This is a genomic window from Bradyrhizobium sp. 6(2017), assembly GCF_011058295.2.
In the GTDB taxonomy this organism is placed as follows: domain Bacteria; phylum Pseudomonadota; class Alphaproteobacteria; order Rhizobiales; family Xanthobacteraceae; genus Bradyrhizobium; species Bradyrhizobium septentrionale.
Map to the genome: position 1 here is coordinate 283,006 of NZ_CP049289.2, position 455,019 is coordinate 738,024.

418 protein-coding genes, 5 tRNA genes and 10 pseudogenes (2 of these 433 cut by a window edge) are annotated in these 455,019 nt (G+C 63.4%); 207 read left to right on the forward strand and 226 right to left on the reverse strand.

The window, feature by feature from the left end; translation table 11 throughout:
* Both G6P99_RS01330 and G6P99_RS01335 read left to right on the forward strand, forming a co-directional pair.
* On the forward strand, positions 1–226 hold the 3' portion of the coding sequence (locus tag G6P99_RS01330; RefSeq protein ID WP_414645612.1) for a PepSY domain-containing protein. The gene continues 5 nt to the left of window position 1, outside the view; the window shows 226 of its 231 coding nt (coding positions 6–231); the start codon falls outside the window, past its left edge; the stop codon is at positions 224–226.
* A 10-nt stretch (positions 227–236) separates the two neighbouring features.
* On the forward strand, positions 237–791 hold the full coding sequence (locus tag G6P99_RS01335; protein ID WP_029080929.1) for a cytochrome b/b6 domain-containing protein: 555 nt from the start codon (positions 237–239) through the stop codon (positions 789–791).
* 107 nt (positions 792–898) lie between these two features.
* Here the strand turns inward: G6P99_RS01335 and G6P99_RS01340 are convergent, their stop codons facing one another.
* Positions 899–1,573, reverse strand: a complete 675-nt coding sequence (locus tag G6P99_RS01340; RefSeq protein WP_029080928.1) for an LON peptidase substrate-binding domain-containing protein — start codon at positions 1,571–1,573, stop codon at positions 899–901.
* Between the two features lie 30 nt (positions 1,574–1,603).
* Positions 1,604–2,524 (reverse strand): thioredoxin, encoded by a 921-nt coding sequence (gene trxA / locus G6P99_RS01345; RefSeq protein ID WP_029080927.1) that lies wholly within the window; start codon positions 2,522–2,524, stop codon positions 1,604–1,606.
* 364 nt (positions 2,525–2,888) lie between these two features.
* On the opposite strand from trxA, the gene G6P99_RS01350 reads away from it, so the two are divergent.
* The 6 genes from G6P99_RS01350 to G6P99_RS01375 all read left to right on the forward strand — a co-directional run bounded on the left by G6P99_RS01350 (position 2,889) and on the right by G6P99_RS01375 (position 9,959).
* A complete protein-coding gene (locus tag G6P99_RS01350) occupies positions 2,889–3,131 on the forward strand; it encodes a hypothetical protein (protein WP_029080926.1) in 243 nt (80 codons plus the stop codon).
* A 109-nt stretch (positions 3,132–3,240) separates the two neighbouring features.
* Positions 3,241–3,315, forward strand: a tRNA-Gly gene (locus tag G6P99_RS01355).
* A 225-nt stretch (positions 3,316–3,540) separates the two neighbouring features.
* Entirely contained in the window at positions 3,541–4,200 is a 660-nt protein-coding gene (locus G6P99_RS01360; RefSeq protein ID WP_245284667.1) for a DUF2865 domain-containing protein, read from the forward strand.
* A 468-nt stretch (positions 4,201–4,668) separates the two neighbouring features.
* Positions 4,669–7,560, forward strand: a complete 2,892-nt coding sequence (locus G6P99_RS01365; RefSeq protein ID WP_029080924.1) for a beta strand repeat-containing protein — start codon at positions 4,669–4,671, stop codon at positions 7,558–7,560.
* Positions 7,561–7,912: 352 nt separating this feature from the next.
* On the forward strand, positions 7,913–9,190 hold the full coding sequence (locus G6P99_RS01370) for a PQQ-dependent sugar dehydrogenase (RefSeq protein WP_029080923.1): 1,278 nt from the start codon (positions 7,913–7,915) through the stop codon (positions 9,188–9,190).
* Between the two features lie 190 nt (positions 9,191–9,380).
* Entirely contained in the window at positions 9,381–9,959 is a 579-nt protein-coding gene (locus G6P99_RS01375) for a c-type cytochrome (protein ID WP_029080922.1), read from the forward strand.
* A 68-nt stretch (positions 9,960–10,027) separates the two neighbouring features.
* On the opposite strand, the gene panE is transcribed toward G6P99_RS01375, so the two are convergent.
* The 4 genes from panE to G6P99_RS01395 all read right to left on the reverse strand — a co-directional run bounded on the left by panE (position 10,028) and on the right by G6P99_RS01395 (position 13,787).
* Positions 10,028–10,948: a 2-dehydropantoate 2-reductase gene (panE, locus tag G6P99_RS01380; protein WP_165127033.1), complete on the reverse strand. Its 921-nt coding sequence runs from the start codon at positions 10,946–10,948 to the stop codon at positions 10,028–10,030.
* Between the two features lie 109 nt (positions 10,949–11,057).
* The gene (locus G6P99_RS01385) at positions 11,058–11,663 is read right to left on the reverse strand and encodes a 2-hydroxychromene-2-carboxylate isomerase (protein WP_029080920.1); all 606 of its coding nucleotides are present in this window, start codon (positions 11,661–11,663) and stop codon (positions 11,058–11,060) included.
* A gap of 110 nt (positions 11,664–11,773) precedes the next feature.
* On the reverse strand, positions 11,774–13,072 hold the full coding sequence (locus G6P99_RS01390) for an MATE family efflux transporter (RefSeq protein ID WP_414645613.1): 1,299 nt from the start codon (positions 13,070–13,072) through the stop codon (positions 11,774–11,776).
* A 127-nt stretch (positions 13,073–13,199) separates the two neighbouring features.
* Positions 13,200–13,787: a DUF2239 family protein gene (locus G6P99_RS01395; RefSeq protein ID WP_029080918.1), complete on the reverse strand. Its 588-nt coding sequence runs from the start codon at positions 13,785–13,787 to the stop codon at positions 13,200–13,202.
* Between the two features lie 41 nt (positions 13,788–13,828).
* Here G6P99_RS01395 and G6P99_RS01400 point away from each other — a divergent pair, with 41 nt between their 5' ends.
* Complete coding sequence (locus G6P99_RS01400; RefSeq protein WP_029080917.1) at positions 13,829–14,494, forward strand: glutathione S-transferase family protein; 666 nt, start codon at positions 13,829–13,831, stop codon at positions 14,492–14,494.
* Positions 14,495–14,585: 91 nt separating this feature from the next.
* On the forward strand, positions 14,586–14,921 hold the full coding sequence (locus G6P99_RS01405; protein WP_029080916.1) for a GIY-YIG nuclease family protein: 336 nt from the start codon (positions 14,586–14,588) through the stop codon (positions 14,919–14,921).
* A 6-nt stretch (positions 14,922–14,927) separates the two neighbouring features.
* On the opposite strand, the gene G6P99_RS01410 is transcribed toward G6P99_RS01405, so the two are convergent.
* The 3 genes from G6P99_RS01410 to ggt all read right to left on the reverse strand — a co-directional run bounded on the left by G6P99_RS01410 (position 14,928) and on the right by ggt (position 19,223).
* Entirely contained in the window at positions 14,928–15,824 is an 897-nt protein-coding gene (locus G6P99_RS01410) for an SDR family oxidoreductase (protein WP_029080915.1), read from the reverse strand.
* Between the two features lie 182 nt (positions 15,825–16,006).
* Entirely contained in the window at positions 16,007–17,305 is a 1,299-nt protein-coding gene (locus tag G6P99_RS01415) for an MFS transporter (protein WP_029080914.1), read from the reverse strand.
* 172 nt (positions 17,306–17,477) lie between these two features.
* Complete coding sequence (ggt, locus tag G6P99_RS01420) at positions 17,478–19,223, reverse strand: gamma-glutamyltransferase (RefSeq protein ID WP_029080913.1); 1,746 nt, start codon at positions 19,221–19,223, stop codon at positions 17,478–17,480.
* A gap of 125 nt (positions 19,224–19,348) precedes the next feature.
* On the opposite strand from ggt, the gene G6P99_RS01425 reads away from it, so the two are divergent.
* A complete protein-coding gene (locus G6P99_RS01425; RefSeq protein WP_029080912.1) occupies positions 19,349–20,728 on the forward strand; it encodes an MFS transporter in 1,380 nt (459 codons plus the stop codon).
* 105 nt (positions 20,729–20,833) lie between these two features.
* Here the strand turns inward: G6P99_RS01425 and purH are convergent, their stop codons facing one another.
* The 3 genes from purH to G6P99_RS01440 all read right to left on the reverse strand — a co-directional run bounded on the left by purH (position 20,834) and on the right by G6P99_RS01440 (position 25,892).
* Positions 20,834–22,426: a bifunctional phosphoribosylaminoimidazolecarboxamide formyltransferase/IMP cyclohydrolase gene (purH, locus tag G6P99_RS01430; protein ID WP_165127035.1), complete on the reverse strand. Its 1,593-nt coding sequence runs from the start codon at positions 22,424–22,426 to the stop codon at positions 20,834–20,836.
* A 250-nt stretch (positions 22,427–22,676) separates the two neighbouring features.
* On the reverse strand, positions 22,677–24,428 hold the full coding sequence (locus G6P99_RS01435; RefSeq protein WP_051346216.1) for a heparinase II/III family protein: 1,752 nt from the start codon (positions 24,426–24,428) through the stop codon (positions 22,677–22,679).
* Between the two features lie 117 nt (positions 24,429–24,545).
* Positions 24,546–25,892: an RsmB/NOP family class I SAM-dependent RNA methyltransferase gene (locus tag G6P99_RS01440; protein ID WP_029080909.1), complete on the reverse strand. Its 1,347-nt coding sequence runs from the start codon at positions 25,890–25,892 to the stop codon at positions 24,546–24,548.
* Between the two features lie 189 nt (positions 25,893–26,081).
* Between G6P99_RS01440 and G6P99_RS01445 the strand changes: the two genes are divergently transcribed.
* On the forward strand, positions 26,082–26,333 hold the full coding sequence (locus G6P99_RS01445; protein WP_084518456.1) for a DUF1674 domain-containing protein: 252 nt from the start codon (positions 26,082–26,084) through the stop codon (positions 26,331–26,333).
* 68 nt (positions 26,334–26,401) lie between these two features.
* Positions 26,402–27,002: pseudogene (locus tag G6P99_RS01450) on the forward strand (thermonuclease family protein).
* A gap of 90 nt (positions 27,003–27,092) precedes the next feature.
* On the opposite strand, the gene G6P99_RS01455 reads toward G6P99_RS01450, so the two are convergent.
* The gene (locus tag G6P99_RS01455; protein ID WP_029080908.1) at positions 27,093–27,608 is read right to left on the reverse strand and encodes a L,D-transpeptidase; all 516 of its coding nucleotides are present in this window, start codon (positions 27,606–27,608) and stop codon (positions 27,093–27,095) included.
* Between the two features lie 382 nt (positions 27,609–27,990).
* On the reverse strand, positions 27,991–29,931 hold the full coding sequence (gene acs / locus G6P99_RS01460; protein WP_029080907.1) for an acetate--CoA ligase: 1,941 nt from the start codon (positions 29,929–29,931) through the stop codon (positions 27,991–27,993).
* An 837-nt stretch (positions 29,932–30,768) separates the two neighbouring features.
* On the opposite strand from acs (G6P99_RS01460), the gene G6P99_RS01465 reads away from it, so the two are divergent.
* Positions 30,769–31,941: a DNA topoisomerase IB gene (locus tag G6P99_RS01465; RefSeq protein ID WP_165127037.1), complete on the forward strand. Its 1,173-nt coding sequence runs from the start codon at positions 30,769–30,771 to the stop codon at positions 31,939–31,941.
* 159 nt (positions 31,942–32,100) lie between these two features.
* Here G6P99_RS01465 and G6P99_RS01470 read toward each other — a convergent pair whose 3' ends face one another.
* Both G6P99_RS01470 and G6P99_RS01475 read right to left on the reverse strand, forming a co-directional pair.
* Positions 32,101–32,514 carry an EVE domain-containing protein gene (locus G6P99_RS01470; protein WP_029080905.1) on the reverse strand — a complete coding sequence of 138 codons (414 nt, stop codon included), beginning with the start codon at positions 32,512–32,514 and terminating at the stop codon, positions 32,101–32,103.
* 153 nt (positions 32,515–32,667) lie between these two features.
* Positions 32,668–33,795 (reverse strand): alpha/beta hydrolase, encoded by a 1,128-nt coding sequence (locus tag G6P99_RS01475; RefSeq protein WP_029080904.1) that lies wholly within the window; start codon positions 33,793–33,795, stop codon positions 32,668–32,670.
* Positions 33,796–34,045: 250 nt separating this feature from the next.
* Between G6P99_RS01475 and G6P99_RS01480 the strand changes: the two genes are divergently transcribed.
* Positions 34,046–34,810, forward strand: coding sequence for a haloacid dehalogenase type II (locus G6P99_RS01480; protein ID WP_165127039.1), 765 nt, complete (start codon positions 34,046–34,048; stop codon positions 34,808–34,810).
* On the opposite strand, the gene G6P99_RS01485 is transcribed toward G6P99_RS01480, so the two are convergent.
* Together G6P99_RS01485 and tsaD are read right to left on the reverse strand one after the other, a co-directional pair.
* Positions 34,811–35,791 (reverse strand): NAD(P)H-dependent glycerol-3-phosphate dehydrogenase, encoded by a 981-nt coding sequence (locus G6P99_RS01485; RefSeq protein ID WP_029080902.1) that lies wholly within the window; start codon positions 35,789–35,791, stop codon positions 34,811–34,813.
* A 13-nt stretch (positions 35,792–35,804) separates the two neighbouring features.
* Complete coding sequence (gene tsaD / locus G6P99_RS01490) at positions 35,805–36,878, reverse strand: tRNA (adenosine(37)-N6)-threonylcarbamoyltransferase complex transferase subunit TsaD (protein ID WP_029080901.1); 1,074 nt, start codon at positions 36,876–36,878, stop codon at positions 35,805–35,807.
* Between the two features lie 197 nt (positions 36,879–37,075).
* On the opposite strand from tsaD, the gene G6P99_RS01495 reads away from it, so the two are divergent.
* The 11 genes from G6P99_RS01495 to G6P99_RS01545 all read left to right on the forward strand — a co-directional run bounded on the left by G6P99_RS01495 (position 37,076) and on the right by G6P99_RS01545 (position 45,763).
* The gene (locus G6P99_RS01495) at positions 37,076–37,807 is read left to right on the forward strand and encodes a uroporphyrinogen-III synthase (protein WP_029080900.1); all 732 of its coding nucleotides are present in this window, start codon (positions 37,076–37,078) and stop codon (positions 37,805–37,807) included.
* A 121-nt stretch (positions 37,808–37,928) separates the two neighbouring features.
* Complete coding sequence (locus G6P99_RS01500) at positions 37,929–39,185, forward strand: COG4223 family protein (RefSeq protein WP_029080899.1); 1,257 nt, start codon at positions 37,929–37,931, stop codon at positions 39,183–39,185.
* A 20-nt stretch (positions 39,186–39,205) separates the two neighbouring features.
* Positions 39,206–40,969, forward strand: coding sequence for a heme biosynthesis protein HemY (locus G6P99_RS01505; RefSeq protein ID WP_029080898.1), 1,764 nt, complete (start codon positions 39,206–39,208; stop codon positions 40,967–40,969).
* A 108-nt stretch (positions 40,970–41,077) separates the two neighbouring features.
* Positions 41,078–41,153: transfer RNA gene (locus tag G6P99_RS01510), tRNA-Thr, on the forward strand.
* Between the two features lie 258 nt (positions 41,154–41,411).
* Positions 41,412–42,482 (forward strand): site-specific integrase, encoded by a 1,071-nt coding sequence (locus G6P99_RS01515; protein WP_334261906.1) that lies wholly within the window; start codon positions 41,412–41,414, stop codon positions 42,480–42,482.
* A 273-nt stretch (positions 42,483–42,755) separates the two neighbouring features.
* Complete coding sequence (locus tag G6P99_RS01520; RefSeq protein ID WP_165127041.1) at positions 42,756–42,977, forward strand: hypothetical protein; 222 nt, start codon at positions 42,756–42,758, stop codon at positions 42,975–42,977.
* 148 nt (positions 42,978–43,125) lie between these two features.
* The gene (locus G6P99_RS01525) at positions 43,126–43,383 is read left to right on the forward strand and encodes a DUF6074 family protein (protein ID WP_165127043.1); all 258 of its coding nucleotides are present in this window, start codon (positions 43,126–43,128) and stop codon (positions 43,381–43,383) included.
* Entirely contained in the window at positions 43,380–43,718 is a 339-nt protein-coding gene (locus tag G6P99_RS01530; RefSeq protein WP_165127045.1) for a DUF6074 family protein, read from the forward strand. Before G6P99_RS01525 ends, G6P99_RS01530 begins: the two co-directional genes overlap by 4 nt.
* A gap of 15 nt (positions 43,719–43,733) precedes the next feature.
* Positions 43,734–44,927, forward strand: a complete 1,194-nt coding sequence (locus G6P99_RS01535) for a hypothetical protein (RefSeq protein WP_165127047.1) — start codon at positions 43,734–43,736, stop codon at positions 44,925–44,927.
* Entirely contained in the window at positions 44,924–45,205 is a 282-nt protein-coding gene (locus tag G6P99_RS01540) for a hypothetical protein (RefSeq protein ID WP_165127049.1), read from the forward strand. The genes G6P99_RS01535 and G6P99_RS01540 overlap by 4 nt, the downstream gene beginning before the upstream one ends.
* A 255-nt stretch (positions 45,206–45,460) precedes the next feature.
* Positions 45,461–45,763: a hypothetical protein gene (locus G6P99_RS01545; protein WP_165127051.1), complete on the forward strand. Its 303-nt coding sequence runs from the start codon at positions 45,461–45,463 to the stop codon at positions 45,761–45,763.
* A gap of 181 nt (positions 45,764–45,944) precedes the next feature.
* On the opposite strand, the gene G6P99_RS01550 is transcribed toward G6P99_RS01545, so the two are convergent.
* Positions 45,945–46,214: a hypothetical protein gene (locus tag G6P99_RS01550; protein WP_165127053.1), complete on the reverse strand. Its 270-nt coding sequence runs from the start codon at positions 46,212–46,214 to the stop codon at positions 45,945–45,947.
* 218 nt (positions 46,215–46,432) lie between these two features.
* Here G6P99_RS01550 and G6P99_RS01555 point away from each other — a divergent pair, with 218 nt between their 5' ends.
* The gene (locus G6P99_RS01555; RefSeq protein WP_165127055.1) at positions 46,433–46,834 is read left to right on the forward strand and encodes a hypothetical protein; all 402 of its coding nucleotides are present in this window, start codon (positions 46,433–46,435) and stop codon (positions 46,832–46,834) included.
* Positions 46,835–46,847: 13 nt separating this feature from the next.
* On the opposite strand, the gene G6P99_RS01560 is transcribed toward G6P99_RS01555, so the two are convergent.
* The 7 genes and pseudogenes from G6P99_RS01560 to G6P99_RS01590 form a co-directional block, all read right to left on the reverse strand.
* Positions 46,848–47,066 carry a hypothetical protein gene (locus G6P99_RS01560; RefSeq protein ID WP_165127057.1) on the reverse strand — a complete coding sequence of 73 codons (219 nt, stop codon included), beginning with the start codon at positions 47,064–47,066 and terminating at the stop codon, positions 46,848–46,850.
* A gap of 220 nt (positions 47,067–47,286) precedes the next feature.
* Entirely contained in the window at positions 47,287–47,472 is a 186-nt protein-coding gene (locus G6P99_RS01565; protein WP_165127059.1) for a hypothetical protein, read from the reverse strand.
* A 445-nt stretch (positions 47,473–47,917) separates the two neighbouring features.
* Positions 47,918–48,100, reverse strand: a complete 183-nt coding sequence (locus G6P99_RS01570) for a hypothetical protein (RefSeq protein WP_165127061.1) — start codon at positions 48,098–48,100, stop codon at positions 47,918–47,920.
* Between the two features lie 39 nt (positions 48,101–48,139).
* Positions 48,140–48,358 (reverse strand): hypothetical protein, encoded by a 219-nt coding sequence (locus G6P99_RS01575; RefSeq protein WP_165127063.1) that lies wholly within the window; start codon positions 48,356–48,358, stop codon positions 48,140–48,142.
* 53 nt (positions 48,359–48,411) lie between these two features.
* Positions 48,412–48,772: pseudogene (locus G6P99_RS01580) on the reverse strand (PRC-barrel domain-containing protein).
* Between the two features lie 119 nt (positions 48,773–48,891).
* Complete coding sequence (locus G6P99_RS01585) at positions 48,892–49,068, reverse strand: hypothetical protein (RefSeq protein WP_165127065.1); 177 nt, start codon at positions 49,066–49,068, stop codon at positions 48,892–48,894.
* 19 nt (positions 49,069–49,087) lie between these two features.
* On the reverse strand, positions 49,088–49,363 hold the full coding sequence (locus tag G6P99_RS01590; RefSeq protein ID WP_165127067.1) for a hypothetical protein: 276 nt from the start codon (positions 49,361–49,363) through the stop codon (positions 49,088–49,090).
* Positions 49,364–50,036: 673 nt separating this feature from the next.
* Here G6P99_RS01590 and G6P99_RS01595 point away from each other — a divergent pair.
* Together G6P99_RS01595 and G6P99_RS01600 are read left to right on the forward strand one after the other, a co-directional pair.
* Positions 50,037–50,393, forward strand: coding sequence for a hypothetical protein (locus G6P99_RS01595; RefSeq protein ID WP_165127069.1), 357 nt, complete (start codon positions 50,037–50,039; stop codon positions 50,391–50,393).
* A gap of 59 nt (positions 50,394–50,452) precedes the next feature.
* Positions 50,453–51,022 (forward strand): peptidase S14, encoded by a 570-nt coding sequence (locus G6P99_RS01600; protein ID WP_165127071.1) that lies wholly within the window; start codon positions 50,453–50,455, stop codon positions 51,020–51,022.
* A 418-nt stretch (positions 51,023–51,440) separates the two neighbouring features.
* On the opposite strand, the gene G6P99_RS01610 is transcribed toward G6P99_RS01600, so the two are convergent.
* The 6 genes from G6P99_RS01610 to G6P99_RS01635 form a co-directional block, all read right to left on the reverse strand.
* Complete coding sequence (locus G6P99_RS01610) at positions 51,441–52,106, reverse strand: SOS response-associated peptidase (RefSeq protein ID WP_165127073.1); 666 nt, start codon at positions 52,104–52,106, stop codon at positions 51,441–51,443.
* 17 nt (positions 52,107–52,123) lie between these two features.
* Positions 52,124–53,359, reverse strand: coding sequence for a type IIL restriction-modification enzyme MmeI (locus G6P99_RS01615; protein WP_165127075.1), 1,236 nt, complete (start codon positions 53,357–53,359; stop codon positions 52,124–52,126).
* Positions 53,360–53,664: 305 nt separating this feature from the next.
* Complete coding sequence (locus G6P99_RS01620) at positions 53,665–54,327, reverse strand: hypothetical protein (protein WP_165127077.1); 663 nt, start codon at positions 54,325–54,327, stop codon at positions 53,665–53,667.
* Between the two features lie 74 nt (positions 54,328–54,401).
* Positions 54,402–54,821, reverse strand: a complete 420-nt coding sequence (locus G6P99_RS01625; protein WP_165127079.1) for a hypothetical protein — start codon at positions 54,819–54,821, stop codon at positions 54,402–54,404.
* Positions 54,821–55,648 carry a hypothetical protein gene (locus G6P99_RS01630; protein WP_165127081.1) on the reverse strand — a complete coding sequence of 276 codons (828 nt, stop codon included), beginning with the start codon at positions 55,646–55,648 and terminating at the stop codon, positions 54,821–54,823. Before G6P99_RS01630 ends, G6P99_RS01625 begins: the two co-directional genes overlap by 1 nt.
* Positions 55,649–56,368: 720 nt before the next feature.
* Positions 56,369–57,385, reverse strand: a complete 1,017-nt coding sequence (locus tag G6P99_RS01635) for a hypothetical protein (RefSeq protein WP_029081201.1) — start codon at positions 57,383–57,385, stop codon at positions 56,369–56,371.
* 172 nt (positions 57,386–57,557) lie between these two features.
* On the opposite strand from G6P99_RS01635, the gene G6P99_RS01640 reads away from it, so the two are divergent.
* Positions 57,558–57,758 (forward strand): hypothetical protein, encoded by a 201-nt coding sequence (locus G6P99_RS01640; RefSeq protein ID WP_156928611.1) that lies wholly within the window; start codon positions 57,558–57,560, stop codon positions 57,756–57,758.
* A 527-nt stretch (positions 57,759–58,285) separates the two neighbouring features.
* Here G6P99_RS01640 and G6P99_RS01645 read toward each other — a convergent pair.
* The 5 genes from G6P99_RS01645 to G6P99_RS01665 form a co-directional block, all read right to left on the reverse strand.
* A complete protein-coding gene (locus G6P99_RS01645; protein WP_334261907.1) occupies positions 58,286–58,552 on the reverse strand; it encodes a tyrosine-type recombinase/integrase in 267 nt (88 codons plus the stop codon).
* A complete protein-coding gene (locus G6P99_RS01650; protein ID WP_334261908.1) occupies positions 58,552–58,890 on the reverse strand; it encodes a tyrosine-type recombinase/integrase in 339 nt (112 codons plus the stop codon). The genes G6P99_RS01645 and G6P99_RS01650 overlap by 1 nt, the downstream gene beginning before the upstream one ends.
* Before the next feature lie 219 nt (positions 58,891–59,109).
* Positions 59,110–60,177, reverse strand: a complete 1,068-nt coding sequence (locus tag G6P99_RS01655; protein ID WP_165127083.1) for a hypothetical protein — start codon at positions 60,175–60,177, stop codon at positions 59,110–59,112.
* A gap of 442 nt (positions 60,178–60,619) precedes the next feature.
* Entirely contained in the window at positions 60,620–61,483 is an 864-nt protein-coding gene (locus tag G6P99_RS01660; protein ID WP_051346277.1) for a carbonic anhydrase, read from the reverse strand.
* Positions 61,484–61,944: 461 nt separating this feature from the next.
* Positions 61,945–63,006: a polysaccharide deacetylase family protein gene (locus G6P99_RS01665; RefSeq protein WP_165127085.1), complete on the reverse strand. Its 1,062-nt coding sequence runs from the start codon at positions 63,004–63,006 to the stop codon at positions 61,945–61,947.
* 467 nt (positions 63,007–63,473) lie between these two features.
* Between G6P99_RS01665 and G6P99_RS01670 the strand changes: the two genes are divergently transcribed.
* Positions 63,474–63,689: a cysteine rich repeat-containing protein gene (locus tag G6P99_RS01670; RefSeq protein WP_029081205.1), complete on the forward strand. Its 216-nt coding sequence runs from the start codon at positions 63,474–63,476 to the stop codon at positions 63,687–63,689.
* A gap of 119 nt (positions 63,690–63,808) precedes the next feature.
* Here the strand turns inward: G6P99_RS01670 and G6P99_RS01675 are convergent, their stop codons facing one another.
* Entirely contained in the window at positions 63,809–65,488 is a 1,680-nt protein-coding gene (locus G6P99_RS01675) for an MFS transporter (protein ID WP_029081206.1), read from the reverse strand.
* Between the two features lie 152 nt (positions 65,489–65,640).
* Between G6P99_RS01675 and G6P99_RS01680 the strand changes: the two genes are divergently transcribed.
* The 7 genes from G6P99_RS01680 to G6P99_RS01710 all read left to right on the forward strand — a co-directional run bounded on the left by G6P99_RS01680 (position 65,641) and on the right by G6P99_RS01710 (position 73,511).
* Positions 65,641–67,002: a hydrolase gene (locus tag G6P99_RS01680; RefSeq protein ID WP_165127087.1), complete on the forward strand. Its 1,362-nt coding sequence runs from the start codon at positions 65,641–65,643 to the stop codon at positions 67,000–67,002.
* A gap of 82 nt (positions 67,003–67,084) precedes the next feature.
* On the forward strand, positions 67,085–68,470 hold the full coding sequence (locus G6P99_RS01685; protein WP_029081208.1) for a cytochrome P450: 1,386 nt from the start codon (positions 67,085–67,087) through the stop codon (positions 68,468–68,470).
* A 41-nt stretch (positions 68,471–68,511) separates the two neighbouring features.
* A complete protein-coding gene (locus G6P99_RS01690; protein ID WP_029081209.1) occupies positions 68,512–69,921 on the forward strand; it encodes an adenylate/guanylate cyclase domain-containing protein in 1,410 nt (469 codons plus the stop codon).
* Positions 69,922–70,072: 151 nt separating this feature from the next.
* Positions 70,073–70,576, forward strand: a complete 504-nt coding sequence (locus tag G6P99_RS01695) for a TerB family tellurite resistance protein (RefSeq protein WP_029081210.1) — start codon at positions 70,073–70,075, stop codon at positions 70,574–70,576.
* Positions 70,577–70,802: 226 nt separating this feature from the next.
* On the forward strand, positions 70,803–71,582 hold the full coding sequence (locus tag G6P99_RS01700; RefSeq protein ID WP_029081211.1) for an SDR family NAD(P)-dependent oxidoreductase: 780 nt from the start codon (positions 70,803–70,805) through the stop codon (positions 71,580–71,582).
* 164 nt (positions 71,583–71,746) lie between these two features.
* Positions 71,747–72,574: a glutamine amidotransferase gene (locus G6P99_RS01705; RefSeq protein ID WP_029081212.1), complete on the forward strand. Its 828-nt coding sequence runs from the start codon at positions 71,747–71,749 to the stop codon at positions 72,572–72,574.
* A gap of 127 nt (positions 72,575–72,701) precedes the next feature.
* Positions 72,702–73,511, forward strand: coding sequence for an enoyl-CoA hydratase (locus G6P99_RS01710; RefSeq protein ID WP_029081213.1), 810 nt, complete (start codon positions 72,702–72,704; stop codon positions 73,509–73,511).
* Between the two features lie 120 nt (positions 73,512–73,631).
* Here the strand turns inward: G6P99_RS01710 and G6P99_RS01715 are convergent.
* A tRNA-Ala gene (locus tag G6P99_RS01715) sits at positions 73,632–73,707 on the reverse strand.
* 297 nt (positions 73,708–74,004) lie between these two features.
* Between G6P99_RS01715 and G6P99_RS01720 the strand changes: the two genes are divergently transcribed.
* Genes G6P99_RS01720 through folD form a run of 3 tightly spaced genes read left to right on the forward strand, consistent with a single transcriptional unit; the run spans position 74,005 to position 75,540 of the window.
* The gene (locus G6P99_RS01720) at positions 74,005–74,295 is read left to right on the forward strand and encodes a YggT family protein (RefSeq protein ID WP_016847252.1); all 291 of its coding nucleotides are present in this window, start codon (positions 74,005–74,007) and stop codon (positions 74,293–74,295) included.
* A gap of 23 nt (positions 74,296–74,318) precedes the next feature.
* Positions 74,319–74,654 (forward strand): DUF167 domain-containing protein, encoded by a 336-nt coding sequence (locus G6P99_RS01725; protein WP_165127089.1) that lies wholly within the window; start codon positions 74,319–74,321, stop codon positions 74,652–74,654.
* Position 74,655: 1 nt separating this feature from the next.
* Positions 74,656–75,540, forward strand: a complete 885-nt coding sequence (folD, locus tag G6P99_RS01730) for a bifunctional methylenetetrahydrofolate dehydrogenase/methenyltetrahydrofolate cyclohydrolase FolD (protein ID WP_029081214.1) — start codon at positions 74,656–74,658, stop codon at positions 75,538–75,540.
* Between the two features lie 120 nt (positions 75,541–75,660).
* On the opposite strand, the gene ppa is transcribed toward folD, so the two are convergent.
* Entirely contained in the window at positions 75,661–76,194 is a 534-nt protein-coding gene (gene ppa, locus G6P99_RS01735) for an inorganic diphosphatase (RefSeq protein ID WP_029081215.1), read from the reverse strand.
* A 162-nt stretch (positions 76,195–76,356) separates the two neighbouring features.
* A complete protein-coding gene (locus G6P99_RS01740) occupies positions 76,357–76,866 on the reverse strand; it encodes a GNAT family N-acetyltransferase (RefSeq protein ID WP_029081216.1) in 510 nt (169 codons plus the stop codon).
* A gap of 374 nt (positions 76,867–77,240) precedes the next feature.
* Here G6P99_RS01740 and G6P99_RS01745 point away from each other — a divergent pair, with 374 nt between their 5' ends.
* From G6P99_RS01745 to G6P99_RS01755, 3 genes are read left to right on the forward strand one after another with little or no spacing between them, the layout of a single operon-like run.
* Entirely contained in the window at positions 77,241–77,708 is a 468-nt protein-coding gene (locus tag G6P99_RS01745; protein ID WP_029081217.1) for a DUF2269 family protein, read from the forward strand.
* 7 nt (positions 77,709–77,715) lie between these two features.
* The gene (locus G6P99_RS01750; RefSeq protein WP_029081218.1) at positions 77,716–79,044 is read left to right on the forward strand and encodes an SDR family oxidoreductase; all 1,329 of its coding nucleotides are present in this window, start codon (positions 77,716–77,718) and stop codon (positions 79,042–79,044) included.
* Positions 79,045–79,103: 59 nt separating this feature from the next.
* On the forward strand, positions 79,104–79,511 hold the full coding sequence (locus G6P99_RS01755; protein ID WP_029081219.1) for a thiol-disulfide oxidoreductase DCC family protein: 408 nt from the start codon (positions 79,104–79,106) through the stop codon (positions 79,509–79,511).
* 7 nt (positions 79,512–79,518) lie between these two features.
* Here G6P99_RS01755 and G6P99_RS01760 read toward each other — a convergent pair whose 3' ends face one another.
* From G6P99_RS01760 to G6P99_RS01800, 9 genes are all read right to left on the reverse strand, one after another.
* On the reverse strand, positions 79,519–80,352 hold the full coding sequence (locus tag G6P99_RS01760; RefSeq protein ID WP_029081220.1) for a DUF3883 domain-containing protein: 834 nt from the start codon (positions 80,350–80,352) through the stop codon (positions 79,519–79,521).
* Between the two features lie 16 nt (positions 80,353–80,368).
* The gene (locus G6P99_RS01765; RefSeq protein ID WP_029081221.1) at positions 80,369–80,584 is read right to left on the reverse strand and encodes a hypothetical protein; all 216 of its coding nucleotides are present in this window, start codon (positions 80,582–80,584) and stop codon (positions 80,369–80,371) included.
* Between the two features lie 69 nt (positions 80,585–80,653).
* The gene (locus tag G6P99_RS01770; protein WP_165127091.1) at positions 80,654–81,907 is read right to left on the reverse strand and encodes a flavin monoamine oxidase family protein; all 1,254 of its coding nucleotides are present in this window, start codon (positions 81,905–81,907) and stop codon (positions 80,654–80,656) included.
* A 162-nt stretch (positions 81,908–82,069) separates the two neighbouring features.
* The gene (typA, locus tag G6P99_RS01775) at positions 82,070–83,896 is read right to left on the reverse strand and encodes a translational GTPase TypA (RefSeq protein ID WP_029081223.1); all 1,827 of its coding nucleotides are present in this window, start codon (positions 83,894–83,896) and stop codon (positions 82,070–82,072) included.
* Between the two features lie 292 nt (positions 83,897–84,188).
* Positions 84,189–84,425, reverse strand: a complete 237-nt coding sequence (locus tag G6P99_RS01780) for a hypothetical protein (RefSeq protein WP_029081224.1) — start codon at positions 84,423–84,425, stop codon at positions 84,189–84,191.
* Between the two features lie 9 nt (positions 84,426–84,434).
* Positions 84,435–84,704, reverse strand: coding sequence for a hypothetical protein (locus G6P99_RS01785; protein ID WP_051346278.1), 270 nt, complete (start codon positions 84,702–84,704; stop codon positions 84,435–84,437).
* Positions 84,701–86,146, reverse strand: a complete 1,446-nt coding sequence (locus tag G6P99_RS01790) for a radical SAM protein (protein WP_029081226.1) — start codon at positions 86,144–86,146, stop codon at positions 84,701–84,703. The genes G6P99_RS01785 and G6P99_RS01790 overlap by 4 nt, the downstream gene beginning before the upstream one ends.
* Positions 86,127–86,846 carry a prolipoprotein diacylglyceryl transferase gene (locus G6P99_RS01795; RefSeq protein WP_029081227.1) on the reverse strand — a complete coding sequence of 240 codons (720 nt, stop codon included), beginning with the start codon at positions 86,844–86,846 and terminating at the stop codon, positions 86,127–86,129. The genes G6P99_RS01790 and G6P99_RS01795 overlap by 20 nt, the downstream gene beginning before the upstream one ends.
* A 188-nt stretch (positions 86,847–87,034) precedes the next feature.
* Positions 87,035–87,799 carry a Crp/Fnr family transcriptional regulator gene (locus G6P99_RS01800; RefSeq protein WP_029081228.1) on the reverse strand — a complete coding sequence of 255 codons (765 nt, stop codon included), beginning with the start codon at positions 87,797–87,799 and terminating at the stop codon, positions 87,035–87,037.
* A 266-nt stretch (positions 87,800–88,065) separates the two neighbouring features.
* On the opposite strand from G6P99_RS01800, the gene G6P99_RS01805 reads away from it, so the two are divergent.
* Entirely contained in the window at positions 88,066–88,443 is a 378-nt protein-coding gene (locus G6P99_RS01805; protein ID WP_029081229.1) for a response regulator, read from the forward strand.
* Positions 88,444–88,448: 5 nt separating this feature from the next.
* Here G6P99_RS01805 and G6P99_RS01810 read toward each other — a convergent pair whose 3' ends face one another.
* A complete protein-coding gene (locus tag G6P99_RS01810; RefSeq protein WP_156928612.1) occupies positions 88,449–89,165 on the reverse strand; it encodes a hypothetical protein in 717 nt (238 codons plus the stop codon).
* 194 nt (positions 89,166–89,359) lie between these two features.
* On the opposite strand from G6P99_RS01810, the gene G6P99_RS01815 reads away from it, so the two are divergent.
* Positions 89,360–90,514, forward strand: a complete 1,155-nt coding sequence (locus G6P99_RS01815; RefSeq protein ID WP_165127093.1) for a hypothetical protein — start codon at positions 89,360–89,362, stop codon at positions 90,512–90,514.
* A 59-nt stretch (positions 90,515–90,573) separates the two neighbouring features.
* Here the strand turns inward: G6P99_RS01815 and G6P99_RS01820 are convergent, their stop codons facing one another.
* From G6P99_RS01820 to G6P99_RS01830, 3 genes are all read right to left on the reverse strand, one after another.
* The gene (locus tag G6P99_RS01820) at positions 90,574–91,548 is read right to left on the reverse strand and encodes an N-acetylmuramoyl-L-alanine amidase (RefSeq protein ID WP_245284682.1); all 975 of its coding nucleotides are present in this window, start codon (positions 91,546–91,548) and stop codon (positions 90,574–90,576) included.
* Between the two features lie 151 nt (positions 91,549–91,699).
* The gene (locus G6P99_RS01825; protein WP_029081233.1) at positions 91,700–93,262 is read right to left on the reverse strand and encodes an alkaline phosphatase D family protein; all 1,563 of its coding nucleotides are present in this window, start codon (positions 93,260–93,262) and stop codon (positions 91,700–91,702) included.
* A 298-nt stretch (positions 93,263–93,560) separates the two neighbouring features.
* Positions 93,561–94,967, reverse strand: coding sequence for a TAXI family TRAP transporter solute-binding subunit (locus G6P99_RS01830; RefSeq protein WP_245284683.1), 1,407 nt, complete (start codon positions 94,965–94,967; stop codon positions 93,561–93,563).
* Positions 94,968–95,173: 206 nt separating this feature from the next.
* On the opposite strand from G6P99_RS01830, the gene G6P99_RS01835 reads away from it, so the two are divergent.
* Positions 95,174–95,479, forward strand: coding sequence for a 4a-hydroxytetrahydrobiopterin dehydratase (locus tag G6P99_RS01835; RefSeq protein ID WP_029081235.1), 306 nt, complete (start codon positions 95,174–95,176; stop codon positions 95,477–95,479).
* Between the two features lie 91 nt (positions 95,480–95,570).
* Positions 95,571–95,960 carry a YkvA family protein gene (locus tag G6P99_RS01840; RefSeq protein WP_029081236.1) on the forward strand — a complete coding sequence of 130 codons (390 nt, stop codon included), beginning with the start codon at positions 95,571–95,573 and terminating at the stop codon, positions 95,958–95,960.
* Positions 95,961–96,211: 251 nt separating this feature from the next.
* On the opposite strand, the gene G6P99_RS01845 is transcribed toward G6P99_RS01840, so the two are convergent.
* The 3 genes from G6P99_RS01845 to G6P99_RS01855 form a co-directional block, all read right to left on the reverse strand.
* Positions 96,212–97,384, reverse strand: coding sequence for a TAXI family TRAP transporter solute-binding subunit (locus G6P99_RS01845; protein ID WP_029081237.1), 1,173 nt, complete (start codon positions 97,382–97,384; stop codon positions 96,212–96,214).
* 35 nt (positions 97,385–97,419) lie between these two features.
* A complete protein-coding gene (locus G6P99_RS01850) occupies positions 97,420–98,238 on the reverse strand; it encodes a hypothetical protein (RefSeq protein WP_051346280.1) in 819 nt (272 codons plus the stop codon).
* Between the two features lie 411 nt (positions 98,239–98,649).
* On the reverse strand, positions 98,650–99,630 hold the full coding sequence (locus G6P99_RS01855; RefSeq protein WP_029081238.1) for an NADPH:quinone oxidoreductase family protein: 981 nt from the start codon (positions 99,628–99,630) through the stop codon (positions 98,650–98,652).
* A gap of 89 nt (positions 99,631–99,719) precedes the next feature.
* Here G6P99_RS01855 and G6P99_RS01860 point away from each other — a divergent pair, with 89 nt between their 5' ends.
* From G6P99_RS01860 to argG, 6 genes are all read left to right on the forward strand, one after another.
* Positions 99,720–100,559, forward strand: coding sequence for an SDR family oxidoreductase (locus G6P99_RS01860; RefSeq protein ID WP_029081239.1), 840 nt, complete (start codon positions 99,720–99,722; stop codon positions 100,557–100,559).
* Positions 100,560–100,743: 184 nt separating this feature from the next.
* The gene (locus G6P99_RS01865; RefSeq protein ID WP_051346294.1) at positions 100,744–101,340 is read left to right on the forward strand and encodes an invasion associated locus B family protein; all 597 of its coding nucleotides are present in this window, start codon (positions 100,744–100,746) and stop codon (positions 101,338–101,340) included.
* A gap of 74 nt (positions 101,341–101,414) precedes the next feature.
* A complete protein-coding gene (rlmN, locus tag G6P99_RS01870; RefSeq protein ID WP_035976884.1) occupies positions 101,415–102,629 on the forward strand; it encodes a 23S rRNA (adenine(2503)-C(2))-methyltransferase RlmN in 1,215 nt (404 codons plus the stop codon).
* Positions 102,630–102,633: 4 nt separating this feature from the next.
* Positions 102,634–103,119, forward strand: coding sequence for a hypothetical protein (locus G6P99_RS01875; protein WP_029081242.1), 486 nt, complete (start codon positions 102,634–102,636; stop codon positions 103,117–103,119).
* A 39-nt stretch (positions 103,120–103,158) separates the two neighbouring features.
* The gene (locus G6P99_RS01880; protein WP_165127095.1) at positions 103,159–103,941 is read left to right on the forward strand and encodes a phosphatase PAP2 family protein; all 783 of its coding nucleotides are present in this window, start codon (positions 103,159–103,161) and stop codon (positions 103,939–103,941) included.
* Positions 103,942–104,020: 79 nt separating this feature from the next.
* Entirely contained in the window at positions 104,021–105,358 is a 1,338-nt protein-coding gene (gene argG / locus G6P99_RS01885) for an argininosuccinate synthase (RefSeq protein WP_029081244.1), read from the forward strand.
* A 160-nt stretch (positions 105,359–105,518) separates the two neighbouring features.
* Here the strand turns inward: argG and G6P99_RS01890 are convergent, their stop codons facing one another.
* Complete coding sequence (locus G6P99_RS01890) at positions 105,519–106,106, reverse strand: TetR/AcrR family transcriptional regulator (protein WP_165127097.1); 588 nt, start codon at positions 106,104–106,106, stop codon at positions 105,519–105,521.
* A gap of 98 nt (positions 106,107–106,204) precedes the next feature.
* Here G6P99_RS01890 and G6P99_RS01895 point away from each other — a divergent pair, with 98 nt between their 5' ends.
* Entirely contained in the window at positions 106,205–106,570 is a 366-nt protein-coding gene (locus tag G6P99_RS01895) for a hypothetical protein (protein WP_029081246.1), read from the forward strand.
* 201 nt (positions 106,571–106,771) lie between these two features.
* Here G6P99_RS01895 and G6P99_RS01900 read toward each other — a convergent pair whose 3' ends face one another.
* The 4 genes from G6P99_RS01900 to G6P99_RS01915 all read right to left on the reverse strand — a co-directional run bounded on the left by G6P99_RS01900 (position 106,772) and on the right by G6P99_RS01915 (position 112,826).
* Positions 106,772–109,045 (reverse strand): OmpA family protein, encoded by a 2,274-nt coding sequence (locus G6P99_RS01900; protein ID WP_165127099.1) that lies wholly within the window; start codon positions 109,043–109,045, stop codon positions 106,772–106,774.
* A 232-nt stretch (positions 109,046–109,277) separates the two neighbouring features.
* Positions 109,278–109,511: a hypothetical protein gene (locus G6P99_RS01905; protein WP_084518473.1), complete on the reverse strand. Its 234-nt coding sequence runs from the start codon at positions 109,509–109,511 to the stop codon at positions 109,278–109,280.
* A 111-nt stretch (positions 109,512–109,622) separates the two neighbouring features.
* Entirely contained in the window at positions 109,623–110,009 is a 387-nt protein-coding gene (locus tag G6P99_RS01910) for a VOC family protein (protein ID WP_029081250.1), read from the reverse strand.
* Positions 110,010–110,681: 672 nt separating this feature from the next.
* Positions 110,682–112,826 carry a hybrid sensor histidine kinase/response regulator gene (locus G6P99_RS01915; RefSeq protein ID WP_029081251.1) on the reverse strand — a complete coding sequence of 715 codons (2,145 nt, stop codon included), beginning with the start codon at positions 112,824–112,826 and terminating at the stop codon, positions 110,682–110,684.
* Positions 112,827–113,172: 346 nt separating this feature from the next.
* Between G6P99_RS01915 and G6P99_RS01920 the strand changes: the two genes are divergently transcribed.
* The 3 genes from G6P99_RS01920 (at position 113,173) to G6P99_RS01930 (ending at position 118,183) form a co-directional block, all read left to right on the forward strand.
* Positions 113,173–113,460, forward strand: a complete 288-nt coding sequence (locus G6P99_RS01920) for a FeoA family protein (protein ID WP_029081252.1) — start codon at positions 113,173–113,175, stop codon at positions 113,458–113,460.
* A complete protein-coding gene (feoB, locus tag G6P99_RS01925) occupies positions 113,457–115,331 on the forward strand; it encodes a ferrous iron transporter B (RefSeq protein ID WP_029081253.1) in 1,875 nt (624 codons plus the stop codon). Before G6P99_RS01920 ends, feoB begins: the two co-directional genes overlap by 4 nt.
* A 101-nt stretch (positions 115,332–115,432) precedes the next feature.
* Positions 115,433–118,183 (forward strand): bifunctional acetate--CoA ligase family protein/GNAT family N-acetyltransferase, encoded by a 2,751-nt coding sequence (locus G6P99_RS01930; protein WP_165127101.1) that lies wholly within the window; start codon positions 115,433–115,435, stop codon positions 118,181–118,183.
* A gap of 28 nt (positions 118,184–118,211) precedes the next feature.
* Here G6P99_RS01930 and G6P99_RS01935 read toward each other — a convergent pair whose 3' ends face one another.
* The 5 genes from G6P99_RS01935 to G6P99_RS01955 all read right to left on the reverse strand — a co-directional run bounded on the left by G6P99_RS01935 (position 118,212) and on the right by G6P99_RS01955 (position 122,774).
* Positions 118,212–118,997 carry a succinate dehydrogenase iron-sulfur subunit gene (locus tag G6P99_RS01935; RefSeq protein WP_029081255.1) on the reverse strand — a complete coding sequence of 262 codons (786 nt, stop codon included), beginning with the start codon at positions 118,995–118,997 and terminating at the stop codon, positions 118,212–118,214.
* Positions 118,998–119,015: 18 nt separating this feature from the next.
* Positions 119,016–120,854, reverse strand: coding sequence for a succinate dehydrogenase flavoprotein subunit (gene sdhA / locus G6P99_RS01940; RefSeq protein ID WP_029081256.1), 1,839 nt, complete (start codon positions 120,852–120,854; stop codon positions 119,016–119,018).
* A 3-nt stretch (positions 120,855–120,857) separates the two neighbouring features.
* Positions 120,858–121,232 carry a succinate dehydrogenase, hydrophobic membrane anchor protein gene (gene sdhD, locus G6P99_RS01945; RefSeq protein ID WP_156928619.1) on the reverse strand — a complete coding sequence of 125 codons (375 nt, stop codon included), beginning with the start codon at positions 121,230–121,232 and terminating at the stop codon, positions 120,858–120,860.
* A 14-nt stretch (positions 121,233–121,246) separates the two neighbouring features.
* A complete protein-coding gene (gene sdhC, locus G6P99_RS01950) occupies positions 121,247–121,642 on the reverse strand; it encodes a succinate dehydrogenase, cytochrome b556 subunit (protein WP_029081258.1) in 396 nt (131 codons plus the stop codon).
* Between the two features lie 229 nt (positions 121,643–121,871).
* The gene (locus G6P99_RS01955; protein ID WP_245284687.1) at positions 121,872–122,774 is read right to left on the reverse strand and encodes a LysR family transcriptional regulator; all 903 of its coding nucleotides are present in this window, start codon (positions 122,772–122,774) and stop codon (positions 121,872–121,874) included.
* Positions 122,775–122,896: 122 nt separating this feature from the next.
* On the opposite strand from G6P99_RS01955, the gene G6P99_RS01960 reads away from it, so the two are divergent.
* Complete coding sequence (locus tag G6P99_RS01960) at positions 122,897–123,145, forward strand: hypothetical protein (RefSeq protein WP_165127103.1); 249 nt, start codon at positions 122,897–122,899, stop codon at positions 123,143–123,145.
* Between the two features lie 11 nt (positions 123,146–123,156).
* Positions 123,157–124,017, forward strand: a complete 861-nt coding sequence (locus G6P99_RS01965; protein ID WP_165127105.1) for a sulfite exporter TauE/SafE family protein — start codon at positions 123,157–123,159, stop codon at positions 124,015–124,017.
* A gap of 6 nt (positions 124,018–124,023) precedes the next feature.
* Here G6P99_RS01965 and G6P99_RS01970 read toward each other — a convergent pair whose 3' ends face one another.
* Positions 124,024–124,521, reverse strand: a complete 498-nt coding sequence (locus tag G6P99_RS01970; RefSeq protein ID WP_029081262.1) for a hypothetical protein — start codon at positions 124,519–124,521, stop codon at positions 124,024–124,026.
* Between the two features lie 26 nt (positions 124,522–124,547).
* Positions 124,548–126,077, reverse strand: a complete 1,530-nt coding sequence (locus G6P99_RS01975; protein ID WP_029081263.1) for a malonate--CoA ligase — start codon at positions 126,075–126,077, stop codon at positions 124,548–124,550.
* 87 nt (positions 126,078–126,164) lie between these two features.
* Between G6P99_RS01975 and G6P99_RS01980 the strand changes: the two genes are divergently transcribed.
* Positions 126,165–126,926 carry an SDR family oxidoreductase gene (locus G6P99_RS01980; protein ID WP_029081264.1) on the forward strand — a complete coding sequence of 254 codons (762 nt, stop codon included), beginning with the start codon at positions 126,165–126,167 and terminating at the stop codon, positions 126,924–126,926.
* A 183-nt stretch (positions 126,927–127,109) separates the two neighbouring features.
* On the opposite strand, the gene G6P99_RS01985 is transcribed toward G6P99_RS01980, so the two are convergent.
* Positions 127,110–128,510, reverse strand: a complete 1,401-nt coding sequence (locus tag G6P99_RS01985; protein WP_029081265.1) for an MFS transporter — start codon at positions 128,508–128,510, stop codon at positions 127,110–127,112.
* A gap of 329 nt (positions 128,511–128,839) precedes the next feature.
* Between G6P99_RS01985 and G6P99_RS01990 the strand changes: the two genes are divergently transcribed.
* The 3 genes from G6P99_RS01990 (at position 128,840) to G6P99_RS02000 (ending at position 131,003) form a co-directional block, all read left to right on the forward strand.
* Entirely contained in the window at positions 128,840–129,394 is a 555-nt protein-coding gene (locus G6P99_RS01990; RefSeq protein WP_029081266.1) for a fasciclin domain-containing protein, read from the forward strand.
* Between the two features lie 180 nt (positions 129,395–129,574).
* Positions 129,575–130,207 (forward strand): cytochrome b/b6 domain-containing protein, encoded by a 633-nt coding sequence (locus G6P99_RS01995; protein WP_029081267.1) that lies wholly within the window; start codon positions 129,575–129,577, stop codon positions 130,205–130,207.
* A gap of 10 nt (positions 130,208–130,217) precedes the next feature.
* Positions 130,218–131,003 carry a molybdopterin-binding protein gene (locus tag G6P99_RS02000; RefSeq protein WP_029081268.1) on the forward strand — a complete coding sequence of 262 codons (786 nt, stop codon included), beginning with the start codon at positions 130,218–130,220 and terminating at the stop codon, positions 131,001–131,003.
* A gap of 126 nt (positions 131,004–131,129) precedes the next feature.
* Here the strand turns inward: G6P99_RS02000 and G6P99_RS02005 are convergent, their stop codons facing one another.
* A complete protein-coding gene (locus G6P99_RS02005; protein ID WP_165127107.1) occupies positions 131,130–132,308 on the reverse strand; it encodes a YbfB/YjiJ family MFS transporter in 1,179 nt (392 codons plus the stop codon).
* Positions 132,309–132,397: 89 nt separating this feature from the next.
* Entirely contained in the window at positions 132,398–133,261 is an 864-nt protein-coding gene (locus G6P99_RS02010) for an EamA family transporter (protein ID WP_051346287.1), read from the reverse strand.
* A gap of 259 nt (positions 133,262–133,520) precedes the next feature.
* On the opposite strand from G6P99_RS02010, the gene leuB reads away from it, so the two are divergent.
* Positions 133,521–134,633: a 3-isopropylmalate dehydrogenase gene (leuB, locus tag G6P99_RS02015; protein WP_029081270.1), complete on the forward strand. Its 1,113-nt coding sequence runs from the start codon at positions 133,521–133,523 to the stop codon at positions 134,631–134,633.
* 174 nt (positions 134,634–134,807) lie between these two features.
* On the opposite strand, the gene G6P99_RS02020 is transcribed toward leuB, so the two are convergent.
* Positions 134,808–135,212, reverse strand: a complete 405-nt coding sequence (locus G6P99_RS02020; protein WP_029081271.1) for a hypothetical protein — start codon at positions 135,210–135,212, stop codon at positions 134,808–134,810.
* 178 nt (positions 135,213–135,390) lie between these two features.
* Positions 135,391–136,185, reverse strand: a complete 795-nt coding sequence (locus G6P99_RS02025) for a hypothetical protein (protein ID WP_029081272.1) — start codon at positions 136,183–136,185, stop codon at positions 135,391–135,393.
* Positions 136,186–136,301: 116 nt separating this feature from the next.
* Here G6P99_RS02025 and G6P99_RS02030 point away from each other — a divergent pair, with 116 nt between their 5' ends.
* Positions 136,302–137,336 (forward strand): aspartate-semialdehyde dehydrogenase, encoded by a 1,035-nt coding sequence (locus G6P99_RS02030; RefSeq protein ID WP_029081273.1) that lies wholly within the window; start codon positions 136,302–136,304, stop codon positions 137,334–137,336.
* A 37-nt stretch (positions 137,337–137,373) separates the two neighbouring features.
* Positions 137,374–137,928 (forward strand): TIGR00645 family protein, encoded by a 555-nt coding sequence (locus G6P99_RS02035; protein ID WP_165127109.1) that lies wholly within the window; start codon positions 137,374–137,376, stop codon positions 137,926–137,928.
* A gap of 26 nt (positions 137,929–137,954) precedes the next feature.
* Here G6P99_RS02035 and G6P99_RS02040 read toward each other — a convergent pair whose 3' ends face one another.
* A complete protein-coding gene (locus G6P99_RS02040) occupies positions 137,955–138,590 on the reverse strand; it encodes a carbonic anhydrase (protein ID WP_165127111.1) in 636 nt (211 codons plus the stop codon).
* A gap of 204 nt (positions 138,591–138,794) precedes the next feature.
* Here G6P99_RS02040 and G6P99_RS02045 point away from each other — a divergent pair, with 204 nt between their 5' ends.
* Positions 138,795–139,673, forward strand: a complete 879-nt coding sequence (locus G6P99_RS02045; protein ID WP_029081276.1) for an HpcH/HpaI aldolase/citrate lyase family protein — start codon at positions 138,795–138,797, stop codon at positions 139,671–139,673.
* A gap of 150 nt (positions 139,674–139,823) precedes the next feature.
* Here G6P99_RS02045 and G6P99_RS02050 read toward each other — a convergent pair whose 3' ends face one another.
* From G6P99_RS02050 to G6P99_RS02060, 3 genes are all read right to left on the reverse strand, one after another.
* Positions 139,824–140,612 (reverse strand): hypothetical protein, encoded by a 789-nt coding sequence (locus G6P99_RS02050; protein WP_029081277.1) that lies wholly within the window; start codon positions 140,610–140,612, stop codon positions 139,824–139,826.
* Positions 140,613–140,705: 93 nt separating this feature from the next.
* Complete coding sequence (gene leuD / locus G6P99_RS02055; protein WP_029081278.1) at positions 140,706–141,308, reverse strand: 3-isopropylmalate dehydratase small subunit; 603 nt, start codon at positions 141,306–141,308, stop codon at positions 140,706–140,708.
* 84 nt (positions 141,309–141,392) lie between these two features.
* Positions 141,393–141,791 (reverse strand): metallopeptidase family protein, encoded by a 399-nt coding sequence (locus G6P99_RS02060; RefSeq protein ID WP_029081279.1) that lies wholly within the window; start codon positions 141,789–141,791, stop codon positions 141,393–141,395.
* A gap of 115 nt (positions 141,792–141,906) precedes the next feature.
* Between G6P99_RS02060 and G6P99_RS02065 the strand changes: the two genes are divergently transcribed.
* Positions 141,907–142,233 (forward strand): hypothetical protein, encoded by a 327-nt coding sequence (locus tag G6P99_RS02065; protein ID WP_029081280.1) that lies wholly within the window; start codon positions 141,907–141,909, stop codon positions 142,231–142,233.
* A gap of 210 nt (positions 142,234–142,443) precedes the next feature.
* Here the strand turns inward: G6P99_RS02065 and G6P99_RS02070 are convergent, their stop codons facing one another.
* Positions 142,444–142,671, reverse strand: a complete 228-nt coding sequence (locus G6P99_RS02070) for a hypothetical protein (protein ID WP_156928613.1) — start codon at positions 142,669–142,671, stop codon at positions 142,444–142,446.
* A gap of 258 nt (positions 142,672–142,929) precedes the next feature.
* On the opposite strand from G6P99_RS02070, the gene G6P99_RS02075 reads away from it, so the two are divergent.
* Together G6P99_RS02075 and G6P99_RS02080 are read left to right on the forward strand one after the other, a co-directional pair.
* Entirely contained in the window at positions 142,930–143,148 is a 219-nt protein-coding gene (locus tag G6P99_RS02075; RefSeq protein ID WP_165127113.1) for a hypothetical protein, read from the forward strand.
* Between the two features lie 126 nt (positions 143,149–143,274).
* Positions 143,275–143,601, forward strand: coding sequence for a hypothetical protein (locus G6P99_RS02080; RefSeq protein WP_084518478.1), 327 nt, complete (start codon positions 143,275–143,277; stop codon positions 143,599–143,601).
* 93 nt (positions 143,602–143,694) lie between these two features.
* Here G6P99_RS02080 and G6P99_RS02085 read toward each other — a convergent pair whose 3' ends face one another.
* Together G6P99_RS02085 and G6P99_RS02090 are read right to left on the reverse strand one after the other, a co-directional pair.
* Entirely contained in the window at positions 143,695–145,392 is a 1,698-nt protein-coding gene (locus tag G6P99_RS02085) for a methyl-accepting chemotaxis protein (protein ID WP_029081284.1), read from the reverse strand.
* Between the two features lie 196 nt (positions 145,393–145,588).
* Complete coding sequence (locus tag G6P99_RS02090) at positions 145,589–145,882, reverse strand: DUF1330 domain-containing protein (protein ID WP_165127115.1); 294 nt, start codon at positions 145,880–145,882, stop codon at positions 145,589–145,591.
* A 158-nt stretch (positions 145,883–146,040) separates the two neighbouring features.
* Between G6P99_RS02090 and G6P99_RS02095 the strand changes: the two genes are divergently transcribed.
* On the forward strand, positions 146,041–146,622 hold the full coding sequence (locus G6P99_RS02095; RefSeq protein WP_035976888.1) for a hypothetical protein: 582 nt from the start codon (positions 146,041–146,043) through the stop codon (positions 146,620–146,622).
* Between the two features lie 168 nt (positions 146,623–146,790).
* Here the strand turns inward: G6P99_RS02095 and G6P99_RS02100 are convergent, their stop codons facing one another.
* Entirely contained in the window at positions 146,791–146,973 is a 183-nt protein-coding gene (locus tag G6P99_RS02100) for a hypothetical protein (protein ID WP_035976910.1), read from the reverse strand.
* Between the two features lie 132 nt (positions 146,974–147,105).
* The gene (gene leuC / locus G6P99_RS02105; RefSeq protein WP_029081288.1) at positions 147,106–148,512 is read right to left on the reverse strand and encodes a 3-isopropylmalate dehydratase large subunit; all 1,407 of its coding nucleotides are present in this window, start codon (positions 148,510–148,512) and stop codon (positions 147,106–147,108) included.
* A gap of 28 nt (positions 148,513–148,540) precedes the next feature.
* Here leuC and G6P99_RS02110 point away from each other — a divergent pair, with 28 nt between their 5' ends.
* Positions 148,541–148,711, forward strand: a complete 171-nt coding sequence (locus tag G6P99_RS02110; RefSeq protein WP_165123017.1) for a hypothetical protein — start codon at positions 148,541–148,543, stop codon at positions 148,709–148,711.
* A 320-nt stretch (positions 148,712–149,031) separates the two neighbouring features.
* On the opposite strand, the gene rplS is transcribed toward G6P99_RS02110, so the two are convergent.
* The 5 genes and pseudogenes from rplS to G6P99_RS02135 all read right to left on the reverse strand — a co-directional run bounded on the left by rplS (position 149,032) and on the right by G6P99_RS02135 (position 152,671).
* Positions 149,032–149,412: a 50S ribosomal protein L19 gene (rplS, locus tag G6P99_RS02115; RefSeq protein ID WP_029081289.1), complete on the reverse strand. Its 381-nt coding sequence runs from the start codon at positions 149,410–149,412 to the stop codon at positions 149,032–149,034.
* A 108-nt stretch (positions 149,413–149,520) separates the two neighbouring features.
* On the reverse strand, positions 149,521–150,267 hold the full coding sequence (trmD, locus tag G6P99_RS02120; RefSeq protein ID WP_035976890.1) for a tRNA (guanosine(37)-N1)-methyltransferase TrmD: 747 nt from the start codon (positions 150,265–150,267) through the stop codon (positions 149,521–149,523).
* A gap of 9 nt (positions 150,268–150,276) precedes the next feature.
* Positions 150,277–150,519: a hypothetical protein gene (locus tag G6P99_RS02125; RefSeq protein ID WP_246709443.1), complete on the reverse strand. Its 243-nt coding sequence runs from the start codon at positions 150,517–150,519 to the stop codon at positions 150,277–150,279.
* A gap of 469 nt (positions 150,520–150,988) precedes the next feature.
* Positions 150,989–151,360 (reverse strand): annotated as a pseudogene (locus G6P99_RS02130) (alcohol dehydrogenase catalytic domain-containing protein); the annotation flags it as partial.
* Positions 151,361–151,459: 99 nt separating this feature from the next.
* Positions 151,460–152,671 (reverse strand): MFS transporter, encoded by a 1,212-nt coding sequence (locus G6P99_RS02135; protein ID WP_029081293.1) that lies wholly within the window; start codon positions 152,669–152,671, stop codon positions 151,460–151,462.
* A 171-nt stretch (positions 152,672–152,842) separates the two neighbouring features.
* Here G6P99_RS02135 and gcvA point away from each other — a divergent pair, with 171 nt between their 5' ends.
* Positions 152,843–153,754, forward strand: a complete 912-nt coding sequence (gcvA, locus tag G6P99_RS02140; protein WP_165127117.1) for a transcriptional regulator GcvA — start codon at positions 152,843–152,845, stop codon at positions 153,752–153,754.
* Positions 153,755–153,767: 13 nt separating this feature from the next.
* Here the strand turns inward: gcvA and rimM are convergent, their stop codons facing one another.
* The 3 genes from rimM to ffh all read right to left on the reverse strand — a co-directional run bounded on the left by rimM (position 153,768) and on the right by ffh (position 156,272).
* Entirely contained in the window at positions 153,768–154,289 is a 522-nt protein-coding gene (gene rimM, locus G6P99_RS02145; protein ID WP_029081295.1) for a ribosome maturation factor RimM, read from the reverse strand.
* A 17-nt stretch (positions 154,290–154,306) separates the two neighbouring features.
* A complete protein-coding gene (gene rpsP, locus G6P99_RS02150) occupies positions 154,307–154,639 on the reverse strand; it encodes a 30S ribosomal protein S16 (protein WP_029081296.1) in 333 nt (110 codons plus the stop codon).
* Positions 154,640–154,724: 85 nt separating this feature from the next.
* Positions 154,725–156,272, reverse strand: a complete 1,548-nt coding sequence (gene ffh, locus G6P99_RS02155) for a signal recognition particle protein (RefSeq protein ID WP_165127119.1) — start codon at positions 156,270–156,272, stop codon at positions 154,725–154,727.
* Positions 156,273–156,809: 537 nt separating this feature from the next.
* Between ffh and G6P99_RS02160 the strand changes: the two genes are divergently transcribed.
* Entirely contained in the window at positions 156,810–157,790 is a 981-nt protein-coding gene (locus G6P99_RS02160) for an MBL fold metallo-hydrolase (protein ID WP_029081298.1), read from the forward strand.
* Between the two features lie 132 nt (positions 157,791–157,922).
* Here the strand turns inward: G6P99_RS02160 and G6P99_RS02165 are convergent, their stop codons facing one another.
* Both G6P99_RS02165 and G6P99_RS02170 read right to left on the reverse strand, forming a co-directional pair.
* Positions 157,923–158,618: an SIMPL domain-containing protein gene (locus G6P99_RS02165; RefSeq protein ID WP_029081299.1), complete on the reverse strand. Its 696-nt coding sequence runs from the start codon at positions 158,616–158,618 to the stop codon at positions 157,923–157,925.
* 5 nt (positions 158,619–158,623) lie between these two features.
* Positions 158,624–159,334, reverse strand: coding sequence for a GyrI-like domain-containing protein (locus tag G6P99_RS02170; RefSeq protein WP_029081300.1), 711 nt, complete (start codon positions 159,332–159,334; stop codon positions 158,624–158,626).
* A gap of 185 nt (positions 159,335–159,519) precedes the next feature.
* On the opposite strand from G6P99_RS02170, the gene dapF reads away from it, so the two are divergent.
* The 4 genes and pseudogenes from dapF to G6P99_RS02190 form a co-directional block, all read left to right on the forward strand.
* Positions 159,520–160,392: a diaminopimelate epimerase gene (dapF, locus tag G6P99_RS02175; RefSeq protein WP_029081301.1), complete on the forward strand. Its 873-nt coding sequence runs from the start codon at positions 159,520–159,522 to the stop codon at positions 160,390–160,392.
* Positions 160,393–160,410: 18 nt separating this feature from the next.
* Positions 160,411–161,682, forward strand: coding sequence for a tRNA (N(6)-L-threonylcarbamoyladenosine(37)-C(2))-methylthiotransferase MtaB (mtaB, locus tag G6P99_RS02180; protein ID WP_029081302.1), 1,272 nt, complete (start codon positions 160,411–160,413; stop codon positions 161,680–161,682).
* Positions 161,683–161,747: 65 nt separating this feature from the next.
* A complete protein-coding gene (locus tag G6P99_RS02185; RefSeq protein WP_165127121.1) occupies positions 161,748–162,194 on the forward strand; it encodes a hypothetical protein in 447 nt (148 codons plus the stop codon).
* Between the two features lie 406 nt (positions 162,195–162,600).
* A pseudogene (locus G6P99_RS02190) lies at positions 162,601–162,843 on the forward strand (tRNA (N(6)-L-threonylcarbamoyladenosine(37)-C(2))-methylthiotransferase MtaB); the annotation flags it as partial.
* Between the two features lie 187 nt (positions 162,844–163,030).
* On the opposite strand, the gene G6P99_RS02195 reads toward G6P99_RS02190, so the two are convergent.
* The 3 genes from G6P99_RS02195 to G6P99_RS02205 form a co-directional block, all read right to left on the reverse strand.
* The gene (locus G6P99_RS02195) at positions 163,031–164,710 is read right to left on the reverse strand and encodes an arylsulfatase (RefSeq protein ID WP_084518476.1); all 1,680 of its coding nucleotides are present in this window, start codon (positions 164,708–164,710) and stop codon (positions 163,031–163,033) included.
* A 708-nt stretch (positions 164,711–165,418) separates the two neighbouring features.
* Complete coding sequence (locus G6P99_RS02200) at positions 165,419–166,558, reverse strand: DUF2336 domain-containing protein (protein WP_029081306.1); 1,140 nt, start codon at positions 166,556–166,558, stop codon at positions 165,419–165,421.
* A gap of 105 nt (positions 166,559–166,663) precedes the next feature.
* Positions 166,664–167,365 carry an RluA family pseudouridine synthase gene (locus tag G6P99_RS02205; RefSeq protein ID WP_165127123.1) on the reverse strand — a complete coding sequence of 234 codons (702 nt, stop codon included), beginning with the start codon at positions 167,363–167,365 and terminating at the stop codon, positions 166,664–166,666.
* Between the two features lie 213 nt (positions 167,366–167,578).
* Here G6P99_RS02205 and ftsY point away from each other — a divergent pair, with 213 nt between their 5' ends.
* Positions 167,579–168,526, forward strand: coding sequence for a signal recognition particle-docking protein FtsY (gene ftsY / locus G6P99_RS02210; protein WP_029081308.1), 948 nt, complete (start codon positions 167,579–167,581; stop codon positions 168,524–168,526).
* Complete coding sequence (locus G6P99_RS02215; protein ID WP_165127125.1) at positions 168,526–169,125, forward strand: septation protein A; 600 nt, start codon at positions 168,526–168,528, stop codon at positions 169,123–169,125. The genes ftsY and G6P99_RS02215 overlap by 1 nt, the downstream gene beginning before the upstream one ends.
* A 67-nt stretch (positions 169,126–169,192) precedes the next feature.
* Here the strand turns inward: G6P99_RS02215 and G6P99_RS02220 are convergent, their stop codons facing one another.
* The 6 genes from G6P99_RS02220 to ccmA all read right to left on the reverse strand — a co-directional run bounded on the left by G6P99_RS02220 (position 169,193) and on the right by ccmA (position 172,862).
* Positions 169,193–169,567: a ComEA family DNA-binding protein gene (locus tag G6P99_RS02220; RefSeq protein ID WP_165127127.1), complete on the reverse strand. Its 375-nt coding sequence runs from the start codon at positions 169,565–169,567 to the stop codon at positions 169,193–169,195.
* A 162-nt stretch (positions 169,568–169,729) separates the two neighbouring features.
* The gene (locus tag G6P99_RS02225) at positions 169,730–170,323 is read right to left on the reverse strand and encodes a DsbE family thiol:disulfide interchange protein (RefSeq protein WP_029081311.1); all 594 of its coding nucleotides are present in this window, start codon (positions 170,321–170,323) and stop codon (positions 169,730–169,732) included.
* Positions 170,320–170,499 (reverse strand): heme exporter protein CcmD, encoded by a 180-nt coding sequence (gene ccmD, locus G6P99_RS02230; RefSeq protein WP_029081312.1) that lies wholly within the window; start codon positions 170,497–170,499, stop codon positions 170,320–170,322. The genes G6P99_RS02225 and ccmD overlap by 4 nt, the downstream gene beginning before the upstream one ends.
* 4 nt (positions 170,500–170,503) lie before the next feature.
* The gene (locus tag G6P99_RS02235; protein WP_029081313.1) at positions 170,504–171,235 is read right to left on the reverse strand and encodes a heme ABC transporter permease; all 732 of its coding nucleotides are present in this window, start codon (positions 171,233–171,235) and stop codon (positions 170,504–170,506) included.
* Between the two features lie 90 nt (positions 171,236–171,325).
* Entirely contained in the window at positions 171,326–171,994 is a 669-nt protein-coding gene (gene ccmB / locus G6P99_RS02240; protein ID WP_021078801.1) for a heme exporter protein CcmB, read from the reverse strand.
* A 265-nt stretch (positions 171,995–172,259) separates the two neighbouring features.
* A complete protein-coding gene (gene ccmA, locus G6P99_RS02245) occupies positions 172,260–172,862 on the reverse strand; it encodes a heme ABC exporter ATP-binding protein CcmA (RefSeq protein ID WP_029081314.1) in 603 nt (200 codons plus the stop codon).
* A 239-nt stretch (positions 172,863–173,101) separates the two neighbouring features.
* Here ccmA and acnA point away from each other — a divergent pair, with 239 nt between their 5' ends.
* From acnA to G6P99_RS02260, 3 genes are all read left to right on the forward strand, one after another.
* Complete coding sequence (gene acnA / locus G6P99_RS02250) at positions 173,102–175,822, forward strand: aconitate hydratase AcnA (RefSeq protein ID WP_029081315.1); 2,721 nt, start codon at positions 173,102–173,104, stop codon at positions 175,820–175,822.
* 161 nt (positions 175,823–175,983) lie between these two features.
* Complete coding sequence (locus tag G6P99_RS02255; RefSeq protein ID WP_029081316.1) at positions 175,984–176,745, forward strand: DUF1223 domain-containing protein; 762 nt, start codon at positions 175,984–175,986, stop codon at positions 176,743–176,745.
* Between the two features lie 548 nt (positions 176,746–177,293).
* A complete protein-coding gene (locus G6P99_RS02260; protein ID WP_029081317.1) occupies positions 177,294–177,665 on the forward strand; it encodes a DUF2794 domain-containing protein in 372 nt (123 codons plus the stop codon).
* 44 nt (positions 177,666–177,709) lie between these two features.
* Here the strand turns inward: G6P99_RS02260 and G6P99_RS02265 are convergent, their stop codons facing one another.
* From G6P99_RS02265 to G6P99_RS02280, 4 genes are all read right to left on the reverse strand, one after another.
* Positions 177,710–178,240 (reverse strand): GNAT family N-acetyltransferase, encoded by a 531-nt coding sequence (locus G6P99_RS02265; RefSeq protein WP_029081318.1) that lies wholly within the window; start codon positions 178,238–178,240, stop codon positions 177,710–177,712.
* 115 nt (positions 178,241–178,355) lie between these two features.
* A complete protein-coding gene (locus G6P99_RS02270; protein ID WP_029081319.1) occupies positions 178,356–179,147 on the reverse strand; it encodes a Bax inhibitor-1/YccA family protein in 792 nt (263 codons plus the stop codon).
* 233 nt (positions 179,148–179,380) lie between these two features.
* The gene (locus G6P99_RS02275; RefSeq protein WP_165127129.1) at positions 179,381–181,951 is read right to left on the reverse strand and encodes an ABC transporter permease; all 2,571 of its coding nucleotides are present in this window, start codon (positions 181,949–181,951) and stop codon (positions 179,381–179,383) included.
* Positions 181,948–182,667, reverse strand: coding sequence for an ABC transporter ATP-binding protein (locus G6P99_RS02280; RefSeq protein WP_029081321.1), 720 nt, complete (start codon positions 182,665–182,667; stop codon positions 181,948–181,950). The genes G6P99_RS02275 and G6P99_RS02280 overlap by 4 nt, the downstream gene beginning before the upstream one ends.
* A 55-nt stretch (positions 182,668–182,722) precedes the next feature.
* Here G6P99_RS02280 and G6P99_RS02285 point away from each other — a divergent pair, with 55 nt between their 5' ends.
* From G6P99_RS02285 to G6P99_RS02340, 12 genes are all read left to right on the forward strand, one after another.
* Positions 182,723–183,382, forward strand: a complete 660-nt coding sequence (locus G6P99_RS02285; protein WP_165129230.1) for an arylesterase — start codon at positions 182,723–182,725, stop codon at positions 183,380–183,382.
* A 168-nt stretch (positions 183,383–183,550) separates the two neighbouring features.
* On the forward strand, positions 183,551–184,087 hold the full coding sequence (thpR, locus tag G6P99_RS02290) for an RNA 2',3'-cyclic phosphodiesterase (RefSeq protein WP_029081323.1): 537 nt from the start codon (positions 183,551–183,553) through the stop codon (positions 184,085–184,087).
* A gap of 155 nt (positions 184,088–184,242) precedes the next feature.
* Positions 184,243–185,430 (forward strand): cell division protein ZapE, encoded by a 1,188-nt coding sequence (zapE, locus tag G6P99_RS02295; RefSeq protein WP_029081324.1) that lies wholly within the window; start codon positions 184,243–184,245, stop codon positions 185,428–185,430.
* Between the two features lie 222 nt (positions 185,431–185,652).
* Positions 185,653–186,621, forward strand: coding sequence for a malate dehydrogenase (gene mdh, locus G6P99_RS02300; RefSeq protein ID WP_029081325.1), 969 nt, complete (start codon positions 185,653–185,655; stop codon positions 186,619–186,621).
* 158 nt (positions 186,622–186,779) lie between these two features.
* Complete coding sequence (sucC, locus tag G6P99_RS02305; protein ID WP_029081326.1) at positions 186,780–187,976, forward strand: ADP-forming succinate--CoA ligase subunit beta; 1,197 nt, start codon at positions 186,780–186,782, stop codon at positions 187,974–187,976.
* Between the two features lie 2 nt (positions 187,977–187,978).
* Complete coding sequence (locus G6P99_RS02310) at positions 187,979–188,455, forward strand: DUF1579 family protein (protein ID WP_029081327.1); 477 nt, start codon at positions 187,979–187,981, stop codon at positions 188,453–188,455.
* 33 nt (positions 188,456–188,488) lie between these two features.
* A complete protein-coding gene (sucD, locus tag G6P99_RS02315) occupies positions 188,489–189,370 on the forward strand; it encodes a succinate--CoA ligase subunit alpha (RefSeq protein WP_029081328.1) in 882 nt (293 codons plus the stop codon).
* 262 nt (positions 189,371–189,632) lie between these two features.
* On the forward strand, positions 189,633–192,593 hold the full coding sequence (locus tag G6P99_RS02320) for a 2-oxoglutarate dehydrogenase E1 component (protein WP_029081329.1): 2,961 nt from the start codon (positions 189,633–189,635) through the stop codon (positions 192,591–192,593).
* Positions 192,594–192,744: 151 nt separating this feature from the next.
* Positions 192,745–193,992, forward strand: coding sequence for a 2-oxoglutarate dehydrogenase complex dihydrolipoyllysine-residue succinyltransferase (gene odhB / locus G6P99_RS02325; RefSeq protein WP_165127131.1), 1,248 nt, complete (start codon positions 192,745–192,747; stop codon positions 193,990–193,992).
* Positions 193,993–194,063: 71 nt separating this feature from the next.
* Positions 194,064–194,813: an SDR family oxidoreductase gene (locus tag G6P99_RS02330; protein WP_029081331.1), complete on the forward strand. Its 750-nt coding sequence runs from the start codon at positions 194,064–194,066 to the stop codon at positions 194,811–194,813.
* A gap of 83 nt (positions 194,814–194,896) precedes the next feature.
* Positions 194,897–196,297 carry a dihydrolipoyl dehydrogenase gene (gene lpdA, locus G6P99_RS02335; protein ID WP_165127133.1) on the forward strand — a complete coding sequence of 467 codons (1,401 nt, stop codon included), beginning with the start codon at positions 194,897–194,899 and terminating at the stop codon, positions 196,295–196,297.
* Positions 196,298–196,336: 39 nt separating this feature from the next.
* On the forward strand, positions 196,337–196,876 hold the full coding sequence (locus tag G6P99_RS02340; RefSeq protein ID WP_029081333.1) for a hypothetical protein: 540 nt from the start codon (positions 196,337–196,339) through the stop codon (positions 196,874–196,876).
* Between the two features lie 143 nt (positions 196,877–197,019).
* Here the strand turns inward: G6P99_RS02340 and G6P99_RS02345 are convergent, their stop codons facing one another.
* Both G6P99_RS02345 and G6P99_RS02350 read right to left on the reverse strand, forming a co-directional pair.
* A complete protein-coding gene (locus G6P99_RS02345) occupies positions 197,020–197,610 on the reverse strand; it encodes a DUF4337 domain-containing protein (RefSeq protein WP_029081334.1) in 591 nt (196 codons plus the stop codon).
* A 162-nt stretch (positions 197,611–197,772) separates the two neighbouring features.
* Positions 197,773–198,744 (reverse strand): tyrosine recombinase XerC, encoded by a 972-nt coding sequence (locus G6P99_RS02350; RefSeq protein ID WP_029081335.1) that lies wholly within the window; start codon positions 198,742–198,744, stop codon positions 197,773–197,775.
* 248 nt (positions 198,745–198,992) lie between these two features.
* Here G6P99_RS02350 and G6P99_RS02355 point away from each other — a divergent pair, with 248 nt between their 5' ends.
* Entirely contained in the window at positions 198,993–201,203 is a 2,211-nt protein-coding gene (locus tag G6P99_RS02355) for a primosomal protein N' (protein ID WP_029081336.1), read from the forward strand.
* A gap of 100 nt (positions 201,204–201,303) precedes the next feature.
* Here G6P99_RS02355 and G6P99_RS02360 read toward each other — a convergent pair whose 3' ends face one another.
* Positions 201,304–201,795, reverse strand: coding sequence for a septal ring lytic transglycosylase RlpA family protein (locus tag G6P99_RS02360; protein ID WP_029081337.1), 492 nt, complete (start codon positions 201,793–201,795; stop codon positions 201,304–201,306).
* A 631-nt stretch (positions 201,796–202,426) separates the two neighbouring features.
* Between G6P99_RS02360 and G6P99_RS02365 the strand changes: the two genes are divergently transcribed.
* From G6P99_RS02365 to G6P99_RS02395, 7 genes are all read left to right on the forward strand, one after another.
* Positions 202,427–202,987 carry a F0F1 ATP synthase subunit delta gene (locus G6P99_RS02365; protein ID WP_029081338.1) on the forward strand — a complete coding sequence of 187 codons (561 nt, stop codon included), beginning with the start codon at positions 202,427–202,429 and terminating at the stop codon, positions 202,985–202,987.
* Positions 202,987–204,516: a F0F1 ATP synthase subunit alpha gene (atpA, locus tag G6P99_RS02370; protein ID WP_029081339.1), complete on the forward strand. Its 1,530-nt coding sequence runs from the start codon at positions 202,987–202,989 to the stop codon at positions 204,514–204,516. The genes G6P99_RS02365 and atpA overlap by 1 nt, the downstream gene beginning before the upstream one ends.
* Positions 204,517–204,607: 91 nt before the next feature.
* Positions 204,608–205,486, forward strand: coding sequence for a F0F1 ATP synthase subunit gamma (locus tag G6P99_RS02375; RefSeq protein WP_029081340.1), 879 nt, complete (start codon positions 204,608–204,610; stop codon positions 205,484–205,486).
* A gap of 25 nt (positions 205,487–205,511) precedes the next feature.
* Positions 205,512–206,954, forward strand: a complete 1,443-nt coding sequence (gene atpD / locus G6P99_RS02380; protein ID WP_029081341.1) for a F0F1 ATP synthase subunit beta — start codon at positions 205,512–205,514, stop codon at positions 206,952–206,954.
* 116 nt (positions 206,955–207,070) lie between these two features.
* Entirely contained in the window at positions 207,071–207,478 is a 408-nt protein-coding gene (locus G6P99_RS02385) for a F0F1 ATP synthase subunit epsilon (protein WP_029081342.1), read from the forward strand.
* 204 nt (positions 207,479–207,682) lie between these two features.
* A complete protein-coding gene (locus G6P99_RS02390; protein WP_029081343.1) occupies positions 207,683–209,371 on the forward strand; it encodes an adenylate/guanylate cyclase domain-containing protein in 1,689 nt (562 codons plus the stop codon).
* Positions 209,372–209,597: 226 nt separating this feature from the next.
* Positions 209,598–210,593 carry a helix-turn-helix transcriptional regulator gene (locus G6P99_RS02395; protein WP_029081344.1) on the forward strand — a complete coding sequence of 332 codons (996 nt, stop codon included), beginning with the start codon at positions 209,598–209,600 and terminating at the stop codon, positions 210,591–210,593.
* Here G6P99_RS02395 and G6P99_RS02400 read toward each other — a convergent pair.
* From G6P99_RS02400 to G6P99_RS02455, 12 genes are all read right to left on the reverse strand, one after another.
* Entirely contained in the window at positions 210,551–211,051 is a 501-nt protein-coding gene (locus tag G6P99_RS02400; protein ID WP_029081345.1) for an RNA pyrophosphohydrolase, read from the reverse strand. The genes G6P99_RS02395 and G6P99_RS02400 overlap by 43 nt on opposite strands.
* Positions 211,052–211,073: 22 nt before the next feature.
* Positions 211,074–211,580, reverse strand: a complete 507-nt coding sequence (locus tag G6P99_RS02405; RefSeq protein WP_029081346.1) for an RNA pyrophosphohydrolase — start codon at positions 211,578–211,580, stop codon at positions 211,074–211,076.
* A gap of 81 nt (positions 211,581–211,661) precedes the next feature.
* Positions 211,662–212,879: a divergent polysaccharide deacetylase family protein gene (locus G6P99_RS02410; protein ID WP_029081347.1), complete on the reverse strand. Its 1,218-nt coding sequence runs from the start codon at positions 212,877–212,879 to the stop codon at positions 211,662–211,664.
* A gap of 138 nt (positions 212,880–213,017) precedes the next feature.
* Positions 213,018–214,388, reverse strand: a complete 1,371-nt coding sequence (locus G6P99_RS02415; RefSeq protein WP_029081348.1) for a S41 family peptidase — start codon at positions 214,386–214,388, stop codon at positions 213,018–213,020.
* Entirely contained in the window at positions 214,385–215,791 is a 1,407-nt protein-coding gene (locus G6P99_RS02420; protein ID WP_051346292.1) for a murein hydrolase activator EnvC family protein, read from the reverse strand. Before G6P99_RS02420 ends, G6P99_RS02415 begins: the two co-directional genes overlap by 4 nt.
* A 40-nt stretch (positions 215,792–215,831) precedes the next feature.
* Positions 215,832–216,314, reverse strand: a complete 483-nt coding sequence (rlmH, locus tag G6P99_RS02425) for a 23S rRNA (pseudouridine(1915)-N(3))-methyltransferase RlmH (protein ID WP_029081350.1) — start codon at positions 216,312–216,314, stop codon at positions 215,832–215,834.
* Positions 216,315–216,364: 50 nt separating this feature from the next.
* Positions 216,365–216,733: a ribosome silencing factor gene (gene rsfS / locus G6P99_RS02430; RefSeq protein WP_029081351.1), complete on the reverse strand. Its 369-nt coding sequence runs from the start codon at positions 216,731–216,733 to the stop codon at positions 216,365–216,367.
* 186 nt (positions 216,734–216,919) lie between these two features.
* Positions 216,920–217,498, reverse strand: a complete 579-nt coding sequence (locus G6P99_RS02435) for a nicotinate-nucleotide adenylyltransferase (protein ID WP_234583960.1) — start codon at positions 217,496–217,498, stop codon at positions 216,920–216,922.
* Between the two features lie 90 nt (positions 217,499–217,588).
* On the reverse strand, positions 217,589–218,881 hold the full coding sequence (locus G6P99_RS02440) for a glutamate-5-semialdehyde dehydrogenase (protein ID WP_029081353.1): 1,293 nt from the start codon (positions 218,879–218,881) through the stop codon (positions 217,589–217,591).
* A 122-nt stretch (positions 218,882–219,003) separates the two neighbouring features.
* Positions 219,004–220,146: a glutamate 5-kinase gene (gene proB / locus G6P99_RS02445; RefSeq protein WP_029081354.1), complete on the reverse strand. Its 1,143-nt coding sequence runs from the start codon at positions 220,144–220,146 to the stop codon at positions 219,004–219,006.
* An 81-nt stretch (positions 220,147–220,227) separates the two neighbouring features.
* Positions 220,228–221,277, reverse strand: a complete 1,050-nt coding sequence (gene obgE / locus G6P99_RS02450) for a GTPase ObgE (RefSeq protein ID WP_029081355.1) — start codon at positions 221,275–221,277, stop codon at positions 220,228–220,230.
* Positions 221,278–221,378: 101 nt separating this feature from the next.
* Positions 221,379–221,858, reverse strand: coding sequence for a MaoC family dehydratase (locus G6P99_RS02455; RefSeq protein WP_165127137.1), 480 nt, complete (start codon positions 221,856–221,858; stop codon positions 221,379–221,381).
* A gap of 166 nt (positions 221,859–222,024) precedes the next feature.
* On the opposite strand from G6P99_RS02455, the gene G6P99_RS02460 reads away from it, so the two are divergent.
* Positions 222,025–222,939: a DMT family transporter gene (locus G6P99_RS02460; RefSeq protein ID WP_029081357.1), complete on the forward strand. Its 915-nt coding sequence runs from the start codon at positions 222,025–222,027 to the stop codon at positions 222,937–222,939.
* Positions 222,940–223,133: 194 nt separating this feature from the next.
* Here G6P99_RS02460 and G6P99_RS02465 read toward each other — a convergent pair whose 3' ends face one another.
* The 4 genes from G6P99_RS02465 to G6P99_RS02480 all read right to left on the reverse strand — a co-directional run bounded on the left by G6P99_RS02465 (position 223,134) and on the right by G6P99_RS02480 (position 225,878).
* Positions 223,134–223,730: a GNAT family N-acetyltransferase gene (locus G6P99_RS02465; protein ID WP_165127139.1), complete on the reverse strand. Its 597-nt coding sequence runs from the start codon at positions 223,728–223,730 to the stop codon at positions 223,134–223,136.
* A 169-nt stretch (positions 223,731–223,899) separates the two neighbouring features.
* A complete protein-coding gene (gene rpmA, locus G6P99_RS02470; RefSeq protein ID WP_029081359.1) occupies positions 223,900–224,169 on the reverse strand; it encodes a 50S ribosomal protein L27 in 270 nt (89 codons plus the stop codon).
* A 121-nt stretch (positions 224,170–224,290) separates the two neighbouring features.
* Positions 224,291–224,671: a 50S ribosomal protein L21 gene (rplU, locus tag G6P99_RS02475; protein WP_029081360.1), complete on the reverse strand. Its 381-nt coding sequence runs from the start codon at positions 224,669–224,671 to the stop codon at positions 224,291–224,293.
* 256 nt (positions 224,672–224,927) lie between these two features.
* Complete coding sequence (locus tag G6P99_RS02480) at positions 224,928–225,878, reverse strand: GlxA family transcriptional regulator (RefSeq protein WP_029081361.1); 951 nt, start codon at positions 225,876–225,878, stop codon at positions 224,928–224,930.
* 124 nt (positions 225,879–226,002) lie between these two features.
* Between G6P99_RS02480 and G6P99_RS02485 the strand changes: the two genes are divergently transcribed.
* Both G6P99_RS02485 and G6P99_RS02490 read left to right on the forward strand, forming a co-directional pair.
* Complete coding sequence (locus tag G6P99_RS02485; protein ID WP_029081362.1) at positions 226,003–226,806, forward strand: SDR family NAD(P)-dependent oxidoreductase; 804 nt, start codon at positions 226,003–226,005, stop codon at positions 226,804–226,806.
* Between the two features lie 168 nt (positions 226,807–226,974).
* A complete protein-coding gene (locus tag G6P99_RS02490; RefSeq protein ID WP_029081363.1) occupies positions 226,975–228,132 on the forward strand; it encodes an ROK family protein in 1,158 nt (385 codons plus the stop codon).
* A 215-nt stretch (positions 228,133–228,347) separates the two neighbouring features.
* Here the strand turns inward: G6P99_RS02490 and G6P99_RS02495 are convergent, their stop codons facing one another.
* Positions 228,348–229,211 carry an alpha/beta fold hydrolase gene (locus G6P99_RS02495; protein WP_165127141.1) on the reverse strand — a complete coding sequence of 288 codons (864 nt, stop codon included), beginning with the start codon at positions 229,209–229,211 and terminating at the stop codon, positions 228,348–228,350.
* Between the two features lie 214 nt (positions 229,212–229,425).
* Between G6P99_RS02495 and G6P99_RS02500 the strand changes: the two genes are divergently transcribed.
* A tRNA-Ser gene (locus G6P99_RS02500) sits at positions 229,426–229,515 on the forward strand.
* A gap of 75 nt (positions 229,516–229,590) precedes the next feature.
* Here the strand turns inward: G6P99_RS02500 and G6P99_RS02505 are convergent.
* From G6P99_RS02505 to G6P99_RS02515, 3 genes are all read right to left on the reverse strand, one after another.
* Positions 229,591–230,118, reverse strand: coding sequence for a DUF1269 domain-containing protein (locus tag G6P99_RS02505; protein ID WP_029084302.1), 528 nt, complete (start codon positions 230,116–230,118; stop codon positions 229,591–229,593).
* Positions 230,115–230,381: a hypothetical protein gene (locus tag G6P99_RS02510; protein ID WP_175612326.1), complete on the reverse strand. Its 267-nt coding sequence runs from the start codon at positions 230,379–230,381 to the stop codon at positions 230,115–230,117. The genes G6P99_RS02505 and G6P99_RS02510 overlap by 4 nt, the downstream gene beginning before the upstream one ends.
* Positions 230,382–230,568: 187 nt before the next feature.
* Positions 230,569–230,799 (reverse strand): hypothetical protein, encoded by a 231-nt coding sequence (locus G6P99_RS02515; protein WP_156928937.1) that lies wholly within the window; start codon positions 230,797–230,799, stop codon positions 230,569–230,571.
* A 176-nt stretch (positions 230,800–230,975) separates the two neighbouring features.
* Here G6P99_RS02515 and G6P99_RS02520 point away from each other — a divergent pair, with 176 nt between their 5' ends.
* On the forward strand, positions 230,976–231,362 hold the full coding sequence (locus tag G6P99_RS02520) for a hypothetical protein (protein WP_414645614.1): 387 nt from the start codon (positions 230,976–230,978) through the stop codon (positions 231,360–231,362).
* A 19-nt stretch (positions 231,363–231,381) separates the two neighbouring features.
* On the opposite strand, the gene G6P99_RS02525 is transcribed toward G6P99_RS02520, so the two are convergent.
* The 4 genes from G6P99_RS02525 to G6P99_RS02540 all read right to left on the reverse strand — a co-directional run bounded on the left by G6P99_RS02525 (position 231,382) and on the right by G6P99_RS02540 (position 236,497).
* Positions 231,382–231,543 carry a hypothetical protein gene (locus G6P99_RS02525; RefSeq protein WP_156928938.1) on the reverse strand — a complete coding sequence of 54 codons (162 nt, stop codon included), beginning with the start codon at positions 231,541–231,543 and terminating at the stop codon, positions 231,382–231,384.
* Between the two features lie 247 nt (positions 231,544–231,790).
* A complete protein-coding gene (locus tag G6P99_RS02530; RefSeq protein ID WP_084518685.1) occupies positions 231,791–232,303 on the reverse strand; it encodes a lipocalin-like domain-containing protein in 513 nt (170 codons plus the stop codon).
* Between the two features lie 1,145 nt (positions 232,304–233,448).
* Positions 233,449–235,041 (reverse strand): ABC-F family ATP-binding cassette domain-containing protein, encoded by a 1,593-nt coding sequence (locus G6P99_RS02535; RefSeq protein ID WP_165127143.1) that lies wholly within the window; start codon positions 235,039–235,041, stop codon positions 233,449–233,451.
* A gap of 136 nt (positions 235,042–235,177) precedes the next feature.
* The gene (locus G6P99_RS02540) at positions 235,178–236,497 is read right to left on the reverse strand and encodes an Hsp70 family protein (RefSeq protein WP_029084306.1); all 1,320 of its coding nucleotides are present in this window, start codon (positions 236,495–236,497) and stop codon (positions 235,178–235,180) included.
* Positions 236,498–236,722: 225 nt separating this feature from the next.
* Here G6P99_RS02540 and G6P99_RS02545 point away from each other — a divergent pair, with 225 nt between their 5' ends.
* Positions 236,723–237,472 (forward strand): class I SAM-dependent methyltransferase, encoded by a 750-nt coding sequence (locus tag G6P99_RS02545; RefSeq protein ID WP_165127145.1) that lies wholly within the window; start codon positions 236,723–236,725, stop codon positions 237,470–237,472.
* Between the two features lie 33 nt (positions 237,473–237,505).
* Here G6P99_RS02545 and G6P99_RS02550 read toward each other — a convergent pair whose 3' ends face one another.
* Positions 237,506–238,462, reverse strand: coding sequence for a LysR family transcriptional regulator (locus G6P99_RS02550; RefSeq protein WP_029084308.1), 957 nt, complete (start codon positions 238,460–238,462; stop codon positions 237,506–237,508).
* A 98-nt stretch (positions 238,463–238,560) separates the two neighbouring features.
* Here G6P99_RS02550 and G6P99_RS02555 point away from each other — a divergent pair, with 98 nt between their 5' ends.
* Together G6P99_RS02555 and G6P99_RS02560 are read left to right on the forward strand one after the other, a co-directional pair.
* Positions 238,561–239,742 (forward strand): MFS transporter, encoded by a 1,182-nt coding sequence (locus G6P99_RS02555; RefSeq protein ID WP_029084309.1) that lies wholly within the window; start codon positions 238,561–238,563, stop codon positions 239,740–239,742.
* The gene (locus G6P99_RS02560) at positions 239,739–239,831 is read left to right on the forward strand and encodes an aldo/keto reductase (protein WP_334262167.1); all 93 of its coding nucleotides are present in this window, start codon (positions 239,739–239,741) and stop codon (positions 239,829–239,831) included. The genes G6P99_RS02555 and G6P99_RS02560 overlap by 4 nt, the downstream gene beginning before the upstream one ends.
* 29 nt (positions 239,832–239,860) lie before the next feature.
* Here the strand turns inward: G6P99_RS02560 and G6P99_RS02565 are convergent, their stop codons facing one another.
* Complete coding sequence (locus G6P99_RS02565) at positions 239,861–240,763, reverse strand: helix-turn-helix transcriptional regulator (RefSeq protein ID WP_029084310.1); 903 nt, start codon at positions 240,761–240,763, stop codon at positions 239,861–239,863.
* Between the two features lie 311 nt (positions 240,764–241,074).
* On the opposite strand from G6P99_RS02565, the gene G6P99_RS02570 reads away from it, so the two are divergent.
* Together G6P99_RS02570 and G6P99_RS02575 are read left to right on the forward strand one after the other, a co-directional pair.
* Positions 241,075–242,715, forward strand: a complete 1,641-nt coding sequence (locus tag G6P99_RS02570) for a flavin-containing monooxygenase (RefSeq protein ID WP_165127147.1) — start codon at positions 241,075–241,077, stop codon at positions 242,713–242,715.
* An 89-nt stretch (positions 242,716–242,804) separates the two neighbouring features.
* On the forward strand, positions 242,805–243,998 hold the full coding sequence (locus tag G6P99_RS02575; protein WP_029084312.1) for a serine hydrolase domain-containing protein: 1,194 nt from the start codon (positions 242,805–242,807) through the stop codon (positions 243,996–243,998).
* Positions 243,999–244,030: 32 nt separating this feature from the next.
* Here G6P99_RS02575 and G6P99_RS02580 read toward each other — a convergent pair whose 3' ends face one another.
* Genes G6P99_RS02580 through G6P99_RS02590 form a run of 3 tightly spaced genes read right to left on the reverse strand, consistent with a single transcriptional unit; the run spans position 244,031 to position 247,010 of the window.
* Positions 244,031–245,164, reverse strand: coding sequence for a threonine synthase (locus tag G6P99_RS02580; protein WP_029084313.1), 1,134 nt, complete (start codon positions 245,162–245,164; stop codon positions 244,031–244,033).
* An 11-nt stretch (positions 245,165–245,175) separates the two neighbouring features.
* The gene (locus G6P99_RS02585) at positions 245,176–245,832 is read right to left on the reverse strand and encodes an HAD-IA family hydrolase (protein WP_029084314.1); all 657 of its coding nucleotides are present in this window, start codon (positions 245,830–245,832) and stop codon (positions 245,176–245,178) included.
* A 17-nt stretch (positions 245,833–245,849) separates the two neighbouring features.
* Positions 245,850–247,010 (reverse strand): DSD1 family PLP-dependent enzyme, encoded by a 1,161-nt coding sequence (locus G6P99_RS02590; RefSeq protein ID WP_029084315.1) that lies wholly within the window; start codon positions 247,008–247,010, stop codon positions 245,850–245,852.
* A 71-nt stretch (positions 247,011–247,081) separates the two neighbouring features.
* On the opposite strand from G6P99_RS02590, the gene G6P99_RS02595 reads away from it, so the two are divergent.
* Complete coding sequence (locus tag G6P99_RS02595) at positions 247,082–248,005, forward strand: LysR substrate-binding domain-containing protein (protein ID WP_029084316.1); 924 nt, start codon at positions 247,082–247,084, stop codon at positions 248,003–248,005.
* Positions 248,006–248,015: 10 nt separating this feature from the next.
* Here G6P99_RS02595 and G6P99_RS02600 read toward each other — a convergent pair whose 3' ends face one another.
* Complete coding sequence (locus G6P99_RS02600; RefSeq protein WP_165127149.1) at positions 248,016–250,061, reverse strand: acetoacetate--CoA ligase; 2,046 nt, start codon at positions 250,059–250,061, stop codon at positions 248,016–248,018.
* A 200-nt stretch (positions 250,062–250,261) separates the two neighbouring features.
* Here G6P99_RS02600 and G6P99_RS02605 point away from each other — a divergent pair, with 200 nt between their 5' ends.
* Both G6P99_RS02605 and G6P99_RS02610 read left to right on the forward strand, forming a co-directional pair.
* Entirely contained in the window at positions 250,262–251,263 is a 1,002-nt protein-coding gene (locus G6P99_RS02605; RefSeq protein WP_029084318.1) for a glycoside hydrolase family 3 N-terminal domain-containing protein, read from the forward strand.
* A gap of 96 nt (positions 251,264–251,359) precedes the next feature.
* A complete protein-coding gene (locus tag G6P99_RS02610) occupies positions 251,360–251,542 on the forward strand; it encodes a hypothetical protein (RefSeq protein WP_029084319.1) in 183 nt (60 codons plus the stop codon).
* Positions 251,543–251,635: 93 nt separating this feature from the next.
* Here G6P99_RS02610 and G6P99_RS02615 read toward each other — a convergent pair whose 3' ends face one another.
* The gene (locus tag G6P99_RS02615) at positions 251,636–252,058 is read right to left on the reverse strand and encodes a hypothetical protein (protein WP_029084320.1); all 423 of its coding nucleotides are present in this window, start codon (positions 252,056–252,058) and stop codon (positions 251,636–251,638) included.
* Positions 252,059–252,608: 550 nt separating this feature from the next.
* Between G6P99_RS02615 and G6P99_RS02620 the strand changes: the two genes are divergently transcribed.
* Entirely contained in the window at positions 252,609–253,217 is a 609-nt protein-coding gene (locus tag G6P99_RS02620; RefSeq protein WP_029084321.1) for a helix-turn-helix domain-containing protein, read from the forward strand.
* Positions 253,218–253,232: 15 nt separating this feature from the next.
* On the opposite strand, the gene G6P99_RS02625 is transcribed toward G6P99_RS02620, so the two are convergent.
* The 3 genes from G6P99_RS02625 to G6P99_RS02635 all read right to left on the reverse strand — a co-directional run bounded on the left by G6P99_RS02625 (position 253,233) and on the right by G6P99_RS02635 (position 255,280).
* Positions 253,233–253,481 (reverse strand): hypothetical protein, encoded by a 249-nt coding sequence (locus G6P99_RS02625; RefSeq protein ID WP_029084322.1) that lies wholly within the window; start codon positions 253,479–253,481, stop codon positions 253,233–253,235.
* Positions 253,482–253,670: 189 nt separating this feature from the next.
* Complete coding sequence (locus tag G6P99_RS02630) at positions 253,671–254,390, reverse strand: Crp/Fnr family transcriptional regulator (RefSeq protein WP_029084323.1); 720 nt, start codon at positions 254,388–254,390, stop codon at positions 253,671–253,673.
* 179 nt (positions 254,391–254,569) lie between these two features.
* Positions 254,570–255,280: a Crp/Fnr family transcriptional regulator gene (locus G6P99_RS02635; RefSeq protein ID WP_035977971.1), complete on the reverse strand. Its 711-nt coding sequence runs from the start codon at positions 255,278–255,280 to the stop codon at positions 254,570–254,572.
* 551 nt (positions 255,281–255,831) lie between these two features.
* On the opposite strand from G6P99_RS02635, the gene G6P99_RS02640 reads away from it, so the two are divergent.
* From G6P99_RS02640 to G6P99_RS02665, 6 genes are all read left to right on the forward strand, one after another.
* On the forward strand, positions 255,832–257,430 hold the full coding sequence (locus G6P99_RS02640) for a flagellin (protein ID WP_029084325.1): 1,599 nt from the start codon (positions 255,832–255,834) through the stop codon (positions 257,428–257,430).
* A gap of 390 nt (positions 257,431–257,820) precedes the next feature.
* Complete coding sequence (locus tag G6P99_RS02645; protein ID WP_165127151.1) at positions 257,821–260,553, forward strand: hybrid sensor histidine kinase/response regulator; 2,733 nt, start codon at positions 257,821–257,823, stop codon at positions 260,551–260,553.
* Between the two features lie 77 nt (positions 260,554–260,630).
* A complete protein-coding gene (locus G6P99_RS02650) occupies positions 260,631–261,104 on the forward strand; it encodes a chemotaxis protein CheW (RefSeq protein WP_029084259.1) in 474 nt (157 codons plus the stop codon).
* Positions 261,105–261,147: 43 nt separating this feature from the next.
* The gene (locus tag G6P99_RS02655) at positions 261,148–261,537 is read left to right on the forward strand and encodes a response regulator (RefSeq protein WP_029084260.1); all 390 of its coding nucleotides are present in this window, start codon (positions 261,148–261,150) and stop codon (positions 261,535–261,537) included.
* A 36-nt stretch (positions 261,538–261,573) separates the two neighbouring features.
* The gene (locus G6P99_RS02660) at positions 261,574–262,431 is read left to right on the forward strand and encodes a CheR family methyltransferase (protein ID WP_029084261.1); all 858 of its coding nucleotides are present in this window, start codon (positions 261,574–261,576) and stop codon (positions 262,429–262,431) included.
* Between the two features lie 3 nt (positions 262,432–262,434).
* On the forward strand, positions 262,435–262,752 hold the full coding sequence (locus tag G6P99_RS02665; RefSeq protein WP_029084262.1) for a hypothetical protein: 318 nt from the start codon (positions 262,435–262,437) through the stop codon (positions 262,750–262,752).
* A 178-nt stretch (positions 262,753–262,930) separates the two neighbouring features.
* Here the strand turns inward: G6P99_RS02665 and G6P99_RS02670 are convergent, their stop codons facing one another.
* Positions 262,931–263,230 (reverse strand): hypothetical protein, encoded by a 300-nt coding sequence (locus G6P99_RS02670; RefSeq protein WP_029084263.1) that lies wholly within the window; start codon positions 263,228–263,230, stop codon positions 262,931–262,933.
* Positions 263,231–263,384: 154 nt separating this feature from the next.
* Between G6P99_RS02670 and G6P99_RS02675 the strand changes: the two genes are divergently transcribed.
* The 3 genes from G6P99_RS02675 (at position 263,385) to G6P99_RS02685 (ending at position 266,826) form a co-directional block, all read left to right on the forward strand.
* On the forward strand, positions 263,385–264,020 hold the full coding sequence (locus G6P99_RS02675; protein ID WP_029084264.1) for a response regulator transcription factor: 636 nt from the start codon (positions 263,385–263,387) through the stop codon (positions 264,018–264,020).
* 220 nt (positions 264,021–264,240) lie between these two features.
* Positions 264,241–265,980, forward strand: coding sequence for an L-arabinonate dehydratase (gene araD, locus G6P99_RS02680; protein WP_165127153.1), 1,740 nt, complete (start codon positions 264,241–264,243; stop codon positions 265,978–265,980).
* A 126-nt stretch (positions 265,981–266,106) separates the two neighbouring features.
* Positions 266,107–266,826, forward strand: a complete 720-nt coding sequence (locus G6P99_RS02685) for a ribonuclease activity regulator RraA (RefSeq protein WP_165127155.1) — start codon at positions 266,107–266,109, stop codon at positions 266,824–266,826.
* A 207-nt stretch (positions 266,827–267,033) separates the two neighbouring features.
* Here the strand turns inward: G6P99_RS02685 and G6P99_RS02690 are convergent, their stop codons facing one another.
* From G6P99_RS02690 to G6P99_RS02730, 9 genes are all read right to left on the reverse strand, one after another.
* Positions 267,034–269,142 (reverse strand): S9 family peptidase, encoded by a 2,109-nt coding sequence (locus G6P99_RS02690; protein ID WP_029084267.1) that lies wholly within the window; start codon positions 269,140–269,142, stop codon positions 267,034–267,036.
* Positions 269,143–269,321: 179 nt separating this feature from the next.
* Entirely contained in the window at positions 269,322–271,043 is a 1,722-nt protein-coding gene (locus G6P99_RS02695; RefSeq protein ID WP_029084268.1) for an ABC transporter permease, read from the reverse strand.
* 168 nt (positions 271,044–271,211) lie between these two features.
* Positions 271,212–272,276: an ABC transporter substrate-binding protein gene (locus tag G6P99_RS02700; RefSeq protein ID WP_029084269.1), complete on the reverse strand. Its 1,065-nt coding sequence runs from the start codon at positions 272,274–272,276 to the stop codon at positions 271,212–271,214.
* 23 nt (positions 272,277–272,299) lie between these two features.
* Positions 272,300–273,352 (reverse strand): ABC transporter ATP-binding protein, encoded by a 1,053-nt coding sequence (locus tag G6P99_RS02705; RefSeq protein ID WP_245284871.1) that lies wholly within the window; start codon positions 273,350–273,352, stop codon positions 272,300–272,302.
* A 284-nt stretch (positions 273,353–273,636) separates the two neighbouring features.
* The gene (locus G6P99_RS02710; protein ID WP_029084271.1) at positions 273,637–273,945 is read right to left on the reverse strand and encodes a GIY-YIG nuclease family protein; all 309 of its coding nucleotides are present in this window, start codon (positions 273,943–273,945) and stop codon (positions 273,637–273,639) included.
* A gap of 243 nt (positions 273,946–274,188) precedes the next feature.
* Positions 274,189–275,373 (reverse strand): pyridoxal-phosphate-dependent aminotransferase family protein, encoded by a 1,185-nt coding sequence (locus G6P99_RS02715; RefSeq protein WP_029084272.1) that lies wholly within the window; start codon positions 275,371–275,373, stop codon positions 274,189–274,191.
* Positions 275,374–275,505: 132 nt separating this feature from the next.
* Positions 275,506–276,336 (reverse strand): LssY C-terminal domain-containing protein, encoded by an 831-nt coding sequence (locus G6P99_RS02720; RefSeq protein ID WP_051346673.1) that lies wholly within the window; start codon positions 276,334–276,336, stop codon positions 275,506–275,508.
* 34 nt (positions 276,337–276,370) lie between these two features.
* Complete coding sequence (locus tag G6P99_RS02725; protein WP_029084274.1) at positions 276,371–277,096, reverse strand: thermonuclease family protein; 726 nt, start codon at positions 277,094–277,096, stop codon at positions 276,371–276,373.
* Positions 277,097–277,218: 122 nt separating this feature from the next.
* Positions 277,219–278,943 (reverse strand): hypothetical protein, encoded by a 1,725-nt coding sequence (locus tag G6P99_RS02730; RefSeq protein ID WP_029084275.1) that lies wholly within the window; start codon positions 278,941–278,943, stop codon positions 277,219–277,221.
* A gap of 359 nt (positions 278,944–279,302) precedes the next feature.
* Between G6P99_RS02730 and G6P99_RS02735 the strand changes: the two genes are divergently transcribed.
* Positions 279,303–280,154: a caspase family protein gene (locus tag G6P99_RS02735; RefSeq protein ID WP_165127159.1), complete on the forward strand. Its 852-nt coding sequence runs from the start codon at positions 279,303–279,305 to the stop codon at positions 280,152–280,154.
* 187 nt (positions 280,155–280,341) lie between these two features.
* On the opposite strand, the gene G6P99_RS02740 is transcribed toward G6P99_RS02735, so the two are convergent.
* The 6 genes from G6P99_RS02740 to G6P99_RS02765 all read right to left on the reverse strand — a co-directional run bounded on the left by G6P99_RS02740 (position 280,342) and on the right by G6P99_RS02765 (position 288,622).
* The gene (locus G6P99_RS02740; protein ID WP_029084277.1) at positions 280,342–281,220 is read right to left on the reverse strand and encodes an efflux RND transporter periplasmic adaptor subunit; all 879 of its coding nucleotides are present in this window, start codon (positions 281,218–281,220) and stop codon (positions 280,342–280,344) included.
* Positions 281,221–281,227: 7 nt separating this feature from the next.
* Complete coding sequence (locus G6P99_RS02745) at positions 281,228–282,316, reverse strand: alpha/beta fold hydrolase (RefSeq protein ID WP_165127161.1); 1,089 nt, start codon at positions 282,314–282,316, stop codon at positions 281,228–281,230.
* A gap of 526 nt (positions 282,317–282,842) precedes the next feature.
* The gene (locus G6P99_RS02750; protein ID WP_334261911.1) at positions 282,843–283,028 is read right to left on the reverse strand and encodes a hypothetical protein; all 186 of its coding nucleotides are present in this window, start codon (positions 283,026–283,028) and stop codon (positions 282,843–282,845) included.
* 339 nt (positions 283,029–283,367) lie between these two features.
* On the reverse strand, positions 283,368–283,577 hold the full coding sequence (locus tag G6P99_RS02755; protein WP_029084280.1) for a cold-shock protein: 210 nt from the start codon (positions 283,575–283,577) through the stop codon (positions 283,368–283,370).
* 400 nt (positions 283,578–283,977) lie between these two features.
* On the reverse strand, positions 283,978–286,413 hold the full coding sequence (locus G6P99_RS02760) for an adenylate/guanylate cyclase domain-containing protein (protein WP_165127163.1): 2,436 nt from the start codon (positions 286,411–286,413) through the stop codon (positions 283,978–283,980).
* Between the two features lie 133 nt (positions 286,414–286,546).
* Positions 286,547–288,622: an AsmA family protein gene (locus tag G6P99_RS02765; RefSeq protein WP_029084282.1), complete on the reverse strand. Its 2,076-nt coding sequence runs from the start codon at positions 288,620–288,622 to the stop codon at positions 286,547–286,549.
* Positions 288,623–288,833: 211 nt separating this feature from the next.
* Here G6P99_RS02765 and G6P99_RS02770 point away from each other — a divergent pair, with 211 nt between their 5' ends.
* Positions 288,834–289,508: a Crp/Fnr family transcriptional regulator gene (locus G6P99_RS02770; protein ID WP_029084283.1), complete on the forward strand. Its 675-nt coding sequence runs from the start codon at positions 288,834–288,836 to the stop codon at positions 289,506–289,508.
* Positions 289,509–289,853: 345 nt separating this feature from the next.
* On the forward strand, positions 289,854–290,489 hold the full coding sequence (locus G6P99_RS02775; RefSeq protein ID WP_029080576.1) for a pyridoxamine 5'-phosphate oxidase family protein: 636 nt from the start codon (positions 289,854–289,856) through the stop codon (positions 290,487–290,489).
* 106 nt (positions 290,490–290,595) lie between these two features.
* On the opposite strand, the gene G6P99_RS02780 is transcribed toward G6P99_RS02775, so the two are convergent.
* From G6P99_RS02780 to G6P99_RS02800, 5 genes are all read right to left on the reverse strand, one after another.
* A complete protein-coding gene (locus G6P99_RS02780; protein ID WP_029080575.1) occupies positions 290,596–291,003 on the reverse strand; it encodes a nuclear transport factor 2 family protein in 408 nt (135 codons plus the stop codon).
* A 124-nt stretch (positions 291,004–291,127) separates the two neighbouring features.
* Positions 291,128–294,280 carry an efflux RND transporter permease subunit gene (locus G6P99_RS02785; RefSeq protein WP_029080574.1) on the reverse strand — a complete coding sequence of 1,051 codons (3,153 nt, stop codon included), beginning with the start codon at positions 294,278–294,280 and terminating at the stop codon, positions 291,128–291,130.
* A 12-nt stretch (positions 294,281–294,292) separates the two neighbouring features.
* Positions 294,293–295,210 carry an efflux RND transporter periplasmic adaptor subunit gene (locus tag G6P99_RS02790; RefSeq protein ID WP_029080573.1) on the reverse strand — a complete coding sequence of 306 codons (918 nt, stop codon included), beginning with the start codon at positions 295,208–295,210 and terminating at the stop codon, positions 294,293–294,295.
* 273 nt (positions 295,211–295,483) lie between these two features.
* On the reverse strand, positions 295,484–296,137 hold the full coding sequence (locus tag G6P99_RS02795) for an OmpA family protein (protein ID WP_029080572.1): 654 nt from the start codon (positions 296,135–296,137) through the stop codon (positions 295,484–295,486).
* A 141-nt stretch (positions 296,138–296,278) separates the two neighbouring features.
* Entirely contained in the window at positions 296,279–297,862 is a 1,584-nt protein-coding gene (locus tag G6P99_RS02800) for a caspase family protein (protein ID WP_029080571.1), read from the reverse strand.
* A gap of 497 nt (positions 297,863–298,359) precedes the next feature.
* Here G6P99_RS02800 and G6P99_RS02805 point away from each other — a divergent pair, with 497 nt between their 5' ends.
* Together G6P99_RS02805 and G6P99_RS02810 are read left to right on the forward strand one after the other, a co-directional pair.
* Positions 298,360–299,166: an N-acyl homoserine lactonase family protein gene (locus G6P99_RS02805; protein WP_029080570.1), complete on the forward strand. Its 807-nt coding sequence runs from the start codon at positions 298,360–298,362 to the stop codon at positions 299,164–299,166.
* A gap of 63 nt (positions 299,167–299,229) precedes the next feature.
* On the forward strand, positions 299,230–300,111 hold the full coding sequence (locus tag G6P99_RS02810; protein ID WP_051346181.1) for an NAD(P)-dependent oxidoreductase: 882 nt from the start codon (positions 299,230–299,232) through the stop codon (positions 300,109–300,111).
* Positions 300,112–300,332: 221 nt separating this feature from the next.
* Here the strand turns inward: G6P99_RS02810 and G6P99_RS02815 are convergent, their stop codons facing one another.
* Positions 300,333–300,893, reverse strand: a complete 561-nt coding sequence (locus tag G6P99_RS02815; protein ID WP_371261162.1) for a MarR family winged helix-turn-helix transcriptional regulator — start codon at positions 300,891–300,893, stop codon at positions 300,333–300,335.
* 168 nt (positions 300,894–301,061) lie between these two features.
* On the opposite strand from G6P99_RS02815, the gene G6P99_RS02820 reads away from it, so the two are divergent.
* The 5 genes from G6P99_RS02820 to fahA all read left to right on the forward strand — a co-directional run bounded on the left by G6P99_RS02820 (position 301,062) and on the right by fahA (position 306,638).
* The gene (locus G6P99_RS02820) at positions 301,062–302,690 is read left to right on the forward strand and encodes an FAD-dependent oxidoreductase (protein ID WP_029080567.1); all 1,629 of its coding nucleotides are present in this window, start codon (positions 301,062–301,064) and stop codon (positions 302,688–302,690) included.
* 9 nt (positions 302,691–302,699) lie between these two features.
* Positions 302,700–302,927 (forward strand): DUF2783 domain-containing protein, encoded by a 228-nt coding sequence (locus tag G6P99_RS02825; RefSeq protein ID WP_029080566.1) that lies wholly within the window; start codon positions 302,700–302,702, stop codon positions 302,925–302,927.
* Between the two features lie 27 nt (positions 302,928–302,954).
* Entirely contained in the window at positions 302,955–303,911 is a 957-nt protein-coding gene (locus G6P99_RS02830) for an MBL fold metallo-hydrolase (RefSeq protein ID WP_106324797.1), read from the forward strand.
* Positions 303,912–303,913: 2 nt separating this feature from the next.
* Positions 303,914–305,260: a homogentisate 1,2-dioxygenase gene (hmgA, locus tag G6P99_RS02835; RefSeq protein WP_165127165.1), complete on the forward strand. Its 1,347-nt coding sequence runs from the start codon at positions 303,914–303,916 to the stop codon at positions 305,258–305,260.
* Between the two features lie 106 nt (positions 305,261–305,366).
* Positions 305,367–306,638, forward strand: coding sequence for a fumarylacetoacetase (gene fahA, locus G6P99_RS02840; RefSeq protein ID WP_165127167.1), 1,272 nt, complete (start codon positions 305,367–305,369; stop codon positions 306,636–306,638).
* Positions 306,639–306,798: 160 nt separating this feature from the next.
* Here fahA and G6P99_RS02845 read toward each other — a convergent pair whose 3' ends face one another.
* Together G6P99_RS02845 and G6P99_RS02850 are read right to left on the reverse strand one after the other, a co-directional pair.
* Positions 306,799–307,110 (reverse strand): DUF1272 domain-containing protein, encoded by a 312-nt coding sequence (locus G6P99_RS02845; protein WP_029080562.1) that lies wholly within the window; start codon positions 307,108–307,110, stop codon positions 306,799–306,801.
* 83 nt (positions 307,111–307,193) lie between these two features.
* A complete protein-coding gene (locus G6P99_RS02850; protein WP_029080561.1) occupies positions 307,194–307,670 on the reverse strand; it encodes an Lrp/AsnC family transcriptional regulator in 477 nt (158 codons plus the stop codon).
* Positions 307,671–307,793: 123 nt separating this feature from the next.
* Between G6P99_RS02850 and hppD the strand changes: the two genes are divergently transcribed.
* Positions 307,794–308,912 carry a 4-hydroxyphenylpyruvate dioxygenase gene (gene hppD / locus G6P99_RS02855; protein ID WP_029080560.1) on the forward strand — a complete coding sequence of 373 codons (1,119 nt, stop codon included), beginning with the start codon at positions 307,794–307,796 and terminating at the stop codon, positions 308,910–308,912.
* Positions 308,913–309,095: 183 nt separating this feature from the next.
* On the opposite strand, the gene G6P99_RS02860 is transcribed toward hppD, so the two are convergent.
* The 5 genes from G6P99_RS02860 to G6P99_RS02880 form a co-directional block, all read right to left on the reverse strand.
* On the reverse strand, positions 309,096–310,208 hold the full coding sequence (locus tag G6P99_RS02860) for a CaiB/BaiF CoA transferase family protein (RefSeq protein WP_029080559.1): 1,113 nt from the start codon (positions 310,206–310,208) through the stop codon (positions 309,096–309,098).
* Between the two features lie 248 nt (positions 310,209–310,456).
* A complete protein-coding gene (locus G6P99_RS02865) occupies positions 310,457–311,257 on the reverse strand; it encodes an FAD binding domain-containing protein (protein ID WP_029080558.1) in 801 nt (266 codons plus the stop codon).
* A gap of 13 nt (positions 311,258–311,270) precedes the next feature.
* On the reverse strand, positions 311,271–313,610 hold the full coding sequence (locus tag G6P99_RS02870) for a xanthine dehydrogenase family protein molybdopterin-binding subunit (RefSeq protein ID WP_029080557.1): 2,340 nt from the start codon (positions 313,608–313,610) through the stop codon (positions 311,271–311,273).
* 91 nt (positions 313,611–313,701) lie between these two features.
* Positions 313,702–314,187 carry a (2Fe-2S)-binding protein gene (locus tag G6P99_RS02875; protein ID WP_029080556.1) on the reverse strand — a complete coding sequence of 162 codons (486 nt, stop codon included), beginning with the start codon at positions 314,185–314,187 and terminating at the stop codon, positions 313,702–313,704.
* 133 nt (positions 314,188–314,320) lie between these two features.
* Positions 314,321–314,656, reverse strand: a complete 336-nt coding sequence (locus tag G6P99_RS02880; protein WP_245284643.1) for a hypothetical protein — start codon at positions 314,654–314,656, stop codon at positions 314,321–314,323.
* On the opposite strand from G6P99_RS02880, the gene G6P99_RS02885 reads away from it, so the two are divergent.
* From G6P99_RS02885 to G6P99_RS02900, 4 genes are all read left to right on the forward strand, one after another.
* The gene (locus G6P99_RS02885; protein WP_205751470.1) at positions 314,640–316,307 is read left to right on the forward strand and encodes a PQQ-dependent dehydrogenase, methanol/ethanol family; all 1,668 of its coding nucleotides are present in this window, start codon (positions 314,640–314,642) and stop codon (positions 316,305–316,307) included. The genes G6P99_RS02880 and G6P99_RS02885 overlap by 17 nt on opposite strands.
* A gap of 29 nt (positions 316,308–316,336) precedes the next feature.
* Positions 316,337–317,539 (forward strand): c-type cytochrome, encoded by a 1,203-nt coding sequence (locus G6P99_RS02890; RefSeq protein ID WP_334262164.1) that lies wholly within the window; start codon positions 316,337–316,339, stop codon positions 317,537–317,539.
* A gap of 138 nt (positions 317,540–317,677) precedes the next feature.
* Positions 317,678–318,358 carry a response regulator gene (locus G6P99_RS02895; RefSeq protein ID WP_029080553.1) on the forward strand — a complete coding sequence of 227 codons (681 nt, stop codon included), beginning with the start codon at positions 317,678–317,680 and terminating at the stop codon, positions 318,356–318,358.
* 81 nt (positions 318,359–318,439) lie between these two features.
* Entirely contained in the window at positions 318,440–319,216 is a 777-nt protein-coding gene (locus G6P99_RS02900; protein ID WP_245284648.1) for a LuxR C-terminal-related transcriptional regulator, read from the forward strand.
* Between the two features lie 102 nt (positions 319,217–319,318).
* Here the strand turns inward: G6P99_RS02900 and G6P99_RS02905 are convergent, their stop codons facing one another.
* Entirely contained in the window at positions 319,319–320,692 is a 1,374-nt protein-coding gene (locus G6P99_RS02905; protein ID WP_029080551.1) for a hybrid sensor histidine kinase/response regulator, read from the reverse strand.
* Positions 320,689–321,861 (reverse strand): FIST N-terminal domain-containing protein, encoded by a 1,173-nt coding sequence (locus G6P99_RS02910; RefSeq protein WP_029080550.1) that lies wholly within the window; start codon positions 321,859–321,861, stop codon positions 320,689–320,691. The genes G6P99_RS02905 and G6P99_RS02910 overlap by 4 nt, the downstream gene beginning before the upstream one ends.
* A gap of 462 nt (positions 321,862–322,323) precedes the next feature.
* On the opposite strand from G6P99_RS02910, the gene G6P99_RS02915 reads away from it, so the two are divergent.
* The 5 genes from G6P99_RS02915 (at position 322,324) to G6P99_RS02935 (ending at position 330,072) form a co-directional block, all read left to right on the forward strand.
* Positions 322,324–324,357 carry a methyl-accepting chemotaxis protein gene (locus G6P99_RS02915; protein ID WP_029080549.1) on the forward strand — a complete coding sequence of 678 codons (2,034 nt, stop codon included), beginning with the start codon at positions 322,324–322,326 and terminating at the stop codon, positions 324,355–324,357.
* A gap of 336 nt (positions 324,358–324,693) precedes the next feature.
* Entirely contained in the window at positions 324,694–326,184 is a 1,491-nt protein-coding gene (locus G6P99_RS02920) for an MFS transporter (protein WP_029080548.1), read from the forward strand.
* Between the two features lie 6 nt (positions 326,185–326,190).
* The gene (gene otsB / locus G6P99_RS02925; protein WP_029080547.1) at positions 326,191–327,021 is read left to right on the forward strand and encodes a trehalose-phosphatase; all 831 of its coding nucleotides are present in this window, start codon (positions 326,191–326,193) and stop codon (positions 327,019–327,021) included.
* A 213-nt stretch (positions 327,022–327,234) separates the two neighbouring features.
* Positions 327,235–328,686 (forward strand): alpha,alpha-trehalose-phosphate synthase (UDP-forming), encoded by a 1,452-nt coding sequence (gene otsA, locus G6P99_RS02930; RefSeq protein WP_029080546.1) that lies wholly within the window; start codon positions 327,235–327,237, stop codon positions 328,684–328,686.
* A gap of 1,296 nt (positions 328,687–329,982) precedes the next feature.
* A tRNA-Ser gene (locus G6P99_RS02935) sits at positions 329,983–330,072 on the forward strand.
* Positions 330,073–331,786: 1,714 nt separating this feature from the next.
* Here the strand turns inward: G6P99_RS02935 and G6P99_RS02940 are convergent.
* Positions 331,787–331,954: a hypothetical protein gene (locus G6P99_RS02940; protein ID WP_156928458.1), complete on the reverse strand. Its 168-nt coding sequence runs from the start codon at positions 331,952–331,954 to the stop codon at positions 331,787–331,789.
* On the opposite strand from G6P99_RS02940, the gene G6P99_RS02945 reads away from it, so the two are divergent.
* Positions 331,953–332,624 carry a hypothetical protein gene (locus G6P99_RS02945; protein WP_156928459.1) on the forward strand — a complete coding sequence of 224 codons (672 nt, stop codon included), beginning with the start codon at positions 331,953–331,955 and terminating at the stop codon, positions 332,622–332,624. The genes G6P99_RS02940 and G6P99_RS02945 overlap by 2 nt on opposite strands.
* Positions 332,625–333,177: 553 nt before the next feature.
* On the opposite strand, the pseudogene G6P99_RS02950 reads toward G6P99_RS02945, so the two are convergent.
* Positions 333,178–333,936 (reverse strand): annotated as a pseudogene (locus tag G6P99_RS02950) (IS110 family transposase); the annotation flags it as partial.
* Positions 333,937–334,044: 108 nt separating this feature from the next.
* Between G6P99_RS02950 and G6P99_RS02955 the strand changes: the two are divergent.
* From G6P99_RS02955 to G6P99_RS02965, 3 genes are all read left to right on the forward strand, one after another.
* The gene (locus G6P99_RS02955; protein WP_029079660.1) at positions 334,045–334,236 is read left to right on the forward strand and encodes a hypothetical protein; all 192 of its coding nucleotides are present in this window, start codon (positions 334,045–334,047) and stop codon (positions 334,234–334,236) included.
* Positions 334,237–334,618: 382 nt separating this feature from the next.
* On the forward strand, positions 334,619–335,146 hold the full coding sequence (locus G6P99_RS02960) for a PRC-barrel domain-containing protein (RefSeq protein ID WP_165127171.1): 528 nt from the start codon (positions 334,619–334,621) through the stop codon (positions 335,144–335,146).
* Between the two features lie 1,377 nt (positions 335,147–336,523).
* The gene (locus G6P99_RS02965) at positions 336,524–337,204 is read left to right on the forward strand and encodes a Crp/Fnr family transcriptional regulator (RefSeq protein WP_165127173.1); all 681 of its coding nucleotides are present in this window, start codon (positions 336,524–336,526) and stop codon (positions 337,202–337,204) included.
* A 1,218-nt stretch (positions 337,205–338,422) separates the two neighbouring features.
* On the opposite strand, the gene G6P99_RS02970 is transcribed toward G6P99_RS02965, so the two are convergent.
* The 3 genes from G6P99_RS02970 to G6P99_RS02980 all read right to left on the reverse strand — a co-directional run bounded on the left by G6P99_RS02970 (position 338,423) and on the right by G6P99_RS02980 (position 339,386).
* Positions 338,423–338,728 carry a hypothetical protein gene (locus tag G6P99_RS02970; protein ID WP_165127175.1) on the reverse strand — a complete coding sequence of 102 codons (306 nt, stop codon included), beginning with the start codon at positions 338,726–338,728 and terminating at the stop codon, positions 338,423–338,425.
* A 71-nt stretch (positions 338,729–338,799) separates the two neighbouring features.
* A complete protein-coding gene (locus G6P99_RS02975; RefSeq protein ID WP_165127177.1) occupies positions 338,800–338,943 on the reverse strand; it encodes a hypothetical protein in 144 nt (47 codons plus the stop codon).
* Between the two features lie 110 nt (positions 338,944–339,053).
* A complete protein-coding gene (locus G6P99_RS02980; RefSeq protein ID WP_165127179.1) occupies positions 339,054–339,386 on the reverse strand; it encodes a hypothetical protein in 333 nt (110 codons plus the stop codon).
* 749 nt (positions 339,387–340,135) lie between these two features.
* Between G6P99_RS02980 and G6P99_RS02985 the strand changes: the two genes are divergently transcribed.
* Entirely contained in the window at positions 340,136–340,303 is a 168-nt protein-coding gene (locus G6P99_RS02985; protein ID WP_165127181.1) for a hypothetical protein, read from the forward strand.
* 138 nt (positions 340,304–340,441) lie between these two features.
* The gene (locus G6P99_RS02990; RefSeq protein WP_165127183.1) at positions 340,442–340,876 is read left to right on the forward strand and encodes a universal stress protein; all 435 of its coding nucleotides are present in this window, start codon (positions 340,442–340,444) and stop codon (positions 340,874–340,876) included.
* A 481-nt stretch (positions 340,877–341,357) separates the two neighbouring features.
* Here G6P99_RS02990 and G6P99_RS02995 read toward each other — a convergent pair whose 3' ends face one another.
* The 7 genes and pseudogenes from G6P99_RS02995 to G6P99_RS03025 all read right to left on the reverse strand — a co-directional run bounded on the left by G6P99_RS02995 (position 341,358) and on the right by G6P99_RS03025 (position 347,564).
* Positions 341,358–342,194, reverse strand: a complete 837-nt coding sequence (locus G6P99_RS02995) for a hypothetical protein (RefSeq protein WP_165127185.1) — start codon at positions 342,192–342,194, stop codon at positions 341,358–341,360.
* On the reverse strand, positions 342,172–342,441 hold the full coding sequence (locus G6P99_RS03000; protein ID WP_165127187.1) for a terminase large subunit domain-containing protein: 270 nt from the start codon (positions 342,439–342,441) through the stop codon (positions 342,172–342,174). The genes G6P99_RS02995 and G6P99_RS03000 overlap by 23 nt, the downstream gene beginning before the upstream one ends.
* Positions 342,442–343,129: 688 nt before the next feature.
* A complete protein-coding gene (locus G6P99_RS03005; RefSeq protein WP_029084783.1) occupies positions 343,130–343,312 on the reverse strand; it encodes a hypothetical protein in 183 nt (60 codons plus the stop codon).
* Between the two features lie 323 nt (positions 343,313–343,635).
* Positions 343,636–343,794: a hypothetical protein gene (locus tag G6P99_RS03010; protein ID WP_156929035.1), complete on the reverse strand. Its 159-nt coding sequence runs from the start codon at positions 343,792–343,794 to the stop codon at positions 343,636–343,638.
* A gap of 859 nt (positions 343,795–344,653) precedes the next feature.
* Positions 344,654–344,893 (reverse strand): hypothetical protein, encoded by a 240-nt coding sequence (locus G6P99_RS03015; protein WP_029084782.1) that lies wholly within the window; start codon positions 344,891–344,893, stop codon positions 344,654–344,656.
* A gap of 831 nt (positions 344,894–345,724) precedes the next feature.
* A pseudogene (locus tag G6P99_RS03020) lies at positions 345,725–346,057 on the reverse strand (transposase); the annotation flags it as partial.
* Positions 346,058–347,162: 1,105 nt separating this feature from the next.
* The gene (locus G6P99_RS03025) at positions 347,163–347,564 is read right to left on the reverse strand and encodes a c-type cytochrome (RefSeq protein ID WP_205751471.1); all 402 of its coding nucleotides are present in this window, start codon (positions 347,562–347,564) and stop codon (positions 347,163–347,165) included.
* A gap of 326 nt (positions 347,565–347,890) precedes the next feature.
* Between G6P99_RS03025 and G6P99_RS03030 the strand changes: the two genes are divergently transcribed.
* From G6P99_RS03030 to G6P99_RS03055, 6 genes are all read left to right on the forward strand, one after another.
* A complete protein-coding gene (locus tag G6P99_RS03030; RefSeq protein ID WP_165127191.1) occupies positions 347,891–348,397 on the forward strand; it encodes a LysE family translocator in 507 nt (168 codons plus the stop codon).
* Between the two features lie 480 nt (positions 348,398–348,877).
* Complete coding sequence (locus G6P99_RS03035) at positions 348,878–349,177, forward strand: DUF485 domain-containing protein (protein WP_029084242.1); 300 nt, start codon at positions 348,878–348,880, stop codon at positions 349,175–349,177.
* Positions 349,178–349,182: 5 nt separating this feature from the next.
* Entirely contained in the window at positions 349,183–350,877 is a 1,695-nt protein-coding gene (locus tag G6P99_RS03040) for a cation acetate symporter (RefSeq protein WP_029084241.1), read from the forward strand.
* Between the two features lie 86 nt (positions 350,878–350,963).
* The gene (gene acs / locus G6P99_RS03045; RefSeq protein WP_165127193.1) at positions 350,964–352,907 is read left to right on the forward strand and encodes an acetate--CoA ligase; all 1,944 of its coding nucleotides are present in this window, start codon (positions 350,964–350,966) and stop codon (positions 352,905–352,907) included.
* Between the two features lie 22 nt (positions 352,908–352,929).
* On the forward strand, positions 352,930–354,840 hold the full coding sequence (locus G6P99_RS03050) for a putative nucleotidyltransferase substrate binding domain-containing protein (RefSeq protein ID WP_246709448.1): 1,911 nt from the start codon (positions 352,930–352,932) through the stop codon (positions 354,838–354,840).
* A 1-nt stretch (position 354,841) separates the two neighbouring features.
* The gene (locus G6P99_RS03055) at positions 354,842–355,516 is read left to right on the forward strand and encodes a 3'-5' exonuclease (RefSeq protein WP_029084238.1); all 675 of its coding nucleotides are present in this window, start codon (positions 354,842–354,844) and stop codon (positions 355,514–355,516) included.
* Positions 355,517–355,714: 198 nt separating this feature from the next.
* Here G6P99_RS03055 and G6P99_RS03060 read toward each other — a convergent pair whose 3' ends face one another.
* Entirely contained in the window at positions 355,715–356,998 is a 1,284-nt protein-coding gene (locus G6P99_RS03060) for a SulP family inorganic anion transporter (RefSeq protein ID WP_165127195.1), read from the reverse strand.
* A 545-nt stretch (positions 356,999–357,543) separates the two neighbouring features.
* Here G6P99_RS03060 and G6P99_RS03065 point away from each other — a divergent pair.
* The 5 genes and pseudogenes from G6P99_RS03065 to G6P99_RS03085 form a co-directional block, all read left to right on the forward strand.
* The gene (locus G6P99_RS03065) at positions 357,544–358,680 is read left to right on the forward strand and encodes an MlaE family ABC transporter permease (RefSeq protein ID WP_165127197.1); all 1,137 of its coding nucleotides are present in this window, start codon (positions 357,544–357,546) and stop codon (positions 358,678–358,680) included.
* Positions 358,681–358,682: 2 nt separating this feature from the next.
* Entirely contained in the window at positions 358,683–359,459 is a 777-nt protein-coding gene (locus G6P99_RS03070) for an ABC transporter ATP-binding protein (RefSeq protein ID WP_165127199.1), read from the forward strand.
* Between the two features lie 3 nt (positions 359,460–359,462).
* Positions 359,463–360,581, forward strand: coding sequence for an ABC-type transport auxiliary lipoprotein family protein (locus G6P99_RS03075; RefSeq protein ID WP_165127201.1), 1,119 nt, complete (start codon positions 359,463–359,465; stop codon positions 360,579–360,581).
* A 367-nt stretch (positions 360,582–360,948) separates the two neighbouring features.
* Positions 360,949–361,305 carry an IS66 family insertion sequence element accessory protein TnpB gene (tnpB, locus tag G6P99_RS03080; RefSeq protein ID WP_165127203.1) on the forward strand — a complete coding sequence of 119 codons (357 nt, stop codon included), beginning with the start codon at positions 360,949–360,951 and terminating at the stop codon, positions 361,303–361,305.
* A 122-nt stretch (positions 361,306–361,427) separates the two neighbouring features.
* Positions 361,428–361,859: pseudogene (locus tag G6P99_RS03085) on the forward strand (IS66 family transposase zinc-finger binding domain-containing protein); the annotation flags it as partial.
* Here the strand turns inward: G6P99_RS03085 and G6P99_RS03090 are convergent.
* Positions 361,854–362,282: pseudogene (locus G6P99_RS03090) on the reverse strand (IS66 family transposase); the annotation flags it as partial. The pseudogenes G6P99_RS03085 and G6P99_RS03090 overlap by 6 nt on opposite strands.
* Between G6P99_RS03090 and tnpC the strand changes: the two are divergent.
* A pseudogene (gene tnpC, locus G6P99_RS03095) lies at positions 362,281–362,907 on the forward strand (IS66 family transposase); the annotation flags it as partial. The pseudogenes G6P99_RS03090 and tnpC overlap by 2 nt on opposite strands.
* A 1,494-nt stretch (positions 362,908–364,401) precedes the next feature.
* Here the strand turns inward: tnpC and G6P99_RS03100 are convergent.
* Positions 364,402–364,575, reverse strand: coding sequence for a hypothetical protein (locus G6P99_RS03100; RefSeq protein ID WP_334261913.1), 174 nt, complete (start codon positions 364,573–364,575; stop codon positions 364,402–364,404).
* A gap of 350 nt (positions 364,576–364,925) precedes the next feature.
* Here G6P99_RS03100 and G6P99_RS03105 point away from each other — a divergent pair, with 350 nt between their 5' ends.
* Positions 364,926–365,330 (forward strand): hypothetical protein, encoded by a 405-nt coding sequence (locus G6P99_RS03105; RefSeq protein WP_165127207.1) that lies wholly within the window; start codon positions 364,926–364,928, stop codon positions 365,328–365,330.
* Positions 365,331–365,408: 78 nt separating this feature from the next.
* Here G6P99_RS03105 and G6P99_RS03110 read toward each other — a convergent pair whose 3' ends face one another.
* The 4 genes from G6P99_RS03110 to G6P99_RS03125 form a co-directional block, all read right to left on the reverse strand.
* A complete protein-coding gene (locus tag G6P99_RS03110; RefSeq protein WP_165127209.1) occupies positions 365,409–365,657 on the reverse strand; it encodes a hypothetical protein in 249 nt (82 codons plus the stop codon).
* A gap of 323 nt (positions 365,658–365,980) precedes the next feature.
* On the reverse strand, positions 365,981–366,202 hold the full coding sequence (locus G6P99_RS03115; RefSeq protein ID WP_165127211.1) for a hypothetical protein: 222 nt from the start codon (positions 366,200–366,202) through the stop codon (positions 365,981–365,983).
* A 515-nt stretch (positions 366,203–366,717) separates the two neighbouring features.
* Positions 366,718–367,143: a hypothetical protein gene (locus tag G6P99_RS03120; protein ID WP_334261914.1), complete on the reverse strand. Its 426-nt coding sequence runs from the start codon at positions 367,141–367,143 to the stop codon at positions 366,718–366,720.
* A complete protein-coding gene (locus G6P99_RS03125; RefSeq protein ID WP_165127215.1) occupies positions 367,136–368,311 on the reverse strand; it encodes a helix-turn-helix domain-containing protein in 1,176 nt (391 codons plus the stop codon). Before G6P99_RS03125 ends, G6P99_RS03120 begins: the two co-directional genes overlap by 8 nt.
* A 79-nt stretch (positions 368,312–368,390) precedes the next feature.
* Here G6P99_RS03125 and G6P99_RS03130 point away from each other — a divergent pair, with 79 nt between their 5' ends.
* Both G6P99_RS03130 and G6P99_RS03135 read left to right on the forward strand, forming a co-directional pair.
* Complete coding sequence (locus tag G6P99_RS03130; protein ID WP_165127217.1) at positions 368,391–368,831, forward strand: hypothetical protein; 441 nt, start codon at positions 368,391–368,393, stop codon at positions 368,829–368,831.
* Positions 368,832–368,956: 125 nt separating this feature from the next.
* Positions 368,957–369,505, forward strand: coding sequence for a hypothetical protein (locus tag G6P99_RS03135; protein WP_165127219.1), 549 nt, complete (start codon positions 368,957–368,959; stop codon positions 369,503–369,505).
* A gap of 272 nt (positions 369,506–369,777) precedes the next feature.
* Here G6P99_RS03135 and G6P99_RS03140 read toward each other — a convergent pair whose 3' ends face one another.
* The 3 genes from G6P99_RS03140 to G6P99_RS03150 form a co-directional block, all read right to left on the reverse strand.
* Positions 369,778–370,665, reverse strand: a complete 888-nt coding sequence (locus G6P99_RS03140; RefSeq protein WP_165127221.1) for a GIY-YIG nuclease family protein — start codon at positions 370,663–370,665, stop codon at positions 369,778–369,780.
* Complete coding sequence (locus tag G6P99_RS03145; RefSeq protein WP_165127223.1) at positions 370,658–372,109, reverse strand: hypothetical protein; 1,452 nt, start codon at positions 372,107–372,109, stop codon at positions 370,658–370,660. Before G6P99_RS03145 ends, G6P99_RS03140 begins: the two co-directional genes overlap by 8 nt.
* 4,074 nt (positions 372,110–376,183) lie before the next feature.
* Positions 376,184–376,396: a hypothetical protein gene (locus tag G6P99_RS03150; RefSeq protein WP_165127225.1), complete on the reverse strand. Its 213-nt coding sequence runs from the start codon at positions 376,394–376,396 to the stop codon at positions 376,184–376,186.
* A gap of 291 nt (positions 376,397–376,687) precedes the next feature.
* Between G6P99_RS03150 and G6P99_RS47415 the strand changes: the two genes are divergently transcribed.
* From G6P99_RS47415 to G6P99_RS47420, 3 genes are all read left to right on the forward strand, one after another.
* Positions 376,688–377,431 carry a GYF domain-containing protein gene (locus G6P99_RS47415; RefSeq protein ID WP_165127227.1) on the forward strand — a complete coding sequence of 248 codons (744 nt, stop codon included), beginning with the start codon at positions 376,688–376,690 and terminating at the stop codon, positions 377,429–377,431.
* 144 nt (positions 377,432–377,575) lie between these two features.
* Positions 377,576–378,316 carry a hypothetical protein gene (locus G6P99_RS03155; protein ID WP_165127229.1) on the forward strand — a complete coding sequence of 247 codons (741 nt, stop codon included), beginning with the start codon at positions 377,576–377,578 and terminating at the stop codon, positions 378,314–378,316.
* Positions 378,317–378,570: 254 nt separating this feature from the next.
* A complete protein-coding gene (locus G6P99_RS47420; RefSeq protein WP_165127231.1) occupies positions 378,571–379,737 on the forward strand; it encodes a hypothetical protein in 1,167 nt (388 codons plus the stop codon).
* A 41-nt stretch (positions 379,738–379,778) separates the two neighbouring features.
* Here G6P99_RS47420 and G6P99_RS03165 read toward each other — a convergent pair whose 3' ends face one another.
* The 11 genes from G6P99_RS03165 to G6P99_RS03215 form a co-directional block, all read right to left on the reverse strand.
* A complete protein-coding gene (locus G6P99_RS03165; protein ID WP_165127233.1) occupies positions 379,779–381,125 on the reverse strand; it encodes an IS5 family transposase in 1,347 nt (448 codons plus the stop codon).
* 818 nt (positions 381,126–381,943) lie between these two features.
* Positions 381,944–382,618 (reverse strand): recombinase family protein, encoded by a 675-nt coding sequence (locus G6P99_RS03170; RefSeq protein WP_165127235.1) that lies wholly within the window; start codon positions 382,616–382,618, stop codon positions 381,944–381,946.
* A gap of 522 nt (positions 382,619–383,140) precedes the next feature.
* On the reverse strand, positions 383,141–384,814 hold the full coding sequence (locus tag G6P99_RS03175) for a hypothetical protein (protein ID WP_165127237.1): 1,674 nt from the start codon (positions 384,812–384,814) through the stop codon (positions 383,141–383,143).
* Complete coding sequence (locus G6P99_RS03180) at positions 384,795–385,127, reverse strand: hypothetical protein (RefSeq protein ID WP_165127239.1); 333 nt, start codon at positions 385,125–385,127, stop codon at positions 384,795–384,797. The genes G6P99_RS03175 and G6P99_RS03180 overlap by 20 nt, the downstream gene beginning before the upstream one ends.
* 536 nt (positions 385,128–385,663) lie before the next feature.
* A complete protein-coding gene (locus G6P99_RS03185) occupies positions 385,664–386,308 on the reverse strand; it encodes a hypothetical protein (RefSeq protein ID WP_165127241.1) in 645 nt (214 codons plus the stop codon).
* Entirely contained in the window at positions 386,305–387,273 is a 969-nt protein-coding gene (locus tag G6P99_RS03190; RefSeq protein ID WP_165127243.1) for a bifunctional DNA primase/polymerase, read from the reverse strand. The genes G6P99_RS03185 and G6P99_RS03190 overlap by 4 nt, the downstream gene beginning before the upstream one ends.
* On the reverse strand, positions 387,270–387,680 hold the full coding sequence (locus G6P99_RS03195) for a hypothetical protein (RefSeq protein WP_165127245.1): 411 nt from the start codon (positions 387,678–387,680) through the stop codon (positions 387,270–387,272). The genes G6P99_RS03190 and G6P99_RS03195 overlap by 4 nt, the downstream gene beginning before the upstream one ends.
* A gap of 6 nt (positions 387,681–387,686) precedes the next feature.
* Entirely contained in the window at positions 387,687–387,962 is a 276-nt protein-coding gene (locus G6P99_RS03200) for a hypothetical protein (RefSeq protein ID WP_165127247.1), read from the reverse strand.
* A gap of 65 nt (positions 387,963–388,027) precedes the next feature.
* Positions 388,028–388,693, reverse strand: a complete 666-nt coding sequence (locus G6P99_RS03205) for a hypothetical protein (RefSeq protein WP_165127249.1) — start codon at positions 388,691–388,693, stop codon at positions 388,028–388,030.
* Positions 388,690–389,919, reverse strand: coding sequence for a tyrosine-type recombinase/integrase (locus G6P99_RS03210; RefSeq protein WP_165127251.1), 1,230 nt, complete (start codon positions 389,917–389,919; stop codon positions 388,690–388,692). Before G6P99_RS03210 ends, G6P99_RS03205 begins: the two co-directional genes overlap by 4 nt.
* 536 nt (positions 389,920–390,455) lie before the next feature.
* Positions 390,456–391,955 carry a CoA-acylating methylmalonate-semialdehyde dehydrogenase gene (locus G6P99_RS03215; RefSeq protein WP_029080545.1) on the reverse strand — a complete coding sequence of 500 codons (1,500 nt, stop codon included), beginning with the start codon at positions 391,953–391,955 and terminating at the stop codon, positions 390,456–390,458.
* A gap of 137 nt (positions 391,956–392,092) precedes the next feature.
* On the opposite strand from G6P99_RS03215, the gene G6P99_RS03220 reads away from it, so the two are divergent.
* Positions 392,093–392,980 (forward strand): LysR family transcriptional regulator, encoded by an 888-nt coding sequence (locus G6P99_RS03220; RefSeq protein WP_029080544.1) that lies wholly within the window; start codon positions 392,093–392,095, stop codon positions 392,978–392,980.
* A gap of 2 nt (positions 392,981–392,982) precedes the next feature.
* Here the strand turns inward: G6P99_RS03220 and G6P99_RS03225 are convergent.
* Positions 392,983–393,184: pseudogene (locus G6P99_RS03225) on the reverse strand (acyl-CoA synthetase); the annotation flags it as partial.
* A 346-nt stretch (positions 393,185–393,530) separates the two neighbouring features.
* On the opposite strand from G6P99_RS03225, the gene G6P99_RS03230 reads away from it, so the two are divergent.
* Positions 393,531–395,489 carry a primary-amine oxidase gene (locus tag G6P99_RS03230; RefSeq protein WP_165127252.1) on the forward strand — a complete coding sequence of 653 codons (1,959 nt, stop codon included), beginning with the start codon at positions 393,531–393,533 and terminating at the stop codon, positions 395,487–395,489.
* The gene (locus G6P99_RS03235; RefSeq protein WP_084518431.1) at positions 395,470–396,768 is read left to right on the forward strand and encodes an MFS transporter; all 1,299 of its coding nucleotides are present in this window, start codon (positions 395,470–395,472) and stop codon (positions 396,766–396,768) included. The genes G6P99_RS03230 and G6P99_RS03235 overlap by 20 nt, the downstream gene beginning before the upstream one ends.
* 17 nt (positions 396,769–396,785) lie before the next feature.
* Here the strand turns inward: G6P99_RS03235 and G6P99_RS03240 are convergent, their stop codons facing one another.
* Positions 396,786–397,823, reverse strand: coding sequence for a response regulator transcription factor (locus G6P99_RS03240; protein ID WP_029080541.1), 1,038 nt, complete (start codon positions 397,821–397,823; stop codon positions 396,786–396,788).
* A gap of 614 nt (positions 397,824–398,437) precedes the next feature.
* Between G6P99_RS03240 and G6P99_RS03245 the strand changes: the two genes are divergently transcribed.
* The 8 genes from G6P99_RS03245 to G6P99_RS03280 all read left to right on the forward strand — a co-directional run bounded on the left by G6P99_RS03245 (position 398,438) and on the right by G6P99_RS03280 (position 409,054).
* Positions 398,438–399,721: an ABC transporter substrate-binding protein gene (locus G6P99_RS03245; protein ID WP_029080540.1), complete on the forward strand. Its 1,284-nt coding sequence runs from the start codon at positions 398,438–398,440 to the stop codon at positions 399,719–399,721.
* A complete protein-coding gene (locus tag G6P99_RS03250; RefSeq protein ID WP_198031153.1) occupies positions 399,709–400,497 on the forward strand; it encodes an ABC transporter ATP-binding protein in 789 nt (262 codons plus the stop codon). Before G6P99_RS03245 ends, G6P99_RS03250 begins: the two co-directional genes overlap by 13 nt.
* Positions 400,494–401,261, forward strand: coding sequence for an ABC transporter ATP-binding protein (locus G6P99_RS03255; protein ID WP_051346179.1), 768 nt, complete (start codon positions 400,494–400,496; stop codon positions 401,259–401,261). Before G6P99_RS03250 ends, G6P99_RS03255 begins: the two co-directional genes overlap by 4 nt.
* Positions 401,262–401,264: 3 nt before the next feature.
* On the forward strand, positions 401,265–402,149 hold the full coding sequence (locus tag G6P99_RS03260) for a branched-chain amino acid ABC transporter permease (RefSeq protein WP_029080537.1): 885 nt from the start codon (positions 401,265–401,267) through the stop codon (positions 402,147–402,149).
* A gap of 3 nt (positions 402,150–402,152) precedes the next feature.
* Positions 402,153–403,802: a branched-chain amino acid ABC transporter permease gene (locus G6P99_RS03265; RefSeq protein WP_029080536.1), complete on the forward strand. Its 1,650-nt coding sequence runs from the start codon at positions 402,153–402,155 to the stop codon at positions 403,800–403,802.
* Positions 403,803–403,875: 73 nt separating this feature from the next.
* The gene (locus G6P99_RS03270; RefSeq protein WP_029080535.1) at positions 403,876–406,200 is read left to right on the forward strand and encodes a N,N-dimethylformamidase beta subunit family domain-containing protein; all 2,325 of its coding nucleotides are present in this window, start codon (positions 403,876–403,878) and stop codon (positions 406,198–406,200) included.
* An 82-nt stretch (positions 406,201–406,282) separates the two neighbouring features.
* A complete protein-coding gene (locus tag G6P99_RS03275; RefSeq protein ID WP_051346178.1) occupies positions 406,283–406,648 on the forward strand; it encodes a hypothetical protein in 366 nt (121 codons plus the stop codon).
* A 66-nt stretch (positions 406,649–406,714) separates the two neighbouring features.
* The gene (locus tag G6P99_RS03280) at positions 406,715–409,054 is read left to right on the forward strand and encodes a LamG domain-containing protein (protein ID WP_165127254.1); all 2,340 of its coding nucleotides are present in this window, start codon (positions 406,715–406,717) and stop codon (positions 409,052–409,054) included.
* A gap of 354 nt (positions 409,055–409,408) precedes the next feature.
* Here G6P99_RS03280 and G6P99_RS03285 read toward each other — a convergent pair whose 3' ends face one another.
* Entirely contained in the window at positions 409,409–410,212 is an 804-nt protein-coding gene (locus G6P99_RS03285; RefSeq protein WP_205751472.1) for an IclR family transcriptional regulator domain-containing protein, read from the reverse strand.
* Between the two features lie 226 nt (positions 410,213–410,438).
* On the opposite strand from G6P99_RS03285, the gene G6P99_RS03290 reads away from it, so the two are divergent.
* The 6 genes from G6P99_RS03290 to G6P99_RS03315 all read left to right on the forward strand — a co-directional run bounded on the left by G6P99_RS03290 (position 410,439) and on the right by G6P99_RS03315 (position 418,156).
* Positions 410,439–411,533 (forward strand): PEP/pyruvate-binding domain-containing protein, encoded by a 1,095-nt coding sequence (locus G6P99_RS03290; protein WP_029080534.1) that lies wholly within the window; start codon positions 410,439–410,441, stop codon positions 411,531–411,533.
* A 23-nt stretch (positions 411,534–411,556) separates the two neighbouring features.
* Complete coding sequence (locus G6P99_RS03295) at positions 411,557–413,368, forward strand: PEP-utilizing enzyme (protein ID WP_029080533.1); 1,812 nt, start codon at positions 411,557–411,559, stop codon at positions 413,366–413,368.
* A 13-nt stretch (positions 413,369–413,381) separates the two neighbouring features.
* Positions 413,382–414,167, forward strand: coding sequence for an SDR family NAD(P)-dependent oxidoreductase (locus G6P99_RS03300; protein ID WP_035976706.1), 786 nt, complete (start codon positions 413,382–413,384; stop codon positions 414,165–414,167).
* Between the two features lie 16 nt (positions 414,168–414,183).
* Entirely contained in the window at positions 414,184–415,278 is a 1,095-nt protein-coding gene (locus tag G6P99_RS03305) for an aromatic ring-hydroxylating dioxygenase subunit alpha (RefSeq protein WP_029080531.1), read from the forward strand.
* A 24-nt stretch (positions 415,279–415,302) separates the two neighbouring features.
* The gene (locus G6P99_RS03310) at positions 415,303–415,983 is read left to right on the forward strand and encodes an HAD family hydrolase (protein WP_029080530.1); all 681 of its coding nucleotides are present in this window, start codon (positions 415,303–415,305) and stop codon (positions 415,981–415,983) included.
* Positions 415,984–416,515: 532 nt separating this feature from the next.
* The gene (locus G6P99_RS03315) at positions 416,516–418,156 is read left to right on the forward strand and encodes a c-type cytochrome (protein ID WP_165127256.1); all 1,641 of its coding nucleotides are present in this window, start codon (positions 416,516–416,518) and stop codon (positions 418,154–418,156) included.
* A 111-nt stretch (positions 418,157–418,267) separates the two neighbouring features.
* On the opposite strand, the gene G6P99_RS03320 is transcribed toward G6P99_RS03315, so the two are convergent.
* Positions 418,268–419,359 (reverse strand): GNAT family N-acetyltransferase, encoded by a 1,092-nt coding sequence (locus tag G6P99_RS03320; RefSeq protein ID WP_029080529.1) that lies wholly within the window; start codon positions 419,357–419,359, stop codon positions 418,268–418,270.
* A gap of 511 nt (positions 419,360–419,870) precedes the next feature.
* Here G6P99_RS03320 and G6P99_RS03325 point away from each other — a divergent pair.
* Positions 419,871–421,208 carry an MFS transporter gene (locus G6P99_RS03325; protein WP_029080528.1) on the forward strand — a complete coding sequence of 446 codons (1,338 nt, stop codon included), beginning with the start codon at positions 419,871–419,873 and terminating at the stop codon, positions 421,206–421,208.
* A 57-nt stretch (positions 421,209–421,265) separates the two neighbouring features.
* Here the strand turns inward: G6P99_RS03325 and G6P99_RS03330 are convergent, their stop codons facing one another.
* From G6P99_RS03330 to G6P99_RS03360, 7 genes are all read right to left on the reverse strand, one after another.
* A complete protein-coding gene (locus tag G6P99_RS03330; RefSeq protein ID WP_029080527.1) occupies positions 421,266–422,042 on the reverse strand; it encodes an SDR family oxidoreductase in 777 nt (258 codons plus the stop codon).
* Positions 422,043–422,085: 43 nt separating this feature from the next.
* On the reverse strand, positions 422,086–423,288 hold the full coding sequence (locus tag G6P99_RS03335) for a CaiB/BaiF CoA transferase family protein (protein ID WP_029080526.1): 1,203 nt from the start codon (positions 423,286–423,288) through the stop codon (positions 422,086–422,088).
* A 57-nt stretch (positions 423,289–423,345) separates the two neighbouring features.
* Positions 423,346–424,308 (reverse strand): 3-hydroxyacyl-CoA dehydrogenase NAD-binding domain-containing protein, encoded by a 963-nt coding sequence (locus G6P99_RS03340; RefSeq protein ID WP_035976705.1) that lies wholly within the window; start codon positions 424,306–424,308, stop codon positions 423,346–423,348.
* Positions 424,309–424,315: 7 nt separating this feature from the next.
* The gene (locus G6P99_RS03345; protein WP_029080524.1) at positions 424,316–425,077 is read right to left on the reverse strand and encodes an acetoacetate decarboxylase; all 762 of its coding nucleotides are present in this window, start codon (positions 425,075–425,077) and stop codon (positions 424,316–424,318) included.
* Between the two features lie 155 nt (positions 425,078–425,232).
* Positions 425,233–425,655, reverse strand: coding sequence for a phasin family protein (locus G6P99_RS03350; protein ID WP_029080523.1), 423 nt, complete (start codon positions 425,653–425,655; stop codon positions 425,233–425,235).
* Between the two features lie 56 nt (positions 425,656–425,711).
* Positions 425,712–427,358: a fatty acid--CoA ligase gene (locus tag G6P99_RS03355; protein WP_029080522.1), complete on the reverse strand. Its 1,647-nt coding sequence runs from the start codon at positions 427,356–427,358 to the stop codon at positions 425,712–425,714.
* Positions 427,359–427,403: 45 nt separating this feature from the next.
* Positions 427,404–427,598, reverse strand: coding sequence for a hypothetical protein (locus G6P99_RS03360; protein WP_029080521.1), 195 nt, complete (start codon positions 427,596–427,598; stop codon positions 427,404–427,406).
* 484 nt (positions 427,599–428,082) lie between these two features.
* Here G6P99_RS03360 and G6P99_RS03365 point away from each other — a divergent pair, with 484 nt between their 5' ends.
* The 8 genes from G6P99_RS03365 (at position 428,083) to G6P99_RS03400 (ending at position 436,514) form a co-directional block, all read left to right on the forward strand.
* Positions 428,083–428,712, forward strand: a complete 630-nt coding sequence (locus G6P99_RS03365) for a TetR/AcrR family transcriptional regulator (RefSeq protein WP_051346175.1) — start codon at positions 428,083–428,085, stop codon at positions 428,710–428,712.
* 197 nt (positions 428,713–428,909) lie between these two features.
* On the forward strand, positions 428,910–429,686 hold the full coding sequence (locus G6P99_RS03370) for an enoyl-CoA hydratase-related protein (RefSeq protein ID WP_246709449.1): 777 nt from the start codon (positions 428,910–428,912) through the stop codon (positions 429,684–429,686).
* 33 nt (positions 429,687–429,719) lie between these two features.
* The gene (locus tag G6P99_RS03375; RefSeq protein WP_029080519.1) at positions 429,720–430,580 is read left to right on the forward strand and encodes an FAD binding domain-containing protein; all 861 of its coding nucleotides are present in this window, start codon (positions 429,720–429,722) and stop codon (positions 430,578–430,580) included.
* A 4-nt stretch (positions 430,581–430,584) separates the two neighbouring features.
* Positions 430,585–431,067, forward strand: a complete 483-nt coding sequence (locus G6P99_RS03380; protein ID WP_029080518.1) for a (2Fe-2S)-binding protein — start codon at positions 430,585–430,587, stop codon at positions 431,065–431,067.
* Positions 431,064–431,825, forward strand: a complete 762-nt coding sequence (locus G6P99_RS03385; protein WP_029080517.1) for an N-acyl homoserine lactonase family protein — start codon at positions 431,064–431,066, stop codon at positions 431,823–431,825. Before G6P99_RS03380 ends, G6P99_RS03385 begins: the two co-directional genes overlap by 4 nt.
* Entirely contained in the window at positions 431,818–434,220 is a 2,403-nt protein-coding gene (locus G6P99_RS03390; RefSeq protein WP_051346174.1) for a xanthine dehydrogenase family protein molybdopterin-binding subunit, read from the forward strand. The genes G6P99_RS03385 and G6P99_RS03390 overlap by 8 nt, the downstream gene beginning before the upstream one ends.
* The gene (locus tag G6P99_RS03395; RefSeq protein WP_165127260.1) at positions 434,213–434,962 is read left to right on the forward strand and encodes an SDR family NAD(P)-dependent oxidoreductase; all 750 of its coding nucleotides are present in this window, start codon (positions 434,213–434,215) and stop codon (positions 434,960–434,962) included. Before G6P99_RS03390 ends, G6P99_RS03395 begins: the two co-directional genes overlap by 8 nt.
* Before the next feature lie 10 nt (positions 434,963–434,972).
* Positions 434,973–436,514: a class I adenylate-forming enzyme family protein gene (locus G6P99_RS03400; RefSeq protein WP_029080514.1), complete on the forward strand. Its 1,542-nt coding sequence runs from the start codon at positions 434,973–434,975 to the stop codon at positions 436,512–436,514.
* Between the two features lie 15 nt (positions 436,515–436,529).
* Here G6P99_RS03400 and G6P99_RS03405 read toward each other — a convergent pair whose 3' ends face one another.
* Positions 436,530–437,588, reverse strand: coding sequence for a winged helix-turn-helix transcriptional regulator (locus tag G6P99_RS03405; protein WP_245284641.1), 1,059 nt, complete (start codon positions 437,586–437,588; stop codon positions 436,530–436,532).
* A 164-nt stretch (positions 437,589–437,752) separates the two neighbouring features.
* Between G6P99_RS03405 and G6P99_RS03410 the strand changes: the two genes are divergently transcribed.
* The 3 genes from G6P99_RS03410 (at position 437,753) to G6P99_RS03420 (ending at position 441,068) form a co-directional block, all read left to right on the forward strand.
* Positions 437,753–438,982: an ABC transporter substrate-binding protein gene (locus tag G6P99_RS03410; RefSeq protein ID WP_029080512.1), complete on the forward strand. Its 1,230-nt coding sequence runs from the start codon at positions 437,753–437,755 to the stop codon at positions 438,980–438,982.
* Between the two features lie 162 nt (positions 438,983–439,144).
* The gene (locus G6P99_RS03415; protein WP_334261916.1) at positions 439,145–440,590 is read left to right on the forward strand and encodes a 4-hydroxyphenylacetate 3-hydroxylase family protein; all 1,446 of its coding nucleotides are present in this window, start codon (positions 439,145–439,147) and stop codon (positions 440,588–440,590) included.
* Between the two features lie 37 nt (positions 440,591–440,627).
* Positions 440,628–441,068 carry an SRPBCC family protein gene (locus G6P99_RS03420; protein WP_029080510.1) on the forward strand — a complete coding sequence of 147 codons (441 nt, stop codon included), beginning with the start codon at positions 440,628–440,630 and terminating at the stop codon, positions 441,066–441,068.
* 237 nt (positions 441,069–441,305) lie between these two features.
* Here the strand turns inward: G6P99_RS03420 and G6P99_RS03425 are convergent, their stop codons facing one another.
* The 7 genes from G6P99_RS03425 to G6P99_RS03455 all read right to left on the reverse strand — a co-directional run bounded on the left by G6P99_RS03425 (position 441,306) and on the right by G6P99_RS03455 (position 448,016).
* The gene (locus G6P99_RS03425) at positions 441,306–441,968 is read right to left on the reverse strand and encodes a hypothetical protein (RefSeq protein WP_156928541.1); all 663 of its coding nucleotides are present in this window, start codon (positions 441,966–441,968) and stop codon (positions 441,306–441,308) included.
* Entirely contained in the window at positions 441,949–442,563 is a 615-nt protein-coding gene (locus G6P99_RS03430) for a papain-like cysteine protease family protein (protein ID WP_165127262.1), read from the reverse strand. The genes G6P99_RS03425 and G6P99_RS03430 overlap by 20 nt, the downstream gene beginning before the upstream one ends.
* A complete protein-coding gene (locus G6P99_RS03435; RefSeq protein WP_029080508.1) occupies positions 442,560–443,471 on the reverse strand; it encodes a phosphatase PAP2 family protein in 912 nt (303 codons plus the stop codon). The genes G6P99_RS03430 and G6P99_RS03435 overlap by 4 nt, the downstream gene beginning before the upstream one ends.
* Positions 443,472–443,521: 50 nt before the next feature.
* Positions 443,522–445,330 carry an adenylate/guanylate cyclase domain-containing protein gene (locus G6P99_RS03440; RefSeq protein ID WP_063618934.1) on the reverse strand — a complete coding sequence of 603 codons (1,809 nt, stop codon included), beginning with the start codon at positions 445,328–445,330 and terminating at the stop codon, positions 443,522–443,524.
* Positions 445,331–445,610: 280 nt separating this feature from the next.
* Positions 445,611–446,462: an alpha/beta fold hydrolase gene (locus G6P99_RS03445; protein ID WP_165127264.1), complete on the reverse strand. Its 852-nt coding sequence runs from the start codon at positions 446,460–446,462 to the stop codon at positions 445,611–445,613.
* The gene (locus G6P99_RS03450; RefSeq protein ID WP_029080506.1) at positions 446,452–446,850 is read right to left on the reverse strand and encodes a carboxymuconolactone decarboxylase family protein; all 399 of its coding nucleotides are present in this window, start codon (positions 446,848–446,850) and stop codon (positions 446,452–446,454) included. The genes G6P99_RS03445 and G6P99_RS03450 overlap by 11 nt, the downstream gene beginning before the upstream one ends.
* A gap of 23 nt (positions 446,851–446,873) precedes the next feature.
* Entirely contained in the window at positions 446,874–448,016 is a 1,143-nt protein-coding gene (locus G6P99_RS03455; RefSeq protein WP_165127266.1) for an FAD-dependent monooxygenase, read from the reverse strand.
* A gap of 303 nt (positions 448,017–448,319) precedes the next feature.
* Between G6P99_RS03455 and G6P99_RS03460 the strand changes: the two genes are divergently transcribed.
* From G6P99_RS03460 to minD, 7 genes are all read left to right on the forward strand, one after another.
* Positions 448,320–449,636, forward strand: coding sequence for a dicarboxylate/amino acid:cation symporter (locus tag G6P99_RS03460; RefSeq protein ID WP_165127268.1), 1,317 nt, complete (start codon positions 448,320–448,322; stop codon positions 449,634–449,636).
* A gap of 24 nt (positions 449,637–449,660) precedes the next feature.
* On the forward strand, positions 449,661–450,590 hold the full coding sequence (locus G6P99_RS03465) for a LysR substrate-binding domain-containing protein (RefSeq protein WP_165127270.1): 930 nt from the start codon (positions 449,661–449,663) through the stop codon (positions 450,588–450,590).
* A 196-nt stretch (positions 450,591–450,786) separates the two neighbouring features.
* Positions 450,787–452,082, forward strand: a complete 1,296-nt coding sequence (locus tag G6P99_RS03470) for a potassium channel family protein (protein ID WP_165127272.1) — start codon at positions 450,787–450,789, stop codon at positions 452,080–452,082.
* A 127-nt stretch (positions 452,083–452,209) separates the two neighbouring features.
* The gene (locus G6P99_RS03475) at positions 452,210–452,767 is read left to right on the forward strand and encodes a hypothetical protein (protein WP_156928540.1); all 558 of its coding nucleotides are present in this window, start codon (positions 452,210–452,212) and stop codon (positions 452,765–452,767) included.
* A gap of 290 nt (positions 452,768–453,057) precedes the next feature.
* Complete coding sequence (locus tag G6P99_RS03480; RefSeq protein WP_245284646.1) at positions 453,058–453,990, forward strand: tripartite tricarboxylate transporter substrate-binding protein; 933 nt, start codon at positions 453,058–453,060, stop codon at positions 453,988–453,990.
* 251 nt (positions 453,991–454,241) lie between these two features.
* Positions 454,242–454,958: a septum site-determining protein MinC gene (gene minC / locus G6P99_RS03485; protein ID WP_029080501.1), complete on the forward strand. Its 717-nt coding sequence runs from the start codon at positions 454,242–454,244 to the stop codon at positions 454,956–454,958.
* Positions 454,959–454,980: 22 nt separating this feature from the next.
* Positions 454,981–455,019 carry the 5' end (the start) of a septum site-determining protein MinD gene (minD, locus tag G6P99_RS03490; RefSeq protein ID WP_029080500.1) on the forward strand. 777 nt of this gene lie beyond the right edge of the window, so the window shows 39 of its 816 coding nt (coding positions 1–39); the start codon lies at positions 454,981–454,983; its stop codon lies off the right edge, out of view.

Below are 455,019 nucleotides of genomic sequence, written 5' to 3' on the forward strand. Positions count from 1 at the left end.
ATCGGCGGCACTCGCCGACGGCTACAAGAATTGCACCAAGCTCGACAAGGCGTCGTGGAAGCCGGCAAGCGATGCCGAAGCCAAGGCCAAGGCTGCCGGCTACGAGGTGCGGCGCTCGAAGGTCGAGGGCTCCTGCTACGAGGTATACGGCGTCAAGGAAGGCAAGCTCTACGAGCTGTTCTACAGCCCGGAGGATCTCAGCCTGAAGCACACGATCGCGAAGTGAAGCAGGCGCGATGATCGAGGCGGCGTCCGGTGCGCGCAGCGCGACCAGCGTGCAGGTCTGGGACCTGCCGCTGCGGCTCTGGCACTGGGCGCTCGCCATCCTCGTCCTCGTCGCATGGGTGACGCCCAGCGCCTATGACCGGCTTCACCGGCTGGCGGGCTATGCCGTGATCGGACTACTGGCGTTCCGGCTGATCTGGGGCTTTGCCGGCACCCGCTACGCGCGCTTCGGCAGGCTTGGCGTCCGGCTGCGCGCCGCGCCGCGCTACATCTGGAATCTCCGCCGCGGCATCACCGGGCGCTATATCGGGCTCAATCCCGCGGGCACCGTGATGCTGGTGACGCTGCTGCTCCTGCTCGCGGTCTCGGCGATCACGGGCGCGATGGAGGTCACCGTCACCTTCTTCGGCGTCTGGTGGGTCGAGGACACCCACGCCTATGCCTCCGATGCCGTCCTCATCCTGGTCGCCCTGCACGTGCTCGGCGTCATCGTGGTGGGGCTGCTGCAGCGTCAGAACCTGGTGCGCGCGATGTTCACCGGACGCAAGCAGCTTCGCAATCGCTGACGTGGAAGGCTGCCGGGACCAAGGCTCGTTGTTTGAGCATGATCTCCGCGCAAGCGCGGCGCGCTTGCCGCGAGGGAAAACCGCTTCGCACTTTTCCGGATCGTGCTCTATTGCACCGGCGGATCGCCGCTGGTGCGCTTCTTGGCGAGATCCATCTCGGTGACGGCGATCAGGATTTCGGCGCGGGTCTTCAGGTCGGGCGCCTCCAGCATGGCCTGCTTCTCGGCCGGGCCATAGGGCGACATCATCGCCAGCGCGTTGACCAGCGCCTCGTTGGGCGCGGACTCGATGCCCTCCCAGTCGACCTTCAGATTGTTGGCTTCGAGGAAATCGGCGAGCACCTCGAGCAGCGCCTTGCGGTCGACGGCGTCCTCGCCCTTGCGCGCGGTGAAGTCGCCGGTGAAGGAGAAGAAGTCGACCTTGCACTGCCGGTACGGCGTCTGCACGGACAGCTCCTCGACCACCTTGAAGCGCGCGACGCCGGTCAGTTCGAGGATGTAGCGGCCGTCGCCGGATTCGGCGAGCTGGGTGATGCGGCCGACGCAGCCGATCCGGAACAGCACCGGCCTCGCCTCTTTGTGCGAATGCGCCACGTCGGGCTGGATCATGCCGATCAGGCGGTGGCCGTCGCGCAGCGCGTCGTCGATCATCGCGAGGTAGCGCGGCTCGAAGATGTTGAGCGGCATCTGGCCGCGCGGCAAAAGCAGCGCGCCAGGCAGCGGGAACACCGGGATGATCTCCGGGAGCTCGCCGGGCCCGCGATATTCGGCATTGATCGGCATCTGCGGTCCCGCTGCTGTGACGGGCGTGCGTTACGAGAACAGGATCGTCGACAACCGCTTGCGCCCCTCGACGGTTGCCTCATCGGTGCCGCCCCACGCCTCGAAGAACTGCACCAGCTGCTTGCGCGCGCCGTCGTCGTTCCACTTGCGGTCACGCTTGACGATCGCGAGCAGTTGCTCGGTCGCCTCGGAGCGCTTGCCCGCCGCATTGAGCGCGGTCGCGAGATCGAATCGAGCCTGATGATCGAGCGGGTTTGCGGCGACTTTCTGTTCCAGCTCCGCGATCGGTCCGACCGACTGCGCCTGCTCGGCGAGATCGATCGCCGCCTGCACCGCCTTCACCGCGGCATCGTTGCGCTTGGATTCCGGCACCATCGCCAGCGTCTGCTTGGCCTGCTCGACCGCGCCGGTCGTCATGTAGCATTTGGCGAGGCCGGCCAGCGCCGCGATGTTGGTGGCGTCATGCGCCAGCACCTCGGCATAGATCTGCGCCGCCGCTTCGGCGTCGCCCTCGGCGAGCACGGCGTCGGCCTCGGCCAGAATCTCCGCGAGATTCGGCTCGCCGGCGGCGGGCACGCCCTTGGTGATCTTGTCGATGAAGGCGTTGACCTGGCTCTCCGGCACCGCGCCCATGAAGCCATCGGCGGGCTGGCCGTTAACGAAAGCGATCACGGCCGGGATCGACTGGATGCCCATCTGGCCGGGGATCTGCGGATGCTCATCGATGTTCATCTTGACCAGCTTGACCCGGCCCTTGGCGTTGCGGACCGCCTTTTCCAGCATCGGCGTGAGCTGACGGCAGGGACCGCACCAGGGCGCCCAGAAGTCGATCATAACCGGCTGGCGGCGCGACTCCTCGATGACGTCCTTGACAAAGGTCTGGGTCGTCGTCTCCTTGATCAAATCGGGCGCTGCCTGGGGCGTGGGGCCGCCCTGCTCCATTATCGTCACGTTGTCCTCACCTGGTCTTCTGAGGTCGGAAATCCGGGGGCGTTCTAGCACGCTCCGCACGGCACGTTCAGCCGTTCTGTCAGGCTAGAGCATGATCCCGGAAAAGTGGGAACCGGTTTTCCGAAGATCATGCCCATAAATGGCGGTCGGCCAGCAAAATTCAATCGCTTGGCGTCCGTCCTGTTCCATCGGAGATCGGGTGGGTTCGCGCTCCGGCCAGGCCGATCATGGCAACCCTTCAGGGCAACGGGGGGCGCCCATGGCAAAGGCCTATTACAGCACCGTGTTCGAGTAGCCGGCCGGCGAGGTCTGGAAAATCATCCGCGATTTCAACAATTACCCGGTCTGGGCCCACGGCGAGGGGGTGAGCGAGATCGAGCAGGGCAAGTCCGGCGATACGGTCGACGGCGATCGCGCCTTTATCGAATGGTCGGCGGTGTTCGATTGCGACGCCGACCGCCGCGCTGGCCCGGACGCTGGCCGGCTGGTTCGAGAGCTGGCTCGAATTTCTCCGCGACAGGACGGCGGTCTGAGACCGGTTCCCGCCAATACGCGAAGAATTTATCGCGCCGGCCGGGTTTTCGGCCGATTCGAGCTCAATTTTTAAGGAAACCGTGCGATTTCGTGAGGTCCGGACTGCGCTCTTGTGTTGCATTCACAGACAGCATTTGGCATAGGTCTGCCGTTGTCGGCGAGCGATCGCCGCCAGTTCGGATGCGGGTGTAGCTCAGTGGTAGAGCACGACCTTGCCAAGGTCGGGGTCGAGGGTTCGAGCCCCTTCGCCCGCTCCAAACTTTCTCGCTGACCGAGCTGACAGCCTGATGAAGCCCGCCCGTCACAGCGGGCTTTTTGCTTGTCAGGCGGTGCCGGCGCGCGAGGTTTTGCGCCGACATCGCGCCGCTCCGGCGGGCCCGTCATTAACCGTCAAACGATGCATTCTCAAAACTGATAGAAATCTGTGGTTGTGTCGGCGTTGAAATGGCTGCCGCTCGCCTTCCGATGCGGCAAGCAAGTGCATGATGTCGATCAGCCGGACGCCAGATCCCGTCTTCAACCGCCGCCTGGCACGCGCAAGCGTGGCAGTGCTGGTCGCGCTCGTCGGCAATTGGGCATCGTCGCCGGTTTCGGCACAGCAATTGCCGAGCGACTCGGCGTATACCGCGGCGTCCAGCTTTGCTGCCGCGCCGGAATTTGAGCCCGCCGAAGAACGCCGGCGGCCGCGGGTGTACATCACGACGCGATCAGGCGGCGGCCGGCAGAACTTCTGCGTCAGGACCTGCGACGGCCGCTTCTTCCCGCTGCCGCGCGTGAGCGAGGCGGCCAATGTCGGGGCATGCGAGGCGGCCTGTCCCGCCGCCGAGGTGAAGCTGTATTCCGGCTCCGACATCGACAGCGCCATGACCGAGCAGGGCGAGACCTACAAGACGCTCGCAAACGCATTTCGATTTCAGCGCGAGATCGTGCCGCAATGCTCATGCCGCACCGGCGCAACGCTTGGCCTCTCGCCGATTGCGATCGAGAACGATTTGACGCTTCGCACCGGCGACATCATCGCCGCCGATGACGGCTTCAAGATCGCGGCGATCTCCAGCGGGCAGAAGCGCAGCGTGCTGTTCAGGCCGTTGTCGAAAGCGAACGCGCAGGCGCTCGGCCTGGCGCGGATCTCGTCGCGATAGAACGGTCGCGAGCGTTGGCGTCGTTTGAATATTGCGTGCAGTGCAGAACGGCTGCAGGACAGTCGGCTTTCGTTCGCACGTTCCCAAGGAATTGTTGCAATCAACAGCTTTGACATCTTTAGAAACGACAGCGGCTGTTGACTTGCCCAAAATCCCTCGCTTAGATTGCTTCCAGATTATTTTAGTATTTTTCTAATCATTGCATAAGGGGTGGGACATTTCGCATTTCCTTGCCGCTCCAATCCGCCTGAACGGCCCCGATTGGATTTCCGTCACCTGATCAGCTCGACGCACTGACTGAGCCCGGCAGCTTTTCCGCTGCTGTATGGCTTTCGCATTTTTTTGCTCTCGAGCGGTTCGTTTCGGCTGATCTCGCCGATTTCGCACGCCGATTTCGTCTGCTGATTTCTGAAGTCTGCCGACTACTCGCATTGCACAGCAACAATTGATCACGCGAAGGGGGTTACTATGGGAACATTCTCCGGCACATCTGGCAACGACACGGTTACCGGCACGCCTAACGGTTCGAACACCAACGACACGCTATCCGGGCTTGGCGGCAATGACACGCTGATCGGCGGCGATGGCGCCGATTCCCTGGACGGCGGCACCGGACAAGACTTCGCGTCCTACATCGACTCGGGCACCGCGGTTGTAGCAAGCTTGGCGAACCCGGCTGTCAATACGGGTTTCGCGGCCGGGGACACCTACACCTCGATCGAAGGCCTGATCGGCAGCAACTTCAACGACACGCTGACTGGCAACGGAAACACCTCTTACCTGCAGGGCGGATTGGGAGCCGACTCGATCATCGGCGGTTCTGCCAACGACTACGCCGACTACGCCAACGCAAGCGCCGGACTTGAGGTCGACCTCGCCGATCCCACCCAGAACACCGGGGAAGCCACAGGCGACACATATGTCAACATCGCCAAGATCAGAGGCTCGGCGTTCAACGACACGCTGATCGGTGACGCCAACGGTAATACGTTGCGTGGCGGCGCCGGCGCCGACGTGCTCAACGGCGGCGGCGGCTTCGACTTTGCGTCCTATTCCGACTCGGGCGTTGGGATCACGGCAGACCTGGCAGACTCGTCCCAAAATACGGGCGAAGCCGCCGGCGACACGTACATCTCCATCGAGGGCCTGCGTGGCAGCGACTTCAATGATCATCTGATCGGTGACGGCAACATCAACCTTCTGCAAGGCGGTCTCGGTGCCGATACGCTGGATGGCGGTGCAGGCTTCGACTACGCCGACTATTTCAACGCCACATCCGGCGTCGTTGCTGATCTGGCCAACTCCTCCCTGAATACGGGGGAAGCCGCCGGCGACGTCTACATCTCGATTGAAGCGATCAGAGGAACCGCATTCAACGATACGCTGATCGGCGATGCCAACACCAATTTCCTGCGCGGTGGCACCGGCGCGGACTCGCTCGACGGCGGCGCAGGCTACGACTATGCCGACTATGGCAATGCGACCACAGGCGTTCTCGTCAATCTGGCAAACCCCGCGGCCAACACCGGCGAAGCAGCCGGCGATACGTTCACCTCGATCGAAGGCATTCAGGGCGGTGCCTTCAACGATACCCTGATTGGCGACGGAGGTAACAATAACCTGCGCGGCCAGGCCGGCGCCGATTCGCTCGACGGCGGCGCAGGCTTTGACTTCGCGGATTACGGTAATGCTGCGACGGGAGTGGTTGCAAGTCTCGCAACTCCGGGCGTCAACACCGGCGACGCCGCGGGCGATACCTATACCTCGATCGAAGGTATCATTGGCTCGGCGTTCAACGACACCCTGACGGGCGATGGGGGAGACAACAATCTGCGCGGCGGTGCTGGTGCCGACGTGCTGGACGGCGGAGCCGGCAATGACGTTGCGGAATATGTCAACGCCACCGTCGGCGTGCTCGCCAGCCTCGCGAACCCGGCCTCAAACACGGGCGAGGCTGCCGGGGACACCTACACCTCGATCGAGGGACTGAGAGGGTCGAATTTCAACGATACCCTGATCGGCGACGGCGGCGACAATCTGCTCGACGGCATCGGCGGCGCCGATTCGCTCGTCGGCGGTTTGGGCAACGACATCTACATTCTCGACAATGCCCTCGACGTCATCACCGAGAATCCGGGAGAGGGCATCGACACCGCGGTCGTCACCGGCGCCTTCAACTACACGCTGGCTGCCAACGTCGATAACCTCGCGATTTCGACCTCTGCCAATGTTTCGGGCACCGGCAACGGGCTCGCAAATTTCATGACTGGCGGCTCGGGCAACAACACCCTGGACGGCGGAATTGGCGCCGACACCATGGCCGGCGGGCTCGGCAACGACACCTATTACGTCGACAATGCCGGCGATGTGGTGACCGAGAACAGCGGCGAAGGCACCGACACCGTTCACACCACCATCACCTATGGCCTGACCGCAAACGTCGAGAATCTGATCCTGGACGGATCCGGTAATCTCACTGGCAGCGGCAACGCATTGAACAATGTTTTGACGGGCAATGCCGGCAACAATTCCCTCTATGGCAACGACGGCAACGATACCGCCTACGGAGGTGCCGGAGCTGACGTCCTCGTTCTCGGCAACGGCGATGACTATGGCGATGCCGGCGATGGCAACGACTACATCTACGCCGGCGCGGGCAACGACGTTCTGATTGGCGGCACCGGACTCGACGTTTTGCTCGGCGAGGACGGCAATGACGTGATGTATGGCGGTGCCGGCTTCAACTATCTGTTTGGCGGTGCCGGCACCGACACCTTGATCGGCTCGGGAGGCACCGGTGGAAGCGACGTCAATGTGATGTTTGGCGGAGACGGCACCGACTTCCTCTATGGCGGGAACAGCACCAACTACTTCTACGGCGGCACCGGCGTCGACACGATGTACGGCGGCTCGGGCCTGAATATCTTCATCTCGTCGGGCGAGACCGACGGCAACCTCATCTACGGCGGTTCGGGCCAGAACTACGTCTATGGCTCCAACGGCGGCGATACGGTGACCGGCGGCAGCGGCGTCGACGTGTTCCTGATGGGCACCGGGGCCGACAACATCAGCGGCGGCGGCGGCGTTGACTATGCCTGGGGTGGCGGTGGCGCTGATACATTCAACATCAGCGACACCAGCCAGGAGGTCATGGTCGTCCAGGACTTCAATACGGGCGGAGTAAATGACTTCGTCAACTTCGCGGGTACATCGCTGCATTCGTTCGCCGATGTTCAGGCCGCAGAGACCTACGTTGCCGGGATCAACACCACGATCATTACCGACGCGGCCGGCAGTGCGGTTTGGCTGATCGGTGTCGCGCCGGGACAGCTCGACGCCAGCATGTTCAAGTTCAGCTGAGGGCTTTTGCCCTGATCCGTTGAGCTTGACGGCCACACGCAAGAAAGAAGGCCGCCCCTCGAGGCGGCCTTCTTGATTCCGGATGCGATCGCGATCGCCGCTCACGAGCGTTAGGTTCGTTCGAATATTACGCTGCAGTGCGGAATGCCTTGTTCTCAGGCAGCCGGCGCAGGAAAATTTCGTCTCAATTTGTTTTGACCGCAGTGCACCCTGATCCATGCGCTTTTCAGCGTCGTTGGATGTGCTACCATTTTGCGGTCTGACCTACCTCACAGACCGCCACCATCATCTCTCAGGGCGTTCAAAATCAATAACAGGCAAGCTGCAACGGCTTGCATAGGGGAGTGACGCGATGAAATCGGCTTTCAATCGATCAGTTCTTGCGTTCGCGGCGATTGCGCTGCTGGCGGGGACAACCTTCGCTGGTGCACAGCAACAAACCGACAAGAACCGTGCGTTGAAGAAGTACGAATCCGGCACCAAGGAATTCTGGACCCATCCGCCGGATGACTGGTTCCTCGGCGACGAGACCGAAGCGCAGAAGGGCCTGGCCCCGCCGTCCGGTCCGCCGACCGGCGCCTCCGATGCCGAACTCGCGGCGATGATGAAGAAGATCAAGCTGCCGCCGGGCTTCAAGATCGAGGTCTATGCCTCGAACGTGCTGGCCGCGCGCCAGATGGCCTGGGGCGACAAGGGCACGCTGTTCGTCGGCTCGTTCGGCCTCGGCAACGTCTATGCGATCAAGGACAACAACGGCAAGAAAGAGGTCAAGACCATCCTCAAGGGCCTCAACATGCCGACCGGCCTGGCCTTCCAGGATGGCTCGCTCTACGTCATCGCGGTCGACAAGCTGATCAAGTATGAGAACGCCGAGGCAAATCTCGACAAGCTTGGCAGCGGCAAGGTGGTGTATGACGACATGCCGTCCTACGCGGCGCATGGCTGGAAATACATCGCCGTCGACAAGGAAGGCTGGTTCTTCATTCCGTTCGGCCCGCCCTTCAACATCGGCGTCCCGCCGACCTCGGTGTCGCAGATCCGCCGCGTCGATCCGAAGACCGGCAACGCGGAAATCTATGCGCTCGGCGTGCGTAACTCGGTCGGCGGCGACGTCGATCCGCGCACCGGCAAGTACTGGTTCACCGAAAATGCCCGCGACTGGATCAGCGACGATCTGCCGAGCGACAAGCTCAACATGATCTCGAAGATCGGCGAGCATTTCGGCTATCCCTATTGCCACCAGGGCAACCTGCCCGACACCAAGTTCGCGATGGGCCACAAGTGCTCGGAGTTCACCCCGCCGGTCTACAATCTCGGCGCGCATGTGGCTCCGCTTGGCATGAAGTTCTATACCGGCAGCCAATTCCCGGCCGAGTACAAGAACAGCATCCTGATCGCCGAGCACGGCTCCTGGAACCGGCATAAGTACCAGGGCGGCCGCATCGTGCGGATCACCGCGAGCCCCGACGGCAAGAACGCCAAGCAGGAGATCTTCGCCGACGGCTGGATCCAGGGTGACCAGGGCTATCTCGGCCGTCCCGCCGATATTCTGCTCGACAAGGATGGCTCCATCCTCGTCGCCGACGACTGGGCCGGTGCGATCTATCGCATCAGCTACAGCAAGAAGTAGCGGTTGAACCAATGCGGGGCTGCGGTGGCCGATCAGGCGGCCGCAGCCCCGTTCACGTGATTCGGCAAGCCAATGACGGAACAGACCCGTCATGCCCGGACTTGATCCGGGCATCCATCCAACAAGAATCCTCAAGCAAGCACGATGGATCGCCGGGTCGAGCCCGGCGATGACAGCCGGAGAAACTGACATGCGAGTTGCGTCGTTTGGAGTTGTAGCAGCGGCGATTCTCCTGATCTCGTCCGCCCAGGCCGCCGACGTTGCCGCCGGCAAGGAGAAGGCCGAGATTTGCGCCGGCTGTCACGGCGACAACGGCATCTCGCAGACCGAGAACATTCCCTCGCTGGCCGGCCAGCTCGACCAGTACATTCAATGGCAGCTTGTGTTCTTCCGCGCCGGCGCGCGCAAGAACGAGCAGATGCAGCCGATCGTCGAGCAGCTCAACAACGAGGACATCCGCAATCTCGGCGCCTATTTCGCCTCGCTGACGCCGTTCAAGGGTAGCAAGGACGACAATCCGGAATTGTCCGAAAAGGGCAAGCAGGCCGCTGCCGGCCGTCGCTGCGCCTCATGCCACACCGACACCTATGTCGGCACCAAGGCGGTCGCCCGCATCGCCGGCCAGCGCGAGGAATATCTCGTCAAGGCGCTGCACGATTACAAGTCGGGCGTACGCTCCGGCGGGGCGCAGGCCGCGATGGCCGACGTGGCGTATCCGCTGAGCGACGAAGAGATCACCGCGCTTGCGCATTATCTGGCGCATTTGTAGTCCAAGTATCGGTGTCGTCCCTGCTCCCGTGCGCAATTGCGCACTGGGCAGGGACGACACCAGTTGTGTTACGCCTGCCGCTGCTTCTCATACGCCTTGAGATGCGTGTAGGCGGTGCGCAGCTTCGGCACCGGGATCTTGGCGGCATCGGCGCGGACGATCAGGTCGCCGATCACGTGATCGGCCTCGACCGGCAGCCCCGCCTTGATGTCGCGGAACATCGATGCGGTCATCGGCGATCCCTCGGTCGTCAGAAGCCCGCGGGTGCGCTGGAAGAACGGGCCGCCAGGCCCATGGCCGGCGTCGGCCGCGATCGCGCTGCATTCGTCGAGGATGCCGAGCAGGAAATCCTGGCCGCCGGGCGCCGCCAGGATGTTGCCGACCGAGGTCCGCATCAGGCTGGTGGAGGCGGCGAGCGACGCCAGGAACACCCACTTCTCCCACATGTCCTGCATCACGTGCTCGCTGGCGCTGGCGCCATTGATCGCGGAGAAGCTCTCCGCGATCGCGCGCACCCGGTCCGAGATGCCGCCCGCGCGTTCGCCGAAACCCAGCGACTGCATCGGCTGCAACTGCACCACCTCGCGCTTCTCGTTCAATGTCGCCGCGATCGCACAGAGCCCGCCGAGCACATGGGACGCGCCGAACTTCTTGTCGAGCGCATCGAGATGCAGCATGCCGTTGAGCAGCGGGATGATGGCGGTCTTGTCGCCCACGGCGGGCGCAAACGACTTGATCGCATCCTCGAGATCGAACGCCTTGCAGCTCAGCAGCACGACGTCGAATTTGTTCGAGAGCTTGTCGGCCTGCACGGTCGGCGGATTGTTCAGCGTGACATCGCCGTTCGGACTCTTGATCACGAGTCCGGCCGAGGCGAGCTCGGAGGCGCGGCGGGGGCGGACGAGAAAAGTGACGTCGCGGCCGGCCTGAAGCATCCGGCCGCCGAAGTAACCGCCGATCGCACCGGCGCCGACCACGAGAACACGCATGGGAATTTGTCCTTCTTTGTTGTTGCCCGGGGTAGGGGCGAATAGCTGACGGGGTGTGGCGAATAGATAGGGCCGCTATTCGCTACCCGCTATTGTTCGTCCGCTCATCTCACTTTCCCGACACCAATTCCTCGACTTCGCGCAGCTGTTCCTTGCCGAAGAAGATCTCGTTGCCGACGAAGAAGGTCGGCGAACCGAACGCGCCGCGCTCGACGGCGGCCTGGGTGTTGGCGATCAGCTTGGCCTTGACGTCCGCGTCCTGCGCGCGGGCAAGCAGCTTGGCGCCATCGAGGCCTGAGGACGTGAGGGCTTTGGCGGCGATCTCAAGGTCGTCCATCTTCTTCGGCTCGACCCACATATGATGGAAGGCGGCCTCGATGTACTTCTCGAACACGCCTTCGAGCTGGGCGGCGACCGCCGCGCGCATCAAATTCAGCGTGTTGACCGGGAAAAACGGGTTCCAGGTGTAGGGCTTGACCTTGAAGCGCTTGAGGAAGCGTTCGGTTTCGATCTGCTGGAACTCCGGCTTGTTCTTGACGCCCGCCAGCGTCTCGGCCGGCGACTTGTTGTTGGTGGCCTTGAAGATGCCGCCAAGCAGGATCGGGACATATTCGAATTTGACGCCGGTGCGCTGCTCGATCGCCGGGATCGCCTCATGGCTGAGGAAAGCGTTGGGGCTGCCGAAATCGAACAGGAATTGTGGATTTGGGCTCACGGCGGTCTCTCCCACGACGTGTCTAGTTTGGGCTTGTTTAGCATGAGCCCGCTGTCGCAGGCTCCGCCGGTAGAATATGATACTCATCATGTGAGCCGCAGCGCGCGATGTCAAATCAGACGCGTGATGGTTTGCTTGCGCCATACCAGGACGTAATAGGCCATCTGCAGCACGAACATGGTTGCGAAGGTGACGGGATAGGCGATCCAGATGCCGCTGATGCCGACGGCGCGGCTGAGCAGGATCGCAACCGGCACCTCGACCAGCGTTATGGCCAGGATCGAGATGAACAGCGGTATCCACACCGTGCCGCCGGCGCGCATCGCGCCCGAAAACACTGTCGCCATGCCGAACAGCACCATGCTCCACAGCACGATGTACAAAAGCTGCTGCGCGAGCGCGAGCACCGCGCCATCGACGATGAAGAAGCCCATCAGCGGCCGCGCAAATAGATAGCCGAGCACGACCAGTCCGCCCGTCAGTGCGAGGTTCATCTCGATCCCGGTCCTGACGATGGCGCCGACCCGGCCGGAATCGCCGCGGCCGATCGCCTGCGCGCCGAAGATCGACACTGATATTGCGATCGAGATCGCCGGAAACTGCACATAGCCGATCACCTGGTTGACCGCGCCATAGGCTGCGGTGGCGTCCGAGCCGAAACCGTTGACGAGGCCGAGCAGGACCAGCTCGGCGAGCGAGACCACCACCATGCCGATCGCGGTCGGAATGCCGAGCCGCAGCACGATGCGCAGCAGCGCGCCATTGGGCCGCATGGCACGCAGGAACGCCGCATCGAAGGCGAGAGGGTGTCGGTGCCGCAACATGTGGACATGCAGCCACAGCAGCGTGACGACGCCCGAGACGGCAGAAGCGACGGCGGCGCTCGCCACGCCGAGCATCGGCAGGCCGAGCCAGCCGCGGATCAGCGCCGGCGTCACCACGAGACCGACGATCGTCGACACCGCCAGGGCGAGCAGTGGCGTCACGGTGTCACCGACGCCGCGCATCATGGCCGCGAGCAGCAGGAATGCGAAAGTCACGGGCATCGTGATCATCATGATCCGTGCATAGGACACCGCGGCATCCAGAACGTCCGGCGGCGTGGCGAGCGCGATTAGCAGCGGCCGCGCGAACAGGCCGCCTGATATCGCGATCGCGAGCGCCAGCAACAGCGTCACGGTCATGGTCGTACCGGCGACCGCCTTCACCCGGCCGGGCTCGCGGGCGCCCCAGGCCTGGCCGATCATGACGGAGGCGCCGGCGCTCAGGCCGATCACGAAGGAGATGAAGAAGAACATCACCGGGAAGAACACCGACGCAGCGGCGAGCGCGTCGACCCCGATCATCTGGCCGAGATAGACGCCGTTGATGGTGCCGAACAGCGACTGCAGCACGTTGCTCAGCAGCATCGGCGCGAGGAACGACACGAAGGCTTTGCGTAAGGAGGGAGGCTTGGACACTTTCAACTTCCAAAGAATTGGAACAATCACGAATCGCCGATCCGCCGAGTGCCTGTTATTCTCGCGCGAAAACGCGCTAGTGCGCTTGATCGCTATAGGCGAGCCTGACCGCGTGATCGCGGATGTCGGCCGGCCAGTCCGCGATCAGCGTCGCAAAGCGGCGCCGGTCGTGGGCGAACAGGGCGCGGATCGCGTCCTCGTAATGCGGCCGGTTGCCGGCCATGACAGTCATGAAGCGATAGGCGGCATCCTGCGCGCTGCGGGTCCGGTCCTTGTCGCCGCTGGAGCGCCGCGCCTCGTCGATCAATTTGCGGATCGCAACCGACGCGCCGCCCTTCTGCTGGGCGAGCCAGTCCCAGTGCCGCGGCAACAGCGTGATCTCGCGCGCGACGACGCCAAGCTTCGGACGTCCCGGGCCGCGCGGCGCGACCGGTGCGGGCGGCTCCTCGTCGAGCGGAGGCGCCGGCTTCGGCAGCCGCGCCAGCACATCGTCGATCGAGCCGCGGAAATCGATGTCGATCAGCGCCGAGGTGCGGCCGTTGAACACCAGGACAGCGGCGTCCTTGCGCCGATCGAGCAATTGCTTGGCGGCGCGTGCAACCTCGGGGAGGTCACCGGCCCCGATGCGACGCTCGCCTTCGAAGGCGACATAGGCAGGATTCATGGTAGACCTCTCCGATTGCACTGTTATTTCAGAGGACGCTCATGCTGACGGTTCATCATCTCAACAATTCCCGCTCGCAGCGCGTGCTGTGGCTGCTCGAGGAGTTGGGGGTGCCTTACGAGATCGTGCGCTACCAGCGGCAGCCCGACATGCGGGCGCCGAAGGAGCTGCGCGCGATCCATCCGCTCGGCAAGTCGCCCGTCGTCACCGACAATGGCAACACGATCGCGGAATCCGGTGCGATCCTCGAATACATCATCGCGACCTACGGCAATGGCCGCCTGATCCCGCAAGCCGATACGCCGGAGCGGCTGCGCTACACCTATTGGCTGCACTATGCCGAGGGCTCGGCGATGACGCCGCTGCTCTTGAAGCTGCTGTTCACGCTGATGCCGAAGCGCGCGCCGGCGCTGTTGCGGCCGCTGGTGCGCAAGGTGTCCAATACGGCGCTGTCCACGCTGGTCAATCCGCAGATCAAGCAGCACATGGCCTATTGGGAAGGCGAACTCGGCAAGAGCGAGTGGTTCGCCGGCAGCGAATTCTCCGGCGCCGACATCCAGATGAGTTTTCCGCTGGAAGCCGCCGCGGCGCGCGGCGGGCTCGAGGACGGCCACCCCCGGTGCGTTGCATTCCTCGAGCGCATCCACGCGCGCCCGGCCTATGCGCGGGCGCTGGAAAAGGGCGGGCCGTACCAGGTCGGTCGATAAATCCGCGGTCATGGCGATGTTTTATCCGGGTGTAATTGCTTTGTCAATAACACCCGGGTATAACCAGTCTGTCGATACGACAGGAGCCGCCATGAAGACCGAGGACCGCAAGCTCGCCATCGCCGACTACAAGAAGCGCGCCGCTATCGCCGGCGTGTTCGCGATCCGCTGCCGCGCGACCGGCGAAGTCTGGGTCGGGCAGGCGCTCGATCTGGAGAAAATCCAGAACCGCATCTGGTTCACGCTGCGGATGGGGAGCCACCGCAATGCGGAGCTGCAGCGCGCCTGGGCGGCGCATGGCGCTGACAATCTCTCGCTCGAAACGCTGGAGCGGATCGAGGACGAGGAGCTCGCCTATGTGCGCGAGACGCTGCTCAAGGAGCGCGTGCAGCACTGGCGCGCGCAGCTCAAGGCGTCCGCGGTCTAGCCGCGTTTAGCGCGATGTCTGCGCGCCGCCGGCTGACGGCAGTGCCTGCACGGTGACGCCCGGCGGCGGCACGTCGTCGTCGGGCACGAAGAAGTCCGACATCAGCGGCACCGAGGGATCGACGCGGTAGCGTTCGAAATCGCGCACGCCGTTAGCGTAAAGCACCTTGTCGTCGATGCAGAAATGGCCGGTGAATTCGCGCGACGGCCGCGTGACGATCGCATAGGCCGCATCGCCCATGATCTCGGGCGTCCGGCTGGCGCGCATCATGGCGTCGCCGCCGAGCAGATTGCCGACCGCGGCGGTTGCGATCGTGGTGCGCGGCCACAATGCATTGACGGCGACGCCTGAAGATTTCAGCTCGCCGGCCAGCCCGAGCACGCACATGCTCATGCCGAATTTCGCCATCGTGTAGGCGGTCGAGTGCTCGAACCATTTGGTCTTCATGTCGAGCGGCGGCGACAGCATCAGGATGTGCGGGTTCTCCGCCTTCTTCAGATGCGGGATGCAGTATTTCGACACCATGAAGGTGCCGCGGGTATTGATTCCCATCATCAGGTCGAACCGCTTCATGTCGGTCGCCTGCGAGGTGGTCAGGCTGATGGCGCTGGCATTGTTGATGCAGATGTCGATGCCGCCGAATTCGCGGACCGTCTGCTCGATCGCGTCAATCACCTGCGCCTCGTCCCTGATGTCGCAGAGCACCGGCAGTGCCTTGCCGCCGGCGGCGCGGACGTCGTCGGCGGCGGTGTAGATCGTGCCTTTCAGCTTCGGATGCGGCTCGGCGGTCTTCGCCGCGATGGCGACATTGGCGCCGTCACGCGCGGCGCGAAGCGCGATCGCCAGCCCGATGCCGCGGCTCGCACCCGAGATGAACAGCGTCTTGCCTTTGAGCGATGTCATGAGAATGGCCTCCAGTTAGGGACGCACACTATCAGGGCTCCCTCCCCCCTTGCGGGGGAGGGTTGGGGAGAGGGGTAAGCCACACACACCGTCTTTGCGGCCACCCCTCTCCCTAGCCCTCCCCCGCAGGGGGGGAGGGAACGACGGAGCAAGCGGCAAGGCCATCGCGTCACCTCATTACGCTACCCACCCGCATGCAGCACACGCCCGCGCGTTTCCGGCAGCGCGTAGGCGGCGATGAAGAACACGCCGTAGGCGGCCACCGCGAAGATCGCGATCGCGTTGGCGAGCGTCGTCGTGGTCGAAAGCGCGCCGACCAGGAACGGGAACAGCGCGCCGATGCCGCGGCCGAAATTGTAGCAAAAGCCCTGGCCGGAGCCCCGCAGCCGGGTCGGATACAGCTCGGTCAGGAACGCGCCCATGCCGGAGAAATAGCCCGACGCAAAGAAACCGAGCGGGAAACCCAGCACCCACAGCACCTCGTTGGAGATCGGCAGCTGAGTATAGAGCAGCACGATCGCGATGGCGCCGATCGAGAAGATCAGGAACAGGTTGCGGCGGCCAATGCGGTCGGCGAGCCAGGCGCCCACCAGATAGCCGATAAACGAGCCGATGATCAGGGTTGCGAGATAGCCGGTCGAGCCGACCACCGAGAGCTTGCGCTCGGTGGTAAGGAAGCGCGGCACCCAGAAGGTGACGGCGTAGTAGCCGCCCTGCATCCCGGTGCCGACCAGCGAGGCCAGCAGCGTGGTCTTCAGGATCGGCCCGTGAAAGATCTCCCACAATGCAGCGGGTTTGCTGCCAGTCGCCTGCTGCTGCGCCATTGTCGCGGCCGAGATCTCGGGCTCGGTGACGTAGCGGCGCAGATAGAACACCAGCAGCGCCGGCAGCGCGCCGATCGCGAACATCCAGCGCCAGGCGTTTTCTGCAGGGAGGACCGAAAACAGGATCGCCTGCGCCAGCACCGCAAGGCCCCAGCCGATCGCCCAGCCCGACTGCACCGAGCCGACCGCGCGTCCCCGATATTGCGGCCGGATCGCTTCGCCGATCAGCACCGCGCCGGCCGCCCATTCGCCGCCGAAGCCGAGGCCGAGCAGCGCGCGGGCGATCAGCAGCTGGTCGAAATTCTGCACCACGGCGCAGACCAACGAGAAGAACGAGAACCAGATGATGGTGAGCTGCAGCGTCTTCACCCGGCCGATCCGGTCGGAGAGATAGCCGCCGAGCCAGCCGCCGACCGCGGACGCCAGCAGCGTCACGGTGCCGGCGAGGCCTGCGGTGCCGGGATCGACCTTCCACAGCGTGATGATGGTGCCGATCACGAGCGGATAGATCATGAAATCCATGCCGTCGAGCGTCCAGCCCGAGGCGCAGGCCCAGAACGTGCGCCGCTCCTGCAGGTTCATGTCGCGATAGAAGGCGAGGAGGCTGGTGTCCTCGATCTCTGCGACTTCCATCGATTTGGATTCGGCCGTGCTCATGCGCGTTCCCCGGAGAAATCTTTCACCGGCTCTTTGCATCCGCGGCCGGACTTGCGCGGATCGCCAATCTATCGCGATGTTGCCGGCCGGGCAAAGCCGCGTTTGCGTTAGCTTTTTGTTTTGACGCGTTTTCTTCGCGCGAACCGGTGTCCGCTTCGCTCGAAAACGCTCTCTAGTACCCCGCGGCCTCCGAGCCGCGCGTGCGCGGGTCCGGGGCGCCGAGCAGACCATTGGTCGTGACCACGATCGAGTTCGCGGAGGAGTAGCCGAGCGGCTCGACCGGTTTGTGGCCCTTGGCCTTCAACTCGGCCAGCACCTCGTCGGGGAAGCCTTTCTCGATCCGGACCTCGTCGGGCAGCCATTGGTGATGCATCCGCGGCGCGGCGACCGCGGCTGCGATATCCATCCTGTAGTCGATCACGTCGACGATGATCTGCGTCACAGCCGAAATGATCCGGCTGCCGCCGGGCGATCCCGTTACCAGCACCGGCTTACCGTCCTTCAGCACGATGGTCGGCGCCATCGACGACAGCGGGCGCTTGCCGGGTCCCGGCAGATTGGCCTCGAAGCCGACCAGGCCGAAGGCGTTGGAGGCGCCGGGCGCCGCGGTGAAATCGTCGAGCTCGTTGTTGAGCAGCACGCCGGTGCCGTCGGCGACAAGGCCGACCCCATAGGGGAAGTTCAGCGTGTAGGTGTTGCTGACGGCGTTGCCGCCGGCATCGACGACGGAATAATGCGTGGTGTTGTCGCCCTCGTGCGGCTGCTTCGCGTTGCGCACGTCGGTCCAGGGCGTGGCATGGGCGAGGTCGATGGTCGCGCGTTGCCTGGCGGCATAGGCCTTGTCGATCAGCAGCTGCGTCGGCGCGTCGACGAAGGCGGGATCGCCGAGATAGCGGGCGCGATCGGCATAGGCGCGCTTCATCGCCTCGATCATCACATGCAGCGAGGCGGCCGAGCCCTGCTTCATGTCGGACATCGGAAAGCCCTCGAGGATGTTGAGGATCTCCAGCAGCACGACGCCGCCGGAGGACGGCTGCGGCATCGAGACGATGTCGTAGCCGCGATAGCTGCCGCGGATCGGCGTGCGGATCACCGGCTGATAGGATTTCAGATCCTCGAGGCTGAAGATGCCGCCGGCATTCCTGATTCCTGCGACAAGCTTCTCGGCGACCGCGCCTTCGTAGAAGCCGCGCGGCCCCTGTCCGGCAATCGCCGTCAACGTTGCCGCGAGATCGCCCTGGATCAGGCGGTCGCCTTCACGCAGCGGCGTCCCGTCGGCATGCGAGAATGTCTTGGCCGAATTCGGCCAGCGCGACATGCGGCGATACATGTCACCCAGCGTGTCCGACGTGTCGTCGGTGACGATGAAGCCGTCGCGGGCGAGATCGATGGCGGGCTTGATGATCTGCGCCAGCGTGAACTTGCCGGAGCCGTATTTGTCCAGCGCCAGCGCGAGGCCTGCGACCGTGCCGGGCACGCCGATCGCGAGCGCGGAGTTGCGCGACTTGTCGGGATCGGGCTTGCCCTCAGCGTTCAGGAACATGTCGCGGGTTGCGGCCTGCGGCGCGGTCTCGCGATAGTCGATCGCGACTTCTTCATTGCGCCCGGCGAGATGGATCACCATGAAGCCGCCGCCGCCGATATTGCCAGCGCGCGGATAGGTCACCGCCATCGCAAAGCCGGTGGCGACCGCAGCGTCGACTGCATTGCCGCCCTGCCGCAGAATGTCGGCGCCAACCCGCGCCGCAAGCTTCTCCTGCGCCACCACCATGCCGTGTTCGGTGCGAATGCTTTGAATCGCATCGGTGGCCGAAGGCTCGTAGGCGCGACGCTGCACCTGGCCGAGGGCCGGCATCGCGATGCCAATTACCAGGAGAACGGCAAACAGCCGTCGCGACATCGTTGCCGTCAGCGCCATCGAAATGTCCTGCCCTGTTCATCGCGGTATCAGCAAACCGGCTCATGCTATATGGGAACGGATTGAAGCGGCAAAAGCCTGCCTGCGGTTCGACTTGAGGAATATGTTTCGCGATGACGGCAACAATGCAGACGGGCGCTGACGATGCGAAGGCCTACACCAAGGTCTATCCGGGCCGCGCAGCCGTCATCAGCTGGATCTTCTTCGACTGGGCTGCGCAGCCCTATTTCACGCTGATCACGACCTTCGTGTTCGCGCCATACTTCGCGAGCTTCGTCGCTCCTGATCCCGCAAGCGGGCAGGCGCTGTGGGGGTTTGCCACGGCAGCCGCAGGGCTGGCGATCGCGCTGCTGTCGCCGGTGTTAGGGGCGATCGCCGACGCCAGCGGACGCCGCAAGCCGTGGATCGCGGGCTTCGGCGCGCTGCTGGTGATCGGCGCCAGCGCGATGTGGATCGGCGAGCCCGGCAATCCCGACATCATCCCCGCGCTGCTGCTGGCCTATGCGATCGCGAGCGTCGGCGTCGAGTTCGCGACCGTCTTCAACAATGCGATGATGCCTACGCTGGTACCGCCCGACAGGATCGGGCGTCTGTCCGGCACCGGCTGGGCCACCGGTTATGTCGGCGGCATCCTGAGCCTCGTGCTGGTGCTCGGCTTCCTCGCCGCCAATGCCGAGACCGGCCGCACGCTGTTCGACTTCACGCCGCTGTTCGGTCTCGATCCCGTCATGCATGAGGGCGACCGCATCACCGGGCCGCTGACCGGGCTGTGGTTCATCATCTTCGTGACGCCGATGTTCCTGTTCACGCCGGACTATCCGGCGAAACGGCCGTTGCGCGAGGCGGTCGGCGCAGGCCTGCGCGGGCTCAGGGGGTCATTGACGAGCCTGCCCAAGCAGAAATCCTTGGCGCGGTTTCTGCTGGCGAACATGATCTACACCGACGGGCTGGTCTCGCTGTTCGCCTTCGGCGGCATCTATGCCGCCGGCACGTTCGGTTGGGACACGATCCGGATCGGCACCTTCGGCATCATCCTGGCGGTGGCCGGCACCTTCGGCGGCTGGCTCGGGGGCAAGCTCGACGATGCGTTCGGGCCGAAGCGCGTGATTACCTGCAGTCTTGTGATCCTGCTGTTTGCGATCGTCGTGATTCTGACCGTGAACAAGGATTCCATCCTGTTCATTCCAGTCGCGCCACCGGTGCCCGGTGGCCCGCTGTTCGCGGGCGCTGCCGAGCGCGCCTATATCGTGCTGGGCTGCCTGATCGGCGCCACCGGCGCGCCGCTGCAGGCGGCCTCGCGCTCGCTTCTGATCCGCCTCGCGCCGCAGGATCGCATCGCGCAGTATTTTGGCTTGTTCGCGCTCACCGGGAAGGTGACGTCGTTCATCGGCCCGCTGCTGATCGGCGCGATCACCGCGGCGACCGCGAGCCAGAAGGCCGGCATGGCCGTGCTGGTGGGGTTTTTCGTGGTGGGGTTGGTGTTGCTGGCGAAGGTGCGGGAATAGGTTGCTTCGTCATGCCCGGGCTTGACCCGGGCATCCATCGCCCTTCACGAATTTTTTCTTCAGGAGATGGATTGCCGGGTCAAGCCCGGCAATGACGATGCTGCGTCAGTGCCGGAAGTGCCGCACGCCGGTGAACACCATCGCGATGCCGTGTTCGTCCGCGGCCTTGATCACCTCGTCGTCGCGCATCGAGCCGCCGGGCTGGATCACCGCAGTCGCACCGGCCTCGATGCAGGCGAGCATGCCGTCGGCGAACGGAAAGAACGCGTCGGAGGCGACCACCGACCCCTTGGTCAGCGGCTCGGCGAGCTTCAGCTCGGCCGCCGCATCCAGCGCCTTGCGCGCGGCGATACGTGCGGAATCGACCCGGCTCATCTGGCCGGCGCCGATGCCGACGGTGGCGAGGTCCTTGGCATAGATGATGGTGTTCGACTTGACGTGCTTGGCGACGCGGAAGGCGAATTTGAGATCGCGCAGCTCGGCGTCGGTCGGCGCGCGCCTGGTCGCGACCTTCAGGTTCATGTCCTCGACCACCGCGTTGTCACGGCTCTGCACCAGGAGGCCGCCGGCGACGGTCTTGGCGGTGAGGCCGAGTGCGCGCGGATCGGGCAGCGCGCCCACAAGCAGCAGGCGCAGATTGCGCCGGCCGGCGATGATCGAGATCGCCTCCTCGGTCGCGTCGGGCGCGATGATCACCTCGGTGAAGATGCCGATGATGGCGCGCGCCGCGTCCGCGTCGAGCTTGCGGTTGACCGCGATGATGCCGCCATAGGCCGAGGTGGAATCGCAGGCGAGCGCGCGGGCATAGGCGGTGGCGAGATCGGGACCCTCGGCGACGCCGCAGGGATTGGCGTGCTTGACGATCACGCAGGCCGCGGTGCGCTGCGGATCGAACTCGCCGACGCATTCATAGGCCGCGTCGGTGTCGTTGATGTTGTTGTAGGACAGTTCCTTGCCCTGCAGCTGGCGTGCGGTCGCAACGCCCGGCCGCTTCTCCGGCGTGGCATAGAACGCCGCGGTCTGGTGCGGGTTCTCGCCATAGCGCAGCGACTGGATCAGCTTGCCGCCGAAGGCGCGGAAGTCCGGCGCCCTGGTGTCGAGCTGCACGGCAAACCAGTTCGAGATCGCGGCGTCATAGGCTCCGGTGCGGGCATAGGCCTTGGCGGCGAGCCGGCGGCGCAGGCCGAGCGAGGTCGCGCCCTTGTGCGCGGCGAGCTCGTCGAGCACCGCCTGGTAATCCTGCGCCTCGACCACCACGGCGACGTCGTCATGGTTCTTCGCCGCGGCGCGGATCATCGCGGGGCCGCCGATGTCGATGTTCTCGATGCACTCCTCGAAGCCGGCGCCTTTGTCGACGGTGGCCTCGAACGGATAAAGGTTGACGACCAGAAGGTCGATCGGGGCGATGCCGTGCGAGGCCATCGCCGCGGCATGTTCCTTGTTGTCGCGGATCGCGAGCAGGCCGCCATGCACCTTCGGATGCAGTGTCTTGACCCGGCCATCCATCATCTCCGGGAAACCGGTGAGCTCGGAGACGTCCTTGACCTTCAGCCCCGCCGCCGCGATCGCCTTGGCGGTGCCGCCGGTCGACACCAGCTCGACGCCATGGTCGGCCAACGCCCTGGCGAAATCGATCAGTCCGGTCTTGTCGGAAACGGACAACAGAGCGCGGGTCACGCGGCGAAGCTGTTCGGTCATTCTAGGAAATCCCTGGCTGTTAAGGCAGCCGGGTAGCATGGTTTGGTGCCCTACGAAACCGGTCTCCGGGGCCGATTCCCCCGAAATTGCGGATGATTGGGGCGAAATCGCTCGGCCCTGTCTAACCGTCACCCTGAGGAGCGCGGAGCGTGTCTCGAAGGGTCGACGGCCACCAGCCGGGCCGTGCATCCTTCGAGACGCGGCGTAAGCGCCGCTCCTCAGGACGACGGTCGGGAGTCGTTCGGTCGCCCTACAGCGGCAGTTCCGGCTCGCGGCGGGCGTTGCGGCGCGCGTTGGTGGCGGTGGCCGAGGTCGAGGAGCGCACGAAGCTCCAGCGGATGGTGGCGGCCTGCCTTGCGTCCTGCCGGATCACGATCTGGGAGGTGCGGCGCGGGCCATCATTGCCGGCCAGGAACACGCTGTCCTCGAGGTCGACCTTGTCGTCCAACGCCTCGAAGGTCCAGACGTCGCGGTTCGGCAGCACCAGCATCACGCCGCGGGCATCCGACAGCCGGCTCGCCTTCACCGAAGGGTGCAGATGGAAGCGCAGCGCGAAATCGGCCTCGCTGCCCTTGATGCGGCCGCCCGGCGCCGGCGACAGCGAGTCCTCGCCTTCGAGCCGGGTGCCATCCTGGGAGACCATCAGCACGCGGCGGTGGATCACACCGAAGCGCGAGAGATAGCCGTCATGCGAGGCGGTGAGCACGTCGCCGTCGGCGACCGCTTCGCGGTAGCTCTCGACATTGTTGGGGCCGCTGGTGATCGGCGCGCCGCGCAACAGCCGCTTCATCGCCGACAGCTCGACGAACTGGCACGACGAGGTGTCGCGATAGGTCAGCGTCGAATGCGCGGCGGTGGAACGTGCGAACGGCCGCCAATTGTCGCGCCCGGTCGACGGCATGCCGCAATTGACGACGATGCGGCTCGGCCCCGAGGAGAGCTCGAACGACAGGCAGCCGGCATGCGCATCCTGGCTGACGCTCGGCGGCGGCGGGGCGCCGGTGTCGATGATCAACGCCGTGCTGCCGGCATCGAGCCGTTGGAAGCCGCTATGCGGCATGCTCGCCATCGGCACGCCGCGGGTGTCGTCATAGGCGAGCAGCGTCGCGACCAGATCGGACGGCGCGGTCGACATGCCGTTGAACAGCGCGAAGCTGCCGTCGCCGTGACGGAAGAAGCGCAGCATCGGCATCATGCGGTCGATGGCGTTGAGCAGCGCCGGCGGCGGCGCGATATTCCGTGCAGCAAAGGTCTGGCGCAGCGGCAACAGATCGCTCAGCAGCTCGACCAGCGCGCCGGGATTGCGCGAGATGTGGCCGCCATCGGGCAGGATCTGGCGCTGCAATTCGTCCGACAGCTTGCGCGTGGTCGTCTTGATATTGCGCGCCTGGTTGGCGAGGCAGAGCGAGGCATAGCACAGCGCGATCAGGACCTGCAGGCGCGGCACGCCGTCATTGTCGAGGATGGAGTAGCGCAGATAGCGGATCTCGCGCGCCAGCCCGCGCAGATATTTGCGGTAGAATTTTCCGTCGGTATCGCCGAGCACCAGCGGTGCCTGCGACAACAGCGAGATCACGCGCCGCGCGCGGACATCGGCGCGGCGCTCCAGCGGCCGCCTGCGCGCCTGGTTGGAGATCCAGTCGTCGACCAGCGAGCGGGCATTGGCGCGGGTCAGCGCGGTGTCGGCGGCGCGCAGATGGCGCAGCCAGCCGAAGCCGAGCAGGGCGGCTTCCCAATCCTCCGACGGCGGCTCGAGGTCGAAGATCGAGCGGCCGTGGCAGGTGACGATCTTGCCGGCGAAGACGAATCGCCCGGCATAGATCTCGGCGGCGCGGGTGGCGTCGGCGGTCCTCAGATCATGCGGGGCGATGATCAGCCGGTCGGTGCGGCCGGGCCACAGCCGCGACAGCGCAACCGTGCTCCCGCTGGCGCGCGCGATCACGCTGCGCGCGAAGCGGCCAGCAATCAGCGTCGAGATGCGTCTGCTTTGAGCGACCGACACGCCTAACCTTGCGGGGAGGGAATTTTCAACGAATCCTTATTTAATCCGGAAATGCGGCCAAGACACCCTCTTGATACCGCACGAATCACTTCGAGCTTAGAAGACTGAAGTTTAAAATCAGGACTTAACCAGCCTGGCGGCGTAAAACCCGTCCAGCCCGCCCAGCCGTGGGTCGGCGTTGGGCAGATGGCAGGGCAGGGTGCGCAGATCGCCGTCGGCGGTAATGATGTCGTCGAGGCCGGCGACCTCGTCCTTCTCGACCGGCGCACGGCGCAGGCCTGATTCGCTCGCCAGCAGCGCGGCGATCGCCTGCTCGCCTTCTTCCGGCTCCAGCGAGCAGGTGCAGTAGACCAGCGTGCCGCCCGGCTTCAGCAGATTGGTGGCCTTTTGCAGCAGCCGCTTCTGCAGGGCCGATAGCGCCGCGATATCGCCTTCCTGGCGCAGCCAGGCGACGTCGGGATGGCGGCGGATGGTTCCGGTCGAGCTGCAGGGTGCGTCGACCAGAATACCGTCGAAGCTTCCGGCCGCCGCGGGCCATTCGGCGGCGTCGGCGACGATCGTCTCGGCCTCCAAGGCCAGCCGCGTGAGATTGTCGCGCAGCCGCGCGACCCGCGCCGGCGAGCGGTCGATCGCGGTGACGTGTGCGCCTGCAAGCGCGAGCTGGGCGGTCTTGCCGCCGGGCGCCGCGCAGAGGTCGGCGATCGTCTTGTCCTTGATGTCGCCAAACAGGCGCACCGGCAGCGCGGCGGCGGCGTCCTGCACCCACCAATGGCCTTCGGCAAAACCCGGCAGCATCGTGACGGAACCCTGCAGCAGCGTGCGCACGGTTCCCGTCGGCAGCGTCTCGCCATGCAGACGGCTCGCCCATTGCGGCGCGTCCGACTTCACCGTGAGGTCGAGCGACGGCTCATGGCCGAGCGCCAGCGCCATGTCGCGCGCGGTGGCTTCGCCGTAATGCGCGTTCCAGCGCGCCAGCATCCATTGCGGCAGGTCCAGCGTCTGCGCGCTGGTCTCATCGATCAGGCCCTGGCCCTCGCGCGCGCAGCGGCGCAGCACGGCGTTGACGAGCCCGGCATATTTCGCCGCACGCCGGTCCGACTGCACCAGCCGCACCGAGAGATCGACCGCGGCGTGATCCGGCACATCCATCCAGAGAATCTGCGCGGCGCCGATCAGCAGCGCGCTCTGCGCACGCGGCGCATCGGTCGGGATGCCGCGATCGAGCAGGCGCGACAGCAGATGGCCGAGCGTGCCGAGTTTACGCAGTATGGTCGAGACCAGCCGGCGCATCAGCGCGCGATCGCGATCGGCGAGCGATTTCAGGCCGGGATGCGCGCCGGCGCCGTCGAGCTGATCGTCGAGCGTGCGGTGCTTGTGCAGCACGCCGTCGAGGATGTCGGCCGCGATACGGCGTGCCGCGAGACCGGGGACTTCGGCAGGAACTGCAAATCTTGAAGGGGGCATGAAGCGGAGATATCTCGAAGGTGCTGGAGTTACATTCGGCTCATGCCCATCAACTCGAGAACACCTCTGGCATGCGAATATGCCAAATGTAAGAATCACCCTGCGGGATTTCGCGATCGTGATGTCGTCACTGAGCCAACACAGAGATACGAAAACCGCAGGCAGAAAGTTTTGCCAAGAAAGTCTGCCATGTCTGAGAAATCTGCGTCTGAGAAATCTGCGTCCGAGAAATCTGCATCGTCGCCGGAACCCGCGACGCACAAGCCGCTGACGCCGGCGGCGCAGCGCGCGCTCGCCGAGGCCGAAGCGCGGCGCAAGGCTGCCGAGAAGCTAGCCGCGCAGGAAGCGGCCGCACGGCCGAAGGAATACCAGGGTCCGAAGGGGCCGGAACCGACGCGTTACGGCGATTGGGAGACCAAGGGCATCGCCTCGGACTTCTGAGAGCCGGACTTCTTAAGGGTTTTGCGGAGAGTCTTGCCCGGCGTCTCGACTCAGGCCAGTCTGGGAATATGTCCCCATACGAGAGAATAAATCCTTATCGTGGGACGGGACGTCCGCCCTTCCGACGGTCGCCTTGGGGCCGGCGCGTCTCGGCGGCGCTGCCCTGGGTGTTCGTGCTCGGCATCGCCGTCGGCAGCATGCTTCCGATCCGCCAATGGGTGCCTCAATGGGTACCGTCGCATTGGCCGTTGAACCGGTCGCACGATACTGACGTGATCTGGCAACGTGCCGGTGCGCTGACGTCAGGCACAGCATTGATGTCATCAGGACGATCGATGGCGACACCTTCGAGGCGCGGGTGCATCTCGCGCCGGGGCCTTATCTTACACACGGGTCCGGTTGCGCGGCATCGACGCGCCGGAGCTGAAGGCATCCTGTCAGCGCGAACTGCAAATGGCGGAAGCGGCAACTGTCGCGCTGCGCGATCTGCTCGGCCAGGGCGATGTCGCGATCTACAATATCGGTCCCGACAAATATCAGGGACGCGTTGTCGCCGACGTTGCGACGAAGAAGACCGAAAACGTCTCGGCTGCGCTGCTCGCATCCGGCCATGCGCGCGCCTACAATGGTGGCCACCGCTTCGGCTGGTGCGGAAATTTGATCCGCTAAGCGACAGCGGTTACCGCTGCCACGGTACCGGATCGGCAAACAAAAAGCCGCGCGGATGCGCGGCTTTTTCCTCGCGAGCTTTTGCGGAAATCAGCGGGTGACGACGACCGTCGTGCCGACCGAGACGCGCGAATAGAGATCGGTAATGTCGTCGTTCAGCATGCGGATGCAGCCGTAGGACACGAAGCCGCCGACCGAGCCCGGCCTGTTGGTGCCGTGGATGGCATATTCGCCGCCGGTCAGCGTCATCGCGGCCACGCCCATCGGATTGGCCGGCGAACCGCCTGCGATCACGTTCGGGATGCTCGGCTTGTCGCGCTTGACCTCTGCGGGCGGCGACCAGGCCGGGTAGCGATACTTGCCGTCGATCCGTGTGGTGCCGGCCCACTGCTTGCCGGACCTGCCGACGCCGACCGGATAGCGCACCGCGTGGCCGGAATCGAGAATGAGATACAGCCGCCGCTCGTTGGTCCTCACCACGATGGTGCCCGGCTCATAGGCATCGCCGTGCATTCCCACCATTTCCGGCCGCGCTTCGGCCGTCTGCGACATCGAAACAACAGCACCAAGGGTGGCAGCCAGCGCCACCGCAATCTTCAACGACATCAACCTCTCCACTTCCCAACGGCCCCGACGAGGGGGCCAAAAACGAAGGTGCAGAGCCCTGAAAAAACCGGGCTCGCTGGTCTCGCGCACGCAATATTAACCGCGTGTCTTAACCGGATGGTTTTCATCGCGGCCGCGAGACACGTCCTGATGGCCGGAGAGAAGAAAAAGTTCGGATTAAAGTAAATGACCTGAAAACAACACTTGGCCGCAAACGCGCCTCGGTGCCGCCTTGCCTCTGACAATCCCGTGAAATGGCCGATGCCAGAGTGTGATGAGATTACGTTGGATGGCGGTCGCAGCGCTGCTCCAGCAAAGCGAAAGGCCGCGGCGGTCATCGCGCGCGGCCCTTCCTTGATGTCCCGATGGTGCTGTAACCGGATTACTTCTTGTTCTGCCGGTTCTCGACGAGGTCCTCGACCACGGCGGGATCGGCCAGCGTCGAGGTGTCGCCGAGGCTCGACGGCTCGTCCTCGGCGATCTTGCGGAGGATACGGCGCATGATCTTGCCGGAGCGCGTCTTCGGCAGGCCCGGCGCGAACTGGATCAGATCCGGCGAGGCGATCGGGCCGATGTCCTTGCGGACCCAGGCGACCAGCTCCTTGCGCAGCGCTTCGGTCGGCTCGGTGCCCTTCATCAGCGTGACATAGGCGTAGATGCCCTGGCCCTTGATGTCGTGCGGATAGCCGACCACCGCGGCCTCCGACACCGCCTCATGCGCGACCAGCGAGCTCTCGACTTCGGCGGTGCCCATGCGGTGGCCGGAGACGTTGATGACGTCGTCGACGCGGCCGGTGATCCAGTAATAGCCGTCGGCGTCGCGCCGGCAGCCGTCGCCGGTGAAATACTTGTTCTTGTAGGTCGAGAAATAGGTCTGCTCGAACCGCGCATGGTCGCCATAGACCGTGCGCATCTGGCCCGGCCATGATTTGATCAGGCAGAGATTGCCCGAGGTCTCGCCCTCCAGCGTCTTGCCGTCGGCGTCGACGATCTCCGGCACCACGCCGAAGAACGGCCGCGTCGCCGATCCCGGCTTCAGCTTGGTGGCGCCGGGCAGCGGCGTGATCAAAATGCCGCCGGTCTCGGTCTGCCACCAGGTGTCGACGATCGGGCAGCGGTCGTCGCCGACCACGCGGTAGTACCACTCCCAGGCCTCCGGATTGATCGGCTCGCCGACCGAGCCGAGCAGGCGCAGCGATTTGCGCGAGGTCTTCTTTACCGGTTCGTCGCCGCCCTGCATCAGCGCGCGGATCGCGGTCGGCGCGGTGTAGAAGATGTTGACCTTGTGCTTGTCGACCACGTTCCAGAAGCGCGAATTGTCCGGATAGTTCGGCACGCCCTCGAACATCAGCGTGGTCGCGCCGTTACAGAGCGGTCCGTAGAGGATGTAGCTGTGGCCGGTGACCCAGCCGACGTCGGCGGTGCACCAGTAGATGTCGCCGTCGTGATAGTCGAACACGTATTGATGCGTCATCGAGGCGAATACGAGATAGCCGCCGGAGGTGTGCAGCACGCCCTTCGGCGTGCCGGTCGAGCCCGAGGTGTAGAGGATGAACAGCGGGTCCTCGGCGTGCATGTGCTCGGCCGGGCATTCCGTCGTCACCATCTCGGCGGCCTCGTGATACCAGAGGTCGCGGGTCGGGTTCATGTCGATCGCACCGCCGGTGCGCTTCACCACCACGACCCAATCGACGCCGCCGGTCTTGGCGATCGCGGCATCGACATTGGCCTTCAGCGGCACCTTCTTGCCGCCGCGCAGGCCTTCGTCCGCGGTGATGACCACCTTGGAATCGCAGTCCTTGATGCGCTGGGCGAGGCTGTCGGGCGAGAAGCCGCCGAACACCACCGAGTGGATCGCGCCGATCCGCGCGCAGGCCAGCATGGCGTAGGCCGCTTCCGGAATCATCGGCAGATAGATCGTGACGCGATCGCCCTTCTTGACGTTCCGGGTGCGCAGGATGTTGGCCATCTTGCAGACTTCGTCGTGCAGCTGGCGGTAGGTGATGTGCTTGGATTCGGAGGGGTCGTCGCCCTCCCAGATGATCGCGGTCTGGTCGCCGCGCTTCTCGAGGTGGCGGTCGATGCAATTCCAGGCGACGTTCAGCACGCCGTCCTCGAACCATTTGATCGAGATGTTGCCGGGCGCGAAGGAGACGTTCTCGACCTTGCTGAAGGGCTTGATCCAGTCGACCCGCTTGCCGTGCTCGGCCCAGAAGCCGTTGGGGTCCTTGACCGAGTGCGCGTACATCTCGCGATATTTGGCGTCGTTGACGTAAGCGCGCTTGGCCCAATCGGCCGACACGTCATAGATCTTCTCGGACATCGCTTTCCTCCACTCATTGCCGATCGCACACGACGCGACGGCAAGCCGTCTTGATCATTGCCGCGATTATGCGTTGCCGCATTCCGGCCCGGCAAGGAAAAAGGACTGTCACTTTCGTCGCGGGGAAGCCGCCGGACATTCCGCCGGCCTCCGCATCTGATCGGGCGGTTTACCGCGCCTCGTTGACGAGCGAAACCTATGCGCGATCGCGTGCTCCGCGTCGCTGGTCTCTTGGTCGTAGTGATGTCGCGCTCTGTGCAGCTCGCGGTCACAGCAGCAGTGTAGCGCACGATGACGACCCGCCGGCGCCGACTTGGCTCGACGGCTTCAGGCAGAGTTGAACGAAGTGTCGGACGCCGCCGCGATGATCGACGCCGACAATTGCTCCGCCGGCGACCGGCATGGCCTGACGGCCCGTGAGCTACGAATTTGTCGAGGCGACGCCGGTTCGTGACCCCCGCAAACCCTGCCCGCGGGCCAGCGGTTCGGCCAGCCGTGGGCCGTCCGCATCAGGCGGCGTGCGAGCGCGGAATTGCGCACGAAGGGGCACGATCTCCGACCTGGTCTGCGCGGTCCGGCCCGGCCTGCTCGGCCCTCCCAAAGCCAGTTCCGGGCATTGATCCCGCCATTTTGACCGGTCCCGGACAGGCCAAAATCAAGGTTACGGGCGAATGGCACCCATGAAAGGTAATTAGAAACCGTCAATAACTGATTCGCGACTCGCAATGTCGGCCCGGACGCCCTAAATCGCCAATCCGAGGCCGGACGGCCCCACCGGAACGAAGCCCGAAGCAACGGCATTACCGGGAGAACAGCGGAACAAGGCGTCTTGGAAGTATGATGGATCAGCAGAACATCGCGGCTGTGCGGCCCATGTCCGCCGATCCCGCTGTCGCCCTGGCGAAGGCGCTGGGCCAATGGCCCAAGCGGCCGCAGGCAAAGTTGCAGCCACCGCGAGCCAAGCTCAACCTCGACGCGCCCATCAAGACCTCCGTTGAGGATCTGGCGCGCGATCTGGGCCTGCGACTCGGCGACCAGAACGAGCTGACCATCCGCCGCATCAAGCGCGGCAAGAACTATTCATTCGTCCGTGCCAATGGCTCGCGCGTCCGCGATGCGCGGACGATCCGCCGGCTGCACGCGATGGCGGTTCCACCGGCCTACCGCCAGGTACGCTATTCCAACGATCCGAGCTCGCATTTGCAGGCGGTCGGCCGCGATGCCGCAGGTCGTTTGCAATACCGTTATCACGCCGATTGGGAGAAGGTCCGCGAGCAGCGCAAGGCGCATCGGCTGGCCAAGCTCGTGGCGGCGCTGCCGAAGATCCGGCGCAAGGTCTCGGCGTTCCTGTCCGGCGACGAGCCGACGCGCGAATTCGCGCTGTCGGCGGTGATCGAGCTGATCGCGCGCACCGCGATCCGGCCCGGCAACGAATCCTATGCCCGCCTCAATGGCACCCGCGGCGCCACCACGCTTTTGAAGTCCAACGTCACGCTTGAAGACGATTCTCTGGTGCTGACCTTCAAGGCCAAGGGCGGCAAGGCCGTGCGTAAGGAATGCGACGCGGCCAAGCTGGTGCGGGCGATCGGCATTCTGCGCGGTGTCCCGGGCAAGCGCATGTTCCAGTATCACGACCGCTCCGGCGTCGTTCGCGCCGCCTCGACCACCGCGGTCAACGCGTTCCTGCGCGAGATCGCCGGCATCAAGATCTCGCTGAAGGATTTCCGCACGCTGATGGCGTCGGCCGTCGTCGTGGAGTCGCTGTCGCGGATCACGCCGGCGACCAGCCAGCGCGGCCGCAAGCGCCAGGTGCTGGATGCGATCCGCGCCGCCGCCGACCAGCTCTCCAACACGCCGGCGATCTGCCGCAAGAGCTATGTCCACGACACCATCGTCACCGCCTTCGAGGACGGCATCCTCGAACGCTTCGCCGCGACGATGGGAGGCTACCGCACCCAGTCCAAGCGCGAGCAGTTGCTGGCGCAGGTGGTGATGGCGGCGGGAGCGTAAGCTCGGCTTCCCTTAATCGTCGTCCCGGCGAAGGCCGGGACCCATTACCCCAAATGTTGATTGCGGAAACAAGCCGGAGCCACGGCGCGCTCTAATAATGCTCGCCTGTGGTTATGGGTCCCGGCCTGCGCCGGGACGACGGTGGAGTTCGTTGGAACGCTAAAGCCCACCCATCTTGCAGACGTACTTCCATTCCTCCGCCGTCACCGGCTGCACCGAGAGCCGCGAATACTTCACCAGCGCCATGTCGGCGAGCTTCTTGTCGGCCTTGATCGCGGCCATCGTCACCGGCGTCTTCAGCGGCTTGTCGGCCTTGATGTCGACGCAGACGAACTTGCCGGTCTTGTCGGTCGGATCCGGATAGGCTTCCTTGATGATCTCGGCGATGCCGACGATCTCCTTGCCCTCGTTGGAATGATAGAAGAACGCCTTGTCGCCCTTCTTCATGTTGACGAGATTTTGCCGCGCCGTGAAGTTGCGCACGCCGGTCCAGGCTTCGCCCTTCGCGCCCTTGGCGACCTGCTGGTCCCACGACCAGGTCGACGGCTCGGATTTCACCAGCCAGTAGTTCATCGCAACTCACCCCGTTCCAAAGCGCCGATTGCGCGGCAATCTACAGGCACACAGATGCCCGCGACAAGCGCAGGCATCCGATCAGCGCGCTTTCGCGCGACGTGGGTACCGGTTCGCGTGAAGAAAGCGCCTCAAATGAAGAAACCATCACGCTCACTGTTTCATATATCGATCGAAGAATTTGGCGATGTCGGTGAACGCCTCTCTCGTCTCGGGCGCGTCGACGTTCATCTGGTACTGGGCGTGCGACTGCCCCTCATAGACATTGAGATCGGCAATCACGCCGGCGCGCCGCAATTTGCGGTGCGTGCGAACCGTGTTGCTGAGGAACAGGTCGCGCGTGCCTGATGTCAGGATGGTCGGCGGAAAGCCCTTGAAGTCACCGTAGATCGGCGAAATGTAGGGGTTCTTCAGGCTGGTCCCGTTTGCATAAAGCTTCGCCGCGCGGCCGAGCCAGCCGTCCCAGGTCACCAGCTCATTGTCGACCCACTCATTGCTCGCATAGCTGTCGCCGATCCTGTCGATGTCGGACCATGGCGTGCCCGGCGCGATCGCGGCCGGCAGCGGCAGCTTCTCGTCCCTGGCGCGCAACACCATCGCGAGTGTCATCGCGCCACCGGTCGAGGTGCCGAAGATCGCGAGCCGGTGGCGCTCATGCGACCTCAAGACCTCCTTCCAGACCGCCATCGCATCGTCCAGCGCGGCTGGATAGGGGGAGTCCGGCGGCATCCGGTAGTCGACCGAGATCACCTTGAAGCCGCCAAAGCCGGCCATCATGATGGCTTCCGGCAACGCTGCCTCGCCGGGGCCGAACACGTAACCGCCGCCATGCACATGGATCAGCAGGCGGCGCCGGTTCTCGAGCGCGATCTTGTTCGGCGTGACGATGAAGCAGTGTACGCCGGCAATCTTGGTTTCCTCGACCTTGACGCCGAGCTTCGCCTTCATCGCCGGAAGACCCGCGACCAAGAGCTTGGCACGGCGATCGATCAGCTCCTTCCATTCCGCTGATGTCTTCGGGTCAGCGTTGAAATGCGTCGGATAGGGCGCGCCGATGATCGCCTGCATTTCAGGGGAGACGTCGCTGGTGGGATTGCCGATCGATTTGAGCGGCGCGACCCGCTTGCCGTTCTCGGCGTTGGCTGTGGCCTCGCTCCTGGCAAGGTCGTCGTATGAGGCTGCAGTCTGGGCGTGGACCGTGGCGGACGAGGCGGCGAGGGCGAGTGCAAGGCTGAGCGAAACAAGGCTGAGCGAAACGGTGGCGCGTTGCGGTTGACGCATGTGTTTTTCCCTTGGGATCCGCCTTTCGATTGTTAGACCGGGATCCGACGGTTCGCCGCCACGCTAGTACAGCGCCTTCAGGCCGTGAAGGGCGGCTTGCGAGACCCTTTGGAGCGCATTTTTCCGGCCTGCAGGGTCGCGCCAGCAGGCGTCGATTGTTCTGAAATCTGGAATGGTCTCTGTCGTAATCCGGCGATTGTACCAGTACGCTTTTTCTGTGAACGGTCGCCGCTCGTTCGACGGAGATCACATGCTTGTCAATCGCCGCACGTTCACGGCCATGACCGCAGTTTCGGTCGCGACGGCGGCAGTGCTGCCGTCCCAGGTGCGCGCCGCAGGGCGCTCGTCATTCAAGGCGATCGCCTTCGACGGTTTTCCGATCATCGATCCGCGTCCGGTATTCGCGCGCGTGGAGGAAATGTTTCCGGGCAAAGGTGCCGAGTTGAGCGCCTTGTGGCGCACGCGGCAGTTCGAGTATGGCTGGCTCAGGACGCTTGGTGGGCACTACGCCGATTTCTGGCGCGTCACCGAGGACGCGCTGGTCTTCGCGGCCAAGGCGATGAAGATCGATCTGTTGGCGGAGCAGCGCGACCGCCTGATGCAGACCTATCTGGAGCTGAAGGCGTGGCCTGACGTCGGGCCGGCGCTGCGACAGCTGCGTGACGCAGGCCTTCGCATGGCGTTCCTGTCGAATCTCACCGCGCCGATGCTCGATGCCGCCATCAAGAACTCCGGGCTTGAGGAGCTGTTGGAGCCTCACCTCTCAACCGACAGGGTTCAAGCCTTCAAGCCCGACGCCCGCGCCTACCAGATGGGCGTCGATGCGTTCGGGCTACCGAAAGAAGAGATTGTCTTTGCGGCGTTCGCCGGCTGGGATGTCGCCGGGGCGAAGTGGTTCGGCTATCCGACCTTCTGGGTCAACCGCGCCAACGCGGCGGTCGAGGAGCTTGGTGTCGCGCCTGACGGAATGGGATCGGGATTGAACGACCTCGTCGCCTTCGCGACGGTGCGCTGACTAACCCTCGGCCTTGAACGGACGTGTCAGCAGGCCTTCGATCGCCGCATCGATGGTCAGCCGGTTGCTCAGGATCGCGGCGACCGCGTTCGATACGGGCATGTCGACCTTTCGCGAAGCGGCGAGCTCACACAGCACTGGCGCAGTGAACGCGCCTTCGGCGAGCTTGCCGACCGGTGCTGCTTCACCGCGCCCGAGCGCGAGGCCGAGCGCGAAATTGCGCGATTGCGCGGTCGAGCAGCTGAGCAGCAGATCGCCCAATCCCGATAGGCCGGCGAGGGTTTCAGCGCGCGCGCCGCAGGCGCGGCCCAATCGTGCGAGCTCGCTGAAGCCGCGCGTGGTCAGCGCCGCAAGCGCGGAGGCGCCGAGATTCCTGCCGACCACGATGCCGGCGGCGATCGCCAGCACGTTCTTGGCCGCGCCGCCGATCTCGACGCCGCGCACATCGGTGGTGTGATAGGGCCGGAAGGTCGCCGAGCCGAGGGCCTGCACCAGTGCGCCCGCCAGCGCCTCGTCCCTGGCGGCCAGCGTCACCGCGGTCGGCAAGCCGCGCGCGACGTCGTCGGCGAAGCTCGGTCCCGACAGGATCGCGGGCACGGCGCCAGGCGCTGCTTCCGCGATCACCTCGGTCATGAATTTGTGCGTGCCGTGCTCGATGCCCTTGGCGCAGGCGATGACAGGCGTATCAGGTTTGAGATGCGGCGCGATATGCCCGACCGCGGCACGCAAATGCTGCGCCGGGGTCACGGCCAGGATGATGTCGGCGCTGGCGGCAGTAGCGATGTCAGACGTCACGACGATGCCGGGGTCGAGCTGGATGCCAGCCAGCTTCGGATTGATCCGCGTCGCCTGGATCCGCGCCGCGTGTTCGGCATTGCGCGCGTACAGCGTCACCTCGCGTCCGGCGCGCGCTGCGACTTCGGCCAATGCCGTGCCCCAGGCGCCGGCACCGATCACGCTGACTGACTTATGCGCGGGCATCAAAACCCTCGGTTCAATGTCCGGCGCGGCTATTGGCGTAGCCGGCCGGCGCCTTGGCGTTGGCATCAAGCAGCCAGCGGGCGCGCGGCGGCGCTTCCATCGTGTCGGTCAGGCCGAGCGCCAGCCGCTCGGCGCCGGCCCAGGCGATCATCGCGCCATTGTCGGTGCAGAGCGCCGGCGGCGGGATGATCAGCGTGGTCTGCGCCGCTGCCGCGACATCCTGCAGCGCGCTGCGGATCGCGTGGTTGGCAGCAACGCCGCCAGCCGCAACCAGCGCACGCGGCGTGCCGAACCGCTCCTCGAACAGTTTCAAGCCAACGCTCAGGCGGTCCGCGGTCGATTCCAGCACCGCCGCCTGGAAGCTCGCACAGAGATCGCTGATGTCCTGCGGTTCGAGCGGCTCCAGCCGGCTCGCTTCGTTGCGCACCGCGGTCTTCAGTCCCGACAGCGAGAAATTCGCATCGGGGCGGCCGAGCATCGGGCGCGGAAAGGCAAACCGCGTCGGGTCGCCGCCGGCAGCCGCGCGCTCGACCTCCGGCCCGCCCGGATAGGGCAGCGACAGCATTTTCGCCACCTTGTCGAACGCCTCGCCCATCGCGTCATCGACCGTGGTGCCGAGCCGCACATAGTCTCCGACGCCGACCACGGCGACGATCTGGGTGTGGCCGCCCGAGGCGAGGAACAGGCAATAGGGAAACGCCAGCGCGCAGGTCAGCCGTGGCGTCAGCGCGTGCGCCTCGAGATGGTTCACCGCGATCAGCGGCGTATCGTGCACCATCGCGATCGCCTTCGCGGTGGTGAGACCGACGATCACGCCGCCGATCAGGCCGGGTCCGGCGGCCGCCGCAACCGCCGACAATTGGGCATAACTGACGCCGGCCTCCTTCATCGCGGAGGCGACGATGCCGTCGAGCAGGTCGACATGGGCGCGCGCCGCGATCTCCGGCACCACGCCGCCGAAGCGGGCGTGCTCGTCGGTCTGTGAGCGCACGACGTTGGAGAGGATCTTCGCCTGCCCGTCGGCCTGCCGCTCGACCACGGCGGCCGCGGTTTCATCGCAGGTGGTCTCGATCCCCAACACCAGCATCGGTGGTTCGTGTCCCAATTTCGGCCCTTGTGCTACGAGCATGATCCGGACGGGCCGGAACCGGGTTCCGGCCCGATCTGCTCACTAGAAATGTTCCCTCCGGGGTAGCATTGCGAGGTCTTGAAGTGCAATCGGTCGGCAAGGTCCATTTTCCAAGGTCCAATCCAAGGTCCAATCCAAGGCTGGAGGCCTGAACCGTGACGATCCTAGTCACGCGGCCGCATCCGGACAGTGACGCGACGCTCGCGACGCTGCGGGGACGCGGCTTTGACGCCCTCGCGGCGCCGGTGTTGCGCTTCGAGCCGTTGCCGTTCCATGACGATGACGATTCAGATTATGACGCCATTATCCTGACCAGCGCCAATGCGCTGCGCGCGGTCGATCTCACGGCCAGCCGGCTGTTGCCTCTGCCGCTGTTTGCGGTCGGGGCGCACACCGCCGATGCCGCGCGCGCTGCGGGCTTCGACAGGGTGATCGTGGCCAAGGGCGATGCCAGCAGCTTGCGCGATCTCGTGCTGGCGCGGGTTAAGGCCGGTGAACTCGAGGCCTCGGCGACGCTGCTCCATCTCGCCGGCGCCGACCTCTCGCGCGATCTGGCGGGCGAACTGGGCGAAAAGGGGCTGACCGTCGTCACCCATACGACCTACCGGATGGCGCCGGTAGCCGCCTTTCCCAGGGAGGTCAGCGACGCCTTCATGGCGAACCGGATCACCGCGGTGCTGCATTATTCCCGCCGCAGCGCGCAGGCGTTCCTGGACACAATACGGGCCGATGGCGTGGAGATCTCGGCCCTCGCTTTGCCGCAATGCTGCATTTCGGCGGCGGTTGCCGCAGTGCTCCGTGACGCCGGCGCGACCAAGCTGGTGGTGGCGGCACAGCCCGACGAAAACGCCCTGCTCGAGGCACTCAGCCGCACCCTGCGGCCGTGAGCGGTATAATTCTTTCGTCTGGACATGATGTTAGGCGGTGCCCGGTTTTTCGGATCGTGCTCTAAGAACTTCGGCCGATTCTGCTAGAATGTGCGGCCAATAGTTTTGAGGACCCCCTGCGATGGCTGAAGAAAGGCCCGACGACCCAGGACCTTCGCCGGATTCCCGGCCCAAGCGCGCGCCGCCGACCATCGATCTTCAGGCGACCGAGGTCTCCAGCGAGCCGCCCAAGACGGAGGGAGCCGAGGAGGCTCCCAAGGAAGCTGTCAACGAGGCTGCCGAGGCGGACGCGACCGCGGCTGAAGCCGAGCGCCAGCCCGAAGCTGCGCCGGAGGCGGAGCCGCAGCCCGAGACCGCCTCCGTGGCGCGGGACACTGAGCCGGCGCGGCCGGTGTCGCCCTGGGTGGTGGCGCCGGTATCGGGCGCCGTCGCGGCGGCGCTGGTGATCGGGGTCGGCTGGCTGCTCGGCTGGCCCGCGGTGCAGACGGCCTCGGCGCCGCAGCCCGGCGCGGTAACGATCGACGACCTCGGCACGCGCCTGACCGCGCTCGAAGCAAAGGCCAGCCGGCCGGCCACGGCGGCTGCCGATCCTGCGGCGACGGCGCGGCTGGAGGCGCTCGACAAATCGATCGCCGCGCTGCGCACCGAGCTTGCCGCAACACGGGCGCAATCCGACAAGCTTGCGGCCGCGGTCAACGACGCGAAAGCCGCGCCGCGCGATGGCGTAGCTGCGCCTGACATCTCCGGCATCACGGCGCGCATCGACAAGGTCGAGGGCGCGGTGAAGGCGCAGGGCGCCGCGATCGCCAGACAGGACAGCAAGATCGCCGACACCAAGGCCGAGGCGAAGGCGGACGATGCGCCGCTGCGCCGCGTGGTCGCGGCATCGCTGCTCGACGTCGCGGTTCGTCATGGCGATCCCTTTGCCTCCGCGCTCGAGACCGCGAAAACGCTCGCCGACGATCCCGCGATGCTGAAGCCGCTCGAGACGTTCGCGACGTCAGGTGTGCCGAGCCCGAACGCGCTGTGCCGCGAGCTGATCGAGATCGTGCCGCAACTGGCGCCGCCGGCGCCGGAAGCGGCGACGGCGAATGCCGGGCTGGTCGATCGTTTGCAGGCCGGCGCCTCCAAGCTGATCCGCATCGAGCGGACCGATGGCACGGGGACCGATCGCGGCAGCATCGTCGCGCGCGTGACATCGGCCGCCGTGCATAATGACCTCGCATTGACCGAGCGTGAGTTGAAGTCGTTGCCGCCGGCCGATCGCACTGCGGCGCAAGCCTGGCTCAACAAGGTGGACGCGCGCCGCGCCGCGCTCGACGCGTCGCGTAAATTTGCCGACAACGCCATGGCGGCGCTCGCCACGGTCAACCAGTAAGTCTTTGCAATAGGTTCTCGATGATCCGCATCATTCTGTTCCTGCTGCTGATCGCGCTCGCTGCAGCGGGCGCGGCCTGGATGGCCGATCAGCCCGGCGATCTCGTGATGTCATGGGGCGGCTTCCGCCTGACCTCCAAGCAGCCGATGTACCTGCTCGGCCTCGTCGTCGTCGCCTCGATGGTGGCGGGCGTGATCTTGCGCGGGCTGTGGAAGGTCCCCGGCCACATCCGCCGTGGCCGGCGCGAACGGCGTCACGCCCGCGGCCGTCATGCCATCACGCAAGGCCTGCTCGCGATCGGGCACGGCGATTCCGCAGGCGCCCGCGCGCATGCCGAAGTGGCGCGGCGCCATGCCGCGGGCGATCCGCTGGCGCTGTTGCTGCACGCGCAATCGGCGCAGCTCGATGGCGACCGCGACGGCGCGCAGCGCGCCTTCCGCGCCATGGCCGAGCGTCCGGACACACGATTGCTCGGCCTGCGCGGTCTGTTCATCGAGGCGCAGCGCGCCGACGATCCGGTGGCGGCCGTGATGATCGCCGAGGAGGCGCTGAAAATGTCGCCGTCCTCGTCATGGGCCTCGCATGCGGTGCTCGGCTTCTGCTGTGCCAAGGGCGATTGGGCCGGCGCGCTCTCGATCATCGACAACAACCAGACCGCCGGACTGATCGACAAGGCGACCTATCGGCGGCAGCGCGGCGTGCTGCTGACGGCGCGCGCGCTGGAGTTCGAGACTGTCGATCGCGACCTGTCGCGCTCGAGCGCGCTGGAGGCGGTCAAGCTGGCGCCGACCTTGATTCCAGCTGCCGTGCTATCAGCCAAATTCGAGAGCGAGGCGCATCAGGTGCGCCGTGCGATGCGCATCGTCGAGACCGCATGGCTGGCGCAACCGCATCCGGATCTCGCCGATGCCTATTCCCATGTCCGGCTCGGCGATGCCGCGCGCCAGCGCCTGGTGCGCGTCGAGACGCTGGCGGCGAAGACTCCGGGCCATATCGAAGGCGCATTGGCGATCGCGCGTGCTGCGATCGATGCGTCCGAATTCGCCAAGGCGCGTGCGGCGCTGGAGCCGTTCATTGCGGCGCCGACGCAGCGTGTCGCGCTGCTGATGGCGGAGATCGAGCGCACCGAGCACGGCGACAGCGGCCGGGCGCGGGCCTGGACGTTGCGCGCGGTGCGCGCGCTGCACGATCCGGTGTGGACCGCCGACGGCTATGTCTCGGATCGCTGGCGCCCGGTGTCGCCGGTCACCGGGCGTCTCGATGCCTTCCAGTGGCAGACGCCGGTGGCGGCGCTGCCGTCCGACAAGGGCCATGCGATCGAGCCCTCGCCCTTCGAGGAGGCGATGCTGGCGCCGCGGCGGGTCGAGCCGCCCAAGGAGGTGGCCGATGAGCCGCCAGCGGCAAAGCCGGTTGAGCCGGTCGAGGCCAGGCCGGTCGAGATGAAGCCCGTGGAGGAGCCGGCCGCGCCGCCCGTGCAGGATAACGCCCCGCTGCCGGCCGCCATCGAGGCCGAGCCGGCCCCTGCCGAAGCCGCCGCACCGGAGCCGGCCCCGCCGCCGGCGGCCGAACCGGCGCCCACGGCCCCGGCTCCCCTGTTCCGCTCCCGGACCGACCTGCCCAAGGCCGCGCCGGCGCCAATCCCCGCCGTGATCCCGATCATCCGGGCTCCCGACGACCCCGGGGTCGACGAGGACGGCGCCGTGGACGAATTTGCGGAACAAATCGGCCCGCCCAAGGCCCAGATCGGCGGCTGGCGTGGATTTCTGGCGCGTTTGGGTAGCTAATTCGCGGTTAGGTAACGGCTGTGCGGTTAAATAACCGCATCTTCTTGCCAATCGGGGTCATGCCCGATATCAGGTGGCGCGAATTATCAGGCCGTTGCCGAACGGTTCGCCGCAATAGCTCAGTTGGTAGAGCACGTCATTCGTAATGACGGGGTCGGGGGTTCGAGTCCCTCTTGCGGCACCAGTTGACTATTCCCCTTCATTCGCTACCCTCCGCTAAAGCGACACAAGTCGCTGAAAAATGGCGGTTTTTCCTTCGCCGATCTTCGCATTCATCTGACGGCATTCGCGACTTCTGTTGGTAGGGCTGCTGGTAGATGTGAACGGGGCTGTTGGTAGGACCACAAGCTGGGGGTACCAATGCCTTTGACCGACGTGGCCGTCCGGAGTGCGAAGCCTAGGGACAGGACGTACAAACTCTCCGACGCCGGCGGCCTCTACCTTGCCGTCGAAACGAACGGCTCACGCCCGGGCCGGCCGGGATCAGGTCAAGGCGCTACTCGCGAAAGGCGTCGACCCGTCAGCACAGCGGAAGCTGGATCGCGGCGCGGCGCGCGACGCGCGCGCCTGCACCTTCCGCGTCGTTGGGGACGAACTGGTTTCCAAATTTCAGGCGGAAGGCCTCAACGAACTGACATTGGATAAGAAACGCTGGATGCTTCGCGTCCTCAATGGCGATATCGGCGATCGGCCCATCGCCGACGTCCGGGCCGGCGAATTACTGGAGGCGCTGCGCCGGTTCGAGCGCCGGGGTCATCACGAAAGCGCGCGTCGCGCGCGGGCCTTGGCCGCCGCTGTGTTTCGGTTCGCGATCGCAACCGGCCGCGCCGAACGCAATCCCGCCGCCGATCTGATGGGCGCCCTGATTACGCCGACGGTCACCCATCGGCCAGCGATTACAGAACCCAAGGCGGTCGGCGCCTTGCTGCGCGCGATCGACGGCATGGATGGGCAGATCGCGATACGCGCAGCACTTCAGCTGCTCGCCCTGACCTTCGTTCGCCCCGGTGAACTTCGGCATGCTGAATGGAAAGAGTTCGACGTCGATGGCGCCGTCTGGATTATTCCAGCGGAGAAAATGAAGATGGACCGGCAGCACAAGGTCCCGTTGTCGAAACAATCGATCGCACTGATCCGCGACCTGCGGGATATCACCGGATCATCGCCTCACCTATTCCCGCAAGTTCGATCGTGGCATCGCCCGATCTCGGACGGAACGCTGAACGCCAGCTTGCGCCGGCTGGGTTACGATAAAACACAGATGGTCTCTCACGGCTTCCGGGGACTTGCGTCGACACTGCTAAACGAGAGCCGTCTTTGGCATCCCGACGTCATCGAACGGCAGCTTGCGCATGAGGAAAAAGACGACGTGCGCGCGGCATACAATAGCGCCCAACACTGGAACGAGCGGGTTCGACTGATGCAATGGTACGCCGACCATCTGGACGACCTGCGCAGATCCGGTAGCGTGGTGTCAATCGCGAAAGCGCGACGATCACAATCAGCTTCCTGATCCGATCAACCATACGACGCAGCGACCGGCCCGCGCCGAAATGCGCGGGCTTTGTCGTTTTCATCGCTCAATCCCCGGTAGCTTTCCCGGAAACGCCTGCGTCAGGCAGTTTTCCTCGATCTCTGTTTGATTTTTTTGTCATTCAAATTCAAATCCGTAGCGTCGCTTCTTTAGTGTTTGAGCGTTGTTTGCGCGGCGGTCCGTTGACGAACGCCCGCGACGCAGCGGATCATCGCGCGTATCGACGAATGAAAATCACAGGAGAAACTTCCGATGCGCCCCGGCGATCTGACGCTTCACGACACGATCAAAATCTACGGCTTGCCACTGAACGTACCGGTGAAGCGCTTCTGCGAAGTCGCTGGCATCGGCAACACCCGATTTTACGAACTTGCGAAGGAAGGGGTCATCCGCATTCGGAAAAACGGGCGCTCGACGACTGCTCCCGTTGAAGACCTGTACCGACTACTGCGCGGCGAACAGGCGGCGGCCTAAAGGCTTCCCGTTGCAGCGCGGTTAGCACGCCCGCGTAGCACAAGCGCCAGCCGGCGGATGTACCCGGCCGGCGCGTCGGCGGCGCGCCGCGGTCCTTTCCCCGTCCGGCGCGCCGCCATTCAAATCCCGAAGCTGTGAGGCCCGACCAATGAAGCGCCCCGCGCAGGTCTTCGCTTTCCCGCCGGCCAGACACCGGAAGATCGTCGCGTACGTCGTCGGCCAAATGAGCAAGAGACGGACGGTCGACGCAGCCGAAGAATTCCTGACTGACCATCTGTGGATGGAAACCACCCGGTTGGAAGACCTCGGTATTTCCGACGGCGAGATCGAACGCTTCTGTCGCGACTTCGCGATCGCCGCTTGGACCGTCTTCTTTGAGAAGCGCAAAGCCAAGGGGGTCGCGTGACCGACAAATCCGCAGTTCGCAGCGTCGTCCATGACGTTCGCCGCGACGTGGCGCCCGTCGACCGCGACGTCGACAATCGGCGCGTCGCCGCGCCGACGGCGAAGATCATGCTTCTGCCCGGCCGCTTCCGCGGCGCCGACTATGTCAGGCGCCACGTGTCCTACGTCTTGACGCGACCCGCCGAACAAGGCGAGCGACATGTTCAAGATAACTTACGGGAAATCCGTCGCCTGCTTGACGAAATCGGCGTCGACAAGCGCGAGGCCGATCAGGAAATCCGAACCATCGAAGCGGCAGTTCGCCGCGAAATCTGGCGTCAGGTTTTGACGCCCTAAAAAGGAGAAATCGACATGCACCCCGGAGGGGGCGCGGCCTTCAGGCAAGAAGGTCCGCCCGGAAACGGAAGTGCCGCCCCGACGGCAAATCGGGACGGCACAGACCACCGAAAAATCAAGAAGCCGCTGGGCAGCGCTTCCACTCTCGACAGATACGAACCGCGATCTGCGTCGTCAACCGGGAAGAAGCCCGGCCAGCAGAAAGATGTTCATCGCCTCGTTCGTCTGTGGCCGAGACAACTTCGCCGCTTCTACAAACGGCGGCACGGCAGCGAAATACTCCCTGACGACGATACGGGCCGCCGCCATGCGGCGATCAAGCTCGACATCCTCATGCAGGGTCCTAACGGTCATAGCGAAGCCACCGCCTTCCTAGACCAATGCTGCCCATGGATGGCGCCAGCGGAACGCGCCGCCGCCATCGATCGCGCATTCAGGGAGCGTAAATTCTGGTCGCCGGCGACATTGGGCGACGCGCTCGGACTGACGTGGGAAGAACACGACGATTGCGAGATAACAGCCATCCGCCCGGCCGGCGCTACAGACGCCGAAATGGCGGCTGTCCGCAAGATGAAGAATACCGCGGCCAAGCGAGAAGCGCGGCAGCAAGAGACGCCGGCGCCGAAGAAGGAGCCACTGCCGGCGATCCGGGCGAGGGTCATTGCCGACGTCTTGCGGCCCGGCGAGCGACGCTCGGTTAAGGAATTGTGCGCGGCAGTGAAGCGTAAAATCCGCTTCGCTAATCTGAAGGGTCCGGCCCTCACGGACGCGGTTCACAGGGCAGTCGCCCATGGCATCTCAGAAGGCTTTTTTCGGAAGGATATCGAACGACAGGGCGGCCAAATTCCTGTCGCTTGGATCACGAAAGTGCAGCCTGAAACTCAGGCTGCGGACACGAAAAATCTATCGATAGAAAAACCGTGTCCGCAGGTAAGAGTATTAATAATAGAAGAAGGTCTTTCGGCAGGTGGTGCTGCCGCTGCACCCGTGTCTGCGGATGAAGACTGGTTCACCGGTGAATGGGAGGGCTCCGATCCCGACGGGGGCCGGGTAGCGCTTAGCGCGCCCCCGGCCGCAACGAAGACCGTCATTGACCTTCCGGCTTCAAAGAAGACCGTCCTTGATAGGAAAGAAGGGAACCGTCTTTGTTTTTACAGAGAGGCGACGGGTAATCGCCCGGGATCAGTTGGTCGCGGGGAGCGAACATGATCGACGGCGTCGAACTGTTGACCTTGCGTCAACGCCGGTCCCCGAACGGGGATACGTATTTCACTGGCAGGCTCGGCAATGCCGTCATCGTCATGGTCCGCGATGACTTCGAACGCGACGTCTGGAAGGTGATAGCTGGCGATCCTTCTCTTACCCGGCACAACCGTCCATCGCCGGCGCGCGCCATAGCGCCGCCGGCACATGACGACGGCGACTGTGATCAAGGCGACGCAAGCGAAGAAGGGGCATTCGATGAATTGCCAGCCGATCTTGCATAGCCACCGCAAGCCAATAGGAAGGCCGCCGATGCGCGGCACGATCGACGGCACGTCGCCGCGGTCGGCGCCTGCGAACGAACGGACGGCCGCGGCTGCAAGGCTGAGGTACCCCCCACCCCCCATCATCAAAGGAACGTACACCGGCCACCCATGCCACTGCGGCACGAAGCGCCCCGGATTTCGAGTGTATTCCCGATCGCCAGATTTCCGGTTTCCTTCCCGGTGGATGGACCGGCGCACCCGGGAGGGCATCCGGTGACCGGCGAAAATGTCGACGCGATGGTGGCCGCGCTGAGGACGACCGCCGATCAGCTTGAGGAGGCGCCTGCCGGCGCAATTCGCAGAATTCCAGTGAAGCTTGCAGCCCGTGTCGCGGGCGTGACCGAAGCGCAGATGCGTCGGCGCTGCGAGCAAAACGTCTATGGCGTCGATGTCGGCGGCTATGGCTTCAAGAACGGCGGTCGTTGGGAAGTCGTCATCGCTCCCTTTATCGCCAGCTTGCCGGTCAGCGCGCTATCCCGTGTCAACAGCATAAATCGCGCGTGGATGCGCGATTGAGCGCCCTTAACGCGCATCCCTGTGCGTTTCCGAAATTGCCTAGCCGAGACTACCGCCGCTGTAGATTTCAGCGAGGACACCATGGACCACGAGTTCTGCAAGGAGAGGGCGCGGACCGTTCGCGCGCTGGCCGAAGAGGCTGATCCCTTTATCAAGCTGCTCTTCTGCAACTAGCGGCCCACTACGAACGGCGCCTTGTGCAATCTGAAGCTCCGATCAGCGGCCGCTCGCCACGATCACAAATGCCTCCACCGCCCAACGACCACGAGTAATGCTTGGCTATCAACAGAAAGCTGAGCACGGCGCCCGTGATAACTGCAATCACCAAGCCATTCAAAAAGCTATGGCGAGCACTCGTCCAGATCGAAGCCGCCTGCGCCACGCTCGCGCCTCGCGCGATCGGAGCGTCGCGCTGAACGCTGTTTCGCCTCTTGGTCGATTTGTCGCTCATGGAAGGGGTCGCCGTCACCATACTCAACGCGCACGACGGCGACCGTCTGAGGCCTTCAGGGCCGCGATCAGGTTAGGGTGATTTTGGTGAACGATCGGTTATCGAACAGAAAAATTCGAAGTTGGCGAGGGAAGGAGCCGGCGCATCAGTCAGATTTTTGACCGGCGGTTAACCGATCTCGCCGAGACTTCGCACCCAGCCAGACCGGAGACGTGGAAGTGTCCTTCCAACTGACCGTCTTGAAAGTGCTGGCCGGCCAGTCCGCCGGGCGGGCTTCCGTTGCCGACCTACGGAACGCAGTCGCGATCTTGATGAACAGCGGAAGAGACTGGACCGATCGCATGAAGCGATTGATCGAGCATGCGCCCGATCTGAATATTTTCGCGGCTAAGTTCGTCCTTCGCGATAAGGCGGGCTGGGAAATCACCGAGGATGGGCGGCTATTTCTGGCCGCGCTCGAAACCGCGGTCGCCGTCCGAAGATCGCCGCTTCGATCAGTCGTCGATCCGCCAACGAGCGAACCCGGCGCGCCGGTGACGGATGCGGCAAGTCCCCGAAACCGTCGTCAGAGGACGCGGCGTCGCCGCGGGAAAGGCCGATCAAATCGGGGAACGGCCTGACGCGTTCAGATGCTCAATCGCGCGACACGATCGCAAATCCTCGCTTAATCGCAGTCTGAAAAACAGTCTTCAGTCTGGGGTCTTTCAGCACTTCGTCGCCGGCGCTGAAGCCGGCGACCGGCCGCCAATTGAAGCCGGCCTCGGGCTCTGGCAGTACCGTGGCGTTGAAAGCGTAGGCCGTACGCCCTGGCCGCTCTGCGCCATGCTCAACGAATTTCTGAAGCCGGTTCATCTATTCCCCCAGTCATCAATGGAGGGCAGCTTGGCATGCTTGGAGCAGGGCGGCAACGCGTGCCGCGGCATCCATGTTGCGGGCCTGCAAATACGACGGAAGCCTCTAAGCGCGAGGTCTCGGTTTGCGCTTCATGCAATTGCTTGGCGCGGGCTTCTTTGGCTGTTTCGGTCGTTTTCGTCCGGGAAGAAAGCGGCTGCCTAGGCCGCCGCTCTCTAGCTCAGAAATTTCTGGGGCGGATGATTTCAGCTGACGGCTCAATGATGGTGCATCGCGTGACCCATTTGCCGTCGGCGCGGCATGCTCTGCCGATGATGCGGAGCACGGTGTCGGGTGACGGTCTGACGCGCTTCGATGCGCGCCGCGGGTCAAAGACAATGATATTGTTGGAAATAGCTTGCTGCATGGATCATCCCCATTCGGTGAATTAGGACCGTAGGCAGTTGGCGCTGCTGGCGGTCCGCTCTCGCCTAGCAGAGAACGCGACGGGGACGGAAGAAGGGAAATTCTCCGGTCTCCAGCGGGAATTTCTCCGCTCAATCGGCTGGTAAAATGGGCTTTTTGAAACCGGACGGAGCTGGCTGATCGTCAATCTGCGAGACTTTCCGTACTTGTCTCGCCCTTCCGCGCTTTGCTTCTTCGGCCTCGTGAGCCTTCGACCGGCGACGATGGGCCTCGTCACTCAGACGCTCTTGAAGTGATTGGTTCTGTTTAAACGGTCGCCGCGTATAGGTCATTGACGCTCTATTTTCCTAGGTGTGCGATCAACTTGGTGGATTTGCAGCAGCCTCCGCGGAGCGATCAATTCATTCCCCGTTCAATGGACTACAAAACTGAAGCGGGGAAAATCGCTATCGTCGACGCCCCAAAAGGACGCCCATCAAAAAGGCAGCAGTAAGCATCTCAAGCGGCGCTTCACGGGCTGCCGCGCTAAGGCGATCGATCCACGTCGGGCGCGCAATATCGATAGCGATGCCCTCTGAAAACTCGCGCAGCGTCTCCCGGCCACCTGTTTCCGTTTCTTCGATAGGCATTTTATCGCCTCCAGACGCTGACAACGCCGAGCGGAGGGCTCAGTTCATTTGAGTGAGCGTGGCAATTAATCGAAGTAGCGCTTGCTGTTCCGGGCCGGCCTTCCCGTGAGACAGAAAGTCCGAAATCTCGATTTGCGCCGAGGCACCGCCCGATGGCAGATTTGCCTCGTGCAGGACGAAAACGCGCCCGTCATCCTCCCTGCATAACGTCCAGCGATCACCGTTAGGGCTTTGATAGATTTCGCGCTGACCGGACATGGGTAAATCGAGCTCGGCGCGCCCGGAGCGGGCGCGCCTTGGATTAGAGACAGTCAGAACGGGACGCCGTAGTACTCATTCACTGATCGGCCGACCGTAGGGTCGTTCCAATTCCAGCCGGTCTCCTCGCGATATTTTGGCGCGCCCTGAAGCTGCTTCTCGGTGATGCCGGTGACATAGCCGCCGAGGTTCGTATCGTACTTCAGTGACTGCCACGGCAACGGGTAATGGTCATCGCCGATGCCGAGAAAGCCGCCAAAACTGAGAACCGCATACGACACCTTGCCGCTTGTCTTGTCGATCATCAGCCGTTCGATGCTGCCAGATCTTCTGGCTATCCGCCCCATAGACGGCAGTGCCTTCGACCTTGTCGCTGCCAATCAGATTGCCCGTCTCCTGAGTTTCCAATGCCATGATGGCCTCCGATGCGTGGTAGATTACGCCGGCAATCACGACAGCGCGCCAACGTTCCTATTTAGGATGTCCGCCGCGTAGAAACGGACCTTGATCGGCTTCGACAGCCCGCTCTGACGTCACGCTGACCACCGATCCTGCTCTTCCCGGTCGGCTTGTTCGTTAAGCCGGTCAGCGATCTCTTCCGCTAATGGCGCGTCCTTCGCAGTTGCGATAGGTTTTCCCTTGTTGGTCTTCACAGTGTTCTTGTCTGCTTCGACTGGGAAATCGCCGGGCTTGATTTCAGGCTTTTTCATCACGGGCTCCTCGGATCAGCTATTTTACCTCACCCGTCGTCGGGGTTGTTTCCGGAGTTTGCACCCCTCCGGACTTCGGGATCACCGTGTCCTTCATATTCGTCTTCGGCATATTGGGCAGCACCTCGACCCGGTTCTCTGGTTTAAGCGCTACGCAATCCATACCGTAGATCAGTTCGCCCCTGGCTGATTGGCCGATGGGACGACATTCCTTGAGTGCTTCAGGATCGACGCCCTTGTCTTCGGCGAAAGCTGGCAGCGTTAGTAGCGAGAGCGCAGCTACAATTCTCCACATGGCTTTCCCTCCAAATTTTGCTTTGAACGGTAACCGGCACCGCAATCGAAGGTTCCTCCGAAAGATCGGCGAAGGGAAACGGGCTTTTCCTAATTGAAGAACGAAGCAGAACGCAAGCAGCGACGCGCGTCGTGCTCCAGCTGTGGATCGGAGTTGTCTCCGGTTGCCGCTCAGTTGCGGTCGCGGCCTGCGATCAATCCTTCAGCCGCGCCCGGCGGCCAAACATGACGCCGACTACCGCGACGGTAAGCGCTTGCAAAAGAGCCTCGCGCGCCTAACGCCCGCGTGGGTCGAGCGGTCCACCCGGCGCCCGACCGCCTTCAATCGCGTCGGCCCGGAACGATGGTGTCCTTGGGCGGTAAGGTGGCCGCGTCTTCTCCGAAGGTCTCATAATTAGACCCACAGGAACGCATAAAGTGCCTATCCGTTTAAGGGGCAGGAGACGTCCAATTTAAGGGGCAGGAGAGGCCCAATGCACTGACCCATTGACGAAGCAGTTGCGGCGCGTGCCTATCAGCTTCGGGAGAAGGCCGGCAAACCGGAAGAACGGGATGAGGAGTTCTGACATCTGGCCGAGCAGGAATTGCTCAACGAGGATAAAGGATCGCCGCTGCGGACCCCGGATACGTTGTGACCAACCTTTGATGCGAGCGCGAGAGGATTGGCGGAGCGGATGGCGAGAACGCGCGGTAACGATCGGCCCGGATTTGGCTATCACTTGAAGGTGCATTCCTTCCGCATAATCACGGCGATCTTGGCATGGGTGTTAATCGTAGCCGCCTTCTACGAGAAGCCGGAACTGCTAACCGGCGCACAGCGCATTCTCCAACGCGGCATTGAGGCGATCGGCGACGCCATTCCGCCCCCTTGGGGACCTCGCATCGAATTCGTCTTCCGGGAGATAGGTGGCCTGATCTGGCTCCAGATTACATTGGTTGTCCTCGTCCTACGGATCGGTCTTTCAACGATCGCCGGGCTTTGGCGGATGACCGCGCGCCGCGACCGGGTTCTGTATCGGTCCGAAGAGTAGCACGGCATCTGCATGTGGCGCGTAGACCATGACCATGACCACCACGATAGGATCGACCGATGGAACCAGCGACCCTGCCTGCTACCGCCTTCAAGTCGCCGGCGATCAGCCTTTCAGGCGTCGTCGACTACAATATGTACACCGCGTTTCGAACGCAGTTCGACAACGCGGCCGATAAAGACCTAGTCGTCATCGAATTGTCGACCTTAGGTGGCGATCCCGAGGTCGCCCGAATGATGGGCGAGGATGTGCGGTTCGCGAGCGAGACGGAGCCGCAACGGCGCTTCGTATTCCTCGGTAAGGCTGTGATTTATTCGGCCGGCGTTACGTTCATGAGCTTCTTCGCGCGGCCGAACCGATACCTCGCGCGCGGCACGCGACTGATGATCCATGAACGCAAGCTTTCGAAAAGCTTGGTGATCGATGGCCCATTGACGACGTGCATCGCGGTTGTAAGGGCGACCCTCAACGAAATCGAATGCTCGATCGCTATGCAGAACGAGGGCTTTCAAAATCTCATCCTGGGATCCAACGTGACGATCGACGAGGTAATGCAGAAGGCGCCGTCGAACTGGTATTTGGAGGCGCAGGAGGCGAAGACATTGGGCCTAATCGAGACGGTTCTGTAATCCTCGAAAGCGGCTGCGACGATAGTAGCCATCGCCCCGGCGTTGGCATGTCAGACGTCAAGAACGGCCTATACTGGATCCAGATCGCGATGGTTGACGGATCAAACGCGCATGCTACCGGCATCATCGTTCTTCTCGACGGCCGGATCTTGGGCAGCGATAGCCACTTCTATTACTCAGGTTCGTACACGTTCACGAACGGAAAGTGGCGCGGCGAGTTGACGACCGGCCAACACGCCGACGCGGTCGGTGTAAATTTCCTGTTCGGCGGTCGTGAAGTAACGTGCGGCTTCACAGGCACGTATAGCGACGGCGTGGCAATGTCGATGGAACGGCGCTTGTCGGCAAAAAGAGCGTGCCGTTTCGGGCCAAGCTCGATCTTAAAGCTGCGCTTGGCTGAACATCTTGCCTGTTGCCCTCATGACGATACCGAGACGTCTTCCTTCGCCTCGCCACGGGCGACGATCTTGAGTGCGTCGTCAGGCAATGGCCGCTGCAGCGCCTTTGCCTCATCCCACGGCGCGCGCATCCACACGTCACGTTCTTCGTCGGTCGTCAGAATGACCGGCATCGCCTTGGGATGGATCGGCGCAACGACGGCGTTCGGCGCCGTCGTCAGGAAGCCGTAGACGTTGTGAGGGCCGGTAATCGGCTTCGACTTGGTGCCGCGGTCGCCCTTGAAGACCCTCCAGATGCCGGCGAACGCCGTTAGCGGCCGGTCATCGTTCAACGCGAACCAAACGACGTCCTTTTTCTTGGTCTCAGGGTTCGGTTCAGGCGAATATTCGGCAAAGCTGTTGAAGGGCACAAGGCACCGGTTTTCAGGCTTCAGCCAGCCGCGCCAATGCGGCGATGACGTGTTACGGATGTTGGTCACCGGCGGCCCGCCGGTCCGCGGAGGCGGCGGCATGCCCCATCGCATCAGCGCGAGTTCGGTCCCGGCGTCGGTGTTGCGAACAACGGGGGCGGGGTAGTCCGGAAAAACACCGGGCATCGGTGCGAGGTTGCCCACGTAGCGATTGACGACGCGGAAGAGGGCGGCGATCGCGGCTTGGTTGGTCGTGATGCTGTAGAGATTGCACATGGCGACAGTACCAGACGCTAAGCAATTCGAATTAGGCTTACCACGAGGTGCCCCAACGAGCCCACTTCATCTAGATCAATCCCATTAAAAGCGGTCTTGGGCACGAAAGAGCCGTCTTCGATCGGCGTTAGGTGAGCGTAGAGCTGAAACTCTGTCGTATTGGAGAACGCGCGATAATCCGAAACGGCCTGATCATGGGCCTTGGTGCGGGCGCCCGCCGACTTCGCTGTGCGCGATTTATCAACCGACGATGCAATTGCTGTTTTGGCTGCCTCCCATTCCGCCAACCACGGTCGAACGATGACGGGATCGACGATCATCATGATCTTTTCACGGTCGGTGTAGTGTGCGCCCAGTTGCGATCGTTTGTCCGGGTCAAGACCGCGTTCGAATAGTGTGCCAAGAATTGAGGGGTCGACTTCGGCCCAATCCAGCCGGGCAGCCTTCAATGTGATCGCAATGTCGTCAGCGTTAAGGGGCAGGGCGCTATCGTCGTTGAAGAGGCCACCGTTGAACCACGCAACTTGTTCGAAACCAACGCGGCCACCGGACTGCATTGCTTTGAACAAATCGGTCGCCAGTGCCTGAAAATCGTCCGGACGGGTCGCCGCGTGTTCTAGCATCCGCTTGAACATCTTGTTCGGCAGCAGGTCGACGTCTTCGGCGAACATGCAGAAGACCAGCCGGTTGATGAAATGGGCGACCGTTTCAGCTTCGTGTCCGCGATCGCGCAGCCGCTGCGCCAGCTTGGCAAACTCAGCGGCCGCTTCTTCGGTCAGCGCCTGCCGGGTCTTCCCGGGCTTGAGTTGATCCGGGTCGGTGAACACCCATTTCAGCTTCTGGCGGACATTGGCGTCCCGCAGGTCTTCAAGGCTAAAGTCGTGAACCTCTGAAATGCTGTTGGTCCAGTTTGTGTGGATGCGAAACCGATCAAGATCGCAGACCACCAACAGCGGCGGATTTTCCAGCGCTAACGCGTACTGCTGAAGCTGGGCGAAGGCCGCGTTGAGGTCCTTCCGTTTACCCTTGTATTCCCAGCCAAAGTGATCCCGCTTCCAGACGTCTGCCCAGCCTTCACCGCCTGTGGTCTTAGTCGCCCCCCGTTCGAACGCATACCAGTCGCCGGTCGGGTCAACGTCCGTCGGCGCCGGTTCGTCCAGCATGCGGCACAGGTCGATGAAGTGGGACTGCGCGGCCGAACGTTCTTTCAGTTCGGCGGCCTTCCATTTTTTGATAAATTGGTCGGGGGTCACTTGCGGGGCGGCTCACGGTTTCACCGGGAGGATACCCGGTGCCCCAGCAATTACTAGCGGAACGCGCGACCTACAACCTTAGACATGTGCATACATAGTTGATCGCATGCTCGCTGGCGGAATGAAATCAATGCTTTATGCCACCCAAGGCGAGGACCCTCTGGCACCATTTAACGTCTGTTCCTTTGGTGAGCGTTAGTCACTGCGGATTGGCATCCGCCGGGACCGCTCAACCTGCCGCCGACCATGATGCGCCGATGCGATCAGATGCCGGCGCCAGCCTACCCTACTAGGTGCCGCCAGCGTTAGACGTCAGCGCCATCCTTCGGAAATGATAGTTTGCCGGCGAGCCGTTCGAAGAACGGCGACACGTCTCGAAGGTCATCGGCGTGCTCTGATCGGAAGTTCGGAAACCTGCCCGTGGTGGTCAAGCCCTGAATATCTGAGATGAACTCGCGAACCGTGTAGGCCGAACTACGGGAAACGGCGTGCTCGAAAGCTGGGCGCTCGTCTTCGCTAACGAAGCCGTCGGGAAAGACAAAGCGCGCGATGGCAAAGCCGACGCGCATGTGATCCGTCCATTCGCTGAACAGCCTTTGGTAGTTCAGTATGCAGACGCCCAGCTGCAAGACATTCGACGTCCCGATATCACCGACGTGCAGCGTTTGATCGTGATCGCGGTCAGCGTGTTTGAGGAAGTTGTAGGTCTCTCGAAACAGCTTAATCAGCGCATCTTTGTATTCGGGCCTTGCCCTCTGCGTCCAGTCCATCACCAGCTGCTTAGCGGGGTCTAGTTTTGCTAGATCGGACAGCAGCTTGTCGGCCGACTGGATCAGCAGATGCGTGGCGAACGGGTCTTCGCCCGCCATAACCATCCGAACCGCGGCGTGAATTAGGTGGCGAACTGCTTGTTGCTTCGTCAGTCTTCGCCTAGGGGGATCGCGGGGACCCAATTCGACCTTTTTCAAAGATACTTCCTCGCGCCAGTTTGGGGCGCCGCGCGCCTCTGTCCAATTGTGGAGGATCGGTCACGCGCAGCCGATCAAGGCGGCGCGCCGATCTGTTGACGAACGAATTCAGCAGCGCTCCTGATGGTTGATAGCACGTCTATCAATCGTTCGCCGTCCAGCGTAATGCCGCCGATCGGATCGCACCAGTCGGGTGGTCCGAAGATCGCTAGCGGGTCACGCTGGATCACCGCTTTGGCCGATAACGGCTGGAGTTTCGGATCGGCCGGATTTCCCGTCTGAACGTGTTTGAATGCGTGCGCGATACGGTCGACTAAGGCGAAGTCCGCATTGCCTTCCCGAAACTTCTTTCGATTGCTGTTGGCGCCCAGATAGTCAATCGCGTGGAAGACCACGACTGCGGCCAAGAATGCATGCCTGACCGACGTCGGGTTCGTTTCGAAGTCGGCGATCGTCGGGTCGACGATCTGGTCGAAGTAGCGTTCGATTTCCATCAGCTGAAGCCCCAGTGCGTCTGTTGGATCACGTTCAACGGCGGCGGGCTCTTGTCGGGCGCGTCAGGAGACTGATCGCCCTTCGCGGGGACCGAATACAGCTTTTGAACCCATCGGATAGACGTACTATCCGGCGTGGTCACGTACAGCTGTAAGCAGACGATGTAGCTGTCGTTCTGTTCTTCCTTGCTCCGTCGAAACCGAAGTCCGCTCCCGTCTTTCACCCAAGGATAACGCTGCACCACGTTCGCATGCACCGGCAAAATATCTCCCGGCTTTACGACGATCTGGGTCGGATTGAAGACGATCGATTTGGCGAAGCGGCCATCGCATCCGGTCTTTGGATCAGTGACCAGCACCAATTCTCCATAGATTTCGGTGATGACCGCAGCTCGGTTTCCCGAATTGATGAACGTGAACTGCTGATCCTGATCTAGCAGCAAATCGCCTTTGTCGGATCGTATTGCCAAGGCGCCGTCGACGACGACGCGGATGTCGTCGCGTTGGAATAGGACCGTGCGCGCGGTAAAGTACAGCGATATTACAGCGACGATCCACCCCGCCCAATCAAGCCAGTGTTTCTTGGGTCGCTTCGCTTCCGCGGCCTGCTTGCGATCGTGCCACGCCAGCCACTCCTGAGCGAAACCAACCGTCATATCCGCTGTGCCAATTATGACGGAACCGGCCGAACCTGCGTCCGTCTGTGCCAGTCTGGCCCGGACGTTCAGCGCGCCCATCATTTCAAGTTCGTCGTTCCAGCGCTTCGCTTGCTCAGGCTGCCCGGGCGACCATCGCGAGGCTTCATAGGGGAAGCGGTCAGTTTTCATGGTTTGGAATTCCGTCGACGAAAAGGGGCGCCGCTCGCTCCCGGTTGTGTCGGCCGACCCTACACGCGCGATAAGCGTCGGGCGCGCTCCCACTCCCGTTTTCCCCGTCAAACTCCGCCAGCGTGCGCGGCGTGTTGGTAATCCTGTTGGTAGGGTGACTTGTCGCCACCGAAATTTACTTGAAATATCAATTTCTTACGGTCAATATTGGCCGCCCTCTTGCGGCACCAAGCATCGCATTGAAAATATTGAATATTTTGTAATCGCTATTTTAGCGAGCCATTCTTATTACGACAAAGGAACCACCGCGTAACCACGCCTGCGCCGGAAGTCCCCCCAAGGGTGGTCGGCGGTCTCTGAGGCAAATCGCCGCCGAGCTCAAGGCCAAGGGCTTCTTCAACGAACGCGGCAAGATGGCTCTCGGCCCTATCAGTGGCTTCAATGCTCAAGCGGTGCTTGCCTTCAGCCCGGACACGCCAAGTCGCCACAGGTCAAGTTCCCCTCAACTCTACTCAATTCCATTGACCAAGACGCGCTGGACCGGCCGGGGCCAGCGCCTATGCTGCTGACATCCGAAACTAGCAGCAGAAAGGAAATGCCCATGCGTATCATCGGCCCGATCCTCGGCCGCGTTGCTCAGATCCAATTCGGGTTCGACGAGCCCATCGAATAGCAAGGCCAAGTGAGGATTTCTGCAGAGCGGCACGACAACGTGCCGCTCTATTTTTTTGCGGTCGCCGTCGTCGACGCGCTTTGCTGAAGCTTTTTCAACTCGGCTATTACATCAGCTGCCGCAGCTTCTGCAGGCGCCCTGGATACTGTCATCTCCATCCGGCTCGGCTCGAACGCGATAAACTTCTTAAATACCGACTGTACCTTCTTGTAGACGGCATCCTTCGGCCGATACCGTTTTTTCTCGTCAAACAATTCATCCAACCGCACAAAGAGCACGGGCTTAGTGATCACACTGCGTGAATTGTAATGGACATCCAATGCGACCGCTAAGATGTGGGTGACAGGGCCGGTTGGAAAATGACCAAGGAAGGTTCCTTGAGGGTAGCTGGAATCCTTGTAATCGATTCTTATCTCGACAGTGTCACCCCGCGACACAACAGCAACTGTCCCAGCGGGTGTTACATTTCCGAACTCGAAATCGATTTGCTCGATAACCAGATTTTCTGGACGCCGCTCGTCAGGCCGGATCTCAAAATTCTCCACTACGAGCGTGATGCTCGTCGACTTCGACGCGCCGGGCTCTCCCGGCAGCGGACGCGCAATTGGAAGGCGGACCCACTTCCCCACCAAAAGATTGTTGAACGTGAACGTGTCGACCTTTGCAGGAGTGGGCAGTCCCATTGCCCTGCAAGCATCAGCGAAAAGCGGGTGATCCCTAGGAACACGCTCGATGAGCTTTTCCTTAGGAAGAGAAAGGAAATCAGTTTCCGAGAATCTGACTGGAGGGACGAGCTTCTCACAGCGTTCGATTATTGCCTTAATGCACCTCTTCGGCAGATGGGTGGCTCGGTTTAGTTCAGTAGTGTCGTTCTTGATGTTTGCCCATTGGCCGGGGTCTTTAACCCCCACCAGTTCACGAAGCTGCTCTGTGTCCCCGAGCTCCAAAAGAGCCATGACGAGGGGGATGGTATATTTCTCGGGCTTCTCCCCCCTCACGCTGAGCTGTTTGGGATCGATTTTTTTCTGACCGGCGGATTGATCTGTTTCTGTTGGATCGGTCATTGATTCCTCAAGCTCCCTCAAACATCAATCAGCCTGCGTCAGCCGCGTTGACCCCAGCTTGAACACGGATGATTGGACGGTCGGCCGTATCTGGCCTGAGATTGCGCCACTCGAGTAACTCATCTGCAACCGCGCACGGCAAAACCTGCGCATCACGAGTGGAGACTGCACTATGACGACCCATTTTGAAACCACCAACACAACCAAGACAATCCAAGCGGTGGTAGCGGCTTCGTTGCTGCTGGCCGCGAGTTTCACCCCTGCTGCAGCAGAGAACAAGTGCACCAACACTTGGAGCTGCACCGTCACCACGACGCCTCCCCCTAACCCGCAGCCCGTCTTCTCCTGCAGCTACACCCGCACCTGCAAGTGAACCTTCCAGAGGGCACGCGACAAAATTGCGTGCCCTCTCATCTCATGAATGGAGGATATCCATGAAAGTTTTGGCCCTTGGGTTGATGATTTTGGTTTCGCTGGTGGCGGTGCGGTCTGCATCTGCGGAATGCATCTGCAACCATCTGCCCTGCCCGTGCGCATCGGCAAGGCATTTTTGCCCGCGGGTAGAGCTGCGGATATGCCCGATCCCTATCTTGCTGCCGGTGGATCCGCGGACTTCGTAGCAGGCGTACCCTTGCACGCCGGCGGTCGCAGCTCAGTTTGCCGCCACGCGCCGCTGTCCGGGTCCCAGCGGGGCCCGGGCAGCCTCGGGGCGGCTACCCCGCGCGTCTCATAGAGCTTTTTCTTCAAATGAGAGGACGACGCACCGGCTAATTCGGTCCGTCTGTGTACAAGGGCGCTGTTTTCTGCCTTCGGTTTTCTTGGCCAATTGCCCCTCCGCTTGGAGCTTCCGCGTGAGGGCGACGCGGCAGGCTGGTGCGGACTAGCTTTTCGGGAGCTGCCCTAGCTGCGCCGGTTCTTTGATAGTTTTGCCTTCGAAATATTGGTGACGTTCGCACGGGGGGCTTTCACTTCCCCCAGCGCTGCGGCCAACCGGCTTCCGATGTGCTCGGATGCTTTTTTCAACGGGTCATTGTCGAGATGTGCATAGCGTTGCGTCGTGGCGCTTTGCGTATGACCTAGCAGCTTGCCAATGATAGGCAGGCCAAGTCCCGCTCCGGCGCCTATTGAGGCATGTGTGTGGCGCAAATCGTGGATGCGAACACCCATCAGGCCCGCACGCGCCGCAACAGCCTTCCATGGCTTCTTGAGATCGGAGCGAGGGCTATCAGCAGACGTGCCGGCAATAACAAAGCCATGGGCAGTCCATTTAGAATAGCCAAGGCTGGTGCGTTCAGGACGATGGTTTTCTTGCCGGTCTTGCTTGTCGGCAACAAGAGCAACCCCCGGTCGAAATCGATTTGATCCCATTTGAGGTGCAAAATTTCCCGGAGCCGGGCGCCCGTAAAGATCAGAAGCCGAAGGGCCGCGGCAGCATGTGGGCCGATCTTGGTGCGGCGGTTATTTTCCTTGGGCGCATGTTTGGCCTTAGGCTTTGTGGCGTCCACCGTGTATGGCAACCCGTCGCGGCGGCGGCCGGTTACTTTGCATGGGGTTGTTTTCGATATTTTAGTGGGAGCCGCGGCCGCTCTCGCTACCGGGCATAGGCACTGACGTCGAACCTGTGGGTGATTGCGATCGCCTCAGGGAAGGTTTCGTCATGGCTGACGACCAGAAGCGCGCCGTGATCGGCGCGCAGTCCGGCCTCGATCCCGAGCCTCCGAAGCCTAGATCCGCACCCCACATAGTCCGCTCATGATCGCAATCGCGACCAGTCCGCCGGCTGCGAGCCCGGCCGCCCAGATCCGGTTGGCGACCGTGGTGGCGGCGCCATGTGCGATCAGGATGCCGCGCAATCCTGATGCGAGGTGCGCCAGGACGAAGAAGACGCCGAGCGCGTAGTGCGGCACCAGGCGGATGCTCCAGGCGTCGTGGATCAGGCCGGTCGGTGCGCCGGATGCCCAGGCCCAATTGGTGTCGATGTGGTGCACGGCCCGCGCCGAGACGAAGGCGGAGTTCAGATGGGTGATGATGAACGCCGCGAGGTAGACGCCGGAGGCGATCTGAAACACGCGGTAGGGATCCGCCGGCAGCGCGCTCCAGCGCCAGGCGAGCCGCACGCCGACGGCGACCTGGAACAGCATCAAGGCGACGAGGATGGGCTCGACCACGGACGATCGATAGACCACGCGTCCCATCTTCATCACGGCGGCATGGACCTCTGGTCCGAGCAGGCCAAGCAAATGATTAGTGAGGTGAAATGCGATGTAGAGCAGAATGACCGCTGCGGCGACGCCATGCGTGACGCGCCATCTGGCGATGGACGGCGCAATCGCGGCTGGCTTCGCCGGGCGTTCATGCTCGCTGCCGAGCAGGACATAGAGACAAGCCGCCAACCAGCCCGCGACCCATACCAACTCGTCGCTGACATGGATATGCAGCAGTCCAAGGCCGACGCCGGCCAGCAAGAACAAGGGCGGTGCGGCGATGCAGATATAGGCGAGCCGCCGGGCGCGCAGCTCGAAGGACGAAGGCGCTGCCGTCGTCATCCACCAGGCGCAGGCAAGACCGAGCAAGGGTGCTGCCGTCGCAGCCAGCAGGCAAAGCGCCGCCAGAACCAGTCGCCCAAACGACATCGGACCGTCAGCGGGGGAGACCGCGAGATGAAATCCATCGAGCAGGAACGGATAGGCGATCGCGGCGGCCGCCGGGATCATCGAACGGAGCTTTTCGGCGGCCGTATTCGCCAAGCCATCTTCGCCGGGCCGTACGCGACCTTGTTCAAATGCACTCACCGAGTTCTCCAGAGTTCAGGCATCGTGCGAAGGAGAGGGCCAAACCGACGAATCTATTCCCGGGTCATCATCGGATGCGCGGCGCACAGCTAGAGCGTTTTCGAGCGAAGTGGCTACCGGTTCGCGTAAAGAAAACGCGTCAAAACAAGAATCTAGAGCCCCGTTCCGATTCCATCGGAACGGAAAAGGCTCTAGTGCTCTAAACGCTGGCGTGCACGGGCAAACGGCGTTGCGCCGAGACCATGTCTCAAGGCGCATGACCGTACAGCGATACGGACCCACCGATAGGACCAAGTTCCAACAATCCGACTGGACCATGCCAACCCGTTGGCAGCGACTGTCCTGCCGGCGTGATGCATCTCACAAAATCCTGGGCCCGACGCGGCTAGTCTCCCGGCAAGGGCTTGATCTGGTTCGGACCGGGAACGGAAGACGCCTCCGATCATTCTTTCGCGTTGACAAGCGCTTCAATGCGCCGCGATTGCACAATGGCGTCGCCGAGATCCACGAACGCTGCAAGATCCCGAGGTGCCGCCGCCAGCCCCATCCCGTCGGCATCACCGGAACGGGGAGCCCATATCGCGCGACTCTCCAGAAGATAGACGCCGTAAACCGCTTCGATCCCGGTGTAGGCGTTGGTCCTCAGTTCTTCCTGGATCGAGTAAGCCGCCAGCGCGGCGTTGGTGACGACAGACGTCTCAATCAGGGCTTTTCGATATCCAGGGTGGTGCACGACAGTTGGCCCGAACGCGGCGACCAGCTTTCTCTCGGAAGCCTGGACCACGACCAGCGCACCGTCGAGAATGCTGCGGAGCGAACGCTTGGTCGCGAGCGGCAAGTATTCACGCGGATTCAGGAATACATCGACGGCTGTCGTGAGCGCGCCGCATCCGCTGTGGCCGAGGACGACGATGAGTTTGAGGCTGCCGCCAAGGTTCTCGACGGCGTATTTGAGGCTTCCAAGCACCTCTATTCCGAGGCCGTTGCCCGCGACGCGGACCACGAAGAGATCATTGGGCCCTTCATTGAAAATGAGTTCAACGGGGACACGGGCGTCGGAGCAGCCGAGCACGGCTGCGAACGGTCTTTGCTTCGGTACAGCGCTGTCAGCCAGCACCCCCAGGTCACGCAGATCGACCGGGATGATCTGCTGTACCCCGCCCGCTTCCTCATCGTGGTCAAGGAGTGTGGCGAAGCTTTTGTTGCCCTGCTCCAGACGGAGCAAAGCCGCTTTACTGTCGGGCGGGGTCGGCCTGATCGAGCCATCGTCGCTGCTATAGCGATAGGTGATATCGAAGGTCTTCATGATAGCCGCGCTGGGCTGGGAATATTCAGGCAAGCAAATGCGATTTGGACAACGAACGGAGCCTGCAATCCTATTGAGCGATCCATTGGAAAGCCGCCGTTGATCCAGATCAACACTGCTGCAAGGCGGGGACGGCAGATATTACCCTGTCCATGACGTCGCCGAGGTGGTGGCGTTGCTGCGGCGCGCGATTTCGGAATATTGGAAGAATGCCCCTGATTTGCCCGACGGGTCAAGTTGCCTTGTCGAGCGCCGGCACCCGCCAGCTACTTTGCATGGGGTTGTTTTCGATATTTTGGTGGGAGCCGCAGCCACCGGGCGTGATGGTGCCACTCTCGAAGGCGCATAAGCGCTCAACGTCGTCCGGCCGTGGCGGACCAGCAGAAGGTGGCTGCGATCAGAAAGCGAAAGCGCCTCTGGATCGGATCCAGGGGCGCTTTGCGTTGAGCGTGTTCGCTGCGTTATTCGTTCACCGTCTGCACGACGTTGCCCACCGGGCGGCTCGCCGCGGTCGGCACCTTCTCGTTCTTCACCATCATCGCGTCGTATTCGGGCAGCGTCTCGAGTTGGGTCTTGGCCTTCATCCAGACCACCTTGTAGCCGCCTGCCTTCAGCTTGCGCAGCAGCGTCGGCAGCGCCTGCGCGGTGTGCTTCTGCAGATCGTGCATCAGGATGATGCCCTTGTGCTCCTTGTCGAGCTTGGTCATCACGTTGTTGATGACCTCGTCGGAGCTCTTGGACTTGAAGTCGTTGGAGTCGACGTCGACGGAGAACATCGCGATGTTGCGGGTGCCGAGATAGGCTGTCGTCGCCGGCGTATGCGCCAGCGCCGGGAAACGGAAGAACGGGGCGGGGTTGGCGCCCAGCGCCAGCTTCACCGCGCTAAATCCCTTCTCGATCTCGTCCTTGGCCTGCTGCTCGGTGAGCTTCTTGCTCGCCAGATGCGCATGCGACCAGGTGTGGGCGCCTATGGTGTGGCCGGCGGCGGCGACCTGGCGGAGGATATCCGGGTGATAGGTGGTGTGCAGGCCGATCGGGAAGAACACCGCCTTGGTGCATTCATCCGCCAGCGCCTTGAGCACGGCGGGCGTGGTCGGCCACGGACCGTCGTCGAAGGTCAGCACGACCTCCTTGTCGGTCAGGAAGTCGTACTGCTTGTACTGCAGGAAGCCGAAGCCCGGGCCGCCATTGGTATCGACCACGACGGTGCGGCTGATGCCGAGCGCATCGGGATTGGCGCATTTGGGCGCGGCCGCGACGGGAGCCGGCATCGGCGCCGGTGCGGGGGCCGCGGCCGGGGCTGCCGCCTGGGTGGCATCGGCGCGCTTCGACAGTGCCGCGGTCGTCTCGACATCGTCCCTGGCGGCCTGTTTCGCCGCCGCCGGAAGCGGCTCGGCCTTGGCTGCGGCCGTGGTTTGCGGAGGAGCCGCGTCGGCACGCGGGGAGGAGGTCCAGAACCACACACCGGCGATCACGATCGCCGCTACAACACTGGCCAGCATCAGGCCCAACGCACTACGCATCGCTAACACTCTCTCGGAACTCGGGATACGCCACAGCCGTAACGAGCGATTAATGCCAACAAGGTCTTAACGCGATCCCAACACGGCACCGGAACGGCAAGAAAAAGCGCGCTTTACCCAGCCGCCGCTCAGCTGGGAGCGATTCTTGACCATGCAGGAGCGCAGGGCGGCCGCCGGGTGATTGGCGCCGCATCGCAGCGGGCAGGCCTGCGGCGACGAGACGCAGGCCGTCTCCGGGCTGCCGCCTCCAGCGGAACCGGCGCGCTACGCCGTTTCAAGCTTCTCCGCGGCACTGAAACGCTATAGACCAGCGTCGCATTCGCTGGAGCCTTTGTCCGTTCCGATCGAATCGGAACGGGGCTCCAGATTCTTGTATTGACGCGTTTTCTTTACGCGAACCGGTACCCATCCCGCATCAAGTGCGGGACAGGCTTCGCTCGAAAACGCTTTTGTAGAGGCTTTGAGAGATGACCCGATTTCTGTTCGCCGTCGTTCCGCTGGTTCTGTTGACGTCGGCAGCCTCGGCACAGCAGCAGGGGCGTGACGCCTGCTCACGCGATGCCTCGCGGTTCTGCCGCGCCCATCTCAGCGAGGGCGATCAGGTCGTGCTGGCCTGCCTGAAGGAGCATCGCAGCCGCCTGAGCAAGGCCTGCCAGCAGACGCTCGCCGATAACGGGCAGTAGCCTGCACTATCGTCATTCCGGGGCATGCGGAGCATGAACCCGGAATGACGAGGTTCCCCGGTGCGCAGTTGCGCACCTGAGGTCTGCGCTCCGCGCATCCCGGAACGACAGCATCAACGTTACGTGCTACTTCCCGCCGCGGTCGCGACCACCGGGATCACCTCCTTGGCGGCGCGGTCCGGGGTCTCGTCCTTCCAGCGCACCGATCCGAACGGACGCTCCAGCATCCGGCGCACGCGGACCGGCTCGGCGCCGATGTGGAAGTCGGCCGCCTTCTGGTGCAGTTCGCGCTCGATCTGGGTGGCGCGGTTGCGCTGGCGCAGGAAATCGAGCCAGGTCGGGCAATGATAGCGCTCGGTCCACAATTCGGGATCGGCGATGTCGCGCGCGATCGACCAGCCATAGGCGCCATTGCGCTGGCGGCTGAGTTGCACATCCTGCATCACATTGTGGAAGGCGCGGGCGTTCTCCTGCGCCACCCGGTATTCGATCTCGACCACCAGCGGCCCGCTGCGTCCGGAGAGTTGCAGCCGCACCTCGGGATCGGCCAGCGCTTCCGTCGCATCCTCGTTACGCGCGCCAATCGGTGGCATTCGCAGCCAGAGGCCGAGCAGCGGCGACAGCAGCATCAGGCCGGCGGAGATCAAGAGCGCCATCTCGACGCCGCCCAAATCCGTGATCCGTCCCCAGCCCCAGCTTCCGATCGCGATGCCGCCGGCGATCGCGGCCTGAAAGGCCGCCAGCGAACGGCCGGCGACCCAGCGCGGCGCCGAGAGCTGCACGCCGATATTGAACAGCGCGACCGCGAGCATCCACGCCGCACCGGCAACCACCAGCGCGGCGGCCGTGATCACGGGCTCCTTGCTGATCGCGACCGCGGCGATCGCAGCACCCATCGACAGCGCACAGGCGCGAATCGCGGCTTCGCCGCTGAGCCGGCTGCGGATCTCGCTGATGTTGAGCGCGCCGATCACGGCGCCCATCCCGAAGGCGCCGAGCATGATGCCGTAGGTCTGCGCGCCGCCATGCAGCAGGTCGCGCGCGACCAGCGGCATCAGCGCCGAGACCGAGCCGCCGATGATGCCGGTCACCATGGTGCGGGTCAGCACGATCCTGATCGACGGCGAATTGGTGATGTAACGCACGCCGGAGACGATCGCCCGGTTCAGCCGTTCGCGCGGCAGCCGCGACGGCTCGCTGACGCGATTCCACATGAACAGCACGACGAGTAGCGGCAGATACAGCACGGCATTGGCGGCGAAGGCCGCGACCGCACCTGCGGAGGCCACCACGATGCCGCCGATCGCGGGACCAAAGCTGCGCGCGATGTTGTAGCTGATGCCGTTCAGCGCAACAGCGGCGGGCAGCGTCTCCGACGGCACCTGCTCGCTGACCGAGGATTGCCAGGCCGGGCCGAACAGCGCCATGCCGCTGCCGACCACGAAGCACAGCGCGAGCAGGATGTTCGGCGTCACCAGATTGAGCCAGGCCAGCACCGTCAGCGTGGTTGCGCCGGTCAGCGCGATCGCCAGCGACACCAGCGCGACGATGCGGCGGTCATGCATGTCGGCGATGGCGCCGGCCGGCATCGAGATCAGCATCACCGGCAGCATCAGCGCGGTCTGCACCAGCGCGACCTTGTCGGCCTCCGAACTCATCTGCGTCATCGCCCAGGCGGCGCCGACGCCCTGGATCAGGATGCCGAGATTGGAGAGCAGGCTGGCCAGCCAGATTCGCCTGAAGATTGAATGCCGCAACGGTGCAGTGATACTGTCGGGACGCTTCCGCGCTTCGGTCATATCCGGTTCCGCTTGGCCTGCTATAGCTTGTTGAATGATTCCGGCAGCATCAACTGATGCCCGCGAAACGCGTGTCCTGTCCAGCAATTACGGTATCCTTGGCGGGCGTAGGGCACAGCTAAAGTACTGAAAGGCTTGGGGAAGGGGAATCAATGGCGCTGTCGCGGCGGAGAATTCTGCAAGGAGCCGGCGCGCTGTCCCTGCTGGCGGGCCGGCTTGCCGCCCCGGCTCTGGCGCAGCCGGCGCCCGCCGGCGACATCCCGCCGATCCTGTTCGTGCACGGCAATGGCGATCACGCGGCGCTCTGGATGACGACGCTCTGGCGGATGGAGACGAACGGCGTGCCGCGCGAGCGCCTGGTTGCGCTCAATTTCACCGACCCGCTGGCGCGCACCGACGACAAGGTCGAGCAGGCCAACCGCTCCTCGACCGAGGACCAGCGCCGCGAACTCGCCGAGGCGGTGAAGGAACTGAAACAGACAAGCGGCGCCGCGCGCATCGCGCTGGTCGGCAATTCCCGCGGCGGCAATGCGATCCGCAACTACATCAAGAACGGTGGTGGCGGCGACATCAGCCATGCGGTGCTGTGCGGCACGCCCAATCACGGTCTGTATGCGTGGGATGACGATCTCGGCAACGAGTTCAATGGACGCGGTCCGTTCCTGCGCGGGCTGAACGACGGCGAAAGCGAAGTGACTGTTGGCACCGCATTCCTGACCTTGCGCAGCGACGGCCTCGACAAATATGCCCAAGCCGACGGCCGCTTCGTCGGCAAGCCAGGCACGCCGACCAATGTCACGGCGGAAGGCCCGGCGCTGAAAGGCGCGACCAACCTGGTGCTCGGCGCGGTGGACCATCGCGAGACCGGGTTTCATCTGCGTGCGTTTCGCGAGATCTACCGGTTCATCGCAGGGCACGAGCCGTCGCAGATCGAGATCATGCCGGAGACGGCGGTGCGGCTAAGCGGCCTCGTCACGGGCACGCCCGGCGGCGTGCAGACCAACCGGCCGGTAAAGGGTGCCACGGTCGACATCTATCACGTGTCGGCGGAGACCGGCGAACGCAGGGGCGGCCCGCTCCACAGCTCGCAGACCGGCGCCGACGGCCGCTGGGGTCCGGAGCAGGTCGATCCGTCCTGGCCGCTCGAATTCGTGCTGACCTCGCCTGATGCGGTGACGACGCACATCTATCGCTCGCCGTTCCCGCGCTCCTCCGAGATCGTGCATCTGCGGGCGGCGCGGCCGCAGCTCGCCGCCGATGCCGGCGCAGGCGCCATCGTGCTGATGTCGCGGCCGCGCGGCTATTTCGGGCTACCGCGCGATATCGTGCTGTTCGACGGCAAGGAGCCGGCCGATGTCAAACCCGGCGTGCCGACGGATTCGGTGGCGACGCTGCGGCTTGCCGCGGCCGATATCGGCCGTCCGGTGGCTGCGATCTTCAACCAGGAGCGCATCGTGATGCGGACCTGGCCGGCATCGGAGAATCGCATTGCGGTCGCCGAGCTGACTTATTAGGTCTGGTGAAGGTCCGCGCGCCTTCATGGCGCCGGGATCGCGTGGCCGGATCGGCCGTTGCGTGAGGCAGGAAGCGAGGACCATGAGCATAGCCGAGGTCTACGACATCACGGTCACGCGGCGGCCCCTGGTCCCGCCGGCGCCACCGCGCGCGCCCGCCGATATGACCGCGCTCCAGCGCATGCGGGTGATGCGCAACTCGCCGATCGAGACCTGGGGTCAGCGCGCCTATGAGGACGATATCGTCCAGGGCCGCTTTCTCCGCCACTCGAGCTTCATTCTCAACACGCCGGATGCGATCCGCCACGTGCTGGTCGACAATTACGAGAACTATACCCGCACGCCGGCCGGGCTGCGCGTGCTACGTCCGATGCTGGGCGAGGGACTGCTGATCGCCGAGGGCCGGGCGTGGAAGCATCAGCGCCGCACGCTGGCGCCGGCATTCACGCCGCGCGCGGTGACGACGCTCATTCCCTACATGATCGCGGCAGTCGACGAGACCGTTGCCAAGCTGAATGCGGCGAGCGGCGGTCCCGTCGACCTGCGCGAAGCGATGCAGCGCATGACGCTGGAGATCGCCGGCCGCACCATGTTCTCGTTCGGCATGGATCGCCATGGTGCCGCTCTGCGCGACTTCGTGATGGAGTATGGCGACACGCTGGCGCGGCCGCATATGCTCGACCTGGTGTTGCCCCTGAGCTGGCCGACCCCGCAGGATTTCCGGCGCGCCCGTTTCCGCAAGCGCTGGACGGCATTTGTCGGCATGCTGATGGCCGAGCGCCGCGCCGCCGGCAAGGATAACAACGCGCCGGCCCGCGACCTGTTCGACCTGATGGGTGCCGCGCGCGATCCCGAAACCGGCCAGGCCTTCACCGACGCCCAGCTCGGCGACCAGGTCGCCACCATGATCCTGGCGGGCCACGAGACGACCGCGACCGCGCTGTTCTGGGCGCTCTATCTGCTGGCGCTCGATCCCGAGACCCAGGAGCAATTGGCAGCAGAAGTCAGGAGTGCGACGACGTCGGGCGCGCTCGACATCGAGCGGCTGAAATTCACCCGCGCCGTGGTCGACGAAACCATGCGGCTCTATCCGCCGGCGTTTTTGATCGCGCGCGCGGCAGGCGGTCCCGACACCATCGCGGGCCGTTCGGTCAGGAAGCATGACGTGATCCTGATTGCGCCGTGGCTGTTGCACCGGCATGAAAAATTGTGGCGCGAGCCGAATGCGTTCGTGCCGCAGCGTTTCATGACGGAGACGCCGCCCGATCGCTTCGCCTATCTGCCGTTCGGGGTCGGTGCGCGGGTTTGCATCGGCGCGCATTTCGCCCTGGTCGAGGCGACGCTCGCGCTTGCGAAGCTAATCGGTGCGTTCCGCGTCGCGCTGGCGGACAACGATCCGGTGCTTCCGATCGGCGTGGTGACGACGCAGCCGAACCGTTCCCCGGTGTTTACGATCAAGCCGCGCTGACCTTGCGCGGCCGTGCCCCAATGCTCACCTAGGTGCTCACCATGAGCGATACGCAGGCCCATTTCGCAGTCCTCAGGCAGACGACCGATCCGGCCGTCGTCGATGCCATGCAGCAGCTGATCGCGGACGGCCATGATCGCGAGCTTAATCGCATCAACGTTCTGGATTTCTCGCGCCGCACCGGGCTCGACCAGGAGCAGGTGATCTCCGGCTTCCTGCATGCCTCCCGGCTCGGCCTGTTCGACATGAGCTGGAACGTGCTGTGTCCGGGGTGCGGCGGCGTGCTCGATGCCCACACCACGCTGAAGTCGCTGCGCCATGACGACTATAATTGCGCGCTCTGCGCGGCCGGTTACGAGGCGTCCGTCGACGAGCTGGTCGAGGTTGCCTTCACCGTCAGCCCGCGGGTCCGTCACATTGCTGCGCACGAGCCGAACACGCTGCCGATCTGGGAATATTTCCGGCAGATATTCTGGAGTTCGGGGATCGAGTTCGACGAGAATGCGGTGGCGACCCTGATCAACGAGGTGACGCTGGAGGGGCTCGAATTGCCGCCCGGCGACAAGGCGATCCTGTCGCTCAATCTGCCCAATGAATTCGTCATCGTGTTCGAGCCGGTGACGCATTCGGCGCACTTCTTTGCCGTCGAGGGCGAACCCACCACGGAGCGCCAGCAGTACTCGATCGCATTCAACAAGTCGCATGCGCCGACCGGCACCTCGACGATGCGGCCGGGGCCGCTGCGGCTCTCGCTGGAGAATCACACTGACGTTCGCGTGCTGCCCTCGGTGTGGATCGCGGGCGATCCGCTGCACAAATTGCTCGGCAAGCGCAAGCCGATCCTGACCGCGAAGCGGATGCTGTCGAACCAGACCTTCCGCGACGTGTTCAAGGCCGACAATCTCACGGTCGACCAGCGGCTGAAGATCACCGCGCTGACCTTCCTGTTCACTGATCTGAAGGGCTCGACCGCGCTCTATGAGAGGGTCGGCGATCTTGCCGCATTCGATCTGGTGCGCGCGCATTTCCACGCGCTGCTCGAGATCATCGCCTCCGAGCGCGGCGCGGTCGTGAAGACCATCGGCGACGCCGTGATGGCGACCTTCATCCGGCCCGAGCACGCTCTGTCGGCAGGCCTGCGCATGCGCGCCGCGATGAAGAAGCTCAACACCGAGCGCGGCAAGGAAGATCTGATCGTCAAGATCGGCATCCATGAGGGGCCGTGCCTCGCGGTGACGCTGAACGAGCGGCAGGATTATTTCGGCCAGACCGTGAATATCGCGGCACGGGTGCAGAGCCTGTCGACGTCGCAGGAAATCCACCTGACCCAGCCGGTGATGGAATCGGCGGAGGTCGCGGGCATTCTCGATCGCGAGGCGATCAAGCCGATCCAGAAGGAAGCGGCGTTGCGCGGGATTGCCGACAAGCTCGTGGTGTACGAGATACCGTAGTCATATTGCTGAAACGTAATGCTTGCCGAAACGTAATGCCGCTGCGGGAGCCCGCGCCGATTGCGCCGGTTCTGTTTCCACGCCATATAGATTTCAACAGGGCATGACCCGGATAGATCATGCTCAAAGGCTTCATTCCACAGAGAGAGCGATGCTCGACGGACTACGCCAATTCATTGCCGATATCGTCTCCCCCGATGCACAGGCTGACCGCAGCTTCGGCGATGGCGATTATCGCCTGGCGGCGACCGCGCTGCTGGTGCACGTCGTCTCGCTCGACGGCGAACCGACGGTGGCCGAAAAGCGCAAGCTGCACAGCCTGATCGAGAGCCGGTTTCAGCTCGATCCCGGCACCGCCGACAAGCTGATCGCCTCCGCCATGCGGGTCGAGGGCGAAGCCGTGGATCTCTATCACTTTACCAGCGTGATCATGCGCTCGGTGAACGAGGAGGGACGGCTGCGCATCGTCGAGATGATGTGGGAGCTGGTCTATGCCGACGGCCAGGTCAGCGAGTTCGAGGACAATGTGGTCTGGCGCGCCGCCGATCTGCTCGGCATTTCCTCGCGCGACCGCATCGACCTCAAGCATCGGGTCGCCGAGAAGCAGGCGGCGCTGCCAAAAGGCCCCTGGGGCACCGCGGACGCGGCAATCTGACACGATGGCCGGCGCGCAAGCGGAGGCTCGTTTCCGGCGTCGCGGATGACGAAACTTTAATGTCCGCCGCGATTGCGGGCGATCCGACTGAAAATCTGGCGTTTCATCGCCAAACCAGCGCCTAGCCGCTGTCCACAAGCTTACACACGGCTTGCGTCCCACCGCATGCCTATGCTCTCGTCGACCTGTTGGGGACCTCACTAGAATTTGCAGTAAGAGTTTGATCGTGGCTGAGCGTGTGACGCTGATAACCGGGGCATCGGCGGGCATAGGCACCGAACTGGCGCGCGTGTTTGCATCAAATGGCCACCGCGTGGCGCTGGTGGCGCGGCGCGCCGATCGCCTGAAGGCGCTCGCCGACGAGCTCGGGGCCAAGGGCGGCACGGCGCCGATCGTGATCCCCTGTGATCTGCAGCAGGCCGATGCGGGCGATCGGATCGCACAGGCCCTGACCGAGGCAGGCGTCGAGGTCGAATATCTGGTCAATAATGCCGGTTTCGGCCTGTTCGGCCTTGCCGTCGAGCGCGACCGTGCCGAACAGCTCAATATCATCAACGTCAACATCCGGGCGCTGACCGACCTGACGCTGCGCTTTGCCGACCAGCTGATCCGCAATCGCGGCGGCATCCTCAATCTCGGCTCGATCGCCGGATTCCTGCCGGGCCCCGGCATGGCGGTTTACTATGCCAGCAAGGCCTATGTGCTGTCGTTTTCCGAGGCGTTGCGCTGTGAACTGGCGCCGAAGGGCGTGCGCGTCACCGTGGTTTGCCCGGGTCCGGTGCCGTCCGAGTTCCAGGACCGCGCCGGCTTTGCCCCCGGATTCGATTCTGCCATCCTCAACGTTGCGCCGGCGGAGGTCGCTAGCCAGGCCTATCGCGGCCTGATGGCCAACAAGCGCGCCGTGCTGCCCGGCGCCTTCATCAAGCTGGTGCCGTTCCTGCTCCGGCTGTTTCCGCGCTCCTTCATCCTGACTGCAGTCGGCGGCTTCCAGCTGCGCAAGCGTTAGCTTTCCCAAACCGTTTCCTAACCGCCACCGTTAAGGGTGTTTCTGGCCCGCGATTTGCTTCGCAGGGGTGTGCGCAAACTCACACGATGTTAACGACCATTTAGCTATGATCGCGCCTTACCTGCCGAATCTTCAAGCAGAGGCCAAATCTTAAAGCAGAGGCAATGTCGTTCCGGTCTGACCAAAGCCGTGTCGTGGTGCCCTTCGCGAGCCGAAGGCCGGCCGCGGTCACGCCGAAAGATCAGATTTCGGATCGGGCTTCGGATCAGGCGCCGCTGCGGCCCGTGCTGATCGTGCTGCATCGGGAGACATCGACTCCCGGCCGGATCGGCAACGCACTGCGCGCGCTGGGCTACCCCCTCGATATCCGCCGTCCGCGCTTCGGCGACGCGCTGCCCGACACGCTCGAGGCGCATGCTGGCGCGGTGATCTTCGGTGGCCCGATGAGCGCCAACGATCCCGACGACTATGTGCGGCGCGAGATCGACTGGATCGCCGTTCCGCTGCGCGAGCGGCGCCCGTTCCTCGGGATCTGCCTCGGCGCGCAAATGCTGGCGCGGCAGCTCGGCGCCGACGTCGCGCCGCATCCGCAAGGCCGGGTCGAGGTCGGCTATTACCCGATCAGCCCGACGGCGGCGGGCCGCGCGTTGTGCCCGGACTGGCCGGCGCGCGTCTATCACTGGCATGGCGAAGGATTTCGATTGCCCGTCGGCGCGGACCTGCTCGCCGCGGGCGATGATTTCCCGGTGCAGGCGTTCCAGTTCGGCCATGCCTTCGGCCTGCAATTCCATCCCGACGTGACCTACGCGATGATGCATCGCTGGACCACACGCGGGTGCGCGCGGATGGATTCGCCGGGCGCTCAACCGGGCTATCTGCACTTCACTGAGCGCGCCGTGCACGATGCCGCCGAGCGCGCCTGGCTGAAGCATTTCATCGATGGCTGGATCGCGCACACACCGCAGACGGTGATGCTGCAAGCCGCGGAATAGCCGCCGCGCGGAATTTCGCGCCGCCTTTTCATTTGCGCCGATGTGCTAGTCTTGCCACGGCTGCAGCGCGCGGCCGCATGGTCGCGCGAGCTCATCAGAACATAACAACAAGCAAAGGGAGATCGCCGTGAGCTACGAACACATCCTCTATGAGGTCAGCGACAGGATCGCGACCATCACGCTGAACCGCCCCGACCGCATGAATGCGTGGACGGCGATCATGGAGCGCGACGTGCGCCACGCGATGGAGGCTGCCGCCAATGACGACAATGTTCGCGTCATCGTGCTGACCGGCGCGGGCCGCGGCTTTTGCGCCGGCGCCGACATGGAAGCGTTGAAGGGGATCGATCCCAACGAGGTCAGGCGCGGCGAGGGCGTTGCGTTCGACATGAACCGGCGCGCCGACTGGCAGACGCGCTATGCCTACTACCCCGCGATCCAGAAGCCCGTGATCGCGATGCTCAACGGCGCCACGGCCGGCATCGGCCTGGTTCACGCGCTCTATTGCGATTTGCGCTTCGCCGCCGACAGCGCTGTGTTCACCACCGCCTTCGCGCGGCGCGGGTTGATCGCCGAGCACGGCATCAGCTGGATGCTGCCGCGCATCGTCGGCCACGCCAACGCGCTCGATCTGTTGATGTCGGCGCGGCGCGTGTCGGCCGAGGAGGCGCTGCGCATCGGCCTCGTCAACCGGCTCTCTTCGCCGGAGAAGCTGCGCGAGGAAACCTATGCCTATGCCCGCGACCTCGCCGATTTCGTCTCGCCGAGCGCGATCGCGGTGATCAAGCGCCAGGTCTATGACGTGCCGTTCCAGACGCTCGCTGAAGCCACCATCGAGGCCAACCGCGAGATGCAGATCGCGCTCAAGAGCAATGATTTCAGGGAAGGCGTCGCGAGCTTTGTGGAGAAGCGCCCGCCGCGGTTTACCGGGACGTGAGGGGGAGGGGTTGGGCTTGCTGAACCGGTCCGTCTTCGCCCTTTGGGCTTCGCCGGACACCACGCTTCGCCCTTCAGGCTCCTGCGCGGCTGCGCCACGCTTAGCCCGAAGGGCGAAGCGTGGTGGAGCCAGGCGGGATCGAACCGCCGACCTCGTCATTGCGAACGACGCGCTCTCCCAGCTGAGCTATGGCCCCATTGCGGCCGGGTGTTGCTGAGTATCCCGGCCGTCAGTCGGGCGCCATTTACAGTCCCGCCCAAGGCCAAGTCAAGAACGCTGAAACAGCGGTTTTCGGCCTTTCCCGCCGGGAACTTCCCTTGTTTGCGGGGGGATGAACCGATATTTAGAGCATGATCCGGACCCGGCGGGCCGCGCTAGCGCAAAGTGTGCAGCGGTTTTCCGAAAAGATCCTGCTCAAACAAGAAGCGCGATGGCGGCTCAGTCCGGTCTCGTTGCGCCTCAATTGGTCGTCCCACCCGCGAGCCCCCATCATATGCGCGCCGTTCTCGACATCGTCATCATCATCCTCGACCTCTATGTCTGGCTGCTGATCGCCTCCGCCATCCTGTCCTGGCTGGTCGCGTTCAACGTCGTCAACACGCGCAACCAGTTCGTCTCCGCGGTGGCCGAGTTCCTGTACCGGATCACCGAGCCGGTGCTGCGGCCGATTCGCAACGTGATGCCGAATCTGGGCGGGCTCGATATCTCGCCGATCATCGTGATCCTGATCATCATGTTCATCCAGCGGGTGATCGCCTATTACATCTATCCCAACGTGATCTGATTTTTGGCGATGGACCCTTGCCGATGGATCCATGGCGCTATTCCACCGAGGGCATCAGCATCGCTCTGCGCGTGACGCCGCGCGGCGGCCGCGACGACATCGACGGGATCGAGACGCTGGCCAACGGCCGCTCGGTGGTGAAGGTCAGGGTGCGCGCCGTTGCCGAAGGCGGCGAGGCCAACCGCGCGGTGACCGAGTTGTTGGCCAAGGCGCTCGGCGTGCCCAAGGCGCGGGTGAAGCTGTTGTCCGGCGCCACCTCGCGGCTGAAGCAGGTGGCCGTCGACGGCGACCCGAAAGGGCTTGGCGAAACATTGCGGAAGTTGACGGCGGCCGCGCCGAACCAGGAGACGAAGGACTAACATGACTGCCCGCATCATCGACGGAAAAGCCATCGCCGCCGAGCTCCGCGCCCGCGTCGCCGACGAGGTCGCCCGCGTCAAGCGCGACCACGCGCTCACGCCGGGGCTCGCCGTCGTGCTGGTCGGCCATGATCCGGCGAGCGAGGTCTATGTCCGCAGCAAGCACACCCAGACCCAGGCCGCCGGCATGGCCTCGTTCGAGCACAAGCTGCCGGAGGATGTTTCGCAGGCCGATCTGCTGGCGCTGATCGCGCGGCTCAACCGCGATCCGCTGGTGCATGGCATCCTAGTGCAGCTGCCGCTGCCGAAATCGCTGCACACCGAGACCATCATCAACGCGATCGATCCGGCCAAGGACGTCGATGGCCTGCATCCGAACAATGCCGGCCGGCTCGCCGGGGGCCTGGCTGCGCTCTCGCCCTGCACGCCGCTCGGCTGCATCATCCTGACCAAGAGCGTGCATGCCTCGATCGAGGGCATGAACGCGATCGTGATCGGCCGCTCCAATCTGGTCGGCCGTCCCTTGGTGCAATTGCTGCTGAACGAGAACGCGACGGTGACGATCGCGCATTCGCGCTCGCGCGACCTGCCAAAGCTCTGCGCGCAAGCCGATCTGGTCTATGCGGCGGTCGGCAAGCCCGAGATGGTGCGGGGCGACTGGCTGAAGCCCGGTGCGACCGTGATCGATGTCGGCATCAACCGGATTCCGGTGCCCGGCGGCAAGCCGAAGCTGGTCGGCGACGTCGCATTCCAGGAAGCGCTCGGCGTCGCCGGCGCGATCACGCCGGTGCCGGGCGGCGTGGGTCAGATGACGGTGGCGTGCCTGCTGGTCAACACGCTGCGCGCCGCCTGCGCGATTGCCGGCCTGCCGGAGCCGGCGGTGTGAGCCCATGCCGTCGTTCCGGGGCGATGCGTCAGCAACCCGGAATCTCGAGATTCCCCGGTGCGCAATTGCGCAGCTGAGGTTCGCTCGCTTTGCTCGCGCTCCGGAATGACGGTTGTGCCGTTACTTCTTTTCGTTGGCCCGCTCGATACCTTCGAGGATCAGCTTGCGGGCTTCGTCGGCGTCGCCCCAGCGCAGCACCTTCACCCACTTGCCCTTCTCGAGGTCCTTGTAGTGCTCGAAGAAGTGCTGGATCTGCTGCAGCGTGATGTCGGGCAGGTCGTTGTAGTTCTGCACCTTGTCGTAGCGCTGGGTCAGCTTCGATGACGGCACCGCGATGATCTTCTCGTCACCGCCGGCCTCGTCCTCCATCAGCAGCACGCCGACCACGCGGACGCTCATCACGGCACCCGGCACGATCGCGCGGGTGTTGACGATCAGCACGTCGCAGGGATCGCCGTCGCCCGATAGCGTGTGCGGGATGAAGCCGTAATTGCCGGGATAGCGCATCGGCGTGTAGAGGAAGCGGTCCACCACCAGCGTGCCGGCCTCCTTGTCCATTTCGTACTTGATGGGCTCGCCGCCGACGGCAACCTCGATGATGACGTTGACGTCGTGGGGCGGATTTTTTCCGATCGATATGGCGTCGATACGCATGGATTGCTCCGCGTGGCCTTTGGAAGTTGAAGACGGTGTGATTTTTATTGGCGTCGCCGGGCCGCGAAACAACCTCAGGCCCGGCCGTAAGGCCGGGCTGGCCGTCGCGTGCAACGCTCAGGCTGGTTTAGCCTTGCTGCAGCTGCGAGAGAAGCAGGATTTTCAGTTGGTCCAGGCGAAAGCGACCTTGTCGAGCGATTTTGGCCCGAACCGCTCCGAGGAGCGCGCCACCATCCGACCGCCCAGCGCGCGGTAAAACTCGGTCGCCGGCTCGTTGTCGGAGAGCGCCCAGATCACCATGCTCTTGAGGCCGCTCTGCAGGAGGTCGCGGCGGGCGGAGGCAAACAGGCGCCGGCCGAAGCCGAGGCCCTGGAATTCCGGCCGCAGATAGAGCTCGTAGATCTCGCCTTCGAAGTGCAGGCTGCGGGCGCGGTTGCGGCCGTAATTGGCGTAGCCCGCGATCCTGTCGCCGAACACCAGCACGCTGACGCGGCTGCCTTTGCGGATGGCGCTGTCCCACCACTGCGGGCCACGGCGATTGATCAGCTTTTCGAGTTCGGCGCCGGGGATGATTCCCTGATACGCCGAGCGCCAGGCTTCGTCGTGGGTAGACGCCACCGAGGCTGCGTCTGCAGCTTTGGCCGGCCGGACCTCGATTAGCGTTGTGCTCATGGACGTAATCAAAGCAAGTCGGAGGGCCGCCTTCAAGGTCCATCGTTAATTATCGGTTAACGTGTGGATTTTTTGCATCAGTGTCATGAATACTTGTACCGAAAGAGGACACTCGCCGGGCTCAAGCGACCAATCGCCGATCCGGTGCTGTGCAAAAGCGTGGATAGCCAGCGCTCTATGACAATGCCGCAGGCCAGAAAAAACCCACCCGGATTTGATTCGCTGGCGGGATTCCGCAAGCGAATCCAAGCGTGCCGCGGGTGCATCGATCCTTCCGCACCTGCGCCGTCACAGTGGATTTTCGCGCCCGTCCGGCCTATGGCAGCGGCGGTATCTGTGCGCGCCGAAACCGGCCTGATCACGAGCGGACCGAGATGACGCTCTACTTCCTGATCAAATATCTGCATGTGCTCGGCGCCATCGTGATCCTCGGCACCGGGACCGGGATCGCCTTCTTCATGCTGGCGGCGCATCGTACGCATGATGCGGCGTTCATCGCACGAACGGCGGCGATCGTCGTGATCGCGGACATGATCTTCACGCTGAGCGCCGTGCTGCTGCAGCCGGTGAGTGGCGGACTGCTGATGATGTTGTCGGCAACGAGCCTTACCGAGCGCTGGCTGCTGGCCTCGCTTGCGCTCTACGCGCTGGCCGGCGTGTTCTGGGTTCCCGTCATCTTCATGCAGAGGGAGATGCGCGACCTCGCGCAAGAGGCGGCCGACAAGGGCCATCCGCTGCCGCCGCGCTACTTTGCGCTGTTTCGCCGCTGGTTCCTGTTCGGGATTCCCGGCTTCGGATCGGTGATGATCATCCTGTGGCTGATGATTGCAAAGCCATTTTAGGAATCACATGAGTGACGGCGCATCACACAACATCCTCGTGCTCGGCGCCTCCGGCCTGATCGGGCGGTACGTCACCGACGATCTGCGGGCGCGCGGCTTTCACGTGATCGGGATCGCGCGTCACTTCACGCCTGCACAAAAGATGAGCGCCGCCGACCTCGAACTGCCTGTCATGTCGATGGACGCTGCGGCGCTGGCGCAGCTGCTTCGCATCCATGAGGCCGATGTCGTCGTCAATTGCCTCGGCGTGCTGCAGGACGGTCCGGGCAGCGACACGCGCGCGGTGCATCGCGACTTCGTGGCGCGGCTGCCGCAGGCTGTCAGCGACAGCCACCGCGCTATCCGTCTGGTCCATATTTCCATTCCTGGCGCGGCCAGTGAGGATCGCACCGCCTTCAGCGCCACCAAGCGCGAGGCCGAACGGCTGATCGCGGCGTCCGGCATCGCCTACGCGATCCTGCGTCCCGGCTTCGTCATTGCGCCTTCGGCCTATGGCGGCAGCGCCATGCTGCGCTCGCTGGCGGCGCTGCCGGTCGATTTGCCGGCCGATGAGGCGGCGACGCCGTTCCAGCCCGTCGCAGTCGAGGATATCGCCGCGACCATCGCCTGGCTCGCTGCGCGCGACATCGGCGATGAGCACGTGCGCGCGGTGACGTGGGACCTGATGCAGCAGCAGCCGGTCTCGCTCGGCGGCGTCATCGCCCAGTTTCGCTGGTCGTTCGGCACGGCGAAAGATTTCCGTGTTCCGACGCCGCCCTTCCTGATCGATCTCGGCGCCCGCCTCGGTGATCTCACGAGCCGCCTCGGCTGGATGCCGCCGCTGCGCTCCAATGCGATCGCCGAATTGCGCCGCGGCGTCACCGGCGATCCCACGGCCTGGATGGCAGCGACCGGCATCGTGCCGAAGACCATCGCGCAAGCCGTCGGCAGCCGTCCCGCGACCATTCAGGACAAATGGTTCGCGCGGCTGTTCCTGATCAAGGCGCTGATCTTCGCAAGCCTTGTGCTGTTCTGGGTGGCGTCCGGCTTCATCGCGCTGGTGATCTCCTATGACGCCGCGGCGGGCATCTTGCGCGCACATCATTTCCCGCCCGCCTTGGTCGGGCCGGTGACGGTGCTGACCAGCCTGATGGACATGAGCATCGGCGTGCTGATCGCGATCCGCCGCACCGCGCCGTTCGGTCTTGTTGCAGGCATCATCGCCTCGCTCGGTTACATGGTGGGATCGGCGATCCTGACCCCCGATCTCTGGATCGAGCCGCTCGGCGCGCTGGTGAAGACCGGGCCTGCGATCGTGCTGATGCTGGTCGCGCTCTTGACCCTGGATAACCGATAGCGTTTTCGAGCGAAGCGGGAACCGGTTCGCGTGAAGAAAACGCGTCGAAGGAAATCAAGATGAGCACCTGGCCGGACGACGACGTGATCCTCTATGACGGCGTCTGCATCTTCTGCTCGCGCTGGGTCCGCTTCGTCATCGCGCGCGATCCAGCGCGCCGCTTCCGCTTCACGCCGATCCAGTCGGACTACGGCACGCGGTTCGCAAAGACCTTCGGCATCGACCCCGACGACCCCGACACCAACGCCGTGGTCCACGGCGGCATCGCCTGGATGAAGTCGGACGCCGCGCTGACGGTGCTGAGCCATCTCCCCGGCTGGGGCTGGACCCGCGCACTGCTCGCAGTCCCAAAGCCACTGCGCGACGCGGTCTACAGCCTCATCGCCCGCAACCGCTACAAGATTTTCGGGAAGTACGAGACGTGTTTCGTGCCCGACGCGGACATGCGGGCGAGGGTGCTGGAGTAAGTAAATGCTAGGAGAATGATGCTTCGTAGCTGAGAGGCGATAAGTGGATGAAGTTCTTCAGTGGTGGGACCAACTCGAACATTCTTGGAGATGCTGAGAAGTCAAAGACTCTGCAGAGGCGAAAAGCATCCGGTCGTTCCTCTGCCAAGGAAAGCTCATTCCTAGTGATGTAGAACGGCGTTACGTTCGCGCCGACGGTGGTCTTAACTTCAAGGAGACGTTCGTTGCCGCGTTCATCAAAGGAAAGTATGTCGTAACCCGCTCCGTCGCCGAGCTCCTCAGAAATCCATCGAACTTTCTTGGCAAGGTCGGGTCGGTCGAGTTGCTTTAGCCTTTGATGTTCGTACTGAAATACCAACTCTTCTCCGTCCCTGCCGAGCTTGCGATTGCGGAAATCTCGCTCAACTGGATTAAACTTGCGAATCAATCGTTGAATGTCTGCTTTGCTCGGCTTAGCGGGCAGAAGAGGCGGCGGTGTTCCAACGAACAGTCCCTGCCGCTCAGCCAATCCTTCAACAGTCTTTTCCGGGTGCAGCGCGGTGGGGTGCGCCGAAAGATACCGATCGATAGCCGGGATAATAGCCATCTGATAGTTGGCCGCCGGCATGTACCCGGCGATCCTCGGAAGCCCAAGCTTGACCAACACCGCTGAGATGTTTTGATGTTTGAACTCGATCGAACCCTCGGATCGATCGATGTGCCGTCGGAGAAGACGATTATGCTCCGCCTTACTGTACGATCTCCCGGTAGCGTCGCCGTGGAGCATCAAGAAATAGTCGGCGACGATCAGATCAAGCTCTTCATCGGTCCAGTTTCGTCGTTCTTTGGGCTCCTGTGCCATCGCGGCTTACATTGCCCTAGCGGTCCGTGGTTCGAATGGTGGGCGGTCGCCGATCGAGATCGTACTTGTTGCCGAACCATTGAACAAACTCGGTTGGCGTTTGTTTCGATTTCCAGTGACGCTCCAAGTACTCCTCATCGAGGCCAGCGTCTTCGACTGCAATACAGTAGATATCAACTAGACCTTGATCCACGGCTGCGCGCCAACCGAGATATCCCTCATTCGTCGCCATCGTTCCTCTCGGACCAGCATTTGCCTAAGAATGGCCGGTGCGGGTCTACTGCGCAAGTCGGCTCCGACTTTAACCTTGCGCTCTGGTTGGGGTGTTAAGCACTTCCTTCGCCGCCCGCTCACCTGAGTCCCGCGCGCCATGGGCGGTCGAGAAGAAGTGCGGCGAGGTGGCTTCGCCGGCGAAGAACAGCCGGCCGTCGACCGGCGCGGCCAGCACGGCGCGTTTGTCGGCGTGGCCGGGCAGCGCGTGCGAGTAGGAGCCGCGGGCGAACGGGTCGTTCGCCCAGCGCGATTCGCTGAGCGGCTTCAGCTTGCGGCGGAAATCGTTGCCGAGGAAGGAGACGATCTCGTCGATGCTGTGGGCGGCGATGGCGCCGTCGCCGGCATCTTCCAGCTGTCGCGCAAAACGTCCGCCGAAGAAGCCCTCGATGCAGGGCTGGCCGAACGGGCGGATGTGATAGGTGCCCATCTCGGTGCGCATGGTGGCGCCGCGCAGATTGCCTTCCTTCGGCAGCACCTCGGGCTCGGCGAGCGCCAGCGTCACCTTGTCGGCGAGGCCGAGCGGTAAAGCGCGCGCGGCGTCGCACTTGTCGGGCAGCGCAGGCGAAAAGCGGATTGTCTCATCGGCAATCAGATTGGTCGGCACGGTGACGATCACCTTGTCTGCTTCCAAGATGCCGCGCGAGGTCTCGATACGGATGCGCTTGCCTGTGTGATCAATCAGCCGGACCTCGCAGTTCAACGCGACCGGCGCCTGGACGCCATAGGCCGCGACCAGCGCGCCATAGCCGCGCCTGACACGCCAATTGACGTTGCTGTCCTGATAGGCGTCGAAGTCGAGGATCGAGAGCTGGTCGAGCTCGCAGCCGTTCACATAGGTCGAGATCGCATCGATCATCGGGTTCCAGCGATTGCCGGGCTCGAGATAGCGATCGGCGGAGCCGTCCTTGCCGCCCTGTGCGGCCTGCTCGATGCGGTCGTAGAATTCGTCGAGCGCAAGCATGAACGCGTCGCGCTCGGCCTGCGGGAACGCCTTGCCATAGGCGCGCTCGCGCCACGGCGGCAGGTCCTTGTTGAGCTCGAAGTCGAGCTGCCGGGCGATGCCGACAAAGCTGTTCTGGTCGGCCGAATGCAGCCAGCCGCAGCCGACGTCGAACACCACGTCAGGCGCGGCCTGGATGGTATGGGCGCGGCCGCCGAGCCGGTCGCGGGCTTCCAGAACGATGGTGGAGAGGCCGGAATCCTTCAGCGCATGCGCGGCGCCGAGGCCGGCCGCGCCGGCGCCGATGATGGCGACATCGATCGTGGAGGGAAGCGAACTCATGTTCCGGCTCTAGCACGTCCGCCGCCGGGCCTGAAGCCGCCACATGCATGACTGTCATCACCCGCGAATGCGGGTGATCCAGTATTCCAGGGACGGTTGTGATCGAGCCGATAGGCCGCGGCGTACTGGGTGCCCCGGTCAAGCCGGGGCACGACAGAAAGCTTATGCCACCGCTTCCTTGGCCTTTTCGGCGCGCTTGCGCTCGTTCGGGTCGAGATGCTTCTTGCGCAGCCGGATCGACTTCGGCGTCACCTCGACGAGCTCGTCGTCCTCGATATAGGCGAGCGCCTTTTCCAAGGTCATCCGGATCGGCGGCGTCAGGCGCACCGCTTCGTCCTTCGAGGTGGTGCGGATGTTGGTGAGCTGCTTGCCCTTCAGCACGTTGATCTCGAGGTCATTGTCACGGGTGTGCTCGCCGACGATCATGCCCTTGTAGACCTTCCAGCCCGGCTCGATCATCATCGGGCCGCGGTCTTCCAGCTTGAACATCGCATAGGCCACCGCTTCGCCCTGGTCGTTGGAGATCAGGACGCCGTTGCGGCGGCCCTGGATCTCGCCCTTGTAGGCGGCGTAGCCGTGGAAGATGCGGTTCATGATCGCGGTGCCGCGGGTGTCGGTGAGCAGTTCGCCCTGATAGCCGATCAGGCCGCGGGTCGGCGCGTAGAACACCAGCCGCAGGCGGTTGCCGCCGGACGGGCGCATCTCGATCATCTCGGCCTTGCGCTCGCTCATCTTCTGCACGACGACGCCGGAATGCTCCTCGTCGACGTCGATCACGACCTCCTCGATCGGCTCCTGCCAGGCGCCGGTAGCTTCGTCCTTCTGCAGCACGACGCGCGGGCGCGACACCGAGAGCTCAAAACCCTCGCGGCGCATGGTCTCGATCAGGATCGCGAGCTGCAATTCGCCGCGGCCGGAGACTTCCATCGAGTCCTTGTCGGAAGCCTCGACAACGCGCAGCGCGACATTGCCCTCGGCCTCGCGCAGCAGGCGGTCGCGGATCATGCGCGAGGTCACCTTGTCGCCTTCGGTCCCGGCGAGCGGCGAGTTGTTGACGATGAACGACATCGACACCGTTGGCGGATCGATCGGCTGCGCCGGCAGCGGCGTCTCGACCGTGGGATCGCAGAACGTGTCGGCGACGGTGCCCTTGGTGAGGCCCGCGATCGCGACAATGTCGCCGGCGTCGGCCTCTTCGAGCGGGGTGCGTTCGATGCCGCGGAAGGCGAGGATCTTGGTGATACGCCCCTGCTCAATGGTCTTGCCGTCGGCGCCAAGCACCTTCACGGCCTGGTTCGGTTTGATGGAGCCCGATGTGATGCGGCCGGTGATGATGCGGCCAAGATAAGGGTTGGCTTCGAGGATGGTGCCGATCATGCGGAACGGGCCCTCTTCGACCTTCGGCGGCGCGACGTGGCGCACGATCAGGTCGAACAGCGGCTGCATGCCAGCGTCATGCGAAGCTTCCGGGCTGTCGCCCATCCAGCCCTGCTTGGCCGACCCGTACAGAATCGGGAAGTCGAGCTGTTCCTCGGTGGCGTCGAGCGCCGCGAACAGGTCGAACACCTCGTTGATGACTTCGGTCGGGCGCGCGTCGGGACGGTCGACCTTGTTGATCACGACGATCGGCTTCAGGCCGACCTTGAGCGCCTTGGACACCACGAACTTGGTCTGCGGCAGCGGACCCTCGGCGGCGTCGACCAGCACCAGCGCGCCGTCGACCATGTTGAGGATGCGCTCGACCTCGCCGCCGAAATCGGCGTGGCCGGGCGTATCGACGATGTTGATGCGGGTATCCTTCCACTGCACCGAGGCCGCCTTGGCCAGGATGGTGATGCCGCGCTCGCGCTCCAGATCGTTGGAGTCCATGGCGCGCTCGGTGACCTTCTGGTTCTCGCGATAGGTCCCGGATTGCTGCAGCAGGCGGTCGACGAGGGTGGTCTTGCCGTGGTCGACGTGGGCGATGATAGCGACGTTGCGAAGGTTCATGGCTCTTCTTCTGGTCGTGCAATGGTCAGATGCGCGATCTCGCCGGACCAATTTGGCCGGCCGCTCGCTCACGTGGCCCAATCCGGGCCCGGATCACGCTCATACCCAAGAAATTTGACGGGGACGCATCACCCCAAAAAGGAAGCCCGGTCTCAGGACCGGGCACCTTGCGCGTTGCGGCGCAATATAGTCAGAAATCGCCAAAAAACAACGGTTTATTGGCGGTTTGGGCGGCTGATTTTCGCTCGAAAGGCCGGTTTTGAGGGGCTTTTGCGCCCCCGATCCGCCCCTGTCAGCGCGCAACCGCGAGTACGATCAGCCCGAGCCCGCCCAGCGCGATCAGCATCACGAACATGGTGATGGGGTCGCCGCCGGATCCGGGGCCCCCCTTGGCGTTGATGATGACGCACAGCACGCCGGGGAGCAGCAGGATCACCCCTACGACCAGCAGGAAGGCGGTGACGCAGCCGTTGCGCTGCCGCGGTTCGGGCGGTCGGTTCGGTGAGGTCTCGTCGAAATTGTTGGTCAACGTCGACCTCTAGCTCCCCTTGATCGCGGCGCGGATCAGCATCACGCCGGCAAAGCCGACCGCGAGCCCGAGCAGGATCAGGAACAGGGCGGAGGGATCGGGCCTCGACTCGGTCATGGCGCCGAACCCGAACAGGAGCGCGCAGGCCCCGGGCAGCAGCAGCGCCACGCCAAACAGCGCCATGAATGCGGTCGCGCAGCCGCCGCGCTGCGGAGGGAGCCGTGGAGGCGGCGAGGGTGGAGATCCATCCGGATTGATGGGCCGGCTCTCGTCGCTCATCTCGGCACCTCCTCGCCTTGGCGTGCGTCTCGATAAGTCTGGCCGGCCATCGCGGCGCGGATGCCGTCGATCTTTCCGTCGCGGTAGAACAGATTGTAGGTGTCGAACGGGATGATCGCGCCGCTCTCGGTGACGAAGTGGATGCAGCTGCGCTTGACGTTGCCGACGCAGAAATTGAAGCGATCGAGAAACTGCACGATGGTGACGCGGAAGACGTTCTCGTAGGTCAGGCCCTCCGGCACCTCGAAGCTCGGCAGGCAGCACAGCAATTCGCAGACGCGCTCGCTTGTATTCAGCGGCCCCGACGACAGCGAGAACAGGTCGACGAATTTTTCCCGCAGCACCGGATATTTTTCCGGGCTGATCGTGTTGGGCATGACAGCGACGAGCTGCTCCTGCGGGATCAGCGAGGTCAGCGGCAACACCTTGTCACCATTGCGCAGGCCGTAGCCGATCGAAATGCTCTCGGGATTGCACGGCAGCGGGATCATGTCCTTGTCGCCGAATACTCCCGTTTCGATCACATGCTTGCGGATCTCCGACAGCATGATGCGGTCGGTGTCCTTGTTGAAATGCTCGTTGCGGCCGGCGTCCTGCACCGGCTGCAGCGTGACGCCGCGCACGCACTTCCAGGTGAGCGCGTGGCGAACGATGTCGCCGATCTCGGCATCGTTGACGCCGCGCTTGATGGTTGCGACCAGCGTGGTCGAGACGCCCTCGCGCTCGAGGTTCTCCAGCGCCTGCTGGCGAATCTTGCGCAAATCCGCGCCGCGCAGATTGACTAGCGCCTCGCGCTTCAGCGAATCGAACTGCAGATAGACCTCGAGCCCGCGTCTGTTCTCGGCGAGTTTGGCGACGAAGTCCGGCTCGCGCGCGATTCTGAGGCCGTTGGTGTTGATCATGACGTGGCGGATCGGACGGGCTCGCACTGCATCCAGGATGGCGAAGAAATCCGGATGCAGCGTCGGCTCGCCGCCGGAGATCTGCACCAGGTCAGGCTCGCCCTCGCTCGCCACCAGCGCGTCCAGCATCTTCTCGATCTTGGCCAGCGGCGTGAAGCTGGTGCGGGCCGGCGAGGAATCCGCAAAGCACACCGGGCAGGTCAGGTTGCAGTGCTCGGTGATCTCGATCAGCGCCAGGCAGGAATGCTGCTCGTGGTCCGGGCACAGCCCGCAATCATAGGGGCAGCCGAATTCGGTGTGGCGCTGGAAGGCGAGCGGCCGGTCGCCGGGCTTGATGAAGTCTTTGCACAGCCGCCAATAGGCAGAATCGGTCGAGACCAGCGTCGACTGCACGCCGTGCTGCTTGCAGCGCTTCTCGTACCAGACCTCGCTGCCGAGGATCTGGATCTTGGTCGGCACCAGGGTCAGGCAGGTTTCGCAAAGCGATTGGGTCTGGCCCCAGAAGATGTAGGGGCGAGACTTACGCAGCGGCGCGTTCATGCTTCAAGCTCACATTTGGGGCCGTCGCCAGCATGATTGCGGCATAGACCATGACAAACAGCGACAGCAGGTGGAACAGCGAGAACGGCCCGATCAGCGCGCCGTAGGGCTTGATGAATTCCCATACGAAGCGCTGCAGCCCGTAATAGAACAGCACGAGGTAGAATCCATTGGTGATAACAGCGGTGTTGCGGTTCAACACCATCACGACGTAGAAGGCCGCGAACGCCGCCATCGCCAGGCTCTCATAGAGCTGCACCGGATGGCGCAGCACGCCGTCGCCGAAATCGTGGCCCCAGGGCAGAGTTGTCGGCGTGCCATAGGTGAAATCCTCCAGCCCCGCGAAGTAGCAGCCGAGCCGGCCGACCGCGACGCCGACCGCGAGCGGCAGCGCGAACCGCGCCCCGGTGCGCAGCGAGATCCCGTGCAGCCATTTATAGAGCTCGATCGCGACGATGCCGCCGGCCAGCGCGCCCTCGACCGAGCGGGCGATGCCCGGCATGCCCGAGAACCACAGGTTCAGCGTGCCGAAGATGTAGGCGCCGATCCCGGCGCCGAACACCAGCGCGGCGATATAGGGCAGCTCGAAGGATTGCCGGGGGAATTGCAGCCCGCGCCGGCGCGACAGCCACCACATGGCGATCGCGGCCGCGCCCCATGCTGCGACGTCGAACACGGCGTGAAGTTCTGCCCCACTCATGAGGCGAGTGTAGCGTGATTTTCGCGGTACGCGATAGTCGGATGCATTCCCTTGTCGCCGACGGCAACTTTCGTTGGTGTTTGCGCTGACTTTTCCGCATCGTCATGGCCGGGACAAGCCCGGCCGTGACGAGCTACAAGGCAGGTGATCGGCTACGCGGCCTGAAGCGAACGCTCACAGGAGGCGTCTTAGTTCGCCGGGTTGTCCTCGCTCGGATAGACCCCGCGCAGCACTTCCTCGAAATGATCCTTGACCGCCTCGTTGCACAGGCAGGAGCGCAGCCGCAGCTTGTCGGGGTCGCGGATCACGATCGCACCGCGGCGGGTGTCCAGCACGCCTTCCGCCTTGAAGTTCTGGATCACCCGGCTGGTGTAGCTGCGGCCGACGCCGAGCAAGGTCGAGAGCTGTTCATGCGTCAGCGGCACCACGCCGTTGCCATTGGTGCGCTCGATCGCCGAGATGATCCATTTCGCGGCGCGCTGCTCGATCGAGTGGATCGCATTGCAAGCGGTCGACTGGAAGATCTGCGCCAGCATGCAGTCGGCATAGCGCGCGAAGATGTTGCGCACCGAGATTGACTTCAGCTTGGCGGCGTCGAGTTTGCTGATCGGCAGCCGCACAAACGGCCCGCTGAACTTGACGGTGATGCGGGTATAGGCCGGCAGGAAGCCCTGGCTGACGATGCCGCCGACCGCGCCCTCGCGGCCGACCAGGATGGTCTCGACATCGCGCCCGTCCTCATTGGGCACCATGTAGGACGCCAGGCTCGGTCCGCATGGGAAATGCGCGATCTGAACGTCGTCGCCGGGATTGTAGAGCAGATCGCCGGCCGCCGCTTCGACCAGCGCAAGGTGCGGCGCGATCAGCTCGTAGTCCGCGGCGTTCAGCCGGCGCAAAAGATTGTTGAACGGCCGGTCACTCGTCCCGGCCAACTCGGTCCGTTTGGCAATCATTGGAAAATCCTGGAAACCCAACGCAGACCATACTGAAAAAGTTCCCGGACATATGTTCACTAGTGAACAGACGCGGCCGCGCGCGATGTGATGGGTTTCGTCCCGGGAACAGCCGGCGTGCTTTCAGGCGCCGGTCGCGGGCCATCCGGCCGGGCTGATCCGGTCTCTCATCCATCTTCAGAGCGTTTTCGAGCGAAGTGGATATCGGTTCGCGTGAAGAAAACGCGTCAAAACAACAAGCTCTAGCAAACGGAAACTGGCGCGCCATGGACTTCGCACCCAATGCCGGCATGCCCGGCGATGTCCTCGTGGTCGAGGACGATCCGATCATCTCGCTGTACTTCGAGGACGCCATCCTCGGCTTCGGCGCCCGCACGGTGCGCACCGCGGCGAACGTCGCCCGTGCGCTCGAACTGATCGCCGAGCGGGCGCCGGATTTCGCGCTGCTCGACGTCGGCCTCGTCAGGGGCGAGAAGACGTTCGCGATCGCCGAGCGGCTCGCTGTGCTGAAGGTGCCGTTCGCCTTCGTCACGGGTTACGGTGCGGATATCAGGCTGCCGGCCTCGCTCGCCGACAAGCCCCGGCTGAGCAAGCCATGCTCGAGCGAGACGCTGGAGGCGGCGCTGAGGCGTAGCGGGAGGTGAGGAGCTTAGCGCCGCGAGCCGATGCAGAGCTCCGCAAGGTCGGCCTCCATCCCCTTGAGGAAGGACAGCGGCGCGCCCGGCGGCACCTTGTCCTTCGCGATCGAGGCCGATCGCACTGCTGAGGCCTGCTCGGACAAATCCCGGAAGCGCGCCAGCGCCTTCGATTTGTTGCGCTTTGAAAACGCCTCCAGCGCATCTTCGGTGGCCTCGGTCGGATTCTTGCGCAGCAATTCATCGTTGCCGGTCGCCAGCGGCGAGACCGCCGTGAGCTTGATCCGGCTCACCAGGGCATAGCGGTCGAACTGCTCGAACACCGTGTCGAGGATTTTCGCCTGCTGCATCGGCGTTGCGAGCGCGAGGTATTTCTTGACGTCCGCATTCTGCTGCAGCCGGTCGAGCTCGGCGGCCGCCGGAAATTTCTCGGCATAGACGTTCTGGTCGATCAGCGCATCGTTGCCGTCGATCAGCCGCACACCCCATTTGATCACGACGTCGCGGCCGCGCGCTTCGAGCTGGCCGGCTTCGATGCCCTTGCTCGCCAGACAGGCGGGATCGGCATTGTCGCGCAGCGATTTACCGAACCCGGCGCTCAATGCCTTGCCATAGGCCGAATTGAAGGCGTCGCGGATCTTCGCCGCCTGCGCATCTTGTGCCGGCTGCGCCGGCGCCAGCGACGGCGCAAGCAGGAGAAGGGCGGCAATCAATGGCGTGGCGCGTCTCAAATCGGCTACTCATCAATCAGACCCGGTCCGGAAGCGGCTGGGCCTGATATGGTCGCCCGAACCGCTTGCGCGGTTCATTGTGGCCTGTCGCCGGATGACACCGGCTTCGGGCCGAGCGTGCTCGCAGCCGGCGCGTTCGTCGTCTACGATCCATTGTGTCGGATTCGGCAACGCACAGGCATCGGGGAGCTGTCATGGCGATCAGGTCATCTGCCGCTGCGCCCGCAACGGCGCTATCCCTCGGGCTGCTCCTCGCGCTGCCGGTTGCAACAGGGCCCGGTGCGGGCCTGCCGCTGGCCTCGGCCGTCATCGGTGGTCTGGTGTCTCCAGCCATCGCCGAGCCGGTCGCGCTCACAAGCGGACAATCGGCCGCGCGCGAAACCTACGACAATGCCGTGAAGAACTTCGTCTCGATCCTGCGCCAGCGACGTGCACAGATCGATTCCAGGCAGCCGCTGCCCAACCTGCCGGGCCAGGCCCTCTATCTTGCCCGTGTCGAGATGATGAGCGCATACAAGGACCTCACCGATGCGCTGCCGTCCCGGATCGGCAGACCCAACAGATTCGGCATCCCTCCGGCCTATTTTGACGCCGACAATGAGCCGCTGCTCGATGAGTACAGGGCGCTGTTTGACGTGATGGAGGCGCCGCCCGCGAGCGCACAAGGATCCGATACGCCGTTCAAGGACGTGGTCGATCTGGCGACGGCGATCGCGCGCGGCAGGGGGCTGGATGCCGCCAATGCGGCGACCGCCGGCCGTATCAGCCTCGGGCTTTTCTTCGCGGAGACGAACGGCAAGCAAAATGCCGGCAATGCGCGGTCTAACACCTACAAGGGAAGCCTGCAGACCGGTCCGTCCGAAGATCGCAACGGTCAAAGGAAGTGGGCAGCCATCAAGGGATCAATCGCAGTCCTCGATCCGGCACTGAGCCGTCGCGACGACAGGGAAGAAGCGCGAGCTGGCAACCTCGACCACAGGTTCAATCACTGGACCGCGGTGCGGGATGCGCTCATGAACGCACACGCAGACATCTTCCCACAGGTCCCGGCGATCGCAAAAGCTCTGCCCGATCCAATCGATCAAATGAAGCTCTTCGAGCTCATCCAGATCATTCCCACCCCGACCAGGGCCGCGCTGCAGTCAGGCAACCTCGTCGGCCACAGAATTTCCGACCCCAGGATCATGGGATATTTGCGAAACAACAGCATCTTCGCCTTCGGCCGGGTCGACAGGGCGAGAACGTCTGCGACCTTCCGCGAAATCCTCGATGCGATGTGGCTCTTCAACGCCAAGTTCGAACAGGCGCTTGCCAAGTCCAGGGGGATCGAGGCCGGCAAGCAGGGATGACATCGGCTGGCGCAGATCGGACCGCGTATTTGCCGAGAGCTCGGGGCGTCGCAGGGCGATCAGAGCGGACCGAGCAGGGCCCATCGCGGCTCGCAGAATTCCTTCACGGCAGAAGCGACGCCGCTGCTGATGAGGCTGCGGCGCTCGGGCGAGTCCATCTTGAGTTCTTCGTCGCGGTTGATGATCGAGCCCGCCTCCAGCAGGACTGATGGCATCGCGGTCTTTCGGAGCACGATCAGCTCATCATAGCTGTAGACGCCGGTTTCCTTGTTCAGCAGCGGGTGCTGGTAGCGACCCATGATGGCCTGGCTGTATTGCTCGGCATACTGAAGCCCCTGGGCCTTCATTTCCCCGGCGACCAGTTCGGCGAACCGGAGGCTCGTCTTGAACTCCGGATTGTCCCGGGAGACGAAAACCGAGTAACCGCTGAAGCGATCGCTGAAGTGGCCTTTCTTTCCCTCGAATTCCCAGTCCTCGAGCATTTTGTTGGGCACGGAGTCATGGTGGATCGACAGCAGGAGATCGGCGTGCAGATTGTTGGCGGCGGCGACCCGCTTGAAGAGGCTGGGTCTGGCCCTGCCTTCGGTCAGAAGCAGCCTGGTCTCAGTAAAGCCTTCGGCCTTCAACCTCTCCTCGATCAGCCGTGCAAGGCGCAGGTTGAAGGCGAACTCGGTGACATTCCGGGCACTGATCGCGCCTTCCGATTCTGCGGTATGTCCCACATCTAGAACGATCCGGAATGTCGAGGGATCGCATTTGGCTGCGGCCGGCTTGAGCGCGGACGGCGGCAGGGCGACCGGCCCAAGGGCGGCAAGCCGCGTGGCGCGGTGCTTCGGCTGAGCGCGGTGTCTTGCCAATTTGGCCGGCCGTGCCGACTTAGCGCGCTTTGGCGATTTGGCGTGCTTGGCTGAAGTCTTGAAAAGATCAGGCAGCCAGCCGGCGTCGCTGACTTCGATCGGCAGCAGCGCGAACACGGCAATCGCAACGACAGCCAGGCGGCGCGGCCGCAACCCCGCGACGATGCCGCCCAGCACGCGAATCAACTCGCGCCTCATGCTCCGCCCCCCTTCGGGCGCCCCCAGCATAATGGCTCTGATGTCGATACCGGAAGAGGCCGGTGACGTCCATCCCCGGCCAAATCGCGTCTGGGGAAGGGAGAGCGGTTCCGTCGCGGCTGCGACCCGATTACACCGGCTTCGGGTCGAGCGTGATCGCCCACAGCTCGGCGTCGACGCGGTCGCGCAGGCTCACGGTCATCTGCCCGCTTTTGCCGTCGATTTTGACGTGACCGAAGAACTGCATGCCGGCCGACGGCGGCAGGTTCTGGTTCGCTTCGCCCGGCGCCTTGATGAATTTCACTTCAGGGCCAAACGTGTTGTCGAGCTCGTTCGGACCGAACGTGCCGGCGTGCAGCGGGCCGGAGACGAATTCCCAGAACGGATCGAACTCCTGGAACTGCGCCTTGTTCGGATTGTAGTAGTGCGCGGCCGCGTAGTGCACGTCGGCGGTCAGCCAGACTGTGTTGACGATGCCGGCGGTCTTGATGAAGCGCAGGATGTCGGCGATCTCGAGCTCGCGGCCGCGCGCCGGGCCGTCGCCCTGCGCAAACGCTTCCGAGCCCTTCTTGTTGGCGGCATCGTCATAGACGATCAGCGACAGCGGCATGTCGGAGGCGATCACCTTCCAGGTGGCGCGCGAATTGAGCAGCGCGCGCTTCAGCCAGGCCATCTGGTCCGGACCGATGAAATAGGCATCGGGGCCGTATTGCTCCTGCAGGTTCGGACCGTTGGGGCCGCGATAGCTGCGCTCGTCGAGCATGAAGACGTCGAGATGCGGACCGTAGCTCAAGGTGCGATAGACCCGGCCCGGCTCGACGATGCTCTCGCGCATCGGATACATTTCGTGGAAGGCTTTCGCCGCGCGCGCGGCGAGCACGGTGATGTCGCGTTCCTTGTAAGACGCCGGCAGCTGCTTCGACAGCGACCAGTTGTTGGTCACCTCGTGGTCGTCCCACTGCACGAAGATCGGCACCTCGGCATTGAAGGCGCGGACATTGCTGTCGAGGAAGTTATATTTGTGCGCGGCCCGATACTCGTCGAGCGTCTCGGCGACCTTGGCCTTTTCGGGAATCGTGATGTTCTTCCAGACTTTGCCGTCGGGGAGCTTCACCTCGGACGGGATCACGCCGTCGGCGTAGATGGTGTCGCCGGAGTGCAGCAGGAAATCCGGATTGTGCTTCTTCATCGCGGCGAAGGTGATCATGCCGCCATCGTCGGGGTTGATGCCCCAGCCCTGGCCGGCGACGTCGCCGCCCCACACAAAGGAGACGTCGCGGCGGTCGCCCGGCGCGGTGCGGAAGCGGCCCACCACGGGCTCGCCCACGACGTCAATATGAGCGAGGTCGCGGAAGCGGACGCGATAGAAGATGTCCTGGCCGGAGGGCAGGTTCTCCAGCAGCATTTTTGCGGTGAAGTCGCTCTCCGGCAGCGCCGTGATCGGCGGCAGCGCACGGGCATCCTTGAACGACTCAGTGGTGGCGACCTCGACCATCATCTGCGCCGGCCGGTCCGCACGCGCCCACACCACGCCGCCGTCAACGCCGACATCGCCGGACTGCACGCCATGGGTGATCACAGGGCGATCCGCGGCGCGCGACAGATAAGGCATCGCGATCACACCGGCGCCGGCCGCAGCCGTCGTCGAGAGGAAGCGTCGGCGGGTGAGCTTTCGCGAAAACCGGATCGTCATGGGGAGCCTCCTCAGGTCACAGCGACAATGCGCCGCATGCGTGCCAAGACCTAGAAAAATTCCATGACGGAGAGATTACAGGGGCGGGCACATGTGAGGTGAGCACGCAAGCCGGCTCCCTCTCCCGCTTGCGGGGGAGGGTTGGGGGTGGGGGCTCTCTCCACGAATCATATCGCGCAGGGAGCCCCCACCCGCCGCGCTCCGGCGCGCAAGAGCGCTGCCGAGCGCGTCGGCCTCCCCCGCAAGCGGGAGAGGCGAAGGGAAACTCATGGAGAGATTGGTAGAGGTCGCGTAAGCCCTACGCCGTCCCCGCCGCCCTGAACTGGCTCGCGGTCCGCTGCAAATTCTGCGGCATGCTCAACAGCAGCGCCTTGCGGTCGGCGACGGCGTTGTGGAACTGCTCGAGCGCGATGTTGAACGCGGTCAGCGTGCCTTCCTCGATGGCGCCATGTTCGAAGCAGTCGAGGGTGTGGCGCAGGATGTCGTCGGCTTCCGCCTGCATCTGGTCGAGCTCTTCGGTGGAGTCGCTGTGCCGCGCGGTTTTCAGCATCTCCAGCAGACGCTCGCGCTGCGAGGTGTTGGTGTTGCGCTCGTCCTGCTTGAGGTAGCCGGCGAACCACGCGCCGGCCGAGCCCATCGCCGAGAACGCCATCAGGCTCCACCAGATGTAGTCGCTGTAGCGGTCGAGAAAGGTCTTCTCTTCGCCGTCGACGAAGGCGGCCGCGCCCGGATGCACCGGGATGGTGGCGTCCTTGTCGGTGTCGGGCGTCTCGATCTTGGCTGCGAGCGGGAAATCGTTCTTGAGCGACTGCCGGATCGCGAACAATTGCCGCGTGAATGCTGCGACCGTCGCGTCCGACACGCCCTTTCGCGCGACAATGTGGTGCGAGAAGCTGATCGTCTTCACTTCGTCATCGGGCCGGTCGGCCGAGCCGAGCGAGCCGGCGGGGATTTCGGCGGCCTCGTAGGCGGGATGGTTCTGGGCGATTGCCTCGGAGGCGTCGATCGGCAGGAAGGTCGGCTCGCCGCCGTCCTTGATCGACGCCGTGATCGCATCGATCGTGATCTTGCTGTTGGCCGGACCGACGGCGAGATAGGCGTCGGCCTTCAGGTTCTTGATAGCGTCCGCCGCCTCATTGGCCGGGAACTGGACGATCTCGACCTTCATCGGGTCGACGCCATACTGCTGCAGGATCAGCTTCAGCAGATTGACATTGGCCGGGGTGCGGCCGACGACGCCGATCTTGCGGCCGGCAAGTTGCGTGATCTTGGTGATCTTCGCGGCCTTGCGGCCCTTGCCCTTTGCCGCCGGCGGGGCCCACATCACCACGACATTCTTGCGCAGCACCGCGACCGCCTGCGCATTCTTCGGCACTTCGAGATCGCCGCGAATGATGGCGAGGTCGGCCTTGCCGTCGGCCAGCGTCTGCGCGCTGGCGGTGGCGCCGTCGGTCTGCACCGGTCTCAGCTTGACCTGGGTGTGCTGCTGGTTGTTGAAGGCCTGCGCTAGCGCCTGAACCACCTTGAGGTCATCGCTGTTGGCGGGGCCGACCGCGATCCGCAGCGTCACCGGGCGCACCGCGAAATAATAACCTGCGGTCAGCGCGCCGACGATGGCGAGCGCGCCCGCGATCAAGACGAACATCAGCCGCCGCTTTGCCGAACGCAGCGGCTTGGGCGATATGCTGGCGGGGCCGTCTGTCATCGATCTCGCAATCGTCGGGGCTCAATCTCGCAAACTACCAACGCGCATACATCCCAGATTTGTAGCAAATTCCTGAAGATACAGATGTTACATCTGCTTCATGGTTACCAGCGGCGATAGGACGCGATTTTGGCCTTATTTTCGGCTTGGATCCCACCCGGAGGGCGGTTGTTGGGTTAAGGTCGGCGTCAAACGGGAGGGTTGCCATGGTCGAACGGCTGTCAGCGGAAGCAAGGAAGGCCGCTCTTTGGGAACTGGCCGGCTGGTCGGAGCTGGCCGGGCGGGAGGCGATCGCAAAGACCTTCGTCTTCAAGGACTTCAACGAAGCCTTCGGCTTCATGGCCCGCGCCGCTTTGGTCGCCGAGAAGAACGACCATCACCCCGAATGGAAGAACGTCTACAAGACCGTCGAGGTCGTGCTGGCGACCCACGATGTCGGCGGGGTGACCAAGCGCGATATCGACCTCGCCAAGGCCATGAACACGATCGCACGGCAGCTTGGGGTCAATTGACCCAGCCGGCCGCAATCTTGCGCCGGTTGGCCGACATCCCCAGATTCGAAGCGTCTGCCGCCGAACTGTCGCGGCGCCGAGGAACCCCGCGATGACATCGAGCGAACACGATGTGGGATTTGGGCCTGCCGACCGGCTGGCGCAGGACCCGGAAAGCGTGCGCCGCCGCTTCTGGATCAAGTTCAAGAAGGTGGTGGCGAACCTGCCCTTCGCCGAGGACCTGCTGGCCGCCTATTACTGTGCCTTCGACCGGCAGACGCCGCGCCATGTGCAGGCGGCGCTGCTTGGCGCAATCGCCTATTTCATTCTGCCGTTCGATTTCGTGCCGGACATGCTGCCGATCCTCGGCTTCACCGATGACGCCGCGGTGCTCGCAACCGCGCTGCGCCTGGTGGCGAGCCACATCATGCCGGAGCATCGCGAAGCCGCGCGCGCCGCACTGAAGCGCGGGGTGCCGGAAGAGGGAGCGCCGCAGGCGTAGCCCGAAGCGCAGGATTTAACCTCCCCTTGAAAAGGGGAGGTCGCTTTGCTCGCCAGAGCAAAGCGGGTGGGGATCTGATCTCTCCGCTTGCAGCGTCATCTGCGGCTGACCCCCATCCCGTCATTCCCCCTTTCAGGAGGAAGGAGAAGACGGAGGCGTAGCCCGGATAGAGCGCAGCGCATCCGGGGTGAGACCGTCAGCTGACCCACGAGGCCCCGGGTTGGGCTGCGCTCCATCCGGGTCCGGGGAGTCTACCGTTTCTCGCCGGTGCGCAGTTGGGAACGCGTATTTTTTTCCGCGTCCCACGCCTGGAACTGCTTGAACAGCGCCTCCTTGTCGGCGTCGCTCTGCAGACGAGCGGCCGCCGGGCTCTGCTTCAGGAATTCATCGAAACGGCTGCGCGAGACGGCTTCGACGCCATGGCGGTCGAGCCATTGCTGGGCTACCGGCAGGCGTTGCCAACCCGGCAGCGGCGCCGACAACGAGACCTCCCGCCACTTCGGATGGAACGGCGGATTCTGGAATGTCGGAAATTTCGTGAAGAACGCATCCACGAAATTGGCCAGCTTGTGGTAGCGCTCGGTGTTCGGCGCCCAGTTGTAGGCCGCAAGCACGGCAGGAACGGCGATCGTGTCGACGCGATCCTCTCCCGAAATCAGGTTGGGATAGTCCTTGGCCGACAGGCTCGCGGGCAGATAGTCGCCCTGCAACGGCTTCTCGTAGTTGACCGTCACCAGGTGGAACCGATCGTCCTTGAAGCCGCTCACCGACTTGTAAGGCTTGCCGCCACACACGATCACGGCGTCAATTTCTCCGGCCTTCAATTTCTCCAGCGCGATGCGCTGCTCGACATAGACGACCTTCGGCTTCATTCCGAGCCGCTCGAACACGGTCAGCGCGGTCACGAAGGTGCCGCCATTGGGAAGGTCGACGCTGACGGTCTTGCCCTCAAGGTCCCTGAGATTGCGGATCGATTTCGACGCGATCACATGCATCTCTTCGTTATAGAGCTTGGTCACGTAGGTGAATTGTTTCTTGATATCTTTCGCAATGCCCTTCCGCTCCAGATATTCGAGCGTGTCAGACCGAACGATGCCGAGATCGACACCCTGCAGAAACAGGATGTCGGCGACGCTCTGCACCGAGCCGCGCCCGACGATCGGCAGAATGCGCAACTTGTTGCCATCGTCGAGCACGGAGGCGAGATCGGCGCCGAACTGAACATAGGTGCCGCCGATCGTGCCGGAGATCAGCGTGACCGTGTTGGCGTTGAGGCTCTGCTTGGTGCTTACCGAGCCGAACTGAAAGATCGCCTTCAGGCTGTCGCTGACCTTGGCCGGGTCGAATTCGGTCTGCTCGGCCCGTGCCGCCGGGCCGCAAATCATCATGCCTGTGAATAGTACCAATCCAAACAAGCGTCGCATGTGTCCCTCGAGAAAAGCTTGATTCTGAGATGAGCCTAGTTTTGCAATTGCGCGAGGCGTTGCTGTGCGGGCTGCGAGCCGAGTTCGGCAGCCTTGCGATACCAGAAGCGCGCTGCGTCCGGATCGGGCGTGATGCTCCGCTTGTCCAAGGTCCCCAGCACGTCGGGATCGTAGGTGCGCGCCAGCAACAGCGCCGCGTCGGCGTCCTGCGCATCCGCGGCCCGCTCGAGCAGCAGCCGCGCCGATACGATGTCGCCGATCGCAAGCAGGCTGTTGGCCCGCTTCAGGAGGCCTGCGATGTCATCCGGATCGAGGCGTCTTGCCGGTGGCGCCGCCGGTGGTGGTGGCTCGATCGGCGCAGCCGCGGGCGTTTCGCGCGCGACGACGTCGCTCTTGATCGCTTCCTGATAGGCGGCCGCGATCTGCGCGCGTGACGGCGGGCTTGCAGTGGCGGGCGACACCTCGGTGGCCGCGGCGCGAACCGCTTCCGCGATTTCCGCGCGGGCCTCGATCGGCGAGACGCCGACCAGCGCGGCCTTGGCGCTCACGACCGCGTCGCGCACGCTGCCGATGGACCACAGCCCGACCACCGCAGCCGCGACAAGTGCGACGGCCGAAATTGTCAGCAGGCCGGTGCGGAGGCGCGAACGTGGAATCGTGGTGCGCCCGTGCCAGTCCGCGTCGTCGATTGGGCTTGAAAGAAAAAGCGGGGCGGGTTCGTCCGCGCCGATGTCGATGGCTGCCCGATGTGGTCGCCGGTAGCGATAAGGTGCAAATTCAGGATCGTTGATATCAGCGTTGATCGCGTCGCGTGGCGGATCGCTGCCGTGAACGTGTGTTGGCTTCCCCACCATGATGATGCTTCCCCGATACTATGACGCAACAATCGGGCATCTCTGGTGTCTGGTTGTTGTTCTTGTTGGGGTCCCTGAGCGCCCGCTACGGACTCTTAATCGCCTTGCGATTGGGCCCAAAAAGCGACCTTGGTCGCTTCGAATCGGGAGAAATTTGGGTTTGATTGCGGCAGCGCGCGCCAATTCAGAGAAAACTCACAAGGTTTGCTCACGATTGCGCGCGCCGCGCTGAAGCGCGGGGTGCCTGCGCAGGAGTGATCTATCTCTTCTCCTTCCCCCTGAAAGGGGGAAGGTCGGGATGGGGGCCAGCTGCACGCGACGCTGCAAGCGGAGAGAGCAGATCCCCACCCGCTTTGCTCTGACGAGCAAAGCGACCTCCCCTTTTCAAGGGGAGATTAAGCAGCGCGCAGCTCAGCTTCCCGGATGCAGGATCACCTTGCCCATCGCCTTGCGGCCGGCGAGCACCTTCAGCGCTTCTGCGGTCTGTGACAGCGGGAAGGTGCGGTCGACATGCGAGGAGATCTTGCCTTCCGCGGTCCACTGCACGAGCTTTTCGAGGTTCTTCCGGTTCTTCTCCGGATTGAGCCGCGCCCAGGCACCCCAGAACACGCCGCGGATATCGCAGCCCTTCAACAGCGCAAGGTTGAGCGGGATCTTCGGAATGTCGCCGGCGGCAAAGCCGATCACCAGGAAGCGGCCTTCCCATGCGGTCGAGCGCAGCGCCGCCTCGGCATAGGCGCCGCCGACCGGATCGAACACGATGTCGGCGCCCTTGCCTCCGGTCAGCTTGCGCAGACCCTCTTTGAGATCTTCCTTGGCGTAGTTCAGCGTCAGCTCGGCGCCATGTTGTTTGGCGAATGCAAGCTTCTCGTCCGACGACGCGCAGGCAATGACCTTGAGACCCATCAGTTTGCCGAGCTCGCATGCGGCAAGTCCGGTGCCGCCGGCGGCGCCGAGCACCGCGAGCGTCTCGCCCGGCTTCGGGCTCGCGCGATCTTCCAGCGCATGCAGCGCAGTGCCGTAGATGATGATGATGCCGGCGGCGCGATCGTAATCGAGACTGTCGGGAATCTTCACGATCGAATTCGCCGGCAGCGCGATCTTGTCGCGCGCGCCGTTGTGGCCGCACGACGCGACGACGCGGTCGCCGACCTTGAGATCAGTGACACCAGCGCCGACGCTCTCGATCACGCCGGCAACTTCGGCGGCCGGCGAGAACGGGAACGGCGGCTTGATCTGGTACTTGCCCTGGATCATCAGGATGTCGAAGAAGTTCAGCGCCGCCGCCTTGATCGCGATCACGGCTTCGCCCGGACCGGCCACCGGATCGGGCACGTCTGCCAGCACGAGATCGTCGGGTTGACAGTATTGCGAGCAGAGGATGGCTTTCATGGACACACCTGAGTTTCGGACGCAAAAGACCTGAAAGCTTCATGCCGGATTTGCGGCGGAGCGACAATACAAAGCGGAGGGATCAAACTATGTTTGAAAAAGGCCTGCTAGCGAAAAAGCGCATCCTGATCACCGGCGGCGGCTCCGGCCTGGGCGCGGCGATGGGCCGCCGCTTTGCCGAACTCGGCGCCGAACTGATCATCTGCGGACGCCGGCAGGAACTCCTGGAGGAAACCGCAGCCAAATTCCGCAGTGAACTCGGTGCGAAGGTCTCCACCGCGCGCTGCGATATCCGCGACGGCGCGGCGGTCGAAGCCATGATGGATCAGCTGTGGCAGGACGCGCCGATCGACGTTCTCGTCAACAATGCTGCCGCAACCTTTATTGCGCAGAGCGAACATCTGTCATTCCGTGCGGCGGACGCGATCCTCGGTCCGACATTGCACGGCACGCTGTATTGCACGCTCGCCGCCGGCCGCCGCTGGATCGAAGGCAAGCACAAGGGCGTGGTGCTCTCGATCCTCTCGACTTCGACCATCACCGGCCGCGCCTTCACCGTGCCGTCCTCGATGGCCAAGACCGCGGTGCTGGCGATGACCAGGAGCCTTGCGGTGGAATGGGGGCCGAAGGGCATTCGCACCGTCGCGATCGCGCCCGGCGCGTTTCCGACGGCCGGCGCGACCGGACAATTGCGTCCGGAAGGGCGCGGCGAGAGCTGGGCGCATCGCAATCCGCTCGGCCGCGCCGGTGAGCATTCGGAGCTCGCCAATCTCGCGAGCTTCCTGATCTCCGACCAGGCCGGCTACATCAATGGCGAGATGGTGGTGCAGGACGGCGGCGCGCACCTGCGCAGTTCCGGTGCCGAGGACCTGCTGCAATGGACTGACGCGCAGTGGGAGAAGCAGCGCGCGGCGCGCGCCAAGGGCTGACGATCGACAACAAGCACCGAGCAAGCGCTAAGAAAAGGATGGACGCGCGATGCGGCTGCGGCTGACGCGCGCGTGCAGCCGTAACTGCCTTCCCAAAAAGGCGTTTCCCGGTTATCCATCCGAGCCGGCGGAGGGGAATCGCCGGGCCATCTTCCAGTCACAATGATGAGGGAACCAGTTGGCCGTGCGGCAAATACTGACATCATTGGTTGCCTGTAGCCTGGTGTGCGGGATCACCTCGCTTGCGCCGGCGCAGGCCGCGCCCAAAAAGGATACGGCCAAGGACGCAGCCAAGCCGGCGCCGTCGCCTGCCGCGGCTGCGGCCGGTGGCGCCGAGCCGACGTTGATCGGCCAGTTCGGCACCTGGGGCGCCTACACCGCGTCGCCCAACGGCAAGAAGGTGTGCTTTGCGCTCGCCAAGCCGTCATCGTCGAAGACCAACCCGCCGAACCGGCCGCGCGATCCGGCCTATGCCTTCATCTCGACTCGCCCGGCCGAAAAGGTCGTCAACGAAGTCTCGGTCATGATCGGCTACACGGTGAAGCCGGGCTCGGAATCGACGCTCCAGGTCGGCGGCGGCACTTACGCGATGTACACGCAGGGCGACGGCCTCTGGATCAAGAATGCGGCCGAGGAGGAGCGGATGGTGGAAGCCATGCGCAAATCGGCCGAGGTGACGGTAAAAGCCGTCTCGGCGAAGGGTACCGAGACGATCGATACCTTCGCACTGAAGGGCCTGGCGCAGGCGCTTGACCGGCTGGGACAGGACTGCCGGCGCTAAGACCGGCTCAGAAAGGCAAATTCGAGGTATTTGGTGGCTTTCCAGCACCGGCTGGAAGGCCTATTTGAGGTTTCATGACCGACATCCAGTCCACCAATGCTGTGCCCGGCGCCCATGCGCCGCTCGAAAAGGTTCCGCTCGAGACCTATGTGCCGCCGGCGAAGCCGTCGCTGATCGGGCTGTCGCGCGCCGAGATCGCCGATCGCCTGGGCGAGATCGGGGTTTCGCCGTCGCAGCGCAAGATGCGCACTCAGCAGCTCTGGAACTGGATGTATTTCCGCGGCGCCAAGAACTTTGCCGAGATGACCAACGTCTCGAAGGACATGCGCGCCGAGCTCGAGAAGCATTTTACCGTCGACCGTCCCGAGGTGGTCGCCGAGCAGATCTCCAACGACGGCACCCGCAAATGGCTGCTGCGGCTGCCGAGCGGCGACAAGCTCGAGCGGCCGCACGAGGTCGAGTGCGTCTACATTCCCGAGACCGATCGCGGCACGCTGTGCGTTTCCTCGCAGGTCGGTTGCACGCTGAACTGCTCGTTCTGCCACACCGGCACGCAGCGGCTGGTGCGCAACCTCACCGCCGGCGAGATCGTCGGCCAGGTGATGGTGGCGCGCGACCGGTTGAATGATTGGGCGGACCGGGAAGACGGCACGCGCCGCGTCACCAATATCGTGATGATGGGGATGGGCGAGCCGCTCTACAATTTCGACGCGGTGCGCGATGCGCTGTTGATCGTCGGCGACAATGAAGGCATCGGCATTTCCCGCCGCCGCATTACCCTGTCGACCTCGGGCGTGGTGCCGAACATCCAGCGCACCGGTGAGGAGATCGGCGTGATGCTCGCGATCTCCTTGCATGCGGTGCGCGACGAATTACGCAACGAGCTGGTGCCGCTGAACCGCAAATATCCGATCAAGGAGCTGCTGCAGGCCTGCCGCGACTATCCCGGCGCGTCCAATGCGCGGCGCATCACCTTCGAATATGTGATGCTCAAGGGCGTCAACGATTCGCTCGATGACGCCAAGCTGCTGGTCAAGCTGCTCAAGGGCATTCCGGCCAAGATCAACCTGATCCCGTTCAACCCGTGGCCGGGCACCGCCTACGAGTGCTCGGACTGGGAGCAGATCGAAAAATTCTCCGAATACATCTTCAACGCCGGCTACTCCTCGCCGGTGCGCACGCCGCGCGGCCGCGACATCCTCGCCGCCTGCGGCCAGCTCAAGTCGGAGACCGAAAAGCTCTCGGCCCGCGAGCGCCAGGCGCTGCGCGCGATGGCGATGACGGATTGATCAGATGGCCTTGATCGGCCGCCTGTTCGTCGTCGCCTTCGGTTTCCTGATGGCCTGCTTCGTCGCGGGCATCATCGTGGTCGTTGCGGTGCTGTATCCCGAGATCAGCGATTTCGGCGGCCAGATCGACCAGAGCGCTGTCAACATCGTGCTCGGCTTCGGCTTCATCTTCATCTCCGGCTTTGCATTGTTGCCCGCGCTGATCGTGGTGCTGCTGACCGAGGCCTTCTACATCAGGAGCGTGCTGGCCTACGCCGTCGGCGGCGCCATCGTCGGCGCGGCCTGCTATCTCGGCCTGGTTCCGTTCGACCCTGATATGATGCAATTCCAAGGCATCGTGCGTCGGCACATGGAGATCATGACCGGCGCCGGCATCGTCGCCGGCCTGGTCTACTGGCTGATCGCTGGCCGCAGCGCCGGCGCCTGGCGCGAGCCGCCGCGTCCCCTGCCGCCGCCCCCGCCATTGCCGTCGCAATCGCCGCAGCCGTGATGCTTCCCATGCCGCACAGCCTCGGCTAAACCGCGCGCCATGAACCGGACCGGACTTGTCATAGCGCTGGCGCTGGCGCTCATCATTGGCCTCGTGTTCGGGATCTATCCCGAGCTCGATCTGAAGCTGGCGGCACTGTTCTACGATGCCGCGCAAAACACCTTTCCGCTGAAGCTCGATGCGGTGGCGTCGTTCGCGCGCGATGCGGCGATGTGGATCGCCTGGGCGCTGGTGCTGCCGGCGATCGTGACCATCGTCTGGAAATTCATCCGCCCGGAGCGGCCGATGCTGATGTCGGGCCGCGCCGCGGTGTTCCTGCTCACCACGATGCTGCTCTCGGCCGGCGTGCTCACTAACCTGACCTTCAAGAATTATTGGGGCCGGCCGCGGCCGGTGTTCGTGACGCAGTTCGGCGGCGACCTGCCATTCATGCCGTGGTGGGACCCGCGCGGCGGCTGCCCGCGCAATTGCTCGTTCTTCTCCGGCGAGGGCGCCACCGCGTTCTGGACCTATGCGCCGGCGGCGCTGACGCCGCCCGCCTGGCGGCCGCTGGCCTTTGCCGGCGCCACCGTGTTCGGCATCGTCACCAGCAGCTTGCGAATGGCCTTTGGCGGGCACTTTTTCACCGACGTCGCGATCGCGGGCCTGGTGTCTTTTCTGGTGGTCTGGCTGTTCTATGCCCTGATCTACCGCTGGGCCTCGACCCGGCTGACCGACGAGGCGGTCGATGCGGCGCTGACCCGGCTTGCGATGCCGGGCTACCGGTGGATGCAGCACTGGCGCCGGGGTGGCAGGGTAGAGCCCAGCCAGCCCGAGGCCTGATTAAAGGCGTGCCCAGCCTGCTGAAATTTGATATTCGGCCTGCCAAACACCACCCATTTCCGACCGATTGGACCGTTCCATGAGCACGATTCTGAAAAGCCTGCCCACCGGCGAGAAAGTCGGCATCGCGTTCTCGGGCGGGCTCGACACGTCAGCGGCGCTGCTCTGGATGAAGCTGAAGGGCGCCAAGGTCTTTGCTTACACCGCCAATCTCGGCCAGCCCGACGAGGCCGACTACGACGCGATCCCGCGCAAGGCGATGGATTTCGGCGCCGAGAAGGCCCGCCTGGTCGATTGCCGCACCCAGCTGGTGCATGAGGGCATCGCCGCGATCCAGTCCGGCGCCTTCCACATCTCGACCGGCGGCATCACCTATTTCAACACCACCCCGCTCGGCCGCGCGGTCACCGGCACGATGCTGGTCGCCGCGATGCAGGAGGACGGCGTCAACATCTGGGGCGACGGCTCGACCTTCAAGGGCAACGACATCGAGCGCTTCTATCGCTACGGCCTGCTCACCAATCCGTCGTTGCGGATTTATAAGCCCTGGCTCGACCAGCAGTTCATCGACGAGCTCGGCGGCCGCGCTGAAATGTCGGCCTTCATGACCGCGCAGGGCTTCGCCTACAAGATGAGCGCGGAGAAGGCCTATTCGACCGACAGCAATCTGCTCGGCGCCACGCATGAAGCCAAGGATCTCGAAAGTCTTTCGAGCGGCATCACCATCGTCAATCCGATCATGGGCGTGCCGTTCTGGCGCGCCGACTGCGACGTCAAGCCTGAGAAGGTCGTGGTGCGCTTCGAGGAGGGCCAGCCGGTCGCGCTGAACGGCAAGACGTTTGCCGATCCGGTCGCGCTGTTCCTCGAGGCCAACGTGATCGGCGGCCGCCATGGCCTCGGCATGAGCGACCAGATCGAGAACCGGATCATCGAGGCCAAGAGCCGCGGCATCTACGAGGCGCCGGGCATGGCGCTGCTGCACATCGCCTATGAGCGGCTGGTCACCGGTATCCACAATGAGGATACGATCGAGCAGTACCGCATCAGCGGCATGCGGCTCGGCCGCTTGCTGTATCAGGGCCGCTGGTTCGATTCGCAGGCCTTGATGCTGCGCGAGACCGCGCAGCGCTGGGTGGCGCGCGCCGTCACCGGCGAGGTGACGCTCGAGCTGCGCCGCGGCAACGACTACTCGATCCTGAACACCGAGAGCCCGAACCTGACCTATGCGCCGGAGCGGCTCAGCATGGAGAAGGTCGAGGACGCCGCCTTCACGCCGGCCGACCGCATCGGCCAGCTGACGATGCGCAACCTCGACATCGCCGACACCCGCGCCAAGCTCGGCCTCTACAACAAGACCGGCCTGCTCTCGAGCGGCGAAGGCTCGCAGATTTTCCAGCTCGAGAACGACAAGGACTGACGTAACCAAAAACTCAGTGTCGTCCCGGGCTTGACCCGGGACCCATAACCACGACCGTCAACTGTTTCGCAACGCTGGGGCCGCAGCTCACTTCAACAACTCCACCCTGTGGTTATGGGTCCCGGCCTTCGCCGGGACGACGAGGGGGAGAGACGTTGGCTTACTTCACCCTGAGCGCATCGAGCAGCGAGCGAAATGCGCGCGCGTAATCCGTGCCGGTCTTGCCGATGTCGGGACCCGCTGAAACCGCAACCGCGGCTTCCGTCGCCGCGCCGAGCAACAGCCGCGCCAACGGCTCGATCGGCTGCTTGGCGATCACGCCGGCGTCCATTGCAGCGGCCAGCGCGCGCGGAAATTTTCCGCCGAAATGCTTGGCGTCGATCTCGCGCCAGCGTTCCCAGCCGAGCACGGCCGGGCCATCGCGCAAAATGATCTGGCCGGTCGGGCCCTTCGAGCACGCCGCGAAATAGCCCTGGGTTCCCGCCGCCATCGCCGCGAGCGGGTCGTTCTCGGCGCGCGAGATGCGGTCGAGATCGGAGACGAGGTCGAGCGAGACCTGCTCGAACACCGCCTCGAACACCGCCTCCTTGGTCGCGAAGTGATGATAGACCGCGCCCTTGGCGACGCGGGCCCCGGCGGCGATGTCGTCCATCGTCGCAGCCGCAAAGCCGCGCTCGCCAAAGATGCGCCGCGCCGCCTTGACGATGGCGGCTCTTGTCTTCTCGCGCCGCTCGGCCTGGGTTGCCATGGCGCCTGTCTAGCGCAGGTTCCGTATCGGCGCCAGTTGACTTACCGACTCCCAGTCGATAAATACCGACCATCGGTCGGTAAATGGGAGATGCCGTGATGCCCTCGCTCAAGACGCTGCAAGCCTTCGCTGACACGGTCGAGTCCAACGACCATGTCGGCGCGATCAGGAATTTCTATTCAGCGGACGCCCGCACCCAGGAGAATGACGGCGAATGGCGCGTCGGCCGCGAGGCGCTGGCGGCGCGCGAGGCGGCGGTGCTGGCCGCGGTCGCCGGCGTGAAGACCACGCGGCTCGGTCCGCTGCTCGTCGATGGCGATCATTCGGCGATCTGCTGGCGGTTCGAGTTCACGGCCAAGGACGGCAAGGTCCGCAGCATGGAAGAGGTCGCCTGGCAGACCTGGCGCGGCGAGGAGCTGGTCGAGGAGCGCTTCTTCTACGATCCGCAGCAGATGGCGCGGTGAAGTCACGAGGTCTTGGAAGCGCTCCTACCTCCCCTTGAAAGGGAGGTCGCTTTGCTCGCCAGAGCAAAGCGGGTGGGGATCAGCTCTCTCCGCATACGGCATCGCCTGCGGCTGACCCCCATCCCGACCTTTCAGGGGAAGGAGAAAAACAAAAATGGCCGGGATCGCTCCCGGCCATTTCGTATCGTGATGTCGCCCCGCTCAGCGCGGCGGCGGCGCGGCGGAGGCGGTGCCGCCGTTGAGCAGCGGGGTGATGCGGCGGACGGTGACGCGCCGGTTGATGCGGCTCGGTCCGTCGGTCTGCTCCTTCAGATATTGCGAGCCGTAGCCCTGCGAGGTCAGGTTCTCGGCCGGCACGCCGAACTGCTGCGTCAACAGCTCGGCTGCGGATTGCGCACGGCGGTCGGACAGCGACAGATTGTCGGTGTCGTTGCCGGTCGCGTCCGTATGGCCCTCGATCAGGAACACCTCGCGCGGATTGCGCTGGATGGCACGGTTGAGGCCGTCGGCGATCGCCTGCAGCTTCGCCGCCTGATCCGGGGGAATCTGCCAGGACCCTGAGTCGAAGTTGATGCTGTTGACGTCGATCGACGGCATCAGCATGCGCACGTTCGGACTGTAGCGGATCTCGTCGAGCGAATAGCGCCGCGCGATCCGGTCCACCGGCGGGGCCTCCATGGTGTCGTAGATTACATCAGGTGCCGCGCTGTCGGACTCGACGATGTAGCGATCATAGGGAATGCGCACCACCGGCGGCGGCAGGTCGACATAGAAGCCGCCAACCGCGCGCGGATCGCGATAGGAGTTGTCGATGATGACGAGCTCGCGGCCGCCTGCATCCCTGCGGATCCGGCGCAGCATCTGCCCGTCGGGACCGACCACCGTGATGATCTCGGTGCCGTCGGGACGAACCACGATGGTGCGGGTCTCGCCGCCGATCGTCTCGGTGCGAATGTCGCGCGCGCCATAGCGGAAGCGATAGTTATCGTCGCCCCGGACATAGGCCTGTCCGCCCGGATCGCGAATGATGATCCGGTCCGGCTCGGTGTAGATGGTGCGGCCGCCTTCGACGACTTCCTGCCGCTGGCCGCGCAGGTCGGCGATGCTCCCGCCGATGATGGCGCCGGCCACCACGCCGACACCGACCGCGGCGCCGATCGCGAGCGGCGTGAGGTTGTCATGGCGTGGCGGCGGTGGCAGCGGTGCTGAAACCGTCGGCGCGGTCCGGAAGGCCGAGGAAACCGTCGGTGGGGCGTATTGCGCCTGGCCGGGCGGCGGGGTTGCGGCTGCCGAGCCGGGGACGACACCCGGCGCCGAGGGGCCGGCTGGACGCGCCGATGGCGCGCCCATGGCGGCTCCCGCGGCGGGCGGCAGTGCGGGCGCAGCGCCGGCTGCCGGCGGAGGTGTGCCCGGGCGTCCCGGCTGACCCGGAGCCGGTGCAGCGCCAGGAACTGCTCCAGGAGCAGCGCCAGGTGCGCCCATTGCGGCGCCTGGAGTCGCCGGCGTTCCGGGCGGTGTGGCCGGACGTCCCTGCTGACCTGGCGCCGCTGGCGTTGGCGTTGCGCCGGGCGCGCCCATTGCCGCGCCTGGGGTCGCCGGTGTTCCGGGCGGTGTAGCCGGACGTCCCTGCTGACCCGGCGTCGGGGTCGCACCGGGTGTTGCGGCGGGCGGTGCGCCCGGTCGTGCCGGCGGCTGTCCCGCTGCGGGAGGCGTCGTCGCCGAAGGCGCGGGCGTTGCTGGAGATGTCGCGGCGGGCGGCGTGCCCGGAGGTTGCCTGGTGCCACCCGGACGTTCACCACCCGGACGATCACCAGGCCGGCGTTCGGCGGGAGCCGTTGTCGGAGCTGTCGGCGTTGCAGGCGCAGGCGTTGCTGCTGTCGGAGGCGGCGGCGTGCCGGGACGTGCTGCGGGAGCTGCGCCCGGTGCAGGCGTCGGCGGCGTATGCGCAGCCGGGGGTGGAGGTGGCGGAGGCGTCGCCGGACGTTGCGGTGCTGCGGCAGGCGGCGGAGGGGGCGGGGTCGGCTTCGCCGGGGCAGCCGCGGGCGGCTCCGGCCGCGCGGGCGCGGCGGGCGGTGCGGGGCGAGCGGGAGCTGCCGCGGGCGGCGGAGGCGGCGTCGGGCGCGCAGGTGCAGCGGCGGGCGGAGGTGGCGGCGTCGGGTGTGCCGGAGCAGCAGCCGGTGGCGGCGGTGGCGGGGTCGGCTTCGCGGGCGCCGCGGCCGGCGGCGGCGCGGGACGCGCAGGCGGTGCGGCGGCCGGAGGTGGTGCCTGCGGATGCGGCGCGGCTGCGGGCGGTGCCGGATGTGCGGGAGCACCCGGCGCGGGCCGTGGCTTCGGCTTTCCGTCAGGTCCGGTTTCTTCCTTTGGCTGCGCCTGTGCGACGACCAGCGGCGAGGTTTGGGCGTGCGACGCTGAGGTGGCGAATTGCATCACCGTCAGCGCAGTCGTGGCAAGCAGCACGAGACGAAGCTTTGTCATGGTCTTGGAGTCCCCGGGCGGAAAGTTCTGGGCAGGAAAGAAAACAGTGAGCCGAACAATTCGGCAGGACGATGAACGGCCAGCCGTTAGGCCGGATTGTGGCGAGCCACGAATCATCGGCGAAGTTTATTTCGACATTATAACGGGTTGCATGCGCGCTTGTTCACTGCGCATTCAGAAGAAACGCTCGGACATAGTTGCAACTGATGTGGAACTGAGGCGCGGGGGTGATTCACCCCGCGGCGAGTCGATCTGTCGCAGGTGGTGGACCGGATGGTCCCGGCGGTCCACGCACCGGTAATTCGTCGGGCGTGTTGCCGGGCAACTCGTCCGGTCGCGGCGGCTCACCGGGTTCGCGCACCGGCGCTGGAATCTCAGGCTGCGGATTTCCCGGCGGAATGCCCGGCGGCGGTTCGCTCGGCGTGCCTGGCGTTGATGGTGGGATCTCGGGAGGCTCGATCGGCATCACATCGAGACCTTGCCGTTGTCGCCGACGTAGGGTCGCGACGTGTTCATTGATCGCTCCATCGAAATTCGAAGCGATAGCGGATCGCGCGCCGCGGCGTTCCTATGCGCCTCATCCGGGCGTGTGGCAGACCGCCTCGATATTGTGGCCGTCGGGATCGAGCACGAACGCGCCGTCATAGTTCGGGTGATAATGCGCGCGGATGCCGGGCGCACCGTTGTCGCGGCCGCCGGCTGCCATCGCGGCCTTGTAGAAAGCATCGACGGTGGCACGGTCCTTGGCCACAATCGCGATATGCACCGGCCTGTTCATCGCGCCTTCGCCGCCGATCCAGAAGTCCGGCTTGCCGTTGGCGCCGAACCCCGCCGCAGGCGCGTGCCCGGTCACTTCCGCCGGCACTTCCATGATCAGGCCGTAGCCGAGCGGCGCCAGCGCCGTCTGGTAGAACGCCTTCGCGCGCTGATAGTCGGAGACCGAAAAGCCGATATGGCCGATCATCGCAAGCCTTCCTTGTTGTGTCGCATCTGCATCCGCGTTCTCGCTTCACCTCCCCTTGGAAAGGGGAGGTCGCTTTGCTCGCGAGAGCAAAGCGGGTGGGGATCTGCTCTCTCCGCAGACAGCGTCGTCTGCGGCTGCCCCCATCCCGACCTTCGCCCTTTCAGGGGGAAGGGGAAGACAAGCCCGTCGTCCAGAGCGGAGGACCACATATCAATCCCGTGCGAGCCATCGCGTTGCTCCGCGTCCGGCCCTGCCCGACGTAACCACGCGCGCGCATCTCCGCAATGCGGTCGCGCCAACGACCGCCGGCACTTCCGTGTCGCTCACTGATTTGCCGACTGGCAACTCAGCAAAAACCCGTCAAGCCCCTGCGCCCTCTGTGAAGTGAGAGGGCGAAACGAAGAGCGAGCCTCGGACAAATCATGTCGCGAGAATGCAACGCTGCGCCCCCATCCACACCTGTCATCGCCCGGCTCGACCGGGCGATCCAGTACGCCGCGGCTTCTCGGCTCAAGCATCGGCGCCTCTGGAATACTGGATCGACCGGTCCCGTGTACGCCAAGGCTTCGACGAGGCCACAAATCCCAGGCACGCCGAAGCTTTAGCGAAGGCGGCAAGCCGGGCGGCGACACCGATTCTGTGGCAGCGGATTCGAGAACCTATCGCACAGCCTCACGACGCCGGCGCCTGGTCGCGCCGCAGCCGGCGCGAGCGCGCGGCCTTGTGCAGCACGCGCGCGAGTTGCTCGGCCGAATAGGGCTTCTGCAGCAGCTCGAAGCCGCCGCTGCCCTGCTGCGACAGCACCTGGCTGTAGCCGGAGGCGAGCACGATCGGCAGGTCGAGCCCCTGCCGGCGGATCTCCCCCGCAAGCTCGATGCCGCTCATGCCGGGCATCACGACGTCGGTGAATACGAGGTCGAACCTGTCGGGGTCGACGGCAAGCTCTTCCAAGGCGTGGGTGGCGTTCTCCACCAGCACGCAGGTGCAGCCAAGCTGGGTCAGCGTGTCGGCGGCGAACTTTCCGACCTCCACATTGTCCTCGACGATCAAGACCGACGCCGCGGTTCGATCGACCGAAGGCGCATCCTCGGTGCGCACCGATTGCGCGCGGTGTTCGCCGACGACGCGCGGCAGATACAGCGTGAATGTCGAGCCCTTGCCGACGTCGCTGGTGACGGTCACCTCGCCGCCGGATTGCTTGGCAAAGCCGAACACCTGCGACAGGCCGAGGCCAGTGCCCTGGCCGATTTCCTTGGTGGTGTAAAACGGCTCGAAGATGCGGCCGAACAGATCCTGCGGAATGCCGACGCCGGTGTCGGCCACCGACACCGCGACGTGGCCGTGAGGGCTCGGCGGGTTCGCTGCTCCGGACGGCAGGCTGTTGACCGGGCGGACCGCGATCGTAAGCCGGCCGACGCCGTCCATGGCGTCGCGCGCGTTGACCGCCATGTTGATGATCGCGGTCTCGAACTGGCCGGCGTCGGCGTTGACCAGACAGGTTTCGTCCGGCACCTGCGCTGTGATCTCGATGCGCGAGCCGATCAGGGTCGCGATCATCTCGCTCAGGGTCCGCACATTCTGGCTGGCGTCGAACACCTCGGGCTTGAGGGTTTGCCGGCGCGCGAACGCGAGTAGCTGGTTGGTCAGCTTGGCGGCGCGGTTCACGGTGTTGGAGATCGCGTCGATGTAGCGCTGCCGCCGCGGCTCCGGCAGGTCCGGCCGCCGCAACATGTCGACCGAGGCGCGGATCACGGTCAGCAGATTGTTGAAATCGTGCGCGACGCCGCCGGTGAGTTGGCCGAGCGCCTCCAGCCGCTGGCCATGACGCAGCGCGTCCTCGGCCTCGATCCGCCGGTTGGCCTCCTCCTGCAGGCGCTGGGTGCGCCGGAAGGCGAGCGCGAGCAGGCCGAACAGCAGCGCGGTGGCCGGGATCCCGAAGATCAGGTGCTGGGCCATGGTCGACATCCAGCGCGACTTGATCGCCGAGGTTTCGAGGCCGGCGCTGACATAGATCGGGTATTCGGCCAGCCGCTGATAGCGCATGCGCCGTTCGACGCCGTCGGCCGGGGACTGGATCGTCATGGCGCCGGCCTCGGGATTGGCGACGATCTGCCGCCCGAGCGGCCCGCCCGGCTCGAACCTGACGTTGCGGTCGACGACGGGGAAGTGCGCCAGCACCGCACCGTCGGTCCGGATCAGCGCCAGGAAGCTGCCGGGCTCGCGGCCGATCCGCGCGTAGAAATTGACGAAATATTCCGGAAGCACGGAGGCCTGGATCACGCCGGCAAAGCTGCCGTCCTCGTTGTTGCGGCGCCGGCCGACGCTGAAGAACCGCGACCCCAGATAGGGCGGCCGAGGCGTCAGCACCTCGCCGATATAGGTGCCGATGTCGCCCGGGGCATGGATCCGGAAGTATTCCCGGTCCGAGAAATCGATGTCGGGGGCCGGCTGCACCAGGCTGTTGACCAGGGCGCGGCCGTTGGCATCGAACACCCAGATCGACTTCACCTGGGGAAGCGCCTCGGCGACCTTGCGCAGTCGCTGGTGCAGGCTCTTGTCGCGCGCGACGATGTCGCCATCGCCCATGCCGCGGATGACCTCGGTGACCTCGGCCAGGCTGCGGTCGATGGTCTCGAACACCTTGAGCGCGTGCTCATGGGCGACATCAAGCGTGCGCTGGATTTCCTGGTCGGCGGCCTCGTTGATCGAGATCCAGGACATCGCGGAGGCGAACGCAAACAGCGCCAGCGGAAGGGCTAGCGCGGCGGCCATCATCCATCGCAGCAGTCTCAGCGAATTGCGTTGTGCAGTCGGCACGGGCGCTCCGGCTCCTTGCGGACCTTAACGCAAACCGTTGCGCCGGAGGAAGCGAAACCCCGCCTTGAGGTGTGGCCTTGGGATGTGGCGCCGGGGCGCTTTCGCCGTGGCGCGGCCGCTCAAGGGCAGCGCAGGCCGAGGCGGATCGATCAAGCGGACGCCGGCTTGCGCTCGGGGCCGCGCCGGGCCGATGCCGCCCGGTGACATCACGGACCCGTTAGCGCCTCGTCGGCGGTCAAGCGGAAAATCGACCCGGATGACGCTTCCCGACGCTGTTTTTAGGAGTTCTAAAACCTCTCACGGGCAAACGCTTGACCCTGTGACTACCTGCTGAAACACAGGCCGCATGACAGGCGATCCAAACAGCTCCCAGGATAATCTTCAGGACATCCGGCTCGGACATGCGGATCGCGGTTTTGTCGGAAAGATCATCAGGCTCGATGCGCTCGTGACGGGCTCATCGCTGTCTCCGCAGGAGCTGGAGCAGCGCCTGGTCGAGATGGGTTTTGTCGAGGGCGCACGCGTGGAAATCCTGCATGAGGGCACGATCCGACGGGATCCGATCGCAGTGCGCGTCGACAACATCACGATTGCGCTGCGCCGGAGCGAAGCCATGGCTGTGATCGTCGAATGACCGCTGCATCCCTGCGTCTGGCGCTGGTCGGTGCCCCGAACACCGGCAAGACCTCGCTGTTCAACCGGTTGACCGGCAGCAGCCAGAAGGTCGCCAATTATCCCGGCGTCACCGTCGAGCGCAAATCCGGCGGCTTCGTCACGCCAGAGGGCCGCAGCGTGACCGTGCTGGACCTGCCCGGCACCTATTCGCTGCGCGGCCGCAGCCCGGACGAGGAAATCACCCGCGACATCGTGCTCGGCCGCTTCGACGGCGAGGCGGTGCCCGATCTCGTGCTCTGCGTCGCTGACGCCACCAACCTGCGGCTGACCTTGCGGCTCGTGCTCGAGCTGAAGCGTGTTGGCCGGCCGATGATGCTCGTGCTCAACATGATCGACATCGCGAAGCGCCGCGGCGTGACGATCGACATCGATCGCATGTCGCAGGAGCTGGGCTTGCCGATCGTGACCTCGGTCGCGGTGCGCAAGGGCGGCGTCGACGAGCTCTTGAAGCGGACCGACGAATTCCTGGCCCGGTCGCATGAAGCGGCGGCCAGCGAGTGGACCACGCCGACCATCGCCGATCTCAAGGCGGCGCAGCGCGAGGCGGACCGCATCATTGCATCAGCCGTGACGCTGCCGGCCAAGCCCGACACGCTGACGACGCGGATCGATTCCGTCGTGCTGCATCCGGTCTGGGGTCTCGTGATCCTGGCCGTGATCCTGTTCGTGATGTTCCAGGCGGTGTTCACCTGGGCGCAGCCGGCGATGGAATTGCTGTCGGACAGTTTTGCCGCGCTCGGGCAATTGATTCACGGCGTGCTGCCGGAAAGCTGGGGCCTGTTGCAGAGCTTCCTGCAGAACGGCGTGATCTCCGGCGTCGGCAGCGTGATCGTGTTCCTGCCGCAGATCATCATCATCTTCCTGTTCATCCTGCTCTTGGAAGATTTCGGCTACATGGCGCGCGCCGCGTTCCTGATGGACCGCATCATGGGCGGCGCCGGGTTGCACGGCCGCGCCTTCATTCCGCTGCTGTCGAGCTTTGCCTGCGCGATTCCCGGCATCATGGCGACGCGGGTGATCGACAACAGGCGCGACCGCCTGACCACGATCCTGATCGCGCCGCTGATGACCTGCTCGGCGCGGATTCCGGTCTACACGCTGATCATTTCCGCCTTCGTTCCGTCGACCACGGTGTGGGGTTTCGTCAATCTGCAGGGGCTCGTGATGTTCGGCCTCTATGCCGCCGGCATCACCAGCGCGCTGACGGTCTCGGCGATCGCAAAGTTCTTGATGTGGCGCGACCATGCGCCGGCGCCGTTCATGCTGGAATTGCCCGACTACAAGGTGCCGCGGCTGCGCAGCATCGCGATCGGCGTGTTCACCCGTGCCAAGATGTTCCTGTACCGCGCCGGCACCACGATTCTCTCGATGATGGTGCTGATCTGGTTCCTGGCGTCGTTCCCGCAGGCGCCGGCCGGCGCCGAGGGGCCGGCGATCAACTACAGCTTTGCGGCGATGATCGGCCATGCGCTCGAGCCGCTGCTGCGGCCGATCGGCTTCAACTGGCAGATCGCGGTGGCGCTGATCCCGGGCATGGCGGCGCGCGAGGTCGCGGTTGCGGCGCTCGGCACCGTCTATTCGATCGAGGGCGGCAAGGAGGCGGCGGACCAGATCGGCCAGGTGCTGGCGCAGAAATGGACGCTGGCGACTGCACTGTCGCTGCTGGTCTGGTACATCTTCGCCCCGCAATGCGCCTCGACGCTGGCGGTGATCCGCCGCGAGACCGGCAGCGCGAAGTGGATGGTGGTGACATTCGTGTACATGCTCGCGCTGGCCTATGTCGCGAGCTTCCTGACCTTCAACCTGGCGCAGGCGCTGGGTCTGCACTAACGGGCCTGTCCGGCTCAATGGGTGCAACTGGCCGAATGACGAAGTAGAGTTCATTCGCGGGCGCGTTACGGGCGTCCGCTGGTTCCCTGCGAGACCACGCAATGTCGACGTTCGGCCTGGAGCGGGTATTTTCGCCGCGAAGCATCGCGATCGTCGGCGGCAGCCCGCGACCGTCGTCGCTCGGCGCGGCGGTGCTGCGAAACGTCAAAGCGAGCGGCTTCACCGGCCGCGTCGGGGTGGTCAATCGGCAGTATGCCGATGTCGACGGCGAGCCGACCGTTCCGGACCTGAAGTCGCTGCCGTTCGTACCAGACCTCGTCGTCATCAGTGCGCCGGCGGCCGCGGTCCCCGAGATCGTGGCGGAGGCTGGGCTGGCCGGCGTCGCCGGTTCGGCGATCGTGTCGGCGGGTCTCGGCCACGGCGCGGGCTCGCTCGCGGAGACCGCGGAGCAGACGGCGCGTCGACATGGCATGCGCCTGATCGGGCCCAATTGCATGGGCGTCATGGTGCCGCATGCGAAGCTCAATGCGAGCTTCGCCGCGCATCAGCCGTCCGACGGGCACGTCGCTCTGATCTCGCAGTCCGGCGCGGTCGCGGCGGCGATGATCGAGTGGGCGGCGGAGCGGCGGCTCGGCTTCTCCGGCATCGCCTCGATCGGCGACCAGCTCGATGTCGACGTCGCCGACCTGCTCGACTACTTCGCGCTCGACGATCATACCAGCGCGATCCTGATCTACCTCGAGGCCATCAAGGATGCGCGCAAGTTCATGTCGGCGGCGCGCGCCGCGGCGCGGTTGAAGCCGGTCATCGTCGTCAAGTCGGGACGGATGGCGCCGGGCGCGAAGGCCGCCGCGACCCACACCGGCGCGCTGGCCGGCTCGGACGCGATCTATGACGCCGCGTTCCGCCGCGCCGGAATGCTGCGGGTCTACGACCTTCGCCAGCTGTTCGATTGTGCCGAGCTGCTCGGCCGCGGCTTCGTCCCGCGCGGCAACCGGCTCGCGATCCTGACCAATGGCGGCGGGCTCGGCATCCTCGCGACCGACCGCTTGGCCGAGCTCGGCGGTGTTCCCGCGACATTGACGGCGGAGACGATTGCGCGGCTCGACAAGGAGTTGCCGCCGGGCTGGTCGTGCGCCAATCCCGTCGACATCGCGGGCGATGCCGATGCCGCCCGCTACGTGGTGGCGCTCAATGCGCTGCTCGATGACGCCAACAGCGATGCGGTGCTGGTCGCGAATGTGGAAATGGCGGTGGCGCCGGCCGAGGGGATTGCCGAGGCCGTGGCGCAATGCGTTCGCGATCGCAGGTCGAAGCGGAGTGCAGTGGCAGCACTGGTGCTCGCGGCGTGGGTCGGCGCCGACGAGCGCACCGGCGCGATCTTCGAGGCGGCGAGGATTCCGCATTTCCCGACCGAGGACGATGCGGTGCGCGCCTTCATGTATCTGGTGCGCTATCGCGAGGCCTCTACCGCGCTCGCCGCGATCCCGCCGGGTATCGCATCGGTGTTCATGCCGGAGACCGTCGCGGCGCGGCATGTGGTCGTGAAAGCATTGTCGGAGGGGCGCGCCTGGCTCGATCCGCCCGAGATCGTCGCCCTGTTCGAGGCCTACGATATCCCGATCGTGACGACCATCGTCGCCGAGAGTGCCGAGGATGCCGCCGAGAAGGCGGCGCCGTTCCTCGCCGAGGGGCGCGCGATCGTGGTCAGGGTGTTCTCGCGCGACATTCGCCACGCCTCCGACGTCGGTGGGATCATCCTCGATCTGCGCACCAGGGACAGCGTCGTCGAGGCCGCCAGAACCGTGATGGAGCGCGCACGAAGCGCGCGGCCCGGCGCGAAGCTGCAGGGCGTGACGATCCAGCCGATGATCGTGCGACGCGCGGCGCGCGAACTGATCCTCGGCATCGCCGACGACCCGACCTTCGGTCCGGTGATCGTGTTCGGTCGCGGCGGCCCCGCGGTTGAGGTGATCAACGATAAGGCGCTGGCACTGCCGCCGCTCGACATGAATCTGGCGCGTGAGCTGGTCGGGCGCACCCGCGTGTCGCGGCTGCTTGGCGGCTATCGCGATGTGCCGGCCGTCCCAATCGATGTGGTGCCGCTTACCCTTGTCAAGCTGGCGCAGATGGCGGCCGACATTCCCGAGGTCGCCGAGCTCGATATCAATCCGATGCTGGCGGACGAGAGCGGCGTGCTGGCGCTCGATGCGCGGGTGGCGATCCGCAAGCCGGCGCGGCTGTTTGCCGGCCAGACACGGCTCGCGGTGCGGCCGTATCCGTCGCAATGGGAGGGCGAGCTCGCGTTACGCGACGGCTCGCGCGTCACGGTGCGCCCGATGCGGCCGGAGGACGAGCCGATGGTCGGCGAGTTCTTCAAGCGCGTGACGGCCGAAGATCTCCGGCTGCGCTTCTTCCATGCGATGAAGGAATTCTCGCACGCGTTCATCGCGCGCCTGACCCAGCTCGATTATGCGCGCGCGATGGCCTTCGTGGCGCTGGACCCGAACACCGGCGAGATGATGGGCGCGGTCCGGCTGCATTCGGACTCGCTGTACCAGAACGCCGAATATGCGATCCTGCTGCAGTCCGATCTCAAGGGCAAAGGGCTAGGCTGGGCGCTGATGCAGCTGCTGATCCACTACGCGAAGTCGGAGGGATTGAAGCGGCTGTCCGGCCAGGTGCTGACCGAGAACACCACGATGATCGGGATGTGCCGCGATCTCGGCTTCACCGTCACGATGGATCCGGACGATCACAGCATCGTCGACGTCGTGCTCGATCTCGATCGGCCTGGCGTCGATGCCGTCGGCGCCGACATCCTGATCCGGCCTGCTGCGGGCGGCCGCTGATAACAGCGCCGGCCGCGGGCGTGTCGGATCAGATCTGGCGTTCGACCAGCTTGAACTTGAGCTCGGCGATCGCTTCCGAAGGATTGAGGCCCTTCGGGCACGCCTTGGCGCAGTTCATGATGGTGTGGCAGCGATAGAGGCGGAACGGATCCTCGAGATTGTCGAGCCGTTCGCCGGTCGCTTCGTCGCGGGAATCGGTGACCCAGCGGGTCGCCTGCAGCAGCGCGGCGGGACCGAGGAAGCGTTCGCTGTTCCACCAGTAGCTCGGGCAGGAGGTCGAGCAGCAGGCGCACAGGATGCACTCGTAAAGGCCGTCGAGCTTCTCTCGGTCCTCGTGGCTCTGCCTCCACTCCTTCTGCGGCGTCGGCGTCGTGGTCTTCAGCCACGGCTCGATCGAGGCATACTGGGCGTAGAAATTGGTGAGGTCGGGAACGAGGTCCTTCACCACCGGCTGGTGCGGCAGCGGATTGACCTTGACCGCGCCGCCAGCGCCGACGTCGTGCATCGACTTGGTGCAGGCCAGCGTGTTCTGGCCGTCGATGTTCATTGCGCAGGAGCCGCAGACGCCTTCGCGGCAGGAGCGGCGGAAGGTCAGCGTCGGGTCGATGTGGTTCTTGATCCAGATCAGACCGTCCAGCACCATCGGGCCGCAATCATGGGTGTCGACATGGTAAGTGTCGACACTCGGATTCTTGCCGTCGTCCGGGTTCCAGCGGTAGACGCGGAATTCGCGCGTCTCGGTGGCGCCGGCCGGCTTCGGCCAGGTCTTGCCGCCGGAAATCTTCGAATTCTTCGGAAGTGCGAATTCAACCATGCTTGCTCGCCTTCGTTCTCAGTAGACCCGCGCCTTCGGCGGGATGTACTGCACGTCGTTGGTCATCGTGTAGTCGTGGACGGGACGATAATCGATCGCCGTCTTGCCGGCCGGATCGATCCAGGTCAGCGTGTGCTTCATCCAGTTCTTGTCGTCGCGCGCGGAGAAATCCTCGCGGGCATGCGCGCCGCGGCTCTCGGTGCGGTTGGCCGCCGAATCCATCGTCACGATTGCCTGCACGATCAGATTGTCGAATTCCAGCGTCTCGATCAGGTCGGAATTCCACACCAGCGAGCGGTCCGAAACCGAGATGTCGCCGACGCCGCCATAGACCTTGTGGATCAGGTTCTGGCCTTCCTGCAGCACGTCGCCGGTACGGAACACCGCGCAATTGTTCTGCATCACATGCTGCATGCTGTCGCGCAGCTTCGCGGTCGGCGTGCCGCCGGAGGCGTGACGGAAGTGGTCGAGCCGGCCGAGCGCGAGGTCGGACGAATCCTTCGGCAGCTCCGGCTGCTTGGCGTTCGCCGTCAGCTTGTCGGCAAGACGCAGTGCGGCGGCGCGGCCGAATACGACAAGGTCGATCAGCGAGTTGGAGCCGAGGCGGTTGGCGCCATGCACCGAAACGCAGGCGGCTTCACCGATCGCCATCAGGCCCGGCACCACCGAATTGTCGTCGCCGTTGCGCTTGGTCAGCACCTCGGCGTGATAGTTCGTGGCAATGCCGCCCATGTTGTAGTGCACGGTCGGCACGATCGGAATCGGCTCGCGGGTGACGTCGACATTGGCGAAGATCTTCGCCGATTCGGAGATGCCCGGCAGCCGCTCATGCAGCACCTTCGGATCGAGGTGATCGAGGTGCAGGAAGATGTGATCCTTCTTCTTGCCGACGCCGCGGCCTTCGCGGATCTCGATCGTCATCGCGCGCGAGACGACGTCGCGCGAGGCGAGGTCCTTGGCCGACGGCGCGTAGCGCTCCATGAAGCGCTCGCCTTCGGAGTTGACGAGATAGCCGCCTTCGCCGCGGGCGCCCTCGGTGACGAGGCAACCCGAGCCGTAGATGCCGGTCGGATGGAACTGGACGAACTCCATGTCCTGCAGCGGCAAGCCGGCACGCAGCACCATGCCGCCGCCGTCGCCGGTGCAGGTGTGCGCCGAGGTGCAGGAGGCATAGGCGCGGCCATAGCCGCCGGTCGCCAGGATCGTCGTCTGGGCGCGGAAGCGATGCAGCGTGCCGTCGTCGAGCTTGAGCGCGATCACGCCGCGGCAGACGCCCTGGTCGTCCATGATCAGGTCGATGGCGAAGAATTCGATGAAGAACTCGGCCGAGTGACGCAGCGACTGGCCGTACATCGTGTGCAGCATGGCGTGGCCGGTGCGGTCGGCAGCGGCGCAGGTGCGCTGCGCCTGGCCCTTGCCGAAATCGATGGTCATGCCGCCGAACGGGCGCTGATAGATCTTGCCCTCCTCGGTGCGCGAGAACGGAACGCCCCAATGCTCGAGCTCGTAGACCGCGTCGGGCGCGTTGCGCACCATGTATTCGATCGCGTCCTGGTCGCCGAGCCAGTCCGACCCCTTCACGGTGTCGTACATGTGCCAGCGCCAGTCGTCCTGGTGCATGTTGCCGAGCGAGGCCGAGATGCCGCCCTGCGCCGCAACCGTGTGCGAGCGGGTCGGGAACACCTTGGTGATGCAGGCGGTGCGCAGGCCCGCTTCCGAGCAGCCGACCACGGCGCGCAGGCCCGCGCCGCCGGCGCCGACCACGACGACGTCGTAGGTGTGGTCCTGGATCGGGTAGGCCTTGCCGTTCGTGGCCGGGCCACCGTTGGTGGCCTTGCCGTTTCCTTCACCGGCCATGGGTTATACTCCCGACGACAATTTGAGGATTGCGTAGATCGAGGCCAATGCGACCGCGACGCAGAAGAAGTTGTTCGCCATCACGCTGGCGATCTTCAGCTTCTCGTTGTGGATGTAGTCTTCGATCACGACCTGCATGCCGATCTTCATGTGCCAGGTGCTGGCGATGATGAAGAGCAGCAGGATGATGGCGATCGGGATCGAGCCGAGGATCTGCGCCGCGCCGGCATGATTGCGGCCGGTCAGCATGATCACGACCACGATCACGGGAAAGATCAGCAGCGTCATCGCAACTGCGGTGAGGCGCTGGCGCCAGAAGTCGCCGGTGCCGGTATGCGCGGACCCGAGACCGCGGACGCGCTCCAGCGGCGTGCGCATCGAGGAACGGCCGCTCATCGTCCACCTCCGATGGCGTAGGCAGTCCAGATCAGGACGGTCAGCGCGACGCCGGCAACCACAGCTCCCCAGGTCAGCGCTTCGCGCTCATTGGCCTTGAAGCCGTAGCCGAGATCCCAGACGAAATGCCGGATGCCGCTGCACAGATGGTGCATCAGCGCCCATGTGTAGCCGAACACGATCAGCTTGCCGATCACACTGCCGGTGAAGGCCTGGACATTGGCATAGGCGGAGGGGCCGGAGGCGGCTGCGATCAGCCACCAGGCGAGCAGCAGGGTGCCGAAATAGAGGGCCAGACCTGTGGCACGGTGGACGATGGACAGCGCCATCGTCAGCGTCCACCGGTAGGTCTGCAAATGGGGTGAAAGCGGTCGTTCGATCCTGGCGGTCATCGGCGGGCTTTATGGTGTGAGGGACCGCGGCCGGCCCATCGGGGAACGCGGTAGAGGAGTTCTATTTACGGAGTCGGATCAGCCCGCGCAACGGCCAAATAGCCTTCGGTCGAACCGAAGTTCATTGTTAGACTTGCCGAATTCTGGTTGATCCGCAGTGTGGTATACCAGATGCAAGGCCTGATGAACCAAGAAGTGAATCATAATATCTGCGTGCGGCGGGAGACCATTAGCTGCGCGCTGACGGGCTCCGGAACGCGTCGATTTTGCCCCACTGTTCCACCAGATAATCGACGAATGCCCTGATCTTAGGCGATGCCAGGCGCGACGGCTGAAGCATCAGATGCAGCGGCGTCGGCGCCGGCTCATGGTCGATCAGCAGCCGTTGCAAGCGGCCGCTCGCGAGATCGGATTGCACCTGCCACGACGGCACGCGGACGATGCCCGCACCATCCCGCGCTGCACCAACCAGCGCGTCGAGGCTATTCATCCAGAGCCGACCGGATATGCGGAATTTGCGACCCGTCTTCGAGCCGTCGGCAAAGCGCCACTCCGCGCTTCCAGGCGAATCGGAAAACACCAGGCAGTCATGCGCCGAAAGATCGCCTGGCGTCCGCGGTTCGCCGCGCCGCGCGAGATACTCAGGCGATGCGCACACGATCATCTGGAGATCGGTGAGCTTGCGCGCGACCAGCTGCGAGTCGCGCAAGCGGCCGATGCGAACAGCCAGATGGATGTCCTCGTCGACCATATCGACGGCGCGGTCGATCAACAGCAGGTCGACGGCAACAGCGGGATAACGGCGCAGAAACTCGTTCAGCAGCGGCGCGATCACGAGCCGCCCGATCAGGCTCGGTGAGCTGATCCGAATCCGACCTGATGGCTGGTGCGGGTCGCGCGCCAGCGTCGCCTCGATCTCCCTGACTTCGCCGAGAATCGATTTCGCGCGCTCGTAGAGGATGCGACCGTCGTCGGTGAGTGCGAGTTGGCGGGTGGTGCGCAGCAGCAGGCGGGTGCCGAAATGCTCCTCCAGGGCGCTGATCTGCCGGCTCACCGCGGTCAGCGAGCTCGGCAGCGAGCGCGCCGCCGCCGACAGGCTGCCGGTATCGACCGCACGGACAAAGGCCGCCATCGCGGCAAGCTGGTCCAAGCCCGATCCTTCCGCACTTCGCAAGAGAGCCTGCTCATCCGGAGCAATACTCCCGCATTTGAGAAGGGTCTAGTCTGCCAGCTCCACGATTTGAGGAGCGCGACATGGCCTCAACTTCCCTCCATCCGAATTCCTTCGAACGGCGCCGAACTGCCGGTCGCGCCAGTGCCGACGATCCGGCCTTCCTGCTTGTCTTCTCGTGCGCCGGACTGCTAGTCGCCGTTCTGGCGTTGCTGATGCAGGGCGCAACGCCTTCAAACCCACTCCGCTTTGCTTTGGTTGCGGCGGCTGCTCCGCTGGCAGCGTTGGTCACGTTATGGCTGGCCGACCGCACTGACGCGAACGCCTCCTGACGACGGGAAGGATGATGGCCGGCCTCGATCCCAAGGAACTGCTCGAGCTTGCGCTGCTGCTGATCGCGGTTGGAGCGCTGTCCGGGTTTCTCGCTGGCCTGTTCGGCATCGGCGGCGGCGCGATCCTGGTGCCGGTGTTTTACGAATGCTTTCGCCTCGCCGGCGTGCCGCTCGAGGTGCGGATGCCGCTATGCATCGGCACCTCGCTCGCGATCATCATCCCGACCTCGCTGAGCTCGTTCCGCGCCCACTATCGCCGCGGCGCGGTCGACATGGAGATATTGAAGCGCTGGTGGTTGCCGATCGTGATCGGCGTCGCCGCCGGCAGCGTCACCGCGCGGTTTGCGCCGGAGCGGCTGTTCAAGATCGTGTTCGTGGTGGTGGCGTGGTCGGCGGCAGCGCGATTGCTGCTGGCGCGCGAGACCTGGAAGTTCGGCGACGACGTGCCGAAAGGCTTCCTGATGCGCGTCTACGGCTTCTTCGTCGGCCTGCTGTCGACGCTGATGGGTATCGGCGGCGGCCTGTTCGCCAATCTCTTGATGACCTTCTACGGCCGGCCGATCCATCAGGCGGTTGCGACCTCGTCCGCGCTTGCGGTGCTGATCTCGATCCCCGGCGCGCTGGGCTATGTCTATGCCGGCTGGCCCGCCGCCGCGCGCTTCCCCGACGTCACCGCGCTGCAGCTGCCGTTCGCGCTCGGCTACGTCTCGCTGATCGGCGCGCTGCTGGTGATGCCGACCACACTGGTCACCGCACCGCTCGGCGTGAAGGTGGCGCATGCGCTGTCGAAGCGGGCGCTGGAGATGGCCTTCGGCGCCTATCTCTTCATCGTCGGCGGGCGGTTCGTGATCAGCCTCGTCGGCGGGCACTAGCCGGCGTCAGTCCTTCAACCGGACCTCGCTGTTGCCCCAGTAGCGCATATCGCCGATCCCCTCGATGCGATCCCTATCGGAGAGCACCTTCAATCGCGCCGCGGTCACCTCGTGACTGATAGTCCAGCCAAGCTCCTTGTAACGTTCTTCTGCAATGGTCACGAACCACAGGACCTTCCGCCACCGCGGATTCAAAAGCGACATGATGACCTCGTCGAGCTGATCTTCGGTCACCGACGACGGAAGATTCACCTCGCTCCATGTCAATTCGCTGCAAAGTATGCGTGGCCTCTGTTCCTCTGTGGGTGGCCGCAAGTCCGGATATTGCTCGCAAATCGGAAGGAGAAGCTTGTCCTCGAGGTCCGCAATGACCTCTTGAACCGAACGATGGAATCGGGTCCGTTCCTGCTTGCCGAGCCCTGCAATGGCCATTTCAGCCTTGTACATTGCATCCAAAGCATCGAAGATTTGTAGACAAATCCTCTCGGCATACTCTCGGTTCATCGTTCCCTCGCGAAATCCCGCTTTCTTCAAGCCTTCGAATAGATATCCTTATAAGTATCCCGCAGAATGTTCTTCTGCACCTTGCCCATTGCGTTGCGCGGCAGTTCGTCGACGACGAAGACGCGCTTGGGCATCTTGAATTTGGCGAGCCGCCCGTCGAGCGCCTTCAACACCGAGGCTTCGCTGACATCGGCGCCCTTGCTGCAGACCAGCACGGCGGTGACGCCCTCGCCGAAATCGGCATGCGGCACGCCGATCACGGCGGATTCGATCACGCCGGGCATGGCGTCGATCTCGCTCTCGATCTCCTTCGGATAGACGTTGAAGCCGCCGGAGATCACGAGATCCTTGCCGCGGCCGAGGATGTGGACGTATCCCTTGCCGTCGATCTTGCCGAGATCGCCGGTGATGAAGAAGCCGTCGCCGCGGAATTCGGCTTTTGTTTTTTCCGGCATCCGCCAGTAACCCTGGAACACGTTCGGGCCCTTGACCTCGATCATGCCGATGGTGTCGGGCGCGAGCTCCTTGCCGGTCTCGGGATCGGTGACCCGCACCGAGACGCCGGGCAGCGCGAAACCGACCGCGCCGGGCACGCGGTCGCCGTCATAGGGGTTGGAGGTGTTCATGTTGGTTTCGGTCATGCCGTAGCGCTCGAGCACGGCATGGCCGGTGCGCTCCGACCATTCGCGATGGGTGTCGGCGAGCAGCGGCGCAGAGCCCGAGATGAACAGCCGCATGTGCTTCGTCGCGTCCTTGTTCAGGCCGGGATTCTGCAACAGGCGGGTGTAGAAGGTCGGCACGCCCATCATCACGGTCGCGCGCGCCATCAGCTTGATGATCAGGTCCGGATCGAACTTCGGCAGGAAGATCATCGAGGCGCGCGAGAACAGCGTCACGTTGCTCGCTACGAACAGGCCGTGGGTGTGATAGATCGGCAGCGCGTGGATCAGCACGTCCTTGTCGGTGAAGCGCCAGTAGTCGACCAGCGAGTAGGAGTTCGACGCCAGATTGTCGTGCGACAGCATCGCGCCCTTGGAGCGGCCGGTGGTGCCCGACGTGTAGAGGATCGCGGCGAGGTCGTCATTGCCGCGCGGCACGGTAGCGAAGTCGTTACGAGCCTTGTCGGCGGCTTCGGTCAGCGAGCCCTTGCCGCTGGCATCCAGCGTCTCGACCTTCGCGCTCACCTTGGCGGCGGTCGCCGTGATGCCTTCCGGCTTGGTGGGATCGCAGACCACCAACGCCGGCTCGGCATCGCTGATGAAATATTCGAGCTCGTTCAGCGTGTAGGCGGTGTTGAGCGGCAGGTAGACGCCGCCAGCGCGCACGGTGGCAAGATAGAGCACCAGGGCCGAGACCGATTTCTCGGTCTGCGCCGCGACGCGGTCGCCTGGCTTGACGCCGCGCTCAACCAGCACGTTCGCCATCTGGCCGGCCCGCGCGATCAGATCGCCATAGGAAATGCGGCTGCCGTCGAGCTGCTCGATCGCCAGTCGGTTGGGGTTGTCGAGGCCGTCGAACAGGCGGGAAAACAGGTTGGCGTTGGTGGTCGTGTTCATGCAAACATTCCCCGAGGGGCGAAAGAGCCGGAAAGGTCTGGCTGGATTAGCAAAAACGCCCTTCGGAAAGCAACGGAGACAGTTTGCATGACAAATAATGGGAAACGCGTGGCCTGGGTCACCGGCGGCGGCACCGGAATCGGCGAATCCGGGGCGGAATTCCTGGCTGCGGACGGCTGGACGGTCGTGGTCTCCGGCCGCCGCAAGGAAGAGCTCGACCGCGTGGTGGCCAACATCACGAACAAGGGCGGCAAGGCCGAGGCGATCCCGCTCGACGTCAGCAACAAGGCCGACGTCAACAAGGCGGCCGAAGCGATCGTCGCCAAACACGGCCGCATCGACCTCCTGGTCAACAGCGCCGGCATCAATGTGCCGAAGCGCAGCTGGGCCGACATGGAGCTGGAAGGCTGGGACAAGCTCGTCGAGGTCAATCTCAACGGCGTGCTCTACTGCATGCGCGCGGTGCTGCCGACGATGCGCAAGCAGCAGGACGGCTGCATCATCAACGTCGCCTCCTGGGCCGGCCGTCACGTCTCGAAAATGCCGGGCCCGGCCTACACCACGACCAAGCACGCAGTGCTGGCGCTGACCCATTCCTTCAACATGGACGAATGCGTCAACGGCCTGCGCGCCTGCTGCCTGTCGCCCGGAGAGGTCGCAACGCCGATCCTAAAGCAGCGGCCGGTGGTGCCGAGCGAAGCCGAGCAGGCCAAGATGCTGCAGCCGGAGGATTGCGGCCGCACCATCGCCTTCGTCGCCAGCATGCCGCCGCGGGTCTGCATGAACGAGATCCTGATCAGCCCGACGCACAACCGCGGATTCATCCAGACGCCGGCGAACAGGGATTAGGCCCAACTTTTAACGGGTCGTCCCTGCCTAGTGCGCAATTGCGCACGGGAGCAGGGACCCATAACCACAGGGTCGGATTGTTGGGCACGCTGTGGCTCCAGCGATGCCTGATAATGGCCATTCGTGGTTATGGGTCCCGGCTCGCGCCTCGCTTGGCCGGGACGACGGCGTGGACGGTCTACGTCACTCGATGATCTCGTTCAGCTCCTTGCCGGAATGCTCGGGCACCCACAGGAAGACACCGACCGCCATCGCGATCATCAGCACCGGGATGCAGAGGAACGCCAGCGCGAACGAGCCGGTGTGCTGCTGGAGCGCGATGGACACGAACGGGAACAGCACGAAGCCGACGAAGTAAGCGATCGCCCACACCACGCCGTTGGCGGCGCCGCGGATGCGGGTCGGGAAGATTTCCGCGGTCAGGGTCGTGCTCGGTCCCCAGAAGCCGAGGAAGCCGAGGCACCAGAGAAGCCCGAACGTCCAGAGCAGGACGCGGTCCTCGGAATAGACCCACAGCGTCATGAAGATCGCGCCCTCGATCAAGGTGATGATGAAGGCGCGCCGGCGGCCGATCTTGTCGATCAGCCAGCCGACCAGGCACAGTCCGAGGAAGCCGCAAAGGCCGTAGAACACGTAGAACAGGCTGTATTCCGTCGTCGACCAATGCTTCTCGGTCGATAGGTACAGCGGCATCCAGGCGCCGACCGTGCCGTAGATGCAGGTGCTGGCGCAGGCAACGAACAGCGCAACCAGCGTTGCGGGCAGCACGTCGGGCAGGAACACCTGGCGGATGCCGACCGACTTGGCCTTGCCGAACCAGGCGCCATCGTCGGCGCTGACCGTGCCGCCGCGCGCCAGCGTCTCCGAGATGCGCCGCTTGCGGTCCTGCGCGCGCACCCAATAGGGCGATTCCGGGCAGGTGGAGCGGATATAGATCGCCAGCAGCGCGATCACGCCGGGCACCATGACTGCGACACGCCAGCCGAAATTGGCGGCGACCAGCCCGGTGATCGCGCCGGCCAGCGTGGCACCGAGGCACCAGGCCGAGCGCGTGATGGTGATCACCCGCCCGCGCAGCCGCGCCGGCCAGGTTTCGGCCACCAGCATCGAGCCGAGCGACCATTCGCCGTTGAGCGCGAAGAACAGGAACGAGCGCGCGATGACAAAGACCGCGAAGGTCGGCGACAGCGCCGCGACCGGCATCAACAGCGAGAACAGCGCGATGTTGACGGCGAGCAGCGTGCGCCGGCCAAACCGGTCCGCCAGCCATGGCCAGAAATAGAGGCCGGCGATGCCGACGAACAGCGCGATCTGCATGCCGGAGCGATATTCCGGCAGGCTCAGCGAAAATTCCTTGATCACCATCGGCGAGACCAGCGCGAAGATCACGCCGTCCATGCCGTCAAAGCCCCAGCCGAGCGCGTTGGCGGTGGCGATGTGCCAATGCGTTTTCGTCACCTCCGTGCCGCCGGCGACCGCGCGGTAATTGGCAAATTGCAGGTGCTTCTGCTCGAGCGGTCCGATGTCGCTGCTGGCCTCGTTCGCCGCAGGCGCGGCGTGGCCATCAGCCGTGATGCTGCTCATGATCGTCCTCCCCACACCCGCCTGGCTAGCGAAGCTACGCTGCAATCTCAGGCTGAACCAATCAGGCAATGGCGGCAAGCAAATTGCTCGCGGCGGCGCACCCGTCAATTCCGCTGAATGGAACGGTCGACAAGCTGCGCGACGCGCCGCGGGTATGCAGCGCGCCGCAGCCGGTTTCAGGAATCACAAAGAATTATTTCCGGAAACCGTCCCGAAAACCTGCCGTAGCTCGGGCAACGACGACGCAGACACCGAACAACACGCGCCGTTGTTGCCCCTTCATCGCCGGCGATGCCTCGCCGGTCGGATACCTCATCGGGAGACGAACCATGTCGAAGCGTATTGCCTATCTCGCTGCCGCTGCCTTCAGCGCGCTCGCGATCACCGCCACTGTCGTGGCGCCGGTCCGCGCCGAGGAAAAGACCGTGATGGTCGGCGGCGCCGCGATGTTCCCGTCCAAGAACATCGTCCAGAACGCCGTCAATTCGAAGGACCACACCACCCTCGTCGCCGCGGTGAAGGCCGCGGGCCTGGTCAGCACGCTGGAAAGCAAGGGCCCGTTCACAGTGTTCGCGCCGACCAATGCCGCGTTCGGCAAGCTGCCGGCCGGAACCGTCGACAGCCTCGTCAAGCCGGAGAACAAGGCGACGCTGACCAAGATCCTCACCTACCATGTGGTGCCCGGCAAGCTCGAGGCCTCCGACCTCACCGACGGCAAGAAGCTGAAGACCGCGGAGGGCGAGGAACTCACCGTGAAGAAGCAGGACGGCAAGGTCTGGATCGTCGATGCCAAGGGCGGCACCTCGATGGTGACGATTTCCAACGTCAACCAGTCGAACGGCGTCATCCATGTGGTCGACACCGTGCTGATGCCGGCGACGTAACACCCGGCGGCCTGATTTAGTCCCTGAACGCCCCACGAAACAGCGAGCCGGAGCCTCGCCCCGGCTCGCATTTTTGTGACCAGATGGGGCGGCCTATATCAAACTGAGTAGGCGCGACCCTGTAACGGAACCCCGGTTCCCGGCGTATAAGCCGGTAACGACCACGAGCAGAGATATGCCATGACGAGCCTTGCCGTCAGCGACCACCCGGCAGAGACCGCAACGCCGGCGAAGGTGATCCAGCCGGTCTGGGTGCGGATGGTGCACTGGATCAACGCCTTCGCGATGATCCTGATGATCATGTCCGGCTGGCAGATCTACAACGCCTCGCCGCTGTTCGGCTTCACCTTCTCGCGGAGCATCACGCTCGGCGGCTGGCTTGGCGGCGCGCTGCTCTGGCACTTCGCCGCGATGTGGCTCTTGATGGTCAACGGCCTGATCTATCTGGCGCTCGGTTTCGCCACCGGCCGCTTCCGCAAGAAGCTGCTGCCGATCACCCCCGGCGGCGTGATCTCCGATACCAAGGCGGCGCTGACCTTCAAGCTGTCGCATGACGATCTCAGCAAGTACAATTCGGTGCAGAAGCTGCTCTATACCGGCATCATCATCGTCGGCGTCGTCATCGTGCTGTCCGGCCTGTCGATGTGGAAGCCGGTGCAATTGCATTGGCTGGTGACGCTGTTCGGCGGCTACGACTTCGCCCGTTATGTTCATTTCACCTGCATGGCGCTGATCGTCGCCTTCCTGGTGATCCACGTCGCGCTCGCACTGCTGGTGCCGAAGAGCCTGCGCGCCATGATCATCGGTCGTTAGGGAGAGTGTCATGGGTCGCTTGCGCAAACTCCTGATCCCCGGTGTCGACAAGAAGCTGCTGGTGCGCGACGCAGTGAAGACGATGCCGGAGCTGACGCGCCGCCGTTTCATCACGGCGGGGACCAGCCTCGGCGCGCTGACGCTGCTGACCGGCTGCGACGTGGTCGATTCGTCGTCGGCGGAGGAACTGCTGAAGAGGGTCTCGAAGTTCAACGACGCGGTGCAGGCCTGGATGTTCAATCCGGATGCGCTGGCGCCGACGTATCCCGAGAGCATGATCACCAAGCCGTTCCCGTTCAATGCCTATTACGATCTCGACGATGCGCCCGAGGTCGCGGGCGCGGACTGGAAGCTCGAGGTGCGTGGCCTGGTTGAAAACAAGAAGTCGTGGACGCTGAACGAATTGTACAAGCTGCCGCAGGTCAAGCAGGTGACGCGCCATATCTGCGTCGAGGGCTGGAGCGCGATCGGCAGCTGGACCGGCACGCCGCTGCGCGATTTCCTCAAGATCATCGGCGCCGACACGCGCGCCAAATATGTCTGGTTCCAGTGCGCCGACAAGGACGGCTACAATTCACCTTTGGACATGCGCACGGCGCTGCATCCGCAGACCCAGATGACCTTCAAATTCGGCGACGAGATCCTGCCGCGCGCCTATGGCTTTCCGATGAAGATCCGGGTGCCCACAAAACTCGGCTTCAAGAACCCGAAATACGTGCTGTCGATGGAAGTCACCAACGACTACAAGGGCGGCTACTGGGAAGACCAGGGCTACAATTCGTTCAGCGGGAGCTAGCCGTCGTCCCGGCGGAGGCCGGGACCCATACTCCGCGGCCGAAGGAATAGGCATGCGGGGAGACGCTTCCTTCCATCACAACCACTTGTGGTTATGGGTCCCGGCTTTCGCCGGGACGACGGAGGATTACGGCCCCACCTTCCGCTGAAACGCCGACAGCAGCGCGCCGAGCGCGAGCATCGCGGCCGAGACGTTCAGTGCAAATGACAGGCTGCCGACGGCATCCGTGATGGCGCCGACCACGATCGGCCCGAGCGTCTGCCCGATGCCGAAGGCGATGGTCATCGCCGCAATCGCGGTCGGCCAGGCCTGCGGCGGGTAGTTGAAGCGTACGAAGGCGGTGGTCGACCCCACCACCGCGAAGAAGGCGACGCCGAACACCAGCGCGGAAATCGCAAGCAGCAGCGGCGAATGCCCGAAGATCGGTAGAGCCGCGCCGAGCGCGTTGACGCCGAGGATGATGGTGGTGGCGATCCCGCCGCGGTCGAGCGCCAGCACCCGCCGCCAGAACCAGGGCGTCACGAACGTGCTGACGCCGATCAGGCTCCAGAACGCGCTCTGTGCGACCGCGCCGCCGCCGCCGTCGCGGACATAGGCGATCATGAAGGTCATGTAGGCGATGTAGCCGGCGCCGAACAGGAAATAGGCGGCGAGGTAGATCAGGACCGGCATGATCGCGAATTTGGTCCGCACGATGCCGGCGGCGGCTGCATTGCCGTGGAATGGCGCAAGCAGCAGCGGCACGGTCATGATCGCCGAGAGCAGGGTCATTGCCCACCACACGATCCACCAGGAGCCCGCGCCAAAGCCCTGCAACACGAAGGGCGCGATCAGGCCGGAGGCCAGGATGCCGACGCCCGGCCCGGCATAGAACAGGCTGAGCAGGAAGTTCGCGCGCTCCGGCCGCGATTGCGCGATCGTCGCCGCGAGCGCGCCGCCGCCGACGAAGCCGATTGCGGCGGCGAAGCCGACCAGCAGGCGGGCAAAGCTCAGCACGGCGAAATTGCCGGAGATGGCGCAGAGCGCCAGCGACAGCGCGCAGGCCAGCGTCGACCAGCGCACCGATGTGGCAAGCCCGAAGCGCTGGATCAGGCGCGAGGCGAACAGTGCGCCGACCAGATAGCCGGCGGCATTGATCGTGTTCATGAAGCCGGCGGCCGAATAGGACCAGGCCAGCGAGTCGCGCATGTCGGGCAGCACCAGCGAATAGGCAAAGCGGCCGATGCCGAGACCGACCGTCGGTGCGAGCGACAGAATCAGAATCAGCCGCGCGGGATGCGGATAGGACGGGGCGGGGGCTCTCACAATTCACTCCGGCAATGCGGCCATTGTGGCAGGCCGCAGCGGCGCTGCCCAGCGCCGCTGGCCGCAACACAGTCTTGCGTATCAGGCAATCAGGCGATCAGGACCAGCGCGACGCCGATTACGGTGAGCAGGGTTCCGGCGACGATCCGCGCGGTGATCTCGACATGCTTGAGCAGCATCGCGCTCAGCGCCACGGTGACCAGCGGGTAGATCGCAGCGAGCGGCGCCACCAGCGTGATCGGGCCGTTGCGGACTGCGGCGAACAGGCTGAGCGCACTGAGCCCGTTGCTGATGCCGGTCAATGCGAACCAGAACCGGCCCTCGCGCGGTGCCTGCACCGTGAAGCTGCCCTTGCGGATCCGCTGCACGGTCAGCACCACCAGCGAGGACATGATGTAGCCGATCAGGCAGGCCCAGAGCGGGCTCGGCCAGATCGCAAGCCCGAGCTTTGCAATCGGGGGCACGATGCCGCGCACCAGCGCGCTGGCGAGCGGCAGCAGCAGCGCCCAGCTGCGCCAATGGCCGAGGTCGCGCGGCCGGGTCACGGTGATCACAGCCGCCCCCGCCACCGCGACCACGAGGCCGAGGAGCTGCTGCGGCTCGAGCGGCTCGTGCAGCAGCACCACGGCGGCGGTGACCGCAAACAGCGGCGCCAGATTGCCCAATGTCGAGGTGATGACCGGCCCGAGCGCCCGGTTCGACGCGAAGGTCAGGAGCGTCAGCGAGGCCGGGAAGAACAGGCCGATCGCCATGAAGATCGGCAGGCCGCGCCACACCACCGGTTCGCCATGCAGGATCAGCGGCGACAGCAAGAGGAACAGCAAAGTGAAGGACGGCACGCTGATCGCGGCGCCCGACAGCGGCTCGACGGTGCGCAAGCCAAGCTGCGCGAGCACGACGCCTGCGCCCAAGAAAATGGCCGAGGCGAAGGCGTAGACGATGGCTGCGGTCATGAGGTCCGTCTTGTTGGCTTCTTGGGGCGCGGTTGGCTCTCTGCGGCCATTTTGGCCCTGTCCGAGGCGCCTTGCCAATCCGCCCGGGGCGTTTTAGCACTCCGCCCGGATTTCCCCGCTCGTCATGCCCGGGCTTGACCCGGGCATCCATCTTCAAGGCTTCTTCGAAGCGGGATGGATTGCCGGGTCATTTGTGCGAGGACGCGCTTCGCGCTCTTGCCCGGCAATGACAACAAACAGTTAGCTCGAGGTAACGACCATGGCGACCCATAAACTGCTGCTTCTCCCCGGCGACGGCATCGGCCCCGAAGTGATGGCCGAGGTGCAACGCGTGATCGACTGGTTGAATGCGCAGGGCATCGCCAGGTTCGAGACCGAGCAGGGGCTGGTCGGCGGCTCCGCCTATGACGCCCACAAGGTGTCGATCTCCGAGGGCGACATGGCCAAGGCCGCCGCGGCCGACGCTGTGATCTTCGGCGCGGTCGGCGGTCCGAAGTGGGACAGCGTGCCCTACGAAGTCCGCCCCGAGGCCGGCCTGCTGCGGCTGCGCAAGGATCTCGGCCTGTTCGCCAACCTGCGTCCGGCGGTGTGCTACCCAGCGCTGGCGGATGCCTCGAGCCTCAAGCGCGAGGCGGTCGAGGGTCTCGACATCATGATCGTCCGCGAGCTCACCGGCGGCGTCTATTTCGGCGAGCCGAAGACCATCACCGATCTCGGCAACGGCCAGAAGCGCGCGGTCGACACCCAGGTCTACGACACCTACGAGATCGAGCGCATCGGCCGCGTCGCCTTCGATCTGGCGCGCAAGCGCCGCAACAAGGTGACGTCGATGGAGAAGCGCAACGTCATGAAGTCGGGCGTGCTCTGGAACGAGGTCATGACCCAGGTGCATGCGCGTGAATACAAGGACGTCACGCTGGAGCATCAGCTCGCCGATTCCGGCGGCATGAACCTGGTGAAGGCGCCGAAGCAGTTCGACGTCATCGTCACCGACAATCTGTTCGGCGACATGCTGTCTGACATCGCGGCGATGCTGACCGGTTCGCTCGGCATGCTGCCGTCGGCCTCGCTCGGCGAGGTCGATTCCAAGACCAAGAAGCGCCGCTCGCTGTTCGAGCCGGTGCACGGCTCGGCGCCCGATATCGCGGGCAAGGGCCTCGCCAACCCGATCGCGATGATCTCGTCGTTCGGGATGGCGCTGCGCTATTCCTTCGACATGGGCGATCTCGCCGACAAGGTCGATGCCGCGATCGCGGCCGTGCTCGCCAGCGGCCTGCGCACCGCCGACATCAAGTCGGAAGGCACCACGTCGGTCAGCACGACGCAGATGGGCGAAGCGATCCTGAAGGAATTGCAGAAGCTGCATGCGTGACGGCTCTGCCGTCATTCCGGGGCGCGTCAAAGACGCGAACCCGGAATCTCGAGATTCCCCGATGCGCAATCGCGCATCTGGGGTCTGGTCCTTCGGACCATCCCGGAATGACGGACAAACAAAAAATGCCCGGCCGGAGCCGGGCATTTTCGTATCCGCTGCTTGCCGAAATTCTCAGTACAGCGGGAAATTCCGCGGATAGCCGCCGAGGTCGGCCGGCGGGCTGAGCGGCTGGCGATCGATCGGACGGTTGTTGTTCTCGCGCGCGAACGACGGATAGCCGATCTCCGGCGGATAGGCGTAGTCGTTGAACTTGCGGTCGCCCGGCAGCACTTCGGTGCCGGCGTCCAGCCACGAGCGCGTGGTGACGTAGACGCGGGTGCGCGGACCCTGCTGATAGACGCGGTTCGGACCCTGCTGGCCGTAATAGCGGCGGCCGTCGCGGTCATACTGCTCTTGCTGCTGGCGCTTGCTCGGGCTCTGCGCGCTGGCTGCGGTCACACTGAGCGCGGTTGCGGTGACGGCAGCCGCGGCAAGCAACACCACGAGCTTGTTCGCGGCAGGGAATTTCAAGGTCATCGCATCCTCGTCATTACGGCCCCGTCGGGGGGCTGGCGCGTCCGCCAAAATCACTCGGAACATATTGTAGCCTTGGTGGGAAGCCCGTCACTAGGTCAATTGCGCCACACCGGCCCAGATAATGCAGCCGGTAGAGCAAAAGTTTCATGTAAACCAGTGTCTTGCCACGGTCTTGCCATCAAAGGGCGCCGCGCAGAAGCGGGTTCTTGCTGCCCATCACCCAGTCGGCCGACAGGGCCGGCGGGCCGGAGGTAACGCAGTCGGTGCGGCGCAGCTCGGCATGCGCGAACAGCGCAGCGAGCCGCAGGTCATTGCCGGCGGCCAGCAGGGTCAGGCGGTTCAGCATGCAGACGATCGCGGCGCGCTGGGCCGGCAGGCTGGCGCCCTGGCAGGTCCAGCCGGAGATGCGCAAATCGGGCGCGTCGGCCTGCTTGAGGAAGCCAAGGCAACTGCGGCTGCCGTCCTGCCGCGCCGGGCGCAGCAAGGTGACGCTGCCGAACTTGCTGTCGACGATGCCGGCGGCCTCGAGCTCGCGGACGCCGCCCGGGTCGAGCCGCCCGGCGATCTCGGTGACCGCGGGTCCCATGGACTCGCCGCCGGGACGGTAGATTTCCAGCTCGGCTGCCGGCGCGCCACTGGCGTCGGCCCAGCGGAAGACGTCTTTGCGACCGCCCTCGGGGTGCCGGAAGATTTCGTAAGCCTCTGTTTTATCTCGCGGATCTTGCCGGCTGATGGCAAAAGCCGGCGTCGAGCGACCGGCCAGGCTCCAGCCCGCGACGGCGGGGGCAGCCATCGCCGTTGCGTCCGGCAGTTGCTTCCATAGATAGTTGCCGAGGACGGCGAACAGCGCGAGCACGGCGACATAGGCGAACAGCCGGGAGAGCGTGGCGTAAACCTCGTCGACGAAACTCGTCAGTGCGGATGGAGTTCTCGTATGATGGGGTACGGCCGGACCGGCCTGAAAGAAACGCATCAAAACGCTCAAAAGCTACGCAACGTTGTCTTGACGGGGTTTCTCGCATAGAAGCGCTGCCTCTTCCCTTTCCGCTGCCAGCGGGGGAACGGGCATTTTTCGTCGGAGAGTGAACGATGGGTTACAAAGTCGCGGTGGTCGGAGCGACCGGCAATGTCGGGCGCGAAATGCTCAACATTCTCGACGAGCGCAAATTCCCCGCCGACGAGGTCGTCGTGCTGGCCTCGCGCCGCAGCGTCGGCGTCGAGGTCTCCTATGGCGACCGCACGCTGAAGGTGAAGGCGCTCGAGCATTATGATTTCTCCGACGTCGACATCTGCCTGATGTCGGCCGGCGGCTCGGTCTCCAAGGAATGGTCGCCCAGGATCGGCGCCGCCGGCGCGGTCGTGATCGACAATTCCTCGGCCTGGCGCATGGACCCGGACGTGCCGCTGATCGTGCCGGAGGTGAACGCGGATGCCGCCGCCGGCTTCACCAAGAAGAACATCATCGCCAACCCGAACTGCTCGACCGCGCAGCTCGTGGTCGCGCTGAAGCCGCTGCACGACAAGGCGACGATCACCCGCGTCGTGGTCGCGACCTATCAATCGGTGTCGGGCGCCGGCAAGGATGCGATGGACGAACTGTTCACGCAGACCAAGGCCGTCTACACCAATGACGAGCTGATCAATAAGAAGTTTCCGAAGCGCATCGCCTTCAACATCATTCCCCAGATCGACGTCTTCATGGAAGACGGCTTCACCAAGGAAGAGTGGAAGATGATGGCGGAGACCAAGAAGATCCTTGATCCCAAGATCAAGCTGACCGCGACCTGCGTGCGCGTGCCAGTCTTCGTCAGCCACTCCGAGGCCGTCAATGTCGAGTTCGCCAACCCGATCACGGCCGACGAGGCGCGCAACATCCTGCGCAATGCGCCGGGGTGCCTCGTGATCGACAAGCACGAGCCGGGCGGCTACGTCACGCCCTATGAGGCCGCCGGCGAGGACGCGACCTATATCAGCCGCATCCGCGAGGACGCGACGGTGGAGAACGGCCTGTCGTTCTGGTGCGTCTCGGACAATCTGCGCAAGGGTGCCGCGCTGAACGCGATCCAGATCGCCGAAGTCCTGATCAACCGCAAGCTGATCACCGCCAAGAAGAAGGCGGCGTAACAGCGAAACGCGGGATACGGGTCAGGAAGCGCGAGGCATGGCGGAACAACAGGGGACCTATCGGCCCAATCCGACGCTGAAGCGCGTCGAACGTCGTTTCGAAAACCTGCTCTTCAACAGCCGCGGGCTGATGGCGCCGTTCTATTTCGGCCTTGTCATCAGCCTCGCGGCGTTGCTGCTCAAGTTTTGCATGGAGCTGTGGCACTTCATCCTGCATGTGCCGGATGCCAAGGAATCCGACATCATCCTTGGCGTGCTCTCGCTGATCGACATCTCGCTCACCGGCAATCTGATCCTGATCGTGGTGTTTTCCGGCTACGAGAATTTCGTCTCGAAGATCGATCCGGAAGGGCACCCGGATTGGCCGGACTGGATGACCAAGGTCGATTTCGGCGGCCTGAAGCAGAAATTACTTGCGTCGATTGTCGCGATCTCAGCCATTCAGGTGCTGAAGGCGTTCATGAACCTCGATACCGCCTTCGATCCCAGCAAGCTCGCCTGGCTGGTCGGTGTGCACCTGGTGTTCGTGGTGTCGTCCTTCATGCTCGCGATCTCCGACCGCTGGGGCAGCGGCCATCACGGAGGCGAATAGATTTCTGTTGGCCTGATTTCGGCGCGTCAGCGAACGCTGACGAATTCCTTCGCGACACGGTCGAGCACGAACAGCGAGCCTTCGGCGACGCCGAAATAGGCGCCGTGCAGTTGCATGTCACCGCTCTCCACGCGTTCGCGCACGAACGGGAAGGTCATCAGGTTCTCCAGCGAACGGAACACCGCGGCCTTCTCGATGCGGGTGACGAAGTCCTGCATGCTCTCATGCTCGCGCTGCTCGACGACCTCGCCCGGCTTGATGAACATCTGCATCCATTTGCCGATGAAGTCGCCAGGCGTCAGCGGCTTGATCTTGTCGACGAAGGCGCGGATGCCGCCGCACTGGGCATGGCCCAGCACCACGAGATTCTTCACCTTCAGTACAGTCACGGCATATTCCAGCGCGGCCGAGACGCCGTGGGCGTTGCTGTCGGGCTGGTAGACCGGAACCAGGTTGGCGATGTTGCGGACCACGAACAATTCGCCCGGGCCGGCGTCGAAGATCACTTCCGGCGAGACGCGGGAGTCGCAACAGCCGATCACCATGGTCTCGGGGAATTGGCCCCGCTCCGAGAGGTCCCGGTAGCGGGACTGCTCGGTCGGCAGCCGCTGCGTGGCAAAGGCGTGGTAGCCGTCGATCAATTGCTTCGGAAAGGACTGCATGCCACTGCCTAACCACAAGCGCATGTCCGGAACAAGACTTTCGGCGTCGGGGCTGAAATGATAGCGCCGGGGCTTGAAAAGCTGCGGCCGATCAGTGCCTAAACAATGGACTTTCGCTAGAGCATGATCCGGAAAAGTGCGAAGCGGTTTTCCGAAAAGATCATGCTTAAACAACAATCTGCCAGAGGCCTTGAGGAGATCACCATGACCCGTCCGCGCCGCAGCCTGTTGTTCATGCCGGGATCGAATGCACGGGCGCTGGAAAAGGCCCGGACGCTGCCGGCGGACGGCATCATCCTCGATCTCGAGGATTCGGTGGCCCCCGACGCCAAGGCGGTGGCCCGTGATCAGATTGCCAAGGCGGTCGCCGCCAAGGGCTTCGGCAAGCGCGAGGTCCTGATCCGGATCAACGCCCTCGACACGCCCTGGTGGGTCGACGACATCGGCATGGCCGGCAAGGCACAGCCGGACGGCATCCTGGTTCCCAAGATCTCCACCGTCGACGATCTCAACGCGGTTGCCGACCGCCTCAGCGACATCAATGCGCCCGCCTCGATTCGGGTCTGGGCCATGATCGAGACCGCGCGCGCGGTGCTCGATGCCGACAAGCTCGCCGCCGCGTCAAAGGATTCCGAAACCCGGCTCGCCGGCTTCGTGTTCGGGCCCAACGACATTGCGCGCGAGACCCGGATCCGGATGAAGCCGGGCCGCGCGGCGATGATCCCGATGATCACGCATTGCATCCTGGCGACCCGCGCGCACGGGCTCGAAATCCTCGACGGGCCCTATAGCGACATCAGCAATGTCGACGGCTTTGCCGAGGAATGCGCCCAGGGCCGCGATCTCGGCTTCGACGGCAAGACGCTGATCCACCCGAGCCACATCGATGCCTGCAACGCGATCTTTACGCCGCCGGAGGCGGAGGTCACTGAGGCGCGCAAGATCATCGCCGCCTTCGAACAGCCGGAGAACGCCTCGCGCGGTGCGATCCAGCTCGACGGCCGCATGGTGGAGCGGCTGCACGCCGAGATGGCCAAGCGCACGATCGCGATCGCAGACGCGATCGCCGCGATGGGGCATTAGCGCGATCGGCCCCTTACCCTCTCCCCTTGTGGGAGAGGGTGCGCTCGCGAAGCGAGCGCGGGTGAGGGGTTCTCTCCGCGGAGACAGACCCCTCATCCGTCGCGGACTGCGTCCGCGCCACCTTCTCCCACAAGGGGAGAAGGGAAGTGCTCACGCTCCAAACTTCTCCGTCGCCCACGCATAAAGACTGCCCGGGATCGGCGCGTGCTTGCCGCGTCCCTTTGGCGAGATGTGCAGGCCGACGATGGCGGGGTCGTTCAGGTACTTCGAAAAATCCGACGGCTCGAAGAACAGCTTTGGCTCGGCATGCACCGCGTAGAACGAACGCTTCGGCAGCGCGTGCTGCAATTCGCCTTCGCGGCGCGCCAGCGCGGTGAGCGCCGCCGGGCCGAAGATCGCGACGCGGATGTCGGCGAGGCGATTGGATTTGCCGCGCAGCCGGCGCATCGCAAAGGTCACGCGGTGACGCAGCGCCAGCCAGTCCGGCGTCAGCTCGTCCTGCTGCATCAGCGCTTCGAAGGCGCGCACGATTGGATCATTTTGCGGCAGATACAGCACCGAGTTGCCGAGCTGGCGCGGCCGTTCCCAGGCAAAATAAGGTTTTGCCGGATCGATCTCGACGCCCTTCAGCAGCAGCACATCGGCATCAAGCCAGAGGCCGGCGCGCTGCCGCATCAGCCGCATACGGAAGAAGTCGCTGAACTGCAGGATGGTCCAGTCGCGCCACGAACCGTCCGGCTCGGCCGGACGCAGCCTCTCCGAGAACGAATGCGGCAGCACGGCCTCGGCCTCGGCATTGCCGACGCCGTCGGGCAGGCCGGGAATCGGATCGAAGCTGTAGACCGTGACCTTGTGCCCGGCCGCCACCTGCGAGCGCAGGCAGGTCTGGCGCAGCGCGTCCATCGAGCCGTGCCAGAAGGTGACGATGTCAGGCAGCATGCGCGTCAGCTATCAGCAAGTCTGCGGCGAGGCAATTCGGCAAGCAAAAGCCCCGGCGCCCGAGGGCACCGGGGCTCGATGATACGCTGCCGCTCAGGCCCAGGCGCGCTCCTTGAGCTTGGCCTCAAAGGTGTCGATCGACGTCTTCTTCTCCATCGTCAGGCCGATGTCGTCGAGGCCGTTGATCAGGCAATGCTTGCGGAACGGGTCGATCTCGAACTTGACCTTGCCGCCGTCCGGACCGCGGATCTCCTGGTTGGGAAGATCGATGGTCAGTGTCGCATTGGCGCCGCGCTCGGCGTCGTCGAACAGCTTGTCGAGGTCCTCCTGCGACACGCGGATCGGCAGGATGCCGTTCTTGAAGCAGTTGTTGTAGAAGATGTCGCCGAACGAGGTCGAGATCACGCAGCGGATGCCGAAGTCGAGCAGCGCCCAGGGCGCGTGCTCGCGGCTCGAGCCGCAGCCGAAATTGTCGCCGGCGACCAGCACCTTCGCGTTGCGATAGGCGGATTGGTTGAGGACGAAATCCGGGTTTTCGCTGCCGTCATCCTTGTAGCGCTGCTCGGAGAAAAGCCCCTTGCCAAGGCCGGTGCGCTTGATGGTCTTGAGGTACTGCTTCGGAATGATCATGTCGGTGTCGACATTGATGATCTTCAGCGGCGCCGCGACGCCTTCCAGCGTAGTGAACTTGTCCATCGTTGCACTTCCCGGTCAAAATGAGGGATAGGGGCGGTTATTTATCGCGAATGCGACAGCGGTAAAAGGGCCATTTCTGCAGGGCTAGCCCGCATCGGCCTCAATCGCCTCCATATCAGCGTCGGAGAGGCCGAAATGGTGGCCGATTTCATGGATCAGCACGTGACGGACGATGTGACCGAGGGTCTCGTCGTGCTCGGCCCAGTAGTCCAGGATCGGCCGGCGGTACAGCCAGACCAGGTTGGGCAGTCGGGCGACGTCGCCATGGCTCTGCTGCGGCAGGCCGATGCCGTGGAACAGGCCGAGCAGGTCGAACTCGCTTTCGGCCTGCATCTCGTCGAGCACCTCGTCGGTCGGGAAGTCGTCGACGCGGATGATCAGACCCTCGCAGAGGGCCCGGAAGGTCTCCGGCAGGCGCTCGAAAATCTCGTGCGCCATGGCCTCCATCTCGGCGAGCGAGGGGGCTTTGGCTGTGGTCCACATGACACTCCTTTAGCGCGAGTGCCTCAGGCGGCGCCAGCGCAGTTGACCTTGGCGGTGCAATGGGAGACCGTGCGGCCCAACAATGGGGCTCAAGGATGGGGCTTGGGTGGGCGTGATGAAACGGATCGTGGCGGCAGTGCTGTTGGCTGGTGCAGTCGGGCTCTCGCTTCCGGCGGGACAGGCGCAGGCACAGAGCGCGGCGGCTGAAGCGCGCATCGGTCGGGCGGACCCGGTTGTGCGCGAGCGGGTCGTCGAGCGCCGCCGGCTGAAGCGCGTGCCGATCTACCGATCCCGGCCCGATCATTGGGAACCGGATGTCATCCCGCGCTACAATCCCGGTCCGAACGCCGTGCGCGACTGCACCGCGACCTATGTCCAGGAGCACCGGCCGAGCGGCACCGTGATCACCCCGCGCATGAACTGCTTCTGGCGGCCCGGCTAGAGCGGGATGAGTATTGGTTGAATCGGATCGCCGCGGTTGCGGTTCACCTCACCCCGTCGGGGAGAGGTCGGATTGCGGAGCAATCCGGGTGAGGGCTCTCGCTCTCTCGATAGACCGTACCCCTCACCCGATTTGCTACGCAAATCGACCTCTCCCAAGGGAGAGGTGAACTTTCGACGCCGCTCCAGGTCAACCTAATCTCATCATGCTCTAGCTGCGCGTCCGCCGGCGTGCCGCACGGATCATTGCGGCAGCCGCGATCAATCCCATCGTTCCATAGACCGCGACCGCCATCAGCATTTGCGTGAGGTGGCTCGCCGTTCCCATGCCGCCGCCCGGTCCTTGCGAGGCGAGCGCGAGATCGGCGAGCATGATGGAACCGCTGAGCGTCGCGAACGCGGTACGCAGCAACCGCGCGCGTGTGCCTGTTTGTGTCACGGCAACCTCCTGCAACAGAGTGCACGCGAGATACGATAATAGTCCATGCCGGGTTTTGCATGCGAGCGCGAAAAATCGCGCGCTGCGTCGGAACCTGAGCGCGCCAGCAGCATTCACAATCGTGGAGCAGTCATTCACATCCCATTCACGTCATCCGCACTCTGCTTGCGATCTGCGTCGCGGCAACGGCGGTCGATTCGCGCGCGAACGCGAGGCGTCGTTGCAAGACGTGACATCAAGGGATCAAGGAGAAGACTTATGAAGGTGATGAAGGTTCTGGGGCTTGCGGCCGTCGGTGCCGTGCTGGTCTTGGCGGCGCCGGCCGAGCGCGCAAATGCGATGTCGCTGGCGACGCCAGGCACGGCCGCAAAGGTTCAGGACAACGCGAACCAGACAACCACGCAAGTGGGCTGGCATCGCGGTTGGGGTCGCGGACATCACCGTGGCTGGGGGCATCGTCGCCACTGGCACCGCTGATCGCGCGGCGTATCAGCGCAGTTGAGACACAGGCCGTGAGCAGCGGGCCTGTTGTCGTTTGCAGCCATCAAACCGGCAGACTCGCGCACGCGAGATGATATCAATCGCAATCTGCAGGAGTTGATCATGATGAGATGGATCGGTGTTGCCGCGGTCGCTTGTGCCTTTGCATTGACGGCGCCGGCATCGGCAACCGCGGCGACGTCAGCCAAGCCGCAGGCTGGCACGCAACAGCGGCACGCGGGCAAGGCAACTGACTTCAGCGCACAGCGCCATCATCACCATTACCACCGCCACCATTACCGCCACGGCTACGGGCCGTACTACCGGTCCTTTTCCACCTATCAGCCCTACGGCTCCTACTATTACGCGCGGCCGTATTATTATCGGCCATATCCGTATGCCGCGCCGGCGCCGTTCACCTTCGGCTTCGGGTTCGGCCCGTTCTGGTGAACCGCGGTTCGCGCGCGACTGCGCAGAGCCAACAGAAGGGGCGGCTCCGATCGCCGGGCGCCGTCCTTCGCAGTGAGAAGCTGCCTGATCCGGTCAGGCCGCGCGGATCTTGTCCAGGAACGCGTTGACGTTGCCGCGCAACGTTGCCGATTGCTGACTGAGATCGTCGGCGGCCGTCAGCACCTGCGTGGCTGCCGATCCGGTCTCGGTGGCGGCTTCGTTGACGCTGCCGACATTCGCCGACACCTCGCTGGTGCCGCGCGAAACTTCCTGGATGTTCTTCGAGATGTCGCGGGTAGCGGCGCTCTGCTGCTCGACAGCGGCGGAGATCGCCGCCGCGATTTCGCTCATCCGCCCGATGGTGCCGCCGATCGCCCGGATCGCGGCGACGGCTTGACCGGTCTCCTGCTGGATTGCCGCGATCTGCGAGGAGATGTCCTCCGTCGCCTTGGCGGTCTGGGTGGCAAGCGCCTTCACTTCATTGGCGACCACCGCGAAGCCTTTGCCGGACTCGCCGGCGCGGGCGGCTTCGATCGTTGCGTTCAGCGCCAGCAGATTGGTCTGCGAGGCGATGTTCTGGATCAGCGAGATCACCTCGCCGATCCGCTGCGCCGCCGCGGCCAGGCTTTCGATGGTCGCGTTAGTCCGATCGGTTTCGTCCACCGCCGCTCTTGCGGTCTCGGCCGCCTGCGTCACCTGGCGGGTGATCTCGCTGATCGAGGCGTGCAGTTCCTCGGTTGCGACCGCGACGGTCTGGACATTCGCCGAGGCTTCGTTGGATGCGGTGGCGACGAACGTCGCCTGCCGGCTGGTTTCCTCCGCGGTCGCCGACATGCTTCCGGCGGTCGCGTGCATCTCGGTCGAGGCCGCGGTCAGGGCGTTCAGCGCTTCCGAGACCTGATTGTCGAAGGTCGCGATGTGGCCCTCGACGGCGCGCTGCCGGGCCTCCTTGCGCAGCTGCTCCTCGCGCTGTTCGGCTTCGAGGCGGCGCGCCGTGATCGCATTCTCCTTGAACACGCGCAGCGACTTGGCGAGGCCGCCGACCTCGTCGCTCCGGTCATCGCCGACCACCGCGATGTCGAGATCGCCGTCGGCGAGCTTCGTCATCTCCTCCGTCATGCGCGACAGCGGCCGCGCGATCTGGCTGAATGCGATCCAGGCGAGGATATTGAAGGCACAGAGCAGCCCGGCGGCGGCGCCGAACAGCAGCACGAGGCGGGTCTGGTCGGCGGTAGCGATGCCCTGGTCACGCGCGGCCTGCATGCCCTTCACATTGGCGGCGATCAGGCTGGCGACCGCCTCCATCGCGGTCTGGCGATGCTTGGCCGCGACATTGCGCGAGTAGGCGAAGGCGTCCTCCAGCTTGCCCGCGGTGACCAGCTCGAACACCTTCGCGCTGGCCTCGCGGCGGTCCTTGACCGCGCGGCGCAGCGTGTCGATCAGCTGCTGCTGTCCGGCGTCCGATGTGACGGACGCCAGGCGGTCGACCGCGGCAAGCGTCGCATCGGTTGCCTTGTTGTAGGCTTCGATGTTGGAGGCGATCGCCTTGGTATCGGCGGCGCTGAGGATGACATTCTTCTCGCTGACGGCCGCGCTGTTGAAGTTGCTCTCGGCTTCGAGGCTGTACTGTACGCGGCGGGCGTTGCCATCCACCAGGTCGGACGCGGTCGCCGACAAATGGCTCAGCGCCAGCGAGGCCTGGACGACGATGCCGATCGCGACCAGGGCGATAATGGCCGCGGGCACCGCGATCTTGGCAATGATGGGCAAATTCTGAAACTTGATGGTCATTTCCGGTCCCACGATAATGCTGCTGTTTCCATCGGCTCACCCGGCCGATGAGGCACGTGTGAGGACGCGATGCCACGGCTTGGCCTGCTGGCCGCGCCGTGGAAACCGAAGTCGTCCTGAATTTTCTGATTGATTGTCCGTTAACCCTAGACACCAACCCTTAGCAAAGGGTTCACGCCGGTAGCGGGCAACGGCATCAGGGCGCAAAGCCCTTGGCGAGCAGCACGACGCCTTGCGCATCCGCTTTGCGGTCCCGGGAGATCTCGACATATTCAGGCGATTCCGACCAGGCGCGGAATGCGGCTTCGTCAGGGAACGACATCAGCACCAGCTTGTCGCGATCCCAGGTGCCTTCGAGCACCGCGGGCTGTTCGTCGGCCGACAGCAGCCGTCCGTTGAACTTCCTGAACACGTCGAAGAAGCGCGCCTGATACCAATCATAGGCGGCACGATCGGTCATCTTGAGCTGCACGATCACATAGACGGTCACTGGCGTTGCTCCGGACTTTTCGTCGCACAGATTTGCGCGTTCATGGCGCATTCACTCAGGGATTTCTAGCGTTGCGGCGGGAGCGACCGCAATGAACGCAATGCAACCGGCTGCCATGCAGCGTGGGTGTGATTGCTGTTGTCAGGGAGGTTCTGAAGATGAGGGAAGGGTATTTGCGGCGTGGCTTGGTGCGCCGTCTCGGTGCCGCGGCGGCAGCGGTCCTCGCGCTGTCGATTGGCGCGCAGCAACGCGCCGAAGCGCTGTCGCTGGCGAGCCCGGGCACCGTGCCCGCGGCGAAGTCTGCGGCCGATGCAATGACGACAGAGGTCCGGCATGGCGGTGGCGGCGGCCACGGTGGCGGCGGTCACGGCGGCGGAGGTTTTCATGGCGGCGGCTTCCGTGGCGGTGGATTCCATGGTGGCCGATTTCACGGCGGTGGCTTTCGCGGCTTCCATGGTGGCGGCTTCCGCGCTGCGCCGGCGTTCCATGGCGGCTTCCATCGCTATGGTGGCATCCATCGCCACTACGGTGGCTACCACCGTTTCTATGGCGGCGGGTACCGCTACGGCTACCGCCGGCACTTCCATCACCGGCGCTACTTCTATGGATCGTCCTACTACTATCCGGCCTACTATCATCACCGCCGTTGCCGGGTGGTCTGGACCTATTACGGGCCGCGCCGGATCTGCCGGCCGTATTGGCATCACCGTCACCATTGGCGGCCGTATGGTTATTGGTGAAGGCTGAAATGACAGCGGGCGCCAAACGGCGCCCGTTTTGTCAGGTCACTCTCGCGCGAAGGCACCTAGAGCGTTTTCGAGCGAAGTGAACGCCGGTTCGCGTGAAGAAAACACGTCAAAACAAGAATCTAGAGCTTCGGTTCTGATCCAATCAGAACCGAAAATGCTCTAGTCCCAGTTCTTCAGCCTCCAGGGCTTGATCTTCCACGGCGTCAGGTTTTCGATCCGCCATTGCGTCCAGCGCTCCGGCGGCCAGTGGCTGAGGCGCGAGGTCTCCTTCACCTCGGGAGTCGGATCGATGATGCGTGGCGCGGCGCGGCGGCGCTTCTGCCGCGTCGCCTCGCGGATCATGTCGACGAATTCGCGCTTGTCGTCAGCCACGTTCGGCTCCCCGCGAAGCTTGTCCTCGCAAGGAGCCAGTGTGCGTGCGCCCCGTTAACGAGCCGTTTCCACAACGGCTCGAGCTTGAGACGAAAACTTCGTTTACCGCCAGTCGCGGACGTCGACGAAGTGGCCGGCGATCGCGGCGGCGGCGGCCATCGCGGGCGACACCAGATGGGTGCGGCCCTTGAAGCCCTGGCGGCCCTCAAAGTTGCGGTTCGAGGTCGAGGCGCAGCGCTCTTCCGGCTTCAGCTTGTCCGGATTCATCGCAAGGCACATCGAGCAGCCCGGCTCGCGCCATTCGAAGCCGGCCGCAATGAAGATCTTGTCGAGGCCTTCGGCCTCCGCCTGCTCCTTCACGATGCCCGAGCCCGGCACGATCATCGCGTTGACGTGGGCATTGACGGTCTTGCCCTCGGCGATCTTCGCCGCAGCACGCAGGTCCTCGATTCGGCCGTTGGTGCAGGAGCCGATGAAGACGCGGTCGAGCTTGATGTCGGTGATCTTGGTGCCGGCGGTCAGGCCCATATATTTCAGCGCGCGATGCTTGGAGAGCCGCTTGGCCTCGTCCCCGATCTTGTCGGGATCGGGCACGAAGCCGGTCACCGAGATGACGTCCTCGGGCGAGGTGCCCCAGGTGACGATCGGCGGCAGCTTGGCGGCGTCGAGCCGGAGCTCGTGGTCGAAATGCGCGCCCTCGTCGGAGCGCAGCGTCTCCCAGTAGCGCATCGCGGCATCCCAGGCCGCGCCCTTCGGCGCCTTCGGACGGTCGCGCAGGAAGTCGAACGCCTTCTGGTCGGGCGCCACTAGGCCGGCGCGCGCGCCGCCTTCGATCGACATGTTGCAGACCGTCATGCGGCCTTCCATCGAGAGTGCACGGATCGCCTCGCCGGCATATTCCAGCACGTAGCCGGTGCCGCCGGCGGTGCCGATCTCGCCGATGATCGCCAGGATGATGTCCTTGCCGGTCACGCCGTCGGGCAATTTGCCGTCGACGACCGCGCGCATGTTCTTGGCCTTCTTCTGGATCAGCGTCTGGGTCGCCAGCACGTGCTCGACCTCGGAGGTGCCGATGCCGTGCGCGAGCGCGCCGAACGCGCCATGGGTCGAGGTGTGGCTGTCACCGCAGACGATGGTGGTGCCGGGCAGCGTAAAGCCCTGCTCCGGGCCGATGACGTGGACGATGCCCTGACGCTTGTCGAATTCGTCATAATACTCGATGCCGAATTCCTTGGCGTTCTCCGCCATCACCCGCATCTGCTCGATGCTTTCGGGATCGGGATTGGGCTTCGAGCGATCGGTGGTCGGGATGTTGTGGTCGACGACGGCGAGCGTCTTCTCCGGCGCGTGCACCTTGCGGCCCGCAGTGCGCAGGCCTTCGAATGCCTGCGGCGAGGTCACCTCGTGCACCAGATGGCGATCGATATAGAGCAGGCAGGTGCCGTCGTCGGCCTCGTGGACCAGATGGTCGTTCCAGATCTTGTCGTACAGCGTGGTCGGTTTGGACATGAGCTTGTGCTCCAGAGGAAATTCAGTGGTGAATGGCGTTAAGCGCGCCGCGGCGCGCGAGCAGGCGAAAGCGTCCAGGCAGCGTTACGCTGCGCGCGTAAGCTCTGACGTTGCCGACGTCGCAAAGCGCCCGAAGAAGCGGCCGGGCAGCCGCGAGCGATCGTCGATCACGACGCGCTGGCAGGGCTGGCTTGCTTGATCCGGAACCATTCTAAATTTCTAACACAGGGCTTGCGCCCGCGACAATCGATCGATGCGCGGGGCGCCTCTTCGTCATTGCCGGGCTTGCCGCCTTCGCTAAGGCTTCGTCGGCCGAGTGAGCTTGTGGCCCGGCGTAGCCTTGGCGGAGTCGGGACCCGGCAATCCATCCATCTTGAGCAACAAGTTCCTCTTCCTGATGGATGCGCGGGTCAAGCCCGCGCATGACGAGTTGAGGCTGATCCTCGATATAGGCACGCCGCAACAAAAAAGCGCGGGGCAGGCCCCGCGCTTTCGGTCACACAACCCTTTCGGGATGGTTTACTCGCCGACGGCAGTCGGGCGGTCCTGCTTCTCGACGATGCGGGCCGACTTGCCGCGCAGGTTGCGCAGGTAATAGAGCTTGGCGCGACGAACCTTGCCGCGGCGCACGACCTTGATCGAGTCGATCATCGGCGACATCACCGGGAAGACGCGCTCGACGCCCTCGCCGTAGGAGATCTTGCGCACGGTGAAGCTCTCGTTGAGGCCCTGGCCGGAACGGCCGATGCAAACGCCTTCATAGGCCTGCACACGGGTGCGTTCGCCTTCGACCACCTTCACATTGACGATGACGGTATCGCCGGGTCCGAATTCCGGGATGGTTTTGGTGGCGGCGAGCTTGTCGAACTGCTCTTTTTCGAGCTGCTGAATCAGGTTCATCGAAATCTCCATCGGCGGCGCGCCCAGCCTGTGCGGGCTGCGCAAACGTCCATCTATCCTGCGCGTGTGCGGATTAGGCCGTGCCTATAAGGCAAAGCGCAGGGTTTGTCACCCGTCTGTCGTGTTTTTTGTCCCTGGTGGAGCGGCTTTTTGGCCGGCCTTCCGGGCCCAGAGGTCCGGCCGGCGGTCCGCCGTCAGCGTCTCGGACTGGGCCAGCCGCCAGGCCGCCACCTTGGCGTGGTCGCCGGAAATCAGGATTTCGGGGATCTGACGGCCCTCGAACTCCTGCGGACGGGTGTATTGGGGGTATTCAAGTAGTCCTTCGGAGAAGCTCTCCTCGGTTCCCGAGGCCTGCTTGCCCATCACCCCCGGCAACAGGCGGACGCAGGCGTCGATCAGGGCCATCGCGGCGATTTCGCCGCCCGACAGCACGTAATCGCCGATCGAGACCTCCTCCAGCCCGCGGGCCTCGATCACCCGCTGGTCGATGCCCTCGAAGCGGCCGCAGACGACCAGAGGTCCCGGTCCGGCCGCGAGCTCCGCGACCCGCTCCTGGGTCAATGGCCGACCCCGCGGGCTCATCAGCAGGCGCGGGCGGTCAGGCGCAATGGAAGCGGCGTCGATTGCCGTCGCCAGCACGTCGGCCCGCAGCACCATGCCCGGACCGCCACCGGCCGGCGTGTCGTCGACGCTGCGGTGCTTGTCGGTCGCCGACGCGCGGATGTCGCGCGCCTCCAGCGCCCAGAGGCCGCCGGCCAGCGCCTTGCCGGCCAGGCTGACGCCGAGCGGCCCCGGAAACATGTCCGGGAACAGGGTCAGCACGGTGGCGCGCCAGAGTGTCGCTTGGGTTGTCATGGCCTCTGGTTACGGCACCACGGCCGTGAGGTCGAGGCTCTGCATGATGGCGGCGGCGTCGACCGCGCGGCGGAAGTCGGCGAGCCCAAAGGTCGCGACATTGATCTTGCGCAGATCCAGCAGGCTTTCGGCGGCGAGGCCGGCGAGCTGGCCCGGCGCGGTGCGGTCGTACATGAACTGCCCGACCACCTCCCAGTCGTTGGCCAGCATCTCGCGGAAGGAGAGTTCGAGCGGCACGTCGGCGCTGCCCATCAGTACCATCCGGCCGCCGCGCTTGAGCGCACGCAGAGAGGACAGCGTGGTCGAGGTACTCCTGGCGGCGCCGAGCAAATCGAGCGCGACAATCGGCGCTGCCGCCGGCGGCGCTGCGGATGATCGAAAGATCGCCTGCGGCATCGCCGGTGACGACAGCGGGAATGACGCGCGGACCAAAAGCATCGCGCAAATGCTCGAGCGCGGCCTGCTTGCGTCCGACCGCGACGACGCGGCCCGCGCCCATCGCGACCGCGAGCATCACGCCGCCCGAGCCGAAATAACCGGTCGCGCCGTTGACGATGATGGTCTGCCCGCCGCGCAGGCCGGAGCGCTGCAATCCGCCGAACGGCACGATCAGTTTTGCCAATCCGATCAGCTCGGTGGCCGGTCTGTCGTCGAGATTGGCAAGCGGCGTGACGCAGGCGGCCGGCCAGTGCGCGATCTCGGCGAACACGCCGTTGCGCCAGCGTGCCTGCAGCGCCAGCGCCTCCGGCGTCGTGACCGTCGCAGTGAGGCCGATCAGGATCTGCGGCGGATCGCGATCCGGCACGTCGCCGCGCAGATGCGGGCTCAGGAACACGCGGTCGCCGCTCGCAACGTGCGTGACGTTCTCGCCGGTGGCGACGACGCGCGCGATCGCGTTGGTACCCGGCACGAACGGCATCGGCGGCAGGCTGTAGGGCAGTGCGCCCGACAGAAGTTTGTTGGTGTAGGACAGCACCATGCCGGCCTCGATCCGCACCACGACGCCATCGGGCGCGGGGCTGGGCGTTGCGACATCCTCGAAGCGAAGATCATTGTGGGCGTGCAGCCGCCAGGCCTTGTGCGTGCTTGTCATGGTTTTGCTTTCCGTTGGCCGTCCTCATCGACGCAACGGTCTATGTATTGCGCAGCCGGGGCAGCGCCAGAGTGACGATGGAAGTTGGAGTGCTTGCCGTCAGGCACCGGCGCGGTGCGTGCCGGCTTTGTCGCCAAGATGCCGTGCCAGCGCGATGGCGAGCGGACAGACCGCCAGCGCCGTGATCGCGGTGGCCGCGGTCGCGAGCGTCGGGCCGAGTGCGTCACCAAGCAGGCCGTAGAGCACCGGTGCGACCGCGCCAGATCCGATCGTTCCCGTATAGAACAAAGCAAAAGCGCGTTCGGTCTGATGTGCCGGCGTGAGTTCGGGCACCGTGCCATAGAGCACGGATGAGGTGCCGTTGAGCATCACGCCGAGCAGCGGCAGCAGTATCATGGTCGGCGCCAGCGGCAGCACCAGCACCGCAGCGATCAACGCCGCCGTGCCGCCTTCGGTGATCAGCACGGTGCGCAGCGTGCCGACGCGTTCGCCGAGCCAGCCGCAGGTGAATTTTCCCGCCGCGCCGCCGATGAAGACCAGCGCCAGCGCGAGGCCGTTGGTCGGCAGCGCGGCGCCCTTGTCGCGCAACAGGAACGGCAGGAAGGTGAGAAACCCCATCCTGACCGCGGTGTCGAGGATTCCGATCGCGAGCAGCCAGGAGAAGCCGCCGCCGGCGCTTGCGTGGCGTGACGCTGCGGCCGCCTTGCGCTCGGCGCCCTTGCCGACCAAGGGCATCCAGAGCGCGATGCAGATCGCGACGAGCAGGCCGGCCAAGGCGAGCACGAGCAGCGTGTGCCGCCACGACATGATCACGAGCAGAACCGAGGTCAGTGCCGGGATCGCCGCCTTGCCGAGATCGCCGGAGAAATTGTAGATGCCGAGCGGCCCGCGTGCTGCCGAACCATAGGCGCGCGACACCGCGGCCGATGCGATCGGATGCTGCGTGCTCGAGCCCGCGCCGGAGAGTGCGAGCGCAAGACCAAGTCCGACGACGCCGCCGGAGAATCCGGCAAACACATAGCCCAGCGCCGACAGTGCCGTGCCCGCGATCAGGATGACCTTGCCGTCGATTCGCTCGGCAATCCGTCCGACCGGAATCTGCAAGCCAGCCATGGCGCCGGCATAGAGCCCTCGCAGCAGCGCCAGCAGCCCGTAGCTCAGCGCGAATTCGGCCTGCCAGACCGGCAGCAGCACGTAGATCAGGTCGGTGTAGCCGTCATGGAGGGCGTGGTTGAGCCCGGTCACCGTCAACGTGCGCGTCGCCCGGGCGTGGTCGGGACGGGATGCGTCGATTTCCGCGGATGCGCTCATTGTCGCGATCCGGAGCAAGAAAATCTAAAGGTAGGACGGGGGCGCATTGGAGCGAAGTCTCAAAAAATGAAGATATGTGAGCATCTTGCTACGCAAAATGCGCCCGATCGGCCGCTGTCACAAATCAGTAATAATGGGATCATGCGTTAGAAAATCTGGTATTAAGGGGTCATGTTCGTCCCGCGCCGCAGCCTGCCGCCGCTCAATGCGGTCCGCGCCTTCGAGGCCGCCGCGCGCCTCGGCAGCTTCAAGGAAGCGGCCGCCGAGCTCAGCGTGACCCACGGCGCGGTCAGTCAGCAGATCCGGCTGCTCGAGGAATGGCTGGGCGCGCCAGCGCTGTTCCGGCGCTCGGTCCGCCGCGTGGTGCTGACGCCGGCGGGTGCGGCCTTGCTGGCGGAATTCGCGCCCGCGCTCGACCGGATTTCCGCAGCCGTGCAGCAGCATCGCGAGCGACGCGGCGATGCGGCTGTCGCGGTGCTGCGCGTCAACGCGCTCGCGACCTTCAGCCTGCGCTGGCTGTTGCCGCGGATGAGCCGGTTTCGCGCCGAGCATCCTGATATCGAGGTGCGCCTCGCCACATCGAACGATCCGGTGGATGCGCTGCCCGAACCATTCGACGTCGTGATCCGCGGTGGCCCCGACACCTTCCACGGCTTTTCGTCGCGCTTCCTGGTGTCGGAGCGGCGGCTGCCGGTGTGCAGTCCGGCGCTATCAGCGCAATTGCCGCTGCATGAGATCGCAGATCTCTCCCGGCATACGCTGCTGCACGTCACGTCGATGCCGCGGCTGTGGCGCGACTGGCTCACCGAGGCCGGGCAATCCGCGCTGGAGCCGGCGGCCTCGCTGACCTTCGATCATTTCTATCTGACGATTCAGGCCGCGCTCGATGGTCTCGGCGTTGCGATGGGCCCAACGGCGCTGATTGCGGATGATCTCGCCGCCGGGCGTCTGGTGACGCCGTTTCCGGCGATCAGCCTGCCGGCGCGCAGCTACTTCGCGTATTTTCCGGCGGGCCGCAGCAACGATCCGCACAGCGCAGTGTTCTGCGACTGGCTCGAGCAGCAAGGCCGGATGACGGGCTGAAAATGTCTCTTGATCAAGCCGCCGACGGATCGTCGCCGTCGATTTCCTGCGGCGGCTCGATTACGACGCGGCCGCCGGCGAGATCGACCGTCGGCACCACGGCGTTGGTGAAAGGCAGCAGCATCGTCGCGCCCTGCGGCGGGGCGATCTCGATGATGTCGCCGGCGCCGAAATTATGGATCGCGATCACCTTGCCGAGCGGCTGCTCCGATGTCGTCACCGCGGCGAGGCCGATCAGGTCGGTGTGGTAATATTCACCGTCATCGGTTTCCGGCAGCCGGTCGCGCGGAATGTAGAGCTCGAGGCCGTTGAGCCGTTCGGCATCATCGCGGCTGGCGACGCCCTTCAGCGTCACCACCAGATGATCCTTGGCCTCGCGCGCATGCGTGACCTCGAACTGGCGCGTGCCGTCCTTGGTCATCAGCGGGCCGTAATCCTTCACGGCCAGCGGGTCTTCGGTGAAGGTCCATAGCCGGACGGCGCCGCGCACACCATGCGCAGCGCCGATACGGGCGACACAGACCGGTGCTGTCACCGCAGCAGCCGTTCAGCTTACGCCTTGGCGGCGGCTTCGGCCTGCGCCTTGCGCTCCTTGCGCGGCACGGCCTTTTCCGGGTTGTTGCGCGCGGTGCGCTTGACGACGCCGGCAGCGTCGAGGAAGCGGGTGACGCGATCCGACGGCTGCGCGCCCTTGGCGAGCCAGGCCTTCACCTTGTCCATGTCGAGCTTCAGCCGCGCCTCGTTGTCCTTCGGCAGCAGCGGGTTGAAGTGGCCGAGACGCTCGATGAAGCGGCCATCGCGCGGAAAGCGCGAGTCGGCGACGACGACGTGATAGACCGGACGCTTCTTGGTGCCTGCGCGAGCGAGGCGGATAACAACGGACATCTAGTTCTCCTTCAAAGGTCGATGTGTTCGATTGATTGGCATTCCGCGTCGCGCCGGCCGCATTTGAGCCGCCGCGACGAATTCCTCATTTCTTCTTGCCCGGGAAGCCGCCGAGGCCCGGCAGCGTCGGCTTGCCGGAAAGGCCGGTCAGGCCCGGCACATTCGGCAGGCCGCCGCGGAGGCCAACCGGCAAATCCTTCGGCAAATTGGGCAGGCTGCCGCCGGCGCCGCCCTGCATCTTGTCGGCGAGCGCCTTCATCTCCTCGGCCGAAGGCGGCTTCATGCCGCCGCCAAAGCCCATCGCCTGCGCGATGCCGGCGAGCGGGCCGCGCTTGCCGCTTCCCATGGCCTTCATCATGTCGGCCATGTTCCGGTGCATCTTCAGCAGCTTGTTGACCTGCTCGACGCTCTGGCCGGCGCCGGCCGCGATGCGCTTCTTGCGGCTGGCCTTCAGGATGTCCGGGTTCTTGCGCTCCTGCCGCGTCATCGAGTCGATGACGGCGACCTGGCGCTTGATGATCTTGTCGTCGATGCCGGCGGCCGCGATCTGGTTCTTCATCTTGGCGATGCCGGGCATCATGCCCATCAGGCCGCCGATGCCGCCCATGTTCGCCATCTGCTGCAGCTGTTCGCGCATGTCGTTGAGATCGAACTGACCCTTGCGCATCCGCTCGGCGGTGCGCGCGGCCTTCTCGGCGTCGATGTTGGCCGCAGCCTTCTCGACCAGCGAGACCACGTCGCCCATGCCGAGGATGCGGCCGGCGATGCGGTTCGGATGGAAATCTTCCAGCGCGTCAGTCTTTTCGCCCGTGCCGAGCAGCTTGATCGGCTTGCCGGTCACCGCACGCATCGACAGCGCAGCGCCGCCGCGGCCGTCGCCGTCGACTCTTGTCAGCACGATGCCGGTGAGGCCGACGCGCTCATCGAACGCTCGCGCAAGGTTGACCGCGTCCTGGCCGGTGAGGGAGTCCGCGACCAGCAGCACTTCATGCGGGTTGGCGGCGGCTTTGATCTCGGCCGCCTCCTTCATCATGTCTTCGTCGAGCGTGGTGCGGCCGGCGGTGTCGAGCAGCACGACGTCGTAGCCGCCGAGCTTGCCGGCCTCGAGCGCGCGCCTGGCGATCTGCGGCGGCATCTGGCCGGCGACGATCGGCAGCGTCGGAATATCGAGGTCGCGGCCAAGCACCGCGAGCTGTTCCATCGCCGCCGGGCGATAGACGTCGAGCGAGGCCATCAGCACCTTGCGCTTGTCGCGCTGGACCATGCGCCGCGCGAGCTTTGCGGTGGTGGTGGTTTTGCCGGAGCCCTGCAGACCGACCATCATGATCGGCACGGGCGGCACGGAGTTGATATCGATGGTCTGGCCGTCGGAACCGAGCGTGGCGACGAGCTCGTCATGGACGATCTTCACCACCATCTGGCCGGGCGTCACCGACTTGACGACGGTGGCGCCGATCGCCTGCTCGCGGACCCGGTCGATGAAGCTGCGGACGACCTCGAGCGCGACGTCGGCTTCGAGCAGCGCGCGGCGCACCTCGCGCATCGCGGCATCGACGTCCTTTTCGGTCAGCGCACCGCGCCCCGTCAGACGATCGAGAATGCCACCAAGCCGTTCCGACAGATTGTCGAACAATGCCGTTGTCCTTCGTTGCGCCCGTGAGCGCGCGTCATCCGTTTCTCGTCATACCCCGCGAAAGCGGGGTATCCAGTACGCCGCGGCCTCCCGGTTCAATCCGAGCTGCTCTGGAATACTGGATCACCCGCTTTCGCGGGTGATGACCACATAGTCCGCCTTGGCACCGTGCCAAGACGATGGTCCAAACACTTTCGCGCCCGAGGGCGCATCGCGCTGTCGGGCGTTGGCCTCTGGCCTCGAGGGCCAGTCGGCGGGTCGAAAAGACGGATCTTTCCGAGAAAGTGGCGGCGTTAAACGCTGCCGGGGGCGCAAAGTCAAGGAAAGTTTCGCCGCGATCGGCGCGGCATGTCCAGTAAGGCGCTGAAATTGCGTCATTTTGTCGGGTTGGTTCCGAATTCGTCGGTGCCACCCATATAAACCGCGCCCGCCTCCTATTTGGGAACCCGCTTGCCCATCATCACCCGCCGCCGCCTTTTCGCAACCTTGACCGGAGCCGCTGCCGCGATCGGCGTGCCCTCGATCTGGATGTCCACCATGAAAACCTATGACGGCCCCGTCTCCGATCATTTCGACGGCCTGCACTTCTTCGATCCGGATGGCTCGCCGCCGAAATCGCTCGGTGAGGTGCTGCGCTGGCAGTTCGGGGGCAGGCGGCAGCGCGCGGTCTGGCCGGAATGGGCGCCGAGCCCCTATGCCGATACGCCGCCGCCGCGCGTCGATGGCGGTGGGGTGCGGTTATGTTTCGTCGGCCATGCCAGCTGGCTGATCCAGACCGGCGGTCTCAACATCCTGGTCGATCCGGTGTGGTCGATGCGCGCCTCGCCGTTCAGCTTCGCAGGTCCCATGCGGCACAACGATCCCGGCATCGCCTTCGAGAAGTTGCCCAGGATCGATATCGTGCTGGTGTCGCACGGCCATTACGATCATCTCGATGTCGCGACGCTGTCGAAGCTCACGGCGACGTTTGCGCCGCGGGTGATCACGCCGCTCGGCAACGACGTCACGATGCGCGCATCGGATGCCGCGATCAAAGCCGAAGCGTTCGACTGGCATCAGCGCGTCGAGCTCGGCAGCGGCCTTGCCGCGACGCTGGTGCCGACGCGGCACTGGTCGGCGCGCGGCCTGCTCGATCGCAACAAGGCGCTGTGGGCGAGCTTCGTGCTGGAGACGCCGGCCGGCAAACTCTACATCGTCTGCGATTCCGGCTATGGCGACGGGCGGCATTTCCGCCGTGTCGCCGACGCGCACGGTCCGCTGCGGCTCGCGATCCTGCCGATCGGCGCCTATGAGCCGCGCTGGTTCATGCGCGACCAGCACATGAATCCGGAGGATGCGGTGAAGGCGCTCGCCGATTGCGGCGCCGCCCAGGCGCTGGCGCATCACCACGGCACGTTCCAGTTGACCGACGAGGCGATCGACGCACCGGCGACCGCCCTCCGCGAAGCGCTCGACGCGGCAAAAGTGCCGCGCGAGAAGTTTATGACGTTGAAGCCCGGGCAGGTGTTCGAGATTTAACGTCGTCCCGGCGAAGGCCGGGACCCATAACCACAGGGTTGCGTTGTTCGGATTCGCTGTGGCTACAACTCCTCAAGGCAATTGCCGTCGGTGGTAATGGGTCCCGGCCTTCGCCGGGACGACGATGACGACTTACTTCCCCTTGATCGCCCAGGACACGCTGACGCTCACCGACAGGGTTTCCTCGCCTTGCGCGACCGGAGCGCTGGAGGCTGCCATCGGCGCGGCCATCTTGCGGTACATCGGCACGGGCGCGTTGCCCTCCTCGGAAATGCTGATCGGTTCGCCGAGCGTGACGCCGGCGGCCTTGGCGTAGATTTCCGCCTTGCGGCGGGCGTCGGCGATCGCTTTCTCGCGCGCCTCGTCGAGTACCTTCGAGGCCTGCGACACCACGAAGTTGATGCCGCCGATCTCGTTGACGCCGGCGCCGACCAGCACGTCGACCAGGCTGGCGACCTTGGCGACGTCGCGCACCTTGATGGTGACGCGGTTGGTGGCGCGATAGCCGCTGACGGTGGGGGGCCCCGACACGCGGTCGGGCGTATGTTTCGGCTGCAGCGACAGCCGCGAGGTCTGGTAGTCCTTCTCGTCGAGGCCCGCGCCCTTCAGCGCGCCAAGCACCTTCGCCATCGCCGTGTTGTTGGCGTCGGCAGCCTCGCGCGCGGTCTTCGCATCGGTCGTCACGCCGCCATCGATCACGGCCTGGTCCGGCGCCACCGAGACGGTGGCTTCGCCGGTGACGGAAATCGCCGGCGGCGGCACCTGTGCCAATGCCGGGGCGGCAATCAGCGAAAGGGCAAGGGAGGCAAGCGGCAGGGTCAGCTTCATGGGTCTCACTTCAGGGGTACGTAGACGTTGATCACCAGCTTGTCCTCCGCGGTCTTCAGCGGATCGGTGATGTATTCCTCGATAAAGGTGTCCTTGGCTTCGAGCTTCTTGTCGTCGAGGTGATTGGTGATCGCCTCATAGGTGTTGTCCATGTTGTCGTAGGACCCGCGATGGACGAATTTCAGCGCCTTGCCGTCGGGCGAATTGCCCATGCTCATGTTCTTGCCGAGGTTCTTGACGTCTTGATCGACCGGGATTTCAGCGATGAAGGTGAAGCCGGTGTCGTCGGTCGAGGTGTAGACGATCATCGGATTGCCCGATGCCTTGATGCCGCCCTTGTCGAGCAGCGCGGTGAGCTGCTTGAACGCCTCGATCAGCGCGTCGAACGCCGAATCCCAGTTGGCGGTGCCCTTCAGCATCACGACCTTCTTCGGTTCCAGCGTGAACGGCTCGCCGAAGGGGTCGGCGGTCTGGACCGGGGCGGCCGGCGGCGGCGCCGGGGTCTGCGATGCGGCCGGGCTGTCGGCCGGCGACTTGGTTTCGGCCGGAGGCGGGACAGGCGTGGCCGAGGGCGCCGGGGCAGGCGTGGGGCTCGGGCTGGCCGCGGGGGCGGGCGAGGCTGCCGGCGACTGGGCGGGCGCCGGGCTTGCCAGTGCGATCGCGGCCAAGGGCAGCAGCGCGACCAGGGCCGCGCGGAGCGTGCTGATACGGTTCATTCGGTATTCTCCATCCCCATCCTCAAACGGCCGCTCGATCTGTCCCGGCGCGCGCGGTCCGCGAGGTGCGATATTCCTAACACGCAAGTTCTGCATTCGTCCCATGACAGATGTGTCACGGAGCCATTCCGACTGGCCAATCAGCCACCACTCGCCATATAACCGGGCAGAATTTGGGAAAATCGATGAGCGCGCTCGCCAATCACGCATTTGCCAAGATGAACGGCATCGGCAACGAGATCGTCGTCGTCGACCTGCGCGATTCCAAGGCACAGGTTTCGGCGGCGGAGGCGCGCGCCGTGGCCTCGCCGGCCGGCATTCCCTATGACCAGCTGATGGTGCTGCAGCCGCCGCGGCTCGATGGCACCGAAGCGTTCATCTCGATCTACAACAATGACGGTTCGGAAGCCGGCGCCTGCGGCAATGGCATGCGCTGCGTGGTGCGCCGCCTGTTCGAGAAGACCGGCCAGACCGCGGCGACGTTCCAGACCCGCGCCGGCCTGCTCAATTGCTGGCAGGGGCCGGCGCCCGATCTCTACACCGTCGACATGGGCGCGCCGAAGTTCGGCTGGCAGGACATTCCGCTGGCGGAGGAATTCCGCGACACCCGCTACATCGAGCTGCAGGTCGGGCCGATCGACAAGCCGGTGCTGCATTCGCCCTCGGCGGTCTCGATGGGCAATCCGCATGCGATCTTCTGGGTCGACGACGTCAATGCCTATGATCTCGAGCGGTTTGGGCCGTTGCTGGAGAACCATCCGATCTTCCCGGAACGCGCCAACATCACACTTGCCCATATCGTCGATCGCGACCACATCACGATCCGCACCTGGGAACGCGGCGCCGGCCTGACCCGGGCCTGCGGCTCGGCGGCCTGCGCGACCGCGGTCGCGGCGGCTCGGCTGAAGCGCGCCAACCGCATCGTCGAGATCACGCTGCCCGGTGGCAAGCTCGGCATCGAGTGGCGCGAGCGCGACGACCACGTGCTGATGACCGGCACCGCCGATTTCGAATATGAGGGCCGCTTCGATCCGGCGCTGTTCGCCAGCGTCGCCTGACGCGGCAAGGGATCGATCATGGGCGTCGATGTCGTCACCTTTGGCTGCCGCCTCAACGCATTCGAATCCGAGGTGATTCGCCGCGAGGCGGAGCAGGCGGGGCTCACTGAGACCATCGTCATCAACAGCTGCGCCGTCACCAACGAGGCGGTGGCGCAGGCGCGCCAATCGATCCGCAAGTTGAAGCGCGAGCGGCCTGAGGCGCGCATCGTCGTCACCGGTTGTGCGGCGCAGACGCAAAGCCAGATGTTCGCCGACATGGCCGAGGTCGATCGCGTCGTCGGCAATGACGAGAAGATGCACGGCGCTGCCTGGCAGGCGACCCGCGCTGCGTTCGATCTCGGCGGAAGCGAGAAAGTCGCGGTCGCCGACATCATGGCGGTGACAGAGATGGCGCCGCATCTGCTCGATGGATTCGAGCGCGGCCTGCCGCGGGTGTTCGTTCAGGTGCAGAACGGCTGCGATCATCGCTGCACCTTCTGCATCATCCCCTATGGCCGCGGCAATTCGCGCTCGGTGCCGATGGGCGCAGTGGTCGACCAGGTCCGTGCGCTCGTCGAGCGCGGCCATGCCGAGATCGTACTGACCGGCGTCGATCTCACGAGCTATGGCGCCGATCTGCCCGGCGCGCCGAAGCTCGGCCAGTTGACCCGGCAGATCCTGCGCCATGTGCCCGAGCTGAAGCGGCTGCGCATCTCGTCGATCGATTCGATCGAGGCCGACCGCGACCTGCTCGATGTCATCGCCGATGACGCGCGGCTGATGCCGCATCTGCATTTGTCGCTGCAATCGGGCGACGACATGATCCTCAAGCGGATGAAACGCCGGCATTCGCGCCAGGACGCGATCGATTTCTGCGCGCAGCTGCGTCGGCTGCGGCCGGATATCGCGCTCGGCGCCGACATCATCGCGGGCTTCCCGACCGAGTCTGAAGAGATGTTTGCGCGCTCGCTCGATCTGGTCGAGCAATGCGATCTCACCTTCCTGCACGTGTTTCCCTATTCGAAGCGTCCCGGAACGCCGGCCGCGCGGATGCCGCAGGTTGCAGGCGGGGCGATCAAGGAGCGTGCGAAACGGCTGCGCGCGGCCGGCGAAGCCGCGCTGCAGCGGCGGCTCGCCGCGGAGATCGGCGCGACGCGCGAGGTGCTGATCGAAAGCAGCAGGCAGGGCCGCACCGAGCACTTCCTGCCGGTCGCGATCAATGATGATGTGCCGGGCACGGTGCGGCGGCTGGCCGTGACCGGCCATGACGGCGCGCGTCTCATCGGGGCGTGCGGCGACGCTATCTAACGTGTTGCATTCATAAAATCGCCAGGTCCGCCTTGCCTTCGAAGGAGGGCGTGGAGCCGACATGAATGCATGCCGGCTTTGGGCCAGCAGCGGAAGTGATGGCAGCTCCGAAACGGCTTCTTCAAAAGGAAGAATTGGTCAGGAGATCAAGGCTCTGCGAGGACGTGAACGGTTTGGCGGCTTCTATTGCTAAAGAAGAATTTAATGGCACGGGCGCGGGTGTGTCTTATCTGTTCGATCGGGAGCGACACAACTTTGCGCAGGACGATCCCGCGATGAAGCTTACAACAATCGGACTGGCAATGGCCCTCACCCTCCCAAGTAAATTCGCCCTTGCGGAAGGCACATTGAACTACAGTCTTCCCGTCGTTCGCCCTGTCGTTCGAGGTGTCGCGGTCCTGGGCCATGGGCGATCACGCCCTAGAATATCTTCTCCAGGAATTCGCTCGCGCCTCATGCGTGATCCACGGGGGGTAACGCTAGCACCGTCGACTATCGGCCGCAGCGGTTAAAACACAGACTCCTTTCGTTAAGGGTCAATAGCGCCGTTCGGAAGATAGGTTAGCTGTTTGGAGAAAATGCAATGCGTTTTGTCTTAGGATTGTGCCTTGTGATCGCGTTGTGTGCTTCCGCGAACGCCGCCCAAAGGGGGCATCACAAGCCGCGACAAGTCATCACTCGTCCTAGCCAAACTGTCACCCCGAGCTACCAAACTCCGGCTGGTGTGCGAATCTATCGCGACGACTCCGTCCCGGGAGGTCTGCGGACCGATCACGACGATCCTCCTGCCTACAATGATCCATCCAAGTTCGGCGGCGGCTAATCTACGGCGCTCAATCAGCGCAGGACCGCTACGGGTCAAAGTCCGACATCGGCGTGCGCCACCAAGTTTGCCCGCTCTCGGCCACAACCGGCCTCCGGCTGCGGCCGGATATCGCTCTCGGCGCCGCCATCATCGTGGGCTTCCCGACCGAGACCGAGGAGATGTTCGCGCGCTCGCTCGATCTGGTCGCGGAATGCGATCTCACCTTCCTGCACGTGTTTCCCTATTCGAAACGCCCGGGCACGCCGGCCGCACGGATGCCGCAGATCCAAGGCGGCGCGATCAGGGAGCGTGCCAAGCAGCTGGGCGCGGCCGGCAAAGCCGCGCTGCGGCGACGCAATCTAGAGTGTTTCATTCATTAAAATCGCCAGGTCCGCCTTGCCTTCGAAGGAGGACGTGGAGCCGATGTGAATGCATGCTGGCTTTGGACCAATAGCGGAAGTGCGAGCTTTGGTCGTGCTCCAGTCGCTAAATTATGCTTTCCGGACGGGCCCACCCGGATTGGTGCGCCCGTCACCGCATATTTCATTTGCCAGCATGCGACTGCATGGCCTTCTCGATCTGCTCCTTGACGGCTTCCAGGTTGAAACTCGCGCCCTTCTGCATGGGTGGAAACTCGATCGCAGTTTGGGCGAGCTTGCCGACCTCCTGCTGCACGAACTGGAACCGCCAGAACTCGAAAACAAACCAGTTATAGAATGCCAACGACCCCTGCGCGCCGTTGGGCAAGTTCGTGCGTTCGAACGGATCAAGCCGAATGTTGGTGAGGATCGGCCAATCAACCTTTACCGTGCCGCCTAACCAGCCGCTCGGCTGATCCGTGAAGCGATACTTGAAGTCGTCGATGCGCACCGCGCTCAGTGTGCCCTCAGTGAAATAGAAGACCGAGTGGCGGGCAGACGGGCCCTTTCCGGTAATCAGGTCCATCTGGTTGTACCCATCGAGGTAGACCTTATAGGTCTTGTCGCCGAGCTGCTTTCCCTTCCTCAACTCGTCGGCAATATTCGGATTGCCGGCGGCGGCGACGAAGGTCGGGAACCAGTCGAGTCCGGAGATAATGCCGTTTTCGACCTTTCCCGCCGGCACCTTGCCCGGCCAGCGAATCATGCAGGGCACGCGGAAACCGCCCTCCAGCGCCGTTCCCTTGCCGCCCGCGAACGGCGTCTGGCCGCCATCCGGCCAAGTGAAGTTCTCCGCGCCGTTGTCGGTTGTAAACGCGACGATCGTGTTGTTGTCGAAGCCCTCGTCCTTGAGCTTCTTCATCACGGCGCCGACGATGTCGTCGAGCTGGGCGAACCCGCCCTCGGAAATCGACCAGCCGTTCTCCGAGTTGCGCATGTTCTCGTATTTTTCCGAAAGATGGGTGACGACGTGCATGCGCGTCGGGTTGAGCCAGACGAAGAACGGCTTGTTGTCCTGCTTCGCCTTATCGATGAAAGCGAAGGTGGTTTGCAGAATCTCGTCATCGACCGTTTCCATCCGCTTCGGATAAAGCGGCCCGGCGTCTTCGATCCGCTGCTTGCCGATCTTGCCCCACCGCGTTTGCACCGACGGATCGTCGACATTGGTCGCCCATGAATGAACCATGTTGCGGGGACCGACTGTAGCCAAGAGCGCTTGGGGGTAGTTGCGGTGGGCCGGATCTTCCATCGCGTCGAGGTGATACAGGTAGCCAAAGAACTCATCGAAGCCGTGCACGGTCGGCAGGAATTCGTTGAGGTCGCCAAGGTGGTTCTTGCCGAACTGTCCGGTAGCGTAGCCCATGGATTTCAGCGCGGTCGCAATGGTCGGCGCTTGCGCCGGCATGCCTATGGGGGAGCCGGCCTGGCCGACCGTGGTAAGCCCGGTGCGGATCGGCAATTCGCCGGTAATGAAGTTGGCGCGCCCTGCGGTGCAGCTCGCCTCGGCGTAGTAGTCGGTGAAGCGCATGCCTTCCGCGGCGAGCTTGTCGAGGTTTGGTGTCCGGCTGGCCATGATGCCCTGGTGATAGGCGCCGATGTTGAACCAGCCAATGTCGTCACCCATGATAAAGACGATGTTTGGCCGCTGGCCGGCCGCCGCGGGTGTAGGCGCCGTAGTTGGTTGCTGCGCTTGTGTAGGGCTGGTCAATCCGACGGCCGAGAGCGCCGAAGCCGCGACGAGAGAACTACCACTCAACAAGAGATCGCGGCGTTTCAATCCTGCGCCGCTTGGTCCCGTGCTCATCTCAGGCTTTTCCGGAATCCTATCGTTACTCATGACGTGATCCTTTTCCTGGCGAGGCCACCTGAGGCCAACATGTTTGCAAGCTGTCGATCGGCTCGGCATTGCGGCGCGGCCGGGCGATCGCGGCGGCATAGCCGGGAGCACAAGGATGCCAGCCGCCTTAAGCACGCGCAAAAAAAAGCGAAGCGGCCCACCTCCGTGTTGATCTAGATCAAAGGAATGTCCGAGACGGGTCAAAAGCCGTCGATGACGGCCGGGCTCGGCGATTTCTGCTTCGCATTCAGAAGGCGACGTTGGTGACAAGCAAGCCCAGTCTCGCCGGGGAGAGCACGAAGTAAGCCGTAACCCATCGCGCAGGGAAAGCCGGGTTGTTTCCGGTTACACCTGTGGTCCTACCCCCGAGCTTTCTACCCATTGCTCGGGGCCCATGGGTGCGATCGGCACCCGGCTTTCCCTGCGCCCTCTGATCGAGAGAGGGCGGAATGAAGAGCAAACCTCGGACAATTCAGGTCGCGAGAATGCGAAGCTGCGTCTTCACCCACACCGTCATCGCCCGGCTCGACCGGGCGATCCAGTACGCCGCGGCCTCTCGGCTCAAGCATCGGCGTCTCTGGAGTACTGGATCGCCCGCATGCGCGTGTGATGACACCGAATATGCTGTATGAAAGGTCGAATCGAAATCGGTCCCGCGCATTGCGCGCGAGATGATCAACGGCTGCGTTCGCCGGGCTTCGGCGGCTGCGACGCGCGCACCTGCCAGAACCGCAGCATGCGGTCGGCGTTGGCATGCGTTATTCGCGTGAACTGGCTCTTCGCGTTGGCGAGCTCGACCGGCCCCATCGATCCGGTCGAATAGCGGCATTCCATCACCGCGGCCGTCGTCTCCCAGCTCAACCCCGCAGCCCGGCAGGGCACCAGCAGACCTTCGCTGCGGAGGCTTTGCATCAGGGGACGGATCACCTCGATGCTTGCCTGCGCAAGCTCCGCCAGGGCAGCGATGGTTTCCTCATACATTCGTTGCCTGGCGAAGCCGAGCAGGGCGGCCTCGTTGAGCTCGCCGGAATCTTTCAGCCTTGCGATGTGACGCCTGGCTGCGGTGAAGTCCCGAGCCCGCGACATCTCACGCTCGACGCCGGCGGCGACCGCGGCGACGGCGTGGCGGATCTCCTCGAACAGATGCGAGGGCGCGCGTTGCAGCAAGCGGCTGCGCACCTCTTCCGTTGCATCGTGCAGGAGCTGAACACGAAGCTCCGGGGGCAGATCCGCGCGGATACCGGTCTGGACCGCAAGCACCGGGTCGTGCTCGGCCTGCGCGAGGATGATTGCGAACCCGTCCGCCGACACCTTGGCGCCGGGATTGCTCACTAGGCGGTGACTGACGCTCGCGAAGCGACGGGCCAACAGCGCGTCGGTGACGACTTCCTTCAGCCACCAGCGGCCGGCGACGGCGAGCAGATGCAGCTCGCTCTTGGTCTTCGCGATCTCGACCAGATCTTCCGTGTTGAGACGCGACGATTCCTGCAGGATCGGCCGGGCGATCCTGATCTCGTCATTGCTCGCGAGACGGCGAATGATCGCGGGCGGTGCCTGGGTGACCGGTGCGAGCTGTTCGCTGATGTCGGTGAGCGCCATCCGGGCGCTGATGTCGGCAAGCGCCCGCAACTCGATGGTCTTCACGAGGCGCTCGAGCACATTGTCGAACAGCTCGACCTGTTCGCTGTTGAAGCTGCCGGCGGAGGCGAGGAAAAGGCCGGTGACGCGCTTTGCCGTTGCTATGCATTTTTCGGCGGAGCCGCCGCGTATCGCGGCCTCGACTTCGTCGACAATCCCTTGCCCAGCATTCAGCATTGCTCGTCCTGAGCCGTGGTGGCGCGCTTTTTCTAAGCCGCCTGCAGGACTACCGGATGGGCCTGAATGTTCCGTAAAGGATACTTGTCCGTAAAATCACGGAGGTCACTGCCCGTTCCAGCCGCAGCTCTTGAGCCGCTCGTGCATGTGGTCCGGCGCGGGCGCGACGACATGCACCGGCTCCTTGTTGCGCGAGATCGGGATGCCGATTTCGCGGGAGTGCAGGTGCAGGATCGGCTCGCCGAAGCGCGGACCGTTGCCGTAGATGTTGTCGCCGACGATCGGCCAGCCCATCGCCGCTGAATGCACCCGCAGTTGATGGGTGCGGCCGGTGACCGGCTCCATCGCCAGCCAGGCGAGGCCCTCGCCGCGTCCCAGCACCTTCCAGTTGGTGATCGCCTTCTGCCCGTCCGGATCCGGCTTCTGCCACCAGCCGCGCTCGGCGTTGAGCCGGCCGAGCGGCATGTCGATGGTGCCTTCGTCCTCGGTGGGCCCGCCCTCGACCACGGTCCAGTAGGTCTTCGCGATCTTGCCGTGCTTGAACAACAGCCCGAGCGAGGCGGTCGCCTTGCGATGGCGTCCCAGCACGAGGCAGCCGGAGGTGTCCTTGTCCAGCCGATGTGCCAGCACCGGCGGCCGCGGCAGGCCGAACCGCAGCGCGTCGAACGATGCCTCCAGATTGGGCCCGCCCTTGGGGCCGCGATGCACCGGCAGGCCCGCCGGCTTGTCGATCACCAGCATCAGTCCGTCGCGGTGGAGCACGCGGCCCAGGATTTCTTCCGCGGTCAATTGGGGAACATCAATCAATTCGTCGAGACTTTCGTTTATGGGCCGAAACGGCTAACACGTCCCCTGGTGCGGCGGATTTGACATTCGCTTCTTGTTTCCACGCACCGGCGAGCGAATGTCAAATCCGAAAAGCCGCACCAGAATCAAGATTCTCTAGTGTCCCTTCGGCTCTAACATTCGCAACAGAGCTAGCCGCAACGGGATGCGAATGTTAGAGCCCGGACACTAGACATGAACGATACCACTGCGGGAACTCCAAAACAGAGCTGGTGGCAGCGCCTGAAGGGCGGCCTGAAGCGCACCTCCGGTGCGCTGGGGACGGCGGTCGCCGATCTCGTCACCAAGCGCAAGCTCGACCGTGCCATGCTCGATGACATCGAGGATGTGCTGCTGCGCGCCGATCTCGGCACCGAGGTCTCGGTGCGGATCGCGGAGGCGGTCGGCAAGGGCCGCTACGACAAGGCGATCTCGGCCGATGAGGTCAAGTCGGTGGTCGCGACCGAGGTCGAGAAGGTGCTGGCACCGGTGGCCAAGCCGCTCGAGATCGATGCCGCCAGGAAGCCGTTCGTCATCCTCGTCATCGGCGTCAACGGCTCCGGCAAGACCACGACGATCGGCAAGCTGGCCGCGAAATTTTCTGCCGAGGGCCGCAAGGTCATGCTCGCGGCCGGCGACACGTTCCGCGCCGCGGCGATCGAGCAGCTCAAGGTCTGGGGCGAACGCACCAAGTCGCCGGTCATCGCCGGCGCCCAGGGCTCGGATTCGGCAAGCCTCGCCTTCAGCGCGCTGACCGCGGCGAAAGAGCAGCAGCGCGACGTGCTGCTGATCGACACCGCCGGCCGGCTGCAGAACAAGTCCGAGCTGATGAACGAGCTCGAAAAGGTCGTGCGCGTCATCAAGAAGGTCGATGCGTCGGCGCCGCACGCCGTGCTGCTCGTGCTCGACGCCACGGTGGGACAAAATGCGCTGTCGCAGGTCGAGGCGTTTCATCGTACGGCAGGTGTCACCGGCCTCGTGATGACCAAGCTCGACGGCACCGCGCGCGGCGGCATCCTCGTCGCGCTGTCGGAGAAGCACAAGCTGCCGGTGCATTTCATCGGCGTCGGCGAAGGCGTCGAGGATCTCGCCCCCTTCACGGCGAAGGATTTTGCCAAGGCAATTGCTGGAATCGACGCATAATGGACAAGACTCAGCCGCATCCGCTGTTCAAGCTCGCGACCGAACTCGGGCCGCTGCTCGTTTTCTTTGTCGCGAACGCCAAGTACCATCTGTTCGTCGCAACCGGCGCGTTCATGGTGGCGATCGTCGCGGCGATGATCGCATCCTACGTAGTGACCAAGCACGTGCCGATCATGGCGCTTGTGACCGGCGCGATCGTGCTGGTGTTCGGCACCCTGACACTGGTGCTGCACGACGAGACCTTCATCAAGGTCAAGCCGACCATTATCTACGGCCTGTTTGCGGCCGTGCTCGGCGGAGGACTGCTGTTTGGCCGTTCGTTCATCGCCGTGATGTTCGACCAGATGTTCAATCTGACGCCGCAGGGCTGGCGCATCCTCACCATGCGCTGGGCGTTGTTCTTCGCCGGCATGGCAATCCTCAACGAGATCGTCTGGCGCACGCAGACCACCGATTTCTGGGTGAACTTCAAGGTGTTCGGCGTCACCCCGTTGACCATGATCTTCGCTATCGCGCAGATGCCGCTGACCAAGCGCTATCATCTGGAGCCGGTCTCGCTGGAGACCAGCGAGGCGGACGCGGGCGATCTGCGGAAGTAACTCCGAACGCAGCGCGGGCGATTGTGCCGCGCTGCGTCCGAGACCTTAGAGATCAGCTCTTCAGAAATCAGCTCTTCTGCTTAGCGATGATCTTGTCCTTGATCTTGTCGTAGGTCGCCTGCGGCAGGATGTTCTTCTGCACCAGTTCATCCTTGCCCTTGTAGGGGCGGCCCTTGATGATCGCAGCCGAGTAGGCCTTGCCGACGCCGGGCAGCGCGTCGAGCTGGTCGGTGCTGGCGCTGTTGATGTCGAGCAAATCGTCCTTCGCCATCCCCGTCGTTTTCAATTCAGGGGCGGCCGCCTTCGGCGCGGGAGCCATCCTGGTCTCGGACTTTGCGGCGGGCGCGGCCGGCTGCGGGGTTTGAGCGAACGACGGCGCGGCCGTCATCACGCCGAGCGTGAGCGCGGTGGCGAGCAGTGAAGCGAGCGTGGTCTTGCGCATATGTCCCCTCCAGAGGAACGTTGATGTCAACGCCAGTGAGTTGGGGCTGCGTTCATGGCGTTGCCATGGCCGCGAAATGAACCGCAGATAAACGTGTCGAATTATTTTGTCGCAGCTTTTCGCGCGTAATCGGTTCGCGCATCCGCGCAAATGACGGCGCGATTATTTGCTCGCGCGCAGCGCCTTCTCAATCTCGGCCTTGAGCACGGTGTTGACGTTGTCCGGCGTCACCGGGCCGACCAGCTTGTAGACGATCGTGCCCTCGCGCCCGACCACGAAGGTTTCGGGCACGCCATAGACGCCCCATTCGATCGAGGCGCGGCCGTTGCCGTCGACGCCGACGATGCCGAACGGATTGCCGTAGCGTCCGAGGAAGCGGCGCGCATTCTCCGGCGAGTCCTTGTAGTTGATGCCGATGATCTGGAAGCGCTTGTCCTTGCCGAGCTCGGTCAGCAGCGGCGCTTCATCATGGCAGGGCACGCACCAGGACGCCCAGACGTTGACGATGCTGACCTTGCCCTTGAAAGCGGTGGGATCGAGACCCGGCACCGGCGCGCCGTCCCGCACCAGGCCGTCGAGCGCGGGCAGGGCGGTCTGCGGCGCGGGCCGTCCGATCAGTGCCGACGGGATCTTCGAGGGATCCCCGCCATAGAGCCGCAGCAGGAACAGTCCGGCGAGCCCCAGGAAAAAGATGAGCGGCAGCACCACCAGCAGGCGGCGGGTTTGCGGCGGGCCGTTTGTCGCCTGCTCGCTCATCTTATGTCCGCCGCGCTGCGGCCGGAGCGGCGCGTTACGCCGCTGGCCTCGATCTCCCTGAGGCGGGCCTGCTGCCGGCGATAATCGGCGCTGATCCAGATGATCAACAGCAGCACGACCGCCGCGACCAGCGCATAGGACGTCACGATGAAGGAGGCGTAGGGACCAAGCGACATCGTGTCATGCCGCCTGTTGGTTAGCTTGCATCATCTGCAGGCTGCGCACGCGCCGGCGCAGGATCTCGTTGCGCATCGCCGCCAGATGCAAGGTGATGAAGAGCAACGAAAACGCTATTGCCATCACCAGCAGCGGCCACAGGAACGCCTTGTCGAGCGTCGGCCCGCCCGCACGAAACACCGAGGCCGGCTGGTGCAGCGTGTTCCACCAGTCGACCGAAAATTTGATGATCGGGATGTTGATCGCGCCGACCAGGGTCAGGACGGCTGCCGCCCGCGCCGCGCGCGACGGGTCCTCCACCGCGCGCCACAGCGCAATCAGGCCGAGATACATCAGGAACAGGATCAGCACCGAGGTCAGGCGCGCATCCCATTCCCAATAGGTGCCCCACATCGGCCGGCCCCATAGCGAGCCGGTGACGAGCGCAAGGAAGGTGAAGGCGGCGCCGATCGGAGCTGCGGCCTTCGCCGCGACGTCGGCAAGCGGATGCCGCCACACCAGCGTGCCGAGCGCGGCCACGCTCATGACGCCCCAGACGAACATCGACAGCCACGCATTCGGCACGTGGATGAACATGATCTTCACCGTGGCGCCCTGCTGGTAGTCGTCGGGCGCCATGGCCGACCCGTAGAGCCCGATCGCGAGCAGGATCGCGGTCACGCCCGCAAGCCATGGCAGGATCCGCGCGGTCAGCGCCAGGAACTTGGTCGGATTGGCGAAGTCGGTCAGCGTCATGGCACCCTGATAGTCGTCCGCTGTGTCGCAGGCAATTGGCCGAACTGCTCTCGTCGAGATTTGATCTTGCCCAATTTGATCTTGCCCATTTCAGTCCAGCCCGTGCCGCAGGCTCGCGGCGGCGGCGAACGGGCCGATCACGAGGCTGGCAAGTGACAGCGCGCAGAGGATCGAGAACGGTGTTCCAAAGGGCAGCGGCCCCGATATCGCCGCCTGGGAGGCCGCAACGCCGAAGATCAGCACCGGGATCGACAGCGGCAGCACCAGCACCGCGAGCAGCAGCCCGCCGCGATGCAGCGTTACCGCCAATGCCGCGCCGATCATGCCGGTGAAGGTCAGCGCTGGTGTTCCCGCCAGCAAGGTCGCCGCAACCGCAAGTGTCGCCGTGCCGTCGAGATTGAGCAGCAGGCCGAGCACCGGCGTCGCGATGATCAATGGCAGGCCGGCGGCGATCCAATGCGCCAGCGCCTTGGCGGCGCAGGCGAGTTCCAGCGGCGTCCGGCTCATCACGATGAGGTCGAGCGAGCCGTCCTCATGGTCGGCCGTGAACAGCCGGTCGAGCGTGAGCAAGCTCGCCAGCAGCGCGCCGAGCCAGAGAATGGCGGGACCGAGCCGCGACAGCAGCGCCAGATCCGGCCCGACCGCGAACGGCATCAGCACCGTGACGGTGAGGAAGAACAAGACCCCGATCAGCGCGCCGCCGCCCACGCGCAGCGCGATGCGGATGTCGCGGCGGATCAATGCAGCAAGCGCGCTCATGCCGCGCCTCCGCTGTGGTCGCCGCCTGAATCCACATCGTGCGGCGTGCTCGCTGTGCTCCCTCCCCCCTTGCGGGGGAGGGCTGGGGAGAGGGGTGGCCCCGGGCGCGATCGTCGATGGGAAACTCGCTCGTGCAATCTCGGTCCAGCGTCGTTTAGGGATAGGCGGAAAGAGCACGTCGTGTGGCACCCCTCTCCCTGACCCTCCCCCGCAAGGGGGGAGGGGACTGTGAGACCGGTGCTGGGCGAAAAGAGGAAGAGCGCCCTCATATCGCGCCTCCCATCCGCAGGTCGCGCGCGGCGATGCCGAGCGGCAGATGGGTTGCCGCGACGATCAGGCCGCCGCTGGCGAGGTGATCACGCATCAGCCCGACGAACAGCTCCTGTCCGGCCGCATCGAGCGCCGATGTCGGCTCGTCCAGCAGCCAGACCGGCCGCCGCACCGAGAGCAGGCGCGCGATCGAGAGGCGGCGGCGCTGGCCGGCGGAGAGGTAGGCCGCCGGCAGATGCGCGGCGTGGTCGAGCGCCACGGCGGCAAGGCAGCGGCCGGCGTCCTCCGTCTCGCCACCGAGGAAATCCCGCCAGAAGGAAAGATTTTCCGCAACGCTGAGCGCCGGCTTCAGGGCGTCGCGGTGGCCAAGATAATGGGCCTGTTCGGGCAGGCTGAGCTCGGCGTCGCCGCCTTCAAGCGCGATCGAACCCTCGGCGGGAACCAGCAGCCCGGCGATCACGCGCAGAAGCGAGGTCTTGCCCGCGCCGTTGGGGCCCGTGATGGCGAGCGCCTCGCCGGCTGTGGCCGACAGATCGAGGCCGGAAAACACCTCGCGTCCGCCGCGCACGCATTTCAGATTTCGTCCGGAGAGCTGCATGGTTCGTCTTGTCACAGCCCTCTGAAATCTTTCGCTACCGCGTGAGAATTTTTGGGTCGCGCAACGCTGTCGCACGCTTGTCGGTGTGGCGGTGCTTCTAGAAAGGTTCTATAAGCCCGGAACTTGATGCAGCACACACAATCGGCGGCCGCAAGCCATCCAGGCCATCCCTCGGCCAGTGTCGTTCGCCGGTGTTTAGTTACCCTTGCCGGGTATAACTGAAAATTGGGATTCCTCGCATGACCTCGCTCGACAGCTTCAAATGCCGCAAGACCATGAAGGTCGGCGGCAAGTCCTACGTCTATTACAGCCTGCCCCAGGCAGAGAAGAACGGACTGAAGGGAATTTCGAAGCTGCCCTATTCGATGAAGGTTCTGCTCGAGAACCTGCTGCGCAACGAGGATGGCCGCACCGTCAAGAAGGAAGATATTGTTGCGGTGTCGAAGTGGCTGAAGAAGCGCCAGCTCGAGCACGAAATCGCCTTCCGCCCGGCGCGCGTGCTGATGCAGGATTTCACCGGCGTCCCGGCCGTGGTCGATCTCGCGGCGATGCGCAACGCGATGCAGAACCTCGGCGGCGATGCCGAGAAGATCAACCCGCTGGTGCCGGTCGATCTCGTCATCGATCACTCGGTGATCGTCAACTTCTTCGGTGACAACAAGGCGTTCGCGAAGAACGTCACCGAGGAATACAAGCAGAACCAGGAGCGCTACGAGTTCCTGAAGTGGGGCCAAAAGGCGTTCTCGAACTTCTCGGTGGTGCCGCCCGGCACCGGCATCTGCCACCAGGTCAATCTCGAATATCTCGCGCAGACGGTCTGGACCAAGAAGGAGAAGATGACGGTCGGCAAGAAGACCGGCACCTTCGAGGTCGCCTATCCTGACTCGCTGGTCGGCACCGACTCGCACACCACGATGGTCAACGGCCTCGCCGTGCTCGGCTGGGGCGTCGGCGGCATCGAGGCGGAGGCCTGCATGCTCGGCCAGCCGTTGTCGATGCTGCTGCCTGAGGTGGTCGGCTTCAAGCTCAAGGGCCAGCTCAAGGAAGGCGTCACCGCGACCGACCTCGTGCTGACCGTCACCCAGATGCTGCGCAAGCTCGGCGTGGTCGGCAAGTTCGTCGAGTTCTTCGGTCCCGGCCTCGATTTCCTGTCGGTCGCGGACAAGGCAACCATCGGCAACATGGCACCCGAATACGGCGCGACCTGCGGCTTCTTCCCGGTCGATGCCGCGACCATCGATTACCTGAAGACCTCGGGCCGCAAAGCCGATCGCGTCAAGCTGGTGCAGGCCTATGCCAAGGCGCAGGGTCTGTTCCGCACCGCCAAGTCGGCCGATCCGGTGTTCACCACCACGCTGACGCTCGACCTCGGCGACGTCGTGCCGTCGATGGCCGGACCGAAGCGTCCCGAAGGCCGCATCGCGCTGCCCGCGGTGTCGACCGGTTTCGCCACCGCGCTGGTCGGCGAGTACAAGAAGCCCGAGGGTGAGACGAAGCGCTTCGCCGTCGAGGGCCGTGACTTCGATCTCGGCCATGGCGACGTCGTGATCGCGGCGATCACCTCCTGCACCAACACCTCGAATCCGAGCGTGCTGATCGGCGCCGGCCTCTTGGCGCGCAAGGCGGCCGCCAAGGGCCTGAAGGCCAAGCCGTGGGTGAAGACCTCGCTCGCGCCGGGCAGCCAGGTGGTGGCGGAATATCTCGCCAATTCCGGCCTGCAGACCGATCTCGACAAGGTCGGCTTCAACCTGGTCGGCTTCGGCTGCACGACCTGCATCGGCAACTCCGGCCCGCTGCCGGAAGACATCTCGAAGTCGATCAACGAAAACGGCATCGTTGCCGCCGCCGTGCTGTCGGGCAACCGCAACTTCGAAGGCCGCGTCTCGCCGGACGTGCAGGCGAACTATCTCGCCTCGCCGCCGCTGGTGGTTGCGCATGCACTTGCCGGCACCGTGACGAAGGATCTCGCGGTCGAGCCGCTCGGCATCGGCAAGGACGGCAAGCCGGTGTTCCTGAAGGACATCTGGCCGACCACCAAGGAGATCAACACCTTCATGAAGAAGTACGTCACCGCGACCATCTTCAAGAAGAAGTACGCCGACGTGTTCAAGGGCGATACCAACTGGCGCAAGATCAAGACCACGGAAAGCGAGACCTATCGCTGGAACATGAGCTCGACCTATGTGCAGAACCCGCCCTATTTCGAAGGCATGAAGAAGCAGCCGGACCCGGTCAACGACGTGGCCGACGCCCGGATCCTGGCGATGTTCGGCGACAAGATCACCACCGACCACATCTCCCCGGCCGGTTCGATCAAGCTGACCTCGCCCGCCGGCAAGTTCCTCAGCGAGCACCAGGTGCGTCCCGCCGACTTCAACCAGTACGGCACGCGGCGCGGTAACCACGAAGTGATGATGCGCGGCACCTTCGCCAACATCCGCATCAAGAACTTCATGCTGAAGGGCGCCGACGGCAATATTCCGGAAGGCGGTCTGACCAAGCACTGGCCCGACGGCGAAGAGATGTCGATCTACGACGCGGCGATGAAGTACCAGCAGGAGGAAGTGCCGCTGGTGGTGTTCGCCGGCGCCGAATACGGCAACGGCTCGTCGCGCGACTGGGCTGCGAAGGGCACGCGCCTGCTCGGCGTGCGCGCGGTGATCTGCCAGAGCTTCGAGCGCATCCATCGCTCCAACCTGGTTGGCATGGGCGTGCTTCCGCTCACCTTCCAGGACGGCACGTCGTGGTCCTCGCTCGGCCTGAAGGGCGACGAGAAGGTCACGATCCGCGGGCTGCAGGGCGACCTCAAGCCGCGCCAGACCCTGACCGCCGAGGTCGTCTCCGCCGACGGCGGCAAGCGGGACGTCCCGCTGCTCTGCCGTATCGATACGCTGGACGAGCTCGATTACTATCGCAACGGCGGCATCCTGCACTATGTGCTGCGCAAACTCGCGGCCTAACGCGGATTTGTGATCGGTGCCTCACCGCTTAGTGAGTGGCGACTAAAAAGAAGGCGGCCTATGACAAGGCCGCTTTCTCGCGTTTTGGGGCACGCAAGTTCAGGGACAGACTTCATGCTCCGTACAATTACGGATGGAAATCATCACGACTGGTTCGCAGTATGACAGCGATGATGGCCTATAATTCGATCTCGCGATGGTCCAGCGCTCTTGGTATTTGCGCGATCGTTGCAGTCATCCGCCCCGCTCACGCCGATCCGCGTGCTGTCGTCGAACTCTTCACCTCGCAGGGGTGCTCGTCCTGTCCGCCCGCGGACAAGATCATCGGTGATCTCGCCAAGGACCCCAACGTCATCGCGCTGAGCATGCCGATCGACTATTGGGACTATCTCGGCTGGAAGGACACGCTGGCCGATTCCCGTTTCAGCGCGCGCCAGAAAGCCTATTCGCACATGCGCGGCGATCGCGACGTCTACACGCCGCAGGCCGTGATCAATGGCTCCGCGCATGTGATCGGCAGCGATCGGGCGAGCATCGAGAGCGCCATCAAGGACACCGAGAAGAGCGGCAGCGTGATGTCGGTGCCGGTGACGCTGACGCTGACCGGCAAGCAGATCAACGTTTCGGTGGCCGCGTCGAAGTCGCCCGCAGTGTCGCGCGGCGAAGTCTGGATCTGCTCGATCTCGAAGTCGGTGGCGATCTCGATCGCGCGCGGCGAGAACCGCGGCCAGGAGATCACGTATCACAATGTGGTGCGCAATCTCCTGAAGGTCGGTGACTGGAACGGTTCGTCCGGGAGCTGGACCGTGCCGCTGGAGAACATTACGCGCGATGGCGTCGATGCCGCGGCGGTGTATGTCCAGGACGGCAATCGCGACAAGCCGGGCCCGATGCTCGGCGCCGCCTTCACCTCGCTTCGCTAGCGTCTTGCGGCGCCAGCTTCCGTCGGTCGCCTGATTTGGCGACACGCAGCTTGTCGTGCAGCCCACGCGGGAGGCGGCCGACATGCATCCAGAGATATACTGAACCGAACGCGGTGAGCCTCTGCGCACGTCGCGATCGCGCGTGCCTCGAGCAGGCTCCCAAAAACAAAAAGGACCAACTTTCGTTGGCCCAGTGTTGGGATTAACTCCCCTGCGAACAGGCCCGATCCCGACGGCCCCGGGGGGCTGGGGGCTGAGGAATCCGGAACCGAAAGGACCGGGCCAACGCAGGATTCTCTTTTCGCAGGGCAGCGGGGCGGGCGATGGGCGGAAGTGGGGCAGCAATATGATTCCGCTAACGTTCCCGTGACTCTCTGGTTTTCCGGATAATCCGCCGCGCCAGACCGTGGTTAAGACCTGGTTGCATCGCGAATGGCCCCTTGCAGGCCCCCTCGCTTAGCGCAATCATGTCAGCGTTGTGACGATCCCGAAAAGGGGGGGACCGGCTTTCGGACCATGATCGTCACGGGGATGACAGGAGGCGCTCGATGAGTCTGATCTCGGAGGACACTGATCCGAGCGGGAGCCGCGCCGCGGCGCGCCCCGCCGCCGCGATCCCGCAGCCCAACCGCGTGACCTTCAATCGACCAGAGCTCAACCGCATTCTCAATCTCTACGGCCGCATGGTCGCCGACGGCGAGTGGCGCGACTATGCGATCGACTTCCTGAAGGACCGTGCCGTGTTCTCGGTGTTTCGGCGCGCGTCCGAAATGCCGATCTACCGGATCGAGAAGGATCCCCGGCTTGCGCGCAAGCAGGGCATGTACAGCGTGATTTCGGCGACGGGCCTGATCCTGCGCCGCGGCCACGAACTCGAACGCGTGCTGTTGGTGATCGACCGCAAGCTGTCGCTGGTCTAGCGAGGACAAGCTCGCCGCTTCATCCGGGCTACAGGTTCGTTGCGCTAATCCGCCGGCACGGTCGCGCCGCCTTCGCCGAGCGCGCGCTGCATCATCACGGTATCGAGCCAGCGGCCGAATTTCAGGCCGACACCCGGGTGGGTCCCGATCATCTCAAAACCGCAGCGGCGGTGCAGCCCGATCGAGCCGGCATTGGCCGTATCCCCGATCACCGCGATCATCTGCCGGAAGCCGCGCGCGTCGCATTCGGCGATCAGGCGCTCCATCAGCTTGAGGCCGACGCCGCGGCGATGGAGCGCGGGATCCAGATAAACCGAGTTCTCGACCGTGAAGCGATAGGCCGGCCGCGGCCGGTAGGGGCCGGCGTAGGCATAGCCGGCGACGCGGCCGTCGAGCTCTGCTGTGAAATAGGGGAAGCCGCCATCCATCAGCGCCCTCCAGCGGCGGGTCATCTCGGCGAGGTCGGGCGGGATCAGCTCGAAGGTCGCGGTGCCAAAGCGAACCGCCTGCTCATAGATCGCGGTGATCGAGGGCAGGTCCGCCTCGGCGGTCAGCCTGATTTCCGGATTGGACACCGCAGGATTGGACATCACGGAATTAGGCATGGCGCGACAGTATTTTTGCTCCGCGCAAAAGAAAAGCCCCGGCCGCTAGGGCCGGGGCTTGGGTCGATCCCTTCGCTCGAGGCGCTTAGTCGCGCTGGCCGAGCAGCTGCAGCAGCAGCGTGAACAGGTTGATGAAGTTCAGGTAGAGCGACAGCGCACCCGTGATTGCCGCACGCTCTGCCATCACGCCACCTTGCGAGGCGTAGCCGTAGATGTAGTCGTTCTTCAGCCGCTGGGTGTCCCAAGCGGTGAGACCGGCGAACACCAGCACGCCGACCACCGAGACGATGAACTGCAGCGCCGAGCTCGCCAGGAACAGGTTGACCAGGCTCGCGATGATGATGCCGATCAGACCCATGAACAGGAACGAGCCCATGCCGCTCATGTCACGCTTGGTGGTGTAGCCGTAGAGGCTCAGCGCACCGAACGTCGCCGCGGTGATGAAGAACACGCGCACGATCGAGGTGTGCGTGTACACCAGGAAGATCGACGACAGCGACAGGCCCATCAGTGCCGAGAACACCCAGAACAGGAGCTGGGCGGTCGCGGGCTGCAGGCGGTTGATGCCGGCCGAGATGACGAACACCATCGCTAGAGGGGCGAGGATGAACAGCCACTTCAGCGGGCTCACGAACATCGCGTAGCCGAACTGCGTCAGATAGGCGTTGCCGAACTTGGCGACGGCGGCGGACTGGTCGCTGGTCACCGCACCCATGTAGACGCCGAGCGCGGCCAGGCCGGTGATGGCCAGGCCGATGCTCATGTAGTTGTAGATGCGCAGCATGTAGGCGCGCAGACCGGCGTCGACGGCCGCAGCGTCAATGCGCCCGGCGGCCCGGCCGAAAGGAGAAGCGTAATTGCGGTCTAGGTCCGACATGGTCGAATTCCCGTGGTTGGTCCCGGTGGAGCGCAAGGGATTTGCGGCGCCGGTCGTAAATCTATCTCAGATGGCTCGGTTTGCGGAATATTAATTCCGTGTCATTCAACCGACCATCCGGCTCGATTGGTATGTGGGAAATTAACACATCCGACGCAAGCTTCCACGCGCGGCCGAATGTCGCTCTGCGCGAACAGTATAGGGAAAAACGGCCTCGGTGCCGCTACAAATTGTCACAAATTCCGCAGCACGGAGGCCGGCTTCTGGTTCAGCGCGAGCAGCGTTCCTGCCAGCCCCAACCCAACCGTGACGATCAGCGCGGCGACCACGACCAGCGCGGCGCTGCCGGCCTGCCAGATGAAACTCAGCGTCATCAGTCGCGTCACGATCAGCCAGGCCGCGATCGAACCGGCGATCACGCCGAATAAGGCGGTTGCAAAACCGATCATCAGATACTCCAGCGCGTAGGCGCCGAGCAGCCGGACCCGCGTGGCGCCGAGCGTCTTGAGGATCACGGCATCGTAGACGCGGTGGCGGTGACCTGCGGCGAGCGCGCCGCCCAGCACCAGGATCGCCGAGATCAGCGTCACGGCGCTGGCGCCGCGGATCGCCAGCACCAGATTGCTGACCACGCTGCCGACCGTCTCCAGCGCCTCGCGGACCCGCACGCTGGTCACCATCGGGAACGCGTCGGCGACCTGCTTGATGATGCGCGCGTCGTCTCCGGAATCCGCGTGTGGTTCTGTCAAGGTCGCGACATGGCTGTGCGGCGCGCCCTTGAAGGCGTTCGGCGAGAACACCAGCACGAAGTTGATGCCAAGCCCCTGCCAGTCGATGTTGCGCAGATTGGCGATCTTCGCCGCTACGTCGCGGCCGAGCACGTTGACCACGATCTCGTCGCCGATCTTCAGGTCCAGGCCGTCGGCGATCTTCTTCTCCATCGAGACCAGCGGCGGTCCGCTGTAGTCCGGCCCCCACCATTCGCCCTCGACGATCTTCGAGCCCTTGGGGATCTCGCCGGTGTAGGTCAGGCCGCGGTCGCTCTGCAGCACCCATTCCGAATCGACTGACGGCTTGAGCTGGTCACCCTTGACGCCGCGGGCGGCGACGATGCGCCCGCGCAGCATCGGCACGTCCTCGACGGTCGAGCCAGGCGCGATCTGCGCCAGGAAGCCGGCAAAGCGATCGGCCTCGGTGGAGGGGATGTCGATGAAGAAGAACGACGGCGCCCGGTCCGGCAGCGCGGCCAAAAATTGCCGGCGCAGATTTCCGTCGATCTGGGTGATGGTGACGAGCACCGCGAGCCCGAGCCCGAGCGACAGCACGACCGACGGCGTCAGCGCGCCCGGCCGGTGGATGTTGGCGATTGCAAGCCGCAGCATGGTGATGCGGCTGCGCGGCAGCCGGCGCGCCACCGCCATCAGGATTTCGGCGATCCCGCGCAAAAGCAGGAACACCGCGATCGAGGCGACGACGAAGACGGTCGCGACCCGCTTGTCATAGGCAAGTCCGATCGCAACCCCGACCAGGAGCGCGATCACCACGGCCATCAGCGCGAGATAGCTCCAGCGCGGGCGGTGCCACTCGCTGGTGATGGTCTCGCGGAACAGCGCCGCTACCGGCACGTCATGCACCCGGCCGAGCGGCCACAGCCCGAACGCCAGTGCGGTGAGCTGGCCGTAGAGGAAGGAGAGCGCAAGCTCGTCGGGATGCAGCGCGGGCACCACCGGCAGCGGCAGCAGCTTGCCAAACAGGCCGACGATGACGAAGGGCAGCGCGGCGCCGAGCACGAGCCCGATCACCGAACCGATCCCGGCCAGCACCACCACCTGCGTGCAGTAGATCGTGAAGACGTCGCGGCCGGTGGCGCCGAGCGCCTTGAACGAGGCGATGACGTCGCGGCGCCGGTCGATATGGCTCTTCACGGCATTGGCGACGCCGACACCGCCGACCAGCAGCGCCGCAAGGCCGACCAGGGTCAGGAACTGGGTAAAGCGGTTGATGGTGCGCTCAAGCTGCGGCGAAGCGTTGTTGCGGCTGCGGACCTCCCAGCCGGCCTCCGGTGCCGCCGCCCGTGCGCCGTCGATCAGCGCGGTGGTGGCGCGATCGTCGTTGGCGCCGTCGGGCAGCTTCACCCGGTAAATCCAGCGCACCAGGCTGCCCGGTTGCAGCAGGTCGGTGGCGCGCAGGCTCGCTTCGCTGATCAGAAAGCGCGGGCCGAGGCCGACGCCGCCGGCGAGCTTGTCGGGCTCGGCCGCGACCACGCTGCGGATCTGGTAGGTCGCGCTGCCGATGGTGACGCGGTCGCCCAGCTTGAGGTCGAGCCGCGCCAGCAGTGTCGAGTCGGCCGCCGCGCCAAAAACGCCGTCGCGCTCGGCGAGCAGGTCGGCGACCGGCATGTTCGGCTCCAGCGTCAGCTCGCCGAGCATCGGATATCTGCCGTCGACCGCCTTGAGCTCGACCAGCGCCAGCTTGCCGTCGCCGCTGCGCGCCATCGCGCGGAGCGTGGCTGCGACCGAAACCTCGCCGCGCGTGCGCAGGTAGGCGACCTCGTCGGGTTTGGCCTCGCGCGAGATCAGCGAGAACGCGACATCGCCGCCGAGCAGCGTGCGCCCCTCGCGCGACAGGCCGTCGCCGAGGCTCGCGGCGACCGAGCCGACGCCGGCAATCGCCATCACGCCGAGCGCGATGCAGGCGATGAAGACGTAGAAGCCGCGCAGGCCGCGGCGCAATTCGCGCAGCGCATATCGGAAGGCAAGCGACGACGCGCGACCCTGGATCGCGACTTCGGACGCAATGCTCATCTCGTCGATTGTCCGTCGATGCGGCCGGAGCGCAGCCGCACGACGCGGTCGCAGCGCTGGGCGAGCGCGAGGTCGTGCGTCACCAGCACCAGCGTCATGCCGCGCTCGGCGTGCTTGGTGAAGAGCAAATCGACGATCTGCTTTCCCGTCGTCTCGTCGAGATTTCCGGTCGGCTCGTCAGCGACGAGGATCGCCGGATCGGGCGCCAGCGCGCGCGCGATGGCAACGCGCTGCTGCTCGCCGCCGGACAATTGCGTCGGATAGTGATGCAGGCGTTCGCCGAGCCCGACCGATTGCAGCTCCTGCGCGGCGCGTGCGGCGGCATCGGGATTGCCGGCGAGCTCGAGCGGCACGGCGACGTTCTCCAGCGCGGTCATGGTCGGGATCAGATGGAACGACTGGAAGACGATGCCGACCTGTCGGCCGCGGAAGCGCGCGAGCGCATCTTCATCGAGGGCATTGAACGAGGTGCCGTTGACGACCACTTCACCACTGTCAGGACGTTCAAGCCCCGCCATCACCATCAGCAAGGTCGACTTGCCCGAGCCCGACGGGCCGATCAGGCCGATGGCCTCACCCGCTGCCACACGAAGGCTGATATCTTTGAGGATATGAACCCGTGCCGCGCCGGTGCCGAGCGAGAGATTGACGTTCCTGACGGCAATGGTGTCCGGCTCGACGTCGGTCAGTGAAGAGGATTCGATGAGACTGTCCATGGTTCGGTCATATGGCACTTCCGCGGCTGCGGTCGAGGGCCGGTTGAGAATCTTCGTGCACATACTCGTGTTGCTTATGGGCTTGATGACGGCGGCAAGCGCGCAGACGGCCGGACCGGAGAAGGGCCCCGCGTCAGGTTCGGCAAAACCGGTCAAAATGGTGGTCCTGGGCGATTCCCTGAGCGCCGGTTACGGCCTTCCGGGCCCGGCGGGGTTCCCGGTCCGGCTGCAAAAGGCCTTGGAAGCCAAGGGGATAAAGGTCGAGATGACCAATGCCGGGGTGTCCGGCGACACCGCCTCAGGCGGCCGCGAGCGGCTCGACTGGTCGGTGCCTGACGGAACCGATGCGGTGATCGTCGAGCTCGGCGCCAACGATGCGCTGCGCGGCATCGATCCCGCGGTCACGCGTGCCGCGCTCTCCGACATCATCACAAAGTTGCAGGCGCGCAAGATCGCCGTGCTCTTGTGCGGCATGCTGGCGCCGCCGAACTATGGCAGCGACTATGCGGCGAAGTTCAACGCGATCTATCCGGAGCTCTCGAAATCCCTTGGCGTGCCGCTCTATCCATTCTTCCTCGATGGGGTTGCTGCCGATGCCAAGCTCAACCAGGCCGACGGCATGCATCCGACGGCAGCGGGCGTGGACATCGTCGTGAACAACATGCTGCCCACGGTGGAGGCATTTCTCGGTGCATTATCAGGGCAACGCAGTTGAATCGCAGGCAGCGAGCCGTGTGGTGTCCGTAGGTTTACGAGCTGTTAACCGGTCATGCTTCGCAGAGTCACATATCTCGGGTACAAATAGGCATCGGTGATTCGTCACCGGGGTCTGTTACAGGGTGCGGGCTCCCAAAACTCGCGCCAAGCATCGAGGATTATTGCGATGCCGCGTCTGTTCACTGGACTGGAAATTCCGGCCGAAATCGGCCAAACCCTCTCCGGCTTGCGTGGCGGCCTTCCCGGCGCGCGCTGGATCGATCCCGAAAATTATCACGTCACTCTGCGCTTCATCGGCGACATCGATGGCATGTGGGCCAACGAGATCGCAACGATGCTGTTCCGGGTGAACCGCAAGCCGTTCGAGGTCAAACTGCAAGGCCTGTCGAGCTTCGGCGGACGCAAGCCGCGCGCGGTGGTTGCCGCCGTCGAGCCGAGCCGTCCGCTGATCGAACTGCAGGCCGAGCTCGAGCGGATGATGCAGCGGATGGGGCTCGATCCCGAGGGCAGGAAATTCACGCCACATGTCACGCTTGCGCGTTTGCATGACGCGTCGAGCCAGGACGTCGCGGATTATCTGTCCGTGCGCGGCTACTTCCCGAGCCGCAGCTTTCTGGCGGACCGCTTCGTGCTGTTCTCGTCGCGGGCGTCGACAGGCGGCGGCCCCTACGTGGTCGAGGATTCCTACGCGCTCTGCGCGTAAGGCATCGCAGACCGCGGCTTGAGGTGTCAGGCAGGCGGCCCGTGCGGTCGGCCGTGGTATGCAAGGGCTTGCCCCTGCATACCCGTTGCTTGCATGGCCATCGGCACAATTCACGACTTGCAATTTTCCGCGCACTAGGGCCGTAAGGTGGGCCCATGCTGTCCACCTCGCCGAGTTCCTTTCTCGAACACTACAACGCCCTGGTCGCCTCCGGCGCGATCGAGGCCGATCCTGCGCAGGCGCGCGCCGCCGAAGCGTTCGGCGCACTGGACGAGCGGCTCGCGAGCTACAAGCCGCAGCGCAAACAGGGCCTGTTCGGACGGCTGTTCGGCGGCGACAAGGACGACAAGCCGCCACGCGGCCTCTACGTCCATGGCGAGGTCGGCCGCGGCAAGACCATGCTGATGGATCTGTTCTTCCAGCAGAGCCCGGTCGAGCACAAGCGCCGCGCGCACTTCCACGAATTCATGGCCGAGGCACATGAGCGCATTTACGGCTATCGTCAGCAGATCGCGCGTGGCGAGATCTCGGACGGCGACGTGATCGCGCTCACCGCACAGGCGATCTTCGACGAGGCCTGGCTGCTCTGCTTCGACGAATTCCACGTCACCGACATTGCGGACGCGATGATCCTCGGGCGGCTGTTCGCAAAGCTGTTCGATCTCGGCACAGTCGTGGTGGCGACGTCGAACGTCGCGCCAGACGACCTCTACAAGGGCGGGCTCAATCGCGCGCTGTTCCTGCCGTTCATCGCGCAGATATCAGACCACATGGATGTGCTGCGGCTCGATGCGCGCACCGACTTCCGGCTCGAGAAGCTCGTCGGCGTGAAGATGTGGCTGGTGCCCGCGGATGACGCGGCTCGCGAGGCGCTCAATGCGGCGTGGCGCAAGATGACCGGCAACGCGCCGTGCAAGGCGCGCCTTATCGAGATCAAGAAGCGTCTGCTGACTGTGCCGTGCTCGTCGCATGGCGTCGCGCGCTTTGCCTTCGCCGATATCTGCGAGAAGCCGCTTGCCGCGTCCGATTACCTCAGGCTCGCGCACGACTACCACACGATCCTGATCGACCACATTCCGGTGATGGACTACGCCGAGCGCAATGCCGCCAAGCGCTTCATCTCGCTGATCGACACGCTCTATGACAATGCCGTGAAGTTGATGGCCTCGGCCGAGGCCGATCCGGTGTCGCTGTACCTTGCGGAAGACGGCATCGAGGCGATGGAATTCAAGCGCACCTCCTCGCGCCTGATCGAAATGAGCTCGGAATCCTATTTGGCGCTGCCGCACGGCCGGAAGGACTCCTCCGCAAGCGGCTCGTCGACCGGCCTGGTCGAGACCTGACACTCCGCCTCGAAATTCAGCCTCGAAATTCGATCTTGCGCGGGGTGCGGTTCGGAGCAACTTTCCGTGTCTCCGGGACGGATGTTGCTGGCATGCCTGATCGAATTCCAGGCAGGGCCCGCAATCGGGCAGGCCGCGACTTGAATGGATCATTCGAAAGGGATAACCACCCTTGCAACCGACTTCCCTCCCTCCTGCACCAGTTCAAAGGACTGATTTCCCATGGCACGCGACAAGATTGCTCTGATTGGCTCCGGACAGATCGGCGGAACGCTGGCGCACCTCGTTGGCCTCAAGGAACTCGGAGACGTCGTGCTGTTCGATATTGCCGAGGGCGTGCCGCAGGGCAAGGCGCTCGACATCGCACAGTCGTCGCCGGTCGACGGTTTCGACTCCAATCTGGTCGGCGCCAACTCCTATGACGCGCTCGACGGCGCCAAGGTCTGCATCGTTACCGCGGGCGTGCCGCGCAAGCCGGGCATGAGCCGCGACGATCTCCTGTCGATCAACCTCAAGGTCATGGAGCAGGTCGGCGCCGGCATCAAGAAGTACGCCCCCGACGCCTTCGTCATCTGCATCACCAACCCGCTGGATGCGATGGTGTGGGCGCTGCAGAAGGCCTCGGGCCTGCCGCACAAGAAGGTGGTCGGCATGGCCGGCGTGCTCGACTCCGCGCGTTTCCGCTACTTCCTTGCCGACGAATTCAACGTCTCGGTCGAAGACGTCACCGCCTTCGTGCTGGGCGGCCACGGCGACACCATGGTGCCGCTCACCCGCTACTCGACCGTTGCCGGCATCCCGCTGCCCGACCTCGTCAAGATGGGCTGGACCTCGCAGGCGCGGATCGACGAGATCGTTGATCGCACCCGCAATGGCGGCGCCGAGATCGTCAATTTGCTCAAGACCGGCTCCGCCTTCTATGCGCCGGCGGCGTCGGCGATCCAGATGGCCGAGAGCTACCTGAAGGACAAGAAGCGCGTGCTGCCTTGCGCTGCCTATCTCAACGGCGAGTACGGCGTGAAGGACATGTATGTCGGCGTACCCACGGTGATCGGCTCCAAGGGTGTCGAGCGCATCGTCGAGATCGAGCTGGCCGGCAAGGACCGCGAGGCCTTCGACAAGTCGGTTGCCTCGGTGCAGGGCCTGGTCGACGCCTGCAAGAAGATCGCGCCCGATCTGCTCGGCAAGTAATCTGAGTTGGCAATGGCCCGATAGGCGATTTCGATCGCCTATCGGGTGCAAGGTGATGAAATTCCGGCGAATTTTCTAGTTGCACGAGCCTTGGTATATGGTATGCCAGATCAAGGCTGACGTGAAGTTCGCCGCACGAGGGTTGGGAGCGACGATCCATGAATATCCACGAATACCAGGCCAAGGCTCTGCTGCATGAATTCGGCGTGCCGATCTCCCGCGGCGTGCCGGTGCTGAAGGCTGAAGAAGCCGACGCGGCGGCCAAGCAGCTTCCCGGCCCGATCTGGGTGGTGAAGAGCCAGATCCATGCCGGCGGCCGCGGCAAGGGCAAGTTCAAGGAAGCATCCGCCGGCGACAAGGGCGGTGTCCGGATCGCCAAGTCGGTCGCCGAGGTCGACGCGTTCGCCAAGCAGATGCTCGGCGCGACGCTGGTCACGGTGCAGACCGGCCCGCACGGCAAGCAGGTCAACCGCCTCTACATCGAGGAAGGCTCCGAGATCGACAAGGAGTTCTATCTCTCGATCCTGGTCAATCGCGAGACCTCCGAAATCTCCTTCGTGGTGTCGACCGAAGGCGGCGTCAACATCGAAGAGGTCGCGCATTCGACCCCGGAAAAGATCGTCTCGTTCTCGGTCGATCCCGCTACCGGTATCATGCCGCACCACGGTCGCACCGTCGCCGAGGCGCTGAAGCTGAAGGGCGATCTTGCCAAGCAGGCCGAGAAGCTGACCGGTCAGCTCTACACAGCCTTCGCCGCCAAGGACATGGCGATGCTCGAGATCAACCCGCTCGTCGTCACCAAGCAGGGCCAGCTCCGCGTGCTCGACGCCAAGGTATCGTTCGACAGCAACGCGCTCTATCGTCACCCGGACGTGGTCGCGCTGCGCGACGAGACCGAGGAGGACGCCAAGGAAATCGAGGCGTCGAAATTCGACCTCAACTATGTCGCGCTCGACGGCACGATCGGCTGCATGGTCAACGGCGCCGGCCTCGCCATGGCGACCATGGACATCATCAAGCTCTACGGCATGGAGCCGGCGAACTTCCTTGACGTCGGCGGCGGCGCCAGTGTCGAGAAAGTTGCGGCCGCGTTCAAGATCATCACCGCCGATCCGAACGTGAAGGGCATTCTGGTCAACATCTTCGGCGGCATCATGAAGTGCGACGTGATTGCCGAAGGCGTGGTCGCCGCGGTGAAGCAGGTCGGCCTCAAGGTGCCGCTGGTGGTGCGCCTTGAAGGCACCAATGTCGAGCAGGGCAAGAAGATCATCCGCGAGAGCGGCCTCAACGTCCTGCCCGCCGACAATCTCGATGACGCTGCACAGAAAATCGTGAAAGCCGTCAAGGGAGGCTAACGATGGCCGGTCATCTCGACGCCCCGACACCGCTGGAAGAACACCGCAAGCTCGCGGTTTTCGCGGGCGAGTGGAATGGCGAAGAGATGGTCTATCCGTCGCGCTGGACCGCGGGCGGTCCGGCGAGCTCGCATGTCGTCGCGCGCATCGCGCTCAACGGTTTCTACCTGATCCAGGACAGCGTGCAGACCCGCGACGGCAAGGAGAGCTTCGCCACCCACGGCGTCTTCACCTACGACCGCGACGATCGGGCCTACAAATTGTTCTGGCACGATTCGCTCGGCTACTACCCGCCGTCGCCGGCGTCCGGCGGCTGGGCGGGCAAGTCGCTGATCCTGGTGCGCGGTTCGTTGCGCGGCAACGCCCGTCATGTCTACGAGGTCGTCGACGACAACACCTACAACATGAAAATCCAATTCTCGCCTGACGCGGAAGGGTGGGCCGACGTGCTCACCGGCGTCTACCGGCGTGTTCACTGAAACCCTTCACCGCTCGTCTCGCGAAAGCATCCCATGTCCATTCTGATCGACAAGAACACCAAGGTCATCTGCCAGGGCTTCACCGGCAAGAACGGTACATTCCATTCGGAAGCGGCGATCGCTTACGGCACCAGGATGGTCGGCGGCGTGGCGCCGGGCAAAGGCGGCTCGACCCATCTCAACCTGCCGGTGTTCGACACCGTCGCGGAAGCGCGCGCGAAGACCGGCGCCGACGCCAGCGTGGTCTATGTGCCGCCGCCGGGCGCGGCGGACGCGATCTGCGAGGCGATCGACGCGGAGATCCCGCTGATCGTCTGCATCACCGAGGGCATTCCGGTGCTCGACATGGTGCGTGTGAAGCGCTCGCTGTCGGGCTCCAAGTCGCGGCTGATCGGGCCGAACTGCCCCGGCGTGATGACCGCCGGCGAGTGCAAGATCGGCATCATGCCGGCCAACATCTTCAAGCCCGGCTCGGTCGGCATCGTCTCCCGCTCCGGCACCCTGACCTATGAGGCGGTGTTCCAGACCACCCAGGAGGGCCTCGGCCAGACCACTGCGGTCGGCATCGGCGGCGATCCGGTCAAGGGCACCGAGTTCATCGATGTGCTGGAGATGTTCCTGGCCGACGAGAACACCAAGTCGATTGTCATGATCGGCGAGATCGGCGGCTCCGCCGAGGAAGACGCCGCCCAGTTCCTCAAGGACGAGGCCAAGCGCGGCCGCAAGAAGCCGATGGTTGGCTTCATCGCCGGAGTCACCGCACCTCCCGGCCGCCGCATGGGCCATGCCGGTGCGATCATCTCCGGCGGCAAGGGCGACGCCGGCTCCAAGACCGCGGCGATGGAAGCGGCCGGCATCAGGGTGTCGCCGTCGCCGGCGCGGCTCGGGCACACGCTCGCAGAGATGCTGAAGTAGCCGCCTTCGGGCGAGGTTCCCTTCGGGGTATGGCGCGGTTTCCGGCGGGTTCCCGTTCGGGAGCCGCGCTTTTTTTTTGCGCGCATTACCGCCGATCGGGCGGATCAATAAAATATGAAAATAAATTCATTTCTTGGTTCTTTTAGGCAGGAATATCTGTCCTAGATGGGGTAAAGGGTAACGACCCAGCCGGCGCTCTTCTCAGACCGGCACTTGCGCCGTCTTCCACGCGCGAACCGAAAAAAATCACCAGGACTGCCCCATGTCTCGCCAAGACGCGAACGCCGCTTTTGCTCTCTCATCCTTCCTGCAGGGTACCAACGCCGCCTACATCGACGACCTCTACGCCCGCTACGAGCAGGACCCGTCGTCGGTCGACACCGAATGGCAGGATTTCTTCAAGAGCCTGAAGGACGCCCCGGCTGACGTCCAGAAGAACGCCGACGGCGCCTCCTGGGGCCGCGACAACTGGCCGGTGACGCCGCGCGATGAGCTGACCTCGGCGCTCGACGGCAACTGGGCCCAGGTCGAGAAGGCGGTCGGCACCAAGCTCGCCGCCAAGGCGCAGGCCAAGGGCGCCGCGCTCTCCGACACCGACGTGCATCAAGCCACCCGCGATTCGGTTCGCGCCCTGATGCTGATCCGCGCCTACCGCATGCGCGGCCATTTCCACGCCAAGCTCGACCCGCTGGGCATCGAGGCGCCGCGCGACCGCGAGGAGCTCGACCCGCGCTCCTACGGCTTCACCGAGGCGGACTTCGATCGCAAGATCTTCCTCGACCACGTGCTCGGCCTCGAATACGGCACGCTGCGCGAGATCGTGCAGATCTGCGAGCGCACCTATTGCCAGACGCTCGGCGTCGAGTTCATGCACATCTCCAACGCCGCGCAGAAGGCGTGGATCCAGGAGCGCATCGAGGGGCCGGACAAGGAGATCAGCTTCACGCCGGAGGGACGCCGGGCGATCCTCAACAAGCTGATCGAGGCGGACGGCTTCGAGAAGTTCTGCGACACCAAGTTCACCGGCACCAAGCGTTTTGGTCTCGACGGCGGCGAATCGCTGATCCCGGCGCTCGAACAGATCATCAAGCGCGGCGGCAATCTCGGCGTGAAGGAGATCGTGGTCGGCATGCCGCATCGCGGCCGTCTCAACGTGCTGACCCAGGTGATGGGCAAGCCGCACCGCGCGCTGTTTCATGAATTCAAGGGCGGTTCGGCCAATCCGGACTCGGTCGAAGGCTCCGGCGACGTCAAGTATCACCTCGGCGCCTCCTCGGACCGCGAGTTCGACGGCAACAACATCCATCTGTCGCTGACCGCCAATCCGTCGCATCTTGAGATCGTCGATCCCGTCGTGATGGGCAAGGTGCGCGCCAAGCAGGATCAGCACGGCGATCCGCCTGACATGCGCATCTCGGTGCTGCCGCTCCTGATGCACGGCGACGCGGCATTCGCAGGCCAGGGCGTGGTGGCGGAATGCTTCAGCCTGTCCGACCTTAAGGGCTACCGCACCGGCGGCTCGCTGCACTTCATCGTCAACAACCAGATCGGCTTCACCACCTATCCGCGCTACTCGCGTTCGTCGCCCTATCCGTCCGACGTGGCGAAGATGATCGATGCGCCGATCTTCCACGTGAACGGCGACGATCCGGAGGCCGTGGTGTTCGCGGCCAAGGTCGCGATCGAGTTCCGGCAGAAATTCCACAAGCCGGTCGTCATCGACATGTTCTGCTACCGTCGCCACGGCCACAACGAGGGCGACGAGCCGGCGTTCACTCAGCCGGTGATGTACAAGCGGATCGCCTCGCACCCATCGACGCTGGAGATCTACGCCAAGCGGCTGGTCGCCGACGGCGTGCTGACCGAGGGCGAGGTCGAGAAGGCCAAGGCCGACTGGCGCGCACGGCTCGATGCCGAGCTCGAAGCCGGCGCTGGCTACAAGCCGAACAAGGCCGACTGGCTCGACGGCAAATGGGCCGGGTTCAAGTCAGCCGATCAGGAAGAAGACGCGCGCCGTGGCGTCACCGGTGTCGATGTCGCCGTGCTCAAGGACATCGGCCGCAAGATCACCAAGGTGCCGGACGGCTTCCGCGCCCACCGCACTATCCAGCGCTTCCTCGACAATCGCGCCAAGGCGATCGACACCGGCGTCGGCATCGACTGGGCGACCGGCGAGGCGCTGGCGTTCTGCACGCTGCTGCAGGAAGGCCATCATGTGCGCCTGTCCGGCCAGGATTCCGAACGCGGCACCTTCTCGCAGCGCCATTCGGTCCTGATCGACCAGGAGGACGAGAGCCGCTACACGCCGTTCAACCATCTCGGCGGCGAGGATACCGGCCACTACGAGGTCATCAACTCGCTGCTGTCGGAAGAAGCGGTGCTCGGCTTCGAGTACGGCTACTCGCTCGCCGAGCCGAATGCACTGACGCTCTGGGAAGCGCAGTTCGGCGATTTCGCCAATGGTGCGCAGGTGGTGTTTGACCAGTTCATCTCCTCGGGCGAACGCAAATGGCTGCGCATGTCGGGCCTCGTCTGCCTGCTGCCGCACGGCTACGAAGGGCAGGGACCGGAGCACTCCTCCGCGCGCCTCGAGCGTTACCTGCAGATGTGCGCCGAGGACAACATGCAGGTGGTCTATCCGACCACGCCGGCGAACTACTTCCACGCGCTGCGGCGCCAGCTGCATCGCGAAATCCGCAAGCCGCTGATCCTGATGACGCCGAAATCGCTGCTGCGTCACAAGCGCGCCGTGTCGCGGCTCGACGAGCTCGGCAAGAACGCCACATTCCACCGCATCCTGTACGATGACGCGCAGATGCTGCCGGACGAGAAGATCAAGCTGGTGCCCGACGACAAGATCCGTCGCGTCGTGCTGTGCTCCGGCAAGGTCTATTACGATCTGTACGAGGAGCGCGAGAAGCGCGGCACCGACGACATCTATCTGATGCGCATCGAGCAGCTGTATCCGGTTCCGCTGAAGGCGCTGGTGCAGGAGCTCGGCCGCTTCAAGAATGCCGAGGTGGTCTGGTGCCAGGAAGAGCCGCGCAACATGGGCTCCTGGCACTTCATCGAGCCTTACCTGGAATGGGTGCTGAACCAGATCCACGCAGCCAACAGGCGGCCGCGCTATGCCGGCCGTCCGGCGTCGGCGGCGACCGCGACCGGCCTGATGTCGAAACATCTGGCGCAGCTCAAGGCGCTGCTCGACGACGCACTGAACTAACGATCTTCACGAACACCATGCCCCGCGAAAGCGGGGCATCCGGTATCCCGTCATCCAGCACAAGCGCTGTCGTCACGGAGTACCGGATCGTTCGCTTTGGCGGCGGTGGCGAGACAAGTTTTATGACCGCAAGGTTATCGGGGAAAAGACCATGACTGAAATTCGCGTTCCAACGCTCGGGGAATCCGTGACTGAGGCCACGATCGGCCGCTGGTTCAAGAAGGCCGGTGAGGCCGTCGCGGTGGACGAACCGTTGGTGGAGCTGGAAACCGACAAGGTCACCATCGAGGTGCCCGCGCCGGTCGCCGGCACGCTCGGCGAGATCATCGCCAAGGATGGCGAGACCGTCGCCGTCGGCGCATTGCTCGGCCAGATCAATGACGGCGCTGCCCCGGCCAAGCCTGCTGCTGCCGCTGCGCCCGCCAAGGCCGCCGCCCCGGCTGCGGCGGCCGCTGCCGCCGCTCCCGCACCGGCTGCGCCCAAGGTGCCGCCGGCGGATGCGCCGCTCGCGCCTTCGGTGCGCAAGCTGTCCGCCGAAAGCGGCGTCGACGCCACCACGGTCCCCGGTTCGGGCAAGGACGGCCGCGTCACCAAGGGCGACATGCTGGCCGCGATCGAGAAAGCCGCCTCGGCGCCGACCCCGGTCAACCAGCCGGCCGCCGCCGTGCAGGTGCGTGCCCCGTCGCCGGCTGACGACGCCGCGCGCGAGGAGCGGGTGAAGATGACCCGGCTGCGCCAGACCATCGCGCGCCGCCTGAAGGACGTGCAGAACACCGCCGCGATGCTGACGACCTTCAACGAGGTCGACATGACCGAGGTGATGAAGCTGCGAGCGCTCTACAAGGACACGTTCGAGAAGAAGCATGGCTCGAAGCTCGGCTTCATGGGCTTCTTCACCAAGGCCGTCGTGCAGGGGCTGAAGGACATTCCCGCCGTCAACGCCGAGATCGACGGCTCTGACCTGATCTACAAGAACTACTATCACATCGGCGTTGCGGTCGGCACCGACCGCGGCTTGGTGGTGCCGGTGGTGCGCGATTGCGACCACAAATCGATCGCCGAGATCGAGAAGGGAATCGCCGATTTCGGCCGCCGCGCCCGCGACGGCCAGCTCAAGATCGACGAGATGCAGGGCGGCACCTTCACCATCACCAATGGCGGCATCTACGGCTCGCTGATGTCGACGCCGATCCTCAACGCGCCGCAGTCCGGCATCCTCGGCATGCACAAGATCCAGGAGCGGCCGATGGTGGTCGGCGGCAAGATCGAGGTGCGGCCGATGATGTATCTGGCGCTGTCCTACGATCACCGCGTGATCGACGGCAAGGAAGCGGTCACCTTCCTGGTGCGCGTCAAGGAGAGCCTGGAGGATCCGGCACGGCTTGTGCTGGACCTGTAAGGTCATTCGCGCGCGGCGTCCGGCTACCTCGGGCGTCGCGTTCTGTTGGGTGCTTACGTTTGGGGATCAATGTGACGGATAAGGTCGTTGTCATCACCGGCGGTAGCCGCGGCATCGGCCGCGCTACCGCGCTTGCTGCTGCCGCGCGCGGCTATCGCATCGTGGTCGGCTATGCGTCCAATCAGGCGGCGGCCAATGAGGTCGTCGCCGCGATCGAGGCCAAGAACGGCAAGGCGATCGCGGTGAAATGCGATGTCGGCAGCGAGCAGGACATCCTGGCGCTGTTCAAGGCCGCAGACAGCTTCGGAACGCTCGGCGCGCTCGTGAACAATGCCGGCATCGTCGGCAAGAGTGGCGTGCGTGTCGACGAGATGTCGGCCGAGCGCATCCAGCAAATGATGGCGGTCAACGTCACCGGCAGCATTCTGTGCGCGCGCGAGGCGGTGAAGCGGATGTCGACCAAGCACGGCGGCGAGGGTGGCGTCATCGTCAATCTCTCCTCGGTCGCGGCGAGGCTCGGGGCGCCCAACACCTATGTCGACTATGCGGCCTCCAAGGGGGCGATCGATTCCTTCACGGTCGGCCTCGGCTACGAAGTCGCGGCTGAAGGCATCCGCGTCGCCGGAATCCGGCCCGGGCTGATCGATACCGACATCCACGCCGCCGGCGGCGAGCCAGATCGCGCGCATCGGCTTGCCCATATGGTGCCGATGAAGCGCGTCGGTGCTGCGGATGAAATCGCCAACGCCATCGTCTGGCTGATCTCGGACGAGGCCTCCTACGTCACCAGCGCGATCCTCGACGTGTCGGGCGGTCGCTAGAGCACGATCAATAGCGGGGAGCTGTCCTTCGGCCGGATAGCGCCCGCCCAACTGTCACAGAGTTTGGCTACAGGACCTCAATCATGGCTTCTTACGATCTCGTCGTCATCGGCACTGGCCCCGGCGGTTACGTCTGCGCGATCCGCGCGGCGCAGCTCGGCATGAAGGTTGCCGTCGTCGAGAAGAATGCGACGCTGGGCGGCACCTGCCTCAATATCGGCTGCATGCCGTCGAAGGCGCTGCTGCACGCCTCCGAGATGTTCGAGGAAGCCGCGCACTCCTTCGCCAAGATGGGCGTCAGCGTCCCGGTGCCGAAGCTCGATCTGCCCGCGATGATGAACTTCAAGCAGCAGGGCATCGACGGCAACGTCAAGGGCGTCGAATTTCTGATGAAGAAGAACAAGATCGACGTGCTCAAGGGCACCGGCAAGATCCTCGGCGCCGGCAAGGTCGAGGTCTCCGGCGACGGCAAGTCCGAGACCGTCGAGACCAAGAACATCGTGATCGCCACCGGCTCCGATATCGCACGGCTGAAGGGCATCGAGATCGACGAGAAGCGCGTCGTGTCCTCGACCGGCGCGCTGTCGCTGGAGAAGGTGCCTTCCAGCTTGCTGATCGTCGGCGCCGGTGTGATCGGGCTCGAGCTCGGCTCGGTCTGGCATCGCCTCGGTGCCAAGGTCACCGTCGTGGAATTCCTCGACCGCATCCTGCCCGGCATGGACGGCGAAGTGGCCAAGCAATTCCAGCGCATGCTGGAAAAGCAGGGTTTTGTCTTCAAGCTTGGCGCCAAGGTCACCTCGGTCGACACCTCGGGCAAGACGCTGCAGGCCAAGATCGAGCCGGCCGCCGGCGGCACCGCGGAAATCATCGAAGTCGACGTCGTGCTCGTCTGTATCGGCCGCGTGCCCTACACCGAGGGCCTCGGGCTGAAGGAAGCCGGCGTTGCGCTCGACAATCGTGGCCGGGTCGATATCGACGCGCACTTCTCGACCAACGTGAAGGGCATCTACGCCATCGGCGACGTCGTGGCCGGGCCGATGCTTGCGCACAAGGCGGAAGACGAAGGCGTTGCCTGTGCCGAGATCATCGCGGGCCAGGCCGGCCACGTGAACTACGACGTCATTCCAGGTGTTGTGTATACCACGCCGGAAGTGTCGTCGGTCGGCAAGACCGAGGAAGACCTCAAGCAGGCCGGCGTCGCGTATACAGTCGGCAAATTCCCGTTCACCGCAAACGGCCGCTCCAAGGTCAACCAGACCACCGACGGCTTCGTGAAGGTTCTCGCAGATGCGAAGACGGATCGGGTGCTCGGCGTGCACATTGTCGGCCGGGAAGCCGGCGAAATGATCCATGAAGCCTGCGTTCTGATGGAATTCGGCGGATCGGCGGAAGATCTGGCCCGCACCTGCCACGCGCATCCGACCCGCTCCGAGGCGATCAAGGAAGCCGCGCTTGCGGTCGGCAAGCGCGCCATCCATATGTGATCGAACATCCGGCATGCCAGCCGGCTAGAGATCATAGCGATGCTGCGCCGCCTGCTTCAGCCGTTCTGGGTCCTGCTTGCGATCATCTTCCTGATCGAGGCCTGGCTATGGGACCACGTCGAACCGATCGTGGCGCGGGTGGTCGCGTGGATTCCGCTGCGCGCGCTGAAGCAATGGCTTGCCGACCGGGTCGATTCGCTGTCGCCGGCGATGACGCTGATCGTCTTCGTCGTGCCGGTCATCCCGCTGTTTCCGCTGAAGCTGGTCGGGCTCTGGCTGTTGGCGAACCAATACTGGCTCAGCGCAGTCTCGCTGATCCTGTTCGCGAAGATCGTCGGCGTCGGCGTGACGGCGTTCCTGTTCGACGTGACGCGGCCGAAGCTGCTGGAGATGCCCTGGTTCGAGGCACTCTATAATTTCGTGATGGGGCTGCGGGCCAAGGCCACCGCGCTGGTCGAACCGGTCAAGCGGCGCATCCTCGAGATGATCCGCGGCGACGGCGACGGCTGGTCGGCGCGCACGCTGCGCCTGATCGCACGCTTCCGCAAAAGCGTGCACGAGACCAGCAAGGTTCTTTGATCAAGGCTTTCCGTTCCGTCATCCTGAGGAGCGCGCATTGCGCGCGTCTCGAAGGATGCACGGCCAGGCCGGTGGCCGTCGATCCTTCGAGACGCCGCTTCGCGGCTCCTCAGGATGACGGTCAAAAAGGGGAGCCTTGCGCCTCAATGCAGATGCAGCAAATGAGGCTGGAACAGGCCGAGCAGCGTCATCACGATGCCGGCCAGCGTCACCAGACCCGACACCCAGGCCAGCGCGATGATGCCCGTGATGATCGTCGCTGACGCCAGCACGATAGCGATCTGGAAGGCGGCGGAGGCCAGCTCGAAATGATGATACTTCGCGGTGGCCTCGTCGCGCTCATGCTCGGCGTGCTTGGCGCGTTCGGCGAGCTGCTCTGAACCCTCGCCGGTCTCCGGCTCCGAACGATAGCGCGCCGCGGTCTTCTGCCAGTCGTCGATCTGCTTCTGCAACGCAGCCTTCGTCGCCTCGTCGGTGGTGGTCGCGAGGTTCAGCTTGCCCTGTTCGGCCGCGATCTGCACGGTGGTGCGACGGATGCTCTTGGCCTGGAAGAAGGCCCAGAGGTTGGACGCCTCGACGTTCTTGCTGATCGATTCGGTCTGGGCGCCCTTGCCGAGCGTCTCCGACAGCGCCAGGCAGAGCGCGATCACGGCGATCAGGAGTGCGATCTTCTTGTTCTCACCCGACGCATGCTCGGCATGCTCCGCGTGCTCCATACTTTCATGTGCGCTCATGATTCCCCTCCGGATGAGACCGCGCCACGATTGCCGAATGCAGCGCACAAGGCAAGGGGCGGGCGGTTTGTGGCAGCCGTATGAAATATGAACGGCGCAAGATGAACGGCGCATTGATAGGGAGCGAAGCCCGCGCTGTGTTCTGAACTCAGATCCGGGCGTTCAGCCGCGCGGGTGCGCGGAGCGATAGACTTCAAGCAGGCGCTCGCTGTCGATGCCGGTGTAGATCTGCGTGGTCGACAGCGATGCGTGGCCGAGCAATTCCTGGATCGCGCGCAAATCGCCGCCGCGGCTGAGCAGATGGGTGGCGAAGGAATGCCGCAACGCATGCGGCGTCGCGCTGTCGGGCAGGCCGAGCGCGCCGCGCAGCCGCTCCATGGTGAGCTGGATGATGCGCGGGCTTAAGGGGCCGCCGCGGGCGCCTACGAACATCGGCCCGGTCGGGCTGAGCTGGTGCGGGCAGATCGCTGCGTAGTCCGCGATCAATTGCAGCACGTTCTGCAGCACCGGCACCATGCGGGTTTTGTTGCCCTTGCCGGTCACGACAAGCACGTCGCCTTCGCCCGGCTTCGGCACGTCGCGGCGCTTCAGGCCGAGCGCCTCGGAGATGCGCAGGCCCGAACCGTAGAGCAGCGCCATGACAGCGGCGTCACGCACCAGAATCCAGGTCTCGCGGGCTTCATCAGCGCGCTCGTCGGCGTCGGCAAGGCGCTTCGCTGCCTCGATATGGATCGGCTTGGGCAGGCTCTTCGCCACTTTGGGCGCGCGGATCGCCGACAGCGCGCCGACCTTGCCCTTGCCTTCGCGTTCCAGGAAACGTCCGAACGAGCGCAGCCCCGCCAGCGCCCGCATCAGCGATCGCCCGCCGATCTCGTCTGCGCGGCGCATCGCCATGAAGGCGCGCACATCGCTCGCCTCGAGCGCGGAAAATGCCCTGAGCGTGACGCGCGCGCCCCAGTGCCCGGCCAGGAAGGTCAGGCATTGGCGCACATCGCGGGCGTAGGCCTCGAGCGTCTTCGGCGACAGCCGCCGCTCCGCGCGCAGATGCGACAGCCAGCGCGTCATCTCCTGCGTGACTGATGCGTCGGCGCAGTCGAGCTCGAGCGGCTGGGTGGGTTGGTCGGTCCGGGCCATGTCTTGAGCGGCCATGTCTTGAACGGCCATGTCCTGAGGGCTATTGGCGCTGCGATTCTCCTGATTATATCGCACTGCCTTCGTTTACCGTTCGCTAAAGCGGCGCAGCGGTGTTAGAGCGTTTTCGAGCGAAGTGGGCACCGGTTCGCGTGAAGAAAACGCGTCAAAACAAGAAGCTAGAGCTTCGGTTCTGATTTAATCAGAACCCAAAATGCTCTAGCCCGATCGGGTTTCAAAGATCTGATTCAATGGACCACGCCACGCGCCCCGGCCCAGCCTCTGCATCGACGACGGGCGTCGTCGACGTGCTGGTGCCTGTCGCGCTGAACCAGACCTATTCCTACCGCGTGCCGCGCGGCATGGAGCTTGCGCCCGGCGATGTGATCTGCGTTCCGCTCGGGCCGCGCGAGGTCGTCGCGGTGGTGTGGGCCGAGAACGCCAAACCCGATCCGCGGCTGCACAACCGGCTCAAGGACGTCAGCGAGAAGCTCGATGTTCCCCCGCTGAAGGCGGAGCTGCGCCAGCTCGTCGACTGGGTCTCCAATTACACACTGTCGGCGCGCGGCATGGTGCTGCGGATGACGCTGCGGATGGGCGAAAATCTCGGGCCCGAGCGGATGCGTCTCGGGGTGCGCCTGGTCGGTGAGCCGCCGCGGCGCCTGACACCGGCGCGCCGGCGGGTGATCGAGGTGCTGTCGGACCGGTTGCTGCACGGCAAGTCGGAGGCGGCGCGGGAGGCCGGCGTCAGTTCCGGCGTGATCGACGGGCTGGTCGACGAAGGCACGCTGACGGTCGAGGCCATGCCACCGCCGGCGGCGCCACCCGTTCCGGATCCCTCTTATGCGCAGCCGGATTTTTCGCGCGAGCAGCGCAGCGCGGTCGACGTGCTGCGGACGCTGGCTGCCAGCGGCAGCTTTCACGTCGCATTGCTCGACGGCGTCACCGGTTCCGGCAAGACCGAGGTCTATTTCGAGGCGATCGCCGAGAATATCCGCCGCGGCAAGCAGACGCTGATCCTGATGCCGGAAATCGCGCTGACCGGCCAGTTCCTCGACCGCTTTGCGCAGCGCTTCGGCGTGCGGCCGCTGGAATGGCATTCGGAGCTCACGCCGCGCACGCGGGCGCGAAACTGGGCTGCGATCTCCGAGGGCAAGGCGCCGGTCGTGGTCGGCGCCCGCTCGGCGCTGTACCTGCCCTATGCCGATCTCGGCCTGATCATCGTCGATGAGGAGCACGACCAGGCCTACAAGCAGGACGAGGGCGCGCATTATCACGCGCGCGACATGGCGGTGGTCCGCGCCCATATCGCCAAGATCCCGATCGTGCTGGCGTCGGCGACGCCCTCGGTCGAGAGCGAGGTCAATGCGCGCAAGGGGCGCTACCAGCGCGTGGCGCTGCCGTCGCGGTTCGGCGGCCAGCACATGCCGCATATCGAGGCGATCGACATGCGCCGCGCACCGCCGCCGCGCGGGCGTTTCATCTCGCCGGTGCTGGCCGAGCAGATTCGCCATGCGATCGAGCGCCGCGAACAGGCGCTATTGTTCCTCAACCGCCGCGGTTACGCGCCGCTGACGCTGTGCCGCGCCTGCGGTCACCGCTTCGCCTGCACGATCTGCGATGCATGGCTGGTCGATCATCGTTTCCGCCAGCGGCTGGTCTGCCATCACTGCGGCTTCTCGATGCCGCGCCCGAACATCTGCCCGCATTGCGCGGCCGAGGAATCGCTGGTCGCGGTCGGTCCCGGCGTCGAGCGCCTGCAGGAAGAGGCCGCAAGTATCTTCCCGGAGGCCCGCACCATGGTGCTGTCGAGCGATCTCATCACCTCGATCGAAACCATGCGGAGCGAGCTGAACGAGATCGCCGAGGGCCGCGTCGACATCATCATCGGAACACAGCTGGTGGCGAAGGGGCACAATTTCCCGCGGCTCAATCTGGTCGGCGTCATCGACGCCGATCTCGGCTTGAGCAATGGCGATCCGCGCGCCGCCGAGCGGACGTTCCAGCTGTTAAACCAGGTGGTCGGCCGTGCCGGCCGCGACCAGGGCCGTGGCGTCGGCTATCTGCAGACGCACCAGCCCGAGCATCCCGTCATCAAGGCCTTGATCGCCAATGACCGCGAGGCGTTCTACGCCAGCGAGATCGAGATTCGCGAGCGCACCGGCTATCCGCCGTTTGGCCGGCTGGCGAGCCTGATCGTCTCCGCCGGCGACCGTCCGACGGCGGAAGGCTTTGCGCGCAAGCTCGCCGCGGTCGCGCCGCTCGATGAGCGGATCCAGGTGCTCGGCCCCGCCGAGGCGCCGCTCGCGGTCATCAAGGGCCGCTATCGCTTCCGCCTGCTGGTGAAGTCGCTGCGCAATGTCGACCTGTCGCAATATCTGCGCGAATGGCTTGAGGCGGGCCCGAAGACCAAGGGCAATCTGAAGCTCGAGGTCGACGTCGATCCGCAGAGTTTCCTGTAAATTTGCCTGCAAAGAAAAAGCCTGCCGTCATTCGCGACGGCAGGCCCTTTGACGCACGAAGCAGGCCTCGCGGCGGGTACGCAACGCTTACTGAACGCGCTTAGGAGACGACCTCGGCGGTGACGCGGCCGACGCCGGCACCGGTCAGGCCAATGGCGCGCGCTGCGCCGGTCGAGAGGTCGAGCACGCGGCCGCGGATGAACGGGCCACGATCGTTGATGGTGACGACGACGCTGCGGCCGCCATGGGTGACGCGGAGCTTGGTGCCGAATGGCAGCGAGCGGTGGGCCGCGGTCATGGCGTTCTGGTTGAAGCGCTGGCCGGAAGCGGTGCGGCTGCCGGATTCATTGCCGTAGAAGGAAGCCATCCCCGAGAACGAGTGGCCGCCGGACGGCTGGATCGATGCATTGGCGTCGCGCCAGGACGAGCCTTCGGCGCGGGCGTGGTGATGATGGTGGTGGCGATGATGGTGGTGCCTGGACTTCGCGGACGCCTCCGTCACGGTGCCCCCGACCAGAAGAGTTGCGGCTACAAAAGCGAGCGCCGTACGCGAGCGGGTACCATTGCCCGCCGCCTTCTTGATATTCAGCATTGATAAGACCCTCAGACAGTATTGCCGCTAACACGGCAAGTGGAACCCCCGTCCCTTCGTTGACCAATGCCGTTTGGTTTCGCAATGAGGCACGAATTGGGCAGTAAATCCCGTTTGTCTCGTGTTGAAATATCTTGTTACCGCTTCGGGGTATTCGAGCGAGGTTCCGTAATCTTGCCTGTTAACCAATTTTTAACGATAACTATACTCATGAATACTGATTAGAGGAGCGCTGGTAAGTTTTCGGTAAGTAATCGCCAAATGAAGCGGACGCCCGTTTTGGGTTCCCTGCGCGAGGAACCATGGGCCCATGCAGATTTTCGATGGAACAAATCTGCGGTGACCTGAATCGGTGTCGGCGGGACGGATTTCCGCGCGCCGAATTTTCATGATTCGGCGGCTCGCTGCGGTCGCCAAAAAGCGCATGCGACAAGGCGGCTTGCACGATGCCGTCATGTTGCACCTGCGCGATTGCTATGTTAGCAAAGCCGCGATTTTAACGATCCCGGCACGTCCTGTGCCGGTCGAAAATCGAAGTCCCGCTTGAATTCCAAGGGCTTGGATCGCTAGGCGCTGCTTTGGTGGCGACGGTTTTTCCCTTGCGAATTTGACAGCAAAAAAGAGCGAGCTCGTGGCTGCTGAAGATCCGTCCGTTTCGGGAGTGTCCGGTCGTTACGCAACGGCCCTGTTCGAGTTGGCGCGCGACGAGCAATCCGTCGATCAAGTCAGGGCCGACCTCGACAAATTCGAGGCCATGCTCAACGAGAGCGCCGATCTCAAGCGTCTCGTCCGCAGCCCGGTGTTTTCCGCGGACGCCCAGCTCAAGGCGCTGACCGCGGTCCTCGACAAGGCCGGTATCTCCGGCACGTCGGCCAAATTCCTCAAGGTGCTCACCGCCAATCGCCGGCTGTTCGCAATTGCCGATGTGATCCGCGCCTATCGCGCGCTGGTGGCGAAGTTCAAGGGCGAGGCGACTGCGGAAGTCACCGTCGCCGAGCAGCTCAATGACAAGAATCTCGACGCGCTGAAGGCCGCACTGAAATCAGTGACGGGTAAGGACGTCGCGCTTAACGTGAAGGTCGATCCCTCCATTATCGGTGGCCTCGTGGTCAAGCTTGGCAGCCGCATGGTGGATAGTTCGCTTCGCACCAAACTCAATTCGATCAAGAACGCGATGAAAGAGGCAGGCTGATGGACATCCGCGCCGCAGAAATTTCTGCGATCCTCAAGGACCAGATCAAGAATTTCGGCCAGGAAGCCGAAGTCACCGAAGTTGGCCAGGTGCTGTCGGTCGGTGACGGTATTGCCCGCGTCTACGGTCTCGACAACGTTCAGGCCGGTGAAATGGTCGAGTTCGAGAACGGCACGCGCGGCATGGCGCTCAACCTCGAAACCGACAACGTTGGTATCGTGATCTTCGGCGCCGACCGCGAAATCAAGGAAGGCCAGACCGTCAAGCGCACCCGCGCCATCGTGGACGCGCCGATCGGCAAGGGCCTGCTCGGCCGCGTCGTCGATGCGCTCGGCAACCCGATCGACGGCAAGGGCCCGATCCAGGCGACCGAACGCAAGCGCGTCGACGTCAAGGCGCCCGGCATCATTCCGCGCAAGTCGGTGAACGAGCCGATGGCCACCGGCCTGAAGGCGATCGATGCGCTGATTCCGATCGGCCGCGGCCAGCGCGAGTTGATCATCGGTGACCGTCAGACCGGCAAGACCGCGATCGCGCTCGACACCATTCTGAACCAGAAGCCGCTCAACGCCCAGCCGGACGAGAACCTCAAGCTGTATTGCGTCTACGTCGCGATCGGCCAGAAGCGCTCGACCGTCGCGCAGTTCGTCAAGGTGCTCGAAGAGCAGGGCGCGCTGGAATACTCGATCATCGTCGCGGCCACCGCGTCCGATCCGGCTCCGATGCAGTACATCGCGCCGTTCACCGCCTGCACGATGGGCGAATACTTCCGCGACAACGGCATGCACGCCGTGATCATCTATGACGACTTGTCCAAGCAGGCCGTCGCCTATCGCCAGATGTCGCTGCTGCTGCGCCGCCCGCCGGGCCGCGAAGCCTATCCGGGCGACGTGTTCTACCTGCATTCCCGCCTGCTCGAGCGTGCGGCGAAGCTCAACAAGGACCACGGTTCGGGCTCGCTGACCGCGCTGCCGGTCATCGAAACCCAGGCCAACGACGTGTCGGCCTACATTCCGACCAACGTGATTTCGATCACCGACGGCCAGATCTTCCTGGAAACCGACCTGTTCTTCCAGGGCATCCGTCCTGCCGTGAACGTCGGTCTGTCGGTGTCGCGCGTCGGTTCGTCGGCACAGACCAAGGCGACCAAGAAGGTAGCCGGCAAGATCAAGGGCGAACTCGCGCAGTACCGCGAGATGGCGGCGTTCGCGCAGTTCGGCTCGGACCTCGACGCCTCGACGCAGCGCCTGCTCAACCGTGGCTCGCGCCTGACCGAGCTCCTGAAGCAGCCGCAGTTCTCGCCGCTGAAGATGGAAGAGCAGGTCTGCGTGATCTGGGCCGGCACCAACGGCTATCTCGATCCGCTGCCGCTCAACAAGGTGAAGGCGTTCGAGGACGGCCTGCTGTCGCTGCTGCGCGGCAAGAATGCCGACATTCTGGATGCGATCCGCACGAGCCGCGATCTGTCCGACGACACTGCCGCCAAGCTCAAGACGGCCGTCGAAGGCTTCGCCAAGACGTTTGCATAACGAATGGGACGTCGCCCGGCTCGCCGCCGGGTGTGACGAACGGAGGCTTGCGGTCTGACCGTTGTGGTCGGATCGCCGGGGTGAACGAAGAATGGCGTCACTAAAAGACATGCGGGTCCGCATCGCCTCGACCAAGGCGACGCAGAAGATCACCAAGGCCATGCAGATGGTCGCAGCCTCGAAGCTGCGCCGCGCGCAGAACGCCGCCGAAGCGGCGCGGCCTTATGCCACCAAGATGGATGCGGTGATTTCCAACATCGCCGCCGCGGCCAATGGCTCGCCCGGCGCCCCGGCGCTGCTCGCGGGCACCGGCAAGAACGACGTGCACCTGCTGCTGGTCTGCACCGGCGAGCGCGGCCTGTCCGGCGCATTCAACTCCGCCATCGTGCGGCTGGCGCGCGAGCGGGCACAGTCGCTGCTCGCGCAGGGCAAGGAAGTCAAATTCTTCTGCGTCGGCCGGAAAGGCTACGAGCAACTGCGGCGGACCTTCGAGAAGCGCATCGTCGAGCATCTCGACCTGCGTTCGGTGCGCCAGATCGGCTTCGTCAATGCCGAGGACATTGCCCAGAAGGTGCTGGCGCGGTTCGACGCCGGCGAGTTCGATGTCTGCACATTGTTCTACTCGCGCTTCCAGTCGGTGATCGCGCAGATCCCGACCGCGCAGCAGATCATTCCGCTCGAGGTGGTCGCACCCGCGGCCAGTGCGGCCCCCGCCACGTCCTACGAATACGAGCCTGAAGAAGACGAGATTCTCGGCAGCCTGTTGCCGCGCAACCTCGCGGTGCAGATCTTCCGCGCGCTGCTGGAGAACAACGCCTCGTTCTACGGCGCGCAGATGAGCGCGATGGACAGCGCGACGCGCAACGCAGGCGAAATGATCCGCAAGCAAACCCTGATTTACAACCGGACCCGTCAGGCCCAGATCACGAAGGAGCTGATTGAAATCATCTCCGGCGCTGAGGCGGTCTAAGGCAGATTTCGAAGGAGAACAGTCCATGGCTACAGCAGCCAACCAGAACGGTCGCGTCACCCAGGTCACGGGCGCCGTGGTCGACGTGCAGTTCGAAGGCCACCTTCCGGCGATTCTGAATGCGCTCGAGACCAAGAATGGCGGCAATCGCCTGGTGCTCGAAGTCGCGCAGCATCTCGGCGAGTCGACGGTGCGTACCATCGCGATGGATATCACCGAGGGTCTGGTTCGCGGTCAGGAAGTGACCGACACCGGCGAGCCGATCCGGGTGCCGGTCGGCGAAGGCACGCTCGGCCGCATCATCAACGTGATCGGCGAGCCGATCGACGAAGCCGGTCCGATCAAGTCCGAAGGCCTGCGCGCCATCCATCAGGAAGCGCCGACCTACACCGACCAGTCGACCGAAGCCGAAATCCTCGTCACCGGCATCAAGGTCGTCGATCTTCTTGCTCCGTACGCGAAGGGTGGCAAGATCGGCCTGTTCGGCGGCGCCGGCGTCGGCAAGACCGTGCTGATTCAGGAACTGATCAACAACGTCGCGAAGGCGCACGGTGGTTATTCCGTGTTCGCCGGCGTCGGCGAGCGGACCCGCGAAGGCAACGACCTCTATCACGAGTTCATCGAATCGAAGGTCAACGCCGATCCGCACAATCCGGATCCGAGCGTGAAGTCGAAGTGCGCGCTGGTGTTCGGCCAGATGAACGAGCCGCCGGGCGCCCGCGCCCGCGTCGGCCTGACCGGTCTGACGGTTGCCGAGCACTTCCGCGACCAGGGCCAGGACGTGCTGTTCTTCGTCGACAACATCTTCCGCTTCACCCAGGCGGGCTCGGAAGTGTCGGCGCTGCTCGGCCGTATTCCTTCGGCGGTGGGTTATCAGCCGACGCTCGCGACCGACATGGGCGCGCTGCAGGAGCGCATCACCACCACCCAGAAGGGCTCGATCACTTCGGTGCAGGCGATCTACGTGCCGGCCGACGACTTGACCGACCCGGCGCCCGCCACCTCGTTCGCGCACTTGGACGCCACCACGGTGCTGTCGCGCGCGATCTCGGAAAAGGGCATCTATCCGGCGGTGGATCCGCTCGACTCGACCTCGCGCATGCTGTCGGCGCTCGTCGTCGGCGACGAGCACTACAACACCGCGCGCATGGTCCAGCAGATTCTGCAACGCTACAAGTCGCTGCAGGACATCATCGCCATTCTCGGCATGGACGAACTGTCGGAAGAGGACAAGCTGACGGTCGCCCGCGCCCGCAAGGTCGAGCGCTTCCTGTCGCAGCCGTTCCACGTCGCCGAAGTCTTCACCGGCTCGCCGGGCAAGTTCGTCGACCTCGCCGACACCATCAAGGGCTTCCGCGATCTCTGCCAGGGCAAGTACGACCATCTGCCGGAAGCGGCGTTCTACATGGTCGGCACCATCGAAGAAGCCGTCGAGAAGGGCAAGAAGCTCGCCGCCGAAGCGGCCTAAGCTTTGGGATGTCGTCATCGCCGGGCTTGATCCGGCGATCCATCGCACCAGAAGCATTTTGACTGATGGACCCGCGGGTCGAGCCCGCGGGTGACAGCGCAAAGAACGGAAAGACCATGGCCACCTTCCACTTCGATCTCGTCTCTCCCGAAAAGCTCGCCTTCTCCGGCGAGGTCGATCAGGTTGACGTTCCCGGCGTGGAGGGTGATTTCGGCGTGCTCGCCGGACATGCGCCCGTCATCGCCACGGTTCGTCCGGGCATCCTGACGATCAGGGCCGCCGGCAAGCGCGAGAGGGTGATCGTGCTCGGTGGTCTTGCCGAGGTCTCGGACAAGGGCCTCACTGTGCTTGCCGACGTTGCGACCGCGATTGAGGACCTCGATCGCGCGAGGTTCGCCGAGACAATCACCGAGATGCAAGAGAAGCTCGCCGAGAAGGAGGGCTTCGAGCTCGACAACGCGATCGAGCGGCTCGATCACTTCAAGAGCATTCAGCACGAGCTCAACGCGACGGCTATGCACTAAGGCGCGATTGCCTGGTCGCGATCGCGCCATTGCGTCCGGGTGAGCCGGACCTCCTTGTGAAATCGCTCACACTTTTCCAGTCATCGGCCAGGAAACTTGAACAATTCAACGCTCGCCGCAGCTTGGCGGGCGCTGAATGCTTATTGCGCCTGCGAGCGTCTGGCGGCATTCTGCCCGCTATATTTGGGTCCGGGGCTGGTGCTCATGAAGCGCAAGATCGCGGCGATCTTTGCGGCCGATATTGCAGGCTATAGTCGATTGGTTGCCGAGGATGAGGAAGAGACGCTGCGGCGGCTCGCCTCCTACCGGCAAGTCACCGACGATTTCATTGCGAAATGCGGCGGCCGCATCTTCAACACCGCGGGCGATGCGGTGCTTGCGGAATTCCCCAGCGCCGTTGAAGCCGTGCGCTGCGCGATCGACATCCAGGAAAGCCTGCGCACGCGCAACATGGCGTATCCCCCAAGCCGGCAGATGGCGTTTCGAATCGGCATCACCATCGGCGACGTCGTCGAGCGCGACGGCGATCTGCTCGGCGATGGCGTCAATATCGCCGCGCGGCTCGAGGGCCTCGCCGAGGTCGGCGGCATCTGCATATCGCGCGCGGTGCACGAACAGGTCGCCAACAAGCTGTCGGTGCAGTTCGCCGACATCGGCGCGCAGGAAGTGAAGAACATCCCGACCCCCGTGCACGCCTATATGGTGGCGATGCGGCGCGAGGACGGCACCTACGCGACGCCTCAGGTCAAGAAGCCGGTCAAGGCCGCCCCTGCGGGTGCGCCGGCCTGGATGTGGCCCGCCGCCATCACCCTGGTGCTGTTGGCGGCGATCGGCGTCGGCGGCTTCCTTACCTACACCAAGCTGGAAACGTCGGCGACGAAGCCCGCTTCGGTGGCGAGCTCCACTCCGACATCCGCGCCCGCGGCATCCGCTTCGCCGGCGCTATCGGCCGCACCGTCGCCATCAGCATCGACGGCGCCGTCTGTCCCGGCGAAACCTGCGCCTGCGCCCAATCTGGCCGCGCCGGCCTCTCCGGTGCCACCGTCACCGCCACCTTCGATCGCATCGGGCGATAAGTTCGTTGCCGACAGCACCCCCTTCGTCAGCGACCGCACACGCAGCGCGCTGGCGACCGAATATTTGCCCGCAGGCGATTCCAAGGCGGTTGCCCTCAACATCAACGGCTTCGTCGGATGGAGCGTGGCGCAGCCGAGCGAGGACGCGGCGAAGACGGCGGCACTCGAGCTGTGCCAGAAGCGCGCCGACAATGCCAACTCGCCGCGCAAGTGCGAACTGTACGCCGTCGGCAACACCGTCGTGTATGCCCATGGCCAGCCTCCGCTGCCGCCGTTGCCATGGGTGAAGCGCGACGCGCTGGTCGAGAAGCCGTACGCCACCAAGGACGTTCCGCTGCTGCGCGACCCGGCCAGGGCCCGGCTCGACAACCTGTTCGTGCCGGGGCGCAAGACGCGGACCATCGCGCTCGGTCCGGGCGGGCAATTCTTCTTCAATTCAGGCATCGATTCGCTCGAGGAATCGGCGCGCCGCAACCTGCAAGCCTGCGGCGCGGTCGCGGGCGTGCCCTGCACGATCGTCGTGGTCGACGATGTCTTCGTGGTGTCGATTCCGACCACGTTGCGTGTCACGGGTTTCTTCAGGGCCGCGGATAGCTCGGTCATCGCGCCGGGCGAACGAAATGAAGTTGCACGGAAGCTCGCCGATGCGACGGCGGGTTGGAATGCGATCGCGGTCGGCGCGCAGGGACGGCCGGGGCTCGGATTGAAGGCCGCCAACGAACAGACCGCGGTGAATTCGGCGCTTGGCGAGTGCGTCAAGCGTGACAGCGATTGTCGTGTCATCGCGATCGGTCCGTTCGCGGTCGGCCCGAACTAAAGCATGATCCGGAAAAGTGCGAAGCGGTTTTCCGAAAAGATCATGCTCAAACAAAGGGCCAAAGCGCGATGACGATCCAACCCTATCTCATCGCGCTGCAGGACATGATCCGGAAACTGTGAAGCAGTTTACAGCGAGAATCGTGCACAAATGACAAGTTGCGGCGCGATGACGAATTGGCCCGATCGCATCGCGATTTCATCCTTGATGTAACGGACAAGATGCAGTGCTGACTTTCTCCACCGATGCTCTCCGCCCGCAAGACCGTTTCGAGCACTGGTGCGACGTACGCGGCAAAAGCCTGTTCGGGGTCACGATCGAGCTCGACCGTGACAAGCGGCCCGATTTCCGTGGACGGTTCTCCGCAACGCCCGTCGGCGAGGCGGTGCTGGCGGAAATGTCGGCATCCTCCTATCGCGTCAGCCGGACCTCGTCCGACATCGCACGCGTCCCGAGCAACAGCCTGCATCTCGCGTGGCAGGTGCGCGGGCCCGGTCACATGGATATTGGCCGCGATCGCGTCCAGTACGTGCGCAACGGAGATCTGGTGTTCGGCCACTCCAATCTTCCGTTTGCCTCGAAGCCCGAACGCACCGACGGCTTTCATTTCTACAGCCTCAAGATTCCCGTCACCGGCGAGCTTGTGCTCGATGCGCGAATCGAGGACGTGCCGCCGGTGATGCTGTCGCGGGATGCCGGGCTGACCCGGCTTGTCGGCGCCATGTTCCGCGCGATGACGCGTGATCCCACGCAGGCCGGGGAGTTCGCCGGCGACGTCACGCATATGGTGCGCCTGGCGCTGCTTGCGCGCGGGCGCGTGCGGCCGCGCCAGGATGAAATCCGTGCCGCGCTGCATGCGGGCTACCTCCACGCCGCGCGCGAGATCCTGCTCCGCGACCTGCATCGGCCGTCGCTCACGCCGGCCGCAGTGGCCACGGAGCTTTGCATTTCACTGCGGCAATTGCATGCGCTGTTCGAGCCGACCGGCCTGTCGTTTGCGCGGACGCTGACGGCGGCAAGGCTGAAGGAGGCGAGGCGGTCTCTCTACCTCATGCAGGAGCGTGGCATTGACGAGATCGCGTTCTCATGCGGCTTCGACAGCATCGCGACGTTCTATCGCGTGTTCCGCGCGACCTACGGCATGACGCCGGGCGATGCGCGGCGCGTGGCGCCTGCAGATCAGCCGGCGAATTCCGCAAACCGGGTGGCGACAGCGCGATAGACGTCGCGCCGGAACGGCACCACGAGATCGGCAACGCGGTCGAGGCGCTCCCAGCGCCATTGATCGAATTCCGCGGGCTGGTTGTTGCGCGGCGTCAACGGATCGATCTCGTCGTCGCGCCCGGTGAAGCGCAGCGCAAACCACTTTTGCCGCTGGCCACGAAATCGCGCCAGACGGTGTGTTTCCGGCACATGATGGGACGGAAATTCGTAGGTCATCCAGTCGGTCTCGCCGAGATAGTCGGCGTTGACGGCTCCGGTCTCTTCCCACAATTCGCGCATCACGGCCTGGCGCGGATCCTCGCCCGCGTCGATGCCGCCTTGCGGCATCTGCCATTCGAGTCCGGGCAACACGATCTCCGGACCATCGTCCTTGATCCGGTGGCCGATCAGCACGCGTCCAGCGGTGTTGAACAGCGCAATGCCCACGTTGGGGCGATAGGGCTTATCTGATGACATCTCGGTTGCGTACGTCGTGGGTCTATTTGGCCGCCAAACCGGCGAATTCCTTCACGACGCGCTCATAGACCGGGCGCTTGAACGGCACAATCAGCTCCGGCAGATTCTTCATCGGCTCCCAGCGCCAGGACATGAACTCGGCCTTGTGGCCACCGCCACCGGGATTGGAGACGTTGATCTCCTTCTCCTCGCCGGTGAAGCGCAAGGCGAACCATTTTTGCCGCTGGCCGCGGTAGCGGCCTTTCCAGGCGCGCCCCGCCACAGTGCGCGGGATGTCATAGATCAGCCAGTCCGGGACCTCGCCGAGCTTTTCCACTGATTTGACGCTGGTCTCTTCATAGAGCTCGCGCCTCGCGGCCTGAAACGTATCCTCGCCGGGATCGACGCCGCCTTGCGGCATCTGCCAGACGTGAGCGTCGTCGACATGCTCGATGCCACCGGCGCGGCGTCCGATGAAGACCAGCCCGGCGGTGTTCAGCAGCATGATGCCGACGCAGGTTCGATAGGGCAGGTCTTCATAACGTGCCATGCTGCCGCTACCTCGTACAGTTTCCGGAGCCGCCGACCCGGCCCCCCGGCAAGGTCTCAAGCTGCACCAACGGATTGATCTTTAGCCCGATTTTGATTTCAGCATCGCCGTTGTCAATGGCACAAGCATGATGCCCTTGGAGTCCAGTGTCTTGAGCCAGGCGCCGAGCCGTTCGATCGAGACCGGCAGCGCCGAGGCGACGCCCACGGCGGTGCCGCGTTCCTTGGCGATCGTCTCCAGCTTGACCAGCGCGCGGTCGATCTCCGCCGACGTCGGCACCGCGTCGATCGCGAAATCGGCCCTCGCGAACGGAAGCGCCTGGCCGGCGGCGAGGCTCTGCGCGACGCTGCGCGGGGTGGAACCGTCATCGAAATAGCTCAGGCCGCGCTTGGCCGCTTCGCGGACGATGGGCTGCATCACGAGATCGGTTGCGACAAACCGGGCACCCATGAAATTGGCGATCCCGGCATAGCCCTGCAGGCGGCTCAGGTGCCAGTAGAGGCGGTCGAGATTCTGCTCGCTGCCGAGCGTCGTCAGCAAGGTCTGCGGCCCCGGATCGTTGTCGGGATAGTCAAACGGCTCCATCGGGATCTGCAGCAGGATCTCGTGGCGCTGGGTCCGGGCGCGTTCCGCAAGCTTGCCGGGGTCGGAGCCATAGGGCGTGAAGGCCAGCGTCACGGCCGGCGGCAGCTTTATGATGGCATCAGTGGTCTTGGCGGCACCGACGCCGAGGCCGGCGACCACAATGGCGACCACCGGCATCCGGCCCGCCTTGGCGCGGTCGGCGTCGGCCGCATAGACCGTGAACGGCTTCAGGCCGTCGGCGACCACCGGGATCATGCCATAGCGCGATTTTTCCAGCAGGCGCGGGTCGATGCCGGTCATCGCGAGCGCCGGCGCGTCGCCATCGCCCTTGTCGGCGGGATCGGCGGCACCGATCACCACGTCCTGGCGCTTGCCGCTGGAACCGTCGATGATGGTGACGGTCTTCGCGTCTTTGGCGTCGCTGGCTGCGGCCGGCGCCTTGGCGGGCGATTTGGCCGCTGGTTCGGCCTGGCTGGCCGGGGCGTGCTTGTCGTCGGCGGTTGCGGGCGGGGGCGTGCGGAGCGCGATACGGGCCATCGGTTCGCCGCCGAGCGGATTGTCGTTGAACAGCGCGACGCCGCCGAAACCGACCAGCACGAGCCCCAGCAGCACGGCAAGCGCCTGCATCGCCGTGAATGGCAGGCGGACGCGGCGCCTCCTGCCCTTGGTCGTCTGCCCAAGCGGCGTGCTCAGTTCGTCGGCCGCCTCTGCCATGACCCTCCCCGAATCAACAGGGCGAACGATAGCACGATGCGGTGCATTCCCGCGCCCCGGCCTCCCGTCCAAGCACAGGTGCAGAAAGCAGAAAGGGCGGCCCGAGGGCCGCCCTTTGCGCCAGATCGATTGGATGGATCAGTTCGCGGCCTTGTTGCCGGGCTTGTCGACCGCGGCCTTGTCGCGCGCGGCCTCAGGCGCCGGCGTCGTCGCGCTGGAGGTCGACTTGATGCCGTGCAGCAGGTCGTCGGCCATCTTCAGCGCCTTGTCGTCCTTGGCATCCGGCGGCACATAGGACTGCGAGCCGGTCTTCTCGTCGCCATCGTTCTTCAGATGGCCGCGCAGCGAGGCCTCGCCCTTGGTGTCGGTGCGCGCCTTCAGCTCTTCCGGCACGTCCTGGAGCACCTCGATGTCGGGCACGATGCCCTTGGCCTGGATCGACTTGCCCGACGGCGTGTAGTAGCGCGCGGTGGTCAGGCGCAGCGCGCCGTTGCCCGAGCCGAGCGGGATGATGGTCTGCACCGAGCCCTTGCCGAACGAGCGGGTGCCAACCAGCGTCGCCCGCTTGTGGTCCTGCAGCGCGCCGGCAACGATTTCGGAGGCCGAAGCCGAGCCGCCGTTGATCAGCACGATCACCGGCTTGCCCTTGGTCAGGTCGCCCGGATGGGCGGCGCGGCGCTGGGTTTCCTCGGCATTGCGGCCGCGGGTCGAGACGATCTCGCCACGCTCCAGGAAGGAATCGGACACCGTGACCGCTTCCTCGAGCAGGCCGCCGGGGTTATTTCTGAGGTCGATGATGTAGCCCTTCAGCTTGTCACCGATCTGGCCCTGCAGATTGGCGACCTCCTTCTTCAGGCCTTCGGTGGTCTGCTCGTTGAAGGTGGTGATGCGGATATAGGCGATGTCGTCGGCCTCGACGCGCGCGCGCACCGAGCGGACGCGGATGTTGTCGCGCACCAGCGTGACGTCGATCGGATTGTCCTGGCCCTTGCGGATGATCTTGAGCTTGATCTTGGTGTTGACCGGACCGCGCATCTTCTCGACGGCCTGGTTCAGCGTCAGGCCCTGCACGGCCTCGTCGTCGAGATTGGTGATGATGTCGTTGGCCATGATGCCGGCCTTCGAGGCCGGGGTGTCGTCGATCGGCGAGACGACCTTGATCAGCCCGTCTTCCATCGTGACCTCGATGCCGAGGCCGCCGAACTCGCCGCGGGTCTGCACCTGCATGTCGCGGAAGCTCTTGGCATCCATGTAGCTCGAGTGCGGGTCGAGGCCGGACAGCATGCCCGAGATCGCGGATTCGACCAGCTTGGAGTCATCGGGCTTCTCGACATAGTCGCTGCGCACCCGCTCGAACACGTCGCCGAACAAATTGAGCTGGCGGTAGGTGTCCGACGTCGCGGCGCGCGCGCTCGATCCCATCAGCACCGCGCGGGGCTGCGTGACGAAAAGCGTCAGGGCCGCGCCGGTGGCGGCGCTAAGGAGAATTACCGAAGTCTTGCGCATCATCCGCGAACCTTTTCGCCTTCATTTGCGGCCCACCATGGACCTGGATCGATTGGAGTGCCGTCTTTCCGGAACTCGACATAGAGCACTGGCTGGCTCGCATTGGTGGCGAGAATGGATGCAACTTGGGACGTCGACCCCATGGTCGCAACCGGCTCCCCCGTAAGTACAAACTGGCCGATGTTTACCGAAATACGCTCCATCCCGGCGATCAGGACATGATACCCGCCCCCGGCATTGAGGATCAAGAGTTGTCCATAGCTGCGGAAGGGACCCGCGTAAACAACCCAGCCGTCACACGGGGTTGTGACCTGCGCGCCCGGCTTGGCTGCCAAAGAAATGCCTTTTTGTACGCCGCCCGCGCCGTCGGAACCGCCAAATTCGCGAATCTTGGTGCCATTCACGGGATAGGAGAACAGGCCTTTGGCCGAGGCAAAGGCGACCGCCGGGCTCAGGCGGGCGGGGTCCTTCAGGGCCCCCAGATTGGGCTTGCCGTTAACCGTGGCGGGCGCCCCCTGGAGGCTGGCCGTGGCCGCAGCCTTGGCCGCGCTCTTGAGGTCCTGCTCCATCTTGGCGATCAGGCTCTGCAAATTGTCGGCCTGTTTGGACAGCGTAATGGCGCGGGCGCCTTCCGCCTCCATGTCCTTTTCGGCCGCGCTCTGCTGCCGCTGCCGTTCGTCGACCAGCGCCGCAAGGCGGGTCTGATCTTCCCTGAGCTTGTCGCGGTCGCCGGCCAGCGCGTCGCGCTCGGTCGAGATCGTCTTGCGCAGCGCCACCAGTTCGCCGAGGTCGGCGGCAAGCTTCTCCGCGCGAACGCGCAACTCCGGCACCACGGCGCCGAGCAGCATCGCGGTGCGCAGCGATTGCAGCGCGTCCTCGGGCCGCACCAGGAGCGCCGGCGGCGTGCGTCGTCCGGCGCGCTGCAGCGCGGCCAGCACCTCGATCACCTCGGATCGGCGTGAATCCAGCGAGCCGCGGATTTCACGCTCTCGGCCGTCGAGCGCCTGCAAGCGTGCCTCGGCGTCCGCGATCCGCGTCTCGACGCCGCGTACCTGGCCGGCAATGTCGATCAGCTGCTGGTTCAGCTTGCTGCGGTCCTGGCCGATCGCGGCGACATCGGCCTTCAGCTTCTCCTGCAACTCGGTCGCCTTGCGCTGCTGTTCGCGTGCGGCCTCGAGCTCCTGCTCGCGCTGCTTGATGGCATCGGGCGATGTCTCCGCCGCGGTGGCCTGCTGCGCCGGCGGCGCGGATTGTTGCGCTGGAGGTGTCGCTTGCGCGCGCGCCGCTGTCAGCGGATACGCAGCGAACATGGCGATCGACAGAGGCAGCGACGCCGGCAACCAGAAGCGCCGCGCGGTGCCGAGGTACGAAGCCAAATACGAAGCTATATCCCGCTTGTGCTGCATCCGAGTGCGTTCAGCGCTTTCGACTGTCCGTCGCCGCGCCTCAGGCGCGGTGATAGGGGTGGCCGGCCAAAATGGTTGCGGCCCGATAAATCTGTTCCAGAAGCATGACGCGGACCATTTGGTGCGGCCAGGTCGCGGAGCCGAATGCAATACGCAACGAAGCCTTGCGCTGCAATTCGGGCGAAAGTCCGTCGGCGCCGCCGATCACGAAGACGGTATGCGCCAATCCCTCGTCGCGCCAGCGGCCGAGCTGCTGGGCAAAGCTTGTGCTGTCGATGCTCTTGCCGCGTTCGTCGAGCGCCACCAGCGCGTGCTTGTCAGGCAGCAAAGCCGAGATCGCCATGGCCTCTTCGGCGATGCGTGGGGGCGCGTCGCGCGCGCGGCTCTCCGCAATCTCATGAATGTCGAGGCCGCGAAAACCGAGCTTGCGGCCGATATCCTCGAAGCGCTCGCGATAACGCTCGGCGAGCTCCCGTTCCGGGCCCTGTTTCAGGCGGCCGATGCAGATGACAACGAGGCGCATCAACGCAGACTAGCTGCGCTGCTGCCGATTCGCATCGGCCTTGGTACGCCTTAGACCGCCGCGACCGCCGGGTTTTGAGTCCACAACCGTTCGAGATTGTAGAACTCACGCACCTCGGGTCTGAACACGTGCACGATCACGTCGCCGGAATCGATCAGCACCCAGTCGCAATTGGGCATGCCCTCGACATGAATGCTCTTGACCCCGTTTTCCTTCAGGCCCTTCGTCACATTTTCCGCGATCGCACCGACGTGCCGGTTCACCCGGCCGGTGGTGACGATCATGTAGTCGGAATATGCGGATTTGCCGCGAAGGTCGATGGTGACCGTCTCTTCCGCCTTCATATCCTCGAGGCGGGAGAGGATCAGGCTCAGCGTCTTGTTGGCATCCGGTTTGTCGGCATCCGGTTGTGCCTGCAAGGCCGCGGTTTTCGTCGATGTTTTACGCGCAGTCTTTGGAACCTTGGGTAAAACAGACTTGGACAATACAGATGTGGCCAGGGACCATTCCTTTCACTGTATCGCGGGTGCCGAATCCTCGGCCCCACGCACCATATTACGCATGTGGGGTTAATGGTTTCAATATTCCAGTAACCCTTTTGCGCTTCACGCCGTCCTCCAGCTCCCGTCCGGGTTCCGCAGTCCGGTCGAAGACAGATTGGATTTCATTCCTGTCAGGAACACCCAGGCCGGCGCCTGCTGATCGGCCAGCCGTGTCGCCTGATTTTCGGGCAAGCGATAGCGCATGAGCGCCTGCGCCGCCGGTGCGGCAAGGGCGCGGAAGCTCTGGGGCGGTCGGTCGATCACGGCAATCGGCACGTCGGAGGCGATGCGCCGCCAATCTTTCCAGCGATGAAATTGCGCGAGATTGTCAGCGCCCATGATCCAGACGAAGTGCACGCCGGAGACACGGCGGCGCAAGTGGATGATCGTGTCAACAGTGTAGCGGACACCAATGACAGCTTCGAGACAGCTGATGTCGATGCGCGGATCGTCGGCGACGCGGCGCGCGGCCGCGGCGCGCTCGGCGAGCGCGTGCAATCCATCATGGTTCTTCAGCGGATTGCCCGGCGTCAATAGCCACCACACGCGGTCGAGCTGCAATCGCTTGAGCGCGAACTGACTGATGGCGCGATGCGCGGCGTGCGGCGGATTGAACGAGCCGCCGAGCAGCCCGATACGCATGCCGTTGGTATAGAACGGAAGCGCCTGGGCTGCGGAGTGCGGCACGGTCGGGGCTTGCTGCAATGGTCTACCGTGCGCGTGCGACAATGATCACGGCCGTGTCTGCCCGGTGCCGTGGACGCGGTACTTGAAGCTCGTCAGCTGCTCGGCGCCGACCGGACCGCGGGCGTGGAATTTGCCGGTGGCAATCCCGATCTCCGCGCCGAAACCGAACTCGCCGCCGTCGGCGAACTGGGTCGAGGCGTTGTGCAGCACGATCGCCGAATCGACCTCGTTGAGAAATTTTTGCGCGGCAGCGGCATCCTCCGTCACGATCGCATCGGTGTGATGCGAGCCGTGATTCTGAATATGCGCAATCGCTTCATCGAGGCCGTCGACGATCTTCGCCGAGATGATCGCGTCCTCATATTCAGTGTCCCAGTCCTCGTCGGACGCGGGCTTCACCCTGGTATCGGAGCTTTGCACGAAAGCGTCGCCGCGCACCTCGCAACCGGCATCGATCAGCAACTCGACCAGCGGTTTCAGCTTCGTCGCGGCGGCCTTGCGATCGACCAGCAGGGTTTCGACGGCGCCGCAGACGCCGGGACGGCGCATTTTGGCGTTCAGGACGACCGCCTTTGCCATCTCGAGCCTGGCGCTGGCATCGACATAAATGTGGTTGACGCCCTCGAGATGCGCGAACACCGGAACGCGTGCTTCCGCCTCGACGCGTGCGACCAGGCTCTTGCCGCCGCGCGGCACGATCACGTCGATGCCACCGTTCAATCCCGTCAGCATCAGGCCGACAGCCGCACGGTCACGGGTCGGCACCAAGGTAATCGCGGCCTCAGGCAGGCCGGCTTCACGCAGGCCCTGCACCAGACAATCATGGATCGCGCGGCAGGAGCGGAAGCTGTCGGAGCCGCCGCGCAGGATCACGGCGTTACCGGACTTCAGACAAAGCACGCCGGCGTCGGCGGCGACGTTGGGGCGGCTCTCGAAGATCACGCCGATCACGCCGAGCGGCACGCGGACGCGCTCGATGGTCATGCCGTTCGGACGCTGCCAGCTTTCGGTGACGGCGCCGACCGGATCAACAATTTCGCGCACGGTGGCTACGCCGTCGGCCATGCCGGCGACGCGCGCCTGTGTCAGTGTCAGGCGGTCGACGAAGGCAGAGGTCATGCCGGCAGCCCGCGCCTCGGCGACATCTTCTGCATTGGCGGCGAGAATGGCCGGCGCGTTGGCGCGGATCGCGCGTTCGATCGCGGCGAGCGCCCGGTCCTTCTGCTCCGGCGGCGCCAGCGCCAGCACGCGCGCGGCAGCGCGCGCCTTGGCGGCGAGGTCGGTCATCAGGGCGGCGAGATCGGCGTTGCCGTCGATCGCCTTCAGGGGCGCGCTCATGGAAGTCCCAGCTTTGGATTAAGGCCATGTTCTAGCATGGCAATTGATGGGTTGGCGAGGCGCGGAACCGGCATGGCAGGTGGGCGGCAGGCCCGGCCATAGGCCCAGTAGGCTATTTGGGCCTATTTGGCCGGGATCGCGCCGGCCGGGCCGATCACCAGATCGTCGCGATGGATCATCTCGGACCGGCCGCTGATGCCCAGAATCGCCATCACGTCGGGCGAGGAGCGGCCCTTGATCTTCTCGGCGTTCTCGGCGTCGTAGGCGACCAGGCCGCGGCCGATCTCATGGGTGTCGGGCCCGCGCACCACCACGGCATCGCCGCGGGCGAACTGGCCGTCGACCTTGATGACGCCGGCCGGCAGCAGGCTCTTGCCGGCGCGCAGCGCTGCGACCGCGCCGGCATCGATGGTCAGCGTGCCCTTCGGCTCGAGCGAGCCCGCGATCCAGCGCTTCCGCGCGGTGACCGGATTGGCCGGGGTCAGGAACCAGGTGCAGCGGCCGCCATCGGCGATCGCCTGCAACGGATGTTCGATCTTGCCGGAGGCGATCAGCATGTGGGTGCCGGCGGTGGTCGCGATCTTCGCGGCCTCGATCTTGGTCGTCATGCCGCCGCGCGACAGTTCGGACCCGGCCGAGCCCGCCATCCCCTCGATCTCCGAGGTGATGCTCTCGACCACCGGGATCAGCTTCGCGTCGGGATCGACCGCGGGAGGCGCGGTGTAGAGGCCGTCGATGTCGGACAGCAGGATCAACAGATCGGCGCTGGTCATGGTGGCGACGCGGGCGGCGAGGCGATCATTGTCGCCGTAGCGGATTTCGGTGGTCGCGACCGTGTCGTTCTCGTTGATCACGGGCACCGCACGCCATTCGAGCAGCTTTGCGATGGTCGAGCGCGCGTTGAGATAGCGGCGGCGTTCCTCGGTGTCCTGCAGCGTCACGAGAATCTGCCCGGCGCCGATATCGTGATGGCCGAGCACCTCCGACCAGATCCGCGCCAGCGCGATCTGACCGACCGCGGCCGCCGCCTGGCTCTCCTCGAGCTTCAGCGGTCCGCGCGGCAGCTTCAGGCGGCTGCGGCCGAGCGCGATCGAGCCCGACGACACCACCATGATCTCGCGGCCGCCCTTGTGCAGCTTGGCGATGTCGTCGACCAGCGCGGCGAGCCAGGACGCCCGCACCTCACCGGCCTGCGAATCGACCAGCAGCGAGGAGCCGACCTTGACGACGATGCGGCGAAAGCTCTTGAGCGCGGGGCGTTTCATGGGTGCGGTCTGGCAGGAAGGTGGAAGCAATATGCGCCACGAGGTGGCTTGGGAAGCACAGGTGTTGTTCGGCGTTGCCGTTCAACCCTGCGGCAGCGGCGTCGCCCACGGCTCCGCCTGAGCCTTGGCCTTGTTGGATACCGGCGCCTCGCCGATCACCTCGACCAGCGTGCGCAGGGCGTCCTGCACGCCTTCGCCGGTCACGCCTGATAGCAACAACGGCGTCTTCTTCGCGGCCCGCTTGAGGCGGTCCTTCTGCTTCTTCAGCTCGTCGGGCGCGACCGCGTCGATCTTGTTGAGCGCGACGATCTCGATCTTGTCGGCGAGTTGGCCATCATAGGCTTCGAGTTCGGTGCGCACCGTCTTGTAGGCCTTGCCGGCATGCTCGCAGGTGGCGTCGACCAGATGCAGCAGCACGCGGCAGCGCTCGACATGGCCGAGGAAGCGGTCGCCGAGGCCCGCGCCCTCGTGCGCGCCTTCGATCAAGCCGGGGATGTCGGCGAGCACGAATTCACGGCCGCCGTAATTCACCACACCGAGCTGCGGATGCAGCGTGGTGAAGGGATAGTCGGCGATCTTCGGCCGCGCCGCGCTGACCACCGACAGGAAGGTCGATTTGCCGGCGTTGGGCAGGCCGACCAGGCCGGCGTCGGCGATCAGCTTCAGCCGCAGCCAGATCCAGCGTTCCTCGCCCGGCGCACCGGGATTGGCGTTGCGCGGCGTGCGGTTGGTGGAAGACTTGAAATGCGCGTTGCCGAAGCCGCCATTGCCGCCTTCAGCCAGCACGAATTTCTCGCCGAGCTCGGTGAAATCGTGCAGCAGGGTCTCGCGGTCCTCGTCGAACACCTGGGTGCCGACAGGCACTTTCAGCACGATCGACTTGCCGTTGGCGCCATGGCGGTCCTTGCCCATGCCATTGGTGCCCTTTGGCGCCTTGAAGTGCTGCTGGTAGCGGTAGTCGATCAGCGTGTTCAGCCCGTCGACGGCCTCGATGATGACGTCGCCGCCGCGACCGCCATTGCCGCCGGAGGGACCGCCGAACTCGATGAACTTCTCGCGCCGGAACGCGACGCAGCCGTTGCCGCCGTCGCCCGAGCGAATATAGACTTTTGCTTCATCGAGGAATTTCATGATGTTCACTAGTTAGGGCAGGGTGGCCGCTGCGGCAACCCGGAAAGGCCCTGACTTCGGCGAAAAGCCTTAATTTTCGGGCCTTTTTACGGCCCAAGCGGCTATGTCGGCCGCCGCCGGACCAGGAATTTCTGCATTCCCTCCAGCACCAGCTCACGGCGCTGGTTGTGCACGGTCGAGCGCAACGTCACGACGCCCGTGGTCCGGCCGGGTGACAGCTCGATCACCTCCAGCGCGGGATAAATGGTATCGCCGGCATAGACCGGCTTCAGGAACTTGCTCGACTGTTCCAGGAAGCCGACCAGCGACTCCTCGACGACATAGGGGAACAGCCCTGCGCCGGGCGCGGTGTGCACCAGGGTCTGGAAGCCATGGGCGAGCAGGTCAGGCATGCCGCGCGTGCGGCAATATTCGACGTCGTAATGGATAGGATGGGTGTCACCGCTCGCGGTCTGGAACGCCGCGAACACGGCCGAGGTCTGGGTCCGGCTCGGAATCACGAAGCGCTCGCCGACCACGAAATCCTCGAACCAGCGCTGCGCGGGGACCATGCGATGCTGGGTGGGGTCGAATTCGCTCATGCGGCGTTTCCTGCTCTCGTTCTTGAAGGGCTGGCTAGCGGTAGCGCAGCCGCCGCACTGCGACAATTGGTTCGATATGCCGTCGGTGGGGTTGTCCTGCATCGCCACGTCGGTAAAACCGGCAGCAAGACCGGCCCGATTCACGCGCGGCGGCAACAAGACAACAATGAGCCTGTTCGCAAAACTGTCCTCCTATGACGATCGATCGGCGCGGCTCGCCGGCATCGGATTGATGCTGCTGTCGATCTTCATGTTCTCGTTCGGCGATGCGATGGGCAAATTCATCGTCGCCACCTATTCGGTTGGGCAATTGCTGTGGCTGCGCGCCTGCGCGGCGCTGCTCGTGCTGCTGCCGATCGTGTGGCAGCGGCGGGCTGATTTCCTGCATCTGGAGCGGCCGTGGCTGCAATTGCTGCGTGTCACGCTGTCGACGCTTGAGGTCGCGGCGTTCTTCCTGGCGACCGTCTATCTGCCGCTCGCCGACGTCATCACCTACTATCTGGCCGGGCCGATCTTCGTCACCGCGATGTCCGGCCTCGTGCTCGGCGAGCATATCGGCTGGCGGCGCTGGACCGCGATCCTGGTCGGCTTTTGCGGGGTGTTGATCGCGCTGCGGCCGTCGGCGCAGACGATCAGCTGGCCGGCGATGATCGCGCTTGGCGGCAGCCTGTCGTTTGCGGTGCTGATGCTGATCACGCGCTCGCTGCGGGCGACGCCCGATATCGTGCTCGCGACATCGCAATTCGGCGGCACGTTCATCCTGGGTGCGGTGCTCTCGCCGTTCCGCTGGGTGACGCCATCAGCCGGCAGTCTCGTGCTGTTCTTCACCGCCGGCATCATCTCGGTCGCGGCGCTGCTTTGCGTGAATCGTTCGCTGAAGCTCGCGCCGGCGAGCGTGGTGGTGCCTTACCAATATTCGATGATCGTCTGGGCGGTGATCTTCGGCTTCGTGGTGTTCGGCGACGTGCCGTCCTGGGCCACCATCGTCGGCGCCGCTGTTATCATCGCGGCCGGCCTCTACATCTTCGTGCGCGAGCAACAGCTCGGACGCGGAGACTCCTCGGTGAATCCGCCGGCGTAACGGTGCAGGGTGGGCAAAGGCGCACCCGCAAATAGCTGTCGTCCCTGCCTAGTGCGCAATTGCGCACGGGAGCAGGGACCCATAACCACCATTGCTTGCCGTCACCAACGCTGGGAGCCACAGCTCGGCCGAGCAATGACCATTTGTGGTTATGGGTCCCCGCGTTCGTGGGGACGACGACCGTGGATCGAGCCTTACGCGCTGCGCCGCGTCGAACTATTCCAGCTCTTCAGCGAGGCCCAGACGCCGCGCGACAGCCGAAAGGCATCGACCGGGCTCGACGAGCCCAGCGCCTCGAAGCGATGCAGCTCGACGCCGCTCCACTGGAAGCCGCACTTCTCGAGGATGTTGCGCGACGACGGGTTGACGACGCGGGCGCCCGCGATCAGCTGGTCGAGATCGAATTCCTCGAAGAAGTAGTCGATCACGGCGCGCGCGGCCTCGGTGCCAAAGCCCTGGCCCCAATGGTCGACGCCGAGCCAGTAGCCGAGTTCGGCCGCGGTCTCCTCGCGCCAGTCGATGCCGGCCATGCCGATCGGGGTGTGATTGTTCTCGATCAGGAAGACGGTCTCGCGCCCGCCCGCGCCGAGTGCGCGCACGAAGTCGATGGCGTCGTCCTGGGTATAGGGATGCGGCAGGCGGCGGGTGTTCTCCGCGATACGGCGGTCATCGGCGAGCCGCGCAATGGCTTTTACGTCCGCGAGCGTCGGCTTGCGCAATGTCAGCCGTTCGGTCTCGAGGACGCAAGCTCTTGCCTCGCGCAAGATCGGCGTCGGGATGTCCTGCAACATGTCGAGCTCCTGTGATGCGACAATCGGTACGCAACGCTTGGAACGTCACGCGCGGTCGAACCGGAACGCGCGCAACGAAAAGGGGAGGCCGGTCATCCCGCCTCCCCTTGGAGCCCTTTGCGACTCCGCCGGTTCAACAGGACCCGGCGGACTCATGTGTGTCCACCGTCTACTCGGCCGCCTCCGCCATCGGAATAACCGATACGAATGTGCGGCCGTTGGCTTTGGCACGGAACTCGACATGACCCTCGATCTTGGCGAAGAGAGTATGGTCGGTGCCCATGCCGACATTAAGGCCAGGATGCCAGGTGGTGCCGCGCTGACGCGCGATGATGTTTCCGGGGATCACGCGCTCGCCACCGAACGCCTTGACGCCAAGGCGCTTGCCCTTGGAATCACGTCCGTTACGCGATGAACCGCCTGCTTTTTTATGAGCCATAGCTCGTCTCCGACTTCGCTTTGATCTCTAGATCAATTCCTTGACGGAATCATTTCACGTTTTGTCACGCTTCAAATCTGAAAGCGCGACGATCACCTTTTTGCGCGTGCCCGCGAACGGCCTATTCGGCTGCCTCGGCGGGCGCTGCGACCTTTTCCCTCTTCGGCCGCGGGCCGACGGTCGGCTGGGCGTTATCGGCGAGGATCTCGGTGATGCGAAGCACCGTGAGCTCGTCGCGATAGCCGCGCTTGCGGCGTGAATTCTTGCGGCGACGCTTCTTGAACGCGATCACCTTGGCGCCGCGCTTGTGCTGCAGCACTTCGGCTGCAACGGTGGCGCCTGCGACGGTGGGCGTTCCCAGCACCGGCGTGTCACCGCCGAGCACCAGAACTTCGCCTAGCTGCACGATCGTGCCGACATCGCCGGCGATCTTGCCAATCTCGAGTACATCATTCGGAACGACACGGTACTGCCGGCCGCCGGTTTTGATGACTGCGAACATCGTTTGATTCCTTCGTGTTCGGTTCCGGCCTCGGACGGTTAGTCCGGGTCGGCTTTTTGTTCAGTCGCTAAGGGTTATGTGTTTCGCGCGAAGGGAATGAATTCCCAAACTGGATCGCACAAAAACGATCGGCGCGAGAAAACCCCCGCGCCGGATGGGCGGACTTATAGCCGCAAACGACGGGGAGTCAAGGTAAAGCGGGGCAAAAACCGGCCAAAAATGAAAGGTTTGGCGTGATTTTCGCCCGGATTCCCCCTCAAGCCGCGGCCTGCGCGGCGGCACGTGCGTGCCGGCGGATGGTCTGCGGCGGCTGGCCCAGCACCCGCAGGAATGCCCGCCGCATCCGCTCGCGGTCGGCAAAGCCGGTTTCGCCGGCGATTTCGTCCATCGAATGGCGGCCGTCGCCGATCAATTCGCGGGCAGCCTCGACCCGGAGCTGCTCGATGGCTTTGGCCGGCGACTGGCCGGTCTCGGCGCGGAAGGCGCGGCTGAACTGGCGCGGGCTGAGCCGCGCGATCTCGGCGAGCTCCTCCACCGACAGTTCGTTACGCAGGTGAGCCTTGGCATAATTCAGCGCGTTCTGGATGCGGTCGGATTTCGGCTCGAGCTCGAGCAGCGCTGAAAACTGCGACTGGCCGCCGGTGCGGCGGTGATAGACCACAAGCTTGCGCGCCACCGAGCGCGCGACCTCGATGCCGAGGTCCTGCTCGACCATCGCGAGCGCCAGATCGATCGTCGCGGTCATGCCGGCCGAGGTCCAGATCGGTCCGTCGACGATGTAGATGCGGTCCTGTTCGACCTTGAGCCTGGGAAATCGTGCCTGCAATTCTGCGGCGAATTGCCAGTGCGTGGAAACGCGCCGGCCATCGAGCAGACCGGCCTCAGCCAGCGAAAAAGCGCCGATGCAAGGCGCGGCGATACGCTGCGACACCGTCATGGCGCGGCGAATATAGTCGGTCAATTCAGGGGATGCTGGATGAAGCTCGTGGCCGGCGCCAATGAACAGCGTGTCGAAGCTGCGATCGCGAAAGGCTTCGGTTTCGACATTGAAGCCGGCGGAGGATCGCACCGGGCCGCCGTGCTCCGACAGCAGCGTGACCTCATAGAAGCGCTCGCCTGCGATCAGGTTGGCAACCTCGAAGGCGGTGATGGCGGCAAAGCCCATCACCTGAAACTCCGGGAAGACGACGAAGCCGATCTCCTGCATTGAACCCTCCGACGAGAATCGATGTCCTAAAAAGGTGTATCTATGACATTTGAGACATGCAAGGGGGCCTGTAGAACCTGACCAACGGCCAAGTCCGGCCGTCCAGGTCAAACAGGAGACCAACATGACCAAGTCAGCCAAGGGAACGGCGCTCGTTACTGGTGCGTCGTCCGGAATCGGTGCCATCTATGCGGACCGGCTCGCACGGCGTGGCTACGATCTGATCCTCGTCGCACGCAACCGCGAGCGCCTCGATGGGCTCGCCAGGCGTCTGTCGGCGGAGACGGGCCGTTCGATCGAGATCGTTGCCGCCGACCTCGCCAAGCGCGGCGACGTCGCACGGATCGAATCCATTCTGCGCGAAAATGCCGGCATCAGCGTGCTGGTGAACAACGCCGGCGTCGGTGCCACCGCGCCGCTGCTCGCATCCGATGTCGACAAGATGAGCGACATGATCGCGCTCAATGTCGACGCGCTGATGCGCCTGACCTATGCGGCGGTGCCGGGACTGGTCGCACGCGGCGGCGGCACCATCGTCAACATCGCCTCGATCGTCGGCGTCGCGCCGGAAATGCTCAACGGCGTCTACGGCGGCAGCAAGGCCTTCGTGCTCGCGCTGACCCAGTCGTTGCAGCATGAGCTGAAGGACAAGAACATCCGCGTCCAGGCGGTGCTGCCGGGCGCCACGGCCACCGAATTCTGGGGTCTGGCCGGCACGCCGGTCGAGCATCTGCCCAGCGCGATCGTGATGAAGGCGGAGGACATGGTCGATGCCGCGCTGGCGGGGCTCGACCAGGGCGAAGTCATCACCGTGCCGTCGTTGCCGGAGGTTGCCGACTGGCAGGCCTATGAGAGCGCCCGCCAGAAGCTGATGCCGAACCTGTCCCGCAGCACGCCTGCGGCGCGCTACGGCGTGAAGGCCGCCTGACGCCTTGCGAATTGCCTCCCGCGCCCGGCCGAAGCGCCGCAGCGCGGGAAGCAACCATTTGAGTTCCCCGCCGTTAGAGCATGATCCGGAAAAGTGTGAAGCGGTTTTCCGAAATGATCATGCTCAAACAATAGTGCTGGGAACCTCAAGCGGGCAGGCAAGGGCTAAATGGCTGACGACGCTGGACTGACCACGGGCATCGCGCACCACGGTGCCGCGCGGCTGCCGTCTGTCGACATCGACAGTTTCAACATCGAGTTGAAGGACGACGAGGGCTTTCTCGGCGACCGCGCCTCAAAGGGCGCTTTCCGCAAGATCCTGGACCGCTGGCGCAAGCCGCTGCGCAAGTCGGACGTAGATCCGTTCGGCGACGAGCCGTCGGACAAGATCAGCAAGAAGAAGCTCGATGAGTTGCTGGTCGGTGACGACGCCGAGGCCTCCGCCATCGTGCACAGCGCGATCGAGGAGTTCGCGCAGGAGCTCGCCTATGTGACGCGGCGCTTCCTCAACACCAAGGCCTGGGCCAAGACCGAGCGCATCGTGGTCGGCGGCGGTTTTCGCGACAGCCGGCTCGGCGAGCTCGCCATCGCGCGCACCGACATCATCCTGAAGTCGGAGGGTCTCAAGGTCGATCTGGTGCCGATCCGCTTTCACCCCGATGATGCGGGCCTGATCGGCACGCTGCATCTGGCGCCATCGTGGATCTTCGAGGCCCATGACGGCGTGCTCGCGGTCGATATCGGCGGCACCAATATCCGCTGCGGCGTCGTCGAGACGCGCTGGAAGAAGGCGCCGGATCTCTCCAAGGCAACGGTCTGGAAATCGGAGTTGTGGCGCCATGCCGACGACGAGCCGACGCGCGAGGGCGCGGTGAAGCGGCTGGTGAAGATGCTGAAGGATCTGATCGCCGAGGCCGAGAAGGCAAATCTCAAGCTCGCGCCATTCATCGGCATCTCCTGTCCCGGCGTCATCAAGGAGGACGGCTCGATCGAGAAGGGCGCGCAGAACCTGCCGGGCAATTGGGAAAGCAGCAAATTCAACCTGCCGGCGAGCCTGGTCGAGGCGATCCCCCAGATCGGCGATCATGACACCGCGATCGTGATGCATAATGACGGCGTGGCGCAGGGGCTGGCCGAGGTCCCATTCATGCAGGATGTCGCGCGCTGGGGCGTGCTGACGATCGGAACCGGGCTCGGCAACGCCCGCTACACCAATCGCAAGAAAGACAACGGCAAGGACGACAAGAAAGCCGAGAAAAAGGACAAGGACGACGAGGGCGACAAGAGCGAGAAAAAGGCCAAGAAAGCCAAAAAAGCCGACGCCTGAGCCTCGGACGCCTGAGCCTCGCCTGTGTGAGCCGATCGCGCGGTAAGGTTGATCGGTTAGGTTAAGATCGGGTTCGCGTTGCCGTTTCGGCGTCGGCCGCTACCGTGACCCCTGTCGCTCCCGCCGACCGGCGAAGCCGCACTTCCCGGCCAGCATTTTTGAGAAGCGGCACGGGACCGCCAGTTTTTGTCGCGTCCTGGCGGTCCCACCACTTTCTACCTCCAATTGATCCGCTCGAAGAAGCCGGCGATCTCGGCTGCCGCGCGGCCGGGGTCCTCGCGATGCGGGAAATGCCCGACATCGGGAAACATCTTCAGGTCCAGATTGGTGAAGGTCTCGCCCAGCCGGTCGGTCCAGCCATAGGGAAACAGCGGATCGTGCTCGGCCCAGCGGATGCAGGTCGGCACGGTGATCGGCGGCAGCGCGGGGGCTTCGCCCTGCATCATTTTCACGCGCCCCGCATGGGAAGCGCGATAATGCGCAAAGCCGCCGGCGAGGTTGCCGGGCTTGAAGAAGTTGTCGGCGAAGTCCTCGATCACATCGTCGAATGCAGCCTTGCGATGCGCCCAATTGTGCAGGAAATGGCCGATGTAGATGCGGCAGTTCTCGCGGCTGGCGCCGACCAGCGCGGGCGCCATCTCCATCTGGTGGAACGACTGGTACCAGATGTGGTTCAGCCGGTCGGGTGCCGCCATCCGCGGGCCGATGCCGGGATAGACGAAATCGAAGAAAAACAGGCCGGCGATGCGCTCGGGCGCCTTGCGGGCGAGCGGCTGCATCACCGCGCCGCCGACGTCGTGACCGACCACGCCGGCCTTCTCGATGCCGAGTGCGTCCAGCAGCGCCAGCATGTCGTCGGTATGCTGATCGGGGCCGTAGGGACCGTTGGGCTTGTCGCTGTCGCCGAAGCCGCGCAGGTCGGGCGCGATCAGGGTGTAGCGGTCGGCCAGGCGCGCCATCACCGGCTTCCAGGTCAGCCAGAATTCCGGCCAGCCGTGCAACAGCAAGAGCGGCCTGCCACTCCCGGTCCGTGCGACGTGGAACGCCGCGCCATTGGCTCGAATCGTCACATGCTCCATGGTCCGCTCCTGCTCTGTCTGGCTGGCTCGCGCGCCGACCGAGCCAGAATCGTCCTGCTAGCGCTTTGTTTCCGCGCGCATTCTTGCGTCGCCGATGGTGCCTAGGTGGGCCGAGGCGCCGGTGACGGAAATATTATTGCAGCGCCTTGTCTGGCCCGCCATCCTCGCCTAGAACACGCCCCGACCGCGGGTGGCGCAAATCACCCGGGCCATCGGAGAGGTGGCAGAGTGGTTGAATGCACCGCACTCGAAATGCGGCATAGGTGCAAGCCTATCGGGGGTTCGAATCCCTCCCTCTCCGCCACTCAAACCAGGCAAGGTATTGAGCAGACTCCTCTATTTGGACGAGCAGCGGTCGTCGGGAGGCGTCGCAATCGTTTCAAACGCCCGGCAAATCAGGAGGCGCAGCCGGTACCGCCGCTTTGACCTCCGCCAGAGCCGCTTGCAAGGCGGCTTCCTTAGTGTGGTCGAGAGAAGTCTTTAGCACCGTGCCACCTTCGCCTTTGAGCCTCTCAAGAACCTTGTCCGCCGTGACTTTGCGCACCAGTACGAAGAGCGCTGCGGTTCCGGGTTGAACGGCGGCAGCAGTCTCTTTCATCCATTTGTCGTTGATGCCGACATCCGTTAAATATCCGCTGAGCGTGCCGGACGCGGCGCCAAGGGCAGCACCAGCAAGCGGCATCAAAAAGATCAGGCCAATCAGCGTGCCCCAAAAGGCGCCAGTAGCCGCACCAGCAGCCGTGGTATTGATCAGTTGATTTAGTTTAATGTTTCCTTTGCTGTCTTTCACCGCGATCACGGCATCGCCGAGTTCGATCAAATACTCCTTCTGCATGGCCAGCAATTTTTGACGAACTTCCTCCGCCTTCGCCTCGGTTGGAAATGCAATTACGACAAGGTCACTCATCTGTTCTGCTCCTCTACTCGAACGAGAAAATCTTCTTCCAGTCGTTCTTGATGCCGATCACTGTCCAGTTTTTCATCTTTGCCTAGAGCGCCTGCGTGACGGTCCCGACCTTGGTCTCCCGGCAGGCCTTGCGCCGAAGCCTGAAATCCGAGCACGCGCTTGTCCCACGCCTCGCAGGCGAGCCGGTCGGCTTCCTTGCGTGCCCGCTCTGCCGCCGCCCGGACCGATCCGTCGTAAATCGCCTCGCGTGACTTGGTGCCCATGGCGAGAGGATCGCTGGGCCACGCGAGACAGGCAAGCCGCTACGGATTGCGGTGGATAGCGTGGCGGACACAACGGAGGCGCCGGGCCGGTCAATCCTGCTCATCGACCGCTCGACATCAACACCCGCAAGGATGAATTGAAAAAGCCAAGGCGCAGGCAGGCGCTCGACCAAACGCGCAATGTTGATCATCCGCAGAGATAGCGCTGCGCGAACACCCGCAGCGGCTCGGCCTTGACGAGCCACTGCGCGGCATATTCCGACGGGATCACGATGCAGTGTCCGGTGCGGACCTCGCGTGGACCTTGGCCGGTTCGCTTTAGCGCGGCATACAGCTCTGGCTCGATGTCGAACATTTGGCAAAACTGTGTCACCGTCAAAGCCGTGGAAATGTCAGGCCGTGGTTCCTGCGCTTTCATCAGCGACATCCTTAACTTGATAGGGTGCCTACCAGCTGACAGCCCTTCAAGCGGGTAACCCGTGTTTACAACTGTCACTGCAACAGTGATGGAGCACGTCGATGAATTGGAGGTTTGATCTAGATCAAAAGCGCGAAGCTCCCGCGCGCGACGCTTCGGACAACCCGCGGTTCGCTATGTGCGGGTGTCCGCGGCTTTCCTCTCGAAGAAGGAGTGCGCCAACGTTCCGTCGAGTTCTCATCGCTTCGGCAGCCGCAGCCATGCTGCTGGTCACTTTCACTCCCGACGACGCGTTCGCCCGACGTGGCGGCGGTATGCGTGCTGGAGGCTACCACGGCGGCGGCGCTGTCGCGGTTCGAGGACCACGGGGCGGCGCTGTCGCTGCTCGTGGATATCGGGGTGGCGCCGTCGCTGTGCGCGGCGGGCGCTACGGCTATCGCGGCTACGGTGTCGGTGCAGCGGCAGTGGGCGCGGCTGCAGTCGGCGCAGCTGCGACAGGGGCCTACTACCGCAGCGGCTGTGGCTACGACGCCTACGGCAACTGGGTTTGCCCGAACTACTGAGCGGCGCGACGCCGCTGGCCTATAGATGCTCGAAGCCGATGGTGAAGTCATCGGCAGAGCTTTCCGTGACATAGACGATGCAAATGGTCAGACCCACCGTGTTTGCGCTCGCGCTGTGCGTTGTTTCCTCCGCACAGAGTATGCCGTATGTCCCGCTCCAGCAGCTGAACAATTCGGTCATTCAAGTCCGCCAAGGATGGGGGCTCGCACGACGGCGGCAGCGTCAGCACCGCGCTCTCCTGAAATCAGGAGAGCAGCACGGACGGCACGCCAGCGTCAGCAAGCGGCAGCCAGCGCTCGTACCGCGCCACCATCGCGAGCCGTCGCAACCGCTGATATTGAAAAGGGAGCGCCAGCGTCGGACAGGCTACCGATAGCGAACGTCATCGCGTCATCGTCTCGACGCAGATGATGGCATGGCGACCTGGTCACTTCGCCCGCTTGAACACCAACTCCAGCGTCACACCTGCGGGTGTGCGCGGGTTCGTGAGCTTCAATTCCTCGTCGGTAATCGACGTGACGATCCGGCGCTGATTGGGCGCTCCGACGAAATTCGGAACCGAACTCGTCTCGATGTTGAGGTGAGCCGTCTTCGTGCTTTCGTCCAGCGTGTAGGTTCCGGTGTAGGCAACCACGCCCGACGCAACGGCCATGGCTTCCTCGGGGGACGGTCGTGCTGGGTCGCCCGACGCATACTTCGGTACGTCGGTGCGCACCGTGATGAAGTGGAAGCGGCCGTCGGCCGTGTAGGTCACCGCGCCTTGGGCGCTTGGCCGCGGCACGGCGCTGCCATCCTCCCGCTTACCTGTGCTGGACACGTAAATCCACGTGCCGACGAGTTGATCCTTGAGCGACTTTCCTTGCGCCTTGCTGTTGCTTGGGAAAGCAGGGATTGTGACCAACGCGATTGCACAAAGGCCAAATATGCAACGCCTGTTCATGAGACCCCCTAAAGTTGGTCCAACCACGGTACTACAAAGGCTGGTGAGCGAAAATAGTGGGTCCCAAATCGAAATTGTCTCTCCTCCCCGGTGGGGTCAGGCGAAAGCATGCTTGCACTCGCCAGATAGCTGAACGCCGAATGAGAGCGTTAAAGCTCACGGGTTTCGCGGAAGGGGCGGCGGACTCCCTCTCCGCCATCCTTCGCTCTGCCGCGCTTTGGGTAGCAGGCCACCCTGCCGGATCAGGGCCAAGGCTGTCTCCCGAAGCTTTGCGCGGACTCACCGGCTCCTCAACATGACACAGACGGATTTGGGCGCGCGACTCGCGCGACCGTTGTCGCCGGCCACCGGACGCGCACAGCCCAGACGCGGCGGCAGTTGCGCAGCCTCGATCGGATAAAAGCTCGCGTCATTGCCGGCGCGCGTATGCCGACTTCGAAAGGAGCGCCGCGCCCCGGTAACCTTAATTTTTCCTTTCGATTGTCGATAAAGTTTTATCGATTATGCTGGTGACAGTTGAGCGGTGTGACGAACCGCGCGATGAGAGGCAGCGAAGAGCCGAGTGGCTCGACAACCTCTCTGAAATCGAAGGGTGGGCAGAGCGCAGTGCCAGCCACCTTTCGGGCTGTCCGGCGGCGGCCGGCAGGGCAAATCAATTCCTGAAGTGCATTTGATTGCCAGGCTGCGGTGCATCTCGCGCCGCATCACGTAACGCTTATCAATCGGGATTTTCCAAGATGGCCTTCGCGCATTTCTTGATCGCGGTCGGTGCCGTTTCTTTGTTGCTGGCCACCTTCATCGCATTTGCCCTTTGGAGAAACGCGCTCCATTCGAGGGCGCGAATCTAGCAACAGGCGAGATTGAGCTCCGACGGCCTCGTTCATGGGGATGAGCGAGGCTGGCGGGATGGCCGCACCGCCGCGCGGCCTGACAGCCGAGCACCGCGCCTTCCACCTACCCCAAGGCGACGCGTGCTCGGCTGTTCACTCTCTGATCAGCCGCATCGTTCGAATTATTGATTGCGTGAAAGCAATTGCCGCTGGCTACTTTGCATGGGGTTGTTTTCGATATTTTGGTGGGAGCCGTGGCCACCAGGCTGCAATCAGATCCGTGCCGAGGGAGGACCCGGACAATCCCGTCTATCGCTAGCGGGTATACGCAGCGAGGTCCAACCTGCGCCCGATCGCGATCGCCTCGAGGAAGGCCTCGTCGTGGCTCACGACCAGCAGCGCGCCGTCATAGGCGCGCAGTCCGGCCTCGACCGCTTCCATGGAAGAGATGTCGAGATGGTTGGTCGGCTCGTCGAGGATCAGGAGCGGCGGCGGCGTGACGCCGCCCAGGACGCAGGCGAGGCCGGCGCGAAGCAACTGGCCGCCGCTGAGGCCCGAGACGGCCTGCAGCGCGGTATCGGCGCGGAACATGAATCGCGCCAATGCCGCCCGACAGGCGTTCTCGCCGGCCTTCGGATTGATGCGCCGGAAATTATCGAGGATGGAGGCCGAGGCGTCGAGCAGGCCGACTGCCTGATCGAACATTGCAAAGCGGGTCAGCACCTCGACAGTGCCGCGCGACGGCGACAGCTCGCCGCTGACGAGCTTGAGCAATGTCGTCTTGCCGGCGCCGTTGGGGCCCGTGATCGCGACGCGTTCCGGCCCCGAGATGGAGACGGTGAGATCGCGCAGGATCGGCGCTCCCGATGCGTAGCCGACATCGGCGGCCTCGATCCGCAGCACCATCCTGCTCGCCGGCAGATGTGTCGATGGCAGTTGCACCGAGAACGGTTGCAACACCTCGATGCGCTGCCGTGCCGCGGTGGCAAGTTCGAGCGCTTGCGTCCGCCGCCGTTCGGCGAGGCGAGCGTTCTCGCCGCCGCTATCTTCGGCGCGATCCTTGCGCAGTCCAGCGGCGATGCGCGGCATGTCGCCCTTGGCGCGCTGCTTCGCGCCGGCGCCGTCCTTGCGGGCCTTGCGCTCGGACGTTTCCCTCGCCTTGCGGTCGATCTCGGCGACGCGCTTCTCGGCATCGGCCAGATCGTGTCTTGCGGCCGAAAGCTCGACGGCCTTGCGTGCGCGATACTGGCCCCAATTGCCGCCGTAGCGCCTGGCCTCCAGCGAGGTCAGTTCGACGATCGCATCCATGGTCTCCAAGAGCTCGCGGTCGTGGCTGACGATGATGGCGCCATGGCGCCAGCCGGCAAGCAGGTCGATCACCGCCTTGCGCCCCTCGCGGTCGAGATTGTTGGTGGGCTCATCGAGCAGCAGAAAGTCGGGCTCTGCAAAAGTCAGCGCGGCGAGGCGCGCCCTGGTGGCCTGCCCGCCGGACAGCATCGCCAGCGGCGCGTCGAGCACATCGTCCAGTCCGACGCGCTCGAGTGCGGACGCGATGCGCGTGTCGAGCGTCCAGTCGATATCCGCAACCTCGTCGGCGCTCGCATGGCCCTGTTCGGCGCGGCGCAGGGCGGCCAGTGTGTGGCGCGCACCGAACAGATCGATGACGCATTGGTCCGGTGTCAGCTGAACCGTCTGATGCAGCATGGCGACGCGTCCCTGAACCGAGACCGTGCCGGATTGCGGCGTGCGCCGGCCCGCGATCAGGTCGAGCAGCGTCGTCTTGCCGACGCCGTTCCCGCCGACTAGGCCGGTGCGTTCGGGTCCGAAACTGAGATCGATATTGGAGAGGAGAACCCGGCCGTCAGGCGCGGACAGGGTCAGATTCGAGAGCGTGATCGATGCAGGCATGGTGATGGAAATCCCCGTGGGCAAGGCTGATGGGCGTTGCGGTCAGGGTGAAATCCATGGCTGTCGGCATCCTCTCGGAGTGATGATTGCAATGATGTAGTCGGGTATTGGGCCGGGATCAAGGCGACGCGCGTAGTCACGCCGCCGCGGCGAAGGTCCAGCGGTCGGGATCGGGCGTGTTGCCGATCAAGGCGAGGCCATAGGCGATCGATTCGAATTGGTCCGCCGAGGTCAGCCGCGCTTCGCCAAAACGCTCGGCGAACAAGCGCTGCACCGCCGGCACGAACGAGGTGCCGCCGGTCAGGAACACTTTTTCTACGTCGCGCGCGGTGATGCCTGACTTGGCCAGCGCCTCGTCGACGGTTGCGCCGAGACGTTCGATGTCGTCGGCGATCCAGGATTCGAAATCGTCGCGTGTCACGATCGCGCCGATATCGATGCCTTCGCGGGCAAAGCGGAACTCGACGCGGTCGCGGCTCGACAGCGCGACCTTGGTGTCGGATACGGCGCGGTACAGCGCAAAGCCGAGATCGTGGTCGACGATGGTGATGAAATCGTGCAGCGGCGCCGGATCGAGCGCGGTGCGCGCGAGCTGCTGCAATTCGCGCAAATCGCCATTGCCCCTCATCATCGCGAGCTGATGCCAGCGGGCGAGGCTCGAATAATAATGGTTGGGGATCGGCAGCACCTTGTCGAACGAGCGGTAGTTGGTGCCCTTGCCGAGCCGCGGCGAGACGATGTGGTCGACGATGCGGTAGTCGAAGGTGTCGCCGGCAATGCCGATGCCGGCGTGTCCCAGCGGCTCGGCGCGCAGCGCGCCGCCCTTGCGCGAGAATCGCATCACCGAGAAGTCGCTGGTGCCGCCGCCGAAATCGGCGACCAGCACGGTGGCATCGTGGTCGAGGCTGCGCGCAAAGGAGAACGCGGCGCCCACCGGCTCGTAGACATAGCGCGCGTGTCCGGCGCCGAGCCGCTCGAACGCGGCGCGGTAGCGCTGCATCGCGAGCTCGTCATTGGGATTGCCGCCGGCAAAGCGCACCGGGCGGCCTACCATGATGGTCGGCGCGCCGAGGTCGAAGCCCTCGCCGGCATGCCGCGTCAGCGTGCGCAGGAACGCCGCAAGCAGATCCTCGAACTTGTAGCGCTGCCGGAAGATCTGGGTGGTGTTGAAGGCCGAGCTCGCCGCAAACGATTTGAACGACTGGATGAAGCGGTGGATCGTGCGGCCCTCGAGGAACTGCTCGATCGCCCACGGGCCGCCCTCGGCGCGAGGATGCAGCCCGGCGCCCGGCCGATCCTCCCAGAAGCACAGCGCGGAGACATAGACGCTATGCGTGCGGCCACCATGGTCGAATCTGATCGCCTCGACGCGGCCGTCGGCATCCGACAGCGCGACCACGGTGTTGCTGGTGCCAAAATCGACGCCAATCGAGACGGCGGGCGGGGCGCTCGACATGTCATGCTCGGATTTGTGATGTGAAGGGGGCGGACCTTTAGCGGCTTTGGCCGGACTTGCCAACCCTTTCTGGCGCGCTGCGCGCACTCCGGGAACAGGCTGTGACGCCAGGATGACGATGTTCAGCGAAACGTGAATCGACCTGCTCTTCCCGTCCTGCGCGCCCGCTGCTCTATACGCCGGACAGGGCTTCACGGCACACGGCATGGCGCGCAGGAGAAGCGGATGACACTCAACCCCACGGCCAAGAATTATCGTGTCGCGGTCGCTGCTTACGAGGCCGGCCGTCCCAGCTATCCCGCCGATATTGTCGCCGCGCTGCCACTTCAAACCGCGCATTGCGTCGTCGATCTCGGCGCGGGAACCGGCAAGTTCACCCGCTTGCTGCTTCCGCATTTGTCCCCGACCGCCCGTCTCGTCGCGGTCGAGCCCGTTGCGGAGATGTCGGCCCGGCTGGCGAACGAAGCCGGGATCGAGGTGATCAACACGCGCGCCGATGCGATCGATCTTGCAACCGGCAGCGTCGATCTCGTCACCTGCGCCCAGGCGTTCCACTGGTTCGACAACGAGCCATCCGTCGCCGAGATCGCGCGACTGTTGCGTCCTGGCGGGACGCTGGCGCTGGTCTGGAACAACAGGGATGACCGCGCGCCGTGGGTCGATGCGTTGTCCGTCATGATTGAAGGCTACGCGGGAGATACGCCCCGGCAGCGTTCGGGACGCTGGCGCTGGATCCTGAACGATCCACGCTTCGTGCTCGAGAAGGAAATCGTGCAGGACCATCCGCACCGGATGCCGCGACAGGGCGTCTATGAGCGCGTGGTGTCGACGAGCTATGTCGCCAATCTTCCTGATGCAGAGAAGGCAGTCCTTCGCGAGAAGACGGACGGCATCCTGCGTGAGGCCGGTCTCGGTGACGCCGACGAGGTGGTGTTTCCGTACGTCACGCATCTCTATTTGTTGAAGCGCACCTAGGTCCGTCCGCGACCGTTGTCGTCGCGCGATGCCTCACTTGCCGGTCACGACTTTCCATTTTCCATCGGCGCCACGGCGCAGCGCCGGGTCGCCGATGCGGATGTGTTGTGCGAGGAAATCGATGAAGGCACGCACCCGCGCCGGCAGCGGGCCGGCATGGCCGACATAGACGGCGTGAATGTCCTCGCGGTCGCCGGGATTGAGGTTTTGCAGCACCGGCACCAGACGGCCGGCCTCGATATCGGAGCCGATGTGGAACAGCGCCAGCCGTCCCAGCCCGATGCCGCCGAGCGTGAGTTGGCGCGCCGCTTCGCCGTCGCTGACGCGGGCGACCGGCGGCGGCAGAGCTTCCTCGATCCGCTCAGCGCGGCGGAACGGCCAGCCGCGGATGCTGCGTGGAAAGGTCCAGCCGATGCCACGGTGCGCGGTGAGGTCGGCCGGTGTCTTCGGCGTGCCGAAGCGGGCGAGATAGGAGGGCGCGGCGACCACCACCATGCGGCTGGTGCCGAGCTTGCGCGCGATCAGCCGCGAGGCGCCGAGTGGGCCGACCCGGATCGCGACGTCGGCGCGCTCCTGCATCAGATCGACCAGCGTGTCGGTCAGCACGATGTCGAGCGTGATGTCCGGATGCTCGCGCATGAAGCGCGGCAGCAGCGGCATCACATGCAGCATGCCGAACGGGATATTGCTGTTCACTGTAAGATGGCCGCGCGGCACGCATGAGGCGGCCTCGCGTTCGGCCTCATCGATGTCGGCAAGGATGCGCTGGGCGCGCTGATAGAACGCCTGCCCTTCCTCGGTGAGCTGCAGCTTGCGCGTGGTGCGGTTGACCAGCCGCGTGCCGAGTCGCGTCTCGAGCCGGGAGACCAGCTTGCTGACGCCCGACGGCGTCTGGCGCAGGCTGTTTGCGGCGGCCGTGAAGCCGCCGAGATCGACGACGCGGACGAACACGTCCATCTCGCCGGAGCGATTGGTGTCTGATCGGGCCATCTTGAATTCACGTCACAAATGATTGGATTGACGCCATTCTAATCCTTATCGGTCCGGACGGCTATGTCGCATTGCGGAATCCTCATCCGGAGCGACACATGCCTGCTGCAGTCCTTGCCTTGACCGCCGGTGCCTTTGGCATCGGCACCACCGAATTCCTCATCATGGGACTGCTGCTGCAGGTCGCCGCCGACATGCAGGTATCCGTGTCCGCAGCGGGGCTGTTGATCTCCGGCTACGCACTCGGCGTATTCGTCGGCGCTCCGATCCTGACGCTGGCAACGCGACGGATGCCGCGCAAGGCGGTGCTGCTGGCACTGATGGCGATCTTCACGCTCGGCAATGCCGCCTGCGCGCTGGCGCCGAACTACGAACTGCTGATGGCCGCGCGCATTCTGACCTCGCTGGCGCACGGCACCTTCTTCGGCGTCGGCTCGGTGGTGGCGACAAGTCTCGTTCCGGAAGACAAGCGCGCCTCGGCGATCGCCACGATGTTCATCGGTCTCACGGTCGCGACCCTGCTCGGCGTGCCCTTCGGCGCCTGGTTCGGCCTGATGCTCGGCTGGCGCGCGGCGTTCTGGGCGGTGGCTGTGATCGGCGTGGTCGCCTTCATCGTGCTGGCGGTGCTGGTGCCCGGCCATGTCGGCGCCAAGGACAAGCCGGCGCTGCTGCGCGATGAGCTCGCCGTGCTCGGCCGCCCGCAGGTGCTGCTCGGGCTTGCGATGACGGTGTTCGGCTTCGGTGGCCTGTTCGCGGTCTTCACCTATGTGCAGCCGATCCTGACCCGGCTCACGGGATTCTCCGACGCCGCGGTGTCGCCGATCCTGTTGGTGTTCGGCGCTGGACTAGCGATCGGCAATGTCGCGGGTGGACGGCTCGCCGACAAGGGGCTCGCGCGTGCGCTGCTGGTGTCGCTCGGCGGCCTTGCTGCCGTCCTCGTGGCGCTTGCTGCCGTGATCTCGATCAAGGCGCTGGCGGTGGCGCTGCTGTTCATTCTCGGCATCGCGGCGTTTGCCACCGTCGCGCCGCTGCAGCTTCGCGTGCTCGAAGCCGCCGGTGTCGAAGGGCGGACGCTGGCCTCGAGCCTGAACATCGCGGCCTTCAATCTCGGCAATGCGCTCGGCGCCTGGGCCGGCGGCGTGACCATCGATCGCGGCCTCGGCCTCGGCGCGCTGCCGCTGGTGGCGGCGCTGATCACCGCGATCGGGCTGTTGCTCGCGCTCTGGAGCCTGCGTCTCGATCGACCGGTCGCCCTCGCCACGCAGTGCCCGGCCGAGTGAATCGCATCGACACCGCCGACGTCTATTGCAACGGCGCGTCGGAGGAGATTCTCGGCGCCGCGATCAAGGGCCGCCGCGTCAAGGTGTGAGTCCGTCGCAGGTTCCCGGCGTAGCGCTTTCACGCCTGCGCGGTGTGCTCGCAGACTTGCCTGCGGTATTCCGCCGGCGTCACGTTCATGTGCTGCCGGAAAACGCGATTGAGGTGGCTCTGGTCGGCGAAGCCGGCAAGCAGCGCAATCTCCTTCAGCGCGACGCGGTCCTTGCGCAGATGCCGGCACGCGTGCTCCACCTTGCGCCGCAGGACATAGGCATGCGGCCGCATGCCGTAATGCACCCGGAACTTGCGGGCGAACTGGATCGGCGTGCAATTGCAGATGTTCGCCAGCTCCTCCAGCGTGATGTTCCGGAAGATGTTCTGCTCGATATAGTCCTCGATGAGCCTTGCATGCGCCGGCCTGAAACGTCCCTGCGCGCACGGCATCTTGAATTCGATCGCCGCATATTTCCGCAGGATGTGGACGCTCGCCTGCAATGCCAGCGCGTCATAGCAGAGCCGCCCGCCCGGACCTCCTGCGGCAACCTCCTGAACCATCTGGTCGTTGATCCAGGTCAGCATCGGATCTTCGGCCTTGAGCAAATCGTGCAGTTCGATCGTCTCGGCGTCGCGGTCGAAGGCATCGCTCGCGGTCTTCAACATGAGGGCGGGAGCGATATAGAAATGGGTGACCTCGATGTCATTCTTCCAGTGCCAGCTCGATGGCTCCGCGCGGGTCAGCAATGACGTGACGCCGCGGCCGACGTGGTCCTGCTTCCACGCGCCGGTGACGCGGCGGTTCATCGACGTCACGCCGTCGCGATAGAGCACGAGGAGGAAGTTGGCCGACGGCGGAACCCAGATGTCCGACGGAGCATAACGGAAAATCCGCAGCCGGAAATCGTTCCGCCCGACCGCCGCACTATCCAGCTTCAGCTCACCGGGAGCGTAGCGCGGCAGCTCCTCGACCGTGATCAACTGGCCCATCGCGCGAGCCTCCTCCTTGGAGTCTGTCCCTGGAATCCCTGGCGCAGTTGACCGCTGCTTCTTGGCCGGATGGCTGGGCGCAGAATAGGCCACTTTCGCCGGTTGCCAAGCCGACCAATGGCCGGTGGTTCGATTGAACGGCGGCGTTCAAGAGATTGTCGGTTTCATCCAAGCCGTCAGGTCGAACGGCCCGTAGCCTGCTCTGCGTTTCGGCACAGTGTGTGCGGCCGAGACCCAATTGACGCAACGCACCATCATCCGGCGACACGGCGGGGTGGGAGCGTGCGTGAAGCAAAACACAGGAGGAAACGATGACCGAGACCGTCACAAGGTCTAATGGAAGCAATGGTGCGCGTGCCACGACCAAGCTCGACGCCGTGGTCGTCGGCGCCGGCGTCGCCGGTCTCTATCAGCTGTTCCGCCTGCGCGAGCAGGGACTGAACGTCAGGGCGATCGATGCCGGGTCAGGCGTCGGCGGCACCTGGTACTGGAACCGCTATCCCGGCGCGCGCTTCGATTCCGAAGGCCACACCTATCAGTACCTGTTCTCCGAGGATCTCTACAAAGGCTGGAGCTGGAGCGAGCGGTTCCCGGGCCAGCCGGAAATCGAGCGCTGGCTGAACTATGTCGCCGACCGCCTCGACCTCAAGAAGGACATCCAGTTCGGCACCACGGTCAAGAGCGCGCACTTCAATGAAGGGACGCAACGCTGGCTGGTGACGACCGACCAGGGCGACGTGATCGATACCCAGTTCATGGTCACCTGCTGCGGCATGCTCTCGGCCCCGCACGTGTCGTTTCCGGGACAGGAGACATTCAAGGGCAAGCTGTTCCACACCGCGCGCTGGCCCAAGGGGCCGATCGAGCTCGCCGGTAAACGCGTCGGCGTGGTCGGCAATGGCGCGACCGGAATCCAGGTGATCCAGACGATCGCGGCAGAGGCCGGTCATCTCAAGGTGTTCATCCGCACGCCGCAATACAGCATCCCGATGAAGAACCCGAAATGGGATGCATCGGACGCCGAAGCATACAAGTCGAAATTCAAGTTCCTTACTGAACGGCTGCCGAAGACGTTTACGGGGTTCGAATTCGACTTCGAGCACGCCTGGGCCGACCTGACGCCGCCGCAGCGTCGCCAGGTGATCGAGGATTGCTGGAACGACGGATCCCTCAAATTGTGGGTTGCATCCTTCGCCGAACTGTTCTTCGACGAATCCATCAACGCCGAAATCACCGAATTCGTCCGCGAGAAGATGCGCGAGCGGATCAAGGATCCCAAGCTGTGCGAGTTGCTGATTCCGTCGGATTACGGCTTTGGCACGCACCGGGTGCCGCTGGAGAGCAATTTCCTCGAAGCCTTCCTCCGGCCCAATGTCGAGATCGTCAGCGTCAAGGACAATCCGATCGCGCGCATCGCGCCCGAGGGCATCCAGACCGCCGACGGCACTGTTCACGAGCTCGACGTCATCATCCTGGCGACAGGGTTTGACGCCGGCACGGGCGCACTGACGCGCATCGACATCCGCGGTCGCGACGGCCGGTCGTTGAAGGAGGATTGGGGCCGCGATATCCGCACCACGATGGGGCTGCAGGTCTACGGCTATCCGAACCTGTTCACGACCGCGGTGCCGCTCGCGCCCTCGGCCGCGCTCTGCAACATGACCACGTGCCTGCAGCAGCAGGTCGAGTGGATCGCCGATTGCATCAAGTATTTGCGCGGCAAGAGCCTCAACGTCATCGAGCCGACCAGGGACACCGAGGATCTGTGGGTGGCGCATCACGACGAGACCGCCAACGCAACGCTAATCGCGAAGACCAACTCCTGGTACCTCGGCTCGAATGTCGAGGGCAAGCCGCGCCGGGTGCTGTCCTATTGCGGCGGCGTCGGCACCTATCGCCAGAAATGCGACGAGGTTGCCGCGAGTGGCTATACCGGATTTGTCATGCAGTAGAGCCGCGATCGCGATCCGGCGCCGCGGTCGTTGCTGACCGGCGGCGCCGCTCCTGATCGACCACATCAAGCAAATATGGGAGGAAGACAATGAGCACGAATTTCAGTGCGGCAGCAGATGCAATTCTCGACGGGGTCGTGACATCCAGCCCGCGCGTTCCCGGCGTCGTTGCCATGGTGACCGACCGCCATCGCAACATCTATGAGGGCGCCGCCGGCAAGCGCCGCCTCGACCAGGCGGCGGACATGACGATCGACAGTGTGTTCGCGATCTTCTCGACCACCAAGGCGATCACCGGGACGGCCGTGCTGCAACTCGTCGAGGAGGGTAAGCTCGATCTCGACGCGCCGGCCAGGACCTATGCGCCCGACATCGGCAAGCTCCAGGTCATCGAAGGTTTTGACGACAAGGGCGAACCGCGGCTGCGACCGCCGAAGCGTGATATCACCACGCGCATGCTGATGGTCCATAGCGCAGGCCTGAGCTACGACTTCATCAACCACACCTATAACCGGCTTGCGCAGGAGAAGGGGCAGCCCAGCGTCATCACCGCGTCCAAGGCGTCGCTGATGACCCCGCTGCTGTTCGACCCGGGCGAGCGATGGGAATACGGCACCAACATGGATTGGTGCGGCCAGATCGTCGAAGCGATCACCGGCCGCCGGCTTGGCGAGGTCTTCAAGACGCGGATCTTCGAGCCGCTTGGTATCAAGGATACGACATTCGAGCTCACCGACGCGATGCGTCGCCGGCTCGCCGGCATTCACGCCCGCAATGCCGACGGCTCGCTCTCGCCGATGGATTTCGAGCTGCCGGCCAATCCCGAAATCCACATGGGCGGCCACGGGCTTTACGGCACCATCGGCGACTACATGCGCTTCATCCGGATGTGGCTGAATGACGGGGCCGGCGAACATGGGCGCGTCCTGAAGGCGGAGACCGTGCGAATGGCGGAAAAGAACCATCTCGGCAACAACAAGGTCACCGCCATCACCGGCGTGATCACTGCGCTCGCCAACGATGCCGAGTTCTTCCCCGGCCAGTCGAAGTCCTGGGCGCTGAGCTTCATGATCAATGACGAGCAGGCCCCGACCGGCCGCCCCGCCGGCGCGCTCGGCTGGGCCGGCCTCGCCAACCTGTTCTACTGGATCGACCGGCAGAACGGCTTCGGCGGATTCTGGGCGACCCAGATCCTGCCGTTCGGCGATCCGGCATCCTTCATCGGCTACATGAACTTCGAGACGGCGTTCTACGAAGCCCTGAAGATGCGCAAGGCGGGTTAGGACTCGCAGCCTCTCTCGCGGTTGAGGACGTATCAGCCGTTTGCGAGCAGCTCCGTGATCAGCGACGCCGCCTTGATGCCGGTGCCGCTGATGATGACGACGGTGCGCTCCGCCGGACGGATCGCGCCGCGTTGCTTCAGGACGTCGAGCGCGGCTGCGGCCGAGGCCGAGGTCGGTTCGACGAACAGGCCGGTATGCGCGAGCCGCTTCAACGCGGCGACGATGCCGTCTTCGGGGATCGCGACGGTGCCGCCGCCGCTCTCTCTCAGTGCCGCGATCATCTGCTTCAGCCGCAGCGGATGCTTGATCGCGGTGCCCTCGGCGATGGTCTTGCGGACCGCGCGATCGACCGGCGTGTCGAGGCCGGCGGCAAAACTGGCATCGACCGGCGAGCAGTTGAGCGGCTGCGCCGCGAACAGGCGCGGCAGCCGCGCGATCTGCCCGGCCGCGAGTAGCTCCTTGAAGCCGATATAGCAGCCGAGCAGGCTGCTGCCGGCGCCGACCGGCATGATGATATTGTCGGGCGCGGTGAAGCCGAAATCTTCCCAGATCTCGTAAGCCAGCGATTTGGTGCCCTGCAGGAAGAACGGCTGCCAGTTGTGGCTGGAGTAGAAGATCTGCTTGGACTGGCGGATCGCTTCCGCCTCGGATTCCTCGCGCGGCCCTTCGACCAGCTGGACCTCGGCGCCGAAGGCGTGCATCTGCGCGACCTTCATCGGCGACGTCGTGGCCGGTGCGAGAATCCGGACCCGCATGCCGCCGGCCGCGCCATAGGCCGAAACGGAGGCGCCGCCATTGCCGGAGGAGTCCTCCAGCACCGCATCGACGCCGAGCTGGCGCAGCAAGGAGAGCATCACCGTGGTGCCGCGATCCTTGAAGCTCGAGGTCGGATTGAACCATTCGAGCTTGAAGTGCGGCCGCAGGTCGTCCCACGGCTTCTCGACCGCCGGCGTGCAGCCTTCGCCCATCGTGATCGGCTGCCCTATCTCGACCGGCAGCGCCGCACGATAGCGCCACAGCGACCGCGTCCCGCGATCGATGTCGTCGCGGGAAATGCCCGGTAGCGGTGTGACCAGCAGCGGCTTGCCCTCGTCGGAGCACCAGCGCGGGACATCCAGCGGATAGAGTTTTCCGGTGAGCGGGTCGATGTAGCTGGGTGACGGCATCAATTCAGTCCTCAAGTCGCGGGCTGGCCGGACACGTCGCGACCGAGCACGAAAGCCGGCAGGGTCGCAAGCTTGTCACGAACCACGATCGGGGCGGGCGCCCCTTCCGGCAGGTTCATTCCGGCCCGATTATGCCACCAGGTCGGCAAGTGCACACGTGCCGTGCCGAACAGATCATACGCCGATCCCGCGACAAACAGGCATCGATCTGATGGGACCGGCAGTTCGTCGAGCGCGAGCTGGTAGGGTTGTGGCTGCGGCTTGTAATAGTCGGCGCGCTCGGCCGTCACAAAGACAGCGAGGGGAACGCCGATGCGCCCCGCTGCGATGCGGCCAAGCCGCTCCGAGCAGTTGGTCACGACGCCGAGCGCGACGCCGGCCTCGTGCAGCGTCTGCAGCACCTCGCGAGCCTCGGGCCAAGGATCGAGCTCCGCGTATCGCGCGCCAAGCTCTTCGGCAAGTTCGAAGGGCAGCCCGACATTGCGCGCGGCCTCGCCCACCAGATCCTCATAGGGCCGATAGCGTCCGGTCGCATAGGTGTTCTTGAGGTATTCCGCCCGCCAGCGCAGCCCGGCTTCCTCGGAGCCCGCAACCTTGTTCCAGAGCGTCCAGCTGTCGAGCAGCGCGGTCAAGAGATCGAACAGAACGGCGTCATACGCTCGAATCATGGGCTGCGCTCCATCTCCTACCATCCGCGAAACCGTTCCCATTGCCTGACGGCGTCGGAGCCGGCGGCAATGACGTGATAGCGGTCGTGCTGGGCGCCGGTCGCGCAGGCATGATTCGGCAAGATCCGCACCTTCGTGCCGACCGGCAGCATAACCTGCGGCGCGGTGCTGCCGGGGCGGCAGGCGATGATACCGTGCTCCTGATTGGTTTCGGTCACGATCAAATCGGGGTAGGGCCGTGCATCGATATCGCAGACGATGCCGTAGCCCTGGTCGATCGGCTGTTTCGCAGTGCCGCGATCGGGCGACAGTGCCATCCAGCCCGCATCGATGAAGGTCCAGCCGCGATCGGCGCGATGGCCGATCACCGTCGCGAGCACCGACAGCGCGATGTCCTCGACCGCGCAGACCCCGATCCCGGCCATCACCAGATCGAACATCACAAAGACGCCGGCACGCACCTCGGTGACGCCGTCGAGCCGGCGCGCGAAATGTGCTGACGGTGTCGAGCCGACGCTGACCACGGGGCAGGGCAGTCCCGCCGAGCGCAGCACCTCCGCGCAGGCCACCGCGGCGGCGCGCTCCTGTTCGGCCGCCTGCTCGAGCGCCGCCACGCTGCGGCAGGAATAGGATTCGCCGGCATGGGCCATGACGCCGCGCAATTCGGCACCACCTTGATGCAGCGCGCGGCCGATCTCGACCAGCAGCGGGTCGCCCGCACCGACCCCGGCGCGATGGCCGTCGCAATCGATCTCGATCAGCACGGGAATGCGGTCGTTGGTCCTGTGCGCCATCGCGGTGACGGCGGCGGCCTGCTCCAGGCTGTCGAGCACCACGGACAGGTTCACGCCCTGCCGGCGCAGCGCGGCGACGCGATCGAGCTTCTGCGGCGCGACGCCGACGGCATAGAGGATGTCCTTGACGCCGGCCGCGGCAAACACCTCGGCCTCCTGCAGGGTCGAGACGGCGGCCGGGCCGCCTGGGCCGTCCATGACGGCGTGCGCCGCCGGAATTGATTTCGCGGTCTTCAGATGCGGGCGCAGCGGTACGCTAAGCCGCGCCAGCCGCGTCTTCAGGCGCGCGATGTTGTGCAGCATCCGGTCCTCATCGAGGACCAGGCAGGGCGTCTCGATCCCGGCGAGGGGATGCGTTGTCGTCGAAACAGGAGCTGATGACATGCGGCGAGACTAGCCGTTTCCATACTAAGCGCAATTTACCGAATGTCATTCCTATATTAAGTTTGGACTTAATGATCTCGACCGACGACATCCGCTTTTTCACAGCGATCGCCACGGCTCGGTCGCTGGCGGCTGCGGCGCGGGCGCTCGACGTCACGCCATCGGCGGTCTCGCAGCGGCTGCAGGGCCTCGAGCAGCGGCTGGGCGTTCAACTGGTCAGCCGTTCGGCCCGGCGGCTGACGCTGACCGATGAGGGCGAGCTTTTGGTGCTGCGCGGTGGCGCGCTGCTCGACGAGGCGACGGAGTTGACGGAGGCGCTGCAGGCGCGTCGCGGAACCATCTCGGGCCATCTGAAGATCCTCGCGCCGCTCGGCTTCGGGCGGCGCTACATCGCCCCGGTCGTTGCTGCCTTCCGATCCCGCCACCCCGACGTATCGGTCGAGCTCGAACTGTCCGATCGGCCCGGCCGTGCCGCTGCCGGTGCGTGGGACGTCATGATCCACATCGGCGCGTTGACGGATTCCACGCTGCGTTTGCTGCGCCTCGCGCCGAACGAGCGCTATCTGTGCGCCTCGCCGGCCTATCTGAAGCGCCGCGGAACGCCGGCGAGCCCGCAAAATCTGCGCGGGCATGATTGCATCGCGCTGCGCGAGAACGAGGAGGACGTGACGCTCTGGCGGTTCTCGCGCCGGCGCGCCGCGGCGGCGCCTGATGTCATCAGGATCGAGCCGATGCTGTCGAGCAATGACGGTGAGGTGGTGAAGGCCTGGGCGCTGGCGGATCACGGCCTGATCGTCAGGTCGGAATGGGATGTCGCCGAGGACCTCGCCTGTGGCCGGCTGGCGCGTGTCCTGCCGAACCACCGTCTGCCGCCGGCCGACATCGTTGCGCTGCTCAACCCCGGCCGCAGTGGCCGGGCCCGGCGCACGCAGGCCTTCGTGGAGCACCTGCGCGCGACCCTCTCGCCGCCGCCGTGGCGCGGCAGGCAGCGATGACTGCGATCGCCTACGCCGCGCCGGCCTGCTTGTTCAGATAGCCTTTTGCAAAGTCGAGATACCAGTCGAGGCAGCCGGGATTGGCCATCGCGTCGCGGTTGATGACCTTCTCGACCGGATGGCCGAGCAACAGCTTCTTGACCGGCAGCTCCTGCTTCTTGCCGGACAGCGTGCGCGGAATTTCCGCGACGACGAAGATGTCGTTGGGCAGGAAGCGGCGCGACAGCCCGGCCTCGACCGCCTTGTTGATCTTCGCCTTCATCGCGGCATCGAGGGCAACACCCTCGCGCAGCACCACGAACAGCGGCATGTAGCTGTCGCGTCCGAGATATTCGAGGTCGACGACCATCGAATCCAGCACCTCGGGCAGCGCCTCGATCGCCGAATAGAGCTCGCTGGTGCCCATCCGCAAGCCGTGGCGGTTGATGGTGGCGTCGCTGCGGCCGTAGATCACGCAGGAGCCGTCGGGGTTGATCTTGAGCCAGTCGCCATGCCGCCACACCGGGCCGCGGCCTGAACCGTCGAAATTGTCGGGATAGGTCTCGAAATAGCTGGCCAGATAGCGCGTATCGCCGGGATCGTTCCAGAACCGCAGCGGCATCGAGGGCAGCGGCTCGATGCAGACGAGCTCGCCAACCTCGTCGATCACAGCGCGGCCCTGCTCGTCGAAGGCTTCCACCGCGCAGCCGAGCAGGCGGCATTGCATGATGCCCGGCGTCTGCGGCAGCTCGGGATTGCCGCCGATGAACGCGCCGGCGAAATCGGTGCCGCCTGAAATATTGGCCCACCACATATCGGCCTGGGCGGCGTTGCCGTTGCGCTTCGAAAGCGCGGCGAAGCGTTGGTTGAACCAGGCTTGCGTATCGGCACTGAGCGGCGAGCCGGTCGAGCCGAGCGTGCGCAGGCCCGAGAGATCGCCGACAGCGGTGAGATCGATCTCCGCCTTGGTGCAATTGGCGAAGAACGCCGCGCCTGCGCCGAAGAAGGTCGCCTTGGCATTGGCGACGAAGCGCCACAGCGTGGTCCAGTCCGGCTTGTCCTTGCTGCCGCCGGGACTGCCGTCGAAGATGCAGCAGGTCGTGCCGTTGAGCAGGCCATTGGCCTGGCAATTCCACATGATCCAGCCGGTCGACGAGTACCAATGAAAGCGTTCGCCGAACGAGTTTGGCTGATAGCTGCAGCCGATGTCGTTGTGCAGCGTCGAGAGCGGCAGCGCCACCACGATGATGCCGCCATGGCTGTGCAGGATCGGCTTCGGCAATCCCGTGGTGCCCGAGGAATAGACGATCCAGAGCGGGTGATCGAACGGCAGCCATTCCGGCTCGAAAGCGTCGATCTCCGCACTCTCGCCCGCGAGGATGGACGACAGCCGCGCCTCGGCGGGCGCGGCGTCGCTGTGCAGGATGACATGCTGCACCGTCGGCAGCGCGCGCCGCAGCTCCTCGATCACGCCTTGCCGGTCATGGCGCCGGCCGGCATAGGTCACGGCATCGCAGGCGATCAGCACCTTCGGCTCGATCTGCTTGAAGCGGTCGATCACCGCGGGCGCCGCCATGTCCGGCGCGCAGACGCTCCAGATCGCACCCAGGCTCGCGGTCGCGAGAAACGCGATGATTGTCTCGGGGATGTTCGGCAGATAGGCGGCGACCCGATCGCCCCGGCGCACGCCGTTGGCCTTCAGATGCAGCGCCAGCGCGGCCGATTTGCGCTGCAGCTCCGGCCAGCTCGTCTCCGAGAGCTTGCCGTCCTCGCCGCTCGCGATCAGGGCCGGCAGGCCCGCGGCATGCGCCGGCGCGACATGACGGAAGACCTGGCGCGCATAGTTCACCGAAGCGCCGGGAAACCACACCGCGCCCGGCATCTTGCGCTCGGCCAGCACCGCCGGATGCGGCGTCGGCGAGCGCAGATCGAAATAATCCCAGACGCTTTGCCAGAAGGCGTCGATATCGGTGACCGACCACCGCCGCATCGCCTCGAAGTCAGCAAATGCGAGGCCGCGCGTCTCCTTCAGCCATTGGCGGTAAAGGGCCATTTGCGGGACGTAAGGTGCAGTCATGGGCGGTTTCCGGATTTTCTTGTCGTGGCGTGCGCGCAGATCGCGTGCGGGCGCTGTCTTAACATGGTGACGCAGGCACGGGGAACGCAGTCGAGCCACGGCTTGCGTCATATTCTTACCGCCGCCGCAGCGTGCTATGCCGTCGGGCGCAAGGTTGATTCCCGAAGGCTGATTCCATGTGCATCCGATAGGGAGCTGCGATGTCCGTCGGCGAACTCTTCATCCTCGGCTTCTACGGCAAGGTCGTCCCGCCCTGGCTGAGCGAATTTTCCGCGCGGTTCGGGCTCGGCGGGGTGATCCTGTTCGACTATTCCTGCCAGACCCGGCAATACGACAACAACATCGCGTCGCCTGAGCAGGTGCAGTCGCTCTGCGCCGAGATCGCAACGCTGCCGTCGCGGCCGCTGGTCTTCATCGACCAGGAGGGCGGTCTGGTGCGCCGGCTCAAGGATGGCCTTGGCTTTCAGCCGCTGCCGAGCGCGAAGGATTTCAATCTGCTCGGCACCCCCGAGAAGCAGGCCATCCTGCAGGCAAGCTATCGCGAGCTGCGCCGGCTCGGCATCCGCTACAATTTCGCGCCTGTCATCGACGTCGACTTTAACCCTGACAATCCCAATATCGGCAGGGTCAAGCGGTCCTATTCGGCCGATATCGGCGAGGTCGAGGCCAATGCCCGCCTGGTCGACGCCGCGGCGCGGCAGGCAGGCGTCGGGCTTTGCCTCAAGCATTTTCCGGGCATCGGCGGCGCGCACGTCGATTCACATCTGGAGTTCATGGACATTTCCGATGCGTTGCGGCCGGAGCAGGAGGAGCTGTTCTATGCACTGGCGCCGCACACCTTCGGCGATGCGGTGCTGGTCAGCCACGCCATTGTCCGCCAGTGGGACGCGCAGCATCCGATGACGTTGTCATCGGCCGGGATCGGCCGGCTCCGCGGCCGCTTGCCGGAGACGCTGCTGATCACCGACGACATGCAGATGCAGGGGCTGCAGAAGGCGCTGGGCACCGGCGCGGCCAGCCTGCAGGCGATCGCCGCCGGCATGGATATGATCTGCATCGGCAACAATCTGTTCGACCAGGAGCAGGAGATGGCCGGCATCGTCGCGGCGGTCGCGCGTGCGGTGCAGGACGGGGCGCTGGATCAAGCCGCGGCGCAGCGATCCATTGCGCGCGTGCAAAAGCGCAAGGCATTGCTCTCCTGATGGCGTTGAACCAAATTTTGCGCTGAACGACCACAAGGGACGGAACCAAATTTCGCGACCGCGATTTAACACTGACGCTCATCGGGGCTAACAACCATGAAGATGCTCAAGCGTCTCTTCCGATTGACCTGGCTGCGCCGCGCCGCCCGCAACCCCGCCGATCTTCCGCCTGCCTCTATCGATCCCGACGAATTCACGCGCCTGCTTTGCAGCCGGCGCAGCGAAGATCTGCGGATCCTGGCTAAGCGGCTGAGCCAGCGCTCGCGGGCCCACGCGTAGGCCGTGATCGATCCAATCGCGAGGCCGGTCTTACGCAGAACCAGCCAGTCCGGCGCGCGACCGCGGCTCCAGCTCGGCTCTCGATGCGATCAGCTACTGCTTTGCCTTTTCGTGATTGCCGATCCCGATCGCCTTGTAGTCATAGGTCGGGTAGAACTCGGTGTGATAGGCGCCCCACGCGCTGTTCTCGATGATGCGGTTGATCTCGCGCAACCGCGATGCCGACAGCCGCAGTGTCACCACCTGGCCGACACCCATCATCACGTACCAGCTGACGACCTCGACACCTTCGGGCGGAAACGCCTTGTAGAAGCCCTGGCGTTCCAGCTGCGCATTCAGCTCGCTGAGCGGCCGCGACTGATCATGCTTGAAGAAGATCGTGAGCATCACGGCGTTGTCCGTCGTCGCCGTTGCATCGCTGGTCGGCGGGGTCTGGGCCCGCGCGGTGGTGCCGACCAGCAGTGCTGCGGCCAGCGCCGCCATTGTCATCCAGGATCCGTTCCGCCCTCGCCGCATTGCCGCGCCCTTGTTGTTATTCGAGAGGCGGCGATCATCACGGCGCCTGCCGGGGCTGTAAATTGACATTCGCCTGACCGGTCGCGTCGGGCCGATGTGAACTGCCTCACACGCGAACGCGCCGACGTGCTGTATGCCGATGCCATTCCAATGCCCAGAGGGATGATCGATGTCGACCCAGCGGATGGCGTATTGGTGGTTCAGGTTCGTTCTTTCGGGACGATTCCTGCAGAAGTTCCTTCGGTCCCAACGGCCCTGAGGCCAGGGCCGCGGCGCAGGTCCCGGCCAATGCGATCCAAAGCGGGTTGAGAGGCGACCGGCCGAACCGACGAAGGTAAACGCCTGACCGTGATGCGGCCGGGACGAAGCCGGCCCGGTATTCCCGTAAGAATACTGTCATCCGACTCGAATATGCGACTTTCGTTGCCAAATCAGCGGTAATCTGCGCCTGCTTGGCAGGTCGGGGCCCGAGGTCACAGTTGCGTCACCCGTAGTTTTACGGAGTCCCGCGTTAACGCGGCCACAAGTTCACCTTTGGTAAACCATACTTATGACGCAGCATGACAATCGGGCCGAGGTGCGCCTTCCGACCTGGGTGGGTGGAACCGCAGCGCTCGAAACGCCGCCGCTCGAGCTTCCGGAGGCCGCCGCCCCGCGGGCGCAGGTGGCCACGGACGCCGGCGCCGCGATCGTCCGTCAGTTCAACGGACCCGTGACGGCGCTGCTGCTCTATATGAATGAGCTCAAGCAGCACAGCCATCAGTTCGCGCACGCCCCCGGCAACGGCGTCTATCTGCGCCAGGTGATCGAGAACGCGCTCGAGCAGACCGAGCGGGTGTCGGCGATGCTGAAGCAGATTTCCGATCTCTATCCGAACGCGATACCGGCCGCCGATCTCAAGCCGCCGGGGGACGACAAGCCGGCGAGTTCAAGGTCGCCCGAAATCATGTTCGCGCCGGAGGCCGGCCGCAAGCCGTTGACCAAGCGCGAGCGTGAGGTGCTCAGCCTGATCAGCGACGGCTACTCCAACAAGCAGGGCGCGCTGCGAATGAACATCAGCCCGCGCACGTTCGAGAGCCATCGCGCCGAGGCCATGCGCAAACTCGGTGCGCGCAACACCGCCGATCTCGTCCGCAAGGCTCTGCTGCACTCCGCCTGAGCGGGGTGGCAGCTCTCAGAAATCGTTTTCCGCGGCAAAGCACAGACGCGGTGCGGGCCGGGCTGCCGGGGCGGCGGCCTTCGGTTCGTCCGGAACGATCGTGACCACCCAGGCTGCCGTCGCGCCGGACCTGCTTTCGACAATCGCGCGCACGCGTCCCGTCACGGTAGCACCGGCGGACCGGACCGTGGCGGGCCGGCCGTTGAACTGGGCCATGCGGAAGCGGCGAGCCTCCTTGCGATCGGTCGTCTGGTACGTGAACATCAGCTCCCCCGTGCGTCCACGCAATTCTGGGGATTCAGCGTTATCCGACGGTGAAAATCGTAAGCCGTAGAAGTACGGCTTGGCGCTCCGGAGCGCTTTCGAGCGAAGTGGGCACCGGTTCGTGTAAAGAAAACGCGTCAAAACAAGAATCTAGAGCCCCGTTCCGATTCCATCGGAACGGAAAAGGCTCTAGTTGCCGGTCTCCTGGCAACTCAGCAGTCGCGCATACTGCGCCTTGACCGTGGCGTAGCATTCGCACGCGGTCTTGATCAGTCCATCCGCATTGGTGATTTCGATGTGACCACGGCTGTAGTGGATGAAGTTCGCCTGTTGCAGGGTGTGCGCAACCAGCGAAACGCTGTTGCGGCGTGCGCCGATCATCTGCGCCATCGCCTCCTGGGTCAGGACGATCTTGTTGCTGCCGGAGAGATCGCGCGTCTGCAGCAGGCATCGTGCCAGCCGCGACTCCACGGTGTGGGCGGCGTTGCAGCCGGCCGTCTGCTGGATCTGGGCATAGACGGCGAGCCCATGCCGGATCAGCATTGCGCGCAGCGTCGGGCTCTGGCCGGCAGCTGCCCGCAACGGCTCGAGCTCGATCGTCGAGGCGACGCCCGGCACCAGCACCATCGCGTTGTTCAACGTCCGTCCTTCGACAAGCGGAGCGAACGCGCCATAGATGCTGTCGCGGCCGACCATCGCGACCTGGACGCGCTCGCCTCTTGCCAGCTTGACCACCAGCGAGATCACGCCCTTGTGCGGCATGTATGTCTGCTTGAGCATCTCGTCGGTCTCGATCAGGACCGAATCGGCGGTGAGGTCGACCGTCCGCAGATGCGGCCGGATCAGCTCAAAATCGCTCTCCGAGAGCGACGACAGGAATCCGTTGGGCGATCGCGGAACCGTATCCAAAGCAACCTCCTGCCTTCTGGCAAGCTTGTCTCTGGGCACCAAGGCTGACGCGTGCAGCTGGACGTTCTTGCAACCTATTCTGGCACGTGTTGGTTCCAATGGGAACACGTCTTGGTTCCAATAGGAATAGACCTATCGCCGCATGATGGGATTTGCGTGCTCAGGCCGGCCGGCGCCAGTCAATCTTCCGGCCCGATCAATTGTTCGGCGTGCGCCTTGACGGTCGCATAACATTCACACGCCGCCTTCCGCAGACCGTCGATATCGGTGATTTCGATATGACCGCGGCTGTAACGGAGGATGCCGGCCTGCTGAAACCCGTGCGCGACGATCGAAACCGCGTTGCGGCGGACGCCGATCATCTGCGCCAGCATCTCCTGGGTCAGCGGCAATGCTTCGCTGCCGCACAGATCGCGCGCGCGCAGCAGCCATCGTGACAGCCGCGCCTCCACCGGATGCGAAACGTTGCAGGCGACGGATTGCTGCGTCTGCGCCATCAGCGCCTGCTCATAGAGCGCGACCAGGGTCCGGAAATCCGCGCTGCGATTTGCTGCCTCGCGGAACTCCTCCGCCCGCAGCATCGAAGCCGTGCCCGGCACCACGACGATCGCGTCGGCAAGCGGCGGCCGCTCATGCAGCGCGGCGGACGCACCCACGATGCCGTCGCGACCAATGGTTGCAATTTCGACCGATTGCCCGTCGGACAGATTGACCACCATCGAGACCACGCCGCCGTGCGGAAAGTAGACCCGCTGCACCGGTGTGCCGGCGTCGGCGAGCACCGTTTCCTTGGTCAGGTCGACGGTTTCCAGAAGCGGATGGAGCTGCGCGTACTCCGTGGGGGGAAGTGCTTGCAACAGACGATTGGGCGGGCGCGATAGCGCGGACATTGGAGCTCCTGCCGAGGGCGGGAGCACTACGGTCTCGCATCACCTACTCTTGGCGTGTGGAATGAACGCGAACATAGCTTGCCTGTCCAATTGCACAAGGGTTGTGGTGCGAACTCTATACCCTCCAGGAGGCAGACGGTCCGCGCCGCATCGGCCTGCGCGGCCATCGGGATCGATTCGAGCGACAAGCATCGCGCGACCAAAGGTTGCGGCTTTGGCGCGCATTTATTGATTTCCATTAACTCTGATCAGTGCAGACCGCGCGTCGACGTCGCCGTGATTCCGGCTGTCAGGTCGGCAGCGCCAGGATGTCGCAAGTCCTGCAAATGCGGGATGAATTCGCCGCCGCGACAACGGCGCGCTGCCGGCCTTGCGCGGCGGCATCCAGCGGCTGCGCCGCGTGGCCCGTAAACCACCGGCGAGGCCATTCTGGGTATTTGTACGGACCGGCCCTTTAACGAACGGGTAGCGCGGACAGACCAGTGTGGCATGGGTCGCCGTGTGAAACTTGCGGCGTCGCGTCAATCGTGTTCATCCAGAAGGGTATCAGTATGTCCGGCATCGTTCTTTCGGCATCGGTCCGTCAAAATCTGCTTTCGCTGCAGTCGACGGCCGACCTGCTCGCCACCACGCAGAACCGCTTGTCCACCGGCAAGAAGGTCAACACCGCTCTCGACAATCCGACCAACTTCTTCACGGCGCAGTCGCTCGACAACCGCGCCAGCGACATCAACAACCTGCTGGACGGCATCGGCAACGGCGTGCAGGTGCTGCAGGCCGCCAACACCGGCATCACCTCGCTGCAGAAGCTCGTCGACAGCGCCAAGTCGGTCGCCAACCAGGCCCTGCAGGCCGCAGTCGGCTATTCCCAGAAATCGCAGGTGACGACCGCTGTGATCACCGGCGCGACCACCGACGATATCCGTGGCACGGCCACCTACAGCAATTCCATCCTCGCTGGTTCGGTCGTCAACAACAATCTCACGGTGCCCGTGCCGGTCACGGCCGCCACCAAGCTCGTCAGTGCGGCCAACTCTGATACCCTGGCGGCGACCCCGACCGGCGTGATCAACGTCAACGGCAAGTCGATCACGTTCTCGACCTCGCAGACCACTTCGACGACCGATTCGGCCGGCAACGTGACCCTCGGCACCGGCGCGGGCAGCACGCTGACGGTCGGCGACCTGCTCACCGCGATCGACGGCATCACCGGCGCGACCACCGCCTCCACCGTGTCGGCTGGCGCGCTCCAGATCAGCACCGGCATCAACCAGGATCTCAACATCTCCGGCTCGGGGCTGGCCGCCTTCGGTCTTACGGCCGGAACCACGGCACGCACCGTGGCAACGCCTTCACCGTTGGATGGTTTGACGCTGACGATCAACCCGACCGGCAACGGCACCGCCACCAACATCACCTTCGGCAGCGGCACGGGCAAGGTGAAGTCCCTCAACGACCTGAACGCCGCACTGTCGGCCAACAACCTGCAGGCGTCGCTCAGCGCGGGCGGTGCGCTCACCATCAGCACCACCAACGATGCTGCGTCCGCGACCATCGGTACGATCGGTGGCACGGCGGCCGGCGCCGGCAAGCTGTTCAACGGCCTGGCGGGCAGCGCCCCGGTGCAGGATCCGAACGGGCTGGCGAACCGCTCCAACCTGGTCAACCAGTACAACAACATCCTGGATCAGATCACCACGACGGCCCAGGACGCGTCGTACAACGGCATCAACCTGCTCAATGGCGATCAGCTCAAGCTGACCTTCAACGAGACGGGCTCCTCGACCTTGAAGATCCAGGGCGTGACCTTCGATGCCTCCGGCCTCAACCTCACCAAGCTCGTGGCCGGCACGGACTTCATCGACAACGCCTCGGCCAACGCCACGCTGAAGACGCTCAACTCGGCGAGCGGCCTGCTGCGCACCCAGGCTTCGACCCTCGGTTCGAACCTGTCGATCGTGCAGATCCGCCAGGACTTCTCGAAGAACCTGATCAACGTGCTGCAGACCGGCTCGTCCAACCTGACGCTGGCCGACACCAACGAGGAAGCGGCCAACAGCCAGGCGCTGTCGACCCGCCAGTCGATCGCGGTGTCCGCGCTGGCTCTGGCCAACCAGTCGCAGCAGAGCGTTCTGCAGCTGCTCCGCTAAGCGTAGCCGCGACAGATATCGAATAGCGAGGCGGCGGAGGAAACTCCGCCGCCTTTGCTTTTGCGTGCCTTGGTCACCCCGCCGGCTTCAACCAATGGGCGATCGCGCCCTGATGCAGGCCGACGTCATGGCCGCGAATGTTTCGCAGGGCTTAACTGTCCTTCGCGCTCATTTGGTTCAAATTGCGATGACCGTTGGAACGGCCTCTTTCCCGTCCGGGTGGTAAGGGCCTGTCCTGGTGAGACTGTCCGTGATGTCGTGATGCTCGTCCGAAGGCTTGAAAGCTTCATCGTCCGTAGTTGCACGGACGGCAAAATTAACGTCGCCGTGAAGCAGGCCAAGTTATCGATGCGAGGCGAGCGTTCTGTAGCACCTTGAGGGGACCGATTCATGGACGATCTGTTGCGCGAGTTCCTGACGGAGAGCAGCGAGAGCCTGGATACGGTCGACAACCAGCTGGTGCAGTTCGAGCAGGACCCGAACAACGCGAAGATCCTGGATAACATTTTCCGCCTGGTGCACACGATCAAGGGCACCTGCGGCTTCCTCGGGCTGCCGCGGCTCGAGGCGTTGGCGCATGCCGGCGAGACCTTGATGGGCAAATTCCGCGACGGCATGCCGGTGAAGGCGGAAGCCGTGACGCTGATCCTGTCCTCGATCGACCGCATCAAGGAGATTTTGGCTGGGCTGGAGGCCACCGAGGCCGAGCCTGAAGGCAACGACCGCGATTTGATCGATCAATTGGAAGCGATGGTCGAGCGCGGCATGGCCGCGATGGTGGCTGCTGAAGAAGACGTGCCGGTTGTTGAGGCCCCGTCCGTGCAGGCTGACATGACCCAAGCGATGACTGAAGGCACGCTGGTGGTGCAGACGCTGGAGCGTCCGCTGCGTCCGGGCGAAGTCTCGCTCGACGAGCTCGAGCGCGCCTTCCGCGAGACCGCGACCGAAGTGGCCGCACCCGCACCTGTCGTCAAGCCCGTCGCCACTGCTCCCGCAGCGCCTGCCGCCGAAGCTGCCGAGCCCGCGAAGAAGCCGGCCCGCAAGGCCGCCGGTGAGGACGTCCAGGAAGGCGACAAGATCGCCAATCAGTCGATCCGGGTCAATGTCGACACCCTCGAACACCTCATGACCATGGTCTCCGAGCTGGTCTTGACCCGCAACCAGCTCCTGGAGATCAGCAGGCGCAACGAGGACACCGAGTTCAAGGTGCCGCTGCAGCGGCTCTCCAATGTCACCGCCGAACTGCAGGAAGGCGTCATGAAGACGCGCATGCAGCCGATCGGCAATGCCTGGCAGAAGCTGCCCCGCATCGTCCGCGACCTCTCCGGCGAACTCGGCAAGCAGATCGAACTGGAGATGCACGGCGCCGACACCGAGCTCGACCGCCAGGTGCTCGACCTGATCAAGGATCCGTTGACGCACATGGTGCGCAACTCCGCCGACCACGGGCTGGAGACCACCGCCGAGCGGGTCGCAGCCGGCAAGCCGGAGCAGGGCACCATCCGCCTGTCCGCCTATCACGAGGGCGGCCACATCATCATCTGCATCGCCGACAATGGCCGCGGGCTCAACACCGAGCGGATCAAGGCCAAGGCGCTCCAGAACGGCCTCGTCACCGAGGCTGAACTGGAGAAGATGACCGAAGCCCAGATCCACAAGTTCATCTTCGCGCCGGGCTTCTCGACCGCAGCGCAGGTGACCTCGGTGTCGGGCCGCGGCGTCGGCATGGACGTGGTGCGCACCAATATCGACCAGATCGGCGGCACCATCGACATCAAGAGCGTGGCCGGCGAGGGCGCTTCCGTCACCATCAAGATCCCGCTGACCCTGGCGATCGTCTCCGCCCTGATCGTGGAAGCCGGCGGCGACCGCTTTGCGATCCCGCAGCTCTCGGTGGTCGAGCTGGTACGGGCCCGCGCCAACTCCGAGCACCGCATCGAGCGGATCAAGGACACCGCGGTCTTGCGGCTGCGCAACAAGCTGCTGCCGCTGATCCATCTCAAGAAGCTGCTCAAGATCGACGACGGCGCGACCACCACCGACGCCGAGAACGGCTTTATTGTGGTGACGCAAGTCGGCAGCCAGACCTTTGGCATCGTGGTCGACGGCGTGTTCCACACCGAGGAGATCGTGGTCAAGCCGATGTCGACCAAGCTGCGTCACATCGACATGTTCTCCGGCAACACCATCCTGGGCGATGGCGCCGTGATCATGATCATCGACCCCAACGGCATCGCCAAGGCGCTCGGCGCCTCCGGCTCGTCGGCCCATGACATGGCCGAGGACAGTGCCGCGGCGCACGCCTCGAGCGGCGAGCAGCTGACCTCGCTGCTGGTGTTCCGCGCCGGCTCGAGCCAGCCCAAGGCGGTGCCGCTTGGCCTCGTCACCCGGCTGGAAGAGATCGCAACCGACAAGATCGAGCTCTCGAACGGCCGCTATATGGTGCAGTACCGCGAGCAGCTGATGCCGCTGGTGCAGATGGCCGGTGTCGAGGTGCAGACGCAAGGCACGCAGCCGATCCTGGTGTTCGCCGACGACGGCCGCTCGATGGGGCTCGTGGTCGACGAGATCATCGACATCGTCGAGGAGCGGCTCAACATCGAGGTCGCAGGCAGCCAGGACGGCATCCTCGGCTCGGCGGTGATCAAGGGCCAGGCCACCGAGGTGATCGACGTCGGCCACTTCCTGCCGATGGCGTTCGCCGACTGGTTCTCGCGCAAGGAGATGCGGCCGTCGGCGTCAGCGCAGTCGGTGCTGCTGGTCGATGACAGCGCCTTCTTCCGCAACATGCTGGCGCCGGTGCTCAAAGCCGCCGGCTACAAGGTGCGGACCGCGCCCAATGCCCAGGAGGGGCTCGCCGCGCTGCGCTCGGGCCAACCGTTCGACGTGGTGCTGACCGACATCGAGATGCCCGAGATGAACGGCTTCGAGTTCGCCGAGAACATCCGCTCTGACCACAATCTGATCGGGCTGCCGATCATCGCGCTGTCGGCGATGGTGTCGCCGGCGGCGATCGAGCGCGGCCGGCAGGCCGGCTTCCACGACTATGTCGCCAAGTTTGACCGTCCCGGACTGATCGCGGCGCTGAAAGAGCAGACCGCCGAACTGCGCCGGGCGGCCTAGAGCATGATCCGGAAAAGTGGGAACCGGTTTTCCGATCAGATCATGCTCAAACGAAGGACCCGAAGGAAACAGCATCGATGACCAGCAAGACCGAGACCAGTGAAGGCGCGATGGCCGAATACGTCACCGCTGTGATCGGCGGGCAGCTGTTTGGCTTACCGATCTCGCGGGTGCAGGACGTGTTCATGCCGGAGCGGCTGACGCGGGTGCCGCTGTCGTCGACCGAGATCGCCGGCGTGCTCAATCTGCGCGGCCGCATCGTCACCGTGGTCGACATGCGCGCCCGGCTCGGGCTGCCGAAGGCCGCTGACGGCCAGCCGCCGATGGCGGTCGGCGTCGACCAGCGCGGCGAATCCTATGGCCTCCTGATCGACCAGATCGGCGAAGTGCTGCGGCTGCCCGACGACAGCCGCCAGGACAACCCGGTCAACCTCGATCCCCGCATGGCCAAGCTCGCCGGCGGCGTCTACCGCCTCGACGGCCAGCTCATGGTCGTCCTCGATATCGATCGCGTGCTCGAACTGGTGCCCAAGACAGCTGCTGCAGCGTAACGCTCCGTCGCGTAGACGGCGGATTCTACAAGGAGGCCAACACATGAAGACATGTCTCGTCGTCGACGATTCCGGTGTGGTGCGAAAGATCGCGCGCCGCATCCTCGAAGGAATGCAGTTCACCGTCATCGAGGCCGAGGACGGCGCCGTGGCGCTCGAAGCCTGCAAGCGGGCGCTGCCCGACGCGGTGCTGCTTGACTGGAATATGCCGGTCATGGACGGCTTCGAATTCCTCGTGCAGCTCCGCCGCATGCCCGGCGGCGATCAGCCCAAGGTCGTGTTCTGCACCACCGAAAACGGCATCGACCACATCTCGCGGGCCCTGCATGCCGGCGCCAACGAGTACATCATGAAGCCGTTCGACAAGGACATCGTGATCGCGAAATTCCAAGAAGTGGGCCTGCTGGCGCTCGATGCGTCGGCCGAAGCCTGACACCCAGATTCACCCTTTTGTCCTTGCGAGGCTCCCGTGACGCCCCCCGACTACGAGTATCTGCGTAAGCTCCTGAAGGACCATTCCGGTCTCGATCTGTCTGCGGACAAGCAGTATCTGATCGAGAGCCGCCTGTTGCCGCTGGCGCGCAAAAGCGGCCTGTCCGGCATCCCCGACCTGGTGGCGAAGATCAGGGCCGGCTCGTCCACGCACACCGTCCAGGTGGTCGAGGCCATGACCACCAACGAGACCTTCTTCTTCCGCGACAAGGTGCCGTTCGAGCATTTCCGCGACACCATCATGCCGGAGGTGCTGAAGGCGCGTGCCGCGCGCCGGAGCGTCCGGATCTGGTGCGCCGCCGGCTCGACCGGGCAGGAGCCCTATTCGCTGGCGATGAGCCTGAAGGAAATGGGCGCGGCGCTTGCGGGATGGCGGGTCGAGATCATCGCGACCGATCTGTCGCAGGAGGTGCTGGAGAAGGCGAAAGCCGGCATCTACAGCCAGTTCGAGGTGCAGCGCGGGCTGCCGATCCAGATGCTGGTCAAGTACTTCAAGCAGTCTGGTGAACTCTGGCAGATCAATCCCGAGTTGCGCTCGATGGTGCAGCACCGTCAGCTCAATCTGCTGCACGATTTCTCCGCGCTCGGCGCTTTCGATGTGGTGTTCTGCCGCAACGTGCTGATCTATTTCGATCAGGACACCAAGATCAACATCTTCAACCGCCTCGCCCGCTCGATGGAGACCGATGGCTTCCTGGTGCTGGGCGCCGCCGAGACCGTGGTCGGTCTGACCGACAGGTTCAAGCCGATTCCCGACCGCCGCGGCCTTTACCGGCCGAGCGGGGTGCAGCCGGCGCTCGCCATGCCGAGGGCCGCCATGGCGGCCGGATATTGAGCGATGACCGAAGACGGCAAATCCGTTGAGCGGGTCACGTTCAGCCGGGGCGTCGATGTCTGCATCATGGCCATCGACGGCACCTGGCGGCGCGACTGCCAGCTCAACGCCATCTCGGACAATGATGCGTCGCTGACGGTCGAGGGTTCCATTCAGGGGCTCAACCTGAAGGAGTTCTTCCTGCTATTGTCCTCGACCGGGCTTGCCTATCGCCGTTGCGAGCTGGTCCGCGTCAACGGCACCGAAATGGATATCAGCTTCCTGAAGGGCAAGCCGAGCAAGCGCCGGGCGTCCGCCGACGAAGAGCGGGCCCGAGCCTGACCTGACCTGATCTGATCTGATCTGATCTGATCTGACTTGGCCTGGCCGGGCACGGCCTGCCGTCAATCCGAATGCGTGGAACGGATGGTCGCCCCAAGGGTTGGGGCGTGTTGGGCGTCGTCGGACGATCCGCGTGATGGCGCCCGAACCCGGGGGGCTGCCGCCCCCGTGGGTCAGTTCAGGAGGCGCGCCGGTGCCTCCGAATAGCGCAATCGAGTGCCATGCCGAGGCCGGCGTCGCAGGCTCTCAGGGCCGTGGATGCAGCCTCGTAGCGTGGGGTGACGTCGTCAAGCACGGCGATGTTGGCGGCGGCGTCCCTCTCGGCCAGCAATGCCTCGCGCGCAATCGCCGCTTCGATCAGTCGCAGGCTCGCCTGGACATGGCCGATCAGCGCGACGAGGTCCGTCACGATCAGGTTGTAGGAATCATTGCCCTCGTCCAAACGCACTGCAACGCCGTCCGCCGCTGCATTTACCATCCATGTTTTCTCCACCGTCCCCGCTTTTAGGGAACGCGGTGCTACTTGTGCGTTAAGCGGACGTCCCGTACAAATACGGGTCCATTGATCGAGATGGTCGAGTTACTTCTTGTGCGGTCAGGTCAGCACGCTTCACCACTGATGGACGATGCAAATGGTTGAGAATGGCGCTCCTCGCGGGGAAATTTTCGTGGTCGACGACGAGCCCGCCGTCCGCGAGACGCTTTCCGTGGTCCTGTCGACCGCTGGTTACAAGGTGATCTGCTTTGCGGATGGTGCGGCGCTGCTCTCGGTGGCGCGCAGCAGGACGCCGGCCTGCATCCTGCTGGACGTGCATATTCCAGGCAAATCCGGCCTCGATATCCTGCGCGAGCTTCACGGCGAGGATTATCCGGCGCCGATCTTCATGATCTCCGGTCAGGGAGACATCCAGATGGCGGTCAGCGCCATCAAGAACGGCGCGCTCGATTTCATCGAGAAGCCGTTCCGCGGCAATGAGATCGTCAGCCGTCTCAATGAAGCGATCGACGCCTACACGCGGCGCCAGGCCGAGACCTCGGCGTCGCGCATCGCCGCGCTGCACTTCCCGGGGCGCGAGCCGCTGACCCGCCGCGAGCGCGAGGTGCTCGAGCAATTCACCGCGGGCGCCTCCAACAAGGAGGCCGGGCGTCATCTCGGCATCAGCCCGCGCACGATCGAGGATCACCGCGCCAACATCATGAAGAAGCTCGGCGCGCGCAATGCCGCCGATCTCGTCCGCATCGTGATGACGGCGCAGCGCCAGAGCTAGCAAAGGCTGGATTCTACGCTGATTTCCAGATTGCGGAGTTTGTGCGGCGCACGCCCGGCACACGGGCGGCGAACGGCACGTCTGCGCCGTGCGCAGGACGACACGCCCGGAAATCGAGTATATGCGTTGCGCAGGGCATGCGCTGAGACGACGCGCGTGCAGGCAATCTCGAGACACGCAATATCGAAGCACGCAATATCGAGCACATGGCGCACCGAAGATGACGAAGAAGAACAAGACTCCCGATCAATTGCGCAGCGCGCGCTGGTTTGCGCCCGACGATCTCAGAGCCTTCGGCCATCGCTCGCGCGCGATGCAGATGGGCTACGCGCCGGAGGAGTGGCGCGACCGGCCGGTGATCGCGATCATCAACACCTGGTCGGACGCGCAGCCCTGCCACATGCACTTCAAGAGCCGGGTCGACGACGTCAAGCGCGGCGTGCTGATGGCCGGCGGTTTCCCGCTCGAGCTGCCGGCGCTGTCGCTGTCGGAATCGCTCTTGAAGCCGACCACGATGCTCTACCGCAACATGCTGGCGATGGATGCCGAGGAGCTGTTGCGCGGCCATCCGGTCGACGGCGTGGTGCTGATGGGCGGCTGCGACAAGACCACGCCGGGGCTGCTGCTCGGCGCCACCAGCATGAATCTGCCGGCGATCTATCTGCCGGCGGGGCCGATGCTGCGCGGCAAGTGGAAGGGCCGCACGTTGGGCTCCGGCTCGGACGCCTGGAAATACTGGGACGAGCGCCGTGCCGGCAAGATTTCCGACAAGGACTGGGTCGACATGGAGGCCGGCATCGCCCGCAGCTATGGCACCTGCATGACCATGGGCACGGCGTCCACCATGACCGCGATCGCGGAAGCGATCGGCATGACCTTGCCGGGGGCCTCGTCGATCCCCGCGGCCGACGCCAACCACATCCGCATGAGCTCGGAGGCCGGCCGCCGCATCGTCGAGATGGTGTGGGAGGATCTCACCCCGCAGAAGATCCAGACCCGAAGAGCGTTCGAGAACGCGATCACGGTCGCGATGGCGATGGGCTGCTCGACGAACGCCATCATTCACCTCATTGCGCAGGCGCGCCGCGCCGGACAGGATATTTCGCTCGACGATTTCGAGACGGCGAGCCGCAAGGTGCCCGTGATCGCCAATGTGCGGCCAAGTGGCGACCACTATCTGATGGAGGATTTCTTCTATGCCGGCGGACTGCCCGGCCTGATGAACCGGATCAAGCAGCATCTGCATCTCGATTGCATGACCGTGTCAGGCAAGACGCTGGGCGACAACATCGCAGGCGCCGAGGTCCATAATGACGACGTCATCCGCACCGTCGAGAATCCGATCTACAAGGAGGGCGCGCTTGCGGTGTTGAAAGGCAATCTCGCGCCCGACGGCTGCGTCATTAAGCCTTCTGCCTGCGATCCGCGCTTCCTCAAGCACACCGGGCCGGCGCTGGTGTTCGACGATTATCCGTCGATGAAGAAGGCGGTCGACGATCCCGATCTCGACGTCACGGCCGATCACGTGCTGATCCTGCGCAATGCCGGGCCGCAGGGCGGGCCGGGCATGCCAGAATGGGGCATGCTGCCGATCCCGACCAAGCTCGTGAAGCAGGGCGTGCGCGACATGGTGCGGCTGTCGGACGCGCGGATGAGCGGCACCAGCTACGGCGCCTGCATCCTGCACGTCTCGCCGGAGTCCTATATCGGCGGTCCGCTGGCGCTGGTCAGGAACGGCGACCGCATCACGCTCGACGTCGCCGCGCGCACCATCGATCTCGATGTGCCGGAGGCGGAGCTGGCCAAGCGCCGCGCCGAATGGAAGCAGCCCGAAAAGCGCTTCGAGCGCGGCTATGGCTGGATGTTCTCGAAACACATCAAGCAGGCCAATGAAGGCTGCGATTTCGATTTCCTGGAGACCGGTTTTGGCAAGCCGGTGGGAGAGCCGTCGATTTATTAACTCACCACGTCGTTCCGGGGCGCTGCGCAGCAGCGAACCCGGAACCTCCAGATTCCCCGGGGCGCAATTGCGCCCCCGAGGTTCGATGCTGACGCATCGCCCCGGAACGACAATCGGAAAAACCACATGTCAAAACTCAGCGACGCCACCCGCAACAAGCTGAAGACCGTTTCCACCGCAACGGTTGCAACCGCGCTGTTCAAGCGCGGCCTCCGTATTCAGATGATCCAAGATGTTCATCCCTTAAGCCCGGATCAGCCGACCATGGTCGGCGAGGCCTTCACGCTGCGCTACATGCCGGCGCGCGAGGACCTCAACACAATCGAGGTATTCCGCGATCGCTCACATCCGCAGCGCAAGGCGATCGAGGAATGTCCCGCAGGCAGCGTGCTGGTCATGGACAGCCGCAAGGACGCGCGCGCGGCCTCGGCCGGCGCCATCCTGGTGACGCGGCTGATGAAGCGCGGCTGCGCCGGCGTGGTCACCGATGGCGGCTTCCGCGATTCGGCCGAGATCGCGCGGCTCGGCTTCCCGGCCTTCCATCACCGCCCGAGCGCGCCGACCAATCTGACGCTGCATCAGGCGATCGAGATCAACGTTCCGATCGGCTGCGGCGACGCGCCGGTGTTTCCCGGCGACGTGATCCTCGGCGACAGCGACGGCGTCATCGTGATCCCCGCCCATCTCGCCGGTGAGATCGCCAATGAAACCCTCGAGATGACCGCGTTCGAGGATTTCGTCACCGAGGAGGTGCAGAAGGGTCGCGGCATCTTCGGCCTCTATCCCGCGACCGACGAGCAGACGCTGCAGGATTTTGCAGCGTGGCGGAAGTCCAGGGGACGGTAGCGCCTCACTCTCCGCCGTCGTCCTTGATAAGCGACCGCCACGCATTCCGCCGTCGTCCCGGCGAAAGCCGGGACCCATAACCACAGGGAGGAGTTTGGCGAAGGCTGGCAGTGCCGTGGTACTGCGACTTCCTTGCTCGATAGATCACGCGGTATGGGTCCTGGCTTTCGCCAGGACGACGATGGGGAGGTATCCGGGCTACGAAAGCTACACCTCCGCCCTCTCCGCCATCCCGACTGCCCACAGCGCGAACGCGTAGACGATCGCGACCTCGTCGAGGCGGTTGAAGCGGCCGGAGGCGCCGCCGTGGCCGGCGCCCATGTTGGTCCGCAGCAGCACCGGTCCGCCGCCGCGCATGGTAGCGCGCAGCCGCGCGATCCATTTCGCCGGCTCCCAGTAGGTAACGCGCGGGTCGGTGAGGCCGCCCATTGCGAGGATCGCCGGATAGTCCTTTGCCGCGACATTGTCGTAGGGCGAATAGGACAGGATGGTACGAAAATCCTTCTCGCTGTCGATCGGGTTGCCCCATTCCGGCCATTCCGGCGGCGTCAGCGGCAGCGTGTCGTCGAGCATGGTGTTGAGCACGTCGACGAACGGCACTTCGGCGACAATGCCGGCGAACAGCTCGCCGGCGCGGTTGGCGACCGCGCCCATCAGCATGCCGCCCGCCGAGCCGCCATGGCCGACGATGCGCTTGGCGCTGGTATAGTTCGCATCACACAGCGCGCGGCCGGCGGCGGCGAAATCGTCGAACGTGTTGGTCTTCCTCTCGCGCTTGCCGTCGAGATACCAGCCCCAGCCCTTGTCGGCGCCGCCGCGGATATGCGCGATCGCATAGACGAAGCCGCGGTCGACCAGCGACAGCCGGTTCGCCGCAAACGACGCCGGCATCGCCATGCCGTAGGAGCCGTAGCCATAGAGCAGCAGCGGCGCCTTGCCGTCGCGGACAAAGTCCTTGCGGTGCAGGATCGACACCGGCACCTGCGCGCCGTCATGCGAGGTCGCCATGATCCGCGTGGTGACGTAGTCGGCCGGGTTGTGACCGGACGGAATCTCCTGGCGCTTGCGCAACACCCGCGTCCGCGTCGCCATGTCGTAGTCATAGACCTCCGACGGCGTCGTCATCGACGAATAGGCAAAGCGTAGATTGGTGGTCTCGAACTCGTAGCCGCCCATGGTGTCGAGCGAATAGGCGGCCTCGTCGAAGGCGATCGCGTGCTCCTCGCCCGTCTTGAGATCGCGGATGATGATCGCCGGCAGCGCGTTGGCGCGCTCCAGCCGCACCATGTGACCGGCATAGAGCTCGACGTCGAGCACATAGACGCCCTCGCGATACGGAATCAAATCGCGCCAGTTGGCGCGCTCGGGCGACGCAAGGGGCGCGGTCGCGACCTTGAAGTCGATGGCGTCGTCGGCGTTGGTCAGGATGAAGAGCTCGTCGCCGCGGTCGGCGATCGAGTATTGCACGCCTTCCTCGCGCGCCGCGACCAGCCGCGGCGGTGCGTCGGGATTGGCGAGATCGATCAGCCGCTGTTCGGAGGTCTCGTGGTCGCCGCCGGCGATCACACAGAAGCGGCCGCTGGCGCTCTCGTGCAGATGGGTGAACCAGCCGGGATCCTGCTCTTCATAGATCAGGATGTCGTCGGCCTGCTTGGTGCCGAGCTTGTGCCGCCACACCTGCATCGGGCGGTGATTGTCGTCGAGCTTGACGTAGAAGAAGCTCTTCGAATCCGCGGCCCAGACCACGCCGCCATCGGTCTCCTCGACGAGATCCTCGAGATCGCCGCCATCGGCCCAGTCGCGCACCCGAATGGAAAAGTATTCCGAGCCCTTGGTGTCGGCGCTCCAGGCGTGCAGCCGGTGATCGTTGGAATGCCGGCTACCGCCGAACTTGAAATATTTGTGGTCCTTGGCCAGCGCATCGCCATCGAGCACGACATGCGCATCGCCGCCGTCGCGCGGCGTGCGGCAGAACAGCTCGTGCTGGCCGCCCTCGCGGAACTTGCGGAAATAGGCGAACGGGCCGTCCGGCGACGGCACGCTGGAATCGTCCTCCTTGATCCGCCCGCGCATCTCCTTGACGAGCTGCTTCTGCAAGCCGTCGGTGTGGCCGAGCAGGCTCTCGGTGTAGCCGTTTTCGGCTTCGAGATAGGTCCGGATATCGGGATCGAGGATCGAGGGATCGCGCAGCACCTCCTGCCAGTTCGGATCCTTGATCCAGGCATAGTCGTCCGTCACCGTGATGCCATGAGTGGTGAACGAATGCGGCCGGCGCGGCGCGACAGGGGGCGAATTCTTGGTGGTGGATTTGGTCACACGATCCTCATATGCGGGGTTCCGCCTTATATCGGGATGAATGTGGCGATTGCCAGATGGGTGGGCGCCGCCGTTTGTTCCGTCATTGCGAGGAGCGTAGCAACGAAGCAATCCATTCTATCCCTTCGGTGAGATATGGATTGCTTCGCTTCGCTCGCAATGACGGGGATGGAGCGACGCTACCCGTTCCGCAGCTTCGCGCCGGCATTGCCGCCGGACATCGGGATCTGGTTCACCGCCAGCACCACGGCAAATGTAATAACCAGCATCGCGATGCCGAGCACCGCGATCGCGGCGAGGTCGCCGCCTTCGTTGAGATCGTAGATCAGGACCGACAGCACCTTGGTCTGCGAGGTGAACAGCACGATCGCGGCCGACAGTTCCCGCATCACGCCGATGAAGATGAAGCACCAGGTCGCGATCACCCCGGTGCGCAGCAGAGGCGCGGTGATCTGGCGCAACGCCTGCAACCGCGTCGCGCCGAGGATGCGGCTTGCTTCCTCGAGCTCGGGATGGATGGTCGCGAATGCCGCCTGCAATTGCTGATAGGCCGAGGGCAGGTTGATGGTGAGGAACGCCAGCAGCAGGATCCACAGCGTGCCGTAGAGCACGAAGGGCGGCCGCGTGTAGCTCAGGAACAGGCCGACGCCGAGCACGATGCCGGGAACGGCGACCGGCGCGGTGGCGAGGAAGCCGAGGATGCGATGGCCCGCGATCACCTTCCGTGTCGTCACATAGGCGATGACCAGCGCCAGAATGGTGCCGATGGTCGCGGTCGCGGCGCCCAGAATCACGGTGTTCTTCAGCGCCAGTTGCGTCGACGACAGCTCGGTGAACACGAAGACGATGTTGTGCAGCGTTGCCGTCGACGGCGTCACCAGTGTGGTCGCATTCGGCGAGAACGCGGCATTGAGCAGCGCGAAGTAGGGCAGGAACACCGGGTTGAGCAGCACCAGGAGGCAGAAGCCGAGCGCGGCCCAGCGCCATCCCTTCAGCTCCACGCGGCGCGGCGCGTCATATTTGCCGCCGATCACCGAATAGCCGCGGCGGCCGAGCAGCGCCTTCTGGCCCTGCAGCAGCAGGATGGTCAGCACCAGCAGCGGCACGGCGGCGGCGGCCGCGAGTTCGAGCTTCGGCGGATACTGGAACAGGCTCCAGATCTTGGTCGTCATGGTGTGGAAACCGGCCGGCAGCGCCAGGATCGCCGGCGAGCCGAACAGCGTCATCGCCTGCAGGAAGGCGATCAGGGCGCCCGCGACCAGCGCGGGCAGCGCCAGCGGGATCGTCACCCGCCGCGCTGTGGTCCAGGCGTTGCCGCCGAGGATCGCGGAGGCGTCCTCCAGTTCACCCGGCATGCTGTCGAGCGCATTGGCCACCAGCACGAACACGAACGGGAAAGTGTAGCAGGAGATCACGAAGATGATCCCGGTCATCGAATAGATGTTGAACAGCGCGTCCGCATCCGCGCCCGCGAACAGCCGGTAGAGCTGATTCAACAGCCCCGAATTCGGCGCGGCCAGCAATTCCCAGGCCACCGCGCCGAGGAACGGTGGCGTCACGAACGACGCCGTCACCAGCGCGCGGATGGTCTGCCGGCCCGGCATGTCGGTGCGCGACACCAGCCAGCTGAGCGGCGCCGCGACGATGCAGCAGATCACCGCCGACGTGGTCGCGATGATCGCAGTCGTCAGCAGCGGATCGAGGAAATCGGGATTGCTGAACAGCGTGACGAAGTTCTGCAGCGTCGGATGGCGGTTCTTGTCGGTGAAGGCAAAAACCGCAAGCCACGAAAGCGGCAGCAGGATCAGCAGGATGAGCACCGCCGCGAACAGCCAGAGCACCGGGCGCGTCCAGTCGATGCGGGGGCGGGGGGCTGGGGAGGTGGTTGTGGTTGTTGTCATGCGGAGACTCTCACCTCGTCATTCGCGGTGCGCAATTGCGCACCTGAGGGCATCGCGAAGCGATGAGCCCGGAATCCATCGGGCCGCATGTGCTGACGGTGAAATGGATTCCGGGTTCGCGCGTTGCGCGCCCCGGAATGACGGTGGTGCGTGTCGAGACCCATGCCCTCACACCCGAAACAACCGCGCATAGCGCGTCTTGATTTCTTCGGTCATCGCCTCCACCCCCGCCGGATCCTCCTCCATCAGCTTGATGTCGGCGAGCCTGCGCCGGCCGGCCCTTGGCTGCACCTGGGCGTGCACCGAATATTGACCGGTGAAGTCGACGAAGAATTGCTGGGTCTCGCGGGTGTGCAGCCAGGCCTGGAACAGCTTTGCGGCGTTCGGATGCGGCGCGCCGGCGAAGATGGCCGTCGGTCCCGAGATTGTCGGCGTGCCCTCGGTCGGATAGACCGGCTCGACCGGCTGTCCGGCCTCCTTCAACAGCACGATGCCGTATTCATTGCCGTCGGCCATCACGGCGCGTTCGCCGAGCGAGAGCTTCTTCGGTGGGTCGGTCGAGGACTGCACCTGCATCACGCGCTGTTTTGCAAGCTTCTCCAGATAGGGCCAGCCGAGCTCGCGCACGATCTGGAATGTTGTGGTCATGATGGTGCCGCTATAGGCCGGATGGCCCTTCACCATCTTGCCGGCCCATTTCGGGTCGAGCAAATCGGCAAAGCTTTTCGGCGCGTCCTCCGCCTTCACCAGATTGGTGTTGTAGGCTATCGACGACAGCCACAGCCGCGTCGTCACGGCCATCCCGTCCGGGTCGCGATAATTGTCGGGGAAATATTTCGCGACGTCCTCGGGCACGAACGGCATCAGCCACCCGCTCTTTTTCCATGGGATAAAGTGCGAGGCATCGGCGCTGTTGACGACATCGGCGGCGTGGATGTTGGCGTCGAATTCCTGTGCCACGCGCTGGAACAGCCGCTCCGAGCCGGAACGCTCGATCTGCACCGTGATGCCGGGATACGCGGCCTCGAACACCTTGCCGAGTTTTTCGCCGACCGGCAGGTCCATCGACGAATAGAACACCAGCTTGCCTTCCTTCTTCGCTGCGGCGACAAGGTCGGGCGTAATCGCAACCGGCTCAGGTGCCGCGGCGCGCGCGGGCGATGCGAACACGCTGCCGGCTGCAAGCGCCGCAGCGCCTTTCAGGACATCGCGTCTGGAAACTGGTTTCCGCATCGCGTCCCTCCGTTTCTTGTTCATTAACGGCTGAGCGCCCGACAACGCTCGGGCGGCAATGTCAGCCAAACCTCGCTACCTTTCTCGACCGCGGTCTCCGTCGGAGTGGTCACGCGCAACGAGGTGCCGTCGGAGGTTTCCACCATGTAGTCGCGGTTCATGCCGAGATAGACCTGCCGCGTCACGATGGCCTTGAGCGTGTTCTGCGTTGCGGCCGGCGCGTGCGTCGAGAGCTGGATCTCGTGCTGGCGGATCGCGACCGGCGCGCTCTGGCCGGCTGCGAGTTTCGCGCCGACCACCTCGAGCGTCGCGCCGGCGAATTCCACGTGGGTCGCGTCGCGCGCGGTGCCCTTGATCACGTTGGCGGCGCCGATGAAGCGCGCGACGAATTCGGATTCCGGCCGCGCATAGATGTCCTCAGGCGCGCCGAGCTGGTCGATCTTGCCGGCGTTCATCACCGCGATCAGATCGGCTGTCGTCATCGCCTCGGACTGATCGTGGGTGACGTAGACCGTGGTGTAGCGATATTCATCGTGCAGGCGGCGGATTTCGAACCGCATCTCCTCGCGCAGATTGGCGTCGAGGTTGGACAGCGGCTCGTCGAGCAGCAGCGTCTCGGGGCCGACGATCAGCGCCCGCGCCAGCGCGACGCGCTGCTGCTGGCCGCCGGACAGCTCGCCCGGATAGCGCTGCGCCAGTGGTTCCAGTTTGGTCGTCGCCAGAATCGCGGCGAGTTTTTTCGCGATGGTGTCGCGATCCATTTTGCGCAAGCGCAGGCCGTAGACGATGTTCTCGGCCACTGTCATGTGCGGCCACAGCGCGTAGCTCTGGAAGATCATCGACATGTTGCGCTGCTCGGGCGGCAGCGTGCGGGCTTTCGACGACACCACGCGGTCGCCGACGCGGATTTCGCCGTCTGACGGTTCGAGGAAGCCGGCAATCAGCCGCAGCGTCGTGGTCTTGCCGCAGCCGGACGGCCCGAGCAGGCAGACAAGCTGACCATGATCGATCGTCAGCGAAACATCATCAACCGCGATAAACGATCCAAACCGCTTGACCAGGCCGCGCAACTCCACCGATGCCAAGCGATCCCCTCCATTTTGTTGTCTCGCAGGGATCCGTGCCCGGCTGTTGCCGGCAGTAAAGCGGAAAATGATGACGGCGGAAAGTGTTCGCGCCCCGTCATAAAGTCGTGGCTCCTCTTCGTTGCGTATCCCCCGACCACTCTCCCGTCATCCTGAGGAGCGCGCTCTTGCGCGCGTCTCGAAGGATGCACGGCCCAGATGTCTCGGCGCGCTCCGACTCGGTCGCGGCGGCAGCTCGGCCGTCGATCCTTCGAGACGGCCGCTTTGCGGCCTCCTCAGGATGACGGCGAGGGGTTGCGTTGGCGACGATGTGCCAGTCGGCTCATCGCGCCCCAATCCGACCGAATCAGTGCTTCCTTCTTCGCTCGACTCCAGCCTTTGATCTGCCGTTCCGCAGCGATACCGTCAGTGACGCGATCGAAATACTCTGACCAGACGAGGACCACTGGTCGACGGTTCAGAGTGTAGCCGGGGAAGGTACCCGCATTGTGCTGTTCGATGCGCGGCGCGAGATCGTCACCCGTGGCACTGCCGACGTAGAAGGACTCGTCGGCACAGCGAAGCATGTAGATGTAAATGCCCATCGCGATGATCCTGTCCGTATGCGTGGATCAAGAATGGCGTGAATGTGGCCACGGTCAATGGGCAATGCTATTCCACCATTCCGCGACCACCTCGTCCCGTCATCCTGAGGAGCGCGCTCTTGCGCGCGTCTCGAAGGATGCACGGCCCCGATGGAGCCGCGCGGCCGCAGCCGGGCCGTCGACCCTTCGAGACGCGCTTCGCGCTCCTCAGGATGACGGGTCTCAAGCCGCGGCTTTCTGCTCCTACGCCTTCACGTTGTCGCCGAGCCACTGGATGGCGGCGTCGGCGCCGGCTTTGCCGTGTGGGATATTCAGCGCGGTGAGCGCGACCTCGACGACGCCGAGCGTGCCGAGGATCATCGGCGCGTTGACGTGGCCCATATGCGCGATGCGGAACGCCTGGCCCTGCAAATCGCCGATGCCGGTGCCGAGCACGACGCCGCATTTTTCCTTGGCGTAGCGGTGGATTGCGGCGGGATCGGCGCCCTTCACGGTCACGGTCGTCACCGTGTTGGAACGCTCGGCGGCTTCAGTGATGTTGAAGCCGAGCACCTGGCCCTCGGCCCAGGTGGCAACCGCGCGGCGCACGGCTTCGCCGAGCAGCCGGTGCCGTTCGAAGGCATTTTCCAGGCCTTCGGCATGCAGCATGTTGATCGCCTCGCGCAAAGCGAACAACAGATGCACCGGCGCGGTGCCGGCATACTTGCGGTAGTGCTCGCTGCCTTCGCGCTCGGTCCAGTCCCAATAGGGTGTGCGCAGATCGGCCTTCTTGTGTGCGTCCCAGGCGCGGTCATTGGCGGCGACGAAGCCGAGGCCGGGCGGCGTCATCAGGCCCTTCTGCGAGCCGGACATCGCGACGTCGACATACCATTTGTCCATCTCGAACGGCATGCAGCCGAGCGAGGCAACAGTATCGACCATGAACAGCGCGGGGTGGCCGGCGGCCTTGATCGCCCTGCCGATCGCCTCGATGTCGTTGTAGGCGCCCGACGCGGTGTCGACCTGCACCGCGAGGATCGCCTTGATCTTGTGCTCCTTGTCGCGGCGCAGCCGCTCCTCGACCTCCGCCGGACGGATCGCGCGACGCCAGTCGCCCTTCAGCACCTCGACCTCGGCGCCCATCGCCGCCGCAGCCTGGCCCCAGCCGATCGCAAAGCGTCCGCTTTCCAGCACCAGCACCTTGTCGCCGCGCGACAGCACGTTGGAGAGCGTCGCCTCCCAGGCGCCGTGGCCGTTGGCGATGTAGATGTAGGATTTGCCCATGGTGGCGAACAGTTTTGAGAGATCGCGCAGCAGGCTCTCGGTCAGTTCGAACATCTCGGCGGAGTAGATATCGAGCGCCGGGCGATGCATCGCCTGCAACACCTGATCGGGCATCGTGGTGGGCCCGGGGATGGCCAGAAATTCCCGGCCCGCGCGAACGGTCATCGTCCTGTTCCTTATGGGTAAAGCAACGCAAATCATGCGTGTGAGGGGTCAAGTGCCGAGGATATTCCATCACGGCTGCGATTGCGAGCCGGACAAAGCAATCCAGCGTTTCCAAAAGCGCGGGACACAGCCTTATTTGCCGATCGATTCGACCACCGCGCGCCAGATCTGGTCCTTGAACTCCGTCGCGGCGGGGCTTGGGATCTGCTCGACGGTGCCGTGGTTCTTGCGGCAGGCCTCGACCAGCCGCAGCACCCAGATTTCGCCGTCGGTGTAATAGAGATCGCCGCCGCCATTGCGGCCGGCGAGGGTCGGGCCGATGCCGGTCACCTGATATTTCGCGGTGACCATGCCGGCGGACTCGAGGTCGGTGGCGAGCAGTGCACGTTCGGCGTCGAGATCGGCCGCGATATGATGGGTCACCGCCCCGGTGTAGCTGGAGATGCCGACACTGCGGTCGAGCGTCGCAGCGCCAAGCCACACCGGGCGCTTCTCCTGACCCTGATCCAGCACCCGCCAGAAGCGGACATGGTTGCGGCGATCCGCACTCGCTCCAACCGGTTTCTCGAAGGCAAGGTCTTCGCGGCGATCGAGATAGAACAGGTTGCTCACCGGCGCATCCTTGTAGGGACGATCGAGCAGCACCGAGCCTATGATTTCGATCGAGGATTTCAGCGTGACCGGATCGGCCGGATACCAGCCGGTCTCGTGCATCGCACAGACCACGTCCCTGGTGTCGCCGATCAGCCCGACATTCATGGGATCGCCGGGAATGCCCTGCGCGGTGCGCGTCACCATCGGCAGATTGGCAAGGCCCTTCTGGTGTTCGTAATGCGTCCACAGTGCGGGCAGCAGCAGATAGGCCGCGATCAGGTAGATGACGAGGGCGAACAGAAACAGCCGCAGATAGCGCAGGCGTTTGCGCCGGCGCGCCGCAGGCGGATTGATCTCGAGATCGGTCACGGTACACGTTTCCAGATCAGGTGTGTCGCGCGCCCTAGCGCCGCGTCTCGCGGCAGCCGGCGGCCTCGGCTTCCTCGACCGAGCAGAACCAGCGCGTGCCCTTGCTGATCTTCATCTCGATCTTGGCGTACCAGCGGCTGGTCGGCTGATGAAAGATGCATTCGCCGGAGCGGTTGACGTTGCCCTTGATGGTGCAGTCGGGCGAGGGCGCGACGGGACCGGAGGCCGAGGCGAGCAGGATCGAGCTGGCTCCGTCCGGCGGCTTCACCGCGCCGAGCACATTGGTCTTCTTGTTGCGCACGCGCCAGTCCCACGGCGCGATGAACGCGCCCTGCCACATCCCGGCCTTGGCCTCGCGCGCCGCCTTTTCGTCCGGCTCGTAATCATGCGAGACGCGGGTGTAGGCCAGCGCCCAGCCATTGCTGACCAGCCATTTCTGGATGTCCTCGCCGTCGACCTCGCAGCGCGCGATGGTGCGGCCGCGGCGATCGACCGAGCGGGGATGGCAGGTCCAGCTCTTGTTGCCGGCATGCTTGATCAGCTCGTCGCGCGCGGCGACGCCGCAGGTCCAGCGTTCGCCCTTGGTGTTGAGGCAGAGCTGGTCGGTCGACGGCGCGTCGACACCGCCGAGCCGGATGCGGGCGCTGCCGATCTGGATCTGGTCGCCGTCGCGGATCTTCGGCACGCCGGTGATGTCGGCGGCGACAGCTAAGGTCGGCAGCGCGAGCAGCAGGCCAGCAGTGAGCAGCATCTTGAACATCGGCATTCCCGGCCAGAATCTTGTCGTTCAAAGGGCTTGAGCGTCTCGACGTCAGTGCCCAAGGATTGTGCGGGCAATTGGGCAACCGTGCCAGTGCCCGAGTGTTTCCGCCAGTTTCAACTTCACGTCATCCGCTTCTTCGCCAGCGCGAGACCCATCAGCACGAAGGCCGACGTCACCTCGGGCCCGCCGACCAGGATGCGGGTCGGCGTCTTCATCTTATTCCATTCATAGGCCTTGTAGGGCCCCTTGCGGCCGCCCTCGCCGAGGCCCTGCACGATGCAGTGCAGCGCCGGCGTGAAGGTCGAGACCGCGGCGCCAAGATGCGCCAGCGCCATCAGCGCCAGCGCGGCGTCGAACGGGTTCATCTCGTGGGCGATCAGCTCGTTCGTGACGTAGCCGAGCACGCGGGCGCGGATCAGCGCGAACACGTTGCCGGGATCGATGACGCGCTGCGCCGCCAGCGGCAGCGCAACGAAGGCGGCGTAGCAGCGGCCGAAATAGGCCGAATAGAGCTCCGGCAGATAATAGATATGCGAGCGCGGATTCTTGAACGCGCCGCTTTCAACCAGGTTCTTCTGGAAGGCGATGATGCGATGCACCGTCTCCAGCCGCTGCGGCGTCTCGATGATCTTCCAGCGGGTGAGGTTGCGGAACGAGACCTCGAGAATGTCGAGGTTCAGCGTCGGATCGAGGTCGTTGCCGTAGGGCCGCTCGCCCGCGAGATTGTCGATCCAGGTGACGACGCCGCCTTCATAATCGATGTTGTCGTTGAGCGGCACGGTGACGCGCGGCTCGTTGGCGCCCGAGCGCACCTGGTAGCCGCGGTAGAAGTCGAGCAGCGGCTGCGCGAGGATCGGATCGTCGGAGCCGGCCTGTGTCGCGGCAGAGAACGAGCAGGCCGTGGTGTCGCAGTCGGGCACATAGACGCCGAAGCCGAGGTCCTGCTTGATCTGGGCGAAGAAGCGCGAGAAGCGCGGATGCCGGCCCGGCGCCAGCGCGGTGATCACCTTCACGACGGAGCCGTCATGCGACGGCACCTCCTCGGCGCTGGTCTTCAGGCAGAACTCGACCATGTCAGAGATCGCGCGCCGCGCCGCGCTTGTCTCATCCGGCGATGCCAGCCCGGTCTCGACAAAGCCGAGCAGCGCCTCGGTGAAGAACGCGTCGTAATAGGCCGAGCGGTGGCGGATCTGCACCGGCTCCCACATCGGCTCGGCGATGCCGCGCCAGGCCGGGTTGATCAGCACGCGCGCCGGCGAATGCGCGATGAAGATCCGCGCCAGGCTGAACAGCAGGGTCGAGTTCTTGTAGCCGCGCGCGTTGAGCCCGGTCAGCGCCATCAGCATCTCGCGCCCGCCGACGTCGGGGTCGCCGATTAAATTGAAGGCGGCATAGGTCGGGATGAAGCCGCCGTTCCTGCGGAACGAGCGCAGCAGATGCGCGCCGGTCAGGCGGATCACACGGTCGATCTCGGCCATCCCGGGCAGGCGCCCCGGCGCAGGCGCGGCCGGCGGGGCCGGGTGGCGGACGCCGATATCGTCCATCAGCGCCGCCACTGGCGCGCCGATCGCGGCCCAGTCCGGCGCGTCGGCGTCGCGCGCCTCAATCAGCGCGGCGCGCAGGCCGGCAAGCCGCGCGGGGTCGTTCAGCGCCGGCAGGCCGGTGCGGCGGAGCAGCGCGCGCAGCGGCGGATTGCCGAGTGCGGTCCGGTAAAACTTCCCGAGATGGGCATCGCCGCCGCGATAGGACTGCAGCACGGGGTCGCAGACGTCATACAGCGACGGGCCATCCTTGGCTGCGGTCAGTGACCGGCACACGGCGCCTGCGATCTCGTGAAAGCCCATGAAACTCTTTCTGTTGGAACCGGTTAATGCTGCCATCAGGCAGCATTTCCCGCGCTTCGCCCCAGACTCCCGCAAGCCGTTGGAAAGCTACATGAATCCCTGCAAAATACAAATGTGACCGAAGTCACGTAACGGGATCTTAACGGCGTCAATGGCCTCTGCCGGGCGGCAGCATGCGGCAAACCGGGTTGCTCCGGCCGCCCGGCCGGGTTAAGGGAGTGTTTGTTGCAGCGCCGCAAATTGAGATCAATCAACGGCACACACAGCTCAACCCCATTAAACCTGACCATCACTGACGCGACTAACTGGCGCGATCTCGTGTGAGCGTGATCGGGATAAAGATTGGGACTAGGAACGCTATGAACCTTAGGCAGCCTCATATTTCCCGTCGCACCATTGCCTTCGCTGTGGCGGTGGCTGGCACGGTGTCGCTGGCGATCGGCGCCCATGCCGCGCTCAACAAGCGGACGATGGATGTCGCCAAAGGGACCGTCGGGGCTGTCGCCACCGACACCACCGGCAGCATCCCGGCCGGCACCTCCCGTCTCGCACTGATCATCGGCAACGGCCATTACCCGGACGCATCGGCCCCGCTGGCCCAGCCGATCAACGATGCCCGCACCCTGTCGTGGGCGCTGCGCCGCGAGGGTTTTGACGTCGACGTGGTCGAGGACGCGACGCGCGACGACATGTTCCGCGCGGTCGAGCGCATGAAGGCCAAGATCCGCCCCGACACCGTCGTGATGCTGTTCTTCGGCGGCTATGGCCTGCAGGTCGGCCGCGAAAGCTACATGATCCCGGTCGACGCCACGATCTGGAAGGAAGCCGACGTCAAGCGCACCGGGGTCAGCGTCGAGTCCGTGCTCGATGCGATGAAGGAGCGCGGTGCCAAAGCCAAGCTCGTGGTGCTCGATGCCTCGCGCCGCAATCCCTATGAGCGCCGTTTCCGCGCCTTCTCGCACGGCCTCGCGCCGATCTCGCCGCCGGAGAATACGCTGGTGCTGACCTCGGCGACGCCGGGCAAGGTCGCCGACGATTCCAGGGCGCCGAACAGCGTCTTGGTCTCCGAGCTGATCAACAACCTCAACGCCCAGGCCGGCGCCGAAACCGCCTTCAACAAGACCCGCGTCGCGATCTCGCGCGCGAGCGAAGGCGAGCAGGTGCCGAGCGTGTCGTCGTCGCTCTTGGAAGACATCAAGCTCGGCGGCTGAGCCCAAGTCTTCCCGCACGTCGTCCCGGCCTAGTGCGCAATTGCGCACGGGAGCCGGGACCCATAACCACGAATGTGCGTTGTGGTGCGATGCTGGGGCCGCAGCCGCGTTCATCGCAAAGATCGGTGGTTATGGGTCCCGGGTCGCGCTTCGCTTGCCCGGGACGACGCTGTGGGTGCCGCGCCGTCTACTTCGCGTCCGCGCTCGCGCCCACCGGCCGCACCGGATCGCCTTCGCGCAGCAGTGCGCCAGCGCGGGCGACCACGATGTCGCCTTCCTGGATGCCGTCGCGGATCTCGACCTGGCCGGCCGACATCAATCCGGTCTCCACCCGCCGCGTCTCGACGCGGCCGCCGCGGATCACCTGCACCACGGTGCCCGCGGTGGAATAGAGGATCGCGGTCAGCGGCACCGCGACGCCGCAACTCTGCCCGGTCTTGATCTGCGCCCGCCCGCTCGAATTCACCAGCAGCCGCTTGTTGGCGGTGATGGCGATGAACACCTGGCCGAGCTGGCTGTTCGGCTCGATGGTCGGCGCGATCCGCCGCACCTTGCCGTCGACATCGCCGGCGCCGATGATCTTCAGCCGCGCGGTCTGCTCGGTCTTCAGCTTGGCGATGTCGCGGGTCGGCACCATGCCGACCAGGTCGTATTCGCTCTTGGCGATGATCGAGAACAGCGCGTCCTTGCCCGAGGCCGGCGCGCCGACGATTGCCGACGACGCCGAGATCGTGCCCGCCACCGGGGCTGTAATGTTGCTCGAATTGGTGCCGTCGGTCAGCTTTGCCAGCACCTGCCCCGCGGTGACGGTGTCGCCGGGATCGGCATTCACTTCCGCCACCTTCAGCCCGAACCGCTCGGGCCGGACCTGCTGCTCGTCGCGCGGCAGCACGATGCCGGACACCTCGACGATATTGCCGAAGCAGAATTTTGAGGCCTTCAGCACCGTCACCGCCGCGCCCTTCGGCGCAGCATCCGTCTCGCCCGCGGCAGACGCGGGCGAGACGGCGAGCAGGACCAGCACGGCGGCGGTCAGCGCAGAGGCGCGCATGCGGGGCAAAATCATAGACAAACTATTTCCACAACGAGGGCCTCCTGAATACCAGATGCCGCCTGGCCGGGCCAGCCGGCTGCGCCGCGTCGGCCGCGCCCGTATCCGCCAGCCCCAGCTTCGCCGGCTCCTCGGCGCGCCAGATGTGGCGCAGGATCTCCGGGTTGACCCGCTCGGCATGCGTTACCGGCAGCATGTGGCCGGCGGCCGGCAGATGCCGCAGCTCGGCGCCATCAATCAGCAAGGCGAGCTTTGCGACAATGCGCTGCGTCACATAGGGTGACAGCCCGCCCGACAGCAGCAGCGTCGGCACCCCCAGACCGCGCGCGGCGGCCGCCACGTCGTCCAGATCGAGCGCGGCGTTGAAATCGTAAGGCAGCTTGTCGGCCTGCTCGATCATCCGCAGACGCCCGCTCGGCGAGAACTGCTCGCGCGGGCCGGAGCCGGCCCAGAACGCGGTGAACGCCTCGACCGCCTCCATCACCGCGCCATCGAAAATATCCTGCGACACGATGTGCGCCGTGCGCGCGAAGCGCTCGTAGAGCCGCGCGTCGGCCGGCGAGTCGAGCAGCGTATGATCCGGAAAAGGGCGAAGCGGTTTTTCCTCGCGACAAACGCGGGGCGCGTTTGCGCGGGGATCATGCTCAAACAAAGAACTGTTGCGTGATGATGCGTCACGCACAGCATGATCCGGAAAAGTGTGCAGCGGTTTTCCGACAGGATCATGCTCAAACAAGGAGCTCTTGCGTGACGACTCGTCACGCAAGAGCGTCGGCAGCACCGGCTCGATCAGCGTCAGGCTGTGGATGCGCTGCGAATAAGGCGATGCGGTCGCCAGCCGAAACGCGATCGCCCCGCCATAGGAATGCCCGATCAGATGAATCGGCCCCGCGGCCTTTGCGAGCCAGGGCTCGAGCAGCGCGATCTCGCCATCCAGCGTCCGCGGCCAGTCGCGCCCAATGGCAGCAACGCCATAGCCGGAAATATCCGGCGCCATGAACCGATAGCCACTGAGCGCGGCCGCAAGCTTCGTCCATTGCCGTCCCGACCCCAACGAGCAATGCAGCGCCACCACCGACGCTGCCTCAGGCGTCCCGTTCAAACCCGTCATCAAACCCATCCTGCTTGTTCTTTTTTACGCGACCGCGCGTCGCGTCATGACGCGAACGACGCGGGGGATGGGTTATTCCTGGGACGAGCGGGAGAGGCCGTGATCGTGATCACGGACGCAGTCAGATTCACTGGATGTTGATTATCGCGAGAATGATCGGACACAACGACGGAAGAGCAGGCGTTTTGCTTTCCCATAGGTGCAATCGGCGCCCGGCCTTCCCTGCGCCCTCTCACAATCGAGGAGGGTGATTTGATCGCTCACTCGGGCGCAACGCGTCGCGAAGACGCGGACGCATATCCCTCACGCTGTTTGACAATGTTGATCCGGGACTAACGTGGCTCCGTCGCGCTGCTGCTCCGTCACCCTGAGGAGCGCGCTCTTGCGCGCGTCTCGAAGGGTCGACGGCCACCAGTCGGGCCGCGCATCCTTCGAGGCTCGCCCAGCGGCGCAATTGCGCCGCAAGGTTCGCACCTCAGGATGACGGGATTGATAGCGGTGCGGACGTGACTACAGCAGCACTACCTCAGCGCACGATGCGTTTCACGCGCGCCTTCTTCTTGGCGATGGGGGCTGGCGCCAGCTCAGCCTCGGCGGCAGCCTGGGCCTCGCGGGCTTCGCGCAGCGCGCGCAACCGCTCCATGTTCTTGCGGATCGCGGCCGCGTCGCGCTCGACCTCGGCGATGGCGCGGGCGCCTTCCTCGGCCGCCATCCGCTGTCGGTCGGCTCTTGCAAGGCTTGCGGGCGATGGAGCGGGCTTCCTGGCGTTCATCGGCATCCTCTCAAGGGCATGATCCCCCGCGCAAGCGCGTCGCGTCTGTGTCCCGCGGCGCAGCTGTCTCGCCAAACGGCGCGACGCAGCGTTCTCAGGGGTCACGCGCAACAGCACATGCTAAAACCCGCCCAATCCGGGTGGATCGAGCGGGCAGCAACGTCATCCCAGTACATCCGTGGAATGACGAACCGGCATGATCTCCGCGCAAACGCTAGCGTTTGTCGCGAGCTAAAAGCGCGTCGCGCTTTCCGCTGTAATCATGCCCAAGCAGGAATCTCAGACGATCTGAAGATTCTCGGCGCTGGTCTTGCCGCGCATCTTGTCGGTCTTCAGCTCGAACGAGACCTTCTGTCCTTCAGCGAGGCCAGTCAGACCGGCACGCTCGACCGCGCTGATGTGAACGAACACATCCTTGCTGCCGTCGCTCGGCTCGATGAAACCAAAGCCCTTCTGGCCGTTGAACCACTTCACAGTACCTGTCGCCATCTTCTCTTCTCCAAAGCGCGTAAGCGCGTTTTTGCGCAATACTGCGCGTCACATCCATTCAACTGGCGATGTCTTTGGAGGAGGGCCGTTCTGGCCATTCAACAAGGCACAACGGCTAATCGAATGGGACGAATATACACACTTTCCCCGCGAATGCAAGGTTCCGGCGGTAGCGGGTTCCCGCTGGCGGATGCGGTCGCCGGGTCTCTCCTCGCAATTGGGACGACGCTGTAGCGGCGCGAACTCTCAATCCGTCACCCTGAGGAGCGCGAAGCGCGTCTCGAAGGGCGACGGGCACAAGCGGGGCCGTGCATCCTTCGAGACGCCGCTTCGCGGCTCCTCAGGATGACGGGTTTGGTGGATGCGATGCGTTCCGGGCCACGAAGCGGAATGCACACGGCTACTCCGCCGCTGCCTCAGCTCTCGACTCGCCCTTCCAGCGCAAAATCTCCGCGGCGAGGATCGGGTGATTGAATCCCTTCAGCACGAGGTCGTCGATGGCGCGGCCCTCGACATGGGGCTCGACGGTGCCGTAGACGCGGCGGCTCACCACGATCTGGCCGGCCTTGGCCTCGCCGCACAGGCGGGAGGCGAGGTTGGTGACGCTGCCGATCGCGGCATATTCCAGCCGCTGCTCGAAGCCGACCTGGCCGAGCGTGGCGTAGCCGACGGCGATGCCGATGCCGAACCCCAGGCTATGCCCGCGGTTGCGCCAGCGCTCGGTCAGCGGGCCGATGGTGTCGCGCATCTCGACCGCCATCTTCACCGCGCGCAGCGTGTGGTCTGCGAGCAGGATCGGCGCGTTGAACAGGATCATCACGCCGTCGCCGGCATACTTGTCGAGCGTGCCCTCATATTTGAAGATCAGCGTGCCGAGCGCCGCGTGATATTCGCGCAGCACGTTCATCGCCTCTTCCGGCTCGGTCGCTTCGGTGAAGGCGGTGAAGCCGCGCAAATCGCAGAACACCACGGTGACCTCGCGGCGGTGGCTGGCGAGCAGCCCCTCGGGGCTGTCGGAGGAGGCGATCAGCTGCGCCACTTGCGGCGCCAGGAAACGCTCGAGCTTGCGGATGCGCTCGATCTCGGAAAGCTGGGTTTCGACGCGGGCCTCCAGCGACTTGTTCCAGTCCTTGAGCTCCTCGGTTTGCTCGCGGAGCTTGTCGGCCTGCTCGCGCACGGTGGAATGGGCTTGCTCCAGCGCGTGGCTCTTCTGGTCGACTTCGGTGAACAACCGCGCGTTGCGCATCGCGAGCACCGCCTGGTGCGCAAAGGTCTTCATCAGGCCGATCAGGCTCACGGGGAAATCGCCGGCCGCCTTGCGCAGCACCACCAGCGAACCGAGCACGCCCTGCTGGTCGACCAGCGGCACCACCAGCACGGAGTGGAAGCCGGCGCCGACCACGACATCGCGCAGCGGATGATCGCCCTCGCCTGCGAGATCGGGGAACGCCAGCGGCTCGCCATCGGCCGCGGCCTCAGCAAGCGGGCTGTTCGCCGCGTCAATTGCGCGATGGCGGCCTTCGGCTTCGGCGTCGATGCCGATCGATTGCGTCAGGTTGAACGTGCGATGTGCCGCGTCATAGCCATAGATCAGCACGGCGTCGGCATGGGTGATCTCGAGCGCGCGGGCGGCGACCGTCGGCAGCACGGCATTGAGGTCGAGCGAGGACGCCACCGCGCGGCCGACCTCCTCCAGCACCTTCAGCTCGTTGATCGATTGCGCGAGGTCGCGAGTGCGCTCCTTCACCTTCCATTCGAGGTCGGAGTAAGTCTCCGCGAGCTGTCCGGCCATGCTGTTGAACTGGCCGGCGAGCTCCTCCAGCTCGTCCGCGGTCTTGACCTCGATGCGATGGCCGAAGTCGCCGGCGCCCAGCCGCCGCGCGCCGGTGCGCAACGCCGTGATCGGCACCAGCATGCGGCGCGCCAAAATCGTCCCGGCGATGATTGCGACCAGGAGGCCGAGCGCGATCAGAAGCGCGATGCGCACCAGCTGGTCGCGGATCGGGGAGAGCGCCTGCGACGTCGGCTGCTCGACAAACACGTGCCAGCCGAGATTCGGTGCGGCGCTCGCGGTGGTCAGCACCGCGTTGCCGTTGATGTCGGTGCCGGAGGCGAGCCGCTTGCCGGGGGGCGACAGCACTGCGGCGACCTGCGGCAGCGCGGCGATATCCTTGCCGACCTCTGGGCCCTTCGAGGAGCTCGCCAGCACGCGGCCCTTGGCGTCGACGACATAGGCGAAGGCGAGGCGGCCGACCTGGGAATCGCCGAAATAGTCGCTGAGGAAGCGCAGGTCGATCTCGGCCACGGTGACGCCGGCGTTGAAGCCGGAATGCAGCTCGCCGATCGACATAAAGGGCCGCCCGTCGTGGAAAGTGGCCGGCGCATAGGCGGTGCCACGGCTCACTGCCTCGATGAAGCGGAGGTCGCGGGACAAGTCGGCGTTGGAGTTCACGGTGACGGTCTGGCGCGACAGCCGCAGCAGCTCGCGGCCCTGGCCGTTGATCAGCGTGAGCTGGCTCACCGCCGGCACCTGGCCGAGCAGCTGGGTATAGTCGGCGCGGCGCAGCTCGATCGTGTTGGAGGAGGCGCGGGTCACCCAGGAGATCTGCCGCTCGAGGTCCGAGATCGCCTGCTCGATGCGCTTGGCGGTGGCGTCCGCCTTGTCGCTCATCGCGTCGGTGAGCGTACTCCTGATGCCGCGGTAGCTGATCCAGGTCTCAAGCGCGCCGTTGACCGCCAGCACGAACACGACGAGCCCGACCAGCGCGAGGACGTATTTGGCGAACAGGCCGCCGCGCAGGAACCAGATCTTGCCCTTGTCCGTCACCCCGTTCATCCAGCCTCGTCCGCCCCCTCGCAATCGGGTGCGCCGCATCATCCGGCGCTGTTTAGCACGGATCGGCGGGGCAGGGCGGAGCCTCCCGTCGCATGGTTAGCCCCGGATATCGGTGGGGGATATCCGGGAATAATCAGCGATTGAACAGCTGGCGCAGCACGTCGTTCATCGCCGGATTGTCGTGCTGCTCGGCGGTCGCGCCGGACGGGGGATTGGGTGGCGGGGGTTGGTCGGCGGCCGGCGGTGCGTCGGGCGCGGACGGGGCCAGGTTGCGGCTCGGGCGGGACGCGTTGCCCTGGTTCATGGTGGAGAGGCCCTGCTGCAGCAGGTTGCCGATGGTCTCGCCAAGCTGCCCGCCGAGCGGGTTGCTCTGGCCGCTGCCCCCTGGAGGCTGGCCGGTGCCGGGCTGTGCGTCGGTTCCGCCGCCCTGCGCGCCGTTGAGGAGATTGCTCAGCCCGCTGAGGCCTTGGTTCAGGCCTTGGGTCAGACCTTGGCCATTCGCGCCGAACAGGCCCTTACCCATCTCCTTCAGCTTGGCATAGGCGGCCTGGGGATTGTCGAGGATGCCCTGCATCTCCGGATAGATCCGCGGGCTGATCCAGGGGCCCTCGACCATCACGGGAATGCCGAGGCCGACCGGATTGCCGGCGCGGCCCTGGCCTTCGGTGGTCATCACGAGCTGCGGCTCGACGCGGAACCCGATCTGCCTTGTGTTGAGGTCGATGGTGCCGACCCCGGTCATCTTCACCAGCGGGCCGATCAGATTGAGATCGGTGGTGACGGCCTGGCCCTTGTCGATCTTGAACGAGGCCGAGAGCTGGCTGAGATCGGTCGACAGGGCCTCACTCTCCTGCCAACCCGACAAGGTGCTGGCGGTGAGGTTGCGGATCATCTGCGCGACGTTGAGGCCGAGGATCTTGCCATCCTGGAACACGACGAAGGCCGTGCCGCCGAGATTGCCGACGATGGCGCGCTCGCTGGCGCCCTGCGAGGTCAGCGCGATCTTCGCCTGCATGCGTCCGTCGAGCTTGTCGAACTCGGCGAGGCTCTTCAGCACCGGCAGCGCGCGCACGCCGGCGAGATCGAGCCGCAGCGCGTAGGTTGGAGCAGCGCCCCTCGCGTCGATGGTGAGGTCGCCATTGGCGGTGCCCTCATAGGCGCCGAGATTGGTGAGCCGACCCTTGAGCACGCCGCTGTCGACCGAGGCATCGATCGCCGCGGACGCGAAGCGGCCGTCGCCGATCACGAGCTCGGCCGCCGAGATGCGCGCCTGCGCGTCGACATAATTGAGCCCGCCAAGGTCAATCGAGGCGTTGCTCCAGCTGTTCGTGCCCAATGGCTGCGCGGCGCCGGACTGGCTCGGCGTCATCGCGATCGCAATGCGCTGGAAGTCGAGATCGAGCTTCACCAGCGGCTTGTTGCTGGCGAAGTCGACCGAGGCCCAGCCGGTGAAGCCGCCGTCACCGAGCGTGCCGGACACGCCGTTGAACATCACGACCGTGCCGTTCAAGCGCAACTCGGCATTCGCCTTGATCGCCGCGGGCAACAGGCCCGGCGCATCGATGTTGAACTCGGCCGGCACGCTCTGACGCTCGAGCGGCGCTTGCGGTGTGGTCGCGCGGATCTCGAACTTCAGCGGCTTGTCGCTCGCGCGCGCGTCACCTGTGACGACGATCTTGCGGTCGGCGCCGATCGTCGCGTCGGCGTTGAGTGTCTCGATCCGGTTCTCGACCCGATCGCGCACATTGGAAAACACGATGGTACCGCCGCTGACGCTGACATGCCTGATCGTGATGCCGCCATTGTCGGACGCAGCAGACTTCGCCGGCGGATTATGGTCGCGGGTGCGCTCGCGCTGCAGCGGCAGGTTGACCACAGGCTTGGCGATGACGAGGTCGGTGATATCGGGCTGGCCCGACCACAGGCTCGACAGCGTTATCTTGGCTTCGACGCTGGCGGCCGCGAACCGGTTGTTGACCTCGCGCTCCCGCGGGTCCTGCAACACGACGTCGTTCAGCGTCACATTGACGGTCGGCCAGAGGCCGATCTTGGCCCCGCCATTGATCGCGAGCTTGTAGCCGGTCTCGCGCTCGACCCGCTCGGTGATACCGGAGGTGAGGAAGGAGGTCGGAATCCCAACCGCCGCCACCAGCGCGATGATCACAATCACGGCAGCAATGGCGGCCCCGGCAAATCTCAGTGCTCTCATGTCGTCGTTCCAGGCCGGGCAAGCGGGGTTCCGCCGCGGAAAAGCGCGGCCGATCGCACGAGATTATCCCGCAAACGGGACCTCGCTCCAATGAGGCGAAAAATAATCCGTTACCGGCATGAACTTATGTGACCTCTCACACACTCCCATGAGGGTGATTTTTGCTAACCGAGCGTCGGGGACTGCTTGGATCGATTTGGAAGGCAGTACAATGAACAAACAGGCCGAATTTGCGGTCATTCTGAAGATGAACCCGATGTTCGCCGATCTCGGTGCGGACGAGTTGCAGCGGCTTTCGGGCCTCTGCCACACCCAGCAGCTCTCGGCCGGCGAGGTGTTGTTCCAGAAGGGCGATCCCGGCGACGCCCTGTTTGGGGTCCGCCGCGGCCAGATCCGGATCGAGACCGGGGCCTCCGACGGCAGCCGGCTCACGCTGAACTTCATGGGATCCGGCGATCTGTTCGGCGAAGTCGCCGTGCTCGACGGTCAGGATCGCACCGCGGACGCGACCGCGGGCGAAGCCAGCGAATTGTTCGTGCTTCGGCGCGGGGATTTCCTCAGCTTCCTCGAGCGCGAGCCGAAGGTCGCGGTCAGGCTGATCGAATTGCTGTGCCAGCGCATCCGCTGGCAGAGCGAGCGGATGGAAGAATCCGTGCTGCAGCCGTTGCCGGTCCGCCTCGCACGCCGGCTGTGCGCACTGGCCGAGGATTTCGGCTCCGAGGTGCACATCTCGCAGGAACAGCTCGGCATCTTCGTCGGCGCCGCGCGCGAAAGCGTCAACCGGCAGCTGCAGACCTGGCGCAAGGACGGCATCGTCGACCTGCAGCGCGGCCGCATCATGCTGCACAACATGACCAAGCTGACCGCCGTCGCGCGCAACGACTAAACGGATTGCCTGCAACGCGCGCGCGAGGGCCACGAATGTCTCGCGCGTGCTGCTTCTCCTGCCCAAAAGACTTGCTTGCGGGAACAGGCTGGAGTCGCTTTCATTGCAGCCGGTCCTTGGGGTGACACCCAGCCTTGCTGGCCTCACGCCATCCACCAGCAAACCCCTGCGGTCTCTTCCCGTTGATCGCAGGGGTTTTGCATTCCTGGCCGTCGGCGCGACCGCGTCATCGTTCTGCAGAGCGGCAGATCGTCGAGAAAAGCACTGCGGCTGAAGCCCGCATGCGCCGCAGCGGGCATCAATTCAGGCATCGACGTGGTATAGACCGACCAAAGGGAGTCGGTCATGGACAGCCAGAACACGGACGGCAAGCCGCCGGTCAAGTCGCAGGAGGATCTGCGCGCGCATTTCGGGCAAGTGAGCCCGCTCGCGGAGAAGAAGGTCCTCAATCATCTCGACAAGTTCTGCCGCGACTTCATCGCACTGTCGCCGTTCCTCGTCATCGCCACCAGCGACGGCAAGGGCCATGCCGACGCCAGCCCGCGCGGTGATGCGCCGGGCTTCGTCTCCGTGCTCGACGACAAGACGCTGCTGATCCCGGACCGGCGCGGCAACAACCGGGTCGATACGTTCGGCAACGTCCTGGCCTCGCCCGGGGTCGGGCTGATCTTCCTGGTGCCCGGCATCAACGAGACGCTGCGCGTCAACGGGCGGGCGGAGATTTCGCAGGAGCCGGACCTCTTGACGCCACTCACGGTGCAGAACGTCACGCCGATCATCGGCGTGAAGGTGCATGTCGATGAGACCTACTTCCATTGCGGCAAGGCGCTGATGCGCTCAAAGCTCTGGAGTCCCGCCACGCAGGTCGAGCGCCACAGCTTCCCGACGCTGGGCCGGATCATCGCCGAGCAGACCGCCGCCGTCGAGGTCGAGGTCGCCGAGAAGGCGATGGAAGAAGCCTATCGCACAAGGCTCTACTAATCTGCTCGCGGTCCTGGCTGTCGAGCTCCGCCATCACGTTCCGGCCGGATCCACCTGCAGAGCCCCGCAGTCCCTCGTTGGCTGCGGGGCTATTGCTTTGCGGGTGCTATGCGGAAGTGAGATGCTTTATCAGGGCGGTATCAGCAAACTCGATCAGTTCAACGATCTTTCCGTCGCGGATCGTGAACAGGTCGAGCATATCGGTGGTGAACGGGTGGTTCTTTGGAACGAAGCGGATTGTGACGCGCGAGTGGACGGCCGCGCGGTCACCGTCGATCAGGAAGCTGATATATTCGCGCTTGGTAAACTCGAATGCCGCGCACAATTGCGTCAATGTCTGCGTAAGATTCGAGTGACCGCGCGTGGCGCCGGCCACCACGAGCAGCTTGTCGTCGCCGACAAGCTCAAACGAGGCTTCGGCATGAAAATCAGCCAGGATGCCGGCGACGTCCCCTCTGCCTCGTGCAGCGTAGGCTTGTTCGATCAATCTGCGTACTGCTTCCCGATCGGCCATGATGCCGCTCCCTCAGAAATGTCGAATGAGGCATGCTACCATTTCGGGAATACAATTGAACAGGCAACCTTCAGCAGTTGCGGACCCGATTTCGAGCGATGACGCGGTGGGCGCCAGCCTCGGCTCATTCCGCGGCGGGTGAGATCATGCTCGGTGGGCCGGGCGGCTTCTTGGCTTCGTCGGCCGGATGCTCGCTCGGGGTCAGCTCGTGGTCGGCGTGCGAAACGACAAGCCGCTTGCCGAAGCGCCAGATCAGGCTGCCGATATCGTCCATCACCATGAACATCGCCGGCACGAACACCAGCGACAGCACGGTCGAGAAGATCAGGCCGCCGATCACCGCGAGCGCCATCGGCGAGCGGAATTCGCCGCCGGCGCCGAACGCTAGCGCCGACGGCATCATGCCGGCGGCCATCGCGATCGTGGTCATCACGATCGGGCGGGCGCGCTTCATGCCGGCGTCGATCATGGCGTCTTCGCGCGCCTTGCCGTCGCGGATCGCCTCCACCGCGAACTCCACCAGCATGATGGCGTTCTTGGTGACGATCCCCATCAGCATCAGGATGCCGATCCACACCGGTGTGGTGAGCTGCTTGCCGGTCAGCAGCAGCGCGCCGATCGCGCCCCCGATCGAGAGCGGCAGCGAGAACAGGATGGTGATCGGCTGCAGGAAGGTGCCGAACAGCAGCACCAGCACGGCATAGACCATCATCAGGCCGGCGGTGATCGCGGTGGCGAAGCCGTCGGACAGTTCGGCGAGGCTCTCGGCGTCGCCGGACGGGCTGACCTTCACTCCCTTGGGCAGGCTCTTCATGACCGGCAGGTCGTAGATCAGCTTGGTGGCGTCGCCGAGCGCGGCATTGCCGACCAGATCGGCGGCGACGGTGGCCTGCCGCTCGCGGTCGTAGCGGTTGATGCTGGTCGGGCCCTGGTCGAGCTGGATGTCGGCAACCACGGAGAGCGGCACGCCGCCGCGTTCGCCGCGCTGGCCGAGCGGCACACGCAACTGCTCCAGCATCTGCAGGTCGCTGCGCGCATTGTCCTCGAGCTGGACGCGGATCGGCACCTGGCGGTCGCCGGCGTCGAACTTGGCCAGCGCCGGGCCGACGTCGCCGATGGTGGCGACGCGGATGGTCTGCGACAGGCTCTCGGTCGAGACGCCGAGCCGCGCGGCGAGCTCGGCGCGCGGACGGATGCGCAGCTCGGGCCGGTCGAGCGCGGTCTCCGAGATCACGTTGGCGATGATCGGGATCCGCTTCATCTGCGTTGCCAGTTCGCTGGCGACGTTGTTGACGATGTTGCTGTCGGTGCCGGTGACGACGAGCGAGATGGCGCGCAGGCCGTTCTCGTCGAGGAACCAGAACCTGATATCGGGAACGTTCTCGAGCTCCTTGCCGATCGCAAGCTCGAGCTCGCGCTGGGTGATCTTGCGGTCCGCCTTCGGCGTGTAGTTGATGATCAGCGCGGCGCGGCGCACTTCTTGCGTGCCCGGCGGCACGCGGCCGCCGTCGACGAAGATGCTCCTCACCTCGGGCCGCTTGCGCAAGCGCGCCACGATCTCCTCGGTCACCTTCTCGGTGTAGGCGAGCTGCGAGCCGGGCGGCAGCTCCATCGCGAGCAGTGAGCGCGCGGTGTCCTGCGCGGGCAGGAAGCCCTGCGGCAGCAGCGTGATGCTCCAGATCGACGCGGCAAAGACCGCAAAGCCGATCAGCACCGTGATGTAATGGTGCTTCACCGACCAGGCGACGAGGCTGTGATAGCCGCGCAGGATAGGGCCGGGCGGCGGGTCGTCGTGGTCATGGTGCTTGAGGAAATAGGCGGCCAGCACCGGCGTCACGAAGCGCGCGGCGAGCAGCGAGAAGAACACCTGCACCGACACGGTGATGCCGAACTGCTTGAAGAACTGTCCGGCGATCCCCGACATGAAGCTCGCCGGCGCGAAGATCGCGATGATGGTGAGCGAGATCGCGATCACCGCAAGGCCGATCTCGTCGGCCGCTTCGAGCGCGGCACGATAGGGCGACTTGCCCATCCGCATGTGGCGGACGATGTTCTCGATCTCGACGATGGCGTCGTCGACCAGAATACCGGTCGACAGCGTGATGGCGAGGAAGGAGACCAGGTTGAGCGAGAAGCCGAGCAGGTCCATCGCCCAGAATGCCGGGAAGATCGACAGCGGCAGTGAGACCGCCGCGATGATCGTGGCCCTGATATCGCGCAGGAACAGCAGCACGATGATGACGGCGAGGATCGCGCCCTCGAACAAGGTCGAGATCGCGGCTTCGTAATTGCCCTTGGTGAACTCGACGGAGGTGTCGATCAGCTTGAGATCGACGTCGGGATAGGCAACCTTCAGTGCGTCGATCCGCTTCTGCACCGCGGCTGCGACCACCACGTCGCTGGCGCCCTTGGAGCGCTTGATGCCGAGCGCGACCACCGGCTCGCCGTTGAAGCGGGCGAAGGTGCGCCGGTCGGCGATGGTGTCGGTGACGGTGCCGAGGTCGTCGAGCCGGATTTCGCCGCCGCCGAACAGCGGGATCATCGTGCCGGCGAGTTCGTTCAGCGTCTTGGCGCCGGCCAACGTCCGGATCGCCTGGTCGTTCTTGCCGATCTCGGCGCGGCCGCCGGCGACGTCGACATTGGTGCCGCGCAGGATCTGGCTGACATTGACCGCGGTGAGCCCCACCGCCTGCAGCTTGTCGGGATCGAGCGAGACCAGGATCTCGCGCTCGACACCGCCGATGCGCTCGACCTGGGCGACGCCGCGCACGCCCTGCAGCGCGCGCTTGACCACGTCGTCGACGAAATAGGAGAGCTGCTCCGGCGTCTTGCCGGGCGAGATCGCGGCATAGGTCACGATCGGCAGGCCGATGACGTCGACGCGCTGGATCAAGGGCTCGGTGACGTTCTGCGGCAGGTTGGCGCGGACCCGCGTCACCGCGTCCTTGACGTCGTTGAGCGCGCGGTCGGTGTTGGTCTCCAGCGCGAACTGGATCGTGGTCACCGACAGGCCGTCGGTGATCGATGAGGAGATGTGGCGCACGCCCTCCACGCCGGAGACGCCGTCTTCGATCGTCTTGGTGACCTGCGATTCAAGTTCGGACGGCGCGGCGCCGAATTGCGAGACCGCGACCGAGATCACCGGAATGTCGGCGCTCGGCAGCCGCGTCACCGCGAGCCTGGTGAAGGAGACATAGCCCAGCACGAGCAGGATGATCGAGAAGACGATCGAGGGAAGCGGGTTCCGGATCGACCATGCCGAGATGTTCAAAGCCATTAGCGTGCCCGATTACCGTGTCCGAGTGCGATCGAGTTCGTCGGCGAACATGGTCTTGATCTGGTCGCCGTCATGCAGCGAGGTGCCAGCATCGGCCACGACGATTTCGCCGACGTCGAGGCCTTCAAGGATTTCGGTCGAGGTGTCGGAGGTCAGCCCGACGCGCACCCGGCGGGTCTCGACCGTGTTGCCCTTGACGACCTGCAAGGTCAGGCGGTCGATCGCGGTGCGCGGCACCGCGACGCCGCAGGAGCGCTTGGCGTCGATATTGGCGCGCGCGAACATGCCGACCTTCAGCGTCGGATTGTTGTTGATCGTGATGCGGACATGTCCGAGCTGGGTGGTGCGGTCGATCTGCGGCGAGATCAGGCGGACCTTGCCGACCATGTCGGGCGCATCGTCGCGGCTGATCCGCACATTGGCGCCGGGGTTGAGCTTCAGCAGCTGGAAGCCCGGTACCTCGGCGTCGAGCTCGATCTCGTTGTTGATCGAGATCCTGAACATCGGCGGCGCCTGCGGCGAGGCCGGCGCGCCCGGTGCGGTGCGCACCTCAGTGACAAGGCCGGCCGCCGGCGCGCGCAGCACGATCGGCTTGGCATTGCCTTGAGCGGCCTGCTGCGGCGGTGGGGTCAGCCGCGCCAGTTCCTGGTTCTCGGTCACGGTATCGCCCTCGCGGACCAACACGTCGGTGACCTTGGAGCCTTCCTGGTCGACATTCACCTGAGCCTCGCGGCGCGGCACGATGAAGCCGGTGACGCGGACCATGTCGGAGAAGCAGGCATTGGTCGACTTCGTCACCACCACCAGCGCCTGGCCCGGCGTCTCCTTCTCCTCCGGATGGGAGCGGTGCTCGAACGCGTAATAGGCGACAGCGAGGATGATGACAAACAGCGTGCCGAGCGCAGGCTTGAGGTATTGGGAAAAATTCATCACCGGATCAATCCAGAACTTGTCGCGCCAGAACGTGTCGCGCCATGGGTGTTCGTCGAAGTCTCATCCCGCCCGCCATCGTATTTGTTTGAGCATGCGATAGGCCGGTGTCCATTGTTGGGGATCATGCCCTGACGTCATGTGAGGCGGGTCACGTGTGGGCCGCTTAGGACCTCGGTCCAAAGCATTGACCCAAAAGCAAATGCGCCCCGCCGGGGTGCGGGACGCATTGTAACCGCAAAAAGGCGGTCCGCCACGCCCATCGCTTCCAGATCACTTGGAGGCGGTGGCCTTGTTTTCCATATTCACGACCTGCACGCGCCGGTTGACGTCCGCCATCGGGTGGCCCGGGTCCTTCAGCTTGCTCTTGCCGTAGCCGACGGTGACGAGATCGGTGCCGTTGATGCCGTATTTGTCGACCAGATAGCGCTTGATGGCGTCGGCGCGGCGCTCCGAGAGGCCCTGATTGTACTCCTCGCCGCCGGCGGCGTCGGTGTGGCCGGCAACCACGAAGGTCGAGCCCTTCAGATCCTGATTGGTCAGGGCGCGACCGAGCGCCTGCACCGACGCCAGCGACTTGGCGCTAATGTCGGCGGAGTTGTAGTCGAAGTTGATCTCGAGATCGATCTTGGGCTTGTCCTGGACGATGGTCGCGATTTCCTCGCGTTCGGCCGAGGACAGCGAGCGGGTGGCGCGGCCACGGACGCTCTGCACGAATTTGGCCTGGTCGGCGTTCAGCTCGGGCGACGTGGTCTGCGGGCCGGCCGACAGGCCGCGGGTCAGCGACTTCTTGTCGGGCGTCAGCGCCTTGATGATCTGGTCCTCGGTGACGTTGTCACCGGCGCGGACGGCGGTCATGCCGAACGACAGCACGATGCCGGCGGTCATGATTGAAAGGATCGCGGCCTTTGCCGACGGCTTGAACATTTCGGTCCCCCCTGCGCGAGCTGGCGCGGTTCCAGGCAATTATTCAGATCGATTGCCGGCAGCGGTGCCCGGCACGCACCCTCTGATTAGTCGTGCAATTCCATCAGCGGTTCGAGTCGCGGGCAGGCCTCGTTCGATTGGTCATTGCACGCCGTAGTCGGCGAATTCCTTGACGATATTCGGATCCATCGCCTTGGCGTTGGCGATGTCGAGATCGCCTTCCGCGACCGCGCCGTTGCGCTTTTTGGCAAGGCCCCGCCCGTACAGCGACGAGGTCAGCCGCGGGTTGATCTTCAGCGCAGCGTCGAAATCGGCGATCGCGTTCTTGTTCTGCCCGCCCTTCAGGTTCATCAGCCCGCGGCTGTCGAGCGCGTCGACGAAATTCGGGCGCAGCCGCAGCGCCTCGTTGCAGTCCTTCAGCGCCGCCTGCAGGTCGCCGATGACGGTGCGAACCCAGCAGCGGTTGTTATAGGCCTCGACGTCCTTCGGGTTCAGCCGCAGCGAATTGGTGAAATCCTTCACCGCGAGGTCGTAGGCACCCTTGCTGGCATAGACCTGGCCGCGGCGGTACAGCGCGGCCGCATCATCGGGGTTCTTGTCCAGTTTTTCGCTGAGGCTCTTGATGGTCGGATCGTCGGCAAGCACAGGCGAACTGCTCGGCGCCGGGGTCGGCTGGATCACCACCGGTGGGGGTGGCGCAGGTGGCGGCAGCGCGATCTCGGGCGCCTTTGGCGGGGGCGGCGGTGAGGTCGGCGCTGTGGCGACGGGCGGCTTCGGCGGCGCCGGTGCCGGCGTCGGCGCGGTTGCCGCGGGTGGCGTCGGCGTGGTCGCCGGAGGCGGCGCAGGCGGAGGTGAAACCGGTGGCGCGGCTGCCACCTCGGGCGACGGCGATGCGGCAGGCGCGGGAGCCGGTGCAGCGGTCGACGGCCCCGCCGCGCCGCTTGGACTGGCTGCGCCACCAGGAATGGCTGCGCCGCCTGGAATGAACGAGAAGTCCGCGGCGAGGGACGACGAGATCCACGGCACCTGTTCCTGGCGCGAGGCCCGGGTGACGCCAACGCGGGTGCGGTTCAGCGTTTCCTCCGCCATCAGGTCGGGGGTGCGGATCTCCTTCAGGAGTTCCCGCACGAACAGGCTGTGGTCGCTGCCATTGTCCGAGATGACGGACGACAGTGCCGCCGAATACATCACCAGCGTACCGTTGGGCGCGATCACCGGGGCAAGCCCGGCCGAGAAGCTGCGGAAGCGGCGCTCGAACGGGTTGCGCCTCGAGGCGTCGACCAGGGCGATCTTCACCCCGGCGCCGCGGCTGTTGATCTCGCCGAGCACGGTCTCGAGGCTGAAACCGTCGCGGCGAACGTCGGCTTCGGCCCAGATCTGGGCATCGACCGGGATCATGTAGCTCTGCCGGTTCGACTGGATGCCGTAGCCCGAGAAGAAGATCAGGGCGACCGAGCCCGGCTTGATCCTGCCATAGAGCCTTTCGAAGGCGCGGCGCATGCCGTCGCCGGTCAGGTTCTCGCCGACCTCGACGGTGAAGCCGTCGCGCTTGAGCTCGTCGGCGACGTCACGCGCGTCGTTGATCGGCTCCTTCAGCGGCGCGTCGGCGTCGGGATATTTGGCGTTGCCGATCACCAGCGCGAAGCGGTCGCCGGCGGCGAAGGACAGGGTCGGCGACGCGATTGAAAAAATCAGCGTGGCGAGCAAGGCAAGGCGGATTTTCATAATCGCGGCAAATCCAGATCGCGGCTTCCAATGAAATGGCGCCGCTTCGAGCCTGCGCCTCGGGGACCTTACTCTAGAGCCATTTCCGTTCCGATGGAAATCGGAACGGGGCTCTAGATTCTTGTTTTGACGCGTTTTCTTGACGCGAGCCGGTGGCCATCCCGCATCAAGTGCGGGACAGGCTTCGCTCGAAAACGCTCTCACGAAAACCCATTATCAAACCACGGCCAAACCCGCGTCAACGGCTTGCGGCGCCATCGCTAATCGCGGCGGTGATGGCGAGGCCGCAGTGCAACAGCTGCGATCATGGCCGCCATCGCCGTCGTGGCATAGTGCGGGTTCCTGCGACCGGATAATGTGATTGCACTCACAGAGGCGCTCGCCCCCTGTCATGCGCTCGTCGCACTTCGCGCGGTTTGACCTTTGCGCGAGGCGATGGCTTTGTGGTCGGGACGGCAAGCCGTGCAAAACAAGCCACGCAAACAAGAGCGAAACCGATGGGAAACGCCTACGAAATCTACGCCCTGCGCTATGCGACGATGTCGCCGCGCACGCCTCACCTCAACTTCCTGGTGCCCGATCCGCACGACACCACCGCGCAGGATCTTGATTATTTCGTCTGGCTGGTCCGCGGCCACGGCCGCGACATTCTGGTCGACACCGGCTTCAACGCCGAGGAGGCCAAGGCGCGCGCCCGCAAGCTGACGCTCAATCCGGTCGATGCGCTGGCCGGCTTCGGCGTCAGTGCCGATGCGATCCGCGACGTCATCGTCACTCATCTGCACTATGACCACGCCGGCAATCTCGATCGCTTCCCGAACGCCAGATTCCATCTGCAGGAACGCGAGATGAGCTACGCGACCGGCCGCTGCATGTGCAACGGCATGCTGCGCCATCCGTTCTCCATTGAACACGTCACGCAGATGGTGCGTCACGTCTATGGCGAGCGCGTCACCTTCCACTCCGGTGACGGCGAGATCGCGCCCGGCGTCACCGTGCACCGCGTCGGCGGCCATTCCGACGGCCTGCAAGTGGTGCGGGTCGAGACCCCGCGCGGCCCGGTCGTGCTGGCATCCGACGCCGCGCATTACTATGCCAACCTGCACAAGCGCAGCCCGTTTCCGATCGTCTACAATGTCGGCGATATGGCGCAGGGCTGGGAGACCGTCGAGCGGCTCGCAGGTCATCCGGACCGCTTCATCCCCGGCCATGATCCGATCGTCAGCGAGATCTATCCGCGCGCCAGCGACAAGGTCGATGCGTTCGCGCTGCATCTGGCGCCGTCGCGATCGTTCGCGAAATAACCTCGCCGGTTTGGGCGGGGTGCATGCACAACACCTCAAGAAACGTCAAAAAGAAGAAGCGATATGACTGACTATAAGACTCTCGGGTTCATCGGCCTCGGCGTGATGGGTGAGCCGATTTGCCGCAACCTGGTCAGGAAGAGCGGCGAGCGCGTCGTCGTGTTCGACCTGTCGGCCGAACCGCTGCAGCGGCTGCGCGCTGACGGCGCCGAGGTGGCTGAAACGGTCGCCGACGTCGTCAGGCAGAGCGACGTGCTGTTCCTCTGCCTGCCGAGCGCCAAGCATGTGCGCGCGGTGTTCGAGGGCGACGGCATTTTGAAGAACGTGAGGAGCGGCCAGATCGTGGTCGATCTCGGTACGTCGTCGGTGAGCCAGACCCGCGACTTCGCCGGGCAATTGCAGGCCAAGGGCGTGGCCTGGGCCGACGCGCCGATCGCGCGCACGCGGCAGGCAGCGCAGGACGGCACGCTCAGCGTGATGGTTGGCGCGGAGCCCGCGCTCTATGCCGCGATCGAGCGGCTGATCCGCTGCTTTGCCACCGACGTCACCCATTGCGGCGAGGTCGGCGCCGGGCAGGTGACCAAGATCCTCAACAACATGGTGCTGTTCGAGACCGTGAACGCGCTGGCCGAGGCCGTCGCGGTGGCAAAGCACAATGGCGTCGATCCGAAGCTGTTGCTCGATACCCTGTCGAAGGGCTCGGCGGACAGCTTTACGCTGCGCAATCACGGCATGAAGGCGATCGTGCCAGGCGTGTTTCCCGAGCGCGCGTTCTCGACCGAATATGCGCTGAAGGATCTGTCCTACGCACTGGAACTGGCGGCCGACGCCGGCATCACGATCCGCGGCGCGGAGCTGATCGGCACGGTGTTGCAGCAGGCGATCGACAAGGGATCGAAGGACAATTACTTCCCGGTGATTGCGAAGCATATCGGCGGGGCGTAATTCCCTCCGTCGTCATTCCGGGCTCGACGCTGCGCTTTGCCCCGGCATGACCTGTATTCGGGAGGCTCGAAGCCAACCCCCAGCGTCGTCCTGGCGAAAGCCAGGACCCATTACCACAAATGTCGCTCATTGCGCTTCGCTGGAACGACGATTCGTGTTCACGACACCGGGCGCGGAGTATGGGTCCTGGCTTTCGCTAGGACGACAGCGGAGTGCGCCGCCTAATACACGTCCTTCGCGTCGGCCTCTTCGCTGGTCTGCACCAGTTCAAGGCTGGTCTCGATCTTGCCGAGCAGGCGTCCGAGATCGCGGCGCTCCTGCGCGGACAGGCAGGAGATGATCTCTTGCTCCTTGCGCAGCAGGCGCGGGATCAGCTCTTCGTACAGCGCCTGGCCCTTTTTGGTCAGCTGCAGGCGGAATTCGCGGCGGTCGTCGGCATTCTCGACGCGCTCGACGATCTCGCGCTCCATCAGCGCCGACACCGCGCGGCTGATGGTGGATTTATGCGTGCGGGTGCAGTGCGCGATGTATTGCGCGCTGCAAGGATCGCTGCGGAAGCCCAGCGTGGCGAGCACGCGCCATTCCGGAATGTCGAGGCCGTAGCGCGCCTGATATTCGCTCGATAGCGCCGAGCTCACCTCGGCCGCCAGCCGGTTGAGGCGGAACGGCATGAAGTGGAAGAGGTCGAGGCGCTTCTTTCCTGGCGCGGCATTGTCGCGCACGTCCGCGTCCACGGCGCTGCGCGGCCGCGCTGGAGGCTGGCTTGCAGAGGTCCTGGCCAAAAATCTCTCCAATTTGAGTTGACGGCGGCCCCGACTGGGGGTTTAAGATAGTTGCAAGTGAGACTAATTTAGCAAGGTCGCGGCCGACCCGCAAGGTCCTGGTCGCAAGCCGGTCACACAGAACCGCAGCCAAGGGCCGCGGCGCAAGGGAACATCCAGGGTCATACAATGGCAAACGCCAATACGGCACAGGCCAAAACCCAGTTCGGCTATCGCCACCACCCCGACCAGGAGCGGTCGGGCGCCAACATGGCGGAGCATCCCGTTGTCGTGGTCGGCGCCGGGCCGGTGGGGCTGTCGCTTGCGATCGACCTCGCGCAGCGCGGCCAGCGCGTGGTGCTGCTCGACGATGCCGACCGGATCGGCGAGGGTTCGCGCGCGATCTGCTTCTCGAAGCGCTCGCTGGAGTTCTGGGACCGCCTCGGCGTCGGTGACCGCATGGTCGAGAAGGGCGTGGTGTGGAGCGTCGGCAAGATTTTTCACGGCGCCTCGCAGCTTTATCAATTCAACCTGCTGCCCGAGGAGGGTCACAAGCGGCCCGCCTTCATCAACCTGCAGCAGTTCTATGCCGAGGCCTATCTGGTCGATCGCGTCGAGCAGCTGCCTGGGATCGATCTGCGCTGGCGCAACAAGGTGATCGCGCTGGAGAGCCGCAATGATGGCGTCGCGCTGACCATCGCGACCCCCGACGGCTCATACCAGGTGCATGCCTCTTTCGTCGTCGCCTGCGACGGCGCCCGTTCCTCGCTGCGCCAGATGGTCGGCGCGGATTTCGCGGGGCAGGTGTTCGAGGACCAGTTCCTGATCGCCGACGTCAAGATGACCGCGGCGTTCCCGACCGAGCGCTGGTTCTGGTTCGATCCGCCGTTCCATTCCGGACGCTCGGCGCTGCTGCACAAGCAGCCGGACGACATCTGGCGGATCGATCTGCAGCTCAATCCGGATGCCGATCCGGTGGCCGAGAAGCAGCCGGAGAATGTCCGGCCGCGGATCGAGCGCATGCTCGGGCATGACAAGTTCGAGTTCGAATGGATCTCGCTCTACAAGTTCCAGTGCCGTCGGATGGCAAAATTCATCCACGGGCGGGTGATCTTCGCCGGCGATTCCGCACATCAGGTCTCGCCGTTCGGCGCGCGCGGCGCCAATTCCGGGCTCGAGGATGCCGAGAACCTGGCGTGGAAGCTCGACCGCGTGCTGCGCCGGCTCTCGCCCGAAGGCCTGCTGGAGAGCTATCATATCGAGCGCAGCGCGGCGGCGGACGAGAACATCCGCGAGTCGACCCGCTCGACCGATTTCATGGCACCGGCGACGAAACAGGAGGCGCGGCTGCGCCAGGCGGTGCTGTCGCTCGCAGAGAATACCGAGTTCGGCAAGCGCATGGTCAATGGCGGCCGGCTGTCGGTGCCGTCGGTCTATGACACGCCGCTGTCGAGCGGCGATCGCGACGACTGGCGCGGCGGTCCGCGGCCGGGCGCCTCGATGCTGGATGCCCCGGTGACCGAGCAGGGTGGCGGTTCCATTTATTTGACCGACGTTTTCATCAGGCAGGGAACGCGTTTCACGCTGCTGGAGTTTGGCAATGGCGCGGCAGCCGATGTCCCTGATGGCGTCGGCCGCATCCGGATCGGCGGTGAGGGCGGCCTTGTCGACACGCAGGGGCTCGCCGGCAAGCGCTACGATGCCGAGCCCGGCACCGCCTATCTGCTGCGGCCGGACGGCTACGTCGCGGCGCGCTTCCGCAACGCTGAGCGGCCGTCGCTCGATGCGGCGCTGGCGCGCGCCGCCGGCCTGAACTGAGGAGCGGTCATGGCGCTGTCGACCAGTTCGAATTTCGCAAAGCCCGATGACGCCTTCCGCGCCATCGTTGAGGCGCATCGCGGCCTCACCGAGGCGCAGAGCGCCGATCTCGATGCCGCGCTGGTTCTGGTGCTCGCCAACCATATCGGCGATCTCGACGTGCTGCATGAAGCGATCGCGCTGGCGAAGCGGCGGATGCTGGACGCGAGCCAGCAGCAGCAACAGCAACAACAATAGACTGATCAAACGGACAGGATTGAACTGATGGCCAAAGGTTTTGCATCGACCACGGATCTCGCGGAGAAGAAGGTCACCTTCTCCGAGATCGGCACCGATCTCTATGCCTTCACCGCAGAGGGCGATCCGAACACCGCCGTCATCGTCGGTGAGGACGGCTGCCTGGTGTTCGACGCGCAGGCGACGCCGGCGATGGCGAACAAGGTGATCGAGCGGGTCAAGACCGTCACCGACAAGCCGATCAAATATGTCGTCCTGTCGCACTATCACGCGGTGCGCGTGCTCGGCGCGTCGGCCTATCACGCGCAGGGCATCGTGGCCTCGCAGGAGACCTACCGGCTGATCCAGGAGCGCGGCCAGCAGGATTGGGATTCCGAATATGGCCGTTTTCCCCGTCTGTTCCAGGATGCCGCGAGCATTCCCGGCCTGACCTGGCCGACGCTGACCTTCGAGGGCGAGATGTCGATCTATCTCGGCAAGCGCGAGGTGCGGCTGATGCAGCTCGGCGCCGGCCATACCTCGGGCGACATCGTCGCCTGGGTGCCGGACGCCGAGGTGATGTTCTCCGGCGACCTGATCGAATATCACTCGGCCTGCTATTGCGGCGACGCGCATTTGCGCGAATGGCCGATGACCTTGAACGAAATCCGCGCCTTCAATCCGAAGGCGATCGCGCCGGGCCGCGGCGATGCGCTGAAGGGCCTCGAGACCGGCCGTGATGCGATCGCTATGACCCGCGATTTCGTCACCACGCTCTATGGTGCCGCCGAATCCTCAGTCGCCAAGGGCCGCAGCTTAAAGGAATCGATGGCGGCGACGCGCGAGGTGATGGATCCGAAGTTCTCGAAGTTTGCGATCTACGAGCACTGCCTGCCGTTCAACGTTTCGCGTGCCTATGACGAGGCGTCCGGGATCGACGATCCCGTGATCTGGACCGACAAGCGCGACCAGGAAATGTGGGCCGCCCTGCAAGGAGGAGGATAGAAATGAACATCAACACCTCGCCTGATCAGATCGTTCGCAGCTCGGGGCAAGTGACGCCGGGCTACATGTCCGGCTTCGGCAACAGCTTTGAGACCGAGGCATTGCCCGGCGCGCTGCCGATGGGGCGCAACTCGCCGCAGCGCTGCGCCTACGGGCTCTATGCCGAGCAGCTATCGGGCTCGCCGTTCACGGCGCCACGTGGCACCAATGAGCGCTCCTGGCTGTATCGCATCCGTCCGTCGGTGCGGCACTCCGGCCGGTTCGCCAAGGCCGACGCCGGGCTGTGGCGCACCGCGCCGTGCCACGAATACGACATGCCGATCGCGCAACTGCGCTGGGACCCGGCGCCGATCCCGAAGCAGGACATGGCCTTCCTGCAGGGCGTGCAGACCATGACCACGGCCGGCGATGCCAACACCCAGGCCGGCATGGCGGCGCACATCTATCTCATCACCAAATCGATGGTCGATCAGCATTTCTACAACGCCGATGGCGAGATGATGTTCGTGCTGCAGCAGGGCAATCTGCGCCTCGTTACCGAATTCGGCCGCATCGATGCCGAGCCTGGCGAGATCGTGGTGATCCCGCGCGGCGTCAAATTCCGCGTCGAAATTCCCAATGGTCCGGCGCGCGGCTATCTCTGCGAGAATTACGGCGGCGCGTTCACGCTGCCGGAGCGCGGCCCGATCGGCGCCAACTGCCTGGCCAATTCGCGCGACTTCCTGACGCCGGTCGCGAGCTACGAGGACAAGGACACGCCGACCGAGCTCTACGTGAAATGGGGCGGCGCGCTGTTCAAGACCACGCTGCCGCACTCGCCGATCGACGTGGTCGCCTGGCACGGCAATTACGCGCCCTACAAATACGACCTGCGCACCTTCTCGCCGGTCGGTGCGATCGCGTTCGATCATCCGGATCCGTCGATCTTCACGGTGCTGACCTCGCCGTCGGAGACCGCCGGCACCGCGAATATCGACTTCGTGATCTTCCCGGAGCGCTGGATGGTGGCCGACAACACCTTCCGCCCGCCGTGGTACCATATGAACATCATGTCCGAGTTCATGGGCCTGATCTACGGCGTCTACGATGCCAAGCCGCAAGGCTTCGTGCCCGGCGGCATCTCGCTGCACAACATGATGCTGCCGCACGGCCCCGATCGCGAAGCCTTCGAGCACGCCAGCAACGGCGAACTGAAGCCGGTGAAGCTGACCGGCACGATGGCCTTCATGTTCGAGACCCGTTTCCCACAACGCGTGACGCAGCACGCCGCGACATCGGCGACGCTGCAGGATGATTACTCGGATTGCTGGAAGGGGTTGGAGAAGAAGTTCGACCCGAACAAGCCGTAGTGTTCATGTCGTCATGGCCGGGCTTGACCCGGCCATCCATCTTTCAAAGAGCGATGGATCGCCGGGTCAAGCCCGGCGATGACAGGTTAGTCACCGGAGAAGCATCTTGCCCCACCCTAACGACCCAAAACTCCGCTCCTTCATCGACGTCGCGCCGACCTCGGACTTCCCGATCCAGAACCTGCCTTACGGCGTGTTCTCGTCGAAGGACGGCCTCGCGCCGCGCGTCGGCGTCGCGATCGGCGACTTCGTGCTCGACCTCTGGGAACTCGAGCAGGACTCGCGGCTCGATGTCGGGCCGCTCGGCGTGTTCTCGCAACCCTCACTCAATGCCTTCATGGCGCTCGGGCCAAAGGTGTGGTCGGCGACGCGGGCGCGGATCAGCGAGCTGTTGCGCTCGGATCATCCGGAGCTGCGCGACAACAGGGAATTGCGGGCGCGCGCGCTGGTGCCGATGGCCGACGTCAGGCTGTACATGCCGTTTGCCGTCTCGGGCTACACCGATTTCTATTCGTCGAAGGAGCACGCCACCAATGTCGGCGTCATGTTCCGCGGCAAGGACAATGCGCTGCAGCCGAACTGGCTGCATATGCCGATCGGCTACAACGGCCGCGCCTCGACGGTGGTGGTGAGTGGCACGAAGGTCCGGCGCCCGCGCGGGCAGCTGAAGCCGCCGACCACTGAGGTGCCGAGCTTCGGCGCGTGCAAGCGGCTCGATTTCGAGCTGGAGATGGGCGTGGTGGTCGGGCAGGCGTCGCCGATGGGCGAGATGCTCACCGAGAAGCAGGCCGAGGAGATGATCTTCGGCTTCGTTATCCTGAACGACTGGAGCGCGCGCGACATCCAGCAATGGGAATATGTACCGCTCGGGCCGTTCCAGGCCAAGGCGTTTGCGACTTCGATCAGCCCGTGGGTGGTGACGCGCGAGGCGCTGGAGCCGTTCCGGATGCAGGGCCCGGCGCAGCAGCCGGAGCCGCTGGCTTACCTGAAGCAGGCCCAGCCGAATAATTACGACATGCAGCTCGACGTCGCGCTGCGCGCCGGCGCCATGAACGAGGCGAAGACGATCTGCAGCACCAACTTCAAATACATGTACTGGTCGTCGGTGCAGCAGCTGGTGCATCATGCCTCCAGCGGTTGCGCGATGAATGTCGGCGATCTCCTAGGCAGCGGCACGATCTCCGGCCCCGAAAAGCACCAGCGCGGCAGCCTCTTGGAAATCAGCTGGAACGGCACCGAGCCGGTCGAGCTTGCCAGCGGCGTGACGCGCTCGTTCCTCGAAAACGGCGATTCGCTCGTGATGCGCGGCTGGTGCCAGGGCGACGGCTATCGCGTCGGTTTTGGCGAGGTCGAAGGAACGATCGTCGCGGCGGAGTAATTCGCACGGGCGCTGCTTCACCTCCCCTAGAAAAGGGGAGGTCGGTTTGCGCAGCAAACCGGGTGGGGATCTGCTCTCTCCACGGACGCCAGCTCCCGCGACTGACCCCCATCCCACCTTCCCCCTTTCAGGGGGGAAGGAGCCCGAGAGCAGGGCAGCCTCACCGCTCCTCCGGCCTGATATCCTTCAGCCGTGCCGTATTCGCCGCGACATCGTCGAGGCTGTATTTCAGATGCACCCGCTTGTCCGACGGCGGCTGGTTCACCGTGCAGACGCCCGGCCGCCACGGCTTGGCGGGGCGGATCGGCCGCGGCGCAAAGCCGCCGCCGCAGTTCGGGCAGACATTGCCGAGCTTGGTCTCGGCGCAGTCTGCACAGAACGTGCATTCATAGGAGCAGATACGCGCGTCCACAGCGCTCGGCGGCAAGTCCTTGTCGCAATATTCGCAGTTCGGTCGCAGCTGCAGCGCCATGGTCGTCTCTTTGCCGGATGTTAAAGCGATGATCGCAAATCACTTGCTGAATGCGAACGGCGTATTTCCCTCGATTTGCGCCATCACGTCTGTAGCAATTTGAGCGGCAGCTTCGTGCTCTCCTTCAACCGGTCGAGCACGATCGAGGAGCGCACATGCGCCACGCTCTGGTGCGGCATCAGCACGTTGTTGACGATATCGGACAGGCTCTTCAGGTCGCGCAGCATCACCTTGAGCACGTAGTCGGCATCGCCGGTCAGCGCATAGGCCTCCTGGATGTCGTCGACGCGGTTGACCAGCTCGCGAAACCGCTTGGCGTTGTCGGGCGAGTGGGTCGCGAGCGTAATGTGGATGAAGGCGATCAGGCCGAAGCCGAGCGCCTCGCCGGCCAGGTCGGCGTGGTAGCCGGCGATGACCTTCTCCTCCTCCAGCCGCATCCGCCTCCGCGAGCATTGCGAGGCTGAGAGCCCGACCAGGTCGGCCAGCTGCTGGTTGGTCAACCGACCGTCATCCTGCAGCGCGGCGAGCATTTTGAGGTCGAAGGTGTCGACTTCAGGCATGCGTCAAATATCCATTTCATGCACAGATCATGCGCGGTATTAGCAAAACAGGGGCAATTTTGCACGCACGTTGCGCGAGAGGTGACGGAAACTGATCTCCAGACAAATCAGGGAGTTACCGTCATGGGTCCGTTTCCGCACGACGCGCCGCCGGCCGAGATCAGCGCCGACAATCCGATGGGCACCGACGGCTTCGAGTTCGTCGAATATGCCCACCCCAATCCTGGCGAGTTGCACGCCCTGTTCAAGCTGATGGGCTTTGTCGCGGTGGCTCGCCACCGGACCAAGCGGATCACGGTCTATCGCCAGGGCGACATCAACTATCTCGTCAATGAGGAGCCGGGCACCCACGGCTTCAACTTCGTTGCCGCACACGGCCCCTGCGCGCCGTCGATGGCGTTCCGCGTGGTCGATGCCAAACTCGCCTATGAGCGCGCGATCGCGCTCGGCGCCGAGCCGGCGGATGTGTCGTTCGCCGAGAAGACGCTCGATGTGCCCGTGATCAAGGGCATCGGCGGCAGCCTGCTCTATTTCGTCGATCGCTACGGCGCCAAGGGTTCGGCCTATGATGCCGAGTTCGAATGGCTCGGAGCGGTCGATCCGCGTCCCGCGGGTTCGGGGCTGTATTACGTCGATCATCTCACCCACAACGTCCATCGCGGCCGCATGGATGTCTGGACCGGGTTCTATGCAAAGCTGTTTAACTTCCGCCAGATCCGCTTCTTCGACATCGAGGGCCGCGCGTCCGGCCTGTTCTCCCGCGCGCTGACCAGCCCGGACGGCAAGATCCGGATTCCGATCAACGAGGATGCCGGCGATTCTGGGCAGATCGAGGAGTATCTCAACGTCTATCGCGGAGAGGGCATCCAGCACATCGCCTGCGGCGCGCGCGATATCCATGCGACGGTCGAGACGCTGCGTTCGTCCGGCCTGCCGTTCATGCCGTCGCCGCCCGAGACCTATTTCGAGCGGATCGACGCCCGCCTGCCGAAGCACGGCGAGGACGTCGCGCGGCTACAGACCAACGGCATCCTGATCGACGGCGAGGGCGTGATCGAAGGCGGCCAGACCAAGGTGCTGCTGCAGATCTTCTCGGCGAACGCGATCGGGCCGATCTTCTTCGAATTCATCCAGCGCAAGGGCGACGACGGATTCGGCGAAGGCAACTTCAAGGCGCTGTTCGAGTCGATCGAGGAAGACCAGATCCGCCGCGGCGTGCTGAAGGTCGATCACGCCGCGTAGATACTGCGTAGCGTGCCACGCTAGGGCACAGCCAGCAGGTGTCGTCCCGGCGAACGCCGGGACCCATGCCGCGGAATTGATCGCGTATTCCGGATGGCAGTCCCGCGGAACGGTCGTGCGCCACAACGGCGTTGCAGGGTATGGGTCCCGGATCGCGCTCGCTTGTCCGGGACGACAGCGAGACTATTTCCCCGCCTTCCACGCACTCGTCACGTCGCCAATATCAGCCAGCTCCGGCTCGCGGATCGCGGACGGCGTGCGCGAGAAGCGCGGCGCGGGGGCGGGCTGGGTGACGCCGTGGCGCTCGACGAACACCTGGCGGGCCGCCATATGTGGATGCTTCGGCGCTTCCTCCATGGTCAGGATCGGCGCGAAGCAGATGTCGGTGCCTTCCATGATCGTGCACCAGTCGGCGCGCGACTTGCTCTTGAATACCTTTTCCAGCTTCTCCTTCAGCGCCGGCCAGGCCTTGCGGTCCATCTGCGCGTCGAAGTCGGCGTCGGAGAGGTCAGCATGCTTGCGCAGCAGCGCGTAGAACTGCGGCTCGATCGAGCCGATCGAGATGAAGTTGCCGCAGGAGCATTCGTAGACGCCGTAGAAATGCGCGCCGCCGTCGAGGAAATTCTGGTCGCGGCCGCCGCTCCAGCGGCCCTGCGCGCTCATATCGTAGAACATCGACATCAGCGACGCCGCGCCGTCGCACATCGCGGTATCCACCACCTGGCCCTTGCCGGACTTCTGCGCTTCCAGCAGCGCGGCGAGCACGCCGACCACGAGGTAGAGCGCGCCGCCGCCGAAATCGCCGACCAGATTGAGCGGCGGCACCGGCTTCTCCTTGGTGCCGATCGCGGCCAGCGCGCCTGTTATCGAGATGTAGTTGATGTCGTGGCCGGCGGCATTCGCCAGCGGGCCTTCCTGGCCCCAGCCGGTCATGCGGCCATAGACCAGCCTGGGATTGCGCGCGAGCACGACATCGGGGCCGAGACCGAGGCGCTCCATCACGCCGGGACGAAAGCCTTCGATCAGCGCGTCGGCATGGCCGAGCAGGTCGAGCACTTCGGCAATCGCGGCCTTGTTCTTGAGGTCGAGCTCGATCACCTTGCGGCCGCGGGTGGCCACCGCCTTCAAATTCTTGCCCGCGCCGACCCGGTCGAGCGTGATGACCTCGGCGCCCATGTCGGCGAGCAGCATGCAGGCGAACGGTCCGGGGCCGATGCCGGCGAATTCGACGATGCGGAAGCCGGCGAGCGGGCCCGAGGCGCGAGCGGCGGTCTGGGAGGCAGGTTTATCGAGCACGTTGCTGTTCCGTTGGTTGTGGGGCGTTAAGCGGCTGAGCTGTTGCGGCGGGCTTGGTGCCGCACTTCATGCGTTCTCCCAGCCGTCCGTGGGACGGTATTTTTAATTAGCTGATTAGCTAAATTGTCTCGCCTAATGCGGGAAGTGGCAAGCGTCTTTTGCCGCCGAACGCCGGTAAACGGAATGCCGGTAAAACGCGAACGGCGCGCATCGCTGCGCGCCGCCCCTGGACTTGTGTTTAGGCGCTATCAACCGGCCGCGGTCACTGCCCGCTGTCCCATCACCTTGATCAGGTTCGCGCGATAGTCTGCCGATCCGTGGATGTCGGCGAGCAGGCCGCTTGCCGGGATCGTCACGCTGTCGAGCGCCGAGGCCGACCAGTTTGCCTTCAGCGCCTGCTCGATCGGCGCCACCCGCATGACGCCGCTCTGCGACGCACCGGTTGCCGTGGCGCGGACGTCACCCGACTTGGTCTTGGCGACGAACACGCCGGTCAGCGCGAAGCGCGAGGCCGGGTTCGGAAACTTGGCGTAGCCCGCCTTGGCCGGAACCGGGAACGACACCGCGGTGATGATCTCGCCATCCTCGAGCGCCGTCGTGAACAGGCCCTTGAAGAAGTCTTCCGCCGCGATCGACCGCTTGTTGGTCTTGACCGTCGCGCCGAGCGCCAGCACCGCCGCCGGATAATCCGCCGCCGGGTCGTTGTTGGCGAGCGAGCCGCCGATGGTGCCGCGATAGCGCACGGCGGGATCGCCGATCATCGACGCCAGATTGGCGAGCGCGGGGATCGCCTTCTGCACGGCGTCGCTTTGCGCGACATCGTAATGCGGTGTCGCGGCCTTGATGGTGACAGTGTCGCCCGAAACCTCGATGCCGATCATCTCCTGCACCTTGGAGAGGTCGATCACGTCGGAAGGCGCGGCGAGACGCTGCTTCATCACAGGAAGCAGGGTCTGTCCGCCGGCAAGGAATTTTGATTCCGTGCCCTTGGCGAACGTGGCCGCGGCGTCAGCGACCGAGGAAGCGCGGTGATAATTTGTCTCGTACATGGCTCTTCCTCCCTCAACCGTGGATGGCGTGCCAGACGCGATCGGGCGTCGCCGGCATTTCAAGCTTGTTGTTGCCGATGGCGTCCGTGATCGCGTTGATCACGGCAGCCGAGGCGCCGATCGCGCCGGCTTCGCCGCAGCCCTTGACGCCGAGCGGGTTGCCCGGACACAGCGTCGTGGTGTGGGAGAGCTGGAACGACGGCAGGTCGTCGGCGCGCGGCATGGTGTAGTCCATGAACGACGCGGTCACGAGCTGACCGGTGTCGTCATAGATCGCGCCTTCGAGCAGCGCCTGGCCGATGCCCTGTGCGAGGCCGCCATGGACCTGGCCTTCGACAATCATCGGGTTGATCAGCCGGCCGAAGTCGTCGGCTGCCACGAAGTCGACGAAGGAGGTCTTGCCGGTGGCCGGATCGACCTCGAGCTCGCAGATATATGCGCCGGCCGGGAAGGTGAAGTTGGTCGGGTCGTAGAACGCCGTCTCCTTCAGGCCGGGCTCCATGCCGTCAGGCAGATTGTGCGCGGTGTAGGCGGCGAGCGCGACCATCGGCAGCGCGATCGACTTGTCGGTGCCGGTGACCTTGAACTCGCCATTCTCGATCACGATGTCGCTCTCGGACGCCTCGAGCGCATGCGCCGCGATCTTCTTGGCTTTGGCCTCGACCTTCTCCATCGCCTTCACGATCGCCGTGCCGCCGACCGCGAGCGAGCGCGAGCCGTAGGTGCCCATGCCGAACTGCACCTTGTCGGTGTCGCCATGAACGATCTGCACCTGGCTGATCGGGACGCCCAGGCGTTCTGAAATCAGCTGCGCGAACGTCGTTTCGTGGCCCTGTCCGTGGCTGTGCGAGCCGGTGAGCACCTCGATGGTGCCGACCGGGTTGACGCGGATCTCCGCCGACTCCCAGAGGCCGACGCCGGCGCCGAGACTGCCGACCGCCTTCGACGGCGCGATGCCGCAGGCCTCGATGTAGCAGGAGACGCCGATGCCGCGCAGCTTGCCACTGGCCTTCGCCTTGGCCTTGCGGGCCGGGAAGCCGGCATAGTCGATCGCCTTCATCGCGGCATCGATCGAGGCGTGGAAGTCGCCGATGTCATACGCCATGATGACCGGCGTCTGATACGGGAACGTGGTGATGAAGTTCTTCTTGCGCAGCTCGGCCGGATCGACCTTCAACTGCCGCGCCGCGGTCTCCATCATGCGTTCGATCAGATAGCTCGCCTCGGGGCGGCCTGCGCCGCGATAGGCGTCGACCGGCGTGGTGTTGGTGTAGACGCCGACCACCTCGGCATAGATCGCCGGAATCACGTACTGGCCCGACAACAGCGTCGCGTAGAGATAGGTCGGCACCGCCGAGGAGAACAGCGACATATAGGCGCCGAAATTGGCGTGGGTCTTCACCCGCAGGCCAAGGATCTTGTTGTCCTTGTCGAGCGCCATCTCTGCCTTCGAGACATGGTCGCGGCCATGCGCGTCGGTGAGGAAGGCCTCCGAGCGGTCGCCGGTCCACTTCACCGGGCGGTTGACCTTCTTCGAGGCCCACAGCGCCACCATCTCTTCCGGATAGATGTAGATCTTGGAGCCGAAGCCGCCGCCGACGTCGGGCGCGATCACGCGCAGCTTGTGCTCCGGCGCGATGTTGTAGAATGCCGACAGCACGAGGCGGGCGACGTGCGGGTTCTGCGACGTCGTGTAGAGCGTGTAGTGCTCTTCGGCCTGATCGTAATGTGCGACCGCAGCGCGCGGCTCCATCGCGTTCGGCACCAGGCGGTTGTTGGTGAGCTCCAGCGTCACCACATTGGCCGCCTTGCTGAAGGCGTCCTTCACCGCGGCTTCGTCACCGAGATGCCAGTCATAGACGATGTTGCCGGGAGCCTCGGGGTGCAGTTGCGGCGCGCCTGGCTTGATGGCGGCCTTGATGTCGGCTGCGGCGGGAAGCTCTTCATAGTTGACGACGACAGCTTCGGCGGCGTCCTTGGCCTGGTTCTTGGTCTCGGCGATCACGACCGCGACCGCCTGTCCGACAAAGCGCACGGTCTCCGGCGCCATCGCCGGCCACGCGCCCATTTTCATCGGCGAACCGTCCTTCGAGGTGATTGCCCAGCCGCAGATCAGATTGCCGACCTTGTCGTCGACGATCTGCTGCCCGGTCAGCACCGCGATCACGCCGGGCATCTTCATGGCCTCGGTTGAATCGATGCCCTTGACCTTGGCATGTGCATGCGGGCTGCGGATGAAGTGAGCGTAGCTCATGCCCACCATCTTGACGTCGTCGACGTAACGTCCCTGGCCGGTAATGAACCGGCGATCTTCCTTGCGCACGACGCGTGCGCCAATTCCTTCAACACCCATGGTCTGGTCCTCCCGACCGGAGATTCGTTTTGCCGCCGTTTCCATCGAGACTGGCGGTGATGAGCTTGATCGTATGTGCTGCGTGGGCCGGCTATTCGGCGGCCTGCGCGACCTTCATGCGGCCGGCTGCATCGAGCACCGCCTTGACGATGTTGTGGTAGCCAGTGCAGCGGCAGATGTTGCCTTCTAGCTCGTGGCGAACCGTTTCCTCGTCGAGCTTGCCACCATGGCGGTGCACGATATCGACCGCGGACATGATCATGCCGGGGGTGCAATAGCCGCACTGCAGGCCGTGATTGTCGCGGAACGCCGCCTGCATCGGGTGCAGTTCGTCGCCCTTGGCGAGGCCTTCGATCGTGGTGACGTTGGAGCCCGTGGCCTGGCCGGCCAGCATGGTGCAGGATTTAACCGCCCGTCCATCGACATGGACGACGCAGGCGCCGCACTGGCTGGTATCGCAGCCGACATGGGTGCCGGTGAGGTTCAGGTTTTCGCGCAAGAGGTGCACGAGGAGGGTTCGGTCCTCAACGTCGACCGAGACCGCCTTGCCGTTTACCGTCAATTTGACTGTAGACACGCGTTTCTCCCAATAGCTTCGTTATGGGCCCAGTAGATCACGCTTCATGTGGGGCGTAACCGCGATCAAAGTCGTAGTCGCGGCCCTGTCATGAAGGCGCCGGGCTGTGTTTCCGATCCTAGCAGGCGGCCGTTCAATGAGCAATTTGCAAGCTGGCAGCGACGCGCTCCGGCGCGATCAAATTGCGCTGCGGCGCAAGCGATTCTCGGCAGGCTGACGGTGCTCGCAACGTGCCGAAAATCGTCGCCGTGATTGCTACTACCTTCCGCCTATAACGGCGCAAAAGCGTTGCTGTCATTTTCATCGCCGACGCAGCGACAGAGATCGCTGGTTCATGAAATTGGGTAGCGATCCGCGCGCGCGATGCATCCATCGCGGCAACGAAACCATATTGGAGGAAGCCAATGAAGCTGAGGAGCGGGATTTTCTTTGCCGGCGTGTCGCTGGTCGCCATGGTGATGGCAGGCATTGGTGCGTCGAGAGCGAATGATTCCGTCGTGAAAGCGGCGTCCGATCCCAACGGATGGGCGATCGCAGGCCACGACTACGGCAATACGCGCTTCAGCCCGCTGAAGCAGATCAATTCCGAGAATGCCGGCAAGCTGCAGCTGGTCTACTCGCTGTCGCTGGCTTCGCTGCGATCCAACGAGTCTTCGCCGGTCGTGATCGGCAAGACACTGTACGTGTCGACCTCGTGGGGTCCGAAATTCGTCTATGCGATCGACGCCGCGACCGGCGCGCGCAAATGGACCTGGCAGCCCGATATTCCCGATGACGTGCTTCAATACGCCTGCTGCGACGTCAACAGTCGCGGCGTGTCCTACGCCGACGGCAAGCTCTTCGTCGGTCGGCTCGACGGCAACCTGACCGCGCTCGACGCCGAGACCGGCAAGGAGCTCTGGACCTCGACGGTGGTCGACTACAAGCAGGGCTCGGTCATCACCTCGCCGCCGCTTGTGGTTCGCGACAAGGTCATCACCGGCTTCGGCGGCGGCGAATACGGCGTTCGCGGCTCGTTGCAGGCGTTCTCGCTCAAGGACGGCAAGCTGCTCTGGCAGACCTACACGGTGCCGGCGCCCGGCGAACCCGGCAGCGACACCTGGAAGGGCGACACCGGGCTGCATGGCGGCGGCGCCGCCTGGCTGGTCGGCTCCTATGACGCCAAGTCCGACACGGTCTACTGGGGTACCAGCAATCCGGGACCGTGGAATACCGCGGTGCGCTCCACCGGCGACGGCAATTTCGGCAAGCTGACCAACCTCTACACCGCCTCGACGCTGGCGATCAACCCCGACACCGGCAAGATCAAGTGGCACATCCAGGGCACGCCGGCCGACGCCTGGGACTATGACGGCGTCAACGAGCTTTTGCTCGCCGACCTGAAGATCGAGGGCAATGAGACGCCCGTTCTGATGAAGGCCGACCGCAACGGCTTCTTCTTCGTGGCCAACCGCGAAACTGGCAAGATGATCTCGGCCGAGAAGTATGTCTTCGCCAACTGGGCCAAGAAGTGGGACATCACCACGATGCGGGCGGAAGAGGATCCGGACAAGCGTCCGGGCCCCGGCCATCCCGCCAAGGACATCTGCCCGAACCTGATCGGCGGCAAGAACTGGCAGCCGATGTCGTTCAACCCGGTGACCGGCCTCGTCTACATCCCGACCAACAATGTCTGCATGGACTGGTCGGTCAGCGACGTGAACTACAAGCGCGGCGTGTTCTATCTCGGCGCCGAATTCCCGACCAAGGAAGGCCCCGGCGGCTTCCTCGGCGAGCTCGTGGCCTGGGATCCCGTCGCCAACAAGAAGGTGTGGGGCATCAAGGAAGACCTGCCCTTCAACGGCGGCACGCTGACGACGGGCGGCAACCTGGTGTTCTCCGGCAACCTGCACGGTGATTTCCGCGCCATCGATGCCAAGAACGGCAAGGTGGTGTGGAGCAAGAACCTCGGCAGCGGCATCGGCGCGGGTCCGGTGACCTATTCGGTCGACGGCAAGCAGTATGTCGCGATCGTGGTCGGCCGCACCGCTGCGCTGCCGGCCTTCCTCGGTGACATCGGCAAGAAGATGGTCGCCGCAGCACCCGAAGGCGGCTCGCTGTTCGTGTTTGCCCTGCAGTAATGCATCGTCCAAGGGAGGCAGCATTGTCCGTGTCCTGCATCAATCGGAACGAAGTGCCCAAATGTGCGCGCGGCGCGCAGTTGGGAAGGGCGATCCGGGCCGTGCTGCTCTCCACCGCGCTGCTCGCGCCGGCCCTGTCGGCCGGCGCAGACGAGGCCAGGCCGCCGCTGCGGCTCTGCGCCGACCCGACCAATCTGCCGTTCTCGAGCGACGATCCCGGCAAGCCGGGCCTCTATCTCGAGATCGGCCAGGCGGTGGCGCAAAAGCTCGGCCGCACGGTGAGCACCAATTGGTACAAGTCCTATTTCGGCAAGCGCACCGTGCGGGAGACGCTGCTCAGCAAGCAGTGCGACGCCATGGTCGGGCTGCCGCTGATCGACGATTTCATGGGCCCGGCGGTGATCTTCTCGAAGCCGATCGCCCATGAAGGCTATGCGCTGGTCGGCGCCAGGGATCGCAAGCTGGCTGGCATCGACGACCTCAAGGGGTTGCGGGTTGCGGTGCAGTATCAGTCGACGCCGCAGAACCTGCTGGCGCTGCGTGACGATATCCAGAAGGTCACCGTGCTGAGCCCGGAGGAGGGCATGGCGGCGCTCGATCAGGGCAAGCTCGACATCGCCTTCATCTGGGCGCCGGTGGCGGGCTGGCTCAACAAGACCAGCTATGGCGACAAATATCAGATCGTGGCGACCGAGGGCGACGGCCTCTTGTGGGCGACCGCGATCGGCTTCGCCAAGGCGTCCGGCGCGCTGCGCGATGAGGTCGACGGCGTGCTGCCGTCGCTGCAGCCAGAGATTTCGGCCCTGTTCGCCAAATATGGCGTGCCGGACGGCGCCCCGGTCAAGTTCGGCCAGGCGGCTCCGGCGACGACGTCGTCTGTCGGGGCAAGCGAGCCTGTCACGGTAGGGCAGGCGGCCGCGGCCGAGAAGCCGGTTCAGACCGCGGCGACCGCCGGGGATGCCAAGGGGGACGCCACGGCGGGGCGGGAGGTCTTCAACGGCACCTGCGCCCATTGTCATGGCCCGGATGCGGTGCAGGCCGAGCGGAAGATCGACCTCAGGCTGCTGAAGAAGCGCTATGCTGACGAGATGGAATCGGCCTTCTGGAAGACGGTCCATGACGGGCGGCCAGCCAAGGGCATGCCGGCCTGGAAGGATGTCTTCAGCGACGACGAGCTCAGAAACGTATATGCCTATCTGCAGAGCGTGCAGGATCCCGGCGGGTCGAACTAGCCGCGGCCATCGGCGATTGGAGCGTTGTCAAGCGAAGTGGATACCGGTTCGCGTGAAGAAAACGCGTCAAAACAAGAATCGAGAGCCCCGTTCCGATTCAATCGGAACGGAAATGGCTCTAGCTGTGCGAGGGTCCTCATGATGGGGTTCCTGATCATCGACGATCACCCTCTGTTTGGCGAGGCGCTTGGCAATGCCATCCGCATCTCGCACCCAGATGCCCGGATCTATGAGGCGACCTCGATCAAGGGAGCGCTCGGCATCCTCGCCAGCGAACCGAACATCGATCTGGCTCTGCTCGACCTGCTGCTGCCCGATGTCGTCGGCTTCTCCGGCTTCCAGAAGATCCGGGATCGCTATCCGCGGCTGCCGATCGCCATCGTCTCGAGCGAGGAGGACAAGCACACCATCCGCGAGGCGCTGGAGATGGGCGCGGTCGGCTATCTGCCGAAATCGACCTCGCTCGGCGAGCTCTCGCAGGCGATCGCGCGGGTGCTGAGCGGGTCGGTCTCGGCGCCGCGGGACTTCGTCGCGGTCGGCGCGCTGGATCAATCCGAGACGGCGCGGACGCTGCGCGAGCGGATCCAGAAGCTGACGCCGCAGCAGATTCGCGTGCTGCACCTGATCATCCGCGGCCTGCAGAACCGCGAGATCGCCACCGAGCTCAAGCTCGCGGAGTCCACCGTGAAGGCGCATGTGACCGAGATCCTGCGCAAGCTGAAGCTGTTCAGCCGCAACAAGGCGATCATCGAGCTCGGCAAGATCCCGCTTCCTGTCGCCGACGCCTGCGCGGGCGCGAAGGTGGAGAAGGCGCCCTAGACTTGCTGCACTGCGAGGCGCGCGCATTGAAGGTCGCCCCTATAGGCTGCCGGTCGGCTTTGGGATAACGTCGTGCGCACAATGGCTGTCATCAGCGATCCGAGGGAGGACGGCGCAGCATTGACCACGACCGCGCCCCTGGCGGACGAGCCGCCGCTCAGCAAGGCGGGTGCGCCTCGACTGCTGATCGTCGAGGATCACCCGCTGTTCCGCGCCGCCCTGATCGGCGTGATCGGGGCCGAGTTTCCCGATGCCGAGGTGCTGCAGGCGACCTCGATCGACGGTGCGCTGGACGTGATCGCCGCGCGCGACGGCCTCGATCTGATCCTGCTGGATCTGTCGATGCCCGGGACCACGGGCCTGCTTGGCGCCTACCGGGTACGCGCCGCCGCGCCGCGCAGTGCGCTGGTGATCGTGTCGGCGCATGACGATTCGCGGATCATCGGCGGGGCGATCTCGCTCGGTATTTCCGGCTTCATCCCGAAATCGACGCCGAAGGTCGAACTGGCGCGGCTGTTGCGCGGCATCCTCGAAGGCGAGGTGTGCCTGCCGACCCGCTTCCGCGACACCGCTGCTGCCCGCAAGGGCCAGGCCGAGACGCGCGAACTGATGCAGCATCTCGGCCAGTTCACCGCGCAGCAGCTTCGCGTGCTGGACATGATCTGCCGCGGGCTGCAGAACAAGCACATCGCCTATGAGCTCGATATCTCGGTGACCACCGTGAAGGTGCACGTCTCGGAGATCCTGCGGAAGCTCGGCGTGCGCAGCCGGACCGAGGCCATCATCGCGATGTCGAAGCTGGACTTCGGCAAGCACGACCACGCGCCGGTGACGGCGTCGCCGTCGCGCGACGCCTAGAGCCTTTCCCGTTCCGATGGAATCGGAACGGGGCTCTAGGTTTTTGTTTTGACGCGTTTTCTTCACGCGAACCGGTATCCACTTCGCTCGAAAACGCTCTCGTCACAGCCGCGCGGCCGACTGCTCCGCCGCCAGCAGGAACGACAGCAGCGAGCGCATCTCGGCGGGCTTGATCGGCTTCTTCAATAACTCATGGCCGTAGGCCGATACGTCGGAGGCAGCCTTGGCCGAGTAGTCGGCGGTCACGATGATCGCCGGAACCATGGCGTTGATCTCGCCGCGGATCACGTCGACGGCCTGGATGCCGGTCTCGCCATTGTCGAGATGCAGGTCGGCGATGATCGCGTCGGGAATGCCGTCGAGCGCGTGGATGCGCTCCAGCGCCTCGGTCTTGGAGATCGTCACCGCGACGTCGCAGCCCCATTTCTCCAGCAGGTGGGCGAGACCCTCGGCGCTCGAGAGGTCGTTCTCGATCAGCAGGATTTTCGCGCCCTCCATGCCGCCATAGCGATAGTCGACGCTGGCCTGCTCGCGCACCGGGATCGCAACCGGATCGAGGGTGCGCGGCACCGTGACCGCGAACACCGAGCCCTTGCCGGCGCGCGAATCCAGCCTGATGTCATGGCCGAGCAGGTCGGCAAACCGCCGCACGATCGAAAGGCCCAGTCCGATGCCTGCCTTGTCGCCGGCGCTGGCCTCGCCGCGCTGAAACTCGACGAAGATGGCCTCGCGCTGGGCTTCCGGGATGCCCGGCCCGGTGTCGTGCACCTCGATGCAGATATCGTCGCCCTTGAGGCGGCATCCCATCAGCACGGTGCCGCGCTGGGTGTAGCGCAGCGCATTGGCTACAAGGTTCTGCAGGATCCGGCGCAGCATCAGCGGATCGGAGCGCACCACCGCGGACGACGGCATGATCTTGAAGCCGAGGTTGCGCTTGGCGGCGGTCGCCACGAATTCCTGCTCTAGCGGCTCGAACAGCGAGGCGATCGCAACCGGGCCGAACTCGGGTCGAAGCACGCCTGCATCGAGCTTCGAGATGTCGAGCAGCGTCCGCAGCATGTCCTCGAGCGTCGCCAGCGAACGGTCGATCTGGTCGGTCAGCGCGACGCCCTTGGGCTCGGGTGCCATTTCAGTGAGCGCAGACAGCGTCAGCCTTGCCGCGTTCAGCGGCTGCAACAGGTCGTGCGTCACCGAAATCAGCACCGATGATTTCAGCGAGCTTGCCGCCTCGGCCTGCTGCTTGGCCTGCAGCAGGCGTCCATTGGTCTTTTCCAGCGATTGCAGCGCCTGCTTGAGCTGCTTGGTGCGGTCGCGGACCTGCTGATCGAGCGCAATCGCGGTCTCGAACAGCGAGAACGCGTTGAGCTGCTGGTCGGTCGAACGTTCGACGCGCGACATCAGCGCCGCGTTGATCTTGCGCAGCTTCTCGGCCTCGCGTTCGAGGGCGGCAATTCGCGTGGTCTTGGTGTCGGTCATTGCGGCGCGATAGCCCGCTTGCCGATGGCGATGCCGGTCAGTGTCTGGTTGACATGCATGGAGCGATACTGCTCGCCATAGGTCTGAAAGCCAATCACTTTGTTGCGGCGATAGAGCTCCGACATCTCCCGCGACAGCTGGCGTTGCTCGACATCGAGCCGGCGCAGCACGCATTCGAAGCCGATGAACATCGAAACCTCGCCGAGATCCTCGGTCAGCTCCTCGAGCAGGCGGCTGGTGACGTCGATCGGATCGCGCTCGCGCGCCACCGTCAGCACCATGCCCTCGTCGATGGCGCAGAAGAATTGCAGCGACCCGTCCGGATTGGTGCGCTGGATCGACCGCGCGTAATAGGCGCCGCCGACGCGGACCAGGACCGGATGCGCGGCGAAGGAGAACAATTCGAGCTTGCTGTCGCTGAGGCCGACGGCGCGGGAATATTCCAGCGCGGCCGGCTCGGCATTCAATTCCTTGACGATGCGGTGCTCGGTATCAGCCTCGGTCACCACCATCTTGGTCGAGGTCGGCTCGAAATGGTCGCACTTGAACAGGCGGAACGGCAGCCGGGTCCGGATCAGGATCAGGACGGCGGCGTCGGTATGGGCCTCGCCGCCATGGAACACCCAGGACTTCTCGAAGCGCAGACCGTCGCCGGCCGAGCCGCCGACCACCGGAATGTCGCCGAGCGCTGCATAGATCGCCGACATGATGGTCTCCTCACGCTGGCACATGCCGTCGATGAAGAGCAGCCCGAAGGAATCCTCGGTGTGGTCGCAATGCTCGGTGCGCTGCGCGAATTCGTTCTGCAACTCGGTGCAGATCGAGCGGCCATGATCGACCCGAAACGTCGCGAGGTCGAACAGCGGCCGCGCCGCGATGACGAAATCGGCTGCGTTGAAGCCCATCGCGACGACGCTGTCCTCGTCCCAGCCGCTGGGCGACAATTCGCCGGCCGTGGTGCAGCCGAAGATCGGAACGTTGGGCATCCGGCGGGACAGTTCGGCAATGAATTCCTGCGGGTCATAGAACGGCGACACGAACACCACGAGCATTGCGAGATCAGCTGACGCCAATTGGCGTGCGATCTCGTCCGCTGCTTGCCGCGGCCCGTCGGTCTTTGCCTGCACCACGACAATGCTGTCGGTGGCGCTGCCGTTCTCCTTCGCCAAAGGCGTTCTCCCTGACCAGAATTTTTTGCTTTTCTTGGCGCGGCCGGTTGAGGCAGCGCGGGTCGTAAGGGCATACGGGCCATGCCGCGATTGGTTGCGGTCAGGCCGGTCGATAAATTCTAGGTCGTGAGGGGGAATGTCATTGGCCGGACTCCGCCGGCAGCTTCGCTCGCCGCAAGCGCCAACGGCGCCGCTCGACGCGATGACATGGGACACCTCCCGATGTGTTCTCCTGGCCCGGACAGGGACAGGTTTGATCAGTTCTAAACTATCGGGCCGGTCCCGCGCGTCAATCACCAAGCCCACCCACCTGGCCCGACCAAGGTAGTAGCGTGCCGATTCAGGCGAACTTGTTGCCCATTTACCGGGCCTTATCGATTCTGCCTTAGTTTTGCCCTCCGGGGTCTGGGGCGGGTTGCCGCCGGACCCCGCGTGGTTTTCAGAATGAAGACGGGGGTTGGAATGCCGGGACTCAAGCGATCGCTCTCGATCAGGTTCCCAACCCTCAGATTCCGCGCCAAGATCATGCTCGGCTTTGCCGTCACGCTGGCGCTGTCGGCAGCCACCATGGGCTTCGCCTATATGGGCTTCGAGCGGGTCTCCGCGGGCGTCGGCTCCTATCGCCAGAGCGTCGCGGAAGCCGACCTCGCCCGCAACATCGATCGCGAACTGATCTCCTACCGCTCGCTGGCACGCTACTATGTCGCGACCGGCAAGGAGGACGACGCCAAGGCGGCGCTCGCCGCCGAAGCCAGCCTGAAGGACGCCATCATGGCGTCGATGAAGGGCACCACCAACCCGGCCCGGCTCGAGCAGATCACCAAGCTGGAGCGTGAATTCCGCGCCTTCACCAAGATCTTTGCCGAGATCGTCCGGATCAAGGACGAGAGTGCGCAGACGGCGCAAAATAAGCTCGTCCGCAGCGCGACCTCGATGCGCTACAAGCTCGACGACCTCCCGAGCAATGCCGATGATTCCGAGCTGCAGTCGATCCAGTTCGGTGCCAAGAAGGTGGCCGACCAACTGCAGTCGATCACCGGGGCGGTCAACACTTTCGTCGTCAACGGCGACAAGACCGTCGCCTCCAGTGCGCTCGCCCGGCTGAAATTCGCCGACAATCTGGTGAAGGGGATCACCTCGCAGAACGAGCGAATCACGCAAGGGGTGAAGGAAATCACTGCGCTGCTCGAAGAATATCGCGAGGCGCTCGCCAAGCTGATCGCCAATGCGAAGTCGATCGACGAATTGACCGTCGAGATGACGGAATCCGCGGCCGCGATCAGCCAGGGCGCGGCGGCGATGAAGTCCGATCTGTTCGCCGACCAAAAGCGACTTGAGAGCGAATCGCACACGATGATCGGCGACACCGAGCAGCTGATCCTGATGCTCGCCGCCGGCAGCTTCGTGCTCGGGCTGGTCTGGGCGTTCCTGCTCGGCAAGGGCATTTCGCGGCCGATCGCGGCGATGTGTGCGGCGATGCGCGAACTCGCGGCGGGCAATTTCGATGTCGTGCTGCCCGGCCTCGGCCGCCGTGACGAGCTCGGCGAGATGGCCGGCGCCGTTGAGGAGTTCAAGGTTCAGGCGGTCGCCAAGGCCGAGCGCGATGCCGCGACCCAGGAAGCGCAGAACAAGGCGAGCGCTGCGACGCGGCGCACCGAGCTGATTCGTTTTGCCGACGAATTCGAATCCGCCGTCGGCGCGATCGTCTCCAACGTGTCGGCTTCCGCCGTGCAGCTCGAGTCGGCCGCCGGCACGCTGACCCGGACTGCGGAGACCACGCAGAACCTGTCCAGCCAGGTCGCCGGCTCCTCCGAGGAGGCCGCCAGCAACATGCAGTCGGTGGCTTCGGCGACCGAGGAATTGTCCGCATCCGTCGACGAGATCGGCCGCCGCGCCAAGGAATCCAGCCAGATCGCCGATTCCGCCGTGCGTCAGGCCGAGCAGACCGATGCGCGGATCGGCAAGCTCTCGCGTGCCGCGCAGGAGATCGGCGACGTGGTCAAGCTGATCACGGCGATCGCCGAGCAGACCAATTTGCTGGCGCTGAACGCCACCATCGAGGCCGCACGCGCCGGCGATGCGGGCCGTGGCTTCGCGGTGGTCGCCTCCGAGGTGAAGTCGCTGGCGAGCCAGACCGCCAGGGCCACCGACGAGATCTCCAGCCACATCTCGGGCATGCAGGCCGCGACGCAGGAATCGGTCGCCGCGATCAAGGAGATCGGCGGCACCATCGGGCAGATCTCCGGGATCGCGACCAACATCGCGAGCTCGGTCGCGCAGCAGAGCGCGGCAACGCAGGAGATCGCGCGCAGCGTGCAGAACGTCGCGCAGGGCACCCAGGAAACCGCCTCGAGCGTCACCCAGGTCAACCGCGGCGCCACCGAGACGGGAGCTGCCTCCGAAGAGGTGCTGAACTCGGCGCGCTCGCTGTCGGTCGAGAGCTCGCGGCTGCGCGAGGAGCTCGACCGTTTCATGGCGAACATCCGCGCCGCGTAGACCCACAAGTGTCGTCCCGGCGAAGGCCGGGACCCATAACCACCACTCATTATTGTTGTACCTGCAATTCACCGCGTGCCCATTGACGTGGCCGCGGCGTATGGGTCCCGGCCTTCGCCGGGACGACGGAATTAATTGCTTTCGCCAGGACGAGGACATCGATCCCGCTCGAACTGTCTTCAGTGATACGGCGGTTTTGCTCGCTTTTCCGCATTGCGGGAACCCTCGCCGGCCTGCGGCGTTGACGTCGCGTGGCGGGCACTCCGTTTGCCGCAATCCTGGGAGGGAGAACCTTGGAACGCATCGTTCCGGGGATTTTTCCATTGGTCCATTCTGATGACACTGCAGCGGACACAGTTGAGCTCTGCGACGACGCACGAGGCGGTGGCGCCAGCCACGCCGAATGACGACCGCGTGATCGAGACCTCGATCCCGCTTCGGCTCGACAATCTCAGCTGGAGCGGTTTTCACACCCGCGTCGTGCTCGCGCTCGGCATCACCTGGATTCTCGACGGGCTCGAGGTGACATTGGCCGGTGCGCTGTCGGGCGCGCTGAAGGACAGCCCGGCGATGCACTTCACCAACGCCGATGTCGGCCTCGCCAGCAGCGCCTATCTCGCCGGCGCCGTGCTCGGCGCGCTCGGCTTTGGCTGGCTCACCGACCGGATCGGGCGCAAGAAGCTGTTCTTCATCACGCTCGCGGTTTACCTCTCGGCGACGGCTGCAACCGCGCTGTCGTGGAACGTCGCGAGCTACGCGCTGTTTCGTTTCCTCACCGGTGCCGGCATCGGCGGCGAATACACCGCGATCAACTCGACCATCCAGGAACTGGTGCCGGCGCGCTATCGCGGCTGGACCGATCTCGTCATCAACGGCAGCTTCTGGATCGGCGCCGCGATCGGCGCGCTGAGCGCGATCGTCCTGCTCGATCCCGCATTGCTTGCGCCGGACCACGGCTGGCGGATCGCCTATTTCACCGGCGCGGTGCTTGGCCTCTTCGTGCTGCTGATGCGGATGTGGATTCCAGAAAGCCCGCGCTGGCTGATGATCCATGGCCGCCCCGAAGAAGCCCACAGGATCGTGGCCGATATCGAGACCTCCGCGCTGGGCCACGAGCAGCCGAGCGAGGGTTTTGAGAAGATCAGGATTCGGATGCGCGATCACACGCCGCTGCGCGAGGTCGCGGTGACGCTGTTCTCGACCTACCGGCAGCGCTCGCTGGTCGGGCTGACGCTGATGGCCGCGCAGGCCTTCTTCTACAACGCGATCTTCTTCACTTTCGCACTGATCCTGACCGATTTCTTCGGCATCGCCGCCAGCCATGTCGGCTGGTACATCCTGCCCTTCGCTGCCGGCAACTTCCTCGGCCCGCTGCTGCTCGGCCGCCTGTTCGATACGGTGGGCCGCCGCACCATGATCACACTGACCTATGGCATCTCCGGCGTGCTGCTTGCGTTGTCCGGCTATCTGTTCTCGATCGGCGTGTTGAGCGCGCAGACCCAGACCATCGCCTGGATGGTGATCTTCTTCTTTGCTTCGCCCGCGGCGAGCGCCGCCTATCTCACCGTCAGCGAGACGTTTCCGCTGGAGGTTCGCGCGCTCGCAATCGCCGTCTTCTATGCCGTTGGCACCGGCATCGGCGGCGTGATCGGGCCGGCGCTGTTCGGCGTGCTGATCGACACCGGATCGCGCAACAGCGTGTTCGCCGGCTACCTTCTGGGGGCGGCACTCATGATGGTCGCCGCAGCGGTCGCGTGGCGCTATGCCGTCGCGGCCGAGCGAAAATCGCTCGAATCCGTCGCGCGACCGTTGGCATTTGTGGAGTAGACTAGGATGAAGCATGATTTGGCCGAAATGCCCGTGGATGATGACATCACCCCTGACCACGCGACCGATAATGTGCCGGCGCCGGCGTCGCTGATCCCGCCGCTGGGACAGACCGCAGTGCTGCTCGATATCGACGGCACGCTGCTCGATCTCGCGCCGACGCCGCGCGAGGTCTGGGTACCGCCGGATCTGTCGACCACGCTGAAGCGATTGCATGAGCGCACCAGCGGCGCGCTGGCGCTGGTCAGCGGCCGCTCGCTCAACGACATCGACCTGATCTTCGCGCCCGACCAGTTTCCCGCGATCGGCGGCCATGGTGCCGAGATGCGGTTGCAGCCGGACAGCGAGGCGGTCGCCGCGCACGCGCCGCCGCTGGACAAGGAATTGAAGCGCCGTCTCGCCGCGATCGCCAAGCTCAGCCCCGGCATTCTGCTCGAGGACAAGGGCTATTCGCTGGCGCTGCACTATCGGCTGGCGCCGCATGCGGAGAAGGCGATCTATGAAGCGGTGTCGCTGATCCGCGCCGATTTGCCGAATGCGCCGATCGAGGTGCTGCCGGGCAAGAGCGTCTGCGAGATCAAGCACTCTGGCTTCACCAAGGCGACCGGCGTGCTCGAACTGATGACGCATGAGCCGTTCAGGGGACGCCGCCCGTTCTTCATCGGGGACGACGTCACCGACGAGACCGTGTTCGGCATCATGCCCGACTTCAATGGTCTCGCATTCTCCGTCGGCCGTCGCGCAACCGGCGTCGCTGGGCATTTCGATGGGCCGAGCGATGTGCGTGAATTCCTTGCGCGTCTGCTCGACGACGATAGGGACGTCAGCCTGTCCTAACCAAATCATCTGCATTGCACGTCGCGTCGCGCACTCCTGAATGCGGTTGTTTTGCGTCGTGACGTGCATCTCGCATGAATTTTTCTTTTTGCGAGTTCCTGCGAGTTCCTTCAGCGCATGCCAGAATTTGGTTTCAATTGGGAGAAATCTTGATCCGGAACCATCTTGATGAATGGTTGTTAATACGCGAGTTGACCAACAGGAGGGGACCTGGTGAACCTCGTCGTCGTATCGAACCGCGTCTCGCGCGGAAAACCCAATGAACCCATGACGGGGGGGCTGGCTGCGGCATTGTTGCCGGTGGTGGAAAAGACAGGGGCAATATGGGTTGGTTCCAGCGGACGTGTCCGCGACGGGAACCACAAGGAACCTTTTGCAGAGGTCGAGGCCCTCGGTGCGGGCGCGCTGGCGATGCTCGATCTGCCGGCCGCGCACTATGGCGGCTATTACGAAGGCTTTGCCAATTCGGCGCTGTGGCCCGCGATGCATTCGCGCGCCGATCTGATTCGTGCCTCGCACGAGGACTACACGAGCTATCGCGAAGTGAACGCGTTCATGGCGCGCGCGCTGTTGCGCTTCCGCAAGCCTGATTCCGTGTTCTGGATCCAGGACTATCATTTCCTCGCACTCGGCGCCGAGCTGCGCGATCTCGGTGTCACGCAGCCGATCGGCTTCTTCCTGCACACGCCATGGCCGGCGCGCGCGGTGATCGCAGGCGTGCCCAATCATCGCGCGCTGATCGAAGCGATGCTGTCCTACGACCTGATCGGCTTCCAGACCGACGAGGACTGCGAGAACTTCCTGAGCTACGTGCAGCACGAGCTCGCGTTCGAGGTGCGTGACGGCGTCATCAACTCGTCGTTCGGCCACACTCGCGCCGCGGTGTTTCCGATCGGCATCGATCCCGGCAAATTCGCCCAGCAGGCGACCAAGGCGATGATGCATCCCGACGTGACGCGGCTGCGGCGCAGCCTCAACGGCGAGAAGCTCGCGATCGGCGTCGACCGGCTCGACTATTCCAAGGGTCTGGTCAACCGCATCAAGGCGTTCGACAAGATGTGGACGCTGCACCCGGCACTGAAGCGCTCGGTGTCGCTGCTGCAGATCGCAACGCCCTCGCGCGGCGCGATCGAGGCTTACGGCAATCTGCAGAGCGAGGTGGCGAAGCTCGTCACCGACGTCAATGGCGAGCATGGCGAGGTCGACTGGACCCCGATCCGCTACCTCAACAAGGGCTTTGGCCAGGGCGTGCTCGCCGGCCTCTACCGCACCGCGCAGGTCGGCGTGGTGACGCCGCTGCAGGACGGCATGAACCTCGTCGCCAAGGAATATGTCGCAGCCCAAAACCCGGCGGATCCCGGCGTGCTGGTGCTGTCGAAATTCGCCGGCGCGGCGAACGAACTCGATGCTGCACTGCTGGTCAATCCGCACGACATCGACGGCATGGCGCGCACCTTGGCGACGGCGCTCGCGATGCCGCTGACCGAGCGGCGGATGCGCTGGGAAGCCATGATGGAGAAGCTCAACAGCGGCACCATCCAGCAATGGTTCGCGGATTTCATCGAGGCGCTGCAGGATACGCACAGTGCGGGAAACGCGGCGCTGCCTGAGCCACCGAGCCTGTGGCCGCGCCGCACGGCGGATCTTGCCGCGCGATATCACTAGTCGCATCGCATAGCAGGATGGGCATGTTTGCGCTTGCCCGTCCTCGTGCATCGTCGTCTTCCGATTCAACTGTCAAACAGCCTGTTCGGTGTCATCATCCGCGTATGCGGTGATCCGGTATTCGAGAGGCGCCTGTGCGTGAGCCGAGAGGCTGCGGCGTACTGGATCGCCCGGTCCCGTCTACGCCAAGGCTTCGACGAGGCCAAGAACCCCTGGCGCGCCGAAGCTTTAGCGAAGGCGGCGAGCCGAGCGATGACAGCGCGGCTGCATCACACACGATCGTCGTCCTGGCCTAGTGCGCAATTGCGCACGGGAGCCAGGACCCATAGCCACCGCACCTGATGATGAGCGGGATCGTGGCCCCAGCATAGTGCAACAATTCTCATTGGGGGTGATGGGTCCTGGCCTTCGCCAGGACGACACCGAATGTGTTGCACGGGTTGTGACATGCTTTCGCATTCTCGCGACATGATTTGTCCGAGCTTTGCTTCTCGTTCCGCCCTCTCCTTGAATAGAGGGCGCAGGGAAAGCCGGGTGCCGATCGCACCCATGGGCCCCGAGCAAAGGTAGAAAGCTCGGGGGTGGGACCACAGGTGTAACCGGAGAAATCCGGCTTTCCCTGCGCGATGGATTACGGCTTACTTCGTGCTCTCCCCGGCGAGACTGGGCTTGCTTGTCACCGCCCCCGCATCACGCCATCGCGTTTTGCGAGGGGACACCGGCCGCTAGGGCGTCAGGACCACACGACTTCACCGTCCGCTTCACACGCATTCGTCGACTGCGCGCTCGGCTCCCACCGCATCTCACCGCAACACCCGTGACGATGCGCAGCGCCCCTCGATCGGGTGAGACGGGACTTTCATACACTGAGTTTCATTTCTGATAAAGCGAAATGTTTTCGCGCGAGGGGCTTGCGCCGTCGGGCAACTCAGTGGCAGGGGGCTGCGGCTCTATCGACTCGTCATTCCCCGGTGCGCAATTGCGCATCTGAGGGCAGCCCGCAGGGTTGAGCCCGGAATCCATCGGAGCACGGAACAAGCGGCGAAATGGATTCCGGGCTCATGCTTCGCATGCCCCGGAATGACGGAGGACGGATCGGTCGGCTGTATCAATTGATTTGCGCCGGTCTCTGACCAGTCACTGGCCAAAATCTCTCGCAGAGGCAAGCGAGGCCGCGGCGCGCGGCTGCCGTCACCGCAAATTTACCCAATCTTTTCAATCCATTGGGGAAATTTCGCGCTCCGGCCCCGCGCTCCCTTGCAAAATCCGCCCCGTCCCTTCAAGAGAGGGCCTCCCGGAGAGATGGCCGAGTGGCTTAAGGCGCACGCTTGGAAAGCGTGTGTGCGGGAAACCGTACCGTGGGTTCGAATCCCACTCTCTCCGCCACATGCCATTGAAATTGTTTAGTACTTTAGCTAACCGTGTTCGTGACCCCCGGATCAGCCCCCGCCGTGGCAGGTCCGAGGCCCCCTAAAGCCAAAGCGAAATACGTTTGGGGACCTCCCGAAGGGGCGGATATGTGCATATTTTGTTCCACGGAGCCAATCTTTGGGGGCGGCGTCCGCCGGGCCCAGCTCCCGACCTGTAGGTTGTAACCTCGGCAGCCCCGAGGTGCTATGTCAAGCGGGCCATGCGGCGCGGCAAACATGTGAGCACAGTGAGGAAGCAGGGGTGACCGACCTGAGGGCTAACGAGCGCAATAATTCGGATGGTATCATCGTGCTACGTACAGGTGAGACTCCACCCCTGCCCAATGGCAGGTTGTCGAAGTGCCGCACGACCTACGCGCCGACGATCTGGACTCGAGGATCACAAACATGGAAACGAGCGACCCAGCGGATATCGAATGACTAGAGACGGACAGCGGCGGTTTCCTAAACCGTAGGTCGCATGTTCGAGTCATGCCGGGATCGCCAATAGTTTCAGTGACTTAGGCCATAGAACCCAAGGCCGAACCAAGCCGAAAAACGTGTAAGGGTAAGCAGCCGGGTAACTATCCGATCAATGCGAGGCGCGATGCTTGTTCGGGGCAGTAGCGCGGCCCTAGGAGGCGCGCGGCCGGGTCCGGGTGCGGGGTCCGGGACGGGCCGAAACCCGCTCCGGACAGCCCCGCTGCAATGCCTCGGGCCGCTTCCGGGTCGATCCTATGGGTTCGCGCCGCCTTTGATCCACGTCAACGGTCCCTCATCTCGTCGCGAGATGATTCTGCCTATGACCCCCAACGACGAACCACCGCCCCTGCCGGAACCTACGCCTGCACCCAAGCCGAAGCGCAAGGGCGCGGCAGATGGACGAGACGCTGGTCGAGGCGCGGGCTAATATCGAGGAGTACGCCGACGACTTGCGGCAGCTGATCAAGAAGCTCCGGCAGCGGTGGTGGCATTGAGGCCAAGGCGCGGCTCGCGAAAAGCCCGGCAGCCAGACGCAATGGAACCCGCACCAATATAAGGGTGTCCTATCAGCACTGCGCTGATCCAGTGCGCGACCGCTGAGCACAAGGGTGGCTGACATTCTTCTCCCAATTGAGGAAGCCGTGAAGCTCGCGTCCACTTAGCGCGAGACAGTCGAATTCGTGACCTAGCAACGGCGGACAAGCCACTACCGTCACGCCATTAAGATTTCACCATCCCCGACACGTAGATAACCACCGGAACGTCAATTTTTCTCTTTGGCATTTGCTGATTCGGGCCTTCGGCATTCCGCGCCAGTTGTCCACACGGCATCCACGGACTCTGCACTACGCACCATTCGTGTTAGGAATCGTGAATCGGCGCAGCTGATTCCGCCTTTCTCTGCCCTTGCACCCGGACGCCCTTCAACGCCCGGGGCACAAGGGTGCCTCGGGCACCGGGACCATTCCCGGCATGGAGAAAACGCAATATGAAGCTTTGGTGTCCGACAAACCAGCCGGTGGCGGTGCGAGAGTATCGTCGCCTAAGATTTGGGAAATGGGAAATTGTTCGCGAACACTGTCGGGGCTTGCCCCACCGCTAAAGCGAAACAAGCCCCAAACTTGGTCTGCCACGACCCGGCTCCCCTTCGGGGGAGCCATTTTTTTAGTGCGATTACACAGTAAGGATTCGGCTGACTCTGTAAAGAGTCAGGCTTTCTTTTTTGATGCTACAGGCTTCCTTTTGGCCTGCTTTTTCGACTTCGCCACCCGACGCTGCGGTGGGCTTTTCGACACCACCTCAACGGCGCGCTCAAAGCGCTGCCAAGCGTCAGATTCTAGTTCGATTTCCTTTTCCGCATGAGGCTTTTTCGCCATGCCACCACAACCATTGTCCAAAGTTCGCCCGAAAGCCGAAGCCCTGCCCGCCGCCGAAACACTTTACAAGCAGCGCCCTAACCTGGCTCCGCTAGCAATGGCGGTAATAGCACATTGGTCAGAGATCGAAGTAAAAACCGCTTCAATGTTAGCGTTTCTACTCCGCGCAGAGGCGGCGCCGACGATGGCGATGATTCAAGCAATCCGCAGCGCAAGCGCCCAAATGGATGTCATCGAAGCCGCCGGATCAGTAAAGATCACCGGCGAAGATCTCGAAATATTCTGGGCCGTCTTACGCCTTGCGCGCAAGGCAGCAAAGAAACGACACCCAATAGCCCATCACGTTTGGGCGTTCGCCATGGACATGACGGACGCGGTATTGCTTGTCGAGCCGTCCGCCTACCAAGAGATGTTCGTTAGACTATCCACGACCAAGGTGCCGATGGTCGGCAGCTTGGATAACGAGCGCGTCATGGTGTACCGGGAGCGCGATTTTTTGGAAATAATCGAGGAAATGAAAACTGTTGCGCGGTGCATTGACCTCGCAACATGGCTCCTTAATGGGCGTGACCCTGTATCGCCCAAAACATCTGAGCTGCTATTTGCCGAGCCCTTGTTTCAGGAAGCCTTGTTGTGGACGAAGAAGAATCGTCCTCGTCCAGCAGAATAGCCACCACCACGTCGAAGAATGTCGGCAAATCGCAGTTTATGGTTTCGGGCGCGCATCTCCTGATTCGGGGCAGCTAGGAATTTTGTCCATCTGGGCAATCTGAACAATAGCATGTTGATTTGGATCAGATGCACGCCGCGGCAATCTGAATTTTCCCAATCGGCTTTTGAAATGCAACGAGGCTGAACGGGCTCTACACGGATCGTCTCCTTGCACATAGAAAAAGAAAGTATGCGCACACCGATGCGTCGACCTACAAGGTCATCACTCCGTTTAAGGGCACTTAGCGCGCGTACTCATCTGTGGACGCCCCGCCAGATGCAAGCGGTTTTTGAAGAAGATTGGCACGTAGTCGGATGCTGCCATCTGTCCGGCCTCTGATGCAGCGATGGAGCTGCGGGCCCGTATGGGAGTTCGCGGACCGGAACCAAATCATAAATGCGTGCTCCAGGCACGATGAGTACATCTGGTTCTTCCGGCCCCGTCTCGCCGACTGTTGCGCCATACCCTCCTTCGACCGACTACACCTCTGACGACCTCTGGCCCGCCAAGATCACGCCTTGGCGGCAACCGGAGCTCTGTAGTTTTCGCACTTGACGAGTAGCGCCCAGACGATCCGCGCCATCTTGTTAGCGAGCGCGACGGTTACCAGCATCCGCGGTTTACGAGCCAGCATCTGTTCGAGCCACGAACCCCTTGGCGCACCGCGTTTGCTCGCCTGTTGCACGACCGCGCTGCTGCCGATGATGAGGAGGCGCCTGAGCGTGCGTTCGCCCATCTTGGATGTCGCCCCGAGCTTCTGCTTGCCGCCTGTCGATCTTTGAAGAGGCGTGAGACCCAACCAAGCGGCGAAGTCACGGCCTTTGGCAAAGGTCTCGGCCGGCGGTGCTAGAGCGGCGATCGCGGTGGCGGAGATTGGGCCAATGCCGGGAACGGTCATTAGCCGGCGCGATACTTCGTCCTCGCGAGCACGTCGCGCGATTTCCTGGTCGAGGTCCGCGACCTTGCCATTGAGGTCGGTCAGCAGGTCCAACATCAATCGGAACATGGCGTGGGCCGCTTTGGGAAGCGAGCTGGCCATCTCTTCTTCCTCGATCAGGTCGGTAAGCATCGCCACGTGCGACGGCCCCTTAGGTGCGACCCAACCATATTCAGTGAGGTGTCCCCGGATCGCGTTGATGAGCTGCGTTCGCTGCCGCACTAACAGGTCACGGGTCCGAAACACCAGACCCGCCGCCTGTTGCTGTTCGCTCTTCACGGCCACAAACCGCATGCTCGGCCGCTGCGCTGCTTCGCAGATCGCCTCGGCATCGATCCCCAGCAATTCTTGTGCTCAATCCTCATAGATCTGTTGCACTTCAGTAACTCCATTCCAGTCCAAGAGGCTGTAAAAGTTCAGCTGGGGGCTGGAAGTGACGGCATGTTTGATGTGTATCTAAATTATAAACGCGACTATCTGCTCGTGGTCCCGAGGGGGAAACCGATCCCGATCCACGAAAACCCGGGCCGATGGCGGAAGAAGAAAGCGGCTGCTGCAGTAAGCGACGAGATCAAGTTGACCGTGCAAAAACACGGTTACTACCGACGCAAGCTGGGCAAAGCTCAAAACTAGCCCTTCAGCGGCAGGGGCTCCACGCAAGCATCGTGGCTCTCTCATGCGTTCGGAGCGCGCCTTCGTCTTAGGCGGGCTTGGGAACTGCTAGGCGGTCCCCATCAGTTTCTTGAAAGCCGAAGACTTCAAATTTTCTAGGTTGCGTTCGCCGGCTCCGCTGCCGTTTTGCCGAGTCATGCGGCGCGGGCTGCCGTCCCTAACTGAACGGTATTGCTGTTGGCGGGATCGTCCCGCGTCCGCAATCGCGCCGCCTTGGGTCGAGCGCGATTGTGTCACGGAACAACGTCAGTTCAGAGACCTCACCAGCACGGATAACTGCCGTTCCATCACTGGAACCAAACTTTCTGCGCCCTGTTGTTCCCCTAACCAATGGAGGAACATCATGATTTCGAAATGCCTTGCAATCGCATTCCTTGCTACTGCGTCGATGACCGGCGCGGCGTCGGCGCAAGCCACGAACCAGGTGGATTCGACTACCACTGCCACCACGCACAAGGTGGGTGAATGGCGCGCGTCTAAGCTCGCCGGCGTGAATGTGTACAATGAAGCAAACGAGAAGATCGGTGATATCAACGAGGTGATCTTGGATAGGTCAGGCAAGGTGGCCAATGTCATTCTGGGTGTGGGTGGCGTTCTCGGCTTGGGCGAACACTACGTGGCAGTCACCTTCGATAAGCTGAAGTGGGTTGACCAACCGGTGACCTCGACAACTGCGTCGACAACGTCCGCCCCAGCGAATGCTCCTGCAGCGACTTCCGCTCCAGACAGCACCACGCGAACCACGACCGGTGCCGCAACTACGACCACGACAACCACCACCACTAGCGCCAGTAAGAGTTGGTACCCTGATCACGCAGTGCTTAACGCCACTAAGGATGAATTGAAGGCCATGCCGGAGTTTAAGTACTAACTCTCGCCTGCGATCCGAAGCCGCCCCCCACCGGGGCGGCTTTTTGTTTGAGTGGCCGGATCGATGACGCGTCCGTTGCTAGGGGGCGCCCTCTCTTTTCGCCACCATCGGAGCCATTGGTTTTGACCGGATTGTCTGTGCGACATTCTGACCAATATGAAGGAGTCCTTTGGGCGAGCGCAGCAACGCCAATAAACTTTTTCTGGCGATGATCAATTTTATACAGACGGCCCCGATCTATCCTGCACTTAATGGCCGATTGCCGGTCACGACGCATATTAGCAATCAGCCCGACGCGGTCCGTCGGGCTTTTGCAGATGAGTGAGTCGACTTGGTGTGTGACAACATGGAGAGATGCAATGAGAGCTTTCTCAATTGTCGGACTGCTGTTTGCAGCAGTGGTGTTGGCGACGGTTCCGGTCTCGCCGCAGGTGACACCGCGCGGCTTGGAGTTAAGCGTTGATCAAGCGCAGGCCTACACGTACCGGCGTGCTCGCGTGACTGCGCGTCGTGTCGACCGTCGCGTGTACCGCCATACGCGTCGCGCCGTGCGGCGTGGCGTTTATTAACGGAGCGCGATGGGCGCTGGTCGAGTGATCGAGCCGCGCCGACGAGGTGATTGAGTCACTGCAGTTCATGGATGTCGTTTGCCGCACTTCATGAGTCCGAGTTGTGGCCCATAGGTAGGTATGACCACTGGAATGTCGGCTCTTCGAGGTGAACCGGAAGTCCCCGGTTCGGTACCCACAATATAATGACCCGGAACAAGTGTTGTTCGGGAGTCTTAACGCTGCTTGGATCGCCTTCCTGCCCACGGCGTCCTGCTTAGACGGCTTCAGTGTCCCCACATTGGGGCCGTCTTGCTGAACGAAATTTTCAATAGCGGTCAATATTGACCAGCCCGAATTGTTGCGTCGGGCAAGACTAGCTCCATCGCCGTCCGCAATAGGCAAGTTATCGGCGACAGAGAGATCAGCAATGCTCCCGCCAAATACGGGGGATGCGTGATGTCATCTATCCAGCCAAATCCACTATACAGCCGCGCGGAGATCGGAATTCTTCCGTGCTCCAGGTGTGGCAAGCCTATGCGGTTGGCTTGCATCGAGCCTGCTCAACCCGGTCATGAAGTCCGTACCTTCGAGTGCCCGGAATGCAAGACGACTGGAAGCTTGCAGTTGCGATCTAGGCCACTCTAGGCGGTGTCTGCGACCTGTTGGGTCCGGCTCGGGCTTGGTCTGCTGACCGCTCGATTAGCTTATCGGCAGCCGGGTACTCCCATCCTGGCTGCGAAAAGCTGCCATGGTACGGCACTTTTACTTCGAACGTCGTCGGCTGAATGGTAAGCTAGGTGTCCCACCGCGCGGGACGAAACGGGACATGCCAGAAAATACCAACCACGCAATATTTGATCCTAAGGAGTTTCTCGCCAAGTTAGGCGAAGGGAAGACCATCCTCGCGTTTCGCAAGGATGAGATCGTCTTTGCGCAGGGCGACGTGGCAGATACGGTTTTTTATATCCAGAAAGGCCGGGTCAAGGTTGTTGTCATATCAGAGCAAGGCAAGGAAGCCGTGGTCGGCATTCTGGAGGCCGGCCAGTTCTTTGGCGAAGGCTGCATGAACGGCCATTCGCTGCGTATCGCGACGACGACAGCGATGGAGGAATGCCTGGTGACCGCGATAACGAAGACCGCCATGGTCGCGGCATTGCACGATGAACCCAAGTTTTCGGAGGTGTTCATAGCCTATCTGCTGACCCGCAACAGCCGGATTGAAGAGGACCTGATCGATCAGCTCTTCAACTCCAGTGAAAAACGATTGGCGCGCCTGCTGCTCCTGCTGGCGAATTTCGGCAAGGAGGGCAACCCTCAACCGATCAGTCCGAATATCAGCCAGGAGACATTGGCCGAAATGATTGGAACGACGCGATCCCGCGTCAGCTTCTTCATGAACAGATTCCGCAAGCTCGGCTTCATCAGCTACAACGGAAAAATCGAGGTCAACAGTTCATTGCTGAACGCGGTCTTGTACGACAAGCCCGAGATCAAGCGCGAATTGTAAAACGATAAAATTGCGCCTCAACGCCAACCGTCGCGTCGTTAGCGGCGACTAAACTCTTCGCGCCGGACATCGCACCGGCCCTTCCCGTACCTGGACAAGGGCACACCTGCTGAATATGGCGCCGCCCTCAAGCACACCATCGCGCAAGGCTGGCTGGAGATCTCGAGAGCGGGACGTACGTGAAGATTCTCCCGGCCGGAAACGACCTGTTCGCCTGAAAAGAAAAAGGACCGCGTCACGCAAATGAGGATCCTTTAGAGCACCTTGCGCGTTGAGGCTCCATCGAGGGGCTGAACCGGAAGGTGGATTATGAGCTACGTTCCTCGGGATATTCAAAGAAAGTTCGAACGGCGGTGGGCCGCTAGATTTGCGCGGCCAGTGGAAGCGCGCCGGCCCGAAAGGCATCAATCTAAAAAGCCGGATCAGCCCCTCGCCGCTTCCTTCAAAACCCAAAGAAAAACCGCCGAATTGAACCGGCGGCCTTAAGGCGTGCGAGCGCGGACCGTAAGCGCACCGTTGTACCGCTTGCCAGCTAGCAGCTGTTGGTCGAGCGGTCGAGAAAGCGCCGCAGATGAAACCTCTTCGCGTTCGTCACTCGGCCTTACTCTTTCGGTTCGGGATGTAGCTTGCGCTTCTCGGCTTCGTACTGCTCAATCAAAAGCGCGAGGCCGTCTAGGGTCAGTTGATCCGTGATCCGCATCCCGAACGGTAGTGCGCGATCTTCTCATCCAACTCCGCGCACTTGTTACACATAACCGGACTTCCGAACTGACACCAATAATGAAAACCCATTTCAATTTGAGTTACCGATTACCTGGTTGCCCGTAACTTGGGTGTCGGCCCATTCTTCCCGTTCCCTCAGAGGACTGTCGTAAGTCTGATGTCAGCCAGAGATGTTAGATACGGAACTCCCGACTAGTGAAGGATTTCATCTATAGGACAGCGGCACTCACTTGATCAGCACCGTCGCCGGTGCCACATCATACCCCATCGGGGATACGTCGGCCCCGACATACAGGCAACGCATCGACTGCCTCATGCGATGACGCATCCACTGCTCATTCAATGAAGGTTGTGCGTCCTGTGGGTGGCAGGCTTGGGCTACGTTCGAGCACCGCTCGGCGCAGCAAACCTCCACGCAAACGCAACGGCACAAGCCGCTGAGGGAAACCTTGGCGGCTTTTGCGTGTGGCCAGATTGGACTAGCGAGCAGAGAGGTTATCGGAGCGCGCGCACGTAACCGATCATCTCTTCGGTATCATCAGTGTCTTTGAAGAGTGTCCTCAGCAGCCGCCACAATTCGCGGTGCCCGGCTGTTTGGCCACCTTGCTTGAGATAGTCCGCGATATCCATTGCGGCGGTTTGCATGTCAATCGTACCGCTGACGCGTGCGTCGAAATCCGCCACCTCGCGCTCGACATACAAGCTTTTGGTGTCCGTATCGAAGACCAGCGCGCACCGATCCGCGTGGGTGACCTCAGGGCCTCTAACTTGACGGTACAACTCGCGTCTTAGGAGGGCCATGTTCAACTCCTGACGATGATGGTTTCCGACGGCAAGCAAAGCTTTTTCAGCTCAACTGGGCTGCGACGACCTCACTGCGCCACGTTCGGTCTTAGCTTCTTGGTGTGGAACTCAGCTTGATCGGCATCTTCTTCGGCCAGTAACTCGCGGAGCGTGGCGACCTGCCGCGCATGGTCTCGATGGCCAAGAGTGCTTTTGAAGTTAAAATCCGACATGGCTCACTCCTTCGATAGAGCCAGCTTCGATTTATGCTGCACCTCGGAAAAGCAAATAGCGAGTCAAATGTCGGCTAGTCAAAACAGTCCAACATCGGGCCCGCGCCTCGTTAGGAAGTCCCGTCAACTAGCCAGGCGCGCGCCCGGCCTTTGCGATGTCCGTTGACAGCGACCTTACTTCGCGGTGGACGACGACCGTTTTGTTGATTCATTTCGTGAAGAGCACGAGCAAAAAAGTCGCGGGCTACCGCATCTAAGCGTGTCGTGATTTGTTCGCTGGACTCCACAGTTGTGACGCCTTCTTCAATTCTTTCGGCTTCGCGAATGCAATCCATAGATAGTTCACGCAAGCGCTGGACTTCAGCGTCATCGAGCAAGGGTGCGATTTGTGCCAAGAGGTGCTGTGCACGCGCGCGTGCGCGCTCGTTTCGAGTGCCATCCATGATAGCCTCCAAGGGAGATGCAGTTTTTGAGTTTTCTGATCAGTTCCCCGGGTCCGAACAGAGGCCGTTGAGATCGGCTCGCAAGATCAAGTAAGCTAAACGCGGGCTATTGTGTCTGGTTCCGGACATTGCGGATTCTTTCGAAAGGAACAGCGGTTCTGCTGCGCTCAAGCGAGGTCGCGCAATTTGACCGCTGGCCTCCATGAGGTAATCCAACGCAGTTGATCTTTCGCAAGCACCCGGTGCCCCTACCAGTGATAGTCGTTTTTCAAGTCGCTTATCGCGTTGTCCAGTTGAGGCTTTGCGGGTAGTCCGAAGTCCGCGAGATCAATCCGAGGCGTGATCCGTCAGTGTGGGAAGACATTTCGACCGCGCCGTTTGATCGCGAACTTGAGCTAGCGGTGGTAGAACGCGACTCCCTGCATGCATTAGTGTTTGCTTGCTGTCGTATCTTTTGTGGCTGGATCAACGCGCAAACCAAACAGCGCGTCACCATCAACCCGACGCACTGGCGTCCTTGGGCCGAAAACCAGTAACTCTCACTTTCCTTGGTAGTCTCGCTAGCCCGCAATCAATTTAGCCTCTTCCCCTGCGAGCAGCCGTTTGAGCGTTTCCCGCTTGGCCGGATTCGACAGTAATGCTCCAACATCTTGTTTGCCGTGCCCCTTAATAAGCCTTGCGTTGTGTCGGGAACCAGACACTATGGCCGCTTGGCGCCCAGACCTTACACCCTCTGTTGGGAGATCGGAATGAATTCCTTCTTCCACGACGAAAACGTAGCGCTTTACCGCAAGCTGATCGCGGAAAACGAAAGCAATCCGTCACGGGATGAGGACCGGCATGCAATGCTGCTGACGTTGCTTGCCGAGGAAACGGCGAAAGCGAAGCAGTTACCACGCTTGCCTGACGCATGGTGAGCCGCGCCCGATGCGTGGACATCTGGGTCGCTGGCACGATGGGCCGATAGATTGATTTATCTCAAGGCCGTATCCGAAACGCGGGCCCAGCTTTACCTTCGGAAGGCAGCGATAGGTCAAGACAATCGGGAGTGAAGCATGTACCGGCATATTCTCATTCCGACAGATGGGTCGGAACTTGCGGAGCATGGGGTGGCGCATGGGTTGGCGCTGGCGAAATCCCTTGGAACAAAAGTATCTGTAATCTTCGTTGTGGAGCCGCTTTCAGAAATGAGAAGAGGGTCTCCGTTCCTTGAAACACTCGCAAAATATGCTGAGCTGCGCCAGGAACAGGCCACGAGCGTGTTGGATCGCGCGGCAAATGTGGCCAAGGAGGCTGGTGTTTCCTGCAAGACAATTCAAGTAGAGAACGGACAACCCCATCAAGCCATTATCGCAGCAGCCGAGGACAGAGGCTGCGATCTCATTGTTATGTCATCGCATGGGCGCAGCGGACTTTCCGCGCTACTAATCGGCAGTGTGACAAACAAGGTGCTGACGCACGCGAAAACCCCCGTATTGGTTTGTCAATGAATGTGCAGCAGACCGCTCGATGGGCCAAATAAACGCGCCGGAGATAATGCCCGGTAGTGGGATGTCACGGCCTGCCCCGCTGCTTGATGGCCCACAGCCGGTAGGCTTCGTTCTCGTAGGGTCGTCGCCGTCCCGCACTCCTTTCCGAAGAAAGTGCAGTGTGAGGGGTGGCACTGGTCCCGTCCGTGCCGGGATAGCGCCAAAGGTGCCGGGGCATCGAGGCACTTGCTCCTCGGCCCCGGCTGGCGGCGGTTACTTGTTTCGCGGCACTCGCCGTCTTGCCGCGCCAGAGCATCATCCATGACAAGAGTCGTGATGGACACGCGCCCTGGAAACAGGGAGACGGGAAGGAGAATGATGACCCGCCTCGCCCTTTCGACTGCGAGCGTGGAAAGGATAAGCCCGCTCGCAGCTTCGCGACGCCAAACCAACACAAACGTCGCGAATTAGAATCATAGCGGCAGCAGTTGTCGTCGCTCGCTTAGAACCCCCGCGTCAGCCGATGCGCCTTACGTAGCTCGAGGTTGGTGGGATCGTTGAAGAAGCGGTCAAAGGCGGGCGCGGGACGTTCGCCCGTCTTCCGCGTCGCCTGCGCCTCGGCGTCGATCAGCTTCGTGAACTCAGCCTCGGTAACGCCGCCGAGCGACTCGCCATTGGCGATGAACAGCTTGGCCATGGCCATCAGGCCGCCGTGCTGCTTGACGATGGATTGGAGTTCGGTTGCGCGGTCCATAATAGGTTCGTCCTTTCGTTTGAAGGTTGCCATGTGCCTTGCCAGTTCGCGGCCATGGCGGGAGTGCAACAGGTAGTTAATCGCTTCCTGCCTGGACATGCTGTTTGGGGAAGCGGCGATGACGGCGGCGATCATCGCTTCAAGCTTCGTCGGCAACTGGCCTTGTTCGGTCTCGTCGGTCTCGTTGTCGGTGTTGTTCTCGTTGTCCTCTTCGTCGTGCTCGTCATCGTCAGGGTCGTTTGGCGGCGCGGCAAACTTCGCTTTGCGAAAGTCAATGGAGCCGAACAGCGCGCGCAGGCGCTTCTGGTGCGGCGTGCCGCCAGAGGCATATCTGCTCACGGCACCTTCGTTGCGAAAGCCGCTGCACGCCGCGCAGTTGCACAGAGGCTCGTCGTCGTAGCGTTTCGATATCACGACAGTGCCCGACACAGTCACCGGGATAAGCTTAGTGTACATCGAGTAGAATGCGGCCCGGTGCTTCTGTGCCCATTTGATAAACTGCGGGAGGCTGCCGATACCTTCGAAGCAAAGGGCGATGGCGTCCTTGGATTGACCCGAGAACTCAGCTGGCACCTGCTTGGGCATTCGTTTCGACGCCGAGCATCGCGTCATCGATCATCTGACTTAGCGGGTGTTGATCATTTGCCGCTTGCGTCGAGATGATGACGCCGAGACTTTCACGGCGCTTGCCCATCGCTGTGCGCAGATTGTTGAGCAGATCGGAATTCGGCGCTTGCGCGAATTCGTCGTAAATCCAGAGCGACGGCGCGAGCCCATGAGAGCGCTTAGCCGCTGGGGTGAGCTGCGCACCTGCGTTTCTGATCGCGGCCATGATGATAGCATCGCTTATTCAGCCGCAGGTCACGGGCTGACGAGCTATGAACCATTCCGCGAAGCCCCGAATACCAGGCAAAGTGCTAAAGATAGTAGCAGGAGCAACTGTTCTGCTGGCGCTGTTGCTCATGGGTTTCATTTTTAGCGTGATATAGCGGTGCGCAGATCGCCTTCACCGATGGATGGTGGATGGACCAATAGCGGCCCGCTAGGCTTCAATGGGATTGCCGTCGGTACGCGAAGCGGCTGTAGTCGACGCCATGAACGACTACCCAACGAAGATCACGTTCGGCGAAATCGCGAAACCGGCGCGACGCGTATCGCTGTTTTCTGCAAGGACTTCCGCTGCTCGCACAACGTCGAGATGGACGCGGCGAGATGGCCAGACGAGATGCGTCTGTCCGATCTCGAGCCACAGTTTACTGCACGGTCGGTGGCAAGCGAGGCTCTATCATTCGTTCGGTAGACGCGCCGCAAAGGATGGGCACTGGCGGCTGACGGGGACGGCGGCGCTGCCCAAGTTTGCCGAAATAGCCAGCATGCTGGCTCATGCCATCTAAGGGGCAATCCGCGTGAGGTGAGCCTTGGTGGTGGCGTCCGGCAACGTCGGGCCTAGGCTCTCACGCCCTCTAATGGGTGTGCATGGCGTCGCAGGGGACGCCCCGCGGAGCCTAGAAACAGCCGCTCTAGCGCGGTTGGTCCGGATTTTCTTGCCACGTCGTCGAGTGCTCAGAAATCCACTTGGTAGCGTCGTGCTCCGTAACAAAACCCTTGATGACTTCCGTTTCGCCATCGGGCCACAGAATGTCGATCCTCCAGCCGGTGCCGGGATTTTTGCAAGCCATGAAAGCTGGTCGCTGCTCGATCATTGGGTGATTATGCCCCGACGGGACCCAGCTACAAGCCAGTGATCCTGCCCCACTTCCCTTTTTGACCTGCAATCCTATTGGGGTCTTAAATCCCGATCTCACGCCGATCCTTTCGTGGCCGGGAGTCAAGAAGATCCGGCAGCGGTGACAACTGGGGACGCGGCTCGGGACTTGGCTCGGTGCCCGGTTCGCCTTGGACATCGGCCCGACGCCAGCGGCTGATCACAAGGCCGATCAGGCCGACCACTACCAGCACGGCTCCTGCGAGCATAAGCCAGTGCGGTAGCCCCAACCAACCTATCGCGGACTTGATCGTATCCAATCTACTGCTTCACCTTGAGGCCTTCGCTTGGTAACCGAGCGATTAGCTGCGCACGAAAATTAGCGATATCTCGAAGTAGATCGTCGCGACCCGGAAGCTTGCGAGCGTTGGCTTCTAGCTTTACCGCCATTTCTTCCAGCTCCCGAAGGTCGGTCATCATTTCTTCGCCTTTAGCCCGATCTCGACCAACCGGCGGATGGGGCTCCGGGCGGCAAGAATTAAATATTGGCGCCGCTCAATAAGTCAGTATGAGCAGGCGCTGTACAATGGCGCCTAAGCAAACGAGCACCACCAACAACTTGAGAAGGTTCGCTAATCGGCCGTCCTGCGCAAACCTGTCGATTGCCCAGAAGCAGATGGCTCCCACGACAACTATTATCAGAACTCCGATCAGGACTGGAATTATCGCCATGGCTTCATTTTCCTTTTGCCTTCAACCCGATCTCCGAATAGTCGGCGGAACGAATGCCGATCACTGCTTCTCTGCGGTCGCGCTGACGCCGCTAGGCGGTGCAAGCGAGGATGATGGCGGTGGTGGAGCTTCCGCCGCGGGTGCCGCAGCAATACGTTCACCGGCCCAAATCCTGGTGCCTTTGACGGTGCCGACTAGTTTGCAACCCATAGGCGCTTGCGGCCCGACATGAACTTGCGGCCTTTTAGCCGCTTTAGCTGGCGCAGTTTGAGCAAAGGCGCTAGCTGCAAAGAGCAATGCGACAAGTCCGATTAGCGGCTTCATGATTCCTTCCCCCGCTGTCGAACGCGCGTTCACTTCCCATTCGCCTTCAGCCCCAATCTCCACCGCCGGTGCTTCATCGCAGCAACGATCGGAGGTAGATCGAGGCTAGCACAGACAACAGAAACGCAATTATTGCCGCCAAGAAGACCGGTGTCCCGGAAGGTGCCAACGCATCCCGAATCCACCGAAGAAACCTCATTTCACATTGCCCCTCAGCCCGAGCTCAACCAAGTGCAAGGGCGTCTCGCAACAGCCTAACACGTCGGTCCCTCAATAAAGAACGTCAGTCACCAACCACAGGTAACCTGGAGTTTTTCTGTGGATTGTGCGGCCTCTTGTCCCGCGCCTTTTTTGACTTCTTAGTCTCGGCGATGAGACGATCGGGGCTGCTCTCAAGCTGCTGCATCAGTTTTTTAATTATCGCATCACGAGTCTTTTTGCTCGGTGAGTAACCCTTGATCGTTATATCCAACTTATCCTTGCCGGCATGGTACTCGTGATCAATCCTCGGCTTTTTGGACACTATTTCAATCCTCCCCTTGTTGCTTTCGGCTTAGGCAAGGTCGATGCGATCTTCGCGGAACTCCGGTGGCGCCTTCATAAGCCTGCGCCGGCGCTGGGCTGTTCTTCCTGGCGGTGCGGCGGGATCGATAATCCTCTCGATGGCCTTTGTGGCTGCCAGCTAAGACGCCCTAGGTGGGGGCTTGCAATTGCCCTTGAAGCCACCGGTTCGTTCTCGGGGATTTCATAGGATCAACCAGATCAGCGACGGCTTGGGCAATGTCGTTGCACTCGGGGCATTCAAAGGTGAAGATTTTGAAGCCTGAGGGGCTGGGCGTGATCCGTGCCAGCGTGGCGGCTGTTCGACACGTTGGGCATAGCGTTTGGGGATAGGGGAACATGTTGCGCGCCTTTATCAGGCGGGAGCACTACAGAACTCTCAGTCACCGGTAGTTGCCTTTGGTGGACCGGTGATGATGCCATTTTGGAACTTTAGAATTCTCCCCGCTGTCCCATTTAGCTCATTCGCTGCAAAAGTTCCGATGGTGAAACACCGTAGTTTCCCGGAATCCCACAATGTTGTTGAAAACTCTAGTCTAACTCTTGCCGGGGCTAGATTTTCATCCCGATCAAATTTTCAGACTAAACCGGCAAGGGGCCGCGCGTGAGCGGCCCCTTTCGATTCCAATCAGTGGCCTGTTTTTGATCTGGCGAGTGGCCTATTTCGGCCAGTACCCATCATCGCCGAGACCGACATCATCGTTCGGAGAGAAATCGTGACGACAGCGAGGGACCGGGGCCAAGTGTGCACTTTGGTCATCATCCCGCACCGCCTAGGACGGCGCCGGAATATTGCAAGGTCAAGAGCCTCCTTGAGGATCTCGACCTCCAGGGTCTTGCGGCCGAGCGAGCGTTCGAGGTCTCGAACCCGTTCCTCCAGCCTCCGGACCTCGGACGCGGCGACCACATCCTCATCCGCCCGCACCGCTTCCTTGCCCCCTTCGCTCATCAGCCGTCTCCATCGGAAGATCAGGCTCGGCGAGAGCCCATGGCGACGGGCAACATAGCTGATCGACATGCCCGGTTGCAGCGTCTCGTTGACGACCAAGAGCTTCTGTTCCGTCGTGAACCGACGCCGGCGGGCAACGCCGGTGATGACTTCCACCTTCGAAAACGTCTCGGACATAGGCGTATGCCTAGGACTAGGCCTAGCTCCTCCGGCTAACGCCGGTGTCCGGTCAAAACGGGGAGCAGTTCATCTCGGGTTCTAGTGCAGTTAGTGCCAGATGATCGGAATATTTGCTCGGCTACATCGTGAAGATGACAATCAGGATCACACGGAAAGTGCGATTGAGACACAGCCAACTATGGTGATGCCATCCCATTTCATGCCGTGAACGCTGAAGCTGTCGCCGCGCCGCTCGTTGATTTGGGTCAAGAACGAATTGCGACCTACGGAAATTATGTGCCTAGAATAGTGAATAGGCTTCTCAGTAGTCCCACCGAGAACACCGGCCAAGCCTACGGTTAGGCAACGAGGTGTTTGCCGTCGAGCTTCTCCAACGTCGTATCGCAGGCCGGGCAATGATACTCACCGTTGGAGCCACGTTGAGACCATAACTCCAATCGTCGGAAGCCCGCGCCGCAGCTTGGGCAAGTTACATCCGTTTTTTCATCGCTCCGATCCGCAGCCCGTTTGTACTGATTCAGCGAAACCAGCGCGGCAGAACTATGTTCCGCCATTGGTGACAGGCAGTTTTCGCTTATGCCCGATATTTTGATCCGTTGCCCCGAGACGGGGAAGCCCGTTCAGACCGGGTTTGGACACCGAGAGGGTCATCCTTGAGACGTTGCTAAGTGTCTCGCTTCCGGCCGAATGTCCGCATTGCGCCAAGTGCATTACTGGAAGCCAACCGAGGTTTGGGTTTGGCAGGGTAGAAACCCGGTACTGCATTAAGAAGAATGGACGGTTAGATGTCGATTCGCACCTGAACCAGACCGGGAAGCCCTTTTAAAGAAGGCCAGACGGGCTGAGACCGGCGCGCATGTGAGCGAGTGGCTGCGATCGTCCGAGCTTCAACCGCCGAGGTGAGGTTAGACGGAGGAAGATCATTTGCTCCTGCCTTTTTCCGTTTGGTTGGCATCCCCCAGTTTGCCGCGAACGTATTCAGCCAGATCGCCAACCTCGGCAGTCATATCCTTTTCAGAGACGCCTTGGACGTCAGTCTTATTCTCCTCATTGTTGGAGCAAGAAACGGGGTCGAGTACGCAACAAAGCGATGGAATGCGCTTCACTTTGCGACATGATCTACTGCCGGGTCTGAGCGAATGGCTCCATGAGGCTGAGCATGTGGGCGATCAGATCGCCTTGAGGCTGAGAGGCTCAGGATGTAGGCGATCAGATCGTCAGTATCTGAGCTATCGATTATCAGATTAGGCATTTCCTTGTGGCCTGAGCGAAGAAACACTTTCAAGGAGAGAGCGGTGGTTGAGGTCATGTTGGCGATGTCCACAAAACTCGCGGGACTGTCGCGGCCCTCCCCGCCGGTGACCTGATGACAGGTACCGCAGAGAGCGGTCGCTGTTTTACGGCCCGAAGCAGGGTCGCCTGCAACGGGCTGGGCAAGGGCTACAACCGGCAGGACCAACGATGCGACGATAAGGAAGCGCAATTTGTCAATCCGATTCCTCATCTTTTGCTCTCGACGGTGACCTTCTCGGTTAGATTGCACATGACACACTCAAAGGTGCACGTGTCACCCGCTGATCCTGATGTGACATCGGAAAGCACCATCGGTCCGTGGCACTTCGGACAGGGTGGGCGTTCGAGTACAGTGAAGTTGGGATCGAGAGCGAGAGCATTGTGTGACATGGTGCTTCCCTTGTAACGGACGGGAGCGCAAACTCTCGGTCACCGATAGAAGCCAAGAGCGGACGGCGATGGATACCAAGCGCCGGACTGGCAATACGTTCCGTCCGGGAAGGTGACTATTCCCACCCGGAAGCGTTCGGGCTCGCAGTGCACGCCATCTTTGCAGCGCTCGGCGGGGCAGTGCTGATCCAGCAGTTCGCTCTGATTTACGAGGCCCTTCGATGGATCGGCGTTGCCTATCTCTTGTTCCTCGCCTGGGAAGGTTGGCAAACCCAAGCGGAAACCTCGCCGGGCCGCGCTGATCTGCGCAGAACAGCAGGTCCGCTGTTCTTGCGCGGATTTCTGTCAAACGTCTTTAATCCCAAATCGGTCATCTTCTTCGTGTCCGTGGTCCCTCGGTTCATGGAGACGGAGTCCGGCGCTTTGGTAATCCCGATACAGATGGCCGTGTTAGGATGCCTCTATGTCGGCATAGCCACAATGGTGCACGCAACCATTGTCGTGATGGCAGTTCAGTTAAAGCTGTTGCTTATAGATGGAAAGCGACGGGACATAACGCGCCGAGTTTGTCCGTGGCCCTCGCCTTCGTGGCGGGATGGCTGGCTTGGACCACGAGACGCTGAACTCGGGACCCACTTTACTCCGATCGAGTAATGGAACGAGCGGCCAGTGCCAAGTCAATGCGTCGTGTCCGCTAGGCCCGATGCAATCTCCGAGAACAAACGGATGGCTTCACCGTCAAGTGCTTACGGCAAACCGCTTCATTCACCGTTAAATCTCTGAGAGTGAGCAATATTGAACATCGGCTTACGATCGGCAAGCTTAGGGTGGCTTATCACCACATCGTAATGGCTTCTATCGGTGACTGAGAGTTTCACCGCGCTCCCTCCCAATAAAGGGGAGTGCCATGTCGCAGAATTCTCGCTTATTCGATCCCGGCCGTGCCGCACCTGGCCGTCCACCTTGTCCTAAGTGCCACGCACCGATGATGCTTACCGCCGTAACCTCGCGAACGGCCGGCATAGATATGCGCACATATGAGTGTGTCGCGTGCCGTTACACCGAGAAGACCACTGCGGACACTGGGGAGTAGTGGGTCGGATCAACGCCAAAGGATTGCGTGGGAGAACCGAGATGGAAGCGAGAAGCCACGAATCGATCCAGCGAGACCCCGACTATCAAAAGCTGGTACGGCGCCGCTCGTCCCTCGGGTGGACGCTGTCGCTGATCATGCTGGTCATCTACTTCGGCTTCATCCTGCTCGTCGCCTATGCGCCAAAATTCCTCGGCATGCGGCTGGGGACGGGTGTGACGACCATCGGCATTCCGATCGGCCTCTTCGTCATTGTTTCAGCATTCGTGCTCACGGGCATCTATGTCAGCATAGCCAATTCCAAGTACGACGCCCTGATCCGTCGAATTGTCGAGAGGTAGCAATTATGAAAAACCTCCCCCGCATGCTTGCGACGGTATTGTTTGCTAGCCTCCCCACACTCGCGCTTGCGGCTGGAGCGATCGACGGCGGCACCAAGCAGGCGGTTAATTGGGTCGCGATCTGTATGTTCGTCGCCTTTGTCGCCTTTACCCTCTGCATCACCTATTGGGCGGCAAAACAAACGGCATCGGCCGCGGACTTCTATTCCGCTGGCGGCGGCATCACCGGCTTCCAGAACGGCCTCGCGATCGCCGGCGACTATATGTCGGCGGCCTCTTTCCTCGGCATCTCGGGCCTGGTCTACACTTCCGGCTACGATGGTCTGATCTACTCGGTCGGCTGGCTCGTCGGCTGGCCGATCGTCACGTTTCTGATCGCCGAGCAGTTGCGCAATCTCGGCAAGTTCACGTTTGCCGACGTCACCTCGTTCCGGCTCGGACAGACCGAGATCCGCATTCTGGCGGCATGCGGCTCTCTGGTCACCGTCGCCTTCTACCTGATCGCGCAGATGGTCGGCGCTGGCAAGCTGATCCAGTTGCTGTTCGGTCTCGACTACTGGATAGCGGTCATTCTGGTCGGCGGCCTGATGATGATCTACGTGACCTTCGGCGGCATGAAAGCGACGACCTGGGTACAGATCATCAAGGCCGTGTTGTTGTTGATGGGCGCGACATTCATGGCGGGAGCGGTCTTGTACAAATTTGGCTTCAGCCCCGAAGCGCTGTTCGCCAAGGCGACCGAAGTGCATCCAAAGAAGACCGCAATCATGGAGCCGGGCAGCCTGATCTCCAATCCGCTATCGGCGATTTCGCTCGGCCTCGCCCTTATGTTCGGTACGGCAGGGCTCCCGCACATCCTGATGCGCTTCTTCACGGTGAAGGACGCGCAAGCAGCACGCAAGTCGGTCCTCTATGCGACCGGTTTCATCGGTTACTTCTACATCCTCACTTTCATCATTGGCTTCGGCGCGATCGTGCTTGTTTCGACCGATGCAGCGTTCCTCGATGCCAGCATTCTCGAGAAGACCAAGAGCGGGATCGCGGCGATCAAGGGCGGCTCGAACATGGCGGCGATCCATCTGGCCAACGCGGTCGGCGGTAACTTATTCCTCGGCTTCATCTCGGCGGTGGCGTTCGCCACAATCCTCGCAGTCGTGTCGGGCCTGGCGCTGGCTGGCGCATCTTCAATCAGCCATGACATCTACGCCATGGTGATCAAGGACGGAAAGGCCAATGAGCAGGACGAAATCCGCGTCTCGAAGATCGCGACGCTGTTCCTCGGCGTGCTCGCGATCATTCTGGGCATCATATTCGAGAACCAGAACGTTGCCTTCATGGTCGGACTTGCCTTCGCCATCGCGGCGTCATGCAATTTCCCGGTGCTGGCCATGTCGATCTTCTGGAAGGGACTGACCACGCGGGGAGCAATGATCGGCGGTTTCCTCGGTCTGATCAGCGCCGTCGTCGGCGTCATCCTGTCACCGGCCGTGTGGGAAGCAACGCTGGGCAACCCCAAGGGGTCGGCACCGATCCCGCTCGATAATCCGGCACTGTTCTCGATCAGCCTCGCATTCGCTGGCATCTGGCTGTTCTCGGTTCTGGACCGCAGCGCGCGGGCCAAGGTCGACCGCGGCGGATTCGCGGCGCAATATGTGCGCTCCCAGACCGGCATCGGCGCATCCGGCGCCACTACGCACTGAAGCCGCGCTTTGCGCACGTCAGGCCGGCCGTGCGAGCTGAGATAACAATCGCAAACGGGCTTGTCCCGACAGCACAGGAGCGGAAGATGTCGGAAATGCTCTACAGGGTTCCTGAAAACTGGCCGGCGCAGGCTCATGTCGACGATGCCAAGTATCGTGACATGTACGCCCATTCAGTGCGCGACCCCGAAGGCTTCTGGGGTGACCACGGCAAGCGCATCGACTGGATCAAGTCCTATACGCGGGTGAAGCGCACATCGTTTGCGCCTGACAATGTATCAATCGAATGGTTCGGCGACGGCACCACCAACGTCTCACTCAATTGCATCGACCGCCATCTGGCTAAGCGCGCCGACCAGGTCGCAATCATTTGGGAAGGTGACGATCCCAAGGAGTCAAAAAACATCACCTATCGGCAATTGCACGATGAGGTGTGCCGCTTTGCCAACGTGCTGAAGGCACACGGCGTCAAAAAGGGCGACACGGTCACGATCTATCTGCCCATGATTCCCGAGGCCGCCTACGCGATGCTCGCCTGCGCTCGAATCGGTGCCGTACACTCAATCGTCTTTGGCGGATTCTCACCAGAGGCGCTGGCCAGCCGCATCGAGGGCGGCAGCTCCAAGATCCTTATCACAGCGGACGAGGGTCTGCGCGCCGGCAAGAAGGTACCGCTGAAGGTCAATGCCGACGAGGCCGCCAACAAAATTCCGGGCACCGTCGCAGCGATCATCGTGGTCAAGCGCACCGGCGGGCAAGTGCCGATGATTTCCGGGCGCGACTTCTGGTACCATGAGGAAGCGGCCAGGGTCACGGTCGAATGCAAGGCCCAGGAGATGAAGGCCGAAGACCCATTGTTCATCCTTTACACATCGGGATCAACCGGCAAGCCCAAGGGCGTGTTGCATTCCACGGGCGGCTATTTGGTCTTTGCCTCGATGACGCACCAGTACGTCTTCGACTATCACGATGGCGATATCTACTGGTGCACGGCTGATGTCGGCTGGGTGACGGGGCACAGCTACATTGTCTATGGGCCACTCGCCAACGGCGCGACAACCCTGATGTTTGAAGGTGTTCCGACCTATCCCTCGATCTCGCGCTTCTGGGATGTCGTCGATAAGCACAAGGTCAATATTTTCTATACCGCGCCGACTGCCATCCGCTCGCTCATGGCGGCGGGAGAGGAACCGGTGAAGAGAACCAGCCGCAAGACGCTGAAACTGCTCGGTTCGGTCGGTGAACCGATCAATCCCGAGGCCTGGGAATGGTATCACCGCGTCGTCGGCGAAGGGCGCTGCCCGATTGTTGACACCTGGTGGCAGACCGAGACGGGCGGCATTCTGATTACACCCCTGCCTGGCGCAACGGACTTGAAGCCTGGTTCAGCTGGACGCCCCTTCTTCGGGTTGCAGCCCCAGATCGTCGATTCCGCCGGCCAGGTGCTCGAAGGCGCCTGCGAAGGGAATCTGGTGATCGCCGATTCCTGGCCCGGCCAGATGCGCACGGTCTATGGCGACCACAAGCGTTTCGAGGAAACCTATTTTTCGACCTACCCCAACAAGTACTTCACCGGCGACGGCTGCCGGCGCGACACCGACGGCTATTACTGGATTACAGGCCGCGTCGACGACGTCATCAACGTCTCTGGCCATCGTATGGGCACGGCGGAGGTCGAGAGCGCGCTCGTTGCGCACGAGTGCGTCTCGGACGCGGCTGTCGTTGGCTACCCGCACGACATTAAAGGTCAGGGTATTTATGCCTACGTGACCCTGATGGAGGGAAAAACACCGTCGGACGCGATGCGCAAGGAGCTGGTGGCCCACGTCCGCAAGGAGATCGGCCCAATTGCGTCGCCGGACATCATTCAGTTCGCACCAGGCCTGCCGAAGACGCGCTCGGGGAAGATCATGCGCCGCATCCTGCGTAAGATCGCCGAGAGCGAATTCGGCAGCCTCGGTGACACCTCCACCCTCGCGGATCCCAGCGTGGTCGACGACCTGATCGAAAACCGCAAGGCCAATCTGTAAGCGGGCCGCAGCCGGACGGCGATTGCAGGCGGTCGCCGTTTTAACGGGGGCGATGATCCGCTCGCCTGGATCATTCTCGGCCGACCACCATCCAATTCCTGGCTTGCCGGGATCTGGTCAGGGGAAATTAATGCCCAACGCCTTCGATGCCGCCAACGCGCCTTTCGACCGCCTGACATCGCAGGAGGTCGAGACCCTGCGTGCGGCACTGGATATCGCCTACTTTCGCCCCGGCGAAACGATCGTCGCCCAGAACGCGCCCGCCGGCGCCCTGTTCGTGGTCATCAAGGGCACCGTCGAAGAGCGCGACGGCGACGATCTGCTGGCACTGCTCGGCCCCAAGGACAGCTTCGACAGCCGCGCCCTCGTCCACGGCAAGAGCGGCCACGCCTTCGTGGCGCGTGAGGAGACGCTGTGCTACACGTGCCCCAAGGGGGTGACCATCAGCCTGATCCAGAGCAATCCGCGGTTTGCCTCGTTCTTCTACCGCGAGATTTCTCACAAGCTGGATGAGCTCGCCCGCGACGAAGAGGAGCGGCGCTACGGCTCGCTGATGCGCGCGCGAGTCTCCGAGCTGTTTCTGCATCCCCCGTCGTTCATCGATGCCAGCGATACCATCGAAGCCGCCGGCCACCTGATGCGCGAGATCGACAGCAACGCCCTGTTCGTTCGCGACGGCGAACGCATCGGCATCATCACCGGCATGAACCTGTCCAAGGCCGTGGTGCTGCGACGCCAGCCGATCGAAACGCCGGTGCGCGAGTTCGCGCATTTTGACGTGGTAACGCTGCGGCCAGATGACTTCGTATCAGCGGCTCTCGTGCTGATGACAAAACGCAACAAGCGCCGCGTCGCAGTGCATGATGGCGAGCGCTATATCGGCATCCTCGAGGATATCGACCTGCTGGGTTTTCTCGCCGGTAGCGCCCAGGTCGTCGCCGGTCGCATCGATCGCGCGTCGAGCAGGGATGATTTAGCGGTTGCGGCGCGAGAGACCGTCGCGCAGGTGCGCACACTGCGTCGCCAGGGCGTCAAGGTCGAGGTCATCGGCGAGGTTGTCTCTGATCTCAATGGACGGCTGTTCTCCCGGCTGTTCGAGATGGTGGCACCGGAAGAAATCCGTGCCGGCGGCTGTCTCGTCGTCATGGGCAGCGAAGGTCGCGGCGAGCAGACCGTACGCACCGATCAGGACAACGGGTTGATCCTGGCCGGCCCCGTCGACAAGGCCGCGCTGGAAGCATTTCGGATCGATTTTTCAGATGCGTTGGCCGACTTCGGCTTTCCGCCCTGTCCCGGAAATGTAATGGTACGCAACCCGGTCTGGTCAAAGCCGCTGTCCGAATATCTTGCGGATTTCCGGCGTTGGGTGGCGTTACCCGACGAAGCCGCTCACATGAACGTGGCAATCTTTTACGATGCGCGTGCCGTTGCGGGCGACGCGCGGCTGTTGGCCCAGGCCAAGGCGGCGTTGGTCGATCTTATCCGTGGGGAGCAGGTCTATTCGGCGCATTTCGCGCATGCCATTGACGCCTTCGCGACACCGATCGGGTTATTTAACAAGCTGGTCACGTCCGAGGGCAAGGGCGATGCGCTGGACCTCAAGAAGGGCGGCATCTTTCCGATCGTTCACGGTGTCCGCAGTCTCGCGATCGAGCGCGGCTTGCTGGAAACTGCGACCGACAAGCGCATTGCGCGATTGTGCGATATCGACGTTCTGCAAGCCGACTTCGCCCGAGAGCTGAGGGAAACTTTTCACTTCCTGCTGATGCTAAGGCTCGATGGGCAACTGGCGGCATCGGCCGGCACGTCAGGTACACTCGTGCGGCCATCGTCGCTTTCGAGCATGGAACGCGATCTGTTGCGCGACGCCTTTCAGGTCGTCAAGCAGTTTCGCGCGCTCATTCGCCGCCACTTCAATCTCTGCATGTTCTGACGTGATCCCCCGCGCACTCAAACGCCTTTTTCATCAAGCCTCGATCGGCGATCAGTCGTATCGGTTCATGTTCAAGGCAGGCCCGGCAGACGAGGTTGTCGCGATCGATTGCGAGACGACAGGCCTAAATGTGCGTACCGACGACGTCATCAGCATTGCCGCGATCAAAATTCGAGGCAACCGGATCCTAACCAGTGAGCGTTTCGAAGCGTTCGTTCGTCCCGATGCCGGCATGGGGGCCGAAGGGATCAAGGTGCATCGCCTGCGTCAGGCCGATGTTGCGCAGGCCCCCCTGATAGGGAAGGTACTACCGGGGCTGCTTCATTTCATCGGCGGACGTCCGCTGGTTGGGTATTACGTCGATTTCGACATCGCCATGCTGGACAAGTACATCCTGCCGCACATCGGGATCGAGTTGCCCAACCGTCGAATCGAGGTCTCCAAGCTCTACTACGAGCGCAAATATGGCGATGCGCCGGCCAACACGGTGGTCGATCTCTCCTTCGCGGCGATACTTAAGGATCTCGGCATTCCGCCCCTCGCCCAGCACGACGCGTTCAACGACGCACTGATGACTGCAATGATGTATATTGTCTTGCGTGACTTGAAGGAGCGGGGTGTGCGCATCGCGCGCCCCCGCACTAGCGGCGCCATTTTCAATCCGACAGGAGGATAAGTATCCGTCGTGGGTACCTTTGCTCTGCGCCGGGTCGGTCGGAGGCGATTGCTGAACTTATCGCATTCAATCGCACAAATCCTGCAACGCGTATCGACCATTTATTTCGAATTATGGCCGCTTGGAGAACCGGCCATTCCACAGGTGTCTGCTTTCGATCACAACAAATTCGTACGCCTTAGCTGACTCGAGCATTTCTCAGGAATGCACTTGTCGCCGCTTGATTCGGTCGAAGATCCCGAACGCCGCGGCCAGCATGCATCCCGCGATGATACCGAAGGTAAGGTCCTCGATCAGCGTAAGGCCGAAGGTGGCCATAAGCACGCTGGCACCGCGCCAATCGCGAAGCAGGAGAAGGAAATCTTCCTTCTCCGCCATATTCCAGCAAACCACCACTAGTACACCGGCCAACGTCGACAAGGGGATGAAACTCGCCAACGGTCCTGCGACCAACATGAAAACCAGGATAAAGACGGAATGCCCTATGCCGGAGATCGGACTGCATGCTCCGGCACGAATATTGGTCGCCGTGCGCGCGATGGTTCCGGTCACGCTGATCCCGCCGAATATAGCAGAAGCGACGTTTGCGACGCCTTGCGCTACGACCTCCATATTGTAGCGGTGCTTGCGTCCTGTCATGCCGTCGGCCACTTTGGCGGACAGCAGGCTTTCGACCGCCCCAAGAAGGGTAAAAGAGAGCGCAGCCGGCAACACGTCAAGCACAGATGAAGTTGAGAATGATGGCAATCGGGGGGGCGGCACGCCATCCGGAAGTTGACCAAAATGGCTGCCGACGGTCTCGACCGGCAAATGGAACATCCAGACGACTACCGAGGCAAGCACGACGGCAATCAACATTCCCGGCCAGTTCGGCAGCAAGCGTCGCAGCAAGAAGATCAAGGTGGCGGAGCCTGCGCCAACAGCGAACGCGGCCGGGCTGAGGGTCGGCAACGCCTGACCGAGCATCGCGAGCTTGGGCAACAGCTGTCCAGGTTCGGCACCGGGCAATCTCAGGCCGCCGAGATCCTTGAGCTGGCTGGCAAAGATCGTGACCGCAATCCCGCAGGTGAAGCCGACTGTCACTGCGTGCGGAATGTAGCGAATGAGCGAACCGAGCCGCAGCAACCCGATCAGCGTCAGCATGCATCCGGAGATAAAAACCGTGAGCAGCAGCCCTTCCAGGCCGAATTTGGTAGCGGTTGCTGCGACAAGAACGATGAACGCGCCGGCGGGACCGCCAATCTGATAGCGGCTGCCGCCCAGCGCTGAGACCAGGAAGCCGCCAATGACGGCGGCATATAACCCTCGTTCCGGCGAAACGCCCGAGGCAACAGCGATCGCCATTGACAATGGGAGAGCGACAATCGCCACGGTAAGTGCGGCCAACATATCCCGGCGAAAGCAGTTGAGATTATATCCTTCCACCAACACGGTGAAGATTTTCGGACGATAGATATGGGCGGTGGCAGAGCCATCGGGCATGGTAATGAACCAATCTGGATTCGAAAATTATAGCGTACGGCCGCCAGGACCGCTCTTTTGCCATACAGTAGGGGCGGCACGTTAAAACCAACACCGCTTCTAACAAGGACGCCAGACCAACAATGTCTTTGTCCGCGGAATCGCTTGATCCTGCTCCATTTTTTTTTATTGTTGTGAGCAATTTTGACCATAGGTCACTGGAAGGCTTCGGTATGTCCAACGACGCCGACCTTCAATGCTCACACTCACACCGCCGACGAGCCCTGTTTCAGGGAACTCAATCCTTCCTCCTTGCTTATCTCGATGAGTGGCACCACCACCGGCGAGCCGCATCCGCGCAATCTGATAATCAACACTTGATCCCGCCAGGGCGATATTTACGCGGACTTGCTGAGCAGCAGAACAGGATTCCAAGTGCCAAACGGAAGCTCCGATCATACAGAACAAGTTTGCGAAATTTGCATCCATAACTTCTCTTGCGCCTTCTCGAAATGGATCACGGGTGAATACCTACCCAGACGAAGCATTCTTGACCGGCAAGAGTATTGAAGACGGTACCCGCGCTGGGTGCGGCAACCCAAGACCAGACGTTGGTACTTAGTCCAAGCGGTTCCTGGACAGTCGTCCATGCGGCCACCCTGGAAAGGCTGATCCATCTCGTCTCGCCTGGCGTCCAAAGGACCCAGAAATTGAAGATCGACATGGTCGACGTGCGTGAACTCGACACGCTTGGTGCATGGTTGCTTGAAAAGACCTTGCGCGGCGCGTCCGACTTCGGTCACCCCGCAACACTCGTTGGCGTCGCCAGCCGTTATGAGGGCCTTATCGAAGACATTCGGCAGGTCAACCGCCGTACGCCCGCCAGTCGGCCGATCCAAAATCCTGTCGCCCGGCGATTGGAAACCATCGGCCGGTCCGCGTTCGGCGCAGCTGAAGATATATCCGTCTTTCTGCAAATGCTGGGAGCGCTGGGCGCGGCCAGCCTGGGCGTTCTGCGAAGGCCCCGTTCGCTGCGGTTGAAATCTCTAGTCTATCACCTGTACCAGGTCGGATGGCAAGCCATACCGATCATGGCCCTGGTCACCTTTCTGATCGGCGCAATCATCGCTCAGCAAGGCATCTTTCATTTCCGAAAATTCGGCGCCGAGTCCTATGTCGTCGATCTCGTCGGAATTCTCGTACTGCGCGAAATTGGTGTCCTGATCGTTGCCATCATGGTCGCCGGCCGGTCTGGAAGTGCTTACACCGCCGAACTCGGGTCGATGAAAATGCGCGAGGAAATCGATGCCTTGTCCACCATGGGTCTCGATCCCGTCGAGGTTCTGATACTTCCGCGCATCATCGCATTGATCCTAGCGCTGCCAATCCTGGCCTTCATTGGATCGATGGCCGCCTTGTATGGCGGCGGTCTGGTCGCGTGGTTCTATGGCGGGATGAGTCCGGCGATATATCTTGCTCGACTTCACGAGGCCGTCTCCGTGACGCATTTCGAAGTCGGAATAATCAAGGCGCCTTTCATGGCATTGGTGATCGGCATCGTCGCAAGCAGTGAGGGCTTGAGGGTCAAGGGAAGTGCGGAATCGCTCGGCAAACAGACGACAATCTCGGTCGTCAAATCGATCTTTCTCGTCATCGTTCTCGACGGCGCCTTCGCCGTTTTCTTTGCATCGATTGGAATGTGACGATGCAGGGATCCGGGGAGCAATTTGCCATTCGCGTGAACGATCTCGTGGTGGGATTCCGCCAGCAAACCGTGATCGACCATCTGTCCCTTGACGTTCGCAGAGGCGAAATACTGGGTTTGGTCGGCGCGTCCGGCGGCGGAAAATCCGTGCTGATGCGGACCATTATCGGGCTTATTCCAAAACGGAGCGGCCGCATCCAGGTCATGGGCATTGATATTGACGACAGCCACGGTCGCGACGTTCACACCGCTGCGATGTGGGGCATCCTGTTCCAGCAGGGCGCGCTCTTTTCCTCTCTGACGGCACTGCAAAATATTCAGTTTCCGCTTCGAGAAAACCTCGTCCTTTCCGAATCGCTATTGAACGAGATTGCGACCGCCAAACTCGAAATGGTTGGCTTGACGCCAGGGGACGGCGACAAGTTTCCGTCCGAACTCTCGGGCGGAATGACAAAACGCGTAGCCTTGGCGCGTGCGCTCGCGCTGGACCCCGCAATCGTCTTCCTCGACGAGCCGACATCCGGGCTCGACCCCCTAGCGGCTGGCGACTTCGACGAGTTGATCAAAACGCTGCAGGAAACGCTCGGGCTGACCGTCTTCATGGTGACCCACGACCTTGCCAGCCTGAAAACTGTTTGTGACCGCGTTGCGGCGCTCGCGGACGGTAAGATCGTTGCGATCGGTCCGATGCGCAAATTGCTTCGCTCCGACCACCCATGGGTCAAGGCGTACTTCCACGGCAAGCGCTCCCTGATGCTACAACCAGAATCGAGCTGACAAATGGAAACCCGCGCTCCCTTTATCGTCGTCGGCGCATTCGTCCTGGCGGCAATCGGTGCAGTCTTTGGATTCGTCTATTGGCTGCACAACACTGCCGGAACCGGCGCGCGGACAGTGCATCACGTCCAGTTCGAGGGGTCCGTCTCGGGACTACTTGTAGGCGCAGCGGTGCTGTTTAATGGAATCCGCGTTGGAGAGGTCACCAATCTGGGTTTAGTCGCGGACAGCCCCCGGCAGGTGAATGCGACCATCGCCGTCGCATCAGGTACTCCGGTGCACTCCGACACAAAGGTTGGTCTGGACTTCCAGGGTCTCACGGGCGTTCCCGTGATCATATTGGAGGGTGGCAAGGAGGTCGGTGCGTCAACGGATATGAAAGTGCTCGTCGCCGATCCGGCGGCCGGTCAAAGCATGACGCAGGCTGCCCGCAACGCACTCGGGCGGGTCGATTCAGTGCTGGCTGAAAACGCGGAACCGCTCAAGAATACGATCGCCAATCTGAAGATATTTACGGAAGGGCTCGCCAAGAATACCGGCGGCCTCGACTCCATCGTGGCCGGTCTTGTCAAGATGACGGGAGGCAGCGAGCCGGCGATCCCAAAGACCGTCTACGACCTCAGCCTTCCCTCCGAATTTGCTTCGCCAAGGACGCCGCTCAACGAGCACCTGGTGATGCCGACACCGACGTCGATCCTGCTGCTGGACACGCAGCGATTCCTGATTGCGCCGAACAGGGACCTTCCGGGATTCTCGAACGCGCAGTGGGCCGACAGCATTCCGAAGATGCTGCAAGCCAAGCTCATTCAGAGCTTCGAAAACTACGATGTCGCCCATGCGCCACTCCGCTCGACCGACAATCCGGGAGCAAACCCTCAGCTACTGGTCGACGTCAGAAGCTTTCAGATCGATACGGATCCAGAACCAACCGCCGAGATCGGATTTTCAGCGCGGGTCCTGGACAAGGAGGGGCAAGTCGTGGCTTCGCATATTTTTCAACAACGCAGGAAGCTCGACAAGCCTGACCCCGCCTCAGCTGTCGCCGCCTTCAATGACGCATTCGCAAGCATCGCGACAGAACTGATCGCGTGGACAGCCAATGCGATGCCCCCTCCTGGGTGAACGCAACAAACGGAATTTGAACAATTGATGCCAGATACATTATCGCCCGATCTGCTAGATGGTCGACGAGGACGAAGATTGTCCCGATGAGGATGGCACTGACTGCTATTGCATCGATGAACAAAAGCACTGGTGTGTCGCGCAAAACTTTACCCTATTGAAAAAGGCCGCAATGAACTGGCACTGTAGACGCGGATCGTTGCGGAGATCGTGGCGAGCGGCGACTCGGTCTGTTCGGTAGCCCGACGGCATGGATTGTCACCGCAGCAGTCATCGAGATCGAAGTTGACGGCATCACGATCCGGGCCGGTCGTGGCGCCGACCCAACGATGATTGCGTCGATCGTCCAGGCGCTGAAGGCGAGCCAGTGATCGGTCCGTCGGGTGCGGTCCGGGTGATGGTGGCGACTAAACCGGTAGACTTCCGCAAGGGAATGGAGGGGCTTGCTACCCTGGTGCGCGAGAGCATGGGGGTTGACCCATTCTCGGGAGCTGTCTATGTGTTCAGGGCCAAGCGGGCGGATCGGATCAAGCTGGTGTTCTGGGACGGAACGGGTTTGTGTCTGTTCGCCAAGAGGCTGGAGGATGGAATCTTCCGCTGGCCGAAGATCGAGGACGGTGTGATGCGTCTGTCGGCGGCGCAATTGTCGGCGCTGCTGGAGGGGCTCGACTGGCGGCTTGTGCATGAAGCACGGGCGACGCCGGCGCCAACACAAGCGGGATAGTTGTTGGCGGTGCTGCGGCGAAGTGAATCAGGAGCGTCGGACGCGTCGCCAGTTGGCGGCGAATATGCTCTGAATTGGGTGTGAGCGACGCCCTGCCTGACGATCCCGAGACGCTGAAAGCGATGCTGCTTGCGGAGCGGTGCGAGAGCGAACGGCTGCGTCAGATCATCAAGGAATTGCAGCGGCATCGGTTTGGCCGGCGGGCAGAGACGCTGCCTGAAGATCAGATGCTGCTGGGCCTAGAAGACGTCGAGCAGGTGGCAGCGTACGGCGAGACGGCGCAGGACGTCAGCGCACCTGAAGGCCGTGAGGTGCAAGCCGGTAGGCGCCGCGTCAACCGTGGCGCCTTGCCGGCGCACCTGCCGCGGATCGAAGTCGTCGTCGACATCGAGGACAAGACCTGTCCCTGCTGCCAGGGCGAGTTACATCGGATCGGCGAGGATAGAAGCGAGCGGCTGGACCTGGTCCCGGCGCAGTTCCGGATCCTCGTTACCCGGCGTCCCAAATACGCCTGCCGCGCTTGCGAGGACGGTGTCATGCAGGCGCCGGCCCCCGACCTGCAGGATCCCCTTGAAGCCTGCCAGATGGGCGATTGGTCGGTCGGCTTTGCGATCGGGAGCATAGACATAGGCGACGCCCGGCGGATCGGCGCCGCCCCATGGCTGGTCGTCCGCTGCATAGGCCCAGAGCTGACCGGTCTTGGTGCGCCCTCGGCCGGGATCGAGCACCGGCATCGTCGTCTCGTCGGCGAACAGCTTTGGCCGTCGCCTGAGCTTGCCGAGGAGGCGCTCATGCAACGGACGCAGGTGGAAGGCTGCTTGTCCCACCCAGTCCGCCAGCGTCGAACGATCGAGCTCAATGCCCTGGCGGGCGTAAATCTGAGCCTGCCGATAGAGCGGCAGGTGATCGGCATATTTGGACACCAGAACCTGGGCGACGGTTGCTTCGGTCGGCAGTCCGCCCTCGATCAACCGGGCCGATGGCTATGCTGGCTATGGCAAGCTGGCCGAGCGTGGCGACGTTCAGCTTGCATTCTGCTGGTCCCACATGCGGCGTAACTTCTACGAACTCGCCGCCCCCGGTCCCGCGCCCATTGCGGGCGAGGCGCTCAAGCATATCGCCGAGTTCTATGCCATCGAGAAGGACATCCGTGGCCGTAGCGCCGAGGAGCGCTGTCTCGTTCGGCAACAGAAAAGCCGACCGCTGGCGGAAGCCTTCGAGCAGTGGCTCCGCGCAAAGCTCGCGTTGATCAGCCAAAAGGGCAAGCTGGCCGACGCCATCCGCTATGCGCTCTCACGCTGGGAGGGCCTGACGCGCTTTATCGATGATGGCCGTATCGAGCTCGACAACAACGCCGTAGAGCGCTCGATCCGTCCGATCACGCTCAACCGGAAAAATGCGCTGTTCGCAGGCTCCGACGGTGGTGCCGAGCACTGGGCTATCATCGCCTCCCTGGTCGAAACCTGTAAGCTGAACGATGTCGATCCGCTTGCCTACTTGACCGACGCGCTCACCAGGATCGTCAACGGTCATCCGAATAACGAGATCGATCACCTGCTGCCGTGGGCCTATTGCCGTCACGACCTCAAAGCTGTGGCCTGAAAACAGCGCTTACTCTCTGCCCCGATGCGGGGCCATTCGAATAGTAAGCATCGAAGATGAGTTGTTAGCAGCGGTAAAAGCGCCGCAAGCGGGCTTCAGCGTTCTCTTGGCGACACTCAACCGGCTGAGATGTCCCGGTCGCCGGATACATGGTGAGGAGCTATCGTAGCAGGGGGTCGGCACGTGACCCACGGGCATTGCCTAAGTCGGCTTGTGGAGATCAATGTTTTTTGGATTGGTGGCAAGCAGTTGAAACAACGCTCGGTCGCCCATGTATTTCGCGGCCTGCCGGGTCTTCTCTCGTCCGGCAAGTAAGGTCCTGTCGGAATGATCGCGAACCTGCCAATCCCAGCCCCGTCTGCCTCGGTCTTTTAGGACTACTTCCAACATCGTCAGATAGATTGCGCTCGGCTTGCTGCAGCCACTCACATAACTTTAGCTTTTCAAGCTAGGCACAACAATACTTCGCTCGATTGCCTTTCGGACTAAGCCAGTTGCGCACCCCCTCAGTCTTCCGTGCTTCGCCATATGTGGTGCGGACACGCAAACACGCTCGAAAAATTAGTGAGAACACACCTCCTCGGGTACGTGCTGAGGGCCATCTACTAAAGCCCCTTGCTTCGACGACTTCACTGCATTGCAACCGCAGCAACGGAATACCTGCACGGCTTCATACCTGCCCACGGATGGCAAGTCAGCCAGGAGCGCCATAGGGCACCCGCAAACATCACAAGTGCACGTCTTTGCACGTTCTTCAAATACCGTTGGCATAGCGAACTTCCCCAAATGCGCTGTTCGCCTGAAACGGTCGATGGTGCGCCTCAATGAGGCCTAAGCATGGTGAGTGTATGTATCCGTACCAATACGGAGGCGGCCCTGACCTGAGATGAGCAAGCCAGCCATGAAGCCTACCGTCTTTGGTTGTGCTTGAATGCAAGCTTGCCATGAGGTCTTGTGCGCCCGACGGTCAATACGCCCGAATAGGCGTCTCGCCCGGCATTGGTGACCGAGCCATGGTTGTTTCCGACCGCACGGGAGCTACCGCATTCGTCAAGCTGAATAGCGAAGGCACTCCGATTGGACTGCTCACGGTGCAACCAGATATGCGAATGATTAGCTCAAGCCACTCGGTAGACCCGTTCGGGAAGGTACTTTCGCCCTCTCAAGGTCACGGCGTGTGCGCTCAGGTGCGACGCTAAAAGTCCTGTGCTCAGCATATTGAAACAGCGCGACAGTGTCTTACGATGCGCACGGCGACGAAGTGAGGCGCTTTCAACTCATCAGCCGTGCCCTCAGCCACCTATCTGCTCGTGCCCCTCTGGGGTGAGCACAATCGCCTTGCCCTCGCCCTCAACGTACCCCATGGCGCGCAACGTCTCGATATCGTCTGGGCTAACAGGACTGAGCAGGAGGCGCTGGGCTCTGATATCCCGCAGGACCCAACGGAGCCTGATGGCCTCATCGAGAGGGTGTGTTGTCAAATCGCTCATAGGACTATCCCGGAGACATTGTGGTTGGGCCGATGGACGTGAACGCCTTCTCCTCTTCGGCAAGGCGGCGCTTGATGTATTGCCGCTCAACGTCCGATAGCTTGGTTTGGAGAAGTCGGCAGTAGCGGGCAATGTTGTTACCATGCGCACGAAGGCGCACCATTTCCTCATCGGTCATCATCGTCACCCTGGCGGCCTAAATTGCTTTGTGCTGAAAACGGGCGATGCCCCTGCGGCAAGACCTAAAATAGTCGCTCCTGCTGTCAAGGCTTGCGGAGTTGAATTGCCCGCCGTTGGTTAACGGCCAGAGCGCGCAGGGTCACCGTGTCATGCATGTACGTTCCAGGGCGTTGCTGAGCCTGAAGGCGGCCTGACCCAAGAGTTAACCCCCCAGGGGCCACCGCAGTTTTGCTTTCCGAAGCCGTTCATCAATATTAAATTCCGCGAAAACCGTTCCGCCAACGGCGGTCAGAGGAAACTATAGCTAGATTGTTGGTTGAAGTTCCGGGAACAACGGAGGCTTCGGAGATGAATAAAGCAGCATTGGCGTTAGTGACCGCTGCCACCATCGGCATCTCTGCCTTGGCAACCCCCACACCAGCCCAAGCATGGCGTGGTGGTGGTTGGGGCGGCTGGGGTGGAGGTCTCGCGGCCGGACTAATTGGAGCGGCGGTGGTTGGTGGCATAGCCTCCAGCGCCTACGCCTATGGACCAGGTTACGGCTACTACGGCGGACCGGGTTATGGCTACTATAGCGGACCAGGTTATGGCTATTACGGCGGCTATGCCCCGGCATACTACAACTACGGCTACGCCCCCGCATACTACGGCGGATACAGCTCTTACTATGCTCGTCCCGCGTACCGGCGCGTTATTCGCCCCGCATACGCCTACGGCCCTGGGTACTATCGCGGGTATGGCTATCGCTGGTGATCGCCAGTGGTGCAGGCAACGAACGGTCGCGCGTGGCTTGACGCAGGGTTGAGCCAAGCCACGCGGTTAAGTATGCCGTCAGGTCCTCTTCGCTGGCTTCGCGTTCCACAATCCCCTGATCACGTCATCAGGCATGTGCTTGAGGATCGTGACGCCATACTGTGGGAATTCGGCCATCATCTGGTCACGGACCTTCATGACGACCTCCGGACTGTCAGAGCCCCAGAGGGCTGACAGGTACTTGTGGAATGCTCCACGCTGCGTGACGTTCTCCATGCTGTCTGAGATGCGCCGATAGATATCCTCCTCCGCCTTGAGACGACGCACGGTGCCAGCGTGGTACGCTTGCTCGTTGCGGATGCTCGTGCGGCCTTTGCAGCTTCAGCCTCGTGATATGCTGTCCAATCAGCCGCTTGCTCTTCAGGGCTGTAGTAGCGGCGCTCTGAGGTGTCTTTGATGGCTATGCGATACTTGAGGCCGCCTCTGCCTGTGTATCTGTGGGCTTCGGCTTCAATGCCGCTGGCGGTCCATCCCTGTCGGATAGCCTCGCCTAGCGTAAAGCGCTCTTGGAGCGATCAGCACACAGAACGGAGGAACTCAAATTCCTTTCGCCTGCCTGCCGCAATGGGTGCAGTCATGTCGCGTCGATTTCAGATTAGTGGTGGTGGGATGTGCGCTGACGCTCTTGCTGCTCGCTGCTTCAGGAAGTGGCGGGCGAAAAAGTCGCCGTAGAGTGCGCTATTGATGATGGCGATGAGGTCTTTCGGCTTCATCGCGTAGAAGGGCTTTTTGAAGTGCTGAAGTGCGAAGGCTGCTAGGTCCAATTCGGACCATCCAGCCTCCAAGACGCTGGTGAGCTTTTGAAGCTCCATAGGGCTCTCACAGGCGACGTAGAAACCCCCGAACGCTTTGCAGGTGTCGATCGCTTTGCCTCAGTGATGCCGCGCGGGCTGGGGCGTGATCGAGACCGAGCCCTCCTTGCATAGGTGTCTAGCTAAACGCCTAAGCTCCTGTTTGCACGGCCAGAAAGGCGTGTGGAGCCTCTGATAGCGCGCCTCCTTGTATAGGTACGTGCTGGATTGCCTAACTGATTGTCGTGCTTAGGCGCCGCGTCGGATTGCAAGACGAGCGTTGACGCGCCGAGATAAGCGTGCACAACTAGCGGTATTTTATATATCTCATACACGTTGATCCTCCCAACATCCCGCTGAACATTACGGTCACCGCGTATGCGGTCTATTGCGGAAACAAAAAGAAGTAGCGTGCGTTCAAGACCGCGCGCGCGGCTTCACGAGAGAGCAAGCGCTACCTCAGAGCACACAAGGTCTCACCCTCTCGTTAGCGCGGCTATTGGGAATTATTCCCGCATCGCACGCGCTTTGACACCCTATTGAAGCGCTACCCAGCTGGAGATTTCCGAAGCATCGCAGCCCATGCCGCCGTAAATCGCGGCTTGGGCCGCCGAAGTAACGATTGTGCAGCCGCTCGTTAGGGATATTGCGCCGACATAGAGTTCAACATTTTCGTCGTGCGCGCCTCTCGGGAAGCCAGAGTTCGTGCGTTCGGCTATCCGAGCTGCCCCCAAATAGAACGCCTTCTTCATCGAAATCTTCTTTGAAATGAACGGCTCAAGTTCTGCGGCTTCGTCCGCAAAGAGCTTTCTAAACTCCTTCAAGGCAATTGAGGGAACTCCAATAGCGCCCACGTTGAGCATGTCGGTCAGCACGGTCTTGAGATTCCCAGAGGCCGTTGCGATGGCGTGCAGTCCGTCTGTGTCGATGATGCACAAACACTCCGGCTCATCATTACTCATCATCCAGCTCCAACGAACGGAGCTGTTCAGGGGTGAGCGACTTAACGTAGTCGAAGTAGGGACGCTGATACTGCGGTTTTAGTCCGGTCGCGCGGTAGAGGTTGATTTCTGAAACGAGACCTTGCTCAAGCATCTCATCAAACGCGCGCGCGAACTGGAAGCCATACTTGGAGAGCTTTACTTTTTCTTGGGGGACCGGGTCCTTGCCTGGTCCGCCACGTCGCTTGAGGTAATCAGGGTTACGATTGTGAACGAGACGCTTCCATTTCTCGTAACTTCCCGTCGTGTAGATGCCCAATTGCTCAAGACGCAGAACAGTCGCCTCTTGGCTGATCTTAAGGCGTCGCGATGCCCATCTGACGTGCTCCTCATCGGGGGTAATCTGGGCATCATTCTTTAGGCGCAGAAGCGTGCCTGCGAATGCTTCCGGGACCAAAAAGCTCCCCGCAAATCGATTGCAGGTGCGCTCTATGGAGTTCCGGCAAATGAATGGGTCAGAAATGCCTGAACTGCGGTGCAGAACGTGCGCAAGCTCATGCGCTAGTGTGAACAGTCGTCGCCCCCACGTTTGCGCCTTCGTGTTCACCACAATCACGGGATGGCGCGCATCGTATAGGCAGAACCCGCTTCCATCCTGTTCAGGGAAGCTGTGGTGCAGGACAAGAACTCCACGCGCTTCGATCTTTTGCCGACATATCAAGTAAAACGCGCGGTCGTCCTTGGCCTCTATTTGATCCTCAAGCGTGATATCGAAGTATTGGCGTGCACTATGAGCAATTCTCGTTACGCCAGCAGAATCGCTCGCCGTTAGGCGAGGCATCTCAGAGGGAGCGGAACGTGCCGTGTGTCCTTTAAGCGCCTTCTGAACGCCCTCTCCGAATTGTATCGCCCTGAGAGTTTCCTTCGTCTTTGCTTTGGGTTGCGGTTTGTCTGACCGAAAGTCAGGAAGAGTGTCGTCAAGCTCAGGAGCGGTCTCCCTGAAGAATGTAAACACAGGGACGGCGAGTTCATTCGCAATCCGATTGAGGATGCCTTGCGCTGGCTCTGGCTGTCGGTCAAGTTCGCTGCGCAGCGTGCTGGCGTCGATCTCAAGCCGCCTGGACAGTTCGGCTTGCGTCAGGGAGCGAGCGCGGAGAACGTTCGCAAGGATGGTAGGATTATAGACCACTGTCGTCCATCGGAAGGAGCGCGGATTCATGAAGTATGGGGATTTCTCAAGCCTAATTCAACTAGGAGTAAGTCTACACGTGGGGACAGCCGTTCTGCAGCTTTACGGCGATCTTGGCGTGCAGCCGTTTCTGCGATCTGTCGCAAGAACAAAGAGCTTGTTCGTAGTTCTAGAGCGTGACCAGCCTGTATCGGAGTTGCTTGATGAGCTGGATCGCCTGGAGAGTGATTACGAGATTTTCAAGATCAACCTATTCAAGGAATTTACGAAGTACATCGTCATCAATTCAATCGTCGCTGCAGCCTTGGCCATGATCTTGGTTGTGATTGCATTCAAAGCTGATGACCTGATTTCGGAGGCGTGGGAGCCAATATCCATTGCCTTCGTGTTCTTGTCTTTGTTCCCCGCTCCCGCAACGCTCGGCGTTCTGTCATGGGACGCTGGTCGTCAGCTAAAACCCATGAAGGCTAGAGCCGACCAGCTGGAGGTAGATGCTGGCAGTCTAGCGGGAAGGCTCTGAACTGACCGCGCCAACCAAGGGGAATCCTTGCATCTGCACTTAGTCAGCAAAAACCTACATTAGGTGCAGTCAGCCTCTCGTCCGAGCATGCCGACCGAGCGCCGAAGGCTCAGGAGATGCGCGCGATGACCGACAAGACGTTCAAGTACGTGCCGTTCGTTACCGAAGTGATGACCGCCCGCGAGCCGCACCTATCGAAGCCGGACACAAAGGGCGAATACGCCGATGGCAAGTACAAGACTGAAGCGACTGCTGACAAGGCTTATGCGGAACGCTTCCAAGAGGAAATCCAGAAGGTCGCGGACGACAATTTCCGCAGCAAGAAGAACGTCCACGTTCCCTGGAAAGAGACGAAGGAGGGCGAGATTGCCTTCATCTTCAAGTCCCCAAGGAAACAGCCCGAACTTGCCGACGCCAAGGGCAATCCTATCCCACTAGGCATCGTCATTCGTAGTAGGTCACTCATCCGCATTTCGGGCGTTATTGCTGCTTGGGAGCGTGGAAGCAAACGCGGCGTATCGCTATGGTCGGACGCTGTACGCGTGATTGATCTAGCGAAGGGCTTTGATCCCTTGGCCGCGTTCGGTCCAGCTGAAGACGGCTTCGACGTGACGACCCCCGCCCCACAGTGCCGCCATCCAGAGTGCCCGTTCAATCGTCGCCAGAGCCCATAGACGCGGCTATCGCCTTCATAACTTCAGCGCCGTAGTCTACCTTGTTGATGACCTTGCGGAGGTCCAAGCGCTGGCCCGACGAGTACACCTGCAGGACGCACAGGGACACTCCGGGTGGAGGTCCCCACGTTTGGCCGACTTGATTATGTTGACGCGTTTGGGTTAGCGAAGGAAAGAATTGCCGGTTCCCGTACAGTCCCTTGAGCTCACGGTTCGCCCGATCCGACGCCTGCGTGTGGCTGGGCCTACGGCGAGGCATTCACGGTAAGCTGCTACGCGTCCTCTAAAACGCCGAGATCGATAAGTTTTCGCCGCCGGATGAATCGCAATATTGCCGCGTAACCGGTCTCCGTAAGCCGGAACATTTCCCGCTCTGGCCTTGTGGCGCCCGCTTCGATCGTGATCATTCCGGCCTTCAACATGTCTCGGGACACGCCATTCTCGATGACTAAGGGGTGGCCGTTCATCTCGAAAAGTCTCGGAAGGATTGACCCTACGGCGATCATTCGTCCCGAGGCGATTGCGGCCGCCACGAGGGCGGTTGCCATCCGCTCGCGGGGACTTCGTGCGTTCGCGTGTGGCGTAGTTATTTCGAGACGTCTCGCGCCCAGGGGCTTTATCGGAACAGAGGCGCGCCGACCGGAAATGCTCGCAAAAAACTGGTTCGCCGCTCGCCGATCTGTGTCCTCGGACAGGCCGCCGAGTGTCGCGGCGCGGCGCTCGCGGCTCTCCAGGGATGGGTTCGATGTTCCTTCACCGCCATCCGTTTGGTTCGTCAGTGGGCCGCGGCCGAGATCGTGACGACCAACCTCCGCAATGAGTTCACGCTCGCGAGCCAAAGCGTCCTTTTCTTGATCGAAGAACCCATCGAGGAGATAGACCACCGATCTGCCTGCACGATGGATGGCGCGGATGACGTTGAGCTTATGAGAGCGCAAGGTGATGTTGCGGGCGTCGGACTCATGATTCAAAATGCGTGACCCTGTCCCCTTGCCAACATAGAACGGAGTAAAGTCTGGCTTGTGAAGCATGTAGACATAGAACGGCTTGGCGGTGTCTAGCTTGGCTCGCAGGGCTTGGATTTCGTACAGAAATTCGATCTCGTCCTGCGCGACGAGGTCCCTAGTTGTGATGCCGCTAATATCAACCATCTCAGTCATCGCTTCGACCTCTATGTTCGCTCTCGTTTGCCCACTCAGCCAATGCCCGCCGATGGTTTGCTTCCGCCTCACCGCGCTGATGGATGATGTGGCCGCGGACCAATTCCGCTAACCGCTCGGCGTTCGCCTCAAGCGCCATCTCGATCGGCCGTTCACCGTTCGTAAGAATTGCGGCCTCGACCCAACTGCCTACACTGTCGTGTGGGAGGAACGTCCCTCCTCGTCGCTCTCCGAGATCAACCTGCAATGCATAGCGACCTTCCGATGGGCGTCCTCCCAGCAGTTCGGCGCACGAGATGGAGGTGACCGGCAGCCATGTCGCGTAAACGTGCTCCCACTGGCGCGCTCCACGTGCATCCATTTTACTCAGCGCGAGCTGCGCTTGTTCAACTTCATCAAGCTGACTTTGCAATGGCACAGTCTGGTCCCCCTCTTCAAAAAGTGGAATCCATTTCCCCTCTACGCCAGACGCTGAACCGAGTTCAATTTCCGCAACGAGCTCATTCCCATCCTTGTCCTGAGTGGTGAATCTTTCCATCCCTTCAAGGTAAAACCACTTCCGGCGACCGGCCCAGTTCCACCCGTCTCGGTCGAGCATGTCGGTGACAGTGCGGATTTCGAACATTGGTCTTGGCGTCTCCCTTTCGTCCGCTGGACCGATTGCTAGGCGGACTTCACGGCCTATCGTGACGGTAACCGGAATGACTCGATTCCCCCCGTTGGGACCGACCACTTTGATCTCGCGTTCGTATGGGCCAGCCAATAACTTCACGAAAATGGGCACGCTTGGGATGGGCGGGAAATTGTCCCAAACTTCGTAACCGTGCGCGAGCGGTCCGTGCGGCAAAAGGGACGACCCCGAAGGGCGGATCGTCTCAGTCTCAAGGCTATACGTGCCGGATCGATCGCCGATACAGCGTAGATACTCGCGCAGACCCTTACGTGTGGCCACGGCCGTTGCCATGGCTGCGATCAACTCGGCCAACTTGTCCCAGTCTTCCGAATGGTTCTCGCTGAACCTGCTCGACCGCGCGGTGACCCCGGCCTCAATCTGAGTACCGCGGAATATATCGACCAATACATCTTGCGAACGGAGCCCTAAGAAGTGAGCGATTGCTTTCGCGAGCTGAGCATAGTGCTTTGGTTTCTTCGCGAGGCGTTTGAGCCGATCCGCGTTTGGTTCGCCGTCCAATGGAAGCGTGACGCGGTCTAGTTTCTTAAGGGGAACGCCTTCGGTTGGCCAAGCGAGATGGACGATCCGCGTCTTCGAGCCACGTTCGTCGGCCGCGGCATCATGCAGCAGGCGCGCCAGCCTGAGTGCGACCTTCTTCCTGTCGGACTCTTTGTTGAGAATCTTGTTTTCCTGAATTGCTCTAGCCACCTCGTCGCGTTCCCATTGCCGCGCAGCCTCACGAGTTGACATCTCGATGATTTCCGCGCTCATCGCCTGGGCCTCCCCAGGTGGGCCGCCCTTGTCTTGTCCTGACGGCGATAGCAACGCCCGCGACGACCTTTTGAGGGATGGAGCGCAGTCACCAAGCCTCGTCGACCGATTAGTACGGCCACGCGGCAAGCACGAGCGGCGTCCTCGGGGTCAACGTCACCGCTTCCAACCAAATCACAGGCCGCCTCGCGGCTCAGTCGGATGGTCTCGCATCCATTACCTGCATGCAGTGCCACATCGGCATTCGCTATGACCAGGTCCAGAACTGCCACCCGGATGCCCCGTTGCTGAATACGACGCCGGGCGTGAATACTCATAATGCTTGTATATTTGGTCATCGGTGGTCCTCCCTTCGGTCACCGGTAAACCGCAGTCTTGGCTGCCTGTCGTTCTTAATTATGTATCAGAGGGCGATTTTTTTGGGAATAAATGGGTTCATAAATTAGGAATATTGAGCTCTCTTCGGCATTGCAATGGGACGGCATCGTTTGGTTGACCGCAGGACCAATTGTGCCGGCGCCCGATGCACCTCGTAAGGGGCCAGCCTATCGCGCTCGCAGTAGGCGAGAAGCGCAAACCCGCTGCCGATCTATCTCCGGGGCACGCGTGATGCGATCGGATGCCAACTGCGGGAATGCTGCGGACGCCGCACCGCCATCGGGTTGACCTCAAGATCATCATAGCCAAAACCGGGGCACAGCGCTGGCGCTACAGACTTGATCGAATTGCTGAACCCAAATTTTGAGAGGTAGATGGCGCTTCGCACGATCGGCAGCAGATTTGCCAGTCGGGCGAGCAGCGCGCTCAGCGGTGCTGAGGTTCGAAAAATCCGCAGCAGTTGCTTTATCGTTTTCTCTCGCTCCCCGGTTCGGCATCGGGAAGCCCGATCATACTGAGACGATCGCGCAAGGCGGCAAGCCGGGCGGTCAGATCGAACATCTAGGCGGGTGAAGAAATCCGTTCAGCAGATTCCACTTGGCTCCCGCCACGTACTTGGTATTGACGTGGAGGAGTTCTGTAGAGAAGACAGAGGCGCCCGCCCCCGAAGCACGTAGATCTCAAGCGCAATGTCGTGGGGGTAGTGATCCTTCAGGCCACCGCTACTCTTCACTTCCCGCAGTCCCCAGGTGCCGGGTGCGAGGCGTTCCAGTACGTCCACCCGGATGCGGATGTTCTTGTGCTCGAAGGCTGCCTCGAAGATGGCGGGCACAAACGCAGCGCTCATAAGAGTGGCCGTGTGGGAGACGGCCTCCGCGTGCTGCCACGGCTCTTCGTCTATCCGCACGCCCCCGGGAAACAGCAAATCTCGATAAATTGAGGTGCACTACACCATACCGGCCAAAATTTTCTGAATGCGCTGTTGGCGAAACACGGCGAGGCGGGGTCAATGCATCGCACGTGGTGGTACATCGCCAATATGCTGGAGCCGATATCGTGGCCGTGGTACCGATTGGTTTTGCTTATCGAAGATAAAATTCACGCGGATCAGCACGGCAATCAACGCGTCTTGCGACAACTCGGCGGTCGCGTATTCAAAAAGGTTGGGTCTTGACTCCTTCACGGCGTCTGAACTGATTTAGACGTGTTGAGTATCTACCTCACCCCGCCCTTGCCTTTCTTGCGGCAGATCAACGGCTTTTTGTATCGTTTGTATTTATGGTTTTGTCTGTCGGGTCGCTGACCGGATGTTGTGGTTGCGTCAAAAACAGCTTGGTGGGGACGAAATGCCTGAAGCGATACGCAGTCAGAGTGAAGCTCGGCGAGTTGCGAAGACCGCGTACCCTTATCCAATCTGCCTAAGGCAGTTTTCTGAAGAAGTGGAGTATGGCGCTGCTCGCATCCGGCGTGTTCTTTGCCGGCGTGCATACGCTTACTCCCTAACAGATTTGGCTTACTACTGATGCTCCCCGAACATGATACTTGAGCAGAAGCCTGCCGCTCACGTCCTTCTCGTTGCGCGTCGCGCGATAGGGCGGGCACATCACGCCGCACGCGCCCCGCATTGGTAGGGCTAGATCACGGTGAGGGCCCCGGTAGCGCTAGCAATCGAGGATGTCACGCAATGGTGGAAGTGTCTAAATTGGACGAGCTGAGTTCATACGAGCGCCGTGTGTATGAAGCGCGGGTGCTTGCAGATAATAAGCGGTTGTCGTTAGAAGCTCTTAAAGCTCTCGCTGCCGAGTTCGGCGTGGCGCGCGCGCGTGCGGCAACTTGAAGCTCGTGTTCTTGAGAAGATGGGCGGATATCTCGGTCAATCAGAGGAATAGCCAGACGTGAGTTCTCAAGGGTTCAGGGGCCAACTCCAAAGGCCGACCTCCGACCGAAATCTTAAAATGCGCGTTTGCAGAATTCCCGCATGGGTTTACTCCGTTGAACACGCAATTTCTCTTTACATGACCCGCTACTGGTTCATCGTTATCAGTGGGCAAGATGTCAATAGCTCCCCTCAATCAAGGAGGAGAGTACATGAACGGGCGCGTCATTCTCAACAATGCCAGAGAGCAGCTGGCCGCCGAAATCTTCGCCTATCGCGAACCAAAACCAGCCCCACTTAAAATTTCGCCCTGGCTCGCAATAAGCCTATTGCAGAACGCCATTCGCCGGGGTGAAAGCGAACTCGCACAGCGAGCGGCGGCAACCCTCCTTCTAATCGCACCAGAACGCCTTTGGCGACGCAGCGGTGCTACCGCTTTCGAAGAGGTCGGGGTAGCTGATCTACAAACAGTTTCCCTGGTTACGGCGGCCCTTGCGGGTAAGAGATACCGAGCAACGATAGGCGGGGAGTGGAAAGTCGCAAGTATCGTTGATCGAATGGCAAAGAGACCCAAGTGCCGTGCGGCAGACGATCTGTTGCTTACCGCCGATCGTCATCCACGCTATCAACGAGCCCGTGAAGAGCTTGCTGCCAAGACAACAGCTGAACTCATTCGCATAGCCACAGGTGACGCGGCGCTGCCCGTACGTGCGCTCGCGACTTGGTACGCCGTAGGTACTCATCCACGGCAAACAGATCATCTGATCGCCCGCCGTGGGGAGCCATCGCGTTGTTCGATGGACTGTGCGAGGCAGGTCTACCCCACACCGTGGTTGAAATCGCCCGTGAAGCATTTCGGAAGATTGGGGAGCCGCTCTGCCCGTTCGTCGCATTGCTGTGTCCCCTCGCCAGATGCGAGGCACCGACCCTGAAAGATGACGACATGCCACCCACGATCACGGTTGGGGAGGTCCTCGGCCATGCATATGATCTCTATTGCCGGGAGGGACGCGGAGCACTCCAGTCATTTCTGCAACGAGACTGCAGGACGGCACGCTGGGTGCGAAATCATGTCCCGGCAGGGCAACAGGTTAATTTTCTTGGGACCGTTGTTTTTCGTGTCGAAGGCGGGCTCGTTCGACAGCGGGCACGGTGGCCTACAGGGGACAAACTACGCAGGCTCGTTGATATCGAGTGCAATGGGTCCCGCTGCCCGGACGCCTCCGAAGTGTTGAACATGATGCGCAACGATATTGGCCTCCTGAACGAGGAGCGGTCCCATGTCGGATAACGTTCTAACCCGTGATACTATTCACTTATCGGAGGTTACAAGGGCCTCGTCAGAGCGTCCTGCTCCGTCATTGCAATTAATTGCACGCCCGGCCGAATTCTCTCCAGCGGCACAGTTTTTCGTCGAAAATAGTGTTTCGGAGAATAACCGCCGAGCGTACATCAGTGATCTGCGGGAATTTGAGCGAGGTGGCGGTTCGATACCCGCGTCGCCGGAAGCCCTGGCCGAACACCTCGCTCGGAACGCTGGCAGGCTGAGTATGGCGACCTTGGTGAGGCGTCTGGCCTCACTTTCAAAGGCGCACGAGGTCCGGGGGCTACCCAACCCAACCCGAACTGCGCTTGTGCGGGCGACGCTAAGGGGCATTAAGCGGACTTATGGCTGCGCCCAACACCAGGCTAAGCCGCTGCTGCGCGACGAACTGATCCGGGTGTTGGACGCCCCGGGTGAGAAGCCGAAGGACCTCCGCGACCGGGCTCTCCTACTCAGCGGATTTGCCGCAGCCTTACGTCGCTCCGAGCTGGTCGGCCTAAATCGCGGCGACGTCGAGCATGCCCGACAAGGCGTCATCCTGCACCTCCTTCGGTCGAAATCCGACCAGGAGGCTCGCGGGCAAAAAATTGGGATACCTTTCGCCCGGGGACGATGGTGTCCGGTCGCCGCCCTGGAAACCTGGCTGACGATTTCCGGCATCACTGAAGGTCCGATCTTTCGACCGGTGGACCGCCATGGCCGGGTTCATGATTGTCGCTTGTCCGGTGAAGCGGTGGGCGAGATCGTTCGAGAGCGCGCGTCAGCGCAGCTGGGATCGATCCTTCTGGATATTCGGGGCATTCGCTTAGGGCCGGCCTCGCTACGAGCGCCGCGCAGGCAGGGGTCTCGACTTTGAAAATCCGCGCTCAAACCCGGCACGCCTCTGATGCCATGCTGGCCCGTTATGTGCGGGATGGAGCACTTTTTTCCCAAAATGCAGCGGGTGCGCTACTCTGACAGGGTATTTCGATCACAGAGCCAATTTTTAGGAATGTTTAGGATGGAAGCCGTTTGGTGGTATTCAGACAGATTTGGCCAAGTTGGTCCATTCACGCTCGAACAGTTGAGGGACGTGCTCTCGACATTTGACGAGCGCCGCACGAGCGAAGTTCTGGTTTGGTGCCAGGGGTTTTCGGATTGGAAGGCTCCCGATATCCTGAATGATTTTCGTGAACAAGATGACGTGGTGCCACCACAAGAGCCGGGAGCGTCAAGGCTACTCGCTCAAGCAACAGCCGCCATCATCGGAGCCGGTAAGTCTTATTGGACCCGCCTAGCTAATGAGTTCCTTAGAGATAAACGTGACCGGATGCGGACGAAGGCGCTTAGAGCAACGCTACGGCTCCCAGCAGAACCCGGACTGCCGCCTCCGTTACCAAAGTTCAGGTCAGTTCTTCTACTGTGTCCGACTTGCCGGAGGCCAGTTTCGAGCGGCGCGAACTCATGTCCGCGATGTGGAGAGCCGCTCACGCAGGAATGGGAAGATCGAGAGTTGGAACGATTGGAGCGAGCGAAATCGTTCGGAAAGTCCATTGGTAACCTCGTAGGAGCTTCGATTGTAGCTTTGGTCGTCCTTTTCGCCGTTGTTGCCTCGTTCATTGGAGAAAGGGACTACAGCGGCTTGCAGAGCATGACGCAGTCGGAGTTTCGGGCTCGTAGGAGCGACATTTGCGCAATGACCGCGCTACGCGGGCTCTCTATGGATGATGAGCGAGCATTGCGCAAAGCTTGCTTCGGACCCTGACAAGCACCGAATGACCTGAGCGGCTTTTTGCTCAGCAAGGCGCTACCATTGATCTTCCCGGCTCCAGCTCGGTTTAGAGTCGTGAGGACATCCTGGATCACTACAAGCTGTGTGAGCCGCTGCTACCAAATGGAGAGCTGAGCCGTGTCTAGTGTATATTTGGTGGTTTACACGTCGGCCCGCCTGATTGGGGCCGTTAGCTTTCCCCTGGGTGACGCGGTATGCGCGAACGCGCTGGGGCGCTGGACTTGGGGCGGGCAAGAAATTCTGGAGAAGAAGGGCAAAGCCGTGTCCGGCGAAGACCAGTACGGCGGGGCCTACACGTTCGCCTGTGAGACCCATCGCACCCGGCCGAAAGTGCAGATCCAAATCGACAAGGAGCAGCGGGAGCAGTTCGAGAGCGACTGCGAGAACCTGTACCGGTCCTACTCTGAATATAAAGAATGTCGCCAGCTGCCGAACGGGGACGTCGAGATGACCCAGTATGATGACAACGGCGACAACAGACATAGCTGGGTGGTCAAGATCGATGAGCGCTGGAAGACCGTACGCCTCCAGGAGCAGAAGGCCAGTGAGGAAGAGTGCGACCAGATCGAGGTGATTTTTGGCGCCTGTTCCGTGTCTGAGCAGAACCCCGATTATTGCTACATGGTGCACCGCGCTGGGGCGGGCGAGAGCAGAGGCCTGTCCCAGTTCTTTGCTCGGCACCCCTCAGATAGTTTCTCTAACAAGCTGCACGCGCTGTGTCAGAAGGTCTGCTACGGCAAGATGACCGTGATCGCCGCAACCCGGAAGTTCTGCCCGCGTCAGCAGCTGCATTCTATGGAGGATACGAGGGTGGATCCCGGTATACCTGGCAATACAGCCCGCAAAACGCCGAAATGACCAATCCGTTGGGACCGACTAGCCGGGACGCGAGCACCCACACCGCAGCACGCGCAACTGCATCCCTCTGCTAGGCGAAGTCAGGCGGCGGGGAGTTAGCGGATCAGTCCTGCTATCCACACCTACAGCCCACCATGAAATAAGGCGCCCAGGACGAGATCATCATGATGTAGGCGCTGTTGAGGGTTCACACTCCAAAGGCGGGATGTATTTTCTCTCGTGGCGCAGCCCAATCAGGGCAACGAGGAAGGCTGATGAATTTGGACGTTGGTATGATTTGGCGGCGAAAACCCGCTGTTCTGGCCGCTAATTTAGTTGGAAATTTTGCAGTCATTGTTCTTGGAAAATTTCGCTTGCGGATAGGGCAAATCACGATGAAATTTCAGCAAAGGATGCGAGTAATCAATACGGCCGCTCGTTCCGCAATATGGGTGCTTCTCGTGGCCATTTTGTCCGGCCCGGCACTAGCGGAAACGGGTACCGAAAAATCCGTCACGCCAGCCGCCTCCGCTCCCGTTGGCGATGCCGTTTTTCCGTCGATGGTCGATCCGAAATACGAGCAGGAAACCCCGGCCAAGGCGCGCGTGCATACTTGCATCGATCAGTACAACAAGAACAAGTTAACCAGCGCCAATGGCGGTCTGAAGTGGATCGAGAAGGGCGGCGGCTATTACATTCAATGCAACACGAGGCTTGGCGGACATTCGCCGCGTCCTACTCTTTCGCAGGAAGGTGAAGAAGCCGACCGCGACAGTGCGATGGCTCGTGGAGCCAGCTATACAATCGGAGATAACCCTGCGAGCCAAAGCAAAGCAGAAGACGCCACCCCCTCCAAATGCGTCTATCGCAACGACGAGAAACTCCTGTGTCTCAATGCGGAGAGGATTGCGTTTGAAAAGCGCTACTGGACTAGGGACTTCGATTTCCTCGTCATCTCCGGAAGTTTTTCTGGATCAGGAAATCGCTGGTGGGATTGGAAGCTCATAATAGAGGATGGAAAGGGAGCAATCACCAAGCCTCTCGCCGATAACTGTCTCGCATGCGACATCAGAGTTGACAGATTGAACTTCCAATCGAACGAGATCGTATTCATCCATCGCCAGGAAAAGCGACTGGAAATCGCTACCTTCCGCGCCGGTCAATTCACGTTGCAAAAAAGCAAACTCGATCCCCGAGAGCCATTGGATGAAGACACATGTGGCGATCTTTTGGGCAGGTACGAGTATTGTTCGAAGGCGGAGCGAAATACGGTGGACTGCTCGATGGCTTTGGCGAATTCCGGTCATTTTAGTCTCTTGCGAATAGAAGATCAGTACGCCGGAATTTCATACGACGGCATGCAACGAATGTGCAGGGCCGCCTGCTCAGGTGGCAAGGCAATGGATCGCAAGACATTCCTGAAGGAGGTTTGTCGGCGATAAAATCTGGCTATTGCAGTTGGCCTTATATACTTAGTCGTCGGTTAAGAAGCCGATTTGAGTGGTGTGCGGTGGCTGGTGACTGAGAAGAAGGCAGCCAGGAAGAGGTACCAAAGAGCCCTTAGCCAGGCGAGGATGCGGCGGAAGTTGTAACCGACGGCGGAGAGGATGACGTTGGCGGCATCGCCGGCGCGGCCTTTGAGGTAGCAGCGGCCGAGGTGTCCGTCAGCCTTCAAATGGCCGATCACGGGCTCGATAGCGGAGCGGCGCCGCAGCTGGCGCTTGATAGTGCCGAAGACGCCGCGCTTCTGGCCGGAGATGAAGACGCGGCGCGGGTTCTGTGCGTCATGGCCGCGGTATCCCTTGTCGACAAAGGCGCACTCGATCGCGCAGCCGGTGAGTGTCTCGGTTCGGTCGATGACGTCCCGCAGGGTGTGACCGTCGTAAGGGTTATCGGGCAGCGCCTTGGCGTGCAGCACGAACTGGCCGCCGGGAGCAGGCCGGTTGTTGGTGACGATGGAAGCCTTCACGCCGAACTCGTAAGGCGCGCTGGCCTTGCCCTTGCCGATGCACTCCACCTCGGGGGCATGGAAGGAATACAGCTTCCAGCCGCGCTGGCGCTGCTGCTGCGAGCGAATCTGCGTGGCCCGGCTCAACGGGAGTGCGAACGCCTCTTCGAGCGCATCCTGGCCTTCGATCTTGCGGCGGATGTCGCGGATGATCCGGCCCAGGCGGCTGCGCAGGATGCGCAACTGCCGCTGGTGCCGCTTGAACTGTTTGGCATGGGCGTAGCGTCCCGCCATCATCGCGGTGGCCTTGGCGATCCGAGAATAGGATTGCCGCAGCCGCACTCCGTGCTTCCTCGCTAGGCGGTTGAGCCCCTGGATCGCCGCATGCAGCAGCTTGGCATCGGTCGGAAAGGTGATGGCCTTCGGCTGCACCGTGGTGTCGACCGTGACCCGCTCAAGGTCCTTGCCGCGTAACGCGCCGACGTCGTGCGCCACCCGCAGGCTCTCGGCCAATAGCAGTTCCAGTCTGTCGCCGAGCCGCTTGCGCCAATGGCTCAGGTCCGAGCGCTCGTGCGGGAATGCGTGCTGGAAGAACTCTTCGCCAGTGAAGTACTGGAAATACGGGTCGTGGACCCAGCGTTCGCATACCCCCTCATCGGACAGCCCGTAAATGTGCTTGAGCAACAACAGCCCGATCACGAAGCGGGTCTCAATCCCCGGCCGGCCGTTCTCGCTGTAGAGCGGCGCGATCTCGCCGTCGATCCAGTCCCAATCGATCTTGCCGGTGAGCCGGACCAGCTCGTGCTTCAGATTGATGATCTGGTCGAGCCGCGCCCGGAAAAAATCGTTCGCTCCCGTCGTTTTGTGCTTCTTCGGCCGCATCGTGCCCTCCGATGCGGACAGGGAATCATGCTTCGCCCATCGAGGGAATCTCGAAAACGAAATTGCAAGCTTCCGATGCGCAAAACACCAAAACCTTGCAATCTCAGAACGTCATTCCAGCCAAATTACGATTCCAGATCAGTCGCCTGGAAGCTTCTTAACGGGCGACTACTTAAACTTCTGCTGGCCGCCCGTCGAAAAGAAAAACGATGACGGTTGGGCGCGTCCTGCCAGCCGATGCTGAGGAGCAACAACGGGGGCAATCGGTGTATCAGATACCAGTTATCGAAGTGGCACACACTTACCACTGACATACGTCTGGAAAGTTCTGGCCGAAAAACGATCGGCAGTTGAGCTGGCACAAGCTTAGTGAAATCCGGTCTTTTCGATAGGGAGCTGCAGCTCAGCGGCACGATCGGCTCGGTCTCTCTTCCGAAACTCGATTTCCAGCCGCTCAAATCTGGCTAATTCGTTTCGGGCGGCTTCTAAGAGACGAGTACGGGAAGCCGCCTCGCGCTGCATGTTCTCAGTCATGAACGGATCGCCCTAATTGTGGCAGTCGCACCTAACCGCTTGATGCGAGGCGAGTTACAGGTTCGGTACCGCCACGTTTCAAATATGTGACGGCGATCTTTAATCGCGGATATATCCGGTGGTATTCCTGTTCGCAACGGGCGACGTTGCGAATGCCAAATGCTGTGGCAACTCAAGCGCTCTCGCCGAAGTGAATAGCTTGAAGCGGCAGCTGCCTTCTCGTTGATTGGAATCCGCCGCGAACTGCGTCCCCAGCTAAACAAAAGATCGTGCTGGCGAACGAACTAAACTGCGGCGCAACGGGCTGGGTGCCCTTCTCCAATTCGCTTCTGAACCCGGATTACAGTAGCGGCGTGCCATCTCCCGCCGGTGGGGGTCGCAATCTTGCGCTCATTTAGCGCCGCGGCCGTGGCCCGCGCGGACCGGCCAGCGAGTTCAGTCAGGATCGGACGCAGTTGCTCGGCGCGTTCCATCGCCTCGTCGCGGTTCGCGATGCCCCGTGCGTTTAGCCCGCCCAGTTTAACGCCCTGAGCCTTTTTAGCAGCGAGCGCGTCCCGAGTGCGTCGGGAGATCATCGCCCGCTCTTTTTCAGCCAGCGCGGCGTAGAGATGCAACATGAACGGGTCGGCGTCAGCGCCCAACTCTGCGGCGATGAACGGCGTCTTCTGCGACATCAACCCGCTAATGAAGTGAACGTCACGGCTCAGCCGATCGAGCTTGGCAACAATGATCGGCGACTTAAGCTTCCGAGCCGCCTTCAGCGCCGCCGCGAGTTGCGGTCGGCGATCGAGGGCATCCGCACCCTTGCCTGTTTCAACCTCCTTGAAGGTCTGGATTAGGTTGTAGCCCTCGGCTTCAGCGAATCTGGCCAGCGTCGCTTGCTGGGCCTCGAGTCCAAGGCCTGACTTCCCCTGTCGCACAGTCGAAACGCGGATATATGCAATGGCGGTCCTAGTCATGAGACTATAATCCTAAAACGTAAAACACTGCAACCGGCGTTGGCGTGTTACAGGCGCTCTGGCGGCGGGGGTAACATACGGTATTTGAATGAGTTTTTGGAAAGTTTCAGCCTGGCAGGCGAGCCGCTAGAGTGCCCTTGGGGCGCGATGGCAGATTGTCGGCGAAAACCGCCCAAAAAGCACATGCGGGCCTGCAACTCCCCGCAAGGGGCCTCTGACTGAGGTCGGCCCACGGAGCGTCCCACCTGGACCGGGCTCGCAGGCCGGTTGCCGGCGCCACTGGTGCTGAGAACCTGGAGGTCTGCCCAAACAGCCCGCGCGCCAAGGGAAAACCCCTACACGGGCCGCCCTAGCCGGCGAGTAGCCCTTATTTGCTTATTGCGCGTAGCGCAAAAATGGAGCCGTCGAAGGTCTCGCACGGCTCCTGCGGTATCATCTGCCCCTCGGGCTTGGCCCGGATGGTGTGCTAAGGCAACGTTGGCCTTGAGACCAGCATCAAGGTCTTGGCTATGTTGTCACGCATCACACCCACCTGTCCATGTTGTCGTACACGTCGTTGCCGACCGGCCAGTAGCACATGACGAGAGCGTCGGCGAGGTTGGGCGAGCGCGTGCCCACTGGCTGCTTGTCGACCACGAGGCGCATGCGCGTGTCCTTGTCCATGGTCGGCTGGCTCAGCTCCTTCTGCAGCGTACGCAGCAGCGGCAGGCTGCTCGGCAGTGAGATCAGCTCGTCCTGCTCCCACGTGAAGTTCGCCTGTTCGGGATTGCCCTCCAGTTTGCGTATCGCTCGATGGGTGCGCTCGAACCTGCGTCGCAGCTCCCACCACGCCTGCGCCTTGAGGTTACGATAGAAGTCCTTGTTGAGCGGCGACTTGTGGTCGAACGGAACGACGTGCCTGTCCGGGTGCAGCACCGCAGCACCGGCGTTCCACGGCGTGAAGCCGACGTCCTTGAGCAGCATGCAAGTGTCCTCGTCGTCGCGCAGCCGGTTGACCTCGGCCTTCACGCCGGAGCCTACGCCGATGCAGTCGTACTGCACGCTGACGCGCTCGTGACCCTCGACGGCGGTGATGGCCCTTCGCGTCGTCACCGCAGTGTCGCGCGCGCTCCACTCCTCGATCTTGCGCAGCACGACGTTCTTGCGCAAGGCCAGCGCGTTGCGGTCGCCACTCCCGTCCGCCACGTCCAGACCAGCTGTCACATCGTCGTTGTCGCCCTCGACAAACTTGAGGCGCACGTGCGCGTCGATAGCAGTTCGCACCCACTCGGCAGGGATCACGACTCCCTCGACCGACGCCGCGTAGTCGCGGTCCACCTCCTGTCGGAAGATGTGCAGCAGACCGTCCTCGATTGCCTTGGCCTCGCGCTCGTCGTGCCAAGTCTGCGTCTTCTCGGGGTGATCCCTCCAGTCCATCACGAACACGTTAGTCTTGCCTTTGACCGCTGGCCTGCCGGGGAACCACTCGATGCCAGCCTCGCGCTTGCGATGGAATACGTTGCCGAGACCGTTGACGCTGGAGATGTCGATCTGCACGCGCGTAGTGTCGCCGAGCGCAGCCTCTATCGACTCTGGGTGTTCGTAGTGCGCTGACTCGTCCTTGAAGTAGATGAGGGTACGACCACCGCGCCCGATGTCGTCGCCCGATTCGCCAGTTATTGATTCACCTGAAGCAGCCCAAATACGCATGAACGACATGTTGTCTTCAGTGAATTTGACCGGCCAAAATTGTCGGGGAATAGAACGCAGCTGAAATCTGATCTTCTCAAAGATCGAACTCATGTCGCCGATGCGATCAACGAGCGCTTCCTTGCGCGATCCCCAGCCGACTGTTGCACCGGGCACAAACAAAAACAGCCAAACGCTAAACGACACCGCGAGCCAAGTCGCACCCATGTCTCTGGATTTTTCAACGAGCCCCCCGGTTTCTCCCTTCATGCACTCATGCAGGAATTCAATGAAGTCGCGCTGATGGGGAAAAAGGATGAGTGGCAATCGCGTCGGCTTGTCGGTGCCGGCATTACGTGGATCAACGGTCTGGCACCAGTCTTCGATAAACTCGACGGGGCGCGTCCTGTAGTATTCGATCGCACCGACGATGTGCGCTGGCGAGCTAATCAGGTCCTCGTAGCGAGCTTTGCGATCAAGCCAAACTCGGACGTAATCCGGCGGCCAACTAGTTTTCTGCAGCATCATGTTCAATAACACGAGGTGAAGAAGCGTTTTCGCGCGGCCGGTTGAGAATTCGCATGTACGCCTCCATCGCGTCAGCGACGGTCATTGTAATCTGCGTTGGTAACACGCGCTCTAGACTGCGATCCCTTATATCGAATTGCCCGAGTCGCGGATGACAATAAGGCGCCGCTCGAGAGGCATATTCGGCCCCTATTGCATACGCCCTTGCTATAGCGCCCGCATCTGGTTCGTCCTTGGCGAATTCTTCTTGAATGATTCTATGCTGATGGGCGAGCGCCTGAAGCAGAAATGCTTTCGGTTCGATGCCTGCCACACGCATAGCCTCTTCTCGGGCGGCCAAGCGAACGTTCTTGGATCCGCGTTTCCGTCCAGCACCAATTCGCTTGCCACCTCTGGGCACAAATCGACTCCCATTGATTGTTTGTGATTTTATACCAAACGTTGGCGGCTCGCCGTAAAAAAAACGCTGCGGTACTAGGCGAGTAATGTCGCGGGAGTATTTAGGCTGCACGGGGGTACAGCACTACACACGCGCACATGGGTTTTGCTAAATGTGTACGCGTGTGGAAGTAGTGTTGTAGTGTTGTAGTTGCACGTGTGTGTATATAAAGCGCTTACTTTTGCTACAACACCGCTGCAACACTACAACGGGTAAAGCCGCCCTTGGCCGTCCGCAACACTTGTGTAGGTGTTGTAGTGATGCATGCACCGCACTGCACGGGTTGGCCCTTGCGGTGGTATGGGAACTCCGCGCAGCCGTGAGGACACCCCGGCCAATCCATTTTGACGCATGGGCGGCCCGCCGTCCCGGTTTGGCGGGCGCGTGGGTGGCGGCGGCCCGGACCGGTGTCATATCACCGGCTCCGGCAGGTCGGGCGCCGCTAATTCCGGGGCCTCATCGACAGCGTCGCTTGGCACCCACCAGCAACGTTTGCGCTTGTTCTTGATGGTGAGGTTCTGCGGCCCCCCGCCCAAGGCCTTGATCCATGCGGCGATCTCGTTGCGCTTCACCTTGCACATCCCCTCCCTCTCAAGAAATTTCGCCAGTGCCTCCATCGTGAAGTAGCGACGCCTGCTTTCCTCGTCCTCCCATGGTGCGCCGCGCAGCAGGTCTTCTCTCACTTTGCCGCGCATCCGGTTCGTTAGGAATGTTTCCAGAAGTTCCCTGAACTGGCCCCCGCGCGTCGTGTCCTCGTCCGCCTGCTTCTCGGTCATCTTGGGCAGAGCGTCTCTCAGCCTGTTCGCCCATATGACCGGCGTCACGGGCGGGAAAATCAAGTTCAATTGCTTGAAACACTGGGTTAGGAACCGCTTAGGATCGGTGATGTCCCGGGCGTCCGTTATCGTCATCCTGCCGTTGCTACCCCGGATCATTACGTACCAGATCGGTTCTTCCGAATTGATCTTTTCCCAGCTGACGATGTCGGGGATGTCGGCGATATCCTGTTCCTCGCCGATCAGTGTCTTCAGCCTTGGGATTGATGGCTTTGTCATACCGCCACCTCGCCACGGAGCAGTCGCCGATACAACGTGCGCCAGCGACGGTCGTGCTGATCTGCTTGCCAGAAGATAGTTTCGACGCTGATCAACCGGAGCTTGCGACAGTAGCGCCACTTGCGCCTGCACGCGCCTGCCTCGAACTTTGACGACTCCCTTGACCAATCATCGAATGCGGCATAGCCAGCATCGCCCAGCCCATGGTAGATGGCCGCACCAATGCGATACCAGAGATCGTAATCGTCGCTGGGAATCACGGAAAGTGCGACCCTGATCTTCAGTTCGAGGTCCTCTGCCGACATCGGCGCGTAAACCGAAGGGTTGTCTTCGGGAAGCAATGAAACACCCCTCCCAGCATCCAGGCACATAATGGCTCGTAGCCTGGGATCGAGCACGATGGCGCTTACGACGTGATGTCCTACCGCAGCGCGATTGAGTAGCCACTTAGGCGCGTCGGCGATGGCCACGTGACTGATCCAAGTGTATTTGCCGCGGCCGGGTCTTTCGGACGGCGGAGCGATGACGAATCCACCGTCGCCGCGAACGTCGATGCCCGGCCCGAGTTTGGAGGCGCTGCATGGTATCGTGATGTCGGGCGGCTGCTTGAAATAGTAGTGCCTCGAACCGGTCGGCGATTCGGCCACGCGTGTCCGTGGCAAAGCGCCGTGCTGCACTTCGAGCCGGATGAGGCTCTCGCGACCATCGTGATCGTGGCCGTCTGGCGTATCGACGTCGATTACGAAGAGCCCATTGGCCGCCCCAGTAGGCAAGCCAATTGCCGCGCGGGGCCAGCGCCTCCAGTACTCCCGGATCTCATCCGGGTCCTTGGTGTAACCCCAAGGGTTGCCGTTGCTCTTTTCGGCGGACGTGTGACCGAGCTTCTGCTTCTCGGCGAACTTGGCGGGGAAGATGAAATAGTTGCGTTTGGCGTAGCCCAGCGCGGCGTTGACGAGGCCCGTCATTGGAACCCCGCATCACTCAGCAATCTGTGAATGCGCAAAATTCCGTCACAGAACCCATAATAACTGATCGCGTAGACTTCGCCGTTCGGTTCAATGCGCAGCTCGACCAGCCGCTTGCAGCCGGGGCACTGTCGCTCCCATCGCGCGCCGCTCTGAACAAAGCCGCAATTGAGACTCAGCGCCGCAGATTTTAATCTGGCGGCATTCCGCGCCTCGCGCGACGCAGCGGCCTCCTGCGCCTCGCGGCAGGTGTCCCAGACCGCGTCATTGTGAGGCCGATTACGCCTGCTAGCTGTGGCTTGTCCGGCGAGGGCCTTGTGGGCCGGAGCCTTTTGCTTTCCAGCTGAGAAATTTCTCCCTCGACCCGGTGTGCCATGGCCGGCGCGATTTTTTCTTTTGTGCGCCATGGTGCATCACCCGATTTTTCGATTGCATGCGGTATTGGCGTTGGCCTCGGCGAGGGCCTTTGCCTCACGCTCTGCCTGCCACGCAATTATCACGCGACCAAACCAGCCTTTGGCTCTGCCGGTGTCGCTAAGCGAAACGGGAAATGGTATCTCGCCAGAAGCAATTTTTCCGGCGAGTGCGGTGTCGCGATAGCCAAAAAAATGGGGACCATCGGCTACGCGATAGAACCAGTCCGGATTCACAGGTTGATTGTCGATTGGATGTCGACGGCGTTTGGACATTGGGGCTCTCCACGCTTTAATGCTAGGTGGACAGCCATAACGTCACTTGTAGCCGCGAACCGAGACTATTTGGCACCCGGTTCGCGGCTAAGTCGTTTGTACCGCGTCATGTGATCGAGCAAGTCAACTCCGGAGTTATCAAACAGGATGCTGGAAAGCCGATGCCAATCGTTGTTGCGAGTGAGCCTGACGGCCTCATGCAAGCCCTTCTTCTTGACCAGCCAATATTGTACCAACTTGTAAGCCATTTCTACCGCCGCACGTTGAGTATGACTGTGGCGGGCGCGCGGCATTGGCGTTTTCTTCCACTCGTCCGTTCGCTGCTCACAGAAATAAATCGCGCCTTCAAGGTCGAACACCTCGCCGAAGCGAACTCGCTCAACGGGTGGCAAATTATTATAGGCAATCCTAGCCTTTTTAAGTGCCGCGGTGAGTCGTTCCATCGCCTCTTCCGACTTCTTGGATCGTGGCGACAGAATTCTTTGCTCTGTTTCGGCACGCTTAACAAAGCCGAGGGCGTATCGGACAGTTAATAGGCACGTTACCCGTTCCTCGGCTTTTGGCTTGAGGATGTGGAGCGCAGCACGAATTTCTCTTTGGTACTCCCCATCCTTAGGCAATTCATCCATAATCCAAAAATCAAACAGCGCATCATCAAGGCTGAAGGGGGGGTACAGTCGTCTGATGTGTAGGGCCTCGTCGAGTGCCAGAATTCTTTCTTTGTCGCTCATTTAAGCCCTCGCATCGGGAGGACGTCGCCTGAGCGTTTGGGTGAGATACAGTATTTCGCCCAATCGGCCATGAGCCGCGCACGCTTAGCGAACAGATCACCGCGTCGATACGCGGCCTCCACCTTGTTGCCAACCACATGGGCGAGCGCCATTTCGACGACGTGATTCGGATAACTGGTCCGCTCCGCCGCCCAATCCCGAAACGTAGACCGAAAGCCGTGGACAGTGATGTCGGAGCGGCCCATGCGTTTCAGCACCTCAGCCATCGCCATGTTCGAAATCGGAACGCCCTTGCGGGCGCCGAGGAATACAAAATTACCTTCACGGGGAAGCGCCTTCAAGAGTTCAAGACAAGGGCCGGTCAGCGGTACGCGATGTTCTTTTTTGGCCTTCATGCGTTCCGCTGGGATGATCCACACCTTCGCATCCAGATCAATCTCCGACCAGCGACTGCCGATGACTTCGCCCGTGCGGCTGGCGTTCAAGATAGTGAACTCCAAGGCCCTCGTGGCGATGCCCTCGCGAGTTGCGAGCTGAGCCATAAAGCCGGATACTTCGGCCAAAGGCAGCGCGGCGTGGTGTTTGACCTTGGCGATCGTATTTCGTGCGGGAAGGACGTTAGCCAGGTTGCCATCCCAGGCTGCGGGATTTTCTCCCGTCCGATAGCCGCACGTCTTCGCAAAATCAAGAATGGCTTCAATACGACCACGCACTCGGCTTGCTGTTTCGGTTTTGGTTTCCCAGATCGGCTTGATCGCTTTGATGACGAGCGCATTGTCTATCTTCGAAACCGGCAACTTTCCCATCGCCGGGTACGCGTACATCTTCATTGTCGAGAGAAATTGCGCGCTGTGCTTTGCGTTGTTCCATTTGCGTGAGTGAAACTTGAAGTATTGTTCGGCGCATTCACTAAAGGTAACGTTTGCGGCCGCAGCCAGGGCGCGCTCCGCGGCTTGGCTGGCGCGCTCCTCGTTTCGGGCGTCAATTGGATCGACCCCGCCCTTCAACAGCTGCCGCGCCTTGCGGGCGCGCTCGCGGGCTTCTTCCAAGGTGAAGTCTTCGACCGGGCCCAGTCCCATTGCTCGCTCGCGTCCGCGGCGTTCATAGCGTAGCAGCCACGAGCGGGCGCCGGTGGGTGTAACCTGAAGGTAGAGGCCCTTAACCTCACCGTCGCCGTAGCGCCCTGGCTCAGTGAGTTTGGCGACCTGCTTAGTGGTCAGTGCCATCGCATTTCCCCTTCGCGTCGACTTTGACCCCCGGATCGACCCCCGGGTTAGCCCTGCAGGCGCTTCCCGACCAATATCGGGCCAAAACGGGGAAGTGCAAGGCAAGAAACCACTGCGGCGCAAGGGTTTTGTGGTCCCGCTACCGGTTTGATTCGGGGGGCTCCGGGGCTTGCCGAACTTTAAAGAGGCGGTCACTCTCTCCGCCATTTGCACGATTTTCCACGCCAAACTGCGATATCCTGCGATTTCGCACCCTCAATGGTGGCGAACGCCGAGCTTTGTGAGCGCTTTGCTCCTCCGCCGTAGGGCTTCGCTTTTCTCCAGCAGACTTCGCTGACCTTACGGCAGGTCCAAATGCTGACCGCGATTTGAACCCATCGATCGGATTGCGTTGTGCAATTGATCCGTTCTGCCGATCTCAGGCATTGCAATGGGCCCTTCGGGTGGACTGTGACGTAAGGCGTCGGTCGCTTGCTTCTTGATGGTGAACGACCCCAAGAGAGCTGGAGCCGTTCACCGTTGTGCGGCGCGGGTGATCAGGACATGGTGGGCATAACAAATTCCGCGCCAGCGCGAATGCCGGTGGGCCATCGCGTCGTGATGGTCTTCAGCCGGGTGTAGAACCGGACGCCCTCGGGGCCGTGCATGTGGTGGTCGCCGAACAGCGACGCCTTCCAACCGCCGAACGAATGGAACGCCATCGGGACCGGGATCGGCACGTTGATGCCCACCATGCCGACATGGATCTGATGCGCGAACTCCCGGGCCGCATCCCCATCCCTGGTGAAGATAGCGGTGCCGTTGCCGAACTCGTGCTTGTTGATCATGTCCGCGGCGTCGTCATAGGACTTGGCACGGGCAACGGCGAGTACGGGACCAAAAATTTCTTCGCGGTAGATCTTCATGTCGGTCGTCACGCGGTCAAACAGTGTTCCTCCGATAAAGTATCCCTTCTCGTAACCCTGACGCCGGAAGTCACGTCCGTCGACGATCAAGTTCGCGCCTTCGTCGACGCCGGCATCGATGTAACCGCGCACTTTGTCGAGGTGTTGCTTCGTCACCAGCGGGCCCATCTCGGCATCCGGGTCGGTGCCCGGGCCAATGTTCAAGGCGCGCACCTTGGGCACTAGCCTCTCGATCAGCTTGTCGGCGGTGGCGTCGCCGATCGGCACGGCCACCGAGATCGCCATGCAGCGCTCGCCGGCAGAGCCGTAGGCGGCGCCCATCAGTGCGTCGACCGCCTGGTCCATGTCCGCATCGGGCATCACGATCATGTGGTTCTTCGCGCCGCCCAGCGCCTGGCAGCGCTTGCCGTGGCTGGTTGCGGTTTCGTAGATATAGCGCGCGATCGGCGTCGAGCCGACGAAGCTCACGGCGACCACGTCGGGATCGGTCAAGATCGCATCGACTGCTTCCTTGTCGCCCTGGACAACGTTAAAGACCCCGTCGGGCAGGCCGGCTTCCTTGAGCCACTGTGCGAGAATAAGCGAGGCGGACGGATCGCGCTCGGACGGTTTGAGGATGAAGGTGTTGCCGCAGGCGAGCGCGACCGGAAACATCCACATCGGCACCATTGCCGGAAAGTTGAATGGCGTGATGCCGGCGACAACGCCGAGCGGCTGCCGCAGCGAATGGCTGTCGACGCGGGTGCCGACGTTCTCGGTGATCTCGCCCTTGAGCAGTTGCGGTGCGCCGACCGCAAACTCCACGACCTCCATGCCGCGCTGAATTTCACCCTTTGCATCCGAGAGAACCTTGCCGTGCTCAGCGGTGATCACCGCGGCGAGTTCGTCGATACGCTCCTCGAGAATGCGCAGGAAGCGGTTGAGAATGCGCGCGCGGCGCAGGGGAGGCGTGTTGGCCCACGCCGGGAAGGCTTTGCTCGCCGCCGCCACGGCTGCCTTAACGTCGTCGGCCGATGCCAGTCCCAGCGTCCCGGATTGCTCGCCGGTCGCCGGATTGAAGACAGCTGATGTTCGGTTGCCTCGGCCCGGCGTCAGCCGTCCATCGATGAAATTGTGAATGGTCGTAGTCATCAGCTTGCCTCCAGGAATGCTTGATCGGAAGGGTATGAGGCAGGTAAAATTGCGCATCAACGGCATAAAGCGCGGCTCCGTTGTGCAGAAAATAAAGTCAGAAATCGTCACTAGATGAGACGGGCGGGCTAGATTCCATGGATTGGGAACGCGTGAGAATTTTTCTGGAAGTCGCGCGTGCGGGCCAGATCCTGAAGGCGTCGCGGCATTTGCGGCTGAACCACGCGACGGTGGCGAGGCAACTTACAGCATTGGAACAAAGTCTGAAGACGCAGCTCCTGGAGCGGCATACATCCGGCTGCACGCTCACCGCGGCAGGGGAAGCGCTGGTGGCGGCGGCGGAACGCGCCGAAAGCGAATTTCTCAAGGTCGGCACCAGCATCGGCGGCGCGGCCGAGGCCATCACCGGCACCGTGCGGGTCGGTGCGCCGGATGGACTCGGCAACTACTTTCTTGCCGAACATCTTGGCGCGCTGGCGGCAAAGCACCCGGGACTCGTCATTCAACTGGTGCCGTTGCCTCGAACGTTTTCACTGTCGCGCCGCGAGGCGGATATTGTGATCACGCTCGATCGGCCGAAGCAGGGCAAACTGATCGTCTCGAAACTGACGGACTACACGCTCAGCGTCTACGCGGCCGAGAGCTATCTCGCGCGGGAAGGCGCGATCGATCGCCAGACGGATCTCGCCGGCCGTCTGTTCGTGACCCATGTCGAAGACTTCGTCTACAGCCGGGCGCTCGACTACGCCTCTGTGCTTGGGCAACTGATGTCGCGTCGCTATGAATGCGGCAGCGTGGTTGCGCAGATGGAGGCCGTGCGCGCCGGCCACGGCGTGGGAATCCTGCACGACTATGCCGCCCGGCGTTATCCCGATCTCCGGCGTTTGCTCCCTGACGTGCGGTTCGTCCGCAGCTACTGGATCACGTCCCATCCGGACACCCACGACACCCGTCGGGTGCGCGAGGTGCATGGCTTCGTCACGTCTGCCGTTAAGGCCGTAAAGTCCTCGTTCGAAATGAGGTGAGGACCGGCTGAAGAAGCAAGTGCCACGAGCGAGCATGCCAGCCTCCTGCACCGATCATAGGTCTCGGCCCACGTGAAGCTGCGGCCTTCATACAGAGCGCTGGTGAGATGCGGATACACGGCGGCCGTGCGAGCCACGAGGCTCAGCGGCGTCAGCGGTCGAAAATTGGTTCTTGTCCAGGCCAATGTTGTAGGGGTTCCCCATGTCTCCTCCCGCTGCACGGTCATTGGGCCGGCGTTCAGAACGTCTGGTCGCGGGCCAACCGGGCGCGGTCTGAGCATCGCGCCCGCACCCGCAGAATCGGTCAACTGACGTATTGTCGAATAGCGATGCGCGGAAGAAATTCCGGCCATCTGTCTACGAGCCAACTGGGCGCGACGTTCGTCCGATGAGGAGCGATTCGTCGAGATGTGATCTGCCTTCGGAATGCCCGGTTGCCGTCGTGTGTGGCCGGTGCCGCAGCGGTATTGCTCAATATGGATGCACGCGTGCGGGCTCATTCCGTCGCTCCGCTCGTCTGCGCCCAGTCGTCTATGCAAGGAGCTAGCCTATGGACACCGTCACCGCCTCGTCGTCCTGCACATGCGTCCCGGACACCCCCAACACGGATGCCGTGAAGAATCCTCTCGATCCCTTGACGGCTGCCGAAATCGGCGCGGTGATCCGGATCGTCCGTAATGATCTACAGTACGGCGCCGACTTTCTCTTCGAGACGATCGAGCTTCTCGAGCCTGAGAAATCAGTCGTACGTCTGTACAAGCCGGGAGATCCCATAAGAAGGGCGGCGCGGGTCAATCTGTTCAAGGTCAGGGAGGATGGCATCTGGCGCCTGACGGTTTCTCTTGCGGAAGGGAAAGTTCTCACGTCGAAATATGTGCGAACCGCCAAGCCGATGATCCAGCTCGAGCAGTTTACGGCCATCGAAGACGCCGTTCGCGCAACTCCCGAATTCATTGCGGCCTGCAAGAAGCGCGGCATCGAGGACATGTCGCTTGTCTGCATCGATCCGTGGTCGGCGGGCAACTTCGGCATTCCCGGCGAGGACGGCCGCTACCTTGCGCACGTCTTCGCCTGGCTGCGTCTGCGGGAGAACGACAACCTCTATGCGCACCCGATCGGCGGCCTGAACGCCGTGGTCGACATCAAGACCTACGAGATCATCCGCGTCGACGACCATGAGATCATCCCGATTCCCCAGGCAGAGGTGAACTACGAGGCGGAGTTCATCAAGGATCCACGAGCGCCCTACAAGCCCCTCGACGTCGTTCAGCCTGAAGGTGTCTCGTTCAGGCTCGATGGCCGCCGCCTGGAGTGGGATCGCTGGTCTGTGCTCGTCGGCTTCAATTCGCGCGAAGGTCTGACCCTGCATGACATCAGCTACGACGGGCGGCCGATCGCGCACCGCGCGTCGCTGGTGGAAATGGTCGTGCCGTACGGAACCACAGACAAGGGGCATTTCCGGAAGAATGTCTTCGACATCGGTGAGTACGGCATCGGCAAGCTCGCCAATTCGCTGAAGCTCGGCTGCGACTGCCTCGGTGCCATCGCCTATCTCGACGCACATCTCGCGACGATGGACGGCACCGTGGTCACCATCGAAAACGCCATCTGCATCCATGAGGAGGATGCCGGCCTGCTGTGGAAGCATTGGGACTTCCGCTCCAACAATGTCGAGTCGCGGCGTGCCCGCAGGCTGGTCATCTCCTGCATCGCGACGGTCGCCAACTACGAATATGGCCTGTTCTGGTACTTCCACACGGACGGCTCGATCCAGTTCGAGCTCAAGGCTACCGGCATCATCAACACCGCCGCGTGCCATCCGGGCCAGCCCGGCAAATACGGCAAGGAAGTCGCGCCCGGCGTCGTGGGCCACATTCACCAGCATATCTTCTGCGCGCGGCTGGACATGAACGTCGATGGCGACGACAACAGCGTCGTCGAGCTCAACACCCAGGCCGATCCTTGGGGACCCGACAATGTCCATGGCAACGGCTTCTACGAAGAGGAAACGGTTCTGAAGACCGAGTTGGGCGGTTGCCGCCAGGCAAACCTTGCGACGCATCGGGCCTGGAAGGTCATCAATCCCGGCCGCAAGAACTGGGTCGGCACGCCGACGGGCTACAAGCTCGAGGCGAGTCATCCGGTGACGCCGTTCATCGATCCCGAGTCGCCGTCGGGCAGGCGGTCGGCCTTCATCAAGAACCAGCTCTGGGTCACCGCCTTCGATCCCGAAGAGCGCTATCCGGCCGGCGAACACATGAACCACTCGGATGGAACGGGAGGTGTTTCCGATTTCGTCAGGAACAACCGGAACATCGAGAACACCGACATCGTGCTCTGGCACGTCTTCGGTCTTCACCATCAGGTCCGTCCTGAGGACTTTCCGGTTCAGCCCTGCATCTTCACCGGCTTCAAGTTGATGCCGAGCGGCTTTTTCGATCGCAATCCCGGCATCGACCTCGCGCCGGACAGCAACGCGGCAAGCTGTCATGCGCAGGCCGCCGAATAGAGCACGGCTCGCTACCGCATTTTTCGCGTTGCAGCCCGTCCGGCCGGCATTGTCGGCCGGTCGGCTCCCGTCCGTCGGAGGGGCAGCGTGCGCGAGGCCGGGGACCTCTGCGGCCATCGCCGTCGCTTTTGTGATCTTTGTGAACTCCGCTGCGCGCGTCCTTCCCGCGCTGCTGGCTGTCCCCATCCAGCAGGACCTGGGCTGGCAAATCTCCGACGTCGCCTGGCCGATCACGCTCGGCATCGTCGTCTCTGCATCTGCATCGCCGCTCGCTGGCCGTGGTCTCGAACGATGGAGCATTCGATGGCCGCTCGTCGTCAGCCTGGTTCTCCTCGCGGTATCGCTTGCATCGACGACGTTCGCGACGTCGCCCTGGCACCTCGTTCTGGCCTGGGGCCTCGGACTTGGCTGCAGCGGGCCCGTGAGCGCATCCATCCTGGGCGCGATGGTCGGCAGTCGTGGCAGCGCGGCGCATTGCGGCACGCGCTTTGGCCTCCTGACGTCGATGCAGTTCCTCGGATCGGCGGCAGGACTGCTGCTTACATCGCGCGCGGTCGAGGCGCTCGGTTGGCGCATCGCGTTCCATGCCGCTGCAGTCGTCGTACTGGCCACGGCCTTCGTGGTCATCCTCCTTGTCGCGGCATCTGGACGCGAAGTTACGCCGCAGCGGTCGGCATCCAGCCGGCATGCGCCGTCGTATCCGGAGGGGAGGGGGTGGCGGTTCTGGGCGCTGGCTGCGATCTTCTGTATCTGCGGCGCATCGACATCCGGCTTGATCGACAGCCAGCTCGGCATCCTCTGCATGGGCGCGGGTCTCGGCCTCCCGTCGAGCGCCGACGTGATGGCCATCGTCCTGCTTGGCGGCGCGATCGGAAGTGTGGCGAGCGGGTATCTCGCGGATCGTTATCGCGCACGAATGCTGCTGGCGGGCTACTTTGTCGTCCGCGCGCTCATCCTGCTTTGGCTGCCGTTCACAGGCCTCAGCGTTGTCGAGCTTGCCCGGTTCGGCGCGCTCTATGGCCTCGATGCGGCGCTGACGTTTCCAGCGCTGGTGATACTGATGTCCGCAAATCTCGGCAGCCACGGCATCGGCGCGGCAATGGGCTGGATGATGGCGGCGCACGTGGCAGGAGCCACCATCGCTTCCGCCGGCGTCGTGGCTCTTGGCCTCGGAGGCTATGCGATCGGGTTCGCGAGCGTTGGTCTGACTTGTCTCGTGGCCGCGGGGCTTGCGGTGCTGCTCAAGGATCCGCCCTCAAATAAAGAGCCATCCCACTGAAGCGGTCGCGAAGTCGGTCAATGGCCCGCAAGCTTCCGGGACCCTCGGGAAGGGTTCTCCGCCAGCAGCAGTCCTTCGGATACCGCAAGTGCTGCGAGCCGCGTGCGCGAATCACAGCCCATCTTTGCGAGGATGTGCTCGATGTGTGTTGACACTGTGCGGGGCGACACGAAGAGCTGCTCGGCGATGTTGGGATTCGACGCGCCGCTGGTCACGAGGTGCAGGATCTGAATCTCGCGGAGCGAGAGATTGTACGGCCAGCGAATGCATTCTTCAGTGATCAGGAGGATGTTTCCGCGGCAGGGCGTGATCGTGACCTGGTGGCAGCGGCCGGTCTCGTCCGGCCAGACGAAGCGTTGCGGTTTCGAAGACTTCGCCTTCTCCAGCATGAGCCGGCGAAGCTCTCCGCCCTCGCCGAGATGCGGCCCCGGACTACGGTTGGGCAGGTGAAATGCAAAACCATTCGGCGAGACGGCGAGCGCGTAGGAGCCGGGCGCCAGCTCATCGGCCAGAAGCTGTGGTGTCCTGAGCTGATCGCAGATGTTCAGCAAGATCGGGCGGAAGCGCTCCGTCATCTCGCGGTGCTCGTCCTTGGCGTGCGCCTCCTTGGACCAGCTCATGTGGATGGCCCCGATGTAACGGCCGTCCGCAACGCGCAGGCACATTGTCGAGCCTTCCCTGAATCCATCCGGCATCAGGTATTCCTGAGCGGTGAATGTATCCGGCAAATGGAGATTCCAGTCACGCTTGTAGTCTCGCCAGCGCAGCGAGTGCGTGTCCTTCTCGCGCGCGATGGCGTAAGCCGGGCAGGCGTTAGGGAATCCGTCGAGCACGTAGGACATCGTTCTGTCCGTATACCCTTCGACGGCCAGAGAGCGGTGAATTCGGGATATCGGATCTATTGCGACCAGGGCGATCGCCTCGCTCCTCACGAACTCGCGTAACAGACGGGTGACCTGCGTCGCCTGATCAATGATCTGATCATTCAGGACCGCCGCCGGTGTATCGAGCCGGACTGTGGCTGACATTGTATGGTCGATCGCTGCCGATTTCACGGTGAGCCTCCAGCTCGTGAAAGATCTTGTCGACGGTTCGTGATCCAATCTTCTTCTTGGTCGCTGACGGTCGGTTTTCTGGTTCGGCCGGATCGAGGTGCTTTACGCAATCTCAGGGCAACAACCGTTCCAACCAACGCAAGGTGCCACGTCATTACTGTGGCCCTTCGCTCTGCTGACCCCGATGGTCCCGGATCGAAATCAGCACCGCCTGAAAGCTACACGAGTACCTTAGGGCTGCGCGCCCGGTGAGTCAAAGGAACGTCACAATTCATGCGGTTCAAAGTCAGCGTTTCTGACGTGGGCGTGCCGGCAGTGTCGTCGGTTGATGAAAATCCGGGCTGGGCTTGCTGAGCTAATTGTCACCCCGGTCGCTGTTCGTGCCCGCGGTGCTCGGAGACTTCCCCGGTTGCTCCAACGCGTCCGCTAAAATCGGTCAGCTGACGTATTGCTGAAAATCGGCGGGAAACCGAAGCTTCGATCCTGCGGTGCAGGTCGAGGGCCGCAATCACCCGACGTCGCGTGGATACGCCGTCGTCACCCAACACGAAATCCCGCCCGGTCTCGGTCGCGATGCCGAGAACCTGTGCGCGCGATTGCAGGAGGTCGCTCAGATGGTTTTGAGACTCACCAGACGTTCAGTGACCGCGGGCATCGGCGCGGCTGTCGCGGCGCCATTTGTTGGACGGTCGGCGTTTGCAGCACAGCCGATCATTCTCGGCATTCCCTACTGCCAGACGGCGGCCGCGGGGGTTGCGGATCATCAGGACTTTCTGAACGGCACGACACTCGCGATGGAGGAGATCAATGCCGCGGGCGGCATCCTTGGCAGGCCGCTGAAGCTGTTCACGACGGACATGAATGTTCTGTCGCCAGAATCCTCCAAGCAGGCGCTTGCAGCCTGCGTGGACGCCAAGGTCGACGCCATCTCCTTTGCTTTCACGCTTGTCCCGCTGCCGGCGATGGACGCGACCGTGAAGTACAAATGTCCGTACATCAACGGCAACGCTCAACGCGCCGGCACCTCTGCCGTCAAGGCGCATCCGGATAAGTACAACCACATCTTCCAGTTTTGCCCGTCGGAGGTGAACTACGGATGGAGCTATGCTTCCTGGCTGGAGGACGAGGAGCAGCGGGGTATCTGGAAGCCGAAGAACCGCAAGGTTCATATCATTCAGGAGCAGATTGGTTACTGCCAGACCATTTCGCGTGCCGCGCAGGAGGCGATCAAGCGGCGCGGCAAGTTCGAAGTCGCCCGCATTACGGATATCCAGTATCCCGTGCAGGACTGGGCGCCGGTCATTCGCGAGATGAAGGAAGTCGATGCTGCCGCGATCATGGTGGACCATTGGGTTGCCGCTGAATACGCCGCGTTTTGCAAGCAGTTCGTTGCAAGCCCGGTGCGCGACTCGCTCGTCTATCTCCAGTACGGCCCGTCCCAGCCGGAATTCCTCGAGCTTGCCGGATCGGCTGCGAACGGCTTCGTGTGGGGCACAACCATGGGCATCTATGGCGACGAGAGAGGTCTTGCCTACAGGCAAAAGTACAAAAAACGTTTCCCCGGCATCGCGGGGCTCGCCTACACCGGCATTGCGTACGATCAGACGTACTACCTCAAGAAGGCCTGGGAGGCTGTTGGCGATCCCCGGAAGTTCAGCGAGGTCTGCGACTGGATCCGCGCCAATCCCCAGCGTGGCGTCTGCGGTCACGTCGACATGGGCAATCCCTACCAGGAGGCGCGGCATTTCCCCGACAATGGAGGAGACGAGCTGCAGGCGCAAAAGCTCGAGGCCGGCGTCGCGCAGCTCTACGTGCAGATCCAGGGAGGCGAGCACAAGATCACCTATCCCGGTCCGGTCTCGGAAACGAAACTGATCGCTGCGCCGTGGTGGAGCTGATGCTCAGACGACTGTCTCCGAGCAGCGGGGTTGAACAGGGCGGAACAGCCACCCTGTTCTCCTGCAGCGGAATTTCGCTCGATCTCGGCGGGCGTGAGATTCTCCGCGATATCAACCTGCACGTCCAGGCCGGGGAAGTGCTTGGCATCATCGGCCCCAACGGCGCGGGCAAGACCAGCTTGTTTGAAATCCTCTCCGGACGGATGCCTCCGAAGAGCGGCATGGTGTGGTTCAAAGGGGAGAATGTCACGGGCTTGCCGTTGCATTCCCGTTCGCGTCTGGGAATTGGCCGCACCTTTCAGACGCCGGTCGTCCCCGACGAGTTGACGGTCGGTGAGACATTCAAGGCGGCGCGTCAGGCCTATCGACCTTTCCTCACCAAGTTCGACGCGGAATATGGTGCCGACCTTGTCGGTCTGAAGATCAGTGAGGACACACCGGCGACGCAGCTCGATACCTTCAACCGGCGCAAATTGTTGCTGGCCTGCCTGCTGATGCGCCGGCCGTCGTTGCTGCTGCTGGACGAGCCGGCGGCGGGCCTGATCAATTCGGAGGTCGACGAGATCGACAAGCTCCTGCGCATGCTCGCCAAGGAGATGGATGTCGCGATCCTTATTGTTGAGCACCGCATCGAGCTCCTCGGCATGATCGCCGACCGCATTCTGGTGATGGACGCCGGCGAGGTCATCTCCGAGGGCCTGATGGACGACGTCATGGCGGATCCCAAGGTTCACGCGGCCTATTTCGAGGACTTCAGCGAAGAGGCCGACGCATGAACATCTCCGTGAGCAATCATTTGCCGGGCGCTCCGGCGCGTCAGCCCCCGCGCGAGGTTTTGAACGTCCAAGGATTGTCTGCCGGCTACGGTCCGGTCCGCGTCATCCACGATCTAGATCTCGTCGTGCAGTCCGGGGAGCGGATTGGCATCGTCGGCCTGAACGGCCACGGCAAGTCGACGCTGTTCTATGCAATCGCGGGGCTCACCGGCTGGCAGCGCGGCTCGATCAAACTCAACGGCAGGGAGGTGGGTCGCACGCGAAGCCAGGGACCGGGGCGCTACACCCATGAAATCGTACGCGCGGGTTTGGCGCTGATTCCCCAGGGCGACGAGATCTTCCATGGCCTGACCGTCGAGGAGCATCTCGATTCCGGGGCCTACACCGCGGCGGCATGGAGCGATCGCGCCGCACGCAAGCTCCGCATCCTCGAGATATTTCCACCGTTGCGGAAGCTGATGGATGTACCCGTGGGGCGCCTGTCGGGCGGTGAACGGCGCATGGTGTCGATCGGCCGCGGCCTGATGACCGATGCGTCGCTCTTCCTCGTCGACGAGCCATCGCTCGGGCTGGCGCCCAAGATCGGCAAGAGCGTGATCAACGCGCTGATGGCCGTCAAGCTCGGAGATGCCGCCATGATCATCGCGGAGCAGAACGTTGCATTGCTTGAGGGACGGGTCGATCGCGTCATCGGCATGCATGTCGGCAAGCTCAAGGGTGAGGCCTCGGCGGCCCTCGCGTTGAACGTTTATCGAAAGGCGTAAAACGTGGATATCTGGTTTATCGTCAGCAACACCATCGTCCTTGCGTGCATTTACGGCACGCTCGCGATCGGAATTTCGATCACGTGGTCGAGTCTTGGCCTGCTCAACCTGTCTTACGGATTCATTTTCGCATTCGCAGGGTATGGCGCCTGGCTGTTCGCCCAGAACGTCTCCGCATGGGGACCTGCAGTGCTGGCCGCGGGTATCCTCGCCGGCGCGCTCGGCGGTGTAATCATCTGTGCGATCGGATTCATACCGATCCACGACAAACCGAATTTCACCATCCGCGGTTTGATTGCGACGCTCGCGATCAATTTGATCGGCACGCAATTCCTGCTCTGGTGGTTCGGTCCGCGTTCGAAGAATCTGCCGGATATCTTCGGCAACTGGTCGCTATCCTTGCCGGGCGGCGCGGTCTTCACGGCCGACAAGGTCGGCAACGTGGTGACGTCCATCGTGATACTGGCGGTCGTTCTCAGGTGGATGCAGTCGAGCCGCCGTGGCCTCGAAATCCGCGCCATGATGATGAATCCTCATGCGGCCTCCATCGTCGGCATCGGTGTGCGGCGCACCTCCTTTTACGTCATGGGCATCACGGGCGGATTGGCGGGTCTCGCGGCCGTCCTGCTCTCCCAAACCTATTACATCTCGCCGTTCGGCGGACTGATGCCGATGATCAAGGGCGTCAGCATTGCGCTTTGCGGCGGACTCGGCAGCGTGCGCGGCGCTGTCATCGCCGCGATCGTGCTCGGCTTGAACGAGGCGCTGACAGGCATGTCGATCGGCGGTCGCTACGTTCTCATCACCCAGTTCGTCGTGATTATCGCCATTCTCTTGGTCCGTCCGCGCGGCATTGCCGGGCTGCTCGACAAGGCGAGGGAGGCCTGAGCAATGTCTCTTGATAGCGGCACCAAATGGCGCAACCCGCTCTTCGTCTGGGGTGGCAAACGCGACGTCGAAGAACTTCCAACCATTCCGTTTCGAAGCCATCAGGAGGTTTGGGAAGGGACTCGTCAATCGAAGACGAAGCTGAACCCGGTCGGCCGCCTACGCTACTATCACAAGTGGCCAGGCCACGGCAGGACGATGTGGAATCGTCTTCGCTACTGGCCGACGCGCCGCCGGGTGCTGCGCCTGCGCGGGGAATACAATCCCAAGACGTTGCGCGCGGAGAAGACGATTGTCGACAAGCGGCCGATCTGGTGGGTGCTGGGGCTACTCGCGCTGGCGATCGCTCCCCTGTTCACGCCCGGTGACCTGCAGAACACGCTGCTGACGGCCGGAGCCACGTTCGGCATCTATTCCGCCATCAGCCTGTGCTGGATGCTCATCATGGGCACGGCGGGCGTCTTCTCGCTCGCTACCTATGCAGTGGTCGGGACGGCCGCGTTCGTTGCGGCGCTGCTTGCGGTCAAGTTCGCGCTGCCCTGGTGGCTGTTGCCGCCGATCGGCGCGCTGGTGGGTCTGGTCTTCGGCGGGATCATCGCGCTGCCGGCCACGCGGCTGGATGGCTTCTACTACGCGCTTCTCACTCTCGGGCTCAACGAGCTCTGCCGGGTCTACTTCATCACCTCGAAGGAATTCGGGTCCGCCAACGGCGGCCTGTATGGCGCAACGACCTACGTGCCGGAAGATTGGTCGCAGTTGGGTCAGCTGCTCCTGGCGTATTACGCCTGCTTCGGCCTGATGCTGCTCGCATTGCTGCTCTACCGGTTCGTCAACGGCCGCAGGCTTGGACGAATCCTTCGCATGGCGCCCGAGAAGCGCGAAGCCTTCGCTGAGGCGACCGGGGTGAACTTTCGTCAGGCGCGTGTCTGGGTGTTCCTCATCTCGTCGACTGCGCTGGGCTTCATCGGCGGATTCTACACCTCGAACTTCGGCGGCGTGGCGTTCTCGATCTTCAACTTCGACACCGTCCTGCTCGGCCTCGCCATGCTGGTGATCGGCGGCGTCGGACGTGCGGAAGGCGCGGTGGTCGGTACCCTCATCGTCGTGTTCTTTGACCAGGTGCTGAACACATGGGGGCCCGCGCGCTTCATGATCATCGGCCTCATCATGCTGCTGGTCGTTCTCTACCTGCGCAACGGGCTATTTGGGATCAAGGCGCAGTTCCGTGCCTGGCGCGACAAGAAGAAGAGCGAGCGGAGGTCGACGCGGGCGGAGAAGGGCGGTGAGATGTTGCCTGAGGAGGCGACGGAGACCGACGACAAGAGCGTCATCTATCAACGTCGCTACGACAAGATGACCCGCAATCATCTTAAGACGCTGGTGTCGCCGGAAGTCATCGAGGAGCATCGCCAGTCCCTCAATGGACAGCACAGCGAGGCGCTCGAACGGCTGCTGATCTATTTCCGCACGCGTCCTCAGGTGGAGAAGTACGCCATCATGGCCGTGGAACGCTTCGAGGGTTACCGCATCGTGGCGCTGTCCGGACATCGGGGCGTCGCGCCGCGCGTGGTCGAGGACAGGATTTACTCGACACCGGATGAGGCCTGCCACGGCGTCTTCATGCGACGCGTTCAGGACCTGCTGGAGTCCTGATCGAACTTACGAATGAAGCTTTGTCCGACCCGCGCGGCGGACATCGGGACGATCGCAAAAGAGGGAGTTGGTGGTGACACCGGTCAGGCTATTTGGCTACACGGACAGGATCTCGGTCAAGCCGGGCGAGGCCATCCAGTTTCATGTCAGCTCCGAGGGGACGGACACGGCTGAGGCGCAACTGGTGCGCTTGATCCACGGCGATGAAAATCCGGCCGGACCTGGCTTCGTCGAGGAGGAGGTGGCATGCGCCGCCAACGGCACATGGCGAGTCGAACGACAGTTCACCCAGGTGGGATCGTTCCTCGGGGTCGATGATCCCGCAGGCCGGTTAGCGTTCGAAGGCAGTTTCACCCTGTTCGCCTTCATTCACCCGACCTGGCCTGCGTCCGGGAAACGCCAAAGCGTCATCGGCCGGTGGGACGGTGATCGGAAGCAGGGCTATGGGATCGGGCTCGACGAGAAGGGCTGTCTGAGGTTTTGGATCGGACGCGGCGAAGATGCCGTCGACTGCCTGGCTGCCGACACGCCGCTACAGGTTCAGATGTGGTATTTCGTGGCCGCGACTTTCGATGCCAAAACCCGGCGTGCGACTTTGTATCAGGTCGGTGTCGGCAACAGGTACAACGGCCTGTTGGGCAAGGTCGCACTGGTCGATTACGATTCTCATGCGTCCGCGATATTCCGGACCGGACCCGGCAACCTCGGCACAACGCCGTTCCTGATGGCAGGTTCGCGCGGGCGCGACGCGCAGCAGCGTGCATGTGTATCGGAGTTTTATTGGGGCAAGATCGACCGGTGCGGCGCGTTTGATCAGGCGCTGCAGCCCGGCGAGCTCGACACGATCAGAAGCGGCCTCGTTCCCGCGATGGAAAGCCTGGTCGCGTACTGGGACACGACCGCAGGATACACCGACCGCGGCATCGGCGATCTCGTGGTCGACGTCGGGCGGCACAAGCTGAACGCCGCAGGATACAACCGCCCGGTTCGCGGCCAGACCGGTTGGAACTGGGACGGCTTCACCGATTGCTTCCGCTTGGCTCCGCACGAGTTCGGAGGCATCGAGTTTCATGCCGACGCGCTGACCGACTGCAATTGGAAGGCAACCAGGGTCGTCACCCTGCCACGCGGTCTCAAAAGCGGCTGCTATGCCATGCGGCTGCGCTCTGGCAGGGGAAAGAGCTTGAGCGAGGAGCACGTCGTGTTCTTCGTGCGGTCGGAAAAACCGCAGGCGCGCGTTGCATTCCTGTTTCCGACGTTGACCTACCTTGCCCTTGCGAATGAGCGCTTGAGCTTCGATCATCCGGAGCGCGAGGCCTTGACGGGCCAGCCGGCCGTGCTGTCCGACATCGATATCGAGATGTACGCGCGAGCCGATTTCGGGCTGTCGACCTACGACATGCACGCCGACGGCTGTGGCGTGTGCTACAGCTCCTATCACCGTCCGATCATGAACATGCGGCCGAGATACAGGATGCCGAGCCTGGACGTGGCGTCGGGATTGGCTGCCGATCTCTCGATCATCGCATGGCTCGACCACAGCGACCTCGATTACGAGGTCCTGACCGACGAGGATCTGCACCGCGACGGACCGGCGGCATTGTCGCCGTATGCCTGCGTTATCAGCGGCGCGCGACCTGAATACTACACCGAGCGCATGCTGGACGCGACCGAAGACTATATCGCCGATGGCGGTCGCTACATCTATGCGGGCGGCAACGGATTCAACGCTACGGCAGGCGTTCGCGACGGCGAACCATGGATCGTGGAGTGCCGGCGCCGCGATGACGGGTACAAGCCGTGGATATCGCGCTACGGCGAGCACTACATGGCCACAGACGGGATGCGCGGCGGCCCCTGGAAGGTGCTCGGACGGGCAACGCAGAAGCTGGTCGGGATCGGCTTGAGCAGCTCGGGCGGCGGACGAAGCGAGCCATACCGGCGGATGCCGGACAGCTATCACCGCACCGTGTCCTGGATCACTAAAGACATCGATGGCGTGATTATCGGCGACTTCGGCCTTGCCAACAACGGCGCCGCGGGGCTGGCCCTCGACTATTACGATCGTGCCTTGGGCACACCGCCGCACACCAGGATCATTGCATCGTCGGGGGGGCACACCGATAGCTATGTCGTGAACCAGCAACTCGTTCTCTATTCCTACCTTGGCCTCTATGGGTCGTATGACTGGCGCGTTCATGCAGACATGACCTACTTCACGGCGCCCCATGGGGGAGCCGTGTTCGCGTGCGGCTCGGTCGCGTTCGCGCAATCGCTGCCGCTCAACAATTTCAGGAACAGCTCATCCCGTGTGCTGGCCAACGTCGTCGAGGCGTTCGTCGGGACGCGCAGGTTGCCCGGGTTCGCCTGGGTCAACGAGGAAAAGCAGTGGGCCTAAAACATCCGTCACGGAATGCCGCGCCGGTACGTCCAGCCGGCACGGTTCACGTCGGACATTTGCAGATTCCGGAGAGCTGAGGATGCTGCCTCTCGATTACGAAAGGTCTCAGGACCGCGACATCATCGTCCGGGACCGGTTCGACGGCTTCCGCCGCGAGTTTCTGCGGACGCTCGTGACGCCCGAGGTGATCGAAGAACACCGCCGGTCGCCGCTGGGCCAGCACAGCGAACGGCTCGAGCGCCTGTTGATCTATTTCCGTCAACGGCCGCTGGACGAAAGATATGCGGTCAAGGCCGTAGAGCCGTTCCGCGAGTATCAGGTGGTCAGGCTGTCGGGGCATCGGGGGACTTCCCCGCGCGTGGTTGACGAGGCCATCTACGCGTCAGCGAACGACGCCTGGCATGGTCTGTTCCTGCACTGCATTCGTGACCTCCTCGAAACCTAGAGATAGCTGCAACACGCTGGGTGGGGCACGAGCCTCGTTCAGCTTCTCGATTGGAAACTCGGCACCATGGCGCAGATCAAGATATTCGGCTATGCAGACAAGATCTCGGTGAAGCCCGGCGACACCATACAATTTCATGTCAGTGCCGACGGCGTGTCCACCGCTGAAGCTCATCTCGTGCGCTTGATCCATGGCGACGAGCATCCGCATGGTCCGGGATTCATCGAGGAGGAAATCGACTGCGTCGCCAACGGCACCTGGCGGGTCGAGAAGCAGTTCACGCAGGTCGGATCCTTCCTCGAGGTCGCCGACCCCGACCGCAAGCTCGCGCTGGATGGCAGCATCACGCTTTGTGCATTCATCTGGCCGACGTGGCCGGATGTCGGGCATCGTCAATGTCTGCTCGGCCGCTGGGACAATGACAAGAATCACGGCTACGGCCTCGGCATCAATCCGAGCGGCAGGCTGGAGTTCTGGGTCGGGAGCGGGAACGAGGTCGACTATCTGCAAGCGGAGCTGCCGTTGCAGAAGCAGGCCTGGTATTTCGTCGCGGCCACCTTCGATGCGCGAAGCGGTCGCGCCACCCTGTACCAGGAAGGAGTCGTGAACCGCTACAATAGCCTGCTCAGCAAGGTCGCGCCGGTCGAATATCGCTCGCATGTGTCGGAGGTGTTTCGGTTCCGGCAGAACAACCTGGCCGGTACGCCGTTCCTCGTAGCCGGCTCGCGCGACTGGCACGCGCTCCGCGGCCATTTCGTGTCGCAGCTCTACTGCGGGAAACTCGATCGCTGCGGTGTTTTCGATCGCCCGTTGGGTCGCGAGGAGCTCGACGCGATCCGCTCGAGCGGGCAGCCTCCATCATACGGCATGGTGGCATATTGGGACACCACAAAGGGTTACACCGATCACGGCATCGGCGATGTCGTGGTCGACATCGGACCACACCGCCTCGATGCGAACGGCTACAACAGGCCGGTGCGCGCACAGACCGGCTACAACTGGAACGGCCGCAACGACTGCTTCCGTCTCGCCCCGCATGAATACGGCGGCATCGAATTCCATGCTGACGCGATGATCGACAGCAACTGGAAAGTCACAAAGACGCTCGAGCTGCCCGAAACGCTGCGCAGCGGCGCGTACGCGATGAGGGTACGCGGCGGCGACGGCAAGGGCCTGGCCGAGGAATACATCGTCTTCTTCGTCCGGCCGCGCGTGCCGACCGGTCGCATCGCTCTGCTGTTCTCCACGGCAACCTATATCGCCTATGCCAACGAGCGCTTCGCGACCGACGGCCACATCGTGCAGCCGATGGCCGGTCAGCCGCCGACGATCTCCGAGGTCGACATCGAAATCTACGAAAATCCGGAATTCGGCGGCGGCTGCTACGACTCGCATGCAGATGGCGCCGGCATCTGCTACTCGAGCTACCATCGCCCGATGGTCAACATGCGACCGAAATACCGAATCTCCGCGTTCGACCTGCCCTGGAATTTTCCTGCTGATCTCTCGATCCTGGCGTGGCTTGAGCACAAGGGATACGACTACGACGTTTTGACCGATGAAGATGTTCATCTGGAGGGTGTCGCCGCAATGGCCCCCTATGCATGCATCCTCAATTCCACGCATCCGGAATATCATTCCGAGCGTATGCTCGATGCGCACGAGGACTATATCGCCGGTGGCGGACGATTCATCTGCATGGGTGCGAACAGCTTCTGCTGCAATGTGGCGTTTCGCGACGACGAACCGTGGATCATGGAGTGTCGCAAGACCGGAGGACACTGGATAGCCTGGGCGGCACGGCCGGGCGAATATTACCTCGCCACAACGGGGCAGATGGGCGGAATCTGGACCGGCTTCCAGCGCTGGGGGCAGAAGCTGGTCGGCAACACGTTTGCCGGCGAGGGCTTCGCTCATAGCCAGCCTTACCGGCGGATGCCGGATAGCTATGATCCCGCGCTGGCCTGGATCACCGAGGGGATCGAGGGCGAGATCATCGGCGATTTCGGCCTGGGCAACGGCGGCGCGGCGGGCATCGAGATCGACTGCTACAAACTGGGGTTCGGCACACCGCCCAACACCAAAATCATCGCATCCTCGGGCGGTCACCCCGACAACTACATCGCCCACGACGAGGAGGGGGCGCACGCGCATCAGGGTTTCAGCGGGACGCACAACTACATCCTGCGGGCCGATATGGTGTACTTCGAGGCGCCGAACAACGGTGCGGTGTTTGCAACCGGATCCATCGCATTCGGGAGTGCCCTGCCCATCGACGGATTCGAGAACAATGTCTCGCAGCTTCTGGGCAACGTTGTGAATGCGTTCGTCAAGCCGGGACCATTGCCGGGCTCGTCGAACAGACCCATGCAGAATACGGAAAGACTTGAACGAGTTAGTCTCTAGATCGAGCCCAATCCTGCTCACGTGGCGAGGTGTCGAGCCCAGGATCTCGGCAGTGTCCAGAGATGACCGACGCAGAGCGCGCGCAATTGGGTCGATTGTCATTTCTAGGAAGGCCCGGAATGATTGACTTGCATTGCGCGCCGGATATCGCGCGCAGATCCATTGGTACAGGTCGACCTCGCGCGCCTCGTAGATTTGGATATTGGGTCGAGCAAATCGGACAATCTACGAACAGCAGTCAATCCCTATGTTTCTGCGAGCCCCATAAGCAGACGTCGCGTTTCAGGTCCGCTGATCACTCTGAACAGAGTTCAGCGAGGGCTCAGGGCCGGGAGTGTTTTCAAGCGAATAGAATCACGCTGTCATTCGCTTGCTGATGGACCGAGCGGCTTCATTCAACTGCGGGAGAAAGCGTTCGATAATGACGGGCACAGTGGCGACCCTGGCGATCCATGTGAGATTGATGCATCCAACGACTTCGTCGCCGGCATAGACTGGAACAGCGATGGAATTCCGGCCGTCGTTTGCCTGACTTCTTGGAAGGTCATAGTGACCGCCAAAATCCCGATCGCGAGCGCCGTATCCGCGAGCACGTACGTCGGCGAGCACCTTGTCAAGCTTGGCCGTGTTGTGCGCGAGCGCATCACCCGGACGGCCACTTTTCCGCAAACGCGCAAGAATTGCCGCTCTTTCCTTTGGCGAACAAAACGCGAGGTAGCATCGCCCCGAGGCTGAGCGCAGCATGTTCACGTTGAACGAGCCAACCGGGTTTGGAGAGATAATATAATCAAAATCGGACATAGGTCGGTTGGATTCAATAGTCACCATATGATCGAGCCGCGGACTCAGCAAAGCTGATGGCCAGCGAACACGCTTGCAGAGGTCCGCCAAAATCGGTGCCGCGACTTCTGCAAGATGGGTTTCCTCGTCAAATACTCTTGCTCGCTTTGAAAATGTATAGCTCGGGACATAAGCGCCATCAGCGATCCGCTGCCAAATCAGTTCACTCCCGACCAGAGTTTTGAGAATTCGCAGCAATGTCGCCTTTGGCAGCCTCGTAGCCAGATGCAGATCATTCAGGCTTACAGCCTTCGACTCTTGAATAATCCGCAGGACGTCTAACCCTCGATCCAAGGCGCGTATTGTTTTTGTGCTCATGCGGTAGGCCGAGATGTTTGCCCCAGTAAAAGCCGGATCTCCTGGTGGGGACCGCGCTGGTTGCCGCCGCGCGCTACCCGCCGCAAAGCCCGTGTTTGGACCGGAACCCTTTACCCCTGATAACACGATTTCACTTGGTGAAACAGAGGTAGAGTCAACCAAACAAACGTTCTGAAAGGTGTAAGAGTCGCTCTAACGAGACAAAAACGGCTGGAAGCGCATCAAGATGGGTGTCCAAGACAGCGACCAATACGTGATCGCATTCGAGCAGGCGTCAAACCGCGACGTTTCGCTCATCGGTGGAAAGTGCGCCGGGCTTGCTTCACTTATAGTAGCTGGCGCGACAGTACCGCCTGGTTTTGCAGTGACAACTCGGGCTTACCTTGAAACGCTGGCCGCGCGTAAGCTCGGGTACGAGATTCAAACGCGTGTCGAAGCGGTCCCCTCGAACGATGTCGGAGCGCAAGCCAAGATCGCGAGCGAAATCCGGGAACTGATCAGGTCGGAAGCAATTCCCGGCCGCATCGCCGACGCAATTCGATTTGGCTATGACAAGCTCTGCGCCCGGGGCGGCGGCGATTTGCCGGTGGCTGTGCGCTCTTCCGGCACCTCCGAAGACATGCCTGACGCCAGTTTCGCGGGCCAGGGCGACACGTATTTATGGACGGTTGGTGCAAACGCCGTCGTCGATCGGATTCGGGACTGTTGGGCGAGCTTGTTCACTGCGCGCGCGATGGCGTATCGCGGTAAACATAATCTCCTCCATCTCGATCAGGCCATGGCCGTTGGGGTTCAGCAAATGGTCGACGCCCGCGCTGCCGGCGTCGCCATGAGTCTCGATCCCTCGAATGGCGACCGGTCCAAGATTGTCATCGAATCCGTCTGGGGATTGGGCGAGCCACTGGTCTCCGGCTTAACGACGCCGGATTACTTCGTCGTGGACAAGGTCTTGCTGGAGCCCGTCAAGCGGGTCGTTGCCAGCAAGCCCACTGAACTCGTGGCCGATATCGCCAATCAAACGACCGTCTTACGTGAGGTGGAGGAAGCCCGGCGGAACGTGGCGAGCCTCACCGAAGCGCAAATCCGTGCCGTCGCACGTATCGTCAAAGCGCTCGATCGGTCCTTCGGTGCGCCGCAGGATGTCGAATGGGCAATCGATCCGCAAAGGACCGAAGATGAGGGCGTCGTCCTGCTTCAGTGCCGACCGGAGACGGTGTGGAGCCGAAAAGCATGTAGCCCGGTTCTGTCCAAAAGCTACGCGCCCGGAATTGAGGGCGTGCTGAGCACCTTGATGGCGCCTTTGGCATCGCGGCGACAATGATCATAAAAAACGGGGGAGACAACATGAACGCGCAGGCAAAATTCCCAAGTCCTTACGAGCTCAAGGCGCCAAAAGGCGCCGAGGGTTGGCGTGATCTCTATCCGTATTACGCGTTGTTTCAGGAGGAACGGAAGGACGGCGACGAAAAGCAGTTTTGGTTCTGCGACGCCCAGCACTGGCCGACACCATTCCGGCCGTTCGACACCATCATGGCGGACTATGCGGTCAAGTGCCTGGGTCAATACAACACGCGTCACCTCCTTGTGCCTCCGGCCAATGGCGTCGACTACCGGATACACAATGGTTATCTCTATTTGAGCCCGATCGCGGTCGCGCCCGAGAAGATTCCCGAACGCGTACCGCATTTTCTGGAACGCGCTGGCTTCTATTTTCAGAACTGGAACAAGCTGCTGGATAACTGGCACGTCAAGGTGCGCGGGGTCATCGATGCGTTGGAAGCGCTCCGATACGAACAATTGCCGGACATGGTCCCGAAAGAATGGGTGTTTGAAGGGCGTGGCCTCGACAACACGTACTACTTGATGGAAAATTACGAATCCGCGTTGCAGCTTTGTTACAAGGCCTGGCAGTATCATTTCGAGTTTCTCAATCTGGGTTACGCGGCTTATCTCGATTTCTTTGGTTTCTGCAAAGAGCAATTCCCCAGTATTCCGGATCAAGCCATCGCCCGGATGGTTCAGGGCATCGACGTCGATCTGTTTCGGCCCGACGACGAACTGAAGAAGCTTGCCCATTTGGCTATCGAAACCGGCGTTGACACTGCGCTGATGAGCGGCTCTGTTGAACAGGCTCTTGGTGCGGTCGCCGCACTCCCCAAGGGCAAACAGTGGTTTGAAGCCTGGACTGCTGCGCAGAATCCGTGGTTCAACTTCACCTCGGGGAACGGCTTCTACTCATCCGACAAATATTGGATCGAGCACCTTGATATTCCGCTCGGGTACTTACGGAACTACATCGTTCAACTCAGGAAAGGCGTCACGATCGAGCGACCGACGGCGCAAGTGGCCGCCGAGCGCGAGCGTATTACGAAGGAATATGCGGAGCTTTTGAACAATGAGGTGCGGCCGGTTTTCGAACAAAAGCTCGGACTTGCACGCACGGTTTTCCCTTACGTCGAAAATCACAACTTCTACATAGAGCATTGGTCGCTTGGCGTATTCTGGCGAAAGATGCGGGAACTGAACCGGCTCTTCATCACGGCCGGCTTTTGGTCGGACCCGGAAGGGATGTTCTTTCTAAGCCGCAACGAAGTCAGGGACGCGCTGTGGGACTACTGCTCCGCCTGGGCGGTGGGAGGCGCCCCGACTGGACCCCATTTTTGGCCGCAGCGGATTGCGCAGCGGAGAAAGACCATGGATGCCCTGGCCCAACATCGGCCCGAACCGGCTCTCAACCAGCCGCCTGAGGTCGTGACCGAGCCTTTCACAATCATGCTGTGGGGCATCACCACCGACCGCATTTCCGTCTGGTTGAAAGGTCCGACCAATAGCTCGCGGCTCGAGGGAATGGGGGCGTCGCCTGGGGTCGTTGAAGGTCTGGCGCGCGTTATTCGCTCGCCCGACGAACTCGATCAGATCCAGGACGGCGAGATTCTCGTCGCACCAGTCACGGCGCCCAGTTGGGCCCCGGTTTTCAGCAAGATCAGCGCCACCGTAACCGACATCGGCGGGATGATGTCGCATGCGGCCATCGTGTGCCGCGAATATGGACTTCCCGCCGTTACTGCGACCGGCTCGGCGAGCGCGGTGATCAAAACCGGCCAAAGACTGCGAGTCGATGGCACCGCCGGCACGGTCGAAGTGCTGGCGAACTGAGTAGAGAACCGTGATGAATGCCGCCGTCCCAGCGCTTGATTTTCACGGCCGTACGATCCTGATCACCGGCGCTGCGGGTGGGCTTGGGCTGGCGTTCGCGGAAGCATTTGCAGCGGCGGGCGCGGACCTTGTGCTCGGGGATATCGCCGCGGATGCGATGGAGGGCGTCGCTGACGGCCTAGCGAACCGCTATCGCGGGCAGCGCATCGTCGGCTTGCCGCTCGACGTGACGCAGGAGGAAAGCACCAAGCGATTTGCCCAGGAGGCCGCGCATGCGGTGTCCGGCCGCGAGCGTATCGACGTGCTCGTCAACAACGCGGCGATTTACGCCGGGTTAACCCGTGCCGGCTTCCACGAACTCGACCCGACGGAATGGGATCGCGTGATGACGGTGAACCTGAAGGGGCCTTTTCTAATGGCTCGCGCGGTGCGGCCATGGATGCTCAAGTCAGGCGGGCATATCGTCAACCTCGCGTCGGCCACGGTCTTTAGCGGCACGCAACTGTGGGCACATTACGTCGCCAGTAAGGGCGGCGTGATCGCCTTGACGCGCGTACTCGCCACCGAGCTCGGCCCCCACGGCATCACCGTCAACGCGATCGCGCCGGGAATTACGCTCACGGATGCCAGTCTTGGCTTGATCCCGGATGCGGCGAACTACGGCGCGCAGCGTGGCGCGATCCGGCGTGCGGCCATGCCCGACGACGTGGTCGGCGCAGCACTGTACCTCGCTTCGCCCCTGGCCGCGTTCGTCACCGGGCAAACGCTTGTCGTCGACGGTGGCAAGCAATTCATCTAATAAGGAGGATTCTTCCATGATGCAGATCGAGACTCACGTCGACCGCTTCGTCCGCAATTGCTGGTATGTTGCCGGTTGGGCAGACGAGATTTCAGCCGACAATGTCCTTGAGCGAACGTTGCTCGGCGAGTCGATCGTTTTCTATCGCGCAGCGGATGGCCGGATCGTTGCGCTTGAGAATCGCTGTTGTCACCGTGGCGCGCCGTTGCACGCAGGTCGACGAGAGGGTGACAGCCTGCGCTGCCCTTATCACGGTATGCTCTTCAACGCGGAGGGCCAATGTACCGAAATCCCGGGACAGGAAATGATTCCGCAGCGCGCTTGCGTGCGCAGCTATCAAGTGATCGAGCGTGACGAATTGATCTGGATTTGGATGGGCGAACCGGCGAAGGCCGACCCCGGCAGAATCATCCGCTTTGAGTGGCACACCGATCAGGCATGGCGCAAGAAGCGCTCCTACTTGCACTATCAAGCCCCGTATACGCTCATCGTCGACAATTTGCTCGACTTCTCGCACCTGACCTATGTCCACAGCACGACGATCGGAACGCCCAGCACGGCGTCGACGCGTGCGCAGGTCGAGCCGATCGACGGCGGCCTCAAGATCACGCGCCGTTATTACAACGACCAGATCCAGGCAAACCGAAGCAGCATCGCCACGTTCCAGGGGCCGGCCGATCGTTGGCAAATCTACGAATGGTTCGCGCCGTCGTTTGTGCGCTTGTACACCGGCTCTGCGCCCGCCGGCACCGGCGCACATGAGGGGCGGCTGGTACCCGAGGCCATGCAGTACCGGCACTGCTCGGTCCAGACACCGGAAACGTCGACCAGCACCCATTACTGGTTCACGCATGCGGCGAACTTCAAGACGGAAACCTCGGAAGCGATCGACGTCGTGTTCGACGGCGTGAGCCGCGCCTTCAAGGAGGACAAGGACATCATCGAAGTGCAGCAGAAGGCGCTGCAGAGCGGCCGGCCCTTCCAGCCGATGAACATCGCGCATGACCAGGCATTGGTGCTGGCGCGGCGGCTGATCCAGCGGCTGCTCGATGAGGAGGCGCGCCCAGACGAGCAGAAACCCGCGTCAGCGGCATTCGAGCTTGCTCAGTAACCGTGCTCGCCCAGGATTGTGTCAATGACTTCGCCTGAAGTACCGATCGCGCTTGTACTGGACTACGGTGGCGTCATCTGCCGAACCACCTTCGAACGTCAGCCTCAAATCGAGCGCAAGCTCGGCCTCGCACCCGGCACCTTGCGCTGGCGCGGTCCGTTTGATCCCGACAACGACGAGCTATGGCGCGACATGCTCGCCGACCGGATTAGCGAGCGGGAATATTGGCACCGGCGCGCCGCTGAAGTCGGTCGCCTGGTCGGCGAGGAGTGGACCAGCCCGCGCATGATGATGGCCCCTGCGCCGAACGATCCGATCGACGCCACGACGCGCCCAGAGGCGCTCGCCGCGGTGCGCGCCGTCCGTGACGCCGGGCGGAAAGTCGGCGTATTGTCGAACGAGCTTGACCTGTTCAACGGTCCCGGCTTCGGGGCCAAACTATTTATCTTGAAGCTTATGCACGCAATCGTAGATGCTACGTATACGGGCATCCTGAAGCCAGACCGGCGCGCATATCAGGCTGCGGCGGATGCGCTCGGTGCGCCAATTGAACGCTGCCTGATGGTCGATGACCAGCCGCGCAATATCGCTGGTGCACTCGCCGCCGGTATGCAAGCTGAGTGGTTCGATGTCACGCGGCCGGCGGAAACGTACGCGCGTGTGCTCGCGCGGCTGGGTATCGACGCGGCGGAGAGCGTTGGCTGAGCACAAGCGAACCCGGCAAAAATCGAAGAGCGCGCGGCGGAGGTACTTTCTCGGCTTGCGCAGACAGATCGCATGAGGCCGCAACTCACGAAGCGGAACCGTGCCCCTGAAAGGGCGGACAAAAGAACACGATCTAAGCTTTGTTGCACCAGGTGCCGATGTTGCCGCCCTTCAGGAGTCACCCTCGCAGACCTCGTTGTGAACATGGTGACTGCGTGGATAGCGAGGCGTAGGCTTTTGCCGGAGGCGAAAACCCATTTTCGGCCGTAGTTCAACGGTGGATTTTTGGCCCAGAAAGTCGAAAATGCTTATCTTTCAACGGGGGTTGACTGACACTCTCTCCGCCAGCCGGCTGGATGTCCTCCAAAATGGGCGCTTTCTACAGTTCTTTCCACGCGTCATCGCGAACGGGTCATGACGCCACTGCGCCAAGCCAAGCTTGAGCTGAGTGATCGCTGCGGCCATTATCCGCAATGGGAGCAGCCGGACGCGTTCGTTGATCTCGGCACGTCATGACGGGAGCCATGCGGCCATGAGACGGCGCTCATTTGTCCTTGCAGCTATCGCCGTCGCGCTGGCAGGTGCTTCATTGCTTTGGGCGACGGCGCGTACGACGACCGAATCGCTTTCCCGCCCTTCGGTTTCGGCCTCCGCTACCGCGGAGGCAAGAGGAGCTGCGGCATTTGAGGGCGCAGGCTTCGGTGGAATAAGCCTGGACGCGCTGCAAACGCATGCGTTGCCCTGGCGGCTCGTCGCTGCCGCTCTGGTGCTCGACGCCCAGGCGCGCGATAGAAGTGCGCCGTTGGCGCGATCGACCCTGGATGCGACACTTGCGGGCTTTGGCTTTTTTCCTGGCGCCGAGGTCGCCAATCGCCCCCTCGGCGTCTTGAAAAGCTCCAGTGAATTGCCGCTTGGATTTTCCTACGGCGATCTGGCTCCGCTCGCCGGGACAAAAATCCGCGTGGCCAATCTCGGTTGCGCGGCATGCCACGCCGGCGTCACCTACGGAGCGGACGGAACGCCTGATCCGCACCGGACATGGCTTGGCATGCCCAATACCTCCCTTGATCTCGAGGCCTACACACTCGCGGTCTTCCGTGCCACGCGCAACGCGACCAAACACCCCGAACAGCTGATTGCCGCCATCGACGTCTTGTTTCCGGATATGGGCTGGGGCGAAAAACAAAGCCTGCGCTGGTTTGTGCTGCCACTGGTCGAGCGGCGTATTGCCGATCTCGGCGACATCGAAAAGCCGCTACCGTTTCCGAACGGCACGTCGGGCAGCACCAATGGCGTTGCCGCGCTCAAATTTGCGCTCGGCGTTCCCCTCGCCGGCCATGGCGCCGGCGATGCAGGGGTCGTTTCGATTCCCGACCTCGGCAGTCGGGTATGGCGGACGAACCTGCTTGCGGACGGAGCCTATGCCGTGCCCGGCCCGGCGCGTCAGATGCCGATGACGGCAAGCGGGCTCGACGATCCGCATCTGAAGTCGCTTGCGATGATCATGACTTTCTTTACCGTGCCGAGCATGGGCGTCCATCCCGATGCCGCTCTCGGCAATATTGCAGAGGCCGTCGACGTGATGGCCTTCCTCAAGAGTTACAGGCCACAGCCATTCCCCGGCGCCATCGACAGGGATCGGGCCGAACACGGTCGTCAGCTTTATGCCACGCAGTGCGCTGCTTGCCATGGACGGTACGATGCGAACCTGACCCCGCGCCTCGTCGAATTTCCCAACTGGATCGGCGATGTCGGCACCGACGGATTGCGCGCCAAACTATTCGATGAGCCGCTCGCAGCGGCAATCAACCGGACCGGCTATGGATCGAAGATCGCGGTGGCCCGCGGAGGCAACTATGCGGCCCCTCCGCTGACCGGCATCTGGGCCTCAGCGCCCTATCTGCATAATGGTTCGGTGCCGACGCTCGCTTCGCTGCTGTCTCCGGATACACGACCCCGGCGATTCAATGTCGGCGGTCATGCGCTTGATTTCGAGCAAGTAGGGCTCAAGCTCGACGGGGCCGGCAACTATCCCGGCGGTTACAAACCTTTCTCGATGCCGGCCTTGATAGACACGGCGACGCCAGGCAGGAGCAATAGTGGGCATCGCTTCGGAGAGAAGCTCGATACAGGCGACAAGCGCGACCTTATCGAGTATCTGAAACTGCTCTAGCTTTTGTTTTGACGCGTTTTCTTCACGCGAACCGGGGGGCCATCCCGGATCAAGTCCGGGACAGGCTTTCGCTCGAAAACGCTCTGGTTCAGACCGTCACATCGTCGCGGGTCATGACAATCCCTTGCGAAACAGGTGCAGGCGCTGCAACGGGCGCGCACCCAAACGCTCCATTTGGCGAAGACTCGCAGCGTTTACGTCGCTGATCCAGGTGACGCCAAGCGATTCGTAGCCGGCATCCTTCAGGGCCGTCACCGTGCGGGCCAGCATCGCGCCCATCACGCCCTGCCCATGAAGATCGGGGATTACCGAATAGAAGATGATGACCGCGCGGCGGCGTCGCAACCGATAGCGCAGATAATGAAACGGCGTCAGCAGACCGATCCGCGATCGCGTGGCGGCAAGCAAGCCGTTGAGGTCCGGAATGCACACGATCGTTCCGACGGGACGGCCGTTCTTCAACAGCACCGAAGACAGACGGGGATCGAGGATCGACATCATCTCGCCGGCCTGAAACTGGAATTCGTCCGGTGTCAGCGGCACGAACATGGGATTTTTATCGAAGCCGCCGTTGAGCACCAGACGCGCCTGCTCCATCCGTTCCGGAAAGCTGCGCCGTTCGATCGGCGCGAAGCTGAATCCGGCGGAAGGGTCGAGCGCGCGCGTCTGTGGCGCCACGGTCCGGATATCGAGTTCGAAGGTCGTCATCGGAAAGAACGGTTCGAAGCCGTTGGCCGCAAGCAAGGCCGGAACGTGCGGCGGATTGACGACCATGTCCGTATAGGCGCGCGCACCGAACCCGTCGGTCACGACACCGGCTTGCTGCATGGCCGTCAGGTTGAAATTCCCAACCAGTTCCGTCTCGCCAGCCTGGCGGGCAAACGAGGCGGCAGCGTCGAGCAAGGCAGCCGCAGCCTCCGCGTCGTCGGCGCAGTCAAAGAATCCGAACTGGGCTCGATTGGTCCCGTCTCGCGTATTCGATTGGCCATGAACGTGCGCGATGATGCGCCCGACCGGGCGACCGTGCCGGTGTGCGGTCCAGAAGCGAAACGGATTGCCCGACAGCCAGAGCGGGTTCGCCTTGGCATCGAGCATGCGCAGGATATCGCCGCGTAACGGAGATACGTAACCATCGCCGGGGCGATAGGCGTGAAACGGCGCTTCGAAGAACGCCCGGCTGTCTCCAACGCGAAGTTCGATCATTTTGCACTCGCCACGATCAGCCGCGACTCGATGTCGGGTTCCGGATCGAGCCCATCGTGTAGCAAACGATCTTCATTCCCAGGTTAACTTGAGCCCCAAAACTCCTCACGGCATTGAGGCGCAAACGCGGGAGGCGAAGCCACACCTTTCGGGCCGCCGTTCAAACGGTAGGTTGGGGCCCAGAAGGGTCGAATTGATCGAGCCTTTGCCCATCGCAGCGCAGCGCGCTCAAGCCGAGCTGGCCTCGCGGCTGGCGGCCGTCAGACGTGCTAGGATCGAGAGCGAGCTGAAGGCAGTCACGCGCTGCCCGCGACGTGTCGCCGTGACCCCGGGCCGCGCGGCCGGCCTAAAGCCGTTGATTGCTAATCAATCAAGCAACTGTTAGAATAACAAGAATGTGAATTCCGCCGCGTCGCAACACGATGGAAGCGGCGTCGACCCGCACGTCCAGGCAAATCCATTCTCAACTGGGGCGCAGACTCCAGGCGAATGCCAACCAGGGGAGTGACGAATGTCCATAGGCACGACGAGCGTCGACAGCATTCACAGCCAGGGGCAGAGCGGTGCTCTCGCGCAGCTCTATTCGAAGATCGGCTGGCGCATCCTGCCATTCCTGATGTTGTGCTACGTCGTCGCGTTTCTCGACCGCATCAACATCGGCTACGCCCAGCTCCAGATGAAGCAGACGCTGACCTTCAGCGATGCGACCTACGGTTTCGGAGCGGGAATCTTCTTCGTCGGCTACTTCCTTTTCGAGGTGCCGAGCAACCTGCTGCTGGAGCGCATCGGCGTCCGCAAGACCCTGCTTCGCATCATGTTCACATGGGGCATCGTCGCGGTCGCCATGGCCTTCGTGAAAACACCCACGCAATTCTATGTCGCGCGCTTCCTGCTCGGCGTGCTCGAAGCCGGCTTCTTCCCGGGTATCATCCTCTACCTGACCTACTGGTATCCCTCGGCCCGCCGCGGTCAGATCATCGCGATGTTCATGACCGCGACGGCGATCGCTTCGGTGATCGCCGGTCCGCTGTCCGGCGCGACGATGAAGTATCTCAACGATATCGATGGCTGGCATGGCTGGCAGTGGCTGTTCATCTCGCAAGGATTGCCTGCTTCGATCCTCGGCCTCGTCGCCTATTTCTATCTTCCTGATAGACCCGATGACGCGAAGTGGCTGACCGCCGACGACAAGGCCAAAGTCCGCTACCAGCTCGATCATGATCACAAGGACGTCGAGTCCTCGTCTCACGCTAACTTCTGGCAGATGATTAGGGATCCGAAGGTCTATGGCCTGGCGTTCACTTATTTCCTGCTGCTGGGTGCGAGCTACACGATGGTGTTCTGGATCCCCTCGCTCATCAAGAGCTGGGGCGTCGCCGACCTGTTCCAGGTCGGACTGCTGGCCACCCTGCCGCAGATCGCGGGCATCATCGGCACCGTGCTGATGGGGCGCCACTCCGACAAGACGCGCGAGCGGCGCTGGCACTATGTTGCCTGCGTCGTGGTCGCGGCGCTGGGACTGATGACTATCACTTTCTCCCACGGCAATCTGCTGGCCTCGGTGATTGGTCTGACGCTGGCGGGACTGGGCTTCGTCTCCGCGACGCCGCTGTTTTTCACCACGACCACCGAGTACCTGTCCAAGGCCAGCGCCGCGGGAGGCATCGCGCTGATCAGCAGCCTCGGCAATCTCGGTCCGGCAGTTGCCCCGTCGGTGACCGGCTACATCACGGCGGAAACCGGCAGTTCGCTCTATAGCACCTACCTGATCGTGACGGCCTATCTCCTCTCCGGCCTGCTGCTGCTGGCCATCGTCAAGGTGGCGAATCCAAACGACGACAAATCCTGACAACGGGAAGGGCGGGACGCCGCTGGCGTCCCGCCCTTCCCGTTCCGTCAGGCAAGCCTACGCGGTCGTGGCAAGTCCGCCGTCGACCGGGATCACCGCGCCACACACGAAGCTGCTGGCGCGCGACGCCAGGTACAGCGCAATTCCCGCCATATCCTCCGGCGCCCCCATGCGCTTCATCGGAGCGTCGTCAACGACCTGACGGGAGCCGTGTTCGTCGATCGCATCGGTCATCTTGGATGGGAAATAGCCGGGCGCGATCGCGTTGACCGCGATGTGCTTCGGCGCGAGGAATTTGGCCATGATGCGGGTGAGGTGATTGACCCCCGCCTTCGACGCGGCATACGAGTAGGCTTCGAGATGCGTGGTGCGGATGCCCTCGATCGAGCCGATATTGATGACCCGCGAATAGGCCTTCTCGGAGCCTGCCGCTTCCAACAGATCGAGCAACTTCTGCGTCAGGAAGAAGACCGACTTGACGTTGAGGTCCATGACCTTGTCCCAGCCGTTCTCCGGAAATTCATGGAATTGCGCGCCCCAGCTCGCGCCGGCGTTGTTGACGAGGATGTCCAGCTTCTTTTCACGCTTGCGCAGTTCGGCGGCGAACCGTTCGATCTCGTCCATCCGCGACAGATCGGCCGGAATGGCGATGCATTCGCCATGTTTGGACAGTTCCTCGGCCAGCGCCATGCAGGCGTCGGGCTTGCGCGCGGTGATATAAACCTTGGCGCCGTTTTCGACATAGGCGCGGGCGATCATCTCCCCCAGGCCGCGGCTGCCGCCGGTCACCACCGCGATTTTGCCCTTCACGGAAAACAGCTCTTCGATCTTCATGCGTCGCTCCTGAAAACTGAAACGTCCCTGGCGTCGATCGCCGTCAGCCGACGGCACCCGCCGCGCGCATCTGTGCGATCGCCGCCGCGTCGAAACCGGCTTCCTTCAGCACGTCGTCGGTGTGTTGCCCGACCGAGGGCGGCATCCGGGGCTGCACCTTATCCACGCCGCGCAGCGAGATCGGGCTGTCGATGGTGCGGGTCTCGCTTCCGGCAAACGGCACAAGGATGTCGTTGTCGAGCAGTTGCTGGTCGGTCGGAATGTCCTCGGGCGTCGCCACCACGTCGAACACGATGCCGGCTGCGGTCAGGCGCTTGCGGAATTCCGCGCGGTCGTGCTTCTCGAACTCCTTGTCGAGCAGCGCGATCAGCTCCTTCGAGCGGGTCAGGCGGTCCACCTTCTTGGCAAAGCGCGGATCTTCGATCAGGTCCTCGCGGTCGAGGCACTTCATGAAGTCCGGCCACTGCTTCTCCTCGTTGAGGATGGTGAGGATCAGCCAGCGGCCGTCGCGGCACCTGTAATAGTTCGTCAGCGCATTGAAGGCGACTTCGCGCGCTGGGCGGTCGGTGAAGGTCGCGCCGCACAGCGCGGCCTGCGCGTTATACCCGTTGGCCCACAGTCCGTTGGCGACAAGGGATGAGCTGACCTCGGTCCCCTTGCCGGTGAGCTGGCGCTGGTACAGCGCCATCACGATGCCTGAGAACAGCGTGAATCCCGCGGAATGATCGCCCATGCCGTTGGCCGGACGCACTGGCACGGATTGCGACGAGGCGCGCACCGTATCCATCAGGCCGGAGCGCGCCCACCATGCGGTGACGTCGAAGCCGGGCTTGGTCGCCTCGGCGCCCTTGTCGCCGTAGCCGGAAAACGAGGCGTAGACCAGCCGGTCGTTCAGCCCGGCCAAGGCCTCGTAGCCGATGCCGAGCTTCTTGCGCGCGGAAGCAGGATAGTTGGTGATGAAGACGTCAGCCTGCGAGGCGAGGCGCTGGATCACGACGCGGCCCTCGGGCTTGGCCATGTCGACGGCGAGGCTGCGCTTGTTGCGCGAGCCCAGCATCCACGCATAGTTCTGGTCGCTTCGGGGATGGCCCGGCAATTTGGTGAGATGGCGGTAGGGATCGCCCGAACCAGGCGGTTCGATCTTGATGACGTCAGCGCCGAAGTCGGACAGGACCGTGGCCGCCGCCGGCGCCGCAATGAAGCTGCCGCAATCGATCACCTTGAGGCCTTCGAACAAAAGTCCCATCTTGTTCCTCCCTGGTTCGCGTCCCGCTTTGCCCGGATGACGCGATTGCATCGCGCACTACTGGTCGGTCGCGACCGATCGCAGCGCCCGGATGATCGCGAGCTGCTTGGCGTCGCGCTCGCCTTCCAGCTGCTCCGCCGGGCGTGCCGCGAACGAGGCTTCCGCCTGAGCGATGATCTTGTCCTGCGCCGCCTCGTTCAGATCGACCGGCGCCATGTTCTTCCAGGCCTCGTTGAGGCCGGGGCCGAACTGCTTGAAGAACGACCTGAAGCCGCCGGCGCCGCCGCCGAGATGGAACGAGCGGAACGGGCCGTCGGCGGCCCAGCGCAGGCCGATCGAACTGGTGACGATGTCGTCGAGCTCGTCCACCTTCACGACGCCCTGGATCACGAGATAGCAGCACTCGCGGAAGATCGCGCGCTGCAGGCGGTTGGCGACGAAGCCCGGCATCTCCTTGCGCACGACGCGCGGCACCTTGCCGAGCGCGGCGTAGAAGGCGACGGCGTCGGCGACCGCGTCCTCGCTGGTTTTCTCGCCGGGCACGACCTCGACCAACGGGATCAGGTGCGGCGGATTGAAGGGATGGCCGACCAATAATCGCTCCGGCCGCGAGCACTTCAGCGCCTGTTCCGTCGCCGTCTTGGCCGAGCTCGAAGACAGCAGCAGGGCCGTGTCGCCGACGACCTTGCTGATGCGCGCCCACAGATCCTGCTTGAACTCGATCCGCTCCGGGCCGTTCTCCTGCACCAGGTCGGCGCTGGCGACCGCGGCTTCGAGATCGGCTTCGAACCGCAGCTTCGCCTCGAGGTTCGCGGTCGGAAGTCCGAGCGCCTCCAAGGTCGACAGATTGTTGCGGATGTAGTCGCGGACGAACGCATCCACGTCGGGGCGCGGATCGTTGACGACGACCTCCAATCCGTGCGCCAGGAACACCGCCGTCCAGGACGCGCCGATCACGCCGGCGCCGATGATCGCGGTCTTGCGGTAGCGGTTGAGGATGTCCTGCTGGGCGTTGGGCATGATGGCCTTACTCCCTCACTGCGGCTGGCGCAGTGTCGGTCAGATAGTCGTAGATGACCGCGGCCGGCGACAGGGTGAGATCGGTGAGAATGTGGGTGGCGGATATGATCTCGCGCACCGGCAAATCGGCCAGCGGGGCGAGCACGTGCTCGAACAGCTGCAGGCGCGCCGGGCCCCGCCACGCGCCCTTGACTTCGATATTGGTGATCTGCGTGCGCACCAGTTCGCAGATGCGCGGCCGCTTGGTGTAGCTCGGCAGGATCTTGAGCATGTAGGTCGGAACGCAGATTTCCTGCCGCGCCTTTTCCAAATCGTAGGGCTTGTGCTTGTAGCCCATTGTGGCACGCGCCACGCTCAGCACGCCGTAGTCCAGCGTGCCGACCAGCGTGTCGGAATCGACGAACAGTTTCGCCGAGCCAAGCTTCTTCGGAAACGCGCTGAGCTCGCGGCCGGCGGCGATCGCCGGCAGATTGTCGAGATACATCCCGATGATGTACTCGCCCTTCTCCTCACCGTGACGCACCACGGCGGCCTGGCCGCATTCGACATAGGAGCCGTAGCCGGTGGTGTCAGGCATGTTCATCACCTCGAAGCGGACCAGCGGCTCGTCGACCTCGAGTGGCTCCGGCACCTGCCTCACCAGTGCTTCGCGGTCCGTGCGATAGGTGATGTTGAGATATTCGCGCGAGGTGAAGCGATGGGGGCCAGGAACGAAGGCCGGCGCGCCGGTCGGGGTGGTGTACTGCCTGAGAACGTCTTCCTTTTTCATGGTGATGTCCGCTCCTGAGTTCCGGTGCGTCAGCTGGCGCCGACCGTGTCTCGCGTTGCTGTCTTCCATCCCGGCACGAAGATCGGCCAGATTTGTCGCTGAGTCCATCCGGTCGAGCCGCCCGTGTCGGCTGGCCCGAAGTGCAACATCGGAAATCAGGCCTTCCTGCTCTCGATCGCCGCGCGCGCCTCGGCGATGCTTTCACGGATCCGGTTCATGATGATGGCCGACGCCCCGGCACCCGACTTCTGCACCAGCTCGGCAATGTCCTTGGTGCTCTTGACCACCGCGTCGAAGGCGCGCCGCGCCAGCTCAGCTTGCTTGGCCGCAATTTCCTGCGGCGATCCCTGCGGCTTGAATTCGGCGATCAGCTCGCGGCTCTGGCGCGTCACGTCGGTGAGAATGTCCTGCTGCAGTGCGAGCAGCGCGCGACCGTCCTGCGAGAGCGCGAGCGCCGATGCCTGCACCGCCTCGACGTTCTTGCGATGGGTCTCCAGCAGCGCGTCGTAATCGATCTTCGGCAGGTTGAACTGCTTGCCGATCTCGGCAAACATATCCATGAGCGTCTTCTCGGCCATCGTTCCCTCCTTGCGATCGGTGTTTTTGCTGCGTTGCGTCAGGCCGATCTGCGACCTCAGCCGTCGCCGTATTTTGCCCGCAGTGCCTTCTTGTCGATCTTGCCGACACTGGTCTTGTCGAGCGCGTCGACGAACAGGATGCGGTCCGGAATAGCGAAGCGGGAGATTACGCCCTTGTCGGCATAGCTCTTGACGTGAGCCTGCACCGCGCTCTTCTCGACGCTGTCGGCGGAACCCGTCACCAGGATCGCCAGCGGACGCTCGCCCCATTTCGGGTCGGCGACGCCGATGATCGCCGCCTCCTTGAGGCCGGGCATGTGCATCAGGATATCCTCCAGCTCGATCGACGAAATCCATTCGCCGCCGGTCTTGATGACGTCCTTCATGCGGTCGGTGATCTGGACCACGCCATGGGCCGACATGGTGCCGATGTCGCCGGTGTGGAGATAGCCGCCTTCCCAGAGCTTCTCGGAAGCGGAGGGGTTGCCGAGGTAACCCATGGTCAGCCAGGGCGCGCGGACCACGATCTCGCCGGAGGTCTTGCCGTCGTGCGGGACGTCCTTCATCGCGTCGTCGACAACGCGGAGATCGACGAGCGGCACGGGCGTGCCGGTCTTGGTCCGCAGCTCGGCCTCCGCGTCGGGATTGCCGGTCAATTCATCCTCGCGCAGTTGCGCGATGGTCAGGATCGGGCCGGATTCCGACATGCCGTAGCCGGCGAAAATGTCGATGCCGCGCTGTATCGCAGCCTTGGCCAGCGCTTTCGACAGCGCCGAGCCGCCGATCACCATCTTCAGCTTCGACAGGTCGACGTCGTTGCTGTTCGGCGCCGACAGCAGCATCTGGAGAATGGTCGGCACGCAATGGCTGAAGGTCACGCCCTCGGTCTTGATGAGCTCGAGCAGCAGGTCGGGCTGATAGCGGCCCGGATACACCTGCTTCACGCCGGCGGCGGTCGCGGCGTAGGGCAGCCCCCAGCCATGGACGTGGAACATCGGCGTGATCGGCATGTAGACGTCTTCGCGGTGGAAGCGGCCTTGCCGGGCCGGCGAGCCGAAGCCGACCAGGTCGATCAACGTGTGCAGGACGAGCTGACGATGGCTGAAATAGACGCCTTTCGGAACGCCGGTCGTGCCGGTCGTATAGAACATCGTGGCACGCGTGTTCTCGTCGAAATCCTGGAACGCGAAATCGGGCGACGTCTTTGCCAGCAATTCCTCGTAGCGACCGGCGACCTTGCCGGCCGTGGCGGGGAAGCTGCCGTCATCGGAGATCAGGATGATGCTCTCGACGGATTCCAGCTTGTCGCGCAGCTGCTCGACAAGCGGCAGAAACTCGACATTGACGAGCAGCAGCTTGGGCCGCGCATGGTTGAGCGTGAACAGCACCTGCTCCGGCGACAGGCGAATGTTGACCGTCTGCAAGGTCGCGCCCAGCATCGGGATCGCGAAATAGCACTCCAGATAACGCGGGCTGTCCCAATCCAGCACGCCGACAACGTCGCCGCGCACGACGCCTTGCGCAGTCAGGGCACCCGCCAGCCGGCCGATCCGTTCCTGAAGGTCGCGGTAGGTGTAGCGACTGATGTCGCGATAGACGATCTCCTGGTCTGCCGCTTGCGTCATCGGAGCGTGGAGCAGGTGCTTGATCAGCAGCGGGTACTTGTAGGCTGATGGCGTATGCTCGATCAGGAAATCGGACATGATGCTCTCCCGGGATCTGGAAGGCGTTGGCCTGCGCCGGCAGGTTCATCGCAGCGAGATATTTGGAGAAGGTCTGCGCGAGCAGGTTCTGCGCCGTGAGAGATTGGTTATCCGGTTCGTCGCCTGGCCGAACTCGGCGGCCTTGATGGCATCGGCGCCGGGCGAATTGCCCGCATCCTCCCGTTGGCGCGGCAGGTCGCGCCAAACGTCTCCGAAATCCGGATTGGTCCCGTGGCTCACGGCGCTCCTCCTGGTGGCGGATCGTTGTCCTGCCGATCGCTTTCGCCGTAAGGTCACCCGAGGCCGAAAGTCTCCGGGGAACGCCGCCTGGCGAAGCTTTCTCTTATTCTATCGCTCGCTTGATTGAATAGCAAGTCATCGCGATTTAATCGGCGGATCATGCTCCGTCAGAAGCCTGGATCGGATGACTACTTGTCCGGGGAGACCGTGATACCCGGCCGCCCCGAGCCGGGAGGCAAGATGCGCCGAAGGTGCCACATCTTCCGAAGGGCCAGATGCTTCGCGCCGCCATCGCCTTCGGCGAGCCCGGCTTGCGATTCAGGGGAAGGACGCCGTGGGCCGACGACGGCTGCGAAGTCCGCAAGGCCGCACAACGGAGCTGTCGAGCCCGGCAGCAATTCTCGACAACATGTGCTCAAAAGTGTAGATGGGCGGCAATCGAAAGCGGCGAGGCTGGTTGTTTCCGTTGACGGCTGACAAGAGAATGACGAAGCCCAAAGGGCGCGCGAAGGGCGGCGAGAAGAAGCCGAAATCGCTTCGACGAGGGCCCGACCGTCGCCGGCAGATCATCGCTGCCGCATCCGGGCTGTTCGCCCACAAAGGCTTCGAGGGCACCTCGATCCGGGAGATCGCCGCGGCATCCGGCGTGCTGTCAGGCTCGCTGTACTATCACTTTCCTTCCAAGGAAGACCTGCTGTTCACAGTGCATCAGGAGAGCCTGACGGCGATGCGCCGCGAGGTCGAAACTGCGATCGCCGGGGTTACCGATCCGTGGGCGCGGCTCGAGGAAGCGATCGTCGCGCATTGCCGTATCCTGCTCGGTGGCAGCGTCACCCGGGCCATTCTCACCCCGCCGCGCTACTACAATCTTCGAGGCGTCCGGAAGCTGGTTCGTCAGCGCGACGAGTATGAGCAGATCTTCGCGGGCCTGATCGATGAACTTCCGCTCAATCCCGACTGCGACCGGCATGCCTTCCGCCTGTCGATGCTCGGCGCCATGAACTGGACCGTGTTCTGGTTCAAGGCAGGCGGTCCGCTCAGCGTCGACCAGGTCGGCCGCCAGATCGCCCTCATGGTCCGCGGCGCTGCGATCGATCGCTCCCGCAAGCGATAGCCGGCGCTGCGCGCCGCGCCTGCCCTTCGCCTGGCGATTCCGGCCTCCCGATCATCCACTTACGAGGAAAGAACGTCAAAAAGCTCTTGCGGCTTGACGCGGCCGAATGAATTAGTCTACTTATGCAAGTGACAGGGAGCGCCGACTGTCCGTCGGAAAGTTTCCGGGATTCGTCGGCTGAGCGCCGGAGAGGTTACGTGTCGGAGGACATCCACATCGAGCGCCGCGACGGCATCGTTCACGTCATTCTGAATCGGCCTGCCGTGAAGAATGCCGTGACGTTGGCGATGTGGCGCGAAATGGCCGAGATCTTCGCGGGCTTCGCCGGAGACCGGGCGGTTCGCGGCATCGTCCTTCGGGGGGCGGGCAAGGATTTCTCGGTCGGCGCCGACATTTCCGAATTCGAAGTGATCAGGGACGACAGGCATCAAAGCGCCGCCTACGAAGTCGCAGTCGACGCCTGCTCGGGTGCGATTGCGGTGCTCGGAAAGCCGGTGGTGGCCGCGATCTCCGGCTATTGTCTCGGCGGCGGCTGCCATCTCGCGTTGGCGTGCGATTTCCGCTTCGGCGATCGAACCGCGACGTTCGGCATCCCCGCAGCGAGGCTTTCGATCGTCTACGGCCTGCATAGCGTGCAACGCCTGCTGGCCCTGACGGGAGTTTCGAACGCAAAGCGGATCCTCTACTCAGCGGACCGCTACCCAGCGGAGCAGGCGCTGTCGATGGGATTGCTCGACGAACTACACGAAGACGCAGGCCTCGCGGCGGAGGGCTTTCTGCAGCGGTTGGCGGCCAATGCGCCGCTGTCGATCGCCGGCGCGAAGTCCATGCTGAACGGGCTTTCGATGGGCGCCGGCGCGCTCGATCCGCCCGCGGCGCAGCGGCTCATCGACGAAGCCGCCGACAGCGAGGACTTCAAGGAAGGCCGCCGTGCGTTCGCGGAGAAGCGGTCGCCGCGATTCCGCGGCGCGTAGGTCCGGAAGGGAACCAGCTTTGGAGGGCACCCAATGAAGCCTGCCCAATTCGACTACGTCGTGCCGTCCACGGTGGAAGCCGCCGTCGAAGCGCTCGTTGCCGCGAACGGCGAAGGCAAGGTGCTGGCCGGCGGTCAAAGCCTGATGCCACTGTTGAACTTCCGGATGGCGCGTCCGACCGTGCTCGTCGACCTGAATCGCATCGAGGGATTGTCCTACATTGAGGACCGCGGCGACCGCATCGCCGTCGGCGCGCTGACGCGCCATCGCGAGCTGGAACATTCGCCGTTGATCGCCGCGAAGCTGCCGGTGATTGCGGCGGCGATGCGCCACGTCGCGCATCTTGCGATCCGCAACCGCGGCACGATCGGTGGCAGTCTGTCCCATGCGGATCCCGCTGCCGAACTCCCGATGCTTGCGACATTCTACGAAGCCGAAATCCTGGTCCAGGGGCCTTCGGGCCGCCGGAGGATCACCCCAAAGGAATTCTTCGTCGACGCCCTGACGAACTGCCTTGAGCCGGAAGAGATCGTGGTGGAGGTCGCGTTTCCGATCCTGAAGCAGGACGGCTGGGCATTCGAGGAGGTCGCGCGCCGCTTCGGCGATTTTGCGCTGGCCAGCATCGCCGTCTCCGTGCTCCGCGGCCCGTCCGGATTGGCGGCCGCGCGCGTCGCGGTGATGGGCGTGGCCGACACGCCGCGGCGGCTGAACGAGGCGGAGGAGAAACTCATCGCGTTGGAGCTCGACGACCGGATGCCCGATCGCTTCTCCGAGATCGTCGTCGCCCAGGTCTCGCCGAATGACGATCTCCATGCTTCGGCCGACTACCGCAAGCATCTGCTCGCACAACTGGCGAAACGGGCGTTGCAGACGGCGCTGGCGATGAGGGGCTGATCGGATGACAAGCAGCGTATCGGTGACCGTGAACGGCGAGAGCTACGACGTATCGGATGTCGAGCCGCGCTTGCTGCTTTCCGATTTCTTGCGTGACCGGCTTGGCCTGACCGGGACGCATGTCGGATGCGAGCACGGCGTGTGCGGTGCCTGCACGGTTCTGGTGAACGGCGACAGCGCGCGATCCTGCCTCATGTTGGCCGTCCAGGCCAACGGCGCGGAGATCGTTACGGTCGAAGGGCTCGGATCGCCGGAAGAGCTCAATGAGCTGCAGGCTCAGTTCCGCGAGCACCACGGGCTGCAGTGCGGCTTCTGTACGCCGGGCATGCTGATGACCGGCGAAGATCTGCTCCGGAAATATCCGCTCGTAACCGACGAGGACATCCGCGAGGGGCTCTCGGGCAATCTCTGCCGTTGCACCGGATATCAGAACATCATCGCGGCGATCCGAAGCGCCGCCGCCAAGCGCACGGAGAAGGCGTCATGAAGCTTAACTTCCTCGCCGCGGGGCGCCTCCGTATGAAGAAGAGCATCTACGTGCCGGACGCCGACCGCAGCGAAACCATCGATCTTCCCGTCAGCAGCGCGTTGATCCGGCACAAGCAGGGCAACGTGCTGTTCGATACCGGCTGTCATCCGTCTGTGGTCGACGATGCCGAGGGGCGGTGGGGACCGCTTGCCAAAGTCATGAAGCCAATGATGTACGCAAGCGAGACCTTGCTGCCGAGTCTCGCGTGCAGCGGCCTTGAACCCGGCGACATCGATATCGTCGTGAATTCGCACTTTCACCCCGACCATTGCGGCTGCAACCAGTTCTTCAAGAAGGCGACGATCCTGGCCCACGCGAAAGAGATCGAAGCCGCTAACGCGCCGCATGCCGACGCGTCCGGCTATCTCAGGGACGACTGGGACTACGGACAGCCGATCGAGCCCGTGAGCGGGGAAAAGGATTTGTTCGGCGATTCCAGCGTCGTTTTGGTGCCGCTGCCGGGCCACACGCCGGGGATGCTCGGGGCGCTCGTCAGCCTCGACCGCGACGGCCGGTTTCTGCTGGCCTCCGACGCGGTCAGTCTGCGGCAGAATCTCGATGCAGACGAGGCTCCGCGAAATACCTGGAACGTCGAGCAGCAGTTGAAGACCTTCCAGGAGATACGGCGAATCGAGCGGAACGGAGCCACCATCATCTGTGGCCATGACGACGCGCAGTGGCGGACCTTGCGCAAGGGATCCGAAGGCTATGAATAGCGATCGGCGCGCAGGTCCCTCCGACGTCCTGAGGCCGCGGAACGTCGGTGCGCCGATCAAGCGCACCGAAGACCCGCGTCTTCTGACCGGGAACGGCGAATACACGGCCGACCGGAAACCGGACCGGCCGCTTCATCTGGCGTTCCTTCGCAGCGGTCAGCCGCACGCGCTTATCGTCCGCATCGATAGCGCGGCGGCGCGGGCTGCGCCCGGCGTGGTCGCTGTGCTCACAGCGGAGGACATTGCCGGCGATTTCAAGCCGGTGATCCCGTTCTCGCGGATGCCGAACTACTACGCGACGCCGATCGTGCCACTTGCTTCCGGAAAGGTCCGCTACGTCGGGGAGGCTGTCGTCGCGGTCGTTGCGACATCGCGGTACCTGGCCGAGGACGCGCTCGAATTGATCGACGTCGAGTACGAACCGCTCGATGCAATCTCGCGCGCGGAATCCGCCATCGCAGATGGTGCGCCGCTGCTGCACGAAGCCGCCGGCACCAATGTGCTGATCGCCCGCGAATTCAAGAAGGGCGATGTTGCAGCCGATCTGAAGGCTGCCGCGGTCAAGGTCGGCGGCCGTTTCGAGATGACGCGCAAGGCGCCGCTCGCGATGGAGCCGCGAAGCTATACCGCGGAGTACGACAAGCGTCGTGATGCCATCACGCTCTACACGTCGTCGAACATTCCCGGCATCGTTCGCGACGCGGTCTCGGAATCGCTGGACCTGCCGGGGCATCGCCTGCGGGTGGTCGCACCGGACGTTGGCGGGAGCTTCGGGTCGAAGGGATCGCTCTATCCGGAGGAACTCCTGATCTGCATTGCGGCGCGCAGGCTTCGTCGGTCGGTCAAGTGGACGGCGGACAGGCTCGAAGACGTCAGCAGCAGCAGCCAGGCGTTCGCCGAAATCGTCGATGCGCAGATGGGGTTCGACGCGGATGGCATCGCGACCTCGCTGCAGGCGGACGTGATCGGGGACGTCGGCGCGTTCTCGATCTATCCATGGACCTGTGGCCTGGAACCCGTTCAGGTCGTGAGTTTCCTGCCGGGGCCCTACAGGATCGGATCCTACAGGGGCACTGTGCGCGGCGTTGCGACCTGCAAACCGCCGACCGGCCCTTACCGCGGCGTCGGCCGTCCGATCTCGACCTTCGTGGCGGAGCGGCTGATGGACCTCGGAGCGGCCGCGCTTGGCATCGATCCGCTCGAAATCAGGCGCCGGAATCTGGTCCGGGCGGAGGAGTTTCCGTACCGGATCGCGTCCGGAATTATCTGGGACAAGACCGGTTTCATCGAATGTCTCGAAGCCGCTGCAGAGGCGGCCGGCTATGACCAACTCCGCAAAGAACAGGCTGATGCGCGCAAGCAAGGGCGCCTGTTCGGCATCGGTATCGCTTCCTACGCCGAGTTGACGGGCATCGGCTCGAGGATCGCGGTGGCGCCGGGCATGCCGATCAATACCGGCTCCGAAACGGCAAGGATCACCATCGACTCGACTGGAGCCATTACCGCGGCATTCGGCGTCGCCTCGCATGGCCAGGGCCTCGAGACCACGTTGGCCCAGATCGTCGCCGACGATCTCGGAGCCCGGTTTGAGGACGTCCGCGTCATCCAGGGCGACAGCGACGAGGTGCCGATGTCGACCGGGACTTACGCAAGCCGCAGCGCTGTGCTCGGGGGCGGCGCTGCGAAGCACGCCTCCAGGATACTTCAGGAGAAGATCAAGCGGGTGGCCTCGCATCTCCTCGAAGCCAACGCTGATGACATCGAGGTGAGCGAAGGTAAGGCCGTTGTGCTTGGCACCGACCGCACCGTGACGTTCAAGCAGATCGCCAAGGCGGTCTATTCCGACATGAAGACGCTGCCGGTCGATGCACGTGAGGAATTGAGCGCCACCTACACCTACGATCCGATCAACGGGACGACCGCGGCCGCCACGCACATCGCCGTGGTCGAGGTCGATCCGGTGACATGCTTCGTGCGAATCCTCAAATTCGTCGTCGCCGAAGACTGCGGTCGTCTCATCAACCCGATGATCGTCGATGGTCAGGTGCATGGTGGCGTCGCGCAGGGCATCGGCGCCGCGTTGTTCGAGGAGCTGATCTATGACGAAGACGGCCAGCTCCTGACTGCGAGCCTCGTCGACTACATGATCCCTTCCGCGCCGGACATACCGTTCATGGACGTCGTTCATGTCGAGAGCGAATCCGCCGCGGCGGGCGGTTTCCGGGGCATGGGCGAGGGCGGCACGATCGGCGCGCCGGCGGCGATCGCCAACGCGATCGCCGATGCGCTGTCGCCGCTCGGTGTCGGTGTCTCGATCCTTCCGATGACGCCGGAGCGCATTTTCAAACTGATGGAACAAGCCAAGCTCAAATCGAGAGGAAAAGCAGATGAGTGACTTGAAAGGACGCGTTGCCCTGGTGACTGGAGGCGGACGGGATGTCGGCGCAGCCATCTCCCTGATGCTGGCAGAACGCGGCGCGAGCGTCGCCGTCAACTATCACAGTTCGAAGGCGGATGCCGAAGCGGTGGTCGCCGAGATCGGGAAGGCCGGCGGCAAGGCGAAGGCCTACCAGGCCGACATCGCGGACGCGGACATCGTCAAGAAGATGACCGCGGACATCAAGAGCGATTTCGGCGGGTTGGACATCCTGGTCAACAACGCCGGCCTGGTGTTCCGCAAGCGGTTCAGCGAGAGCACGCCGGAGGATTGGAAGAAGCAGATCGACACCTGCCTCTATGGCGCGCTGAATTGCTCCCACAGCGCAGGCCCCCTGCTCGAGGCGTCGGGCCGCGGACGGATCATCTCGATCATGGGCGACTCCTCCAGGGTCGGCGAATCCGGTTTGGCGCTTGGTGCCGCGGCGCGCGCCGGCACGATCGCACTGATGAAGTCGCTGGCGCGCGAATGGGGCCGTTCGGGCGTGACCGCCAATTCGATCTCACTCGGGCTGATTGAAACCGCGCACGACAAGACGTGGGTCGATGCGAACCGCGAGAAGCTGGTCAAGGCTTACGCGATCCGCCGTCTGGGACTGCCCTCCGACGTCGCGCCGCTGGTCACCCTGCTCGCCTCCGATGCCGGAAGCTGGATCACCGGGCAGGTGATCAGCGTCAACGGCGGATACAGTATGGTCTAGGGAGGGAGGCATGCTTCACGTCGATCTGATCGCGCCGATTGCGACGCTTCTTGAGCGTCACGCGCAGCAACGCCCGGGCCAAATAGCGTATTGGGATTCATCGCGATCCGTCACCTACGCGGCTCTCACCAGGCGGACAGCGTCGATCGCGGCCAACCTGACGAAGGCCGGTCTGCGCGACGGCGACAGGATCGCGATCTACCTGCCGAACGGCGTCGATTGGATCGAAGCATGCTTCGCCGCCTTGCGCGCCGGCGCGGTCGTTGTCCCCATCAGCTACGATGCGGCGGAGGGGGAGATCAGCTATCGGCTGATCGACGCCGGATGCGGCTTCGTCGTCACGACGCCTGCCAGAAAGGATACGATTCACAAGGTCTGCCGTGACTCCTCCATCGCGCCGGATGTGATCTTTGCGGGGGCGGATGCCGAAACGGAGAGCGTCTCGTTGGGCCGTCTCGCGGTCGACGATGCCGCAGCGCCCTCCGATCCCAATGATATCGATCGTTCGTCGTTCATCATCTACACGTCGGGGACGACCGGGCGGGCAAAGGGCGTGCTGCTGTCGCTACGCAGCATGCTTTGGATCACTGCGTCCTGCTGGGCGCCGATCGCGGAGTTGAACGAGAAGGACGTCGTGCTGTCGCCGTTGCCGCTGTTCCACTCCTACGGCCTCAATCTGTCCGTGCTCGGCGTGCTCGCCGTGGGCGCCAGCGAACACATCATGGAGAAGTTTTCGCCTCAGCAGGCGCTCGACCTGCTGCAGACCGGAAAGTATTCGGTGCTGCCGGGCGTGCCGACCATGTTCCACTATCTCATGTTGCGTGCCCAGGAGAGCGGTGTCGAGCGCCTCGGCGCGGTCCGGCTCTGCATCTCGGCCGGCGCCATCATGCCGGCGACCCTCAACCGCGGATTCGAGGATCGCTTCAGGACGCGGCTGCTCGACGGATACGGCATCACCGAGACCGCCACCATGGTGACGATGAACTGGCTGCGCGGCGCGCGACCGATGGGATCGTGCGGGCTGCCGGTGCCCGGGCTTGCCGTACGGATCGTCGATCCGTCGTCCGCCGAGGACGTCCCGTTCGGCGAGGAGGGCGAGTTGATCGTCCGCGGACCGAACCTGATGCAGGGCTATCACAACAAGCCGGCGGAGACTGCGTCGGCGCTGCGCAAGGGCTGGTATCACACCGGTGATCTCGCGAGGTCGGACCCGGCGGGCTATCTGACGATCACAGGCCGGATCAAGGAGCTCATCATCCGTGGCGGTCAGAACATCGCGCCCGCCGAGATCGAGGAGGTCGTCGTCCGGCATCCCCAGGTCAAGGACTGCGCCGTGGTCGGCGTGAAGCATGCGACGCTCGGAGAGGTGCCCTGCCTCTTCGTCGTTGCGAAGGACAACGAACTCGATGTGGCTGCGCTGCTCGATCATTGCAGGGCGCATCTGTCGGCCTACAAGATTCCCGAGGCGACCCATCTCGTCGGCGAAATTCCAAGGACCGGCTCCGGGAAGATCATGCGTTTCAAGCTGGTCGAAGCGTTGAGCCAGGCGTGAACGGAAGGACGCCGTTCAGTCCACCGATCGCGGCCCCAGGGCGCCGAACGATTTGGGATCGTAGGTCAGCCGGTAGCGCATATCCGCGGCGACGATCGGCTGTTTGCAGCGGTCGCAATCCACCGAAGCGTTGAAGTCGTGTCCGCATTTGAGATGGGTGAGCAGCAGTGGGGGCTTGCCTTTGGAGAGCCAGCGATCGCCCCATCGCAGCATCGCGATGAAGGGGCCATAGAGATCCAGTCCCATCTCGGTCAGAAGATATTCGTAGCGGTCGGGGGAGCTCTGGTATTGCCGGCGGTGGAAGACGCCGTTGGCAACCAGGCGGTTGAGCCGATCGGTCAGGATGTTCGGCGCGATCGCGAGCTCGGTCAGGATCTTGTCGTAGCGGCGGTTGCCGAAGAATCCCTCGCGAACGACCATGAAGCTCCACTTGTCGCCGATGATCTCCAGGGCGCGCGAAACCGAACTCGGGCGCCCGAGCATGAACCGGCTCCCGTCGGAAGCCCGCCTGGTGTTGCGGCCCGGCTTGGCAGGGCGTCGTCCGGCGCCGGGGCCGTCCCGGTACGTCGCACCGCGCGCGCCGACGCTTTCGCCGCAATGGGAGCACGTGACGATGGGGTGGCTGTCGCAACCGCAATTGGTGTGGATCAGCGTCAGCGGAGGAGGCTTGCCCTTGGATAGCCAACGATCGCCGAACTGCATGAGCGCGATGAAGCTCGGATAGAGATCGAACCCCATCTTGGTCAGCCGGTACTCCTTGCGTTGCGAGGAGCCGGGCGCGACCTGGCGGAAGATGGCGAGCTGGGTGAGCTTCCTCAGCCGGTCGGTGAGTGTGGCCCGCGGGATGCCGAGCGCCGAACGGAACGCTTCAAACGTCTGCGTTCCGAAGAACGCTTCGCGGATGATCAGGAATGCCCAGGCATCGGACACGATGTCCAGCGTGCGCGCGACCGAACAATTGCGTTCGGTTCGACCGGCGGCCGTCCGGTCCGCAGCCGCCGGTGACCTCGGTTTGGCCGAGGCTTTGGTGCTCTGAATCTTGGCGGCGGCGGGCATTCCGGAAAGTCCATCCATGCAGCCACCGCGAGTGCGGCGGCCCCGAAAGTAGCGCACCTCTAGCACATCGGCGCGATTGACTCGCTCGAAAAATCAGTCTAGTTATGCATGTAATATAAGTCTAGTTATGCTAGTTAAAGAAATATAGAAATCGGCGGCATGAGACCCCGGGGAGGAACGTCATGAACCTGAAAATAGCGAGCGTCCTGGTCGCATCCGTTGCGACGCTGGTGGTCATCAATGGCGGCGCCGCCGCCCAGACCGCGGCGATTTCGGACGGCGTCGTGAAAATCGGCGTGCTGACGGATATGTCCGGACAGTTCTCGCACGAATCCGGCGAAGGAGCCGTTACGGCGATCAAGATGGCCGTCGAGGATTTCGGCGGCAAGGTTCTCGGCAAGCCGATCGAGGTCGTCGTCGCCGACCACCAGAACAAACCCGACACCGCATCAGCGCTGGCGCGCAAATGGTTCGACGTCGATCACGTCGACATGATCGGCAACCTTATCAATTCCTCGATCGCGCTCACGGTCTCCGGACTGGCGAAGGAGAAGAACCGAATCGCCATCATCAACGGCTCCGGATCATCCCGGCTGACCGGGGATGCGTGCACGCCGAATAGCGTCCACTATGCCTACGATACCTACGCCCTCGCGCGCGGCACGGGCACAGCGCTCGCCAAAGAGGGCAAGAAGTCGTGGTATTTCCTGACCGCCGACTACGCATTCGGGCATGCGCTCGAAGCCGATACCTCGGCAGTCGTGAAGGCGATGGGCGGCGAAGTCGTCGGGGCGACCCGCTATCCGCCCGAGACGTTCGACCAGTCCTCTTTCCTGCTCCAGGCGCAGTCGTCGAAAGCGCAGGTCGTTGCGCTGGCCGGCTCCGGCAACGTGCTGGTGAACTCGATCAAGTCGGCCCAGGAGTTCGGGATCCAGCACGGCGGACAGACGCTCGCGGGGCTGCTCGTCTGGATCACCGACGTCAAGAGTCTGGGCCTCAGCGCGGCGCAGGGGCTGGTGCTGACAAACGCCTTCTACTGGGACCGCGACGACGAGACGCGGGCGTGGTCGAAGCGGTTCTTCGAGCGCATGAAGCGGCCGCCGCATATGGGCGACGCCGGCGACTATTCGTCCACCATGCACTATCTGCGGGCCGTCCAGGCCGCGGGCACCGACGATGCGCAGGCCGTCATGAGCAAGATGCGCGAGCTGCGGATCAACGATTTCTTCGCCAGGAACGGCAGGATCCGGGAGGACGGCCGCATGGTCCACGACATGTACGTCTACGAGGTCAAGAAGCCGTCGGAGTCGAAGGGCGATTGGGATTTCTACAAGCTTCGCGAAGTTATTCCCGGCGATCAGGCGTTTCGTCCGCTCAAGGACAGCGCGTGCCCGCTGGTGAAGAAAGGTTGACACAGATCGATAACAGGGGCCGCGATGCCGTTGCGTTGCGGCCCCGCACCGATGGAGGCATCGTGATGGATCAGGACGTCGTCGGCTCAGTTCTGCAATCCGATCCGGTCCGGCTCCGAATATATCGAGAGCCTGAGAGGGCGGAAGCTGAAGGTCTATCTGATGGGTGAGGCGGTCGAGGAGCCGGTCGACCATCCGATCATCAAGCCGTCGATCAACGCGGTCGCGAGGACCTACGACCTCGCCAACGAGGATCCCGAACTGGCGTCCGCTATCTCGCCTCTGACCGGGGACCGCGTGAACCGCTTCCTCCACATCTCTGCGAGCCCCGGCGATCTCGTCATGCAGAACAAGATGCAGCGTCGTCTCGGGCAACTGACGGGTACGTGCTTCCAGCGCTGCGTCGGCATGGATGCGCTCAATTCGCTGCATTCGGTGACATACGATCTGGATGGGAAGCACAGCACCGGCTATCACGCGCGGTTCAAGCAGTTCCTCGCGCGCGTGCAGCGCGCGAACCTGGTCATCGGCGGCGCGATGACGGATGTGAAGGGCGATCGCGGGCGATCGCCGTCGCAGCAGGCTGATCCGGATCTCTTCCTTCACGTCGTGCGCCGCACGTCGGAAGGCGTCTATGTTAGCGGCGCGAAGGCGCATCAGACGGGCTGCCTGAATTCGCATTGGCTGATCGTGATGCCGACGATGCGGCTGGAGGCTGCCGACAAAGACTACGCGATCGCCGGCGCCATCCCGGTGGACGCCGACGGCATCACCTACATCTATGGCCGGCAATCCTGTGATACGCGCAGCGCCGAGGAGGGCGACATCGACGCCGGCAACGCGCGGTTCTCCGGCCAGGAAGCGATGATCGTCTTCGAGGAGGTGTTCATTCCGAATGAACTCGTCTTCCTCGACGGGGAGTTCGAGTTTGCCTCCACGCTGGTCGAACGCTTCACCTGCTACCATCGCCGCAGCTACGTGTGCAAAACGGGCGTGGGCGACGTGCTGATCGGCGCGGCCGCCGCGGTCGCGGATTACAACGGTGTCGAGCACGTCTCGCATGTACGCGACAAGCTCGTCGAGATGACCCATCTCAACGAGACGATCTATGGCACCGGTGTCGCCGCGAGCCATCAGGGGATCGCGATGAAGTCCGGGGCGTATCTTCCGGACGAGATGCTGGCGAATGTGTGCAAACACCACGTCACGCGTTTTCCCTACGAGATCGGCCGCCTGGCGCAGGATCTTGCCGGCGGATTGATGGTCACCCTTCCTTCTGAGCGCGAGCTAAGGCACGAAACGGTCGGCCCCCTGATCGAAAAATATCTCAAGGGACGTCCGGAGGTCTCAACCGAGGACAGGATCCGGGTCCTGCGCCTGGTGGAAAATATGACGCTCGGCAGGAACGCCGTGGGATATCTCACCGAGTCCATGCACGGCGCGGGATCACCTCAGGCGCAGCGGATCCAGATCGCCCGTTCGATGCAGATCGAGTTCAGGAAGACGTTGGCGAAGACTTTGGCCGGCGTCGCCGACGCCTCGCGCGCGCAGATATCGAACGACCTGTCCACCTACATGGCGCGGGTGTTCGCGCCGGTTCGCAATTGATGCTCGCTATGCATTCCCGAAAGCCCGGAGACGTTCCATGGCGATGACGATGACTGGAGAGATTCAACTTTCGGCGCCTCGGGAGGCGGTTTGGGAAAAGCTGAATGACCCCGACATCCTGAAGGCCTGCATCCCGGGGTGCGAGGAATTGGAGAAAACCGACGAGGGGGGCTTTCGCGCCGTCGCCCGGATGAAGGTTGGTCCCGTGTCGGCTCGATTTCGCGGGAAAGTCACCTTGAGCGATCTCGATCCTCCCAACGGCTACAAGATTTCAGGGGAAGGCGAGGGCGGTGTGGCGGGCTTCGCGAAGGGCGGCGCCAAGGTCGATCTCGTCGAACGCGAGGGAGGCACGCTTTTGAGCTATCACGTCGATGCCCAGATCGGCGGCAAGCTCGCGCAGCTGGGGCAGCGGCTCATCAACGGCACGGCCAAGAAGATGGCGGACGAATTCTTCGCCAATTTCGCGCGGGCTCTCTAGAGTACTTTCGGTTCTGATTGAATCAGAACCGAAGCCCTAGCTTCTTGTTTTGACGCGTTTTCTTTGCGCGAACCGGCGTCCACTTCGCTCGAAAACACTCTGGTGCTAGAATCCATCGTGCGGCTTGGCGCCCTCGATGCCACCAACGAAGCAATTCGCGGGAGCTAGCAGGATCGGCCTGAGGGCTCCCGCTGTTTCTTTGAAGGGTACCCCGGCAGTTTGGGGCACCGATTTGTGTCACCCTGCCGAAGCGCTGTCGGTTGGAACCGCAAGCGATGCTTGAAACAGGACAGCAAGCAGCTGTGCGGGCTTCACGTCACGGAAGGCGGGCAGAAGGTTCGAATCCATCGGCAGGATGAAGTCTTTTTGGCTGTCCTGATATCGGATCCACAATCCGGCAAAGTAAATTGCCGGCGCAAGCAGCAGCATTGGCTCGCAAGAGTTGCCATCGTCGATGCTGGACGAGATCGCTTCGCGGACCGAGGGTGTCTGAAGCGCTTTGAGAGAGCTGGTGACGTATGGCCCCTCGTTCAATTCGGCCAGGCGGTAACCTCCGTGATCTGTCAACACAGCATGAGCCGCAGCAATCGGCTCGAGAGCGTCGTTCCTGTCATAGATGAGAAACCGCCAACCGAGGATGGTCACTACGGAATCGAGCGCGGGCAACTCAATTGACGCGGGAGCCTTGGCGCCGTTGTTGGGCCGGATCAGACGACGCAACGTGTTCAATCGCAGCAGTGCAATGCGATGCGGTGCGCAAAGCTGGAGGCCTTCGGGATGGTCGCTGTGCGCGAAGCTTAACTTGGGCGTCGCAAAGCCCCGCGTGGATGCTCGCTTGATCATGCCGGCAAGGACGGCGTTGCGGGCACCATCTGAAAGATCAACTGCTGAGATCGGCATGCGCTGCCCCCTTGGTGTAGTATGTGTCCGTCCAGGTACCGCAGTTGATGTAACCGCGGGGGAATTCCTCGGCGTCGATGTCCGAGAGGCCCCACCAAGGGTCCGCGATCGCCAGGCCGCGGTCATCTTGCTGCTGCGCACCGGGCGCCGATTCACCGGCGTAACCTTTGATCGTGACAAGGTGGGCCCCGCCGCCATTCCACACGATGCGCATGCATAGCGGGCGGGTGCCGCCGATCTCTTCCTGGGTCTCCTGAAAGGACGCGGGTCGGCGCGCCGTCCATTTGCTGAAATGCCCAACGCGGAACAGCGACGACATCAGGTAGCCGTAGACATTACATGTCTCGTTGCCGCCCACGCAGCAATCATCCTGGCCCAGTTGTCCGTTCGCGATGTCGCATTGGGTCACTGTGCTGGAGGGCCGATAAAAATGGGCGACGCTGGCCGCGACCGCGGCCCAGCACCAGTTTGACTTCTCCTGGTGCAGGTTCTTGAAGTCGAGCAGCCGCCATCTCGATTGCGTGAGCGGAGGCAATTCAATCGGGACGCAGGTTGCGTTCACGAGAGAAACGGTTTCGTCTGCTGTTGACGTCACGATCGATCCTCCGGTTTCGCAGTGGAGGTCGAATATCCGGATGGCAGGGCCAGTGTCCCGGCCCCGCCAGGCTCCCGCTTGGCCTCAATCAATGTCGCCTTGAATGTCGGACAATTTTTGAGGATCTCGAACGCCTGGCCTGCAATGTCCTTCCCCGCAAGCGTATCACTCGGGTAGTGGACACCGGCCACCTCTCGATTGCGACCAATGCGATCCGCCAATGCGACCAGCAGCCGTTTTGTGCGTTGAGGATCGATCTCCGCAAGCGACAGAGCGATCAGGTGGCTTTCGAGCGAATGCGCGCTTGGAAACGAGGCGTGCCCCGGCGGATTGATCAACGGAACGAGAGCAGGACAGACCTGTTGCGGTCGAGCCCGATTGAATTTGAGCTTGAAGTGGATCGCGACCATTTGAGCGACCCGGATCGCCATCTCAATGATCTTGAGCGTGTTGGGATGTGACCACGCCGACATCATCAAGACCTCGGCAAAGTAACCCCGGAGTCTGGCATTTTGATCGAGAATTTCACCCATCAGGCGCGGGCGCTCGTCGCGCGCCATTGCAGCCAGTTGATCAATTTCGACGCAAATGTCCGCAGGATCCGTTGGCGGACCGCGGTGCTGAATGGAGCGGCGCCAATTGGTCTCGCCGAACTCCGCCAGCGCGATCACACCAAAAAGATCGGGTTGCCACCCCGACCAAGGGAAAACCGCCGTGAAGTTGAGTTCCTCCGCGCGGATTTCACCGCCCAGCGGATCGAAGATCAGGAAAGGTGCGCCCTGCGGCGGTGGCGAACCAACATAGGCTCCCCCTGCGCCATAGCTCTGACCGCCACCACCACCGCCACCGCCATCTCCGCCGCCGTCGCCGCCACCGTCCCCGCCGCCATCAAGCAAATGAAATTGCATCGCAACCTCCCAGCTCCAATGATCATCTTGTCAAATCGGGTCACTCCAATTCACACAGGAAGTCCTGCGGCTTCCAGTCTTTGCACGTAAAGTGAAGCCTGCTCCGCCTTGAAAGGGCAACGCGGCGCATAGTGAGACACAGTGAACTGCGGCAATACCAACCGATGGTGCTTCGCCATCAGCGAGGCGTCCTCGTGCCGGCCGACGGCCTCGAGGCTTGCCGCCGCGATCCGGATCGCGTTTCCATACCGTGGATTGAGGCTGAGCGCCTTTCGCGACCAGCGAATGGCTTCCTCATAGGTGCCGTTCAAATAATGATTTTGGCAGAGCCGTGTATAATTGACGAAGGCTTGGTGATCCAGCGGGGACAGCCGAATGGCCCGTTCGGCCCGTTCAATTCCCGACGCTGCCTGGCCGATGAAGCCGTATGTTGCGCTGCTGAACATCCATGCCCAGGGATTGTTTGGCGACGCCGCAAGCGCACGATCAAAGCAGTCCAAAGCCGTGTCATAATCAAAATGGAATGCACTCCGCGCGTGCCCTTGCAGTGAAAGAGCAAGTGCGTCGGATGGATCGCGTTCGATGGCGCAATTCGAGAGCCGAATGATCTCGGCGACTTCGGCGTCGGGATCGGTCGATCGGCCCTCGGCAATGTTCAGCATGTGCCAACGCGCAGAAAATGCATATGGTGCCGCATACCCGTCGTCCTCCTCGCGCGCCCGCTCCAGCAGGGTCCGAGCCCGCGAAAAGCTGGCAAAGTCCAGCTTGTAGAGGAGGTCAAGCGCGCGCAGAAAATAATCGTACGAGTTCAAATTGTGGGGACGCTTCCGCATCGCGCGTTTGACCTCGGCCTGTTGTACGTGCGCCGAGATGCGACCCACGATCATGAGGGCGATTTCGTCCTGCACGCCGAAGATCTGCTCGATGTCCGTCTCGTATTTTTCTGCCCATATGACCGATGCCGTCGACAAGTCCCCGAGCTCAACAGAGAGCCGAATTCGACCGCCGGCGCGCCGGATCTTGCCACTGAGAAAATATCGCACGCCAAGCCGTTCGCCGGCCACCGTTCCGTGATCGACGGCGCGGCGATCGATCATCATGGTCGATCCGCGAGCAACAACCAGAAGATGACGAATATTGCTAAGCGTTGCGATGATATCGTCGACGAATCCCTCAGCGAAATAATTGTCGTCGGCGTCGTCTGAAAGACTGACGAATGGCAGGACCGCGATCGAGGGCAGTCTTGCGCGTTTCGAAGGCGAGCCCGCGAACCCGACTGCCGCACCGCGATCCACCCCCGGCAGTCGTAACGAGAACGCGGTGACGGCCCGCGTCAAATTCTTCAGCCGAAGGTCACCAAGGCTGTCGAATTTCAGTTCTCCGACGCCATCAAGATTATCGAGCATGGCCGACGACACCACGATCCCGCCCGCCGGCGCAGCCGTCTGAAGGCGCGCGGCGATATTGACGGCGCTTCCGTAGACGTCATCGAGATCGAAGATGACGGGCTCCCAATGAAGACCAATTCGAAATGCGATGCGACGCTCGGGAGAATGCTGGCTTTCCCGAACCGGGATTTCCTGTTGCAACTCGGTCGCGCACTCCAGCGCATCCAACGGGCTCTCGAATACCGCGAGAAACCCGTCACCGGTATTCTTTACGATTTCACCGCGATGGGAGACGATGGTCGGATCGGTGATTTCGACACGTAGAGTCCGAAGATGTTGATGGGTTTCGAACTCGGCCGCTTCCATCAGCCGGGTATAACCAACCACATCAGCCGCAAGGACAGCCCGATAAGCCCGCTCAAAGGGAGGCGTCACTTGAGGGGACAAGACAGGGTCAGTCTGCACTGCCATGCTCAATACACCGGCGCGTTGTGACCTTCTCTGTACTCTAGCATGAGGAAACGACCCTGTCGCCACCGGGTTGGGAGTCATCGGTGGGCGAGAACCGCCACAAAGGGGCTGGCAGAGGCCTGCTATGCGGGAATCAGGTGCAGATGACGGCCAGCAGTCGGTGCGGACATATCTCCTCCACGGATGGGAAGGACCAAGCGATAGCCCGACAGAGTGGCGGCGCAGCCAGCCCGGTCCCATTTCGATAAGAGCTTACCGGATTGAGAATTCCTACTTTGCGCTATGCAAATCGAGCCAGTTCGCGCAAGTGCCCGTCGATAACAGTGTCGACCTCGTCTGGGTGATCCACCTGGGGCAGATGCCCGGCGCCGGGGATGATCGTCAGCCGGCAACTCAGCATCGCCGCTAGCTCGGTCATCGGCTGCACCAGCAACTGGTCGCGCGCGCCCACGATCATCGTAAGCGGCAGCCGCATCGTCTTCACACCGTCGAGATAGGCGAGGTCTTGAATCGCGCGGGCGCAGCCGATGAAGCCTTCGGGATTGGTCTCGTTGATGCAGTTCAGCAGCGCAGCTGTGATCGCAGGGCGCGCGGCGAGGAAGGCGGGTTCGAACCAGCGCTCGGCGGTTGGCGCGGCCAGCGGCGCTATGCCGCGCTCGCGCGCCAGCGCGATCCGGTCGTCCCATGCCGCGGCAAACGGCGGCGGCGCATCGGCGCGTGCGGCGATTGCGCACAGGCTGAGCAGGCGGTCGGGATGACGCACGCCGAGACCGAACGCCGTCATGCCGCCCTGCGAGACGCCGATCACATGAGCTTGCCGGATGCCGAAGTGGTCGAGTACCGCGACCGCATCCGCCACCAGATCATCCATGGTGTAGGGGCCGCGTGGCGCTTCCGAGTGTCCGTGACCGCGGCTGTCCAGTGCGAGCACGCGATAGCCGCGCCCGGCAAGGGCGATCGCCTGCCGATGCCAGATCGCGCTGCTGGTCAGGATCGAATGGCAGAGCAGCACCGGCGTCCCGCGCTCGGGGCCGCCGGCACGGACGCTGAGCCGCCCGGCCTGTCCCTGCACATCGTGCCGGACAAAGCCCTGCCATGCGGCTGATACGATCGGGGCCGGTTCAGTCGACAAGACCCATCTCCGCAAAGACGTCCTTGGCGATGCGGAAGCTGTCGAGCCCGGCGGGCATGCCGCAATAGACCGCGATCTGCAGGAACACCTCGCGCAGCTCGGTCTTGCTCAGGCCGTTGTTGAGCGCGCCGCGGATATGCACCTTGAGCTCGTGCGGCCGGTTGAGCGCCGCGATCATGCCGAGGTTGAGCAGGCTGCGGCTGCGCTTGTCGAGATCAGGGCGATTCCAGATCTCGTCCCAGCAATATTCGGTCGCGAGCTTCTGGATCGGCCAGTTGAAATCGTCGGCGGCCTTCAGCGATCGCTCGACATAGGCGTCGCCGAGCACGGTGCGGCGGGTCTTGAGGCCGCGCTCGAACTTCTCGCCGCGGGGGTTTGCGTCGGTCATCGTCTTCTCCTGTTGAGCTGTGGTCAGGCCAGCGCCGGCTCAGCGAGCGGCGCGGTCCAGGCGTCGTAGCCGTAGACCCAGTCCGGATCGGTCGGGTTCTTGAGCCAGGTGTTGGTCCGCGAGCTCGACTGCACGCGCGAGGTCCTAAGCTTGCGCGTCGCCTCGAAGCAGCGGAAGGCCTCGGCGACGCCGTCGCGATCGACGCCCTTCAGGCACCGCGACAGCACCGCCGCATCCTCGATCGCCATCGCCGCGCCCTGCGCCATGTAGGGCGTCATCGGATGGCAGGCGTCGCCGAGCAGCGTGATGTTGCCGTCGCTCCAGCGCGGCAGCGGATCGCGGTCGACCAGCGCCCATTTGTGCACCGACGGGCAGGCTTCAAGCACATGACGGACCTGGGGATGGAAGCCTTCGAACGCCTTGCGTAATTCGCTGACGTCGCCGGTGGCCGACCATGATTCCACGGTGAAGCCGGGCTCCGGCTGGCTGGTGACGAAGTAGACCTCGCCACGGTCCGGCTTGACGTAGTAGATGACGATGTGGCGATCCGGCCCCCACCATTTGGTGCAATCGTCGATCGGATAGCCGTTGAGCAGCGATGCCGGGAATACGGTGCGATAGGCGATGCGGCCGGTGAAGTTCGGCTCGTCGCGGCCGAACAGCCGCTCCTTGACGAAGGAATGCACGCCGTCTGCGGCCACCACGGCGTCGACCGTCGCGGTGTGGCCGTTGGCGAAGGTCAGCGCCACCGAGCGGTCGGCGCGCTGTTCGATCGCGGTCAGCTTGTGGTCGAGGCGGACGAGGTTGTCAGGCACGGCGCTGGCGAGCGCCGCATGCAGGTCGCCGCGATGCCCGAGCAGATAAGGTGCGCCATAGCGCTCCTCGGCGGCGGGACCGAACACCATGTCGAAGCGCACCGCGCCGGTGTCGTATTCCTTGTTGTTCCAGGAGCGCGGATAGAACGCCTCGCGGCGCAGCACCGGCTCCAGGTCCCACGCCCGCATCACCTTCATGGCGTTGCAGCCGATCTGGATGCCGGCGCCCAGCCGGGTGAAGCGCTGGGCCTGTTCGTACACCGTCACATCAACCCCTGCGCGGGTCAGCGCTGCCGCGGAGGCAAGTCCGCCCATGCCGGCGCCGATCACTGCCACCGAAAGTCTGCTCATTGTCACTCCTCACAGCTTGCGCCGGTTGCCGACCGCTTCCCCGTCTTTGTCGTTCAAAGCGGGAGGCGCCCGCAAACGAGTAATGCTGACGGAGCGTGAGGTGGGCTCACGCGGCCCGCCGTCGGCCGCGCGCCCTTCGAATCAGGCCGACGCCGGCCTGTGAGCTGAGGTCACGCTGCCTGAGCTTAACTCGTTTGCGCGTTACGCAATCGCCCGCCAACGTCCCGCCGCTGCCGCATCGGTGCGTTTGCCGATGAAGTCACTCGCGCGGCCAACATCAAGATGTTCCGAGGATCGACGCCCATGTCCACCATCACCAATGACGGCGCCACCCGTCTCGACGCTGCTGCTGCGCCCTGGCATGAGCGCCTCTACGTCCAGGTGCTGATCGGCATCGCGCTGGGCGCGCTGGTCGGCTATCTCTGGCCGGATATCGGCGCAGCGCTGAAGCCGCTCGGCGACGCCTTGATCAAGATGATCAAGATGGCGATCGCGCCGATCGTCTTCCTCACCGTGGTGCACGGCATTGCGAGCCTCGGCGACATGCGCAAGGCCGGACGGATCGGCGTGAAAGCCCTGATCTATTTCGAGGTCGCGACGACGGCGGCGCTGATCCTCGGTCTGATCGTGATCAATCTGGCGCGCCCCGGCGTCGGCATGCACGTCTCGCCCGATACGCTGGATTCCCGCCTCGTCGCCTCCTACGTGACCCAGTCGCACGACCAGTCGGTCGTCGGCTTCCTGATGAACGTGATTCCGTCGACCGTCGGCGGCGCGTTCACCAGCGGCGACACGCTCCAGGTGCTGTTCTTCGCAGTGCTGTTCGGCATCGCCCTGCAACGCTTCGGCGAGGGCGGCAAGCCCGTGCTGCAGGCGATCGAGAGGCTGTCGAAGATCCTCTTCATCCTGATCGGCATGATCATGCGGATCGCGCCGATCGGCGCGTTCGGCGCCATGGCCTTCACCATCGGCAAGTACGGCGCCGGCTCGATCGTCGCCTTGTCGCATTTCATGCTGGTGTTTTATCTCACCTGCCTGCTGTTCGTGATCGTCGGGCTCGGCATCGTGTCGCGCCTTGCGGGCTTCAGCATCTTCAAGCTGATCCGCTATCTCCGGGAAGAGCTGCTGCTGGTGCTCGGACTATCAGGCTCGGAATCGGTGATGCCGCGTTTCATCGACAAGATGAAAGCCGCCGGTTGCGCGGAATCGACGGTCGGCCTGGTGATCCCGACGGGCTACACCTTCAATCTCGACGGCACCTGCATCTATTTGACCATGGCCAGCGTGTTTCTCGCCCAGGCCACCGATACACCGATGTCCCTGGTTCAGCAGATCGGTCTCGTCGTGGTCTGCCTCCTGACGTCGAAGGGCGCCGCTGCCGTGCCGGGCAGCGGCTTCATCGTGCTGGCGGCGACGCTGGGCTCGATCGGCCATGTTCCGGTGGCGAGCATTGCGCTGCTGCTCGGCATCGACCGCTTCATGTCCGAAGCGCGGGCGCTGACCAACTTCATCGGCACGGCGGTCGCGACCGTGGTGGTGTCGCGCTGGGAAGGCGACCTCGATCGCGCCCAGTTCGTCCGCGCCCTCGACAATCCGGACGCCACCACGCTATCCTCCTGAGCCTTGCGGAGACGCGACACGATCATGAGAAAGTTGCCACCGCTCAATGCGGTGCGAACGTTCGAGGCGGCGGCGCGGCATGTCAGCTTCACCAAGGCCGCCGAAGAGCTGCTCGTCACCCACGGCGCCGTCAGCCGCCAGGTCGCGCTTCTCGAGGAGTGGTTCGGCGTCAAACTGTTCCGCCGCGCGCCCTCGCAACTGACGCTGACCGCGGCCGGGCAGATCTACTATCGCGAGGTCACGGCGATCCTCGATCGCCTTGCGCTCGCCTCGATGGACATGAAGCAGTACGGCTCGCCGTCGGTGCTGCGCGTCAGCGCACCGCCGACGTTTGCGATGCGCTGGCTGATCCGCCGCATCTCCTCGTTCCAGCGCATGCGCGCCGATGTCGAGCTGCGGCTGCTCACTTCGATCGGGCCGCTCAACGTCAACGACCGCTCGTTCGACGTCGCGATCCGCGGCAATGTCGGCGAGCCGGTCGGCTGGATGTCGCAGCATTTCATGACCGAGCTGATCGCGCCGGTCTGCCATGTCGACCTGTTGACACGCGGGCGGCTCGCCACTCCCGACGACCTGCGGCACCATACCCTCATCACCTATTTGACCGAGCCCTACGACTGGCCGCGCTGGCTCGCCCAGGCCGGCGCCGAGATGAGCGCGGATCAGGAGACGCTGCGGTTCGAGCAGATGTTCTTCGCGCTGCAGGCGACGCTGGAGCGGATCGGCATCGGGCTGTTTCCGCTGTTTCTCGTGATCGACGAACTGATGGCCGGCCAGCTCTGCCTGCCGTTCGGCGACCTCGGCCTGCGCAAGCGCGAATACCGCTCGTTCTATCTCGCCGACAATGAAAGCGCCGGTGCCATCGCCGACTTCACCGCATGGCTCGCCGATGCCGGCCGCGAGACCGAGCAATTCATGATGGACTGGGGCACGTCGAAGGGCTGGAGCTTCTAGACAAGTGAAGCGTGGGCTTGGAGGTCAGGGGTACCCTTGCGTGTATTGCGGGGCCGGGCAATACTCGCGCCTCAGGCGCGACACCTGAAGACAACAATTGCTCATTTCGTACTGTCATCGCTCCACCGATGAGAGCGACCGGGATTTCGATCGGCGTACAGGAAAATTTCGTTAGCGCGGAGCCGTCGTCCAACCCATGCCGCTCTGGACAGAGATACGAACGCCGGCATCGTGGCTGCGGCTTCGGGACATCACCCTCACCGAAGGTCCTTTCGTCGGCGCCGCGGGATTGTATGTGCTGGCGTGCTGGATGCTGGTCGCGGCCGTCGCGAGCGGCGCTCCGGATCCCACAGAAGGCGCGCGCACGACCTACTGGACGCTGCTGTTGCTGACGGGGGGCCTCTACCTCAGCGCCCGCGCCGTCATGCGCGTCTTCCAGCCACGTTATCGGCGCCGCCTGCTGTTGACGATCGTCACGAGCTATACCGCAGTGATCCTGATCTTCGCGGGCACCTATTACGTGTTCTGTGCGCTCAGCGACCAAAGCCAGGCACGCGCGATCGCTGCGCTGTACGACGACTGGAACGGGAAGAACGCGGCGGACCGGGCCAAAATGCGGCTCGATCCGATCGACCGGCGAGCGTTCAAAAGCACGGAGAGCCTGTGGAGCGTGGCAGGTTTCGATCTGAACGCCTGGGAGAAGAAGGATTATGCCGAGGCCTTCACCAAGGCCCAGGAGCAAGGACAGCGCCAGCTCAAGCTGAAATTCGCCGATGGCATGAGGCCGATGACGTTGCTGGATTGCCTCCATTTCAGCGTCGTCACCATGACCACGACCGGATACGGCGACATCACCCCGGCGCGGCTCTACTCCAAGCTCACCGCCGATCTGCAGATCCTGTTCGGCCTGGCGATCCTGGTGATCGCCCTCGGCATGCTGTTCGGCAACTGGTGGCGGACCGATATGGTCGAAGAGATTCGCGAGCGGATCCAACTCGGCGAGTTCGACTTCCGCAATGCGTTCTGGCACGGGCGCTCACCCGCGCTGCGGACCGATGAGGCGATCCGCGAGGAGCGGGAAGCGGGTGATCCGCCGCCGGTCTGTCCGTGGTGCGCGTCGCCGCGGACGCTTCGTTTTCCCAACCTGTTCACCGCACCTGCGGCGCCGAGACGCTACGATCCGCGACGCGATGTCTTGACCTTCGTTGTGCTGCTGTCGGTTGCGACCTATCTCATCTACGCGATCGTACCGGAGGCGCGTTTCGCCAGCCTGCCCGGCCTCCTGCGCTGGACGGTCAGCACCGTGCTGATCGCCATCGTCGCGGCCCTGATGCGAATCCCTCTCGTCCTTGCTTGCGACCGGATCTATGCCCCTTTGGAGCAGAAGTGGCGAGCTGAATATGACGATGCCTTGACGACCTATTTCAACTCCTGGGCCTGCGAGGCCTGCCGCAGGCTGTTCATCGTGCCGGGGAAGCGCACTCCGCCATAACTGATGGCAGTGGCGATCATATTCCTTGTTGCAACTTTTTGGTGTGTCGTCTCCGCGGGTTATGTTAAAGTCGCCTGCATTGCTGATCGAGCGCTTTACGTCCTGTGATCTATTTGAGGAGGTGGAAATGTTCGCCAGAATATTGCTTGCGGGCATCGCGGCAATGCTGCTTGCAGCTCCGGCACACGCGCAAGCGCCAGCGGTGAGGGCGTTGCTCTCAGAAATCGGCGCCACATCGGCAGCTCGCCAGATTGCTACAGCAGTTGGCCGGCGCAGCGATCTCGCCCTGAAGATCATGGAAGGGGTCGGCTTCAAGGTCGAGTCGGAGGCGGCCGCGGCCCAGCAATGGCGAATGCTGTCGACCGAGCAATTGGGGACGATCATCACCCACGACGATCATCTGACGCGCCAGTTTCTCAGCTCTCAGCGGCTGACGGCGGAAGATCGCGATCTCTGGTACTCCGGGATCAACACGATCCGGAGGAACCGGATCGGTCTGGACGCCCTGGCTTCGCCTGATTCATCGGGACTTGCCAAGGCGCCGGCCGTGACGAGCGAACCCACCGTCTCCTGCGGTCAGTTTTGCCGAGCGATGCTTCGTGATGCCGGTGTTACAGCCGGAGTCTCGTCGACCGTACCACTGAGCACGTATATCGACGCGTTGTTGAAAAAAGACAGCAAATAGTAATCGGCGATCTCTCGGCCGGATTCGTCACGCATGAGCTGCACAAAATTGCGGCGCGCCTTGAGTTCGGGTGGACGTTGATTGACGTCTGTGCCGCTTGCATCGGTTGCAACCGTGCCCCCTTCCTCGCCGCAGCAACGATGTTCGAAGCCGCCGAATAGTGCTAGCGATTGCAAGGCCCGGTCGGGCCGGACCGCAGGGCGCCGGCACTCTGACAACAGATGGGGGAACGCACATTGCCAGGCATCTCTCGCCGGCCATTCCTGCAACTCGCGCTCGGCGCCGCGACGTTGCCGCTTGCTTCGCCCGGCGTTCGCGCGGAGACGCTTGCGCGCCCGGTCACGATGATCGTGCCGTTCGCCGCCGGCGGGCCGACCGATGTGCTGGCGCGCATCCTCGCCGAATATATGCGCAACACGCTCGGCCATCCCGTCATCATCGAGAATGTCACGGGCGCCTCCGGCACGGTCGCGGGGCTGCGCGCGTCGCGCGCGGCGCCTGATGGCACCACGATCACGATCGGGCATTGGGGCACGCATTGCCTCAACGGCGCGATCTATCAGCTGCAGTATGACGTGCGGGAATTTGCGCAGATTGCGCTGATCGCAAGCGGGCCGCAGCTCGTGATCGGTCGGCCCGATCTGCCGGCGCAGAATCTGAAGGAGTTGATCGGCTGGCTCAAGGCTAATGGCGGCAAGGCGACATCGGGCACTGCAGGTCCGGGATCGGGCGCGCATGTTGCAGGCGTGTTCTTCCAGCAGCTCACGGAGACGAACTTCTCCTTCGTGCCGTATCGCGGCGCCGGTCCGGCGCTGAACGATCTGATGGCCGGACATATCGACATCATGTTCGATCAGGCCTCCAACTCGCTGCCGCAGGTGAAGAGCGGGACCGTGAAGGCCTTTGCGGTGACCCAGTCGTCGCGCCTCGCATCGGCGCCGGAGATTCCGACGGTCGATGAAGCCGGATTGCCGGGTCTCCATATCGCCTATTGGCACGGCATCTGGGCGCCGAAGGGTACGCCCGCCGAGATCGTGTCGACACTGTCGAAGGCAGTGATATCAGCGCTCGCCGAGCCCGCGGTCCGGCTACGCTTCGCCGAACTCGGGCAGGAAATTCCGCCGCCGGACCGGCAAGGCCCCGTCGCGCTGCGCGACCATCAGGCCGCCGAGGTCGAGAAATGGTGGCCGATCGTCAAGTCCGCCAACATCAAGGCGGAGTAGCCGTAATCATCTGAATTAAAAGAGAGAGAGCGTAGTTTGGCATGCGCCGTCGCCGCGACGTTGATCCGCTCCGTCGGCCCCCAAAAGAGCGTTCGCCCGCGCATTTGCGATCTTGCTCGGCCGCGTCGCAAAAAAATCGGTCAGGCGACCGCCGCCGACTCAAATCAGTGAAAACACCCAGCTTCGTTAACCATTGATTAACCATGCGGGCCGATTGTTAACCATTCGAAAAGACAGCCGAGTCAGAGTCGATGGACGCAACTCAACAGGTCGCACGTCAGCAGGTCCGCATGCGCGGCCGTTCCTATGTTGCGTTCGTTTTCTCGCCGGTCGTGCCGGTCGTGTCCTGGCTTGCCGAGATTGACGCGACACTGGCGAAGTCGCCGGGCTTCTTCACCGGCAAGCCCATCGTGCTCGATTTGTCGGCCGTCGATCTCAGCCAGACCGCAATCGCGCATCTGGTTGGCAGCCTGGGGGAACGCAACATCCGCATCCTCGGCATCGAGGGCGTCGACGAATCGAAGCTCGGCACCAACATGCCGCCGCTTCTGACCGGCGGCCGGGCCTGCGCGATCACCCATGTCGAGCCGAAGACGCCGCAGGTGCAGGAAAAAAGCAAGGACAAGGACAAGAGCAAATTGCCGTCGCTGTTGCTGGAGAGCCCGGTCCGCTCCGGCCAGTCGATCGTGTTTGCCGAGGGCGACGTCACCGTGCTCGGGTCGGTCGGCTCCGGCGCCGAGGTCGTCGCCGGCGGCTCGATCCATGTCTACGGCACGCTGCGCGGCCGCGCGATGGCCGGAATCAACGGCAATTCGGCGGCTCGCATCTTCTGCCAGAGGATCGAGGCCGAGCTGCTCGCCATCGACGGCTATTACCAGACCGCTGAACAAATCTCTGACAGCTTGCGCAACCGGCCCGCCCAGGCGTGGCTCGAGGGCGAAATGCTGCGCATCACAGCTTTGAACTGACCGACCACAAGGAGAGAGAGAAATGGCCAAGGTTTTGGTCGTGACGTCTGGGAAGGGAGGA

What these genes read in the sequence shown, in the direction of transcription:
- G6P99_RS01335 (WP_029080929.1), top strand. Translation starts at nt 237, where the DNA reads ATGATCGAGGCGGCGTCCGGTGCGCGCAGCGCGACCAGCGTGCAGGTC.
- G6P99_RS01340 (WP_029080928.1), bottom strand. Translation starts at nt 1,573, where the DNA reads ATGCCGATCAATGCCGAATATCGCGGGCCCGGCGAGCTCCCGGAGATC.
- G6P99_RS01360 (WP_245284667.1), top strand. Translation starts at nt 3,541, where the DNA reads ATGATGTCGATCAGCCGGACGCCAGATCCCGTCTTCAACCGCCGCCTG.
- G6P99_RS01365 (WP_029080924.1), top strand. Translation starts at nt 4,669, where the DNA reads ATGGGAACATTCTCCGGCACATCTGGCAACGACACGGTTACCGGCACG.
- G6P99_RS01370 (WP_029080923.1), top strand. Translation starts at nt 7,913, where the DNA reads ATGAAATCGGCTTTCAATCGATCAGTTCTTGCGTTCGCGGCGATTGCG.
- G6P99_RS01375 (WP_029080922.1), top strand. Translation starts at nt 9,381, where the DNA reads ATGCGAGTTGCGTCGTTTGGAGTTGTAGCAGCGGCGATTCTCCTGATC.
- panE (WP_165127033.1), bottom strand. Translation starts at nt 10,948, where the DNA reads ATGCGTGTTCTCGTGGTCGGCGCCGGTGCGATCGGCGGTTACTTCGGC.
- G6P99_RS01390 (WP_414645613.1), bottom strand. Translation starts at nt 13,072, where the DNA reads ATGCTGCTGAGCAACGTGCTGCAGTCGCTGTTCGGCACCATCAACGGC.
- G6P99_RS01395 (WP_029080918.1), bottom strand. Translation starts at nt 13,787, where the DNA reads ATGAATCCTGCCTATGTCGCCTTCGAAGGCGAGCGTCGCATCGGGGCC.
- G6P99_RS01400 (WP_029080917.1), top strand. Translation starts at nt 13,829, where the DNA reads ATGCTGACGGTTCATCATCTCAACAATTCCCGCTCGCAGCGCGTGCTG.
- G6P99_RS01405 (WP_029080916.1), top strand. Translation starts at nt 14,586, where the DNA reads ATGAAGACCGAGGACCGCAAGCTCGCCATCGCCGACTACAAGAAGCGC.
- G6P99_RS01410 (WP_029080915.1), bottom strand. Translation starts at nt 15,824, where the DNA reads ATGACATCGCTCAAAGGCAAGACGCTGTTCATCTCGGGTGCGAGCCGC.
- G6P99_RS01415 (WP_029080914.1), bottom strand. Translation starts at nt 17,305, where the DNA reads ATGAGCACGGCCGAATCCAAATCGATGGAAGTCGCAGAGATCGAGGAC.
- ggt (WP_029080913.1), bottom strand. Translation starts at nt 19,223, where the DNA reads ATGGCGCTGACGGCAACGATGTCGCGACGGCTGTTTGCCGTTCTCCTG.
- G6P99_RS01425 (WP_029080912.1), top strand. Translation starts at nt 19,349, where the DNA reads ATGCAGACGGGCGCTGACGATGCGAAGGCCTACACCAAGGTCTATCCG.
- purH (WP_165127035.1), bottom strand. Translation starts at nt 22,426, where the DNA reads ATGACCGAACAGCTTCGCCGCGTGACCCGCGCTCTGTTGTCCGTTTCC.
- G6P99_RS01440 (WP_029080909.1), bottom strand. Translation starts at nt 25,892, where the DNA reads ATGCCCCCTTCAAGATTTGCAGTTCCTGCCGAAGTCCCCGGTCTCGCG.
- G6P99_RS01445 (WP_084518456.1), top strand. Translation starts at nt 26,082, where the DNA reads ATGTCTGAGAAATCTGCGTCTGAGAAATCTGCGTCCGAGAAATCTGCA.
- G6P99_RS01455 (WP_029080908.1), bottom strand. Translation starts at nt 27,608, where the DNA reads ATGTCGTTGAAGATTGCGGTGGCGCTGGCTGCCACCCTTGGTGCTGTT.
- acs (WP_029080907.1), bottom strand. Translation starts at nt 29,931, where the DNA reads ATGTCCGAGAAGATCTATGACGTGTCGGCCGATTGGGCCAAGCGCGCT.
- G6P99_RS01465 (WP_165127037.1), top strand. Translation starts at nt 30,769, where the DNA reads ATGATGGATCAGCAGAACATCGCGGCTGTGCGGCCCATGTCCGCCGAT.
- G6P99_RS01470 (WP_029080905.1), bottom strand. Translation starts at nt 32,514, where the DNA reads ATGAACTACTGGCTGGTGAAATCCGAGCCGTCGACCTGGTCGTGGGAC.
- G6P99_RS01475 (WP_029080904.1), bottom strand. Translation starts at nt 33,795, where the DNA reads ATGCGTCAACCGCAACGCGCCACCGTTTCGCTCAGCCTTGTTTCGCTC.
- G6P99_RS01480 (WP_165127039.1), top strand. Translation starts at nt 34,046, where the DNA reads ATGCTTGTCAATCGCCGCACGTTCACGGCCATGACCGCAGTTTCGGTC.
- G6P99_RS01485 (WP_029080902.1), bottom strand. Translation starts at nt 35,791, where the DNA reads ATGCCCGCGCATAAGTCAGTCAGCGTGATCGGTGCCGGCGCCTGGGGC.
- tsaD (WP_029080901.1), bottom strand. Translation starts at nt 36,878, where the DNA reads ATGCTGGTGTTGGGGATCGAGACCACCTGCGATGAAACCGCGGCCGCC.
- G6P99_RS01500 (WP_029080899.1), top strand. Translation starts at nt 37,929, where the DNA reads ATGGCTGAAGAAAGGCCCGACGACCCAGGACCTTCGCCGGATTCCCGG.
- G6P99_RS01505 (WP_029080898.1), top strand. Translation starts at nt 39,206, where the DNA reads ATGATCCGCATCATTCTGTTCCTGCTGCTGATCGCGCTCGCTGCAGCG.
- G6P99_RS01520 (WP_165127041.1), top strand. Translation starts at nt 42,756, where the DNA reads ATGCGCCCCGGCGATCTGACGCTTCACGACACGATCAAAATCTACGGC.
- G6P99_RS01525 (WP_165127043.1), top strand. Translation starts at nt 43,126, where the DNA reads ATGAAGCGCCCCGCGCAGGTCTTCGCTTTCCCGCCGGCCAGACACCGG.
- G6P99_RS01535 (WP_165127047.1), top strand. Translation starts at nt 43,734, where the DNA reads ATGCACCCCGGAGGGGGCGCGGCCTTCAGGCAAGAAGGTCCGCCCGGA.
- G6P99_RS01540 (WP_165127049.1), top strand. Translation starts at nt 44,924, where the DNA reads ATGATCGACGGCGTCGAACTGTTGACCTTGCGTCAACGCCGGTCCCCG.
- G6P99_RS01550 (WP_165127053.1), bottom strand. Translation starts at nt 46,214, where the DNA reads ATGAGCGACAAATCGACCAAGAGGCGAAACAGCGTTCAGCGCGACGCT.
- G6P99_RS01560 (WP_165127057.1), bottom strand. Translation starts at nt 47,066, where the DNA reads ATGAACCGGCTTCAGAAATTCGTTGAGCATGGCGCAGAGCGGCCAGGG.
- G6P99_RS01565 (WP_165127059.1), bottom strand. Translation starts at nt 47,472, where the DNA reads ATGCAGCAAGCTATTTCCAACAATATCATTGTCTTTGACCCGCGGCGC.
- G6P99_RS01570 (WP_165127061.1), bottom strand. Translation starts at nt 48,100, where the DNA reads ATGCCTATCGAAGAAACGGAAACAGGTGGCCGGGAGACGCTGCGCGAG.
- G6P99_RS01575 (WP_165127063.1), bottom strand. Translation starts at nt 48,358, where the DNA reads ATGTCCGGTCAGCGCGAAATCTATCAAAGCCCTAACGGTGATCGCTGG.
- G6P99_RS01585 (WP_165127065.1), bottom strand. Translation starts at nt 49,068, where the DNA reads ATGAAAAAGCCTGAAATCAAGCCCGGCGATTTCCCAGTCGAAGCAGAC.
- G6P99_RS01590 (WP_165127067.1), bottom strand. Translation starts at nt 49,363, where the DNA reads ATGTGGAGAATTGTAGCTGCGCTCTCGCTACTAACGCTGCCAGCTTTC.
- G6P99_RS01595 (WP_165127069.1), top strand. Translation starts at nt 50,037, where the DNA reads ATGGCGAGAACGCGCGGTAACGATCGGCCCGGATTTGGCTATCACTTG.
- G6P99_RS01600 (WP_165127071.1), top strand. Translation starts at nt 50,453, where the DNA reads ATGGAACCAGCGACCCTGCCTGCTACCGCCTTCAAGTCGCCGGCGATC.
- G6P99_RS01610 (WP_165127073.1), bottom strand. Translation starts at nt 52,106, where the DNA reads ATGTGCAATCTCTACAGCATCACGACCAACCAAGCCGCGATCGCCGCC.
- G6P99_RS01625 (WP_165127079.1), bottom strand. Translation starts at nt 54,821, where the DNA reads ATGGAAATCGAACGCTACTTCGACCAGATCGTCGACCCGACGATCGCC.
- G6P99_RS01630 (WP_165127081.1), bottom strand. Translation starts at nt 55,648, where the DNA reads ATGAAAACTGACCGCTTCCCCTATGAAGCCTCGCGATGGTCGCCCGGG.
- G6P99_RS01635 (WP_029081201.1), bottom strand. Translation starts at nt 57,385, where the DNA reads ATGACCGATCCAACAGAAACAGATCAATCCGCCGGTCAGAAAAAAATC.
- G6P99_RS01640 (WP_156928611.1), top strand. Translation starts at nt 57,558, where the DNA reads ATGACGACCCATTTTGAAACCACCAACACAACCAAGACAATCCAAGCG.
- G6P99_RS01645 (WP_334261907.1), bottom strand. Translation starts at nt 58,552, where the DNA reads ATGGGTGTTCGCATCCACGATTTGCGCCACACACATGCCTCAATAGGC.
- G6P99_RS01660 (WP_051346277.1), bottom strand. Translation starts at nt 61,483, where the DNA reads ATGAAGACCTTCGATATCACCTATCGCTATAGCAGCGACGATGGCTCG.
- G6P99_RS01665 (WP_165127085.1), bottom strand. Translation starts at nt 63,006, where the DNA reads ATGCGTAGTGCGTTGGGCCTGATGCTGGCCAGTGTTGTAGCGGCGATC.
- G6P99_RS01670 (WP_029081205.1), top strand. Translation starts at nt 63,474, where the DNA reads ATGACCCGATTTCTGTTCGCCGTCGTTCCGCTGGTTCTGTTGACGTCG.
- G6P99_RS01675 (WP_029081206.1), bottom strand. Translation starts at nt 65,488, where the DNA reads ATGACCGAAGCGCGGAAGCGTCCCGACAGTATCACTGCACCGTTGCGG.
- G6P99_RS01680 (WP_165127087.1), top strand. Translation starts at nt 65,641, where the DNA reads ATGGCGCTGTCGCGGCGGAGAATTCTGCAAGGAGCCGGCGCGCTGTCC.
- G6P99_RS01685 (WP_029081208.1), top strand. Translation starts at nt 67,085, where the DNA reads ATGAGCATAGCCGAGGTCTACGACATCACGGTCACGCGGCGGCCCCTG.
- G6P99_RS01690 (WP_029081209.1), top strand. Translation starts at nt 68,512, where the DNA reads ATGAGCGATACGCAGGCCCATTTCGCAGTCCTCAGGCAGACGACCGAT.
- G6P99_RS01695 (WP_029081210.1), top strand. Translation starts at nt 70,073, where the DNA reads ATGCTCGACGGACTACGCCAATTCATTGCCGATATCGTCTCCCCCGAT.
- G6P99_RS01705 (WP_029081212.1), top strand. Translation starts at nt 71,747, where the DNA reads ATGTCGTTCCGGTCTGACCAAAGCCGTGTCGTGGTGCCCTTCGCGAGC.
- G6P99_RS01720 (WP_016847252.1), top strand. Translation starts at nt 74,005, where the DNA reads ATGCGCGCCGTTCTCGACATCGTCATCATCATCCTCGACCTCTATGTC.
- G6P99_RS01725 (WP_165127089.1), top strand. Translation starts at nt 74,319, where the DNA reads ATGGATCCATGGCGCTATTCCACCGAGGGCATCAGCATCGCTCTGCGC.
- folD (WP_029081214.1), top strand. Translation starts at nt 74,656, where the DNA reads ATGACTGCCCGCATCATCGACGGAAAAGCCATCGCCGCCGAGCTCCGC.
- ppa (WP_029081215.1), bottom strand. Translation starts at nt 76,194, where the DNA reads ATGCGTATCGACGCCATATCGATCGGAAAAAATCCGCCCCACGACGTC.
- G6P99_RS01740 (WP_029081216.1), bottom strand. Translation starts at nt 76,866, where the DNA reads ATGAGCACAACGCTAATCGAGGTCCGGCCGGCCAAAGCTGCAGACGCA.
- G6P99_RS01745 (WP_029081217.1), top strand. Translation starts at nt 77,241, where the DNA reads ATGACGCTCTACTTCCTGATCAAATATCTGCATGTGCTCGGCGCCATC.
- G6P99_RS01750 (WP_029081218.1), top strand. Translation starts at nt 77,716, where the DNA reads ATGAGTGACGGCGCATCACACAACATCCTCGTGCTCGGCGCCTCCGGC.
- G6P99_RS01755 (WP_029081219.1), top strand. Translation starts at nt 79,104, where the DNA reads ATGAGCACCTGGCCGGACGACGACGTGATCCTCTATGACGGCGTCTGC.
- G6P99_RS01760 (WP_029081220.1), bottom strand. Translation starts at nt 80,352, where the DNA reads ATGGCACAGGAGCCCAAAGAACGACGAAACTGGACCGATGAAGAGCTT.
- G6P99_RS01765 (WP_029081221.1), bottom strand. Translation starts at nt 80,584, where the DNA reads ATGGCGACGAATGAGGGATATCTCGGTTGGCGCGCAGCCGTGGATCAA.
- G6P99_RS01770 (WP_165127091.1), bottom strand. Translation starts at nt 81,907, where the DNA reads ATGAGTTCGCTTCCCTCCACGATCGATGTCGCCATCATCGGCGCCGGC.
- typA (WP_029081223.1), bottom strand. Translation starts at nt 83,896, where the DNA reads ATGAACCTTCGCAACGTCGCTATCATCGCCCACGTCGACCACGGCAAG.
- G6P99_RS01785 (WP_051346278.1), bottom strand. Translation starts at nt 84,704, where the DNA reads ATGAGCGACGAGAGCCGGCCCATCAATCCGGATGGATCTCCACCCTCG.
- G6P99_RS01790 (WP_029081226.1), bottom strand. Translation starts at nt 86,146, where the DNA reads ATGAACGCGCCGCTGCGTAAGTCTCGCCCCTACATCTTCTGGGGCCAG.
- G6P99_RS01795 (WP_029081227.1), bottom strand. Translation starts at nt 86,846, where the DNA reads ATGAGTGGGGCAGAACTTCACGCCGTGTTCGACGTCGCAGCATGGGGC.
- G6P99_RS01800 (WP_029081228.1), bottom strand. Translation starts at nt 87,799, where the DNA reads ATGATTGCCAAACGGACCGAGTTGGCCGGGACGAGTGACCGGCCGTTC.
- G6P99_RS01805 (WP_029081229.1), top strand. Translation starts at nt 88,066, where the DNA reads ATGGACTTCGCACCCAATGCCGGCATGCCCGGCGATGTCCTCGTGGTC.
- G6P99_RS01815 (WP_165127093.1), top strand. Translation starts at nt 89,360, where the DNA reads ATGGCGATCAGGTCATCTGCCGCTGCGCCCGCAACGGCGCTATCCCTC.
- G6P99_RS01825 (WP_029081233.1), bottom strand. Translation starts at nt 93,262, where the DNA reads ATGACGATCCGGTTTTCGCGAAAGCTCACCCGCCGACGCTTCCTCTCG.
- G6P99_RS01830 (WP_245284683.1), bottom strand. Translation starts at nt 94,967, where the DNA reads ATGACAGACGGCCCCGCCAGCATATCGCCCAAGCCGCTGCGTTCGGCA.
- G6P99_RS01835 (WP_029081235.1), top strand. Translation starts at nt 95,174, where the DNA reads ATGGTCGAACGGCTGTCAGCGGAAGCAAGGAAGGCCGCTCTTTGGGAA.
- G6P99_RS01840 (WP_029081236.1), top strand. Translation starts at nt 95,571, where the DNA reads ATGACATCGAGCGAACACGATGTGGGATTTGGGCCTGCCGACCGGCTG.
- G6P99_RS01845 (WP_029081237.1), bottom strand. Translation starts at nt 97,384, where the DNA reads ATGCGACGCTTGTTTGGATTGGTACTATTCACAGGCATGATGATTTGC.
- G6P99_RS01850 (WP_051346280.1), bottom strand. Translation starts at nt 98,238, where the DNA reads ATGGTGGGGAAGCCAACACACGTTCACGGCAGCGATCCGCCACGCGAC.
- G6P99_RS01855 (WP_029081238.1), bottom strand. Translation starts at nt 99,630, where the DNA reads ATGAAAGCCATCCTCTGCTCGCAATACTGTCAACCCGACGATCTCGTG.
- G6P99_RS01860 (WP_029081239.1), top strand. Translation starts at nt 99,720, where the DNA reads ATGTTTGAAAAAGGCCTGCTAGCGAAAAAGCGCATCCTGATCACCGGC.
- rlmN (WP_035976884.1), top strand. Translation starts at nt 101,415, where the DNA reads ATGACCGACATCCAGTCCACCAATGCTGTGCCCGGCGCCCATGCGCCG.
- G6P99_RS01875 (WP_029081242.1), top strand. Translation starts at nt 102,634, where the DNA reads ATGGCCTTGATCGGCCGCCTGTTCGTCGTCGCCTTCGGTTTCCTGATG.
- G6P99_RS01880 (WP_165127095.1), top strand. Translation starts at nt 103,159, where the DNA reads ATGAACCGGACCGGACTTGTCATAGCGCTGGCGCTGGCGCTCATCATT.
- argG (WP_029081244.1), top strand. Translation starts at nt 104,021, where the DNA reads ATGAGCACGATTCTGAAAAGCCTGCCCACCGGCGAGAAAGTCGGCATC.
- G6P99_RS01890 (WP_165127097.1), bottom strand. Translation starts at nt 106,106, where the DNA reads ATGGCAACCCAGGCCGAGCGGCGCGAGAAGACAAGAGCCGCCATCGTC.
- G6P99_RS01895 (WP_029081246.1), top strand. Translation starts at nt 106,205, where the DNA reads ATGCCCTCGCTCAAGACGCTGCAAGCCTTCGCTGACACGGTCGAGTCC.
- G6P99_RS01900 (WP_165127099.1), bottom strand. Translation starts at nt 109,045, where the DNA reads ATGACAAAGCTTCGTCTCGTGCTGCTTGCCACGACTGCGCTGACGGTG.
- G6P99_RS01905 (WP_084518473.1), bottom strand. Translation starts at nt 109,511, where the DNA reads ATGCCGATCGAGCCTCCCGAGATCCCACCATCAACGCCAGGCACGCCG.
- G6P99_RS01910 (WP_029081250.1), bottom strand. Translation starts at nt 110,009, where the DNA reads ATGATCGGCCATATCGGCTTTTCGGTCTCCGACTATCAGCGCGCGAAG.
- G6P99_RS01920 (WP_029081252.1), top strand. Translation starts at nt 113,173, where the DNA reads ATGACAGGCGATCCAAACAGCTCCCAGGATAATCTTCAGGACATCCGG.
- feoB (WP_029081253.1), top strand. Translation starts at nt 113,457, where the DNA reads ATGACCGCTGCATCCCTGCGTCTGGCGCTGGTCGGTGCCCCGAACACC.
- G6P99_RS01930 (WP_165127101.1), top strand. Translation starts at nt 115,433, where the DNA reads ATGTCGACGTTCGGCCTGGAGCGGGTATTTTCGCCGCGAAGCATCGCG.
- G6P99_RS01935 (WP_029081255.1), bottom strand. Translation starts at nt 118,997, where the DNA reads ATGGTTGAATTCGCACTTCCGAAGAATTCGAAGATTTCCGGCGGCAAG.
- sdhA (WP_029081256.1), bottom strand. Translation starts at nt 120,854, where the DNA reads ATGGCCGGTGAAGGAAACGGCAAGGCCACCAACGGTGGCCCGGCCACG.
- sdhD (WP_156928619.1), bottom strand. Translation starts at nt 121,232, where the DNA reads ATGCGCACGCCGCTGGAGCGCGTCCGCGGTCTCGGGTCCGCGCATACC.
- sdhC (WP_029081258.1), bottom strand. Translation starts at nt 121,642, where the DNA reads ATGACCGCCAGGATCGAACGACCGCTTTCACCCCATTTGCAGACCTAC.
- G6P99_RS01955 (WP_245284687.1), bottom strand. Translation starts at nt 122,774, where the DNA reads ATGGCGGCCTTTGTCCGTGCGGTCGATACCGGCAGCCTGTCGGCGGCG.
- G6P99_RS01960 (WP_165127103.1), top strand. Translation starts at nt 122,897, where the DNA reads ATGGCCTCAACTTCCCTCCATCCGAATTCCTTCGAACGGCGCCGAACT.
- G6P99_RS01965 (WP_165127105.1), top strand. Translation starts at nt 123,157, where the DNA reads ATGATGGCCGGCCTCGATCCCAAGGAACTGCTCGAGCTTGCGCTGCTG.
- G6P99_RS01970 (WP_029081262.1), bottom strand. Translation starts at nt 124,521, where the DNA reads ATGAACCGAGAGTATGCCGAGAGGATTTGTCTACAAATCTTCGATGCT.
- G6P99_RS01975 (WP_029081263.1), bottom strand. Translation starts at nt 126,077, where the DNA reads ATGAACACGACCACCAACGCCAACCTGTTTTCCCGCCTGTTCGACGGC.
- G6P99_RS01980 (WP_029081264.1), top strand. Translation starts at nt 126,165, where the DNA reads ATGACAAATAATGGGAAACGCGTGGCCTGGGTCACCGGCGGCGGCACC.
- G6P99_RS01985 (WP_029081265.1), bottom strand. Translation starts at nt 128,510, where the DNA reads ATGAGCAGCATCACGGCTGATGGCCACGCCGCGCCTGCGGCGAACGAG.
- G6P99_RS01990 (WP_029081266.1), top strand. Translation starts at nt 128,840, where the DNA reads ATGTCGAAGCGTATTGCCTATCTCGCTGCCGCTGCCTTCAGCGCGCTC.
- G6P99_RS01995 (WP_029081267.1), top strand. Translation starts at nt 129,575, where the DNA reads ATGACGAGCCTTGCCGTCAGCGACCACCCGGCAGAGACCGCAACGCCG.
- G6P99_RS02000 (WP_029081268.1), top strand. Translation starts at nt 130,218, where the DNA reads ATGGGTCGCTTGCGCAAACTCCTGATCCCCGGTGTCGACAAGAAGCTG.
- G6P99_RS02010 (WP_051346287.1), bottom strand. Translation starts at nt 133,261, where the DNA reads ATGACCGCAGCCATCGTCTACGCCTTCGCCTCGGCCATTTTCTTGGGC.
- leuB (WP_029081270.1), top strand. Translation starts at nt 133,521, where the DNA reads ATGGCGACCCATAAACTGCTGCTTCTCCCCGGCGACGGCATCGGCCCC.
- G6P99_RS02020 (WP_029081271.1), bottom strand. Translation starts at nt 135,212, where the DNA reads ATGACCTTGAAATTCCCTGCCGCGAACAAGCTCGTGGTGTTGCTTGCC.
- G6P99_RS02025 (WP_029081272.1), bottom strand. Translation starts at nt 136,185, where the DNA reads ATGCGTTTCTTTCAGGCCGGTCCGGCCGTACCCCATCATACGAGAACT.
- G6P99_RS02030 (WP_029081273.1), top strand. Translation starts at nt 136,302, where the DNA reads ATGGGTTACAAAGTCGCGGTGGTCGGAGCGACCGGCAATGTCGGGCGC.
- G6P99_RS02035 (WP_165127109.1), top strand. Translation starts at nt 137,374, where the DNA reads ATGGCGGAACAACAGGGGACCTATCGGCCCAATCCGACGCTGAAGCGC.
- G6P99_RS02040 (WP_165127111.1), bottom strand. Translation starts at nt 138,590, where the DNA reads ATGCAGTCCTTTCCGAAGCAATTGATCGACGGCTACCACGCCTTTGCC.
- G6P99_RS02045 (WP_029081276.1), top strand. Translation starts at nt 138,795, where the DNA reads ATGACCCGTCCGCGCCGCAGCCTGTTGTTCATGCCGGGATCGAATGCA.
- G6P99_RS02050 (WP_029081277.1), bottom strand. Translation starts at nt 140,612, where the DNA reads ATGCTGCCTGACATCGTCACCTTCTGGCACGGCTCGATGGACGCGCTG.
- leuD (WP_029081278.1), bottom strand. Translation starts at nt 141,308, where the DNA reads ATGGACAAGTTCACTACGCTGGAAGGCGTCGCGGCGCCGCTGAAGATC.
- G6P99_RS02060 (WP_029081279.1), bottom strand. Translation starts at nt 141,791, where the DNA reads ATGTGGACCACAGCCAAAGCCCCCTCGCTCGCCGAGATGGAGGCCATG.
- G6P99_RS02065 (WP_029081280.1), top strand. Translation starts at nt 141,907, where the DNA reads ATGAAACGGATCGTGGCGGCAGTGCTGTTGGCTGGTGCAGTCGGGCTC.
- G6P99_RS02075 (WP_165127113.1), top strand. Translation starts at nt 142,930, where the DNA reads ATGAAGGTGATGAAGGTTCTGGGGCTTGCGGCCGTCGGTGCCGTGCTG.
- G6P99_RS02080 (WP_084518478.1), top strand. Translation starts at nt 143,275, where the DNA reads ATGATGAGATGGATCGGTGTTGCCGCGGTCGCTTGTGCCTTTGCATTG.
- G6P99_RS02085 (WP_029081284.1), bottom strand. Translation starts at nt 145,392, where the DNA reads ATGACCATCAAGTTTCAGAATTTGCCCATCATTGCCAAGATCGCGGTG.
- G6P99_RS02095 (WP_035976888.1), top strand. Translation starts at nt 146,041, where the DNA reads ATGAGGGAAGGGTATTTGCGGCGTGGCTTGGTGCGCCGTCTCGGTGCC.
- G6P99_RS02100 (WP_035976910.1), bottom strand. Translation starts at nt 146,973, where the DNA reads ATGATCCGCGAGGCGACGCGGCAGAAGCGCCGCCGCGCCGCGCCACGC.
- leuC (WP_029081288.1), bottom strand. Translation starts at nt 148,512, where the DNA reads ATGTCCAAACCGACCACGCTGTACGACAAGATCTGGAACGACCATCTG.
- rplS (WP_029081289.1), bottom strand. Translation starts at nt 149,412, where the DNA reads ATGAACCTGATTCAGCAGCTCGAAAAAGAGCAGTTCGACAAGCTCGCC.
- trmD (WP_035976890.1), bottom strand. Translation starts at nt 150,267, where the DNA reads ATGACAACCCAAGCGACACTCTGGCGCGCCACCGTGCTGACCCTGTTC.
- G6P99_RS02125 (WP_246709443.1), bottom strand. Translation starts at nt 150,519, where the DNA reads ATGGGCAGCGCCGACGTGCCGCTCGAACTCTCCTTCCGCGAGATGCTG.
- G6P99_RS02135 (WP_029081293.1), bottom strand. Translation starts at nt 152,671, where the DNA reads ATGAGCGCATCCGCGGAAATCGACGCATCCCGTCCCGACCACGCCCGG.
- gcvA (WP_165127117.1), top strand. Translation starts at nt 152,843, where the DNA reads ATGTTCGTCCCGCGCCGCAGCCTGCCGCCGCTCAATGCGGTCCGCGCC.
- rpsP (WP_029081296.1), bottom strand. Translation starts at nt 154,639, where the DNA reads ATGTCCGTTGTTATCCGCCTCGCTCGCGCAGGCACCAAGAAGCGTCCG.
- G6P99_RS02160 (WP_029081298.1), top strand. Translation starts at nt 156,810, where the DNA reads ATGAAAACCTATGACGGCCCCGTCTCCGATCATTTCGACGGCCTGCAC.
- G6P99_RS02165 (WP_029081299.1), bottom strand. Translation starts at nt 158,618, where the DNA reads ATGAAGCTGACCCTGCCGCTTGCCTCCCTTGCCCTTTCGCTGATTGCC.
- G6P99_RS02170 (WP_029081300.1), bottom strand. Translation starts at nt 159,334, where the DNA reads ATGAACCGTATCAGCACGCTCCGCGCGGCCCTGGTCGCGCTGCTGCCC.
- dapF (WP_029081301.1), top strand. Translation starts at nt 159,520, where the DNA reads ATGAGCGCGCTCGCCAATCACGCATTTGCCAAGATGAACGGCATCGGC.
- mtaB (WP_029081302.1), top strand. Translation starts at nt 160,411, where the DNA reads ATGGGCGTCGATGTCGTCACCTTTGGCTGCCGCCTCAACGCATTCGAA.
- G6P99_RS02185 (WP_165127121.1), top strand. Translation starts at nt 161,748, where the DNA reads ATGCATGCCGGCTTTGGGCCAGCAGCGGAAGTGATGGCAGCTCCGAAA.
- G6P99_RS02195 (WP_084518476.1), bottom strand. Translation starts at nt 164,710, where the DNA reads ATGAGCACGGGACCAAGCGGCGCAGGATTGAAACGCCGCGATCTCTTG.
- G6P99_RS02200 (WP_029081306.1), bottom strand. Translation starts at nt 166,558, where the DNA reads ATGCTGAATGCTGGGCAAGGGATTGTCGACGAAGTCGAGGCCGCGATA.
- ftsY (WP_029081308.1), top strand. Translation starts at nt 167,579, where the DNA reads ATGAACGATACCACTGCGGGAACTCCAAAACAGAGCTGGTGGCAGCGC.
- G6P99_RS02215 (WP_165127125.1), top strand. Translation starts at nt 168,526, where the DNA reads ATGGACAAGACTCAGCCGCATCCGCTGTTCAAGCTCGCGACCGAACTC.
- G6P99_RS02220 (WP_165127127.1), bottom strand. Translation starts at nt 169,567, where the DNA reads ATGCGCAAGACCACGCTCGCTTCACTGCTCGCCACCGCGCTCACGCTC.
- G6P99_RS02225 (WP_029081311.1), bottom strand. Translation starts at nt 170,323, where the DNA reads ATGAGCGAGCAGGCGACAAACGGCCCGCCGCAAACCCGCCGCCTGCTG.
- ccmD (WP_029081312.1), bottom strand. Translation starts at nt 170,499, where the DNA reads ATGTCGCTTGGTCCCTACGCCTCCTTCATCGTGACGTCCTATGCGCTG.
- G6P99_RS02235 (WP_029081313.1), bottom strand. Translation starts at nt 171,235, where the DNA reads ATGACGCTGACCGACTTCGCCAATCCGACCAAGTTCCTGGCGCTGACC.
- ccmB (WP_021078801.1), bottom strand. Translation starts at nt 171,994, where the DNA reads ATGAGCGCGCTTGCTGCATTGATCCGCCGCGACATCCGCATCGCGCTG.
- ccmA (WP_029081314.1), bottom strand. Translation starts at nt 172,862, where the DNA reads ATGCAGCTCTCCGGACGAAATCTGAAATGCGTGCGCGGCGGACGCGAG.
- acnA (WP_029081315.1), top strand. Translation starts at nt 173,102, where the DNA reads ATGACCTCGCTCGACAGCTTCAAATGCCGCAAGACCATGAAGGTCGGC.
- G6P99_RS02255 (WP_029081316.1), top strand. Translation starts at nt 175,984, where the DNA reads ATGACAGCGATGATGGCCTATAATTCGATCTCGCGATGGTCCAGCGCT.
- G6P99_RS02260 (WP_029081317.1), top strand. Translation starts at nt 177,294, where the DNA reads ATGAGTCTGATCTCGGAGGACACTGATCCGAGCGGGAGCCGCGCCGCG.
- G6P99_RS02270 (WP_029081319.1), bottom strand. Translation starts at nt 179,147, where the DNA reads ATGTCGGACCTAGACCGCAATTACGCTTCTCCTTTCGGCCGGGCCGCC.
- G6P99_RS02275 (WP_165127129.1), bottom strand. Translation starts at nt 181,951, where the DNA reads ATGAGCATTGCGTCCGAAGTCGCGATCCAGGGTCGCGCGTCGTCGCTT.
- G6P99_RS02280 (WP_029081321.1), bottom strand. Translation starts at nt 182,667, where the DNA reads ATGGACAGTCTCATCGAATCCTCTTCACTGACCGACGTCGAGCCGGAC.
- thpR (WP_029081323.1), top strand. Translation starts at nt 183,551, where the DNA reads ATGCCGCGTCTGTTCACTGGACTGGAAATTCCGGCCGAAATCGGCCAA.
- zapE (WP_029081324.1), top strand. Translation starts at nt 184,243, where the DNA reads ATGCTGTCCACCTCGCCGAGTTCCTTTCTCGAACACTACAACGCCCTG.
- mdh (WP_029081325.1), top strand. Translation starts at nt 185,653, where the DNA reads ATGGCACGCGACAAGATTGCTCTGATTGGCTCCGGACAGATCGGCGGA.
- sucC (WP_029081326.1), top strand. Translation starts at nt 186,780, where the DNA reads ATGAATATCCACGAATACCAGGCCAAGGCTCTGCTGCATGAATTCGGC.
- G6P99_RS02310 (WP_029081327.1), top strand. Translation starts at nt 187,979, where the DNA reads ATGGCCGGTCATCTCGACGCCCCGACACCGCTGGAAGAACACCGCAAG.
- sucD (WP_029081328.1), top strand. Translation starts at nt 188,489, where the DNA reads ATGTCCATTCTGATCGACAAGAACACCAAGGTCATCTGCCAGGGCTTC.
- G6P99_RS02320 (WP_029081329.1), top strand. Translation starts at nt 189,633, where the DNA reads ATGTCTCGCCAAGACGCGAACGCCGCTTTTGCTCTCTCATCCTTCCTG.
- odhB (WP_165127131.1), top strand. Translation starts at nt 192,745, where the DNA reads ATGACTGAAATTCGCGTTCCAACGCTCGGGGAATCCGTGACTGAGGCC.
- lpdA (WP_165127133.1), top strand. Translation starts at nt 194,897, where the DNA reads ATGGCTTCTTACGATCTCGTCGTCATCGGCACTGGCCCCGGCGGTTAC.
- G6P99_RS02340 (WP_029081333.1), top strand. Translation starts at nt 196,337, where the DNA reads ATGCTGCGCCGCCTGCTTCAGCCGTTCTGGGTCCTGCTTGCGATCATC.
- G6P99_RS02345 (WP_029081334.1), bottom strand. Translation starts at nt 197,610, where the DNA reads ATGAGCGCACATGAAAGTATGGAGCACGCGGAGCATGCCGAGCATGCG.
- G6P99_RS02350 (WP_029081335.1), bottom strand. Translation starts at nt 198,744, where the DNA reads ATGGCCCGGACCGACCAACCCACCCAGCCGCTCGAGCTCGACTGCGCC.
- G6P99_RS02355 (WP_029081336.1), top strand. Translation starts at nt 198,993, where the DNA reads ATGGACCACGCCACGCGCCCCGGCCCAGCCTCTGCATCGACGACGGGC.
- G6P99_RS02360 (WP_029081337.1), bottom strand. Translation starts at nt 201,795, where the DNA reads ATGCTGAATATCAAGAAGGCGGCGGGCAATGGTACCCGCTCGCGTACG.
- atpA (WP_029081339.1), top strand. Translation starts at nt 202,987, where the DNA reads ATGGACATCCGCGCCGCAGAAATTTCTGCGATCCTCAAGGACCAGATC.
- G6P99_RS02375 (WP_029081340.1), top strand. Translation starts at nt 204,608, where the DNA reads ATGGCGTCACTAAAAGACATGCGGGTCCGCATCGCCTCGACCAAGGCG.
- atpD (WP_029081341.1), top strand. Translation starts at nt 205,512, where the DNA reads ATGGCTACAGCAGCCAACCAGAACGGTCGCGTCACCCAGGTCACGGGC.
- G6P99_RS02385 (WP_029081342.1), top strand. Translation starts at nt 207,071, where the DNA reads ATGGCCACCTTCCACTTCGATCTCGTCTCTCCCGAAAAGCTCGCCTTC.
- G6P99_RS02390 (WP_029081343.1), top strand. Translation starts at nt 207,683, where the DNA reads ATGAAGCGCAAGATCGCGGCGATCTTTGCGGCCGATATTGCAGGCTAT.
- G6P99_RS02400 (WP_029081345.1), bottom strand. Translation starts at nt 211,051, where the DNA reads ATGTCATCAGATAAGCCCTATCGCCCCAACGTGGGCATTGCGCTGTTC.
- G6P99_RS02405 (WP_029081346.1), bottom strand. Translation starts at nt 211,580, where the DNA reads ATGGCACGTTATGAAGACCTGCCCTATCGAACCTGCGTCGGCATCATG.
- G6P99_RS02410 (WP_029081347.1), bottom strand. Translation starts at nt 212,879, where the DNA reads ATGGCAGAGGCGGCCGACGAACTGAGCACGCCGCTTGGGCAGACGACC.
- G6P99_RS02415 (WP_029081348.1), bottom strand. Translation starts at nt 214,388, where the DNA reads ATGATGCGCAAGACTTCGGTAATTCTCCTTAGCGCCGCCACCGGCGCG.
- G6P99_RS02420 (WP_051346292.1), bottom strand. Translation starts at nt 215,791, where the DNA reads ATGCAGCACAAGCGGGATATAGCTTCGTATTTGGCTTCGTACCTCGGC.
- rlmH (WP_029081350.1), bottom strand. Translation starts at nt 216,314, where the DNA reads ATGCGCCTCGTTGTCATCTGCATCGGCCGCCTGAAACAGGGCCCGGAA.
- G6P99_RS02435 (WP_234583960.1), bottom strand. Translation starts at nt 217,498, where the DNA reads ATGCGTATCGGGCTGCTCGGCGGCTCGTTCAATCCGCCGCACGCCGCG.
- G6P99_RS02440 (WP_029081353.1), bottom strand. Translation starts at nt 218,881, where the DNA reads ATGAGCGCGCCCCTGAAGGCGATCGACGGCAACGCCGATCTCGCCGCC.
- proB (WP_029081354.1), bottom strand. Translation starts at nt 220,146, where the DNA reads ATGAAACGCCCCGCGCTCAAGAGCTTTCGCCGCATCGTCGTCAAGGTC.
- obgE (WP_029081355.1), bottom strand. Translation starts at nt 221,277, where the DNA reads ATGAAATTCCTCGATGAAGCAAAAGTCTATATTCGCTCGGGCGACGGC.
- G6P99_RS02455 (WP_165127137.1), bottom strand. Translation starts at nt 221,858, where the DNA reads ATGAGCGAATTCGACCCCACCCAGCATCGCATGGTCCCCGCGCAGCGC.
- G6P99_RS02460 (WP_029081357.1), top strand. Translation starts at nt 222,025, where the DNA reads ATGAGCCTGTTCGCAAAACTGTCCTCCTATGACGATCGATCGGCGCGG.
- G6P99_RS02465 (WP_165127139.1), bottom strand. Translation starts at nt 223,730, where the DNA reads ATGTTGCAGGACATCCCGACGCCGATCTTGCGCGAGGCAAGAGCTTGC.
- rpmA (WP_029081359.1), bottom strand. Translation starts at nt 224,169, where the DNA reads ATGGCTCATAAAAAAGCAGGCGGTTCATCGCGTAACGGACGTGATTCC.
- rplU (WP_029081360.1), bottom strand. Translation starts at nt 224,671, where the DNA reads ATGTTCGCAGTCATCAAAACCGGCGGCCGGCAGTACCGTGTCGTTCCG.
- G6P99_RS02480 (WP_029081361.1), bottom strand. Translation starts at nt 225,878, where the DNA reads ATGCAGGAGATCGGCTTCGTCGTCTTCCCGGAGTTTCAGGTGATGGGC.
- G6P99_RS02485 (WP_029081362.1), top strand. Translation starts at nt 226,003, where the DNA reads ATGACCAAGTCAGCCAAGGGAACGGCGCTCGTTACTGGTGCGTCGTCC.
- G6P99_RS02490 (WP_029081363.1), top strand. Translation starts at nt 226,975, where the DNA reads ATGGCTGACGACGCTGGACTGACCACGGGCATCGCGCACCACGGTGCC.
- G6P99_RS02495 (WP_165127141.1), bottom strand. Translation starts at nt 229,211, where the DNA reads ATGGAGCATGTGACGATTCGAGCCAATGGCGCGGCGTTCCACGTCGCA.
- G6P99_RS02505 (WP_029084302.1), bottom strand. Translation starts at nt 230,118, where the DNA reads ATGAGTGACCTTGTCGTAATTGCATTTCCAACCGAGGCGAAGGCGGAG.
- G6P99_RS02510 (WP_175612326.1), bottom strand. Translation starts at nt 230,381, where the DNA reads ATGGGCACCAAGTCACGCGAGGCGATTTACGACGGATCGGTCCGGGCG.
- G6P99_RS02515 (WP_156928937.1), bottom strand. Translation starts at nt 230,799, where the DNA reads ATGAAAGCGCAGGAACCACGGCCTGACATTTCCACGGCTTTGACGGTG.
- G6P99_RS02520 (WP_414645614.1), top strand. Translation starts at nt 230,976, where the DNA reads ATGTGCGGGTGTCCGCGGCTTTCCTCTCGAAGAAGGAGTGCGCCAACG.
- G6P99_RS02525 (WP_156928938.1), bottom strand. Translation starts at nt 231,543, where the DNA reads ATGACCGAATTGTTCAGCTGCTGGAGCGGGACATACGGCATACTCTGT.
- G6P99_RS02530 (WP_084518685.1), bottom strand. Translation starts at nt 232,303, where the DNA reads ATGAACAGGCGTTGCATATTTGGCCTTTGTGCAATCGCGTTGGTCACA.
- G6P99_RS02535 (WP_165127143.1), bottom strand. Translation starts at nt 235,041, where the DNA reads ATGCCTGCATCGATCACGCTCTCGAATCTGACCCTGTCCGCGCCTGAC.
- G6P99_RS02540 (WP_029084306.1), bottom strand. Translation starts at nt 236,497, where the DNA reads ATGTCGAGCGCCCCGCCCGCCGTCTCGATTGGCGTCGATTTTGGCACC.
- G6P99_RS02545 (WP_165127145.1), top strand. Translation starts at nt 236,723, where the DNA reads ATGACACTCAACCCCACGGCCAAGAATTATCGTGTCGCGGTCGCTGCT.
- G6P99_RS02550 (WP_029084308.1), bottom strand. Translation starts at nt 238,462, where the DNA reads ATGGCCCGATCAGACACCAATCGCTCCGGCGAGATGGACGTGTTCGTC.
- G6P99_RS02555 (WP_029084309.1), top strand. Translation starts at nt 238,561, where the DNA reads ATGCCTGCTGCAGTCCTTGCCTTGACCGCCGGTGCCTTTGGCATCGGC.
- G6P99_RS02565 (WP_029084310.1), bottom strand. Translation starts at nt 240,763, where the DNA reads ATGGGCCAGTTGATCACGGTCGAGGAGCTGCCGCGCTACGCTCCCGGT.
- G6P99_RS02570 (WP_165127147.1), top strand. Translation starts at nt 241,075, where the DNA reads ATGACCGAGACCGTCACAAGGTCTAATGGAAGCAATGGTGCGCGTGCC.
- G6P99_RS02575 (WP_029084312.1), top strand. Translation starts at nt 242,805, where the DNA reads ATGAGCACGAATTTCAGTGCGGCAGCAGATGCAATTCTCGACGGGGTC.
- G6P99_RS02580 (WP_029084313.1), bottom strand. Translation starts at nt 245,164, where the DNA reads ATGCCGTCACCCAGCTACATCGACCCGCTCACCGGAAAACTCTATCCG.
- G6P99_RS02585 (WP_029084314.1), bottom strand. Translation starts at nt 245,832, where the DNA reads ATGATTCGAGCGTATGACGCCGTTCTGTTCGATCTCTTGACCGCGCTG.
- G6P99_RS02590 (WP_029084315.1), bottom strand. Translation starts at nt 247,010, where the DNA reads ATGTCATCAGCTCCTGTTTCGACGACAACGCATCCCCTCGCCGGGATC.
- G6P99_RS02595 (WP_029084316.1), top strand. Translation starts at nt 247,082, where the DNA reads ATGATCTCGACCGACGACATCCGCTTTTTCACAGCGATCGCCACGGCT.
- G6P99_RS02600 (WP_165127149.1), bottom strand. Translation starts at nt 250,061, where the DNA reads ATGACTGCACCTTACGTCCCGCAAATGGCCCTTTACCGCCAATGGCTG.
- G6P99_RS02605 (WP_029084318.1), top strand. Translation starts at nt 250,262, where the DNA reads ATGTCCGTCGGCGAACTCTTCATCCTCGGCTTCTACGGCAAGGTCGTC.
- G6P99_RS02610 (WP_029084319.1), top strand. Translation starts at nt 251,360, where the DNA reads ATGAAGATGCTCAAGCGTCTCTTCCGATTGACCTGGCTGCGCCGCGCC.
- G6P99_RS02615 (WP_029084320.1), bottom strand. Translation starts at nt 252,058, where the DNA reads ATGCGGCGAGGGCGGAACGGATCCTGGATGACAATGGCGGCGCTGGCC.
- G6P99_RS02620 (WP_029084321.1), top strand. Translation starts at nt 252,609, where the DNA reads ATGACGCAGCATGACAATCGGGCCGAGGTGCGCCTTCCGACCTGGGTG.
- G6P99_RS02625 (WP_029084322.1), bottom strand. Translation starts at nt 253,481, where the DNA reads ATGTTCACGTACCAGACGACCGATCGCAAGGAGGCTCGCCGCTTCCGC.
- G6P99_RS02635 (WP_035977971.1), bottom strand. Translation starts at nt 255,280, where the DNA reads ATGTCCGCGCTATCGCGCCCGCCCAATCGTCTGTTGCAAGCACTTCCC.
- G6P99_RS02640 (WP_029084325.1), top strand. Translation starts at nt 255,832, where the DNA reads ATGTCCGGCATCGTTCTTTCGGCATCGGTCCGTCAAAATCTGCTTTCG.
- G6P99_RS02645 (WP_165127151.1), top strand. Translation starts at nt 257,821, where the DNA reads ATGGACGATCTGTTGCGCGAGTTCCTGACGGAGAGCAGCGAGAGCCTG.
- G6P99_RS02650 (WP_029084259.1), top strand. Translation starts at nt 260,631, where the DNA reads ATGACCAGCAAGACCGAGACCAGTGAAGGCGCGATGGCCGAATACGTC.
- G6P99_RS02655 (WP_029084260.1), top strand. Translation starts at nt 261,148, where the DNA reads ATGAAGACATGTCTCGTCGTCGACGATTCCGGTGTGGTGCGAAAGATC.
- G6P99_RS02665 (WP_029084262.1), top strand. Translation starts at nt 262,435, where the DNA reads ATGACCGAAGACGGCAAATCCGTTGAGCGGGTCACGTTCAGCCGGGGC.
- G6P99_RS02670 (WP_029084263.1), bottom strand. Translation starts at nt 263,230, where the DNA reads ATGGTAAATGCAGCGGCGGACGGCGTTGCAGTGCGTTTGGACGAGGGC.
- G6P99_RS02675 (WP_029084264.1), top strand. Translation starts at nt 263,385, where the DNA reads ATGGTTGAGAATGGCGCTCCTCGCGGGGAAATTTTCGTGGTCGACGAC.
- araD (WP_165127153.1), top strand. Translation starts at nt 264,241, where the DNA reads ATGACGAAGAAGAACAAGACTCCCGATCAATTGCGCAGCGCGCGCTGG.
- G6P99_RS02685 (WP_165127155.1), top strand. Translation starts at nt 266,107, where the DNA reads ATGTCAAAACTCAGCGACGCCACCCGCAACAAGCTGAAGACCGTTTCC.
- G6P99_RS02695 (WP_029084268.1), bottom strand. Translation starts at nt 271,043, where the DNA reads ATGACAACAACCACAACCACCTCCCCAGCCCCCCGCCCCCGCATCGAC.
- G6P99_RS02700 (WP_029084269.1), bottom strand. Translation starts at nt 272,276, where the DNA reads ATGCGGAAACCAGTTTCCAGACGCGATGTCCTGAAAGGCGCTGCGGCG.
- G6P99_RS02710 (WP_029084271.1), bottom strand. Translation starts at nt 273,945, where the DNA reads ATGGGCATTTACATCTACATGCTTCGCTGTGCCGACGAGTCCTTCTAC.
- G6P99_RS02715 (WP_029084272.1), bottom strand. Translation starts at nt 275,373, where the DNA reads ATGACCGTTCGCGCGGGCCGGGAATTTCTGGCCATCCCCGGGCCCACC.
- G6P99_RS02725 (WP_029084274.1), bottom strand. Translation starts at nt 277,096, where the DNA reads ATGTTCAAGATGCTGCTCACTGCTGGCCTGCTGCTCGCGCTGCCGACC.
- G6P99_RS02730 (WP_029084275.1), bottom strand. Translation starts at nt 278,943, where the DNA reads ATGGGCTTTCACGAGATCGCAGGCGCCGTGTGCCGGTCACTGACCGCA.
- G6P99_RS02735 (WP_165127159.1), top strand. Translation starts at nt 279,303, where the DNA reads ATGAACCTTAGGCAGCCTCATATTTCCCGTCGCACCATTGCCTTCGCT.
- G6P99_RS02740 (WP_029084277.1), bottom strand. Translation starts at nt 281,220, where the DNA reads ATGATTTTGCCCCGCATGCGCGCCTCTGCGCTGACCGCCGCCGTGCTG.
- G6P99_RS02745 (WP_165127161.1), bottom strand. Translation starts at nt 282,316, where the DNA reads ATGACGGGTTTGAACGGGACGCCTGAGGCAGCGTCGGTGGTGGCGCTG.
- G6P99_RS02750 (WP_334261911.1), bottom strand. Translation starts at nt 283,028, where the DNA reads ATGGCGGCCGAGGAAGGCGCCCGCGCCATCGCCGAGGTCGAGCGCGAC.
- G6P99_RS02755 (WP_029084280.1), bottom strand. Translation starts at nt 283,577, where the DNA reads ATGGCGACAGGTACTGTGAAGTGGTTCAACGGCCAGAAGGGCTTTGGT.
- G6P99_RS02760 (WP_165127163.1), bottom strand. Translation starts at nt 286,413, where the DNA reads ATGAACGGGGTGACGGACAAGGGCAAGATCTGGTTCCTGCGCGGCGGC.
- G6P99_RS02765 (WP_029084282.1), bottom strand. Translation starts at nt 288,622, where the DNA reads ATGAGAGCACTGAGATTTGCCGGGGCCGCCATTGCTGCCGTGATTGTG.
- G6P99_RS02770 (WP_029084283.1), top strand. Translation starts at nt 288,834, where the DNA reads ATGAACAAACAGGCCGAATTTGCGGTCATTCTGAAGATGAACCCGATG.
- G6P99_RS02775 (WP_029080576.1), top strand. Translation starts at nt 289,854, where the DNA reads ATGGACAGCCAGAACACGGACGGCAAGCCGCCGGTCAAGTCGCAGGAG.
- G6P99_RS02780 (WP_029080575.1), bottom strand. Translation starts at nt 291,003, where the DNA reads ATGGCCGATCGGGAAGCAGTACGCAGATTGATCGAACAAGCCTACGCT.
- G6P99_RS02785 (WP_029080574.1), bottom strand. Translation starts at nt 294,280, where the DNA reads ATGGCTTTGAACATCTCGGCATGGTCGATCCGGAACCCGCTTCCCTCG.
- G6P99_RS02790 (WP_029080573.1), bottom strand. Translation starts at nt 295,210, where the DNA reads ATGAATTTTTCCCAATACCTCAAGCCTGCGCTCGGCACGCTGTTTGTC.
- G6P99_RS02795 (WP_029080572.1), bottom strand. Translation starts at nt 296,137, where the DNA reads ATGTTCAAGCCGTCGGCAAAGGCCGCGATCCTTTCAATCATGACCGCC.
- G6P99_RS02800 (WP_029080571.1), bottom strand. Translation starts at nt 297,862, where the DNA reads ATGAAAATCCGCCTTGCCTTGCTCGCCACGCTGATTTTTTCAATCGCG.
- G6P99_RS02805 (WP_029080570.1), top strand. Translation starts at nt 298,360, where the DNA reads ATGGGAAACGCCTACGAAATCTACGCCCTGCGCTATGCGACGATGTCG.
- G6P99_RS02810 (WP_051346181.1), top strand. Translation starts at nt 299,230, where the DNA reads ATGACTGACTATAAGACTCTCGGGTTCATCGGCCTCGGCGTGATGGGT.
- G6P99_RS02820 (WP_029080567.1), top strand. Translation starts at nt 301,062, where the DNA reads ATGGCAAACGCCAATACGGCACAGGCCAAAACCCAGTTCGGCTATCGC.
- G6P99_RS02825 (WP_029080566.1), top strand. Translation starts at nt 302,700, where the DNA reads ATGGCGCTGTCGACCAGTTCGAATTTCGCAAAGCCCGATGACGCCTTC.
- G6P99_RS02830 (WP_106324797.1), top strand. Translation starts at nt 302,955, where the DNA reads ATGGCCAAAGGTTTTGCATCGACCACGGATCTCGCGGAGAAGAAGGTC.
- hmgA (WP_165127165.1), top strand. Translation starts at nt 303,914, where the DNA reads ATGAACATCAACACCTCGCCTGATCAGATCGTTCGCAGCTCGGGGCAA.
- G6P99_RS02845 (WP_029080562.1), bottom strand. Translation starts at nt 307,110, where the DNA reads ATGGCGCTGCAGCTGCGACCGAACTGCGAATATTGCGACAAGGACTTG.
- G6P99_RS02850 (WP_029080561.1), bottom strand. Translation starts at nt 307,670, where the DNA reads ATGCCTGAAGTCGACACCTTCGACCTCAAAATGCTCGCCGCGCTGCAG.
- hppD (WP_029080560.1), top strand. Translation starts at nt 307,794, where the DNA reads ATGGGTCCGTTTCCGCACGACGCGCCGCCGGCCGAGATCAGCGCCGAC.
- G6P99_RS02865 (WP_029080558.1), bottom strand. Translation starts at nt 311,257, where the DNA reads ATGTACGAGACAAATTATCACCGCGCTTCCTCGGTCGCTGACGCCGCG.
- G6P99_RS02870 (WP_029080557.1), bottom strand. Translation starts at nt 313,610, where the DNA reads ATGGGTGTTGAAGGAATTGGCGCACGCGTCGTGCGCAAGGAAGATCGC.
- G6P99_RS02885 (WP_205751470.1), top strand. Translation starts at nt 314,640, where the DNA reads ATGGTGATGGCAGGCATTGGTGCGTCGAGAGCGAATGATTCCGTCGTG.
- G6P99_RS02880 (WP_245284643.1), bottom strand. Translation starts at nt 314,656, where the DNA reads ATGCCTGCCATCACCATGGCGACCAGCGACACGCCGGCAAAGAAAATC.
- G6P99_RS02895 (WP_029080553.1), top strand. Translation starts at nt 317,678, where the DNA reads ATGATGGGGTTCCTGATCATCGACGATCACCCTCTGTTTGGCGAGGCG.
- G6P99_RS02900 (WP_245284648.1), top strand. Translation starts at nt 318,440, where the DNA reads ATGGCTGTCATCAGCGATCCGAGGGAGGACGGCGCAGCATTGACCACG.
- G6P99_RS02905 (WP_029080551.1), bottom strand. Translation starts at nt 320,692, where the DNA reads ATGACCGACACCAAGACCACGCGAATTGCCGCCCTCGAACGCGAGGCC.
- G6P99_RS02915 (WP_029080549.1), top strand. Translation starts at nt 322,324, where the DNA reads ATGCCGGGACTCAAGCGATCGCTCTCGATCAGGTTCCCAACCCTCAGA.
- G6P99_RS02920 (WP_029080548.1), top strand. Translation starts at nt 324,694, where the DNA reads ATGACACTGCAGCGGACACAGTTGAGCTCTGCGACGACGCACGAGGCG.
- otsB (WP_029080547.1), top strand. Translation starts at nt 326,191, where the DNA reads ATGAAGCATGATTTGGCCGAAATGCCCGTGGATGATGACATCACCCCT.
- G6P99_RS02945 (WP_156928459.1), top strand. Translation starts at nt 331,953, where the DNA reads ATGCCACCACAACCATTGTCCAAAGTTCGCCCGAAAGCCGAAGCCCTG.
- G6P99_RS02940 (WP_156928458.1), bottom strand. Translation starts at nt 331,954, where the DNA reads ATGGCGAAAAAGCCTCATGCGGAAAAGGAAATCGAACTAGAATCTGAC.
- G6P99_RS02955 (WP_029079660.1), top strand. Translation starts at nt 334,045, where the DNA reads ATGTTTGATGTGTATCTAAATTATAAACGCGACTATCTGCTCGTGGTC.
- G6P99_RS02960 (WP_165127171.1), top strand. Translation starts at nt 334,619, where the DNA reads ATGATTTCGAAATGCCTTGCAATCGCATTCCTTGCTACTGCGTCGATG.
- G6P99_RS02965 (WP_165127173.1), top strand. Translation starts at nt 336,524, where the DNA reads ATGCCAGAAAATACCAACCACGCAATATTTGATCCTAAGGAGTTTCTC.
- G6P99_RS02970 (WP_165127175.1), bottom strand. Translation starts at nt 338,728, where the DNA reads ATGGCCCTCCTAAGACGCGAGTTGTACCGTCAAGTTAGAGGCCCTGAG.
- G6P99_RS02975 (WP_165127177.1), bottom strand. Translation starts at nt 338,943, where the DNA reads ATGTCGGATTTTAACTTCAAAAGCACTCTTGGCCATCGAGACCATGCG.
- G6P99_RS02980 (WP_165127179.1), bottom strand. Translation starts at nt 339,386, where the DNA reads ATGGATGGCACTCGAAACGAGCGCGCACGCGCGCGTGCACAGCACCTC.
- G6P99_RS02985 (WP_165127181.1), top strand. Translation starts at nt 340,136, where the DNA reads ATGAATTCCTTCTTCCACGACGAAAACGTAGCGCTTTACCGCAAGCTG.
- G6P99_RS02990 (WP_165127183.1), top strand. Translation starts at nt 340,442, where the DNA reads ATGTACCGGCATATTCTCATTCCGACAGATGGGTCGGAACTTGCGGAG.
- G6P99_RS02995 (WP_165127185.1), bottom strand. Translation starts at nt 342,194, where the DNA reads ATGCCCAAGCAGGTGCCAGCTGAGTTCTCGGGTCAATCCAAGGACGCC.
- G6P99_RS03000 (WP_165127187.1), bottom strand. Translation starts at nt 342,441, where the DNA reads ATGGCCGCGATCAGAAACGCAGGTGCGCAGCTCACCCCAGCGGCTAAG.
- G6P99_RS03005 (WP_029084783.1), bottom strand. Translation starts at nt 343,312, where the DNA reads ATGATCGAGCAGCGACCAGCTTTCATGGCTTGCAAAAATCCCGGCACC.
- G6P99_RS03010 (WP_156929035.1), bottom strand. Translation starts at nt 343,794, where the DNA reads ATGATGACCGACCTTCGGGAGCTGGAAGAAATGGCGGTAAAGCTAGAA.
- G6P99_RS03025 (WP_205751471.1), bottom strand. Translation starts at nt 347,564, where the DNA reads ATGAGGAATCGGATTGACAAATTGCGCTTCCTTATCGTCGCATCGTTG.
- G6P99_RS03035 (WP_029084242.1), top strand. Translation starts at nt 348,878, where the DNA reads ATGGAAGCGAGAAGCCACGAATCGATCCAGCGAGACCCCGACTATCAA.
- G6P99_RS03040 (WP_029084241.1), top strand. Translation starts at nt 349,183, where the DNA reads ATGAAAAACCTCCCCCGCATGCTTGCGACGGTATTGTTTGCTAGCCTC.
- acs (WP_165127193.1), top strand. Translation starts at nt 350,964, where the DNA reads ATGTCGGAAATGCTCTACAGGGTTCCTGAAAACTGGCCGGCGCAGGCT.
- G6P99_RS03060 (WP_165127195.1), bottom strand. Translation starts at nt 356,998, where the DNA reads ATGCCCGATGGCTCTGCCACCGCCCATATCTATCGTCCGAAAATCTTC.
- G6P99_RS03070 (WP_165127199.1), top strand. Translation starts at nt 358,683, where the DNA reads ATGCAGGGATCCGGGGAGCAATTTGCCATTCGCGTGAACGATCTCGTG.
- G6P99_RS03075 (WP_165127201.1), top strand. Translation starts at nt 359,463, where the DNA reads ATGGAAACCCGCGCTCCCTTTATCGTCGTCGGCGCATTCGTCCTGGCG.
- G6P99_RS03100 (WP_334261913.1), bottom strand. Translation starts at nt 364,575, where the DNA reads ATGACCGATGAGGAAATGGTGCGCCTTCGTGCGCATGGTAACAACATT.
- G6P99_RS03105 (WP_165127207.1), top strand. Translation starts at nt 364,926, where the DNA reads ATGAATAAAGCAGCATTGGCGTTAGTGACCGCTGCCACCATCGGCATC.
- G6P99_RS03115 (WP_165127211.1), bottom strand. Translation starts at nt 366,202, where the DNA reads ATGGAGCTTCAAAAGCTCACCAGCGTCTTGGAGGCTGGATGGTCCGAA.
- G6P99_RS03120 (WP_334261914.1), bottom strand. Translation starts at nt 367,143, where the DNA reads ATGAGTAATGATGAGCCGGAGTGTTTGTGCATCATCGACACAGACGGA.
- G6P99_RS03135 (WP_165127219.1), top strand. Translation starts at nt 368,957, where the DNA reads ATGACCGACAAGACGTTCAAGTACGTGCCGTTCGTTACCGAAGTGATG.
- G6P99_RS03140 (WP_165127221.1), bottom strand. Translation starts at nt 370,665, where the DNA reads ATGACTGAGATGGTTGATATTAGCGGCATCACAACTAGGGACCTCGTC.
- G6P99_RS03145 (WP_165127223.1), bottom strand. Translation starts at nt 372,109, where the DNA reads ATGAGCGCGGAAATCATCGAGATGTCAACTCGTGAGGCTGCGCGGCAA.
- G6P99_RS03150 (WP_165127225.1), bottom strand. Translation starts at nt 376,396, where the DNA reads ATGAACCCGGCCATGGCGGTCCACCGGTCGAAAGATCGGACCTTCAGT.
- G6P99_RS47415 (WP_165127227.1), top strand. Translation starts at nt 376,688, where the DNA reads ATGGAAGCCGTTTGGTGGTATTCAGACAGATTTGGCCAAGTTGGTCCA.
- G6P99_RS47420 (WP_165127231.1), top strand. Translation starts at nt 378,571, where the DNA reads ATGAATTTGGACGTTGGTATGATTTGGCGGCGAAAACCCGCTGTTCTG.
- G6P99_RS03165 (WP_165127233.1), bottom strand. Translation starts at nt 381,125, where the DNA reads ATGCGGCCGAAGAAGCACAAAACGACGGGAGCGAACGATTTTTTCCGG.
- G6P99_RS03170 (WP_165127235.1), bottom strand. Translation starts at nt 382,618, where the DNA reads ATGACTAGGACCGCCATTGCATATATCCGCGTTTCGACTGTGCGACAG.
- G6P99_RS03175 (WP_165127237.1), bottom strand. Translation starts at nt 384,814, where the DNA reads ATGATGCTGCAGAAAACTAGTTGGCCGCCGGATTACGTCCGAGTTTGG.
- G6P99_RS03185 (WP_165127241.1), bottom strand. Translation starts at nt 386,308, where the DNA reads ATGACAAAGCCATCAATCCCAAGGCTGAAGACACTGATCGGCGAGGAA.
- G6P99_RS03190 (WP_165127243.1), bottom strand. Translation starts at nt 387,273, where the DNA reads ATGACGGGCCTCGTCAACGCCGCGCTGGGCTACGCCAAACGCAACTAT.
- G6P99_RS03195 (WP_165127245.1), bottom strand. Translation starts at nt 387,680, where the DNA reads ATGGCGCACAAAAGAAAAAATCGCGCCGGCCATGGCACACCGGGTCGA.
- G6P99_RS03200 (WP_165127247.1), bottom strand. Translation starts at nt 387,962, where the DNA reads ATGTCCAAACGCCGTCGACATCCAATCGACAATCAACCTGTGAATCCG.
- G6P99_RS03205 (WP_165127249.1), bottom strand. Translation starts at nt 388,693, where the DNA reads ATGAGCGACAAAGAAAGAATTCTGGCACTCGACGAGGCCCTACACATC.
- G6P99_RS03210 (WP_165127251.1), bottom strand. Translation starts at nt 389,919, where the DNA reads ATGGCACTGACCACTAAGCAGGTCGCCAAACTCACTGAGCCAGGGCGC.
- G6P99_RS03215 (WP_029080545.1), bottom strand. Translation starts at nt 391,955, where the DNA reads ATGACTACGACCATTCACAATTTCATCGATGGACGGCTGACGCCGGGC.
- G6P99_RS03220 (WP_029080544.1), top strand. Translation starts at nt 392,093, where the DNA reads ATGGATTGGGAACGCGTGAGAATTTTTCTGGAAGTCGCGCGTGCGGGC.
- G6P99_RS03230 (WP_165127252.1), top strand. Translation starts at nt 393,531, where the DNA reads ATGGACACCGTCACCGCCTCGTCGTCCTGCACATGCGTCCCGGACACC.
- G6P99_RS03235 (WP_084518431.1), top strand. Translation starts at nt 395,470, where the DNA reads ATGCGCAGGCCGCCGAATAGAGCACGGCTCGCTACCGCATTTTTCGCG.
- G6P99_RS03245 (WP_029080540.1), top strand. Translation starts at nt 398,438, where the DNA reads ATGGTTTTGAGACTCACCAGACGTTCAGTGACCGCGGGCATCGGCGCG.
- G6P99_RS03255 (WP_051346179.1), top strand. Translation starts at nt 400,494, where the DNA reads ATGAACATCTCCGTGAGCAATCATTTGCCGGGCGCTCCGGCGCGTCAG.
- G6P99_RS03265 (WP_029080536.1), top strand. Translation starts at nt 402,153, where the DNA reads ATGTCTCTTGATAGCGGCACCAAATGGCGCAACCCGCTCTTCGTCTGG.
- G6P99_RS03275 (WP_051346178.1), top strand. Translation starts at nt 406,283, where the DNA reads ATGCTGCCTCTCGATTACGAAAGGTCTCAGGACCGCGACATCATCGTC.
- G6P99_RS03280 (WP_165127254.1), top strand. Translation starts at nt 406,715, where the DNA reads ATGGCGCAGATCAAGATATTCGGCTATGCAGACAAGATCTCGGTGAAG.
- G6P99_RS03285 (WP_205751472.1), bottom strand. Translation starts at nt 410,212, where the DNA reads ATGAGCACAAAAACAATACGCGCCTTGGATCGAGGGTTAGACGTCCTG.
- G6P99_RS03290 (WP_029080534.1), top strand. Translation starts at nt 410,439, where the DNA reads ATGGGTGTCCAAGACAGCGACCAATACGTGATCGCATTCGAGCAGGCG.
- G6P99_RS03295 (WP_029080533.1), top strand. Translation starts at nt 411,557, where the DNA reads ATGAACGCGCAGGCAAAATTCCCAAGTCCTTACGAGCTCAAGGCGCCA.
- G6P99_RS03300 (WP_035976706.1), top strand. Translation starts at nt 413,382, where the DNA reads ATGAATGCCGCCGTCCCAGCGCTTGATTTTCACGGCCGTACGATCCTG.
- G6P99_RS03305 (WP_029080531.1), top strand. Translation starts at nt 414,184, where the DNA reads ATGATGCAGATCGAGACTCACGTCGACCGCTTCGTCCGCAATTGCTGG.
- G6P99_RS03310 (WP_029080530.1), top strand. Translation starts at nt 415,303, where the DNA reads ATGACTTCGCCTGAAGTACCGATCGCGCTTGTACTGGACTACGGTGGC.
- G6P99_RS03315 (WP_165127256.1), top strand. Translation starts at nt 416,516, where the DNA reads ATGAGACGGCGCTCATTTGTCCTTGCAGCTATCGCCGTCGCGCTGGCA.
- G6P99_RS03320 (WP_029080529.1), bottom strand. Translation starts at nt 419,359, where the DNA reads ATGATCGAACTTCGCGTTGGAGACAGCCGGGCGTTCTTCGAAGCGCCG.
- G6P99_RS03325 (WP_029080528.1), top strand. Translation starts at nt 419,871, where the DNA reads ATGTCCATAGGCACGACGAGCGTCGACAGCATTCACAGCCAGGGGCAG.
- G6P99_RS03330 (WP_029080527.1), bottom strand. Translation starts at nt 422,042, where the DNA reads ATGAAGATCGAAGAGCTGTTTTCCGTGAAGGGCAAAATCGCGGTGGTG.
- G6P99_RS03335 (WP_029080526.1), bottom strand. Translation starts at nt 423,288, where the DNA reads ATGGGACTTTTGTTCGAAGGCCTCAAGGTGATCGATTGCGGCAGCTTC.
- G6P99_RS03340 (WP_035976705.1), bottom strand. Translation starts at nt 424,308, where the DNA reads ATGCCCAACGCCCAGCAGGACATCCTCAACCGCTACCGCAAGACCGCG.
- G6P99_RS03345 (WP_029080524.1), bottom strand. Translation starts at nt 425,077, where the DNA reads ATGAAAAAGGAAGACGTTCTCAGGCAGTACACCACCCCGACCGGCGCG.
- G6P99_RS03350 (WP_029080523.1), bottom strand. Translation starts at nt 425,655, where the DNA reads ATGGCCGAGAAGACGCTCATGGATATGTTTGCCGAGATCGGCAAGCAG.
- G6P99_RS03355 (WP_029080522.1), bottom strand. Translation starts at nt 427,358, where the DNA reads ATGTCCGATTTCCTGATCGAGCATACGCCATCAGCCTACAAGTACCCG.
- G6P99_RS03365 (WP_051346175.1), top strand. Translation starts at nt 428,083, where the DNA reads ATGACGAAGCCCAAAGGGCGCGCGAAGGGCGGCGAGAAGAAGCCGAAA.
- G6P99_RS03375 (WP_029080519.1), top strand. Translation starts at nt 429,720, where the DNA reads ATGAAGCCTGCCCAATTCGACTACGTCGTGCCGTCCACGGTGGAAGCC.
- G6P99_RS03380 (WP_029080518.1), top strand. Translation starts at nt 430,585, where the DNA reads ATGACAAGCAGCGTATCGGTGACCGTGAACGGCGAGAGCTACGACGTA.
- G6P99_RS03385 (WP_029080517.1), top strand. Translation starts at nt 431,064, where the DNA reads ATGAAGCTTAACTTCCTCGCCGCGGGGCGCCTCCGTATGAAGAAGAGC.
- G6P99_RS03390 (WP_051346174.1), top strand. Translation starts at nt 431,818, where the DNA reads ATGAATAGCGATCGGCGCGCAGGTCCCTCCGACGTCCTGAGGCCGCGG.
- G6P99_RS03395 (WP_165127260.1), top strand. Translation starts at nt 434,213, where the DNA reads ATGAGTGACTTGAAAGGACGCGTTGCCCTGGTGACTGGAGGCGGACGG.
- G6P99_RS03400 (WP_029080514.1), top strand. Translation starts at nt 434,973, where the DNA reads ATGCTTCACGTCGATCTGATCGCGCCGATTGCGACGCTTCTTGAGCGT.
- G6P99_RS03405 (WP_245284641.1), bottom strand. Translation starts at nt 437,588, where the DNA reads ATGGATGGACTTTCCGGAATGCCCGCCGCCGCCAAGATTCAGAGCACC.
- G6P99_RS03410 (WP_029080512.1), top strand. Translation starts at nt 437,753, where the DNA reads ATGAACCTGAAAATAGCGAGCGTCCTGGTCGCATCCGTTGCGACGCTG.
- G6P99_RS03415 (WP_334261916.1), top strand. Translation starts at nt 439,145, where the DNA reads ATGGGTGAGGCGGTCGAGGAGCCGGTCGACCATCCGATCATCAAGCCG.
- G6P99_RS03420 (WP_029080510.1), top strand. Translation starts at nt 440,628, where the DNA reads ATGGCGATGACGATGACTGGAGAGATTCAACTTTCGGCGCCTCGGGAG.
- G6P99_RS03425 (WP_156928541.1), bottom strand. Translation starts at nt 441,968, where the DNA reads ATGCCGATCTCAGCAGTTGATCTTTCAGATGGTGCCCGCAACGCCGTC.
- G6P99_RS03435 (WP_029080508.1), bottom strand. Translation starts at nt 443,471, where the DNA reads ATGCAATTTCATTTGCTTGATGGCGGCGGGGACGGTGGCGGCGACGGC.
- G6P99_RS03440 (WP_063618934.1), bottom strand. Translation starts at nt 445,330, where the DNA reads ATGGCAGTGCAGACTGACCCTGTCTTGTCCCCTCAAGTGACGCCTCCC.
- G6P99_RS03450 (WP_029080506.1), bottom strand. Translation starts at nt 446,850, where the DNA reads ATGACCGACGCAAACCCCCGCGGCGAGAAGTTCGAGCGCGGCCTCAAG.
- G6P99_RS03455 (WP_165127266.1), bottom strand. Translation starts at nt 448,016, where the DNA reads ATGAGCAGACTTTCGGTGGCAGTGATCGGCGCCGGCATGGGCGGACTT.
- G6P99_RS03460 (WP_165127268.1), top strand. Translation starts at nt 448,320, where the DNA reads ATGTCCACCATCACCAATGACGGCGCCACCCGTCTCGACGCTGCTGCT.
- G6P99_RS03465 (WP_165127270.1), top strand. Translation starts at nt 449,661, where the DNA reads ATGAGAAAGTTGCCACCGCTCAATGCGGTGCGAACGTTCGAGGCGGCG.
- G6P99_RS03470 (WP_165127272.1), top strand. Translation starts at nt 450,787, where the DNA reads ATGCCGCTCTGGACAGAGATACGAACGCCGGCATCGTGGCTGCGGCTT.
- G6P99_RS03475 (WP_156928540.1), top strand. Translation starts at nt 452,210, where the DNA reads ATGTTCGCCAGAATATTGCTTGCGGGCATCGCGGCAATGCTGCTTGCA.
- minC (WP_029080501.1), top strand. Translation starts at nt 454,242, where the DNA reads ATGGACGCAACTCAACAGGTCGCACGTCAGCAGGTCCGCATGCGCGGC.